This window comes from Mycobacterium saskatchewanense (assembly GCF_010729105.1).
GTDB lineage: Bacteria > Actinomycetota > Actinomycetes > Mycobacteriales > Mycobacteriaceae > Mycobacterium > Mycobacterium saskatchewanense.
This window is the reverse complement of sequence record NZ_AP022573.1, coordinates 5,651,272-6,008,916: the sequence shown is the minus strand read 5'-3', so window position 1 is coordinate 6,008,916 and position 357,645 is coordinate 5,651,272. Positions and strand designations below refer to the sequence as shown.

Genomic DNA, 357,645 nt, shown 5'->3' with positions numbered 1-357,645 from the left:
TTCCCGGCGCCGTTTACGCGCCCGGCGATGATGAGTACGCGGACGCCACCAGTCCGGACAACTCCAGCCACGAACAAGCGCCCAGCGCGGCGGTGCGGCCGCGATCGGCAAACCAGCTGGCCTCCGCTGTGGCTGTGGTTTCGCGCCTCGGCGGTCGTGTCGTGGTTCGCCACGGGCCACGGAGCGGGTGAGCCGGTCCTCGGAGACGACGTCTTGCTCGACACGTCGGCGTTGACCGACGTCACCGTTGACCCGACGCGACGTCTTGCATACGTGGGCGCGGGCGCGATGTGGCCGGCCGTCCAGAAAGCCGCTGCCCCGCATGGAATTCTCGGGCTCAGCGGGACGTCGCCGACGGTTGGGGTGGCCGGCTACATCTTCGGTGGCGGGGTCGGCTGGTTTGTGCGCAAGCACGGCCTCGCGGCGGCCACGCTGCGCTCGGTCGATTACGTCGACGCCGAAGGCCGAATTCGCCGGGCCGCCCCCGACGCGTCCGATCCGATCGACCGCGAAGCGCTATGGGCGTTTCGCGGCGGGGCACCCGTCGGCATCGCCACCGCGGTCGAGATCGACCTCGTCCCGGTGACCGACCTGTGGACCGGCTACCTGCTGTGGCGTGCCGACGACCTGCCGGCGGTAATCGCCGCGTGGGCGAACGCTACCGCTCGCGTGAGCGCTTCGGTCACCAGTGCGCTATCGGTGTTGAAACTCCCACCCGAGGGCCCTTTTCCCGACGAACTGCTGGGCACGCCGGTTGTCCACCTCTCCTATGCATCACCAGACGGCGGAGCCGTTCTGGACGGCATGCGCGACCCTGTTACGAGCGCCGCGCAGCCCGTTGTGGACACCACCGGTCCCGGCGACGTGGCTTCCTGTCCGCGATCCATCTCGACCCGCCCGCGGCTGCCGGCCAGGGCATCGGAATATGGCTGGGCGACAACGCGACAGACGCCATCGCCGCGACGTTCGACGCTGCCCGCGGGCCGGCGCGGCGGTTTGAACATGATCGAATTGCGTCACACCGACTGCGGACCCACCGACGTCGACGGTGCCCTGACAAGCGTCCCCGCACCGTTCCTGCTCCACGCCGTGGGCGCAGCGGCCGACGGGGATACGCGCGACTTGGTGGACGAGTCGCTTCGCGCCGTAGGCGTCGCGAGTCGGGCCGCAAACACCAGCCGGACCGCTCCGTCCTTTCGGGATGGTCAGCTCGATGCGGGCGAGTCGATGTCAACGTCCGACTTCAATCGGTTGCGGGCCGTCAAGATCGCACTTGATCCCCGCCGCGTCTTCCGGTTCCATCGGGGTCTCGAACGATGAAGAGCACGGCTTGCTGCAATAGCAGCAACTACACCTCAAGGGGAGGCATCGATGACCATCACCGTGATCGGCGCAACCGGACAGCAGGGATCGGCGGTCGTGCTGGGGTTACGAGCGCGGCGCCGCGGTGCGCGCGGTGACGCGCGATCCGCAAAGCGACGCCGGTGTCGAACTGGGCCGCGGCGCCGAAGTCGTGGCGGCCGACCTCAACGACCGCGACTCGGTGCGCCGCGCCTTCGATGGAGCCAGTCGCCTTCGCCATGACCACCTTTGCCGGACCGGACGGCACCGACGGCGAAGTCGAACGCGGCCGCGTCATCGCAGAAGCCGCCGCCGCCGGCGCTGCCGTTCCTGGTGTATAGCTCGGTGGGCGGCGCGGAGCGCCACACCGGGATCCCGCACTTCGAGAGCAAGCGCCGGATCGAAGAGTTCCTGGAAGACGGCGAAGTCCCGGTCGCGTTCGTCCGGCCGACATTTTTCATGGAGAATCTCAGCCAGATGATACGCACCGATGAGCGGCCCGTCGCCGTGTCGGCGCCACTTCCCGACGGCATACCGCTACAGATGGTTTCGGTGCGAGATATCGGAAAGGTCGCTGCGGCAATGTTGTTGCGGCCCCATTCGGCCCCACAGGCGATCGAGATCGCCGGCGACGAACTGACCGGCTCGCAGATCGCCGAACGCGTGGGCGCCCAGGTCGGCACGAGGGCGACCTACACCGAGGCCCCGCTGGATGTGCTCGGCGATGACGACGATCAGAAGACGATGTTTCGGTGGTTCACCCAATCACCTTCCTATCGAGCGGACTTCGACGCCACCCGGCGCCTGGTGCCCGACGTCGAAAACCTGGCGACCTGGCTGCACCGCAACCTTCACGGCCGGCACGGTGACGCATGAGTTGTCGCGGACACCTTGCGAATCAACAGCTTCCGACGCATCTCGTGGACGTCACAGGCTCGTATCGAGCGCGCGCCACCCGGCGGATGTGCCCGGCGCGCGTCGGCCGGGGACGTAACCTCTCAGGTCCGACCCGCAAACCCAGGAGCAAAGACGTGAGCGAACTGGCCCGGCGGCGGTTCCTCGTCGCGCTGGCCGCGGGGTTCGCGGGCGCCTCGTGGTGCGCGGGCGAAACCGTGACGCCGGTAGCGCGCGGTGACGTGCACGGGACCGCACCCGGGCCGGTCACCCCGGCCCCGGGATCGCGGGTGGCGCTGCCGGGCGGTGCCGTACTGAAGAGGCTGCCCGGCAACGGCGATCTGCTGGCCTGGACGGTCGACGACGGTGCCAACTCCGACGTGGTGCGCCTCTACACGCAGTTCGCCAAGGACACCGGCGTGCGGCTCACGTATTTCGTCACCGGCGCCTACCGCTCCTGGACCGAGAACGCCCCCCTGCTGCGGCCACTCGTCGATGCGGGGCAGATTCAGCTGGCGAACCACACCTGGACGCACCCGGACTTGACGAGGCTGGCGCCGGGCCAGGTCGCCGACGAGCTCCGCCGCACCGACGCGTTTCTGCGCAACACGTACGGGGTGGACGCCACCCCCTATTTCCGGCCACCCTATGGTCACCACAACGCCGCGGTGGACGCGGTGGCCGCCGGCCTCGGCTATCAGAATCCCACGTTGTGGTCGGGCGACCTGCACGATTCCGCGCTGCTGCCCGAGGACCGGATCGTCGCGCTCGCGTACCAGTCGTTCGTCGCGCAGAACATCGTGATCGGCCACCTCAACCACCCGCCGGTCACCCATGTCTACGGGCAGCTGCGGGAGATCATCCGCGCCCGCGGGCTGCGCACCGTGACCCTCGACGACGTTTTCGCGCGCCGGTGAGGCGACACCTCAACCCAGTTGGTCCCCAATGGCTTTGGCGGCCGTGGTGAGCGCGGCGGCCACCGCGGGAAAGCGCCACACATCGAGCCGGTTCAGCGGCGCGGCGGCGTTGAGCGCGAGCCGCAGGCCGGGCCCGCCGGTCGGGATCGCAACCGCAACCGAGGCGACCCCGTCCTCGCCCTCCTCGCGATTGACGGCGCAGCCGCGCTCGCGGATCTGCGACAGCTCGCGCCCGAGCCGGGAGGCGACCCGCACCGCGGCCGGGCCTCGACCGCGGCGACGAACCGGACGTTGGCGCCGTCGAGCATTCCGACGCGGACCATTTCACGCGGTTCCTCGCTGAGGCCGCGCACGACCGCCGCGGCGGACCGCTGAATGTCGATGCGGCCGAAGATCGCGAACGCCACGCCCGTCAACGCCGGCCCGGGCTGCTCAGCCTTCTTCGGCATGACAGCGACGGCGCCGACCCGATGCGCCGGCTGCGCCGCTCACACCAGGCTCAGCACCGCCGCCCCGAGCAACCCGGCCGCGACGACGGCGGCCGCGGCGGTCGTCGTCGCCTTCCACCCCAGACCGCGCGCCACCATCACGGCGCCCGGGACGCTGACCGCGGGAAGCGTGACGAGCAGAGCGCCGATCGTCCCCGACGAGACCCCAGCAGCGCAAGGCTTTGCAGGATCGGGATCTCCCCCGCCGTGGGGATGACGATGAGCGTGCCGACGATCGCCGCCAGCACGACGATCAGCAGACCGTGGTGCGGGAGCCGGGTACCCGCGAGCAGCCAGCCCCGTAGCGCGCCGAGGGCGAGCACGATCACCGCGTATTCCGGTAACAGGATCAGACACAGCCGCAGCAGTGCCCCCACAAACCTGCGTGCGGGCGCCTCCGAGTCACGCGCCGGCGCGGTGTCGGACGCCGACGGCCCGGTTCCGTGTGGGCGCGTCAGCAGTCCCACCGCCACGGCGGCGCCGACCACCGCCGCGGTGCCGACCAGGAGCCTGGTCAGCGTCCACTGCCAGGGAGCAACGAAGAGCAAGAAGACCAGCACCGCTGGGTTGAGCAGCGGGTTGCCGAGCCAGTAGGCAACGCTGGCGGCGCGGTCGACGCCGTTGCGCCGCAGCGTGATCGCGACCGGGGCGGTGCAACACGTGCACATCATCGACGGCGTGCTGGCTACCGCGCCGGCGAGCGCGCGACAGCACGCGCCGCCGATTCAACAAGCGCGGCAACCACGTTCGCGGCACCAGCGCCTGCACCGACGCGCTCATCAACAACGCGACGACGAGGGCCGGCCAGATCGAGGCCAGGTACGCGTGGAAGAACGTCGTCGCGGCGTGCCAGCTCGGACCGTCCCCCGGGCGGACTCCGCCCGCGATGAGGATGTTGGACCCCGGCCAGTGATGGGTTTGCCGGGCCTCCAGGGCTTTGGCGGCGTACGGCGTCCACTTCGCCCACGCCAGCCCAACCACGAACACCGCCAGGGTGACCACGACACCGATCGCGAGCGCCGCACGGGCCCGCACGTCTCGCGCGCTCGCCAGTTCCGTCACGGCCGCGCCCTCCGGGTAGCGCCAGGTAAATCACCGAAGCGATAGCGCACCCGATATCGCTTCGTGAGGTCGCCTATATCCCTGCCGGGGCACGTCGAGCGCGCCATCACTGATCAGCCTGCGCTGCAACTGCTTTCGCCCACCGGTAGTCGGCCTTTCCGGACGGCGACCGCTGCAACCGGTCACGGAAGACGATCGCCTTGGGCAGCTTGTAGCGGGCGATGTGGCGGGCTGCCTCGGCGATGATGGCGTCGGCCAGGCCGTCACCGTCGGCCTGCTCACCATTGGCCAGCTGGACGACGGCGACCACCTCGTTGCCCCACCGCACGCTGGGCCGGCTGGTCACCACCACGTCGTAGACGGCGGGGTGCCGCCCGACCGCGGCCTCCACCTCCTCGGCGAAGATCTTCTCCCCACCGGAATTGATCGTCACCGAGTCACGGCCCAGCAGCTCGATCCCGCCGTCCGCGTGCCAGCGGGCCCGGTCGCCGGGCACCGAGTGCCGGATCCCCTCGATCACCGGGAACGTGCGAGCGGTCTTCTCCGGATCCCCGAGGTAGCCGAGCGGTATCCGGCCCTGCTGGGCCAGCCAGCCGATCTCGTCGTCGCCGGGCGACAGGATCCGCGTCATGTCCGAACTGACCACCACGGCACCCGGATTGGGGGCGAACCGGCCCGAGGCGGCCTGTGCGCGACTGGACACCTGACCCATCTGGGAGCCGGACTCCGACGAACCGCCCGCGTCGAGGATCGTCAGCTGCGGCAGCAATTCGACGAATCGCCGCTTGAGCGGGGCGCTGAGCGCCGCCCCGCCCGTGATCAGGATCAGCAACCCGGACAGGTCGTAATCGCCGGCCTCGAGCTCGTCGAGCAGCGGCCGCCCGAAGGCGTCGCCGACCATCGACAGCGAGACCACCCGCTCGCGGCTGGCCAGCGCCCACGCCTCGGCCGGATCGAAGTGGGTGGTGGTCGGCGCCATCACGAACGGTCGCCCGCCGCACAGGTTGACGAAGGCCGCCCACTGCGCGGCCCCGTGCATCAGCGGCGCCACCGTCATCGAGCCCGGCCCCTCGGGCCTCGACCGCTCGACGATCTCCGCCAGGCTCGTCACCACTTCGCCGGTGCCGAAGTTGCGGCCGCCCATGGCGCCCAGATAGATGTCGTGCTGGCGCCACAGCACCGCCTTGGGCATCCCGGTGGTGCCGCCGGTGTAGAGCATGTAGAGGTCGTCGGGCGAGGGCGTGAGGTCGAGCGGTTCGTCGGACACCCCCCCGGTCTCGAAGGCCAGCAGATCCTCGTAGCGCACCGCGCCGGGCAGCGGATCGTGGCCGGACCCGTCGTCGACGTGGATGAGGCGTATGTCGGCTCCCATGGTGCGCAGCGCCTCGCCCAGCGTCGGGGCAAAACGCGCGTGGTACATCACCGCGTCCGCGCGGGCATTGCCGAGCAGGTACACCAGTTCGTCGGCGACGTACCGATAGTTGACGTTGAACGGCGCGACCCGCGCCTTGTACGCCCCGAGCATGGCCTCGAGGTACTCGTTGCCATTGGCCATGTACAGCCCCAGGTGACTCTGGCCGGACTCGTGGGGCGCCAGCTCGGAGCGCTCCCGGTGCGCGCCGAGGCCCCACTGGTTCAGCGCGCGGGCGAAGCGGCGGGCACGCGCGTCGGTCTGCGCGAACGTGAACCGGCGGTCGCCGAACACGATGCAGTCCCGGTCCGGGTTGGCCGCCGCCACCGCCGCGAACACCTCAGCGAGGTTGAACTCGACGTCCTGCATGGACACTCCTCACCACGGGCCGACGGCGCGCCACGTTGCCGCTCGCGATGATCGCGAGGCGCGGCGAAGCCGGGCGACGCGAGTCGCCGCCACCAAACTAGTCTCGGCATCGTGCGCGGGCTTGGTCACGCCGGATATCGCCGATACGTCGCCCTGGGAGATAGCCAGACCGAGGGGTTGTGGGACGGCGACGATGTCGTCGGCCTGCTGGGGTTCGCGGACCGGCTCGCCGCCATGATCGATGCGCTGCACCCGGGCCTGCACTACGCCAACCTCGCGATTCGCGGCAAGCGGATCGGCGACGTGCTGCGCGAGCAGGTCCCCCCGGCACTGGCGATGCGACCGGACCTGGTCACGGTGTGCGTCGGAATGAACGACGTCATCCAGCCCGGCCGGTCGTTCGGTCCCGCCCTGCGCGACCTGGAACAGCTCTACGCCGCCCTCGCCGAATCGGGGGCGACGGTCGCGACGACCACGTTCCCCAACGTCGCGCAGTTTTTGCCGCTCGGCCGGCTGGTGTCGGGGCGGCTGTCCCGCATCAACGCCGCGATCCGCGGGGCCACCGAGCGCTACGGCTTCCGGCTCGTCGACCTGTACGGCGCCGCGTCGATGCGCGACCTCGACACCTGGGCCATCGACCGGGTGCACGCGTCCACCAAGGGACACATCCTGTTCGCCGCCGCGGCCGCCGAGGCACTGAGTCTGCCTGGCAGCAACCACGATTGGGCCGAACCGAGTGTCAACCCGGCGCGATTGTCGCTGCCCGCCACCGCCTACGGGCAGCTGCGCTGGACGCAGGACGCCTTCTTTCCCTGGATCTGGCGCAGGATGCGCGGCCTCTCGTCGGCGGACGGGCGCGAGCCCAAGCGCCCGCGATTGGAGCCGTTCCGCACCGCGGACGAAGAGAATACGACGCGGGATGCCCGACGGTCGGGCATCCTTGACCCATGAACGTGGAGGCCTTGCTGCAGTCGGTCCCGCCGCTCGCGGTCTACCTGGTGGTGTGCGGGGTCGTCGGGGTCGAGAGCCTGGGCATCCCGCTCCCGGGCGAGATCGTGCTCGTGACGGCGGCGCTCATGTCGTCGCAGCACGACCTGGCCGTCAACCCGGTCGGCGTGGGCCTCGCCGCGGTGATCGGCGCCGTCGTCGGCGACTCGATCGGGTACGCCATCGGGCGTCGGTTCGGCATGCCGCTGTTCGATCGGTTGGGCCAGCGGTTCCCCAAGCACTTCGGGCCCGGACACGTCGCGCTCGCCGAGCGGTTGTTCAACCGCTGGGGGGTGCGAGCGGTCTTCTTCGGCCGCTTCATCGCGCTACTGCGGATCTTCGCCGGGCCGCTCGCGGGGGCGCTGAACATGCACTACCCGCGGTTCCTGGCGGCGAACGTCTCGGGGGCCATCTGCTGGGCGGGCGGCACGACGGCCCTGGTGTATTTCGCGGGGATGGCCGCCGAACGGTGGATGGAGCGGTTCTCCTGGGTCGCGCTGGTGGTCGCGATCGTCTTCGGCCTGATCGCCGCCTTCGCGCTGCGCGAACGCACCGCGCGCGCGATCACCGAGCTGGAGGCCGAGCACGATCGCAAGACCGACAGTTCCACTGTTTAGGCCCGGTCTAGCTCACCGCCTCGCCGGGATCCGCCGCCGAGATTGGCCGATGCTCGCCGATGAGGGCGCTACCCATCTTGCGGGCCCGCAACGCCGCGTCCGCGTCACCCACCGCCGCCAGGACGATGGCACCCTTCATCAGGATGTGCCACGACGAGGCGAACTCCTCCACGTCGGTCAGCCCCGCCGCGGCGGCGCGCCGGCGCACGATGTCGCGCACGTGGTCGATGTGGGCGATGCACGCCTGCCCGACCGGGTGATCCGCCCCCAGCTCGAGCAGCACGTTGATGAACGAGCACCCCTCGAAGCCGTCGCGCAGTTGAAACCAGTCGTGCATGACGTCGAAGATCGCCAACAGCTGCTCTTCCGGTGTGGTGCCCCGCTGCCGCGACTGCTCCTCGATGAGGCCGTGCGTCCAGACCTGTTCGCGCCGCTGCAGCACGGCCAGCACGAGGTCGTTCTTGGTGGCGAAGTGCCGGTACAGCGTTGCCCTGGCCACCCCGGCGCGCTCGATCACCTCGTCGGTGCCGACAGCGCGAATCCCACGCCGGCTGAACAGCTCATACGCCGCGGCCAAAATGCGTTCCCGCGCCGACGCGGCGGGAGCGACATTGTGGGTCGTCATAGCCAGCCTCACCGTACTCTTAGCCGGGCTGTATAGACAGACCGCCCTGTCTCGTTATACAACAGAGATTCGCACTATGCGAAGTCGGTCTTCAAACAGCAGGACGGACAACCGTTTCGGCGTACCCACGCCGGGCAATGAGGGAGTCCACCATGAGCCCGGTCATAGCAGAACCGATACCCAGCACGCCCCTGAAGCTCAGCACGCGGCTGGTGTACGAACTGGGCGACCCCGGCAGCACATTGCGGGCCACGACCGATCGCTTCGGCCCGGCGGTGTTGATCAACGCCGGCGGGGAGGTCGACGCGTGCAACGAGCGCACCTGGCGCCAGCTGGTCAGCGAGGCCGCCACCGTGGTCATCGCGCCCGGGCCGTTCATCGTGGACGTCACGGGACTCGATTTCATGGGCTGCTGCGCCTTCGCCGCCCTGGCCGACGAGGCCCGGCGCTGCCGGGAGCGCGGCGTCGAGCTGCGCCTGGTGAGCCACGAGCCGATCGTCACCCGGATCGTCGACGCGTGCGGGCTCAACCGCGCGCTGCCGATCTACCCGACCGTCGACTCGGCGCTCGGTGCGGCCGCTCGCTGGTGACGTACCGGCCGGGCCACTGATCCGGTGCATTCGGCCTGATGAGCGACCTTCCCACCTTCGGTGCGGAGGAGGAATTCCTCCTCGTCCACCCGCGCACCGGTGAACCCGCCCCGCGCAACGCCGCGGTGGCCGCCGAGGGCGAGCGCCTGGGCATCGAGCTGCAGGTGGAACTGAGCAGTTGCCAGGTGGAGACCACGTCCAGCGTGATGTCGACCAGCGCGGAACTGCAAGAGGAGCTCGCCCGGCTGCGCCGCGTCTCCGCGCAGGCCGCCGAGGCCGCAGGCGTCACGCTGCTGGCCTCCGGGCTTCCCCCCGCCACGCCGCACGAGTTCCCGGTGACGGACACTCCGCGCTACCGGCGGATCGGGGAACAGTACGGGATGGTCGCCCATGAGCAGGGCATCTGTGGATGCCACGTTCACGTCCAGGTCCCCGACCGGGCCGCCGCCGTCCACGTCAGCAACTGGCTGCGGCCGTGGCTGCCGTCGCTGCTCGCGTTGTCGGCCAATTCGCCGCTGTATCGCAACGCCGAGAGCGGCTACGCGAGCTGGCGCAGCGTGCTGTGGCGGCGCTGGCCTGCCGCCGGGGCGCCGCCGTTCTTCCCCTCGCCGGACGACTACGACCGAGCGGTGCGGATGCTCGTCGACACCGGGGTGATCCTGGACCCCAAGATGATCTATTGGGACGTGCGGCCCTCGGCGAACTTCCCGACGGTCGAAGTGCGGGTCGCCGACGTGCCGGCCACCGTCGCCGAGACGGTGCTCATCGCCACGCTGATCCGGGCGGCGGTGATGACGGCGCTGGACGCTCCCGACGAGGGCGACCAGCTGGGTCGGCTGCCCCCCGGCGCCCTGCGGGCGGCGTACTGGAAGGCGGCCCACGACGGGCTCTCCGGCGACGCGCTCGACCTGATCCGCGGCCGCGGGGCGGTGCCGGCGCGGGAACAGCTGGGGGCGCTGGTGTCAAGGGTGCGGCCGGCGCTGGAGGTGCTGGGCGAATACGACCGCGTCACCGGCGAACTCGACCGGATTGCCGCTGACGGCAACGGGGCGATACGCCAGCTGCGGGCGTGGCGGAAGCGCGGGAAGGTGATGGACGTCGTCGAGCAGCTCAGGGTCGCGACGCTGGGGTGAGGTTCAGGCCACCGCGAGCAGCCGGTACAGCCCGATCAGGCCCACCACCACGATGGTGCCGCGCAACGCCTTCGGCGACAGCCGGCGCCCGTATCGCGCCCCGATGATTCCCCCGACGAGCGAGCTGGCCCCGATCAGCGCGGCAACCAGCCAGCTGATCCGGCCTTCGGCCACAATCGAATAGGCCAGCGCGGCAACGAAATTGACAACAAGCGTCAACAGGTTCTTGGCCGCGTTCATGCGCTGCACCGATTCGGGCAACAACACACCCATCACGCCGACCAACAAGATGCCTTGCGCCGCGGTGAAATAGCCGCCGTAGACACCGACGGCGAACGTGCCGAGCACCAGCACCGCCATCCGCGCGGCCGTGGTGTGCTCAGCCGAGCGCCCCTGCGCCTCGGCCCGCTTGGCCGTCCAGGTCTGGATCCGCGGGCCCACCACCACGAGCACCAGGGCGAGAATGAGCAGCACCGGCACGATGTCGGCGAACACCTTCTCGGGCAGGTGCAGCAAAAGGAACGCGCCCACCACCGCGCCCGCCAGCGACGCCGGGATCTGCCAGCGCAGCCGGTCCCACTGACCACTCAGTTCGGCCCGATAGCCCCAGGTGCCGGACACGCTGCCGGCCACCAGGCCGACCGCGTTGGACATCGTGGCCGTCACGGGTGGGTAGCCCAACGCGACGAGCGTCGGGAACGTCACCAGGGTTCCCGAGCCGACGAGGGCGTTGATGGCGCCGGCCGCGAAGCCGGCGAGCGCGATCAAAATCATGTGGGAGAGCAGCACTTCCGACCACATTAGTCGGCGCGGGTGGTGCGTCACCAACCCCGCGGGCGGGCGACTTTTCTCACACCGGGGGGGCTTCGGCCCCCCGGTCGACCCCGGTGCGCAGCTTCACCGACGCCGAGTACGCGAGGGTCCGGAACCGCAGGACCGGGTCGTCGGAGGCCTCGATGCCGTCGGTGACCCGCATGGGATCGAAGACGACGATGTCGTTGCCGTGCTCGCGCTCGGTGTCGAGCCCGGTGATCTCGAAGTTGCCGACGACGACCTTCTCGGAGCCGCGCCACGCCGCCGACGGGTCGATCGTCGAGTCGTTCGGTCCGGCGATCTCGACGACGAAGTCGAACCGCACCGGCGCGCCGGCGAGGCGGTGGTTGAGCTCGTGATGCAGGAAGTCGGGGTCGCGGCGCCGCGCGGCCGATCCGTCGAGGAAGTGCTCGCCCGCGGCCGGGCGCAGGTGGTAGCGGACGAATCGGGAGCTGCCGTCGGCGGCGACCCAGCGGAAGGCGTGCAGCCCGTGGTAGGAGACCGTGGCGTAACTCTCCGGAACCCTGTTGGCGTCGCGCAGCACGGGCAGCGCCCCCAGCAGGCGCGGATGGGTGAGGAAGTACTTGCCCAGGCGCAGCGGCTGCGTGAGGCCGGGGCGCATCGCCTTGAGCAGATCGACGAATCCCTCCGGCGTGCTCGACACGAACAACCGGGCGGTCTGCGTCGAGACGTCGGTGGTCGACCCGTCGGGCAGGGTGAGCTTCACCGCCAACCCGCGCACGCCGGGCAGCGCGTCACGCTGGGTGGGGTTGCCCGACCCGTTGGAGAACCGGAACAGCGCCGGGACCGCCGAGCCGTCCAGGTGCTTCGCGCGGGACAGTTTCGCCGCCTCGGGGCCGGCGGTGAACCGGCCGCGGTAGAGCGTGCCTTTCGCGTGCAGGGCGCGGGAGCCGGGCTGCGCTCCCCCGGTGCCGCGGATCGCCTCGATCGCCTCGTCCGGAGTAACCATGCGGGAATCGTAAGGCGCTAGTCGGGAAAGCCGAAGAGTTTGACGACACCGTGATCGCGACCCGCGGTGTACCCGCCGTCGACGGCGATGGCCTGCCCGCTGACGAAGGAGGCGTCCGGCGAGAGCAGGAACGCCGCCATGGCCGCGACCTCGTCGGGCCGGCCGAGCCGTCGCAGGGCGTGCTCGGCGGTGATGGAGGCGAGTGGGCCCTCCATCCCCGGCAACCGAAAGACACTCTGCGCCATGGGTGTATCGATGAAACCCGGGCAGACGACGTTCGCCCGGATGCCACTGGGACCGTAGTCGAGCGCGATGTTCTTGGTGAGCAGGACGACGCCGCCCTTGGCCGCGTTGTAGGAGCTGCCGCCGGCCGTCCCCTCCAGGCCTTCGATGCTGGCGACGGTGACGAGCGAGCCGCGCTCGCCGTCGACGCGGGGTTGCTCGATCATCCGCGCGAGCGCCGCCTTGGCCACCAGGAAGGTGCCGGTGAGGTTGATGCCGATGACCCGGTTCCACTCGTCCCGATCGAGCAGGTGGACCGGCCCACCGCCCGCGACGCCGGCCGCGTGGAAGACGCCGTCGAGGCGGTCGGGCACGGCGGCGAACACGGCGGCGACCGCGGCCTCGTCGGTGACGTCGGCGGTGACGAGGTGGAAGTCGGCCCCGAGATCGGGCGGGGACGCCACGTCGGCCCCGATGACCGTGCCGCCGGCGGCCAGCAACCGCCGCGCCGTGGCCAGCCCGATCCCGGACGCCACGCCGGTCACGACGAACGTGCGGGAGTGGGCGCGGTCGGCGTTCACCATGGCAGTCATGCTGACATACCGGCGTGCGGCCGCCTAGCGCACAACGGATTTCTCTCGGACCACCTGTCCCGCCGAATCGCCGATAAACCCCGTGAATCAGGTGATTTCGACACTGTCTTGGACTCCGATCCGCGGCGATGCGAGAGTGAAACGGGTGGCGGATCAGCAACCGCCGAGTTGACAGGAGTCGAACCATGACCACATCGCCGATATCGCCCGGACTGGGCCACTTGGCCCGCACGCTGGCAATTTCCGCCGCCGCCACGGGCCTTGCCCTCGCCGCCTCCGCGACGATCCCCATCGGCGTGGCGCTGGCCTCCGACGGACCGGTCGACATCGCCGATGGGGTGTCGATCAGCCCGGCGCCGGGCTGGGCAGTCGGCCATCGAGGCCCGAACTGGGTGGCGATCAGCAAGACCGACGGCAGCGCCCAGCTGCGGGTCGCGGTCAAACCGGCCGACGGGGCGGATATCGCGGCCATCCTGCAGAACGACATAGACCACTACGCGGCGTCGACCGGCCTGACCAATCTGCACAATGTGGACGCTCCCACGCCGGGACCGGCGCAGAGCGCCGACTTCCAGCAGCAAATCTCCGTCGACTACACCGCCGACGTCTCGGCGCCACAGGGTCCAATTCCCGTCCTCGGCGCCTTCACCGAGCTCCTGAACCCCTCCAACCACCTGTCGGCCTTCATCGACTTCCGGCAGAACAACAACGCGACCCCCCAGGCCGTCGAGGACGGCGGCATGATGATCCGCTCCCTCTGACTGACGGCGGGCGAAGACTGGCTCTCCGCCGGGGGTGCACACGGGGTCGCTAGCCTTGATCAAGGCCGTTGACCACGGGCTTGACGATCGGAGAACCATGCAAGACACCCGCACAACGGAAACGCTCGCCGGGTTCGTCGAACGGCACGCGCAGCAGCGGCCCGGCGATGTAGCGATCCGCTACGGGGACCAGCAGTGGACCTGGGGCGACTGGGCGTCGCGGATCCGTCGGGCGGCCGGAGCGCTGCGGTTGGCCGGTGTGGAGCGCGGCCAGTCCGTGGCGTTCCTGGACAAGAACCACCCCGCCTGCCTTGAAATTCTCTTCGCCGCAGCCTCGATCGGCGCGGTGACGACGGTCGTCAATTGGCGGGTGGTGGGCGACGAGATCGTCCACGTCCTGCAGGACAGCGGCGCGCGGGTGCTGTTCGTCGGCGCCGAGTTGCATCCCGCCGCCGAGCAGGCGGCGGCTCGGGTCCCGGGCCTGGAACGCGTCGTCGTGGTGGGCGGGGACGACGATCAGTACGAGGCGTTGCTCGCCGCGGCGCCGCCCGCGGCGACCGACGCCGAGGTCGACGAGACCCAGACTGCGCTGGTGATCTACAGCTCCGGCACCACCGGGCGGCCGAAAGGCGTGCTGCTGAGTCAACGCGCGCTGGTCAATCACGCCGCCAACCTGGCGCCGGCATTTCCCTTCGCCGAGGGCGACGCGAACCTGGTGGCCATGCCGCTCTTCCATGTCGGCGGGATCGGTTACGCGCTGTTCGGCATCCGGGCGGGTGTTCCGACGATCATGACCCGCGAGCCGGACGCCGCGGCACTGCTCGGGGCGGTGCGAGCGGGCGCGACGCACGCGTTCTTCGTGCCGCCGGTGATCGCGCGATTCCTGGACGCCGGCGAGGCGGCGACCGCCGCGATGAGGGGCCTGCGCTACATCGTCTACGGCGCCGCGCCGATGCCCTCACCCCTACTGCAGCAAGCCCTCGCGACGTGGCCCGACATGAACTTCGTCCAGGTGTACGGGCAGACCGAACTGTGCGGCGCGGTGACGGCGCTGTCCAACGACGACCACCGCGACCCCGCGCGGCCCGGCTTGCAGCTGTCCGCCGGAAAGGCCGTGCTGGGCACCGAGATTCGGGTCGTCGACCCCGAGACGGGCGGCGAGGTGCCCGTCGGGCAACCTGGCGAGATCTGGGTGCGCAGCAACCAGAACATGAGCGGCTACCTGAACCGGGCCGAGGCGACCGCCGAGACGATCACCGAGGACGACTGGGTGCGCACCGGTGACGTCGGGCGCCTCGACGCGGACGGTTACGTCTACATCGAGGACCGGCTCAAGGACATGATCATCACCGGCGGCGAGAACGTGTACGGGCCCGAAGTGGAAAGCGTGCTCATCGAGCACCCGGCCGTCGCCGACGCGGCGGTCATCGGTGTGCCGGACGACTTCTGGGGCGAATCGGTCAAGGCGATCGTGGTGGCGACCGCCGAGGTCGAGGCGAAAGACGTCATCGAGTTCTGCCGCCGGCACCTGGCGGCCTACAAATGCCCGCGGACCGTCGACTTCGTGGCGTCGCTGCCCCGCAACGCGAGTGGCAAGATCCTCAAAACCGCACTGCGGGAACCGTATTGGCGAGAACGCGGGCGGGCGGTGTAGGCGCGACTCAGGTCCCGGCCGCACCCGCGCCCAGCAGTGCGACCGCGATGCCGGCCAGCACGGCCTCGACTCCCTCCCGCGTGCGCAGCCGCGGCATCACCACGATGTCGTTGATCATGATCTGGGCCGCCTGCACCCGGATGCGGGCCTCGGTGACTGTCCAGCCCGGGTGCGGTTGTCGCGCCAGGTGCACCCATTCGTCGATGTAGGCGCGCTGCGCGGCCCTGGCGCTGTGACTGTCGGACGCCGGCAGATGCGCGGCCTCGGTGATCAGGATCTCGACGAGGTCGGGGTTGGCGAACGCGAAGGCCTGGTAGCTGAGCACAACCCGGCGCAGGGTCTCCGACGCGTCCCGCGCGTCGGCGACGGCGCGGTTGAAGTCCATCCAGAGGCGCTCGTTGCCGCGGAACATGGCCGCCACCAGGATGTCGGTCTTGGATGCGAAGTGGTTGTACACGCTGGGTCCGGCGATCCCGACGGCGGCGCCGATGTCGTCGACACTGACGCCCGAGAAGCCCTTCTCGGCGAACAGCGCGGCGCCCGCCGACAGGATCGCCTCCCTGCGCGAGCGGGCGCCCAGCGCGCCGCCGGGCTCTGCGCCGGCCGCCCGGCCCGGCGAGTCGGCGTCTGCGCGCATCGGCACCGAGATCAACTCGGCCAGCAGCGCCGTGAACCCCGGTTCGGGCATCGAAAGACGATGGAAGGAAACGCTGTTCGCGACGCCGAGGGCACACCATGCCAGCAGGTCGGCCTGCGGGGCCGTCACTTCGGGTCGCCGGGTTCGAATATGTTGGGCGAGTCGATCGCCGATCCGCCGGGCGACCCGGTTCAGTCGTTTGCGGTCCTGCTCGGTCAGGTGGCGGCCTTCTCGCCGCCAGAGCACGCCGACGGTGCGATGATCCAGCACCAGGCGCGCCAGGACTCGGGCCAGGTCCGCCGACGCGTCAGCCCCCTGCAGGGCCTCATCCAGGGTGCCCAGCGCGTCCTCGATCACCGTGACCAGCAGCGCCTGTTTGCTCCGGAAGTGCCGGTAGAGCGCCGACGGGCCGACGGCGACGGCGTCGGCGACGTCGCCCATCGAAACGTTGCCGTATCCCTTGTCGCAGAACAGCGTTGCCGCCGCTTCGATGATCAGCTGGCGCCGGTTTGGGGGCCGCGTTCCCCGGGCTGGTGGACTGGGCGGGGACGGCCGACCGCTACCCATCAGCGGTCGCCGGCGGGGCCCCGATAGCGTTCCCGCAGCTCACGCTTGAGAACTTTACCCGCACCTGAAATGGGCAACTCGGTGACGAATTCCATGCTGCGCGGGACCTTGTACCCGGCGATGAGGGCCCGGCAGTGCTCCTGGATCGACGCCTCGGTGGTCTCACCGCCGGGGTGCAACACGATGACCGCGTGGACGCGTTCCCCCCACCTCTCGTCGGGCACGCCGATGACCGCCGAGGCGGCGACGGCGGGATGGCCGGCCAAGGCGTTCTCCACCTCCGCCGAGAAGACGTTCTCGCCGCCGGTGATGATCATGTCCTTGAGGCGGTCGATGATGAACAGGTAGCCCCGCTCGTCCATGCGCGCCATGTCGCCGGTGTGCATCCAGCCGTCGCGGACGGTCGCCGCGGTCTCGGTGGGCCGGTTCCAGTAGCCGAGCATGACGTTGGCGCCGCGCACGACCACCTCCCCGATCTCTCCGGCGGGCAGCTCGTTGTCGTTGGCGTCGACGACTCGCACTTCGACGTGCGGGAGCGCCCGGCCGGCCGATCGCTGCAGCGCCGGGTCGTCGTGGTCGGAGGGCGCCAGGAAGGTGGCCGCCGGGGCCAGCTCGGTCATTCCATAGGCCTGAGCCAACCCCGTTGTGGGGAAGGCCTTTTGGGCCCGCTCGACGAGCGCCTCGGAGATCGGCGAGGCGCCGTAGATGAGGTGCCGCAGCGAGGTCAGATCGAAGCCGGCGGCGTCCGGGTGATCGATCAGCATCTGGACCATCGTCGGCACCAGCAGGGTGTCGGTGACCCGGTGGTCGCTGATCGCCTTCGCGACACCGGCGGGCGTGAACGACGGCACCATGACGTGGGTCGACCCGGCGACGCTGCCGGCGATCCACATGCCGATCGCCGCCAGATGAAACAGGGGCGCGGCGTGCAGGATTCGGCCCCGGTCGGTCAGGAACCGACCGGTCGCCAGGCTGCCCAACGCCGAGGTCAGCACGTTGGCGTGGCTCAGCATCACCCCCTTGGGGTGCCCGGTCGTGCCGCCGGTGTAGAAGATGCCGAGCAGCTCGTCACCGCCACGCCGGGCGTCCGGCACCGGTTCCGAGCCGGCGATGAGCGACTCGTAGTCGAGCATCCCCGGGGGGCACGTCCCCTCCCCGCAGTACACGAGCGTGGACAGCTCGGCGCCCGCCGCGAGCACCTGCGGGACGGCCGCCGCGAACGCGTCGTCGACCAGCAGCACCGTGGTTTGCGAATCCACCAGCGAGTAGGCGATTTCGACCGGGCTCCACCGGATGTTGACCGGGTTGAGCGCGGCGTCGGCCCAGGGCACCGCATACAGGTACTCGTGGTAGCGGTCGGAATTGAGACCCAGGAACGCCACCCGGTCGCCGCGGCGCACCCCCAGCGCCCGGAGCGCGCCGGCCAGCCGCGCGATGCGATCAGCGGATTCCCGCACCGTGCGCTGGCGGTCCGCGAACACCGTCAGCGGCATGTCGGGACACTGTTGCAGCAAGCGGTGCAGCGACTGGGTCAGATACATTGCGTCTCCCGTGCGTCGGCGGTTCACAGCGAACGCGCGACCAACTCTTTCATGACTTCGTTGGTGCCGGCGTAGATTCGTTGCGCCCGCGAATCGGCGTACATCCGGGTGATCGGGTACTCGAGCATGTACCCGTAGCCGCCGAACAGCTGCAGGCACCGGTCGATGACCGCGCATTGCATGTCGGTGACCCACGCCTTGGCCATCGACGCCGTGACGGCGTCGAGTTCGCCGCGCAGGTGCTTGACGATGCAGTCGTCGACGAACGTGCGCGCCACTTTCGCGATGGTCGCGCAGTCCGCGAGCTCGAAGCGCGTGTGCTGCAGGTTGATCAGGGCCGCCCCGAAGGCGGATCGCTGTTTGCTGTAGGCGATGGTTTCCGCGACCGCGGTCTCGAGCGTCGACACCCCCGTGATCGCAACGACCAGGCGCTCGTGGGCGAGCTGCTTCATCGCATAGCCGTACCCGGCGCCCTCCTCCCCGAGCAGATTGCCGACGGGAACGCGCACGTCGTCAAAGAACAGCTCCGCGGTGTCCTGAGCCTTCATGCCCAGCTTGTCCAGCACGCGTCCCACCCGGAACCCCTCGGCGCCGGCGGTTTCCAGGACCAGCAGCGAGACGCCCTTGGCGCCGGCGGACGGGTCGGTCTTGAGCACGAGGACGATCAGGTCGGCGCTGGCTCCGTTGGAGATGAAGGTCTTGGATCCGCACAACCGGTAGTGGTCGCCGTCGCGGATCGCGGTGGTGCGCAGGGCTTTGAGATCGGAGCCGCCACCGGGCTCGGTCATGGCGATCGCCCCGATGTATTCGCCGGTCGCCATCTTGGGCAGCCACCGCAGCTTCTGCTCCTCCGTTCCGTAGGCGAGCAGGTAGTGCGCCACCAAGCCGCTGTGGACATGGTTACCGAAGCCGCTGTCGCCACACTCGGCCTGCGCCTCGAAGACGGCGAAGTCGTGCGCCAACGTTCCGCCACCCCCGCCGTATTCCTCGGGGATCGACGCGCACAACAGCCCCAACCGGCCCGCGGCCAGCCAGAAGTCACGATCAACGCACTTCTGCCGTTCCCACCGTTCCCGGTTCGGGACTGCTTCGGTTTCGAAGAACTTGGCCGCCATCTGTTTGAGGTCGGCGACCTCGTCGTCGACCCATGGGGAACGATGCGTCGCGCTCACGTCTACTCCTAGATGTTCACTCCGCCGCCGCAGACCAGGGTCTGCGCGCTGACGTAGTCCGATTCTGGCGTGCACAGCAGGTACACGGCACCGGCCGCCTCGGCGGGGGTGCCGGCCCGGCCCAGGGGGATCAGTTGTTCCATCGCGGCGAGCAGGCCCGGGTTGACCCCGACCTCGATCTCCCGGCCCTGGACGGTGATCGTGCTCCCGCCGGCCGCGGCCTCGGTGAGCCGGGTTTTGATGAATCCGAATGCCACCGCGTTGACCGTGACGTTGTAGCGGCCCCACTCCTTGGCCAGGGCCTTGGTGAGGCCGAGGATGCCGGCCTTGGCCGACGAGTAGTTGGCCTGCCCCACGTTGCCGCCCACGCCGGCCAGTGACGAGATGTTGACCACTTTGCGGCACGGCACCGGTTCGCCGGATGCCTTGGCACTCTTGACAAGTCCGCTGATGACCGGTTGCGCGGCCCGCAGGATGTGGAACGGCGCCTTGAGGTGCACGTCCAGGATCGCGTCCCACTGCTCGTCGGTCATCTTCTGGATCACCGAGTCCCAGGTGTAGCCCGCGTTGTTGACGATGATGTCCAGGCCGCCGAACGTGTCGACGGCGGTCTGCACGAACCGTTCCCCGAACCCGGCGTCGGTGACACTGCCGACGCAGGTGACGGCTTTGCCGCCGACCGCCTCGATGGCGGCAATGGTCTCCGCGGCCGGGTCGGCGTCGAGGTCGTTCACCACGACGCGCGCCCCTTCGCCGGCCAGCTTGACGGCGATTTCGCGACCGATGCCCCGGCCCGAGCCGGACACGATCGCGACCTTGTTGTCCAGAGTTCCCATGTCAGACAGAGCCTTTCAGCTAGATGGCGACAAGCGCTTCGCCGGTGAGGGTGGTGGTGCCGTCGGGCAGCCGCACGGCGAGTTCGACGGTTGCCTGCCGCTCACCCCCGACGTCGTCGATCCGGGTCACCCGGCCGGTGCAGGTGGGCTGGCCGTGCACCGGGGTGATCGCCGCAAACCGGACCCGGTAGGAGCGGATGCGTTGCTGGGGAACCCAGTTCGTCAACAGCCGGCCCAGGTAGGCCATGGACAGCATCCCGTGGGCGAAGACGTCCGGCAGGCCGACCGACTTGGCGGCGTCGATGTCGACGTGCATCGGGTTGTGATCGCCGGAAGCGCCGGCGAACAACGCCAGGGTCAGCCGGGAGATCGGTTCGACCGCAAGCGGCGGCAGTTCGGTTCCGACGGTGACGGATTCGGCGAGCGTCATGGCGTTACTCCGGGGTTCTGGACGACTCCGGGGTTCTGGACGACTCCGGGGTTCTGGACGACTCCGGGGTTCTGGACGACGATGACCGATTGGAGTTCGGCGATCGGCGTCCCGTCGGCCCGGGCGATCGCGGTGTCCTTGACGACGAACTCGAGCGCCCCGCCCTTCTTGGCGTAGACGTCGCTGATGCGCGGGGTGGCGACGAGTTCGTCGCCGGGATAGGCGATCGCGTGGTAGGTGAAGGACTGTTCCCCGTGCAGCACCATCCGCAGGTCGACGCCCAGCGATGCCAGGAACGCGAACGGGTCCGGGTCCTCCAATTCGACCGAGAACAGGAAGGTCGGTGGCGCCGGAATGTCCGGGTGCCCGGCCGCTTTGGCCGCCTCTACGTCGTGATAGACCGGGTTGGCCTCGCCGATCGCCTTGGCGAAGAAGCGCAGCCGCGCCCGCTCGACGGTCAGCGTGGTCGCGGGCAGGGCGGTCCCGATGACGCCCTTGTCGATCGCCACGGTCAGACCACCTTCTCGTACAGGGTGACCACGGCAGCTCCGCCCAGCCCGATGTTGTGCTGCAGCGCCACGCTGACGTCGTCCACCTGCCGTGCCCCCGCCTGACCGCGCAGCTGCCACACCAGTTCGGCGCACTGGGCAAGGCCCGTCGCCCCGAGGGGGTGCCCCTTGGACAACAGCCCGCCCGACGGGTTGGTCACCACGCGCCCTCCGTAGGTGTTGTCACCGTCGAGGATGAACTTCTCCGCGGTGCCCTCGGGGGTCAGGCCGAGGCCCTCGTAGGTGAGCAACTCATTGGCGGTGAAGCAGTCGTGCAACTCCACGACCCGGATGTCTTCCGGTGCGACACCGGAGGATTCGTAGACCCGGTCGGCCGCGGCCTTGGCCATGTCATAGCCCACGACCTTGATCATGTCAGCCCCGGCGAACGTCGAGGGGAAGTCCGTCGCCATCGCCTGGGCCTTGATGGCAACCTGCGGCGACAATCCGTGCTTGCGGGCGAACTCCGAGCTGACCAGCAGCGCGGCCGCGGCGCCGCAGGTCGGTGGGCAGCACTGCAGCCTCGTCAGCGGCCCGTAGATGTGCGGTGACGCCAGCACCTCCTCGACGGTGACCTCGTCCCGAAAAACCGCGTAGGGGTTGTTCTTTGCGTGCCGGCGGGCCTTGACGGAGATGCGCGCGAACGTCGAGGGATCGGTGCCGTACTTCTCGGCGTACTGGCGGCCCGCCCCGCCGAAGTACTGGGCGGCCATCGGAGCGGCCTCGTCCCACCCCTGTGCGGCGCGGGTGACGTCGTCGAAGCGGGTGAAAGGGCTGGGCCGGTCGGTCCACATGGAGCCCAGGGCGCCGCGTTGCATCTGCTCGAAGCCCAACGCCAGGACGCAGTCGGCCGCACCGTTCTCGATGGCCTGGCGCGCCAGCCACAGCGCCGTGGAACCGGTCGAGCAGTTGTTGTTGACGTTGACCACGGGGATGCCGGTCTGGCCCAGCCCATAGAGGGCTGCTTGTCCCGATGTCGAATCTCCATACACATAACCCACGTAGGCCTGCTGCACCGACGGGTACTCAACCGCGGCATCGACCAACGCCGCGCGGGCCGCGCTCTCGGCCATTACCTGGTATGACTCGGTGCGGCTGGGGGTGGTGAACGGGATCATTCCGACACCGGCCACCATGACACGATGGACCACAAGGCCTCCAAAACAAGACTAGGGAGTATTCACTTATGTGTAGCAGGCGAATGGAAGGGAAAGCAAGGGGGTATCGCCGACGGTGTGGCCGCCACGACCGTCGGCGACGTCGTTGACGTCGCCGGCAGTCCTCACCAATCCCGGCGTCAGGGGTTCGTGCTGCCGGCCCCGATGCGCGCCCCCGTCCACCTCGGCGGTGACAACGCCCCGGTGAGCACCGCCAAACAAATCCCCCGATCGCATCGGCGTGACGGACTCCCCGCTGCGCATCTTCGAAGCCACTCCCACTGTGCGGCAATAGCTTCGCGGCGATGCTGGGACGACGTTGCGCGTGGGTGAGATCCCGTGCCGTATGCGCTTTGGCCGAACTTATCAAGAATTCGGCCGCCCATGCGCTGGCCGCGGCGGCCGTCCGCGCCCAGACTTTGGACACCAAGACCGCATCAGTATCGCAAGGAGGCGACCGTGGCCTGCCGACTCCCGGGGCCGGTGCAGAGGACCCCCGATGCCGCGGCGCTGCCCGCGGTTGACACACGGCATGGGCGCCGAGGTGCCTGGCCACGCCTGGTTGGTTGTCATGCGGCGTCGCGACTTCGGTGCCATGCGGCCACGCGGCCAACGGCGCGATGACGCGAGTCGACGTCAGCCGGTTATGGTGTCGTCTCGAAGGCGACAAGATCGCGGTGTTCCGGTACGAACCGCTGGCACCGACGCGCGGGCCGACCCCGATCGTCGTCATGGGCCATGGCTTCGCCGGCACCCACGACGCGGGCTTGAATCGATTCGCGTCCGCGCTAGCCGACGCCGGAATCGGTGTGCTGGCGTTCGATTATCGCGGGTTCGGCGAGTCCGGTGGGGCGCCGCGGCAGGTTGTCAGCCCCGCTTGGCAGCGCGCCGATTACCAAGCGGTCGTGGCGATGGCGGGGTCCCTTCCCGGCACGCGACCCGTTGTGCTCTGGGGGTATTCGCTGTCGGGCGCCCACGTCATCCGCCTTTCCGCGTGCACCAGCGGTATCGCGGCAACGATCGCGATGGCGCCGTTCATCGATGCGGTCCGGGCGATGCCCGCATACTTACGGTTCTGGGGGGCCAGGGGCACAGCAGGTCTTGCTCTTGCAGCCGTGCGAGACGTGGCCGCTTCCGTGCGTGATCGGTCTCCCGTGCTGGTGCCGGCCGTCGGACCATCGGGTACCGCGGCGATGCTCGCCAGCCCGGATGCCGAGGCCGGCTATCGCCACCTCGCGGCAGAAGCGTCCTCGTGGCGGAACGAGGTCGCTGCGCGGTTCCTGTTCGCCGCCGTGACCGTTCGGGTGCGCCACCATGCGCGACGCGTCTCCACTCCATTGCTCGTGCAGGTAGCCGACCGCGATCTCAATGCGCCTCCTCATCTCGCCATTCAGGCCGCGCAACGCGGCGAACTGCGCCGGCATGCCGACGCGGCCCACTTCGACGTTGCGGGCCCGGCATTTGAGGCGCTGATCGCAGAGCAGGTGGATTTCATCCGGCGCTATCTCGGACCCTGATCGCTTCGGTGCCCGCGACCGCGGTGACGGGGAGCCGACCGGATGCTCGACGCCGGCCCGCGCGTATCTCGGCTCGGACTGCTCGGGTGTATTGGAAGTGGTCGATCTCGATCGTGTTGCGCGGCGATTTGACGAATCGTTTGGCCCGCCACTGCCGATCGGCGGCAATTTCCTGGCGCATCTTCTTCGGGTCCGGCAAGGCGTAGCGGCCCGTGAGGTACTCGGCGATCCATCTGGATTGGAGCTCGGCCAGCGGTTGGATGCTGCCGAGCGGTTGGCACAGCCCGACGAAGAACACTCGGGGATGATCGGGGTCGAACACCTGCTTGAACAACCCGATCTCGTTGTTGGGCGCGCTGATGTAGTTGGGATCGAAGAACGGAAACTCGATCTTGTATCCCGTGCAGTAGATGATCAGATCCACCTTCTCGATCGTCTCGTCGACAAACCTGACCGAATCGCCGCGAAGTTCAGCCAGATTCGGTTTGGCCTGCACGCGTCCGCGCCTCAAGGCAGTGAAGAGCTGATCCGACCCGCTCGGATGCGTTTGACCGACCCGGCATATCGGCTTAGGTAAGCCGAAGTCCTCCGGCCGGCCTTCCATCAGCCGGGAGGCCGCGTCCAGCAACCGCTGTCCGAGGCCGAAGGAGAACAACCGGAAAACCCATACGGGTGCCGGGCGGCCGAAGAAATACTTCGGCACGATCGGGACTCCGGTGCGCGCGGACAGATACGTGCGCTCGGCGAGCAGACTCACCTCGCTGGCGATGTCCATCGCGCTGTTGCCCATCCCGACCACGACGACGCGCTTGCCGTCGGCTATCGCAGCGGTCCGGTAGCTGTGGGAATGCATCTGCGTGCCGCCGAACGTGCCGGGAAAAGCCGGCTCCGGCCAGCGTGGCGACCAGTGATGTCCGTTGGCGACGAGCACACAGTCATAGCGGCGCCGGGATCCGTCGGACAACGTCACTTCCATCGAATCGTCGGCAAGTTGCTCGACGTGCTCGACGGTGGTGTTGAACGTGATGTGGGGCAGCAGGCCGAAGTGTTCGGCGTAATCGTGGAAGTACTCGGCGAAGTCCCAGTGCGACGGATAGCCCGGGTAGCGGCGTGGCAACGGGTACTCGGAATACTGCATCAAACCTTTGGGCGCGTTCGAGTTCAGCCCGCGATAGGCGCCCGAGAGTCCGTTCGGATTGTCGTAGACCCACAACCCACCGACGCAGCTCGACTTCTCGAAGCAGTCGAAGGGGATTCCGGCGTCCAGCAACGCCTTGACGGCGGGAAGTCCGGACGAGCCGGCACCGATGATGCATACCTGCGGGAGTTGGTCGGACAACCTTCGCCTCCTTGCGACGCCGACGCGGTCTTCGTCTTCAAAGTTTGGGTGCCGGACGCCGGGCGCAACAGGGCACAACCGGCCGATTCCCTGATAAATTCGGCCAGATGGCGGGTATCGGCACGGCACGGGTGTCGTGGGACTTCCCGCGCTCGGCAGCCGGTAGCCGCGGCCTGGTCGCATCGGGAAGCACGCACGGTGTGCCGATCGAGACGATGCTGGCCGGCACAAGATTGACGCCGCCCGTGCTGGAAGACCTGGACGCCCTGGTGCAGGCCGACGAGGAGCTGGCGATTGCCCGCAATCTCGTCGCGGCCGTTGGTGACGTGGCCGGCCTCGGCATCGAAGTGGGCTGCCGCTACACGGTGGCCAGCATGGGGATTTACGGGTTTGCCATGTTGTCGAGTGCGACGCTGCGCGAAGCCATTACCACCGCACTGCAGTTCGTGACGCTGTCGTCGGCGTTTGTCCGGATGCGGCTGACCGAATCGGGGCAGGTCGCGGTGTTGACCGTGGACGACGCCGAGATCCCCTCGGACATCCGGACGTTTCTGACAGAGCGGGATCTGAGCGCCATTCTGCACATCCTGCTCGTCTCCTTCGGGGATGCGTTCACGACCGGGGCGGGCACGTGCGTGGAGTCCAACCTCGATGAAGCCAGGTGCAGGGTGCTGGCCGACGTGTTCCCCGGGCTGACGGTCGCCGCGGGCCAGCCGGTGACCAGGGTGGTGTTCCCTCGGCAGCAACTCGACCAACCGCTGCCCACGTCGGATCCGGTGACGGCACGGATGTGCGCGCAGCATTGCGAAGACCTGTTGCAGCGCAGGCAGCGACGCGGTGGTCTCGCTTCCGCCGTGCAGGCCCGCATGCTCCGCGATCCTCGGCGGATTCCTCCCATCCAGGAGGTCGCGCTGGGCCTCGGGTTGTCCGAGCGTTCCCTGCGACGCCGGCTTGCCGCGGACAACACGTCGTATCAGCAGTTGCTCGACGAGACCAGGGAAGCACTTGCAACCGAGTTGCTGGCGACAACCGACCTTTCGGTCGAGCAAATCGCCGGTCGCCTCGGCTACGCCGAGAGCGCCAGTTTCACCAGGGCATTCCAGCGTTGGCGCGGCGTGCCCCCGGGGCGCTACCGGCGTGTTCCGCAGCGGCCGTGAACCCGACTGCCTGCGCGACGCTCAAGTCGACCCCGCGGGCGTCTGGTCCTTGCGGCTCAACGACTTTCGGAATCCAGACCGCGCCAGGCAGGGCAGCTCGGCGTGACCACGGCTGAGCGATCACAGCCGTCCGTCGATCCGCAGGCCGGGATGCACCCAGTCGGGCGAGCGGCGCTCCTTGAACGCCCGGAAACCCTCCCTGGCCTCGGCGTCGGTGAGGCTGCTCGTCATGCCTATGCGGTCGTACAGGCCGAGGTAGCTGTCGATGCTGGACTTGATCACACCCCGGGCGCGCGGCGCGGTCCGGCAGCATTGCGCCAGAACGTCTTTCGCCACCTCCAGCAGGTCGTCATGCGGTACGACCCGGGCGACCAGGCCCCAGTCGAGGGCTTCGGCGGCGGTGAGCACCCGTCCGGTGAACATGAGGTCGCGGGTGCGCACCGGGCCGATCACCCGGGTGAGCATCTGGCTGTAGTAGGTGTCGGCGTAGCCGCGGAACAATTCGGGCACGCGGAACGTCGCCCGCTCGCTGACCACGGAAAGGTCGCTGCACAGGGCGATTTGAAAACCGCCGCCCTGGCACAGGCCGTTGACGGCCGAGACGATCGGCTTGCCGGAGGTCCGCACCGCGTCGAACGGGGTGACATCCATGCCGAGCGCGGCGCCGAAGGTGATCCAGTTGTCGGCGCCTCCCCCGCCGCCCATGTCACCGCCGGGCGCGAAGACGTCCCCGGTCCCGGTGATCAGGAGCCCGGCCAGGTCGGGGTCCTCATTGAGACGGCCGACCGCGTAACGGATTCCGAAGTACATCGCGGGCGTCAGCGCGTTGCGCGCCTCCGGGCGGTCGATCGTGCAGACCGCGATCGGCCCGTGGCGCTCGAACGTCAGGTACGGGGTGCCGAGAAAGTCGCCCCCGGGAGGACGGGGACCGCCGTTCGATGTCGCCACGGAGCTCCTCTCGCGTCGGTGCGATGCGCACCCAAGGTCGCTACTGTAGCTGTTTCGGTAAAGGCGATCACAGATAGGGCAGCGTGACGATCGCCATCGTCTGGGACGCGTCGGTGACCAGCGCGGCAAGCTTGGCCTGCAGCGTTGCGGTGGCTTCGCCCAGCGGCTTGTCGCAGAAGCGGCAACGCGTTTTGAACTGAGGCTGGTCGTCCTCGTCCGGCCAGAAGCGCCGCGGACCCACGGCCACGCCCGGGTCGTACATCACGGACTGGTGCGGGGCCTCTTTGAGGATCCGGCCGACAGGGTGGGCCTGCGCGCATTCGAGTTTCAGCACCCCGATGCCCTCTTGGTTGCTCATCCGCGCCCACCGCCCCGCTTCGGCGTGCTGGTCAACCAGGCCCACGCGATGACCCCCTCCAGCACGAGCCCGACTCCGACGAACACCCACTGCACGGCAGACATGCATGAGATGACAGCAGGAGTCACCCACTTACCGCAACCCGCGTCAGGATTCCCCTGCTGGCGGCGCGGGTTCGATGGTGGTCAGTTCCGTCAGCCCGCTGATCGTGAAGACCCGGATGAGGCGGGGCCGGGCGATGAGGTGGATGTGCTCGGCATGCGCGAACAGGGCGTTGATGGCGGCGCTGTCCAGGTACTCCACACCACTGAGGTCCACGGTGAGCGGCCCGACGCCGCCGGCGGTCTCGGTGAGGGCCGTGCTGAGCGCCCGCGTGAACGTGTCGATGTTGCTCAGATCGATCTCTCCCGCGGCGGTCAGCACGAGTTCGCCGTCGGCGCGGCGCGCGGTGTCGAGAGTGAGCGATGTGGGCATCAGGCGATCCTCGCGGATAGGTGGACCGTGGTCCCGTCGGTGTGGGGGTGAATGTCGACGTCGTGCATGAGCGCCCGCATGAGGGTGATCCCCCGGCCGCGATGGGGGTTCATGGCGGGCTGCGGCGTCTTCCACGTGCCGGTGTCGGCGATGGTGAGCTCCACGTGGTCGACCAGCGCGGTCGCGCTCAGGGTGATGGTGCCCTCGGGTCTGTAGCGATGACCGTGCTCGATCGCGTTGGCGACGGCTTCCCCGGCGGCGATGAGAACGTCGTGGGTCAGGTCCGGGTCCACCCGCGCCTGGGTCAACCATTTGCGCAGGGCCGCCCGGGTGCGGGCAAGATGGCTGGCGTCGGCAGGGAAATTCATCTCCAGCGGCGCGGGATGGCGGTACAGCAACAGCGCGACGTCGTCCTGATAGCCGCCCCTGGGCGCGAGATCGAACATGATCTGGTTCGCCAGGTCCTCCAGCCGGGACCCGCGACCCTCCTGGACGAGGTCCGAGACGCGGACCATGCCCTCCTCCATCGGACTGCGGCGCCGCTCGACCAGACCGTCGGTGTAGAGCAGCAGCGTCGCGCGGGCCGGAATGGTCACGCGCGCTTCGGGGCGGGGCCAGGCGGGCCGGATGCCCAGCGGAATGGTGTGGCCGTCTTCCAGCGTCTGCGCCGTGCCGTCGGCGAGAACGAGGATGGGCGGCGGGTGCCCGGCGCTGGAGTAGACCAGTTCCCCCGTTTCGGGGTTGAGCACCGCGCAGACGGCGGTGGTGCACTGGGCACCGGGCAGCCGCGCGGCGAACCGGTCCAGCCCCGCGAGAGCGGCACACGGGCTGGCGTTGTCGAGCAGGAGCGCGCGGCAGGCGCTGCGCAGCTGACCCATCACGGTGGCCGCGGCAAGGCCATGGCCGACGCAGTCGCCGACGATCAGCGCGATGCGCCCGTCGTCCAGGTCCACGACGTCATACCAGTCGCCGCCCACCTGCAGCGGCCGGCTGGCGGCCTGGTAGCGCACCGCGAATCCGGGCGGGAGGTCCGCGGGGCCCAGCATCGCGTGCTGCAGCGCCAGCGCGGTCTCGCGCTGCTGGTCGACCTGGTGCACCCGGTGCAGGCCCTGCCCGAGACGGCCCGCCAGAACGGTCAGCAGCGTCTGGTCCTCGAGGGTGAACAGCCGCTCTTCGGCGAGATCGATCCAGACGACGAGCACGCCGTCGGGATGCTGCAGCGCGATGCCCGCCGTCCCGGACGTCGTGATGTGGGGCGTGAGAAGGTCGCCGTCGCGCAGCGAGGTGAGCATCTCCCTCGTCCGGGAGGGCAGCTCGTCCCACCGGGTCGGCTCGCCCACCGATACCAGTTCCGGTGCGCCGTTGCTACTTTCGGCGGAGGCGCCGCGGTTGTGGAAGGTGACCGCCAGGACCCGGCGAGCCCGCCACAATCGGCGCAGTTCCTCCGTCGCGGTCCGCAGCGCGTCGTCAACCGTATCGGCTTGCGCGAGTTGCTGATTGAGCGCATGTTCGCGGCCGGCCGCGAGGGCCAGTGCAATGGCTGCGTGCCGGGCGAAGTCGCTGACCAGCTCCAGGTAGTCGTCGCCGAACGGGGGCTGCTGCCGGTTGCGCGCGACCGCGATGACGCCGAGCACCGCTTCGTCGGCGATCAGCGGCATGACGATCGCGGAACGCTCACCGACGTCGGTGAACCCCTCGATCGGGTACTGGAACGAGTCGGTGATGAGCGGTGTGCCACGACGCGCGACGCCACCCGTGGTGGAGGCGTCCATCGGGACTTGCCGACCGATCACCTCCAGCGAGTACCGGCCCGCGGTGGCGGCGACCACGAGGGTGTCGACGTCGGCGGCGGGCAGGTCCGGCTCGCTCGGAACCAGCAGGATCGCCTGCTCTGCGCCGGCCAACTCCAGCGCTCGGTTCACGATCAGCTGCAGCGGCCCCATCTGCGGGTCGCCGGACAGCAGCGCCGTCGTGATCTCGCGGCTGGCCTTGGTCCATTTCGCCGATTCGCGCTCTCGCTCGAAGAGTCGCGCGTTGTCGATGGCGACCGCCGCCGCCGAGGCCAGCGCCCGCACGGCGCTCTCCTGGGAGGAGGAGAACACGACGCCGGGGCGGTCGTCGGCAAGGTAAAGGGTGCCGAAATCGGCGGCCCGGACGGTGATGGGCATACCCAGCAGTGCCCGGACCGACGGCTCGTCGCCCTGCAGCCCGGTGGCCCGCGGGTCGGCGCTCAGGTCGTCGACGCGCACACCCTGGCCCACCGGCAAGTCGGCGAATCGCCGCGCCGTGTCCTCATCGATGCCCGCATGAATGAAAGAGACCATGGCGCCGTCGGGGCCGCGGATGCCGAGGGCGCCGAAGTGGGCGCCGGTCAGCTCGATCGCCGCGCCGACGATGCGATGCAGCGTCACGTCCAAGTCCAGGTCGGCGCCGATTTCGACAATGACCTTGACGAGTTGTTCCATCTGGTCGCGAGCGGCTCGAAGGTCGTCGAGCTGCTCATGGACCCGGTCCACGAGCTGGCGCCGGCCCATCCCGCCGGTGAACCCGGATTCGTTCCGCTCGCTGTCCATAAGTGCAAACCTAACCAGTTATCTGGGCGACTGTTGCGGTTGGTGCCAGTGCGGGGTGCCGCCCCCGGGGAACCGGGCGTCGTAGGTGCACCCCGCCGGGATGGGTTGAAGCATCCGCCCATGAACGGCGGCCGGCAATATCGGTCAACAGCACCGTCGAGCATCGCGAGTGGGGCCCGGGAGTCGTTATCGGCGGCACTGCCGACACCGTCACGGTGCTTTTCGAGAAATACGGCTACCGGACGCTGTCGATGGAGGTGATCCGAGAAGCCGGTGTCCTGCGGCAGACGCGGTGAGAACGTCAGCGATGCCTGGCAACGCTGTCGTCCAATCGCACCATGTAGCGGCCGTGTACGTCGCTGGACCCCTCGAACTTGCCGAATTCGACGATGAACCCCGGACACCGCCGACCCGGACAGGGCCATTGTCCGACCCATCTTTCGGTCCGTGCCTAGCTGTGCATACCGAAGATGCCGCGGGCGACCACTCCTACGTCGGCAACCCGCCAATCAGAAAATCTCGACGCTTCACAGGGCGGGGGTCGAACGGGACCTCGAGTACCAGCTGGCCATGGCTGACGAGTCGCCGTTGCCAGTCGTCTGTTTCGGTGACGGCCATGCGGGCGGACTTCTCGTCGATGGCCTCGACGGGTAGCCGACGGATGCGGTGATCGTCGAACGCCTCCGGCTGCGGTCGTGCCGGCGCCGCAGTGCGGCCATCGACTTGATTCGGCAGCGGTCCCGGTAGGACCGTCGGTCCCGGTGCTCCACTGGACATTAGCGAGCAATTCACTGGATGTGGTGTGCTACGAGACAGAACAACATCGCCGAATGCGCGGTCTGTAAGTCAAGCCGATGTGGCTAAGACGACCAGCACTTTCACGATGTCGTCCTCGACGTGGGCTGCGCGCAGCGCGATCTGCGGAAGTTCCTCCAGGCTGATGCGGTTGGAGATGAGCCGGTCGACCTCGATGCGGCGTGCAACGAGCAGATCAATCGCTTCTCGGAAGGACACCAGGCCAGGCTCGGCCTGTGAGCCGATGGCTCCGACGAAGCGTAGATTCTTGGCCACCAGGCCCAGGACCGAGACCTCCAGCTGGCCGGGTTCGTCGTCGGGAAGTCCATAGATCCCGATCGTGCCGTGCGGCGCGGTGCGCTGCCAGCACTCAGCGCGTACACCGCGCATGCCGGAGGCGTCCACGCTTAGCTCGACCTGGGCGGTGGTGGCGTCAGCATGGACGGCACCAAAGGATGCCGCCAGCTGACGGCGGTGCTCGTTGGGCTCGGCGACGTAGATCTGCTCGCAACCGCGCTCGCGGAGCAACTGGATGAACAGCAGGCCGGCAGGACCGGCGCCGGCGACGAAGGCCCGCCGAGGCGGCTGAGGCCACGGCCAAAAGTTGCGCAGGGCATAGATGACCGTGCCGAGTTGCTGGGCGAAGACGCCAAGCTCCGACGGCAGGCCCTCGGGAACCGGCACGACGTTGCTCTCCAAAGCGAGTTGGTAAGGCGCGAAGACCCTGCCATCGGTGGGGAAGGGCACGTGGAGAACCCGATCGCCGGGGGCGAATCGACCGGAGTCACAGCGCTCGACCACACCGACCGACTCATGGCCGAAGACGTCGGTGTCGTTGCCGTACGAGCGCGCCCCGCGGAAGCGGTGCAGGTCGGTGCCGCACAACGCGGAGACGACAGTTCGCAGCAACAACTGGCCGGGTTTGGGAGTGGGCACGGCCAGCTGCCGCACCGCCAACTCGCCATTGGCTTCGACATAGATCGCCGGCATCGATGCGGCGGAATCCACGGTCGAGTCGAACGGGGAGGTCCTTGAGGTTGTAGCGCGCGGAGGGCTTGCTTCCTCTGTCACATTCGACTTTCTCGTAAATTCATATTGTCGCGCCCAATTCTATATGGTCCAGTTACGTTGAGCACCAGGACATAAAGCCGTCGTTGTCGGCGTCCCTAGCCTCGATCTTTCGTGGTGCGTAGTTGACGGCGGGCGTGTAATGCACGGAAGTGCCTGTCCAGCAGGGGAAAATGGGCTTGTCGAAGGTCCAGTTTCCGGATAGCTGAAAGGCACTCCGTAGGTGAAGCGTAACGGTTGCGGTGGAGTTGGTGTCGAATCCGGCGGCGAGTCGTTGATTTCGTCGGCTGGCGCGGCGCTGTTGTTGAGGTCCGCTTTGGTCGGCGGCCTGTCCAAGGGGCTCTCGGACGGGTTGAGTCCGTGGCGACCGGTGCGATCGGTGCATGATCCGGGCAAGGTGGTGCTGGATCTAGCGATCACGATCGCTCTTGGTGGTGACTGCGTTGCTGATGCCGCGGTGCTGCGCGCCCAGCCGGAGTTGTTCGGCCCGGTGGCCTCCGAGCCCACTATCAGCCGGCCGATCGATGCCCTCGGCGATGACCCGAGCGCGGTGATTGCGGCGATCCGCGGGGCTCGTGCGGCCGCGCGGGCCGTCGTGTGGAGCCACCAGTCGCCGACTCCTGCTGCAGGTCAGGTGGTGGTTGATCTGGATGCCACGCTGATCGGCGCGCATTCCGAAAAAGAAGGCGCAACTCCGAACTTCAAGCGCGGCTTTGGGTTTCATCCGATTGGCGTTCGTCGATCACGGCCAAGGCGGAACCGGAGAGCCGTTGGCGGCGATGCTACGACCGGGCACGGCGAAAAGGCCTGGGGCGAGTGTCATGACGATGTGCCGCAACCCCGAAGACCAAGGGGCGGAGAGCGGTTCGGTGTGAGCGAGATGAAGTATCTCGATCTGCACGGCGACTGTGTCGCCTAACGGGACGCGGGAGTCGGCGAGGCGCTGTTGCTGATTGATGGAATGGCTGGAAGTTCGGCCACCTGGCGCGCGGTATTCCCCGAGTTGTCGAAGATGTATCGGGTGGTGGCGCCGGACCTGTTGGGGCACGGTGAATCGGCCAAGCCGCGTGGTGACTACTCGTTGGGTGCGTTCGCGGCGGGCTGCGCGACCTGCTCGATGAACTCAGCATCACCCTGGCGACAGTGGTTGGCCAATCACTCGGCGGCGGTGTCGCGGTGCAGTTTGTCTATCAGCATCGCGATTATTGCGAGCGGCTGGTGCTGATCAGCAGTGATTTGGGCTGAGCGGGACCACATCATTCCGGTCGCCCACGGTTACGCCGCTCACGACGCCGTGCCCGGCAGCCGCCTTGAGGTACTCCCCCGGTGTCGGGCACTTCCCGCAAGTCGAGGCCCCACCCGCAGTGGTGGAGATCATTGATGACTTCATCGCGGCCACAGCGTCAAACGCCGATCTGACGAATCAAAAACCTTGTTAGAAGCCCCGCCGACGTCTCATCTCTTCCCTTCTTGGGTGTGCCTCAAGAAGCTCTGAAGCACGCCTGGCCGGGAGATTGAGACATGGTCGATGTCGCCGCATAAGGGGGCCACGGCCATCTCGGCCCGACTATCCGCCCCGGCGGCCGGAGTCGACTTGGCCGGATCGGAGGCCACCTCGATAGTGGATGCCCCCTTGGCGCAATGGTCGCAGGGCTGTGTGGTTCGCCTTTATGTGCTGCCGCGCGTCGAGACGCGTAGGCTTAGTGTTTGCGGAGACATCGAGGCAGGATCAAATCCGGATTGGGAATCGCCCTCACCTACACGTCTGCCACACAGTCAGAAGCACGTGCGACTACGAACGGCGGGGTCAATTGCCCAGAACATGCCTCGCGTGACGTACTGTATCGGCGTAATGCTCGACAAGGGAATGATTTTCGCTTCCGACTCGCGTACGAATGCCGGCGTCGACAACTTCGCCAAGTTCTGCAAGATGACGGTATTCGAGCGTCGCGGCAACCGCGTTATCGTTCTGCTGAGTTCGGGAAACCTGGCCGGAACGCAGGCCGTCATCAGCGTATTGACGCAGCGCTGCGCTGACGGCGATGCGGCCAGCAATGTGTTGGGCGCCCGGACGATGTTCGACGTCGTGAGGCTAGTGTCCGACGCGACGCGCGATATCGAGAAACGCGATGCCGGCTACCTGGAAGAGAACAACATCCGTTTCGATGCCTCGTTCATCGTCGGTGGGCAGATCAGCGGCGAGCCGATACGGCTGTTCCGGACCTATGCCGAAGGCAATTTTATCGAAGCGGGGACCGACACGCCCTTTTTTCAGACCGGTGAGACCAAGTACGGAAAGCCGATCCTCGACCGCGTGATTACGCAGCACACGCCCCTTGCAGATGCCACGAAGTGTGTGCTGGTGTCCTTCGATTCGACCATGCGCAGCAACTTGTCAGTGGGCATGCCGATCGACCTGATCTGCTACGAACGGGACAGCCTCGAAGTGCAGTGGCGGCGGCGATTCGATGAGGGCGACCCCTATTTCACCGCGCTTAGCCACGAATGGGGCGAAGGTGTGCGGCATGTGTTTCGCCATTTACCCGAGCTGCAGTGGTGACGGATCATCACGACGATGGATACCTTCATCATCAGCTGCGAACACGGCGGCAACCGGATCCCCGCGCCCTATCGGCGGCTGTTTCGGGGACAAAAGGCGCTGCTGGATTCCCACCGCGGGTACGACCCCGGTTCGCTGGTCACGGCGAAGGCACTCTCCAGTGCCTTCACGGCGCCGCTGGTGGCTTCCACTGTCAGCCGTCTGCTTATCGATCTCAACCGCTCGATCGGCCACCCACAACTTTTTTCGGCGGCGACACGCGGCGCGCCGGCCGAGACCCGGGCGCAGATCGTCGACGAGCATTACCGACCCTATCGCGCGCAGGTCGAGCGTCTCGTCAGGCAAGCGGTGTCACGCGGGCATCGTGCGATCCACATTTCGTCGCACAGCTTTGCCGCTGAGCTGGACGGCAGGGTGCGCGGCGCCGATGTGGGCTTGCTGTACCACCCCGGGCGGCCCGGGGAGGCCGAGGTGTGCGCCCGCTGGAAGGAAGCGCTCGCGGCATCCGCTCCGGAATTTCGCGTACGCCGCAATTACCCCTATGCCGGCAAAGGAGACGGGTTGACCTCGCACTTGCGCCTGCGCTTCGCGCAGAGCGACTACGTCGGAATCGAACTGGAAGTCAACCAGGGCATCGTTTTCGCCGCGGGCCGACGTTGGACGACGTTGCGGCGCAAGCTGATCGATTCGTTACGCACGGCATGTGCCGGCCTGAGCGCGCCATGATTCACGCCCCGCGTCAATTAGCCCGAGTGAGAACCCATCCCACCACCCGCGCCGACAGCTGTCCGCGACCTCACCTGGCGAAAACCGGAGACTAATGATGCAGATTCACGTCGGCTTCGAAATGATCTACGACTGCCCGCAGCCCACCCCGATGATCTTCAACCTCAACGTCCACTTCACTCGGGTGTCCGATCTGGTCGGCCGCGACGACCTGGTGGTCGACCCGCCCGTCCCGATGGCAGCCTATCGTGACGGCTTTGGCAACTGGTGCACCCGCATTGTTGCCCCCAAGGGCCGCACGCGCGTCTCGGCTGATGCGCTCGTCAACGACACTGGACTCCCCGACGCCATTGTTCCTCACGCACAACAGCTTCCCGTGCCGGACCTACCCGAGGAGACCCTTGTCTTTCTGCTCGGGAGCCGGTATTGCGAAACCGATCGGCTGTCCGACATAGCGTGGAATCTCTTCGGGGACACGCCAACCGGATGGGGCCGCGTTCAGGCGATCTGCGACTACGTTCAGCAACATCTCACGTTCGGCTACGAACACGCGCGGATGACACGGACGGCGCTAGAAGCTTTTTACGACCGTACCGGCGTCTGCCGCGATTTCACGCATCTCGCCGTGGCCCTGTGTCGCTGCATGAACATCCCCGCGCGCTACTGCACCGGATATCTCGGCGACATCGGTGTGCCCCCAGTGGACGATCCGATGGACTTTTCTGCCTGGTTCGAGGTCTTTCTCGGCGGCCAATGGCATACCTTCGACGCCCGCCACAACACCCCGCGCATCGGCAGAGTGTTGATCGCGCGTGGCCGCGACGCCGCCGACGTCGCGCTCAGCAACACGTTCGGCCCCAACACCTTGACGAGCTTCAAGGTATGGACCGACGAGGTACCCACCGGTTAAGTCAAGCAGCCAAGCCGTCGATTGCGCGAGGTCTGTCAGGTCGCGGGCAACAGCCGGCGGCCGTACTGCCGCATGCAGCTCGAGAGGCTACCTGTTGTTCAGGTGCGGGCGGTGACGCCCGCATGACCGAACCGTGCGGCACGCCGATGAATGCGGTGGTGCCTGCCCCTCAGCCGCGAAGACTTCTCTGCGATCTGACAATAGGGGAAGAGCGGCCGATTCGTATTCCCGATTCCACAAGGCGGCGGCAATGCGGGCGACCGCGCCCGAACGTCCATTGACGCTGTCGCCGAACGCCTCTGGCAAACCGCCGATATGTGGAATGAGGAACCGCCCGAATCGTTTGGCTGGTCAGTCACCTAAGGCAAAGTGTTCGGCGAACGAACGCAACAAGAATGACCACAGCACCGCCTGTGCTGCTGCCGAACTCCTACGAGATTGGGCGTGTTGCGAGAGCAAAACTGACGGGCAACCGCGAAGGGCCGGTCGATTTCGGTGTCGTATCGCTGACCTACGAGCTATCGCACGGCTCCGCTTTCAGAGTCCCAGCGTTCTTGCGCGGCAGCTCTCTGTGTGAGCGATTCCCTATCTCGCAGGCTGATCATGAGTAGGCCATCGACGGTCGAGTCGTCGTCCGGTGCCGCCGCGGCCATCATGGCGGCATGTGCGCGGTCCGGCTCGGTATGGGGCGGGACTACCAGCAGAACGATCCGGTTGCCGTTGAGTCCGAGCACTTCGACAGTGTTTGGCGACTGGAGTCGGAATCCGTCGAGTCGTACCTCGTGGCCGCCGGTGGCGAGTTTGGTGGGTGCGTTCGCCCAGTCGCTGAGCTTGTACAGCACGCGGTCGATGGGCCCGAGCCGCACCGAGAGCACCGCGAGCAGATCGGGAAGCTCTGTGGTCAGATCGTCACTGTGCGGCCACCATGCCCCATCGACATACCCGGTGTGGGGCGCCTTGGGTTTTAGCCGCAACCGCGGCGTGTGTTCGGGCGGTGTCGGGTGTCGACCCACACCGCTTCGGTCCTGTTGTGGCGCCATGGTGACACTCCCCTCGTGGCCACGGTTCATGGCGGCCTCGGTTGTGCGTGCGCGTTTCTTACCGGTCATCGCGGATTCATCACTTTCGGTGATCGCAGACCCCAACCGCGGGCTGCGATTCTGCTGCTACCTCTCCAGTAAAGGCCGTCCACGACTAACATCCAACGGCGACAACGGACCGGCGTGCCCACGCACGCGGAAAACCTCGACTATCAGTAAGACCGGCATGCCTAGGGCCGCTGCGAAACGGGGAGATAGTGCGTGGTGGGACCAGGTGAGCTCGGATTTTTCTTAGTGCTGGGAGTCCGGAGTAAAGACTGACTCTGGGTCGCGTCCGGCACCGCGCGAACTGTTTGCTTTGGGCACGTCTGACAGCGTCATTCAATCGGGGTGATCCGCCGAGTTCCACCGCTGGCCAATACAGCCATTACCGGAAAAGCTTAACTAACCGTACAGCGCACAAACCGTGTTCATGCAGGTAAGAGAGGGTGGTCCCGGCTGGGATCGAACCAGCGACCTTCCGCGTGTGAAGCGGACGCTCTTCCACTGAGCCACGGGACCGGCGCCGAGAGGCGAACGAGGTCGAAGACTAGCACGAGATCCGCCTCCCCAAACGCGCCGCATGCGTCGCCGGGCGGACGCGGCGTCGCCTCGACGCCGAACTGACCAAGAGATTTGTGTGCGCCCGCTCGGGTGGACTATCGTCGTGCTTCGCACCGGGCGACGATCTCGCCCGTTGCGCGCGGATGTAGCGCAGTTGGTAGCGCATCACCTTGCCAAGGTGAGGGTCGCGGGTTCGAATCCCGTCATCCGCTCGAAGGTGCAAGTGGCATCAATCCCAGCGGTGGAGTGGCCGAGTGGTGAGGCAACGGCCTGCAAAGCCGTGCACACGGGTTCGATTCCCGTCTCCACCTCCAGCTTTTGACCCCGGCGCGATTAGCTCAGCGGGAGAGCGCTTCCCTGACACGGAAGAGGTCACTGGTTCAATCCCAGTATCGCGCACCAGCCTGCACGGCATTCCGAGGCGCTTTCGGTAGCGATCAGGCGCCCCGGGAGCTACCCGCCCGGCCCTACTCCTCCTCTTCGTCCTCGAACTCGTCGAGATCGAGGTTCAGGGGGTCGTCGCCGTTGGGGTCGACCACGTACTGACACCAGTAGTTGGGGCTGAAGAAGATCTTGTCCGAGTGTTCGGCGTCTTCCCCGGCCTCGACCATCAGGACGCCGTCGGTGACGCCATAGCTGAAGGCATTGGGATATTCGACGAAGCCGTCGACGGTCCGGATGTGCACGTCGTAAGTCACGAGCGGAGTCTCGCACGACGCCCGGTGCCGACGGGGTTACCGCGGGTTTCCGGCGCGCGTCGATCGGGTGAAGTGCTGACGCCGCCGCGGCCTAGTTCGACCGCTGTCTGAGCTGGTCGCGCGCGTTCTTCTCGACGAGCACCGGCACGAAGTCGCGGATCCGGCTCGCGGTGAACCGGGCGTGCTCGTGCCGGACCAGCTCGTCGACCACCTCCGCCGCAACCCGTGGAAACTGCCCGATCAGGCGTCGCTCGATGTCTTCCAGCAGCGTTTCTTCGCTTATCTGAATCATTCGACCCATGCCTAGACGGGTTCCCGGCCGGGCGGTTTCGCTAAACGGATGAGCGGCCTCGGCGCTAAGAACCGTTCCCCGGCCGCACCCACGTCACCGTGTTGCCGCGGCCGACATAGCTGAGTTCGAGTGCGGTGCCAGTGATTCTCAGCGGGACATAGACCAGGTCCGTCGGCGGCGCGGGCACGACCCAATGGAGCCACAGCACACATTCGTTGTCCTCGCCGGCGGGCATCGCGTCCTTCCCGGGAGTGGATGCCCACGGCTGGTAGCTCCAGGTGCCGGATTCGTTGGAACTCCCACCTCGGGATGCCAGCGTGCCGTCGGCACCCAGGGTGATGACGGTCGGACCACCCTGCTCGTTCCAGTCCCCCGTGAATTGCTGCGGGCCGATTTCGGCTTGCGCGCAACGGTTGTTGCCCGATGCGGGGGCGGTGGTCGTCGCGGTGACGCTTGGTGAGCCCACGGCGGTCGGAGGGTTACCGCCCTGGGCGCAACCGATCGCGACCGCCACGACGACGGGTGTAACCGATCTGGCGATCCGGGGTTTCGCATCCTTTGGGCGGCAATTGATTTCGCTCACGGTGCCGGCGGCGGATCGGGCGGGGGCGTCTCGGGTCCAGTGGGCGGGCCGCCCCGCGGGGGCGGCGTGGGATGCGAACAGTCTGGCAGGTAGGTCCACACCCCGCCGGTCCGCGTCCAGGTGATTCCGCATCCCAGCGGCACCGCGTTCGACATCTCCGCCGGGGCGATCAGCACCGCCAAGAGCGCGGCCCCCAAGATCGGACGAATGACGCGATTCGCCGCGGCCTTACGCGGCGAACCGCGGCCCTCTCGCCCTACCTTGTGTTCTCCCCGGAAATCGATCCACCAAGTCTGAGGTACGCCCCCCCGGTGCGCAACTCGACGGACCCCCGACTCGGGCGGCGCGACGGCGCATTTGCTGCGAGAATGAGCACGCAAGGCCGCCCGAGGGGGTTCTCGAGTGATGATCCACAATCCCTACTGGGACGCCGTCAAGCACTGCGTGGAGACCGAAAAGATCAGTGGTGATCCGGTGGTCGGCTATTTCAGCGTGGACCGCAGCGTTGAAGAGAACATGGCCCGGACGCCCAACCGGCAGCGGCTCGTCCGGAAATACTGCTGGACGATTCCCGACCCCGAAACCGTCACCTTCGTGGCCGAGCACGCGAACGGCGGCCTCGTGGACCCGATCGCGGGCACGGGCTACTGGGCCTACCTACTCGGCCAACTCGACGTCGATGTTGCCTGCTATGACCTGAACCCCGGGACGGCGCTGGTCACCAACGGCTGGCACGACGACGACCTCTACGCCTGGGTCCGGCCCAGGGACTGCGCCGAAGCCGTTGCGCTGCACCCGGACCGGACGCTGTTCCTGTCGTGGCCGCCGCACGGCCAGGACGTCGGCGCCCGCATCTTGGCCGCCTACCGGGGCGCGCGCGTGATCTACGTAGGCGACGGCCGCGGGGGCGCCACCGGTGACGACCGCATGCACCAGATCCTGGATACGGAGTGGTCGGAGGTCGATTCCCGGCAGCCGGTCCTCTGGTGGGGCCAACACGACCGCGTGACGGTGTACGAGCGCCGTGCGACGTGACGGCTACCGGCCCCAGGCCAGGCCTTCGAGCAGTTCGGCGGCCTTGGCGGCGCTGTCGGCCGCCGGCGTCATCCGTGCGGCGGCGTCGCTGGCACGCGCGGCGTAGTCCGCGGTGAGGATCGATTCGAGGTCCGCGGCAAGCGATTCCGCGGTGGTGGCCGTGAACTGGCGGCTGGCCCCGAGTCCGAGCTGTTCCAGGGCGGCGGCCCACATCGGCTGATCGAGCCACAGCCACAGGACCAGGGTCGGAATCCCGGCGCGCAGGCCCGCCGCCGTCGACCCGGCGCCGCCGTGGTGGACGACCGCGCGGCATGCCGGAAGCACGGCCGCGTGATTCACCGACCGCACCACCTTGACGTGGTCGAAACGCGGCACATCGCGAAAATCGTTGGGGCCGCTGCAAATCAGCGCACGCTCCCCCACCAGCGCGCAGGCCGTGCCGATCATGGCGACCATGTCCGCCGGCGCCGCGATCGGCGTGCTGCCCAGTCCGAAGCAGACCGGCGGCGCTCCGGCAGCGATCCATGACAGCGCCTCGTCGTCGTCGTCCGCCGGCAGCTGCAGCGTCAGCGCGCCCACGAAGGGCCGTCGGGCGGCCGCGCCGGCCCACGTCGCCGCGACGCCGGGCACGCAGAACTCGTCGTAGCCCTGGATCTCCACGAACGCGGCGGCACCATCGACCCCGTCCGGCAGCCCGAGCGCTCGGCGCTGCGCGTTCGCGGCCTGCTGCCGCAGGCCCGAGTACAGCGGCCCGAACGACAGAATCTGCGGCGGGAAGAAGTGCAGGCCCGCTACCGGAATACCCTGCCATTCGGCAACATTCGCAGCCAACTCTTGCTCGTTGATTCCCGCCAGCAACAGGTCGGCGCCATCCACGAGCGACGCCAGCGTCGCGCTTTTCGACGACCAGGTTTCGGTCAGGCTCGCCAGCACCTCGGGCAACGCGCCGATCGGATTGGGGACTGTGCCAATGAGGTTCGCGAACGTCTCCGTCTGACCCCGGGTGTCGGCCCCGTAGGCGACCGCGGGGAGCCCAGCGGACTCCACGAAGCCCAGCATGTTGGGCGGGGCCGTCATCCGCACGTCATGACCCCGGCGCGCCAACTCGCGCGCGACAGCGGCGCAGGGCTCGACGTCCCCGCGACTCCCGTAGGCGGCGACCACAATCTTCATCGACAACCAACTTATCCGGCGGGTTTGATTGCCGACGCGCGCACCGGGCATCCTTGACGCATGCACGTCATCAGCGGAGTCCGTGACCCGGCCGTCAGCTTTCCCCTCGACATCGCGATCGACGACGCGGGCGAGCGTCGCCAGGCCAACCGCGCCGTGGCCGTCAGCGCCGCCGGACTCGCCGTGACCGGGCTCGTCGAGCTGGCCATCGCTCTCGTATCCGGGTCGGTCGCCCTGCTCGGCGACGCGCTGCACAACCTGTCGGACGTCTCGACGAGCGCCCTGGTATTCGTCGGATTCCGGGCCTCCCGCAAGATCCCCACCGACCGGTACCCGTACGGCTACGAGCGGGCGGAGGATCTCGCCGGAATCGGCGTGGCCCTGGTGATCTGGGGCAGCGCGGCGGTCGCCGGCTTCGAGAGCGTGACCAAGCTGCTCCGTCACGGCGCTACGGGCCATGTGGGCTGGGGCATCGCGGCGGCCGCGGTGGGCATCGCCGGCAATCAGCTGGTCGCGCGCTACAAGCTGGCCGTCGGCCGGCGCATCCGCTCGGCCACCATGGTGGCCGACGCCAAGCACTCCTGGCTGGACGCCCTGTCCTCGGCCGGAGCGATGCTCGGCCTGATCGGCGTGGCCCTCGGGTGGGGCTGGGCCGACGCGGTCGCCGGGATCGTCGTCACCGGGTTCATCTGCCACGTCGGCTGGGAGGTCACCGCCGACATCGCCCACCGCCTCCTCGACGGCGTCGACCCGGAGGTAGTCACCGCGGCCGAAACGGTCGCCGCCACGGTCCAGGGTGTGCGCCACGCGCACGCCCGGGCGCGCTGGACCGGGCGGACCCTACGGGTCGAGGTGGAAGGCTTCCTCGATCCCGACACCTCGCTGGCGGACACCGATCGCATCGGTCGCGCCGTCGCCGCGGCGCTCGCGCCGAAGATCCCGGAGATGCAAAGCTTCACGTGGGCGGCGCGAGCCGCCTCTTAGGCGGGCAGCCCGCTCTTGATCGCCGCGTCCTGCTTGCGGGCGACGTCGAGCACGAAGTCCTGCGGCACGGGATCGCCCGGCGGGCTCTCGAATTCGAGGTCGGCGAACACCTTTCCCTCGACGAACATCACCATCGCTTTGGACACCGGGCCGTCGTGCTTGTTGGCGGTCCCGATGGCCATCGTGCCGTTGGTGCCCACGTCGATCGGTCCCGGCGATCCACCCTTCACGCCGATCTCGGGGTCGGTCATGGTTTGGGCCGCCATGTCGCGGGCCTGGCCGGCCGCGCCCGCGTCGGGGTAGACGTAGAGGGTGACGTCGATCTTGCGGGAGTTGGCCTGATTCATGAAGAGCCCGTCGACCCCCGCCGGGCTGGGCACCGGCACGCTCTGCACCAGCGTGAAGGTGTCGCCCGGCACGACGATGTCGGTGGCCTTGATCAACAGGTTGCTGTAATCCGACGGCTGGGCGGCGCCGCTGCTCGGAGCCGGTGACGCCGACGTGGACGACGCCGGCGCGGGCGACGCCGAGGATGTGGACGTCGATGACGACGGGCTTGCCGACTTGTTTCCGCCGCAACCGGTCAGGGCCATGGCGACGGCCAGAGTCGTCGCCATCAGACCCGCCGCGCGCGCCGATACCTTGGTCACCATTGACTCCTTCGGGCGCGGTGGGGTTTGCTGTATCCCGCGCAACATAGCGGAAACAGTGGCCCTGCCGGAAGGCCAATTGCTTAAATTTGTGGTTTGCTACGGCGAGCATCGGCGGGGCACCGCCGAAGGTAAATTAAACGCGTTGCGGCGCAAAGGATTCGACGACCTCGACGAGCTCGTCGGCCGCCTCCCAGTTCAGCAGGTGTCCGGCGTCGGGCACCGAGACGAGCCGCGCCCGGGGAATGCCCTCGGCGAGCCGGCGCGAATGGCTCGGCGGCGTCGTGCGATCCGCGGTGCCGACCATCACCACCGTCGGTGTCATGATCTCGCCCAGCCGCGGGTAGCGGTCCTCACGGGAGAACGCCCGCACGATCGGCAGCAGCGGCCCGTGCTGTTCCATGTGCCGGTTGAAGAACTCGACGAACACCGAGATCATCACCGGCGACGGACGCGCACCGCACTGCGCCGTACCGAACAGCGTCGCCACGGTCCGGTTGCGCATCAACCGCTGCATGATGCCGAGTTGCAGCAACGGGATCTGCAGCCGGTTCTGCGGCGCCTCGTCCAGGATGCGACCCGCCCACGTGGCGAACAAGACGAGGCCGCGCAGCCGCCCGGCCAAACCGGCGTGATCGAGAACCGCACGGATGGTGACGAACCCGCCCATCGAGTGCCCGACGAGCACTCCGTCGCGAACATCGAAATGCTCTGCGACGGCGGCCAAGTCGGCCGCCATCGGCTCCGATCCGACCCCGTCGGAGCCGACGGTGGAGCGCCCGTGACCGCGCTGGTCGAAGGCGATGACCCGAAAGCCGCGTTCCTGCAACTCGTCCCACACGAAGTTCCACTCCACGACGTTGGCGCTGTAGCCATGGACCAGGAGCACCGGCGGCCCCTCCCCCGCCACCAGCGCGTGCAGCTCGGTGCCGTCGGGCCGCGGGATGGTGACGCGCTCCCCGGTGGGCTCGACGATCAGCCGTTCGCGTGGAAAGGGATCGGGGTTCCGCCCGATGCGAGTGGTGATTTCCCGCGCCGCGGCCCACCCCGCCAGGCCGGTGGCCCCGAGCGCGGCTCCCGCCGCCAGCCCTGTTCTCATCCGCAGACCCTTTCGACGGACAGCGTCGCCCGTCGACACGTTACCGACCTCGGAGGCACACCATGACCACACCCGAAGAACACGCCGCAGCCGAGGCGTTGCAGGAAATGATCCTCGCCGCGTGGGTGGCGCAGGGCATCACCGCGATCGCCGACCTCGGCGTCGCGGACGCGCTCGCGGCCGGCCCGCTGGCGATCGACGAGTTGGCGGGCCGGGTCGGCGCGGACGCCGACGCGCTGGGCAGGCTGCTGCGGGCCGTGATCAGCAAGGGCCTCTTCGCGCAACGCGACGACGGCCGCTACGAGCTCAATCCGATGGCCGCCCTGCTGCGCACGGACGGCCCGGTCTCGATGGCCCCGATGGCCCGGTTCATCGGCGCGCGGCAGCAACGGGAGCACTGGAGCCTGTTGACCGACGCGATCAGGACCGGCAAGTCGGTCGTTCCGGCGCTGCGTGGCAAGAGCTTCTTCGACTACCTGGGAGATGATCCCGCGTTCGGCCAGATCTTCAACGACGCCATGACCGGACTGTCCGGGGTGGCGATCGGGCCCGTCGTGAACGCCTACGACTTCACGCCGTACCGCACGATCGTCGACGTCGCGGGCGGTCACGGCCGCCTGCTGGCGGCGATCCTGGGGGCGGCGCCGGACTCCCAGGGCGTCCTCTACGACCTGCCCGAGGTGATCGCCGGGGCGGCGCCGCTGCTACGGGAAGCCGGTGTGGCCGAACGGGTTCGGCTCGTCGAAGGCTCTTTCTTCGACCACGTCCCGCCCGGCGCCGACGCCTACGTGCTCAAGCACATCATCCATGACTGGGGCGACGACGAGTCGGTGCAGATCCTGCGCAACGTGCGATCGGCGGCCTCCCCGGGCGCGGCGCTGCTGCTGATCGAGGCGGTCATCGAGGACGGCGACGCCGGATCCGCGGCCAAGTGGACGGACCTGGAGATGCTGGTGATCAACGACGGGCGCGAACGCACCGAAGGCGAGTACCGAAGCCTGTTCGAGCGGGCCGGCTTCGCGATGAGCGGCGTGGTTCGGACCGCGTCGCGATTCGGCATCATCGAGGGCCGCGCGGTCTGAGCGCCAACACCGCCGAGATCACGCCGCGGGTGCGCGGGACAGCCGCAAGCGTCGCGGCGCGGGGCGGCTCAGCCGCAGCGACTCCGGCAGCGCACCGACCGGCCGGGGCTCCGGGGCCGCCCAGATGTCGCCGTCCAGTTGACCGGGCAGCCCCGCCCGGCTCGCGATGAACACGGGACGTTCGCCGCGGGCGGCCTGCTGGTGGAAGTCGCGCAGCGCCGCGAACGCCCACTTGCCCAGCAGGCAGAGGGCGACCAGGTGGACGATGGCCATCATCGCCATCGCGAGGTCGGCGAGCGCCCACACCAGCGTCAGGGTGGACATCGCCCCGAACACGATGGCCACGAGGGTGACGACTTTGAGCGCGTTGATGGCGACGTGCCGCCCGCCCAGGAAGAACAGATTGGCCTCGGCGACCACGTAGTTGCTCAGCACCGAGGCGAACGCGAAGACGAAGACCACCGCGGTCATCAGCGCGGTGGTCCACGAGCCCAGCCCCGCGGCGATCGCCGACTCCGTCAGGCTGGCGCCGGCGATCGAGCCCGTGTGGGCCGGATCGTAGACCGAGGGGCCCGACATCAGCACGATGAACGCCGTCGCCGTGCAGATGACCATCGTGTCGACAAACACGGCCAGCGACTGAATGAGGCCCTGCTCCACCGGATGTGACACCGTTGCCGCGCCCGCGATGTTCGGGGAACTGCCCATCCCGGCCTCGCAGGCGAACAGTCCGCGCTTCACCCCGGTGAGCATCGCCGTCGCGATGCCGCCGGCAAAACCCCCTGCCATCTGGCGGATTCCGAACGCACCGCCGACGATCTCCTGGATCACCGTCGGCAACTGCGTGACGTTGACCGCCACGATCGTGAGCGCCAGCAGCGCATAGGCCACCGCCACGGCCGGGACCACCAGCTCGGCGAACCGGGCGACCCGGCGGACCCCGCCGAACAGGATCGGCGCCGCCAGGACAACCAAACCGACCGTTGTCCAACGGGTGTCGACGCCGTGCGACGACTTCAGGACACCGCTGATCGCGTTGGTCTCCACCATGTTGAAGGCCGTCGAGAACGCGAACACGAGTAGCACGGCGAACATGACGCCACCCACCCGCGAGCGCAGCCCCCGCTGGATGTAGAAAGCGGGGCCGCCGCGGAACGCGCCGTCGCCCGATCGGACCTTGAAGATCTGCGCGAGTGTGGCCTCGATCACCGCGGTCGCCATGCCCACGGCCGCCACCACCCACATCCAGAAGATCGCGCCGGGCCCGCCGACCGTCAGCGCGATGGCGACGCCGGCGATGTTGCCGGTGCCCACCCGGGACGCGAGGCCGACGCAGAACGCCTGGAACGAGGAGATCCCACCGTCTTGCCGATGGGACTTGCGGACCTGCCGGAGCATGCGTCCGAAATACCGGACCTGAATGAATCGGGTGCGGACCGTGAAATAAAGGCCGGCGCCGATCAAGAGATAGATGAGTACGTGCGTATTCAGGATGTAGCTGAGCGGATCGACCACCTGCGTCTGAAAGAACTCCAAGTTTCGAATCCTCGACTAAGACGTGGGCCGGCCGTTAATTGCTGCAGCGTATGGCCGAAATGTTTACGAAAGGTTTCGTTAACCCAGTCGTCGGTAGCGGCGCTGTAAAAACGGGATGACGTTATGCCCCGTCGCCGGGCTTGCCCGCGACCACCGCGAGCGCCTGCGGGCAGTACACGTTCGCGGCGATGGCGGTGAACCGGGCGGCGTTGTCCCCGTGCAGGCCCGGGTTGAGGTTCTGCACGGTCTTGACGACATCCACCATCTGCTTGCCCTGGTCGACCATCTTGCAGACCGATTTGCCGGCCGCGATGACGCGATCGGTGCCCTGGTAGGTGATGCCGGCCGCCTGCAGCGAGGCGAGGAAGGCGTCGTCGTTGCCGTCGGCGGAGGCGGGCACAGCCGCACCGATGAGGGCGGCGAGGACGGCCGGCGCCAGGAGGGCTTTCATAGCAGTCCGATGCTCTCAGAGTCCTGACCGGCGCGCATCTCATTCCCGGATTCCCGCACCGTCAACCCGTGGTTGACAACCGCGCCATCGTCAACCTAACGTTGACGCATGGCCGACTCGACGCGCATCGCCTACCCCGTCCGCCTTGACGAACTCATCGACGCCATCAAGCGGGTACACGCCGACGCGCTCGACCAGCTGGCCGACGCCGTCCTGGCCGCCGAGCACCTGGGCGAAATCGCCGACCACCTGATCGGCCACTTCGTCGACCAGGCGCGTCGCTCGGGAGCGTCGTGGACCGACATCGGCAAGAGCATGGGTGTCACCAGGCAGGCCGCCCAGAAGCGGTTCGTCCCCCGGGCCGAGGCCACCACTCTGGACCCCGAGCAGGGATTCGGGCGCTTCACCCCGCGGGCCCGCGGCGCCGTCGTCGCGGCGCAGAACGCCGCCCACGAGGCCGGCAATGGCGAGATCACTCCCGACCACCTGCTGCTCGGTCTGCTCAGCGACAAGGCCGCGCTCGCCACCGTCCTGCTGCACCTGCAGAAGGTGGACACCGAGGCCCTGCGCGCGTCCGTGAAGCTCCCACCGGCCGCCGGCGGGCCGCCCCAGCTCATCCCCTTCAGCGGCCCGGCCCGCAAGGTGCTGGAGCTGACCTTCCGGGAAGCGCTGCGGCTCGGCCACAACTACATCGGCACCGAGCACCTGCTGCTGGCGCTGCTCGAATCGGAAGACGACGGCGGACCGCTGCACCGGGCCGGCGTCGACAAAAGCCGCGTGGAGGTCGACATGACCGCCGCGCTGGAATCGCTGGCCGGCGGCAAGACGGTGGGTGCGGACGGCTGACCCCGTGTGGGATCATGCGAAGGTCCTGCGCGGGAGGAGCAAAGATGCACCGCTGGTTGATCGCCCTGTCCACCGCTCTCGTGGCCGGCGCGAGCGTCATCGCGGTGGGCATGGCCGCCCCCAGGGCTCACGCCGGTGACGCACCGATCGGTCACATCGGCGACACGTTGCGGGTGGACAACGGCACCTACATCGCGGACGTCACGGTCACCGGGGTGTCGCCCTGCGACCCACCGCCGGGATTCGGCTACACGCGCGAGGGCACCTTTCGGGGCTTCCCCGGCAGTTCCGTCGAGCGCGCGGACGTGGTGGTCCGCGCCATCCGCGTGCCCAACGCGTTCATCATGGGGAAAGACTTCAGCTTCACCGGGGTGACACCATTCGCCGACGCCTACAAGCCGAAGCCGAACGACGCACCCGACTCGCTGGACAATGTGCTGGTGAACGCCCCCAACGGGGCGATCGTGCGCGGCGAAGTCTATTGGGACGCCTACCGCGACCCGGTCTCCACCGTCGTCCTGCTGGATCGGACGACGGGCTATCACCTCGCCCAATGGAATCTTTGATCCGCGGCGAATCGCTGACACCTGCCGTCGACCTCGCCGCGCCGGGCTCCGTCGACACCGGCGAACTGGCGGCCGTTGCCGCACATACCTTTCCGTTGGCGTGCCCACCCGGGACGGCGGCTGAAAACATCGCGTCGTTCATCGAGGCCAACCTGTCCGCCGAGCGGTTCGCCGAATACCTGGCCGACCCGCGCCGGGCGATCCTCACCGCGAGACACGACGGCCGAATCGTCGGGTACGCCATGCTCGTTCGCGAAGGGGACACCGCCGAGCTGTCCAAGATCTATGTGTTGGCCGACTACCACGGCGCCGGCGTCTCGGCGGCGTTGATGGACCGCACCCTGGCCACCGCGAGAGGGTGGGGCGTCCGGCGCGTCTGGCTGGGGGTCAACCAGCAAAACCATCGCGCGCAACGCTTTTATACCAAGAGCGGGTTTGTGGTCGACGGCACCAGAACCTTTCGGGTGGGGACGCGCATCGAGGACGACTACGTCATGGTTCGCGTGCTTGCGCGGTGAGCGCCAGCAGCCGAGAGATGGCCCGCAAGTACTTCTTTCGGTATCCGCCGGCCAGCATCTCGGCGCTGAAGATGGTGTCCAGCGGTGCCCCGGACGCCGCCACCGGGATGCCGGCGTCGTAGAGCCGATCGGTCAGCGACACCACCCGCAGCGCCACGTTCTGGTCGTCGAGGCCGTGCACGCCGGTGACGAAGACGGCGGTCACACCCTCGATCAGGGTGAGATAGCGCGACGGGTGCATGGTGGCGAGGTGCGCGCACAACGCGTCGAAGTCGTCGAGCGTCGCGCCCGGGGTTCGGGCGGCGCGCGCCCCCACCTCCACGTCCGACAACGGCTGCGGCGCCGGCGGCAGGCCGCGGTGCCGGTAATCGGGGCCCTCTATCCGCACGGTGGTGAAAATGCTTGCCAGCGTGTTGATTTCACGCAGGAAATCCTGGGCGGCGAAGCGGCCCTCGCCGAGCTGCTCAGGCAGAGTGTTCGAGGTCGCGGCCACCGACACCCCGCGCTCGACCAGCGACGAGAGCAGGCGCGAGATCAGCGTCGTGTTGCCCGGGTCATCGAGCTCGAACTCGTCGATGCACACCGCGGTGTAATCGGCCAGCAGCTCAATGCATTCCGCGTAGCCGAACACCCCCGCGAGCTGGGTCAGCTCCCCGAACGTCGCGAACGCCTTGGGTGTCGGGGCCCCGGCCGCCCCCGGCCCGTCGCCGGGCAATTGGTAGTAGGCCGACGCCAGCAGGTGCGTCTTGCCCACGCCGAACCCGCCGTCCAGGTATAGCCCGACCCCGGGCAACACGGCCCGCTTGCCGAAGAGTTTCCGGCGGCCCGCCCGCCGCTCCACGGCCTCCCGGCAGAAGTCCTCGCACGCCGTCACCGCGGCCGCCTGCGTCGGCTCCGCCGGGTCGGGCCGATACGTCGTGAAACTCACGTCGGCGAACGTGGGCGGGGGGCGCAACTGCGCGATCAGCCGTTCGGGGGACACAGTCGGATGCCGATCCACCAGACGCGCCACGCGGCCGGAAGTGGACCCGTGCATGCCCGCACTGTAGCGCCGTGCTGCAATCGGTCCCATGCCCGACTCCGGGGCCATCCCCGAGACGCCGCCGCTGTCGCTGCTGGGGGCCGTACGGCCGCTCGACGCCGCCGCACTGCCCCCGCTGTACGACTACCCGGTGTCGCGCGAGATGTGGGTGCGCGCCAACTTCATCACCAGCCTGGACGGCGGGGCGACCGCGGACGGCACCAGCGGATCCATGGGCGGTCCCGGGGACCGCCTCATCTTCAACCTGCTGCGCGAACTCGCCGACGTCATCGTCGTCGGTGCGGGCACGGTCCGCATCGAGGGCTACTCGGGCGCGCACCTCAGCGTCCCGCAGCGCCAGCAGCGGCAGGCGCGCGGCCAGAGCGAGGTTCCGCAGCTCGCGATCGTCAGCGGGTCCGGTCACCTGGAACGCGAGATGGCGGTGTTCACCCGCACCGAGGTGCCGCCACTGGTGCTCACCTGCGCGACCGCCGTCGAGGAGACAAGCCGCAGGCTCGGCGGGCTGTGCGAGGTGGTCGACTGCTCGGGCGACGACCCCGGGCAGGTGGACGAGGCCGCCATCCTGGCGACCCTGGGCGGGCGGGGCATGCGCCGCATCCTCACCGAGGGCGGCCCGACGCTGCTGGGGTCGTTCATCCGGCGCGACCTGCTCGACGAGCTCTGCCTCACGATCGCGCCCTTCGTCGTCGGCGGCGCGGCCCGGCGCATCGCGGGGGGGCCGGGACAGCTGCTCACCCGGATGCGCTGCGCCCACGTCCTGTCCGACGACGCCGGCTACCTTTACACCCGATACGTCAAGGCCTAGCTACTGTGGTCGGCATGAGTCGCCAGATCACGCGCGCCGCCATCCTGCTGGCGGTGACGACCGTACTGGCCGGCTGCGTCCCGGGCCTGGCCGCGGACCCGCGCTTCGCCACCAATTCCGGGGCCCGCCCACAGGGGGTGCCCAGCGCCAAGCCACCCCCGAGCGGCCCGCCGCCGATCGCGGCACCGAAGAACGACCTGTCCTGGCACGACTGCACGGCGCGGGTCTTCGGCGACGCGGCCGTGCGCCCCGCGCCCGGCGTCCAGCTCGACTGCGCGAACTACGACACCGACCTGGACCCGGTCAATGGCGGATCGGGGAGCCTCACCATCGGCGTGGTCCGTGCCCGCTCGACCAAGACCCCGCGCGACGCCGGGCCGCTGGTCTTCACCACCGGCTCCGACCTGCCGTCGTCGGCGCAGCTGCCGGTGTGGCTCGCCGGCGCGGGCGCGGACGTCCTGCAGGCCCACCCCATTGTCGCCGTCGATCGCCGCGGGATCGGCATGTCCAGCCCGATCGACTGCCGCGACCGCATCGACCGCCAGGAGATGCGCGACCAGGCGCAGTTCCAGAGCGGCGACGACCCGGTCGCCAACCTCTCCGACGTCTCCAACACCGCCACCACGAACTGCACCGACGCCATCGCGCCGGGCGCGTCGGCGTACGACAACTCCCATGCCGCGTCGGACATCGAGCGGCTGCGCACCCTGTGGGACGTGCCGGCGGTCGCACTCATCGGGATCGGCAACGGCGCGCAGGTGGCCCTCACCTACGCCGCGTCGCGCCCGGACAAGGTCGCGCGACTGATCCTCGACTCCCCAGTGGCGCTGGGCGTCAGCGCCGAGGCGGCCGCCGAGCAGCAGGTCAAGGGCCAGCAGGCCGCGCTCGACGCGTTCGCCGCCCAGTGCGTCGCGGTGAACTGCCCGCTTGGCGCCGACCCCAAGGGGGCCGTCAGCCAGCTGCTGGCCGACGCCCGCGCCGGCAGGGGCCCCGGCGGTGCGTCGGTGGCCGAAGTGGCCGGCGCCATCACCGTCGCGTTGGGCTTCCCCACCGGCGGCCGCGTCGGCGCCACCAACAGCCTCGGGGCCGCGCTGGCGACGGCCCGCGCCGGTGACACCAACCAGCTGACGAACCTGATCAACCACGCCGACGCGGTGCAGGACTCCGACGGCCAGTTCGTCAACTCCTGCAGCGACGCGATCAACCGGCCGACGCCGGACCGGGTGCGCGAACTCGTCGTCGCCTGGGGCAAGCTCTACCCGCAGTTCGGCACCGTCGCCGCGCTCAACCTGGTCAAGTGCGTGCACTGGCCCAGCGGCTCGCCGCAGCCGGCGCCCAAGGACCTCAAGGTCGACGTTCTGCTGGCCGGGGTGCAGAACGACCCGATCGTCGGCAGTGAAGGGGTGGCCGCGACCGCGGCCACCATCATCAACGCCAACGCGGCGAGCAAGCGGGTGATGTGGCAGGGCATCGGACACGGCGCCAGCATCTACTCGGCCTGCGCGGTCCCCGCGCTCGTCGGCTACCTCGACAGCGGCAAGCTACCCGGGACCGACACGTACTGTCCCGCCTGAGTTTCGGAGTGGGGCGCCGGTGTACGGTGCGCTGGTGACGGCAGCTGACTCGACCCGAACCGGCTTGCGCGAGCGGGCGCTGGCCGCCTTTTCTCCCCGCACCGGCGCACCGAGCGCGGCGACCATCGTGCGCTCCGTCTTGTGGCCCCTGGCGATCATGTCGGTGCTGCACCGCAGCATCATCCTCACGCTCAACGGCAACATCACCGACGACTTCAAGCCCGTCTATCGGGCGGTGCTCAACTTCCGGCGCGGCTGGGACATCTACAACGAGCACTTCGACTACGTCGACCCGCACTACCTGTACCCGCCCGGCGGCACGCTGCTGATGGCGCCGTTCGGGTATCTGTCCTTCACGCCGTCGCGGTACCTGTTCGTGCTGATCAACACCGTGGCGATCCTCGTCGCCTGGTACCTGCTGCTGCGGATGTTCAAGTTCACCCTGTCGTCCGTGGCCGCGCCCGCCCTGCTGCTCGCCATGTTCTGCACCGAGAGCGTGACCAGCACCCTGGTGTTCACCAACATCAACGGCTGCGTGCTGCTCGCGGAGATGCTGTTCCTGCGCTGGTTGCTGGACGGGCGCGTCAGCCGCCAGTGGTGGGCCGGCGTCGCGATCGGGCTGACTCTGACGCTCAAACCCCTGCTCGGGCCGTTGCTGTTGCTGCCGCTGCTCAATCGCCAGTGGCGGGCGCTGGTGCCCGCCGTCGCGGTGCCGGTGGTGATCAACGTGGCCGCCTGGCCGCTGGTCAGCCACCCGATGGATTTCTTCACCAAGACGGTGCCGTACATCCTGGGCACGCGCGACTACTTCAACAGCTCCATCGAGGGCAACGGCGTGTACTTCGGCCTGCCCACGTGGCTCATCGTGTTCCTGCGAATCCTGTTCACGCTCATTGCGATCGGCGCCATGTGGCTGCTGTACCGCTACTACCGCACCCGCGACCCGCTGTTCTGGTTCACCAGCTCGTCGGGCGTGCTGCTGCTGTGGTCGTGGCTGGTGCTCTCGCTGGCCCAGGGCTACTACTCGATGATGCTGTTCCCGTTCCTGATGACCGTCGTCCTGCCCAACTCGCTGATCCGCAACTGGCCGGCGTGGCTCGGGGTCTACGGGTTCCTGGCGCTGGACGACTGGCTGATCTACCGGTGGATGAGGTACGGCCGCGCGTTGCACTACCTGAAGATCACGTACGGCTGGTCGCTCCTGCTCATCGTGGTGTTCACGGTGCTGTGCTTCCGCTATCTGGACGCCAAGGCCGAGGACCGGCTGGATGAGGGGATCGATCCAGCGTGGCTGACGGCCGGGCGCCGGCGCGCTAGCGTGGATGCATGAATCCGAAGCTGCAGCTGACCGATGCCGAGTGGCGCCAGAAGCTCACGCCCGAAGAGTTTCACGTGCTGCGCCAGGCCGGCACCGAGCGGCCCTTCACCGGTGAGTACACCGACACCAAGACCGAAGGCGTCTACCAGTGCCGCGCCTGCGGGGCCGAATTGTTCCGCAGCACAGAGAAGTTCGAGTCGCACTGCGGCTGGCCGTCGTTCTTCGACCCGGCGGACTCCGACGCGGTCATCCTGCGCCCCGACGACTCGATGGGCATGCGTCGGGTCGAGGTGCTGTGCGCCAACTGCCACAGCCACCTGGGGCACGTGTTCGAGGGTGAGGGTTACCCGACGCCCACCGATCAGCGCTACTGCATCAACTCGATCTCGCTGCGCCTGGTGCCGACGGGCTCATAGGGTTCGTTCCGCCGCGCCGTCGCGACACATAAACCACACATACGACTCGCCGACGGGCGTCGCAGACACTTATATCTCGCGAAGCTCGGGGCACCCGCGGTGGATCAGCGCGGCGCGCACGCGACGCACGACGTCCTCCGGCCTGTCCTCGGCGATCACCCGGATGACGATCCAGCCGAGTTCCTCCAGCTTGCGCGATCGCCACTGGTCCCGGGCGTACTGGCGGCGACTGGTGCGGTGGTGGTCGCCGTCGTATTCGGCGGCCACCCCGTACCGCTCCCAGCCCATGTCCAGCACGCCAACCGTTCGCCAGCCCTCGTTGATCGGTATTTGCGTGGCCGGGGCCGGCAACCCGGCGTCGACCAGCAGAAGACGCAGCCAGGTCTCCCGGGGCGACGCGGCGCCGGGATCGACGAGCGGCAGCGCCGCGCGCAGCCGCCGCAGGCCACGCGCACCCGGGTACCGCTCCGCCAGCCACAGCACGTCGTCCACGCGGAACGGGGTGGCCCGCATCAGCGCGTCGAGCCGCGCCACCGCCTCGCCGATCGGCGCCCTCCTGGCCAGGTCGTAAGCCGTCCGCACCAGGGTGGTCACGGGTAACCCAGAGACACGGGTGACCTCGTCGGGCCCCACCCGCAGGTTGCGGGTCAGCACGCCGACCGGCGCGTGCTGGTTTCGCCAAATCAACTCGACGGGCTCGTCGTCGTCGACCCAGCACGAGCCGTGCAGCGCCGCGGCGGCGAGTCCGGCCAGCACGCCGCGACGGCCCGACCACAGCCACGCGGCCGTCGAACGGGCGCGCAGCGACGGCGCGGCGTGACTCGGCAGATACACGTCGGGAAGGACTGCCCGGAACTCGGTCCGCAGCCGATACGGGGTAAGCCGGCCCTGCCGCACGGCCTCGCTGCCTTTGAACACGTCGCCCACAACCGAAAGACGTCGGTACCCGGCGCAGGGATCCACGAGACATAAACGGCTGCGTTGCTTTCCAGCGTGTCGTCGCAGACGTTTATGTGTCGCGGCGCCAAGGGGGCCCAGGGCGGCGCCAAAACGCCGCAAAAGCGGACGAGCCCGCCTCAGTCCACCCGCGTCGCGTGCACTTCCCAGAACGGGGCGTGCACCCGGCCATTAACCAGCCACGGCTCCATCGCCCGGAAGCGCTTCAGCATGTCCCCGGTCTGCTCGGCCATGCCGGCATTGCGCGCGGCCATCATCTCGATCTGCTCGGCGCTGATGTTGACCAGGTAGGTCGTGGGCCCCAGATACGTGATCTCCCACCCGCCGACCGGAAGCACGTCGCGAAAGTCGCTCTCCGACAACGACCGCATCATCGTGAAGCCGTTGACGTCGTGTTGGCCGAACTCGAACATGTACAGCCGCGCACCCGGTTTCGTCGCGCGGCGCAGCGCCTGCACGTACGACCTCTGCAGCTCGGGGTCGGTGCTGAACGTGTGGTAGAAGGCGCAGTCGACGACGGTGTCGAAGCGGCCCTCGAACCCCTCCAGTTTGGTGGCGTCGGCAAGCACGAAGTCGACCGAGACCCCGGCCTTTTCGGCGTTTGCCCGCGCCCGCTCCAAAGCGGTCGCGGAGCCGTCGATGCCGGTGGCGGCGTAGCCCTTCGAGGCGTAATAGATGGCGTGGTGGCCGGGCCCGGTGCCCGGGTCGAGCACCTCACCCTTGATGGCACCCACCGCCTCCAGCTGCTGGACCACCGGCTGCGGGCCGCCGATGTCCCACGGCGTGGCGGCCGGCAGCCCGTGCGACAGACGATCGTCGCGGTACATCTCCTCGAAGCGGGAGTGATCCGTCGGATCGAATGGCGTCGTCATGGCAGCGAGTTCACCAGCGGCTCGACCGGCACCCTCGGCCCGGTGAAGAACGGCGTCTCCTCGCGGGTGTGCCGGCGGGCGTCGGTGGCGCGCAACTCGCGCATCAGGTCGACGATGCGGTGCAACTCGGGGGCCTCGAACGCCAATAGCCACTCGTAGTCGCCCAGCGCGAACGCCGGCACCGTGTTGGCGCGGACGTCCTTGTACTCGCGGGCGGCCATCCCGTGCTCGGCGAGCATGCGCCGGCGCTCTTCGTCGGGCAGCAGATACCACTCGTAGGACCGCACGAAGGGATACACGCAGATGTAGGCGCCGGGTTCCTCGCCGGCCAGGAACGCCGGGATGTGGCTCTTGTTGAACTCGGCCGGCCGGTGCAGCGCCACGCTGCTCCACACCGGCGAACAGGCCCGCCCCAGCGCGGTGGTGCGCCGGAAGTCGGCGTAGGTCGCCTGCAGCGCCTCGACGCGTTCGGCGTGGGTCCAGATCATGAAGTCGGCATCGGCGCGCAGGCCCGCGACGTCATAGAGACCGCGCACCACCACCCCGCGTTCCTCTTGTTGCTTGAGGAACGTCGCCGCCTCGTCGACGACGCCGTGGCGCTCATCTCCGAGCGCGCCCGGCCGCACGGAGAAAACCGAGAACATCAGGTAGCGGATCGTCGCGTTGAGGGTGTCGTAGTCGAGCTTGGCCATGGAACCTATCGTGCCACTTTCGCATCGAGGGCCTCGACCGCGCGGCCGGCCGCCGCGACGCACGCCGGTACGCCGATGCCGTCGAGGTAGCTGCCGGCCACGGCGAGGGTCGGCGGCAACCCGGCGCGGACTTCGGCAACCAGGTCGGCATGCCCGGGCCCGTACTGCGGCATCGCGTCGACCCACCGCTGGACCCGGGCGTCCAGCGGCTCGACCGTCAGCCCGAACACGGCGGCCAGGTCGGCCACCGCCCAGGCGAGCAGGTCGTCGTCGAGGGTCTTCACCGCCACGTCGTCACCGAACCGCCCGTACGAGAGCCGCAGCAGCTGGGTGTGCCCGCCCGAGCCCCATTTGCGCGACGACAGGGTGATCGCCTTGGTCCGCAAGGGCTCGCCGCTGGCGACCAGCACGCCCGAACACTGCGGGAACGGCGTGTCACCGGGCACCGCCAGCGCTACCACCGCCGCCGACGCGGTCGCGATCCGGCCGGCCGCGGCGACCGTGCGCGGGGCGATCCCGCCGAGCAACGCCACGGCCCGGGCCGGCGGGACGGCCACGACCACCGCGTCCGCGCGCCACTCGGCGCCGGTGTCATCGATCAGCGACCAGCCGGATCCGGCCCGGGCGAGCCGGTCCACCGCGGCCCGCACCCAGCGCAGCCCGCTGCGCGCCATGAGCTCGTCGACCAGCACGCGATAGCCGCCGTCCAGCGCCCCGAACAGCGGGGCGCCGTTGGGCGGCGGCAACGCCCGCCGGACGGCGTCGGTCAGGCTCGCGGCCCCCCGATCGAGGGCCGCCGCCACGCCGGGGGCCGCCGCGCGCAGGCCGATTGTCGCCGCCGAGCCGGCGTAGACCCCGCTCAGCAGCGGATCCACGGACCGGGCCACCACCTGCTCGCCGAACCGGTCGCCCACGAGATCGGCGACCGACGGATCGCTGCCCGCGCGCCAGTCCAGCGGCCGCGCCGGTTCGTCCCGGATCCGCGCCACGGTCTCGTCGTCGACGAGACCGGCCACCGACGCCGCCGACGACGGCATGCCGACGACCGTGCCGGTGGGCAGCGGGTGCAACTCCCCCTGGCTGTAGATCAACGGCCGAGCGCCGGTAGAGACCCGTTGGCGTCCCGACAGGCCCAGCTCGGCCAGCAGCGTCGGCATCTCGGGCCGGCGCAGGATGAAGGCCTCGGCGCCGAGGTCCATCGGCTGCCCGCCGACCTGCTCGGTGCGCAGGATGCCACCCAGCCGGTCTCCCGGTTCGAACAGCGTGATGGTCGCGTCGGGGCCGACAGCCGCGCGCAGTCGATATGCCGCCGTCAGACCCGAGATCCCGCCCCCGACGATGCAATACGACCGGCTCATAGGGAGTGGACCAGGGACACCAGCTCGGTCAGCACGCCGGGGTCCGTTTCCGGCAGCACGCCGTGGCCGAGATTGAAGACGTGTCCGGCCGCGCCCGCGTCGACCGCGCGGCGCCCGTCGTCGACCACGGCCCGCGCGGCGCGCTCCACCACCGGCCAACCGGCCAGCACCACCACCGGATCGAGGTTGCCCTGCAGCGCGGTGCCGGGCGCCACGCGGGTGGCGGCGTCGGCCAGCGCGGTCCGCCAATCCACGCCGACGACCGTGGCACCCGCGGCCGACATCGCGCCCAGGAGTTCGGCGGTGCCCACCCCGAAGTGGGTCATGGGGACGCCGTACTCGGCCAGCGTGGCGAACACCCGCGCGCTGTGCGGCGCCACATGGGCGCGGTAGTCGGCCAGCGACAGCGCCCCGGCCCACGAGTCGAACACCTGGATGGCGTCCACCCCGGCGTCGAGTTGCGCCCGCAGGAAACCGACGGTGATGTCGGTCAGCTTCTCCAACAGCGCATGCCAGCTGTCGGGTTCGGCGAGCATCATCGCCTTGGTGCGGGCGTGGTGACGACTGGGCCCCCCCTCGATCAGGTAGGACGCCAGCGTGAACGGCGCGCCGGCGAACCCGATCAGCGGCACCTCACCCAGGGCGGCCACCAGCAGGCTGACCGCGTCCGCCACCGGCTGGACGCGCTGTGCGTCGAGGGGTTTCAGCGCGTCGACGTCTGCCGCGGTGCGCACCGGCGACGCGATCACCGGCCCGACGCCCGCGACGATGTCCAGGTCGACGCCGGCGCCGAGCAGCGGAACCACGATGTCGGAGAACAGGATCGCCGCGTCGACGTCGTGGCGGCGCACCGGCTGCAAAGTGATCTCGCAGACCAGCTCGGCGTCGAAGCAGGCCGCGAGCATGTCGGTCTGGGCCCGCAGCTCGCGATACTCCGGGAGCGATCGTCCGGCCTGCCGCATGAACCACACCGGGATCCGGGCGGGCTTGCGGCCGGTGACGGCGGCCAGGTAGGCCGACTCCGGAAGGTCGCGACGAGTAAGCGTGGGGCTGTCCATCGTCCTCAATGCTGCCACGTGGGTGCCGCTGCGTAGTATCGACGACCGTGCCAGTCAACGAGCCCCCGGTGGATTACGCCGAGTTCCCCAGCCTGCGCTGCGAAGTGGGCGACAACGGCATCCTGACGCTGGTGCTCGACTCCCCCGGACTCAACTCCGTCGGCCCGCAAATGCACCGGGACCTGGCCGACGTCTGGCCGGCCATCGCCCGCGACCCCGCCGTGCGGGTGGTCCTGGTCCGCGGCGAGGGCAAGGCCTTCTCGTCCGGCGGCAGCTTCGACCTGATCGCCGAGACCATCGGCGACTACGAGGGCCGGATCCGCATCATGCGGGAGGCGCGCGACCTGGTGCTCAACATGGTCAACTTCGACAAGCCGGTGGTCTCGGCGATCCGGGGACCGGCCGTCGGGGCGGGCCTGGTGGTCGCGCTGCTCGCCGACATCTCGGTCGCGGGCCGCACCGCGAAACTCATCGACGGGCACACCAAGCTGGGCGTCGCGGCGGGCGACCACGCCGCGATCTGCTGGCCCCTGCTGGTCGGGATGGCCAAGGCGAAGTACTACCTGCTGACCTGCGAGACGCTGCTCGGCGATGAGGCCGAGCGCATCGGCCTCGTGTCCACCTGCGTCGACGACGACGACGTCCTGCCGACCGCCACCCGGCTCGCCGAGAACCTGGCGCAGGGCGCGCAGAACGCGATCCGCTGGACCAAGCACAGCCTGAACTCCTGGTACCGGATGTTCGGGCCCACCTTCGAAACGTCGCTCGGCCTGGAATTCCTCAGTTTCAGCGGCCCGGACGTCCAGGAGGGACTCGCGGCGCACCGGGAGAAGCGCCCCGCCCGGTTCACCGGAGGAAGTACCCCCTGAGCAGGCACTTCGGCCTCAGCAAGGCCCCGGTGGGCCCGGATAACGGCTTGGTCGCGACGGGTGCCCGAATCGGCGCGCCTGTTTCGGCGTGTCCACCGATGGGTCTACCGTCGGACGCTGTGAGCTCACTCGAACCGGCCCCCTTCCGCGAGGCGGTGGCGGCGATGAACGCCGTCACCCCGCGGCCGGAGATCGAGCTGGGGCCGATCCGCCCGCCGCAGCGCCTGGCGCCCTTCAGCTACGCGCTGGGGGCCGAGGTGAAGCACCCCGACCTCGAAATCATTCCCGAGCGCTCCGAGGGTGACGCCTTCGGCCGGCTCATCCTGCTGTACGACCCCGACGGCGCCGACGCCTGGGACGGCACGCTGCGGCTGGTCGCCTTCATCCAGGCCGACCTGGATCCCAGCGAAGCCGTCGATCCCCTGCTGCCCGAGGTGGCCTGGAGCTGGCTGCACGACGCGCTCGAGGCGCGCACCGAGCGCGTCACGGCGCTGGGCGGCACCGTCACCGCCACCACGTCGGTGCGCTACGGCGACATCTCCGGGCCGCCGCGCGCCCACCAGCTCGAGCTGCGGGCGTCGTGGACGGCCACCACCCCCGACGTCGGCGCGCACGTCGAGGCGTTCTGCGACGTGCTCGAGCATGCCGCGGGCCTGCCGCCGGCCGGGGTCACCGACCTCAGCTCGCGCTCCCGCGCCTGACATGAGCGAACCGGACACCCGCGACCAAGGCAGCACCGACCCCGAGACACCCCCGCCCACACCGCTGCTGTACCCCGCCAAGGGACTCCCCGATCTATCGGTGAGCGTCCCCGAGATCGAGGCCGCCGCGGGGCTGCTGGCAGGTGGCCACGGACCGTTCGCGGTGGACGCCGAGCGCGCGTCGGGCTTCCGCTACTCCAACCGGGCATACCTGATCCAGATCCGGCGCGCAGGCGCCGGCACCGTCCTCATCGACCCCGTCAGCCACGGCGCCGACCCGTTGACCGCGCTGCGGCCCGTCGCCGAGGTGCTCGGCGACGACGAGTGGATCCTGCACTCCGCCGACCAGGACCTGCCGTGCCTGGCCGAACTCGGCATGCGCCCGCCCGCCCTCTACGACACCGAACTCGCCGGGCGGCTGGCCGGGTTCGACCGGGTGAACCTCGCGACCATGGTCGAGCGGCTGCTGGGTTTCGGGTTGGCCAAAGGCCACGGGGCCGCCGACTGGTCCAGGCGCCCGCTGCCGGATGAGTGGCTCAACTACGCCGCCCTGGACGTCGAGCTGCTGATCGAGCTGCGCGCGGCGATCTCCGAGGTGCTCGCCGGCCAGGGCAAAACCGATTGGGCCGCACAGGAATTCGACTACCTGCGCACGTTCAAGACGGGGGACGTCTTGAGGGACGGCGCCGCGCGGCGGGACCGCTGGCGCCGGACGTCGGGGATCCACCGGGTGCGCGACCGGCGCGCCCTGGCCGCGGTCCGCGAGCTGTGGACGACGCGCGACCGGATCGCCGAACGCCGCGACATCGCGCCCCGCCGCATCCTGCCCGACTCCGCCATCATCGACGCCGCGGTCGCCGACCCGAAAACCATCGAGGAGCTGGTCGCGCTGCCGGTGTTCGGCGGGCGCAACCAACGGCGCAGCGCGGCGACCTGGCTGGCGGCCCTCGAAGCCGCCCGGAAGAACCCGAGCCCACCCGAGGAGGTCGAGCCGCCGAACGGGCCGCCCCCGGCGGCGCGGTGGAGCAGGCGCAAACCGGAGGCGGCGGCCCGGCTCGAGGCCGCGCGGGCCGCGCTGTCCGAGGTGTCGGAGCGGGTCGGGATTCCCACCGAGAACCTGGTTTCGCCCGACCTGGTGCGGCGGCTGTGCTGGGACTGGGAGGACGCGCCCGACCGGGCAGGCGCCGTCGACGCGTTCCTGCGCGCCGGCCACGCGCGGCCATGGCAGCGCGAGCTCGTGGTCGGGGCGCTGGCCGAGGCCCTGCGGCCACCGGATGCGCCGGACGAGTGAGGGCCCGCCGACGTCGATCTCGGCGCCCGGCCCCTGCTAGTCGAGGGCCTCGCGGATCTCGGTCTTCGATTCGTAGCTGCCCAGCGCGGCAACCCAACCCGTGATCCGGCGGGCGACGTCCTGGTCGGTCAGCCCGAGGTCGGACAGCAGCTCACCGCGGGACGCGTGCTCGAAGAAGTCCTGCGGCAGCCCGACGTCGCGGCACGGCGTGTCGATCTCGGCGCGCCGCAGCGCGCCCGACACCGCCGAGCCCACCCCGCCGTTGACGCCGTTGTCCTCGCACGTGACGACCAGCTTGTGCTGCGCCGCCAAGTCGACGACGGCGTCGGACACCGGCAGCACCCACCGCGGGTCGATCACGGTCACGCCGATGCCCTGGTTGTGCAACCGCTTGGCCACCTCCAGCGCCATCGACGCAAACGCGCCGACCGCCACCAGCAACACGTCGTGGTTCAACCCGGCGGCCGGCACCGCGAGCACGTCCACGCCCGACCGCCGCTCCAGGGCCGGGATGTCTTCACCCACATCGCCTTTCGGGAACCGCAGCGCAGTGGGACCGTCGTTGACATCGAGCGCCTCGCCCAGTTCCTCCCGCAGCCGGGTCGCATCGCGCGGCGCGGCGACCCGCATGCCCGGCACGATGCCCAGCACCGAAAGGTCCCACATGCCGTTGTGACTGGGGCCGTCCGAACCGGTGATGCCGGCGCGGTCGAGCACCATCGTGACGGGCAGCTTGTGCAGCGCGACGTCCATCATGATCTGGTCGAAGGCGCGATTGAGGAACGTCGAATAGATGGCGACCACCGGGTGCATGCCGCCCATCGCCAGCCCCGCGGCCGACGTCAGCGCGTGTTGCTCGGCGATGCCGACGTCGAACAGGCGATCGGGGAACTGCTGCCCGAACGGCGTCAGCCCGGTGGGACCTGGCATCGCCGCGGTGATGGCCACGACGTCCCGGCGCTTGCGGCCGTAGCCGATGAGCGCGTCGGAGAACGTGGCGGTCCAGCCGGGGGCGGCGACCTTGGTGGCCCGGCCGGTGACGGGGTCGATCACGCCGCAGGAGTGCATCTGCTCTGCCTCGTCGTCCTCGGCCGGCGCGAAGCCCATGCCCTTGCGGGTGACGACGTGCACGATCACCGGGCGGCCGAAGCCGCGGGCGTGCCGCAACGCGGCCTCGACGGCGCGCTCGTCGTGCCCGTCGACGGGGCCGACGTACTTGAGCCCGAGGTCGGTGAACAGCAGCTGCGGCGACAGGGAGTCCTTGATACCGGCCTTGACGCTATGCATGAAGCGGTACGCGAGCTTGCCGACGACCGGGACGGCGCGGACGGCCTCTCGGCCCTTGGCCAGGGCCTGCTCGTAGGCCGGCTGCAGCCGCAGGGAGGCCAGGTGGTCTGCGACGCCGCCGATCGTGGGTGCGTAGCTGCGCCCGTTGTCGTTGACCACGATGATCACGGGCCGCTTCGACGCGGCGATGTTGTTCAGCGCCTCCCAGCACATGCCGCCGGTGAGCGCGCCGTCCCCGACCACCGCGACGACGTGCCGGTTGCGGTGCCCGGTCAGCTCGAACGCCTTGGCCAGGCCGTCGGCGTAGGACAGCGCGGCGCTGGCGTGGCTGGACTCCACCCAGTCGTGCTCGCTCTCGGCGCGCGACGGATACCCGGAGAGACCGCCCTTTTTGCGCAGGGTTTCGAAGTCTTGGGAGCGCCCGGTCAGCATCTTGTGCACGTAGGCCTGGTGGCCGGTGTCGAAGATGATCGGATCGTGCGGCGAGTCGAACACCCGGTGCAGCGCGAGCGTCAACTCGACGACGCCCAGGTTGGGTCCGAGGTGTCCCCCGGTGGCAGCGACCTTGTGAATCAGGAACTCGCGGATCTCGGCGGCGAGAGCGCGCAGCTGCTGTTGGGAAAGGTGCTGCAGATCGGCGGGGCCGCGGATCTGTTCCAGCATCCCGATAGTCTACGCAGCGACCGCGGGGGTGGCAGGGAGGCGACCGGAAGCACCCGGCCTACCTCGAGCCGAACAGTTCGGCCAGGGTGTCGTGGAGTTCGGGGTCGGCCAGGATGACGACCTCGTCGCCGGCCTGAAGTTCGGTGTCGCCGCGCACCGGCACCAGGCCGGTGGTGCGGACCACGATGCTGACCCAGATGTCGCCGACGCGGTCGCTGACCCCCTCGACCGTGCACCCCTCGGCGGCGGACCCCGAGGCGACGTTGAAGCGATGGACGCCCTCCGGTTCGTCCGCCAGCCGGACCCCTATCGCCCAGGGCTGGGTCTCCACGGTCCGCATCGGGAGGCGCAGCAGCCGGGCGACGCCGGGCACCGCGCTGCCCTGCACCAGCACCGAGAAGATGACGACCACGACCACCACGCCGTACAGACGCTCGGCGTCCGGGATATGCGCTGCCCGCAGGAACTCGCCGAGCAGGATCGGCACCGCCCCCTTGAGCCCGGCGAACAGGATGAAGAGGCGTTCGTTTCGCCTGAGTCGCACGCCGACCAGGCAGGCGCTCACGGCCGCCGGGCGAATCAGCGCCGTCAGCGCCGCCCCGAGAACGACGCCGGGAATCCACACGTCGGGATGGGTGAGCACGTTGAGGTCGACGGTCAACCCCAGAATGGCGAACGCGACGATCTCGGCCAATCCGGCCAGGGCGGCGTGGAATCTCTTGATCTCCGGCTTGTAGGGCGCGCGCGCGTCACCGATCACGATGCCGGCGACGAACACCGCCAGAAACCCCGACCCGTGCGCAAGCGTGGCGATGCCGTACAGCATCAGGCTGGAGGCCAGCGTCCGCAGCGAGTAGAGGCCCTCGCTCGGCAACGCCACGCGACGCATGAAGACGAGCAGGGCGCGGCCGCCGACAACCCCGACGGCAAGGCCGACCGCCATCTGCAGCGCGAACTGTGCCCCCACGCCGGCGAACCCGGCCGCGCTGAGGCCACCAGCGGCGATCAGGCTGGACATCAACGCGATGCCCACCGGATCATTGGCGCCGGACTCGCCCTCCAGGATGGTGCTGCTGCGACCCCTGATCTCGCGTTTGCCCAGCACCGAGAAGACCACGGCCGGATCGGTGGGAGCCACCGCGGTGGCGACGAGGACCGCGGGGAACCAGCCGACTCCGCACCCGTAGTGCAGCATCAGCGCGGCGCCGGCGGCGGTGAGCGCGGTGCCCACGACGCCGACCGACAGGATCGGCACCACCGCCGCGCGGAAACGCGAAGGCCCGATGTGCATTCCGCCGTCGAACAAGACCAGCACCAGCGCGATGGTGATGACCCGTTCCACGATCCGTTCGGACGGTGACTGCACCGCGGGCACGGCGTGCACCACCAGTGCAGTGCCGACCAGCACGAGCAGCGGCACGGGAATCTTGACCCGCTCGGTCAGGCGGTTCGCCAGCACCGCGACCAAACCGACCGCGCTGGAAAACAGGATGATCAGGGCGTAGCGAAGGCTGTCGTTCACGATCGCGGCAACCGGGTACGGGCGAACACGTGCCATGCGGGCAGCCGGTCGACGATGGGGGGCACTCCAGCCTTTCGATGGATCGACAGGGACATCGAGAACATCGCCGACCAGACTTCCCGGCACACCGCGACGGAGTCTAGCCGCTCGCACCTCGCTAAGCGCGTGTCAGCAGCGCGACGGCCTCGGTGTGATGGGTGAGCGGGAAGGCGTCGAACACCCTGATCTTCTCGACGGCGTAGCCGTGGCCCAGATACAAGCCGACGTCGCGGGCGAAAGATGCCGGCTCGCAACCGATGTGCACCACGCGCGGCACCTGGGCCGCCGCCAGCAGGTCGATCACCTCGCGCCCGGCGCCCGCCCGCGGCGGATCCAGGACCGCCACGTCGGCGCCGGCTCGGCGGCCCGTCAGCGCCCGCCGCACCGAATCCGTCACGACCTCCACGTGCGGCATGTCGGCCAGGGCGATCCGGGCGGCCCGCGACGCGGCGCGCGACGTGTCGACGGTCAGCAACCGCCCGGACTCCCCCACCGCTTCGCCGAGCGCGGCGGCGAAAACGCCGGCGCCGCCGTAGAGATCCCAGACCGTCATACCGGTGGTCGGCTGTGCCCAGTCGGCTACCAGGCCGCTGTACACCCGAACCGCGTCCCGATGCGCCTGCCAGAACGCGGTAACCGGAACCCGCCAGGTGCGCCCACCCACCCGCTGGGCGGCCTCGTAGGCGCCTTCGACGACCGTGGTCGCGGTGCGGCGGCCCTGACGCAGCGTCCGCACCACGTGGCGCTCGCCGTCGTCGCCCACGGCCACGTGCAGTTGCGCGCCCGGCGGCCAGTGGGGACCGGCCAATCCGTCGAGCATGCCGTCCGGCAGCTGGGCACAGCGCAGGTCGGTCACCAGCTCGTCGCTGTGGTAGCGGTGGAAACCCGGCCGACAGTCGGCGCCCACGTCCAGCCGGACCCGCGTGCGCCATCCGGTGGGAGGCGAATCGGCCAACGGCTCGGCCTCACCGCTCCACTGGTGACCGCCGAGCCGTTGCAGCTGGTTGGCCACGACTTGGGCCTTGAACGCCCGGGCCGCTTCCGGCGCGGCGAAGGCCAGGTCGCAGCACCCCGCTCCGTCCACGCCGGCGATCGGGCACAGCGACTCGGTTCGGTCGTCCGACGGCTCGAGCACCTCGATCGCCTCGGCGTGCCAGTACGACCCGCGTTCGGCGGTGACGCGCACCCGCACCAGCTCGCCGGGCAACGCGTAGCGGACGAACACCACCCGGCCCTCGTGGTGCGCCACGCAGCTGCCGCCGTTGGCGGGGGCGCCGGTCACCAGGGTCAGTTCGGGCGTCGGCTGCACGCTCAATCGAAGATTCCCCGACGGGCATCGCCGGGCGCCGCATGGTGCTCGAACGTCTTGAGCCGCTCCGACGAATTCAATTGCCATGGAACCGAAGTCACCATGACGTTGGGCATGAACAGCAGCCGGCCCTTGAGCCGCAGCGCGCTCTGGTTGTGCAGCACCTGCTCCCACCAGTGGCCGACCACATACTCGGGGATGAAGACCGTGACCACCGTGCGCGGGGACTCCTTGCTGACCCGTTTCACGTAATCCAATATGGGACGGGTGATTTCGCGGTACGGCGAGGCGATGACCTTGAGCGGCACGCTGATATCGCTCTCCTCCCACTTCTGCACCAGCTCGCGCGTCTCCGCGTCGTCGACGCTGACCGTGAGGGCCTCGAGCGCGTCCGGCCGGGTGGCGCGCGCGTACGCGAGCGCGCGCAGCGTCGGCAGGTGCAGCTTCGATACCAGGACCAGTGCGTGGTTGCGGCTGGGCAGCACCACGTCGTGCTGGGCGGCCTCCTGCTCCTCCAATTCGTGGCTGACGGTGTTGTAGTGGCGGTGAATCATTTTCATGATGATGAACAGCAGGCTCATCGCGAACAGGGCGATCCACGCCCCCGCGACGAACTTGGTGACCAGGACCACCAGCAACACCGCGCCGGTGGAAAGCAACCCGACGGTGTTGACCACCCGCGAGCGCATCATCTGCCGCCGCGTCCGCGGATTGGTCTCGGTGCGCAGCAGCCGGGTCCAGTGCCGGACCATGCCGATCTGGCTCAGCGTGAACGAAATGAACACGCCGACGATGTAGAGCTGGATCAGCGCGGTCACCTCGGCGCGGAACGCGATGATCGCCAGGAGGGCCGCCCCCGACAGGAACAGGATGCCGTTGGAGAACGCCAGCCGGTCGCCGCGCGTGTGCAGCTGCCGGGGCAGGTAGCTGTGCTGCGCCAGCACCGAGCCCAGCACGGGGAACCCGTTGAAGGCGGTGTTCGCCGCCAGTACCAGGATGAGGGCGGTCACCGTCGCGATGAGCAGGAACCCGATGTGGAAGCTGCCGAACACCGTTTCCGCCAGCTGGGTGACCAGCGTCTTCTGGTAGTAGTTCGGCGGGGCGCCCACCAGCTGGCGGGCCGGGTCGTCGACCAGCTGCACCCCGATTTTCTCGGCCAGCACGATGATGCCCATCAGCAGGGTGACCGCGATGCCGCCCAGCATCAGCAGGGTCGTTGCGGCGTTGCGCGACTTGGGCTTCTCGAACGCCGGCACCCCGTTGCTGATCGCCTCGACCCCGGTCAGCGCGGCGCACCCGGAGGAGAACGACCGCGCCACCAGGAACGCCAGCGCGAAGCCGACGACCTGGCCGTGCTCGGCATGCATCTGGAACGCGGCGGATTCGGCTCGCAGCGGGTTGCCGAGCACGAAGATCCGGAACAGGCCCCAGCCGATCATGATGAAGACCCCGACGATGAAGGCGTAGGTGGGGATCGCGAAGGCCACCCCGGACTCGCGGATGCCGCGCAGGTTGAGCCCCATGACGAGCAGGATCGACACCACGCAGAACAGCACCTTGTGTTCGGCGACGACCGGGATGGCCGAGCCGATGTTGGACATCGCCGAGGCGGTCGAGACCGCAACGGTGAGAACGTAATCCACCATCAGCGCGCTCGCGACCACGAGGCCGGCCGTGTCGCCGAGGTTGGTGGTGACCACCTCGAAGTCACCGCCGCCCGACGGGTAGGCGTGCACGTTCTGCCGGTAGCTGGCCACCACGACGAGCATGACCGCGGCCACCGCAAGGCCGATCCACGGCGTCAGCGCGTAGGCGGTCACCCCCGCCACCGAGAGCATCAGGAAGATCTCTTCCGGTGCATAGGCCACCGACGACAGCGCATCGGAGGCGAACACGGGCAAGGCGATCCGCTTGGGCAGCAGCGTGTGGCTCAACCGGTCGCTGCGAAACGGCCGACCGATCAGCAACCGGCGCGCGGCCGTTGAAAATTTGGACACGAGAGCCAAGGGTAAGCCCATCCCGGGTTGCCGGTAGCGTTCCGTAGGCGAGAATGTTGCTGAACCAAATCGGCTGGCCAACCGGGGTTGCCGATCCAGTCACACGAGTAGGACCAGCCGAGAGGACCTGAAGTGCGGGTGGTTGTGATGGGTTGCGGCCGGGTGGGGTCGTCATTGGCCGACGGCCTGTCCCGAATTGGCCACGACGTTGCGGTGATCGACCGTGACAGCTCCGCCTTCAACCGCCTCAGCGCGGAGTTCGCCGGCGAGCGGGTACTGGGCCAAGGATTCGACCGGGACGTCCTGCTGCGGGCGGGCATCGAGGAAACCGATGCCTTCGCCGCGGTCTCCTCCGGAGACAACTCCAACATCATCTCGGCCCGGCTGGCGCGGGAGACCTTCGGCGTCAGGCGCGTGGTCGCCCGCATCTACGACGCCAAACGCGCCGAGGTGTACGAACGCCTGGGCATTCCGACGATCGCCACCGTGCCGTGGACCACGGACCGCCTGCTCAACGCGTTGACCCGGGAAAGCGAAACCGCCAAGTGGCGAGATCCGACCGGCACCGTCGCCGTGGCCGAGCTCGACCTGCATGAGGACTGGGTCGGGCACCGGGCCACCGACCTCGAGCAGGCCACCGGCGCGCGGGTGGCGTTCCTGATCCGGTTCGGCACCGGTGTGCTGCCCGAGCCCAAGACGGTGATCCAGGCCGGCGATCAGGTCTACATCGCCGCGATCTCCGGCCGCGCCGCCGAGGCGGTGGCCATCGCCGCGCTACCACCCAGTGAGGACCTCGAGACGGGACCGCGCAAATGAGAGTTGCTGTGGCCGGGGCCGGCGCGGTCGGTCGCTCCGTCACCCGAGAACTCGTCGGCAACGATCACGAGGTGACGCTCATCGAGCGCAACCCGGACCACGTCGACGTCGACGCCATCCCGGCCGCGCACTGGCGGCTAGGTGACGCGTGCGAGCTGAGTCTGCTGGAGTCGGTCCACCTGGAAGAGTTCGACGTGGTCGTCGCCGCGACCGGCGACGACAAGGCCAACGTGGTGCTCAGCCTGCTGGCCAAGACCGAGTTCGCGGTGCCGCGGGTGGTCGCCCGGGTCAACGATCCCCGCAACGAATGGCTGTTCACCGACGCGTGGGGCGTCGACGTGGCGGTGTCCACGCCGCGCATGCTGGCCTCCCTCATCGAGGAGGCCGTCGCCGTCGGTGACCTGGTGCGGCTCATGGAGTTCCGCCGGGGTCAGGCCAACCTGGTCGAGATCACCCTGCCCGATGACACGCCGTGGGGCGGCAAGCCGGTGCGCCGGCTGCAGCTGCCCAGGGATGCCTCGCTGGTCACGATCCTGCGGGGCCCGCGGGTGATCGTGCCCGAGGCCGACGAGCCGCTGGAGGGCGGCGACGAGCTGCTGTTCGTGGCGATCGCCGAGGTCGAAGAGGAACTGCGCGACCTGCTCTTGCCGCATGCCGCGCCCGCCGCCGACTGAATGTACTGGGTAATAAGGCCGGTGGCGGGCGTGTCGGGTTGCCGGAAGTCTGCGGTCAGGCCTCGCCGAGGCCCTGCCCGCTCCAGGGTTGCCAGCCCGGTGTCCGGGCGGTGTCCTGCATCTGGTTCCACAACACGTGGTGCTCCACTTGGCGGAAGACGTGCGCCGTCGAAGCGCTGCGACGTCACAGCGCTCCCACCGATCAGCCGCCTGCCACCAACCGCATGACCGGGTACAACTGGCAGCGAGTTGAAGGGCGCACCCACAGCAGGTAGGGCCTGCGTCAGGCCGTCCCGTCGGTGACCACCGGGCGCCAGGTTGGGTGGCCATCGACCACGTCGACCCGACCGAAGGCAACGTCGGCGAAGTGCAACCCGAAACCAAGTGTGTCCGGTTGTGCGAGACGTCCCAGCATGCTGCGACGAGTCTCTACCGCTTGGGCGTGGTCGAGGTCCATCGCGTCTGCCCACTCGGGATGCTCGATGTGGGCTGGTGAGTGAAATGTGTCGCCGAATGCGATTAATGTTATTCCAGCAGAATAAATTTCGTATATGGCGTGGCCAGCAGTGTGGCCCGGGTGCAAACGCAGCACCACCCCGGGCTTCACGGGCTCGCCGTCGGCCAGGATCCGCAGCCGCGGTTTCAGAGCGTCGATGACCGCCTGGCTCGGGCCGGTAAAAGGGTGAGCACCGTGGTCGGCCTCCTCGCGAGTCACGACGACTTGGGTGTGTCCCAGCGGAGGCTCACCGGTCAGGGGGTCGACGACGGTGGCCAACCAACCTGTGTGGTCGGTGTGCAGATGAGTAAACGCAACGGTGTCCAGTTGGCTGTGGTGTACACCCAGCGCTGTCAGGGAACGCAGAAGATCGCCCGCCACGATGGCGCCAAAGGCGCCGTCAGGACTAGGCTGCGTCAAAATCGGTCCCATGCCCGTGTCGATGAGAACACGGTGCTGGCCATTCTCGACGAGCAACCCTCCTGCGCCGAGCGTCAAAAACCCTTCGTCGTCGAGGTATTCGGGATGTTCGCGCCAGTACTCCTCACCGCTATCGGGAAATAGGGTTGTGGGTGCGAGCTTCGAGCTGCCGTCCACTACATAAGAAGCGCGTACAGAACCGAATGAGACCGACCGAACACGCGGCCGCTCGTGCCACCGCGCCGACGCAACGAGGCTCTCATCGATGAAGGCGTGAGCCATATTTGCTCCCTGCTACGACCCGCGGCGGCGATGTTACCGCCGGAAGGGCCACATCTGCGTTGCTCACCATGCTGAGCTCCACTTCGATTCAGCGGCGACGGGAAACCGTCGTCAAGAGCACACCTTATGGCCCGGCGACATAACGGTGTCCACCATTATCATCAACTCTATCCTAGTTGTATATGAAGCGCTATGCTGGTGTGTGGCTCAACGCTGCGAAGAGCAGCGCGGGCGGAAGCGAACGCCTCTTGGGCAGAGGGGGATTGCATGAATCCAAGTCGGTCGCCAGGGGTGCGCGGTATCGGCTTCGTCGGCCTAGGCGACATGGGCGGCCCGATAGCACGCCGTATCGCCGCCGCAGGGCATACGCTAACGGTGTGGGCGCGACGGCCATCGTCTTTGGCGGAATTGGGTTCCGAAAGCTACCAGGTCGCGGCGTCATTGACGGACCTGGGTCGCGGGCGCGACCTGGTGGGACTGTGCGTCTTCGGCGACGAGGATGTGCGGGAGGTGGCCGCGGCGCCCGACGGCCTACTGACATCGATGTCGCCAGGATCGGTGCTGCTTATTCACAGCACCGTGTCGGCCGAGCTGTGTATCGAATTGGCGTCCGTCGCGCGCGAACGTGACGTGCATGTCGTTGATGCGCCCGTAAGCGGTGGGCGAGCGGCCGCAGTGCGCGGTGAACTGACCATCATGGTGGGTGGGGAAAAGACGCTCTCGCCGCGGGTGATGCCGGTCTTGGAGGCCTATGGCAAGGTGATCCGATGGATGGGTCCGCTGGGCTCCGGCCAGGTGACCAAGGCCCTCAACAACGTCTTGGGGTTCGGGACCGGGGAGCTGGCGAATCTCGCCATCGAGACAGGCGTAGCGCTCAAGCTCGACCTTAACGCCTTAATCGACGTCCTCACCACGGGCAGTGCCGGGAGCTTCGCGCTGAATTCGCTGGTCGATACGCTGATGAAGGATCCCGAGTTCGCAATGCACGCAGCCAAGATGGTCGAGAAAGACACCCGCCTCTTTCAGCAGGCATGCCGACAGCATGGCGTAATGCAAACCAAACTCGAAGACCTCGCGGTCGATCGAATCACTCACATCACGCCCCGAATACAACAGTTCGGGCCCAGCCCCGCCTCCGTGAACCGGTGACCGGATGGCTGAACAACCGGGCCGCAGGCCCCGCGCCGGCATGCGCGTCACGGAGTCATGAACGCCTTCGCAAAGTCGTCCATAGCAGTCATTTTCCCGACGAGCGAATCAATTCGGTCGTTCGGGAAGATCGTCCACGGCGCCACCATCAGGCCGGTGACACCGAGATCGGCCACCTTGCTCAAAGTGTCGGGGTTGTGGTCACGCTTGCCGAGTGAGATCAGGATGTCGAACGGCATGCCTTCACGCCCGGCGTCGGCGCGGTATTCCTTCAGCCGGTCCACGATGGAGATCAAGCCGTCTGGGGTGAACCGTGACGCACCGAGCCAGCCGTCACATCTGCTGGCGGCTCGACGTAGCGCCGACTCCGAGTGGCCTCCCGCGATCAACGGGATCGACTCCGGCGGGAATGGCCGCATCGAGATGTTGGTGAAGTTGTAGAACTCGCCGTGGTGACTGACCCGCTCGCCGGTCCACAGCTTTTTTAGGACGTCCAGCATTTCGTCGGTGCGCCGGCCGCGGCGGGCGAACTGTTGGCCGACCAAATCGAACTCTTCACGCATCCAGCCCACGCCGAAGGCGAAGACCACTCGCCCTCCTGCCACGGCCGCCGTCGTGGCGACCGCCTTCGCGACGTTGATCGGATCACGCAAGGGCAGGACGTACACGTGATGCCCGAATCGGACGCGAGACGTGACGGCCGCCATGGCTGCCGCCGAGACCCAGGGATCTGGCCAGTGCGCTTCTTCGGGCCACCACACATCGCCACTCGCGTTGAAGGGGTACTTCGACGTGATCTCCTCGCCCCACCACACCAAGTGGTCGGGGCTCATCACCCCTTCGAATCCCAGGTCTTCGGCGTGTTTGGCCAATGGCAGCATTTCGGTGACCGGCAAGTGGATCACCGAATTCCAGAACCGGAGGCGCGGGCTCATATCGCTCCCCCCATCACTCGCATCCTTCGGCAAAACGTCTGGCAAAAGGGCACGTTCGGACGGTGTTCATGCGCCGTCCTGACAGCCAGGCGATGTTCCGACACGCAGCTGGCCACTGTCGGTATCCCTCGTTTCAGGACCGGGCTGTTTCGGGCGATTCGGCTCCTTTGAGCCACCGTGATTGCCCAGGCAGCCGTCGGGATTATTCGGCCGCGGACGCTCCCATCCTTCTCCGCGGGCACTGCGCATGTCGCGAATTGACTTCGACCCCCCAGCGCCAGCAGGACTTTCAGTGCGCGCCAGCCCCTGTATGGCCCCCCGGAACATCCGAGGGGGGCCAAGCAGGTAAGACGCGCGCCATCTGCGCCAGCCCCCGGTGTGCGCTTCGGTCCCCTCGATCCGGATCGCCCGCACGAACTCGCCGCAGTCGGACGCTGTCCGCATTGCAGCGCTGCGCAGTTCTGCGTTCACCTGACCCCGCGTGAGGCCATCGGCGAGAAACACTTCGACTGGCCGCCATGCCTCTCGCGCTCGACCGGCCGACGTCGCCCTTATCTCCATGCGCCCATCCTCGCCTTGTTCACTGCCGTGCGACCGTCCACGGGAGCACGACCTCTCCGCCACATTTCGCGTCGGCAACCTGTGGCGTACGTATCGTCTGCGCCGCGGCGAGTTCCATTGGGCATCCCGGAGCGTAATGGTGTCTGCGCGTCATATCCCTCGTCTCTTCGCCGCCGACGTCCAATGAGGTTCGGTTGTGCGACTGCCTCTTACGACCCTTGCGTCCTGTATGCGCGCCGTCGACCTAACGATTCGCAATGAGGCGTCTGCGCCAAGCTTGCTTCAACTCGCCCACCGCCGAGTCGTCAAGATGGGCATCGTCTCCGGCCCGTAGAGCATGCTTGCCGGGGCGGTCATCTCGGGCGTCCCGGCGATCTCGACGCTGGCGAATTCGTGACTCAAGATACGCAGTGCTTCTTGGATTTCCGCACGCGCCAGGGCGGCGCCCAGGCAGAAGTGGGTAGCTAGCCCGAAGGGTATGTCGAAAGACTGGGGGTGCCGGCCCGGCGGTCGCGGGGTGAAAGTGAACGGATCGTCGAATCGCTCCGGGTCGCGGCTGGCCGCCTGGAAGTTGAGGATGACGCGCCGTCCCGCACGCATCTCGACGCCGCCGAAGACCAAATCCTCGGTAGGAATGCGGACGACGAAGTTCACCACCGGGTACCAGCGCAGCGACTCCTCGACGACGCCGGGAATGACGTCCTGTTCGGCGACCAGTCGATCCCACAATCCGGGGACGTCAACAATCGCGCGAACCGACGAGGCCAGCTGATAACGAGTGGTGTCCTGTCCGGCAAAGATGAGGTTCACCATGTTCCAGATGAGTTCAGAGTCAGACAATTTGCCGTGCGTCTCCTGGGCCTCAATCAGAGCCGAGATGGTGTCAGCTTGTCGATGGGATCGGCGTTGGGCAATGAGATTCGAGCAGTAGTCCCAAAGGGTGTGCAGCGCCGACTCGACCCGGGGCAGACCGGGAGATAGCGGAACCTGAGCCAGGAGGTGCAGTTCTGTCGCCGCAGCGGAGAATTCCGGGATGTCGTCGGCGGGTATGCCGAGGATGCGGCAGAGTACCTCCATCGGGTAAGGGCTGGTAAAGGCCGACACAAAGTCGTGGGAGGGTCCAGCGGCCAGCATGCGACCAGCTAATCGGCGAGCCACATCGCGCATCAGTTCACGTTCCTGCTCAACCATTCGCGCACGAAACGCCGCCAGAAAGACACGACGGATGCGATCATGGCGCTCGCCCTGCATACCGACAAGAAGCCCGTCGGAAGCGAAGGCACGCAGCATCCGGCCCGCACCGTAGGCTTCATACGTTGTGTGCGTCTGACTTTGGAGCCGATCGTCTTTCAGCAGCGTGAGTACATCGTCGTGCGCCAGAACTTCAATGCCCCTGCGGCTAAACGCGAACCGAGACGACGCGCGGACCGCGGCGATAGCGCTATGCGGATCCCGTTTAAACGTCTCGCCAAGGACGTCTAACGCGGGCAGGTCCTCTTCGTGCAGGACGACGCCATGCGACATGGGGGGCTCCTCATTGCAATCCCGTGGGGTTTATGAAGTCTATCGTAGATAACTATGAGCATGGAAGGATGTGTGTCTCGCCGCTCTGGCCGGGCCGGCGCGGTGACGACCCGGCCCGATGGCGACTTGACGCCCACGACCCAAAGCTGGCCGCGATCGCGATGAGGATCACCTCGAAGCCATGCGGATGGCGCCGTCCAGGCGGATGACCTCGCCGTTGAGCATCGGGTTCTCGATGATGTGCACGGCCAGCGCGCCGTACTCGTCGGGGTCGCCCAGGCGCGAGGGGTGCGGCACTTGTTGGCCCAGCGACTTCTGGGCCTTATCCGGAAGCGAGCCGAGCAATGGCGTCCTGAACAACCCGGGCGCGATGGTCACGACGCGGATCAGGTCGCGGGACAGGTCGCGCGCGATCGGCAGGGTCATGCCGACCACGCCGCCCTTCGACGCCGAGTAGGCGGCCTGGCCGATCTGACCCTCGAACGCGGCGACCGACGCGGTGTTGATGATGACGCCGCGCTCTTCTCCGAGCGGCTCCGTCTTGGCGATGCGCTCGGCGGCCAGCCGCAGCACGTTGAAAGTACCGATGAGGTTGACCTCAACAGTTTTCGCGAATTCCGCCAGCGGGAAGGGGCCGGATCGACCCAATGTTCTCGTGGCGGTGCCGATGCCGGCACAGTTCACGTTGATGCGCAGCGGGCCCAGCGATTCCGCAACGTCGAGGGCCTCGGCTACGCCTACCTCGTCGGCGACGTCGGTGGCTACGAACTTGGCGCGATCGCCTAGCTCTGCGACGGTTTCCTCGCCTTTGAGATCGATTACGACCACACTTGCCCCGGCTCCCAACAAGCGCTTCGCGGTGGCCAGACCGAGCCCGGAGGCGCCGCCCGTCACGACAGCGACGGCGTTGATGATCTCCATGCGCAGCGAATTCCTTTCCACTCGGACGTTCCGTGACCAATGGGGTGGCGGGTGGGGAACAGTCACCCGGCCGGTCGATCAAGATATGAGCAGCAGGTGCGGCCGTTGGGTCTTGCCGTCAAGAGGATGACCGAGTCATGATGTCGCAAGCCGAATCCGATGCCCCTTGCCATGAATGATGGCATGTCACGGTCGAGGTGCCATGACGTCGCCGTTGGGGGCCGGTGGCCACGTGGCTTTCGCCGCAAGCATAAGCGTCCGGCAATTCCTTGCGTCTATCGCTTCAATCGCAGCCGTAGCGCGTCGATACCCCAAACATTGCCCGCGGTATGCCATTTCGGCTCGAAGTCACGCGCTAACTCGTACTCGGGAAGCATTTCGATCATGAGCTGCAACACGATGGTCAATTCCTGCCTCGCGAGATGCGACCCCAGGCAGCGGTGCGGGCCCATGCCGAATGCCGCCGTCGACGCTCCCGTTCTTCCGATCTCCAGCTGCCGCGGATTCTGATAGGCGTGTGGGTCGCGGCTCGCGGCGCTGGTGGCGAGTAGCACGGTGTCACCCGCCTTCATCGAGACACCGCCGAGTTCGTAGTCTTTGATCAACGTTCTTGCCGGCGGCACAATCGGATACAGCCTGAGCAGCTCCTCAAGCGCGACGGGGACCTGCGCCGGGTCGGCCCGGAGTTGTCGTTGCACCTCGCCATCACGTGCGAGGCAATTGACCACAACGCCCAGCTGCGCGGTCACGGTGTCCAATCCGGCGATGAACAGCAAGAAGGTCGTGTCGAGCAATTCGTCGGTACTCAACGGCCGACCTTCAACTTCGGCGGTGACCAGGGCGCTGATCAGATCATCTTGCGGTGCCGCGCGTCGCTGTCCGATGAGGTCAAGCAAGTAATCGACCACGCTGTGCGCGGCCCGTGCCGACACGGTGACATCAGCCGAGTGCAGCAATTGTTGGGTCCACATCGTGAAAACGTCGGCTTGGTCCAGCGGCAGCCCGAATAAGTCCATGAACACCGTCGATGGCAGTGGAGTCGCCACCGCGCTGATGAATTCGAACTCGTCTCGATCGGCAACCGCGCCAATGAGTTCCCGAGCCCGCCGAGTCACAGACTCAGCCATCGGACGAACGGCCGACGGCTTGAAGAAGGGGCTCAGCAGACGGCGGTACCGGGTGTGCTCGTCACCGTCCAGTTCCTGCGGAATGAGCTTGCGCGGCCAGAACTCGGTCATCGGCGGCACGCCGGTGGGATAGTTGCTGAAAGCGTCCGGATTCTGGAACGCCTCACGCACCAACTGCGCCCCCAGGACGATCCAATGACCGCCCAGCTGCGGTGACCACAGAATATCTGCTTCGTCGCGCAATCGATCGAACGCAGCATAGGGGTCGGCAAGCACGTCGGCATCGTTGACAATGTCGATATCGCGCACCAACTCGGCCGGTATGTGGCTCGGCAAAGGTCGGGTCAACGGAGCCGCCATTTCTTCTCATGCCTCCAAAGCATCGGAGCTTAACTCAGACGGTGTGACTGCAGTCATAGATATCCTAGTAATAATTGAAGGAGATAGCAACCATCCCGGCGGTCGCGCGACGCAACGCGCGACAATGACGACTTCATGCCCAGACCCATTGCCCACGTCCGCAGCTCAAGAATGAGTGCCGGTGGGCTGCGGGCCCCTTAACGCTTCGCAATGGCGATGCCGGCGGCCTCACGATCCCACGTGCTCGCCGTCTTTCCCTCGTCACGTAGGACGTATTTCAGGACGCGCCCAACCGGGTTCTTGGGCAGTTCGGCACGGAATTCGATGTAGCGCGGGACGGCGAAATAGGGAAGCTTGTCCATCGACCACGCACACAACGCTTCTTCGCTGAGCGTCGAGCCGGGCCGCAACACCGCGGTCACCTTCACGTCGTCCTCGGTGACCGCGGAGTGGACGGCATGTACCGCGACCTCCAGGAGGTCGGGATGGGACATGAACGCCGTCTCCATCTCGTATGAGGAAATGTTCTCGCCACGCCGCCGCAGGTAATCCTTCTTGCGGTCGACGAAGTAAAAGAAACCGTCCGCGTCGAAACGGCCGATGTCGCCGGTATGGAACCATAGGTTGCGCAGCAGTGCCGTCGTCGACTCGGGCCGCTTCCAATAACCCTCGAACATCACGTGGGGTTTCTTGGGACGGACCACGATCTCGCCGGCGGCCCCCACCGGAACCTCTCGGTCCTCGTCATCAAAGATGCGAACGTCGAAGTCGTCGTTGGCCCGTCCCGACGAACCCGCCGGCGCTGGCTCGTTGAGCGGATGGTGGGTGGTCAGACAGCATTCGGTCAGCCCGAAGGCGTTGCTGCCGGTCAGCGGCACGCCGAAGCGTTCACGCCACACGTTGGTGATGTCGGCCGGGAAGGGGCTGCTCTGCGCGATCCGCAGCTGGCCGTAGCAACGTTGCATGGCCGACGAGTCGTCGGCCTGTGCCAGCAGGGTCACCATCGGCCCGAGCAACGTCACCATCCGGGCGCCGGTTCGTTCGATTTCCGACCAGAACCTCGACACCGAGAAGCGCGGCGCGACTGCGGCGCTCGAACCCAACAATGCAGTCGCTACGACAGTGCAGGCCCAGGCATTGAAGTGGAACAGCGGCAGCGGCGTCCAGGCCAGCTCATCGCGGCGTCGAGTTGTGACCTCGAGGTACTGCCGTGCCATGTTGAGCGTGTAGGCGTGGGTGATCATGCAACCCTTCGATGGGCCGGTCGTCCCCGCCGTGTAGATGAGCGTCGACAGGTCGGTGGCAGCCACAGGCGCGTTCGGCGCAATCGAGGATTGGCCATCGAGCGCCTCGGCCAGACCTCGGACGGCGAGCCCAGCACGGCTCGGCGGCATAGCGTCGGTGCCGTCCCGATAGATCAGGGTGCGCAGCGCGGGCACACCATCCGCGATCTCCAGGACCCGTTGGGCATAGTCGGGCTCCGCGAAAACGACGGCAGCGCCCGCGTCGGCGAGTTGGTGGCGCAGGAACTCGCCGCGATAAGCGGTATTCACCGGGACGCAGATGGCTCCGATACGGTTGGAGCCCAGAAAGGTGGACACGGCGTCGACGTTGTTGTCGAGAACGGTAACTACGGTGTCGCCATGTCCGATGCCCAGCGACAGCAATAGATTTGACACCTGTGCGGAACGGTGTGCGATGTCGGCATAGGTGTACTCGTCGCCGGAGAAGTCCAGAAACGTCTGCCCTCCATGCGCCTCGCGCGCACGGTCGAACACTGCGTTGATGGTGTCTGAACTACCGCCATGCCACACGACCACGTGTCACATCCTCTCGGCAAAATGATCCTTCATCTATAACTAGGATAACGGAGAGCCTGGGCCGGGCATAGCATGGGTGGTGGGTTTGCGGACTAGCCGACACCGCCTACCTCCGCGGCTACCTGCGTCCGATCCCGTGCGGTTCCCCGGGGCTCATGGCCGTCTCCCCCGCGGTGCGCAGTCCAAGTCCCCGCGGCATAGCGCGTGTTTGCTCAATCTGTCTAGGACATCATAGATACTTATATAGACAGGAGGTTTACCCTCCGTCAGCCGCGCAACTCGACGAAGGAAGCCGCTTGTGACTGCACGGGACTACACGCTGACGACGCCCGCCTCAAATCGGCGCGTTCCCAAGATCTCTGAGATCGTTGCCTCCGAGCTACGGCAAAAAATCCTGCGCGGCGAGATCCGGGAGGGTGAATCGCTCTCGCCGGAGTCGGCGTTGGTCGAAGAGTACAACGTGTCGCGGCCCTCCCTGCGCGAGGCGCTGCGCTTGCTGGAGTCCGAGGGTCTGGTCGCAATCCGGCGCGGCTCCCACCGTGGCCCCATCGCAGCCAGGCCCGACACCGAGCAAGTCGTCAACGTATTCACCATGCATCTCCAGCTCCGGCAGGCCACCATCGCCGACGTCTACCGGTTCCGAATGATCTTTGAGCCCGCGGCCGCGCGCATGGCAGCCGAGACGGCCACCGACGAAGACGTTGCCGCGTTGCAGGCTTTGCTCACCGAGGAAAAGGCGGCGATCGACGACGGAGGGGACTTCGGAGCCATCGCATGGCGGTTCCACAGCGAGCTGGTGCGCCTGTCGGGCAACATCACAATGACGCTGGTCACCGAAACGCTGGAGAAGATCTCGGCGCGGCATGCCGCGGCGATGCTGTTGGGCTGGGACGACCAGGAGGAGCAACGCATTCGCGCTTATCGCGCGCATCGCCGACTGGTCGGCCTGATCGAACGGCATGAAAGCGAGAAAGCGCAACAATTCTGGGCCAAGCACATGGCCCAGGCGGGGGAACGGTTGCTGGAGAACTCCGCCACTCTTGAGATCATTGAGCTGCTCGACTGATCAGTTTTGCCTGCTGGCGCTGTTGCGCTGACTCCTCGGGAGTGTTTAGCGCCTTGCTTCATATATATCTATCACTAATATGATGGGTAGTCGGCGACAGGAGGTTCGAAGTGAAGATCGCAGTAGACAGCGCCAAGTGCAGGGGTCACGCGCGGTGCAACGCGCTGGCGCCCGCGGCCTTCGACCTCGACGACGAGGGCTACGCCATGGTCACCGACGAGGCAGTCAACCTGCCCGCACGAGACCTCGAGAATGCCGCCGAGTCGTGCCCGGAACAGGCGATTACGGTGCAGCCGTGACCTGTCCCGCGGTCTGCTCTGTCGGATTGGTGGTCCCGACCAACGAGCCCGGTGCAGCCAACATGGTGCGTGAGCTGCCGGTCAACGCCGAGCGGTGGGGCTACCGCTCCCTGTGGGTGACGGATCACAGCGTCGGCGTACGCGCCATGGATGGCGTGTACGGCGACTACTGGCTCGATGCTTTCACGGCGCTGACATGGATCGCCGCCACCACCGAGATGGTGAGATTAGGGACCGGAGTCCTGGTCGTACCTCACCGCAATCCGGTATTGGCCTCGAAGATGGCCACCACGATCGACATTCTGTCCGGTGGTCGGCTCGATCTTGGAGTCGGCACCGGTTGGAGCCGCGTAGAGTTCCGCGCCCTCGGGGTGCAGCATCTCTTCGAAGCACGCGGACGCGTCACCGACGAGGCGCTGGAGGTGATGCGCAGCTGTTGGGCGGGTGGCGACGTCGATTTCGAGGGCGAGTTCTTCGCTTTCCGCCACGTAAGCGCCGAGCCCACGCCTGAGCAGAAACCACACCCGCCCATATGGGTGGGTGGCCACTCCGGCCCGGCGTTGCGGCGGGCGGCGCGCTTCGCCGACGTATGGCATCCACACGACATCGCCCCCGCCGAACTGACTGCCATCGGGGCCCGTCTCGACGAGATGGCTGAGCGCGCGGTACCTCGCTCGGTTCGCCTGCATGTCAACGAAAAGGATCTGCCTGGGTTGAGTGATCTGATCAACGGTTATGCCGCGCACGGCTGCCAGCATGTGGTGTTGGATTTCCGATCGCAACCCTGCGCCGTGGTGGCCCGGCTGGCCGAACGCGCCGCCGAACTGCTTGCCCTGGACGCCATCTCGCCCCAGCGCGCTCACCAGTCGGTGAGCACTGCCTGATGTACCTCGAACTTGACGACGACCTCCGGAATTACCGGGATCGTGTTCGCCGCCACATCCAACAGCATCGTCCGCCGATGGAACGCTTGCCCGGTACACGAAGCCCCAAGCCGGCCGACCTGCCCCAGTACCGCCTCTGGTGCAAAAGTCTGTTTACCGCCGGCTTCGTCGGCGCTGACTGGCCGGTCGAGTGGGGCGGACGCGACGACCACGATGCCGTCCAGGATTTCATCTTCGACACCGAACTGGCTCACGCGAAGGCCCCTCGGCCTATCGGGGCCTACAACCTGGTCTCAGGCGCCTTGCTCAACTACGGCACTGCCGATCAGAAGCAATACTATCTCCCGCGCATCCGCCGGTTCGACGATCTGTGGTGCCAATTGTTCAGTGAACCCGAAGCCGGCAGTGACCTCGCCGCGCTGCGGACGAAGGCGACCCTCGACGGGGCGACGTGGAAGGTCAGCGGACAGAAGGTGTGGACTACCCACGGCCACGTTGCCGACCTCGGATTCCTTTTGGCCAGAACAGATTCCAGTGTTGCCAAGCAGGCAGGAATCAGTGCCTTCGTGGTGGACATGCGCACACCCGGGATCACGGTACGCCCGTTACGAGAGATAACCGGGTCCAGCGACTTCAACGAGGTGTTCTTCGACGACATCAGCATTCCCGCAGCCAACATCATCGGTGCACCTGGCCAGGGCTGGGCGATCACCCGCGCAGCTCTCGCCCACGAACGCTCCCAAGCACAGCGCGAAGACTCGATTGCCGACGCCGTTCGGCGCCTCGCCCGCTTCGCCACTGATGCACGCACCGACGACAGTGGTGGTGTCCCGGCAGACAACCGCGACGTTCGTCAGCGGATAGGCGCCTACTTCGCACGCGCCCAGGTCTCAGACCTGTTGGGATTCAAAGCCTTACTCAAGGCTACCTATGGGGTGCCCGACGTCGGCGACTCACCGGTGTCCAAGGTGGTCTTCACCGAAGCCAACCTCGACATTGCCGAGTATGCCCTCACCCTTCAGGGCGCCCGCGGCGTCCTAGAAGCTACCGATAGCGACGCGATCGAAGGCGGCAAGTGGCAAGAAGCCTATCTTTGGGCCCGCGGTTTCACCATCTCGGCCGGATCTAACGAGATTATGCGCAACCTAATCGCCGAACGGTCATTGAAACTCCCGCGCGACGCCACCAGATGACCGCAGTGAGCCGGTCGACGTATGCGAAAGGCCAAACAGCCATGCAACTGCAGACCCCCGAGCAGGATGAACTGCGGTCCACCAGCCGAAAAGTGTTGCTGCGCAACGCCACCTCCGAAAGAATCCGTGAAGTGTCCAGCACCGCCGCCGGACACGACGCCGAGTTCTGGAACCAGATCGCGGAGATGGGATGGCTGGCGCTCACAGTCCCCGAGGACAACGATGGGCTCGGACTGGGGCTGCCCGAACTCGCGATCTTGGGCGAGGAGTTCGGCTACAGCCTGCAGCCGAGCCCGTTCCTGGCTCATTCGTTGGTCACGTGGATGATCGCCCAACGTGGCAGTGAGAACTTACAAGTCCGACTGGTGCCGTCTCTTGCCGGTGGTGACGCCGTCGCGTCGTGGGCTCTCCCCCAGCCCGGCGACGCGGAGACACTGGTGCTGCGGGACGGTCGGCTGAATGGCACGCGACGCCTGGTGCCCTATGCAAATTGCGCGGACCATCTCCTCGTGGAAGCCAGCGCTGACGGGCAACCGCTGCTGGTCGTCGTCGACGTGGCCGCTGCCGGCACCGCGCTGCGTGTCACCGACCAGCACACAATCGACCTCACCCGACCCTATGCCCGTGTCGATTTCGACGCCGTCCCGGTCGAGGCGGATGCAGTCATATCGCTCACCGCGGCACCCTCGGAGTTATGGCGCGCCGCAGTGGCATTGCAGTGCGCCGAGAGCGTGGGAGTCACCCGCCGACTCGTCCAGATGACAGTGTCCTACGTCAACACACGGCACCAGTTCGATCGCCCGATCGGCAGTTTCCAGGCGATCAAGCACCACATCGCTGACATGCACATCCAACTGGAAGGAGCTGCGGCAGCGACCGAAGAATCGGTATGGGCGATCCACCGACGTCGCTCCGATGCGGCAGTGGCGGCACATGTCGCAAAGTCCTGGACCGGCCGGGCGGCATCCTGGGTTGCCAGCGAGGCCCTCCAGTTGCACGGCGGCATCGGCTTCACCTGGGAGCACGATTTGCATTTGTATCTACGCCGGGCGAAGGTCAACGAGCTGCTTCTCGGAGCGCCCGCATGGCACGACGAACGGATCTTCGACACGCTGGTCGCGGGTATCGCCTAGCCGGCCACCCGCGATGGATGTGCGGCGCTGTCGCTACGCGGATTCCAATTCCAGTGAACGGCCGATGATGTGGCGCATCACTTCGTTGGATCCGGCAAGCACACGTTGAATTCGGGTGTCCCGCCACAGTCGAGCGATCTCGTATTCATTCATGTAGCCGGCCCCGCCGAAAAGTTGCACACACTCGTCAATGGCTTCCCACTGCCGCTCGGTGACGAACATCTTGGCCACGGCCGCTCGGTGCGGGGCCAGTGTGCCTGCCACGAGTTCGGCCACAACGCTATCGGTGAACGTTCGACACACTTCAAAGGAAGCCGCGACTTCGGCAAGCTTGAACTGCGTGTTCTGCATGGCCCCCAACGGCTGACCAAAGACCTTGCGCGAGCGGACGAATTCACAGGTCAGGTGCAGAGCCCGCTCCATCACTGCGGTCGAGGTCACCGCGCAGCCGACACGTTCCTGGCTCAACCCTTTCATCAAATGATAGAAGCCGCGACCCTGCTCACCCACCAGGTTCGTCGCGGGCACGAACACGTCCTCAAAAAACAACTCGGCGGTGTCTTGTGCCCTCATTCCCACTTTGTCCAACTTGCGGCCGCGGTGAAACCCCTCCATTCCCCGTTCGACCATGAGAAGACTGATACCGCGGTGCCCCGCCGTCGGCTCCGTCTTGGCCACGACCAAGACGAGGTCGGCCAAGAGACCGTTGGTGATGTAGGTCTTGGCGCCGTTGAGCCGAAAGCCGCCGTCGGTGGGCTTGGCGGTCGTGGTGATGGACTTCAGATCCGAGCCGGCGCCCGGTTCGGTCATCGCGATCGCGGTAATCAACTCGCCTGACACCCATCCCGGCAACCAACGCTTCTTTTGCTCTTGTGTTGTCAGGTCGATGAGATAGGGCGGCATGACATCGTTGTGCAGCGCATAACCGAACCCGACTGAGCCGGTGGCAATGAACTCCTCGGTCATCACGGCGTTGTAGCGAAAGTCCTTGATCCCCGCTCCGCCGTATTCCTCAGGTGCCTCCCATCCCAGGAGCCCAACGTCACCAGCGCGCAACCACACATCACGATCGACGTGCCCCTGCTCCTCCCACCTGGCAGTGTGGGGAGCACATTCCTTCTCGAAAAATGTCCGCGCCAACTGGCGAAACGCGTCGTGCTCGGGGTCGAAGATCGTTCTCACGGCAGTGTCGTCCTCAGTCGTTGGCTATCAGCAGGGCAGGTTGATCAAGGCTTCGCCAGTGACGATGATCGTGGCGTCGTCGTCTCGGCTGATGGTCAATGCGCATCGCGCTCTCCGGCGCCCGTCGACCACCTCAACGTGGAGCACCTCGCCGGTCACCGTGAGCGCATCACCGCCGACGGCGGGAGCAACGTTGCGCTCCTCGAGTTCGAGCACGCACTGCCGATCTCCCGTCCAGCTGGTCAGCAGTTGCACGTTGTATGCGCTGAGCAGGTTCGCGGTGACTAGCACGTCGTCGAAGCCCTCTGCTCGCGCGTATTCGACGTCGTAGTGGATGCGATGCGGCGTCCAATAGGCCACGCCGAAGAGGAAAACGGACACCCGTGTGGGCCGATGATGCTGAGCCGGCAGCACATCTCCCGCCCGCACGTCGGCGCCGTCAAGCGCGGGGGGGCTCACCGGAAGATCACCGTTTGGCGGTACCGCGCTACCAACTCGTCGCGCTGGTTGTGATATTCCGATTGGGTCGTCACGAACACCAGAGGTCCTGTCTTACCAGACTTTTCGGCGATATCGGCGAGGCGCTCGGTCACGGTGAGCACGTCGCCCACTCGCACGGGCGCGAGCACCTCATATTTGTGTCCACCCGCCATCGTGCGACCGGAGACGCCTTGCACGCCGAGGAACGGGTATTGCCCGTCAGGTTGCAGGTCCCCCTCGGCGACGACCGGACGGCACGCGGCGTGGAAGAACAGCGGCGGAGCCACCAGCTCGTCGTCGTTGATGTCGTTCAACTCTTCTGGACGCCCGCCGGTTCCCGCGATGTATTCGCGTATCTGCCGCACCGAGACCGGGTCGCTGCGGTAGCGGGCCGTCACCGTGCCGACTCGCGCGCGCGCCTCGTCGGTTACGGCCGGTCCGATGTGCGACTCGTCGGTCATCGCGTTCGTATCGCGGCCACGGGCTCCCGAGGTGCAGGGGCGCTATCCGAGAGTTCGCGGCCCAGCCGGTCGATGCCACCAAGCTCGAGCCGAAGGCAGTTCATCCGCATCGTATAGGCGTGCAATCCGAATTCGAGGGTGAATGCGCGCGCACCGCACATCTGCACGAGTTCCGGCACGAGTTTGGCTGCGGTATCGGAGGCATACCACGCCGCGAGCAGCACGCTACGCGGTTCGTCGTGGAACGCCGCTTCCCGCCCCAGCCAGCGGGTGGCTTCCGCCGAGACCGCAGCTTCAGCCAGGCGGTGCCGAAGCGCCTGAAACGAGGCGAGGGGGCGTCCGAATTGGATGCGTGATGTGAGGTGCCCGGCGGTCTTCTCGATCGCCGATTGCGCGTTGCCGGCTATCTCGGCGATCAACGCCAATCTCCACCGCGCCCGCAGCGTGTCCGCCGCGGCGCCCAGAGCGCCTATCGACGGGCCCGCAGCGACGTAGGCGTACGGATACCCGAAAGTGGAGTTCGCGATACGTACCTGCGAGTCTCGTGGCTCGTGCAGCGTGGCGATTTGCCGACCCAGCTGCACCACCAACGCCGCGCTATCGGCGAAGCGAACAGGCCCCGTTCGATGGGCGTCCATCACCGCAACTCGTCCCGCCGGCATCTCCGGCGGCAGCAGATCGCTTAGCAGACAGTAGAGGCCGTATGCACTCGGCAGCCCTTGACGGGCAAGCTCTTCCGCGATCAGGAATCGGTCGAGCACGGTCGCATCCTGCTGCACGTCGCTTGCCAGCAAAACCTTGTCGAGCTGCTCGGTATCGGCTCGCGGCCCGCTGCTCTCGATCAGGCGGTTCAGCTTGTCCCTGCGCTCGCGCTGAGCGTCGTTGAGGTCGAAGTCCATGTCTTTACCTTTCGCTGGGACCCATGAGCGCGCGCGCGATGCCGTTGAGCTGGACCTCGACGCTTCCCCCACCGAGGCCAGCGATCATTGAGGTCTTCAATTGGGAGTTGCCGATGGAGCCCAATTCAAGACTTTCATCCTCGAACAGCTCCAACGCCAGCTCCGCCACAATACGTTCGCTGCGCACGATAGCCACTCGGGCCAGGCTCACGACGAGATCCTCCGACCTTCCGGCGCTGCGCGCGTGAATCGCCTGGTAGACGAGGATTCGAGCGGCCTCGCAGGCCGCTTCGGCCTCCGCTAACCGGGACTTGACGCCATCGCGATCCCACCATCCACGGTCATCGGCGAGATCGCGCAACCGTTGCGTGACCAGGGCGGCCCGAGCGTAGCGGGGGCCACCGATGCGCTCATGTGACAACGCCTCGCGGACCACTTTCCAACCGTCATTCTCGGGGCCAAGCCGCGCCGAGGAGGGCACTCGAACGTTGTCAAAGGTCAGGCGGTTGAATTCATGGATGTCCAGGACGCTGGGAATCGGCTCGATGGAGAAGCCCGCGGCGTCGGTCGGTACGAGAAATGCCGAAATCCCCTTATTACCCTTCGCTTCCGGGTCGGTGCGGGCCAGCAAGAAGCAGAAGTCAGCCTCAGCGGCGTACGAGGTCCATACCTTCTCGCCGTTGATGACGTACTCATCACCGTCGCGTACCGCGCTGGTGCGCATGTTCGCCAGGTCGGTCCCGGCGTCGCGTTCGGAGAAGCCTTGGCACCAGAAGACATCCCCCGCGCTGATCCTCTTGAGATGGTAGTCGCGCTGGTCGGCGGTTCCGGCATTGATGATCGCCGGCCCGATCCAGTTGACGTTCATGTACTGGGACCCGCGGGGCTCACCGGCGCTCCACAGCTCTTCGCCGAGGATGATGAACTGCCACGGAGAGCCGTCGGTGCCCCCGTATTCGGCGGGCCAGTGCGGCGTCAACCATCCCCGCTCGCCCAGCTTCCGGCAAAACTCCAGGATGAATTCGGAAGCTGGCTCCTCCCCCGGTATGAGGTCTTGCCAGCGTGGTGGCAACTCGGCGCCGACAAAACTGCGCAGTTGATGTCGGAAGTCGGCATCCTCTGCCCGCCACCCGAATTCCACTTAATCCTCCACCAATCTCATCGAGCCGAAATCCGTCGCAGCCATCAGGTCGGTGGCCAGTCCAGCTGATCGACGCCCAGGAACCGTGCGTGTGCACGAGCCTCGGGCACATGGGGGTGGGCGATGAGTTCGACGCGGTTGCCGTCCGGGTCGGCGACAAACGCGATATCGCTGTCTTCGACGCCTCCAAAGGAGTGCCGCAGCCGGGCCAGTACCGCGCCCCCGTGTTCCACGACGGCAGAGAGCACCGGGTCGACGTCGGCGACGAGCAGGCTGATGTGCGCGTATCCAACAGCATCGGGGTGACGTGTCCCCGTGTTGCTTTGGGTGGGTGTGCGGTACTCGAGCAGCTCGATGTAGCCGTGTCCCGCCCGCAGGAACACTCCCCGGAATCCCGTCGGCGCGATGTTCATCAGTGCCGCCAAACTGCGGCCGGCAGCCTCGTACGTTGTCCCCTCCACCAACGCCAGTCCGTCCCGGTAGAAGGCCAACGAACGCTCCAGGTTCGTCACCGTGACAGCGACGTGTGAGAACGCGGCGCCGCCCCCGGTTCCTGGCCGGCCCGGCTCCAGGCATTCGGGAGAGCTCGGTTCGTTACAGATCGACGGTTTCACCTGCGGGTCCAAATCGGAACAGCTTGCGGGTGTTGAGTTCCACGATGCGGTGCACCTCGTCGTCGGGTACCTTGGCGAAGGCCTCGGTGGCGTACCGGCGTGTGTTGGGCCATTGCGAGTCGGAGTGTGGGTAGTCGACTTCGAAGGTGAGGTTGTCGATCCCGATGTCGTGCCGCACTCGGATTCCGAAGTTGTCGTCGATGAAACAACCGTAGAAGTGCTCGCGGAAAAGGTCCGAGGGCCGAGTCTGTTTGTCGATGTCCTGGTACCACCGGTGGCGGTCCCACACGTAGTCGCACCGCTCCACAACGTACGGTATCCAGCCGATTCCGCCTTCAGCCAAGACGATCTTCAGCCTGGGGTGGCGTTGCAACGCGCCCGAGAACAGCAAGTCGGTCGTGGTCGCCATCAGATTGGTGCTGTAGAGGGCAATCGACACGGCCAAGGGCGCATCCGAGGCGAATCCGGGCACGTGACTCGACGAACCGAAGTGCAGGCAGAGCGGCAGTCCGGCGTCTTGGAGCGCGGCGAATACGGGATCCCAGTGCCGAGTATGAAACGAGGGCAGCCCAAGTGGCGAGGGATTCTCAGGGAAGGTGATGGCACGCGCTCCCATCGCGGCGACTCGCTCAATTTCTTTGACGCACAACTCAGTGTCCCAAAGTGGCACCATCGCCAGCGGGATGAAACGCCCCGGGGCGGAGCCGCTCCATTCCCCGACGGAGAAGTCGTTCCACGCTTGCACACACAGGTACGCCAGATCGTGGTCATCGGCCTGGAGGAACACGCGGCCCGCGAACCCCGGGAACGACGGGTAGCACATCGCGGCCTGGACGCCGTCGAGGTCCATGTCCTTGGCCCGCTCGATCGGGTCGTAACAGCCCGGGATCATGTCCTCGTAGCGCACGGGCTCGGTCCCGTACTCGGTGGCATCCTTGCCGGCCACCGCGTTCAGCCCGATCTGCGGGTAGCGTCGACCCTCAAATGTCCACACGTGATGATTGTTCTCGTCCTCGATGATGCGTGGCACCTGGTCGAAGTACTTGCCCGGAACGCGGTCGACGAACACGCGCGGCGGCTCGATCAAATGGTCGTCGACCGAGAGAATCTGCATGTAATCCTGCAACGGCACGATGGTTCCTCTTACCGTCCTTCTTGGCAGCAATGACCGTTCACCTATATCTTAGTAAGATATGAACCAACCTAGTCGCGACCACCGCACAATGCAATAGCCCTCCCCGGAGAACGAATGGGTTCCATGAACATTGACGATCCCCAGCCCCTCGCTGAACGGCCCGAACCTCAGCGTGACGAGACCGACGACGACCTCGACTTGCTCACTTACAACGAAGTCCGCGTCCGGCTCGCCGAAGAGATAGTCGCCGAAGAACGTCACCGTGATGCGCTCCGGCAACGTTTGGAACGCGGGGATTCGCTCACCACACGCGACGAGCTCGTTCGCTGCGGCCAGCGCCTGCGTGCCCTCCAGGACGCAGCAGCACGAACCCGGAATCCGGTCATCACTGCGGCCAACGCCGCACAGTTCTACGGCCTCGCCACCGAACCGCCTCAAGAGTGATGACTTGCGTAGCGCTCGCTTGAAGCCTGGCGGCCTGTGGTAATCGTACGTGAACGATGTAGGTATCAGCGCGGTGACATCGGCGCGCGGGGCTTGCATATGTTCGCGCTAGAAAAGGCGGACTCGACCTCGATCATCGACGTCCCAACTGACCGGGCCGCATCGGTTATCTCATTCGTGTGAGGATCATCGCTCCCGCGATAGGCCCTCCGCCGTTGGCGACCAACGCTACCTCGGCCTTCGCGACCTGCCGTTCGCCGGCCTGATGACGCAGCTGGGTAACCGCCTCATAGATCAAACCGAAACCATGGAGCCTGCCGGCGGAGAGCTGGCCGCCTCCGGTATTGAGCGGCAGCTCACCCGTGAGAGAAATACGCTGGCCGCCCTCCACATAACGGCCGCCGTCACCATGTTCGCAAAAGCCGAGTGACTCCAACCAGATCAGAGCCAGAACGCTGAACCCGTCGTAGAGTTGCGCGACGTCGATGTCTGCGGGTCGCAGAGTGGTTCGGCTCCACAAATGCTCGGCAGCCCCGCGCGACGCCATGGAGGTCATGTCCTGGTATTGATCCCACGATGGGCGGCCGTGTAACGCGGTGCCAAACGCCTCGAATCCCACGGCGCCATGGGGGCTGTCCTTTGCGGTGTCGATCACCGAGACGACAAGAGCGGTCGAACCGTCGACGGGGATGTCGCAGTCGAGCAGGCATAGCGGGGTCGAGATCATTCGCGCGCTGAGATAGTCCTGCAACGCCATCGGTGATCGCAACACCGCCCTCGGATTCAATGAGGCGTGGTGACGCTGCACCAGCGGGATCTGCGCCAATTGCTCTCGGGTGGTGCCATAAACGTGAAAGTGGCGCATCGCCAGTGGTGCCAACCAATTCACCGCAGAGACCGCCCCAAACGGCGCCATCCACCGCCCGATCCCGGCAGCTGTATCGGCTGCGGCCCCCAATACGGAGCCCCGCCCGGCAGCGCCTTGAGCCGTGGATTCAGTAACCGTCCGATACACCAGTACGTGGCGGGCCAAGCCGGTGGCGATTGCCATGCAGGCGGCTACCACTGCCCCCAGTTGACCGGGCAACTCCGCTGCACCCTGGTACCAGGACAATTCCAAGCGCATCGCGTCCTGCAGGGCATTGGCGGTGGGTCCGCAATAACCCATCGAAGTCAACTCATCGCCACCCGGATAGGTCGAGACTCCGTCAATCTGCCCCTTCACCAGACCGGCGTCGGCGATCGCGGCGAGACAGGCTTCCATGGTCAAGTCGATTGCCGAACGGCCGAGGCGCCTACCCACCTGCGACTGACCGATCCCGGTGATGGCGGCGTGACGCTCGAAGCCGGCGTCAGTCATCTCTGCCATCCGCCGGTACGAAAACGGGGTACCACAGCCCATGTCGGCCAATGAATCCCACCGTCACCGGCATGCCGATCCTCACCTCATCGATCTGGCTATGCACCAGGTTCGACGTGAGACGCAGCCCCCATTGCTCCTCTAGCTCCACGATCACGACGACGAAGGGCGGCTGCCCGGGTGTCCACGGCTGATGGTTGACCGTGAAGGTATGCACGGTGCCCCGCCCAGAAACAACTGCCGGGGCACAATGAACGCCGTCACACGCCGGGCAATGCCCCGTGGGCGGATGCACGTAGTGGCCGCAGTCACGACAGCGTTGGATCCGTAGTCGGCCGTCGCGACCGCTCAGCCAGAAGAACTCGGCTTCCGGATCGGGGGCCGGACGCAATCGATGCAGCAGAGGGTCATCCGATATGGCTGCACCGCAATGTATTACGCCCATCTGCCTTCCCGGTTACGATCGACACACCCACCAAAGCCACGCGACTCCACAACCACCGCCGCGATGACAACACATTCCGGCGCGGCATTCATCTCATACCTATCTAGGATCGCATAGAACACGTTGAAGGGGGAAGTACCGGTCAGGCGGCGCCGCACAGCACCGGCGGGTTGCACGTCCGCCTTCGTCCACGATCCCGGTTGCCCACCACCGGTCCAAGTCTCAGGTGAATTGGCCTTTCCCACTTGCCCAATGGACAAGGTCCGCGGTGCCGCAACTGACGCCCTGCCAGTGCGTTTCCCACCTCACCTAGTATAAGATGACGAGGTTCCCCCGTAGGCGCATTCTTCAGCCACTCGTTGGATGGCAGGTACCGATTCATGTCGACATCAGGGCGGATACGGCGCCCACACGCACCTTCCCCGGTCATTCGGTTGAATCGATCCCGTCACGGCGCGTTCGGATCGTACGCGTCACCTCGGAGGGCTTCGCAACGATGACTCACCCAACCGATCACGTTTGTCCCGTATTTCACTATGAGTATTCGGAAGGGAGTCGACCTGTTCTTGCCGGCGTGCACCGCTTCGATGAGCTAAGGGCACAGTACGCGGTTTTCTGGTCGACCGAAGAGCCTGGTTATCACGTCTTCACTGAGCACGACGCGATTTTGCAGGCTCTTCAGAAGCCGGATCTGTTCTCCAGCCACGCAACGCTGCCAACTATGCCGTATCCCGACTTCCGTTGGATACCACAGATGATCGATCCACCGGAACACACCAGGTGGCGTCAGCTGCTCGGTGGGTGGTTCACTCCGAAGCGCATCGCCCGAATGGACGGCCTGGTGCGGCAGCGCTGTGCCCATCTCGTCGAGGAACTAGCGCCCCTGGGCAGTTGCGATTTCGTGGCCGACTTCGCAGGTCAGTTCCCCACGACAGTTTTCCTTTCGATTCTAGGTCTGCCAGTGCAGGAGCTGGACCGATTCATGGCATGGGAAAAGGCCATCATGCACTACTCGAAACGCACCGATCCGGATTATTCGGGCTTTGCCACTGCCATGGGCCAGGTCCGAGACTACTTCGCCGACCTCATCGCCGAGCGCAAAGCCAACCGGCGACAAGGCGCGGAGGACATCGTGTCGGCCGCCGTGGAATGGAGAATCAACGGCGAGTCGGTGCCCGACGACGACTTGCTCAACTGCATGTTGCTTCTTTTCATGGCGGGCCTCGACACCGTAGCGTCCCAGCTGTCTTATGCCTTCTATCACTTGGCAACACATGCCTCCGACCGCGTCCGCCTGGTCGACGATCCGGAGCTCGCCGGGTCCGCCGTCGAAGAGTTCCTGCGCGCCTATCCGATCGTCATGGTGGGTCGGCAAGTCACCCGCGACGTCGAGTTCGCGGGTTGTCCTCTCAAGGCTGGTGAGGTCGTGTCGTTCGCGCTGCCTTCTGCGGGTAGGGATGCGAAGGTATTCCCCAACAGCACGGCATATGAGATCGACCGCGGTATGGTCAGGCACATCTCTTTCGGCGCCGGCCCGCATCGCTGCCTTGGATCCCACCTCGCCAGACGTGAAATGCTCATCGCACTGCAAGAATGGCATCGTCTGATCCCCGACTACCGATTGCCGGACGGCGCGACGATCACCGAGCACGGAGGAAACGGCGTTTTCGGAATCGACCGCCTTCCTATCGTGTGGGATGCAACGCGCTGATCCGTCGCCATCACTGTCAAGACGCCCAGGGTAGCCGGCCACGACTGACTCGAGCGATCGATGTCTCCATCAGTCGAGTCACCGATTGTTGTTCAACCCCCCGCCGGGGGTTGGTAGTGCGCGGCCGACTCGCGTAACCGCCAAATCTGGCCGGGGCAAAGCAGATTGACCGCGTAGGACACCAGGTAATTCGCCGCGAATTCGTCATTCGGGGTCACATCATTTTTGACATCACTCATCACTTGTGCGTAGCTCGCGCCACGACTGACCTCGTCGCAGATCCTGTGACCGTAGCCAAGTGCGTCGTTGTTCGGGACGTTGTAGTGACGTCGGGCCGTGACGTCGTAGAGATACTCCACCTCGGGCGCCGGAGCGGCGTGCGCGGGCCATGCTGACACCTGCACAGCCCATGCTACAGCGGCCGCAACAATGCGCGAGACTCGCGACGGGTTAGGACATTTCACGGCCTTAGCGCTACCCGCCGAAGACTGTCGGTCGGTGACGAATCGGGCTTTCCGGCGCGGATTTCTCACGCCGCGGCCTGGATGTTGCAGTTCAACTGAATTCACGTCCCCTCCGTGCGAACAGGTCCGGTTAGCCCAGGGAAGTAGGCTCATGCGCTCCCAGATTCGGTTCGTGGCGACGCCACCCGGCGCCACCGTGGACATTAGGTGCCGGTTCTTAATTCGGCGGGTATGCAGGGGGTGGGTAGACTCCGCGAAGGATCCAGGCGAACCAGTTGGTGCCGAACTCGATTTCGTCGCTGGCGTCGTAGTCCGGTCCGGGATCAACTGGAGCGTCCTGGGTCCCCGCGTGGGGGGAAGCCTGAACGGTTGAGCGTCCGGGTGGCGGTTGCCCGTAGACGGCAACGACAACCGTGCGACCGGGACTGTTCTCAGACCACACCCCGATTTGGCTGTTGGCACAATTGGACATGATGGCGTAATAGTCGGGGTTGTAGTACCACTGGTTGATCAGCTCAATACCGCTGATCGCCAACGCCGGGTTGATGGCTACCGTTTCGGACACCGGACCGCGAAAACCCGCTGCAGCAGACCGACTTTGAGGTGTTGACCCGTCCGTCCCGATATCTCCGTCGAGGCTGCGATTACTCACCAGATCGTGCGCATGCCACTCTGCGGCCTGTTGAAGTTGGAGGTTGACCGTCACGTTGTTGGTACAACCCGCTTGCTGCTGGACGGTGTACACATTGGAGACGACTCCGTCGTTAAGGCGCTTGTTGTCGGCTCGCGCCACGGGCACCGAAAGGACTGCGGCCCCGGTGACAATGGCGGCGACCAGCGGCTGACGCATACCGAAGGCACTGGTAATCGACATCGTCTACCTTCTGCGATCAGAGCCCTGGCGGGCAAAGGATGTGGTGAGGCCGCCCTTGATGCGGATGACGAGATTCCCGCGGCGCTGGCCCGGTCCATTCCGCCGCTTATTCCTCTCCCGTAGCCGGGCGCAACGGCGCGGCGGACACAGACAACGTTGGCTCGTGACATTTGTGTCGCTCATCAGAGGGGATCGAACGAGGAAATCAACCATCGGCCGGCAACCTTGTCGAGCATTACGCGCACCCGTGAGGCGGTGTTGGTGGCTGGATCGTTGCCGACGACGACGGTCTGGTCCACAAACAGCAGCACCACAGCGTGATCCGGCGCAGCGGACACTGACGCGGCCGCGGGCACGGTAGCGGATGCCGATATCGACTTTTGCTTGCTGCCCGGTATGACGACATCGCGAGTCAACGAACTGTAGGAGTCCCGGAGTGTGCCGGTCAGTCGGTCCCGTGCCGCATTCAAGTCCTTTTCGACGGTTTCCGGCCGATAGGACAGCATCGCGATGGCGCCGTCACTGGCAGCTCGGACCGACTCGCTAGCTGCCAAACGACGATCATGGGCCGACAAGTCGTACCACTTCAAGTAGCCTGCGGCCATTGCCATGATCAATGCAAGACCGGGAAGCACACCGTACACGAGTACGCGGCGCCACTGCACACCACTGCGACGGTCAGCTGGCTGGCCGGCGTCACCGGGCGAGACGTTGCTAGCGTCCAATGAACTGGCACAATCATATTGGCCGCTCTCAGCAGCGGACTCGGTTGCCGCTTCGGCGTCAACGAGCACAGCATCCCCGCTTTCGTCGTGGCCGACTGGCTGGCATAGCGACGTTGACTTCACGGGACGAATTCCACATTCGAGACCTTTGCGTCGTCCCCCACTTTTTGCACGGTGATCCGCATGCGCCAAGCGCGTGGTTGTTCCTCAGCTACTCCCGCAACCGAGGTGTTGACCGTCACCGCCACCAGGACTTGACCGGAATCACCTTGTTCGGATTCCAGGGCTGTTTCGGTGACCGAGCCCTGCGACTTAGACTGCGATTGCTTGACGACATCGATAAACGGCTGTGAACGTTTCTTGAAGTCGCCGCGGAACGCGCCCGTGGCCGAGTCCACAATCCGCTGCACATCGGCCTCCGCCTCGGTGTAGTTGATCGTCGTCAGATTGAGCGCAGCTTGGCGAGCGGTCAGGATGAACAGGCTGTGGCGCAGATCGGTTCGATGCGATTGATAGGCCTGAAATCCGAGCCATACGAGCAATCCAGACAAGACGACGACCACGGCGAGTGATGAGCCGTCCCGGCGTTTCCGGAGACTCCCGATCTTGGGAGGATCTGGGTTATGGGACGTGTCAGCAAGTACCCCGACGAGCTTCGTGAACGTGCGGTGCGCATGGTCGCTGAGGTGCGCCCGCAGTACCCGTCGCAGTGGGCGGCGATCACGGCGGTCACGGGCATGTTGGGGATCGGCACACCGGAGACGTTGCGGACCTGGATCCGCCGCTCGGAGGTCGATACCGGCCAGCGGCCGGGTGTGACCTCCGCGATGGCCGAGGAGAACAAGGCGCTGCGCAAGGAGATTGCCGAGCTGCGCCGGGCCAACGAGATCTTGAAAGCAGCGGCGATTTTCTTCGGGGCCGAGCTCGACCGGCCCGGGAGACGGTGATCCGGTTCATCGCCGAACACAAGGACCACCAGGTGGCCGGCCCCAACGGCGGGGCCGGGCTGCGCTGGGGTGTCGAGCCCATGTGTGCGGTGCTGTCTGAGCATGGCGTGCCGATCAGCCCGTCGACCTACTACGAGTGGATCAACAAGACCCCGACACGACGGCAGATCCATGACGCCGAGCTGGTCGAGATCATCACCGCGGCGCGGGAAGACAAGAAAAAGGGCAAGTTCGTCCAGACGCTGGGGTCACGCAAGTTGTGGATCTGGCTACGCAGCCAGGGTCACGATGTCGCCCGGTGCACGGTGGAGCGGATCATGCGCGAGAACGGTTGGGAGGGCGCGCGGTACGGATCCAAGCACAAGACCACCATCGCCGACGACACTCATCGGCGATACCCGGATCTGGTGGACCGCCGCTTTTATGCCGCGGCGCCAAATCGGTTGTGGGTGGCCGACTTTACGTATGTGTCGACCTGGATGGGATTCGTCTACGTCGCATTCGTCATCGACGCCTACAGCCGCCGGATCCTAGGCTGGCGGGCCGCCAGATCCATGACCACCGATCTGGTCCTCGACGCTATCGAGCATGCGTTCTTCACTCGCGCCCAGGACGGCACCACCAGTCTGCACGGGCTGATTGCGCACAGCGACGCGGGCAGTCAATACACCTCGGTGGCCTTCACCCAGCGGCTCATCGATGAGGGCGTGGATCCCTCCGTCGGCTCGGTTGGCGATGCGCTGGACAATGCGCTGGCCGAGACCACCGTCGGCTCGTTCAAGAACGAACTTATCCGCCGGCAAGGCCCGTGGCGCGACGTCAACCAGGTCGAGCTGGCGACCGCTGAATGGGTGGTCTGGTTCAACACCGAACGCCCCCACGAGTACCTCGACGACTTCACTCCCGAGGCCGTCGAGACGCTCTACTACGATCACAAACGCACCCCACCAAAGGCAGGGTGATTCAACGAATGCAGTCTCCGGACTCACCGGGACGGCTCATTTGTCCAGAACCGGTTTTTGTTGTGCGAATTTGCCAATTAGGCTGTTGAAGCTTTCGGTGGCCGCCACGATGTCGTCTTTTTGCTCATTGAGACTGCGGACGAACCTATTGAGTTGCTCCAGGAGGCTACGAAGGTCTCCTTCGCGGCCGGCGAATGCAGTGCTGAACGCCTCGGTGATGTCCTGAAGTTGACCGATTCCACCCCCGTTGAGCAGCATTGACAGCATCGCCAGCGTCTGCTCGGTGTCTGGGTATGCCCCCGCCGCTGACAACGGAATCACTGAGCCGGTGCGCAATCTTCCCTGGGCCGGCACCGCGACCGGAGGTGCCAGCTCTAGGTGCAGCGTCGCAAGCAGGCTGGTCTGGGCCAGTGTGATTGTCGAGTTGGCCGGCAGATCCACGTCGCGGTTGAGGCGCATCGTGACAACGGCATGCCAATCTTGCCGTTCGATCTTGGTGACGCTGCCAACCGTGACGTCGGCAACCTGTACCGGTGAGTTGGGTTGCAGGTTGTTAACGTCCGGCATTTCGGCCTGTACGACAAGCGCATTCGCGTCGTTTCCCGCTGTACCAGGCAGGCGCAGGGTGTTAAGGCCCCGCCAGGTGCAGCTTGAGATCATGGGTACCAGCAGTGCGGTTGCCAGCAGCGCTGCGACCCCGTGACGGCGGCTGGGTCGCGTCATGGTCCCACACCTGGTGGAACCATCAACGCGGTCAATCCGGCCTCGGGGCCCTGAGCGCGAGGCGGCGCCGCGCCGACAGCCGGGGGCGGCGCTGGCTGAATCGGGGGCGGCGGGGCCCCAGGCCGATGGTCCGGCCGCATCCAGTCCTCGCTGTATGTGACTTCATTGGGCCGTGCCTGTGCGCCGACGAACAGATTCTCGCCCAGCGGGAAGAAGTTGTATTGGCGATTCTTGATGATGGGGGCCAGATATTGCACACACAGCTTGGCCGACTGCTCGGCTCCCAGCCGGGCTGCGGCCTGGATCGCCCCGCATAGGAAGGTGTGAGCCGTCCCGGTGAGTCCGGAGACTGCATTCGTTGAATCACCCTGCCTTTGGTGGGGTGCGTTTGTGATCGTAGTAGAGCGTCTCGACGGCCTCGGGAGTGAAGTCGTCGAGGTACTCGTGGGGGCGTTCGGTGTTGAACCAGACCACCCATTCAGCGGTCGCCAGCTCGACCTGGTTGACGTCGCGCCACGGGCCTTGCCGGCGGATAAGTTCGTTCTTGAACGAGCCGACGGTGGTCTCGGCCAGCGCATTGTCCAGCGCATCGCCAACCGAGCCGACGGAGGGATCCACGCCCTCATCGATGAGCCGCTGGGTGAAGGCCACCGAGGTGTATTGACTGCCCGCGTCGCTGTGCGCAATCAGCCCGTGCAGACTGGTGGTGCCGTCCTGGGCGCGAGTGAAGAACGCATGCTCGATAGCGTCGAGGACCAGATCGGTGGTCATGGATCTGGCGGCCCGCCAGCCTAGGATCCGGCGGCTGTAGGCGTCGATGACGAATGCGACGTAGACGAATCCCATCCAGGTCGACACATACGTAAAGTCGGCCACCCACAACCGATTTGGCGCCGCGGCATAAAAGCGGCGGTCCACCAGATCCGGGTATCGCCGATGAGTGTCGTCGGCGATGGTGGTCTTGTGCTTGGATCCGTACCGCGCGCCCTCCCAACCGTTCTCGCGCATGATCCGCTCCACCGTGCACCGGGCGACATCGTGACCCTGGCTGCGTAGCCAGATCCACAACTTGCGTGACCCCAGCGTCTGGACGAACTTGCCCTTTTCTTGTCTTCCCGCGCCGCGGTGATGATCTCGACCAGCTCGGCGTCATGGATCTGCCGTCGTGTCGGGGTCTTGTTGATCCACTCGTAGTAGGTCGACGGGCTGATCGGCACGCCATGCTCAGACAGCACCGCACACATGGGCTCGACACCCCAGCGCAGCCCGGCCCCGCCGTTGGGGCCGGCCACCTGGTGGTCCTTGTGTTCGGCGATGAACCGGATCACCGTCTCCCGGGCCGGTCGAGCTCGGCCCCGAAGAAAATCGCCGCTGCTTTCAAGATCTCGTTGGCCCGGCGCAGCTCGGCAATCTCCTTGCGCAGCGCCTTGTTCTCCTCGGCCATCGCGGAGGTCACACCCGGTCGCTGGCCGGTATCGACCTCCGAGCGGCGGATCCAGGTCCGCAACGTCTCCGGTGTGCCGATCCCCAACATGCCCGTGACCGCCGTGATCGCCGCCCACTGCGACGGGTACTGCGGGCGCACCTCAGCGACCATGCGCACCGCACGTTCACGAAGCTCGTCGGGGTACTTGCTGACACGTCCCATAACCCAGATCCTCCCAAGATCGGGAGTCTCCGGAAACGCCGGGACGGCTCAGTGATCGGGTTGGCAAAGTTGTTGAGCGCTAACGCCCCGGTCAGTGACGCGTGAGCGGGCTCGTAGATGTTGAGGAAGTTTTGGAATGCGGTGGGGGCGACGTGCAGCGTTTGTTTGATGTCATCGAGACTGGCGACGAGCGCCTGAGAGATGCCGGAAAGTTTGTCTGCGGTCGTGCCCAGTGCGTCGCGGTTGTCGGCGACGAAGGTCCTCACTTTCTCCGACGCGGTGTTCAGGCTGTCGATCGCCTGGCCCACTTCGTCGTGGTCGTTAGCCAGCACTTGAGTCACCGACGCCAGGTTTGTGTTGAGCGCTCGCAGAAGTTCGGCGCTGTCGTGCAATCCGGACACCAACATCGACAGATTCTTCATCGTGGAGAAGAGATCGCCGCTGTGATCACCCAGCGCTGAAAGGGTTTGGGACAGCTCGATCACCATGTCATGAATGCGGCTGCCCTGCCCACGGAGATTGTCCGCGGCGGTGTTGATCAGCGCCCCTAGGGGACTGACGCCACCTGGTTCGGTCGGTTGCAGTGCGTCAGCGAGCTTTTGCAGCTGAGAACGCAGGTCATCCCATTCGACCGGGACCGCCGTGCGCTCCTGCGGAATCAAGGCCCCGCTGCGCAGAACCGGCCCACCGGTGTAGGCGGGTGTCAGCTGTATTGCGCGTGCGGTGATCAGCTGTGGCAGCAGGATCACCGCTTTGGCCTCCGCAGGCACTGGGTACTTGGCGTCGACCCAAAAGGTGACCTTCGCGCGCTGTGGCTGCGGCTCGATGCGAAGGATCTTGCCGACCGGCACACCAAGGATCATGACGTCGTCGCCCGGGAAGATTCCGTTGCTGTTGTCGAAGTAGGCCACCACTGTCGTGCGGTTGGGGTGGGATGCGGCACCCGACGCCGCGGCTATCCCTCCCAAGAGGACAACGGGCAGCAGCATCAACAAAATGGCTCTTAACCGCTGCAACATCACGGTCCGTCCTGCCTTTCCTGCCTGGTCATCGAAGGTGGCGGGTGCGCCGCAGGGGGCGGCGGCACGTCAAACGACGTCGGCGTAGGGGCGGGGCCCGACGTGGGCCCGGGCGAGCCGACCGCAGGCGGTCCTGGCGGCGGTCCTCCGGTCGGCGGCGCCGGCAGAGGTTCGCGGTAGGGGTAGCGCGGATCGCCGGGATTACCGGTAATCGCATCTGGCAACGTGCGGTTTGGTTCTCCCCCTTGCCCTGTGCGGGGGTAAGGAACGGGAAGCGGAGGCGTACCGGGCTGACCAGTAGGCGGATCGACGCGTTGAGACGGTGACAAGACATTGGGGTCAAGCCCAAGGTCGGAGAACGCAGCGTCGACAAACGGCTGAATGAACTGTCCAGGCACCAGATTCGCCAGGTAGGCCTTGAAGAACGGGCCCGACGCCACCGATTCCCCCAGTGACATGGCGTAGGAATTAAGCAGCTTGATCGACTTCTGGATCTGCTCTTTGCGGTTGTCGATAATGGCCAGTACGCCGTTGAGCTTGTCCAGGGCGGGACGCAGCTGGGAGCGGTTGTCGTCGATGAACCCTGACAGTTGCTGCGAAAGCTTCGAAATATTGGATGAGATCTGGTCCATCGAATGGCGCTGCTCCCGTAGCGCTGCCAGCAAGGCGTTGGTGTCCCGGACCAGATCGACGATCTGGCGACTACGGTCGGCCAAAACGGTGGTCGCCTTGTTGGCGTTGGCGAGCAGACTACGCAATTGCGCGTCGCGTTCACTGAGGGTATGTGAGATTCGCGCGACTCCGTCCACGGCGATCTTGAAGCCGGCGGGCGTGTCGGCGAAAGTCTGAGCTAACGTTGCCAGGGACTGGTTCAGGTCGTCGGTATGCAATCCACTGATGGCCGTTGATAAATCGCCTAGCGCGTCGGTCAGCTGGTAAGCCGGCTGAGTGCGGTCCAGCGGAATCGGCGCTGACAGGGGCCCGTCCCCGCGGGTCGTCACCTCGAGAACCTTGGTGCCCAACAGCGCTTTGGTCTTGACGGCCGCTTCAGATCTGTCGCCGAGGCGAACGTCGTCGGATACCTCGAACTCGACCTTGACCTTGTTCGTTTCCAGCGCCACCGCAGTCACTTTGCCGACCTTGAGACCGGCCACTTGGACATCGGTACCGGCGGCCAGGCCGCTGGCCTCGGCGAAGTAGGCGGTGTATCCGGTGGTGTGATTGAGGAAACCTATGCTGTGGAAGTTCAACGCGAACGCAATTACGGCCGCGACGACGCCAAGCCCAATGCCGCCGATGACCAACGGATTGTGTTGCTGTAGAGACCATTTCATTTGGGGGTACACCTACCGCTCGCCTGGCCCGCTATCTTCACGTAGACCGGCTGACCTCCTTTGCCGGGCAGTTTGAGGATCAAGTCGCAGAGGTAAAAGCTGAAGAAGTCGCCATAGAGCCCCTGCCGAGCAAGCATTTGATACGCGTCGGGCAAGGTGTTTAACAGGTTGTCGAGGTAGTCGTGATCGGCCATGGCGACTCCCGCAGCCCGATCGGTCTGCTGCACAGTGTCTTTCAATGACGGTCGCGCGCGGGTGAGGAGATCGGCGATGTTTGCCGCTGCGGCGTTGGAGTAGGCCAGCGAGTTGGCGATGGCGGTCTTATGCCCGGCGAGCGTCGACATCAGCTCAGCGAGTGAGTCCACCGCAGTGGCGAGTTGGTCGCTTTGGGGGCCAAGCGAGGCGAGCACGGTGTTGAGGTTGTTAACGACTTGCCCGATCAGGGCGTCGCGGTCGGCAAGCGTGTTGGTGAATGCCGCAGTCTGAGTGAACAGCGCATTGATGGTGGTGCCCTGGCCCTGGAATGCCTGAATCAGTTGCGTTGACAACGCATTGACTTGAGCGGGACTCAGGGCACGAAAGAGCGGACGAAAACCGCCGATCAGGGCGTCGAGGTCCAAGGCCGGCCGGGTCCGGTCAACCGGTATCGTGGCGTGCGGTGCCAAGCGTTTGCCGACAGCGGCGCCCTTCTGCAACTCCAGATATCTGCCCCCGATGGGGTTGTCGTAGCGGATAAGGGCCCGAGTCGTGTCGGTCAGCTGGACGGCGCGGTCGACCGCAAAGGCTACCAGGGCGTGTCCTGCAGAGTTGACGGATATGTGTTGAACCTTGCCGACTTCGACTCCGGCAATCCGCACGAAATTGCCCCCTGAAAGCCCGGATACGTTGACGAATTCGGCGTTGTAGGTGTTTTCGGCACCTCCGATCCGGAGCTGGCCGAACACCATCACCAGTCCCAAGGCGCCCAACAAGCAAAGCGCGACGAATACGGACAGCCGTAACACGGCGGAATGAAAGTTCTTTGCCATCAATGCACCTCGCTAATTAGGCCCCGCAGCGGACGGCGCTGACGTCACGGTCGCGGGATTGGGTGGTGCGGTTTCGCTGTTTTGTAGCGCTGCGCCTTGCGGTGCCGGGCCAGGGGGACTGCCGTCGGCGGCGTATTGCGGCGCGCCGTAGGGCGGCGCACCCGCGGGTACCGCCGGCCCGGGCGCCGGCCCCGGGATGCATTGCCGAATGCTCGGCGGCTCCGGCACGGCGCGTGTGACGGGCAGGAAGTCAGCCCAGCACGGATGCCCGATGCCCGGGTTGGTACGGATGTCCAGGCCGGTGCCCCAACCGGTGTTGGTGATGAGCTGGCGCACCGGGAAGTTCTTGGAGACGTCAGGCAGTGAACCGCAGCTAGGTTGGCCGCCGGGGCCACCCTTGGCCGCGACGAACGGCAGGTTGTCGGGATAAATGTAGGGATCTTTGCCAAAGAGGAGGCCGCTGTCGATAACGAGCGAATAGCCGTTGCCTCCACGGGTTTGCAGGCCGCCGTGATCCATGTAGTACTTGGCACCCACCAGCATGCAGGTGTATTCCGGGTTGTACTTTCGTAAGAGGTCAGTGGTCGGTTGCAGGCCATTGATGCCATCGATGAGGTTGTCGAGGTTGGGGCCCACCAGGGCGACACCGCTGCGTGAGAATCCAATGACGTTGAGCAGCAGACTATCCAGCTCCTTAGCATGAGCGCTGAGTGTGGTGCTCGTCGTGCTGGCAGCGTCCAGCGTGGTCAGGATGTCGTTTGCCGCGACGTCATAGGCCTTGCTGAACTCGTTGAACGATCGCCAGTCACGTCCGACGGTATCCACCCTTGCGTTGTAGGCGGTCAGTACCTCGTTCGCGGCGGTGATGGCTTCGCCCATGCGCTGGCCGCGCCCGCGCAATCCCTCGGCGAGGGCACTAATGACCGCGTTGACCTTGGCCGGGTCTACGGATTTGAGTACGTCGACGAGATTCTGAAAGACGGTGTTTACTTCGGTGGTGATGTTGCGCGAATACAGGACCTCTCCGGCTTTGAGTCGGGCGGGTGTGGGCTTGTCGGGGTAGATCAGATCGACGTATTTGGTGCCGAATGCAGTGGTCGCTTTGATCTCGGCTTGGACGTTGGCGGGAATGTAGCGAATCTCCGCAGGATCTATGTCCAGCTGCAGCCGCGCCGCTTGGCGGGATCCGACGATGTTGCCTACCGTGCCGACTTGCACACCCCGCAGCTTGACTTTGGCGCCCGGGTTCATCACCAGACCGGCGCGATCGGACGCCAGGATCACGGTAATGCTCTGTCGCAGCAACCCGTTGAATTGCGCCAGGCTCAAGGTGATCAGGACAATCACCACGGTGACGAGTGCGGCGGTCCACCACAGTGGGTGGATGCGTTGTCGTCGTAGTCCGTCATTCATGGTTGCTACCCGGACATGTTGAAGTTGCCGGTGCGCCCGTAGATCGCGAGGGACGCAAACAAGATGACGGCCGCAGAGACCACCAGCGAAGCACGTACCGCTCGCCCGACGGCTTCCCCCACCCCGGCGGGCCCGCCGGAAGCGGTGTAGCCGTAGTAGGTGTGGATCAGCATGATCACTACGGCTATTGCTACGGCTTGCAGGAACGACCAGATTAGGTCAACCGGTATCAGGAACGTATTGAAGTAGTGGTCATACACGCCGGTCGACTGCCCGTAGATCGCGGTGGTACCGAATCGTGCTGCCAGAAAAGACATTACCATCGCCACGCAGTACAGGGGTATGACGACGACGACGCCGGCAACGACGCGAGTCGATGCAAGGTAGGCAACCGAGCGGATACCCATCACTTCCAGAGCATCGATTTCCTCATTGATGCGCATCGCGCCCAGTTGCGCAGTGGCGCCGGCACCGATGGTGGCTGCCAATGCCACTGCTGCTGTCAACGGCGAGATCAGGCGCACGTTGAAGAATGCCGAGGAGAACCCGGTTAGCGCCTCGACGCTGGTCGCCGCCAGCTGGTTATAGCCCTGGACGGCGACAAGGGCGCCGGTCATCATCGTCAGAAAGCCGACAATCACCACCGACCCACCGATGATCGCCAATGCACCTGTACCCAAACCCATTTGGGCTATCAATCGCAGCGTCTCGATCTTGTAATGACCGAGGGCGTCACCGACTGAGGCTATAGTGCGGCCATAGAACCTCGTCTGTTCGCCGACACGTTCGGCTTCCCGGACCAAATTGCGCACCGTTTGGCCCATATGATGGAAGCGCACTCCCACCGTCGGCGCGCTCAACCGATCGCTCCCACGGTCGACACGCTCACCGCTGTGGCGATGATGTTGATCGCGAACAGGGCCACGAAGGTGTAGACCACTGTTTCGTTCACGGCATTGCCGACTGCGGCCGGTCCCGGACCCACGGTGACACCCTTGTAGCAGGCAATCAGTCCGGCCGCCAGACCAAATAGAGCCGCCTTGATCCAGGCGACGATCACCTTGCTGATCCCGGTGACCAAGGTCAGCGAGGAAACGAACGCTCCTGGACTGACATTCTGGAAGAAGACGGAGAAATAGAAGCCGCCACCTATGCCAACCCAGATGACCAGCGAGGAAAGCAGCACTGCGACCACCATCGCGGCAAGCACGCGTGGCACCACCAGAGACTGGATGGGGTTGATGCCCATTACCCGAAGAGCATCGAGTTCCTCCCGGATCGTGCGAGCACCCAAGTCGGCGCACATGGCGGTCGCACCTGCACCCGAGACCACCAGCACGGTGACGATCGGCCCGATCTGGGTGACCGTACCCTCCCCTGCCCCGACACCGGAGTAGTCGGCAGCACCGAACTCCATGAGAAGGTAGTTGAACGTGAAGACGGCCAGGACAGTGAACGGGATGGCAAGTAGCAACGTTGGCAGAAGGGAAACCCTCGCTACAAACCATGATTGAAGCAATAGCTCCCGCCATGCGAATGGTCGGCGCCACATGACGGTCAGGGTTTCGAAGGACAGAAGGAAGAAACCGCCCAGCGCCCGTACAGGTTTGCCCATCGCAGCGAACCTGTATGCGTAGTCCCGGAACTGACGGCTCGGACTCCCGGACTTGCGAGGGCCCGATACGACCACGGTCTCGTCTTCAGTGATCATCCGCCGGCCACCGGCCACGTCACGGCCTTGTCTTCAAGGAACTCCGCAATGCCATGCCCTCCCCATTCGCGTCCCAAGCCACTGTGTTTGTAGCCACCGAACGGCGCGTCTGGATGTAACGCTCCCCCACCGCCGTTGACGCTTACCGTGCCGGTACGTAGTCGTCGAGCGATGGTGTATGCGCGAACCGGGTCGGCAGACCATACGCCGCCGCCGAGTCCGAAGTCACTGTCGTTGGCGAGTCGGACGGCGTGATCGTCGTCGTCGAAGGGAATGACGATGCCAACGGGCCCAAATACTTCCTGGCGTGCGATGTTCATCCTGTTGTCTACATTGACGAGCAACGTCGGTTCGACATAGAACCCCTTGTCCAAATGGGCGGGTCTCCCGCCCCCATAGGCGACCTCGGCTCCCTCGTCGCGAGCGCGCGCGATCATCGCTTCTACTTTGGTGCGCTGCGCCTCCCTGATCAAAGGCCCCATGTCGGTGGCGCAGTCGGCTGGGTCGCCCACGGTGAGCTGACCGAGCGTGCGGGTCACACGCTCGACCAGCTCGTCATGGCGGGAATGGTGCACGAGCGTGCGAGTCAGCAGTGAACAGCCCTGACCGGCATGGATTGTCATTCCGGCGACCACGTCAATGGCTGCGCGGTCTAGGTCGGCGTCAGGGCAGATGATGTTTGCCGATTTGCCGCCGAGTTCGAGCACCACTCTTTTGAAGGTGTCGGCGGCCTGCCGGTTGACGTAGCGCCCCACCTCGACCGAGCCTGTGAAGGACACGATGTCAACCATGGGGTTGACGGTGAGTTCGTGGCTGGCGTCAGTGGCCCCGGTGACGATATTGAGCACACCCTCGGGAAGGTCGGCTTCAGCGGCGATCTCTCCGAGGATCAATGCCTCCAAAGGTGTGTAAGGCGAAGGCTTGAGCACTGCAGTGCAACCGGCAGCTAGCGCCGGCGCTATCTTGGACAGGTTGAGGAACAGCGGAAAGTTGTACGCCGTAATCAAACTGGCAACTCCGGCGGGTTCGCGCAGCACCACACCTTGCCCTAGCGAATCGGTAACCAGGGGAAGCAATGCCGTCTCGAAGTCGAACCTTGGCAGTACGCGCTCGACAACATCGGTAAATCGCTCGATCGGGATGCCAACCTGGAAGGAAGGCGCCAGCGTTCGGGTGGACCCAGCTTCGACGATACTCAGGTCGACCAGGTCGTCGTAACGTGCCCGCAGCCGTTGCGCCATCCGGGACAAGACTGTCGAACGCTGTCGCGGCGACCACCGAGGCCACGGCCCATCATCGAAGGCTCGCCGCGCTGCTTGGATCGCAAGTTGGGCGTCGGCGACGGTTCCGTTCGGTACCTCGGCGATCGGCTCTCCGGTTGCCGGGTTGAGCACGACGAGTGGATCGGTGGCCGCGCCCTCGACCCATCGACCGTTGATGTAGAGGCTATAGCTTTGTGGCCGTGCCGCTGTCCGGGTCATGCAAACGTCCTTCGCCTCAATTAACGGTGGTCAAGCCCGCGTCGACGGTAAGCGTCGAACCGGTCACGAAACGGCCTGCGTCCGAGACCAGATACAGCACCGCGTTGGACACATCTGTGGTCTCGATCATTTCGGCCGGCAATGCGTTGACAAGCGCGGTGGCCGTTTTGGGGTGTGCATCGATCCAGCGCGGGAAGAAGTCGTTGACCACCATGGGGGTTTTCACACCACAGGGGTGCAGTGAATTTACGCGGATGTTATGTTCGCCAAGCGATCCCGCGTACGCTTTCATCAATCCGACGACGCCGAACTTGGCAGCGAAATAGCCGTCAGCTCCACCCGAACGTTCCGTGGTTTGGGCGCGTAAGCCCGCCGCCGAGCTGGTGATGACGATGGCGCCCCCGCGTTGGCCCGCGATCAGCGCGGGCACGGTGGCCTGCAACGTATTCCACACGCCCGTAAGCATCGTGTCGATCGAATCTTTCCACGCCTGTTCTGAATTGGCGTAGGGCGGCAGGCTGTGTGCCATGATGCCCGCATTGGCCAGCACGATGTCGAGGCGTCCGAATTCCGCCACGCCGTGCTGCACGGCGGAACGGACTTCGGCAGCGTTGCGGACATCGGCCTGGAGGGCAACCATGCGCCGGCCTTGCTTTTCGACCAGGGCGGCCGTGTCGCCAAGGTCTGCGGCCGTGGACATGGGGTAAGCCACCGTCTCCAGCTGTGCGCAGATGTCGATTCCGATGATGTCTACGCCGGCGCTCGCCAGCAATTCTGCGTGCGCGCGGCCCTGCCCTCGCGCCGCTCCGGTAATGAAGGCGACTTTGCCGTCCAACCCGTACATCTGCACCTTTCCGCCGCCGCGACTCCGAGGCTCATATCTACCTAAGGCGTCTATGATAACGATGATCAGTGTCCTGCGCCACACCGGGTTTCCGCGGTGACGCCTGACACAGGAGGGCAACCCCAAAACGGCTGGTGCACGGCAATTGCGCGTGCGCGCGGCGCGGGGATCGCCGCCACCCCGTCCGGTATCAGGCGGGCATCGACCGCCCACCCGGCGTGACGGCCTCTGCAACGCGGCCGTACGACTTCAAATCCTCGTGCGCGTGGTCGGAGCGAACCTGCCGGCCCGGCGGACTCGAGACTTCGCGGCGGCCGGCAGCGGACGGAGTCAAGGGCAAGAACCGCAACGGCGACGGGCGCCAGCACAACGAGGCCAATACGACTTACCAACCGGGTGCCGGTGATGGCACATCCAGAGACCTTCTATCGTTGCGTCACCGACGTTCGAATGTGCTTCGCGAACTGGGCATCGACCGGTACGCCGGCGCAGCATACTTCACTTGCCCACTGCTCTTTCCACCGTGCGTTTGAGTGCGTTGCGGCGCCGCTGGTGATCCTCCGCCGGATCGTCGGCGGTTTCGGCGTAGAAGAGACTCGCGCACGCAAACCGCTCAGATGCTGGACTTCGCCGCCCACCAAGAGATTCGGCCTTTGATCGACATGTCCGCGATGGCGAGATCAATGAGGCGGTGGACCGCGTGCGGCGGGGCCGGTCCCGCTATCGAACGGTTCTCGTGGCTTAGCCGCGAGAATCTTTCACCGGCGCCATCAAGACCCGACTGCGCCCAGTAACGCCAGCAAACGGATACCGTCCGACCGTTTCTGCCTCGCGTCCGACGGTGCTGCGAATGCGTACGCCTCACATGACTTTGCGACCGACATCGAGGCGGCACCCTAGTCGCTGGCGGTGTCCGCCTCGAGCTCGGCGGTGTCGGCGCCCGTCATGGCGCGCTGCGCGGCCTTGATTGCGGCGTAGGTGACGAGCGCGGCCATCACCGTCAGCGGCCAGCCCATCGCGATCCGGGCGAACCCGAGCCAACCCGTCTGGTCCGCGTCATACAAAACCCGCTGGACGACGAACCGGGACGCGAAGACCACCACCCAGCACAGCGAGGCGGCGTCGAACGCGTAGACGGCGCGCGGGACGTCGCGCCAGGCGCGGTCGCGCCCGGTCGCCCAGCTCCACGCGTAGCCGGCCAGCGGCCTGCGGATCAGGACCGACGCCGCGAACACCACCGCCCACAGCAGCGACATCCAGATGCCCAGCAGGAAATAGCCTTTGGACGCGCCCACGACGTAGGCGATCAACGCGCAGATCGCGACGCCGATGAAGCCGGAGAACGCCGGCTGGGTGGATCCGCGCCGGATCAGCCGCCACACCAGGATCAGCGCAGCCACGCCCATGGCGGCGGCGATCGCCGAAAGCAGTCCCGACACGCTCGACACCGCCACGAAAACCACCACCGGCAGCGACGAGTAGACGACACCGCTCACGCCGCCCAGCTGGGCGAGCAGGCGGTCCGGGGTGATGCCGTCGGTGGTACCGGATTCCGGTCGCGGACCTGTCCCCCAATCGTCGTGGGCGGTCACCGCTGAATTTCGTAGTGCGGGTTGTAGATGGCTTTGGTGCCGTTCTCCAGCTTGCCCAGCCGGCCCCGAACCCGCAGGGTGCGGCCGGAGTCGATGCCGGGTATGCGGCGCTGACCCAACCACACGAGGGTCACGGTGTCGCTGCCGTCGAACAGCTCGGCGCGGACGCCGCCCGAACAGCCCTTGCCGTTGGTCTCGACGCTGCGCAGCGTGCCGATCATGGTGACCTCCTGGCCACGCTCACAATCGATCACACGCTGCGCGCCGGTACTCGCGACTTCGTCGGACAACTCCGCACAGTCGCGTTGCTCCGGATCCTCCGTCAGACGACGGGTCAGCCGGCGCAGATACCCTTGGGCCCCCATGGCCACTCCTGACAATGCTGATAAAGCCGCTGATGTGCGTTGTGCTTCTATCTATGCCAACGGACACCGTAGACCTCTTGGTTCCCCCACGCCAACCGAACCAAACCTGGTGTTGGAGCGCCCGTCGCGGCGGGGGCAGGATCGGGGGGTGAATGTCGATCTGCGTGGTGTGACGGCCGTCCTGCTGGCCGGAACCGGCAGCGACGAGGACTACGTCAACCGGGCGTTCGGCGGCCCGTTGGGCGAGGTCGGGGCGTCGCTGGCGGCACCGCGGCCGCGCCCGGACCGACTGATCGACGGCTACCTGGCGGCGTTGGACGACGCCGGGCGCGCCGCTCCGATCGCCGTCGGTGGTGTCTCGATCGGCGCCGCAGTGGCCGCCGCCTGGGCGCTGGCCCATCCCGATCGCACCGTGGCCGTGCTGGCCGCGCTGCCGGCCTGGGCCGGGGCGCCCGGGGAGGCGCCGGCGGCGCTGGCGGCGCGGCATTCGGCGGCGCAGCTGCGCGCCGACGGCCTGGCCCCCACGACCGCCGCGATGCGGGCCTCCAGCCCGCCATGGCTGGCCGAGGAACTGACGCGCTCGTGGCGCGCGCAGTGGCCCCAGCTGCCCGAGGCGATGGAAGAGGCCGCCGGTTACGTCGCGCCGAGCTGCGCCGAGCTGGCCCGGCTGACCACGCCCCTGGGGGTGGCCGCCGCCGTCGACGATCCCATTCACCCGCTGCAGGTCGCCGTGGACTGGGTCGCCACGGCCCCGCGCGCGGCCCTGCGGACCGTGACGCTGGAACAGATCGGCGCCGACCCGGCCGCGCTGGGCGCGGCCTGCCTGGCCGCACTCGGCGAGCTCTAGCCGCCGGTCGTGGTGCGCAGCTGCTGCATCGCCGACCCCTCGGCGCCGCGGCGCGCGGCCGGCTCGATGGACACCTCGCCGGGCGCCTGCTGGGCCGCGTCTTGTTGCTGGGCCTGCTGGGCAGCCGCGGCCTGGCGCAGCTGCTCGGCCATCGGCTCCGGCAGCTGCACCGCCAGCGGCGTCCGCACCGGGAGCGGGGTGTCGCCGCGCCGGACGACAGTGTCGGCCAACGCCGCCCGCGCCTCCTGTTCCAGCGCCTCGATCGTCTCGTGCGGACCGTTGATGACGCAGCGGATCATCCAGCGGTAGCCGTCGACCCCGATGAAGCGCACCACGCCCGAGGCGGTGCCGACGACCTCGCGGCCCCAGGGGCCGTCCTTGATGCTGACCTTGGCCGAGTCCTTGCGCAGCGACTCGGCGAGTTCCGCGGCCACCTCGCGCCAGAGCCCGGCCGTCTTGGGTGCGGCGTAGGCGGCGATGGTAAACCTCCCGTTGGGCGTGACGACCCACACCGCGCTGGGCACGCCGGTCTCGGTCAGCTCGACCTGCAGCTGGCCGGTCTCCGGCATGGGGATGAGCACCGAGCCCAAGTCGAGCCGGGCCAGCTCGGCGACCGAAGGATCGTCGAAGTCCTCGATGTCGAACGGGCCCTCGAGCTCTTCGATCTCGTCGTCCGCGGACTGGTGGTCGACGGCCTGCGCCGCGACGTCATCCCGCGTCCGTTCCCTGTCGTCTTTGCGTCTACCGAATGCCATCACAGACTCGCATGTCCTCCGGAGGAACCGTGGCCGCCATCGCCACGGGAGGTCTCGGCCAGCCCCGCCTCGTCGAACGACGAGACCTCGACCAGCTCCACCAGCTCGACCCGCTGCACCAGCAGCTGGGCGATGCGGTCGCCGCGATGGATGACGATCGGCTTGGCGGGGTCCAGGTTTATCAGTGCCACCTTGATTTCGCCGCGGTACCCGGCGTCGATGGTCCCCGGGCTGTTGACGATCGAAAGGCCAACGCGCGCAGCCAAACCCGACCGCGGATGCACCAACCCGACCATCCCGTGCGGGATGGCGACGGCGACGCCCGTCCCGACCAGGGCGCGGTGCCCGGGTGACAGTTCGATGTCCTCGGCGCTGTACAGATCCACACCGGCATCGCCGTCGTGGGCGCGGCCGGGCAGCGGCAGGTCCGGGTCGAGGCGGACGATGGCGAGACTGGTCTGCACGGGGCCACAGACTACCCTTGACCGCGTGTCAGGGACGCGCGTCGCGCCGCACAGCGTGCGATATCGCGAACGACTATGGGTGCCGTGGTGGTGGTGGCCGCTGGGCTTCGGGCTCGCGGCGCTGATCGCCTTCGAGGTCACCCTCGGTGTGCCCGCCCTGCCCGACTGGGTCCCGTACGCGACGCTGTTCGCTGTCGCGGCCGGGGCGCTGTTGTGGCTCGGAAGGGTCGAGATCAAAGTCACAGCCGGCCCCGGCGGTGTTGAGCTGTGGGCCGCCGAGGCGCACCTGCCCGTCACGGTCGTCGCCCGGTCCGCGGAAGTGGCGCCGTCGGCGAAGTCCGCGGCCCTGGGCCGCCAGCTCGACCCGGCCGCCTATGTGCTGCACAGGGCATGGATCGGCCCGATGATTCTGCTGGTCCTCGACGACCCCGATGACCCGACGCCGTATTGGCTGGTGAGTTGCCGCCGCCCCGAGCGGGTGCTGTCGGCATTGCGCAGCTGACCTCGAAACCGGTCAAGCCGCGCAGTCGGTACAGATCATCACGCCGTTCTTCTCGCTGGCCAGCCGGCTGCGATGCTGCACCAGGAAGCAACTCGAGCAGGTGAATTCGTCGGCCTGCTTCGGGATGACCCGAACAGACAGCTCTTCCCCCGAAAGGTCGGCCCCCGGCAGCTCGAAAGATTCGGCGGTTTCAGATTCGTCGACGTCGACGACGGCCGAGGCCGCCTCGTTGCGTCGCGCTTTGAGCTCCTCCAGCGAGTCCTCCGAGACGTCGTCGGTTTCGGTGCGGCGCGGCGCGTCATAGTCGGTAGGCATATCTATTCCCTGCCCTATCCCCTCGATACCCTCGTAATCCCAAGCAACGCTTTGTACCAGCGTCGAACGCATCCACCAAACGATTCGTGCCCGGATCGCTACCCGTTAAGGTGTGAATTGCGTCACACTATCCGATCGGCCCCCGAGTTCGGCTTTGAACAGCGCCTTTGGCGTGCGGTTAGAGTGCAGCTGTGGTCGCACAAATCACCGAGGGTACCGCTTTCGACAAGCATGGTCGCCCCTTTCGGCGGCGCAACCCCCGGCCGGCCATCATCGTGCTGATCTTCCTGGTCGTCGCGACGGGCGTGGTGTGGACCGTGGCGCTGACCCGGCCGGCCAAGGTCCACGAGGCCGTGGTGTGCAACCCCCCGCCGCAGCCGGCGGGCTCCGCGCCGCTGCAGCTGGGCGAACAGGTCTCGCGCACCGCGATGGCCGACGTCGCACCGGCCAAGCTCGCGGACACCAAGGTGCGCGTCCTGAACGCCAGCGGGCGCGGCGGACAGGCCGCCGATGTCGCCGGCGCCATGAAGGACCTCGGCTTCGCGCAGCCGACCGCCGCCAACGACCCGGTCTATGCCGGGACCAGGCTGAATTGTCAGGGACAAATCCGCTTCGGCACCGCAGGGCAGGCCACCGCGGCCGCCGTGTGGCTGGTGGCGCCGTGCACGGAACTGTTCAACGACAACCGCGCCGACGACACCGTCGACCTCGCGGTCGGCACCGAGTTTTCCGCCCTGGCCCACAACGACGACATCGACGCGGTTCTGGCCACCCTGAAGCCCGGTGCCTCCGAACCGTCAGATCCGGCGCTCCTGGCCAGGATTCACTCCAGCAGCTGCTGAAAGTCAGTCCGGGATCGGGTCCAGCCCGCTGAACCGTTTCAGAGTCGCCAGCAGCTCGTCGGCGATCCCGGGGGCGGCCGCGACCGTCAACCCGGCCCCGCGGACGCCCTTGGCCGGCAGCACCACCCGGGCTCCCGCCTCGGCCGCAATCAGCGCGCCGGCGGCGCAGTCCCAGATCTGCAGCCCGTGCTCGTAGTAGGCGTCCAGGCGGCCCGCCGCGACCATGCACAGGTCGAGCGCCGCGGAACCGATGCGACGCACGTCGCGGACCACCGGCAGCATCCGCGCCAACAACGCCGCCTGCGCTTCACGTCGGCCCTTCGAATAACCGAACCCCGTGCCCACCAATGACATTGACAGCTCGTCGACGTCTGCGCAGCGCAGCGGCTCCGTGCCGCGCCCGTCGGTGACGTGGGCGCCCAGCCCGGTCGCCGCCGAGTACACGCGGCCGCCGACGACGTCGGCGACCGCCCCGGCGACCGACACGCCGTCGATCTGCACGCCCACCGACACCGAATAGGCCGGGATGCCATAGACGAAATTCACTGTGCCGTCGATGGGGTCGAGCACCCACGTGATCGCGCCGTCGGGCGTCGACCCGTGATCGGCGGGCCCACCGCCTTCCTCCCCGAGGATCGGGTCACCGGGACGCAGCACCGCCAGCCGGTCGCGCAGCAGCCGTTCGGTCTCGGTGTCCACGACGGTCACCGGGTCGGTCGGGGTGCTTTTCGAGCGGACCGCGTCACCGATGCCTCCACCGGTGCCGAAAACCTCGGCGCGGCGCTGCCGCACGAAGTCTGCGGCTTCGGCGGCCAGGGTTTCGGCCACCGAGCGCAGCCGCGCGGGGTCGGCGGGTTTGGTACTGGGGCGCGTCACCCGTCCATCGCATCACAGTGGCCGGCGCCGCGCAGACACGCCCAACGGCCGCTTCCGCGGGTCCCTGGGCGCTAAGGTGAGCGGACAGCCCACGTCTTGCCGAGGGGGTTCGATGACCAGTACCGACACGCCGCGCGCCGATCCGGGTGTTGCCATGCCGCAACGTCAGGCGTTCGGCATCGACGTCGGTGGCAGTGGCATCAAGGGCGGCATCGTCGACCTGAACACCGGGCTGCTCGTCGGCGACCGGTTCAAGCTCCTGACCCCGCAACCGGCGACGCCGGCCGCGGTCGCCAAGACGATCGCCGCCGTCGTCAACGAGTTCGGGTGGACCGGCCCACTCGGGGTGACCTATCCCGGCGTCGTCACCCACGGCGTCGCTCAGACTGCGGCCAACGTCGACAAGTCGTGGATCGGGACGAACGCGCGCGACGTCATCAGCGCCGAGCTGGACGGTCAGCCAGTCACGATCCTCAACGACGCCGACGCGGCCGGGCTCGCCGAGGAGCGCTACGGCGCGGGCGCCAACCAGTCCGGACTCGTCGTGATGCTGACTTTCGGCACCGGAATCGGCTCCGCCGTCATCCACAACAGGACCCTGATACCCAACACCGAGCTCGGCCATCTCGAAGTCGGCGGCAAGGAGGCCGAGCAACGGGCCGCATCGTCGGTCAAGGAGCGCAACAACTGGAGCTACGAGAAATGGGCCACACAGGTGACGCGGGTGCTGGTGGCCATAGAAAACGCCATCTGGCCGGATCTGTTCATCGCCGGTGGGGGCATCAGCCGCAAGGCGGACAAGTGGCTGCCGCTGCTGCAGAACCGCACTCCGGTGGTGGCGGCGGCCCTGCAGAACACGGCCGGCATCGTGGGCGCGGCCATGGCCGCCACCATCGACGTCACCCACTGATTCTCGCCGGTAGGGCGGTACGAGCCCTCGCGGTCGTTACAATGGTCGTCGGCGGTCCCCAGCGCCTAGCCCAGACCGAGAGCGTGCACCACCCACGCTGATACCAACGCCAAGACAGACATAACTGACACTTTCGGTTCTCCATGCCCATACCCACCGGAAGTGCGTCCAAACGAAGGGGTTTAAGTGGCAGCGACCAAGGCAAGCCCGGCAACCGATGAGCCGGTGAAGCGCAACGCCACCAAGGCTCCGTCGAAGAGGTCGGCGGCTTCACCCGCCAAGGCACCCAACGGCTCTGCCCCCGCGAAACGGGCAGCCAAGGCCGCGCCCCGGGCCGCCACGCCCGCGACCGAAGCCGACATCGACGCCAAGAAATCGCGAGCAACGGCCAAGGCCCCGGCGGGCAAGGCATCGCCGGGCCGCGGAACCAAGCCGGCGGGCAAGGGCGCCGGGGATGACGCGGACGCCGAACTGTCGACGGTCGAGTCCGACGGCACCGTCGAGGAACTCGACGCCGAGCCCGACCTCGAGGGCGACGACATCGAGATCGATGCGACCGACCTGAGCCTGGACGAGCTGGACGAGGACGTGGAGTCCGACGCCGAGGACGTCGACATCGACCCGGCCGACGCCGAGGAAGGCGAGGAAACCGCCCCCGTGGCGGTGGCCGGGCCGGCCCCCGCCGACGAAGACGAGGAGATCGCCGAGCCCACCGAGAAGGACAAGGCCTCCGGCGATTTCGTCTGGGACGAAGACGAATCTGAGGCGCTGCGGCAGGCCCGCAAGGACGCCGAACTCACCGCCTCGGCGGACTCGGTACGCGCCTACCTCAAGCAGATCGGCAAGGTGGCGCTGCTCAACGCCGAAGAAGAGGTCGAGCTGGCCAAGCGGATCGAGGCCGGCCTGTACGCCACGCAGCTGATGTCCGAGTACGCCGAGAAGGGCGAGAAACTGCCCGCCGCGCAGCGCCGCGACATGATGTGGATCTGCCGCGACGGCGACCGCGCCAAGAACCACCTGCTGGAAGCCAACCTGCGGCTGGTCGTCTCGCTGGCCAAGCGGTACACGGGCCGCGGCATGGCGTTCCTCGACCTCATCCAGGAGGGGAACCTGGGCCTGATCCGCGCGGTCGAGAAATTCGACTACACCAAGGGCTACAAGTTCTCCACGTACGCGACCTGGTGGATCCGCCAGGCGATCACCCGCGCCATGGCCGACCAGGCCCGCACCATCCGCATCCCGGTGCACATGGTCGAGGTGATCAACAAGCTGGGCCGCATCCAGCGCGAGCTGCTGCAGGACCTGGGCCGCGAGCCCACGCCCGAAGAGCTGGCCAAGGAAATGGACATCACCCCGGAGAAGGTGCTGGAGATCCAGCAGTACGCCCGGGAGCCGATCTCGCTGGACCAGACGATCGGCGACGAGGGCGACAGCCAGCTCGGGGACTTCATCGAGGACAGCGAGGCCGTGGTGGCCGTCGACGCGGTGTCCTTCACGCTGCTGCAGGACCAGCTGCAATCGGTGCTCGAGACGCTCTCGGAGCGCGAGGCCGGCGTAGTACGCCTGCGGTTCGGTCTCACCGACGGCCAGCCCCGCACCCTCGACGAGATCGGCCAGGTCTATGGCGTGACCCGCGAGCGGATCCGCCAGATCGAGTCCAAGACGATGTCGAAGCTGCGCCACCCGAGCCGTTCGCAGGTCTTGCGCGACTACCTGGACTGAGCGAGCCCGCCGAGCGCGTGCTCGTGTCATCCGGCTTCGAGTTCGAGCCGGGTTGCCGGTGGAGATCGAGGCGGACGCCTACGTCAATTCCTGAGGCAGCGGTGCGAAGGTGCCGTCGGGCGCCGGCCGGTAAGCGGTGACCCGGATGACTGCCCGCACGGGCAGCGGTCCGTACAGATGCGGGAACAGCATCGACTCGGGATCCGTCGGCACTCCCGGTTCCCAGCGCACGGGCGACTCCAGTAGCGCCGGGTCGACGTGCAGCAGGAGCAGGTCGGCGCGGCCGCGGTAGAGGCGGTTGGCCGGCAGGTGCACCTGCTCGGGCGTCGACAGGTGCACGAAGGGGTCGCCGGTCGCGGCGGGGTCGATCGCGCCGCGGTCGCGGGCGGAAGACCACTCGTCGGCTCCGCACAGATGCACCAATTTGGGGTCCGCCGTCACGGTCGATGACCCTAGACAACACGCCGGGCGTGTATCAAACACCTCGTGAGAAACGACACACCCTACAACGGTTAGGGAACAAGGCGAAAACGCCATACGTCTGAGAGAGTGAATCAACGTAAGAACGGAGAAGCCATGCACGCAACTCTGACCAGTCCCGAGCTAACTCGTGCGGACCGCTGCGACCGCTGCGGTGCCGCGGCTCGTGTCCGTGCCAAGCTGCCTTCTGGAGCCGAGCTTCTCTTCTGCCAGCACCACGCCAACGAGCACGAGGCCAAACTGGTCGAGCTCGCCGCCGTCCTGGAGGTCAGCGAAAGCTAGGGCGGTCCGGACTCGCCCGTCGGCAATGTGGGTGACGGGGGTAGTCATCGGTAATGCTGGACTGGTATGAGCGATCAGGTCGCGAAGCCGTCCCGCCGTCACGTCTGGCGAATCAGCTTGAGGACTCTGGCGAAAAGCTGGGACGACTCGATTTTTTCGGAGTCAGCGCAGGCCGGTTTCTGGTCTGCACTGTCTCTGCCTCCGCTCCTGCTGGGAGTGCTGGGCAGCCTCGCCTATGTGGCTCCGCTGTTCGGGCCGGACATGCTGCCCAGCATCCAGCATCAGCTCATCTCGACGGCGCACAGCGTGTTCTCTACCAGCGTGGTCAACGAGATCATCGAGCCGACTGTGCGCGACATTGCCAACCACGCGCGCGGCGAGGTGATCTCGCTGGGTTTCCTGATCTCGCTGTGGGCAGGGTCGTCCGCCATTTCGGCGCTCGTCGACTCCGTGGTCGAGGCTCATGATCAGACCCCGCTGCGCCATCCCGTACGGCAGCGCCTGTTCGCGCTGTTCCTCTATGTGGTGATGCTGGTGCTGGTGGTCACGACGGCGCCCCTGGTGGTGGCGGGGCCGCGCAAGGTGGGCGAGCACATTCCCGTCGGGCTGGCCAACCTGCTGCGCTACGGCTACTACCCCGCGCTGATATTCGGGCTGATCGTCGGGGTGATGATCTTGTACCGGGTGTCGCTGCCAGAACCGCTGCCATCGCATCGGCTCATCTTCGGGGCCGTCCTCGCGGCCGCGGTGTTCGTGATCGCCACCCTGGGCCTGCGGTTCTACCTGCGGTGGATCACCAGCACGGGCTACACCTACGGTGCGCTGTCCACGCCGATCGCTTTCCTGCTCTTCGCGTTCTTCGGCGGGTTCGCCATCATGCTGGGCGCCGAACTCAACGCGGCAATACAGGAAGAGTTCCCCGCGCCCAGGACGCACGCCCACCGGCTGCGCAAGTGGCTGGTGGCGCAGCTGCCGGCCGGCCGGCGGGCGGCGGATGCGTCGCCCGACCCCGTGCTGCCCGAACGCAGCGTCGCGACGGTCGAGCCGCCGGCGTGATCAGCCCTTCTTGAGGCTCTCGTAGATTCTCTTGCAGTCCGGGCACACCGGCGATCCCGGCTTGGCCGCCTTGGTCACCGGGAAGACCTCACCGCACAGCGCGACGACATGGGTGCCCATCACCGCGCTCTCGGCGATCTTGTCCTTCTTGACGTAATGGAAGAACTTCGGGGTATCACTGCCCGTCCCGTCGTCGACGCGTTCGTCGGTATCCGTGCGCTCGATCGTCTGGGTGTCCATGCCTGACATTGTGCCTCGAAACTCGCTACAGCCGGAATCGATCCGTTGTGGAAGAGTGGAGGCATGAAGCGCGACTCCGATCTGGGGTTCGACGATGATGGCAGACCGGTGCTCATCACCGCCGCCGCGGTGTCCTACGAGGAGCAGCACCGCGCCCGAGTACGTAAATACCTGACTCTGATGGCATTCCGCATCCCGGCGCTCATCCTGGCCGCCGTGGCGTACGGGATGTGGCACAACGGGTTGATTTCGCTGGCGATCATCGCGGCGTCGGTCCCGCTGCCATGGATGGCCGTCCTGATCGCCAACGACCGACCGCCCCGCCGCTCCGACGAGCCGCGTCGCTTCGAGGAGGTGCCGCGGCGCACCCCGTTATTCCCGACGGCCGAGCGGATGGCGCTCGAGAGTCCCCACTACCGGGAGCCGCAGGCCGCGCCGCCGCGCTGGGACGACGTGGGCCGGCCGGGTCCCGGCTGACCGGCCGGCGGTCACAACTCTCAGGACTTTCTCAGGTCGCTGGCACATTTCTGCACGTCAAGGCGTGTGAGATCAGGAATCGGTGGGAACTCTCAGGCCGGATCTGTCGTTGTATGGAATGACAGTTACAAGCCGATCGGGAGGTCGCTATGGCGAACGCCACCACAAACAGGTTTGACGGCGATCTGGATGCTCAAAGCCCCGCAGCGGATTTAGTGCGCGTATATCTCAACGGTATTGGTAAGACGGCGTTGCTCAACGCGGCCGGAGAGGTCGAACTGGCCAAGCGCATCGAGGCCGGACTCTACGCTGAGCACCTGCTCGAAACGCGTAAGCGCCTGGGCGAGAATCGCAAACGCGAGTTGGAGGCCGTCGTGCGCGACGGCGAGGCCGCGCGCCGACACCTGCTGGAGGCGAACCTGCGCCTGGTGGTGTCGCTGGCCAAGCGTTACACCGGTCGCGGCATGCCGCTGCTGGACCTGATCCAGGAGGGCAACCTCGGCCTCATCCGCGCGATGGAGAAGTTCGACTACACAAAGGGATTCAAGTTCTCCACGTACGCCACGTGGTGGATCCGCCAGGCCATCACTCGTGGGATGGCCGACCAGAGCCGCACCATCCGGCTGCCCGTTCACCTCGTCGAGCAGGTCAACAAGCTGGCGCGGATCAAGCGCGAGATGCACCAAAACCTGGGGCGCGAGGCCACCGACGAGGAACTGGCCGCCGAGTCGGGGATCCCGGTCGAGAAGATCAACGACCTGCTCGAGCACAGCCGCGACCCGGTGAGCCTGGACATGCCCGTCGGCTCCGAGGAAGAGGCCCCGCTCGGTGACTTCATCGAGGACGCCGAGGCGATGTCCGCGGAGAACGCGGTGATCGCCGAGCTGCTGCACACCGACATCCGCAGCGTGCTGGCCACGCTCGACGAACGTGAGCACCAGGTGATCCGGCTGCGTTTCGGTCTCGACGACGGGCAGCCCCGCACCCTCGACCAGATTGGCAAGCTGTTCGGCCTGTCCCGTGAGCGGGTGCGTCAGATCGAGCGCGACGTCATGTCGAAGCTGCGCAACGGCGAGCGCGCCGATCGGCTGCGTTCGTACGCCAGCTAGGCCAGCGCACCCGAGCCAGGAAGCACGACAGTATGCCCGCCGCGCCAGCGGCGGGCATACTGCATGCCAGGGAGGCGTTACACCCATTCGCGCAGCTGGCCAAGTAGACTCAGCGTCAATGGAGGGTACCGGATGAACGAGCTGGTCGATACCACCGAGATGTACCTGCGGACGATTTACGACCTCGAGGAAGAGGGCGTGACGCCGCTGCGTGCCCGGATCGCCGAGCGCCTCGACCAGAGCGGTCCGACCGTCAGCCAGACCGTGTCCCGCATGGAGCGGGACGGCCTGCTCCACGTGGCCGGCGACCGCCACCTGGAGTTGACCGACAAGGGCCGGGCGCTGGCCATCGCCGTGATGCGCAAGCATCGCCTCGCCGAACGACTGCTCGTCGACGTCATCGGGTTGCCGTGGGAGGAAGTCCACGCCGAGGCCTGCCGGTGGGAGCACGTGATGAGCGAGGACGTCGAACGCCGGCTGGTGAAGGTCCTGGACAACCCCACCACGTCGCCGTTCGGCAATCCGATCCCGGGCCTGCTCGACCTGGGCGTCGGACCCGAATCCGGCTCCGACGACGGCAACCTCGTCCGGTTGACGGAGCTGCCCGCCGGCTCGCCGGTGGCCGTGGTCGTGCGTCAGCTCACCGAGCACGTGCAGGGCGACATCGACCTGATCACCCGGCTCAAGGACGCGGGCGTCGTACCCAACGCGCGGGTGAGCGTCCAGACCAGCCCCACCGGTGGCGGCGTTACCATCGTGATCCCGGGTCACGAGAACGTCACGCTGCCGCACGAAATGGCACACGCGGTCAAGGTCGAGAAGGTCTGACCGGCCCCACTTGGGCCGCCCCTACCCGGCGCGGCGGCCGAAGGCCCGCCGTCGCGGCAGCCGCACGCCCACCCGCTTCGCCAGCCGGTAGCCCGTGGCCGCCAGCTCCCGGATGCGCTCGGGCCGAAGCCCCGATTGCAGGGCCGTGTCCAACATGCCCGCCATGCGATGGTCGGGCTCACAACGCAGCGCGGCGTCCAGCGACACCCCGGCGAGCGGGCCGTCGCCGCGGGCGTAGGCGCTGAACGCCAGCAACGCCAGCGCCTCGACCCGCCAGGGCGGGGGCAGCAGCCGCGCCAGCAGCGCCCATAGTGATTCGGCTTCGCCCGCCGATTCGCCGACGGCGAGGGCATAGAGGATGTCGCGGACAACCCCGTCGCGCAGCGCGCAGCCCAGCCCGGCGATGTCGGCGTCGGGCAGTGACTCGCCGGCAGCCAGCCGGGATGCCGCGGCCACCGCGGTCTCTACGTCACGGCGGCGGCACTCGTCCGGATCGGCGTGCTGCGCCGACCGGCGCCTGGCTGCCTCTTCTTCGAGGGCGCCGGCCAACTCCTCGCTGCGGCCGGGGTCGTCGACCGCGATCACGGCCTGCAGGTCGGCGCGCCGTGCGTAGAGCCGCCTGCCGTCCAGCACCGCCGCCGCGGCCAGCGGAGACGCCGAGGGATCGTCGATGACGCCGCCCGAACCGCAATTGTCCACGCAATGCCAGCGCCCGCCCCGGGCCACCCGGTCCACCACATGCGCGGCCCACAACCGAATGTCGTTCCGCGACAACGCCTCCGCGAGTTCGTCACACAGCTGCCGGTATTCCTCGTTACAGCCCGGGCAGTGCGCGCCGTCCGCGTCAACGATCACCGCGATCGCGGCGTCCGGTTCGGCGGCGGCGGCAACCTCGGCCAGATAACCGATCCGGGCGGGCAGGTCATCACCGAGGTCGACCCGCAGCACCGACCCGAGTTCCCCGTCGCCCAAGGACACCAGGATCAATGAATTTTCCGGCACGAAGCCGAGAACGGCGGGTAGCGCGGCAATCAATGCCGCGGGGCGGCCCAGTTGAAAGTCAGGTCGATGCGTCGTCATGAGCACCAACGCTGACGATCGCCACCGTCAGCCGGTGCTCACCCGAGCCGGTCGGGTCGCCGGCCTGTGTATGAACCCAGCACTGTGAGTGCAGCTGCTTTACTGTTTAGCGCATGGAGTCGGCGCAAGAGTACGACATGGTGGTCCTCGGTTCTGGGCCCGGCGGCCAGAAGGCCGCCATCGCCTCGGCCAAACTGGGCAAGTCCGTCGCGATCATCGAACGAGGCCGCATGCTCGGCGGAGTGTGCGTCAACACCGGCACCATCCCGTCAAAGACGTTGCGCGAAGCGGTGGTTTACCTGACCGGGATGAACCAGCGCGAGCTGTACGGCGCCAGCTACCGGGTGAAGGAGCGGATCACGCCGGCCGACCTGCTGGCCCGCACCCAGCATGTGATCGGCAAGGAAGTCGACGTGGTGCGCAACCAGCTGATGCGCAACCGCATCGACCTGCTAGTCGGCCACGGTCGGTTCCTGGACCCGCACACCATCCTCGTCGAGGATCCCTCCCGGCGCGAAAAGGTAACCGTCAGCGGCGAGTACATCGTGATCGCCACCGGCACGCGGCCCGCGCGGCCCTCCGGGGTCGAGTTCGACGAGGAGCGCGTGCTGGACTCCGACGGCATCCTCGATCTCAAGTCGCTGCCGTCGTCGATGGTGGTGGTGGGCGCCGGGGTGATCGGGATCGAGTACGCCTCCATGTTCGCCGCGCTGGGCACCAAGGTGACCGTCGTGGAGAAGCGGAGCGACATGCTCGACTTCTGCGACCCCGAGGTCGTCGAGGCGCTCAAGTTCCACCTGCGCGACCTGGCGGTCACGTTCCGCTTCGGCGAGGAGGTGACCGCGGTCGACGTCGGCTCCGCGGGCACCGTCACCACCCTGGCCAGCGGCAAACAGATTCCCGCCGAGACGGTGATGTATTCGGCGGGGCGCCAAGGGCAAACCGACCACCTGGACCTGCACAATGCGGAGCTCGAGTGCGACAACCGGGGGCGGATCTTTGTCGACGACACGTTCCAGACGAAGGTGCCCCACATCTACGCCGTGGGTGATGTGATCGGCTTCCCCGCCCTGGCCTCGACCTCGATGGAACAGGGCCGGATCGCCGCGTACCACGCGTTCGGGGAGCCGACGGAAGGCATCACCGAGCTGCAGCCGATCGGCATCTACTCGATCCCGGAGGTGTCCTACGTCGGGGCCACCGAGGTCGAGCTGACGAAGGATGCGATCCCCTACGAGGTGGGCATCGCCCGCTACCGCGAGCTCGCCCGCGGCCAGATCGCCGGTGACTCCTACGGGATGCTCAAACTGCTGGTGTCCACGGAAGACCTGCGCCTGCTAGGGGTGCACATCTTCGGCACCAGCGCCACCGAGATGGTGCACATCGGCCAGGCCGTGATGGGCTGCGGGGGCACCGTGGAGTACCTGGTCGACGCGGTGTTCAACTACCCGACGTTCTCCGAGGCCTACAAGGTGGCCGCGCTCGACGTGATGAACAAGATCCGGGCGCTCAACCAGTTTCGCCGCTAGCAGGTATCCGGCACGTCGTTCGGCACGGTATCGCCGGGACCGCCGGCGTCGGCCCGGGCCAGCAGCTGGGCGACATGCTCGTCGAACGGCGCCGAGTAGGACACGCTCGGCGCGCAGCCGCCGCGCTCGAAACCGCCGATCAGTCCCGTGAGCGTGGTGCCGCTGACCCAGGGCGCACCGCTGGTGCCGTCCACCAGCCCCTCGCAAGCCAAGGCCGGAAACCCGCTGTCATTGATCGATGTGCTGGCCTGACACCCGATCGGCGAGCCGCCCACCCCGGCCGGGTATCCCAGCACCGTGACGCGGCTGCCGGGCGGCGGCGTGGAGCCCAGTGTCAGGGCCAGGCCGACGTGCGATTCGACCGACCCGGCGGCGTCGTTGCTCACCCGCGCGATCGCGTAGTCCGCGTGCGGATCCTTGCTGGCCGACCAGCGGGGGTCGAGGTAGACGGCGTCGGCCTTCCACACGTCGGCCGGGGCGGGCGGGGCATCACCCGCCAACCCCGGGACGAAGGTGATCTGGGAGGCGCCGGCCAGGCAGTGCGCCGCGGTGATCATTAGGTTGCCGCCCGTCGAATGCACCACCGAGCCCGTGCACACGTGCAGGGCGCCGCCGTCGATGAAGATGGCTCCGACGCGCCTGTCGGGGTCCACCGGGCCGGCGGCGGCCCTCTGCTGGGGCTGGGCCAGCCGCTGCACGGGCCCGCTGGCCCGCGGAACGGGCACGATCGGACCTGCCGCATGGTCGCCCGGCCGGACGCACGACGTCATCAGCGTCGCCAGGCCGACCACCGGGCACAGCAAGAACATCGGAGCGCGCATTTGGGTCCCATCATGCCTGACCGGCGCGCGCCGAGCGCGTCGCGCCGCGTGGTCAGGGCCGTGGATTAGGCACGAACGCCAGTGCGTTTCAACAAACGAGCGCGACTCGAAGTTCACTGTTGTTTCCTGGCGCCCGCCGATTTAGTGGACACTTGGTAGGGCACCCTGGATAGACCCCCCGAGAGGAGGCAATCCCCCATGGCCCACCATCAAGACCCGGATGACGCCTACTACCAGCCCGGGCAGCACGGCATGTACGACCTGGAGTTTCCGGCGCCCCAGCTGTCCGCCGCGGATGGCCGCGGCCCGGTGTTGGTGCACGCCTTGCAGGGCTTTTCGGATGCCGGCCACGCGATCCGGCTCGCCGCCGCGCACCTGAAGGCGGCGCTGGACGCCGAACTGGTCGCTTCCTTCGCCATCGACGAGTTGCTGGACTACCGATCGCGGCGACCGCTCATGACGTTCAAGAGCGACCACTTCACCCACTACGACGACCCCGAGTTGAGCCTCTACGCGCTGCGCGACAGTGTCGGCACCCCGTTTCTGTTGCTGGCCGGCATGGAGCCGGACCTGAAGTGGGAGCGCTTCATCACCGCCGTGCGCCTGCTCGCCGAGCGGCTCGGGGTGCGTCAGACCATCGGCCTGGGCACCGTCCCGATGGCGGTCCCGCACACCCGGCCGATCACGATGACGGCGCACTCCAACAACCCCGAGCTGATCGCCGACTTCACGCCCTGGATCTCCGAGATCCAGGTGCCCGGCAGCGCGTCCAACCTGCTCGAATTCCGGATGGCCCAGCACGGACACGAGGTCGTCGGGTTCACGGTGCACGTCCCGCACTACCTGACGCAGACCGACTACCCCGCCGCCGCCCAGGCGTTGCTCGAGCAGGTGGCGAAGACGGGATCGCTGGAGCTGCCGCTGTCGGCGCTGTCGGAAGCGGCCACGGAAATCCGTGGCCGCATCGACGAACAAGTCCAAGCGAGCGCGGAAGTCGCTCAAGTGGTGGCCGCACTCGAGCGACAGTACGATGCGTTCATCGACGCTCAGGAGAACAGGTCGTTACTAGCACGCGACGAGGATCTGCCTAGCGGCGACGAGCTTGGTGCGGAGTTCGAGCGATTCTTGGCCCAGCAGGCGGAGAAGAAACTCGACGACGAGGACCAGGCATGAGTTTTGCGCGCAGGAGTATTGCCCGATCGTTGATTGATCCGTTGCTCGATTGAATGGCCATGGCCCGGCCCGACACCCGGCCCGACTAAAAAGGTGCGCGAGATGACCGAGCGGAAGAGCAAAGCCAAGCTCCGCCCGGTGCGCGAAGTGACCGCGCCCACGCTGGAGTTCCGCACCATCCACGGCTATAAGCGGGCCTACCGGATCGCCGGCTCCGGCCCGGCGATCCTGTTGATCCACGGCATCGGGGACAACTCGACCACGTGGAATGCCGTGCAGGCCAAGCTCGCTCAGCGGTTCACCGTGATCGCCCCCGATCTGCTGGGCCACGGGCGGTCCGACAAGCCCCGCGCCGACTACTCAATCGCCGCCTACGCGAACGGGATGCGGGACCTGCTCAGCGTCCTGGACATCGAGCGCGCGACCATCATCGGCCATTCCCTCGGCGGCGGGGTCGCGATGCAGTTCGCCTACCAGTTCCCGCATCTGGTGGAGCGGCTGATCCTGGTCGGCGCCGGCGGCGTCACCAAGGACGTGAACTTCGTGCTGCGATGCGCCTCCCTGCCGATGGGCAGTGAGGCGCTCGCGCTGTTGCGACTGCCCCTGGTGCTGCCGGCGGTTCAGGTCTTCGGACGGGTGCTGGGCACCATGCTGGGCAGCTCCGGGCTGGGCCGCGACCTGCCCAACATGCTCCGGATCCTCGACGACCTGCCCGAACCGACGGCCTCGGCGGCGTTCAGCCGGACACTGCGGGCGGTGGTGGACTGGCGCGGGCAGATCGTCACCATGCTGGATCGCTGCTATCTGACCGAGGCCATCCCGGTGCAAATCGTCTGGGGCGCCAAGGACTCGGTGGTACCGGTCCGGCACGCGTGGATGGCGCACGCCGCAATGCCGGGCTCGCGCCTCGAGATCTTCGAGGATTCCGGCCATTTCCCATTCCACGACGACCCGGCCCGCTTCATCGATGTCGTGCAGCGTTTCATCGACACCACCGAACCCGCCGAATACAACCAGGGCGCCCTGCGGGAACTGCTGCGCACCGGTGGCGGCGAGAAGACCGTCACCGGCCCCGCCCCCACCCGCGTCGCCGTCCTGAACGCGATGGGGTCCGACGAGCGCAGCGCCACCTGAGCTTTTTCAGGGCGAGTCGCCGGCGAGCGCGCCGGCCACCGACGACTGGCGTTCAGTGCCCTCGGTGCAGCACCGCGGCGAGGTGGTCCTGCAGGGGTTGGCCGACGGCGGCCATCCGCACGGTGTACGACAGCTGATCGTCGTCGACGCGGAAGGAACGACTCAGCGCGGTCACCTCTTTGGCGGTCGGGGTCAGCCCGATCGAGGTGGTCGACAGCTCCATGTCGATGCGGCCGCCGGTGGCCGAATACGTGCCGACCTCGATCTCGGTGATGCCGCTCGGGTGGGCAAGGACCAATTCGATGTGGCCGGGCCGCGGCACGCGGAGGTAGCCGGTCTCGGCGTGCAGGGGTTTGCCGTCGGCCACCGCCCGGGTCTTTTGCCCGTACGCCAGAAACGGCTTGCCGACGTGGGAGAAAACGACTTCTTCGAGATAGTCGAACGGCTGGATCGTCGGGTACTTGCCGGCTCCCCGACCGGTCCAGGTGCCCAGCAGGGGCGCCAACGACGCAAGGTCCGGATGCAAGTCGATGGGCATGCGAAAAACACTAGCCGCGCCGGGGCCGGAACCGGTCAGCTCGGGGTGGTTACCTTGCGCTGCTCGCGGAGCGCCTTGATCTCGCGCTCGAAGTCTTCCGCGGACGAGAAGGAGCGATACACCGACGCGAACCGCAGGTACGCCACCTCGTCCAGATCGCGCAGCGGCCCCAGGATCGCCAGGCCGACCTCGTGGCTGGGGATCTCCGGCGACCCCGCGGCGCGCACGGTGTCCTCGACCTGCTGGGCCAGCAGGTTCAGCGCGTCGTCGTCGACCTGGCGGCCTTGGCACGCCCGACGCACACCGCTGATGACCTTCTCCCGGCTGAAGGGCTCGGTGACCCCGCTGCGCTTGACCACGGCCAGCACGGCTGTCTCGACCGTGGTGAATCGGCGCCCACACTCTGGGCACGCCCGGCGCCGCCGAATGGCTTGGCCCTCATCGGTTTCGCGCGAGTCGATCACCCGAGAGTCGGGGTGGCGGCAGAAAGGACAGTGCATCACCGCTCCTTCGCCGCGCTGTCAACCGGATATCGCAGAACCCGAGCGTACCCGCGCCCGGCCATGCACGGCCAACGCAGCCGTACGCCGGGCACGGCTGTCGCGGTCGGGATCGAGGGGCGTTGGCGCGGACCAGGTTTGGTCGCGCGGGCGCAACGCCGTCAACCGACGGGCGCGATCAGGGTCTGACCCGCGACCAGCGTCGGTGAACCGAGGTCGTTGAGTTCACGGATGCGCTGCACTACCTGACGCTCCGGCGCGTCCGGCGCCACCCGGTGAGCGAGGTCCTCGAGGGACTCCCCGCCCTCGACACGCACGACGGCGAGCCGATCCGGCACATGCGCCGCCGCGGCCGGGGAGCTGCCGTTGAGCGCCTCGCCCACGTTGGCCACCAGGCCCAGCCACAGCGTGATCAGCCCGGCCACTACAGCCAGCCCGATGGTGGTCGCCAGCGTCACGGGCCGCCTGCGGTGAGGCGCGGCCGACACCCGGACGCCGGTGCCGTAATAGCTCGGCGGCGCGACCGCCGGCCTCGCCGGGCCGGGGCGGCGGGAGCGGGCCACCCCGTCCCGGCCGTAACGTTGGCCCTGCACCGGTCCGTTGACCGGGCGCCGCATGCTGCTGGTACGCGGCGAGAGTGTGTGGGTGATGGTCATCGCAAGTCCTCCGGTCAACTATGCCTCGCTCGTGTGTTCGACACTGTATCGCTTGTGTGTTCGATAACCGAACATGTGAGCGAAGCGTGTCGGACGAGCAGAACGCTAGATCACTCCACCGACAAGTTCGTCGGTCGCTATCACTGGCATGGAGTTGAGATACCCGGTACGCCGAAGAGTTACACCATTGTGATTCGCGTGCGTGCGGGTTGTTTTCCGGGGGTTTCCGGCACGACACGCCAGTCGAACACATGTTTGATTCTTCGTCGCGCGGCGGTTACCCTCAGTGCCATGAGCGACAGCAACGACACCTCGTCGGCGGCGCGGGGCGGCCGTGCGCCGTCTCTGGATTCAACGCTGACCGAACGTCAGCGCACCATTCTCAATGTCATTCGTGCGTCGGTGACCAGCCGCGGCTACCCGCCGAGCATCCGGGAAATCGGCGATGCGGTCGGCCTCACGTCGACCTCGTCGGTGGCCCACCAACTGCGGACGCTGGAACGCAAAGGCTATTTGCGCCGCGACCCGAATCGGCCGCGGGCGGTCGACGTCCGCGGCGCCGACGACGAGGTGGCGGCGCCGGCCACCGAAGTCGCCGGTTCCGACGCGCTGCCGGAACCGACGTTCGTCCCCGTCCTCGGGCGCATCGCGGCCGGCGGCCCGATCCTCGCCGAGGAAGCCGTCGAAGACGTCTTCCCGCTCCCGCGTGAGCTGGTCGGCGAGGGCACGCTGTTCCTGCTCAAGGTGGTCGGCGACTCGATGGTGGAGGCTGCGATCTGCGACGGCGACTGGGTGGTCGTGCGGCAGCAGCATGTCGCGGACAACGGCGACATCGTCGCGGCCATGCTCGACGGCGAGGCCACCGTCAAGACGTTCAGGCGCGCCGGCGGCCAAGTGTGGCTGATGCCGCACAATCCGGCCTTTGATCCCATTCCGGGCAACGACGCCACGGTGCTCGGCAAGGTCGTGACGGTGATTCGCAAGATCTGACTGACGGTCGACTCCTCTGCGCGGCGACCGTCAGTCGGCCTTGATGAACCCGTTGGCCCGCGCGACATCCTCGTTGGCCAACCAGATCTCGGCGAGCGTGTCGTGGTAGAGCGCGCTCCCCGGGGTGTAATACAGGCCGAAGCTGGCGTTGGCCTTGATCGGATACCCGTCGGGCACCTGGTAGGGGTCGTCCAGCGGTAGGTGGATCGTCGGTCGACCGGCGGGGACCGAGTTGGCTGCCACAATCGGCCAGGCGGCCGCATCGTCGTCGGCACCGTCGACCTCGATGGCCGCGTGCCGTCCGGTGGTCGGCTCCCCGGCCGGTCCGGCGTCGACCGGGTTGACGGCGCCGGAGACCTCGGCGTCGGGTGCGGCCGCCTCCGGCGTCACGAGATCGGTGTCGGCGTGCGGACCGGCGGCGTCCGGGTTTGCCCAGTCGCCCGCCTCGTCCACGTCGGCCGCGTGATCGTCCGCCAGGGCGACCTCGGTGTATTCGGCCGGCGGATAGCCGCCCTCGTCGGTGTCTGCGTCGGCATGCTCCGCGGCCTCGTCCTCCGCATAACCCGCCTCCGGGTAGCCGGCGCCGGGGTAGGCCTGGTCCAGATCGCCGTCCGACACGATCGGGATGGAGTCGGTGTCCACGGCATCGGGGTCCTCGGCCCCGAATTCGTTCTCGAAGTGGCCATATTCCGCCGCGTCCGGCGCACCGCCCTCGACCTCGGCTGCGCCGCCGCGTCGCCAGCTGACTCGCGGCGCCGGCTCGTGAATTTCCGGTGGGTGGACGTCGCCGGGCGGGTAATGCTCACCGGAGACGTCGGCCTCCTCGTGTCCCCAGCGCGGCTCAACGGCGGAGTCGTAGCCGACGTCCGCATCGCCCCCCGGCTGGTAGGGCGCAGCGCCGTGGGCGGCCCGGCGACGGCGCCACCCGAACGCGACCAGCACCGACAACGCGATCAGCACCAGCACCGGAACCGCCGCCAGCAGCCACCACGAATGCCAGGTGAACTTCTTGGCGTGGGACGGCGGCGCGGCCGCGCCGCTCGGCTGGTTCTGCCCGGGCACCTGCAGGCCGGTCAGCAGCGGCGCCAAGTTGGCCGGATCGGTGCTGAAAGTATTCTTCGACCGGTTCCACGAAATCTTGCCGCCGGCGAACTGCTGCGAGATCACGTCGCCGTCGAGGGCCTGATCGCCGACCGGCGCGCCCAGCTTGCCGGCCGCGCCGCGCAGCTTGTCCCACGCGACCTTCATGGCCCCGCGCACGACGAACGCGCCGTGATCGGCAGTCCAGAAGATCACCGGCTTGTCGGCCGCCGAAAACGTGCAGATCCGGCTGGCCGGTCCGATGCCGCCGTCGGATTCGTTGCCCACCGGAAAACCCAGGTCGCTGCCGACCGGCCCGCCCAGCGACTCGTACTTGGTCAGGACGTTGCTCTCCACGGCGTTGGCGCCGGTGGCCGGGCTGAAGAACACCTTGCCGCCGGCAAAGTTCTGGGCGATCCCATCGCCGCCGATGGGGTACTGCCCACCTTGCTTGGCGCCCAATGGACCCGTGGTTCCGCCCGCCGCGCGCCAGGCCATGTTGATGGCCGCCGTCGGATCGATCGGGACCTGCAGGCCCTTCAGCTGGTCGCCCAGGCCCGCCGGCTCGGTCGTGAACTGCTTGGTCTGCCGATTCCAGGACACCTGCCCGCCGCTGAACTTCTGCGACGTGACCTCGCCTTGGTAGGTCTCGTCGCCGACCGGAGCGCCGAGCACCCCACCCGAGCTGCCGAGCTTGTCCCACGCGGCATTCATGGCGCCGCGCACCACGAAGGCGCCGTGCTCGGCGGTCCAGAAGATCACCGGCCTATCGCTGGCCGAAAACGTCGCGACCCGGCTGTCCGGGCCGACGAGGCCGGGCACTTCGTTGATGGTCGGGAAGCCCAGGTCGCTGCCGGCCGGACCACCCAGCGACTCGTACTTGTCGAGGATCGGCCCGAAGACGAACTTCGCGCCGGTGTCCGTGGTGTAGAACATCTTGCCGCCGTCGAAGTCCAGCGCGAACCCCTCGCCGACCGGGTAGACGTCGCCCTTGCGGGCACCGAGCGGTGAGGTGTCGCCGCCGGCCTTCTCCCAGGCGGCCATGATGGCGGCCTCGGCGTCACCGATCGGCGACGCCAGAGCCACGGGCGCCAGCAATGCGGCGGCGAGCGCCGTGGTCACCAAACCGACCAGCGCGCTTCCGACCAGCCTGCGCATGTGCCCTCTGTGCCCTTTCACCAAGCCTCCCAGCCGACGGGCGCGGCCTCTGGATGCGACCACGCCCGTTCCGTGCAGACCCGGCGAGCGGGTCGTCTCCCCCCAACGGGAATCGATCCCTATACGACCCGCATCGCCACCGGGCTCGCACAACTTTGCCCCTGAGGAAGAGAAATGCGAAGTCAAATGACAAATAGTACAAAAACGGATACCGCACCGATGTCGAAATGATGCACGACTGCGCCCGAATCGCGGCCAACCGATTGCGCGCCGATCCGATTCGGTTATCGCATCGGCCGCCGACAATGGCGGTTTCCCCATGGCCGCGTGGTCACCGACGCACCAATAGACGCCGCGGACACTCGCATGACGGTGCGCGACCACACGATCGGCGTACGCGGACCACATGCGCCGACGGTACGTGAACGGCCTTACCGGGCGAGGGTCAACCCGACCCAAAGGCGCTGAATCCGGGCGAAATCCCCGCCGGATCAGACGCCGAGGCTGCGGCCGATGATCTCCTTCATGATTTCGGTCGTGCCGCCGTAGATGGTCTGCACGCGCGCATCCAGATAGGCGCGGGCAACGGGGTATTCGCGCATGTACCCGTAGCCGCCGTGCAGCTGCAGACACCGGTCGATCAGGTGCACCTGCTTTTCGGTGCTGTACCACTTGGCCATCGCGGCCTGCTCGGCCGTCAGCTTCTTGTCCAGGTGCAGCCGGATGAATTCGTCGACCATGATGCGGACCACGGTGGCTTCGGTCGCCAACTCGGCGAGCACGAAACGGCTGTTCTGGAAACTGCCGATCGGCTTGCCAAACGCCTTGCGCTCCTTGGTGTATTGGAGGGTCGCCTCGAGCACCTGCTCCATGGCCGCGGCCGCCATGATGGCGATCGAGATGCGTTCCTGCGGCAGGTTCTGCATGAGATAGATGAACCCCATGCCCTCCTGGCCGAGCAGGTTCTCGGCCGGAACCTTGACGTCGGTGAACGACAATTCGGCCGTGTCCTGGGCATCGAGGCCAACCTTGTCCAGGTGACGGCCGCGTTCGAAGCCTTCCATGCCGCGCTCGACCACGAGCAGCGAAAAGCCTTGCGCGCCTTTGTCCGGATCGGTCTGCGCGACGACGATCACCAGATCGGCGTTGATTCCGTTGGTAATGAACGTCTTTGAGCCGTTGAGCACGTAGTGGTCACCCTGCTTGACCGCGCGCGTCTTGATGCCCTGCAGGTCGCTTCCGGTTCCGGGCTCGGTCATCGCGATCGCGGTGATCAGTTCGCCGGTGCAGAACTTGGGCAGCCAGCGCTGTTTCTGCTCCTCGGTGGCCAGGGCCAGAAGGTAGGGCGCCACGATGTCGTTGTGCAAGCCGAAACCGATTCCGCTGTAACGCCCGGCGGTGGTTTCCTCGGTGATGATCGTGTTGTAGCGGAAGTCGGGGTCGCCGCCGCCGCCGTATTCTTCGGGCACCGCCATGCCGAGGAAGCCCTGTTTGCCCGCCTCGAGCCACACGCCGCGGTCAACGATCTTCGCCTTCTCCCATTCGTCGTGATAAGGGGCGACGTGGCGCTCGAGGAATGCCCGATACGACTCACGGAAGAGTTCGTGCTCGGGCTCGAAAAGAGTGCGCTGGTACTTGACGGCACCGCTCATGGCTGACCTCCGGCGAATGGGGACTCTGCCGCCCAACATATACCAACCGGGCGGTTGGTCGGCGGGGTGGCAGGTCGGGGCGGCTTCGCTGGGTCTCCGGCTGGGCGCGGGTCTCGCGCGACAGCGATACTGCACCCAGACCCACCCCACGGGTGTGTGCAGCTGCCGGTCTCGCGCGGGTCAGTGCGCGGAGAACTGCCGCAGGTTGGCCGCCAGCGCCACCGGCACCAGCGCCTTGATCCGGGTGCCGTCGGCGCTGTGCTCCTCCTGCTGCACGCGCCCGTCGGCGTGCAGGCGCGCCACCAGGTCACCCCGGTCGTACGGGATCATCACGTCCACGGCAGCGTCACTGGGGGCTACGAGTTCGGACATGCGCCGGCGCAGAGCCTCGATTCCGTCGCCGGTGCGCGCGGAGACGAACACCGCCTCCGGCAGCGCGTGCCGAAGCTTGGCCAGTGCCAGGTCGCTCGCGGCATCGATCTTGTTGACCACCAGCAGCTCGGGTGGCGGATTCCCCTTGTGGTCGGCGATCACGTCGGAGATCACCTGACGGACCGCGTTGATCTGGGCCAGCGGGTTGGCGTCCGAGCCGTCGACCACGTGCACCAGCAGGTCGGCGTCGACGACCTCCTCCAACGTGGAGCGGAACGCCTCGACCAGTTGGGTGGGCAGGTGGCGGACGAACCCGACGGTATCGGTGAGCACGAACGGGCGGCCGTCGCAGAACTCCGCGCGCCGGGTGGTGGGTTCCAGGGTCGCGAACAGCGCGTCCTGCACCAGCACCCCGGCACCCGTCAGCGCGTTGAGCAGGCTGGACTTGCCGGCGTTGGTGTAGCCGACGATCGCGACCGACGGCGCTTCGCTGCTCAGCCGGCGGCTGCGCTGGGTGTCGCGGACCTGCTTCATGTCCTTGATGTCGCGGCGAAGCTTAGACATCCGCTCGCGGATGCGGCGGCGGTCCGTCTCGATCTTGGTCTCACCGGGACCACGCAGGCCCACTCCCCCGCCGCTGCCGCCGGCGCGACCGCCGGCCTGACGTGACATGGACTCACCCCAGCCGCGCAGCCGCGGCAGCATGTACTCCATTTGCGCCAGCGACACCTGCGCCTTGCCCTCCCGGCTCGTGGCGTGCTGAGCGAAGATGTCGAGGATCAGCGCGGTGCGGTCGATGACCTTGACCTTGACCGCCTTTTCCAGCGCGGTCAGCTGGGCCGGCGAGAGTTCGCCGTCGCAGATGACCGTGTCGGCGCCGGTGGCCAGCACCACTTCGCGCAGCTCCTGGGCCTTGCCGGAACCGATGTAGGTGGATGGGTCCGGCTTGTCGCGGCGCTGGATCAGGGCGTCGAGCACCTGGGAGCCGGCGGTCTCGGCCAGGGCCGCCAGCTCGGCCATGCTGGCCTCGCTGTCGGCGGCGGTGCCGTCGGTCCACACGCCGACCAGGACGACCCGCTCCAGCCGCAGCTGGCGGTACTCGACCTCGGAGACGTCGGTGAGCTCGGTCGACAGGCCGGCGACACGGCGCAGCGCCGACCGATCCTCGAGGGCGAGTTCGCCGACGCTCGGCTCCGGCATGGGGCGATTGGAGAATTCAGGATTTGTCATAGGCAATAAACGATGATGCACGCCGAATCGGCGACATGCACGGGAATTAACGCTGCTGGGCCCGCCACCATTCCCCGCTGATCTCGCCGTGCGCCACCAGGACCGACGGTCCCCGCAGGTAGCTGGTCGCCTCGGTGATCGTGACGACGACGTCGCCGCCGGGCACCCGCACCGTCAGCGTCCCGGTGTCCGCGCCCGCACCGGTCAGTGCCGCCACCGCGGCCGCGACCGTCCCGGTGCCGCAGGAGCGCGTTTCCCCGACGCCGCGCTCGTGGACCCGCATCCGGACCACCCCGTCGACCGGTGCCGTGACCACCTCGATGTTGACGCCGTCCGGGAATTGACCCCGGTCGAAGCGCACGGGCCCGGCCACATCCAGCGCCGCCAGATCGTCGGCGGTCAGGCCGGGGTCCACGCATGCCAGGTGCGGATTGCCGACGTCCACGCCGAGACCGGCGAACCGGCGGCCGCCCACTGTCGCGTCGAATGCCGGCCCCCCGCTTCCCAGCGTGTTGGCCTTGCCCATGTCGACGGTGACGTCGGCGTTCGTGGGATCGGCGTGGTGCACGGTCACGGGCCGGGGTCCCGCCAGGGAGCCGACCACGAACTCGTCCCGGCTCTCCAGACCGCTGGCGCGCAGGTAGTGCGCGAACACCCGAACGCCGTTGCCGCACATCTGGGCCGTCGACCCGTCGGCGTTGCGGTAATCCATGTACCAGTCGCCCGCGCCCACCCCGTCGGGCAGGCGGTCCAGCACGCCGGCGGCCCGGGCGGCTCCCGCCGTGGTGACCCGCAACACCCCGTCGGCCCCCAGGCCGCGGCGCCGGTCGCACAACGCGGCCAGCCGCCCGGCGTCGAGCGTCAGCTCGGCGTCGATGTCGGGCAGCAGGACGAAGTCGTTCTCGGTGCCGTGGCCCTTGGCGAACCTCATCCGCGCCACCCCTGGCCGACTGGGCCGGCATCATCGTCGTCGGGGCGGATCACCTGCTCAGGATACGTGCCGCCAGGCCCGCACGGCGCTGTCGGCGAGGCCGGCCGGATCGGCCGCGTCCAGCCAGTGCACCCGATGGTCGCGGCGAAACCACGACCGCTGCCGCCGAACGTAGCGTCGCGTGCCCACGTACGTCAGTTCGCGGGCCTCGCGCAGCTGCTCGGGCGCACCCCCGGCGTCGAGCGCCGCGATGACCTGCGCGTAACCCAGGGCGCGCGAGGCGGTGACCCCGCCGCGCAGGCCCTCGCCGAGCAGCGCGGTCACCTCGTCGAGCAGGCCCTGGTCGAACATGGCGTCGGTGCGGCGGGCCAGCCGTTCGTCGAGAACCGTTGTCTCGGTGTCCAGTCCGATGATGGCCGTGTCCCAGCGCGGCGCGCCGATGCGCGGCGCCGACGCCGCGAAGGGCCGGCCGGTGAGCTCGACGACCTCGAGTGCCCGCACGGTGCGACGGGCGTCGGTGGGCAGGATCGCCGCGGCGGCCGCCGGGTCGCGGCGCGCCAGCTCGGCGTGCAACTGACCGACACCCACCTCGGCGAGCCGCTCCTCCCAGCGCGCCCGCACGGCGGGGTCGGTGGCGGGGAACGACCAGTCGTCCAGTAGCGACTGGATGTAGAGCATCGAACCGCCCACCACCACCGACACCGCGCCCCGGGCCGCGATCGCCTCGATGTCCGCGGCGGCGGCCTGCTGGTAACGGGCGACGGTCGCGGTCTCGGTGACCGTCAGGACGTCGAGCTGGTGGTGCGGGATGCCCCGCCGCTGTCCGACCGGCAGCTTCGCGGTGCCGATGTCCATGCCGCGGTACTGCTGCATCGCGTCGGCGTTGACCACCTCGCCGCCGAGGCGCTCGGCGACGTCGAGGGCCAGCTGCGACTTGCCGGTGCCCGTGGGCCCGATGATCGCCAGCGGCCTCACGGCTGCCAGGCGCCGGCGAAGTAGCCCACGCCGTAGGGCGCTCCCCGGTAGAGCTCCTTCGCCGAGCGCGGGCCCGGTTCGGCCAGCCCGGCCAGCACCTGGAACGCGACCCGGCCGCGGACCTGCCGCGGCAGCCGGGCCAGGGCGGCGACGTCACCGGTGGCCAGCGCGTCGTCCAGGGCGAGCTGCGCGCCGGCGTCGCCCGGGCGGTAGCCGCCGGGCGCGGCCGGTGTGAGGGTGTTCGCGCCGTCGGCCACGACCAGCACGCCGACCGGGTCGGGTGTCTCGTCGAGCTCGGCGCGCAAACTCCTGCCGCGGGTCAGTGCGGTGTCGGCGTCGTGGTCGGCGCGGTACACGCGGGCCTGCGCGGTGGCGTCGGGCCGGAGCTGGCCGCGTGCCCACGCCGCGATCAGCGCACACACCGGGAACGGGGCCGTGCGGTCGGCGTGTGGGGACAGCCGGACCGGCACGTCGACACCGAATCCGGCGAACGTGCCGGCGGCCTCGGGGCCCAGTATGGTGTCGGCCTCACCCGTGCCGATGGCCACCCAGTGGGACGGCAGGAAGGCGACCGCGGCCGCCACCGCCGTCGAAAGATCGGCCAGCTCGTCGGCCGCCGCCCCGGCCAGCTCGGGGACGAGAACCGGCGCCGAGGGAACGATCGCGATGGCGCTCAGCACGCCACCAAACTAACGCCTCGCCGCCGGACCCTAGGGGCTGGTCCGGGCGCCCTTCGACGCGGCCGGCGCGGCCGGGGCGTCCGCCGCGTAGCCGATGGCCGGGTCGTCGCCGGGCAAGCTCTCGTGCGAGCCGGTGAGCGCCGGCTCGTGGGCTGTTTCGGCCGCCATCGAGGCGGCCTCGCCGTGCGCCAGCGCGACGGTCGCCACGATCACCACTCCGACCGCGACGAGCCCGACGATCGCCGCCGGCCCCCGGGCCCCTAGCGTCTCGCCGAGGACGGTTACCCCGAGCACGCCGGCCACCACGGGCTTGGCGACAGTCATCGTGGGTAGCGACGCGGTGAGCGCGCCGGCCCGGAACGCGGACTGCTGGAAGATCATGCCGCAGAGCGCGATCAACAGCCACGGGTAGAACTCGGGGGCGCGCAGGACGGCCGCCGGGCCCTCCTCGGCCACCTCGACCACGCCCTTGGTCACCACGGCGAACAGCGCCAACGAGGAACCCGCGACCAGGGCCAGGAGGATCGCCGCGACCGGGCGTCCGCGCCAGACGCGCGCCCCGAGCACGCACAGCACCAGCGCCGGGCCCATCACTGCGGCCACGATGAGCCAGGTGGACAGCGGCGCCCGCTGGTGGCCGGATGCCGGGTCGCCGACGATGATGACCACCGCCAGGGCGCCGGCGAGCACCAGCGCCCAGAGCCACTCCCAGCGGGTCACGCGGTGTTTGCTCAGCCGCGCGTAGATGGGCAGGGCGAACAGCAGCGCCGCGACCTGCAGCGCGGTTACCAGTACCACGGACCCCCAGGCCAGCGCCGCGGCCTGCAGGCTGTAGTTGACCACCGCCGCCATTCCGCCCAGCCACCATCGCTTGTCGCGCAGGGACATGCGGAACAGCTCGAGGTGGCCGACTTCCTGGTCGGTGATCTCCTGCGCGGAGCGCTGCCGGATGACGTCACCAATCGCGGAGGCCAGCGCCGCGAGCAACGCGATCAGCGCCGCGACGTCGACTTTCGTCATGGGAACCCCCTCATCAGCGTTCGGACCAGCGTTCCCGGCAAAGATCGCGCGTACACGTGATGTTCGCTACCAGTTCACGAACACTGTAGTGCGGCAGAGCGACGGTCTCGACCCAGCCGAATTCGCGCCGGATCTTCATCGTGACTCCCGGAGCTATGCCGCGGCTGTGTGCGCCTTTGTAACAGTCTGCCGTCATGCCCCGCCAGTCACGTCCACGGCGACCGCACGGTCGGGTTTCGATTCCGTCACGATCGCGTCGTCGGGCCGGGGCGGAGGTGGCGACGAGCCGCCGCGCAAGCTGCTTCAATACTTGGGGATACGGTTACGGAGCGACGGTGACGGTGACATCGGTCGCACGGGTGCCGCTGTGCGCGGCAGGTGCGCGGGCATTGACCGCGCGAAAGGTGGTGACGTTTCCATGACGACTGAGGAGCCGCGCAGCGACGAGCCGGCCGGGACTGTTGGCAGCCCCCCGGCACCACGCCCGGGGCCGCGTCCCGGACCCCGCCCGGCGAGCCCGGGCCCGCGACCCAATGTCCACGCCGCGGCCCAGCCGGCGGTGACGGCCCCGCGCAGTGACCCGCACAAGTTCGGGCGGGTCGACGACGACGGCACGGTCTGGCTGATCACCGCCGCGGGCGAGCGCGTCGTCGGCTCGTGGCAGGCCGGGGACCCAGAGGCGGCCTTCGCCCACTTCGGCAGGCGGTTTGACGACCTGAGCACCGAGGTGACCCTCCTCGAGGAACGCCTGGCGTCGGGAACCGGCGACGCGCGCAAGATCAAGACCAACGCCAAAGCGCTGGCCGAGACCGTGCCGGCGGCGTCGGTTCTGGGTGATGTCGACGCGCTGGCCGCCCGGCTGACCGCGCTGATCGAGCGCGCCGAGGCGACCGTCGCGGCGGAGCGGTCGCGACGCGACGAGCACCGGGCCGCCCAGACCGCCCGCAAGGAGGCGCTGGCAGCCGAGGCCGAGGACCTCGCCGCCAACTCGACCCAGTGGAAAATCGCCGGCGATCGAATGCGCGCCATCCTCGACGAATGGAAGAGCATCAGTGGGCTGGACCGAAAGGTCGACGACGCGCTCTGGAAGCGCTATTCCGCGGCGCGCGACGCCTTCAACCGGCGCCGGGGGTCGCATTTCGCCGAGCTCGATCGGGAACGATCCGGCATCCGACAGGCCAAGGAGCAGCTCTGCGAGCGGGCCGAAGAGTTGTCCGGTTCGACCGACTGGGCCGCCACCAGCGCCGAATTCCGCAAGTTGCTGACCGATTGGAAAGCGGCGGGGCGGGCGAGCCGCGACGTCGACGACGCCCTGTGGCGCCGTTTCAAGGCGGCCCAGGACGTCTTCTTCAAGGCGCGCAACGCGGTGACGGCCGAGAAGGACGCGGAGCTGCAGGCCAACGCCACCGCGAAGGAAGCGCTGCTGGCCGAAGCGGAGCGGCTGGACACCAGCAACCACGACGCCGCCCGGGCTGCCCTGCGTTCGATCGCGGACAAGTGGGACGCGATCGGCAAGGTGCCGCGGGACCGCTCCGCCGACCTGGAGCGGCGGCTGCGCGCGGTGGAGAAGAAGGTCCGCGACGCCGGTGATGCCGGTTGGGCCGATCCGCAGGCGCAGGCCAGGGCCGAGCAGTTCCGCGTCCGGGCCGAGCAGTACGAACAGCAGGCGCAGAAGGCGGCGGCGGCGGGACGCACCAAAGAGGCCGAGCAGGCCAAGGCGAATGCCGAACAGTGGCGGCAGTGGGCCGACGCGGCCGCCGAGGCGCTGACCCGCCGAACCTAGGTTCCGGGCGGCGCCTCGGGCTTGGCCGGGTCGTCGAGGGTGTCCAGCAGCGTCTTCGACTGTTGCTCCGCGGCGAGCCGGCGCCGCTGCTCCTCGGCCGCCAGCTGCACGATGGTGCGCGACCACACCACACGGGCCCACTGGAACGTCAGGGCGAGCACGGTGATCCACGCGACGATCAGCCCGATACCGGGGCCCGGATGCCCGGCCGCCACGGTCTGGCGCGACCAGACCGCCAGCAGCCCGGCCGCCCCGGCGACGGCCGAACCCGCCAGCGCGATCCACGCCAGCGCCCAGCGCCGCGTCACCAGCGCCAGCATCGAGAAGCCGACGCCGAACACCAGCGCCAGCCAGGCGAACACCCGATGCGGCAGGGCCACCCCGGCCGCGCCGGCCCCGTGGCTGCTGAACAGCACGTCCCAGCCACGCACATCGCCGGTGTGCGGCAGGATGAACGATCCCAGCAACACGAAAACGAGGATTGCCACCACGAAACCCCTTGGCCCGGGGTCGATTTCGCTGGCCACTCGCCGTTCGGCCGCCTCGATCTCGGTCCGCAGGGCGTCCAGGTCGGCGTGTTCTTTCTTCATCGCGCACATCCCAGGGGTTCGGTGGGTTTTGTGGGGCCGACGGTCGGCATGCCCAGACCGATGGCCTTCGGGCGCAGGCCCGCGGCGAACGCGTCGCCGGCCCGCGTCCGGCGGTGGGTGAGGACCCCGGCGTCCGCGATCAGGTGATGGGGCGCGGCGCCGGTGATCGCGACGGTGACGACATCGCCGGGCCGCACCGGCCGGTCGGCGGGTTGATCCCCGGGTTGATCCGACGCGAAGTGCACCAGCCGGCCGTCGCGCGCGCGCCCGGTCATGCGGGCGGTGCGGCTGTCCTTGCGCCCCTCGCCGGTGGCGACCAGCAACTCGACGGTCTGCCCGACCATCGCCCTGTTGCCCTCGAGCGAGATCTGCTCCTGCAGCTCGATCAGCCGCTCGTAGCGCTCCTGTACAACGGCTTTGGGGAGCTGCCCGTCGAGTTCCGCGGCGGGCGTGCCCGGCCGCTTGGAGTATTGGAACGTGAACGCCGCGGCGAACCGCGCCTGCCGCACGACGTCCAGCGTGGCCGCGAAGTCCTCCTCGGTCTCACCCGGGAAGCCGACGATGAGGTCGGTGGTGATCGCCGCGTGCGGCATGGCCGAGCGGACCCGGTCGATGATGCCGAGGTAGCGGTCGGCGCGGTAGGACCGGCGCATGGCCCGCAGCACGCGGTCGGACCCGGACTGCAGCGGCATGTGCAGGGCTGGACAGACGTTGGGCGTCTCGGCCATCGCCTCGATGACGTCGTCGGTGAACTCGGCGGGATGCGGCGACGTGAACCGCACCCGTTCGAGCCCCTCGATGCGCCCGCAGGCCCGCAACAGCTTGGCGAACGCGCCGCGATCCCGGGGCTGCGCGGCGTCGGCGAACGACACCCCGTAGGCGTTCACGTTCTGGCCCAGCAGGGTGACCTCGAGCACGCCGTCGTCGACCAGCGACCGCACCTCGGCGAGGACGTCCGCCGGGTTGCGATCGACCTCCTTGCCGCGCAGCGACGGGACGATGCAGAAGGTGCAGGTGTTGTTACACCCGACCGAGATGGAAACCCATGCCGCATAGGCGGATTCGCGCGCGCTCGGCAGCGCTGACGGGAACTCCTGCAACGCCTCGGCGATCTCGACCTGGGCGACCCTGTTATGCCGGGCCCGGTCCAGCAGCGTCGGCAGCGACCCGAGGTTGTGGGTGCCGAACACGACGTCGACCCACGGCGCCTTGCGCAGCAACGCCTCCCGGTCCTTCTGGGCCAGGCATCCGCCGACCGCGATCTGCATGTCGGGATTGTCGCGCTTGCGCGGGGCGAGGTGGCTGAGGTTGCCGTACAGCTTGTTGTCTGCGTTCTCCCGCACCGCGCAGGTGTTGAAAACCACCACGTCCGCGTCCGCACCCTCGGCGGCCCGCCGGTAGCCAGCCGCCTCCAGCAGGCCCGCCAACCGCTCCGAGTCGTGAACGTTCATCTGGCAGCCGTACGTGCGGACTTGATACGTCCGCGCCGAAACCACCATCGAAGTCACGGAGCCATGGTACGGCGACCCGATGGCACGCGAGAAAGCGCACGTCACCGGCTAGACGCGCCGGCGCTCCCGTTCGGCGGCCAGCTCGGCCAGGACGACCTCGCACGCCAGGTTCTGGCCGTACCCGCGCCGCGCCAGCATCGCCACCAGCCGGCGGGTCACCCGCGCCTCTTCTTTGCCGTCGCCGTCCAGCGTCTCCCGCCGCAGCTTGGACCGCACCAACTGCTCGGCGCGGTCGCGCTCGGCACCGGCGTCGAGCCCGGCCAGCGCCTCGGTGATGACCTCTTTATCGACACCCTTGGTGTGCAATTCGGCGGCCAGGGCCCGCCTGCTCTTGACCCGGCGGGACTGCACCCATTGCTCGGCGAAGTCGCTGTCGTCGATCAGGCCGACGGCGGCGAGCCGGTCGAGCACGGTAGCGCTGACATCATCGGGATAGCCGCGTTTGGCCAACTGACCGGACAATTCGGCCCGGGTGCGCGCTCTCGCAGTGAGCAGGCGCAGGCACAGCGCCCGAGCCTGCTCCTCGCGAGAGAACTCAGAAGTCGACGGGGGCGGGCAGGACGCTGTCATTTGAGGGGTCATCGGTCACGACCGCGCCAATGCCGAGCTTTTCCTTGATCTTCTTCTCGATCTCGTTGGCCACGTCGGCGTTCTCCATCAGGAAGTTGCGGGCGTTCTCCTTGCCCTGGCCAAGCTGCTCGCCCTCGTAGGTGAACCAGGAACCGGACTTGCGGATGAAGCCCTGGTCCACACCCATGTCGATCAGCGAACCCTCCCTACTGATGCCCCGGCCGTAGAGGATGTCGAACTCGGCCTGCTTGAAGGGCGGCGACACCTTGTTCTTGACGATCTTCACCCGGGTGCGGTTGCCGACCGCGTTGGTGCCGTCCTTGAGCGTCTCGATCCGGCGCACGTCCATGCGCACCGAGGCGTAGAACTTCAAAGCCTTGCCGCCGGTGGTGGTCTCGGGGCTGCCGAACATCACCCCGATCTTCTCCCGGAGCTGGTTGATGAAGATTGCCGTGGTACCCGAATTGTTCAGCGCGCCGGTCATCTTCCGCAGCGCCTGGCTCATCAGCCGCGCCTGCAGGCCCACGTGGCTATCCCCCATCTCGCCTTCGAGCTCCGCGCGCGGCACCAGGGCCGCCACCGAGTCGATGACCAGGACGTCCAGCGCGCCGGAGCGGATCAGCATGTCGGCGATCTCCAGGGCTTGCTCACCGGTGTCGGGCTGGCTGACCAACAGGGCATCGGTGTCGACGCCGAGCTTCTTGGCGTAGTCCGGGTCCAGGGCGTGCTCGGCGTCGATGAACGCCGCGACGCCGCCGGCGGCCTGGGCATTGGCCACCGCGTGCAGCGCGACGGTGGTCTTACCCGAGGACTCCGGACCGTAGATCTCCACGACCCGGCCGCGCGGCAGGCCGCCGATGCCCAGGGCGACGTCCAGTGCGATGGATCCGGTCGGGATGACCGAGATCGGCTGACGCATCTCGTCGCCGAGACGCATCACCGAGCCTTTGCCGTAGCTCTTTTCGATCTGGGCCATCGCCAGCTCGAGAGCCTTCTCACGGTCGGGGGCTTGCGTCATGGTGCCTCTCCTATAGTCGGTGTGTTCTCATGACCGGTATCGGTCGGTTGGCCGTGACACTAGAGAAGGCCACCGACAAGTCGACTTCCCGAACGCCCACCACAGTAGCCGAACACCTGTTCGATTCAAGCCTGACACGCCGGGTGCCGAACGAAAATGCTCATGGACATCTCCGCGGAACTGGCCGAGATCTCCTCCTATGGAGGGTTTTTCGCGCTGGTCGTGGGCGGCAGCGACGCCGGATGGCGCCCGGTAACCCAGTGCTACGCCGACGGGTTCACGGATTTGGTGCAGACCACCGCCGCTCGTTACGGCACCGCGGAGCAGCGGGTTGCGGCCTCGCTGGTCCAGCTGGGCCACGCCGCGAGGCTGTGGTCGCCGGTCCTGGCGTGCGCGGTCTGCCACGGCGTCCTGCCCGACCTGACAAGGCTGCAGCGGGCCGAGGACGGCACGCGGCTGCGGCTGCCCGAGCCCGTCGGCCGGCCCGCCGCGCCATCGGCGCAATTGTTGTACCGCGTCGTCGTGCGGGACCACCTGGAACCGCTCGCGGCCGGACTCCGGGTGGGGGTGGCGCCCGGCCTGCTATCCGGCAACATCGCGTCCGCGCTGGTGGGGACGTCGCGGCTGCTCCTCTCGGCCCGGCCCGACCTGCGCGCGCCGATCACCGAGATCACCGGCGCCCTGCTGCGCACCGGCAAGCTGGCCGGAACGGGGGCGATCAGCGGCCCGAACCTGGCCTTCCGGCGTACCAGCTGCTGCCTGTTCTACCGCGTGCCGGGCGGCTCGACGTGCGGCGACTGTCCCCTATAGCGACCCTGCGCCGGTGGCGGCGACCCTGCGGTGAGGGTGCGAAACGCTCGCCGACCGACGCGCTGAGCGCAGTCTGGGTCCGGCGCAGTCCGGGTCCGAGCGCCGCTCACCACTGATCGCGAGGCACGTCGAAGTCGACACACAGGGCCCGCCAGACGTCGCGGGGCTCGACGCCGTCCTCGATCGCCTGGGCGGCGGTCCGGCCGTCGAGACCGGTCAGCACGTGATCCACCAACACCGATGCGCCGTAGGCAGCGCCGAATCGCAGGACGACCCGCTCGTTGAACTCCGTCAGCCGCACGTCAGCCAAGATACCCAGCGGATCACTCCGCTAAAGCAAGCGCTTCACGGCACACCCGGACCGGATCGGCGACGCCCGCGACGCTGGCGCCGGCGGCGCGCGCCGCCTCCCGGTAGCCGGGCGTCGACAGTACCTCGCCCACCGCGGCCACCAGCGCGTCGACGCTCAGCGGCCGGATCAGCCGGGCGCTGCCCTGCCGCACCACCCGGTTGGCCATCTCCCACTGGTCGCCCCCACCGGGCACCACCACCAGCGGGACCCCGGCCAGCAGGGTCTTGGCCACCATCCCGTGACCACCGCCGCAGATCACCACGTCGGCGTGGGGCAACAGGTCGGCCTGACGCCCCAGCCCCACCACCGCCCACGGGGGCACCGTGAGGGACGGCCCGCCGAGGCGCGACACCACCAGGCGGGATCCCGCCGGCAGCGTGTCCCCCGGAATGAGGCACCCGAGGGCGACCTCGGCCAGTCCCGCGGTGCCGGTCGTTGCGGTCGACGGCGCGACCACCACCACCGGCCCGGGACCATCCGGGATCTCGAGCACGCGATCTGTGGGCTCGAAGTGCAGCGGGCCCACCACCACGGCCTTCGCCGGCCAGTCCGGGCGTGGGACCTCGAGGGCGGGCAGGGTGGCGATCAGCCGGCGCAGTGGCCCGGGGTCGTCGGCCGGCAACCCGATTTCGGCCCGGACGGCCGCACGCTGGCGCAGGCCGGCCCGCCAGGAGCGCGCGGTGAGCGCCCGCATGACGGCGTCGCGCAGCCGGCCGCGGACGCCGGTCCCGGGCGCGAGCCCGCTGCCTATCGGTGGCAACCCCTTCGACGGCAGGTACAGCGGGTGCGGGTCGAGCTCGATCCACGGGATCCCCAGCAACTCGGCCGCCATGCCACCGCCGGCGGTGATGACGTCGGACACCACCAGGTCGGGCGCCAACTCGCGCAGCGCCGGCACGTTCAGTACGGCCATCCGCGCCGCCCGCCGGTGGATACGGGCGCCCGCATCGAGGTCGTCGTCGGTGGCGGCGAGCCCGTCCAACTCGGCGGCGTCGATACCCGCGGCGCGTGCGGTCTGCAGCCACTCCGCACCGGTGAACAGGGTGGGCTCGTCGCCCGCCTCGGCGAAGCGTCGGCACAGCGCGATCGCGGGAAACGAGTGCCCGGGATCCGGCCCGGCGACCACGGCGACACGCACCGGCCCTACCCTGCCACAGCGCACGGCAGCCGGGCTGCCTACGCTGGCAAGCATGACCGAGCTGACTGGGACGGCGGTGACGAACACGCGCGTCGTCGAGGGATTTCTGAACGCCCTGCAGGACGCCGATTACGACACCGCAGATGCTGCACTGGACGACAACCTCGTCTACGAGAATGTCGGCCTGCCGACCATCCACGGCCGCGCCAGAGCCATGAAACTGTTCCGTCAGATGGACGGGCGCGCCGCCTTCGAGGTGAAGATCCACCGGATCGCCTCCGACGGGGCCGCGGTGCTCACCGAGCGGACCGACGCGCTGATTTTCGGCCGGCTACGACTCCAGTTCTGGGTGTGCGGTGTGTTCGAGGTGCACGACGGGCGAATCACGCTGTGGCGCGATTACTTCGACTTCTTCGACATACTGAAGGCGACGGCGCGGGGCGTGGCCGGGCTGGTGGTGCCGTCGCTCAAAGCGTCGTTCTAGACGCCAAAGCTCTTCAGGCGCCCCTCGGCAACCCGCCCAGTTCGTCGAAGGCCTGCGCCCACCCGAGCAGCCGGTCGGTGGCGCCCACCAGCTCGGCGCGGTAGCGCTGCTGGGGCGCGGCAAGCCCGTCACCGTTGGCCGAAGACACCAGGTGCGCTGCCGCGGTGACCATTTCGTTGTACTGACGGACCCCGGCGCTCAATTGAGCGGTGAACGCGTTGATCGTCGGCACGAGATAGGCGCGCGCGGACTCGGAGTCTTGCGCCGCCCGTTCCATCGACACGACTTCGGCGGCGGTGGCCGCCATCGCCGCCGACGTCCGGGTAGCCGCCGCGCTCAGGTCGCGGATCTCCTCCGCAGGCAGCATCGACCCCCGTTCCAGCACGCCCAACAACGAGACGAAGCCCCGCTCGGAGGCGCCCAGCGCGTACATCGCCGGCCGGGCCGCCGACCCGGGCGGCGGCAGCCGGCGGACGCTCGCGGGCCGCTGGACCGGCAGCGGCTCGGAGCGCAGCCAGTGGTAGCGAATCAGCAACAGCGTCGCCGGGACCGCCATCACGACGGCGACGGCGCCGGTGATCTCCAGCAGCAGCGCGAACCAGCCCCAGGCGGCCAGCAGGATCGTCACCACCGCCCAGAACACGCATCCGGCCGCGAAGATCAGCCCCCATCGCAGCGCCCGCCGGCGACGACGGAGCAGCCGCGCCCGCGGGTCCGTCGCCGCGTTCAGCTTGTGGGCGGCCAGCGCGAAAACGTCGGCGGCGCTGTCCAATCCCCAGCGCACCAGGGAGCGCCGAGGACCGCGTTGGGCCGAGTTGACCGCCATGCGAAACAGTCTGCCGTACTACTGCCCAAAGGGCTTCTCGGCGACCGCTCCCCCGGCGGGCTCGGCGGGCGCCGGGGTGGGCGGCGCGGCGGCCGAGCCGCCCGCGGGCAGCGCCTCGCCGCGCATCGAGGCGCGGATCTGCTCGAGCCGGGAATGGCCGGCCATCTCCACGCTGGCCTGCTGGACCTCGAGCATGCGGCCCTGCACCGATCCCTGGGCCAGCTCCGCCGCGCCCACGGCGTTGGCGTAGCGGCGCTCGATCTTGTCGCGCACCTCGTCGAGGCTCGGGGTGCTGCCCGGAGCGGCGATCTCGCTCATCGACCGCAACGACGCGCTGACCTGCTCCTGCATCTTCGCCTGCTCGAGCTGGCTGAGCAGCTTCGTGCGCTCGGCGATCTTCTGTTGCAACACCATCGCGTTCTGTTCGACCGCCCGCTTGGCCTGGGCGGCCGCCTGCAGCGCCTGGTCGTGCAGCGTCTTGAGGTCTTCCACGCCCTGCTCGGCCGTCACCAGCTGGGCGGCGAACGCCTCGGCGGCGTTGTTGTACTCGGTGGCCTTGGCGGCGTCCCCCGCGGAGGTGGCCTGGTCGGCCAGCGTCAGCGCCTGTCGCACGTTGACCTGCAGCTTCTCGATGTCGGCCAGCTGCCGGTTGAGCCGCATTTCCAGCTGCCGCTGGTTGCCGATCACCTGCGCCGCCTGCTGGGTCAGCGCCTGGTGGGTCCGCTGCGCTTCCTCGATGGCCTGCTGAATCTGCACCTTGGGGTCGGCGTACTCGTCGATCCTGGAGTTGAACAGCGCCATCAGGTACTTCCACGCCTTGACGAACGGATTGGCCATGGGTCAGGTCCACCTTCGCTTGTCTGTAGGGCGGGTACGCCCGGGTCCTGCGCTCGTTCTGTCGCTCAATTTATCGGGTCGGCGGCCATCGCCCCACCCCTTGCCCGGGATAGGTCGTGCGCTCAGGCCACCGCGAGCGGGGCCACGGCCGGAATGACCACCTTGGTGCTGACGTCGATGCTCGCACCACGGGCGGCGCCGGACGGCGCGCTGAACGCGGCGCGTTCCTCGTCGGCCATCCGCTCACCCGCGTCGGTGAGGACCGACGACAGCGGGACGTCCAGCGCATCGCAGATCGCGTAAAGCAGCTCGCTCGAGGGCTCCTTGCGACCGCGCTCCACCTCCGACAGATAGCCGAGGCTCACGCGGGCCGAATCGGACACCTCGCGCAGCGTCCGGCCCTGTGACATCCGCGCCCGGCGCAGCACATCGCCGATCACCTCGCGCACCAATGGCGGCATCCTGCTCTCCTTCGTCCTGTCAGCCCTGCTCAGCACGGGAATCAGCAGGCGCTAATTGGTTGAACGCCGGCGGCCGGGGGGTTGGTTCCCGTTCGGCGCCGGTAGTTGGCCCAAATTCGCCGGGCGCGCTCAGCCGCCGGTCGGCGGCCGGACCTGCCGAACTGTCCTGAACGTCTGGGCCACGTAGTCGATGCCGGTGACGACGGTCAGCACGATCGCGACCCCCATCACCACCGACGCCGCCACCTGCACCGGCCCGGACAGCGGCAGGATGAACAACCCGATCGCAACGGACTGCACCACTGTCTTGAGCTTGCCCCCCCAGCTGGCAGGTATGACCCCGCGGCGGATGACGGCCAGACGCAACAGCGTCACCCCGACCTCGCGGCTCATGATCAGCACCGTGATCCACCAGGGCAGTTCCCCGAGCATCGAGAGTCCGACCAGGGCCGACCCGATCAGGGTCTTGTCGGCGATGGGATCGACGAAGGCGCCGAATTCCGTGGCCATGCCGTAGTTGCGAGCCAGCAACCCGTCCAGCCGGTCGGTGATGGCGGCCACCGCGAAAATCAGGAAAGCCACGATGCGGAAGGCGATCTGATGGCCGTCCCCGGCGAACAGCGCGAGCAGGAAGATCGGAACGAGCACCAGCCTCAACAAAGTCAGAACGTTCGCGAGGTTGGCGATGCGGGCGTGGCCTGGTGTTTCCGGCTGCCCCGACACCGCAACAGAATAGCGGTTGACCAGCGCGGCCGTCCCCGATGCCGATACTGTTACCCGTGACCGAAAGCTCTGAGGATCATCGGCCGGTCGTCCGGCGCGCGCGAACGTCCGACGTGCCCGCGATCAAGCACCTCGTCGACACGTACGCGGGAAGAATCCTGCTGGAGAAGAATCTCGTGACGCTGTACGAGGCCGTGCAGGAATTCTGGGTGGCCGAGTGTGACGGCAAAGTGGTCGGTTGCGGGGCGCTGCACGTGTTGTGGTCCGACCTCGGCGAGGTTCGCACCGTCGCCGTCGATCCGGCGATGACGGGCCGCGGCATCGGCCACGCGATCGTCAACCGGCTCCTCGAAGTGGCCCGCGAACTGCAGCTGAAGCGGCTGTTCGTGCTGACCTTCGAGACCGAATTCTTCGGCAAGCACGGGTTCACCGAGATCGAGGGCACGCCCGTCACCGCCGAGGTGTTCGAGGAGATGTGCCGCTCCTACGACATCGGCGTCGCCGAGTTCCTCGACCTCAGCTACGTCAAGCCGAACATCCTCGGCAACTCCCGGATGCTGCTGGTGCTGTAACTGCGCGAGCAGACGCAAAAGCTCCCGACACGCCGTCCGATTAGGGACTTTTGCGTCTGCTCGGCCTTATTCGGAGTCGCTCCCGACGGCGTCGCTGCCGCCGCGAATCAACGCCAGCGTGCCGGCCAGCTCGTCGGGCTTGACCAGCACCTCGCGCGCCTTGGAACCCTCGGACGGCCCGACGATGCCGCGGGTCTCCATGAGGTCCATCAGCCGGCCCGCCTTGGCGAAACCGACGCGCAGCTTGCGCTGCAGCATCGAGGTGGAGCCGAACTGGCTGGACACCACCAGCTCGACGGCCTGCAGGAAGACGTCCATGTCGTCGCCGATGTCGGGGTCGACGTCGGTGCGCTCGCCGGTGGGCTTCGCCGTGGTGACGCCGTCGGTGTACTCGGGCTCGGCCTGGTCCTTGCAGGCGGCGACGACCGCCTGGATCTCCTCGTCGGTGATGTACGCGCCCTGCAGCCGGATCGGCTTGCCGGCGCCCATCGGCAGGAACAGGCCGTCGCCCATGCCGATCAGCTTCTCCGCGCCCGCCTGGTCGAGGATCACGCGGCTGTCGGTGAGCGACGACGTGGCGAACGCCAGCCGTGACGGCACGTTGGTCTTGATCAGCCCGGTGACCACGTCCACCGAGGGCCGCTGGGTGGCCAGCACCAGGTGGATGCCGGCCGCCCGGGCCTTCTGGGTGATCCGCACGATGGCGTCCTCGACGTCGCGCGGAGCGGTCATCATCAGGTCGGCCAGCTCATCGACGATCGCCACGATGTACGGGTAGGGCCGGTATTCGCGCTGGCTGCCCAGCGGCGCGGTGATGGCCCCCGACCGCACTTTCTCGTTGAAGTCGTCGATGTGGCGCACCCGGGACGCCTGCATGTCCTGGTAGCGCTGTTCCATCTCCTCGACCAGCCACGCCAGCGCGGCCGCCGCCTTCTTGGGCTGCGTGATGATCGGGGTGATCAGGTGCGGAATGCCTTCGTAGGGCGTCAGTTCCACCATCTTCGGGTCGATCAGGATCATCCTGACCTCTTCGGGCGTCGCCCGGGTGAGCAGCGACACCAGCATGGAGTTGACGAAGCTGGACTTGCCGGATCCGGTCGAGCCCGCGACCAGCAGGTGCGGCATCTTGGCCAGGTTGGCCGAGATGAAGTCGCCCTCGATGTCCTTGCCGAGGCCGATCACCAGCGGGTGGTGGTCGCGACGGGTCGAGGGCGCGGTGAGCACGTCGGCCAGCCGCACCATTTCCCGGTCGGTGTTGGGCACCTCGATGCCGACGGCGGACTTGCCGGGGATCGGCGCCAGCATGCGCACGCTCTCGGTGGCCACCGCGTAGGCGATGTTCTTCTGCAGCGCGGTGATCTTCTCCACCTTGACGCCGGGTCCCAACTCGACCTCGTAGCGGGTGACGGTGGGCCCCCGGGTGCAGCCGGTGACCGCGGCATCGACCTTGAACTGGGTGAGCACCTCGCTGATGGCGTCGGCCATCACGTTGTTGGCGGCGCTGCGCTTCTTGGGCGGGTCGCCCGCGACGAGCAGGCTCATCGACGGCAGGGTGTAGGGGCCCTCGACGACGCGGTCGGTCGGCGGCGCTTCCCTAGCCTCCTCCTTGCGCGGCGCGCGACGGCGCTTGGCGGCGGGCTCGGGGACCGTGGGGAGGTCGTCGACCAGCGCATCGTCGAGTGGGGTGGGACCGGCCGACGGCCACGCCGCCGGCTCATCGTCGACGGGCGCGTCGTAGTAGCCGTCGGAAAAGTCTTGCCCGTCGCGGGCGCCGACGACTTCCTCGGTGTCGGCTTCGTCACCCTCGAAGTAGTCGTCGTACGCGTCCTCGTCCTCTCTGCGGAACGGCCTGGAGTCGAACATGGCGCGCACGACGTCGGGCACCTCGCGGATCGTGGTCCCGGTCAGTAGCAGCAGGCCGAACATGAAGCCGATGAACAGGAGCGGCGCGGCGATCCAGGGCGTGAGCCCGTCCGACAGCGGACCGCCGATGGCGAAGCCGATGAACCCGGCGGCGCGGCGCCGCGCTTCGGGATCCTCCGGCGAACCGGACCACAGGTGGCGCAATCCCAGGGCCGACAAGGCGATCAGGCTGGCGCCCAGGATCAACCGCGGCCGCGCCTCGGGGTTGGGTTCGGTCCGCATCAGCGTGACCGCCACGGCGGCGGTGACCAGCGGGAGCACCAGCACACCCGCGCCCATGAACGTCCGCAGCACGGTGTCGACCCAGGCCCCGATCGGCCGGGCGGCATGAAACCACGAGCTCGCGGCGACGATCACCGACACGCCGAGCAGGGCCAGGGCGATCCCGTCCCGGCGATGCCCGGGCTCGATGTCATGGGCCCGCCCGATCGACCGGGCGGCGCCGCCCGTGCCCTTGGCCGCCATCAGCCAGGTGGCGCGCAGGGCGCGCCCGCAGGTCACTCCGGTGGCGACCAGCAGCGACCGGTTCCGACGCTTGGCGGGCCTGCCCGGTTTCCTGCGGGGCGGCGCCGGCCGCCCGCCCCGGGACCCACCGCGCGGAACGGCCTTTGACCTGCTCGTTCGGGTCGCGGAGCGTGCGGCGGTCTTGTTAGCCATGCCGGCAAGGGTAGTCGCAACGACATCATGAGCACCACACGCCACACTGGTAACCGCGGTCTCCGGGTGACCCGCGTCACTACGGCCGCCGGAACGCCGTGAGTAGGGTGGCACCCGGTGAGAGAAGTACTGGCGTCACCCACCCCCGAAGCAACCAGGAGGCCCTAGCATGCCCGTCGTCGTCGTCGCCACACTGACCGTCAAGCCCGAATCGGTCGACACCGTCCGCGACATCCTCACTCGAGCGGTGGAAGAGGTGCACGACGAGCCCGGCTGCGAGCTGTATTCGCTGCACCAGACGGGCGACACCTTCGTCTTCGTGGAGCAGTGGGCCGATCCCGAAGCGCTCAAGACGCACAGCGGCGCGCCCGCGGTCACCAAGATGTTCACCGCGGCCGGTGAGCATCTCGCCGGGGCGCCCGACATCAAGATGTTGGAGCCCATCCCGGCGGGTGACCCGGACAAGGGACAGCTGCGGCGCTGATGGGTCGGCCGGCGGAAGGCCCGCTCAGCGGCCGCGTCGCCTTCATCACCGGGGCGGCGCGCGGTCAGGGCCGCGCGCATGCGGTGCGGTTGGCCGCCGACGGGGCCGACGTCATCGCGGTCGACCTGTGCGGACGGATCGCCAGCGTGCCCTACCCGCTGGCCACCGCGGACGATCTGGCGGCCACGGTCAAGCTGGTCGAGGACACCGGCGCACGGATCGTCGCCCGACAAGGCGACGTCCGCGACGCCGCGTCGCTGTCGTCCGCGTTGCGGGCTGGCCTCAACGAGTTCGGCCGGCTGGACATCGTCGTCGCGAACGCCGGCATCGCCCCCATGCAGTCTGGACCCGAGGGCTGGCGTGACGTCATCGACGTCAACCTCAGCGGCGTCCACCACACCGTCGAGGCCGCCATCCCGACCCTGGTGTCCCAGGGCGCCGGCGGATCGATCGTGCTGACCAGTTCGGCCGCGGGGCTGGCCGGCATCGGCAGCGCCGATGCCGGCTCGATCGGCTACGCCGCCGCCAAGCACGGCGTGGTCGGGTTGATGCGGGTGTACGCCAATCTGCTTGCCCAGCACAACATTCGGGTCAACTCGATCCATCCGTCGGGCGTGGACACCCCGATGATCAACAACGAGTTCACCCGCCAATGGCTTGCCCAGCTGGTCGCGCAGTCCGATTCGCCGCCGGACATGGGCAACGCGCTGCCGGTGCAGGTCCTCACACCCGAGGACATCGCCAACGCGGTGGCGTGGCTGGTGTCCGACCAGGCCCGTTACATCACCGGCGTCGCCCTGCCGGTTGACGCGGGCTTCCTGAACAAGAAGTAGCTCATGGCGCGAAACCCGGTGGCGCAGACGGCTTTCGGGCCGATGGTGTTGACGGCCGTCGAGCAGAACGAGCCGCCCGCCCGGCGGCTGCTCGACGACGACCTCGCAGAGCTGTTCTTGCCCGCCCCGCTGCGATGGCTGGTCTCGGCAACCCGCTCCGCACCCATACGCCGGCTGATGATCCGCGGATCGGAATGGTCCGGTCGCGGGCTGTGGGCAAACTTGGCCTGCCGCAAGCGATTCATCGGTGACAAGCTGGCTGAGGCGCTCGGGGACATCGACGCGGTGGTCATCCTCGGCGCGGGCCTGGACACGCGCCCCTACCTCCTGACGCGCCAGATCCGCATGCCCGTCTTCGAGGTGGACCTGCCGGTCAACATCGCCAGGAAGGTGCAGACCGTCCGACGGGTGCTGGGTGGCCCGCCCCTGTCGGTGCGGCTGGTGGCGCTGGACCTCGAGCGCGACGACCTGCTCACCTCGCTGGCCGAGCACGGCTACCACACCGAGTACCGCGCCTTCTTCATCTGCGAGGGCGTCACCCAGTACCTGACCGAGGCGACCGTCCGCCGGACTTTGGAGGGGCTGCGCGCGACCGCCCCGGGCAGCCGGCTGGTATTCACCTACGTGCGCCGGGATTTCATCGACGGGACCAACCGGTACGGCACGCGAACGCTGTATCGGAGTGTCCGGCAGCGCCGGCAGCTGTGGCGTTTCGGGTTGCAGCCCGACGAAGTCGCCGACTTCATCGCCCCCTATGGCTGGCGGCTGGTCGAGCAGGCCGGACCCGACGACCTCGTCCAGCGCTATGTCGCCCCGACCGGCCGCAAGCTCAAGGCCTCGCAACTGGAATGGTCGGCCTACGCCGAAAAGGTCTAGCGGGGATCACGCGCGCCCCGCGACACATAAACCTTTGCGACGACACGCCGGGAAGTGTCGCAGTGGTTTATGTCTCGCGCAGCAGCGGCTCAGACCTCGATGACGGTCGGCACGATCATCGGCTGGCGGCGGTAGGTTTCGCCCACCCACTTGCCGAGCGTGCGGCGCACCGCCTGAGCGATGCGCGTCGGTTCGGTGACTTGTTCTGCCGCAAGCACTTCCAGCTCCGCCTCGACCTTGCGCATGGCGGGCTCGAGCGCCTTGGGATCCTCGGAGAACCCGCGGGAATGGAGCTGCGGCGCGGCGACCGGGCGTCCGGTGCCGCGAGCGACCACCACGGTGACCGCGACGAAGCCCGACGACAGGATCAGCCGCTCTCCCAGCGTGATGTCGCCGACGTCACCGGTGATCAGCCCGTCGACGAACATCTTGCCGACCGGCACCGCGCCGGCGATCGAGACGCGTCCGGCCAGCAGATCGACGCTGACGCCGTTCTCGGCCAACACGATCGACTCCTCGGGCACCCCGGCGCGAGCCGCCAGTTTGGCGTTGGCCCGCAGCATCCGCCAGGTGCCGTGCACCGGCATCACGTTTCGCGGCCGCACCCCGTTGTAGAGGAACAGCAGCTCCCCGGCGTAGGCGTGGCCCGAAACGTGCACGCGGAACTGCTGATTGGTGACGACACGGGCGCCGATCTTGGCCAGCGAGTCGATGACCCCGTAGACGGCCTCCTCGTTGCCGGGTATCAGGGAGGACGACAGGATGATGAGGTCGTTCGCCGTCAGGGTGATGCTGCGATGCTCGCCGCGCGACATCCGCGACAACGCCGACATCGGCTCGCCCTGGGTGCCGGTCGTGATCAGGACGACCCGCTCGGGCGCCATCATCTCGGCCGCCCCGATGTCGATCAGGTCCGAGTCGTCCACGCGCAGGAAGCCCAGCTCCCGCGCGATGGCCATGTTGCGCACCATCGATCGGCCGACGAACGAGACCCGCCGGCCCAACGCGACTGCGGCATCGATGATCTGCTGCACGCGGTCGACGTTGGAGGCGAAGCACGCCACGATGACGCGGCCGTCGGCGCCCCGGATCAGGCGGTGCAGCGTCGGTCCCACTTCACTTTCCGACGGCCCCACGCCCGGGATCTCGGAGTTGGTCGAGTCGCACAGGAACAGGTCCACCCCGGCATCGCCGAGCCGCGACATGCCGGGCAGGTCCGTGGGGCGGCCGTCGAGCGGCAGCTGGTCGAGCTTGATGTCGCCGGTGTGCAAGACGGTTCCGGCGCCGGTGTGGACCGCGATGGCCAGCGCGTCGGGGATCGAATGGTTGACGGCGAAGTATTGGCATTGGAAGACGCCGTGGGTGGTCCGCTGCCCCTCCGCGACCTCGACGAAGATCGGCTTGATGCGGTGTTCGCGGCACTTGGCGGCGACGAGCGCCAGGGTGAACTTCGAGCCGACGACGGGGATGTCCGGCCGCAGCCGGAGCAGGAACGGTATGGCCCCGATGTGGTCCTCGTGCGCGTGGGTGAGGACCAGCGCCTCGACGTCGTCGAGGCGATCGTCGATGTGGCGCAGGTCCGGCAGGATCAGGTCGACGCCGGGCTCGTCGTGGGTGGGGAACATGACCCCGCAGTCGATGATCAGCAGCCGGCCGAGGTGCTCGAAAACCGTCATGTTGCGGCCGATCTCGCTGATGCCGCCCAGGGCGGTGACCCGCAGTCCGCCAGGAGCCAGAGGGCCCGGTGGGGCGAGGTCTACATCCATCGGTCGACCACGCTCTGCCTCACCTCAGAGCCGAGGCCGCACGCATATCGGCAGCGAGTTCGTCGATTTGCACTGGGGTGGCCGGCATTTGGGGCAGCCGCGGGTCGCCGGCGTCGATGCCTTGCAGACGCAGACCGGCCTTCGACATGGTCACCCCGCCCAGGCGGCCCATCGCGTTGCACAGCGGGGCGAGGTTGACGTTGATCTTGCGCGCGGTGGCGATGTCGCCGGAACCGAACGCCGACAACATGTCCCGGAGCTGACCGGCCGCCACGTGCGAGATGACGCTGATGAAGCCGGTGGCGCCCATGGCCAGCCAGGGCAGGTTCAGCGCGTCGTCGCCGGAATAGTAGGCCAGTCCCGTCTCGGCCATCAGCTGCCCGCCGGCGTGCAGGTCGCCCTTGGCGTCCTTGATTCCCACGATGTTCGGGTGGTCGGCCAGGGCGCGGATGGTCTCGGGCAGGATCGGCACCACCGAGCGCGGCGGGATGTCGTAGAGCAGCACCGGCAGCTCGGTCGCGTCGGCGACGGCGGTGAAGTGCGCGAGTAGCCCGGACTGCGGCGGCCGCGAGTAGTACGGCGTGACCACCAGCAGGCCGTGCGCGCCCTCGGCGGCGGCGGCCTTGGCCAGCCGGACGCTGTGGGCGGTGTCATAGGTTCCGGCGCCGGCGACGATGCGGGCCCGGTCGCCCACGGCCTCGAGCACGACGCGCAGCAGCTCGCGCTTCTCGTCATCGGTGGTGGTCGGCGACTCCCCGGTGGTTCCCGAGAGCACCAGGCCGTCGCAGCCGGCGTCGACCAGGTGGGTCGCCAACTGCACCGCGGCGGCGGTGTCCAGGGAGCCATCGGCGCTGAACGGTGTCACCATCGCGGTCAGCAGGGTGCCCAACCGTGCGGGGACGTCGAATCCGACCGTGCTCACGGTGTTCAGGTTACCTGGCCCCGGCAATCGGTTTGGCATCCGCACGAGCGCGCGTTGCGCCTCAGGCCTCGGTGGCCAACGGGCTCGTGGCGACCTCGGTGCCGTCGGCCAGGGTGACGATCTCGAAGTCCGCGAACACCGCGGGCGCCACCCCCGCGAGCTGGCGCAGGCACTCGATGGCGAGACGCCGGATCTCCACGTCGGCGTGCTCGCTGGCACGCATCGCGATGAAGTGCCGCCAGGCGCGGTAGTTGCCGGTCACGACGATGCGGGTTTCGGTGGCGTTGGGCAGGACGGCGCGGGCGGCCTGACGCGCCTGCTTGCGTCGCAAGACGGCATTCGGCTGGTCGGCGAACTTCGCCTCCAGCCGGGCCAGCAGCTCGGCGTAGGCGGCGCGGCTGGCGTCGGCGGCGTCGGCGAGGAGCCGTCGCAGCTCCGCGTCGTCGTCCATGCCCGGCGGCACGACGATCTGCGAGCTCCCCTCCGGCACGTAGCGCTGCGAGAGCTGCGAGTACGAGAAGTGCCGGTGCCGGATCAGCTCGTGCGTGCAGGAGCGCGAGATGCCGGTGATGTAGAACGACACGCTCGCGTGCTCGAGCACCGAGAAATGCCCCACGTCGATGATGTGCTTGATGTAGCTGGCATTGGTCGCGGTGCGGGGGTTGGGCTTCGACCAGCTCTGGTAGCACGCCCGGCCGGCGAACTCGACCAGCGCCGAGCCACCGTCGGCGTCCGTGGTCCAGGGCACGTCGGGCGGCGCCACGAACTCGGTCTTGGCGATCAGTTGCACGCGTAGCGGCGCGGTCTCGGCCACGGCGCTCACCTTAAAGCGTGCCGGACGCCTCGGCGTCCCTGACCCGCACTTCGCCGGAGAGCAGCAGCGGCAGCAGGGCGTCGCGGAGCGCGGCCAGCCGCACGCACTCGGCGCGGCGACCGTGGCAGAGCGCCCCGAGGTCGCTGATCGTGCGCGACGCCTCACCGGACAGCCGGCGCACATCGCGCACCCGGGTCGCCATCAGGTCGCCCGGGCGGACGCGTTGGTGGCTGCCCGTCGTCCCGGCGACCCGCCGCCGCAACCTTTCGGAGACCTCGGGCTGCCGCACGGCCGACCACAACGCCGACGCGTCCACGACGGCGGGCGTCAGCACCACGAACTCCGTGCTGGCCAGCGCCATCTCGGTGGGCAGGCGCGCCACGTTCCAGATCCGCGGGATTCGCGGATTGAGCTTCGCGACCAGGACGCACGGCCCGGCCAGGACGAACTTGCCGCTGCGCACGGTTGCGCCGGGCACCACCCGCGGTGTCGCGCCATCGTCGAATGCCGGCAGGCTGAAGTGCGCGACGACGTCGTCGAACCCGCCGGGTCCCAGCGAGGCCGTGGACGTATTCGCCAGGGTGGACAGCGGCACGCACTCAGACACGGTTTCCGCGGTCGCGACCATCAACGCCTCGGCAGCGGCGATCACGCGTTGGTTGGCGACGATCTTGTCGTCGAGGGAGCCGAGCAGCTCGGCGACCCGCCGCCGTTCGCTCGGCGAAACGCGGGGCGCCGCGACGCCGCGCAGGATGCTCTGGTTGAGCAGCGGCTGCCCCGATCCCGACCGCAGTTCGCCCAGGCGACAGGCGCGCAGCGCGTAATACCAGTACCGCGTCTCGTGCGCGTCGTTCGCCCGGCACACCAGCGCGTTGTCCGTGACCCACACGTCGGAGTCGCAGTAGTACACGCTGCCGCAATGGGTTCCGACGCGCCCGAGCACGATGAGCGGCCCGCTCGCGTTGCGCTGCGCCGCATACCCGATCGGCCCGTTGGCGCCGTAGACGCGAAAGCGCCCGGTCGGGTGCCCGCGCGGCAGGGCTTTTCCGCTGCTGAACTGGAGATGGTCGCCCAGGGAGGTCGTCATTGCAGACCCTGCACGTGGTCGCGCACCACCTTTTCCAGCCGCGCCGACTCGTCGAGCGCCGTCAGCAGGTCGCCGGTGACCCGCGCGATCCTGGCCTCGGGGGGCTCCCCGTCGGCCTCGGTCGCGGGCGCGCCCACATACCGTCCCGGGGTCAGCGCATATTCCGACGACCTGATCTCGTCCAGCGACACCGACCGACAGAACCCCGGGACATCCTCGTAGACAAGCCCTTTGGCGGCCGCCGACCGCGATCCGCTCCACGCGTGGTAGGTGTCGCCGATCCGGGCGACGTCGTCGTCGCCGAGCGCGCGTTCGGCGCGGTCCACCAGCTGGCCCAGGTCGCGCGCGTCGACGAACAACACCTGCCCCGATCGGTCACCCTTGGCCATGGCGAAGAACCACAGGCACACCGGGATCGAGGTGCTGCGGAACAGCTGTGCGGGCAACGCCACCATGCACGACACCAGGTCCGCGTCGACGATGCGGGCCCGGATCTCGCCCTCCCCGGCCGCATTCGACGACATGGAACCGTTGGCCATCACCACGCCGGCCTTTCCGCCGGGGGCCAGCTTGGCCAGGATGTGCTGGATCCACGCGTAATTGGCGTTGCGGGCGGGGGGAACGCCGAAGCGCCAGCGCGGGTCTCGTTCGTCGCGGGCCCAGTCCCGGACGTTGAAGGGCGGATTGGCCATGACGTAGTCCATCTGCGTGCCGGCGTGCAGGTCGTCGACGAAGGTGTCGGCCCACCGGTCCCCCAGCCCCGCGTTGTCAATGCCGTGCACGGCGAGGTTCATCTTGGCTATCCGCCACGTCTGCTCGACGCTCTCCTGCCCGTACAGCGAGACGCCCGACGGGTCGGCGCGCTGCTCGACGATGAAGTTCTCCGTCTGCACGAACATCCCGCCCGATCCGCAGCACGGGTCGTACACCCGTCCGCGCGCCGGCTCGAGCACCTCCACGAGCACCCGCACGAGGCTGGGCGGGGTGAAGAATTCGCCTCCACGCCTGCCTTCTGCGCGCGCGAAGTTGCCGAGGAAGTACTCGTAGACCTCGCCCATCAGGTCCCGCGCCGCGCGGCCACCCCGCCCGCCCAGTCGCGCGTCGTCGAGCAACCTCACCAGCTCACCGAGGCGGCGCGGATCGAGACCCCCGTAGGACCGCGGCACCATGTGCGACAGCGACGGGTTCGAGGCCATCACCGCGGCCGTCGCCTCGTCGGCGAGGCTGCCGATGTCAGGCGATCCGGCATTGTCCGCCAACGACTTCCAGTGGATGTCCGATGCGTGCTTGAGGAACACCAGCCCGAGGATGACGTCCTTGTACTGGCCGGCGGGCAACGACCCCCGCAGCTTGTTGGCCGCCTTCCACAGCGTGTCCGCGAGCTCCTTACCGGTGTCCATCAGCCGGCCCGCCGCGCCGCCACGCGCAACTCCCCGGCCAGGTCACCGCGGTCGGAGACATCGAATCCACCAAGGCCGAGCCATGCCGCCATCGACTCGAGCTCGCCGGCGAGGGCCGCGGCGACCCGCCCCGGCGGGGCGTCGGGCTCACCGAAGGCGCCCACCACCTGTAGGACATTGGCGGTGCGGTCGGCCTTGAGGTCCACCCGCGCCACCAGGTGACCGTCGAGGAGCAGCGGCCACACGTAGTACCCGTAACGGCGCTGGTGCGCCGGGGTGTAGATCTCGATGCGGTAGTGGAACCCGAACAGCCGCTCGACCCGGGGACGGAAGAAGATCAACGGATCGAACGGGCACAGCAGCGCGGTGCCGCGGTCGGCGCGCGGCACCGTCCGGCCCGCACGTAGGTACGCCGGCGCGGCCCAGCCGTCGAGCTCAACCCGCTCGATCTCGCCGGTGGCCAGCAGATCGGCGATCGCCGGCTTGGTCTGCTGCGCCGAGAGCCGGAAGTAATCGCGGATGTCGGCCTCGGTCCCCACGCCCAGCGCGGTGGCGGCCCGCAGCGTGAGGGCGCGGACGGCCTCGTCGTCATCGACCTCACGGGCCAGCACCTCGGCCGGCAGCACCCGTTCCACCAGGTCGTAGTGGCGCGCGAAGCCGACCCGGGTGGCCGTGGTCAGCACCCCGGCCGCGAACAGCGCCTCGGCCACCCACTTGGTGTCGCTCCGGTTCCACCAAGCGCCCTTCCTGCGCCGTGGCTCGGCCGCCAGGTGCGCCTCGATCTGGCCCGCGGTGCTGGGGCCCAGTTCGGCGACCGCGGCGACGACGTCGTCGACGAGCCGCGGGTTGGCCTTGACGATGTGGGTGCCCCAGCGGCCGTGCCGGTACTGGCGCATGCGCCACCGCAGCAGCGGCCAGTCGTCGACGGCGACCAGCGCGGCCTCGTGGGCCCAGTATTCGGCCAGCAGCCGCGCCGAGCGCGGGCCCCAGGCGGCGCGGTCGAGCACGTCGCGGTCATACGGACCGAGCCGGCTGAACACCGGCGCGTAATGGGCGCGGACCGCCACCGAGACCGAATCCAGTTGCAGCACCTGGATTCTCGAGATCAGGCGGCGCAGGTGCGCGCGGGTGACCGCGCCGACGGGCCGCGGCTCGGTAAGTCCTTGCGCCGCAACGGCTATCCGCCGGGCCTGCGCGGCGGTCAGCCTGGGATTACGGGCCGGCACGGGCCGACAATACCGGTCGCCGGTGGAAAGCGACCGCTCACCCCGCGCTGACTTTGCGCTCCAGCGGCATGACACCGTCCGCTTCGCGGCCCGCCTCGGGCGCGTTCTTTCGTTCTTTGTATGCCGATTCCAGGGCGGCCGGGACCGGCTCCAGATCGCGGTAGACGCCCATCAGTTGCTCGAGCACCTTGATCCGTTGCTGGGTTGCCTCGTCCACCGCACGCCGGGCCTGCTCGCGGTAGTGGTCGGCCTCCTGCTTGGCGTCGGCGAGGAGCTGATCGCGCTCTCGCTGGGCTTCCTGCCACGCCTCCTCGATCGACGACTGGGTTTCGGCGCGCAGGCCGGCCAGCTCGTCGTCCTGCTTCTTCTTGGTTTCCTCGTATTCGGCCTTCAGCGCCTTCAGCTGCTCGGCCATGTCCGCCAGCAGCTCCTTCGACTTCCGCTGCTCGGCCTCGGCGTCGGCTTCGGCCGCCGCGACCAGCGCATCCGCCTCAGCCCGAGCCTCGGCCTGCATCTCGGCCACCTCGTCGACCGCGCGGCGGAGCATCTTCGCCATCCGTTGCTGCATCGCGTGGGGCGCGGGCGAGGTGTCCGTGAGGACGGCGACCTCCTTGCGCAGCGCCGCCACCTCGTCGCCGGAGTCCCTGAGCCGGGCGCGCAGGCTCTCGACGTCGTCGAGCAGCAGCTTCTGTTTGGTGGTCAGCACCTCGATGTGCGACTCCACCGCAGCCGGGTCGTAGCCCAAGAACTTGCGCGAGAACGTCTTTGCGGGTTCGGTGATCACTGCCATATGCCCCCCTTCTGAAGAATCGCCGTACAACCGATGAGACCGACCCCCGAGTCCGAGTATGTCAGCTCCCGCCGTCGGGCAGGAGACCAGCGCTCAGGGCCGACGATAGCTGTGAAAGCGGTAGCGCAGCCCCGTGCGGCTGACCTGCCACTCCCCCGCCTCGCCGACCCACGCCTCGTCGAGCACCGGCGCCAGCGCGTCGTCGTCGTCGCGCGGCACCTCGATGTCGACCTCGGTGACCTCGCAGCGGGTCGCGTGCGGCAGCGCCAGCAGGTAGATCTGTTCGCCGCCGATGACCCACGCCTCCGGGTCGGTCAACGCCCGCTCCAGCGAGGGCAGCACCTCGGCTCCGTCGGCGCTGAAGTCGGCCTGGCGGGACAGCACGACGTTCCTGCGGCCCGGCAACGGCCGAACCTTGGCCGGCAACGACTCCCAGGTGCGCCGGCCCATGACCACCGTGTGACCGATGGTCACCTGTTTGAAGCGCGCCAAGTCCTCGGGCAGGTGCCAGGGGATGTCGCCCCCGCGGCCGATGACACCCGACGTCGACTGGGCCCAGACCAGGCCCACATCCGCGGTGGGCGTCATACAGCGACAGGGGCTTTGATCGCCGGGTGCGGATCGTAATTCTTCACGACGACGTCGTCGTAGGTGTAGTCGAAGATCGAATCGCGATGGGCCAGAACGAGTTCGGGGTATGGCCTGGGCTCGCGGCTCAGTTGCAGCCGCGCCTGTTCGACGTGATTGTCGTAGATGTGGCAGTCGCCGCCGGTCCAGACGAACTCGCCGACCTCGAGGCCGGCCTGCGCGGCCATCATGTGGGTCAGCAGGGCGTAGCTGGCGATGTTGAAGGGGACGCCGAGGAACAGGTCGGCGCTGCGCTGGTAGAGCTGGCAGCTTAGCCGGCCGTCGGCCACATAGAACTGGAAGAACGCGTGGCACGGCGGGAGCGCCATGCGCGGGATGTCGCCGACGTTCCACGCCGACACGATGATGCGCCTCGAGTCGGGGTCGGTGCGCAACAGGTGCAGCGCGGCGCTGATCTGGTCGATGTGCTCGCCCGACGGGGTGGGCCAGGAGCGCCATTGCACGCCGTAGACGGGTCCGAGATCGCCTGCGGGACTTGCCCATTCGTCCCAGATGGTGACGCCGCGTTCCTGCAGCCAGCCGACGTTGGAATCCCCGCGCAGAAACCACAGCAACTCGTACACGACCGACTTGATGTGCACCTTCTTGGTGGTAATCAGCGGGAAGCCGGCCGAGAGGTCGTAGCGCAGCTGCTGGCCGAACAGGCTGCGGGTTCCGGTGCCGGTGCGGTCGGATTTCGCCGTGCCTCGCTCGAGTACCACGCGCAGCAGGCCCTCGTAGGGCGTGGGGATCGGCACGCGGCCAGCTTAGCGTCGATCGCAAGCGCGGCGAAGCCGGGCGCGGCGGGTCGACGCCAAAGATTCCGCGTCGATCGCAAGCGCGGCGAAGCCGGGCGCGGCGGGTCGACGCCAAAGATTCCGCGTCGATCGCAAGCGCGGCGAAGCCGGGCGCGGCGGGTCGACGCCATCAATTCCGCGTCGATCGCAAGCGCGGCGAAGCCGGGCGCGGCGGGTCGACGCCATCAATTCCGCGTCGATCGCAAGCGCGGCGGGTCGACGCCGCGAGCCCAGGAGTACAACAAAGACCATGCCGAAGATCACCGACACCATCGCCACCGCCGACGGCAGCTGTCCCGTCCGACTGTTCACCCCCGAAGGCCCCGGCCCGTGGCCGGGAATAGTCATGTACTGCGACGCCGGCGGAGTCCGCGACACTTTCGACGAGATGGCCGCCAAGCTTGCCGGTTTCGGTTACGCCGTGCTGCTTCCCGACGTGTACTACCGCAGCGGTGACTGGGCCCCCTTCGACATGGCTACCGTCTTCGGCGACCCGCAGGAACGCAAGCGGTTGTTCGGGATGATCGGCAGCGTCACGCCGGACAGGATGGCCGCCGACGCCCGCGCCTTCTTCGACTACCTGTCCAACCGCCCCGAGGTCTCGGGGGACCGATTCGGCGTGTGCGGCTACTGCATGGGCGGCCGGACGTCGCTGGTGGTGGCGGGGCGGCTGCCGGATCGCGTGGCCGCGGCGGCGTCCTTCCACGGCGGCGGCCTGGTGAGCGACACCGAAGACAGCCCGCACCTGCTGGCCGACCGGATCAGCGCCACGGTGTACGTGGGTGGCGCCCATGACGACGCGTCGTTCACCGCCGACCACGCCGAGCGGCTGGACAAGGCGCTGACGGCGGCCGGGGTGACGCACACCATCGAGTGGTACTCGGCGGGCCACGGGTTCGCGGTCCCCGACAACGGCCCCTACGACGCCGACGCCGCCGAGCGGCATTGGCAGGCGATGACGGAGGTCTTCGGCGCGGCGCTACCGCGCTGACGGGGGCGGCTCGCGCCCGCTGACCTCGTTCAGCAGCAGCCGGGCCGCCACGGCCGCCCCGTCGGTGCGGATTGTGCCCGAAACGGCCGCCGCCCGCGCCCGTGTCTCGGAACGCAGCGCCAGCGCGAGCCCGACCAACGGTTCCACACCGCCGCGCGAGTCGTACGTCGCCAACACCACGCGCATGCGCAATCCGCCTGGTTAATCGACTGGAAGGTTGACCAGTTCGGCCAGCCTGGCGCGGTGCCGGTAGGCGGTACCCAGGGCGAGTTGGTCGCTCTTGGCCCGCTTGAGATACAGGTGCGCCGGATATTCCCACGTCATCCCGATGCCGCCGTGCAGCTGCACGCATTCCTCGGCGGCGTGCACGGCCACGCCGCTGCAGTACGCCTGTGCGACCGCCGCGGCGACGCCCGCGTCGTCTTCGCGGGCGCACGCGTCCGCGGCGTACCGGGCAGCCGCGGTGGCCGCCCCCACCTCGAACCACAGGTCGGCCAGCCGGTGCTTGATCGCCTGGTACGAGCCGATCAGGCGGCCGAACTGCTTGCGCTGCTTGACGTACGACAGCGTCGTGTCGAGGCACCACCGCGCCACCCCGAGCTGCTCCGACGCGAGCAGGGCCGCCCCCGTCTCGAGCGCCGCGGCGATCGGCCCGTCGGCCGGCCCCACCCGCGACGACGCCGCCCCGGAGAACCGCACGTCCGCAAGGGGCCTCGTCATGTCCAGGGCGACCAGCGGGGTCACCTCCACGCCGGCCGCGGGGCAACGGACGGTGTGCAACTCGAGGCCACCCGCCGCGGCGACTGGCACGACCAGCACGTCGGCCTCCCGCGCGCCGGCGACGCTGGTGACCGTTCCGGTCAGGCCGTTGGCGCCGGCGCTCACCCCCGGCACGGGGTCGCCGGGCGCGGTGGACAACGGCACCGCCAGCGCGGCGGTCAGCTCGCCGCGCGCCAGCGCGGGGACGGTCTCGGTGTCGCCGGCGCGCAACAGTGCCACCGTGGCCAGGACCGCGCTGGACAGGAACGGCACGGGGCCGACGGCCCTGCCGATCTCCTCCAGCACGACCGCCGCCTCGCGCGGGCCGGCACCGGCGCCGCCGAGCGCCTCGGGAACCAGCAACCCCGCCACGCCGAGCTCCGCGGCGAGCGTTCGCCAGACGGTCGAAAAGTCTTGCGGCTCAGCATCGTAGGCGCGCGCCACCACCTCCGGCGGGCAGCGGTCGGCGAACAGCTGAGAAACGCTGTCCCGCAGCGCCTCCTCGGTGTCGGAGTACAGCAGGTCGCCGACGGTCATCGGTTCAGGTCCTTCCACGCGACGTCCTTGTCGACGCGGTGTTCGCCCGGCAGGCCGAGGATCCGCTCGGAGATGGTGTTGCGCAGGATTTCCGAGGTGCCGCCCTCGATCGAGTTGCCACGCGCCCGCAGATAGCGATAGCCGGGCTCGCGCCCGATCAGGTCGACGACCTCGGTCCTGCGCATCGTCCAGTCGTCGTAGCGCAGTCCGGCCTCGGCGTGCAGCTCGATGTCGAAGCCCGAAACCGCTTGTGCCAGCTTGGCGAACGCCACCTTCATGCCGGCACCCTCGGGCCCCGGCTGCCCGGCGCTGGCCTGCTGCGCCAGCCGCTCACCGGCTAGCCGGAGCACCTCCGCCTCCACCCACAGCCGCATCAGCTCGTCGTGCATCGCGGGATTGCGGAGTTCCGGCTCGTTCCGCCAGGCTTCGGCGACTTTGCCGATGATGCCGCCTTCGCGCGGGGCGCCCGTCCGGGCGCCGATCGCGACGCGTTCGTTGTTCAGCGTGGTGGTCGCGACGCGCCAGCCGCCGCCCTCGGGTCCCAGCCGGTTCGCGTCCGGCACCCGGACGTCGGTGAGGAACACCTCGTTGAACTCCGCCTCGCCGGTGATCTGGCGCAGCGGCCGGACGTCCACACCGGGCTGCGTCATGTCGCAGAGGAAGTAGGTCAGGCCGGCGTGCTTCGGCACCGTGGGGTCGGTCCGGGCGACCAGGATGGCCATCTGCGCGTGCTGCGCCATCGACGTCCACACCTTCTGGCCGTTGACGATCCAGCCGTCACCGTCGCGCACCGCCCGGGTCGCGACCCCCGCGAGGTCGGAGCCGGCGCCCGGCTCGCTGAACAGCTGGCAGTAGACGTGCGCCCCGGTGAACAACGGGCGCAGGAACTTTCGCTTCTGCGCATCGGTTCCGAAGGCCGCGATGGTGGGCGCCGCCATGCCCATCCCGATGAAGTTCTTGACGGTGCCGCCCACCGGGGCGCCCGCGGCGGCCAGTTGCGCGTCGACACGCTCCTGCGCGGCCCGCGGCAGACCGAGGCCGCCGAAACCGGGCGGCAGGTGCACCCAGGCGAGTCCCGCGTCGTATTGCGCGCCAAGGAAATCTCGCGGGTCGGCGGTCGCGGGGTCGTGCTCGCGGAGCAGTGCCTTGACCCGGGCGTCCAGGTCGGCCGTGCTCACTGCGTGCCGCCCACCTGAGACTGGAAGCCTTGCGCGGGGCCCAGCAGGAGGCCGCCGTCGATCACCATCGTCTCGCCGGTGATCCAGCTCGCCGCGTCGGAAACCAGGAACGCGACCGCGTTGGCCACGTCGATGGGCTCACCGATGCGCCCGAGCGCGATCGTCGACGCCAACGGGTCCTCGTGGTCCTTCCACAGTGCCTCGGCCAGCTTGGTGCGCACGACACCGGGGGCGATCGCGTTGACTCGGACCTTCGGTGAAAGTTCCAACGCCAGTTGTTTGGTGACGTGGATCAGTGCGGCCTTGGTGGCGTTGTACATCCCCATGCCCGGCGACTGGTGCAGGCCGCCGATCGAGGCGGTGTTGACCACCGACCCGCCGTGTTCACCCATCCAGGACTTGACGACGAGCGACGTCCACAGCAGCGGGGCCCAGAGGTTGACGTCGAAGATCTTGGCGAAGCGGGCGTGGTCCTGGTCGATCAGCGGGCCGTAGGCCGGGTTGGTTCCCGCGTTGTTGACCAGGATGTCGACGCGGCCGAACCGCTCGAGGGTCAGGTCCACGCAGCGCCGGGCCGCGTCCTCGTCGACCGCGTGCGCGCCGACGCCCACGGCCTTCTCGCCCACCTGCGCCGCCGCTTCGTCGGCCGCCTCCTGCTTGCGGGCGGTGAGCACCACGTCGGCACCGTTGGCGGCCAGCTGCTGTGCGATCGCCAGCCCGATTCCGCGGGAGGCGCCGGTGATGATCGCGGTTCGGCCGGTGAGATCCAAGGGGGTCATCGACGTGCGCCTTCCATTGCTTTTGACGGCAGGGGTGTGGCGATGTTTACGCGCGCGTGCACGTGGTATGCGACGGTCATGTCAGTGAAATTAACCCTCATGAAAAGACTGGTGATGGGCGGGGCAGCCGCGGCGGCAATCACGCTCGCGCCGATGGCCGTGACCGGTTCGGTTGAATCCGCCGGCGCGCCGACCTCGACAGCGACGCACCTGGTATTCAAGGACGACCCGGGCGGCGGCGGCTGCGACGCCAACGGCAACTGCGGCTCGGGAGGCCAGAACCAGGGCCCCGGCGGCGGTCCCGGGGGCCAGGGCTGCGTCCCGGGCGTCGGCTGCGGCTCCGGTGGCCAGAACGCCGGGCCCGGCGGAATTCCGGGTGGCCAGGGTTGTCTGCCCGGTGTCGGTTGCGGCAGCGGCCACGCGTAACTAACGCGGCCCAAGGGCTCCCGGAAGCCTGGTGATCCAGGCCCGGGAGTCGGCCGGGTCGATCACGTCGTCGAGCTCGAACGCGGTGGCCGAGCGCAGCGCCTTGCCGTGGTCGTAGGCCGCCGCGACGAGCTTGTCGAACAGCTTCTGCCGTTCGGCCGGGTCGGCCACGGCGGCCAGCTCTTTGCTGAACCCGAGGCGTACGGCGCCTTCCAGGCCCATGCCGCCGATCTCGCCGGTCGGCCAGGCCACGGTGAATTGCGGCGCGCGGAAGGACCCGCCGGCCATGGCCATCGCCCCCAGGCCGTAACCCTTGCGCAAGATGATCATTCCGAGCGGCACGGTCAGCCGAGCGCCCAGGACGAACATCCGGCCGAACCGCCGTACGCCCGCCTCCTTCTCCGCGTCCGGCCCGACCATGAACCCGGGGGTGTCGCACAGCGAGATCACCGGCAGGCGAAACGACTCACACAGGGCGAGGAAGTCGCCGGCCTTGTCGGCGGCTTCGGCGTCGATCGCGCCGCCCAGGTGGTGGGTGCTGTTGGCGATCAGCCCGTACGCGACGCCCTCCACCCGCACAAGCGCGGTGACGATGCCGACGCCGTAATCGGGCCGCAGTTCCAGGGTCGACCCTGCGTCGACGATCGACTCGATCGCCCGGTGCACGTCGTAGGCGCGTAACCTGTTCTGCGGCACCACGTGTCGGGCAATACGCGGATCGGGCGGCGCCCACTCGCCCAAAGCGCCCTGGAAGTACGAGAGATAGCGCTTGGCCAGCGACACGGCGTGTGCCTCGTCGCGGGCGACCAGGCTGACCACGCCGTTGCGCCGCTGCACGTCGATCGGTCCGATCGCCTCCGGCGGGTATTTCCCGAGGCCGCCACCGTCGATCATCGCCGGCCCGCCCATGCCGATGTTGGCGTCCGGCGTCGCGATGATGACGTCGCACACCCCCGCCAGCGCGGCGTTGCCGGCGAAACACCGGCCCGAGACCACCGCAACGAGCGGCACCTTGCCGCGCAGACCGGCCAGCATGCGGAAGGTGGGCACGTCCAGCCCGGCGGCGCTGCCGACATCGGTGTCCCCGGGCCGGCCGCCCCCACCCTCGGCGAACAGCACCACCGGCACGCGCTTCCGCGCCGCGAGATCGAAGGCCCGGTCCGTCTTGGCGTGGTTGCGCATGCCCTGCGTCCCGGCCAGGACCGTGTAGTCGTAGGAGACCACGACCGTCTCGGCGGCGGCACGCCCGAACCGCTCGGCACCGATGGTGGCCAGGCCCGCGACCAGGCCGTCGGCCGGGGTATTGGCGATCAGGTCGGACTCCGAACGCCGGCTGCGCTGCGCGGCGATGGCCAGCGCGCCGTACTCGACGAAGCTGCCCGCGTCGATCAGGTCGGCGATGTTCTCCCGGGCGGTGCGCCGGCCCTGCCCGTGCCGCTTGGCGACGGCGGCTTCGCGGCCCTCGTCGAGGGTGAGCAGGTGACGCTGCCGCACTTCGTCAAGGTCGGCACGCGGCCGGTCGAGATCCATTGCGGCGGGGTCTGATCCGCCGTCGGCATCGGCACCGGTGCGGGTGAAGACCAGCAGCGGGTCGCCCGTCCCGACGACCTGGCCGACCGTGACCAGGCCGCGGACCGTGCGCAGTGCGTCCGGCGCCTGCAGCACGTGCTGCATCTTCATCGCCTCGAGGACGACCAGTGGGGCGCCGGCCCCGAACTCGGTTCCCTCGGGTGCCATCTCGACCACGGTGCCGGCCAGGTGCGCGCGGAGCGCTTCCTCCCCCGGATACAGCTCGACCGTCGCGACGTGTGTCTCCTGCTGGTGGGAGAGAGCCGCCGCGGCAAACTCGGCGATCTTCCCGTCCAGGAAGTCGGTGGTGACCCAACCCGACTCGATCTCGCTGGCGCAAAGCAACTCTCGCAGGAACGAGATGTTGGTGCCGACCCCTTCGATGCCGAACTCGCTCAGGGCGGTCCGGGCCTTGCGCAGCGCCGCGGGGAACGACGCGCCGCGCACATGGGTGATGACCTTGGCCAGCAGCGAGTCGTACTGCGGATTGGGGGCCAGGCCCGTGCGGCCGTAGGTATCCACCCGAACGCCGGGGCCGGTCGGCGGCGAAAAGACGGTCAGGGTGCCCGCGGCGGGCGCGACGGATCCGTCGGCGCCGAGGGTCTCGGCGTTGACGCGAGCCTGAATCGCGATGCCCCGATGCGCCGCCGGTTCGCCGCTGACTTCGGTTCCGTCGGAAGCGGTTCCGGCGGGTAGGCCGAGCTGGTAGTACGAGGCTCCGCCGGCGATGGCCAGCTGGACGGCCACCAGGTCCGTGCCGGTGGTCTCCTCGGTGACGGTGTGCTCCACCTGGATCCGCGGATTGACCTCGAGGAACACGAATCTGTCGCCGGAAACCAGGAATTCGACGGTGGCCAGGCCGCAAAGGCCGACGCGGGCGCACAGCCGGGCGGCGGCCTGGTGCAGGTCTCGGCGTAGCTTTTCGGAAAGGCCCTGCGCGGGCGCGATCTCGACGAGCTTCTGGTAGCGCCGCTGGATGCTGCAATCGCGGTCGCCCAGGGCCAGCGCGTGGGTCTGGTGACCCGTTGGCGCGGCGACCACCTGCACTTCGATGTGCCGCGCGGCGCCGAGGATCGCCTCGGCGAACAGCGCCGGGTCACCGAAGCCGAGCTGGGCCTCCGCGGCGCACTGCCGGTAGGCGGCGTCGATCTGGTCCGCGCTCGCCACCTTCCGCATGCCCCGGCCCCCGCCGCCGGCGAGCGCCTTGATCATGACGGGGCCGCCCTGGGCGGCGAGAAACGCCTCGATGTCGGCCGGCGCGCTCGGGCCTTCGGTCGCGGGTAGCACGGGGAGACCGGCGGCGATCGCCGCGGCGCGCGCCGCGGACTTGTTGCCGAGCATGTCCAGCACGTCGGCGCCCGGCCCCACGAAGGTGCGCCCGGCATCGGAGCACGCACGGGCGAACTCGGGATCCTCGCTGAGGAATCCGTAACCGGGATGGATCAACTCGGCACCGGACTTCTCGGCCGCCGCCAACAGCGCCGCCGGATCCAGGTAGGCCCTGGGCCCGGAGGCCGGCAGGCCGACGGCTTCGTCGGCCGCGTGCACGTGTGGGCTGTCGGCGTCGTCCTCGGCGTACACCGCGACCGTCGGCATACCCAATTCGGCGGCGGTGCGCACGATTCGGAGCGCGATCTCGCCGCGGTTGGCGATCAGCACAGTCGGGCTCATCGGAGCGGTTCGCCCCACCGCACCTGGTCGCGAAGCCTGCCCTTGAGCAGCTTGCCACCTGCGTTACGGGGCAGCGCATCGCCGACCACCGTGACGTACTGCGGCACCTTGAAGTCGGCGAGCCGCTCGCGGCAGTGGTCGAGCACGGCGGTCACGTCGACTTCTTCAGGGCCGCCGAACAATACGGCACCGACCTTCTCGCCCATGACCTCGTCGGGAACCGCCAGCACGCACGCGTCGGCGACGTTGGGCGCCGCCAGCAAGACAGCCTCGACCTCGACGCTCGAGACGTTCTCGCCACCCCGGTTGATGATGTCCTTGAGCCGATCGATGATGTGCACCCGCCCGGCGCCGTCTACCCGCACCACGTCACCGGTGTGCAGCCAGCCGTCCACGATCGTGGCCGTGGTCTCCTCCGGGCGGTTCCAGTAGCCGGCGGTGACGTTTGCGCCGCGGACCACGAGTTCCCCCTCGTCGCGGTCGTCCCCGAACGGGATCAGGCCCAGATCCACCGACGGAACGGCATATCCGACCGAGTCGGCGTGTTCGAGCGCGTCGCGGTCGGGCAGCACCGTCATGAGCGATGCCGTCTCGGTCATGCCGTAGCCGTTGAACACCGTGGCGCCCGGAAACGCGTCCTTCACCGCCCGCACCAACGACGGGGCGATCGGCGCGCCGCCGTAGCCCACCCAGCGCACACCTGATACGTCGGCATGGTGAAAGTCTTTGTGCCGCAGAAGCAGCGAATAGATCGCGGGGACGGTCACCATGCTCGAGATCCGTTCGCGCGGAATTGCGGCGATCACCTCGTCCAGGCTGAGCGCGGGCACGATCACCGATGCGCCCCCGACACGGGCCGCTACCAGAAGCTGTGTGTTGCAACCCGTGACGTGGAACAGCGGCACCGAGATCAGGGTGCGCATGTCCTCGCCGAGATCGCCGGACAGCCCCAGGCATCGAACGGAATTCTCGGCATTCGTCAGGAACGCCTGGTGGGTCGTCGGCACACCCTTGGGGTGGCCGGTGGTTCCCGAGGTGTAGAACAGCGCGGCGACATCGGCGCGGCCGAGTCGCTCGGTGACGTACGGCGCTCCGTCGGGCAGCGGCGCGCCGGCGGCCAGGTCCACGTGCGCGCCCGAGTCGTCGAGCACGAACTCGACCTCGGGCTGCGCGGACCGGGTGTTCACCGCCACCGCGACGCCGCCGGCCATCACGATGCCCCAGAACGCCAACACCCAGTCGATCCCCGCCGGGTACCGCACCGCGACCCGGTCACCCGGTTTGACACCGGCGGCGCGCAGCCCGCCGGCGACCCGGGCGGCGCGGTCCCACAGCTGGCGGTAGCTCAGTCGGCCGGCGCCCAACTCGACGAGGGCCTCGGCGTCCGGTTGCCGCCCGACCTGCTCGGCGAGCATCTCCAACAACGTGTCCGGCAGTCCGTCGTAGCGCGGAGCACCGGCGGCGTCGCGCGACACGCCCGTCAACGCAAACGGGTTGTCGCCGCGCGGGATTTCGATCACTGGAGGCACGCCCGATCCTCCTGTCCTAGGCGGTGATGATCGAGGATTCCGTCATCATGCCCGAGGCGTGCTTCGTCGTCGAAGGCGACTCCTTCAGTCGCTCGCGGCCGCCCTCAGCGCGGCCGTGTGGGAACGGCGGCGAGGCCGTCGGCGATTCCCCGGTCTACACCCTGCGGCGCAGAATAGCCGCCCGGTGCGGCGTCCCGGCAGTTGCAGCCGAGTGTGCCGAACGCGCTCGGGTCGGCACTGGCGGAAGCAGCTCCGCCGATGAACAGGGTTACAGCGATGGCCGCACTCAGGGCTATCTTGGTCATCGGCTTGTCGTCTCCATGAATTCAGGCTCGCGCCGGAGACGCGCCGCGTCGTCGACGCTGACATCCGTCTTGCCGACCCCGCCACCCTGACCTCGGGGATACCGGCTAGCTGCAATTACTCTGGTCACTGCCGGTAGTCGCGCGAAAGGATCTTCGTCGAGGTGCAGCCAGGGCATGCGGGCATGCGCGTCGTCGTCGCCGACGACGACGTCCTCCTGCGCGAGGGGCTGGCCAGCCTTCTGACTCGTTCGGGTTACCGGGTGGTGGGCCAGGCAGGTGATGCCGCCGCCCTGCTCGAGCTGGTCCGCATGGAAAAGCCCCAGCTGGCGATCGTCGACATCCGGATGCCGCCGACCCACACCACCGACGGGCTCGATGCGGCGATGACCATCCGCCAGGAGATCCCGGAAGTCGGGCTGGTCATCCTGTCGGCGCACGTCGACGTCGAGCACGCGATGCAGCTGCTGGCGAGCGACCGCGGCGTCGGCTATCTGCTGAAGACGCGGGTCACCGACGTCGACGAATTCCTCAAGACACTTGGCCGCATTGCCGACGGCGCCTACGTGTTGGACCCCGCCCTGGTGCAGGAGTTGGTGGGCGCGCGCACGCGCAGCGATCCGCTCACGTTGCTCAGCTCTCGGGAGAAGGAAGTGCTCGCCCTGATGGCGGAGGGGCGCTCGAATGTGGGGATCGCCCGCCGCCTGTGGGTGACGGAGGGCACCGTCGAAAAACACGTCCGCAGCATCCTGACGAAGTTCGACCTACGCGAAACGCCCGACGATCACCGCCGCGTGCGCGCGGTGATCACCTTTCTCGAGGCTCGTTGACGGGTGACCAAAGCCAAGCCGTGGACGACCTCTCGCCTGGGATCGAGGTTGTTGCCGCCGGCGCCCTCGCCCACGCCCCGGGGGCTTGCGGTGGCCGCCGCCTGCATCGCGGCGGAAACCGCTGTTCTGCTGATGCTCAAGACATTCGCCCCGGACAACGCGTTCGGGGTGATCTATCTGATCGGGGTCCTGGTAGTCGCCACCGGTTGGGGCGCCGGGCTCGGGGCCGCCACCGCGGTAGTCAGCGCCCTCGCCTATGACTACTTCCGCGGCTGGCCCGACTCCCCCGGCTCATTCGCCGAACTCCAGGACTGGGTGGTCATTGCCGTGTTCCTGGTGGTGGCCCTGGTCGCACACGCATTGGCACGCCTGGCACGAACGCGTGCCGCCGACGCGGAAGCGCGCACGCGTGAGGCCGAGGCGAGCCGCGAAGAGCTCACCGTTCTGGCCGAACAGCAAGCCGCACTGCGCCGGGTCGCGACCCTGGTCGCGCGCGGCGTTCCGGCGTCCGACGTCTTCCCGGCGGTGGCACACGAGCTGGCGACCTGCCTCGGTGTGGCCAACGCGTCGCTCTGGAGGTACGAGGCCGACGGCACGGCGACGCTCGTCGCTGCCGTCGACGATCCCAAGCAGTCGGGTCGCATGCCCGTCGGAAGCCGGTGGCCGCTGGACGGTGACAACATCGTGGCCATGGTGGCCGGCACCGGTCGACCAGTGCGGATGGACACCCATGACGCCGCGGCCGGGGACGCCGCGTCGCTGATCCGCCGCCTCGGGCTGACCGCCGGCGCCGGAGCGCCGATCGTCGTCGAGGGCCGGCTGTGGGGCGTCGCGGTCGCGGGTTCGGGTCCCACCAGGTCGCTGCCGCCCGACGCCGAGCAGCGGGTCGGGGAATTCACCGAACTCGTCGCCACCGCCATCGCCAACGCCGAAGCCCACGCCGCACTCACCGCATCGCGCGCGCGCATCGTCGCGGCCGCCGACGACGCCCGGCGCCGCCTGGAGCGCGACCTGCACGACGGCGCCCAACAGCGCCTGATCTCACTTGCGCTGCAACTGCGCTCCGTCGAGGCCGGGGTGCCGGCGGAACTCCGGTCGCTGCGGGACCAGATCTCGGACGTGGTGGCCGGTCTGACGTCGGCGTCGGGCGATCTCCAAGAGCTCGCCCGTGGGATTCATCCGGCGATCCTGTCCAAAGGGGGTCTGGGGCCCGCACTCAACGCGCTCGCCCGCCGCTGCACCATTCCGGTCACGCTTCGCCTGCAGCTCGACGGGTCGATCCCCGAGCCGGTCGGCGTTGCCGCCTATTACGTGGTAGCCGAGGCCATGACGAACGCCGCGCGGCACGCGCACGCCTCGGGCCTCGACATCGACGCCACGGCCACGGGTCCGGGCCTGGTGCTGTCGATTCGCGACGACGGCATTGGGGGGGCGGACATCGGCAACGGATCCGGCCTCATCGGCCTGATCGACCGTGTCGAGGCCCTCGGCGGACGCATGCGGATCACCAGCCCGCCGGGCGGCGGCACCACTCTCGAGGTCGAAATTCCGGTCTCGGCCTGAATCGTCGTTCCATGAGCGTTATTCCATGAGCATCGCCGCGAGCGTTCCGCCCAGCTCGTAGGCCCGTTCACGCACCGTGGCGTCGACGCCGCCGGTGACCTCCAGCACGTCGGCGGCCTGGCTCAGCGACAGCCCGCTCGCGAGCCTTCCGACCGCGGCCGCCGCGCCGACCGTGTCGTTGTTGCCGTGCACCCACAAGCCGTAGGGACGCCCCGACACGTGGTCGAGGCTCGGGTAGTAGACGGTGTCGAAGAAGTGCTTGAGCGCGCCGGACATGTAGCCGAAGTTCGCCGTGGTGCCGAACAGGTAGCCGTCGGCGTCGAGCATGTCCGGCAGGGTCGCGGCCAGCGCCGGACGCGAAATCATCTCCACACCAACGATTTCCGGATCGCCGGCCCCGGCGAGCACCGCCTCGAGGAGCTCACGCGTGGCCGGTGACGGCGTGTGGTGGACCACCAGCAGCGTCTTACTCACCGGCCGGCCTGAATCTGAACGGCCGTCTTCATGGCCTCCCGCGCGCGGCGCCGGTCCCCCGCGTAGTCATAGGCTCGGGCCAGCCGGTACCAGCGCCGCCAGTCGTCGGGTTGGGTCTCCACCTCCACACGCACCGAGGCGAACAGCGCGTCGGCCGCCTCGCGCTCGATGCGGCCCGACGCGCGCCTCGGCAGCGTGCTGGTGTCGAGTTCCAGGCCGTCCTCGGCGATGAGCCGGGCCAGCCGTTGGTGCGCGAATCCGGCTCGCAGAGTGGCGATCATCGCCCACGCCCCGATAACGGGCATGATCAGCACCGCCCCGCCGAGGCCCACGGCGGCCGGCCGGCCGGAACCGATCATCCCGAAAGCCATGCGCCCCAACAGCAGGAAGTAGACCACCATCGCCAGGCAGAGGAAGGCGATCAGCAGCTGGATGCGGACGGCCCGGTTCATTGCAGGTCGAGCAGGGGCTCGAGGCCCACCGTGAGGCCGGGGCGTTGCGTGATGCGGCGCACGGCCAGCAACACCCCCGGTACGAACGAGGTGCGGTCCATGCTGTCGTGGCGGATGGTCAGCGTCTCCCCCTCGGTGCCGAACAGGATTTCCTGGTGGGCTACCAGTCCGGCCAGGCGCACCGAATGCACCGGAACGCCGTCGACGTCGGCGCCACGCGCCCCCGGGAGGGCGGTGCTGGTGGCATCGGGGTTGGGCGGCATGCCCTTTCGGGCCTCGGCGATGAGTTTGGCGGTGCGGGCGGCCGTGCCCGACGGGGCGTCGGCCTTGTGCGGGTGGTGCAACTCGATCACCTCGACCGACTCGAAGAACCGCGCCGCCTGCCTCGCGAACTGCATCGAGAGCACCGCCCCGATCGCGAAGTTCGGTGCGATGAGCACGGCGGTGCCCGGCGAGTCCGCCAGCCACGACTCCACCCGCTCGAGGCGCTCCGGGGTGAAGCCGGTCGTGCCCACCACGGCGTGAATCCCGTTGCGGATCACGAACTCCAGGTTGTCCATCACCACGTCCGGATGGGTGAAGTCGATGACCGCCTCGGTGTTGCCGTCCGTCAGCAGGGTCAGCGGGTCCCCCGCGTCCACCTCCGCCGACAACGTCAGGTCCTCCGCGTCCCGCACCGCGGCGACCATCGTTGCGCCGACTTTCCCCTTGGCTCCCAGCACACCTACCCGCATGACGCCCACCCTAGACCGAGGGCTTCGGGGCGCGGCGACCGCGCGATTGTCGAGGCACTCGGCCTAGGGCCGACGCCGTATTAGCAACCGATCGTCTCGTTCCCCGGCGGGCTGCTCGTCGGGTTCGAGGCCTTGACGCGATGGCGACCCTCGGCAACCCCGGCCCAGACTTGGTGTTCGACGCAGCGACCAGAACGCCCGCCCGCCTCGAAGGTGAACGCCATCCGCCGGCGCGGCTGGGTCATCGCCTTCGACGACGCCGGCGTGAACTCGGCCTCCCTGCCACTGCTGGACGTGCTGCGACCGGAGATCGTCAAGCTCGACATGAACCTCGTCCGCTCCACCCCGCGGGCACACGCGTCCCAGGTGATGTCGGCGGCGCTGACCTACCGGGAACGTCGGAATGCGGTCATCCTCGCGGAGGGCGTCGAGACGGGCGACCAGCGGGTCCGGTCGCGACTCCGGCACGCCGTCACCTGCGTCACCATCATCGCCTCCCACCTGCTGGCCCGCATCACGTGAGAGGTTAAGGGCGGCAGCGCATCTGAAGCATTCGATGCGTTATCCACAGTTGGACTTCTATTCACAACTTCTATTCACGGAGGACGATTTTCCGTCGCCGGCGTCGTACGCCCACCATACGATTCGCACATGCGTTCGATACAGATGCCGCCGGAGGTGGTCGCAGCGTTCGACGCGCTGGATGCCGCCGAGGCGCAGATCCGCGGCCTGAACGTCGGCGCGTTGGACCCGGCAGTCCTCCTGCACGCGCTGGAACGGGTGGAAACCTCGCGCCGCCGGCAACTGGCCTGGAGCTACGACGTGATCGCCGGCCTGGACAACGAGGATCCCGCAGCAGTCGGCGGCCCGGTGCACAAGGTCGTCGCCGACTGGCTGCGGATCAGCAACGCCGAGGCGGGCCGCCGGCTTAGGGACGTCAGACAGCTGTCCAGCCGGTTGACTCTGACCGGCGAGGAGCTGCCACCGGAGTTGCCGGCGACGGCGCAGGTCTGGCGCGACGGCCTGCTCGACGGGCAGCACCTACGGGTGATCCAGACGTTCGTCCGCGACCTCCCGCACGACCTGCCCGCCGCCACCGTGGCGCACGCCGAGCGGTTCCTGGCTCGGCAGGCGACCAAGCTGCGTCCCGATCAGCTGGAGAAGGCGGCACACCGGTGCGCGCTGGAGCTCAATCCCGACGGCAAGTTTTCCGACGCCGACCGCGCGCGTCAGCGCGGCTTCACCTGGTGCGGCCAGCGGGCCGACGGCATGAGCGTCGGGAAGCTGGTGGCCTCCCCGGAACTCCGGGCCAACGTCGACGCCTGGCTCGCCCGGTTCGCGGCTCCCGGGATGTGCAACCCGGACGACGAAACCCCGTGCACCGAGGGAGTACCCAGCGACGAACACGCGGGCGGAGACACCCGAAGCCACGCCCAGCGCCAACATGACGCACTCAACGCCCTGGTCCGCGGTCAGCTGGGTGATCCGAAGCTCGGCCGGCACAACGGGTTACCCGTCACCGTCATCGTGTCGACCACGCTGCAGGAATTGGCGTCGGGCGCGGGCCGGGCGGTCACGGGCGGCGGAACGGTGCTCCCAATGCGCGACCTGATCAGGATGGCCGGCCATGCCTACCATTACCTAGCCGTGTTCGACGAGCACTCAACACGCCCGCTGTACCTCGGCCGGACGCGACGCATCGCGTCCCCCGATCAGCGCATCGTCTTGTATGCGAAGGACCGCGGCTGCACACACCCGGGCTGCGACGTGCCGGGCTACTGGTCCGAGGTGCACCATGTAACCGGTTGGGCCGCCGGTGGACCGACCGACGCGGACAACCTCACGTTCACCTGCGCGCCGTTCCACAAGCTCGTCGAAGAGGGCTGGCGGACAAGGAAGTTGCCCGATGGCCGCACCGAGTGGATTCCGCCGCCGCCCTGGGACCGCGGCGCGCGCACGAACGACTATCACCATCCGGAACGCCTCTTCGCCGAGGACGACGATGCGCCCTGACGCAGGCTCAGAGCTTGAACCGCCCCGCGAACCCGCGCAGCGGCAGATCGGCGCTGCTGATGATTCCCGGACGCGCCGCCACCACCGACTTGATGGACGCGAGCGCGGGCATGCCGGTGACCGTCATGCCGATCGAGGCGAAGTTGTCCGGATTGGACAGGTCCACGCCGGGCTTGGGGAAGATCATGTGCTTGTTGTAGACGCAGGGGTCGCCCTTGATTTGAGTGATGTAGCAGCCCTTGATGTTCCAGCTCGGATCGGTGTGCGGGGTCATCTGCCACTCCAAATGGGTCTCGACCCGCGGCACCCCGCCGACCATGCCCTGGTACTTGATGTAGTTACCGCCCAGCGAACCCTTGGGGAGCACGTACCAGCCCAGGTCGACGTCCTTGGTGCAGGCCCCGAGTTCGTAGCTGAACTTGACCTCGTCGAGCGGCAGGTCGAAGCAGTCGGCCATCATCAGGACGCTGTCGGCGAAAACGCGGGTGTACTTCTCCAGCTTGGACGGGATATCGGGATCGTCGACCGGCTGGCCGTAGCCGACCTCGATCCAGGTGTCCTTGGAGTGGTGGCACGAGACGTCGACGGACTCGATCGTGGTGACGTTCTCGATTTCGGCGACGTCCGCCGAACAGACCACGCCGAGGATCTGGTTCACGCCCGGGTTCATTCCGGTGCCGTAGAACGTCGCACCGCCCTTGAGGCAGGCCTCCCGCAGCAGCTGGGTGACGGGCTTGCCCGAGGGGTGCGGATGGTTGGTATCGCGGTGCCACCCGGTGATCCAGTCGGCGGTGGTCACGATGTTGATCCCGGCCTCGAGCACCCTGACGTACAGGTCCTCGTCGGGGAACACGCCGTGGAAGGTGAGCACGTCGGGCTTGGCCGCGATGATCTCGTCGACGCTGCCCGTGGCCCGCACCCCGTTGGGTTCGATGCCCGCCAGCTCGCCGGCATCACGCCCGACCTTCTCCGGCGAATAACAATGCACGCCAACGAGTTCGAGGTCGGGCTGGGCGGCGATTCGCTTGATCATCTCCTTGCCGACATTCCCGGTGGCCACCTGGAATACGCGAATCGGTCGAGCGTGTGCAGTCAATTCCGGTCAGCCTCTCTGGGATGCGTGCATGTCGGGGTAGAACCGTTTGGCCCACTTGCGAATTGCCGTGAAGCCCTCGTACTCGTCGGCGGCCAGCGCGGGCGGGTCCGAGTAGCGCTGATGTCGCCAAATCTCGATGTCTTGCTCGAACTGCCGGATCACCTCTCGGCCGAACTCGTCGGCCTTCCGCTCGGCGCGCTCCGGGTCCCTGCCGGCCACCCGGCCGATGTAAACCATGAACCGGACGTCGGAGGTGGAGTCGTCCACCGGCGTGACCGCGGAGATCGTCCGGTTGTCGACCATGCCCCAGCTTTTGGTCACGGCGATCCCCAGGCCGCCGTTGATCGCCTGCACGCCGCTGTTGACGTCCTCGATCTTCTGTCCGTCGTCGCCCTCGAAAGTGATGGTGAAGTCAACGAAGGACACCGGCTCGGCGAAGTCGTGCCGCGTGAAGACCGGCACGATCGGCGTGTTGTGCACGAACTTGAAATGCGCGAAGTCCACGCCGTTTTCGAGCACGTACTGCGGGTGCAATTCCAAGCCCGGGCGGTACAACCGCTGCTGCGGGTAGTAGCCGTCCGCGGCGCTACCATCCCCGAAGGCGGCGAAGACGTCCGGCGCGTCGAAGTACGGCTCGCGGCGCTCGACGTCATGCCAGACGTAGACCGACGAGTTCCGCTCGGCCACCGGATAGGTGCGGATCCGCCTGCCGCGATTGGGCCGGTCCTGATACGGAATGCAGACGTTGCGGCCCTCCCGGTTCCACTGCCACCCGTGGAAGGGGCACTGCAGCACGTCGCCGACCACCGTGCCGCCGTAGCCCAGGTGTGCGCCGAGGTGCTCGCAGTATGCATTCATCACGGTGAGCTCGCCCGATTCGGCCCGCCAGGCGACCATCTCCTCGCCGAAGTACTTCATCCGATGCACGTCGCCGATGCCGATCTCGTCGGACCAGGCCACCTGGAACCAGCCCGTCGGTTTCATCGACAGCGGCGGCTTAGCCATGCGAGCGGTCCTCCACGCCTAGGAATGATAGGTCCCATTGCCGTGAAATCAAAGTACCCTCTATGAAACTGGTAGGCTTCGCCCGGTGACCGAACCCCAGGTCGCCGGCCGACGCCCCAACCGGCGCGGCCATGCGACGCGCGAAAGCATGCTCGAGGCCGCGCTCAAGTCGCTGGCCTCCGGCGAGCCGGGCTCGGTGTCGGCCAATCGCATCGCCAAGGACATCGGCGCGACCTGGGGGGCGGTGCAGTACCAGTTCGGCGACACCGACGGCTTCTGGGCCGCGGTGTTACACCGCACCGCCGAGCGGCGCGCCCAGACCATCGCGGCGCTCTCGACGCCGGTGCCGCAGGATGCGCCGCTTCGGGAGCGTGTCGGCGCCATCGTCGAGACGCTCTACCGCGGCCTGGCGTCGCCGGATTCGCGCGCCATCGAGAACCTGCGGGCTGCACTCCCCCGTGACCCCGAGGACCTCGAACGCCTCTACCCGCGCACCGCCGCCGAACTTGTGTCGTGGGGCAAGAGCTGGCTGGAAACCTGCCAGAACGCGTTCGCCGGTCTGGACGTCGACCCGGACCGAGTGCGCGAGGTGGCGGCCCTCATCCCCGGCGCGATGCGCGGCCTGGTGTCGGAACGCCAGTTGGGCTCCTACGCGGATATGGACATGGCGCGGCGCGGCCTGACCAACGCTCTGGCCGCCTACCTGGAACAGTCGCGGGTCGGCGGTCTGCCGGGGTCTTAACCTGGGACACGTGAACGTCAGCGACGACATCCGCATCCGGCAGGCCGAGCCGGCCGATCTAGGCGCCGTCGCCGAGATGCACTACGGGGTGTGGCGCCGGTCCTGGACCGGCATCCTGACGTCGCCCCTGCTGAATCTCCTCGGCCCGCCCAAGCGGTGGGTCGCCGACGTCTACCCGCAAACGCTCAATCGCCCTGGCTGGAGCATGTGGATCGCCGAAGCGGGCGGCCGCGCGGTCGGTGTGACGATCTTCGGGCCCGACGACGACGAGCCGGGCAGCACCCAGATCGACGCGCTCTACATCGCCGACGACCGCCAACGGCGCGGCACCGGCGGCCTGCTGCTCGACACGGTCCTGCGGCGCAGCCCGTCGACCGACGTGATCTTGTGGTGTGCCGAGCAGAACGCGAAGGCGCGCAGCTTCTACGAGAAGAACCACTTCCGCGCCGACGGGCGGACCCTGACCTGGGAACCACTGCCGGGAATCCGGGTGCCGCACCTCGGCTACCGGCTCACGCGCCCGGCGGTCCTGTCGTTATGACTGCCGGATGTCCAGGCGCGCCAACAAGCGAATCGTCGACGGGCTGATCCGCCGCATCGCGTACCCGACGCGAGACTCGGCGGCGACCGGCACCACGGCCGGGCCGGTCTCGACCGCCTTCACGATCGCCTTCGCGACGGCCTCCGGCGTGAAGTTGCGGCGCCGGTACGCCGCGTCGGCCTTCTCCCGGGCGCGTTCCTGCTGTTCCGGGGTCATCCCGGCGTAGACGGTGCTCTTCGCGATGTTGGTGTTGACAAAACCGGGGCACACGGCGGAGACGGTGATGCCCTCGTCGGCGAAGTCGGCCCGCAATGCCTCGCTGAACGCCAGCACCGCCGCCTTGGTGGTGCCGTAGGCCACCATCGACTTCGAGGGGATGAAGGCCGCCGCCGATGCGACGTTGATGATCGTCCCGCCCTGCCCACGCTCGACCATCTGCGCGCCGAACGCCCTGCTGCCGGCGATGACACCGCGGACGTTGATCCCGATGATGTCGTCCCAGTTCTCCGGGCTGGTCTCCAGGAAACGGCCCGCCATCCCGATGCCGGCGTTGTTGACCAGGATGTCGACCACGCCGTGTTCGGCAAGCACGTGCTCGGCAAGGTCGTTCATCATGTCTTCGTCGCTCACGTCGGCCTGGTACACCGCGGCCTCCGCGCAGGCGGCGCGGACGGCGTCCGCGGTTTCCTGGGCGGCGCCCAGATCCCGGTCGACGATCAGCACCTTTCGGGCGCCGCGCCGGGCCAGTTGCACCGCGGTGGCCCGGCCGATGCCCGCGCCCCCGCCGGTGACGAGCGCGAGCTTGCCCCGCACGTCATGTGGACCGACCGGCACCTCGCGCCGTCCGCGCGAAACCGCACCCGGAGCCGTTGCGCCGTCGGCGTTTTGATCCACCCACTCGCCGGTCAATCGCGCGATGACGTCCGGGCGCGAGGTGACCACCCAGTGCCCGCCCTCGATGGAGACCACCCTGCCACGGGCGGGGATCGCGCCGGTGAAGCGCTGCAGGGCGGGCGTCACGAAGATGTCCTTGCGCGGCACCAGGACCTGCACCGGGACGGTGGTTTCGGGCAGGTGCGATCCGGGCGAGATCATGGGCGCGGGCATGTTCTCCCGGTACAGGTTGAGCCCGTTGAGATAGTCGCCGATGGAACGCGGCGTCCGGTCGCGCCGGCTCAGAGTGCTCGACCGGCCGATACGCTCTGCGGCCTCAACGACTTTCACCCCTATCCGGGAGCGGAACGACAGTTCCGGCACGCCCGGGCACAGGAAAAACCCGATATAGCCCGACGACACCAGCTGCCGCGCGACCTGAGCCACCGCGCGCGGAGTGCGCGCCGAACGCAGAAACACGCCGGCGTACCGCAGGTGCGGTCCCGAAATCGAGGTGAACGACGCGACTTTCCCCATCACGGAGTCGTCGGTGACCGCGGCCCAGGTCGCGATCGAGCCCCAGTCGTGGGCAAGCAGGTGCACCCGCTCGACGCCGAGGCTGTCGATCACCGCATCGAGGTCCGCCACCAGCTGGGCGAAGGCGTACCCGGATCGGGTTGCGGGGCGGCCCGATTCACCGGCGCCGCGCACGTCGTAGGCCACGACGTTGTAGCGATCGCCCAGGTGCGCGGCCACGCCGTCCCAGACGTGGTAGTTGTCGGGAAAGCCGTGGATCGCCACGATGGTCGGGCGTTGCGGGTCGAAATCGGTGTACCGGTAAACGGCCAGGTTCACGCCGTCGGACGCCGTGATGGTGGATTTGATTGCCGCCCGGTCGTCGACGGTCAACATCGTGGCCCCTCCCCATTGAGTGCTGCAAGTATAGGACCGGCCGGCTACCGGGCCTCGGCGCGCTGCTTCAGCCGCTGCAGGGTGAGCCGGATGTGTTCGGCGTTGGCGGCGGCCCGATCCGAAACGCCTGTGGACCTGCCGGCTAACTTCCGGAACCAGCCCGGCCGTCGGTCCCAGGTACTTTCGGTGACCCGACAGCCGCCATCGGCGTCTTCGATGTCGTATTGCCAGCGCGCGACCGGGATGACGGTGTAGTGCACGTCGAACCCGAAACGCCGGCCCGGTTCGGCGACGGTCACGGTGCACCGGGTGTTCCAGCTCAATGCGCCGTTCTTGTTGTGACCGGTGAAGACCGCGCCCGGGCACGCCGCATCGCCCTTGCGCCACTCCATCGACACCGCCTCCTCGGCCAGCGAGGCCAGCGTCGGGAGGTCGGTGACGAGCTCGTACACCACGTCGGGACGGGCGTCGATGTGGACGGTGGCCGCCACGCAGGGATCGGACATCCGCCGATCATAGCCAGCAAACGCCAGCGGAAGGTCGGCCCGCTCGTTCGATTGCGGCCCATCCGAGGTTTCTTCACACTTGAGCGGATACCTCAACTGCCAAGGGGCGACTATGCGCGTCGGCGTTCCGACCGAGACGAAGAACAACGAGTTCCGGGTGGCCATCACCCCGGCCGGTGTCGCCGAACTGATCCACCGCGGACACGAGGTGCTCGTGCAGGCGGGCGCCGGCGAGGGGTCGGCCATCCCCGACGAGGAATTCAAGGCGGCGGGCGCCGAACTGGCGGCCACCGCCGAACAGGTGTGGGCCGACGCCGACCTGCTGCTCAAGGTCAAGGAACCGACACCGCCCGAGTACGGCCTACTGCGCAGCGGGCAGGTCCTGTTCACCTATCTGCACCTGGCCGCGTCCCGCGCGTGCACCGATGCGCTATTGGCCTCGGGGACAACGTCGATCGCCTACGAGACCGTCGAGGGCGCCGACGGCAGCCTGCCGCTGCTGGCGCCGATGAGTGAGGTCGCCGGTCGGCTCGCCGCCCAGGTCGGGGCCTACCACCTGATGAGGACCGAGGGCGGCCGCGGTGTGCTGATGGGCGGGGTGCCGGGCGTCAAGGGCGCCGACGTCGTGGTCATCGGCGCCGGCACGGCCGGCTACAACGCGGCCCGCGTCGCCTCCGGCATGGGGGCGACCGTCATGGTGTTCGACCTCAACATCGCCAGGCTCCGGGTGCTCGACGCCGAGTTCGGGGGACGCATCGGCACGCGTTATTCATCGGCGTACGAGTTGTCGGGTGCGGTCACCCGCGCCGACCTGGTGATCGGGGCCGTGCTGGTGCCCGGCGGCAAGGCGCCCACGCTGGTCCCCAACTCGCTTGTCGCGCAAATGAAGACGGGCGCGGTGCTGGTCGACATCTCGATCGACCAGGGCGGCTGCTTCGAGGACTCCCGCCCTACCACCCACGACCAGCCGACGTTCGCGGTGCACGACACGCTGTTCTACTGCGTGGCCAACATGCCCAGCGCGGTGCCCAAGACGTCCACGGTGGCGCTGACCAACGCCACCATGCCGTACGTCCTCAGGATCGCCGACCACGGATGGCGGGCGGCGTGCCAGACGGATCCGGCTCTCGCCAAGGGGCTTTCGACTCACGCGGGGGCGTTGCTCTGCGAACGTGTGGCCGCCGACCTGGACCTGCCCTTCACGGACCGGGCGAGCGTGCTGGCCTGACGGTCGGTGACGGTCAGCCGCCGAGGTTGGCGACGATGTCGCCGGCCGGGCCGGACTCGGCCTTCTGGAACGACGTCCCCGCCCACAGGGCCATCCCGTTCGGGTCCTCCCACTGGGCCGCCGCCTCCCGTATCGGCAGCGTCATCTGGTGCACCTCCGGATAACCCAGCGGCGCAACGTCGTTGAGCAGACGGGTGAAGGTGTTCTCCAGACCACGGGCGTAGCGACCCGAGAACGCGCGCGAGACGATGGTCTTGCCGTGCAGGGGATTCTTCATCGCGGTGCGCTGGGCGCGATGGGTGTTGGCCTCGTCGCTGAGCAACAGCGCGGTACCGACCTGTGCCGCGACCGCGCCCCGGCGCAGCACACCGGCGACGTCCTCGGCGGTGCCCAGCCCGCCGGCCGCGATGAGCGGGACGTCGCGATGGGCGCGATGGATGCGGTCGATCAGGTCGTGCAACGACTCGGTTCCGGGCTCCATGTCCGGCGCGAACGTGCCGCGGTGGCCGCCGGCGTTGGGTCCCTGCACCACCAGGCTGTCCGCGCCGGCGGCGATGGCCACCCCCGCCTCGTAGGCCGACGTCACCGTCACCATCACCAGCAGGCCCAGCGCGCCGAGCCGCGCGATGACATCGGGCGACGGCACGCCGAAGGTGAACGACACCAGCTCCGGGCGCATGTCGGCCACCACCTCGAGCTTTCGTTCCCAGTCGTCGTCGTCCCCGAACTCGGGCCGGCCCACCTCGACCTGGTAGTGCTCGGCGACCCCCTCGAGCTCTTCGGCGTAGTAGTCCAGCGCCGCCCAGTCCGCCACGCTGGGCTGGGGCACCAGCAGGTTCACGCCCAGCGGGCCGGTGGTCAGGGCCCGCGCGGCCGTGACGTCTTCGGCGAACTGCTCGGCGCTGACGTACCCGGCGGGGATGAAGCCCAGCCCGCCCGCGTTGGACACCGCCGCGGCCAGCGCCGGGGTGCCCGCCCCGCCGGCCATCGGAGCGCCGACGATGGGGACCATGATGTCCCAGAAGCCGAGTACCATCGGGCTAATTTACCATCGCCCTAAGTTGTTGGGGCAGTGATCGTTTCGTGGTATACGGGCCCACCACGGCAGCACCGTAGCGCTGGCCCAGCAGCCGGCGCGCCACCGCGTTCACCTCGTCGACGGTCACCTCGTCGATCCGCCGCAGAGTCTCTTCGATGGTGCGCTGCGCGCCGTAGTTGAGCTCGTTGCGGCCCAGCCGGCTCATGCGGGAACTGGAATCCTCCAGCCCGAGGACGAGCCCGCCGCGCAACGACCCCTTGGCGATCCGGCATTCCGCCTCGGTGATGCCGTCGCGGCCCACCGATTCGAGGACGTCACTGGCGACCCGCATGACGTCGGCGAATCGCTCCGGCAGGCATGCCGCGTACACCGACAGCGCGCCACTGTCGGCGAAAACGTCGGTTGCGGAGTAGATCGAGTAGGCCAAGCCCCGGGACTCGCGCACCTCCTGGAACAGCCGCGAACTCAGCCCGCCGCCCAGCGCGGTGTGTAGCACCGACAGGGCCCAGCGATGCTTCCAGGTGCGCCCGGGGGTGCGAATGCCCAGCGAGACGTGGGCCTGTTCGGAGTCACGATTGGCCAGCGCCAGTCCGGGGCGGCCCGGGACCCGTCCGGCGCCCTTGCGCGGACTGACCGCCTGCCGCCCCCGAACCAGGTGCGGCCCGAAATGCGCGCGCACCAGCTTGACCACCTCGTCGTGGTCGACGTTGCCGGCGACCGCGACGACCATCCGCTCCGGCGTGTAGCGCCGCACGTGGAACGAGTGCAACTGGGCCCGCGTCATCGCCGACACCGATTCCGCGGTGCCGATCACCGGGCGGCCCACCGGGTGGTCACCGAACAGTGCGCCCAGGAACATGTCGCCCAGCGCGTCCTCGGGGTCGTCGTCGCGCATGGCGATCTCTTCGAGGACGACGTCGCGTTCGACCTCGACATCCTCGGCCGCGCAGCGGCCGTTGAGCACCACGTCGGCGACGAGGTCGACGGCGAGCGCGAGGTCGCTGTCGAGCACGTGCGCGTAGTAGCAGGTGTGTTCCTTGGCGGTGAACGCGTTGAGCTCCCCGCCGACGGCGTCCATCGCCTGCGCGATGTCCACGGCCGTGCGGGTCGGGGTGGATTTGAACAGCAGGTGCTCGAGGAAATGCGCCGCTCCGGCCACGGTCGCGCCCTCGTCGCGCGACCCGACCCCCACCCAGACGCCGACCGAGGCCGAGCGCACGGCGGGCAGGTGTTCGGTCACGACGCGCAGGCCGCCAGGCAGGGTGGTGCGCCGCAGCGCGGCACGGTGTTCCGGTGTGGCCTCAAGGGCGCGTTTACCCCGCCGCAGGGCGCCCGCCGAACCCGGACGCCCTCCGGTGTCGTCAGCTGCTGGCTGTCGCGGCATCGGCCGGCGCTGGGGGCGCGGGGGCGGTGCTGTCCGAGGTGGCGTCTTCGTCCACGAGGACCAGGGAGATCTTGCCCCGCTTGTCGATGTCGGCGATCTCGACCCGCAGCTTGTCGCCGACGTTGACGACGTCCTCGACCTTCGCGATCCGCTTGCCTCGGCCGAGCTTGGAGATGTGCACCAAGCCGTCGCGACCCGGCAGCAGCGACACGAACGCGCCGAAATCCGTTGTCTTGACCACGGTTCCGAGGAACCGCTCGCCGACGGTCGGCAGCTGCGGGTTGGCGATCGCGTTGATCTTGTCGATCGCGGCCTGCGCCGAGGGCCCGTCGGTGGCGCCGACGAACACGGTGCCGTCGTCCTCGATCGAGATCTGCGCGCCGGTCTCCTCGGTGATGGCGTTGATGACCTTGCCCTTGGGGCCGATGACCTCGCCGATCTTGTCGATCGGGACCTTGATCGTGGTCACCCGCGGAGCGTACGGACTCATTTCGTCGGGCGCGTCGATGGCCTCGGCCATTACCTCGAGGATCGTCAGGCGCGCATCCTTGGCCTGGGACAGCGCGCCCGCGAGCACCTGCGACGGAATCCCGTCGAGCTTGGTGTCCAGCTGCAGGGCGGTCACGAAGTCCTTGGTGCCCGCGCACTTGAAGTCCATGTCGCCGAACGCGTCCTCGGCACCGAGGATGTCGGTCAGGGTCACGAAACGCCGCTCGGTCTTGCCGTCGATCTCGACGTCGTCGGAGACCAACCCCATCGCGATGCCGGCGACCGGCGCCTTGAGCGGCACCCCGGCATTGAGCAGGGCCAGCGTGGAGGCGCACACGGAACCCATCGACGTCGAGCCGTTGGAGCCCAGCGCCTCGGACACCTGGCGGATGGCGTACGGGAATTCCTCGACGCCGGGCAGCACCGGGATCAGCGCACGCTCGGCCAGCGCGCCGTGCCCGATCTCGCGCCGCTTGGGCGAGCCGACCCGGCCGGTCTCTCCGGTGGAGAACGGCGGGAAGTTGTAGTGGTGCATGTACCGCTTGGACGTCTCCGGTCCCAACGAGTCGATCTGCTGGGCCATCTTGACCATGTCCAGCGTGGTGACACCCAGGATCTGGGTCTCGCCCCGCTCGAACAGCGCGCTGCCGTGCGCCCGCGGGACGACGGCCACCTCGGCCGACAGCGCGCGGATGTCGGTGATGCCGCGGCCGTCGATGCGGAAGTGGTCGGTCAGGATGCGCTGGCGGACCAGCTTCTTGGTCAGCGAGCGGAAGGCGGCGCTGACCTCTTTCTCCCGGCCGGAGTAGGTCTCGGCAAGCCGCGCCAGGACTTCGGCCCGGATCTCCTCGGTGCGGCCGTTGCGCTCGGCCTTGCCCGGAATCGTCAACGCCTGGGCCAGTTCGTCTGTCGCCACCGAGGCGACCGAGTAGTACACGTCGTCGCCGTAGTCGGGGAACACCGGGTAGTCGCCGGTGGGCTTGGCGGCCTTGTCGGCCAGCTCCTGCTGAGCCTTGCACAGGGTCGCGATGAACGGCTTCGCCGCCTCCAGGCCTTCGGCCACAACGCTTTCCGTCGGCGCCTGCGCGCCCCCCTCGACGAGCTCGATGACATTCTCGGTGGCTTCGGCCTCGACCATCATGATGGCGACGTCCGCCGTGCCGTCATGCTCGCCGACGATGCGGCCCGCCACCACCATGTCGAACACGGCCCGCTCGAGCTGCTCGACCGTGGGGAAGGCGACCCAGGTGCCGTCGATCAGCGCGACGCGCACACCCCCGACGGGGCCGGAGAACGGCAGCCCGGAGATCTGGGTGGACGCCGACGCGGCGTTGATGGCCAGCACGTCGTAGAGGTCGTTGGGGTTCAGGCTCAGGATCGTCACGACGACCTGAATCTCGTTGCGCAGCCCACTGACGAACGACGGCCGCAGCGGGCGGTCGATGAGCCGGCAGGTCAGGATGGCGTCGGTGGACGGCCGGCCCTCACGGCGAAAGAACGAACCGGGGATGCGGCCCGCGGCATACATCCGCTCCTCGACGTCGATGGTCAGCGGGAAGAAGTCGAAGTGCTCCTTGGGGCTCTTGCTGGCGGTGGTCGCCGACAACAGCATGTTCTCGTCGTCGAGGTAGGCGACGACGGCACCGGCGGCCTGCTGGGCCAACCGGCCGGTCTCGAATCGGATGGTGCGGGTGCCAAAGCTCCCGTTGTCGATAGTGGCGGTCGATTCGAACACGCCTTCATCAATTTCAGCTACAGACATGACGTTGTCCGTACAGCCTCTCTGGTATTTAGCTTTTTCGCGTCGTCACGCGCAACCAGAGGGCTTCACACCGACTCACCGGGCCCGACGGGCCTGAGAGCTTCGCGGACAGCGAGCCTGCGTACGGCTACGGCCATCGATCGAAGCGGCCGACCTGCCCCAGATCCGGGCAGCCCGGCAGCCACTACCGAGGACCGCCCGATGCAGACTGGCTGCTCCCTCGGACCTGCATAGTGACACGCTGGAACGGCACGCACGGGTCTGCGCGAACCGCACCGTTTGCTCGGACCGAAACGGCCCAGAACGCTCCCACTGTACACGGGCGGAGTTGGCCTGCCAGCGGGGCGCTCAGCTTTGCCCGGGTCAGCGGCGCAGCCCCAGCCGCTCGACGAGCGAGCGGTAGCGCGCGACGTCGACCTGCGACACGTACTTGAGCAGCCGCCGGCGGCGACCCACGAGCAGCAGGAGACCCCGCCGCGAGTGGTGGTCGTGCTTGTGCACCTTGAGGTGCTCGGTCAGGTCGGCGATCCGCTTGGTCAGCAGGGCCACCTGCGCCTCGGGCGACCCGGTGTCGGTGTCGTGCAGGCCGTAGGTGCCCAGGATTTCCTTTTTCTGCTCGGCAGTCAGCGCCACGAAAACATCTCCATCAATCGGTCCGCGATCAGTGATTCCGGGCGCGGCCACCGCGAACCACAGCACGCGCCGATGTCGTCGGGCAGTCTAGCAGCGGGTCGGCCACCGGGCATAAACGCGGCTTAGACGGGGCACAGACGCGGATCGCGCCGGGTCAGCCCGCGGACAGCAGCGCCCGCGCGCGCCCGATGTCCTTTTCCATCGCGGTCACGAGTTCCTTGACCGAGTCGAACCGGTGCTGACCCCGGATGCGCGCGACGAAGTCGAGCGCGACGTGCTGTCCGTACAGGTCGGCCGTCTTGTCCAGGACGAAGGCCTCAACCGTGCGGGTCCGCCCGGAGAAGGTCGGGTTGGTGCCGACGGACACCGCGGACTGGTAGCGCTCCCCCGGGATGACAGTCCCCGTCACGGGACCGTGCCCGAGGACGGTGAACCATGCCGCGTACACGCCGTCGGCCGGAATGGCGGAGTACATCGGCGGGGCGACGTTCGCGGTGGGAAAGCCCAGCTCGGCGCCCCGGCCGTAACCCCGGACCACCACCCCCTCGACGCGGTGCGGGCGGCCGAGCGCCTCCGTGGCCGCGACCACGTCGCCGGCGTCCACGCAGGACCTGATGTAGGTGGACGAGAACGTCACCGTCTCGTTGCTGTGGTGCTCGGAGAGCAGGGACATCGACTCCACCGCGAAGCCGAATCGCTCGCCGGCGCGCCGTAGCGTCTCGACGTTGCCGGCGGCCTTCTTGCCGAAGGTGAAGTTCTCCCCCACCACGACCTCGACGACGTGCAGGTTTTCCACCAGCAGCTCGTGGACGTAGCGGTCCGGCGTGAGCTTCATGAAGTCGCTCGTGAACGGCATGACCAGGAACACGTCGATGCCCATCTCCTCGACGAGCTCGGCGCGGCGGGTCAGCGTCGTGAGCTGCGCGGGGTGGCTGCCGGGATAGACCACTTCCATGGGGTGCGGGTCGAACGTCATCAGCACGCTCGGCACGTTGCGGGCGCGACCCGCCTTCACCGCGTGCGCGATCAGTTCGGCGTGGCCGCGATGCACACCATCGAACACTCCGATGGTCAGCACGCACCGGCCCCAGTCCGTGGGAATCTCGTCTTGGCCGCGCCACCGCTGCACGACCGCAAGCCTACGATGCCGAGCCCGTCCATGGCGTGCCCGATCTGCGTTACGCCCATTGGGCCTGCTCTGAGCCTGCAGCGGGGCCCGCCTCGCGCGCACGGAACTCAGTGTGCCCCGGTTCAGGTTGCATTGCCTAAACTCTCTGCTTGTGAGGGCTGACGACGAGCCTGGCGGTCTCACCGCGGTCGGCCAGGACTATCTCAAGGTCATCTGGAATGCCCAGGAATGGTCCCCGGACGGGGCCCCGCAGCGAGTCAGCACCAAAATGTTGGCCGAGAAGATCGGGGTGTCGGCCAGCACGGCCTCGGAGTCGATCCGCAAACTCGCCGAGCAGGGCCTCGTCGATCACGAGAAGTACGGCGCGGTGACGTTGACCGAGGCGGGCCGGCGCGCCGCACTGGAGATGGTCCGCCGCCACCGGCTGCTGGAGACCTTTCTGGTCAATGAGCTCGGCTATGCGTGGGACGAGGTGCACGACGAGGCCGAGGTGCTCGAGCATGCCGTGTCGGACCGGCTGGTGGCCCGCATCGACGCCAAGCTGGGGTTCCCCCAGCGTGATCCGCACGGTGACCCGATCCCGGCCTCGGACGGGCAGGTGCCGACACCGCCGGCGCGCCAGCTGTGGGCGTGCGGTGACGGCGACAGCGCGACGGTGGCGCGAATCTCCGACGCCGACCCCGAGATGCTGCGCTACCTCGCCGAGGTGGGCATCAACCTTGACTCCAAGCTGCGGGTCCTGACCCGCCGCGAGTTCGCCGGGATGATGTCGGTGGCCATTCAATCGATCGGGGGCGCGGAGGCGACGGTCGACCTGGGCAGCCCGGCCGCTCGGGCGATCTGGGTGGTGGGCTAGCGGCGATCGCAAGCGCGGCGAAGCCGGGCGCCGCGGGTCGCCGCTGGTCGCCGCTATTCGGGCTAGCCCGTCTCACGTCCCCCGCCCCCGTCGCCGAGCGTGCAGCCTGAACACCCTGTTGCACTAACCACTTGACTTTGAGGGGCGTTTTTTCGCCTTCAGTTCACGCTCGGCGCCAACGGGTTCCTAGCTCAACAGCCCCTTCGCGATGTGGGTCACCTGGACCTCGTTGCTGCCGGCATAGATCATCAATGACTTCGCGTCGCGGGCCAGTTGTTCGACGCGATACTCGGTCATGTACCCGTTGCCGCCGAAGAGCTGGACCGCGTCCATCGCCACGTCGGTCGCGGCCTCGGACGAATAGAGCTTGATCGCCGACGCTTCCGCCAGCGTGAGCGGTTTGCCTGCCCGTTGCCGCTCGATCGTCTGAAAGACCATGTTCTGCACATTCATTCGGGCGATCTCCATCTTGGCCAGCTTCAGCTGGATCAGCTGGAACTGCCCGATGTTCTTGCCCCACAGGGTGCGCGTCTTGGCGTAATCCACACAGAGCCGGTGGCATTCGTCGATGATGCCCAGCGCCATCATCGCGATGCCGATGCGTTCGGCGGCGAAGTTGTCCCGGGCGCTCTCTCTGCCATCCCCGCTGGCGTGGCGCTCGTTCCCGCCCAGCAGCCGGTCGGGGGTCAGCCGCACGTTGTCGAAGAACAGCTCGCCCGTCGGCGAGGACATCATGCCCATCTTCTTGAACGGCTTGCCCTGCGTCAGGCCAGGCATGCCGGAGTCGAGCACGAAGATCAGCACCGGTCGGTTGCGCCGGTCCACCGAGGGGTCACCGTCGTCGAGCTTGGCGTACACCACCAGCACGTCGGCGCAGGGCCCGTTCGTGATGAACGTCTTCTGGCCGTTGAGAATGTAGTCCTCACCGTCGCGCCGGACCGTGGTCTTCATGCCGCCGAAGGCGTCCGACCCGGAGTCCGGCTCGGTGATCGCCCATGCCGCAATCTTTTTGAGGGTCATCAGGTCGGGCAGCCAGCGCTCCTTCTGTGCCAGCGTGCCGCGGCTCATGATGGTCGCCGCGCCCAACCCGAGGCTGACCGACGCGGTGCTCAGCAATCCGATGCTGACGCGGGCGATCTCGGAGACCAGGACCGCCATCATCGACGCCTGGCCACCGCCACCGAAACCGCCCCCGTCGCCGTCGGTTTCGCGGTTACCCGAACGCTCCCGGTCCAGCATCTTCTTGACCGCCTCGGCGGCCATGGCGTCGAGGCCGAATTGGCTGAACAGCTTCCGGGCGATCGGGTAGGGCGACAGGGCGCCGGTTTCCAGCTCGTCGAGGTGCGGTCGGATCTCCCTGTCAACGAACTGACGAACCGAGTCCCGCACCATCAGGTCGGTGTCGGACCATTCGAACATCGCGGCGTCAGCGTTCGGCGCGCTGGTAAGCGGTGACGACGGCGGCGCCGCCCAGCCCGATGTTGTGCTGCAGCGCGGCGGTGACGCCCTCCACCTGGCGCTTGTCGGCGGTGCCGCGCAGCTGCCAGGTCAGCTCGGCGCACTGCGCCAGCCCGGTCGCCCCCAGCGGGTGGCCCTTGGAGATCAGGCCGCCCGACGGGTTGACCACCCAGCGCCCCCCGTAGGTGGTGTCGCCGTTGTCGATCAGCTTGGGCGCCTCGCCCGGTGCGCAGAGGCCCAGGGCCTCGTAGAGCAACAGCTCGTTGGCCGAGAAGCAGTCGTGCAGCTCGATGACCTGGAAGTCCTCCGGTCCGAGCCCCGACTGGTCGTAGACCCGTTGCGCCGCTTGCACATTCATGTCATAGCCGATGAGGTTCTTGGCGCTGCCGTCGAAGGTCGAGGCGAAGTCGGTCGTCATCGCCTGGCCGACGATCTCGACCGCCTGGCCGGCCAGCCCGCGGCTTTCGACGAAGCCTTCGGAGGCCAGGATCGCCGCGCCGGAGCCGTCCGACGTGGGCGAGCACTGCAGCTTGGTGAGCGGGTCGGAGATCATCCGCGCCGCCAGGATGTCGTCGAGGCTGTAGGAATCCTGGAACTGCGCGTACGGATTGTTGACCGAGTGCTTGTGGTTCTTGTAGCCGATCTTCGCGAAATGCTCCGCGGTGGTGCCGTATTGCCTCATGTGCTCGCGGCCGGCGGCGCCGAACATCCATGGCGCGACGGGCATCGCGAATTCGTCGATCTCGGCCATCGCCTTGACGTGCCGGCCCATCGGCGACTCGCGGTCCTGGGCGCCGCCGCCCAGCGAGCCGGGCTGCATCTTCTCGAAGCCGAGCGCGATGGCGCAGTCGACGATGCCGCCACGGATGGCCTGGGCCGCGAGGAAGAGCGCCGTGGAGCCCGTCGAGCAGTTGTTGTTGACGTTGACGATCGGGATGCCGGTCATACCCAGCTCGTAGAGCGCCCGCTGGCCCGATGTCGAGTCGCCGGCGACGTAGCCGACGTAACCCTGCTGAACGTCGCGGTAGTCGATCCCGGCGTCCCGCAGGGCATTCGTGCCCGATTCCCGCGCCATGTCCGGGTAGTCCCACCCCTCGCGGCGGCCTGGCTTCTCGAACTTCGTCATCCCGACACCGACGACGTAAACCTTGCTGGACATAGCGCGCCTCTCGGACCGTGGGTTTCTTGACACCCGTCTAGTCGGCAGCTTAGCCCCGCCGACCTGACGGTTGAACCCCTCTCCGGGACGATCAGAGCGTCCCCTGCCTGATCCGCCCCGGCATGCGTAGGCTCGAACCAATCCCGACGACGAAAGATCCACAACATGCAGGCAACGGTCACCCCCGAGGCCGCCAGCGCAGTCGCCGACATCGCCCAGCGCCACGGGCTCTCCCGCGACGCCGTCCTGGCTATGCTGTTCGCCCTCCGGGCCGGCGGCGGCACGATGGCGCAGTTCTCCATCCCTGAGCTCGGCGGGTCCGGGCAATGGATGCGGGGCGGGATGACGATGGTCGGCGACATGTTCGACAACGCGCTCAAGGCTCGCGTCGATGCGCTGTGCAACGAGCTGGTTCAGCTGCTGGCCACCACCACGGTGTTTCCCCCGTCCGCCGCGCAGTCCTCGGCCGCCTTCACCCAAGCCGCCTGGTGGCCGGGTGACCTGGGCGTCCCCAGCGCGACCGGCGCCCAGAACAACGTGCGGTACGCGTTCTTCCCGGCCACTCGCCGCCTGGCGATCCAGATCGACGGTGTGACAAAGGTTTTCGATACCGGTGAGCACCAGATCGGCGGGGTGCAGCAGCAACAGGGCGGCGGATACGGCTCGGTGATGTTCACCAGCCAGCTCGGCACCTTCGGCGTGGCCGGTTTGCGTGAGCTCGGCGCGCAGCAGGTCCCGGAAACGCCCACGGCGGCACCCACCCCCCAGCACCAGTTCCAGCACCAATCGGGCTCGGCACCCCAACCCGCGCCGGAGACGCCGGCGACGCGGCCCGCGTCCGGCGCGTCGAGCGATCCCACGGCCGTCGTCGCGGCGATCGAGGCGCTCGCCGGGTTGCACGAGCGCGGCATCCTCTCCGACGAGGAGTTCGCCGCGAAGAAGGCCGACCTGCTCGGCCGGCTGTGACGGGCTAGAGCGTCGCCGGGCGGACTCTGAATTGCCCGCCTCCTCCTCAGAACGTCCCGTTCCGCATCGTCGCCGGGCGGACTCTGAATTGCCCGCCTCCTCCTCAGAACGTCCCGTTCCGCATCGTCGCCGGGCGGACTCTGAATTGCCCGCCTCCTCCTCAGAACGTCCCGTTCCGCATCGTCGCCGGGCGGACCACCACCACCGACCTGGTCCCCGCCCCCTCGTCGCGCAGCAGTGCGATCACCCGGCCGTCCGCGTCGGCGGCGGCATAGATGCCGTCGATCCCCGCCGGTGACAGCGGCCGGCCGTGGCCAACGGCCTCGGCCTCCTCGCCCGTGAGGTCGCGGCGCGGAAACATCAGCAGGCACGCCTCGTCCAGGGTGTGGGTCAGCCGCGGCCGCTCCGAAAGCTCCTCCAGGGAGCGGGCCTCGTCCAGGACGAACCGGCCGACCCGGGTGCGCCGCAAGGCGGTCAGGTGCCCGCCCACGCCGAGGGCGGCGCCGACGTCGCGGGCCAGCGCGCGAATATAGGTTCCGGACGAACAGTCCACCTCGACATCGACGTCGACCAACTCGCCGTGGGACCGGACGTCGAGCACGTCGAACCGGTCGATGCGCACCGGACGAGCCTTCAGCTCGACGTCCTGACCCTCGCGCGCCAGCCGATAGGCCCGCCGGCCGCCGATCTTGATGGCGCTCACCGCCGACGGCACCTGCTCGATGTCGCCGCGCAGCCCGGCCACCGCGGCCGCGATGTCCTCGCTCGTCAAGTGCCGGGCCGAAACGGTCTGCAGGACTTCGCCTTCCGCGTCCTCGGTGGACGTGCTCTGACCCAGCCGGATGGTGGCGGCATACGACTTGGCCGACGCCGTCAGCAAACCGAGGATCTTGGTGGCCCGCTCGACGCCGACCACCAACACGCCGGTGGCCATCGGGTCGAGCGTGCCGGCGTGGCCCACCTTGCGGGTGCCGAAGATGCGACGGCACCGCGCGACCACGTCGTGACTGGTCATGCCGGCCGGTTTGTCGACCACGACCAGTCCGGCGACCGGTCCGGCGCCCGGCGGCGCGGAACTCATAGGACGATGGCGGTGAGTACCAGCCCGCGGTCGACCGACCAGCGGCCGCGCAGCGCGGTCAGCGGCGGACCGGACAACGCCTCCGGATCGATCAGTATCTTCGACACGAACGCGCCGGTGGTGCCCCGCCCGCCCGGATCGATGTCGAAAACGATGTGCGCATCCTCGAAACCCAGCCAGCGCTTCGTCAACGGGAACCAGGCCTTGTAGGTTGCCTCCTTGGCGCAGAACAGGATCCGGTCCCAATGCAGCCCGTCGGGCAGCGCGGCAATCTCGTGGCGTTCCTCGTCGAGGGTGATCGCGTCGAGCACGCCGTTCGGCAGCACGTCGTGCGGTTCGGCGTCGATGCCCACCGACCGCACCGACGCGGCCCGGCCCACCACCGCTCCGCGGTAACCCGTGCAGTGCGTGAGGCTGCCGACCACGCCGTCCGGCCAGCACGGTTCGCCCTTGTCGCCCTTGAGGATCGGGGCGGGCGGCAGTCCGAGCTCGCCCAGCGCCACCCGGGCGCAGTGCCGCACGGTGACGAATTCGTTGCGCCGCTTAGCGACCGACTTGGCGACCAACGGCTCCTCCTCGGGCAGCGGCGCCAGGTCGGGCGGGTCGGAATACAGCTCCGAATAGGCCAGAGCGTCGGGCGCCGAATTGAGCAGGGTCTCGGGCAGCACCGCCGAGACGAGCGGGCGCACCGTCATCGTCCCTGCCGCTGTCGCAGCCGTTCACGGAACTGGGTGGCCTGCAGCCGCATCTCCGCGGTGATCTCGAAATGACCGCCGAAGTCGTTGAGGTAACCGGCCGGGTACTGCGGATCCGGCAGCACTTGGCGCAGCCAGCTGTACGGCTTGCGGCGCCGCCACTCCCGCGGGTAGCCCACCGACACCTCCTCGAAGCGCACGTCGTCGTACCAGGTGGTGCGCGGAATGTGCAGATGGCCGTAGACCGAACACAACGCGTTGTAGCGGGTGTGCCAATCCGCCGTCCGCGTGGTCCCGCACCACAGCGAGAACTCCGGGTAGAACAGGGCCTCACAGGGTTCGCGCACCAGCGGAAAGTGGTTCACCAGGACGGTCGGGGTCATCCAGTCGAGCTGTTCGAGGCGCTCCCGGGTGCTGGCCAGCCGTTCGCGGCACCACGCCTCACGGGTCGGATACGGCTCGGAGGAGAGCAGGAACTCGTCGGTGGCCACCACGTTGCGCTCCCGCGCGATGGTCAGGCCCTCGGCTTTGCTGGCCGCCCCTCTGGGCAAGAAGCTGTAGTCGTACAGCAGGAACATCGGCACGATCGTGGCCGGGCCGCCCCGCTCGGTCCACACCGGGAAGGGATGCTCGGGGGTGACGATGCCCATCTCGTCGCACATGTTGACCAGGTAGTCGTAGCGCGCCTTGCCGAAGATCTGCATCGGGTCGCGGGTGGTGGTCCACAGCTCGTGGTTGCCCGGCACCCAAATCACCTTGGCGAACCGCCGCCGCAGCAGGTCAAGCGCCCACCGGATCTCGTCGGTGCGCTCGGCGACGTCGCCGGCGACGATCAGCCAGTCCTCCGGCGACGACGGGTACAGCGACTCGGTGATCGGCTTGTTGCCGAGGTGACCGGTGTGCAGGTCGGAGACGGCCCACAGCGTCGGCTGCGCACCGTTGGTGGATTCCTGCCCCGTCACGAATACCCACACTATCGACCCGCGCCGGTCGGTGGATTTCGGCGCCCACCGAGGTCCGGGGAAGGCCGCTCGTTAGAACAAGTTCAGGTTTCCCTGTGACGGCGCGCACGCGACTTGTACACTCCCGGCAAGGGACCGCCAAGGCGTGACCGGGTGGGGTAGGGAGATGTCGATGTCCGCCAGAGTGCGAGTGATCGGGGCGCTGGGCGCGCTGGTCACCGCTGTCGTCGGGGGGGCCGTGGGCTGGCAGGGCGCGGCGTCCGCGCCGGATGGGGCCGGGCCCGTCGAATTGCGGTCGACCGCCGAACCGATCGAGACCACCATGAAGAGCCCCATCGTGGCCACCACCGACCCGCGACCGTTCGACGCGTGCGAGGACATCTCGTTCGACACGCTGCAGCGGCTCGGGCTGGCGTTCACGCCGCCCGAGCACGAGGACGGGCTGCGCTGCCACCTGGACGCGGGCAACTACCAGATGGCCGTCGAGCCCATCATCTGGCGCACCTACGACGCGACCCTGCCCGCGGACGCCGTCGAGACGACCATCCAGGGTCACCGGGCCGCGCAGTACTGGGTGTTGAAGCCGACCTACCACAACAGCTACTGGTTTTATTCGTGCATGGTCGCCTTCAAGACCAGCTACGGGGTGCTGCAGCAGGCGCTGTTCTTCTCCACCGTTTACTCCAACCCCGAGGTCGATTGCATGTCCACCAACCTGCAGCGAGCCAACGACCTCGCGCCCTACTACAAGTTCTAGGGGCGGCGCCGTCCTAACCTGGGCTCCGTGAGTACGACGTCAGCCCGGCCCGCGGTGCCGGAGATGAGTTCGGTGAAGCAGTTCGGCGGCAAGACCCTGGGCCGGCTGCTGGGGCTGCCGCCGGCCACCTCCGATTACACCGTCCACCGCGTGCACGTGCCGATGCGTGACGGGATCCACCTGGTGGCAGACCACTACGCGCCGCTCACCCCCACCCCGGCCGGGACGGTGCTGGTTCGGGGACCCTATGGTCGCGCGTTCCCGTTCTCGTTGGTGTTCGCCCGGCTGTACGCGGCCCGCGGCTACCACGTCGTGCTGCAGAGCGTGCGGGGCACCTTCGGGTCCGGCGGGACCTTCGAGCCCATGGTCCACGAGGCCGCCGACGCCGCCGACACCGTGGTCTGGCTCCGCAAGCAAACCTGGTTCACCGGGCGGTTCGCGACGGTCGGGGTGTCGTATCTCGGCTTCACGCAGTGGGCGTTGCTCAGCGATCCGCCGCCGGAGCTGGCCGCGGCCGTCATCACCGCCGGGCCGCACGACTTCAGCGCCTCGACCTGGGGCACAGGCGCGTTCACCGTCAACGACTTCTTAGGCTGGAGCGACATGGTGGCCCACCAGGAGGACCCCGTGCGGTTCCGCGTCGCGCTGCGCCAGTTGCAGTCGCGCCGCGCCGTCTCGCGGGCCGCCCGGGAGCTGCCGCTGGGCGACGCCGCGCGGGCATTGCTCGGGCACGGCGCACCATGGTTCGAATCTTGGCTCGAGCACCCCGACACCAGTGATCCGTTCTGGGATGCGTTGCGGTTCAACGACGCCCTGGACCGCGTGCGGGTGCCCGTCCTGCTGGTGGGCGGCTGGCAGGACCTCTTTCTGGGGCAGACCCTGCAGCAGTACGCGCATCTGCGCGGCCGCGGTGTCGACGTCGCACTCACCATCGGTCCCTGGACGCACACCCAGCTGCTCACCAAGGGGTTGGGCACCAGCGCCCGCGAATCACTGGATTGGCTCGACGCGCACCTTTGCGAAGCGCCGTTGCGCCGGCCCGGCCGGGTCCGTGTGTACGTCACCGGCCAGGGATGGCGCACCGTGGCCGACTGGCCGCCCGTCACCACCGAGCACGCGCTGTACCTGCGACCCGGACGGTATCTGGACGAGACCCCGCCGACCGCGTTGAAGGGCGTGGCACCGGCCACCTTTCGCTACGACCCCGCCGACCCCACCCCCACCGTGGGCGGCCCGTTGCTGTCCACGAACAGCGGTTACCGCGACGACAGCCGGCTCGCCTCGCGCGACGACGTACTGGCGTTCACCAGCGCGACCCTGACCCGAGATCTGTGCGTGTACGGCAGCCCGGTCGTCGAACTGGCCCATGGTTCCGACAATCCCCACGTCGACCTGTTCGTCCGCGTCAGCGAGGTCGGAAGCAAGGGCCGGTCGCGCAACGTCAGCGACGGCTACCAGCGGCTCGCCGGCGCGACCGGGACCGTGCGGCTGGAGCTCGACGCCATCGCCCACCGCTTCCGCGCCGGATCGCGCATCCGCCTGCTGATCGCCGGCAGCTGGTTTCCCCGCTACGCGCGCAACCTCGGCACCGGCGAGCCGGTCCTGACCGGCCGGCAGTCCAAGCCGGCCACCCACACCGTGAGCTACGGCCGATCCCGGCTGCTGCTCCCCGTGGGCCCCGCCGACCTGTCAACCGACCGCGTCGCGGACCCGGGCGGCGACCTCCGCTAGCGTCGCCTCGTCGTGCACCGGCTCCCCCAGCGCCGGCCGCACCGGCAGCTGGACCCAGCTCTTGCAGCCCCCGTACTCCGGTTCGCGGGGCAGGTGCACCGGCTCGAGGAGCGGCATCGCCGACACCACCAGCACGGCCAGCTTGTGCTTGGGCCGGAAGTCGAGCCGGTCCGCGCGCACCGACTCGGGCGTCCAGATGTGCAGGTCCGCGATCGCCTCGAGCCCCTCGGGCCGGTCGACGGGAAGCGCCGCAACGACTTTCGCGGCTGCCCGCACCACCAGGTGATCGTCGGTGCAGTCGGCGGACGCCGGGTCGAGCAGCTCGCGGTGCTCGGGCCGGACGCGCTCGGCGTGGCTGTGCGCGACGGTCGGGAACAGCAGGAACTCGTTCGCGGCCACTTCGAACCGCTTCTCCCCGATGCCGCCCTTGCGCAGCAGCACCCGCTGCCGGCCGTCGAGCAGCGCACGCACGACGGCGCTCCACTCCTTGAGCGCGGGCGCCGTTGCGGTGAGCGTCATTTGGCGCCGCGCGCGAGCCGGGCGACCACCTCGGGGCGGCGCAACGGCGGGACCGTCTTCGGCGGCTGACGGCGCGGGGCGAGGGCCGCCAGCAGGCGGGTGGTCGTCGCCGTCACGTCGGCGACGGCAACCTCGAACGCCTCGGCGCTGGCCGCCGACGGGTGGCTGATCCCGCTGACCTTACGGACGTACTGGCGCGCCGCCGCAGCGATCTCCTCGGGCGTGGCGGGCGGCTGGAGACCGCGCAGCTCGGTGATGTTCCGGCACATGCCTCAACGATAAGCGTGCTGCGGCCTCTGGTACGCCCCGGGAAGAAATATGAGTTTCATATGTGTCCGGACAGAGCCATTGGGACCATTTGAGGCATCTGAATATTGTATACAGTCGCGAGATTTCCTAGCGGTCCATCGGCACTCCCCATCCGCGACGCACGGCACCAGCAGGCGAGACGAGGAAAAATGGATTTCGGGGCGCTGCCACCCGAGGTAAATTCCGGCCGAATGTACTCGGGCCCAGGGCCCGCGACCATGTTGGCCGCCTCGGCACACTGGGAGCAATTGGCCGCCGAGATGAACACCGCGGCCAGCGGATGCGAATCGGTGGTCGCCGAATTGGTAGGCGAATCGTGGCGGGGCCTGCGGCGGCGGCGATGACGGCCGCCTACGGCCATGTACGGTTATGCGGCCAATTCGGCCCGCGAAGGCGCTGAGCTCGGCCGCAGCGACACTGCAGGGACCGGGTCGGCGTGCGGCCCTCGCTGATCCCGCCCTCACCGGTGGGTGGTTGACCCCGCGCGCTCGCACGACGCCGGCGGGTAAGTCAACGTGGGCGCCATCCAAATAGGTTATGAACTGATTCATGATTCGTCATAGAGCAGAGGTACCTGACGGCTCCCGGTAACAGGTAGATTGGGCAGTCACCGGCCGAGGCGTCGTGTTCCGGGGGGCGCTCGATCCGGGTCGGTGACCGGAGGAGACGTGTTGATCAGACCATCATTTGCTGAGGCGTTGCGCGAGTTGCTGTTCTGCAAACACCGCCCCGTAAACGAAGTTATGGATGACTTCTTCGCCGAGGACTACCAGCATCGGGACAATGGCAGGGCCTATTCGCGGGACGAGTTCGCCGGACTCGCCGGGATAGCGCGAACGGCCGTGGCATGCGGTGAGGTGTCCACACTGGAAGAATTCCGCTTCTGGAATCGCTACGCCACCCGACTCATGCTTGAGCTCAACCCAATTGACGGTCCGGATGAGCACGTGGAGGTCTACGCCATCGGCCAGTACGCGGTCGACGGGCGGTTTCTGAGGCTGAGCCAGGCCCGCCTCTCCCTGCCCGGCGCCGGGCGCGTGGTGCGGGCTGAACTCAGGTCGCCCACCGTCGCGTGACGGTCCGCCGCCCCGCTAGCCTTTGACCAACTCGCCGACGTGAGCGACAACCGAATCCGCCAGCCCCCGAAGGTCGTAACCGCCTTCCAGAACCGCCACTAGCCGCCCGTCGCAATGCTTTTCGGCCGCGTCCAGCAACGCGCGGGTAACCCAGCCGAAGTCGTGCGCGGTCATCATCAACGAGCCGAGCGGGTCACGCTCGTGCGCATCGAACCCGGCGGAGACGAGAATCAGTTCCGGAGAGAATGCGTCCAGTGCCGGCAGGATGCGTTGTTCGAAGGCTTCGCGTAGTTCGGCCCCGGCGTCGCCCGCCCTGAGCGGCGCGTTGAAGACGTTGCCCACCCCCGTCTCCTCCACGGCGCCCGTGCCGGGAAAGAGCGGCCGCTGATGGGTCGACGCGTAAAGCACATCGCGGTCGGAGTAGAAGACTTCCTGCGTGCCATTCCCGTGGTGCACGTCGAAATCAACGATCGCGACTCGGGTGATCCCGTGCTCCTTCTGCGCGTGGCGGGCGCCGATGGCGATGTTGTTGAACAGGCAGAAACCCATGGCCCGCTCCGTCTCGGCGTGATGCCCCGGCGGCCGGCACGCCACGAATGCGTTCTGGACCTGACCGGCCACCACCCGGTCGATAGCCTGCAGCGTGCCGCCAACCCCGCGCAGGACCACTTCCCACGTCGACGGTTCCATCATCGTGTCGCCGCCATCCAGGTACACGTACCCTTCCGCCGGGCGCGCGGCTTCGAGTTCGTCGACGTAACGGTTCGAATGGACGTAGCGGGTGGTGGCCAGGTGGGCAAGCTCAGCTCGTTCGCGCGCAAGTGTGTCGAACGGCGGCTGCGCGAGCGCGGCCGCCACCACGCGGTACCGATCGGGCCGCTCCGGGTGCCCCGGAGCAGTCCTGTGTTCGGCAAAACTCGGATGGTGCACCAGCAGGGTGGCCACTGCGACACGCCTCTTTCACGTCGGGAACCACGTTCGCAAACTAGCGAGACAGCGGGAGCGGTCCCATGAATACTGTATGCATCAGATGCTACTCCCGTTGCCGAGAACTGCGCAGGACGCTCGGCGACGACGGCCCGACCGCGACCGCCGGTCGGTCGACAGACTGAATGCCGCAGCGCCGCCCGCAATGGCGTAGCGCACCACGACCGCCCGCAGCCGACGCCGCACCAGCCGGGCGGTTGCCAGCACGGCGCCGCTGAGAAAGTCGCGGTGACGGGCAGTCCTGCCGGTCCAGTATGGGGGTTCTCCGCGGTGGATCGCGGCCTCCGCTTCCTCGACGATGCGCGCCATCGTGGTGACGGCATGCGCCGGATAGGCTCCCACACTGGTCTCGGCCGACAGCATCACCGCATCGGCACCGTCGAGCACCGCGTTGGCCACGTCGGAGACCTCAGCCCGCGTCGGACGCCGATCGGTCACCATGGAGTCAAGCATGTGAGTGGCAACGATGACCGGCTTGCCGGCATCGCGGCACAGCCTGATGACCCGCTTCTGGACGAGCGGTATCTGTTCCAGCGGCATCTCGACGCCGAGATCCCCTCGGGCCACCATCAGCCCGTCGAAGGCCGCGACGATCGCGGGCAGGCACGAAACGGCTTCGGGCTTCTCCAATTTGACGATGACGGGCACCCGCCGACCGACCTCACTCATGATCGCGTGAGCCAGGCCGGCCTCTTCGGGTGCGCGCACGAACGACATCGCGACCATGTCCACCCCCAGCTGCAGGGCAAACTTCAGGTCCTCGACGTCCTTGTCGGACAATGTCGGCGCGCTGACGGCGACGCCAGGTAGCGAAATGCCCTTGTTGTCGCTGACCGGCCCGCCATGGATCACCTCGCAGCCGATGTCGGCGCCGCGAACCTCCACTACCGCCAAGTCGATCCTGCCGTCGTCGACGAGCAGTCGATCGCCGGCTTTCACATCGGATGCCAGGCCACCGTAGGTGGTCGACACCCGATCGTGGTCACCGGGGCACGCGTCGGTCGTTATTGCGACCTTCTCCCCGGTGCTCCAGACGACCGGCCCGTTCGCGAACCGCCCCAGCCGGATCTTCGGCCCCTGTAGGTCGGCAAGCACTTGCACGGACCGTCGGCGTCGACCGGCGATCTGCCGCACCAGGTCGTAGAACGCAAGGTGTTCCGCGTGGGTGCCGTGACTGAAATTCAGACGCGCGACATCCATTCCGGCGTCAATGAGTTCGGTCAGACGTGGAGCCGTCGCGGTGGCGGGTCCCAGCGTGCAGACGATTTTCGTGGTGCGCATCCCAGGCGTCCTTTCCCTTGACATCCGTCCTTCAGCGCAAGGCGGCTTGAGGTTGTGGTAGCGATATCGCGCCACGGCGCGAGGGGGCCACTCCACTGGTATGAGCAAGGAGGGCGGTGGCCGCGTGGATCGTGCGAAGGGTCGACGCGACGGCGCCGGTCAGGTCGGCGAGCTCCACCACGGCGGAGACGATCGCATCGAGTTCGAGCTCCTTGCCCGCCTCGAGATCTTGGAGCATCGACGTCTTGTGATGACCCACCTTCTCGGCGCCGCGCAGACGCTTCTCGATCGAAATGTCCGGGGTGCTGCCCAGCCTGGCGGCGATGTCGAGGGTCTCCTCCATCAGCTGCGTGACGACGCGCCGGGTGTTCACGTCCTGGCACATCTGCACCATGGTCGCTCTGGTCAGCGCGCTGAGCGGGTTGAACGCCACGTTGCCCATCAGCTTGATCCAGATGTCGTCGCGCAGATCGGCTTCCACCGGGCACTTCAGTCCACCGGCGATCATGGCTTCGCTCAACGCCTTACACCGCCAGGAGAGCTCTCCCGACGGCTCGCCGATGGAGAAGCGGGTGCCCTCGAGGTGGCGGACCACGCCGGGGGCCTGAAGGACCGTCGCCGGATACACCACGCAACCGATGGCGCGCTCGGGAGGCAGGACGGCGCTGGTGATGCCACCGGGATCGACGGTCTCTATCCGGTGGCCTTCGTACGGGCCCGAGAGCTTGTGGAAGTACCACCACGGAATCCCGTTCTGCGCGGCCACAATCGCGGTGTCCGGACCAAGCAGGGGGCCGATCAGCGGACCGCAGGTGGGATAGCCGTGTTCCTTGAGACCCAAGAAGATGTAGTCGACCGGCCCGACCTCGGCCGGTGAGTCGGTCGCGTTGGGACGCGCCACGAAGTCACCGCGGGGGCTGAGCACCCGGACCCCGTTCTCCCTGATCGCGCGCAGATTGTCGTTCCGGGCGATCAGGTGGACCTCGGCACCCCCACGGTGCAGCGCCGCCCCCCAATAGGCGCCGATGGCCCCTGCACCAACGACTGCAATCCTCATCAAATACTTCCTCTCGCGTCACGTGTGCACTGATTTGCCCGGATGCGGGGTCGCGGCTAGTATTGCATACAGTATGCGATCTGTATATCGTAGCCACCGCACCTCGTGCCTCGCCGAGGCTGTCACCGAAGCCGGACCGCGTCAAGCGTGTTTTCCGGCCCCGATACAGGGATGGGGGATATGTCTGCGATCGGCGTGCCTCGCGAAATCGCCGCCGGCGAAAGGCGAGTCGCCCTGGTGCCCGGCATTGTCGAACGCCTACGCGCCGCGGGCCACCATCTCACCGTCGAGGCAGGCGCCGGACGGGGAGCTTTGATCCGCGACGAGGACCATCAAAGCGCCGGAGCCGTCATCGGCGATCCCTGGCCGGCCGACGTCGTGGTCAAGGTCAACCCGCCGACCGAAACGGAGATCAGCCGGATGAAGGCGGGCGCCCGCCTGATCGGCTTTCTCGCCCCGCGTACCCGGCCCGAGGTCGGTGAGCGGCTCCGTGACGCCGGCGTCACCGGCTTCGCGATGGAGTCGGTGCCCCGGATATCCCGGGCCCAGACGATGGACGCACTCTCCTCCCAGGCCAATGTCGCCGGCGACAAGGCGGTGCTGTGCGCCGCGGAGTGCTCGACCCGATTCTTTCCGATGATGACCACGGCCGCCGGAACCGTGAAGCCCGCATCGGTATTGGTGCTCGGCGTCGGTGTTGCCGGGCTCAAGGCGCTGGCCACCGCAAAGCGACTGGGCGCCCGTACCACCGGATTCGACGTGCGGCCCGAAGTTGCCGAGCAAGTCCGCTCTTTAGGCGCCAAGTGGCTCGAACTCGGTGTCACGGCGGCCGGTGAAGGCGGGTACGCGCGGGCTCTGACACCGGCGGAACAGGCCGAGCAGCAGCGTCGTTTGACCGAGGCGATTCCGGGTCACGACGTCGTCATCACGACCGCTCTCGTGCCCGGGCGCCCCGCGCCGACCCTGGTCACCGCAGATGCCGTGAGCCGCATGCGCCGCGGCAGCGTCGTCATCGACCTCGCCGGCGATCACACACACTTGACCGCCGCACCAACGCGGCGGCAGGGAAAGAGCCGACATCGGCGCAAGAAAGGAATCGAGATCTATGTCAAAAGTGGTGTGCGTCCTTTACGACGACCCGGTAACCGGCTATCCCACCGAGTTCCCGCGCGACGGCCTGCCCCTCCTGGAACGCTACCCGGACGGACAAACCCTGCCGACGCCTTCGGCCATCGACTTCACCCCGGGTGCGCTGCTCGGCAGCGTCTCCGGTGAACTCGGCCTCCGCCCGTACCTCGAGGGCCTCGGCCACGAGTTGATCGTGACCTCCGACAAAGATGGCACCAATTCGGAATTCGACAAGCACCTCGCGGACGCGGAAGTGGTGATATCCCAGCCGTTTTGGCCGGCATACCTGACCGCCGAGCGGATCGCCCGGGCCCCCAAGCTCAAATTGGCGCTCACGGCGGGCATCGGCTCGGACCACGTCGACCTGGACGCGGCGATCGACCACGGCATCACGGTCGCCGAGGTCACGTTCTGCAACAGCATCAGCGTCGCCGAGCACGTGGTCATGATGATCCTGTCGCAGGTCCGCAATTACCTGCCGTCCTACCGGTGGATCGTCGAAGGCGGTTGGAACGTCGCCGACTGTGTGCAGCGCTCCTACGATCTCGAAGGAATGCACGTGGGCACCGTCGCCGCCGGGCGGATCGGGCTCGCGGTCCTTCGCCGGCTGGCGCCCTTCGACGTACACCTGCACTACACCGACAAGCACCGGCTGCCCGCGGAGGTCGAACGAGAGCTGAACCTGACCTTCCACCCCAGCGTGCAGGACATGGTGCCGCATCTTGATGTGGTGACGATCAACGCTCCCCTGCACCCGGAGACCCGTGGGCTGTTCAACGACGACCTGCTGGCCACGATGAAACGCGGTGCCTACCTGATCAATACCGCGCGGGCGCTGATCTGCGATGAGGGTGCCATCGTGCGCGCCTTGGAAACTGGCCAATTGGCCGGGTATGCCGGCGACGTGTGGTATCCACAGCCGGCGCCGGCCGACCACCCCTGGCGCACGATGCCGCATCACGGGATGACGCCGCACATCTCCGGTTCCACCCTGTCGGCACAGGCCCGGTACGCGGCCGGCACGCGAGAGATTCTCGAGTGCTACTTCGGCGGGAAGCCGATACGCGACGAGTACCTCATCGTCGACGGGGGCGCCTTGGCCGGTGTGGGGGCGCGTTCGTACACCGCCAAGGCGACCTCCGGGGCGGCCTAGGCGGGCGGCTGACGCGGGCGAAGGCGCTTCGACGGCCGGATCCACCTGGGTTGGCGAGCAGATCTTGCGGTCTGCTCGCCAACCTTTCTTCTTTGCCTCCACCACCGGTGGCGGGTCCTGCGGCACACCGTCGGCAAACGGCGCAGAACTCACGGCGCCGCAGCGCGGAATTGGATGTTGTGGACTGTATGCTAAGTACGCTGACCGGCGTTAGCTGACCAACCAGGATGGGAGCGAGGAAGAACTTCATGGTAACCACCGGCGTGTCGGGCCAGGCTGGGTCGCGGATGAGGCTCGAACGTCCGGCGCCGCTGCGGGAGGCCGCCTACGAGGCGCTGATGGAGTTGATCATCACCCGTGAGCTGCGGCCGGGCCAACACTTGGTGGAGAACGACCTGGCGACTCAATTGGGCGTGAGTCGCCAGCCCATTCGCGAGGCATTGCAACGCCTGCAAAGCGAGGGATGGGTTGACCTCCGCCCCGCATTGGGCGCGTTTGTGCACGTACCCACCGATGCCGAAGCCGACGAGCTACTGGCTGTCCGCACCCTGCTGGAAGCCGAGTCGGCCAGATTGGCCGCCCGCGCGGCAAAGCCGCCACAGGTGCAACACCTTTGGGAGCTGCACCGGACTGGGGAAAAGGCGCTCGCCGGCGGCTCGCCGGCGGCGACAAGGAGGGCCTTGTCGCCGCCAACGATGCCTTCCACTCCGCCATCGTCGCCATGTCGGCCAACAGCGTGCTGGCGGGCCTCATCGCCCAGGTCGGTCGCCGGGTGCGTTGGTATTACCAGCCCATCGCGCTGACCCGCGGCAAGGACGCCTGGGACGAGCACGCCGAGCTCATCGAGGCCATCGCCGGGCGCAGCGGAAGGCGTGCTGGCGACTTGATGCGTCGGCACACCGAGCGCACGCGCGAGATCTACCACAAGAGGCGTCAAGAAGCCGCCGACGGCGCCGAAGGAGTTGCGTGATCCACGGATTCGGGCGTTACCGCAGTCCTGGCCCGTCGACCCGGCTGACGGAGCAACGCCGCGGTGATCGCCGATAACAGCGCGCTGGCCGCGGCCAGCCAGTAGGCACCGGTGTACCCCCAGGCGTCGATTACGCTGGCGCCCACGCCAATTCCGAGGATCGAGCCCACCAGCTTGGAGCTGTAAACGATGCCGTAGTTGCTGGCGTTGTTGTTCTCGCCGAAGTAGTCGGTGGTCAGCGTGGCGAACAGCGGGTAGAACGCGCCCCCGCCGAACCCGACCAGCACGGCAAAGAAGAGGAAGGCTATCTCGTTCTTGGCCAGTCCGGTGTAGAGCAGGCCGATCAGCGCGACAACCGAAACCAGCAGGACTATCAGCAGCGTCTGCTTGCGGCCGATCCGGTCCGAGACGAAGCCGGTCACCGCGCGACCGACGCCGTTGATGATCGACAGGCCGCCCGCCGACGACGCCACGATCAACGCCCCGAAACCAAGGTGCTTGGCGAACGGAACCATGTAGCTGATGCCGAACAGCGATACCCCGGTCGTGATCCCCAACGACAGCCACATCAACGGCAGCATGCCTGTCTTGATCGCCTCGACCGGACCGTACTGCCGGACCGCGGGCGGATTCTTCTGCAGGCTTCTGGCGCTGGCCCCGGCGGCGCCGTGCTGCAAAGGGTCGACGTCCGCCGGCCACCAGTTCTTCGGGGGGTCCTGGAAACTGGCACCGCAGATGACGAGCACCACGAGCATGAAGGCGCCCACCAAGTCGAGGAGCCACACATAGGTGTTGGGATGCAGCGCATAGCTGAAGATGAAAATGAAGGGCACCGCGCCGTAGGCGAAACCGCCACAGACGAATCCCGTCTTCGCGCCGCGCCGCTCGGGATACCACTTGCCGACGATGGTGATTCCCGTCGAGTACACCAGGCCGACGCCGCAGCCGCCGCATACCGCAAATCCGAGGAAGGCCACCACCAGATTGCTGCTGTGCGCCACCGTGACGAATCCCAGCGCAGACAGCACGGCGGCGGCCAACATCGTCGACCGCGCCGAGGTGATCCCCTTTTCCCGAAGCCGGCCTGCGGGATAGGCGACGGCGGCCTGGAAGACCGCCCAGGCCGACAGCAACCAGAATGTTTGGGACAAAGTCCAGCCGTGGGCGTGGCGCAGGGTGTCGGCGGCGGCGCCGTAGCCGTACTCGAAGACGCTGACTGCCATCATCGCGATCCACGGCAGCCACACCATCGACGCTCGGGACCTGCCGAGCAGCTGACGGTCGGTTTCGCCGACACGATATACGCGACCGTTAGCATCGGTAACCTCGCGGTAGGTTGCGCGAGCTGAAGACATCGTTGACTCACTTTCGAAAAGGGGCTAGGAGGGGGCTGCCCGCGTCGAACCACGCGGCGCCGTCGAGCTGGGTGTGCTTCGCGGAGCGCAATATTCGCTGCCCCGCGGGCCCTATGGCGGTGCGCGGCCGGTAATTTCACCCGCCCCACAACCTCGATTGGCCGTTCGAAGCCACGGCCGTCCAGCCCGGAAACGTCGCGGGGCTGCCGCGCGCCGCGCGGGGCCTTCGGCGACAACCGGATCCATGTCGGCCGAACCAGTCGGTCTCTAGCTGCTTCCCACGCCCATGTCAGCGTCGCGGGTTCAGATCGCCCCGGCGCTTCTGAAGCGCTGCAACTGTTCTCGCGAATAGCCCAGTTCCAGGCAGATCTCCTCCGTGTGCTCGCCCAGGAGCGGCGGACGCACGATGTCGACGGGCGAGTCGGAAAGCCGAAGCGGACTTCCCACGGTCTTGAATGCCCCGCGCTCGGGGTGCTCGACGGTGACGATCGCGCCCAGATCGGCCAGTGTCTGGTCCTCGATCAGTTCCTTGGTGCTAAGCACGGGGCCACAAGGCACGTTGAGAGCGTTGAGCTGCTCCATGGCCTCCCATTTGGTGTGTCGCTGGCTCCAATCCTCGATCAACGCGAAAACCTTGTCCAGCTTGGGTAGCCGATCTTCCGGCCGGACCCAGTCCGGGTGGTCGGCGAGGTCGGGCCGCCCGATGAGACGGGCGAGCGGCGCCCATCCAGCCGGTTGGACGATGACGTAGATATAGTCGTTGGGACCCCCGCCTTTGGTGCGAACCGCCCATCCCGGTTGGCCTCCGCCGGACGCGTTGCCGGCCCTCGGCACCTCGTCGCCGAAGCGCTCGTTGGGATATTCGCGCAGCGGACCGTGTGCGAGCCGTTGCTGATCGCGCAGCTTCACCCGGCAGAGATTGAGGACCGCCGCCTGCATCGCCACCTCGACCCGTTGCCCGACGCCGGTGTTGGTGCGCTGCAACAGCGCCGCCAAGATCGCGGCGACCAAATGAATCCCGGTGCCCGAGTCTCCGATCTGCGCACCCGTCGCCGTCGGTGGGCCGTCCTCGAAACCCGTTGTGGCCATTGCCCCACCCATCGCTTGCGCGATAATCTCGTACGCTTTGAAATTGAAGTACTTGCCCGGGCCGAAGCCTTTGATGGATGCATAAATCAGCCTGGGGTTGATCTCCCGCAGCCGTTCCCAGCTGAACCCAAACCGGTCGATGACGCCAGGACCGAAGTTCTCCACCAGGACGTCGGCACCTTGCACCAGGCGGGCGAAGATGTCTATACCGTCTTCGCTTTTCATGTTCACGGTGACGCTGCGTTTATTGCAGTTCAGCATCGTGAAATACAGACTGTCCGCGTCGGGCAGGTCGCGCAGCTGGCCCCGCGTGACGTCTCCGCCGTTGGGCGTCTCGAGCTTTACGACATCGGCACCCAGCCACGCGAGCATTTGGGTGGCGGACGGGCCCGATTGGACATGGGTCATATCGAGCACGCGAACGCCGTCTAAAGCCTTACCCATGAGTTCCCCCTTTGAGGAGTTGTCGCCGTGGCGGTTCGTTGGAGTTCGGTGATCACTGACCATTGCGCTCATCGATTCCTCGAATACTGGACCTGCCTTCGGCAGCTCGGGGTTCCGAGGCAGTGAATCGGGCTGCACCGGTCGAACGGGCACTTGCGTGACTGCAGACTGTATACCGTATACGCCCAGTGTTACCAAAAGTTCTCCGATTGTCCAGAGCAATACCATTTCCGATCTGCCATCGCGGATAGGGGTGGGCCGGGTCCGGCGCCGCCGGCAAAGTCCGGACGACGCGTCTACCCCCCAATCGTGTTGCGGTAAGGACCTTCATCCTCAGCCATCCATTCTCCGCGCGTGACCTTAAAGAAGCCTGGACGCTTGCCGCGAACCGGAGTAGAACGCTGCATACCGTATGCATAGGAGTCGCCATGCATAGGAGTCGCCATGCCAACCCTCAAGGATGAAATTCCGGTTACGCGGATTCGCCCGTACGGACGCGTCTATCGGGTCGGCGAACGACCGCAAGACATCATGGTCGTGGCGATGGGCTTGATCTGCCTGTGCGCCACCTTCGTGCCGCGTCTGCTTCAGCGGCCGGGGTATCCCGCCTGCCGTGTGCCGGACTGATCCAGCGCCCGATCACAGGCGCAAATGAAGAAAACTGCTCCCCGGCCGCACAGCGGGCCGGGCAGCAGCGTCTCGGTTTGGTGGCCACAAAGACCGGCGTTATACCGAGCCTCCTGTTGGTGCGATATGCGCGCTAGCGACGAAATGGCCCCAGGGACAAAATCCCTGGGGCCATTCGCCTCGACCCGGCGATTCGGGGCGCCCGAGCGCCCGGCGCGACCTGTCAGACGACGACGGCGTCCTGGCGCCACTTTGCGATGGTGTCCTCGTCATAACCCAGTTCGGCCAATACCTCGTCGGTGTGTTCGCCGAGTAGCGGCGCGCCCTTGATGTCGGGCTTGAAGGAGGAGAACTTGATCGGGCTACCGACCGTCAGGAAAGTCCCGCGCCCCTTCTGCTCCACCTCGACGACCGTGCCACTCTTGCGGAGGTCCGGGTCCACGGCCAGCTCCTTCATGGAGAAGACTGGCGCACAAGGGATTTCCCACTTGCGCAGGATGTCGACGGCCTCGTACTTGGTCTTGTCGGCCAGCCACTTCTCGATCTCGGCGAAGATGTCGAAGATCTTGTCCTGGCGTGCGAGCGCGGTACTGTAGGCCGGGTCTGTGGCCCACTCGGGCCGCCCGATCGCCTCTGCCGTCCGCGCCCAGTTCTGCTCCTGGATCGTGAAATAGATGTAGGCATTCGGGTCGGACTCCCACCCCTTGCACTTGAGCACCCAGCCCGGCTGGCCGCCGCCGCCGGCGTTGCCGCCGCGGGGCACCGCGTCGCCGAACGTACCGTTGGGGTACTGCGGGTACTCCTCGAGGTAACCGACACGTTCCAGGCGCTGTTGGTCGCGCAGCTTCACCCGGCACAGGTTCAGCACGGAGTCTTGCATCGAGGCGGACACCTTCTGGCCCTTACCGGTCTTGTCCCGCGCGATCAGCGCGGTCAGGATGCCGATCAGCAGGTGCATCCCGGTGTTCGAGTCACCAAGAGCCGCACCGCTGACCGTGGGCGGTCCGTCCCAGAATCCCGTGGTGGACGCGTTGCCGCCGGCGCACTGCGCGACGTTCTCGTAGACCTTGAGGTCGTTCCACGACGAGTCGTCGTTGAAGCCCTTGACCGAACCGAAGATCAGCCGCGGGTTCCAGGACTGTAACTTGTCCCAGGACAGCCCCATTCGGTCCATGGCGCCCGGCGCGAAGTTCTCCACCAGCACATCGGCCTGGCGGATCAGCTTCTCCATGACCTCGATGCCCTGGGGGGACTTCGTGTTGATCGCCAACGAGCGCTTGTTGCTATTGAGCATCGTGAAGTACAGCGCGTCGACGTCCGGTATGTCGCGAAGTTGGTTACGCGTCACATCGCCACCGGTCGTGCGCTCGACTTTGAGGACGTCCGCCCCAAACCAGGCGAGCATCTGCGTACAGGCTGGACCCGCCTGGACGCCGGTGAAGTCGATGACTTTGATCCCGGCCAACGGCAGTTCGGTCATAACAGATTCCCTTTCTTTCCCGTGCTTTCGAGTTATCTCTTGTGCGTCCCGGCCGCTGACAGGCCGGTTCCCGTTCAGCCCTTGTTGGTTATGCCCTTGGGATTCAGGTGGGCGATGTTGCCGCTCTCCGTTCCGTCTGACGGGTCGATCAGGCAATCGATCAGCGACGGCTGACCCGACGCAAGGGCTTCCCGGAGCGCGTCGGCAACTTCGTCGGGCGTCTCCGCGCGGTAACCCGTACCACCGAAGGCCTTGATCATGAACTCGTGATGCGCGGCCAGCGCGGTGGGCGCCGGGTCTTCGGAGCTCGAGACGTCGTCGCCGCGGTACACGCCGCCGTTGTTGAGGATCACGGTGACGATGGGCAGCTTGTAGCGGCAGATCGTCTCCAATTCCATTCCGCTGAAGCCGAAAGCGCTGTCGCCCTCGATCGCGACGACGGGCTCGCCGGTCTCCACGGCCGCCGCGATCGCGAATCCCAGCCCGACGCCCATCACTCCCCAGGTGCCGCTGTCCAGCCGTCGTCGCGGCCGATACATGCCGATCGTGTTGCGGGCCAGATCCAGAGCGTTCGCGCCCTCGTTCACCAGGCAGACTCGCGGATTGTCCTGCAGCACATCCCGGATGACCTGGAGGGCGCCGAGGAACTTCATCGGGTGAGCGATGCGAGCCGCCGCCAGGCGGTCCGCCATCTTGGCGACGTTCTGCGCCCCCTTGAGAACGATTTCCTCCCGCCACTGCGCCGCAGTGCTGATCTGTCCCAGCTTGGACCGCTCGACCAGCGCCTGCATGACCGAGCGGATGTCGCCGACCAGAGGCACCGCGATCGGTTGATTGCTGTCCATTTCGCTGGGCTCGATGTCGATCTGGATGAACTTGGCGTCGCGATTCCACTGCGGCGCATCGCCGTGTCCGAGCAGCCAGTTCAGTCGCGCGCCGACCAGCAGCACGACGTCGGCCCGGCGCAGCGCCAACGACCGCGACGTCGCCGCCGACTGCGGGTGGTCGTCGGGCAACAGGCCCTTGGCCATCGACATCGGCAAGTACGGAATTCCGGTGCTCTCTACGAACTCTTTGATCTGCTCGTCGGCCCGCGAGTACGCGGCGCCCTTGCCCAAGACGATCAGGGGCCGTTCGGCGCCGGCGAGCAATTCGATGGCCTTGTCCACCGATTCGATGTCGGGGAGCTGCCGGGGGGCGGGGTCGACCACGCGCCACAACGTCTTCGCGGCCGACGCCGAGTCGACGACCTCACCGAGCACGGCCGCCGGAATATCCAGATAAACCCCCCCTGGACGCCCGGACGCCGCAGTCCGGATCGCGCGCGCCACGCCGCGACCGATGTCCTCGGCACGGGACACCCGGTACGCAGCCTTGACGAAGGGTTTGGCCGCCGCGAGCTGATCCATCTCCTCGTAGTCACCCCGCTGCAGATCCACCAGGTGACGCTCGCTGGAGCCCGAGATCTGCACCATTGGAAAGCAATTGGTGGTCGCATTGGCCAGCGCCACGAGACCGTTGAGGAACCCTGGCGCCGATACCGTCAAGCAGATCCCGGGCTTCTGAGTCAGGAACCCGGCCGCGGCCGCGGCGTGCCCTGCGGCACTCTCATGACGAAAACCGATGTAGCGGATGCCTGCCGCCTGTGCGGTCCGCGCCAGATCGGTGATGGGAATGCCCACCAGCCCGTAGATGGTGTGCACGTCATTGAGCCGAAGCGCGTCAACCACCAAGTGGATGCCATCAGTCAGAGCCCCGGCGTCTTCGGCCTCAGTACCTTCGACGGTAGCGGCAGTCATCAGGACTTCCTTTTCCGGCAGTAGCTGCCTTGATCGAATTTCTGTCTTACTCTTCACTTTTCTCCAACAGGGGGAACTACGTCCAAGACTTAGTGGCACTCACGAGATAAACGAGAGTTATCACGGCCCTCGGCGACTCGGTCCCGACAGACACCGCGATTGCCGAGGCATTCAAGCCACGAAAGATTCCGTCGTCACCGTCGGCTCCGTCTCCAGATCAACGGCAACACCCGGATCGGGACCCGCGAAGGTGTGGTGTTCGCGGCCGAGGGGCGCCCCGACCGCTACGTTCAGGAAAGCCCTTGCCGCCGCCGACCCAGCGGCCGAGGCATTGACGGCGATGGCCACCGGCGCACGCTGGTCGGGCTCGACCAGACGCAGTCCCCGCATTGCGCCGGTCGTCTGCATCGCGCGAAACCAGTTGTGCGGTACCACACTTGCCCACTCCCCCGTCTCGACGTGAGCGCAAAGCAAAGCCATCGAATCGGTCTCGACCTGCGGTAGGACCACTGCGCCCGCGGTCGCAAACGCATGGTCGATGAACTTCCGGAACTCGACCTCCGGGCCCAGCAGCACGAGGGGCAGCTGGGCCGCCTCCGACCACGTGATGGTCTCCGCCGAGCCCACGAGCTGTTTGCCCGAAACCAGCAGCACACACTGTTCCTCGTAGAGCGGAACCAGCTCCAAGCCGGTGTGATCACTCACATCGAAGTGGGCGATGGCGGCGTCGAGCTCGAAGCGGTGCAACTGGCGCGCCAATTCGGTTGCCGGAAGGTGGGATACCATCTTGACCCGCGCCAGCGGGTGCAAGGAACAGAAGGCGGCGATAGGCAAGGCCATCGTGGTCGATACGGTCGGCCCCGCACCCAGCCGCAATACTCCCGAGATGCCGGACCGCAAGGCCGCGGCTTCCGCCACCAGCCCATCGTGCACCGCAAGCACCCTCTTGGCCCATAGGACAAGCCGTTCGCCCTCCATGGTCAGGCCCTCGAAGTTGCGCCCGCGATTGATCAAGGTCACGTTGAGCTCCCGCTCCAGCTTGGCGATAGACGCCGACAGCGCGGGCTGCGAGACGTAGCAGGCTTCGGCCGCGCGCGCGAAGTGCCGTTCCCTGGACACCGCGACGAAGTACTCGAGTTGTCGTAGCAGCACGTACGTTCCTCCTTGCCCGCCGAACGCCGGTCGGCTGACGCCGTCATCCCGTTGCAGACGGTATGCAGTATGCATTATGCGGTAGTCTACGTCTTGGACGACGTCCCCGCCGCGCTTGGGGCCCCGCTGGCGGTGGGGACCACCACGAGGAAGGCAGGACAATGAACAGCGCAGCTACCCACCCGGCGGCACCGCAGGCCGAATCGGGTACCGCGGACGCGAACGTGAGCCACGAACGGCTGGCGCAGGCCGTGGTGAGCGCGACGCCGGAGGCGGTCGTGGTCTGCGACGCCCAAGGCGTGATCCGCTTGTGGAACGACGGGGCGCGGCGCATCTTCGGCTACTCGTCGTCAGAGGCGATGGGAGAGAATCTCGATATCATCATCCCGGCGAAGCTGCGCAAACGGCACTGGGACGGTTACCACCAGACGATGGCCACCGGTCACACCCGCTACGGCGACAAGCTACTGAGTGTTCCTGCGACACATCGGGATGGACACCGGCTGTCGATCGAATTCAGCGTCGCGCTGCTGCGTCAGGATGACGGCCGCATTGTCGGGATCTCGGCGATAATGCGTGAGGTGACCGAGCGCCGAAACGAGGAGAAAGCGCTGCGTAGCCGGCTCGCAGAACTCGAATCGCGACTTGCGGAGCTCGAGAGCACCGTCGGCTGAGTCGCCGGCTGAGCGCCGAGAGCCCAGCCGCTCCCAATCGGGTCCGTCCCGACCCTTTACGGTTGCCGTATGACCGACGACATCCTGGTGATCGAGACCGACGAGCGGGTACGCACCCTGACCCTCAACCGGCCGCAGTCCCGCAACGCGCTGTCCTCCGCGCTGCGGGATCAGTTCTTCGGGGCCCTGGCCGCCGCCGAGGCCGACGACGGCGTGGACGTCGTCATCGTCACCGGGGCCGATCCAGTGTTCTGTGCGGGACTCGATCTCAAGGAGCTGGGCGGGCAGTCGGCGCTGCCGGACATCTCGCCGCGATGGCCGGCGATGACCAAGCCGGTGATCGGCGCGGTCAACGGCGCCGCCGTCACAGGCGGGCTCGAGCTCGCGTTGTACTGCGACATCCTGATCGCCTCGGAGCAGGCGCGCTTCGCCGACACCCACGCCCGGGTAGGCCTGCTGCCCACCTGGGGGCTGAGCGTCCGGCTCCCGCAGAAAGTCGGCGTCGGCGTGGCCCGGCGGATGAGCCTGACCGGCGACTACCTCTCCGCCGCCGACGCCTTGCGCGCCGGACTGGTGACCGAGGTGGTGCCGCACGGCCAGCTGCTGCCCGCGGCCCGCACGGTCGCGGCGTCGATCGTCGGCAACAACCAGAACGCGGTGCGCGCACTGCTGGCCTCCTACCACCGGATCGACGACGCGCAGACCAGCGCGGGGCTTTGGCTGGAAGCGACGGCGGCCAGGCAGTTCCGGACGACGGGCGACGACATCGCCGCGAACCGCGAGGCCGTACTGCAACGCGGGCGCGCCCAGGTGCGGTAGCGGCGCCTGCCGGCCATGTCCACGCAACCGGGCTTCGCGCCGCCGCCCCGAAAGCGGTCGACCGCCGACATCGTCGCGACCACGCTGCTGTTCGTCGGGCAGCTGGCGGCGAGCGCCCTGGCGTTCGTCCCGGCGCTGCTGGGGTCCGCGTGGTTGATGATGCCGATTTGCAGCGACAACTGCGACAGCGCGCAGGTCTCCCACTTCGTGCACAACACCTGGACGGGGGCGCTGGTCATCGTGGCCGGAGTCGGGGTCGCGCTGCTGGTGGCGGCCTGCGGAACGCTCGTCTCGGGCCTGCGCGGGACCCTGATGTGGAAGTGGCCGGCGCTGGGGCTGGCGATGGTGATCGTCTGCTTTGTGATCGCCCTGGGTCTGTGGATGGAGGCGACTCCCAGGACGGGGTGAACGACCGGTGACCGCGACCAATACGATCCACAATCACCACGTCGAGAAGAACCACGAAACCAGCACGCGAGCGGAGGAGGACTGATGGGTGCGGTCGTCCTGCCCGCGCGGCTGCTCGCCGGGCTGATCCTCGCGGCCGGGCTCACGCCCGCGCCGCGCGCCGCGGCGCAACCGCCGCCGGGATTTCCCAGCCTCGACAATTTCACCGCCGTGCCGGCGGACGGCTACGTCACGACGCCGCCGCAGGGCGGGTCGCCGCGGGTGAGCTTCTCCGCCTCGCCCAGCCTGGTGTGCGATTTCTACGGGGGCTCGGCGCCCGCGCCGCAACCGTCACAGGACATCCGGTGCACGGGTGACATGCCCGGCATGGACGACGTGCCGATCTCCGGCGGCGCCCGGGCCAGGCCCGGCGACTGCATGGTGGGTGCGGTCAACTTCAAGGGACCGGGCTACGAGTTGACCCGGATGTCCTACGGCGTCTGCGACGGGAACCCCGCGGCGCTGCCGTCGGGCGGCAAACCGCTGGTCACCGGCCAGAAGGTGTCGTACCTGAATGTGACCTGCGCCGTGGGGGCCGACGTCATGGTCGCGTGCCTCGACGCCACCAGCGGGGAGCACGGGTTCGTGTTGCGGCGGGCGGGAAGCTGGGCGTTCTAGCCCGGAGTCAGCCGAGCGCCGCGCGCAGCGACGCAACCACGTCGTCGATCGAACCGGCGGTCGAGTATCCGGCGGCCAGCCGATGGCCGCCGCCGCCGAACGTGGAGGCGACCGAGGCCAGGTCCACCTCCGCCTTGGCCCGCATCGACACCGACCACTGGCGGGGGCTGACCTCTTTGAAGACGGCCGCGACCTCGGCCTGCTGCGTCGTGCGGACGATGTCGACGATGCTTTCGACCTCCTCGGGCCGCGAGGCCACCCAGTCCCGGTTGTCGACAACCGCGTACACCAGGCCGCGACCGGCGGCCGCGTCCGGTAGCAGGCGCGCGCTGCCCAGCACGCGCGACAGCAGCGGCAGCCACCCGAACGGATGGGTGTCCATCAGCGTGCGGCTGATGGCGGCGTTGTCCACCCCGATGTCGACCAACCGGGCCGCCAACCGTAGCGCGTCGGCGCTGGCCCAGCGGAATGATCCGGTGTCGGTCGTCAGGCCCGCGTAGATGCAGTGCGCGACATCGGGTTCGATTCGCTTGCCCCACGTGTCGAGCAACTCCGCGACCATCATCGTGGTGGAATCCGCCGACACGTCGATGAAGTTCGCGGTGCCGAACATGTCGTTGCTGGCGTGGTGGTCGATGACCAGCAGTGGCCGGCCGGGAGCGGCCAAGTCGGCCAGCTCCCCCAGCCTCTTCACGCTCGGAACATCCACGGTCACAACCAGGTCGACGTCCCGGCGCATCGCGCCGGGGCTGACCAGCAGGTGACCGCCCGGCAGGGACGCCAGCGACTCCGGCAGGGTCTCCGGCGCGCCGAAACTGACTTCGACGCGCTTGCTGCATCTTTCGAGCACCAGTGCCAGCGCCAGGCCGGCGCCGATGGTGTCGGCATCGGGATGGACGTGCGCGACCACCGCGACAGTCGCGGCCGCCGAGAGCAGCTCAACGGCAGCAAAAGCGTCGACGCGCGCCCCCGTGGCGGGGACGCCGGCCAGGTCAGTCTTCGAGTTGGTCGTCGTCACCGGCGGTCCCGTCCTCTGACCCGCTGACACGGTATGGATCGGCCTCGCCGGCGGGCTTGGCACCCGAACGTACCCGCGCGAGGTCGGCGTCCGCCGCGCGCGCCCGGGCCAGCAACTCGTCCATCCGCTGCACGTTATCCGCCGTCGTGTCGCGGGTGAACGTCAGCGTCGGGGTGAAGCGCACCCCAGTGCCCGCCCCGACCATGGTGCGCAACGCACCCCTGGCGCGGTCCAGCGCGGCCGCCGCCGCCGCGTAGTCGGGCTCTTCGTCGAGGGTGCGACCCATCACCGTGTAGAACACGGTCGCGTCGTGCAGGTCAGCGGTCACCTTCGTGTCGACGATGGTGACCCCGTCCAGCCCCGGATCCTTGATCTCGAACTCGATCGCCGAGGCGACGATCGTGTTGATCCGCTTTGCCAGCCGCCGCGCCCGGGCCGGATCAGGCATATCGATTCACCGCCTCCACCTCATCACTTCGTTCTGCATCGTCGGCGGTGGTCGATTCACCGCCTCCCGCCCGCAAGCGGAGGGACCCCGACCTCGTCACTTCGTTCCGCAACGCTGGCGGTGGTCAGGCGCGCTCCTTTTGCACGAGCTCGTAGGACTCGATGATGTCGCCTTCCTTGATGTCGTTGTAGCCCAGCGTCATACCGCACTCGAAGCCCTCGCGGACCTCGGTGACGTCGTCCTTCTCCCGGCGCAGCGAGGTGATCGTGAGGTTGTCGGCAACCACGATGTTGTCCCGCAGCAGCCGGGCCTTGGCGTTACGGCGCACCACACCGGAGCTGATCATGCAGCCGGCGATGAGGCCGACCTTCGAGGATCGGAACAGCGCCCGGATCTCGGCGCGACCCAGCTGATTCTCCTCGTAGATCGGCTTGAGCATGCCGCGCAGGGCCTTCTCGATCTCGTCGATGGCCTGGTAGATCACCGAGTAGTAGCGGATCTCGACGCCCTCGCGGTTGGCCAGCTCGGTCGCCTTGCCCTCGGCGCGCACGTTGAACCCGATGATCACCGCGTCCGACGCCGACGCCAGGTTGACGTTGGTCTCGGTGATGCCACCGACGCCGCGGTCGATGACGCGCAGCGCCACCTCGTCGTCGACCTGGATGCCCAGCAGGGCCTCCTCCAGCGCTTCGACCGTACCGGCGTTGTCGCCCTTGAGGATCAGGTTCAGCTGGCTGGTTTCCTTCAGCGCCGAGTCCAGGTCCTCCAGGCTGATCCGCTTGCGGGAGCGGGCCGCCAGCGCGTTGCGCTTGCGGGCGCTGCGCCGGTCGGCGATCTGCCGGGCAATGCGATCCTCGTCGACCACCAGGAAGTTGTCCCCGGCGCCGGGCACCGACGTGAAGCCGATGACCTGCACCGGCCGCGACGGCAGCGCCTCTTCGACGTCGTCGCCGTGCTCGTCGACCATGCGGCGGACGCGCCCGTAGGCGTCGCCGGCCACCACGGAATCGCCAACGCGCAGCGTCCCGCGCTGCACCAGCACGGTGGCCACCGGACCACGTCCGCGGTCAAGGTGAGCCTCGATCGCCACACCCTGGGCCTCCATGTCGGGGTTGGCCCGCAGGTCCAGGGCGGCGTCGGCGGTCAGCAGGACCGCCTCCTCGAGCGCGTCGATGTTGGTGCCCACCTTCGCCGAGATGTCGACGAACATGGTGTCGCCACCGAAGTCCTCCGCCACCAGACCGTATTCGGTGAGCTGCCCGCGAATCTTCGCCGGGTCGGCGCCCTCCTTGTCGATCTTGTTGACCGCCACCACGATCGGCACGTCGGCGGCCTGCGCGTGGTTGATCGCCTCCACGGTCTGCGGCATCACGCCGTCGTCGGCGGCCACCACCAGGATCGCGATGTCGGTGGCCTTCGCGCCGCGGGCACGCATAGCGGTGAACGCCTCGTGACCCGGGGTGTCGATGAAGGTGATCAGCCGCTCGCTGCCCTCGAAGTTCACGGCCACCTGGTAGGCACCGATGTGCTGGGTGATGCCGCCCGCCTCGCCCTCGCGGACGCTGGCGTTTCGGATGGTGTCGAGCAGTCGCGTCTTACCGTGGTCGACGTGACCCATGACGGTCACCACCGGCGGGCGGGTCTGCAGGTCTTCCTCGCCGCCCTCGTCCTCGCCGTAGGTCAGGTCGAAGGACTCCAGCAGTTCGCGGTCCTCGTCCTCGGGACTGACGACCTGCACGACGTAGTTCATCTCGCTGCCGAGCAGCTCAAGGGTTTCGTCGCCGACCGATTGCGTCGCGGTCACCATCTCGCCGAGGTTGAACAGGGCCTGCACCAGCGCCGCCGGGTTGGCGTCGATCTTCTCGGCGAAGTCCGACAGAGACGCGCCGCGCGCCAACCGGATGGTTTCGCCGTTACCGTGCGGCAGCCGCACGCCCCCGACGACCGGCGCCTGCATGTTCTCGTACTCGGCGCGTTTGGCCCGCTTGGACTTGCGGCCGCGCCGGGGCGCGCCGCCGGGACGGCCGAACGCACCCGCCGCGCCGCCGCGCTGACCGGGGCGACCGCCGCCGCCACCGCCGGCGCCGGCGCCGGCGCCGGGGCGACCGCGGAAGCCGCCGCCACCACCGGGCGGGGCACCGACGCCGCCGCCACCACCGCCGCGGTAGTTACCGCCGCCACCGTCGGAGCGGCCGCCGGGCCCACCGGGCCGACTACCTCCGGGCCGCGGTGCGCCGGGCCGCGCCGGGCGGCCCTGGCCGCCGGCGCCGCCGGGACGTGGCGGCATGTTGCCGGGCGACGCGCCCCCCGGGCGCGGGGCGCCCGGCCTGGGAGCACCGGGACGCGGCGCCATGGGACGCGGGATCGGGCGGTCGACGGGTTGCGCCGACGAGAACGGGTTGTTGCCGACGCGCGGAGTGCGGGCGGCGGGACGGGGGATCGGCCCCGGCCGCGGGCCGGGTGTCGCACCGGGGTGCGGGCCGGACTGCCCAGGCTGCGCTGCTGGCCCCGGCGCCGGGGGCGGTGCCGACGGCCGGCCGGGCACCGGTCCCGGACGGGCGGGCGCCGGTGCGGGTGCGGACGGGGAGGCGGCGGTGGCCACCGCGCCGGTGTCGGCCGGCTTGGCGGGGCCACCGGCGGCTTCACCGTTACCGGTGGCCTTGCCGATCGCCTGGTCGAGGGCCCTGTCGAGCGACTTGGCGGGCGACTTGGCGGCCGGCCTCGCGGTGGCATGCCCACCGGACTTCGCGGCCGGCTTGCCACCGCCGAAGGACTCCCGGAGCCGGCGCGCAACCGGCGCCTCTACGGTCGACGACGCGGATTTGACGAATTCGCCCTGTTCATTAAGCCGGGCGAGCACTTCCTTGCTGGTGACACCGAGTTCCTTAGCCAACTCGTGTACGCGGGCCTTACCTGCCACTACATCTCCTGTCTATGAGGCGACAGTCGTGGGCGGCCGCGCCTCTGGGGCTAGCTGTAACGCATAGAGGTGGGAGTCATCGGGACTTCACGGTGTGCTCATGTTCTTCGCTACCTGTTCTGTTGCCGGGTGCTCGGGTGCACCTAGGAACTCTAGGTGCTCGACCACCGCGGATGTGTCCGGTGAACCGGCGATGCGCAGCGCTCGGGTGAAAGCACGCCGCCGGATCGCCTGGTGCACGCACCCCGGTGCGGGATGCAACCATGCACCTCGCCCCGGCTGGTGACGCTCCGTGTCAACGATCACGACGGATTCGCCGTTCCCGGTTGACACTGCCACCACTCGAAGCAGTTCGACGGCCAACTCTCGCTTCCGGCACCCCACGCACGTCCGCACGGGTCCACCCGGGTGTCTGTGCGCCCGGCTGGTTCGGGGTGCCGAAGGCTCGCGCTGGATCACGGCTCAGTCTAGCGTCACCGAACCGATGGTCTGAACCACCCGACGGACGGTCCGGGTCGGTCAGCGGTCGTGGGCCATGCCCTGGGTGGCGCCGTGTTCGGGTTGGCTGTCGGAATGGGGGGAATCCCCGCGGATGTCGATGCGCCACCCGGTCAGCCGGGCGGCCAACCGCGCGTTCTGGCCCTCCTTGCCGATGGCCAGGGACAGCTGGAAGTCGGGCACGACCACGCGCGCGGCGCGGCCGGCCTGGTCGATGATCGACACCGACATCACCTTGGCCGGCGACAACGCGTTCGCGACGAACCGGGCCGGGTCCTCGTCGTAGTCGATGATGTCGATCTTCTCCCCCGACAGCTCGCTCATCACGTTGCGCACGCGCTGCCCCATCGGCCCGATGCACGCCCCCTTCGCGTTCAGGCCGGGAACGTTCGACCGCACCGCGATCTTCGAGCGGTGGCCCGCCTCGCGCGCGACCGCCACGATCTCGACCGATCCGTCGGCGATCTCGGGCACCTCCAGCGCGAACAGCTTGCGCACCAGGTTGGGGTGGGTACGCGACAGCGTGATCAGCGGCTCCCGCGCCCCACGCGTCACGCCGATCACGTAACAGCGCACCCGGTTGCCGTGCTCGTAGCTCTCGCCGGGCACCTGCTCGGCCGCGGGGATCACGCCTTCGGAGGCCTTGGTCTCGGTGCCCATCCGGACGACGACGAGACCGCGCGCATTGGCCCGGTTGTCGCGCTGGATCACGCCCGCGACGATCTCGCCCTCGCGCGTGGAGAACTCGCCGTAGGTGCGCTCGTTCTCGGCGTCGCGGAACCGCTGCAGCATCACCTGCCGCGCGGTCGTGGCGGCGATGCGGCCGAACCCCTCGGGGGTGTCGTCCCATTCGCTGATGACGTTGCCGTCCTCGTCCGTCTCCCGGGCGATGACCTGGACGACCCCGGTCTTGCGGTCGATCTCGATCCGCGCGTCGGTCTGGTGGCCTTCGGTGTGCCGGTAGGCGGTCAGCAGCGCGGACTTGATCGTCTCGAGGAGCTCGTTGACCGAGATTCCCCGATCGACCTCGATCGCGTGCAGCGCCGCCATGTCGATGTTCATCAGCGCCGCTCCTCTCCGCCGCAAGCGGGTGGGATCCCCGCGGAGCTGGGGAGTACCCCCACATCGCCCTTTTGCTCTGCGTCGCCCTTTTGCTCTGCATCGCCCTTTTGCTCTGCATCGTCGCCGGCGCGGTTCATGCTCCGACCTCCGTCCCAGCGGCCCGCCCGGCCCCGGCCGACTCGGCCAGGTCCAGCTCCGCCTTTGCCGGCGGGGAAAACTCAACCTGCACAACAGCTTTGGCAATCTCGGCGAGAGGGATGTCCCGCACCGTCCAGCCCCGGCCGGCGCGGACCACCAGGGCGACGGCATCATCGCGCGTCTCGCCGACGCGTCCGGTCAGCGTCGATCCGTCCGACAGCGAGACCTCGACCTTACGGCCGCGGGCACGGCGGAAATGCTTGGCGGAGGTCAGCGGGCGCTCCACACCGGGCGAGCTGACCTCGAGCACGTAGCGGTCGTCGATGCCGTCCACGCCGTCCAGCAAAGTCGACGCCGAACGGGAAAGCGTGGCGATGGTGTCCAGGTCGAGAGCGTTATCCCCGTCGGCGATCACGGTGATCCTCGGCGGCCGCGTCCGGGCGTCGATGACCACGTCCTCGATCTCGTAGCCGGCGCGCGCGAACTCGCCACCGAGTAGCTCGATCACCTGCGTCTGCGAAGGTAGCCCGGTGGTCACGGCGAGCTCCTCATCTTGAGTTGTCGGTCATTTCGTGCACTTCGCCGCCCGCGGCTCGCGGGCGGGTCCAGTGTCCCGCGGGACACCGGAGCGCGGGCGTCCCACGAGAGCTAGCTATTCACGATACGCCAGGAATCGCCCGCGTCCGCCCGATCGCGGCCCCGCATCATGCCCACCTTCGTGGGGGCGACTACCGATGGCAGGATGTTGCATGTGCCTAGCGCAATACCCGTCACCAACAGGCGGGGTGTGCTCGCCGGTGGCGTGGCTCTGGCCGCGCTGGGGGTGGTCGGATCCGCCTGTAGCGAGTCCCCGCCCAAACCGCCGCCGGTCGAAGACCTGCTGGGCCCGTTAGACCAGGCCCGGCATGACAGCGCGCTGGCAACCGCCGCAGCATCGGCCATCGGGACGGCGCCCCAGATCGCCGCGGCCCTCACGGTGGTGGCCACCCAACGGGCGGCACACGCCCGCGCCCTGTCCACCGAGATCGCCCGAGCCGCCGGCAAGATCACGTCGTCGTCGACCGAAACGACGTCGCCCAGCCCCTCCGGCCCGCCCGCGCCGCCGGGCCCGCCCCCGCCGCCTCCCCCGGTGTCCGACGTCATCGACGCGCTGCGCGCCTCGGCCGAGAGCGCCAGTCGCCTGGTGTCCACGTCGCCGGGATACCGCGCCGGGTTACTCGCGTCGATCGCCGCATCCTGCACGGCGTCGTACACGGTCGCGCTGGTGCCCGGGGGCCCGTCCATATGAGCAACGGCAAGGACGCCGACAACGCGGCGCTGTGCGACGCGCTCGCCGTCGAGCACTCGACCATCTACGGCTACGGCATCGTCTCGGCGCTTACGCCGCCCAGCGTGAACGGCATGGTGATCGAGGCCCTCGACCAGCACCGCCAGCGACGCGACGACGTGATCGCGATGCTGAACGCGCGCAAGGTCACCCCGCCGGTCCCCGCCCCCGGCTATCAGCTGCCCCTGGTGGTGGGGAGCGCGGCCGACGCCGCGCGGCTCGCGGCGCGGATGGAGAACGACGGCGCGACGGCCTGGCGCGCCGTCGTCGAGCACGCCGAGACCGCCGAAGACCGCGCGTTCGCCGCGACGGCCCTGACCCAGAGCGCGGTGATGGCCGCCAGGTGGAGCCGGGTGCTCGGCGCCTGGCCCATCACCACGAGCTTCCCCGGCGGCAACGAGTAGCGACGGGCTACTGGCCGCCGATCGCCGCCGCGACGTCGGCGGCCAGCGAGTCGCCCGCGGCGAGCTCACGGGCCTGGCCGCCGAAGCGGTCCCGCAGCTCGACCACGCCGTCCGCCCAGCCCCGGCCCACCACGACGATCCACGGCACGCCCAGCAGCTCGGCGTCCTTGAACTTCACCCCCGGCGACGCCTGGCGGTCGTCGAGCAGCACCTCGACGCCCAGCCGATCGAGGTCGGCGGCCAACGCGGTGGCGCCGTCGCGGGCCTGCGGGTCCTTGTTGGCGATCACCACGTGGACGTCGAACGGCGCGACGGCCGCCGGCCAGCGCAAGCCCAGCTCGTCATGGTGCTGCTCGGCGATGACGGCCACCATCCGCGACACGCCCAGGCCGTAGGAGCCCATGGTCAGCCGCACCGGCTTGCCGTCCTCGCCGAGCACGTCGGCGGCGAAGGCGTCGGTGTATTTGCGACCGAGCTGGAAGATGTGGCCGATCTCGATGCCCCGCGCCGACACCAGGGGGCCGGCGCCGTCGGGAGACGGGTCGCCGTCGCGCACCTCGGCGGCCTCGATGGTGCCGTCGGCGGTGAAGTCGCGGCCGGCGACCAGCCCGACGACGTGCCGGCCGGGCTCGTCCGCCCCCGTGATCCAGCTCGTGCCGTCGACCACCCGCGGGTCGACCAGGTAACGCACGCCGTTGTCGCGCAAAGCCTTCGGGCCGATGTAACCCTTGACCAGAAACGGATGCTTGGCGAAGTCGGCGTCGTCGAGCAGGGCGTAGTCGGCCGGTTCCAGCGCGGCGCCCAGCCTTTTGTCGTCGACCTCCCGGTCACCAGGCAGCCCGATGGCCAGTAGCTCCCACTCCCCGCCGGGCTGGCGCACCTTGAGCAGGACGTTCTTCAGGGTGTCGGCGGCGGTGACACTGCGGCCGAGGCCGGCCTGGTTGGCCCAGTCCACCAAGGTGGCGATGGTCGGCGTGTCACCGGTGTCGTGGACCTTGGCTTCCGGCAGCCCCGCCACGACTTCAGCGGGCGGCGGCTCCGGCTTGGCGGTGACGACCGCCTCGACGTTGGCCGCATAGCCCGACTCGAGGCAGCGCACGAAGGTGTCCTCGCCGACCGGGCTTTCGGCCAGGAACTCCTCGGACGCGCTGCCGCCCATCGCACCGGACACTGCGGAGACGATGACGTAGCGAACCTGGAGCCGGTCGAAGATCCGCTGGTAGGCCTCGCGGTGCGCGTGATAGGCCGCCTTGAGACCGGCGTCGTCGATGTCGAACGAATAGGAGTCCTTCATCAGGAACTCGCGCACGCGCAGGATGCCGGCGCGCGGCCGCGCCTCGTCCCGGTATTTGTTCTGGATCTGGAAGAGCAGCAGCGGGAAGTCTTTGTAGGAGCTGTATTCGCCCTTGACGGTCAGGGTGAACAGCTCCTCGTGCGTGGGGCCGAGTAGGTAGTCGTTGCCGCGCCGGTCCTGGAGCCGGAACACCCCGTCGCCGTATTCGGTCCAGCGGTTCGTCGTCTCGTACGGCGCACGCGGCAGCAGGGCCGGGAAGAGGATCTCTTGGCCGCCGATCGCGTTCATCTCGTCGCGGACGATGCGTTCGATCCTGCGCAGCACCCGCAGCCCGAGCGGCAGCCAGCTGTAGAGTCCGGGCGCGATCGGGCGGATGTAGCCGGCGCGGATCAGCAGCTTGTGGCTCGGCACTTCGGCGTCGGCGGGGTCGTCGCGCAACGTGCGGAGGAACAGCTGGGACATTCGGGTGATCACAGCGGGCCAGCCTAGCGGGCACTGAAGACGGGGGCGCGAAGCCGGGCGCGGCAGCTCGCCGGTCGCGCGGCACCGGCCTCAGCGGGGCAGATCTGGCCCGGGCCGCTCACCCCAGGTCTCCGGAAGCAGCGGCATGCGCGGGCCGCCGCCGAAATCCGCCAGAGTCAACGTGGTCGGGCCCGCCGGCCGGATCGCCGGCCTGGGGTGCGTCCCGGCGAAGCCCTGCGCGGATGCGCCACGCTGCGACGGCTCATACCGACCGACCGGCGAATCGCCATCCGACTGGTCATCCATGTCGAGGTATTCGTAACGGTGCTGCCGCCCGATGACCGAGCCCGGGCGGCGGCGCGACGGCGCCTGCGTGACGTCCGGCGTCACCGCGGCGGCGGCCGGGAGGACCTCCTCGGCCGGCGCGTCCGCGCTCGCGCGTGGGCGGACCGTGGCCTGCACGGCGAGGCCGGTGCGGCCGACCAGATAGCCGAAGCCCTCGTGGCCCGTCGCGGGGGACGGCGGGGCGGGGGGGCCGGCGGGCGGGGCGACGGTGGCCGGGACCGCGGGCGCCGCCGGAACCATCGGGCCGGCCGGAACCACCGGCGCCGTTCCCATGCCGACAGAGAACGCCAGCGGCTGCAGACCCGGTGCGCCGGGGACCACGAGGGGGGCGGCGGCCAGCGGGACGGCGGCCGGCTGGGGCAGACCGGCCAGACCCGCGAGGCCGGCCAACCCCCCCACGGCGCTCAGGCCGGTGATGGCCAGGTTCAGGCCGACCGTCACCAGCAGCGGCAACTCCTGGATGAGGAAACGCAGCGTCCTCAAGGTCCAGTTGGCGATCCGATAGGTCTGCCAGGCGATGAAAAAAGAGACCAGTTGCGGGAACTGTGCCGGGTTGAGCAGGCCTTGGAAGTTCTGTTGGATCCAGGTGACGGCCTGCGCGTTGCCCTGCAAGAAGTTGGGCAGGTTCTGCAGGTACTGCGATGCGTTCCAGTTTGGTTGGCCCTGGCCGGGAATCTGCTCCCCCTCTGGGCCGAAGAGCATCTGCCAAATCTCTTCCGGCGTAGGTAATTGGAACGATCCGGTGCCGCCACCACCGCCGCCGCCTCCCCCGCCGCCGGTGCCGCTACCGGGTCCGCCGCCCCCGCCATGACCGGTTCCCGTCCCGGTGCCCGTCCCCGTGCCCTTTCCGGTTCCGGTGCCCGTGCCCTGTCCGGAACCGCCGCCGGAGCTGGCCGCCTCCGTGGTGGCCTGATAGGTGGACATGGTGGCGGCCGCCTGGGTCCACATCCGTACGTAGTCGGCTTCGTTGGCCGCGATCGGGATCGTGTTGACCCCGAAGAAGTTGGTGGCGACCAGCACCGCGTGGGTGGCATGGTTCGCGGCCAGCTCCGGCAGCGTCGGCATCGCGGCCAGCGCCGACGTGTAGGCGGAAGCCACGGCTTCATGCTGGGCGGCGGCCTCGGCGCTCAGCGACGCCGCCAGCGACAACCACGCCAGATACGGCATGTGCGCGGCCGCATACTGTTCGGCGGTCGGCCCCTCCCACACCGCTGCCGCGGCGCTCAAAACCGACGTCAATTCCGCCGCCGCATCGTGGTATTGCGTGGTCAACGACGTCCAGGTCGCGGCCGCCCCCAGCAGGGGCCCGGGCCCGGGCCCGCTGCTGAGCAGCGCCGAGTGCACCTCGGGCGGAAACGCCATCCATACCGGTGCGGTCATCGTCAGGCGCCCACGCCGGAATACGCCGACGCGCCGGCGGCATCCCCGGCCGCATAGCCCACTCCCGCCAGGCCCACACCGATCCCGGCACGGCCCAGCACCTCGACGCCCTGGGCCGCCGCCGCCGTGTGCTGAGTGCCCCGGGCGCTGAACAAGGCCGCGGCGGCCAGTGACACCGGGTCGGCCGCCGGCGGTATCACCGCCGAGACCACCGGGGCCGCGGCCGCGTGCGCGGCCGCCAGCTGGGCGGTGATCGCCTCGACTGCGGCGCTCGTGGCCGCCAACCCCTCGGGAACGACCCGCAGCACCATGGTTATCCCCTCCACCGTCTGGCCGGCGCACCGCTTGCCGGGCCCGCCGGGACCAACCGGTTCACGGCGGATGCAAGGGCCCAGCCCAGCAGGCCAGCCAACAACCCGAAACCCAGGTGGAATTCCGCTCTTTCGGCCATCCCGTTCCACACCGTGGCCGGCAGCGCCCCGGCGCGCCCCACGGCGAATATCGAACCGGCAAGCGCGACAAGGTGAATGGGGGCGGCGGCCCCTGACAGCCACCATGGCCGACCGCGCACCGCGGGGATCGCGGCGGCGGCGTACAGCAGCATCGCCGCGGCGAGGTAGCGTCCGCTCATCCAGGGCCCCGCCGCGTCGAGCACCGCCGCCGACAGCGTCGACGCGGCGCCGACCACGACGACGGTCTCGCGCCTGCGGGTCAGCAGCGTGACCGCCACAAGCACCGTCAGCCAGACCAGTCCACGGTGGCCGGGCAGACCGAGCGGAATCCGGATGTCGGCGGAGGCCACGATCGCCACGATCGCCAGCGCCGGGAAGGCGGCCTCGCGAGCGACCATGACGCCGTGCGCCGGCTGCTGCATCACGGTCATTACCAAACCGTAAGCTGACTTGGCCGCCACGACAACCGCATTCGCGGATTGAAACGCGGATATCATTCTCACATGCGCGTTCTCGCCGCCAATACGTCCGCAACGGCGGTCGTGTTCCTCACCGCGTCACTCGGCGCCTGTGCGCCCGGACCATCGACCGATAGCCAACTCCTCGTGCAAGAAAGCGGCCGAGTCCTCGACCACTTCACTGTCGCGCGGCTCGAACAGCTGCCACAGGTACGCGTCGCGACGCCGCAGTCGCACGGCGCGCAGCACCAGACGGGTCCCAGTGTCCGCTCGGTCCTCGATGCAGCCGGTGCGAAAGACATCGTCCGCGTGCGGGTGGAAGGGCGCGACCCGGCTCAGGTCATCACCTCAGCCGACCTCGACGACCCGGTCGTGCTGGACATCACCAAGCGGAACACGCTGAAGCTCACCGGGGCGAAGCTCGGCACCGATCGGTGGGTGCGTGACGTCACCGCCCTCGTGGTCAACCCGTGACCGCCGCCCTAAAGGGAGTGGACCTGCTCGTCGGCATCGACGACACCGACAACCACTACACCCCCGGAACGGGCCGCCGCGCCCGGGCGCTGCTCCGCGAGCTCACGGCGGCGGGTCTGGGCACACCGGCGGGAGCGACTCGCCACCAGCTGCTCGTCGACGACCGAATCCCCTACACCTCACACAATTCCAGCGCGTGTCTGGCCTGGCGCAGCGCCGGCGGCGACCCGCAAGCCGTGGCGCCGCGCATCATCGAACTCGCCTCGACGTTCCTGCAGGCAGTATGCCCCCCAGATGCCGATCCGGGGCTGGCCGTCGCCATCCCGGCGCGACTGGCCGACGCGGCGCCACTGGTGGACTTCGGGCGCGCCGCCAAGCGGGAGGTGTTGCACCCCAGCCGGGCCCGCACGCTCGCCGCCGCGCTGGGCGTGCACCTGTCCGGCCACGGCGGCACCGAGGACGGGGTGCTCGGGGCACTGGCGGCGGTCGGGCTGCACCTCTCGGGCAACGACGGCTTGTTCATCACACTCCCCGGCATCGAGGAGCTGCCACACCAGGCGACGATCGACACGGTGCGCGCGCGGGCACCGATCGACGTCGCGCGCGACGAGGCGCACCGTCAGCCCGGGCCGGGCGAGGTCATCGAATTGGGCGACTGGGTGCGTCCGGTGCTGCTCGACGGGAGAGCGGTGCTGCTTCTCGAGCCGCCCCGCCTGCAGCCGGACGGTACCCGGGTGTGGCGAACCGCGCCGCGAGCCGTCGTCAAGCGTCACTGACGCCGGGCGGCCTACAGCTCCCCGGCGTCGATCGCTTCCTTGACCTCTTGCGCGTGAGCGACCTGTGCGGGCGTGTAGCCGATCAGCAGCGCCGCCCCGCCGACGATGACGGCCACTCCGGCCACCCACAACAGGCCGTAGGTATAGCCGTTGTCGAGGGCGCGCAACTGCATCTCATTCATGGACTTCACCGGGCCCGTGGTGCCACCCATGTACAGCGTCCGCGAGGTGATCACCGCCTGGATCACGGCCAGCACCAGCGGGCCGCCGAGGCTCTGCAGCATCAGGGCGATGGCTGATACCGGGCCGATCTGGTCGAAGCCGACGCCGGCGATCGCCGACAGGGTCAGCGGAACGACGCAGATGCCGATGCCGATGCCGCCGACGATGACGGGGAGCACCAGGTTCGGGAAGTACGGCACGCCGCGGTGCATGAAGGCCCAGCCGGAGATCATCGCCCAGAACAGCAGGAGCCCGCCGCCGATGGTCAACACCCTCGGCGAGAACCGCGACACCAACTGCGAGGAGATGCCCAGGCCGATGCCCATCGCGATGACGAACGGAATGAACCCGACGCCCGCGCGCAGCGCGCTGTAACCGAGGATGTCCTGGACGTACAGGCCGATGCACACGGTCAGGCTGAACATCAGCCCGCCGGCCAGGAAGATCGCGATGAACGTCACCAGCCGGTTGTGGTCGCGGAACAGGTCAAACGGGACGACGGGGTTCTCGGCGGTGCGCTCCACGACGACGAAGGCCAGGGCGGCGGCCATCGCCACCGCGCCCGAGCCGATCGTCGTGATCGAGACCCAACCCCTCTCCGGCCCCACCGAGAAGGCATAGACGGCGGCGGTGCAGGCCAGCGTGGCGAGCATGGCCCCCGTGGCGTCGAGCTTCATCCGCTCACGGTTGGTCTCCCGCAGCGCGGTGCGGGCGAGGTAGATCATCACCAGCCCGATCGGCACGTTGACCAGGAAAGCCAACCGCCACGACACCTCGGTCAGGGCCCCGCCGACCACCAGGCCCATCACCGAGCCGACGCCGGTCATCGCGGCGAACACCGCCGTCGCGAAGTTGCGCGCCGGACCCTTGGGGAAAGTGGTCGCCACCAGGGCCAGACCGGTCGGCGACGCGATCGCCGACCCGATGCCCTGCAGCAGCCGGGCGACCACCATGGTCGCCTCGTCCCAGGCCACCGCGCACAGCACCGACGAGATGGTGAACAGCGCGACGCCGACGATGAAGGTGCGCTTGCGCCCGATGGTGTCGCCGAGCCGGCCACCGAGCAGCATCAGCCCGCCGAAGGTCAACACGTATGCGGTGATCACCCAGCTCCGACCGGCGTCGGACAGGCTCAGGTCGTTCTGGATCTTCGGAAGAGCCACGATGGCGACGGTGCTGTCCATGGTCGCCAGCAGCTGCATGCCCCCGATGGCGATGACGGCCGCGATGAAGCGGCGCGACGGCAGCCAGGCCGGGTAGTACTTACCGATGCGAGCCGAGGCGGTCTCCGCCGGCGGCGATGAGCGCACCGGGGCCGGACGATCGGGGCGCGCGGACGTCCAGTTCTGGGCAGCGCGCTCTGCGTCGTTGAGAGCCGTCATAATGGGTTACCTTACAGTAATCTTAAGAATCGTTTAAACCCCGAATGTCGCCGAGCCCCACAACGGGGCCGATCACGATGATCGCGGGAGGTCGGATGCCCTCTTCGCGGATCTTCTCCGGCGTGTCGGCCAGGGTGGCTCGCAAAGTGTGTTGCGCCGGCGTTGTTCCATGTTGAACCACCAGTACCGGCGTATCCGCAGGTCGACCCCCCTTCATTAGCACATCGACGAAGAGTTCGATGCGCTCGACCGCCATCAGCAAAACAATGGTGCCCGCCATTGCGGCCAATGCATCCCAATTCACTAACGATTCGGGATGGTCTGGCGCCAGATGGCCGCTGACCACCACAAACTCGTGATTCATCGCCCGGTGAGTCACCGGAACGCCCGCCATGGCGGGCACTCCTATGGCACTGGTCACACCCGGCACGACCGTCACCGGAATGCCCGCGTCGACGCAGGCCAAAACTTCCTCATACCCCCGGGCGAACACGAACGGGTCGCCGCCTTTGAGGCGGACCACGAAGCTGCCGGACCGGGCGCGCTCGATCATGACGTCGTTGATGGCCTCCTGGGCCATGGCGCGACCATAGGGAATCTTGGCGGCGTCGATGACCTCGACGTGAGGCGGCAGCTCGGCGAGCAGATCGGGTGGTGCCAGCCGGTCCGCGACGACCACGTCGGCGTGGGCGAGCAGCCGACGGCCCCGCACGGTGATCAGCTCGGGGTCGCCCGGTCCGCCGCCCACCAGCGCCACCCCACCGCGCACGACGTCGGATGCCACCGGGCTATCCGGGTTGTCCGGGGTGATCAGACCGGTCTGCAACGCCTCACGGATCGCCGACCGGATTGCCGCGGAGCGGCGGTGATCGCCGCCGGCCAGCACCCCGACCGACAATCCGGCGTAGCCGAACGAGGCCGGAGTGACCGCAGTGCCCTCGACCGCGATGTCGGCGCGCACGCAGAACAAGTGACGCCGTTCGGCCTCGTCGACCACCGCCGCGTTCACCTGCGGGTCATTGGTGGCGGCGATCGCATACCAGGCCCCCTGCAGGTCGCCGTCGCGGTATTCGCGCAGCGCCAACGTGATTCCGGTCATCGCCTCGACGGCCGGGGTGGCGCTGCGGGAGATGACGTGGACGTCGGCGCCGCTGGCGATGAGCAGGGGCAGGCGGCGCTGCGCGACGTTTCCCCCACCGACCACGACGACCTTCTTGCCGGCCAGCCGCAATCCGACTAGGTACGGGCTCTCGGTCACCCGGCAAGCCTAGTGTCTGGCCGCATCGGCGCCGCGACCGTAACGCCACGGCGAATTTCGGCCGGAATTTTCGCCGTGGCGTTACGGTCGCGGGGCTCGCCGGGCGGCGGCGTGGGCGACGAACCGCGTGACCGCCTCCGGCGCCGCGGCCGGATGGGTGTGCAGATACGAAGCATGGACGCAACCGCGCACGACGCCGTCCCGCTTGGTTTTCCCGTCGTTGGCCCGATAGACCCACGCGGGCTCGTGGGTATCGGCGAATTCCACCGCCGTCCGGTGGAATTCATGCCCGACCACCCGCTCACCGGCGGCATACAGCGGCGACCCGGTCACCGCGACGGCGTCGCGGTACGCCAACGTCAGGTGCGGGGTGAACCGCGCGGATCCGGAGATCACCCCGCACATCGGGTGGCCGTCGAGCTCGGAAACGAGATAGATCAGCCCGGCGCATTCGGCGTGCACCGGCGCACCGTCGGCGGCGAGCCTCCTGATCTGGCTGCGCACGACGTCGTTAGCCGAAAGTTCGGCGGTGAACTGCTCGGGAAAGCCGCCCGGCAGCACGACCGCGTCGGTGCCGTCGGGCAACGGGTCGACGAGCGGGTCGAACTCGACCACGTCGGCCCCGGCGGCGCCCAGCAGCTCGGCGTGCTCGGCGTAGCCGAAGCTGAACGCCTTGCCCGCCGCCACCGCCACGGTGGCACCCGGGCCCGACGCATCACCCGCCGCCTCCCCCGGGTCCCACGCGGGGGCCGTCACCCGGCTTGCGGCGACGGCCGCGACGGCAGCCAAATCGACGTGGCGGGCGACCAGGTCGGTCATCGCGTCGACCGCGGCGCGCGCCTGACGGCCGTACTCCACCGCGGTGACCAACCCCAGATACCTTGAGGGAAGCTCCAATTCGGCGGTGCGCGGGATCGCGCCCAGCACGGGGACGCCGGCCTGTTCGCAGGCCCGACGGAGCACCTGCTCGTGCCGGACGGAGCCGACCCGGTTCAGGATGACCCCGGCGATCCGGGTCGCCGCGTCGAACGTGGAAAAACCGTGCAGCAGAGCGCCAACGCTCTGGCTTTGACCGCGTGCGTCGACCACCAGCAGCACCGTCGCGCCCAGCAGCCCCGCGACATGCGCCGTGGAGCCGGGGGCCGGCGCGGTCATCGGCGACTCGGGGGACCCGATGCGACCGTCGAAGAGGCCCATCACGCCTTCGATCACCGCGATGTCGGCCCCGCCGGTGCCGTGGGCGTAGAGCGGCCCGATCAGCCGCTCCCCCACCAGAACCGGGTCGAGGTTGCGTCCCGGCCGACCGGCGGCCAGGCCATGGTAGCCGGGATCGATGAAGTCCGGGCCGACCTTGAACGGGGCGACGGTGTGGCCCGCCCGCCGCAGCGCTCCGATCAAACCCGTTGCCACGGTGGTCTTTCCACTGCCCGACGCGGGTGCGGCGACGACGACGCCGGGGACGCTCACCACTCGATGCCCTTCTGGCCCTTGCGCCCGGCGTCCATCGGGTGCTTGACCTTGGTCATCTCGGTCACCAGGTCGGCGGCCTCGATCAACCGTGGCGGGGCGTCCCGCCCCGTGATGACGACGTGCTGGTGACCGGGCCGGGACGCCAGGGTATCCACCACCTCGTCGACGTCGACCCAGCCCCACTTGAGCGGGTAGGTGAACTCGTCGAGCACGTAGAAGTCGTGGCGCTGCTCGGCCAGCCGGCGGGCGATCTCCGCCCAGCCGTCGGCCGCGGCGGCGGCGTGGTCGAGGTCGCTGCCCGCCTTGCGGACCCAGGACCAGCCGGCACCCATCTTGTGCCATTCGACGGGCCCGCCGACGTTGTGTTCCTCGTGCACTCGGCCGAGCCCGGCGAAGGCCGCCTCCTCGCCCACCTTCCACTTGGCGCTCTTGACGAACTGAAAGACCGCGACGTCGAGCCCGGCGTTCCACGCCCGCAACGCCATTCCGAACGCCGCCGTCGACTTACCCTTCCCGACTCCCGTGTGCACCGCCAGCACCGGGGTATTGCGCCGGGCCTTGGTGCTCAGCCCGTCGTCGGGGACCTGAAGTGGACGGCCCTGTGGCATCGGCGAATACCTTCCTCACGCCGCTTGGCGCACGGCCCGGGCCAAGTGGTCGGCGTGCAACTGTTCCAGCCGCACGGCCGGCGCGCCGAGCTGGCTGGCCAGCTCCGCGGCCAACCCCAGCCGGACATACGACGTCTCGCAGTCGACGACCACGGCGGCCACGCCCTCGGCGACCAACCTAGCGGCCGCGATTCGGCTGCGGCCCAAAGGGTCCGGTCCCGCGGTCGCCCGACCGTCGGTGAGGACGACCACCAGCGGGCGTCGGGTCCGGTCCCGCGCCTTCTCGCGGACGATCAGCCCACGCGCGGCCAGCAGGCCCTCCGCCAGCGGGGTCCTGCCGCCGGTGTCGAAGCGCGCCAGCCGCCGGGCGGCGATGTGCGCCGACGAGGTCGGCGGGAGCAACAGCCGGGCCGCGTCCTGGCGGAAGGTGATCACCGCGACCTTGTCGCGGCGTTGGTACGCGTCACGCAACAGCGACAGGGTGGCGCCGCTGACGGCGGCCATCCGGTCCCGGGCGGCCATCGAACCGGAGGCGTCGACCACGAAGATCACCAGGTTTCCCTCGCGCCCCTCGCGGACGGCCCGGCGCACGTCGTCCGGGCGGGGCCGCAGCGGTCCGGGCCCGGCGCGCTCGGCGGCCGACAGCAAGGTGGCGAACAGGTGCAGTCCCCGCGCGCCCGAGCCGGTGTCGTCGCCGTCGGTGGCCGCCACCACGCTGCCGGTCGTGTTGCGGGCGCGGGAGCGCCGCCCCGGTGCGCCCTCACCGACGCCCGGGACGGTCAGCGCCCGGGCGCGGAAGGTTTTCGACGGCGGCGCGCTGGGACGCGGCGGTCGCGGCCTGGGAGAGTGTGAGTTCGGCTGCGGTTCAGGGTCGTTCGCGGATTGGCCGCTGCCCGGCGGGTCTGGTTCGGGCTCCGGCTCGCCGCCGGCCTGCGCCAGCGCCTCGTCGAGCTGCTCGCGGTCGATGCCGGGATCGTCGAAAGGGTCGCGCCGGCGCCGATGCGGCAACGCCAATTCGGCGGCCACGCGGATGTCCTGCTCCTCCACCGTCGTCGACCCGCGCCAGGCGGCGTGCGCGGCAGCCGTGCGGGCGACCACCAGATCGGCCCGCATGCCGTCGACGTCGAACGCCGCACACAGCGCCGCGATGCGGCGTAATTCGTTGTCGGGCAACACCACCTCGGCGACCAGCTCGCGCGCAGCGGCGATCCGCCGGGCCAGTTCGGCGTCGGCGTCGGCGTAACGCTCGGCGAACCCGTCCGGATCCGCCTCGTAGGCCATCCGCTGCCGGATGACCTCCACCCGCACTTCGACGTCCCGCGAGGCGTGCACGTCGACGGTGAGACCGAACCGGTCCAGCAGTTGCGGACGCAGCTCACCCTCCTCGGGGTTCATGGTGCCGATCAGCACGAACCGGGCCTCGTGCGAGTGCGAGACGCCGTCGCGCTCGATGTGTACCCGCCCCATCGCCGCGGCGTCGAGCAGCACGTCGACCAGGTGGTCGTGCAGCAGGTTGACCTCGTCGACGTAGAGCACACCGCGGTGCGCGCGGGCCAGCAGCCCCGGCGAGAACGCGTGCTCGCCGTCGCGCAGGACCCGCTGCAGGTCGAGTGAACCGATCACCCGGTCTTCGGTGGCGCCCAGCGGCATTTCGACCAGCTCACCCCCGCCGGTGGCGGTGGATAGCAGCGTGGCGAGCCCACGCACGGCTGTCGACTTCGCGGTGCCCTTCTCGCCGCGGATCAGCGCGCCCCCGATCTCCGGACGCACCGCGCACAGCAGCAGCGCGAGCCGCAGCTGCTCGTGGCCCACGATGGCGCTGAACGGATACGGCCTCACGGCTGCTCCGCCAGACCGGAACCGCGCCGCAGCATCGGCACGTGCGAGACACCGTCGTCGATGAAATCGTCCCCGGCGCGGACGAATCCGTGCTGGGCGTACATCTCGGCGAGGTAGGTCTGGGCGTCGATCCGGCACGGGTAGTCACCGACCTCGGCCAGCGCGGCGCGCAGTAGGCGCGTGGTGTGGCCCTGGCCGCGCGCGCTGCGCTTGGTGCACAGCCGGCCGAGGCGGAACGACTTCTCCCCGCCCGCATGCTCTTCCATCAGGCGCAACGTACAGATCACCTCGCCGTCGGGCGTTTCCAGCCAGAAGTGCCGGGTCTCGGCCAGCAGGTCGCGCCCGTCCAGCTCGGGGTACGGGCAGGCCTGTTCGACCACGAACACCTCCACCCGCAGCTTCAGCAGCTCGTAAAGTGTCCGCGCGTCAAGGTCTTTCGCCCAAGAGCGGCGCAGGGATTCGGTCATGCGGCGTCCAGCCCCAAAGCCCGGCTGCCCCAGGACCAGACTTCGTCGAACAGCGCGGGCTCGGACGACAGCTCGGCGCCCAGCGACGGCACCATCTCCTTGAGCGTGGGCAGCCAGGCCGCGTACCGGTCGGCGAAGCAACGGGCCAACACGTCGAGCATGGCCGGCACGGCGGTCGACGCGCCCGGGGAGCCGCCCAGCAGTCCGGCGATGGTGCCGTCCGCCGAACTCAGCAGGGTGGTGTTGAAGTCGAGCACCCCGCCTTTGCGCCGGTCGCGCCGGATCACCTGGACCCGCTGACCGGCCACGGTCAGCTGCCAGTCGGAATCCACAGCGCTGGGCGCGAATTCGCGCAGCATCCGCATCCGGTCCGACTCGGAGAGTCGCAGCTGGCCCACCAGGTAGTTGACCAGGGTCAGCTCGGCGATACCGACGCCGACCATCGACACGACGTTGTCGGGTTTCACCGACCGGGGCAGATCGGTGGCGTGGCCATGCTTGAGGAACTTCGGCGACCAGCCCGCGTACGGCCCGAAGACCAGCCACGACTTGCCGCCGACGAAACGCAGGTCGAGGTGCAGCGCGCCGAGCGGCGGCGCACCCGGCGCCGGCGCGCCGTACACCTTGGCCCGGTGCGCGGCGGTGAGCGCCGGATTGCCGGCGCGCAGAAACCGGCCGCCGATCGGGAAGCCGGCGAACCCCTTGACGTCGGCGATGCCGGACTTCTGCAGCAGCGGCAGGGCATCGCCACCGGCTCCGACGAACACGAATTTCGCGTTGAGCCGGTGCTTTTCGCGGGTACGGCGATTGCGGACCAGCAACGTCCAAGTGCCATCGGACTGCCGGGTCAAGTTGCGGACTTCGTGACCGAAGAGCGCGGCGGCGCCGTTGCGCACGCAGTAGCCAACGAGTTGTCGCGCCAGCGCACCGAAGTCGACGTCGGTGCCGTGCGCGGCCCAGTTCAGGCCGGTCGGCTCGGAGAAGTCACGCTTGGCGGCCATCAACGGCAGCCGGCGCGCGAACTCGTCCGGGTCATCGACCAACTCCGTCCCGGCGAACAGCGGGTTGTGCGCGAGTGCCCGCTGCCGCCGCCGCAAGAAATCGACGCCCTCGGCGCCGCGCACGAAGCTCACGTGCGGGATCGGATTCACGAAACGGGCATCGGTCAGGATCCCGTGCTCGACCGCGTACGCCCAGAACTGGCGGGTCACCTGGAATTGTTCGTTGATGCGCACCGCTTTGGTGATGTCGATCGAGCCGTCGGGCCGCTGCGGGGTGTAATTCAGCTCGCAGAGCGCGGAGTGCCCGGTGCCGGCGTTGTTCCAGGGGCTGCTGCTTTCGGCGGCGACGGCGTCCAGCCGCTCGACGACGGTGATCGACCAGTCCGGTTCGAGCCGCCGCAGCAACGCGCCCAGGGTGGCGCTCATGATGCCCGCGCCCACCAGCACGACGTCCGTCCGCGCGGGTCTGACTTGCTCGGCCGTTAGCGCCACCGGATCGTTCGTCCTTTCCTGGTTCTTCCCCTGGCTGTGCCGTCCCAGGTTATCCCGACGCGCAGCGTTTAAGCTGGCCTGGTGACTGGCTGGATGCCCGACGTCCTGCCCGGCTATTGGCAGCTGACGATCCCGCTGGGAACCGATCCCGCCGGTGAGGGCGACATCGCCGCGACGCTGGTCCGGCGCGGCTCGGAGGCGGATGCCCGCGGCGCCGACCACGCGGTGCTCGCGGTCCACGGCTACACCGACTACTTCTTCCACACCGCGCTGGCGGACCACTTCGCCGGCCGGGGGTTCGCCTTCTACGCGCTGGACCTGCGGAAGTGCGGCCGGTCGCGCCGCGACGGCCAGACCCCGCACTTCATCACCGACCTCGCCCATTACGACGCCGAACTCGGGCAGGCCCTGGCGGTCATCGGCGCCCAGACCGGCCCGGCCCAGGTCCTGGTGTACGGCCACTCCGCGGGCGGGCTCATCGTGTCGCTCTGGTTGGACCGGCTGCGCGCGCGCCGGGCACCCGCGCACGCCGGAGTCGGCGGACTGGTTCTCAACAGCCCGTTCCTGGACTTGCACGGGCCGGCCGTCCTGCGCCACGCCGCGACCTCGACGCTGCTCGCCGGCCTGTCGCGATTTCGGTCGAAGGGCGTGGTCCGTCCGCCCAGACCCGGCGGTTACGGCACCACCCTGCACCGCGATTTCGGCGGGGAGTTCGACTACGACCTGCAGTGGAAACCGGTCGGCGGCTTTCCCATCACCCTCGGCTGGCTGCACGCCGTGCGCCGCGGCCAGGCGCGGCTGCACCGCGGGCTCGACGTCGGCGTCCCGAGCCTGATCCTGCGCTCGGACCACAGCGTGCGCGAGGTCGCGGACCCGATGGCGATGCATTGCGGCGACGCGGTTCTCGACGTCGCCCAGATCGCCAGGTGGTCCGGGTGCATCGGGGACCGCACCACCGTCGTGCCGGTGGCCGACGCCAAACACGATGTGTTCTTGTCGCTGCCGCAGCCGCGCCGGACCGCCTACCGCCAGCTGGACCGGTGGCTGGATCACTATCTGAGCCCGGACGACATCGACGCCACGGCGTCGTCGGACAAGGGTTGAGGGCGGTTTGAAGGACGTGGAGACCTACGATCTCGCGATCATCGGAAGCGGTTCGGGCAACACCATTCTCGACGACCGCTACGCGGACAAGCGGACCGCGATCTGCGAGCAGGGCACCTTCGGTGGCACCTGCCTCAACGTCGGGTGCATTCCCACGAAGATGTTCGTCTACGTCGCCGAGGTCGCCGCGACGATCCGCGACGCCGCGCGGTTCGGCATCGACGCGCACGTCGACAGGGTGCGCTGGGACGACATCGTCTCCCGGGTCTTCGGCCGCATCGACCCGATCTCGATGAGCGGCGAGGACTACCGGCGCAGTGCGCCCAACGTTGATCTGTACGGCCGCACGCGGTTCGGACCCGTCCAGCCCGACGGGGCCTACCTGCTGCGCACCGACGCCGGCGAAGAGTTCACCGCCGATCAGGTGGTGGTCGCGGCGGGATCGCGTCCCATGATTCCGCCGGCCATCCTCGAGTGCGGCGTCGCGCATCACACCAGCGACACCATCATGCGCATCCCCGAGTTGCCCGAACACCTGGCCATCGTCGGGAGTGGTTTCGTGGCAGCCGAATTCGCCCACGTCTTCTCGTCACTCGGGGTGCGCGTCACGCTCGTGGCCAGGGGCAGCACCATGCTGCGGCACTGCGACGACACCATCTGCAAGCGGTTCACCCGCCTCGCGTCGGCCAAGTGGGAAGTGCGCACCCATCGCAACGTGGTGGGGGGCTCCAACCGAGGTTCCGGGATCGCCCTCGAGCTCGACGACGGCAGCACGCTGAGCGCCGACCTACTGCTGGTGGCGACCGGACGGCTGCCCAACGGCGATCTGCTCGACGCCGAGCAGGCGGGCGTCGACGTCGAGGGCGGCCGTGTCGTCGTCGACGAATACCAGCGGACCTCCGCCCGCGGGGTGTTCGCCCTCGGTGACGTCTCGTCGCCGTATCAGCTCAAACACGTCGCCAACCACGAGGCCCGCGTCGTGCAGCACAACCTGCTCTGCGATTGGGATGACACGCCGTCGATGGCCGTCACCGACCACCGCTTCGTGCCGGCGGCGGTGTTCACCGACCCGCAGCTGGCCGCCGTCGGCTTGACCGAGAATCAGGCGCGCACACAGGGATTCGACATATCGGTCGCGATCGAGAACTACGGCGACGTCGCCTATGGCTGGGCGATGGAGGACGGCACCGGGATCGTCAAGCTCATCGCGGAACGCACCAGTGGTCGGCTGCTGGGCGCGCATGTCGTGGGGCATCAGGCGTCGTCGATCATCCAACCGCTGATTCAGGCCATGAGCTTCGGGCTGACAGCCCAGGAAATGGCCCGCGGCCAGTACTGGATCCACCCGGCACTGCCCGAGGTGGTCGAGAACGCGCTGCTGGCCCTGCGCCGGCCCTAGCGCCCCGGATCAGCTCTGGCAGTCTGGGCACAGGCCGCGCAGCGTCAGGCCCGCCGCCTCGGACAGCGCAAACGAACTGCCGGCCATGGCGTGCTCGAGCGCCGAGCTGAGCTGACGCGCGGGCACCTCGATGATCGCCCCGCATTGCGTGCAGACCGCGTGGTGGTGCGGGGCGGTCGCCAGTCCATAGGTCGTGACGCCGCCGTCGAGGGTCAGCGCGTGCAGCACTTCCTGTTCGACCAGGGTGGTCACAGTGCGGTAGATGGTCGCCACGTCGGGCGGCTGAGCGCCCGGCGGCAAGCAGGCGCGGACCCGCTGGTGGATCTCCGCCACCGGCAGGTGACCGTTGACCGGCTCGAGCACCGCCAAGACCTGGATGCGTGACGCCATCCGGCGCAGACCGCGGGCGCGCAGGAGATCACCGATCCGGGCGGTCACGGAGGGATCCAGAACCGACGGCTTGGGCGTCACCCGTCCAGTGTGGCGCCGGATACCGCGGTTCGCCAGTTTTCGACCGATCGCGGCGTGCGTTCCTGCGACCAACTTGCATCAGACTGGAGCCCGCATTTACAGTCGTGCCGGTTGTCCCCGATGCCGGAAGGACCCCAGTGGCCAGTACCGAGCTCGACTGGCGACCGTCATGGATGGTCAATCTGGGCAGCGCCCTGGCGCCCGCCGAGTGGTGGCGGCTGGGATCGATGCTGGCGGTGATCGTCGCCCTGCACCTGGTCGGCTGGCTCACCCTGGTGTTGTTCGTCGAGCCGGGGCAATTCAGCATGGGCGGCAAGGCATTCGGGGTCGGGATCGGGCTGACCGCGTACACCCTGGGCATGCGCCACGCGTTCGACGCCGACCACATCGCCGCCATCGACAACACCACCCGCAAGCTCATGAACGACGGGCAGCGCCCGCTGGCGGTGGGCTTCTTCTTCTCCCTCGGCCATTCCACGGTGGTCTTCGGGCTGGCGGTCCTGCTGGCCACCGGCGTCAAGACGATCGTCGGGCCTGTCGAGGACGACTCGTCGTCCCTGCACCACTACACCGGCCTGATCGGCACCAGCGTGTCCGGCGTGTTCCTGTACGCGATCGCCCTCATCAACGTCGTGATCCTGGCCGGGATCCTGCGCATGTTCGCCCGGCTGCGCCGCGGCGACTACGACGAGGCCGAGCTGGAACGGCAACTCGACAACCGCGGGCTGATCAACCGGCTACTCGGCCGGTACACCAAGTCGATCACCAGGTCCTGGCACTGCTACCCCGTCGGACTGCTGTTCGGGCTCGGCTTCGACACGGCCACCGAGATCGCCCTGCTGGTGCTCGCGGGAACCAGCGCGGCGGCGGGGCTGCCGTGGTACGCGATCCTGTGCCTGCCCGTGCTGTTCACCGCCGGCATGTGCCTATTGGACACCGTCGACGGCTCGTTCATGAACTTCGCCTACGGGTGGGCCTTCTCCAACCCGGTCCGCAAGATCTACTACAACATCACCATCACCGCGCTGTCGGTGGTCGTCGCCCTGCTCATCGGCACCGTCGAGCTGCTCACCCTGCTCGCCGACCAGTTCGGCTGGCGCGGCGGGTTCTGGCAGTGGGTCAGCGGGCTCAACCTCAACGCCGTCGGCTACATCATCGTCGGCATGTTCGTCGTCACCTGGGCCGTCGCCCTGCTGGTGTGGCGGTTCGGCCGCATCGAGGAGAAGTGGAGCCCGGCCGATCCCACCGGCTGAACGAGTGCCCCCCGGGCACTTTCGGGTGTAGAACAGTGCTCATGACCTCCACCGCCCGGGCGGAATCGTCCGGGTCCACGCGGGCGCCGGTGTCCAGCGGTGCATGAGCTGTCGCTGTGCGAAGCCATCGCCGGAGTGGTCAAGACACACGCCGACGGCCGGCACGTCGACGTGGTGCGCGTGCGGGTCGGGGCGCTGCGCCAGGTGGTGCCCGAATCGCTGTCGTTCTGCTGGACGCTCGTCCGGGACTCAGAGAACATGCCCGACGCCGAGCTGGAACTCGAGTGCGTCGGCGCCGAGGTGCGGTGCCGGGAGTGCGGGCAACAATCGGAGATCACGTCGGCATGGTCGGTCTGGTGCCCGCGATGTGACAGCACCGACGTCGAGGTGGTCACCGGCAACGAATTCCTGGTGACGTCGTTGGACGTCTCGTGAGGGGCGTGCGGTGATGAATCGAGCTGACCATGGGTAGGTTCCACCGGCACGAGGACGGCACCGTGCACACCCACGACGACGGCGATCACGACCACGATCACGACCACGACCACGACCACGACCACGGCGACCACAGCGGCTACCGGACGGGCGCTCAACGCATCGAGGTACTGGAGTCGATCTTCGCGGAGAACGACGTCCTCGCCGAGGCCAACCGGTCGGCGTTCGAGAGCAACGGGATCCGCGCGCTCAACCTGATGAGCTCGCCCGGGTCGGGCAAGACCACCATCCTGCAGGCGACGCTCGACGAGCTCGCCGGCGAATTCGCGATCGGGGTGATCGAGGGTGACATCGCGACCGACCTCGACGCGGCCAAGCTCAGCGGTCGCGGCGCCCAGATCTCACTGCTCAACACCAGCAACGGGTTTGGCGGGGAATGCCACCTCGACGCCCCCATGGTCAACCGCGCGCTGCCCGGCCTCGACCTGCCGGCGCTGGACCTGGTGATCGTCGAAAACGTCGGCAACCTGGTTTGCCCGGCCGAGTTCGACGTGGGCGAGCACGCCAAGGCCATGGTCTACTCGGTGACCGAGGGCGAGGACAAGCCGCTCAAGTACCCGGTCATGTTCCGGTCGGTTGATGTGGTGTTGCTCAACAAGATTGACCTCGTGCCTTACCTCGACGTCGACGTCGACACCTACCTCCAGCACGTGCGCAAGGTCAATGCGACGGCGGAGATCCTGCCGGTGAGCGCGCGCACCGGAGCCGGCATGGCCGCCTGGTTCGACTGGCTTCGGCGATTCGCCGGACCGAGCTGACCGGCGCGATGCCGATTCCTGCAAAGCGCTCGCATGACAGCGGCGTGCTCGTGGCCCAATTCCCCTGGGACTGAAGCGCGCCCGCGTTTTCCCAACATTTGTTGGACAGGTGACCAATACAGCGCACCGTTGACAACGCCCGGCGGCGGGAGTAGACCCAAGACATCGCTGCGCAAGTGGGCCGACGGTCGACTCCGGCGGCGAAGGGGCCTTTCAGCCCGGCCCCGGAAAGCTGCGTCATGCCAACAGAAGCGGCAGTCAAAGCAGAAGAAACGTTGATCCATGTTTTATGGATCAATGCGGGGCTAAGTTGTGACGGCGACTCGGTGGCGTTGACTGCCGCCACCCAGCCCAGCGTCGAGGAGATCGCGCTGGGAGCCCTTCCCGGCCTGCCGAAGGTCGCCGTCCACTGGCCCCTGATCGACTTCGAATGCGGACCCAACGGGGGCGCGGACGACTTCCTCGAGTGGTTTTTCAGAGCCGACCGCGGCGAACTCGAACCGTTCGTGCTCGTCGTCGAGGGATCCATCCCTAACGAGAAGATCAAGGACGAGGGCTACTGGTGCGGGTTCGGCAACGACCCGGCGACCGGGCAACCGATCACCACCAGCGAGTGGCTCGACCGGCTGGCCCCGAAAGCCACCGCGATCGTCGCCGTGGGGACCTGCGCCACCTACGGCGGCATCCACGCCATGGCCGGCAACCCGACCGGGGCGATGGGCGTTCCCGACTACCTCGGCTGGGACTGGAAGAGCAAGGCGGGCATCCCGATCGTCTGCGTCCCCGGTTGCCCGATCCACCCGGACAACCTGTCGGAGACCCTCACGTACCTGCTGTACATGGCGACCGGCCAGGCCCCGATGATTCCACTCGACGACGCGCTGCGTCCGCAGTGGCTGTTCGGTAAGACCGTGCACGAGGGGTGTGACCGCGCCGGCTACTACGAGCAGGGCGACTTCGCGACCGAGTACGGGTCGCCGAAATGCATTGTGAAGCTTGGTTGTTGGGGCCCAGTCGTAAAGTGCAACGTGCCCAAGCGCGGGTGGATCAACGGTGTTGGCGGCTGCCCAAACGTCGGCGGCATCTGCATCGGCTGCACCATGCCGGGCTTCCCGGACAAATTCATGCCGTTCATGGACGAGCCGCCGGGCGGCAAGCTTTCCAGCACGGCGTCGGGGCTGTACGGGGCCGTGATTCGCAACCTGAGGGGTATCACGGCGCGCACCGTCGACAAGGAGCCGCGCTGGCGTCACAACGGCAACCAACTGACCACCGGAGCGCGCCGCACCTGGTAATCCCCGGCCAGGTGTAGCGCGCTCCGTTCCCATCTCGACAAGCCCTTGGGCGGAGAGCAGTAGCGATGACAACTATCGTCCCCGAACCGACCACAGCCAAGCGGGAGCCGGGCCAGCTCGTCGACATGGCGTGGGACCCGATCACCCGGATCGTCGGCAGCCTCGGGATCTACACCAAGATCGACTTCGAGAACCGGGAGGTCGTCGAATGCCACAGCACCTCGTCGATCTTCCGTGGCTACTCGATCTTCATGAAGGGCAAGGACCCTCGCGACGCCCACTTCATCACCAGCCGCATCTGCGGAATCTGCGGCGACAACCACGCGACGTGTTCGTGCTATGCGCAGAACATGGCGTACGGGGTCAAGCCGCCGCACCTCGGCGAGTGGATCGTCAACCTCGGCGAGGCCGCGGAATACATGTTCGACCACAACATATTCCAGGAAAACCTGGTCGGCGTGGACTTCTGCGAGAAGATGGTCGCCGAGACGAACCCGAGCGTGCTCGCCCTGGCCGAGAAGACCCCGGCGCCGCAGGCCGGCGCCCACGGTTACCGGACGATCGCCGACATCATGCGGTCGCTCAACCCGTTCAGCGGTGAGTTCTACCGCGAGGCGCTGGCCGTCAGCCGGTGGACGCGAGAGATGTTCTGCCTCATGGAGGGTCGCCACGTGCACCCGTCCACGCTGTATCCCGGCGGGGTCGGCACGGTCGCCACGATCCAGCTGATGACCGATTACATGACCCGGCTCATGCGCTACGTCGAGTTCATGAAGAAGGTCGTGCCCATGCACGACGACCTGTTCGACTTCTTCTACACCGCACTGCCCGGTTACGAGAAGGTCGGTCTGCGCCGCACCCTGCTCGGCTGCTGGGGCTCCTTCCAGGACCCCGAGGTGTGCAACTTCGAGTACAAGGACATGGAACGCTGGGGTAATGCGATGTTCGTGACGCCCGGCGTGGTCGTGGACGGCAAGCTGGTCACCCACTCGCTGGTCGACATCAATCTCGGCATCCGGATCCTTTTGGGCAGTTCGTATTACGACGACTGGACCGAGCAGGAGATGTTCGTCAAGACCGACCCGCTGGGCAACGCGGTCGACCGGCGCCACCCGTGGAACCAGCACACCAACCCCCATCCGCAAAAGCGTGACCTGGACGGCGGCAAGTACAGCTGGGTGATGTCGCCACGCTGGTTCGACGGCAAGGACCACCTGGCGCTGGATACCGGCGGCGGTCCGCTGGCCCGCCTGTGGTCGACCGCCCTGGCCGGCCTGGTCGACATCGGCTACGTCAAGGCGACCGGCAATTCCGTCAAGATCAACCTCCCCAAGACCGCACTCAAGGGCCCGGTCGAATTCGAGTGGAAGATCCCGAAGTACGGCAGCAACACCATCGAACGCGACCGGGCGCGCACCTACTTCCAGGCCTACGCGGCGGCGTGCGCGCTGCACTTCGCCGAGAAGGCCCTGGCCGAGATCCGCGCCGGCCGCACGAAGACGTGGGAAAAGTTCGAGGTGCCCGACGAAGCCATCGGCTGCGGCTTCACCGAGGCGGTACGCGGCGTGCTCAGCCACCATCTGGTGATCCGGGACGGCAAGATCGCCAACTATCACCCGTATCCGCCCACGCCCTGGAACGCCAACCCGCGCGACAGCTACGGCACGCCCGGACCCTACGAGGACGCGGTGCAGGGCCAGCCGATCTTCGAGGAGAACAGCCGCGAGAACTTCAAGGGCATCGACGTCATGCGCACGGTCCGCAGCTTCGACCCGTGCCTGCCCTGCGGCGTCCACATGTACCTGGGGAAGGGAAAGACTCTGGAGAGATTGCACACGCCAACCCAGTCGCCCGTCGGGGCGTGACGATCGCAAGCGCGGCGAAGCCGGGCGCAGCGGGTCGTCACCATCAATCGCGTGACGATCGCAAGCGCGGCGAAGCCGGGCGCAGCGGGTCGTCACCATCAATCGCGTGACGATCGCACGCGCGGCGAAGCCGGGCGCAGCGGGTCGTCACCATCAATCGCGTGACGATCGCACGCGCGGCGAAGCCGGGCGCAGCGGGTCGTCACCATCAATCGCGTGACGATCGCAAGCGCGGCGAAGCCGGGCGCAGCGGGTCGTCACCATCTGGAGGACACATGACGGATCGCCCGAACCCCGACAACGACATGCAGTGGCGCGCGGCGGGCGATCGGATCCAGACCCTGCTGGACTCCTGCGCGGCGGGCGGGACGGGCGCGTACGAACGCGCGCAGCAGCTGGTCCGCGAGGTGGTGGGTTTGTACGGGGCCGGGCTGGAAAGGATCATGCAGTTGGCCGGCCCCGGGGTAGCCGAGCGGCTGGCCACCGACGACCTGGTGGCCAGCCTGCTCCTCGTCCACGGCCTGCACCCCCACGACGTGCACCGGCGGGTGTCCGACGCACTGGACCGGGTGCGGCCCTACCTGGGCTCGCACGGCGGCGACGTGGAGCTGCTCTCGATCGACGGGGACACCGCCCGGCTGGCCTTCCGCGGCAGCTGCAAGAGCTGCCCGTCGTCGGCGGTGACCCTGGAACTCGCGGTCGAGGACGCCGTCCGGGCGGCGGCCCCGGAGATCGTCGCGATTGAGGTGGTGACCGCCGACTCTGCGCCGTCTGGTCCGGCCGTCATACCCCCCGAATCCCTGCTGGCCCAAGTGCGTTCGGGCTGGCATCCGCTGCCCGAACTGGCCGAGCTGGAGGCCGGTGACGTGGCGGGGTTCCTGGTGGCGGGCGCCGCGCTGCTGGTCTGCCGGATCGGCGACCTGCCGCTGGCCTATCGCGACCATTGTCCGGTGTGTGACGATTCCCTGGCGGGTGCGCACCTTCGCGAGACACTGCTGGGATGCCCGCGCTGCGGCACGCAATTCGACGTCGTGCACGCGGGCACCGGGCCCGACGGCGCCCACCTCGAGCCGGTCCCCCTGCTGCTCCGCGAGGGCGTGCCTTCGGTGGCACTGGCCGAACCGACGGGAGCCCGCGCATGACGACGCCCTACGACGTCCTGGCTCGCATCACCGGCGACCGGCGCGCACCCGAGCCGGCCGGCGAGCGGTGCGAGATGTGTGCGGAGTCGATCGCCGACGAGCACCAGCACGTCGTCAATGTGACCGCCCGACAGCTGATGTGCGTCTGCCGCGCCTGCTACCTGTTGTTCACCGACACGCAGGCCGAGCTGCGCTACCGGGCGGTGCCGGACCGGTATCTGGCGTTCCCCGACTTCGCGCTGGACCGTCGCGCCTGGGAGAGCCTGCAGATCCCGGTCGGCGTCGCCTTCTTCTTCGCGAACTCCGCACTGGGGCGGACCGTCGCCTTCTACCCCGGCCCCGCGGGCGCGTGCGAGTCCGAACTCGATCTGGACGCGTGGAACGCCGTCGGCGGCTCGGACTCGCGGGTGGGGCTGCTGGCCGACGACGTGGAGGCGCTGCTCGTCCGGGTACCGGACGACGAAACCGCCCCGCCCGAAACCTATCTCGTACCGATCGACGCGTGCTACGAGTTCGTCGGCCGCCTGCGCCTGCTGTGGCGGGGATTCGACGGCGGGCAGGAGGCGCGGGCGTTCATCGACGGTTTCTTCGCCGAGATCGCGGCCCGCGCGGTCGTCGCGCAGGGGGCGCCGACATGATCGACGTGGAGTTCGCGGTCATCGATGTGACGCCCGAACCGTACTCCGTGAGCCCCGTTCTCACAGCGCGAATCGGCATCGATGCGGGCTGTGACGACCCCGTGCACGCCATCGCCCTGCGCTGCCAGGTGCGGATCGAGCCGCTGCGACGCCCCTATTCCGACGAGGAAGCGGCCGGCTTGCTCGACCTGTTCGGATCCCGCGAACGCTGGGCCACCACCCAGCGCACCTTCCTCTGGCAGCACTGCACCGCCATGGTGCCGGGTTTCACCACCAACACCACGGTCGCGCTGCCGCTGGACTGCACCTACGACTTCGAGGTGGCCGCCGCCAAGTACCTGCACGCGCTGCGGCACGGCACGTTACCGCTCCAATTTCTGTTCAGCGGAACGATTTTCGTCAGGGGCGAACGCGGCTTCTCGGTCCAGCAGGTGCCGTGGGACTGCGAGTACCGCTACGACATGCCGGTGACGGTGTGGCGGGACCTGATCGCCCAGCACTACCCGAACAGCGGGTGGGTGCGGCTGAGTCACGAAACCGTCGCCGCCCTGGCCGCGTACAAATCGGCGCAGGGACTGCTGGACCTCGACCACGCCGTCACCTCGCTGCTGGACGCCGAGCGGGAGGCCGCACGGTGACCGCGTCCGGGACGTCGAGCCGGGACCGCGCCCGCACCGTCGCCGATGCGGTGCTCTACGAGGGCTATCTTCTCTACCCCTACCGGGGCACCTCCACCAAGAACCAATCACGCTGGCAATTCGGCGTTCTCGGCCCGCCCGGTGCCGCCGCCGCGGGTCTGGGCGAGGACGACACCCTGGCCGCGGAGTTCCTGATGGACGGGGCCTGGGCGATCACGCTGGTGGTGCGGTTCCTGCAGTTGCAGCGCCGGCGGGCCGAGCGCGCGCTGCCGGGCGGGGGCTTCGAGCCCGTCACCGAGTTGACCACCTCGGCCGGGTCGTGGCTGACCTGGGACGAGGCGGTCGAATGCGAAATCGTCTTCGGCCCCCTCACTTTTGCCGACCAGCCCTGGACGCTGCCGGTGACGGCCGCCGCCGCCACCGACGTCGAGGCCGTCGACGGCGGCCGCCTGGTCCGCGAGCGCCGGGAGGTGCGCGGCGTCCTGACGGTCGAGAGCGTGGCCGACGGTGACCTGCGCCGGGTGTCGGTGCGAATCGCCAACGTCTGCCCGCCCGCCGGCGACAAGGACGACGCCATCGCGCGTTCCCTGATCGGAACACACGTCATCTCCGAAGCCGTTGGCGGACAATTCGTCTCGCTGCTCGAGCCGCCAGCCGAGGCGGCCGAGGCCGTGGCGCGGTGCCGCCAGCATCGCTGCTTCCCCGTGCTGGCCGGTCCGCCCGGCGCCCAAGACATGCTCCTGATCTCCCCGATCATCCTCTACGACCATCCCGAGGTGGCCGAACAGAGCAGCACCGCTCTCTATGACTGCACGGAGATCGACGAGATCCTCACCCTGCGCGTGATGACGATGACCGATGAGGAGAAGAGGCAGGCGCGGGCCACCGATCCGCGGGCGGCGCGGCTTATCGACCAGTGCGACGCCATGTCGGCGGAGGACATGGCGCGCCTGCACGGCGTGCTGCGCGATCCCCACGCGATGTCCGGTCTGGTCCCCGAGGTCCCGGAAGGAGTCGACTGGTGGGATCCGCTCGCGGACAACGCCGTTCGACCGGAGATCGACGCCGTGCTGGTGAACGGCGTCCGGGTGGCACGGGGTAGCCGGGTGCGATTGCGGCCCCGGCGCAACGCCGACGCGCAGGACCTCTTCGTGGTGGGCAAGACCGCCCGCGTCACCTCGGTGCACGAAGACGTCGAGGGCAACAAGCACGTCGCGGTCGTCGTCGAGGATGACCCGGCAGCCGATCTGCACGACTGGTACGGCCGCTACCTGTACTTCTCCCCCGACGAGATCGAGCCTACGGAAGCGCAGGACAGGCAGGAGTGAGAGGAGTTCGGCATGGAAGTCATGGGTTGGATATTCGTCGCCATCATCGCCCTGGTGGTGGCGGTGGCGCTGGCGCTGGGAGTGGTCTCCATTCCGGACGCCCGCCGCTACCTGAAGCTTCGGCGGATGTAGCCGCGGCCGGCGGTGCGATGACTGCGCGCATATTGGTGGCCGGGATCGGCAACATCTTCCTGGGCGACGACGGATTCGGCTCGGAGGTGGTCCGCAACGTCGCCATCTCCCACGATGATTCGGGTGTCCGCGTCGTCGATTACGGCATCCGCGGCATGCACCTGGCCTACGACCTGCTCGACAACTGGGACACGCTGGTGCTCGTCGACGCGGTACCCAGCCGCGGCAGCCCCGGCACGTTGCACGTCTTCCAGGCCGAATGCGACTTCCAGGCCGAATGCGACGGGGATGACGACGCGCCCGGTCTGGACGCGCACGGTATGGACCCCGCCACGGTGTTCGCGAGCCTGCGGGCCCTGGGCGGCATCCTGCCGTACACCGTCGTCGTCGGCTGCGAAGCGGGAAGCGTCGAGGAGGGCATCGGCCTCACCGAACCCGTCGCCGGGGCCGTGCACCGGGCGGCGCGGGCCGTCGAAGAGATCGTCGCCGCGTTGCAGGCGCCGCCGCACGGGAGGAGCGCTGACCCATGTGCCTGGGCATTCCCGGTCAGGTGATCCGGATGTTGGACGGTTACGAGGGACAGCTCGCACTCGTCGACGTCACGGGTGAAGAACGCCGGATCAACGTCGGCATGTTGCCGGAAGAGTCGTTCGCGCCGGGCGACTGGGTAATCATTCACATGGGCTTCGCCATCGAGAAGACGGACCGCGCCGGCGCGGAGGCGGCGATGGCGGGTCTGGAGCTGATGGGCCGGGGCCGCACCGACGGAACGGCCGACTGGGACGGCGGCTGACATGACCCGGTCCCCCCTGCTGCTGCGGTCCGACGACATCCGGCGGCGCTTCACCGTGACCGGCGTGGTTCAGGGGGTCGGCTTCCGCCCGTTCGTCCACCGAGTCGCCGGCGAGCTCGGGCTGGCCGGGTTCGTCGGCAACGATTCCGGCGCGGTCTTCCTCGAAGTGCAGGGCGGCCGCGCGCGCATCGACGAGTTCGCCCACCGGCTGCGCTCGCAGGCCCCTCCCCTGGCGCGGATCGACGCCGTCCTGGAAACCGACCTGCCTCTGTGCAGAGAGCGCGGCTTCCGCATCGTGGCGAGCGAGGCGATCGCCGGCGCCACGACGCCCGTACCGCCCGACGTCGCCGTGTGCGACGCCTGCGTCGCCGAGCTGTTCGACCCGCGCGACCGGCGCTACCGGCACCCGTTCGTCACCTGCACCAACTGCGGGCCCCGGTTCACGATCATCCGCGGGTTGCCGTACGACCGGCCCGCCACCACCATGTCGGCGTTCGTGATGTGCGAGCGCTGCGCCGCCGAGTACGACGACCCCGCGGACCGCCGGTTCCACGCGCAGCCGATCGCCTGCCCCGACTGCGGGCCGTCGCTGTGGTTCTCGTCGGCGGCCGGGCGCGTGCGCGGCTCGGACGCGGCGCTGACCGCGGCACAGCGCGCCCTCGCGGGGGGCGCGGTGGTCGCCATCAAGGGAATCGGCGGTTACCACCTGGCCTGCACCGTCGACGACGACGCCGCCGTCCGCACACTCCGGAGGCGAAAGGCGCGGGGCGCCAAGCCGTTCGCCGTGCTGGTGCGCGACCTCGACGTCGCGCGCCGGTACGCCGATGTCGGTGACACGGAGGCGGTGGTGCTGTCCAGCTCGGCCCGCCCGATCGTGCTGTTGCGCCGGCGCCCCGGGGCGCCCGTCGCAGACGGTGTGGCACCCGACAGCCCGCTGCTGGGCCTGATGCTGCCGTACTCCCCCCTGCACCATCTGCTGCTGGCGCCCGTGCCACACAGCCACGAACGGGCTCCCGACGCGCTGGTGCTCACCAGCGCCAACCGCTCCGACGAGCCCATCTGTTTTACGAACGACGATGTCGCCGAACGGCTTCCGGCACTGTGCGATGCGGTCCTCGACCACGACCGACCGATCCACGTGCCCTGTGACGATTCGGTGGTGCGCGTGGTGGACGGCGACGAGCTGCCGATCCGCCGATCCCGCGGCTATGCCCCGCTACCCGTCGATCTCGGGACGCCCGGCCCGGCGGTGCTCGCCGTGGGCGGCGAACTGAAGAACACGTTCTGCCTCACCGACGGACCGCGGGCGTACCTGTCCGGCCACATCGGCGACATAGCCAGCTGGGAGACGCTGCGCGCGTTCGAGCGCGCCGTGGGCCAGCTCACCGAAATCCGCGGCCCGGCGACCCGATTGGCCGCCGACCTGCACCCGGGGTACCACACCCGCGAGTGGGCCGAGCGCCGCGCCGGCGGCCGGCCGCTGGACCTGATCCAGCACCATCACGCGCACGTCGTGGCGCTGCTGGCCGAGCACGGACGCGTTGGCGAACCCATCGTCGGCGTCTCCTTCGACGGCACCGGTTACGGGTGCGACCAAACGATCTGGGGCGGCGAGATCCTCACCCTCGGTCCCGACAGCCACCGTTTCGTCCGCGCCGCCCACCTGTTGCCGGTGCCGCTGCCGGGCGGTGACGCCGCGGTGCGCAACCCGTGGCGGATGGCTCTATCCCAGCTGTGGAACGCCGGCCTGGGCTGGTCGCCGGACCTCGCCCCGGTCGCGGCGGCGACTCGAAGCGAATTGCGGCTCGTCCGTTCGCAATTGGACAGCGGGACCGGATGCGTGCCGTGCTCGAGCATGGGCCGGCTGTTCGACGCCGTCGCCTCGCTGCTGGACGTGCGGCAGCGGATCGGCTACGAGGGCCAGGCCGCCATCGAACTCGAGGCGCTGGCCGACTCGGCGGGTGAGGGCGCCGGGCCGACGCTGCCGTTGACGGTGCGCGCCGACGGCGTGATCGATCCCGCCACCATGGTGCAGACGATGGTCTCCGCCATGCACGCCGGGACGCCGACCGCGACGCTCGCGGCGGCGTTCCACCACGCCGTCGCCGACGCCGTCGCCGACGTGGCGAGCAACGTGGCCGGCGACGTCCGGCTGGTGGGCCTGACCGGTGGGGTGTTTCAGAATGTGCTGTTGCTGCGAGCCTGCCGAAAGCGGCTGACGGCGGCCGGTTTCGAGGTGCTGACCCACCACACCGTGCCCCCGAACGACGGCGGTCTGGCGCTGGGTCAGGCCGTGATTTCGACGCTGCTCGCACGGGAGGGGGCGCACCCATGATCACCACCGAGGTCGATCGCGGACTGGGCGCGCAACTGGCATCGGATCTGGCCGCGACGGCGTTCACGCTGGCCCGGCGTTTCGCCGCAGGCGCCACCATGTGGTCGATCGCGCCCGGCGCCGAGCCGCACGCGCTGCACATCGCGGTCGAATTCGTGCATCCGGTGATCGTGGGGAAGCGCGCCCTGCCGGCGGTCGCGCTGACCGGGCCTGACCCGGTGGACCTGGCGCGGGTGTCGGCGCGCCCCGGCGACATCGTGATCGCGGTGTCCGGCGCGGACGACCCGCACGTCCGCTCGGTGATGCGCCGCTCCCCCGCCTGGGGCACCACCTCGATCTGGATCGGCAGCGGCGCACGGCCGAAGCCGGGGGCCGCCGACCATGTGCTGTGGCTCGACGACCCGGACCCACGCGTCCCCGCGACCGGGGGCTTCGTGTTGTTCTATCACCTGCTGTGGGAGCTCACCCACGTATGTTTCGAGCATTCCGGGTTGCTCAAACCTGCAGCGCCGCAGAGTGTTTGCATCACATGCGGCGACGAAGGCCGCCTCGGTGAGGTGGTGCGCACAGGTGGCGGGCCGGCCGCGGGAACAGCCACCGTCCGCACCGCGCGCGGCCTCGAGGACGTCGTGACGACGCTCATCGATCCGGTCGCGCCCGCGGATCTGATCGTAGTGCACGCCGGTACGGCGATATCCCGGCTAGACGAGGACGACCTCTGATGGCCGACCAAGAACCGACCAACTTCCTGTACCCGTTCATCGACGCCGAGGAGGACGACCCCACGTCGCTGCTAGCCGACCTCGCCGCATCGGCGCGGGCGAAGGCGGCCGAGAGCCTGGCGCTGCGGCGTTCGACGCTCGAGGCCAACGCCGACCTGCTGGGCCGGGCCGCCAGCGAGATGGCACGCCGCTTCGCGGCGGCCGGCCGGTTGTTCACCTTCGGAAATGGCGGCAGCTGCACCGATTCCACCACGCTGGCCGCGTTGTTCGCCCGACCGTCGGTCGGCACCGGGCTGCCCGCGTGGTCGCTGACCGCCGACCAGGCGATCCTGACCGCGCTCGGCAACGACGTCGGCTTCGAGCTGGTGTTCGCGCGCCAGCTCATCGCGCGGGCGCAGGCCGGCGACATCGCGATCGCGATGTCGACCAGCGGTAATTCACCGAACCTGCTCGCCGGGCTCGCCGAGGCGCGCCGGCGCGGTGTGTACACCGTCGGTTTCGCGGGGTACGACGGCGGCGCGTTCGCGAGCGATCCGAACGTGGACGCCTGCTTCACCGTCCGGTCACAGAGCGTGCACCGCATTCAGGAGTCCCAGGCGCTGCTCGGCTACCAGTTGTGGCTGGCCGTCCACGACCGGCTGGGCGGAAAGGGGTCGGGGGCCGCATGAACAAGCCAGCGGGGGATTACCTGTCGTCGGGTCCGCGGTTCGGCGAGGGCGAGGTGATCGAGCGGATCGAGTCGTTCCGTCGGCGACGCCCGCGGTTGCTCGACGATCACGTGACGCTGGCGCACGGGGCCGGCGGGAAGGCGTCCGCGGCGCTGGTGGATGCGGTGTTCGTGGAGGCGCTGCGCAACCCGTTGCTGGAGGCCCTGGGCGACGGCGCTGTGCTGAGCCTGCCCGGCGGGGACCGTCTGGCGATGTCGACAGATTCGTTCGTGGTGCAGCCCAGGCGTTTTCCGGGCGGATCGGTGGGAGAGCTCGCCGTGAACGGAACCTGCAACGATCTCGCCATGACCGGGGCGGTGCCGTCCTGGATCTCCGCGGCGTTCGTGCTCGAAGAGGGGTTCCCGATCGCCGAATTGAAGGAGATCGTGGCCGACATGGCCACCGCGGCGGCGGTGGCCGGCGTGCAGATCGTCACCGGGGACACCAAGGTGGTGCCCAGGGGCGCGGCCGACGGGGTGTTCATCACCACCACCGGTGCGGGCGTCATTCCCGCGGGCCGCGCCCTGTCGGCGGGGGCGGTGCGTCCCGGGGACCGGGTGCTGCTGTCGGGGTCGATAGGCGAGCACGGCATGGCGGTCATGCTGGCGCGCGGGGATCTGGCCATCGAGGCCGACATCGCCTCGGACACCGCCTCGCTCAGCCCGCTGGTGGAAGCGCTGCTGGCCGCCGCCCCCTCGACCCGCTGGCTGCGTGACGCGACCCGCGGCGGGGTGGGCACGGTGTGCAACGAACTCGCGCAGTCCTGCGGCCTGGGAGTCCTGCTGGAAGAGGATCGACTTCCCGTCGCGCCCATGGTCAACGGGGCGTGCGAGTTGCTCGGCATCGACCCGCTGTATGTGGCGAACGAGGGCAAGTTCGTCGCCGTCGTCGCACCGCACGAGGCCGAGGCGGGCCTGGCCGCGTTGCGGTCGCACCCCTTGGGGGCCCAGGCCGCCGAGGTGGGGCAGATCGTGGCCGAGCCGGCCGAAAGTGTGTTTTTGCGAACCGGATTCGGCGGCACGCGCATCGTCGACATGCTCGTCGGGGACCCGCTGCCGAGAATCTGCTGAGGAGAGGGGCGATCGCAAGCGCGGCGAAGCCGGGCGCGGCGGGTCGCCACCAGAAAGGAGAGGGGCGATCGCAAGCGCGGCGAAGCCGGGCGCGGCGGGTCGCCACCAGAAAGGAGAGGGGCAATCGCAAGCGCGGCGAAGCCGGGCGCTGGGGACCCCGCGGAGCTGGGGACGGGTCGCCACCAGAAAGGAGAGGGGTCGAAGATGTGTTTGGGGATTCCGGCCCGGGTCGTCGAGATCACCGACCCGGCGAACTATTTGGCGAAGGTTGACGTCAGCGGCGTGCAGCGCACCATCAGCGTGCGGCTGCTCGAGGACGACCTACCCGCCCCCGACGACTGGGTGCTGGTCCACGTCGGGTTTGCGATGGCCAAGATCGACGAAACCGAGGCCCTGCTGACCCTGGCCGCCATCAAGAAGCTCGGCGACGCCTACACCACCGAGATGGAAGCCTTCGACACCTCGTCGATCGTTTGACTAGGGGGGACCACCAATGAAATTCGTTGACGAATTCCGCGACCCGGCCGCGGCCCGCAAACTGCTGACCGCGATCGAGCACCTGGCCGGTGACGACGCCGAACCGTTCAAGTTCATGGAGGTGTGCGGCGGGCACACCCACACCATCTACCGGCACGGCATCGAACACCTGCTGCCCACCAACGTCGAACTGGTGCACGGCCCGGGCTGTCCGGTGTGCGTGATCCCGATGGGCCGCATCGACGACGCCATGTGGTTGGCGGGACAACAAGACGTGGTCTTCACCTGCTTCGGCGACATGATGCGCGTGCCCGGCTCGGCTGGCAGCCTGCTCGACGCCAAGGCCGAGGGCGCCGACGTGCGATTCGTCTACTCCCCGCTGGACGCGCTGAAGATCGCCGTCGACAACCCCGGGAAACACGTGGTGTTCTTCGCGATCGGGTTCGAGACTACCGCCCCCTCGACGGCCGTCACGCTGGTGCGCGCCCGCGACCTCGGCGTCACCAACTTCAGCGTCTTCTGCAACCACGTGACGATCGTGCCGCCGATCAAGGCCATCCTGGAATCACCCGACCTGCGCCTGTCCGGGTTCATCGGCCCCGGTCACGTCTCCACCGTCGTCGGCAACCGGCCCTACCGCTTCGTGCCGCGGGTGTACCGAAAGCCGTTGGTGGTGGCAGGTTTCGAGCCGCTCGACATCCTCGCGGCCGTGGCGATGCTGCTCACCCAGATCCGCGAGGGCCGCTGCGAGGTGGAAAACCAGTACAAGAGGGTCGTCCCCGAACACGGCAACCCCGCCGCGCTGGCGCTCATGGGCAAGGTATTCGCGCTGCGCCCCCATTTCGAATGGCGCGGGCTGGGATTCATCTCCCACAGCGCCCTGCGCCTGCACGACGACTTCGCCGACTACGACGCCGAACTGCGGTTCGCCATGCCCGGGGTGCGGGTCGCCGACCCGAAGGCCTGCCAATGCGGCGAGGTCCTCAAGGGCGTGCTCAAGCCCTGGGAATGCAAGGTGTTCGGCACCGCATGCACCCCCGAGACCCCGATCGGCACCTGCATGGTGTCCCCCGAGGGCGCGTGCGCGGCGTACTACAACTTCGGACGGCTGAACCGTCAAAATATCCCAGCGGCCAAGCTCGTGGCCCACACTTGACCACCGCGCCGGACACCCGCGGCGCGGACATGTTCGCGCGCTACGCCTACGCCCCCAACGCGCTGGGGTACTGCGGTCCCCCGCTCGGGGCCACCCTGCGCGACGGCTCGGTCGACGAGGTGCGCAGGGCCGCAGCCGGATTCAGCGGGGCCTGGCCCTACCTGCGGGTGCTGGCGAACCTGACCGGCATCGCCGACCCGCTGGACCGTCGGCTGGTCGAATCCTATTGGCTCGGCGGCGGAATCGGCGCCACCCTCGACCCATACGACTTCTACCGGGGCCTGCTCGACATCATCGGACCCCAGGCCGGCCACTACTGGACCCACCTGACCCCCGACCTGGCCACCGAGGCGGCCGGTAACCACAGCTTCCACGTGTTCGGCGTGTATCCCTGGACGCGGTTTTTGGGCCGGGGCATGGACGAGCACCCCCTCAGGGTGCTCGAAAACTGCCGGATCGGTTGGGGCACGGTGTTATCCGTCACCAGCGACCGCGTCGAGGTGTCGTGTCGCCGGCTGGTGTGGGCCGGTGGGGCGCTGTCGCTCTCCGGGCCGTCGGCGCGGGTGCTCGACATCTGGGCCGACGGCTACAGCGCCGTGCCCGACGTGGCGCCCGGCGATCGGGTCGCGCTGCACTGGGGCCGGTTGTGCGGCCGGCTGTCGGTGGCGCAGGCCCGCGCGCTTGCCGACAGCACCGATCGCCAGCTGCGCGTCACGAGTGAACGGCTCGCGCACGTCTAGCCGTGTCACACTGGCGGTCGTGCCCGGTTCACTGTGCGACGTGCTGCCCGCCGCGGCCGCGCTGCTCGGCGCCCCGGAGGCGCCGGACCGGCTGGCGCTGGCCGACCGCGTCGACGCCGACCGGGTGGATCGCGTCGGCGTCGTGCTGGTCGACGGGATGGGCTGGCACCTGTTGCCCGAGCTCGCCGGCAGCGCGCCGCTGCTGGCCTCGGTACTGGCCGGTGAGACGGGGCAGCTGCTCGAGCTGGCCTGCACTTTCCCCTCGACCACGCCGACCAGCCTGGTTTCCCTGGGCACCGGCACGCGGCCCGGCGAGCACGGAATCCTGGGGTTCACCGTCAACGTCCCGGGCACCGACCGGGTGCTCAACCACATCCGCTGGCGCGACGACCCGCCCCACGACGCGTGGCAGCCGCTCCCCACGTGGTTTCAGCGGCTCCGGCGGAACGGGACGAGCGCCCGCGTCGTGCTCCCGGAATGGTTCATCGGCAGCGGGCTGACCGATGCCGCGTATCGGGGCGCGGAGTTCCGCCCGACCGCGGCGATCGACGACTACGTCCAACGGTTCTCCGACGAGCTGCGCGCGGCGCCCGGCCTGGTCTACGGCTACACCGCCGACCTGGATACAGCCGCCCACGTGGCCGGCATCGGCTCGCCGCCGTGGCACGAGGCGGCCGCCCGGGCGGACACGCTGCTGGCCCGGCTCGTCGAGTCACTGCCCCCGACCGCGACGCTGCTGGTGACCGCCGACCACGGCGGCCTCAACGTCCCCGAGACCGCGCGTTTCGACCTCGACGCCGATGCCCGGCTGAGCGCGGGCGTGCGGGTGGTCGCCGGCGAACCACGGGTCCGCTACCTGCACACCGCGCCGGGCGCCGCCGCGGACGTGCAGGCCGCCTGGACCGAGGTGCTGGGCACGGCCGCGGAGGTCTACGTCCGCGACGAGGCCGTGGCCACCGGGGTTTTCGGCCCGGTGACGCCGACGAACCTGCCTCGGATCGGTGACGTCGTCGTGGTGTGCACCGGCGACGCCGCGGTGCTGGCCACCGAGCACGAACCACCGGAAGCCGCGCGGCTCATCGGTTTTCACGGCGCGGCCAGCCCGGCCGAGATGGCCATACCGCTGATCGTGTTCTGAGCCCCTTCGTGGACCCCGTCACTCCTGCAAATTAGTCGCAATTACTGTTGCAAATTGATTGCATGAACGTAGGCGGGTCGTTACCGTCGAGATACGGCGAACTCGAGTTTCCGAGACTGAGGGGATGCCAGATGGGCGATCGGCAGCGCGGGCGGCGTGGGCGGCATCCGCCGTCGCCGGTCGGGTGGCCGATCTCAGGACGCCAATCTGCTTGCGCGAGTATCCCGCTCGGCGCGTACCGCACGCCTCGATCACCACCGCGCCCGAATCGGGATTGATAGATTGAGCCGGCGGCGGCCGGCCGACATAGCGCCGCCTATCCACTTCATGCTGCGTGAAAATCATTGCAGCAGAACGCCTTACCCGCGCGATTCGGTCAGCGCCAACGCGCGTCACTGGCGTGCGCCCACTTCCGCGGCGCGCGGGCCCAGAACCCCACCGAATTGGAGCCGTCCATGCCGCCCGTCCCCACCCTACCCGAAAACTCGTCCGCCGCAGTCTCACCCGCGAGCGGAGGGGCCTGAATCCGATGGACTACGCAACGCTTCCGCCGGAAGTCAACTCCGCACGCATGTACACCGGCCCGGGCTCCGCCGCGATGCTCGCGGCCGCGACGGCCTGGGACGGCTTGGCGGTCGAGTTGTCGACTGCCGCCTCGAATTACGGCTCGACGATCGCCGACTTGACCGGCGGCGCCTGGCGGGGTCCGGCCTCGACATCGATGGCGGCGGCCGCCGCGCCGTACGTCACGTGGATGAGCACCACCGCCGCGCGCGCCACTCAGACCGCGGGCCAGGCCCGGCTGGCCGCCGCGGCCTACGAGGCCGCGTTCGCCATGACGGTGCCCCCGCCGCTCATCGCCGCCAACCGCGCGCAGCTCGCGTCGCTGGTCGCCACGAACCTCCTGGGACAGAACACCCCGGCGATCGCGGCGACCGAGGCGCACTACGCCGAGATGTGGGCCCACGACGCCGCCGCGATGTACGGCTACGCGGGCTCGTCGGCCGCCGCAACGGCATTGAGCCCGTTCACCGGGGCACCGGCCACCACCAGCGGTGACGGCGCCGCCCCGGCCGAAGCCGCGGGAGCGCAGGCGTCGCTGTCACAGCTGATGTCGGCACTGCCGAACGCGATACAAGGGCTCGCGCTGCCCGGGCTTCCGGGGGCAGGGTGGACGGCGGGCCTGGACGACGTGGCGAGTTGGCTCGGACTGGGCGGGGCCGACTTCTCCACCCCGGCGGGAATCCTCAACTTCCTGCTCGGAACCGACGGGTCGCCGCTGGGCGGTGCGTTCAGCAGCATCGGCTTGAACGCCCTGTCCTCCGGCTTCTACACACCCGGTAACTTCGTGGGCACACTGGCCGATGCCCTGAGCCTGCAGGGCTCCGGCGCGGCCGCCGAAGCCGCGGGGGATGCCGCTGACGCCGCCGGGGAGGCGGCGGGAGCCGCGGGCAGCGGACTCGGCAACGCGGTGGGAGGCCTCGGTGGCGCAATGTCGGCGGGCGTCGGCAACGCCGCCTCGATCGGGCCGCTGTCGGTGCCGCCCGCGTGGACCGCGGCGGCCGAGCCGATGGGCGCGCCCGCCGCGCCGCTCCCGACCGCCGGAGTGGGCCCGGTACCGGCTACGTCAGGCCTGGCGAACACGCTCGGCGGCGTGCCGCTGGCCGGCCCGTCCGGACGCGGGGTCAGCGACATTCCCCGCTATGGGTTCCGGCCCACCATGGTGACGCACCCACCGGCAGCCGGGTGAGCCCGGGTGGGCGGTACGCGGCCCCGACCCGGGGTTGACCGTGAGAAGCGGATTCGACGACACTGCCGCTGCCGATGACCGTGTCAGGGCATTCGCGGCGGCCGGACCCCTTGAATCCATGGTTCAGGCCGAACTCCGGATGTCCCTCCGGATAGGTGACAACCAGGTTGGGGCCGAGGCCCCTGTTGTATTTCACGTCGACAACCGACGCGAGCTGTCTGTCCAACAGGTCCGCGACGCTTGCTACCGCGGCGTTGAGCGAGTCCATTGCCAGAGCGACGTACCCACCAGAAAAACTCCCGTCGGAAAGCACCTGGGCCGATTCGGGATCCAGCAACGGGTTATCCGTGCTCGAATTGACTTCGGTTTCCAGCCGTTGCGAGACCCAAGCCAGCACATCTCACAGAACTCCGATGAAATGTGGCGCACAACGAATCGAACCTTCGGGCAGCCCGCGGCGCCCCGTCCCGCCGGCGCGGACGCCGTGCGCCGTCTCACCGTCCAGTCGGTGCACACCGGACTTTGATCGTTTTCACAGCTTGCTTCGGTTGCCTCCCAAGGAGAGAGTTGTACAGTCAGCCAGCGTGAGGTGGTGGGACGCCGGTAGGGCACGGCGGTGTCGGCCCGTCATCGCGGCCGCCGCGGTCCTCGGCGTATTCGTTGCGCTGATCGCGGGATCGGCCCTGCGACCGCAGTTTTCGGCGGCCGCGCCGCCGGAACCGGCGGCCTGGTCGCACGCACCCGGCGGCGCCGCCGCACCGCACGCCGCGCCACGGACGGACGCCGCAGTCGCTCAGGCTTTCTCGCACCAGTACGCACCCGCCGGCAAGAAGCCGTTCCACAGCATGTGGATGACGCGGGACCGCCCGACGTCGTGGTCCCGCGTGTCACTACCGTGGTCCCGGGCCCCAGTGTTAGCTCCTGCCAACGCCGTTGAGCCACCCGGGCGCCACCCCGGCACCTCCGCGCCCGGACACGCCGGCATGAACCTCGTCCGGCTCTGCGTCGCGCGCTGCTGATCGTTCGGCGCCAGGCCCCGCGTGCTAGATCACACGGCCGTTCGTGAACGGGGCCTGTAACCCATGCGTCTATGACTTGAAGAGTCCGTTCTGGCGAACGGCTCGTAGCGCGTTAGGCAGGCATCACGATGAATTTTGCATTGCTACCGCCCGAGACCAACTCCGGGCGGCTATACGACGGGCCGGGTTCGCAGTCGCTGACCGAGGCCGCCGCCGCCTGGCGTCGACTGTCCCGGCGGCTGTGGACCGCGGCGGCGGACTACGCGACGGGGGCCGCGAGGCTTCCGGCCGAGCGCTCGGCGCCCGCACACGCCGCGGCGGCCGTCAAGTGGCTGCGCGCCGCCGCCGCGAGCGCCGAAGACGCGGCACACGGCGCCGCGGCGGCGGCACGGGCCCACGACACCGCGTTGACGGTGACGGTGCCCCCGCCGGCGATCGAGGCGAACCGGGCGCGGCGAAAGTCGCTGGCGGCGGCCAACGTTCTGGGTCAGGCCAGCCCGGCCGTCGCGGCCGCCGACGGCGACTACGACAGCATGTGGGTGTGCAACGCGCGGGCCATGTGCGCCTACGCCCGCGCCTCCGCCGCGGCTTCGGTGCTGACGCCGTTCGCCTTGCCCCCCGCACCCGCCTGCCAGGCCCCGACCCCCCGCACCTGGGCCGTGATGTCCGCACCCGACGTCGTATCCACGGGCCGGCGGGTCATGGCGGGCATCCCCGAAGCGTTGCGCGCGCTCGGTCGGTCACCGCTGACGACGATCGACGTGCCCCTGGCGTCGGCGACACCGGCCCTGTCGAGGCTGAGCTCGTTGAGCGCGCCGTCGGGAACCGCGATCAGTAGGCTCAACGCGCTCAACAAAGCGGCCGCCCTGCGCTACCTCTTGCCCGGCAAGGGCCGGGCCCCGGCGGTCAACGCCGGGCTGGGTCGCGCCTGCAAGCTCGGGGCGCTGTCGGTGCCGCGCGTCTGGTCTGCGGCGGCCACGCCGCTCCCGTTGTATCGCGGGACCGTCGCCTAGGGCCCGTTCAGAGCGGGGTGACGTACGCCGAGCTGATGCCGCCGTCGACCAGAAAGGTCGAGGCGGTGATGAACGAGGCGTCGTCGCTGGCCAAAAATGCGACGGCCGCGGCGATTTCGCCCGGCTCGGCGAAACGCCCGACCGGCACGTGCACCAGCCGACGGGCGGCCCGCTCGGGATCCTTGGCGAACAGCTCCTGCAGCAGCGGGGTGTTGACCGGCCCGGGGCACAGCGCGTTGACCCGGATGCCCTGCCGCGCGAACTGCACGCCCAGCTCGCGCGACATCGCCAGCACCCCGCCCTTGGAGGCGGTATAGGAGATCTGCGAGGTCGCCGACCCCAGCACCGCGACGAACGACGCCGTGTTGATGATCGAACCCCTGCCGGCGGGGACCATGTGCCGCAGCGCCGCCCGGCAGCACAGGTACACCGACTTGAGGTTGACGTCCTGAACCCGTTGCCAGGCCGGCAGTTCGGTGTTCTCGATCAGGTCGTCGTCGGGAGGCGAGATACCGGCGTTGTTGAACGCGATGTCGACAGCACCGTACGTCGCGGCGGCGGTGTCGAACAGCGCGTTGACCGCGCCCTCGTCGGACACGTCCGTGCGCACGAACAGCCCCGACAGCTCCTCGGCGGCCGCGTCCCCGGCGTCGGCGTCGGTGTCGCCGACGACGATCCTCGCCCCCTCGGCCCGCATTCGCCGGGCCGCCGCCAGCCCGATGCCGCCGCCGCCACCGGTGACGACGGCCACCCGCCCCGCCAGCCGCTGGGTCAGGTCCATCACGCCTCCTTCACGGCGATGAAGACGTTCTTGGTCTCGGTGAATTGCAGTGGGGCGTCGGGGCCGAGCTCGCGGCCCAGCCCGGACTGCTTGAAGCCGCCGAACGGGGTGTTGTAGCGGACCGACGAGTGCGAGTTGACCGAGAGGTTGCCGGATTCGACGGCCCGCGACACCCGCAGCGCGCGGGAAAGGTCGTCGGTCCAGATGGATCCCGACAGGCCATAAGGGGTGTCGTTGGCCAGCGCGACGGCGTCGTGCTCGTCGTCGAACGCCAGCACCGTCACCACCGGACCGAAGATCTCGTCGGTGACGGCGCGGTCGGTGCGCGGAGGCGTCAAAACGGTTGGGGCGAACCAGAATCCTGGGCCGGACGGTGCCGAGCCGCAGAACGCGACGGGCGCGCCGTCGGGCACGTAGGAGGCGACCTTGTCGCGGTGCGCGGCCGAGACCAGCGGGCCCATCTCGGTGTCACGCGAGCCGGGGTCACCGACGACGACCCCGCGGACCGCCGGCTCGAGCAGCTCCATGAATCGGTCGTACACGGTGCGCTGCACCAGGATCCGGCTGCGGGCACAGCAGTCCTGCCCGGCGTTGTCGAACACACCGGCCGGAGCGGTCGCCGCCGCTTGCTCGAGGTCGCAGTCGGCGAACACGATGTTGGCGCTCTTGCCGCCCAGCTCCAGCGTCACCCGCTTGACGTGCGCGGCCGCGCCGGTCATCACCTGTTTGCCGACCCGCGTAGAGCCGGTGAACACGATCTTGCGGACGCCCGGATGCGTGACGAACCGCTCGCCGACCACGGCGCCCTCGCCGGGCAGCACCTGCAGGAGGTCTTGATCCAGCCCGGACTCGACCGCCAGCTCACCGAGCCGCAGCGTGGTCAGCGGCGTCCACTCGGCGGGCTTGACCAGCACGGCGTTGCCCGCGGCCAGGGCCGGCGCGATGCCCCAGGATGCGATGACCATCGGAAAGTTCCACGGCGTGATCACCCCGACGACGCCCAGCGGTTCGTTGAAGGTGACATCGATCCCACCGGCGACCGGAATCTGGTTGCCGGACAGGCGTTCCGGCGTCGCGGCGTAGAACTGCAGGACATCGCGGACCTGGCGCGCCTCCGCTTCGGCCGACGCGATCGGGTGCCCGGAGTTGGCGACCTCGAGGGCGGCCAGTTCGCCGATGTGGGCGTCGACGGCGGCGGCGAAAGCCCGCAGCGCCTCGGCGCGCTGTGCCGGGGCCAGCCGCGCCCAGCGCCGCTGGGCCTCGGCGGCCCGCCGCACCGCATCGTCGACGCCGGACGCGTCGACGTGCTCGATCGAGCGCAGCACTTCCCCGGTTGCCGGGTTGACCAGTTGCGCGGAGCTCATCGGCCGTCCGCGTACGCCCGCGCCGCCTCGACGATCGCCGAAAACAGCCGCAGATCGTCCAACCGCTCCTCCGGGTGCCACTGCACGGCGACCGCGAACGCGTCGCCCGGCACCTCGAGCGCTTCGACCACGCCGTCGGCGTCCCACGCACCGACGACCAGGCCCTCGCCGACCTTCGCGACCGCTTGATGGTGATAACAGCTCGCCTCGACCGACTCCCCCAGCAGCGCGGCCAGCCGCGTTCCGGCGACCGTACGCACCCGCAGCGACGTGAAGACGGCATTGCCCGCCCGGTGCCCGGAGTGACCGAGGACATCGGGCAGGTGCTGGTGCAGCGTGCCGCCGAACGCCACGTTCAGGGCCTGGGCGCCGCGGCAGATGCCCAGCACTGGCAGCCCCCGCCGCAGCGCCCCGCGCAGCAGCGCGAACTCCCACGCGTCACGCAGCGGAGCGGGCTCGTCGGTGTCCGGGTGGGGCGCCTGACCGTAGGCCGCGGGGTCGATGTCCTTGCCGCCGGTGATCACCAGGCCGTCGAGGCGGTCGAGCACCCGGTCGGCGACGGCCTGGTCGACCGGCTGCGGGGGCAGCAGCACCGCGATGCCGCCGGCGCGGGTGACGCCCTGAAAGTAGTTGGCGGGAAGCAGGCCCGCGCAGATGTCCCAGGCGCCCATCTGCGCGCGGTCGAGGTAGGTGGTCAGGCCGACGACCGGGCCGCCACCATCAGAGCTGCTACAGCCGTTCAAAACCCCGCATCCTCTCCCAGTCGGTGACCGTCGCGTTGAACGCCGCCACCTCCACGCGCGCGTTGTTCAGGTAGTGCGCGACGACGTCGTCGCCGAAGGCCTGCCGTGCCAGCGTGGACCCTTCGAACAAGGCCGCCGCCTCGGCCAGCGTGGCGGGCAGCCGCTCGACACCGGTCGCCCCGTAGGCGTTACCCGGGTACGGCTCGGGCGCTTCCAATCCCTGTTCGACACCGTACAGGCCCCCCGCGATCAGCGCCGCCACCGCCAGGTAGGGGTTGACGTCGCCGCCGGGGACCCGGCATTCGACGCGGATGTTGCGCCCGTGCCCGACGACGCGGAGGGCGCAGGTGCGGTTGTCCAGGCCCCAGGCGATGGCGGTGGGCGCGAAGCTGCCGTCGGCGAATCGCTTGTAGGAGTTGATGTTCGGGGCGTGGAACAGGGTGAGCTCGGGCAGCGTGGCCAGCAGGCCGGCGACGAAACTGCAGAAGATCCCCGACATGCCGTTCGGGCGGTCGCGGTCGAAGAACGCCGAGCCGTCCGGACCGCGCAGCGACAGGTGGATGTGGCAGCTGTTGCCTTCGCGCTCATCGTATTTCGCCATGAAGGTCAGGCTCTTGCCGTGCTGGTCGGCGATCTCCTTGGCGCCGTTCTTGTAGATGGTGTGGTTGTCGCAGGTGATTAGCGCCTCGTCGTAGCGGAAGCCGATTTCCTGCTGGCCTCTGTTGCATTCGCCTTTGACGGCCTCGAACTGCAGGCCGGCGCCCTGCATTCCCTGCCGGATGTCGCGCAGCAGCGGCTCCATGCGCGACGAGGCGAGCACCGCGTAGTCGATGTTGTAGTCGCTGGCCGGGGTCAGGCCCCGGTAGCCGGCGGCCCACGCCTGGCGATACGGCTCGTCGAACACCATGAATTCGAGTTCGGTCGCGAGGTCGGCGGTGAGCCCCCGCTCGGCCAGCCGGTCGAGTTGCCGCCGCAGGACGGCGCGCGGCGCCACGGCCACCGGGCTGCCGTCGGCCCATGCCAGGTCGGCGATCACCAGCGCGGTCGCGGGCAGCCAGGGCACGAGCCGGAGGGTGAACAGGTCCGGCGTCATCACCATGTCGCCGTAGCCGGTCTCCCAGCTCGACATCGCGTAACCCGCGACGGTGTTCATTTCGACGTCGACGGCGAGCAGATAGTTGCAGCATTCGGCGCCGTGCGCGGCGACCTCGTCGACGAAAAGCCGGGCCGAGACCCGCTTCCCGACCAGCCTGCCCTGCATGTCGGCGAACGCGACGATGACGGTGTCGACCTCGCCGATGCCCACCATCTGGTCCAGCGCGCCCAGCGACAGCGGGGCGCCGGCACTCTCCTCACGAGCCATGACGGCTAGTCAACCAGGAACTACCAGGTGCTGGCGCGCAACACGATCTCGGCGGCCAGCTGCGCCGTCGACTCCTGCACGGTGCGACGCCCGAGGTCCACCACGCGGTACTCGGCGTAGACGAACCGCTGGCTGTCGCGGGCGACCGCCCGCGCGGCCGGGGAGCTGACCAGCACCGTGGTGCCGACTTCGACCGGCGGGCACTGGTCGTCCGCGACCGCGCCGGCGGGGCCGGGAACGCGGGGATGTCCCCGGTCGATCGCCACGAGCCCGACGAACCGGCCCAGCCTGGTCGCCGCGACCTCCCAGGCCAGCCCGGCACCGGCGCGGTCGCCGACGATCACGGCCCAGCCGATCCCCAGGGCGTCGAGGATGCCGACCACCGACTTCGCGGTGAGGCGAGGGTCGAAACCCACGACGACAGTCCGCAGCGACGCGGTGTGCAGGCGCTCGCATACCGCGTCATACGCGGCGGGGGCCCGCTGCTCGTCACCCAGGAACAGGACGACGACGCCTTTCTCCGGACCCGTAACGGCTACTGGGACGGGGAAACCGTCGAGTGTCGTCATCATCGAGGTCACTCACGCACGCTACAACCAATCCGTCCGCGTGCGCGAGGTGCCCTCCACATCGATGCGCTTACCGCCCGCCGGGGCGGGCGTGGTGCGGCCGTCGACCGGTCAACGCCTCAGTGGTGCAACGACGTTGACAGGCGTGGCCGTTGCGGTGGCGGACCGTCGAGCAGCCCGAGGACGGCGTCGAGGTCCAGGTGGGACGCCAACAGGTCGGCAATCACGTCGAGTTGCGCGTCGCGCCGAACCGCGACGTCGGTGTCAGGGGCGACCACGAAGCCGCGCCGCCCGGCTGCCGCCGCGACGCGGGTCAGCCACCCGCGGCGGAACACGTCATTGTCGAGCAGGCCGTGCCAATGGGTGCCGAAGACGGCGCCGCGCGCGACGCCCTGCGGCTCGGAGTCGGCCACGAACCATGTCTCCTCGTCGCATCGTGCGACTTGCCCGTGATGGATCTCGTACCCGGTGAGCGGCCGCTGCCAGCGGCGCAGCGTCTTAACCGCGCGGAAGGCGATGTCGGCGTCGAGTAGGCCCAACCCGGCAACCTCCTCACGCCCGGATTCCACCGGGTCGTCGATGCGGCGGCACAGCATCTGGAATCCCCCGCAGATGCCGAGCACCGGCCGGTCGGCCCGCGCGTGCCGGGCAATCGCGCCCGCCAGTCCCCGCTCGTGCAGCCACTCCAGGTCGACGACGGTCGCCTTACTGCCGGGCAGGACGATCAGGTCCGCGTCGGCCAGGTCGGCGGGGTCGGTCACCCACCGCACCAGCACCCCCGGTTCGCAGGCCAGCGCCTCGACGTCGGTGGAGTTGGAGATCCGGGGCAACCGGACGGCGGCCACGCGCAACCATTCGCTGCCACGCGGCGGCGCGGGCGTCCCCACCACGCGGCGTGGGACCACCGACAGCGAGTCCTCGGCGTCGAGCCACAGTTCGTCGGCGTAGGGCAGCACACCGTACGTCGGGCGCCCGGTCATGACCCCCAGCTGGTCCAGCCCGGGCGCCAGCAACGCCGGGTCGCCGCGGAACTTGTTGACGACGAAGCCGGCGATGAGTGCCTGGTCCTCGGGGTCGAGCACGGCGACGGTGCCGAACAGGTGGGCCAGCAGGCCGCCGCGGTCGATGTCACCGACCAGCAGCACCGGCAGGTTCGCGGCCCGGGCCAGGCCCATGTTGGCCAGATCCGTTGCCCGTAGATTGATTTCGGCCGGTGAGCCGGCCCCCTCGCAGACCACCGCATCGAACTCTTCGCGCAGGCGCGCGAGGTCGTCCGCCACGATGCCGGCGAGCCGGTCTCGGTGCCGCACATAGTCGGCGGCGGTAACCGATTCCGCGACGCAGCCCCGGATGACCAGCTGCGACGCCCGGTCGCTGCCCGGCTTGAGCAGGATCGGGTTGAATCGGACACTGGGTTCGAGTCCCGCCGCCCGCGCCTGGATCGCCTGGGCCCGGCCGATCTCGCCGCCCTCGACGGTCACCACGGAGTTGTTGGACATGTTCTGCGCCTTGAACGGCGCGACCCGGGCCCCGCCGCGGGCCAACAGCCGGCACAGCCCGGCCACCACGACGGATTTCCCGGCGTCGGAGCTGGTGCCGGCGACCAGCAGCGCCCCGCTCACCGATCCATGGTCACCAGACACCAAATCGCATGGTTTCCGCCCGGAAAGTGCGGTTCTGTGTCTGCTCGCGAGGAAAAGGTCATGGCAGGGTGAGGATTTCGGCGCCGGTTTCGGTGACCAGCAGCGTGTGCTCGAACTGGGCGGTCCACTTGCGGTCTTTGGTGACCACGGTCCAGCCGTCGTCCCAGATCTCGTAGTCCAGGCCGCCGAGGTTGATCATCGGCTCGATGGTGAACGTCATGCCCGGCTGCATGATGGTCGACACCGACGGCTGGTCGTAGTGCAGCACGACCAGGCCGTTGTGGAAGGTGGTGCCGATGCCGTGGCCGGTGAAGTCGCGAACCACGTTGTAGCCGAAGCGGTTCGCATAGGCCTCGATGACCCGGCCGACGACCGAGAGCGCGCGGCCGGGTTTGACCGCGTTGATCGCACGCATCGTCGCCTCGCGCGTGCGCTCGACGAGCAGCCGGTGTTCCTCGGAGACGTCGCCGGCGAGAAAGGTCGCGTTGGTGTCGCCGTGCACCCCGTCGATGTACGCGGTGACGTCGATGTTGACAATGTCTCCGTCTTCGACGACCGTCGAGTCGGGGATGCCGTGGCAGATCACCTCGTTGAGCGACGTGCAGCACGACTTCGGGTAGCCCTTGTAGCCCAGCGTCGACGGGTAGGCGCCGTGGTCGACCATGTATTCGTGCGCGATCCGGTCCAGCTCGTCGGTGGTCACCCCGGGAGCGACGGCTTTGCCGGCCTCGGCCAGCGCGCCGGCCGCGATCCGGCCGGCGACGCGCATCTTCTCGATGACCTCCGGCGTCTGCACCCAGGGCTCGCTCCCTTCCTGGGCCGTCGGCTTGCCGACGTATTCGGGGCGCGGGATGCTGGCGGGCACCGGCAGGGTCGGGGACAACACTCCGGGCGAGAGGGCGGTGCGGGCGGGCATGCTGCCAGCTTAATCGCCGGTGCGCTCCAACCCCGCTGCCGCGGCCGTCAAGCCCTGCGACGGCGCAGCGGCGAGCGGCGGGGTCCGCGGATGACTACCGACCCGCAGACCACCCGGCCGGTCAGCACCACGTGCGGCCGCCCCTCCCCCGGCGCGTCTTTGCGGCGGTCGCTGGCGCTGCCCCCGTACACCTCGACGTCGTCGATCGAGGCGCTGGCGCCCGCGGGCAGCCGGACGTGCACCGAGCCGAACCGCATGTCGAGCTCGATCACCACCACGGGCCCGGCGAACCGGGCCTTGGTCAGGTCGAGGTCGACCGAGCCCAGACGGCGTACCAGGGCCAACCGTGTCGGCACGGTCCACTCCCCGTGGCGCTTCAGCGAGCCGGCCCACCCGCGCAGCTCCACCCGGTCGGCCGCGGAGGTGACGATGGCGCCGGGCCCGGGCAAGTCGTCGACGACCCCGTCCAGCTCGCCTCGAGTGCGCGCGTAGGAGACCCGCGACGAGCGCTGCTCGAACTCATCGATGTCGATCAGCCCGAGCGCGACCGCGTTGTGCAATCGCCGCATGGTGCCGTTGCGGTCGGCGTCGGAGACGCGCAACGTCACCATGTCCCCGCCGGCATCCGTCATGTTCGCAATTTACCGCCCGGGGGAACGAACGCGCCTCGAACGAGCTAGGCCAGGTAGCCCGGCGGCATGGCCTCGAACATGAACTTCGTCATCCGCACCGCCCACTCCGAGCTGCCGCCCCCCACGATCAGCGAGGCGAACGCCAGGTCGCCGCGGTATCCGGCAAACCAGGAGTGCGAGCCGCCCGGGAACTCGGCCTCGCCCGTCTTCCCGTAGACCTCGCCGCAGCCGGCGATCTCCTTGGCCGTCCCGTTGGTCACCACCAGCCGCATCATCGGACGCAGCGCGTCGACCATCTTGGGCGAGATGGGGGTGTTGTCACCGTCGACCGTCGTCGCGTGCCCCGCGATGAGCTGCGGCACGGGCGTCCTGCCTGCGGCGACGGTGGCCGCCACCAACGCCATGCCGAAAGGGCTGGCCAGCACCTTGCCCTGGCCGAAGCCGTCCTCGGTGCGCTCGGCCAGGTCCACCGTCGGCGGCACCGACCCGGTGACCGTGGTGATCCCGTCCACCGTGTAGTCCAGCCCAATGCCGTACTGGGAGGCCGTCTGCGTCAGGCCGCGCGGCGGCATCTTGCTGCTCAGCTCGGCGAACGTGGTGTTGCAGGAGCTGGCGAACGCCCGTGACATCGACACGACGCCGAGGTCGAAGCCGCCGTAGTTGGGGATGGTGCGATGACCGATGTCAAGATGGCCCGGGCAGCCCAGCATCGAGTTGGGCGTGGCCATGTCGCGGTCGACGGCCGCCCCGGCGGTGATCATCTTGAACGTCGACCCCGGCGGGAAGAGGCCGTTGGCCGCGGGTAGACCGTCGGCGTCGGCCCCGCCGTTCTGGGCGATCGCCAGGATCTCCCCCGTCGACGGCTTGATCACGACGATCATCGCCTTGCCGCCCTTGTTGTCCACCGCGCGCTGAGCGGCGTTCTGCACCACCCGGTCCAGGGTGATCGACACCGACGGCGCGGGCGCGCCCTCCACCTCGTGCAGCACCGCGACGTCGACGCCGTTCTGGTTGACGCTGACCACCCGCCAGCCGGCCTGGCCGTCGAGCTGGTCGATCACGGCCTTCTTCACCGCGGCGACGACGGCCGGTGCGAAGCGCGGATCGCTCGGCAACATGTCGGCGATGGGTGTGACGACGACGCCGGGCAGTTTCCCGATCAGCGGGAAGACCTTGTCGTTGTCGTCGGGCTTGAGTGTCACCCCCAGGTCCACCGGCTGCGTCGCCGAGCTGGCTTGTTCGGCCAGCAGCTGCGGGTCGCCGAGTGCGTTGTTGAAGGGGTGCAGGACGTCCACCACCGCGTGCGCCGTGCCGATCAGGGCCAGGCCCGAGCCGGCCTGGGTGGCGTCCAGCGTGTAGTGGTACAGGTATCCGGGCGCCAGGACATCGCTGCCGCCCAGCTCGTTGACCGAGGCGCGCCGCGGCGGGTCGGACCGCAGCGCGAACGTCTGGTGCTCGCCCAGCTTGGGGTGCAGGCCGTTGGCGGTCCAGCGCACCTCCCATCGGCCCTCGTCGCGCGCCATCCGCAGCTGGCCGTCGTACGCCCAGGTCCGATTCTTGGGCAAATGCCAAGTGAAGCGGTAGCTGACCGTGCCGGTGTCCTCGGCGTACTTGGCGTTGAGGATCTGGGCGTCCAGGTGGGTCGCCTGCAGGCCCGCCCACGCCGCGTTGAGCGCTTCCCGGGCGTCGTTCGGGTTGTCGGAGAGCTGGGCCGCCGTCGCGGTGTCGCCGATCGACAGGGCGTGGAAGAACTTCTCGGCGGCCGGGCCGGGGCCGTCGGGCCGCGGGGTGCACCCCGAGAGCGCGACGACCGCGACGAGGAGCACGCCGGAAACCGCCGACGCGCCTGTTGCCAAAGTGCTTCGTGTTGCCATCGTTACAAATGTTATTGAGGGGCGAGGGGCTACAAGCGCCGACACACCGAGACGCAACCGTTATGTCCACGCACGTAACGCACGTGAGGATGCCGGATGCACCTCTTCCCGCGGCGTCGCGCTTGCCTCCCGGCGCTCACACGGTCCGGTCGGCCGTGCAGCCCTCACCGACGGCCTGGGCGTCGACGGGGTTGACGCGGTTGACAATCAGCGGGTCGGCTTTGGTGAACGGCAATTCTGGGAGGTCGTCAATGTGGGTGTTGAACGTCGCCGCGAGGACTTCGCGCGAGTAAGCGCTGACCGACGTCCGGTAGCCGATGTCGCCGGGCGTGGGCTGGTCGAAGAAGATGCAGAAGTGGATGTCGGGTGAGTCGACTACCTCGATGTGGTGCGGGTACGCCCGCGGGATGAAGTACATGTCGCCCCGGCCCAGGTGCCAGGTGTCCAGCGTGCCGTCCGGGTTCATGAGCGTCATGCGGGCATTGCCCTTGTTCACGTAGCCCATCTCCGCGGTGATGGGGTGCCAGTGCGGTTCGCGCATCCCGTCCTCGCGGATGCGCAACGAGTACATCGACAGATCTTTCAGCGCCGGCCAGTACTGCAAGCGGGCCGTGCGGGCGGAGCCGACGGCGATGCTGACCGGCGGGGTCATCGCCTCGACGCCGAATTTGTGGGGATCGTCGTAGTACGCGGTGCTCGGGATCCGCGGCTCACTCCGCCGGCGTGCGAGCTTCCGGTCCTTGGTGTCGCGGCGGACCCCGGCGAAGTCCGCGGCGCTGAGGCCGTACGTATTGCCCAGCACCGCGTCGGTCATGGCGCCGAACGCCGCGCCCAGTCCGAAGTCTTCGGGACGCTCGCTGCTGAACGTGATGATGAATTCGGCGACGTCCTCGCCGACGTTCTCGATGTGGTGCAGCGAACCCGAGTCGACGTGGAACATGTCGCCCGCCGCGACGATGAACGAAGCGAACCTGCTCCCGGTGTCCAGCACGGAGACCAGCGCGGTGCCCGAGACACAGTAGGTGAGTTCGTTGGCGTTGGCATGCCAGTGCGGGGTGCGCATGGCATCCGGGTTGATCAGCAGCCGCTTGATGGAGAGCCCCTTGAGGACCGGCAGATCGTCGACGGTGATCCGCCGCATCGACCCGAGGTCGGATTCCTCGACGATCTCACCCTCCCACAGCGACGCGGCATGAATGCGGGAAGCGCTATTGCCGGTGCGAGTCATCGAACGGTCCTTTCCGGTGCGGGGAGGTTCGCCCGGACCTGGTCCGTGCGAGCGCGGCTGGTGTTGCTTTGAGCCGCCATTGCGGGTCCGCGGTGCCGTCGGTGGCAAGACGATGGCCACGCGGGCGGCCTTCCGAGGGTGTAGGCAGGCCGTCAGCCGGCGTGATACAGGGTCTTGGTGCTGTCGTGCAGCTTCTTCGCCAGCGGCGGGGCCTCGTCGGCGTCGGTGACGACTTCGATGTAGGCGGCGCGCTCGCCGTCACCTGCCGTGGTCAACGCCGCCTCAAATTCGCCGACGTTCGTCACGCGTGCTGTGAACCAGCCGTCGCAGCCCAACGCGTGCGGCAATTCGGTGTAGTTCCAGGGCGCGACGTCGTTATAGGCGATGTCGGGATCTGCGCAAAGTAGCCGTTCGATCAGGTAGCCATTGTTGTTGAGCACGAATATGACGGGGCGCAAACCGAGCCGGTGAAACTGGCCGATCTCCTGTGCCGTCAACTGGTGCGAGCCTTCCCCCGTGATGAGCACAACCCTTCGGTCAGGTGCGGCGACGGCCGCGCCGAGAGCCGCCGGCGTCGCCCACCCGATGGCGCCCCACAAGGACTGGTTGTGGAAACGCGCCCCGCGTGGCAGCCGGGAAAACGCCAAACCCATAGAGCTGGTGCCGGTTTCCGCGAGCACGATGTCGCCCGGTCTCACGAAGCCTTCCCACCGCGGGTACAGCGCCTCCGCAGTGATCGGATCACCCTGCGAAGCCGGCGGAGCGGTCAAGGATTCCGGTCGCATCCCGTTGTGCGCGTGCGGCTTCAAGTCACGGGCGATTAGCTCCCGGAGCAGATCCGCCATCTCGACGTCGTGGAAGACGGCCGGCCCTACTTTCGTGCGGTGCAACCCGATGTCGATCAAGCGCCCAGGGTCCAGTCGTGCGGTGAATGCCCCGGTATTGAAGTCGGTTTGCATGGTACCGATGGCGATCACCACGTCCGCCGATTCGACGAATTCCCGCACCGACTCGTCCATGAGGTGGCCGTCGTACATCCCGATGTAGTTCGGGTGATCTTCATCGATGACCGACTTGTCGGCGAACATGGTCGCAAACGGCAACCCTGTCTTTTCGATGAACGCCACGGCCGAGTCGCTGATGCCCAGGCGGTCGAGCAGGAGGCCCGGTAGCGCACAGGCGTTGGCGGCCATGTTCAGGGCGCTCAGCACCGCGTCTGCCGCGGCGGCGAGTGCGCGAGCGTCGCTTGTCGGGATAGCCAGCGGTGCCGACGTGGCAAGCACGGGCTTGTTGACGATATCGGAGGGGAACGCCATGTACACCGGACGACGGTTGTAGAGAGCCTCGGCGATCAAACGCTCGGTCTCGGCAACCGCGTTCGCCGGGCTGATGATCGAACTGGCCCCCACGACGACGTCCGCCATCTTGCGGAACAACCCGAATTCGCCGTCACCCAACGTGTGGTGCACGAGTGCGCGGTCGGCCTGCGCGGCGAGGCTGGGCATGCCGGTCAGGTGAAAGACCGGCAAATGCTCGGCGTAGGAGCCCGCCACCGCACTGATCGCACCGAGTTCGCCGACGCCGTAGGTGGTGCTGAGGGCGCCCACGCCCCGAACCCGGGCATATCCGTCGGCTGCATAACCGGCGTTGAGTTCGTTGCAGCATCCGATCCAGTTGATGTCGGGATGGGCCACGATGGCGTCCTGTATGGGAAACGCGAAATCGCCGGGCACGCCGAAGATGTCAGTGACGCCGATCTCGTGCAGCCGCCCCAGGACGTACTCGATGACGGCAGGGGGTCCGACCATGGTCGTGCACCTTTCGTTCGACAAACCCGGCATCAGCGGCCCGCCGGCGCGACGGCCGCAACCAGAGCCAATCAGCGCCGTGGTCTGCGCGGACCCGTACAAACCACCGGCTTTCGTCCTGCCCGGCTCACCGGGGAGCTCCGTGTCGAAGCGGCGCTGAGTCGCGAATCCGGCAAAAGCCGCTGGGAAATGCGAGTATGGCCCGCATGGGGAGTGCCGCGCTCCACCCCACGTTGATCGGCCGCCGAGCCGAGCAAGAGGAGTTGGCCGCCCTGCTCGCCGACGCGCGGTCGGGCCGCAGCCGCGTGCTCGTCGTTCGTGGTGAGGCGGGCATCGGCAAGACGGCGCTGTTGACGCAGATGGCTGCAAGCGCCGACACATTTCAAGTCCTCCATGTCTGCGGCTCCGAAATGGAGATGGAGATCCCCTACGCCGGGGTGCAGCAACTGTGTGGTCCGCTGCTGACCTTCGCCGACCAGCTCCCCCGGCCACAGCGCAACGCACTGGAGGTCGCCCTCGGGCAGAACGATGGCGACTCACCTGACCCGCTGCTGGTGCGCCTGGCGACACTGAGTCTTCTCGGGGCGGCCGGCAGTGCCGGGGCGACGCTCTGCGTGATCGACGATGCCCAGTGGATCGATACGCTTTCACTGCAGACGCTGGCCTTCGTGGCCCGGCGGCTCGTCGCGGAGTCGCTGGCCATGGTCTTCGCGACACGCAATTTCGCCGGCGCGCAGGAGCTTCGAGGCCATCCCGAGCTCGTGTTGACCGGCCTCGACGCCCAGGACTCCCGCGCCCTGCTCGCGTCGGTGCTGCCCGGGCCACTCGACGAGCACGTCCGGGACAACCTCCTGACCGAAGCAAAAGGGAATCCGCTCGCATTACTCGAACTGCACCGCGCCCTGACCCCGGCGGAGCTCGCCGGCGGATTCGGACTGGCAAGCGCGGCCGACGCTCGCGGCCTGGAACACGGCTTCAGCAGACGGCTCGGCGAATTGCCACGGGAGACACAGATGTTGTTGCTCCTCGCGGCAGCCGAACCCGCGGGGCGGCCCGAGTGGCTCTGGGCGTCGGCCGATCGGCTCGGTATCAGCCTCGACGCGGCGCTCCCGGCCGAAGCCGAGGGCTTGATCACCGTCGAAGGCGGAATCCGATTTCGCCACCCGCTGATCCGCTCGGTCGTCTATCGGACGAGCTCGCTCACGGAAAGAAAGGCGGCCCATTGCGCCCTGGCCGCCGTGATCACCGGCCCGTCGGCCGAGGACTATCGTGCGTGGCACCGCGCGCACGCCGTCGGGCCGGAAGACGACGAGGTCGCGGACGATCTCGAGCGCTCGGCTCGACGAGCCGGCGCCAGAGGCGGCGCGGCCGCCGCGGCAGCCTTCCTGTCCCGGGCCGCCGCGCTGACCACGGAGCCGACCACACGAGCCCGCCGTGCCCTCGATGCCGCGGACGCGAAGCTCGACGCGGGCCTGCCGCATTCCGCCCTACCGCTGCTCGCGACCGTCGAGGCTTCCACCGACGATGAAATGCTCGTGGCCCGAGCCGAGCTGGTTCGCGCAAAAGTCGCATTCGCCGCCAGCCGTGGCGCCGACGCACCGGCCTTGCTGCTGTCGGCGGCCGCGCGACTCTCGCGGTTGGACACGGCGCTGTCGCGAGAGACCTATCTGCAGGCGATCACGGCGGCGATCCTGGTTGGCCGCTGCGCGACCGGCCCGTCCAATTCCGCGGCAACGGTGGCCAAGACAGCGACGAAGGCGCCGGCCGCGCTCAGTCCTGCGCGCGCGGTCGACCTACTGCTCGACGGTCTGATCGTCAGGCTGACCGAGGGACATCGCCTGGCCGCGCCGAAATTGGGGGAGGCCATCGACGCTTACATCGACGAAGTCAACAACGGGACGGCGGACCCGCGGTGGCACGACATCACGCACCGGGTCTGCCTCGACGTCTTCGACATCGACGCCTATAACTTCCTCGCGCAGCATCAGCTGGCGCAGCTGCGTAGCGAAGGAGCCTTGACGGTGCTGCCGCTGGCACTTCAGACCTCTGCCGGAATAGAGGTCAGTACGGGCAATTTCACCAAGGCGGCAATGTTGCTCGACGAATCACGGGTGATCACCGCCGCCACGGGTGCGCCACTTCCCGGTTGCCTCTGGGCCTATCTCGCCGCATATCGGGGCCAGGAACAACGATGCCGCGAAATCGTCGCGACCACCATCACCCGCGCCCAGGAGCGCGGGGAGGGGTTCGACATCGACGGAGCCCTCTATTCGGCGGCGATCCTGCACCTGGGGCTGAGCCAATACCCGGAGGCGCTCGCCGCGGCATCCTCGGCCCGGCAACACGACGACTTGGGCGTCCAAACCCACGTCTTGAACGAATTCGTCGAAGCCGCCGCCCGGTGCGGGGAAGTGTCCATCGCCAACGATGCTGCCAGTGAATTGCGTGAACAAGCCTCGGTGTGCGGCACCGACACCGGACTCGGCATGGCCGCGCGGGCGACGGCCCTCGTCAACGACGGCCCCGCCGCCGAGGCGGCCTATCAGGAGGCTATCGCCCGCCTGAAGCGCAGTCCCTTCGTCGTATACCTACCGCGGGCCCACCTCGTCTACGGCGAATGGCTGCGCCGAATGAAACGACGCGCCGAGGCGCGCGCCCAGCTGCGCATCGCCCATGACATGTTTGTGCAGATGCGGGCCGATGGCTTCGCGCACCGAGCCCTGCGTGAGCTGAGGGCGACCGGCGAACCCGTCCTCAATCGCGGACACGAGGTGGTGACGGGCCTAACGACGCAGGAGGCGCAGATCGCCACGTTGGCCCGCGACGGCTACACCAACGCCGAGATCGCGGCCCAGCTCTTCATCAGCACCAGAACCGTCGAATGGCACCTCAACAGGATCTTCGCCAAGCTGGACGTCACGTCTCGCCGACAACTGCGCCACATGAATTTCGTGTGAGCCCGCCCAGGCGGATATCCCCTCCGCCCTGGTGCTAGTCCAGCAGCACCGTGGCGAACGTGCCGACCTCGGTGAAGCCCACCCGCGCGTACGCCGCGCGGGCGACCGTGTTGAAGCTGTTCACGTACAGGCTGGCGATCCGGCCGCTACCGACGGTCACCGCGGCCACGGTCGCGGTGCCGGCGGTGCCGAGCCCCAGGCCACGCCGCTCGGGATGCACCCACACCCCCTGGATCTGACCGACGCCCGGGGACTGCGACCCGACCTCGGCCTTGAAGATCACCTCACCGTTCTCGAAGCGGGCCCAGGCCCGGCCGGCGGCGATGAGGCTGGCCACCCGCCGTCGGTAGCCGCGACCGCCGTCGCCCAGGCGTGGGTCGACGCCCACCTCACCGATGAACATGTCGACGGCGGCGACCAGGTAGGCGTCCAACTCGTCCGGCCTCACCTGCCGCACCTCGGGATCGATGTCGCAGTTCGGGTGGCGCGTCAACGCCATCAGGGGCTGGTCGTCGCGCACGTCCCGCGCCGGGCCCCAGGCGGCCTCGAGCCGCTCCCACATCGGCATCACCAGGTCGGCGCGCCCGACCAGCGACGAACAGCGGCGCGTCCCGCTCATCGCCTCGTCGGCGAACGCGTGCAGATCGGCCGGCGCGCCGCGCAGCGGAATCAGGTTGGCGCCGGCAAAGCACAGCGACTCGTCCGCGCCGCGGCGCGTCCACAGTTCTCCGCCGATGGAATTGGGGTCGATGCCGTGGTCGGCGACACGGGCCGCGACCATGCAGGAGCCGACCGGATCCTCGTCGAAGACGCGCCACACCGCGGCAGCGTCGCGTACCACGGACACCCGCCGGTCGCCGACAAGGCGAAAGATAGGCGGAGCCGACATCTAGCGAACCCTTTGTGGTGGCGAACAGAGAACCAGCGCAGAAGCACTGGCCCCTATCAGCTTACGGTCACAATCGGCGAACCGCTCGTTTCTGTTCCGCGATCGGTGCCCATTTCCGACGCGAGCCGCATGGCCTCCTCGATCAGGGTCTCGACGATCTGCGATTCGGGCACCGTCTTGATGACCTCGCCGCGAACGAAGATCTGGCCCTTGCCATTTCCGGACGCGACGCCGAGGTCGGCCTCGCGAGCCTCGCCCGGACCGTTGACGACGCAGCCCATGACGGCCACCCGCAGCGGCACGTCCAGGCCGTCCAGCCCGGCGGTGACCTCGTTGGCCAGCGTGTAGACATCGACCTGCGCGCGCCCGCACGACGGGCAGGACACGATCTCCAGGCCGCGCGGCCGCAGGTTCAGCGACTCGAGGATCTGGATGCCAACCTTGACCTCTTCGACCGGTGGCGCGGACAGCGACACCCGGATGGTGTCGCCGACGCCGCGGGACAGCAGCGCGCCGAACGCCACCGCGGACTTGATGGTGCCCTGGAAGGCCGGACCCGCCTCGGTGACGCCCAGGTGCAGCGGGTAGTCGCACTGGGCGGCCAGCTGCTCGTAGGCGGCGACCATGACGACGGGGTCGTTGTGCTTGACGCTGATCTTGATGTTGCCGAACCCGTGCTCCTCGAAGAGCGAGGCCTCCCACAGCGCGGATTCGACCAGCGCCTCGGGCGTGGCCTTGCCGTACTTCGCCATGAACCGCTTGTCCAGCGAGCCGGCGTTGACCCCGATGCGGATCGGGATCCCGGCCGCCGCGGCGGCCTTGGCCACCTCGCCGACACGGCCGTCGAACTCCTTGATATTGCCCGGGTTCACCCGCACCGCGGCACACCCGGCGTCGATGGCCGCGAAGATGTACTTCGGCTGGAAGTGGATGTCGGCGATCACCGGGATCTGGCTCTTCTTGGCAATCGCGGCCAGCGCATCGGCGTCCTCCTGGCGCGGGCAGGCCACCCGGACGATGTCACACCCCGCGGCGGTCAACTCCGCGATCTGCTGCAGCGTCGCGTTCACGTCGTGCGTCTTGGTGGTGCACATCGACTGCACCGAAATCGGATAGTCGCTGCCGACCCCGACGTCGCGGACCATCAGCTGGCGGGTCCGGCGGCGGGGGGCGAGCGTGGGCGCCGGGGCGTCCGGCATGCCCAGGCCAACAGTCACTGTCGTGGTTTCCTTCGGTCGATTACTGGAAGAGCCTGATGGGGTTGACCAGGTCCGCGGTCACCGTCAGCAGCATGTACCCGACCACAAACACCAGCACCACATAGGTCGCGGGCATGAGCTTGAGGTAGTTCACCGGCGCAGCCGCGACCATGCCGCGGGCCGACCGGATCATGTTGCGAATCTTCTCGAACACCGCGATGGCGATGTGGCCCCCGTCGAAGGGCAACAACGGCACCAGGTTGATCGCCCCCAGGATGAGGTTCAGCTGGGCCAGGAAGAACCAGAACGCCACCCATAGCCCGTGGTCGACGGTGTCACCGCCGATGATGCTGGCCCCGACCACGCTCATCGGGGTCTGCGGGTCGCGCTGGCCGCCGCCGATGGCGTGCACCAGGGCGCCGACCTTCGTCGGGATCGTCACGAGCGCCTTGCCCACCTCGACGGTGAGTTGCCCGGCGAACCCGAAGGTGGCCGGCACCGCGGTGAGCACGTTGTAGTGCGCGGGCGCGACCCGTTCCGCGCCGACGCCGATGGCTCCGACGGTGGCCACCTCGGGCTTGCCGCCCTGGCCCTTCGAGACGTAGCGCTGGGTGGGCGTGACGTCGACGTAAGTGGTGACCGGCGCGCCGTTGCGCTCGACGACAACCGGGACTGTGCCGCGCAACTTACGGACCGCGGCGGCCATGTCCTCGAAGGAGGACACCGGCGTGTCGCCCACCTTGACGACGACGTCGCCGGTGCGGATCCCGGCCAGCGCCGCCGGACCGGGCCCCGTGCAGCTGCCGACCTTGCCCGGAGCGACTTCCGGTGCGACACACGCGGTTTCGCCGACAACGGCTCGAGTGTCGGGGTGCAGGTTCGGCAACCCCCAGATGAGGGCGATGGCGTAAATCAGGACCAGGCAGATCACGAAGTTCATGCCCGGGCCGGCGAACAGCACCGCGACCCGCTTCCAGGCCGCCTGCTTGTACATCGCGCGGTCGGTCTCGTCGGGCGCCAGCTCCTCCACCGACGTCATCCCGGCGATGTCACAGAACCCGCCCAAGGGCACGGCCTTGAGGCCGTACTCCGTCTCGCCGCGCCGGGTCGACCACAGGGTGGGCCCGAAGCCGACGAAATAGCGACGCACCTTCATGCCGGTGGCCCGCGCGACCCACATGTGGCCGCACTCGTGCAGCGCCACCGAGATCAGGATGGCGAGCGCGAACAGCACAATGCCGATGGCGAACATCATGGGGCTGTTACGACCTTTCTAGAACCATTCCGGCAACCTTTTCGGAGGCTTCCGGTGGGCTCGCTGCTGCAATAGCGCGCTGCGCCCGCTCCCGTGCCCAGCGTTGCGCGTTCAATACCTCTTCCACGTTAGCGGGTGTTGCGGCCCATTGGTCGGCGGCGTGCAGCACGTCGGCGATGGTTTTGACGATCGCGGGGAAGCCGATCCGGCCCCGGAGGAACGCGTCGGCAGCTTCCTCGTTGGCCGCGTTGTAGACGGCGGTCAGGCAACCGCCGGTCTCGCCGGCGTGCCGGGCCAGCTCGACGGCGGGGAAAACCTCGGCGTCCAGCGGCTCGAACTCCCAGCTGGTCGCGGTGCTGAAGTCGCAGGAGGCGGCCGCGCCGGGCACTCGGCGCGGCCAGCCCAGCGCCAGCGAGATGGGCAGCTTCATATCCGGCGGGCTGGCCTGCGCGATGGTCGAGCCGTCGGTGAAGGTGACCATGGAATGAACTATCGACTGGGGGTGCACGACGACGTCGATCCGGTCGTACGGAATGCCGAACAGCAGGTGCGTCTCGATGAGCTCGAGCCCCTTGTTGACCAGTGACGCCGAGTTCAGGGTGTTCATCGGGCCCATTGACCAGGTCGGGTGGGCGCCGGCCTGCTCGGGCGTGACGCTTTCCAGCTGAGCCGCGGTCCAGCCGCGAAACGGGCCGCCGGAAGCGGTCAGCACCAGCTTGGCGACCTCGTCGGCAGCGCCGGCGCGCAGGCACTGGGCCAGCGCGGAATGTTCGGAGTCGACCGGGACGATCTGGCCCGGCCGCGCGGCGCGCAACACCAGCGGACCCCCGGCGACCAGCGATTCCTTGTTGGCGAGGGCCAGCCGCGCGCCGGAGTGCAGCGCCGCGAGGGTTGGCCGCAGGCCCCGCGCTCCCACCAGGGCGTTCAGGACGACGTCGGCGTCGGTCTCCTCGACCAACCGGGTAACTGCTTCGGGCCCGCTGAAGGGCACGTCCCCGAACCGTTCGGCGGCACCCTCGTCGGCGATGGCGATGTTGCCGACACCGGTTTCGGCGCGCTGCCGCAGCAGTGTGTCGACGTTCGCGCCGCCGGCGGCCAGGCCGACCACCTCGAACCGGTCGGGGTTGGCCGCGATGACCTCCAGCGCCTGGGTGCCGATCGAGCCCGTGCTGCCCAGCACCAGCACACGCAGCCGGCCGCCGGCATCCGGTTCAGCCGCTGCGTTGGTCACCCGCTCATTGTGCCGCGCGGCGCCGACGCAAGCTACGGAGCGGGCCATGACCTGCTGTAGCCGGATATGCCAGAATCTCCTCTGAGAAGCCGATCCGACGGGAAAGGGATTTCGCCGTGGCAAGTACCGAGGTGGAGCGCTACACCGGCGTCGACGGCGTCGACGTCGCCGAGGTGCCGTCTGCGGCCTGGGGTTGGAGCAAGATCAACGTCCGCACCTGGCACATCACCGGCATCGTAATCATCGTCTTCCTGCTGGCGATGCTGCGCGGCAACCACGTCGGCCACATCGAGGACTGGTACCTGATCGCCTTCGCCGCCCTGGCTCTGTTCGCGCTGGTCCGCGACCTGTGGGGCCGCCGCCGCGGCTGGATCAGGTAGTCACCCGCCCGCGCTTTGGCGCCGGCGCGCGGCGCGCCGCCGCCAGACACCGACGCTCGCGCCGGCCACCAGCAGCGACAGCGCCACGAACCACGGCGCGACGCCGTGCTGGTGCACCCAGCCCGCCAGCTCACCCTGCACGCGGCCGGCTGCCTCGATCACCCGATCGTCGGGGTTCGCCGAGCCGCCGAACAGACGCAACTCGTAGACGCCGTAGTACGCGACATACGCGCCCACCAGCACCATCAGCGCGCCGCCGACTCGGCTGACATATGGGAGCGCCCGCCGCAAGCGGCCGGCCAACGCCGTGCTCGCCGTCGCGGCGGCGACGGCGAGCACGCCCACCACCACGGTGAGGCCGGCGACGTAGGCGAGGTAGATGGACGCGCCCGTGACGAGCGACCCGGCCCGGAAACCGGCCGCAGTCACCGCCAGGAACGGCCCGATGGTGCACGAGAGCGACGCGATCGCATAGCTGACCCCGTACCCGTACATGGAGCCGAGCCGCGCCGTCGGCGCCCATTTCGGGCCGACCGGACGGGGCGTCAGGGCCCTCAACTCCCGACCCGACAGGAGCCAGGACCCGAGCGCCACCAGGACCACGCCGATCCCGACCGTCGCGTACGGCAGATACCGCTGCACCGTCGAGGCCGCCGAGATCGTCAGCGCGCCGAACAACCCGAAGACCGTCACGAAGCCGAGCGCCATCCCGCCGGTCGCCGCCAGGGCCCGCCCGAGGGGAGCGAATTCCCGCCGCGGGCCCGATTGCTGCCCACGGACCACCAGGAGCAGGTAGGCGGGCAGCATGGCAAACCCGCAGGGGTTCAGAGCGGCCACCGACCCGGCGGCGAAGGCCAGTCCGATCAGTCCTGGGTCCACGTCGTCAGGACGTGAGCGCCGCGACCCGGCCGGCCAGCTCCTGCTCGGACATCGCGGACGTCGGGTTGTTGACGAACGTCGAGCTGCCGTCCGGCCGGTAGAACACATAGGCCGGCTGCCAGGGCACGTTGTACCGGGCCCAGATGGAGCCATCGGCGTCGTTGAGGTTGGTGAAGTTCAGGTTGTACTTGGTGACGAAGCCCTGCATGGCCCCGACGTCCGAGTGCGCCGCCACGCCCACGAACGTGACACGCGGGTTGGCGGCTGCCACCCGGCCCACGCCGGGGGCTTCGGCGTTGCAGAATGGGCACCACGGCGTCCAGAACCACAACACCGCCGGCTTGCCTTGCAGGCTGGCGCCGTTGAACGGCGCACCGCCGACCGTGGTGCCCCCGAACTGCAGGCGGTCATCCGAGGCTTTGGCACCGGGCGCGTTGGCCACCCCGACGATCAGCACGGCCGCGAGCGCGGCCAGTGCAAAGAACTTGAACGAAGACAACGGTCGGAAGATCATGGCGCACCTCGTTTGCTGGCGGTATGCCTTCTAGGACGTGGTTGCGGCCCGGGCGGTTCACACCTTTTCGGCTACCGCCGCCCGCCCTCGGCGGCCAGCTGTCCGCAGGCCCGCCCAATTCGCCTGCGCTACCGCCGCCCGCCCTCGGCGGCCAGCTGTCCGCAGGCCCGCCCAATTCGCCTGCGCTACCGCCGCCCGCCCTCGGCGGCCAGCTGTCCGCAGGCCCGCCCAATTCGCCTGCGCTACCGCCGCCCGCCCTCGGCGGCCAGCTGTCCGCAGGCGGCACTGATCTCGCGGCCGCGGGTGTCGCGCACCGTGCACGACACCCCATGCGCCCGAACCCGCCGGACGAACTCCCGCTCCACCGGCTTCGGGCTGGCGTCCCATTCGCTGCCCGGCGTCGGGTTCAGCGGGATGAGGTTCACATGCACGAGCGGACCGAGCGCACGATGCAGCCGCTCACCCAGCAAGTCGGCCCGCCAGGACTGGTCGTTGACGGCGCGGATCAGCGCGTACTCGACCGAGACCCGCCGGCCGGTGACCTCGGCGTAGTAGCGGGCGGCGTCGAGCGCCTCGGCGACCTTCCACCGGCTGTTGACCGGGACGAGCGTGTCGCGCAGTTCGTCGTCGGGCGCGTGCAGCGACAAGGCCAGCGTCACCGCGAGCCGCTCGTCGGCCAGTTTGCGGATCGCCGGCACCAGCCCCACCGTCGACACCGTCACCGAGCGGGCCGAAATGCCGAAACCGTCGGGCGGCGGTTCGGTGATGCGCCGCACCGCCGCCAGCACCCGGGCATAGTTGGCCAGCGGCTCCCCCATGCCCATGAAGACGACGTTCGACAGCCGGTCACCGAACTCGTCACGCAGGGCCGCCGCGCCGGCCCGCACCTGCTCCAGGATCTCGGCGGTGGACAGGTTGCGGGTCAGCCCGCCCTGACCGGTCGCGCAGAACGGGCAGGCCATGCCGCAGCCGGCCTGTGACGAGATGCACAGTGTGTTGCGGTCCGGGTAGCGCATCAAGACCGACTCGACGGTGGCGCCATCGCCGGCCCGCCACAGCGTTTTGCGGGTCTGGCCCGCGTCGCAGGTGACCTCGGTCGCCGCCGTCAGCAGGGTCGGAAACATCGCCTCGGCGACGCGCTCGCGGATCGCCGCCGGAAGGTCGGTCATCTGGCGCGGATCGGCGATCAGGCGACCGAAGTACTGGTGGGCGAGCTGCTTGGCGCGAAAGGCGGGGAGCCCCAGCTCCGCGACCGCCGAGGCGCGGCCGGCCGCGTCGAGGTCGGCCAGGTGCCGCGGGGGGCGGCTCGGGCGGGGTTCGGCGAAGACGAGTTGTTGGACCATGACACGTCCAGTATCGGTGCTTCAGGGCACCAGCGTGAGCACCGTCCAGGCGGCGACGGCCGACGGGAGCACGCCGTCGAGCCGGTCCATCAGGCCGCCGTGGCCCGGCAGCAGCCGTCCCATGTCCTTGATGCCGAGGTCGCGCTTGACCTGAGACTCCACCAGATCACCCAAGATGCAGGTCAGCACCAGCACCACGCCCAGCAGCGCGCCCACCCACGGCGACTTGTGGGCCAGGAAGGTGGCGGTCAGGATCGCCGCGGTGGTCCCGAAGACCATCGAACCGGCAAACCCCTCCCACGACTTCTTGGGGCTGATCGCCGGGACCATCGGATGCTTGCCGAACAGCACACCGACGGCGTACCCGCCGACATCGGAGGCGACGACGGTGATCATCAGGCAGAACACCCGCCCGGCGCCGTCCTTGGGATACACCAGCAACGCGCCGAAGGACGCGAACAGGGGCACCCAGGCGGCCAGGAAGATGGTGGCCGACGCGTCGCGCAGGTAATTGGCGGACGGGGAGCCGTCGAACGGCTCGGGCCGTTTGCTGTTGTCCTGCATGAACAGGCGCCAGAAATTGCACACCACCACGGTGGCGCCGAACCCGGCCAGCGCGCCCGCGGCGTGGAACGGCCAGGTCAGCCAGATGGTGACCTGACCTCCGATCAGCAGGGGAATGATCGGGATGAGGTACCCCGCCTCGCGCAGCCGCCGCACCACCTCGTGGGTGGCCACCACGATGGCCACCGCGACGATCGCCACCCAATAGCGGGGCGCGAACAACAGCGTGACGATGAGGACGGCGCCGATGCTGACGCCCACGGCGATGGCGGCGGGCAGGTCGCGCCCGGCGCGGGAGGTCGTCTTGGCCGGCTGTCGCGCCTTCGACTCGGCCGCTCGCGACGGCTCGTCGGGCAAGCTCCCTGCGCCGGGATCGGTGGTAGCCACGGACTCGACTGGACTGAAGCTGCTGAGGTCGCTAGACCTCCAGCAGCTCTCCTTCTTTGTGCTTGACCAACTCATCGATCTGCGCGACGTACTGATGGGTGGTCTTGTCGAGATCTTTTTCCGCGCGGCCGACCTCGTCCTCGCCGGCCTCGCCGTCCTTGCGGATCCGGTGCAACTCCTCCATCGTCTTGCGGCGGATGTTGCGCACCGAGACCTTGGCGTCCTCCCCCTTGCCCTTGGCCTGCTTGACCAGCTCCCGGCGACGCTCCTCGGTCAGCTGCGGCACCGCCACCCGGATCAGCGTGCCGTCGTTGCTGGGGTTGAGCCCCAGATCGGAGTTGCGGATGGCGTTCTCGATCGCGCCCAGCTGGCCGGCCTCGTACGGCTTGATGACGACGAGCCGCGCCTCGGGGACGTTGATGCTGGCCAACTGCGTGATGGGGGTGTTGGTGCCGTAATAGTCGATGGTGATCCGCGAGAACATTCCCGGATTGGCGCGGCCGGTCCGGATGGTTGACAGGTCGTCGCGGGCCACGGCCACGGCCTTCTCCATTTTTTCCTCGGCGTCGAAGAGAGCCTCGTCAATCATTTTCGCCTCTCCTCCACATCCCTGCACATCCCTGCGCTCTGCGTCGTCGTCGGCGCGATCATCGCGTCTTCCCCTCAGGTGGTGACCAGCGTCCCGATCTTCTCACCGGCGACCGCGCGGGCGATATTGCCATTGGTCAGCAGGTTGAACACCAGGATCGGCATGCCATTGTCCATGCAGAGGCTGAACGCGGTCGCATCGGCCACTCGTAACCCGCGGTCGATGACCTCGCGATGGCTGATCGCCGCGATCAGCTCCGCCTCCGGATTCAGACGCGGGTCCTCCGTGAACACCCCGTCGACCGCCTTGGCCATCAGGACCACCTCGGCGCCGATCTCGAGAGCCCGCTGCGCGGCGGTGGTGTCGGTGGAGAAGTACGGCAGTCCCATGCCGGCCCCGAAGATCACCACCCTGCCCTTCTCCAGGTGGCGGACGGCCCGCAACGGCAGGTACGGCTCGGCCACCTGGCCCATCGTGATCGCGGTCTGCACGCGCGTGACGATGCCTTCCTTCTCCAGGAAGTCTTGCAGCGCAAGGCTGTTCATCACGGTGCCGAGCATGCCCATGTAGTCGGAGCGGGTGCGCTCCATCCCCCGCTGCTGAAGCTGCGCACCCCGGAAGAAGTTGCCACCGCCGATCACGACGGCAACCTGGACACCGTCGCGCACCACTTCGGCGATCTGCCGCGCCACGCGGGAAACGACGTCGGGGTCCAGCCCCACCTGGCCACCGCCGAACATCTCGCCCCCGAGCTTGAGCAAGACCCTCGAATACTTGGGCCGGCGCTCCGGCTGCCCGCCGCCGACGCCGTTCTGCGGTGCAGGTGTCGGCACGCCGTGGCCGTTGGTCGGCTCCTCCGTCATCAGACTCCTCGCATGAGAGTGCCATCCCGGACGACTCCATCCGGAACGGCATTTCACATCCTGCCCCATCGCAACACAATCCGGCGGCGGCGGGTGCATTATGCGCCGGTCCGCTCGCCTCGGCCATCCCCGGTCGCCGGCGCGGTTCGCCCAGACTTCGTCGGCAAAGCCGCCCCGTCACCTTGTGGATGTTTGAGCAGGCGGTGCTGTGGGGAATAAGGACCAACGCGGTGGGTGACGACGGTCTTGAGAAAAAGGGCCACGCTCGCCGTTCTCGAACCCGACCACCTGGTCGGCGTTGAGCGCACTGCTCAACCATGTAGTCCACTGAGGGGGAATTATCGATGGCGGACGACAACAACTCGGGTCCGGCTGAAGCCGTCAAGGGTATCGTCGAGGATGCAAAGGGCAAGGCCAAAGAGGCAGTTGGCGCGGTGGCGGGTCGCGACGACCTGACCCGCGAAGGCCAGGCCCAGCAGGACAAGGCGGAGGCACAGCGCGACGCGGCGAAGAAGGAAGCCGAGGCAGAAGCTGCCCGAGGCGGCGCCAAGGCGGCCGAAGAGCGCCAGAAGTCTCACCAGTAGCTTGTTACGACGATGGGTCCGGTCCGTGGAAACGGTCCGGACCCATCGGCTTTTCTGAGATTTTTTCGGGACGCCGGCAAACGCCTCCCCGGGTGTGCAACCCATTCGCGAGACGGGAGAGTTTGCATAGCTTTACTCTGAAACGGGTATTCAGCGTTGCGCTGAAGGCGTCTCCCCGGGGGGACGCCCAACGGGTTGGGGGCCATAGGAGACCCCAACTGATTTTTGGAGTTGTCGTTGGACGTTCTACTGCTTACCGACCAGGACGACTTCGTATCCGCTCTACCCGACTTGGCGTCGTTCGCGCAGTCCACGCGGCGCGCGCCCCTCAGCTGGGACGTCGACGGGCATAACGGCACCGCTGATGTCGCCATCATCGACGCCCGCACCGACCTCATCGCGGCGCGCAGCCTCTGCCGCCGGCTGACCGCCAGCTCCCCCGCCGTCGCGGTGGTGGCCGTGGTCGCACCCGCCGACTTCACGGCGGTCGACGTCGACTGGCACTTCGACGACGTGATGCTGCCGGCCGCCGGGGCAGACGAGCTGCAGGCCCGGCTGCGGATGGCCGTCACGCGCCGGCGCAGCGCGTTGGACGGCGCCCTGAAGTTCGGGGAGCTCATCATGCACCCGGCCAGGTTTTCCGGATCGCTCGGCGGCCGAGACCTGGGCCTGACGCTCACCGAGTTCAGGTTGTTGAACTTCCTTGTGCAGCATGCCGGTCGGGCGTTCACTCGCACCAGGCTGATGCACGAGGTGTGGGGCTACGACTGCAACGGCAGGGTGCGCACGGTGGACGTGCACGTGCGGCGGCTGCGCGCCAAGCTCGGCGCCGCGCACGAGTCGATGATCGACACGGTGCGCGGTGTGGGCTACATGGCCCCGACGCCCCCGCACCCGGAGTGGATCGTCGGCGAGTCGGCGGTGACACCGGTGTGGACATCGACGCAGGCGCCGGCCACCGATTCCGTCTCGCCCTAATTCCGTTGCACTAAAGGCGCTTCCGACCCGTCTCAACCGAAGAGCGGGAAGGCGCGCTTGCGCGCCAGCGCGTCCATGCCGTCCTGGATGGCGTCCTGGACCTCGTGGTACTTGCCGTCGACGTAGGCGCCGTCGTCCGCGCGGGCAGGATCGTGGTCAAGCTCGACGGCGGGCATGAATCGGGTCCTGATCTTGGCCGGCAGCGGCAGCTGGGGAAGCGCTGCCGGCGCGATCCCCCACGGCAGCGAGACGGCCAGCGGAAAAACCTTGAGCCGCAACAGGCGATCCAGCTGCAGGATTTTGGACAGCCGGTCACCCCGGATGAGGACGGGCATGGCGTCCGCCCCGCCCACGGTCGCGATCGGGACGATGGGCACGCCGGCCCGGATCGCCATCTTGACGAAACCCGTTCGCCCGGCCAGGTTTGCGCGGTCGCGTTCGGTCCATGGGCGCAGCGAATCGACTTCTCCGCCCGGCCACAAGGCGACGTCGCGGCCCTCGGCCAGGGCGGTGGCGATCGCATCCGGCGCGGCCGGAAGGACGCCCATCGACCGGAAGTAGCGTCCGAAGACCGGAATCGCCATCAACGCGTCGTGGGCCGTCCCGTGCAGCTGGCGTTCCTGGCCGAAGCGGCGCCACCACTGCAGGCCCACCGTCCAGGCATCCCACACGAACGGGGCGCCGGAGTGGATTCCCACCAGCAGGACCGGCGGTCCGGGGATGTTCTCCCAGCCGTCGATCTCCATGCGGAACCAATAGTCGACGAGCAGGTTCCACAGGTATTTCTGCCGCTGCAGCGTCGCCTCGTCGAAGCCGCTCAGATCCCACTTGCCGGCGCGCTCGGCCACCCATCCGCTCAGCCCGCCGTCCTGACCGTCACGCCGTTCCGCCATGGCGGCGCGCGCCCGTTCGGCATGCTGCTGTGACTGTGCGCGTACTTCCGCGGGCCTGTGATCTTCGCAACTCATGGTCGCCGAGTACCCGGTTCGGCCGGAGAAAATGCAGCGGGCCGCGCCGATCAACCCCAGGCGCAAACGAACCTCCCCGCGTCACTACTGACGCGGGGAGGTCCGGGTGGGCCGCTCGGGCGGCTTAGGTGTTGTTGGTCCAGATCAGGACGTCTTGCACACCGTCGTTGTACACGACGCCATTCGGCGGCTGACCGGTCACATCGAAGTAGATGGTGCCGCTGGCCTGCTGACCCTGGTTGAGCGGCGCCGGGCTCAGGCCGTTGGGCGCCGGGTGCTTGTCGATCACCCGGTATTGCTGGCCGTCGGGCGTGCGGGCATTGAAGTCAGAGACCATTGGCGTCACGATCCCGCCGTCCGACCTGGCCGTGATGTCGGCCTGGTAAAGATGGCCCTTCGGGGTGTACCCGGGGATCGTCGCGTTGCTGGGCTGCAGGTTGCTTACGGTGTAATCGGTGACCAGGGGCCCGTCGATGAGCTGCTCGCTGCTGCCGAATCCCTGGATGGTGGGCGGCGCGGCCGAGGCGGTCGCCGCGGCGAAGATGCTCGCCGCCGCGATTCCCCCTGCGGCGATGGCGGTCTTTGCGGTGGTCGCATTGAACTTCATGCTCATTCCTTTCCTGTCGAACATCGGCTCCCCCCGAAGGGCGAAAAACATATGACGCTCTCATATCCATTCGGCGGTGAAGTTAAACGCGACCAATCCCGAATTGCGAAGTGTGCCTGCGTCGCTCTGCGCACTACGCGCATAACAGTTTGTCCCGCAGCCCAATTGGTGCCACAGTTTTCACATCGGCCCCAATTTCCTCACTGAACCGATTAATTCGTGTCCGACGGGGTAGCCGACGTCGACCACGAAGCGCGGAGAAACCTTGTGCCACTTGGTGCCGGTTCACGCCCGCTTATCCCGTCAGAAAGAGGCATTCGACAATGAACTTTGCGGCGCAACAACAAACCGTTCCCGGCGTGCAGTCCGAGATGAACCCGGTTCCCGACTGCGGTGAAAACAGCTACCGCGGAACCGGCAGACTCACCGGCAAGAAGGCGATCATCACCGGTGGCGACAGCGGCATCGGCCGCGCCGTCGCGATCGCGTTCGCCCGCGAGGGCGCCGACGTGCTGATCTCCTACCTCAACGAGGACGAGGACGCGCGCGACGTCGCGCGCCACGTCGAGGGCGCCGGCCGCACGTGCGTGCTGGTGCCGGGCGATCTGTCCGATCCAGAGCACTGCCGCGCGGTCGTCGACCGCGCGGTGCAGGAACTCGGCGGCGTCGACATCCTCGTCAACAACGCCGCGTACCAGATGCTTCGCAAAAGCCTGGACGAGATCAGCGACGAGGAATGGGATTACACCTTTCGGCTCAACATCGGCGCGTACAGCGTGGAATCCTTCGGGGACAACGTGCCGCTGGGGCGTGCGGGTCAACCGGTCGAATTGGCGCCGATCTACGTGTTGCTCGCCTCCGACGACGCGAGCTACATCTCGGGGGCGCGGGTGGCGGTCACCGGGGGCCGGCCGATTCTCTAGGGGCCGCCAGGCGTGAATCACCTTGCCGCCGAAGCGGGCTCAGGAACCCCGGTTCTCGCCCGGCTCCTCGACGATCGCGCTCCGCGGGCCGACGTCCTTCGCAGACTCGGCCCGCCCGGGCGTGGTGTGCGAACGCCGCGCCGCGGCCTCGTCGGCGTCGCCGGTGCCTCGATCGTCGGCGAGCGTGAGCGACGCGGTGACCTGCGAGACGTTGGCGTAAGTCTCGGGCGGGATGGTCCGCAACGCGCGGATGGTCTCAACGTCACAACCGGTGCGGTCGGCGGCGTCGAGCAGGTCCTGCTTGTTGGCCGGGAAGTCGACCGCGTCGAGGCACCGCCGAAGCCGGCCAGGGGTGGTTGAGGCGACCATGGCCGTCGGGATGCCCCGCTACCGGCGCCCTAAACGAGGTGGGTCAGCGACCGCGGACCCGCCGGTTCTCCTTCTTGATCGCGTCGACGAGTTCCTCCTTGCTCATGCTCGACCGGCCGCGCACGTCGAGGCGCCGAGCAACGTCGAGCAGGTGCTTCTTGCTCGCATTGGCGTCGACGCCCTCGGCCGAACGTCCCGACGCCTGCGGGCCGCCGCTCTCGGCGCGCTCGTCCGACGGGCCCTTCTCCTCCTTGGGCTCCCAGTGGTCACCCACCTTCTCGAAACTGTGCTTGAGCGCGGAGTAGGCCACCCGATGGGCCCGCTCTTCGTCGCCGTACTCCTCGGCGGCCGAGTCATGGGTTTTGGCGAATGTGCGTTGCGCCTTGGCGTCGGAACGCCGCAGGGTGCTGGGCAGCTCGTCCTTCCTGGGTTTGCCGCCCTTGGTCGTCTTCGGCATGACAACTCCTCGTGGACCGTGCGGTTGAGTGACTCCTGGTCGGTTACCCCCTTGTTCGCCCAGCAATCACCGTTTGCACATCCCCACGCCCGAGGTATGTAAATATGGCTGACATGGTTCAGGCCGAAGACGCCCCACTCGGATACCTGCTCTACCGCGTAGGAGCCGTTCTGCGGCCGGAGGTATCCACGGCGCTGGGTCCGATCGGCCTGACCCTGCCGGAATTCGTTTGCCTGCGCATTCTTTCGATGTCGCCAGGCCTGTCCAGCGCCGAACTGTCGCGGCACACCAACGTCACACCGCAGGCGATGAACACGGTGCTGCGCAAGCTGGAGTACGTCGGGGCTGTGGCCCGACCCGAGTCGGTGTCCTCCGGGCGCGCGCTTCCCGCCACGCTGACCACGCAGGGAAGGGCGCTGTTGAAGCGCGCGGAAGCGGCGGTGCGCGAAGCCGACGCCCGGATCATGGACAAGCTGACGCTTTCGCAGCAGCGCGAATTCAAACGGATGCTCGAGAGGCTCGGGTCCGACTGCTGAGTCAGGCGTCGATCCGGGCCCAGGGGCGGGCCTCTTCGAGCTCGTAGCCCAGCTGCAGCAGCAACGCTTCCTGCCCGAAGTCCGCCGAGAACATCATCCCCACCGGCATGCCGTCCGCGGATTGCGCCAGCGGCAGCGAGATCGCCGGTTCGCCGGTCACATTCTGCAGCGGCGTGAACGAGACCCAGTCGATCAGCCGGTCGATGACCTGCCGGTAGTCCGTGGGCGCCAGGTAGCCGATGCGGGGCGTCTCGTCGGCCAGGGTCGGGGTCAGCACCACGTCGTAGGTGCCGAAGAATTTCGCCGTGCGCCGCCGAATCCGGCGCAGGCGCATGATCGCCAGGGGCAACCGGTGCATGTTGCGGGCGCTGTGTCGCTCCAGGCCGAGCGTCAGGCTGTCCAGCCGGCTGCGGTCGAACGTCGCGCCGAACACCCGCCGTCCGGCGCGCACCTGGGCGAGCGCGAGGAAGCCCCAGTACAGGACGAAGTCGTCCACGAAACTGGCCGGCACCGGCGGTTGGTCGACATATTCGACGCGGTGGCCCAGTTCCTCGAGTAGCCCGGCCGATTTCAGCGTCAGTTCGCGCACCTGCGGGCTGCACTCCCGCTGCACCGACCGGGTCAATACGGCGATCCGCAGCCGCTGCTTGCCCGGCCCGGCGACATCGCCGATCGGCGCGAGTTTGGGATTACGCCAGACGCGCTCTGCCTCCCGGTAGAACGCCGCGGTGTCACGCACCGAACGGGTCACCACTCCGTTGGCGACGATGGCGACCGGCATCCGACGCAGCATCGCGTCGAGCGGCAGCCGCCCGCGCGTCGGCTTGAGGCCGACCAGCCCGTTGCAGGCGGCCGGGATGCGGATCGAGCCACCGCCGTCGTTGGCGTGCGCAATCGGGACCACCCCGGCGGCGACGAACGCGCCCGAACCCGAGGACGACGCGCCCGCGCTGTAGTCGGTGTTCCACGGGTTGCGGACGGGTCCGAGCCGGGGATGTTCGGCCGAAGCGCTGAACCCGAATTCCGACAACTGCGTCTTGCCCACCGGTGCCAGGCCGGTGGCCAGGAACAGCTCGGTGAACTCGCTGTCGGAGGTCGCGTTCCAGGGCGTCCACGCGTCGGTGCCGTGCATGGTCGGCTGCCCGGCGATGTCCACGTTGTCCTTGAGGAACGTGGGCACCCCGGCAAAAAAGCCACGCGTGCCGGCCTTCCCCTCGGCGACCTCCCGGGCCTGCCGGAAGGCCGCGTACGCGAGACCGTTGAGGACGGGATCGACGGCCTCCGTGCGGGCGATGGCCGCCTCGACCGCCTCGGACCTGCTGATGCGGCCGGTACGGATGGCGTCGGCCAGCCCCACCGCGTCCAGGTCACCCAGGGCGTCGTCGCCGAAGGCGTGCACGTGTTGCATCGATAGCTCCCCGGCGTCCCCGGCTAGGCCTGACCCACCTCGAAGCGAACGAACCGGGTCACGCTCACACCGGCCTCGTCGAGCAGCGCCTTGACGGTCTTCTTGCTGTCGGACACCGACGGCTGCTCGAGCAGCACGGCGTCCTTGAAGAACCCGTTGAGCCGGCCCTCGACGATCTTGGGCAGTGCCTGTTCCGGCTTGCCCTCGGCCTTGGCGGTCTCCTCGGCGATGCGGCGCTCGCTGGCCACCACCTCTTCCGGCACGTCGTCGCGCGACAGGAAGCGCGCCTTGAGCGCGGCGATCTGCAGGGCGACGGCGTGCGCGGCGCTCTTGTCCTCCCCGGTGAACTCCACCAGCACGCCGACGGCCGGCGGCAGGTCGGCGGCGCGCTTGTGCAGGTAGGCCTCGACGTTGCCGTCGAAGAACTGCACGCGGCGCAGTTCCAGCTTCTCGCCGATCTTGGCCGACAGGTCGGCGATGGCCTGCTCGACCGTCTTGTCACCAATCTTGGCGGCCTTGAGCGTCTCGACGTCGGTGGCCTTCGCGTTCAACGCGGCGTCGACCACCTGGTCGGCCAGGGCCTGGAACTCGGCGTTCTTGGCGACGAAGTCGGTCTCCGAGTTGAGCTCCACGAGCGCACCACCCTTGGCAGCCACGAGGCCCTCAGCAGTGGCGCGCTCGGCGCGCTTGCCGACGTCCTTGGCGCCCTTGATCCGGAGCGCCTCGACGGCCTTGTCGAAGTCGCCGTCGCTCTCGGCCAGCGCGTTCTTGCAGTCCAGCATGCCGGCGCCGGTGAGTTCCCGGAGCCGCTTGACGTCGGCGGCGGTGAAGTTCGCCAATGATCAGCCTTCCTGTGAGGGGGTTGATTCGGTTGTGCCCGCGGCGGCGTCGCTGCCGGCGGGCGGGGCGGCGGTCGCGGTGGCGGATGCCAGCAGCTCCTGCTCCCATTCGGCGAGCGGCTCGGCGGTCAGCGAGTCCGTGGCCTCCGGCTTGCCGTCGCCGCGGCCGACGCCGGCGCGGGCCTGCAGGCCCTCGGCGACTGCGGACGCGATCACCTTGGTGAGCAGCGCGGCCGAGCGGATCGCGTCGTCGTTGCCCGGGATCGGGTAGTCGACCTCGTCGGGGTCGCAGTTGGTGTCCAGGATCGCGATCACCGGGATACCCAGTTTGCGGGCCTCGCCGACGGCGATGTGCTCCTTGTTCGTGTCGACGACCCAGACGGCCGAGGGCACCTTGTTCATGTCGCGGATACCGCCGAGGCTGCGCTCCAGCTTGTTCTTCTCGCGGGTCAGCATCAAGATCTCCTTCTTGGTGCGTCCCTCGAAGCCGCCGGTCTGCTCCATCGCTTCCAGCTCCTTGAGGCGCTGCAGCCGCTTGTGCACCGTGGAGAAGTTGGTGAGCATGCCACCCAGCCAGCGCTGGTTCACGTACGGCATGCCGACGCGGGTGGCCTCGGCCGCGACGGATTCCTGCGCCTGCTTCTTGGTGCCGACGAACAGCACCGAACCACCGTGGGCGACGGTCTCTTTGACGAACTCGTACGCCTTGTCGATGAAGGTCAGCGTCTGCTGCAGGTCGATGATGTAGATGCCGTTGCGGTCGGTGAAGATGAACCGCTTCATCTTGGGATTCCAGCGACGGGTCTGGTGCCCGAAGTGGGTGCCGCTGTCCAGCAGCTGCTTCATGGTTACGACGGCCATGCTTGTGCCTCACGTGTGTCGGTTGTCGCCCGGCGTCGGGTGATGCCGGGCCCTGGCGCCTGCTGCGATGCCGTACCTCGCCAGGAAAACCCTGGCGGGGACCGCTCGGCATGCGGTGCGGGCTCCTGAGAAGCGGGAGCCGCGGTGCGGACGCGCGAAGTCAGCCCGCGAACGAGCTGCGACCAGCAGTTTACACGGGATCGGCCGGTGGCTCTTCCACAGCATGGGCGTCCACAGCGCCGGTGGCCGTGAGTGGCGCCGCACGCGGCGCGGCGATCAACTGGGCCGGTGCGCGCGGTGCTGATGCTGGTTCTGGGTCTGACGGCCGCGGCGCCGGCGGCGGCGGCCGACGACCCGCGGCTGGATTGGCCGCTGCGACCGCCGCCCGTCGTCGCCCGCGGTTTCGACGCGCCGTCGCCCGACTGGGCTCCCGGGCACCGGGGGGTGGACCTGCCGGGGGCTCCCGGCCAGCCGGTGTACGCGGCGGGCGAGGCCACGGTCGTGTTCGCCGGGGAGCTGGCCGGGCGGCCCGTCGTATCCCTGGCGCACCCGGGCGGCCTGCGCACCAGCTACGAGCCGGTCCGCACCGCCGTCCGCGCCGGCCAGGCGGTGACGGCCTCGACCGTGATCGGCTCGCTGGTCCCAGGGCACGTCGGCTGCCGGGCCGCCCCGTGCCTGCATTGGGGTGCGATGTGGGGTCCTGCGTCAGCCGCGCGCTACGTCGATCCGCTGGGGCTGCTGAGGTCGACCCCGATCCGGCTCAAGCCGCTGCGGGGTTGAGGCCTGCAAATGTGCATTCCGGGCGACCAGTGTGCGTCCGGCTCGGCGGCCACGCCGGATCGGCCACCTTGACGCACGCTCGACGCCGCAAATGCACACTCGACGGCCTATGCGCGGGGGTGGGCCTGGTCGTGCACCGCCCGCAACCGCGACACCGCGACATGGGTGTAGAGCTGCGTGGTCGCCAGGCTGGAGTGGCCAAGCAGCTCCTGGACGACGCGCAGGTCGGCCCCGCCCTCGAGCAGATGCGTCGCGGCGCTGTGCCGCAGCCCGTGGGGGCCCATGTCGGGGGCGCCGTCCACGGCGGTGACCGTCTGGTGCACGACGGTTCGGGCCTGGCGCACGTCGAGCCGGCGCCCGCGGGCGCCCAGCAGCAGGGCCGGCCCCGACTCGGCGGTCGCCAGGGCCGGACGACCGCCCGTCAGCCAGGCGCGCAGCGCCTCGGCGGCCGGCAGCCCGAACGGGACGGTGCGTTGCTTGTTGCCCTTGCCCAAGACGCGCACCAATCGGTGGTGGGTGTCCACGTCGTCGATGTCCAGGCCGCACAACTCGCTGACCCGAATCCCGGTGGCATACAGCATCTCGACGATGAGCCGGTCGCGAAGGGCCAGCGGATCGCCTTGTTCAGCGCCAGATTTCGCGGCGGCCATGGCCTTGAGCGCCTGGTCCTTGCGGAGCACGGCCGGCAGGGTGCGGTGCGCCTTGGGCACCTGCAGACGCGCGGCCGGGTCCTCGGACAGCAGGCCCCGTCGCACCGCCCACGCGGTGAACGCCTTGACCGCCGAGGTGCGACGGGCCAGCGTCGTGCGGGCCGCGCCGGCGCCGGCGGCGGTGGCGAGCCAGGACCGCAGCACCGGCAGGCTCAGGCCGTCCAGGCCGATACCCCGCCCGTCGAGGAACTCGAAGAGCGAGCGCAGGTCGCCGAGGTAGGCGCGCCGCGTATGCGCCGAACGGCCGCACTGCAGCGACAGGTATTCGTCGAACTGGTCGAGGACCGCCTCCACGCCTGAAACGTTCGCAGGCGCCGCCGGCTCGGGTCAGCCGACGCGCCGAACCGTGTCCGGGGTGAGATCTTTGAGCGTCGGATAGCCGTCGACCGCCATGATCAGGTCCGCCTCGGCCAGCAGACTGCGCAGCACATGCACCACGCCGTCGACGCCGCCGAGCGCCAGACCATAGGCGTACGGCCGACCGACCCCGACGGCGGTCGCCCCGAGCGCCAGCGCCTTGACGATGTCGGCGCCGCTGCGGATGCCCGAATCGAACAACACCGGCAGGCCGTCGGCCGCCTCGACCACGCCCGGCAGGCAGTCCAGCGCGGGCAGGCCGCCGTTGGCCTGCCGCCCGCCGTGGTTCGAGCAATAGATGCCGTCGACGCCACCGTCTTTGGCGCGGCGCGCGTCGTCGGGATGGCAGATGCCCTTGATGATCAGCGGCAGGTCGGTCAGCGATCGCAGCCAAGGCAGGTCGTCCCAGGTCAGCGGGTTGCCAAACGTGGTGATCCACTGCAGCACGGTGCCTTGCGGGTCCTCTTCGGGCGAGCGCTGCAGGCTTGCGCGGAACACCGGATCGCTCGTGTAATTGCTCAGGCACATTCCCCGCAACTGCGGAAAGTTGGCCGTGCTGAGGTCGCGCGGACGCCACCCGGGAATCCAGGTGTCGAGGGTGACGATGATGCCCTGGAACCCGGCGGCCTCGGCCCGCTGCACGAGGCTCGCGGCGAGTTCGCGGTTCTTCGGCGTGTACAGCTGGAAGAAGCCGGGGGTGTCACCGAACTCCGCGGCGACGTCCTCCATCGGGTCGGCGGTCAGGGTGGAGACGACCATCGGGACGCCGGTGCTCGCCGCCGCACGGGCGGTGGCCAGGTCGCCGTGGCCATCTTGAGCACAGATGCCGATGACGCCGATCGGCGCCATGAACAACGGAGAGGGCAGGGTCAGGCCGCACATCTGCACCGACAGGTCGCGCTCGGCGGCACCGACGAACATGCGCGGGATCAGGCCCCACTGATCGAATGCCTTCCGGTTGGCGCGCTGGGTGCGCTCGTCACCGGCGCCACCGGTGACGTACGACCACACCGACGGCGACATGGCCCGCTCGGCCCGGGCCTCCAACTCCGCGAATGCCATTGGCAGCGCGGGCGCCACGCCGCCCAGCCCCTTGAAATAGATCTCGTTCTGGTAGTCACCGAATGCCATGGCATAGAGGATGCCAGTCGGCAGTCAGGCCGTCGCCGATTCGGCCTCCGCCTGCGCGAGCTCCTTCTTCCACTGGCGGAATGTTTCCTCGGTGCGCCCGCGCCGCCAGTAGCCCGAGATCGACGACGCCCATTTGGCGTCGACGCCGCGTTCCTTGCGGATGTACGGCCGCAGGTTGTGCATGACGGCCTGGGCCTCCCCGTGGATGAAGACGTGGACCTGCCCGGGCAGCCACTGGGCGGTGGTGACGGCCTCGATCAGCGGCGCGAAGTCGCCGGCGCGGTCTTCGGGCACCAGGTCGGCGCGGCCGCCCCGGTACACCCAGCTGACCTCGACCGACTCCGGTGCGGTCAGGGGGATTTCGTCCTCCGGGCCGGCCACCTCGATGAACGCCTTGCCGACGGCGTCGGCGGGCAGTGCTTCCAGTGCCGCCGCGATGGCGGGCAGGGCCGACTCGTCGCCGGCGAGCAGGTGCCAATCGGCGGCCGGGTCTGGGGTGTAGGCGCCGCCGGGTCCCATCAAATAGATCGGTTGACCGGGTTGCGCGGCGGTCGCCCAGGGCCCCGCGACGCCGTGCTCGCCGTGCACGGCGATGTCGACGGCGATCTGGCGGGCCGCGACGTCGACGTGACGGACGGTGAACGTCCGCACCGGCGGTCTCTTCTCGGGCGGGAGCCCGGCGAAGCTGTCGAGGGTCAACGGCTGCGGCAGCCGGGCCACGTCGATGTCGTCGGCGACGAAGGCGAGCTTGACGTAGGAGTCGGTGAATTTGCTCGGCACGAAGGTGTCGAAATTGCTGCTGCCCAGCACCAACCGGACCATGTGCGGCGCGAGTTGTTCGGTGCGAGCAACTTCGAAGTTTTGCAGAGGTCGACCTGCCACATATCCTCCCGTCCTGACCCGAACCCCCGGTCGACTATACGAGGCGCGCCGTCGCCGCAGCCTGGGCAGCGCGAACGATCCGCCACAGCCCGTCCTGTCGTTGCGCCAACCCCGCAAGTTCCAGCATCGCCAGCGGCCCGAGCGCCTGCTCGGGCGCCAGGCCCGACGAGACCGCGATCTCGTCGACCGTGGCGGCGCCCCGGCCCGGTAGCGCCTCGTAGACGCGGCGCTCGGCGTCGCTCAGCCCGTCCAACAGGCCCGTCGGGCGCGGCTCGTCGGCTGCCAGCTCACCGATGCGACCGACCAACTCAACGATGTCGTCGGCCCGGGTGACCAGCTCCGCCCCCTGACGCAACAGCGCGTGGCAGCCCGCCGACGCCGACGACGTCACGGGCCCGGGCACCGCGGCCACCACCCGGCCCAGCGCCCGCGCCCACGCGGCGGTGTTGGCGGCGCCGCTGCGCAGGCCGGCCTCGACCACCACCGCGGCGCCGGCGACCGCGGCCACCAGGCGGTTGCGGGTCAGGAACCGGTGTCGGGCCGGCCGGACGCCCGGCGGATACTCGGTGAACACCAGCCCGTGCCGGCCGATGCGGTGCAGCAGTGTGGAATGCCCGGCCGGATACGGGATGTCGAGCCCGCCGGCCAGCACCGCCACCGTGACTCCCTCGGCGCTCAGTGTCGCCCGGTGGGCCGCGCCGTCGATGCCGTAGGCGCCGCCGGAAACCACCGCGACGTCGCGTTCGACCAGCCCCGCCGCGAGGTCGGCGGCCATGTGTTCGCCGTACGCGGTCGACGCCCGCGTCCCGACCAGCGCGGCGGCGCGAGGGGTCACCTCGTCCAGCACCGACGGGCCCAGCGCCCACAACACCAGTGGCGGCCCGCCGCGAGGCCGCGCCGCACCGTCGAACGCGGCGAAGGCGAGCCACGGCCACTCGCCGCTGCCCGGGGTGATCAAACGCCCGCCGCGGCGCGCTAGCAGCTCGAGATCTTCGGCCGCGCGGTCGATTTCGCGTCGAGCCTCGGTGTGCCGGGCCAGGTCCGCGTCGACCATGCCCCGTCGGACCCGGTCCGCCGCATCCACCGGACCGACGCGCCGCACCAGAGCGTCGAGTTCCGCGCACGGCGGTTCGGCCACCCGGGACAGGTAGGCCCATGCCAGCGCCACCTCGTCGCTCATCGCGCCGCCCCGGCCTGCCGGAAGCTGAGCGCGGTGCCAACCTCGTCGGGTCCCGGGGATTCTCGGCCGGCCAGGTCGGCAAGACTCCACGCGACCCGCAGCGTGCGATCGAACCCGCGGATGCTGAGCAGCCCGCGGTCGAGCGCCTTGCGCAGCGGCTCCATCGTGTCGTTGTCCGGGCGGAATTTTCGCCGCAGCAGCGTCCCGCTGACTTCGGCGTTGGTGCGAAATCCGTACGGCTTCCAGCGCTCGGCGGCGGCGGCGCGCGCAAGGGCGACGCGCTGGCGCACCTGGGCCGTGGACTCGCCGTCGTTGCCCGAGAACGCCCCGGCGCGCACCGGATGCATCTGCACCCGCAGGTCCACCCGGTCCAGCAACGGGCCCGACAGCTTGCCCAGGTAACGTCGCTTGGCCGCCGCGGCGCAGATGCAGTCCTGGGGATCGGCGGGCGCGCAGGGGCACAGGTTCGCGGCCAGCACCAGCTGGAACCGGGCCGGGTAGCAGGCCACCCCGTCGCGCCGGGCGAGACGAATCTCCCCGTCTTCCAACGGCGTTCGCAACGCCTCGAGTACGCTGACGCCGATCTCGGCGCATTCGTCGAGGAACAACACCCCGCGATGCGCCCGGCTTACCGCGCCCGGACGGGCCATCCCCGATCCCCCGCCGACGAGCGCTGCGACGCTGGAGCTGTGGTGCGGCGCCACGAACGGCGGCCGGGTGATCAACGGCGTTTCCCCCGACAGCAGGCCGGCCACCGAATGGATCGCGGTGACCTCCAACGACTCGCCTTCCGACAAGGGCGGCAGCAGCCCCGGAAGGCGTTGCGCCAGCATGGTTTTCCCGATCCCCGGCGGCCCGGTGAGCATGAGGTGATGCGACCCGGCGGCGGCCACTTCGACGGCGAACCGCGCCTGCGCCTGACCGACCACGTCGGCCAGCTCGGCCGCCGGCTCAGGCACCGTGACGCCGGGCCGGATCCGCTCGGTCAAGGCGGCGGACCCGTTGAGCCAGTTCTGCAATTGCCCCAGGGTGCGCACCCCCCAGACGTCGATGCCGTCGACCAGGCTGGCCTCGGCCAGGTTGTCCACCGGGACGACGACGGCCGGCCAGCCGTCGCGCTTGGCGGCCAGCACGGCGGGCAGCACTCCGCGCACGGGCCGGACCCGCCCGTCCAGCGACAGCTCACCCAGCAGCACCGTCTTCTCCAGGCGCTCCCACGGGCTTTTGCGCTGCGCCGACAGCACGGCCGCCGCCAGGGCGATGTCGTAGACCGATCCCATCTTGGGCAGCGTCGCCGGCGACAGCGCCAGGGTGAGCCGGGCCATGGGCCAGGTGTTGCCGCAGTTGGCGACCGCGGCCCGGACGCGGTCGCGCGACTCCTGCAGCGCCGCGTCGGGCAGGCCGACCAGGTGCACCCCGGGAAGGCCCGAGGTGATGTCGGCTTCGATTTCCACGCTCTGCCCGTCCAACCCGCGCACGGCGACGGAGAACGCGCGGCCCAGCGCCATCAGCCGATTCCCCGCAGGTGGGTGACCTCGGGAGTGCGGCTCGAATTTCTGGGACCGATCCGAATGCCGATCACGTCGATGCGTATCGCCGCCCAGCGCCGGTCCTGGCCGGCCAGCCAGAGCCCGGCCAGCCTGCGCAGCCGAAGCACCTTCCGCCCGGTGACCGCGTACGGCAATCCGCCATACCCGTCGCCGGCACGCGTCTTCACCTCTACGAACACCACCGTCGCCGTGGCCTCGTCGCACGCGATCAGGTCGAGCTCGCCGTAGCGGCAGCGCCAGTTGCGGTGCAGTATCCGCAAGCCCATCCTGGTCAGGTGTTCGGCGGCGAGCGCTTCCCCAAATGCTCCCAGCTGCACCCGTGTCATCGTCTGTGGGGTTGTCATGGCCGCCACGGTGCACCAGGGCCCTGACAAACCGGGCCGGTCGAGGGCGCGTGCCGGGCGGTTATCCCCAGTCGGGCGCCTATGCACAGGGCGGGGCGCCGCCCTAGCTGATCCGGTGCGCCCCGGTATAGATGTTCATCGAGTCCGCACGCAGGAAGGCCACCAGCGTCATCCCGGACTCCTCGGCCAGCGAGACCGCCAGCGACGACGGCGCCGACACGGCCGCGAGCACCGGCACCCCGGCCAGCACGGCTTTCTGCGTCAGCTCGAACGACGCCCGCCCGCTGACCAGCAGCACCGAGGCGCGCAGCGGGATCAGCCGATGCTCCAGCGCCCAGCCGATGACCTTGTCGACCGCGTTGTGCCTGCCGATGTCCTCGCGCACGACGAGCATCGTGCCGTCGGCCCTAAACAACGCCGCCGCGTGCAGGCCACCGGTGCTGTCGAAAACCTTTTGCGCCGAACGGAGTTGATCCGGCAGCGCGTTGAGCGTGGCCGCGGCGACGGTGGCCGGATCGTCGCCGACGGCGAAGCGGCCGCTGACCCGCACCGCCTCCAGCGACGCCTTGCCGCAGACGCCGCAGGACGAGGTGGTGTAGAAGTTGCGGGTCACGTCGACGTCGGGCTCCCGGACGCCGGGGGCCAGGGTCACGTCGAGCACGTTGTAGGTGTTCGCGTTGTCGTCGCCGCGGCCGTCGCAGTAGCGGATGGTGAGCACGTCGTCGCGGTCTACGATGACGCCTTCGGTCAGCAGAAAGCCTTGCGCCAGTTCAATATCGGATCCCGGCGTGCGCATGGTCACGCTCACGGCCGTGCCGTTCACGCGGATCTCCAGCGGTTCCTCGACAACCAGGGTTTCCGGCCGGGTGGTCGCCTTGGCGGCATCCAGGTGCCTTACCCGCCGGCGCGCCGTCACCCGGTTCACAGCAAGCGCGTTGACGCGGGGCGGCGCTGATACGTCACGTAGCCAAACTACTCCGGCCGGCGGCCCCGCGCCGCGGACGGATCCGGCATCATCACAGCGACGACGCCAGCGCCTCAAGCGTGTCGGCCGACGAATAGAGCGGTCGCCAGCCCAGCTGGGTCCTGGCCTTTGTGGTGTCCATCACCACCGACGTCCGCGCGGTGTGCAGCCACTCGAGCATGGACGGGACCTTCGGCACCCGCGAGATCGCGGCCGAAGCCGCCGTGGCGGCCACGGCCGGCACCCGCACCGGCCGGCCGCCCAGCGCCTTGGCCACGTCCGACACCGTCACCGTGCCGTCGCCGGCGAGGTTATAGGCCCCCGGGGGCGCCGGCGTGGTGGCCGCGAGCGCGATGGCGGAGGCCACATCGTCGTGATGGACCAGCTGCAACGGGATGCCCGGGTCCGGCACGACCGGCTTGAGCACCGGCACGGCACCGACCACCGCGCGCACCGGGGCGGGCAGCTGGTTCCATGGCATCGCGTCGGCGAGCGCGGTGGCATTCGGTCCGGCGACGATGCATGGCCGCAGCACGAAGACCTCGAGCGGCGAACCCGCGGTGACGTCGGCGAGCAGCGCCTCACACGCCGCCTTCTGCGCCGAGTAGTAGTGCTCGGCGGATCCCCGCGCCGGCACGTCCTCGGTCAGCGGGACCGGATTGTCGGGGTGATAGCCGTAGGCCGCCACCGAGGAGGTGTAGACCAGGCGCCGGGGCCGTTCGGCGGCGACGGTGGCCTCGAACACGTTCCGGGTGCCCTGCAGGTTGATGCGTTCGCTCTCGTCCCGTGAGCCCATGATGATGAAGGCCAGGTGGACCACCACGTCGGCCTGGGCCACCAGCGCGTCGACCGCGTCGCGGTCCACGATGTCGCCCTGCTGGTAGGTGGTCTTCTGCCAGCCGCGCGTCGACGGGTCGAAGGGGCGGCGGGCCATCCCGACGATCCGGCCCACAGCGGGCTCACGCTCGAGCGCGGTCACCGCCGATACGCCGATCTCTCCTGTTGGTCCGGTGACCGCGACGGTGATGCCCATCCGGACATCCTTCCCGGTGGCGCCGCCCCGAAAACACGGGCCGCCCACAGACTCGACGCCCGTCTTCGCTCGTGCGGGAAACAGCCTGATCGACGGCGCCTGGACGGGTAGCGTGTGAACGTCGTCGGCGACCGCTAATCTACGGCGATCGGACGTGGGTTCGATGACCTACGCGCAGGAGGAGCAGGGACATTGGCAGACGAGCCCGATTCCGGTAGCGGTATGCCCGGCGGCGAGACGGCCGACCCGGGGACCGTGTTCTCGGCGCTCGCCGAGATCATCTACCAGGGATCGGACGCCGGCGAGATGTACGCGGCCATCTGTGTCGCCGCCACCCTCATCGTCCGCGGTTGTGACCACGCCAGCCTGCTGATGCGCGAGAACGACCGGTACATCACCGTCGGCGCCAGCGACCGGCTCGCGCAAGAGATCGACGAGCTCGAGCGCCGAGCGGGCGACGGCCCGTGCATCGACGCGATCGAGGAGGAAACTCCGCAGATCGACCCCGACCTGACCACCCCGTCGCTGTGGCCCAAGCTCGCCAAAATCCTGATCGAGGAGACGCCGGTGCGCGGTGCCATGGGGTTTCGGCTGCTCGTCGACAAGCGCAAAGGGGCCGCGCTGAATCTCTTCAGTGAAACCCCCAACGTGTTCGACGCCGAGTCGGCCGGCCGCGCGGCGGTGCTGGCCTCGTTCGCCAGCGTGGCCATCAACGCGGTCGCCAAAGGCGAGGACGCCACGAGCCTGCGGCGGGGCCTGCTGAGCAACCGCGAGATCGGCAAGGCGGTCGGCATGCTGATGCTGCTGCACGACATGAGCGAGGACCAGGCGTTCGACCTTTTGCGGCGGCATTCGCAGGCCCTCAACATCAAGCTGGCCGACGTGGCGCGCGCCGTAATAGAGCAGCGGGGTCAGCTCCCGCCCGACACCCAGACCGAGGCCACGTCGAGCACGTAACCCCCGGGCTATTCGGGAAGCCGCAGCTCGGGCTTCTCCACCTCTTCGATGTTGACGTCCTTGAAGGTGACCACCCGCACGTGCTTGACGAACCGCGCGGGGCGGTACATGTCCCAGACCCAGGCATCGGAGAGCCTCAGCTCGAAATACACCTCGCCGTCGGCGTTGCGGGGGAACATCTCCACGCTGTTGGCCAGGTAGAAGCGGCGCTCGGTTTCGACGACGTAGCTGAACTGCCCGACGATGTCCTTGTATTCGCGGTAGAGCGAGAGCTCCATCTCGGTTTCGTACTTTTCGAGATCTTCCGCACTCATCTGCTCAGACGTCCTTCTTCACCAGACAACTTTGCCGGCCGCCGGCTCGCGCTGGTCAGCGACAAGCAACCCACCGGATGAACCCGCGGTCCATCTTTCCTCACCGATATCCCCCGCGCCCAGGCGGAGGGTCCGCGTTGCACTCGGCCACCACCCGGGCCCCGGCCCCCGCCGCCACCCGGCGCACGTTGATGAACGAATGCCGGTGCTCGGGGCAGGGGCCCAGCTCGGTCAGCGCCGAGCTGTGCGCGGGGGTGCTGTAGCCCTTGTGTTCGGCGAAGCCGTAGCCGGGGTGTTCGGCGTCCATGGCGACCATGAGCCGGTCCCTGCTGACCTTCGCGAGCACGCTGGCCGCGGCGATACAGGCCGCCACCGCGTCACCGCCGATCACCGGCAGCGACGGCACGGCCAAGCCCGGCACGCGGAAACCGTCGCTCAACACGTAACCCGGCCGCACGGACAGTCCGGCCACGGCGCGACGCATGCCCTCGATGTTGGCGACGTGCACACCGCGGCGGTCCACCTCGGCCGGCGGGATGAACACCACGTGGTAGGCCAGCGCATACCGCCGGATCAGCGGGAACAGCCGCTCCCGCGCGAGCTCGGTCAGCTTCTTCGAATCATCCAACGCCGCAAGGCTTTCCAGCCGTCCAGGCCCGAGCACGCAGGCCGCCACCACCAGCGGGCCCGCGCAGGCGCCGCGGCCCACTTCGTCCACGCCGGCGACCGGTCCCAGACCGCTGCGGTACAGCGCGGACTCCAGGGTGCGCAGCCCCCCAGACTTGCGGACCACCGTCCGCGGCGGCCAGGTCGGCGTCATATTCGAGCCACCGCTACCGGCTCTGCTGGGGGTTCACCGAACTGACACCGCCCCACCGCGTGGGCGGCCACACGATGAACCTGGCCTTGCCGATGACGTTGGCCACCGGCACCGTCCCCGAATTCGGGTCGCCGGTGCACAGTATTTCCTTGAGGGCGTCGGCGGGGACGCTGTCGCAGTGGGCGCGCGAGTCGGCCGAGTGCGTCCGGTTGTCGCCCATCACCCACAGCCGTCCCTGCGGGACGGCGACGGGCCCGAACTGGCTGCCCAGGCATGGGTACATCGCCGGGTCGGCGTTCATGGTGGCGGCATTGAGGTAGGGCTCCTTGAGCGGCTTGCCGTCGACCGTCAACCCGGTGTCCGCGCGGCACTCGACCGTCTGGCCGCCGACGGCGATGACGCGCTTGACCAGGTCGTTTTCGTCGGGGGGCACGAAACCGATGAAAGACAGGCCGTTCTGGATCCAGCGCAGCACGGTGTTGTTGGACCGGATCGACTTGTAGCCCCTGTTCCAGGAGGGCGGCCCCTTGAACACGATGACGTCGCCGGGGTGGGGCGTACCGAACCGGTAGGTGACCTTATCGACCATGATGCGGTCGCCGACGCACCCCGTGCACCCGTGCAGCGTCGGTTCCATGGACTCCGACGGGATCAGGTACGGCCGCGCGATGAACGTCAGCATGACGTAGTACAGGACCACCGCGATGAGCGCGAGGACCGCGAACTCCCGCAGCGGGGATTTCTTGCGCTCCGGCTCGGCCGGTCCGAGGTCCTCAGCGGGCGCGTCGGGGTCGCGGGTCGAGACCTTGGGCTCGGGCTGGCCGGCCTCGGACTGGGGCTTCGTCGAGTCGGCGGGTGAGTCCGGGGTGTCGGTCACGAGATCAGCGTAGCCAGCACGGCGTCAGGCCGCCGAGTCGACCGCGCCCGGCCAGCGAGGCACGCCGGTCAGCGCTTTTCCTTGATCTTGGCCTTCTTGCCGCGAAGTTCGCGCAGGTAGTACAGCTTGGCGCGGCGGACATCGCCGCGGGTAACGACTTCGATGTGGTCGATGTTCGGCGAGTGCACCGGGAAGGTGCGCTCGACGCCCACGCCGTAGCTCTCCTTGCGGACGGTGAAGGTTTCCCGGACGCCGCCGCCCTGCCGGCGGATCACCACGCCCTTGAACACCTGGATGCGCTCCTTGGCGCCCTCGATGACCTTGACGTGCACGTTGACGGTGTCGCCGGGACCGAACGCCGGGATGTCCTCGCGCAGCGACGCTTGGTCGACAAAGTCCAGCCGGTTCATGAGAGACACTTCCTTGAGGTCGACGGCGTGCGGCAGCCGCTCCCACGCGCACGTGAGGCGGGCACCGAGCCGATGGTTTCGGGCGTTCGGCGTATCTCGCAGCAGGCGAGAAGCGGCCCGGACGGCGGCTTCGGCTGGAGACAACTGGTCAATTGTGCCAGACGGCCCGCATGCGGAGAAAATCACATGAAATCGGTGCGGTTCACGGCGAGCCGAACACGCTGGTGAATGGTACATATGACTGGGGTCAACACGCGTCAACCAAACCCGAAACTCGCCCCTGTGCACGCTTCTCGCCGGAGGAAAGCTCGGAGGAAAGAAAAATGCCGGTACGGCCACGCACGCTGCTCACCGCCACGGCGGCGGTGGCGCTGCTGGTCGTTGCGGGATGCGAGGCGAAAGTGCAGGCCAAGACCTACGGCGCGCCGGTGCACGCCGCGCCCGCCCCGGCGTCGTCTGCGCCTCCCTCACCCCAGCTGGCCGAGCTGCTGTTCGAGGCGATCACCGTGCCGCAGGCGGCGCCCAGCTCCGGGCTCGGCGCGCTGCAGACCCGGGTCCAGCAGGCCACCGACGAGGCCGCCGCCGCCGGCGCCGCGCTCTCGCTGGCCATCCTCGACCGATCCACCCACCAGCTGGTCACCAACGGCAACGGCCAGATCATCGGCACGGCGTCGGTCGCCAAGCTGTTCATCGCCGACGACCTGCTGCTGCACGAGTCCGAGGGCAAGACAACGCTGAGCGCCGACGACCGCCAGGCCCTCGATGTCATGCTGCAGTCGTCGGACGACGGGGCGGCCGAACGATTCTGGGGCCAGGGCGGCGGCGACGCCATCATCACCGCGGTCGCGGGCCGATACGGGCTCGCGTCGACCACCCCGCCCAGCGATGGGCGCTGGTGGAACACCATGAGCTCACTGACCGACATGATCCGGTACTACGACATGCTGCTCGACGGGTCCGGGGGGCTGCCGGCCGAGCGGGCCGAGGTCATCCTCAACGACCTGGCCCGGTCCACACCCACCGGGATCGACGGCTACCCGCAGCGATTCGGCATTCCGGACGGCCTGTACGCCGAGCCGGTGGCGGTCAAGCAGGGCTGGATGTGCTGCATCGGCAGCAGCTGGATGCACCTGTCCACCGGGGTGATCGGCGCGGACCACCGCTACATCATGGTGGTCCAGTCGCTGCAGCCCTCCGACGACGCCACCGCCCGGGACACGATCACCCGCGCCGTGAAGACCCTCTTCCCCAGCGGGCGGATCTGAAGCCGGGTGCCCTAGTCGCCCAGCAGGTCCGGGCGGCGTTCGCGCGTGCGCCGCAGCGAAACCTCCCGGCGCCAGGCGGCGACCCGCGCGTGGTCGCCGGACAGCAGAACGTCGGGAACGTCGAGGCCCCGCCAGGAGGGCGGGCGGGTGTAGCTCGGCCCCTCCAGCAGTCGGTCCAGGGCCGGCGAGTGTGAGTCATCATGCAGCGACGCGGGATTGCCCAGGACGCCGGCGACCAACCGCAGCACCGCTTCGATCATCACCACCGCCGCCGACTCGCCGCCGGGCAGCACGTAGTCACCGATCGAGACCTCCTCGACACGCATTCGCCGCGCGGCGTCGTCGACGACGCGTTGGTCGATGCCCTCGTAGCGGCCGCACGCGAACACCAGGTGCGCCTCGCCGCTCCAGCGCTGCGCGGTGGCCTGCGTGAAGAGCGAACCGGCCGGCGTGGGGACCACCAACAGCGTTTCCCCGGAACAAGTTTCGTCGAGCGCCTCCCCCCAGACCGGCGCCTTCATCACCATCCCGGGGCCGCCGCCGTACGGGGCGTCGTCCACCGAGTGGTGCACGTCGTGGGTCCACCGCCGCAGGTCATGCACTCGGAGGTCGGCCAGGCCCGACTCAATCGCCTTGCCCGGCAACGATTGTCGCAACGGCTCGAGGCAGGCGGGAAAGATCGTGATCACGTCGATGCGCACGGCTACCCCAGGTCCAGCAGACCTTCGGGAGGATCGATCTCCACGAGCCCGTCGTCCAGCGATACCGAGGTCACGATCGCGGCGACGAACGGCACCAGCACCTGAGTCGCGTCCGGACCACTGTTGACCGCCAGTAACTCGCCGGCGCCGGTATGCAGCACCTCCGCGACGACACCGACGTCCTGACCCGTTGTCGTCCGGACCCGAAGGCCTTCGAGCTGATGGTCGTAGTAGGTGTCCGGCTCGTCGATCGGCGGCAGGTCACCGGAATCCACGACGAACAACCGGCCCCGCAACGCGTCGGCCCCGTCACGGTCGTGCACTCCGGCCAACCGCAGCAACAGTCGCCCACCGTGCTCGCGCGCCGTCTCGACGACGCAGTCGAGTTCCGCCGCCCCCCCGCGAGGATCCTTGGCGCGCAACGCGTTTCCGGGTGCAAACCGGGCGGCGGGGTCGTCGGTGCGGATCTCGACGACGAGTTCGCCGTGGATCCCGTGCGCCTTCACGACGCGCCCGACGGTCAACTCCACCGGAGTTCCATAACCGCAGCGCTCCGCTACTGGTCGGTGTCCACCACGTCGACGCGGATGCCGCGCCCACCGATGCCGGCGACCAGCGTGCGCAACGCGGTCGCGGTACGTCCGCCGCGGCCGATCACCTTGCCCAGGTCGTCGGGATGGACGTGGACCTCGACCGTCCGCCCCCGGCGACTGGTCACCAGGTCCACCCGGACATCGTCGGGATTGTCGACGATCCCGCGAACCAGGTGCTCGACAGCGTCGACGACGACCGTGCTCACCTCAGTCAGCTCTCGGTCGTCGGCTCGGCCTGCTCGGCCGGTGCGGCGTCGGCGGCGGGCTCGTCGCCGGATTCGGCCTTGGCGGCCTTCTTGGCCGGGGCCTTCTTCTTCGGCTTGGTGGCCTCGGTGGTCGGACCGCCGTCGGCCTCCGCGAGCGCGGCGTTGAACAGCTCCAGCTTGCTCGGCTTGGGCGGGGCGACCTTCAGGCTGCCCTCCGCGCCGGGCAGACCCTTGAACTTCTGCCAGTCGCCGGTGATCTTCAGCAGCTTGAGGACGGGCTCGGTCGGCTGAGCCCCCACCGAGAGCCAGTACTGGGCGCGCTCTGAGTCGATCTCGATCAGGCTCGGCTCTTCCTTCGGGTGATACCGGCCGATGACCTCGATGGACCGGCCGTCACGGCGCGTACGGGCGTCGGCGACGGCGATGCGGTACTGGGGATTGCGGATCTTGCCAAGCCGGGTGAGCTTGATCTTCACAGCCATGGTTAAGCGACTTCTCCTGTGATGTCACGCTGCAATTCAGCGACCCGGGCGGGATGCCGGGGTCCGGTTTTGCCTCGCGTGTGTGACCACCAAGCGATGCGTAATCGCTGAGCGGACAGCCGCCCATTGTGCCAGAACAGGGCGTCGCGCCAGAAATCCGCCGGCGATCGCCGGCGAAATTGCCGTCATGGTCGCATCCGGAGCGACGCAGCCCTACTAGCAATCTCGGCGAAAAGGGACGAAAAGGGACGAAAGCAATCCCCGGCGTCACATCACTTTCTGGAAGACCTTGGTCTCGACGCGGCGGCTCATCCGCCAGCCGTCGGCGGTCCGGACGAACTCGTCGTCGTACCACAGCCCGCAGAACAGCGCCTGGTCCCCATCGCCGGGCAGCACCATGGGGTTGAAGCAGATGACCCGCGACGACGCCGTATCCCCCTCGATGCGCACCGAGAAGTTGCCGAGCATGTGGGCGTACACCGGGAAGTTCGGCAACACCTCCGACAGCCACGTCTTGACCTCCGGATAGTGGCCCTCGATGCCGCCCAAAGCCGTGTAGTCGATGTACGCGTCCTGGGTGAACACCCGGTCCAGGTCGTCGAAGCGGCGGTTGTCGATGGCGGTGGAGTAGTCCACCAGCAGCTGCTGGATCTCCAACCGGTCCGAGATTTCCTCGAGGCTCAACATGGGTCGATTCAACACCGCGACCGGGCCGCGCCGAGGACCGGTGCCGGCGAGATTGGGATCGGTAGCGGCCCGGCCCGGCTCCACTTGGCGCAAGACAAGCCAGCAACGAAGGGACTCACCATGGCCCAGGAGCGAGGGTTTTCCCGTTTTCCCAGCACACGCGCGACGGGGTCGGCAAATAATCCCCGGTTCATGAAAGCAGCGCTTGCCATGGTGGCAACCGTCGTGACCCTGTCGGGCGGTCTGGCGATCGACGCGCCGCCCGCGCTGGCCGCCCCCTGTCCGGCCGGGCAGTCCTGCCAGCAGTGGTGCCCGGGTGACCCCAACCCCGCGGGCCGGCCCGTCCCGTGGGACGGCAACGTCTGCCACGACTACTACTGGGACTACTACGGCGTCCACGACATCGGCACCGGGGCGTTCTACTCGTGGCGGGGCATGCGGTGGCGCTGACGCGTACATAGCCGCCAGACGAGCCCGGAAGTAAAATCTGCGGCCATGCGGAAGCTCATGGCCCTCGCCGCCGCCGCGCTCGCGCTGGGCACGTGCGCCGTCACCGCCGGCGTGACCACAGCGGCGGCCGACAGCATGCAGCCCGTCGGCTCGGTGCCCATCCCCGACGGCCCGGCGCAGACGTGGATCGTGGCCGATCTCGACAGCGGCCAGGTGCTGGCCGGGCGTGACCAGAACGTCGCGCATCCGCCCGCCAGCACCATCAAGGTGCTGCTGGCCCTGGTGGCGCTCGACCAGGTGAGCCTCGACCAGACTGTCGTCGCCGACGCCGCGGACACCGATGTCGAGTGCAACTGCGTCGGCATCAAAGCGGGCCGCACGTACACCGCGCGCCAGCTGCTCGACGCGCTGCTGCTGGTCTCTGGCAACGACGCCGCCAACACGCTGGCGCACCTGCTGGGCGGCGCCGACGCCACCGTGGCCAAGATGAACGCCAAGGCCGCGTCCCTGGGGGCCACGAGCACCCACGCCCCCACCCCGTCCGGGCTGGACGGCCCGGCGGGTTCGGGGGCGTCGACGGCGCACGACCTGGCCGTCATCTTCCGCGCCGCAATGGCCAACCCGGTGTTCGCGCAGATCACCGCCGAGCCGTCGGCGATGTTCCCGGACCCGGCCACCGGTGTCGAGCGCCCGATCACCAATCAGGACGAGCTGCTGCAGCGCTATCCCGGTGCGATCGGCGGCAAAACGGGATTCACCGACGCCGCGCGCAAGACCTTCGTCGGCGCCGCCGCCCGCGGGGGCCGACGGTTGGTGATCGCCATGATGTACGGGCTGGTCAAGGCCGGCGGGCCGAGCTACTGGGACCAGGCCGCCAGCCTGTTCGACTGGGGCTTCGCGCTCAACCCCGAGAACGGCATCGGTGCCCTCTAACGACGGCGAGAACGGAACCTAGGCGTTCGGCAGCCCGGCGGTCAGCAGGGCGGCCAGCACGGGAATCCGGCGGGCGGCGATGTCCGGCTGGGGCAGGACGCCCTCGACCATGGCGGCCCCGTCGAACACGTTGGTCATCAGCGCCACGAGCACCGGGAAGGTCTCCTCCGGGAAGGCCTCGGCCCCCGGCAGCGCCCGGGCGGCGTCGTAGATCTTCGCCGAGTACTGCCCCAGCTCGTGTTGCAATGTCCCCCTGAGCTTTTCGTCGGTCCGCGCGGCGACGAGCAACTCGTAGATGACAGCGTTGGCCGGGCCGCTGGTGATGTCACGGAGGATCTCCAGGGCCGCCTCGAGCGCCGGCCGGTCGGCCGGGATCTCGGCGACCCGCTTGGTGAACGATTCGAGCTGGCGGCGCAGCACCTCCGACGCCGTCGCGGCCATGAAGTCGCTCATGGTCTCGAAGTGACGGAACAGGGCCCCCACCGACACCCCAGCGCGCTTGGTGATCACGGCGGCGGAAGCCCGCGCGTAACCCACCTCGACGATGCTGGCGATGGACGCCTCTAGGAGCCGGCCGACGGTCTCCTCGCGGCGCTGCTGCTGGGTGCGGGCCACGTCAGACCCCGGCTTCTGCGACCTGCAGGACACGAGCGGTCTGGGACGCGCCGCGGTGACGGGCGCCGGCCCGCAGGTACCGGCCGGACCGCACGGTCTGGCCGTAGCCCTCGCGGAATCGGCCCTCCCGGAACACGACCGCGCCGCCCACGCCGGTGGCGACGACGGCGTCGTCGTTGCGGTTGACCATGCGGCGCAGCCCGCCGTAGAAGGGCACCTCTTCCTCGTGGTAGCCGTCCACCGCGTCGTTGAGGCCGGCCGGGTCGATCACGACGAAGTCCGCGCGGTCGCCCTGGCGCAGGGTGCCCGCGTCGATGCCGAACCACTCCGCCAGCTCCCAGGTGAGGCGGTACACCGCCCGCTCCGTGGACAAGAACGGCCGGCCGGCGCGGTGGGCGTCGCGGGTGCGCTTGAGCATCCTCAGCGGGAAGTTGTAGAAGGCCATGTTGCGCAGGTGGGCGCCGGCGTCCGAGAAGCCCATGTGGATGCTCGGCTCGGCGGCCAGCTTGTTGAGCTGCTTGGGCCGGTGGTTGGCCACGGTCGTCGTCCAGCGGACGTTGCGCTCACCGTTCTCCACGAGCACGTCGAGGAACGCGTCGAGCGGATGCAGCCCGCGCTCGTCGGCGATCGCGCCGAAGCTCTTGCCGATCAAGGACGGGTCGGGGCATTCGACGATGATCGCGTCGTGGAAGTCGCGGTGCCACAGCGACGGGCCCAGTTTGATGCGGTCGAACTCCCGGCGGAACTGGCGGCGGTAGGACTCGTCGGCCAGCAACTCGTTGCGCTGCAACTGGTCTCGTAGATGGAGGGCGGCGGTTCCCGCCCCGAACTCCTCGAACACCGGCAGGTCGATCCCGTCCGAGTACAGCTCGAACGGGACCGGCAGGTGCTGGAAGCGCACGCTGGAGCCCAGGAGCCGGTTGAGGATCCGGGTGCCCAGCCCGAAGGTGCGCACGGCATACGGCATGGACTTCGCATCGGCGGACACCAACAGGCTCATCCGAACCCCCTTGCCGCGTCCGAGGATTCGGCTGCTGGACAGGAAGAACAGGAAACCGGACAGGGCGCTCTCGATGTTCGGCGCGCTCTGCAGGATCCGGCCGCGCTTGCGCAGCACCTTGATCAGCCGCCGCCGCTCCCGCCACGTGGCGAACGTGGACGGCAGCGCGCGCGATCGGAACCGGTCCCCGTCGAGCTTGTCGATCGCCGCGTCCATGCCGGACATGCCCAGCATCCCGGCGTCGAGGGCCTGCTCGAGCAGCGCGGCCATCTTTTCCAGTTCGGCGTCGGTGGCCGTGACACCGGGGTCGGTGGCGCGATCAAGGCCCAGCACCGCGGTCCGCAGGTCCGAATGGCCAAGCAGTGAGCCAACATTGGGCCCGAGCGGCAGGGCGTCGATCGCCTCGACGTATTCCGCCGCCGTCGACCAGTTCCGGTTCGTCGTCAACGCGTCGTAGACGTATTCGCGCGGCACCGCCTCGACCCGGCTGAACAGGTCGGCCGCGTCTTCGGAGCCGGCGTACACCGTGGACAGTGAGCAGTTCCCCAGCAGCACCGTCGTCACACCGTGGCGTACCGACTCCCGCAGCCCGGGGTCCAACAGCACCTCGGCGTCGTAGTGGGTATGCACGTCGAGGAAGCCCGGGAGGACCCACTTGCCCGCCGCGTCGATCACCTCCGGGCAGCCCGTCTCGTCGAGCGGCCGATCGGACACCGTGGCCAGCACGCCGTCGCGAATGCCGAGCGTCCGGGTCCGCGGCGCACCGCCGGTGCCGTCGAACCACAGTCCGTCGCGGATGATCACGTCGTAGGTCATCTTTTCCTCCAGGTATCCGGTGCAGGAACCGTAACATTGATAGTGATCACTCGCAATCTTTTCTGGAGGCGAGTCGTCCGGTGAATATCGGAAAGCTTCGTCAGCGGTGGGCTCCGGTGGTCGGCGGCCCGGGGGCGTCGGCGGTCGTCGCGGGGTCCGGCCCGGTCACGGCCGGCGGCACGTCGCCGCTGCGGCTGAGGATCGCCGGGATGCGGATCACCGCCGATCGCTGGGCGCATTCGTTGCTCTGCACGGTGACGGTCTCCTCGCCCGCCAGATCGCCGCCCGGCCGAGGTTTCAGCGACAGCACCACCGTCGCGGCCTGGGTCTGCACCGGCCGGTCCGGCCCGGCGCATGCGACGCGGGCCTCCTCCGGCTGCGACTGCCAGCGCCCGTCCGCGAACCGCATGATCAGCTGGCCGGCGTCGGGCACGGCGGCACGCTGATGGTCGCCGTCGTCGAGCCGGATCGCGGCCGTGACGCACTCCGCGGGGGCGCACGACGAGCGAAAGGCCCACCAGGTTGTCACGTCCGGCGGCTGCGGGTCGGCCGCATAGTTGAACGTCTGCTTGGTGCGTTGGACGTCGAGGCGGTAGGAGCCGTCGAGCGGGATGGGCGCGGCGGGCGGGCTCGCCGGCGTCGGCGGCTCGGCGGACGGGGCCGGCGCCGGACCGGCGGGGCGGGCACCGCTGGCGCCGGTCGTGCGCCCGAGGGCGAAGCCGAGCGCGACCAGCCCGACCACCAGCAGGATCGCCGCGAACACGAGCAGGATCCGGCGCGGCCTGCGCCGCCTCGGCGGGGGCGCCGGGGGCTGCCGCGCCGCCCGCGTGCGAGCCGGCGTCACAGGGGGAAGCTTCCCCGGGGGGCGGCGGGGTGACCCGGTGGGCCGAGGCGCTCGGGCTTTCCGAACGGGAGCGTGGGCCTTGACCGACGCTACGTCTTCCGCCGCGACGATCTCCGGCCAGGCGTACGCGGGATATTCGGCCGCCAGCGCGGCCTCGGGGCTGCGATCTGCGGCCGAGCCGCCGGCTTGCTCGTTGGCCGCCTCGGCGAACTGGCGGCAGGTCTCGAACCGGTCCGCGGGGCTTTCGGCGAGCGCCCGGGCGAACACGCGATCCAGGCGCGCCAGCTCCGGGCGCAGGCTGCTCAGGCTGGGCGGACGTTCTCCCGGTGACGTGCCGGTCAGCAGGTGGAACGCGGTGGCCGCCAGCGCGTACTGGTCGGCGCGGCTATCAACGGCCGCCCCGGCGCCCGCGGCCGCCTGCTCGGGCGCCGCATATTTTCCGGGTGTAGCGCCGAGGGCCGGTGCCGTCCCGAAGTCGCTCAGGAGGATCCGCTGCTCCCCTTCCCCCCGCCCGGTCAACAGGATGTTGGCGGGCTTGACGTCGAGATGCAGCATGCCGCGATCGTGCGCATAGTCGAGGGCCTCAGCGACCGCGGTCACCAGGGCGAGCACCTCCCCCACCGGCGAGACCGCCGGAAAGCGGTCGGCCATCAGCCGGGCGGCGTTGATGCCCTCGACGTACTGCATCGCGACGTACAGCCGGCCGTAGAACTCGCCGCGCTCATGGACCTCGACGATGTGCGGGTGAGTGAGGTTCGCCGCGGCCGGTGTCTCCGCCTGAAATCGCCGGCGGAAATCTTCGTCCGCCGACAACTCCGGGGAAAGGACTTTCAGCGCCCGCCAGACCGCCGACCGGCGATCCTGCACGAGGTAGACGTCAGCGGTCGCCCCGGAACCCAGCTTTCGCGCGATGACGTATCCGGCAAACGTCGCGCCGCTGGCCAACGCCATTCCGCGATCCTATCCGCGATCCCGGGCTGGCGCCCGCCGGTGCCCGGCCGGGACTAGGGCCGAAACACCTTGCCCCGCAAGATCACCAGATCGGGGTGGTTGAGCACGCCGGAACCCCGTCGCGGGTCCTCCGAATAGCACAGCAGGTCGGCCGACGCCCCGTGGTCCAGGCCGGGGCGCCCCAGCCACCGGCGCGCGTCCCAGCACGCCGCCCCCAGCGCGTCGGTCGGGCTCATCCCGATGCCCTTGAGCGCCTCGACCTCGTCGGCGATGCGGCCGTGCGCGACCATGCTGCCCGCGTCGCTGCCGGCGTAGATCGGCACGCCCGCCTCCCGAGCCGCGCCCATCCGCTCCGAGCAGCGGGCGTAGAGGTCGCGCATGTGGGCGGCGTAGGCCGGATAGCGCGCGGCGGCGTCGGCGATGCCGGGGAAGTTCTCGATGTTGATCAGCGTGGGCACCAGCGCGGTGCCGTGCTCGAGCATCAGCGCGATGGTGTCGTCGGTCAGGCCGGTGCCGTGTTCGATGCAGTCGATGCCGGCCTTGATCAGGCCGGGCATGGCGTCGTTGCCGAAGACGTGGGCGGTGACGCGGGCGCCGTGCGCGTGGGCCGTGTCGATGGCGGCTTTGAGCACGTCGTCGGACCACAGCGGGGCGAGGTCGCCGACGCCGCGGTCGATCCAGTCACCGACGAGCTTGATCCAGCCGTCGCCGCGCCGGGCCTCCTCGGCCACCGCCGCAGGCAGCTGCGACTCGTCCTCGAGTTCGCGCGACATCCCCGGGGAGTAGCGCTTGGGCCGGCCCAGGTGTTTTCCGGCGCGGATGATGCGGGGCAGGTCCTCGCGGTCGTCGAGGCTGCGCGTGTCGGTGGGCGATCCGCAGTCGCGCAGCAGCAGGGCGCCGGTGTCGCGTTCCGTCTCGGCCTGCGCGATCGCCTCGTCGATCGGAATTTCACCGTGGTCGCCCAGGCCGACGTGGCAGTGCGCGTCGACCATTCCGGGGATGATCCAGCCCTGAAAACCAGACGAGCCGAATACCGTGTCCGCGCCGTCCACCGGCTCGGTGCTGACCCGGCCGTCGACGATCCACAGCTGGATCTCACTCTCGTCGGGCAGGCCCCGTCCCCGCACGTGCAGGCGCACGGTGCGGTTACTTCCTGCCTGGGTTGCCCGGGAACTTCAGCTTGGACAGGTCGAAGTCGGCCAGGCCGGGCGGCAGCTCGTTGAGGCCCTCGGGCATGTGCGAGAGGTCGGGGAATCCGGCCGGCATGCCCGGCATGCCGGCCGCCAGCGGGTTGCGGACCTTCGGCGGGGTGGGGCCGCGGGCCCCCTTCTTGCCCTTTTTCCCTTTGGCGCCCTTGGCCTTACGCGTCGCGGACTTGCGCCCCACACCGGGGATCCCCATCCCGCCGAGCATGGATGACATCATCTTGCGGGCCTCGAAGAAGCGGTCGACCAGCTGGTTGACCTCCGACACCGTCACACCCGACCCGTTCGCGATGCGCAGCCGCCGGGACGCGTTGATGATCTTCGGGTCAGCCCGCTCTTCCGGCGTCATCCCGCGGATGATGGCCTGCAGCCGGTCGAGCTGCCTGTCGTCGACCTGGGCCAGCGCGTCCTTCATCTGGCCGGCCCCGGGCAGCATGCCCAGCAGGTTGCCGATCGGGCCCATCTTGCGGATGGCGAGCATCTGCTCGAGGAAGTCCTCCAGGGTGAGCTCGCCGCTGCCCATCTTGGCCGCGGCCTCCTCGGCGCGCTGCGCGTCGAAGACCTGCTCGGCCTGCTCGATCAGGGTGAGCACGTCGCCCATGCCGAGGATGCGACTGGCCATCCGGTCGGGGTGGAAGACGTCGAAGTCCTCCAGCTTCTCACCGCTGGAGGCGAACAAGATCGGCACGCCGGTGACCTCGCGTACCGACAGCGCCGCACCACCCCGGGCGTCACCGTCGAGCTTGGTGAGCACCACCCCGGTGAAGCCGACGCCTTCGCGGAACGCCTCGGCCGTGGTCACGGCGTCCTGACCGATCATGGCGTCGAGGACGAAGAGGACCTCGTCGGGGTCGACGGCGTCGCGGATGGCCGCGGCCTGCGACATCAGTTCGTCGTCGATGCCCAGCCGTCCGGCGGTGTCGACGATGACGACGTCGAAGTGCTTGGCGCGAGCCTCGTCCAGACCGGCCGCCGCGACGGCGACCGGGTCGCCCGGGCCGGACTCAGGCGACGCGCCCGGGTGCGGCGCGAACACCGGAACGCCGGCGCGTTGGCCGACGACCTGCAGCTGGTTCACGGCGGCGGGCCGCTGCAGGTCGCAGGCCACCAGCAAAGGCGTGTGCCCTTGCCCCCGCAGCCAGGCGGCCAGCTTCCCCGCCAGCGTCGTCTTACCCGAACCCTGCAGGCCGGCGAGCATGATCACGGTCGGCGGCGTCTTCGCGTACGCCAGCTGGCGGGTCTGCCCGCCCAGGATGCCGATGAGCTCTTCGTTGACGATCTTGACGACCTGCTGCGCCGGGTTGAGGGCACCCGAGACCTCGACGCCCCGGGCCCGCTCCTTGATCCGGCCGACGAACGCGCGCACGACGGGCAGCGAAACGTCGGCTTCCAGGAGCGCCAGGCGGATCTCGCGCGTGGTCGCCTCGATATCGGCGTCGGTCAGTCGACCCTTGCCGCGCAGTCCCTGGAGGGCACCGGTCAACCGGTCAGACAGCGATTCAAACACCCGACCAGCCTAGTGGTATCGCAAGCACGGCCGCGCAGGCGACGATGCGCGCCCGGCCGGGCGCGACTCCCACGACACATAAACCTCTGCGACGACACGCCGCGGCGGGTCGCAGAGGTTTATGTCTGGCGGCGGGACGACGACGTCCGCCAGACGACGGCGCCGCGCCCGAGTGTCTGGCGGCGGGACGACGACGTCCGCCAGACGACGGGCCGCGCGCGAGGGTCACAAAGGCGCCCAACAGAAGTTATTGTGATGGCCGTCACAGTCAGCAAACCGGCACGAGGGTTCATGCTCGAGGTCATCGACAAGGGGTCCTGCACCGACGCTCATCCCGTCCCGCTGCTGTTCGTTCACGGCGGGTGGCACGGCGCCTGGTGTTGGGGGAACTTCCTGGACTTCTTCGCCACCGCGGGGTATCGCGCGGTGGCAGTCAGCCTGCGCGGGCACGGCGCCAGCCCGACGCCGAAGCCGCTCCACAAGGTTTCCATCGCCGACTACATCGACGACGTCCGGTCGGTGGCCGACGATCTGGGTGGCGCACCGGTGCTGGTCGGCCATTCGCTCGGCGGCTTCGTGATCCAGCGCTACCTCGAAGACCGAACCGCGCCCGCCGCGGTGCTGGTGGGCTCAGTCCCGCCGCAGGGCGTGCTCACGCTGGCATGGCGAGTCTGGCGCCGCCGCCCGTCGATGACCCTGGAGGCGTGGAGCGACCCGACGCTGCTGAAATTCCTGGCCACCCCGGCGCTGGCGCGCGAATACCTGTTCTGCGCCGAGACGCCCGAGGCCATCGTCGAATCCTGCCGGCAACGCGCCGGTGCGGAAAGCGTTCGGGCCGCCATGACGGATCCGATGCTCCGCCGCGTCCGGACCCGCCGGGTAAACACGCCGATGCTCGTGCTGGGCGCCGAGCACGACGGGTTCGTCAGCGTCGGCGAGGTGCGGGCCACGGCCCGCGCCTACCGCACGGAGCCGGAATTCTTCGGCATGGGTCACAACATGATGCTCGAGCCGGGGTGGCTCGGCGTCGCCAAGCGGATCGACGGGTGGCTGAGCGCCCGCGACCTGGCGAGTCGGGCCGGATAACCCGTTCGAGTCGCTGCTGCGACGAAAACCATTGGCGTGCTAGATTTTACCGCCACCACTGAACGGAGCTGGCCACGTCAGAAGCGCAACTACGGGGGGAACTTGTCTGTGCAACCGGCCACCCGCGCGGAGCCCGGGGTGCTGCGCGGCTGGCAGCGCCGGGCGCTGGTGAAGTACCTGGCCGGCCAGCCGCGCGACTTCCTGGCCGTCGCCACCCCCGGTTCCGGGAAGACGACGTTTGCGCTGCGGGTGGCGGGCGAACTGCTCACCCAGCGCGCCGCCGAGCAGATCACCGTCGTGGTTCCGACCGAGCACCTCAAGACCCAATGGGCGCTGGCCGCGCAGCGGCATGGCCTCGCGCTGGATCCCAAGTTCTCCAACACCAACCCGCAGACCTCCTCGGAGTACCACGGGGTGATGGTGACCTACGCCCAGGTGGCCGCTCATCCGACGCTGCACCGGGTGCGCACCGAGCAGCGTAAGACCCTGGTCATCTTCGACGAGATTCACCACGGCGGCGACGCCAAGACGTGGGGGGACGCGATCCGCGAGGCGTTCGGCGACGCCACCCGCCGCCTGGCGCTGACGGGTACACCGTTTCGCAGCGACGACAGCCCGATCCCGTTCGTCAACTACGTCCCCGGCCCCGACGGCGTGCTCCGTTCGGAAGCCGACCACACCTATGGCTACGCCGAGGCCCTGGCCGACGGCGTGGTCCGCCCGGTGGTGTTCCTCGCGTACTCCGGTGAGGCGCGCTGGCGCGACAGCGCCGGCGAGGAACACGCCGCGCGGCTGGGTGAGCCGCTGTCGGCCGAGCAGACCGCGCGGGCGTGGCGGACGGCCCTCGACCCCGCCGGGCAGTGGATGCCCGCGGTGATCGCGGCCGCCGATGAGCGGCTGCGCCAGCTGCGCACCCACATCCCGGACGCCGGGGGAATGATCATCGCCTCCGACCGCACGGCGGCCCGCGCCTACGCGGGCCTGCTGAGAAAGCTGACGGCGGAGGAACCCACGGTGGTGCTCTCCGACGACCCCGGCTCCTCGGCGCGGATCAGCGAGTTCTCCGACGGCACCGGCCGGTGGCTGGTCGCGGTCCGGATGGTCTCGGAGGGCGTCGACGTGCCGCGGCTGTCGGTCGGCATCTACGCCACCAGCGCCTCGACCCCGCTGTTCTTCGCCCAGGCCATCGGCCGGTTCGTCCGGTCACGCCGGCCGGGCGAGACCGCCAGTATCTTCGTGCCGTCGGTGCCGAACCTGCTGCAGCTGGCCAGCGAGATGGAGGCCCAGCGCAACCATGTCCTCGGCGAACCGCACCGCCCGGACGAGGACCCGCTGGACGGCGATCCGGCCACCCGGACACAGACGGAAAAGACCGACCTCGACAACGGTTTCACCGCGCTGGGCGCCGACGCCGAGCTCGACCAGGTGATCTTCGACGGGTCGTCCTTTGGCACGGCGACGCCCGCGGGAAGTGACGAGGAGGCGGATTACCTCGGCCTTCCGGGGCTGCTGGACGCCGAGCAGATGCGGGCCCTGCTGCACCGGCGCCAGGACGAGCAGCTCCAGAAACGGGCCGAGAAGCAGGCGGCCCAGGGATCGCCGCCCCTACCGCCGCCGTCCATGCACGGGCAGCTGCGCGAGCTGCGCCGCGAACTCAACACGCTGGTCTCGATCGCCCACCACCGCACCGGCAAGCCGCACGGCTGGATCCACAACGAGCTGCGTCGCCGGTGCGGGGGCCCGCCGATCGCCGCGGCGACACGGGATCAGCTCAAGGCGCGCATCGACGCGGTGCGGCAGCTCACCGCCGAGCAGGCGTAGCGCTCCGCTTCCCCCGCGTCCCGGTGGTCAATCGCCGACGGGCTCGTCGAGGACCTCGACGGCGGGTCCGCCCAGGACGGCCAGCAGGTGCTTCTCGACGGCAGCGCGGGCGTCCTGTTCCTCCCCGGCCGGCACGGCCACGGAGAAGACGTCGGCCGCCGTCGACCCGAAGGTGTTGACCTTGGCCCACTGGATGTCGGCCTGCGCGCGCTCCAGCGCCTGGGCCAGCAGCGCGAGCAAGCCCAGCCGGTCCATGGCGCGGACTTCGGCGACGAGCTGGCCGGGCGCGGCGGCCTCGAGCCACAGGATGCGGGGCGGGGCCGTCGGCCGGGTGACGGGGACCCCGACCTGTACCTCGCCGGCGCGGTAGGTCGCGGCGCTCACGGCGTCGCTGTCCCTCTTCTCGAGCGCACCCAGGACGTCGACGTCGCCGTTCAGCGCACCGGTGAACTGCTGGCGCAGCAGGCCGGCTTCGGGCGGCGCACCGAACAGGGGCGACGCGACGAACTCGGTGATCGCGACGCCCTCGTGGATGTTGGCCGTCGCCGAGTGAATGCGCAGCGAGTTCAACGCCAGCACCGCGGCGGCCTTCGAGACCAACCCGCGCTGGTCGGGCGCAAGCATCACCACCTGCAGGCGCTCACTACCGCAGGGAGTGATCTGCACGTGCACGCCGTGGTCGGCCGCCAGCGAAAGAAGTTGGGGCGCAGTCGGTTCCGCCTGCGGCAGCGGCTCGCCCGCCATCACGAGCCGGCAACGGCGCACCAGGTCCTCGATCAGCGACGCCTTCCATTCGCTCCAGACTCCCGGGCCGGTCGCCTTCGAATCCGCCTCCGCCAGCGCATGCAGCAGTTCGAGGAGCTGCGGGTCGCCACCCAGCGCCTCGGACACGGCCTCGATGGTCTTGGGGTCGTTCAGGTCGCATCGGGTGGCCGTGACCGGCAACAGCAGGTGATGACGAACCATGCCGGACAGCGTGTCGACATCGGGCGGCGCCAGGCCCAGCCTCTCGCAGATCGGTATCACGAGATCGGCGCCGAGCACGCAGTGGTCCACGCCGCGGCCCTTGCCGATGTCGTGCAGCAGCGCGCCCAGCATGAGCAGGTCCGACCGCGCGACGCGGGTGGTCAAATGCGCTGCGTTGACGGCGGTTTCGACGATGTGACGGTCGACCGTCCACTTGTGCGAGACGTCGCGCGGCGGCAGGTCGCGGACGGCGCCCCACTCCGGCAGCAGCCGGCCCCACAGCCCGGTGCGGTCGAGCGCCTCGATGGTCGCGACGGTCGTCGGCCCGGCGGACAGGACGACCAGCAGGTCGTCCAGCGACTCGCGCGGCCACGGCGTGGGCATGGCGGGGGCGCTGGCGGCCAGCCGGGCCAGCGTGCCGGCGCCGATCGGCACGCCGGTGTCGGCCGACGCCGCGGCCACCCGCAGCACCAGCCCGGCGTCCCGGTCCGGGTGGGCGTCGCGGGCGAGCACGATTTCGCCGGCGTACTCGACGACGCCCTCGTCCAGCGGGCGGCGCCTGGGCCGCCGCACCAGCGCCGTGATACCGCGGCGCGGCAGGGCATTCTCGGCCGTGCGCAGCCCGGTTTCGGCGTGGTATGCGATGGTGCGGCTGGCACCGGAAAGCTTGCGCGACAAGTCAAATCGGTCCCCGATGTGCAACGCCGCGCTGATCTCGTCGGCGAATTGGGCCAGCAGCTGGTCCCGTCCGCGCCCGGAGACCCGGTGCAGTTCGGTGCGCACGTCGAGCAGGGTGAGGTACGCGGCGTCCAGCGAGCCCCCGGGCATGTTCGGGTTGGCCATGCCGTGGCGGTCGATCAGCTGGGCGACACCCAGCGCGTCCAGCAGCTGGACGTCGCGCAGGCCACCGCGTCCGGATTTCAGGTCCGGTTCGGCACGTTGCGCGATGCGGCCGCACCGTTGCCAGCGGGCGTTGGTCATCTCGACCAGCTCGTCCATGCGGGAGCGAATCGCGCTGCGCCACTGGCGTCGTGCGCCGGCGATCAATTCTTCCGACAGCGTGGCGTTACCGGCGATGTGGCGGGCGTCCAACATGCCCAGTGCGGCGATCATGTCGTTGTTGGCAACGCCGAGCGCCCCGGAGACGGTGCGAACGCTGTGGTCCAGGCGAACGTTGGCGTCCCACAGCGGATACCACAGGCCGTCCGCCACCCGCTGCAAAACTTCGGCGGATTGGTTGTCGTGCAACAACATCAGGTCCAGGTCGGAATACGGCAACAGCTCGCGGCGGCCCAGGCCACCGATCCCGACGATGGCGAAACCGCTGTCCGCGGTGATTCCGAGATCCGACGCCTTCGCGGCGAGCCATGACTCGTGCAGTTCCAGCCACGCCTGGCGCAGTGCCGCCGCGTCGAGTCCGACACCCTCAGACAGCAGTTGGCGCCGCGAGGCAGCCAGATCGGCTGCCCCGCAGGCGCTTCCTGTCCCCGATATGTTCCCGGACGGTTCCGGCCGGTCGGGCGTCATGCCCTTCCGGTCCGCCCGGGTTGGATCAGCAATCGGCGGCTGGCGTCATAACGCATCGGTTCCGCGCTCACCGGTGCGCACGCGCACGATGGTTTCGACGGGGCTCACCCAGACCTTGCCGTCACCGATCTTGCCGGTGCGCGCCGCCCGGACGATGCTGTCCACCACCTTGTCGACGATGGAGTCGTCGACGACCACCTCGATGCGCACCTTCGGCACAAAGTCGACCGAGTACTCGGCGCCACGGTAGACCTCGGTGTGGCCCTTCTGCCGTCCGTAACCCTGGATCTCGCTGACCGTCATCCCGAGAACGCCCGCGTCCTCCAGGCTGGTCTTGACGTCATCAAGGGTGAACGGCTTCACGATCGCGGTGACTAGCTTCATGACTGCTCTGCCTCCACTTTGTCGCCCGCCCGGTCTTCGAGACCGTTACGGTCATCCACGGGAATCCGCGCCGCCGGAAGAACCGACCCCTGCCCGCCGATGGTTCCAAAATCGTAACCGCTCTCCGCGTGCTCGATCTCGTCGATGCCCGTGGCCTCTTCCTCGGCGCTGACACGCAGCCCAATGGTGTACTTCAGGATCAACGCCAGGATCAGCGTAACGATGCCGGAGTAGAAGAGGACGGCGAACGCGCCGACCGCCTGTCGTTCCAGCTGCGACCAGCCGCCGCCGTAGAACAATCCCTTCGACACACCGGTGACACCGTTGATGGCCGGGCTCTCCGGGGCGGCGAGCAGGCCCACCAGCAGCGTGCCGGTCAGACCGCCGATCATGTGCACCCCGACCACGTCGAGCGAATCGTCGTAGCCGAGCTTGAACTTCAGCCCCACCGCCAGCGCGCACACCACACCGGCGATCGCGCCGATCGCCAGGGCGCCCAACACGTTGACCGACGAGCAGGACGGCGTGATGGCGACCAGCCCGGCGACGATGCCTGACGCCGCGCCCAGGGTCGTGGGCTTGCCGTCGCGGATGCGCTCGGTCAGCAACCAGGCGAGCATGGCCGTCGCGGTCGCGATGGTGGTGGTCATGAACGTGCTTCCGGCGGAGCCGTTGGAGCTGGTAGCCGAACCGGCGTTGAACCCGAACCAACCGAACCACAGCAGGCCGGCGCCGAGCATCACGAAGGGCAAGTTGTGCGGCCGGAACAGCGTGGTCGGCCAACCCTTGCGCTTGCCCAGCACGATCGCGAGCGCCAGGCCGGCGACACCGGAGTTGATATGGACCGCGGTTCCTCCCGCGAAGTCGATCGCGTGCAGCTTGTTGTTGATCCAGCCGCCCTTCTCGGAGGCGAAACCGTCGGCCGCGAAGACCCAGTGCGCGACGGGGAAGTAGACCAGCGTCGCCCACAGTCCGGCGAACACCAGCCAGGCGGTGAACTTCAGCCGGTCGGCCACGGCGCCCGAGATCAGCGCGACGGTGATGATGGCGAACATCAACTGGAAGGCCACGAACACCGTGGCGGGCATGGTGCCGGCCAGCGGGATGTCGGTGGCCGAGATGCCCTTGGTGGGATCGGCCTTGACGGCGTTGCCGCCAATCAGGCCTTTCAGGCCCCAGTAATCGCCCGGGTTACCTACGACTCCACCTTTGTCGTTGCCGAATGACATCGAATAGCCGTAGAGCACCCACAGCACGGTGACCACGCCCATCGCGCTGATGCTCATCATGATCATGTTGAGCACGCTTCTGGTGCGGACCATGCCGCCGTAGAAGAACGCCAGCCCCGGCGTCATCAACAGCACCAAGGCGGAACTAGCCAACATCCATGCGGTATCGCCGGTATCAGGTTGGCCCAATTGCGGGAAACTCACTCGCTTTCACCTCCGGTCGGCCCTGTATTGGCCGTCAGACGTATGCCTGATGACCTGCCGAGAACACTGCGCAATGGTTGTTTCTGCAATGAAGCAACCATGTTTCGTGAGGATTAACGTCGCGGTCCCCGTGTAAGGGTCAGCCAAGCAGAGCGTCGACGAATGCGGCCGGCTCGAACGGCGCCAGATCGTCGGGGCCTTCGCCGAGCCCGACCAGCTTCACCGGCACGCCGAGTTCCTGTTGAACCCGGAACACGATGCCGCCCTTGGCAGTTCCGTCGAGCTTGGTCAACACCGCACCGGTGATGTCGACAACCTCGGCGAACACCCGCGCCTGAGCCAGCCCGTTCTGCCCGATCGTGGCGTCGAGCACCAGCAACACCTCGTCGACCTGGGCCCGCTTGCTCACCACGCGCTTGACCTTGCCGAGTTCGTCCATCAGCCCGACCTTGGTGTGGAGCCGCCCGGCGGTGTCGATGAGGACGACGTCGGCGCCCGTGGCGATGCCCTTGTCGACGGAGTCGAACGCCACCGACGCCGGGTCGGCGCCCTCGGGCGCGCGCACCACCTCGGCCCCGACCCGCGACGCCCAGGTCTGCAGCTGGTCGGCCGCCGCGGCCCGGAAGGTGTCGGCCGCACCGAGGACCACGCGCCGGCCGTCGGCGACGAGCACCCGGGCCAGCTTGCCGACGGTGGTGGTCTTGCCGGTGCCGTTGACCCCGACTACCAGCAGCACCGACGGGCGGTCCGCGTGCGGCAGGGCGCGGATCGAGCGGTCCATGCCGGGCTGCAGCTCCTTGATCAGCACGTCGCGCAGCGCGGCCTTGGCGTCGGCTTCGGTGCGGACGTCGGTGCTGGCCAGGCGGCTGCGCAGTTGCGACATGATCGACTCGGTGACCACCGGGCCCAGGTCGGCGACGAGCAGGGTGTCCTCGACGTCCTGCCACGAGTCTTCGTCGAGGTCGCCGCCGCCGATCAGGCCGAGAAGACTCCGCCCGAACGCATTCTGCGACTTGGCCAGGCGGCCGCGGAGCCGTTCCAGGCGTCCTTCGGTGGGCTCGATGGCCTCGATCTCGGGCGCGGCGGGCGCCTCGGGCTGGGCTTCGGGCGCCGGCGGCGCCTTGGGCGGGGCTAAAGGCGCCGGCTCCGGCAGCTCGACGTCGGAGATCGTGCGGCGCGGCGCGTCCCGGGGCACGGTGGCGTCGTCGCCCACCGACGGCAGCCCGGTGGTGTCGATCCGGTCGGCCGGCTGGACGGTCTGGCTGAACGTGATGCCCGACGACGCGGTGTAGCCCTTGGGGCGGTCCAGGATGCCGGGCTCCGGCCGCGAGGCCAGGCTGATTCGCCGCCGGCGGTACCGCACCAGGCCGAGGACCAGCACGGCGATGACGACCAGGACGGCTACGACCGCGACGGCGATCCAAAGACCTTGTGACACGCTGACATTGTTTCAGGGACACGGTGCGCGCCGGTCGGCGCGGGGTCCCCGGCGGCGACCCGCTAGTGCGAGACGAGCTGCTCCACCTGCTGGCCGCGCATCCGCTGCGAGATGACCGCGGTGATGCCATCGCCCTGCATGGTCACGCCGTACAGCGCGTCGGCGACCTCCATGGTCGGCTTCTGGTGCGTGATGATCAGGAGCTGCGAGCGCGCGCGCAGCAGCTCGAACAGGCTGATCAGGCGGCGCAGGTTGGTATCGTCGAGCGCCGCCTCGACCTCGTCCATGATGTAGAAGGGCGACGGGCGCGCCCGGAAGATCGCCACCAGCATGGCGACCGCCGTCAGCGCCTTCTCGCCGCCGGACAGCAAGGACAGCCGGGTGACCTTCTTGCCCGGCGGCCGGGCCTCGACTTCGATGCCGGTGGTGAGCATGTCGTCCGGATTGGTCAGCCGCAACCGGCCTTCACCACCGGGGAACAGCACGGTGAAGACCTCCCGGAATTCGCGCTCCACGTCGACGAAGGCGTCGCTGAACACCTGCAGGATGCGGGCGTCGACGTCGGCGACGACGTCGAGCAGGTCCTTGCGCGCGGCCTTGACGTCCTCGAGCTGGGTCGACAGGAAGTTGTAGCGCTCCTCCAGCGCGGCGAACTCCTCGAGGGCCAGAGGGTTGACCCTGCCGAGTTCGGCCAGGTCACGCTCGGCCCGTTTGGCCCGCCGCTCCTGGGTGGGTCGGTCGTACGGCATGGGGGCCGGCGCCACCACCTGCTCGCCGCGCTCCCGTGCCTGCTCGAACTCGGCCATCTCCAGCTCGGTCGGCGGGAGGCCCACGTGGGGGCCGTACTCGGCGATCAGGTCGGCCGGCGCCATCCCGAACTGCTCGAGCACCATCTGTTCGAGCTGCTCGATCCGCATCGCCGCCTGGGCGTTGGCGACCTCGTCGCGGTGCAGCGAGTCGGTCAGCGTGGCGACCCGGGTGCTCAGCACGTTCACCTCGTCGCGCACCGCCGCCATCGCCGCCGACCGCTCCTGGCGCTCGGCGACCAGCGCGTCACGGATGTGCGACGCCGCGGCGACCACCCCGTCCAGACGCCGCGCCAGCAGCCGCCCGGCGTCGGCCACCGCCGCGGCCACCGCGGCCGCGCGCAGCCGCGCCTCGCGCGCCTGCTGGGCCCGCAACCTCGCTTCGCGTTCGGCGGCGGCCGCTCGGCGCAACGAGTCGGCCCTCCCCCGCACCGCGTTGGCCCGTTCCTCCGCGGTCCGCACCGCCAACCGTGCCTCCACCTCGACGCCGCGGGCGGTCTCGGCGGCGGCGGCGATCCGCTGGCGGACCTCCGCATGGCTGGGGTCTTCCGCATGTACCTGCTGGGTTTCCTGCGCGTTGCGCAGCCGGGTCTCGAGTTGCGTGACTTCGTCGACGGTCTGGGCCCGCCCCGCCTCCAGCTCCTCGCGCTGGCGCAGCAACCTGTTCCACTCGTCGTCGGCCGCCCGGGCCTCCTGGCCGAGCCGGCCGAGCTGCTCGTACATCGCCGAGATGGCGGTGTCGGATTCGTTGAGCGCGGCGAGCGCCTGCTCGGCGGAATCCTGACGGGCGGTCTGCTCGGTCAGCGCGCCCGAGAGCGCCGCCGTCAGCTGCTCGACCTGCGCCTCCGCCGCGGCCAGCTCGGCGCCGGCCTTGTCGATCTCCGAAGTGACCTCCAGCGTGGAGAGCTTGCGGTCCGAACCGCCGCTCACCCAGCCCGCGCCCACCAGGTCACCGTCGATGGTGACGGCCCGCAGCTCGGGCCGCGAGGCGACCAGGTCCAGCGCCGCGCGCAGGTCGTCGACCACCGCGACGCCCGACAGCATGGCCGTCATGGCGCCGCGCAGCCGGGCCGGCGCGTCGATGAGGTCGAGCGCCCACGACGCGCCGGCGGGCGGGTCGTCGTGCGATCCCTGCTGTGCGGCCGGCCAGTCGCCGAGCACCAGCGCCGCGCGGCCGCCGTCGGCCTCCTTGAGCGCGGCCACCGCGGAGTGCGCCGCGCCGAAGCTCTCGGCGGCCAGCGCGTCGGCGGCCGACCCCAGCACGGCGGCCAGGGCCGCCTCGTAGCCGTTGCGAACCTTCACCAACTTCGCGATAGGCCCCAAAAGGCCGGGGCCGGAATGGTTTTGGGCCAGCCACGCGGCGCCGTCCTTGCGCTCCAGGCCCACCGCCAGGGCGTCGATGCGCGCGCGCAGCGACGCCACCTGGCGCTCGGCGTCCCGCTCGGCCGACTGCAGTTCGGCGACGCGCGCGTCGGCCAGCCGCAGCGCCGCCACGGTCCGCTCGTGGTGCTCGTCGAGGCCCACCTCGCCCTGGTCGAGTTCCCCGACGCGGCTCTGCACGGTTTCGAACTCCGCCCGGGTGTGCTGCGCGCGGGTGGCCGCCTGTTCGATGCGTTCGGAGAGGCGCGCGACGCTGTCGTCGATCGATTCGACGCGCGCCCGCATGGTCTCCACCTGGCCGGCCAGCCGGGCCAGGCCCTCACGCCGGTCCGCCTCGGCCCGGACGGCCGCCAGGTGGGCGCGGTCGGCCTCGGCGGCCTCGCGCTCGCGCTCGGCCAGCTCGGCGCGGGCGGCGTCCAGCCGGCCGCGCGCCTCGGCGAGTTCCGCCAGCAGCCGCTGCTCGGCGGCCTGCACCCGCTCGGCCTCGGCGTCCAGCTCCTCGGGCTTTCTGCGGTCGGTGTCACCGGCGGCCACGGGCTCGACGTCGAGATGCTGCGCCCGTTCGCTCGCGATGCGCACGGTGGCACCGACGCGCTCGGCCAGCGCGGAGAGCGAGAACCAGGTGTTCTGGACCGACTCGGCGCGGACCGACAGCTCGGCCAGGGCGGCCTCGTGCGTGGTCAGCTCGTCGGACGCGACGGCCAGGCGGGTGGCGGCCTCGTCGTGCTCGCGGCGCATGGTTGCCTCCGCCTCGAGGATGGCGTCGCGCTGCGTCTGGCGGTTAACCAGGTCGTCGGCGGCCAGCCGCAACCGCGCGTCGCGCAGGTCGGCCTGGATGGTCTGAGCGCGACGGGCCACCTCGGCCTGGCGGCCCAGCGGCTTGAGCTGACGGCGCAGCTCGGTCGTCAGGTCGGTGAGCCGGGCAAGGTTGGCCGACATCGCGTCGAGTTTGCGGAGGGCCTTCTCCTTGCGCTTGCGGTGCTTGAGCACGCCGGCGGCTTCCTCGATGAACGCGCGACGATCCTCGGGCCGCGACTGCAGGATCTCGTCGAGCTTGCCCTGCCCGACGATGACGTGCATCTCGCGGCCGATGCCCGAGTCGCTCAGCAGCTCCTGCACATCCATCAGGCGGCAACTGCTGCCGTTGATTTCGTACTCGCTGGCGCCGTCGCGGAACATCCGGCGGGTGATCGACACCTCGGAGTACTCGATCGGCAGCGCGTTGTCGGAGTTGTCGATGGTGACGGTGACCTCGGCTCGGCCCAGCGGGGCCCGCGAGGAGGTGCCGGCGAAGATGACGTCTTCCATCTTCCCGCCGCGCAGCGTCTTCGCCCCCTGCTCCCCCATGACCCAGGCCAGGGCGTCGACGACGTTGGATTTTCCCGAACCGTTAGGCCCGACGACCGCGGTGATGCCCGGTTCGAAGCGCAGAGTCGTCGGCGATGCGAAGGACTTGAAGCCCTTCAGCGTCAGACTCTTGAGGTACACGGCGTGCCAGACTACCGCTCGAATCGCCGCGTCCAGGCTCCCCGCGGGGTGTCGAAGGGCCCTGAAAATCCCTGGCCGACGCACAGGCCACAGTGGTCACACCAGTCACTGGCGAGAGGGTCAGCTCGTTGGGAAACGCGACAGCGCCGGCGATATCGCGTTTGCCCTCGCACCGTGGGTCGCCCCATGGTGCCCAAGTGATCGCTGTGCCTACCGCTCGACGAAGCCGTCGAACCGCTCCCGCGGCTCGGACCAGTCGGCGATCACCTCGTCGACCTGACCCGGCCTGGGGGGCCACGCATCGCCGCCCCGCAGCGCCTCGAGCAGTTTCTCGCAACCCGCGCGCGGCCCCTGGGCGACCACCAGCACGCGGCCGTCAGCCTGGTTGGCCGCATACCCGGTGAGTCCCTGCTCGAGCGCCCGGGAGCGGGTCCACCAGCGGAAACCGACGCCCTGGACCCTGCCGTGCACCCAGGCGGTGAGCCGGACGTCAGGATCCGACATCGGCGACCTCGAAGTTCACGCGGGTGCCCGACTTGAGCGTGCGACCCACCGTGCACACCTGGTCGATCGCGCGGTCGACAACCAGCAAGAGGCGTTGCTTTTCGTCGTCGGACAACCCGGACAGGTCCAGCTCCAGGGATTCCTCGAGCAGCGGATACCGTTCCTGCTCACGGTCGGCGGCGCCGGAGACCCTGACGACCGCTTTGTAGTCGTCGCCGAGGCGGCGGGACAGGGGCGCGTCGCTGGACAGCCCGCTGCACGCCGCGAGCGCGATCTTCAGCAATTCGCCCGGGGTGAACACGCCCTCGACATCCTCGGAGCCGACGAGCACCTGCGCACCGCGCGAGCTGTATCCGGTGTACCGGCGAGTTCCGGTGCGTTCCACCCACAGTTCGGTCATGGCTCATTTCTACCGGGCCGAGTTCGCCATCCAGATCGACGGGAGCGCGGAAAAGTTCGAGAGCGGAGAACGCCACCGCCGATTTCGACACGCGACGACGGGGATTCGCAGCCGCAAGAGCACTCAAACGCGCGGACGGGGTTGGCATTTCGGGCAGTAGAACGACGAGCGATTCATGAACTTCTCCCGCCGCATGACGGCGCCGCAGCGCCGGCAGCTCTGCCCCGCACGGCCGTAAGCATCCAGGGACCGGTCGAAGTAGCCCGATTCCCCGTTGACGTTGATATAGAGCGAGTCGAACGACGTCCCGCCCTGCGCGAGCGCGTCGCGCATCACGTCGGCGGCGGCGTCCAGAATCGCGCCCAGCTTGCGGCGGCTCAACTCCGCGGCAATCCGGGCGCCGTGGACCTTGGCCCGCCACAACGCCTCGTCCGCGTAGATGTTGCCGATGCCCGAGACCACGGTCTGATCGAGGAGCTGTCGCTTGATCTCAGAATGCTTGCGCCGCAACACATTCACCACTGCCTCGCGGTCGAAGAGCGGGTCCAGCGGGTCGCGAGCGAGGTGCGCGACGGGGGTCGGGACCACGCTGCCGTCGACACTCACGAGGTCGGCAAGCATCCACCCGCCGAAGGTGCGTTGGTCGGCGAAGCTCAGCACGGTCCCATCGTCGAGCAGCGCGGAGATACGCACGTGGTCGGCGCGCGGTACCTGCCCAAGCAGCATCTGCCCGCTCATGCCGAGGTGTACGACGAGCGCCGTGTCCGGCTGGTCGGGACCGTCGAGCAGCAGCCACAGGTACTTGCCGCGCCGGCCGGTGCCGGCGATCCGGGCGTCGAGCAGCCGGGCGGTCAGGTCGGCGGGCCCGGCCTCGTGCCGGCGCACCGCGCGGGGATGGTGCACCCGGACGGCGGTGATTGTCCTGCCCACCACTCGGGCCTGTAAGCCGCGGCGGACCACCTCGACTTCGGGCAGTTCGGGCATTCAGTGATGATCGCAAGCGCGGCGAAGCCGGGCGAAGCGGGTCATCACCATGAATGATCGCAAGCGCGGCGAAGCCGGGCGAAGCGGGTCATCACCATGAATGATCGCAAGCGCGGCGAAGCCGGGCGAAGCGGGTCATCACCATGATTCAGACGGAGGTTTTCCCGGCCGGGTCCAGCTCTTCCAGCGCCTTCCAGGTGGCGGCGGCGGCCTTCTGCTCCGCCTCCTTCTTGGAGCGGCCGACGCCCGACCCGTATTCGGTGTCCATCACGACGACGACCGCGGTGAACTCCTTGTCGTGGTCGGGGCCGGTCGAGGTCACCACGTACGACGGCGCCCCCATGCCGCGCGCGGCGGTGAGCTCCTGCAGGCTCGTCTTCCAGTCCAGCCCGGCGCCCAGGGTCGGCGCGGCGTCGAGCAGCGCGCCGAACAACCGCAGGATCACCTCGCGGGCGGTCTCGATGCCGTGCTCGATGTAGATGGCGCCCAGCAGCGATTCCATGCCGTCGGCCAGGATGCTCGACTTGTCGGCGCCTCCGGTGTTGGCCTCGCCGCGCCCCAGGAACAGGTGCGCCCCGAGGCCCCCGTCAGAGAGGTTGCGCGCGACGTCGGCCAGCGCCTGGGTGTTGACCACGCTGGCGCGCAGCTTGGCGAGGTCGCCTTCCGATCGATCGGGGTGACGGTGGTAGAGCTCGTCGGTGATGGTCAGGCCCAGAACGGCGTCGCCGAGGAACTCCAGGCGCTCGTTGGTCGGCAGGCCGCCATTCTCGTAGGCGTAGCTGCGATGCGTCAGGGCCAGCGTGAGCAGCTCCTCGGGCAGCGCGACCCCGAGCGCGTCCAGCAGCACCTGGCGCGACGTCAACGCTTGCCTCCCGAGGTGTCCGAGTCCGGGGCGAACATCCCGGCGAGCTTGGACCAGCGGGGATCGATGCGGTCGTGCTGATGATCCGGCTCGGCAGCGAGGGAGACCCCGCAGTCGGGGCACAAACCCGGACAGTCCGGGTTGCACACCGGCGCGAACGGGAGCTCGAGCCCGACGGCGTCGACGATGGGCTGCTCGAGGTCGATGGTGTCGTCGACGACGCGGCCGACCTCGTCCTCTTCGGTGGTCGCCTCGGTCGTGCTGTCGGGGTAGGCGAACAGTTCGGTCAGCGCGACCTCGATGCGCCCATTGACCGGCGTCAGGCATCGCGCGCACTCGCCGACGGTGGGCGCGCCCACCGTTCCGGTGACGAGCACACCCTCGGACACCGACTGGATCTGCAGGTCCATGTCCAGCGGGCCGCCCTGCTCGATCGCGATCATGTCCAGTCCGATGCGCGACGGGGCGGGGACCGTCTGGCGCAGGGTGACCATCGCGCCGGGGCGACGTCCGAGCCTGGTGATATCGACGGTCATCGGCGTGGCCGGCCGTGGTGCTGCGTTGCGGGCCCACGATGTGCTGTGCTGCCGCGTCATACCAGAAATCCTACGGCTCGGGCCGCACAACGCCAGGGTCGAACTGGCGTCTTGGGGGGCTAGCGCGTCGCGTAGTCGTGGGTGCCGGCCGCCGTGCGGAGCTGGTGGCGGCCACGCCCCACCGAGCGCAGGGTGCCGTTGAGGAACTCCTCGAACTCGGCGAGCTTGTTGTCGACGTAGATGTCGCATTCGCCCCGCAGGCGGTCCGCCTCGGCGTGAGCGGTGTCGATGAGCCGGGTGGCTTCCGCGTTGGCCGCCTGCACCACCTCGTTCTGGGACACCAGGCGCTGCTGTTCCTTGATGCCCTCCTGGACGGCCTTCTCGTAGGAGATGTTGCCGTTCTCGATCAGCCGGTCGGCTTCGGACTGGGCACGGCTGACGCTGGCCTCGTACTCGCGCTTGGCCGCGGTGGCGATGCGGATCGCCTCCTCGCGCGCCTCGCCAACCATCCGCTCGCTGTGCTGGCGCGCCTCGCTCACCATGCGGTCCGCCTGGGCCTTCGCGTCGGACAGGATCCGGTCGGCCTCCGCGCGAGCGTGGTTGAGCATGGATTCCGACTCGGTGGTCGCCGAGGACACCATGGAGTCGGCGTGCGACTTGGCGTCATGCAGCATCGAGTCCCGCGCGTCGAGCACGTCCTGGGCGTCATCGAGCTCGCCGGGGATCGCGTCCTTGATGTCGTCGATCAGTTCCAGGACGTCACCGCGCGGCACCACGCAGCCGGCCGTCATCGGCACGCCACGGGCTTCTTCGACGATGGCGCTCAACTCGTCCAGCGCTTCAAAGACTCGATACACGGCCAATACCTCCTGGCGTTTGCCAAAATCGCTGTTGTTACCAGTGTGCCTGGTGTTACTTCTGTGGCTGCGGTGGTCGGGTCGGTGTGTCGGGTATTCGTTCGGCGGCCTTCGCGCGCGGCGGGCGCCGCAGGCGAACGTCTCCGGCAAATTCCGTCCGGCCTATCCAGAAGCCCATTCAACACCGCGGTGGCCAACAGCGGCCAGCGAATTGCCTGTTCGGCCGACCGCAGCTACAGCCACCGGCGGGGCGCACCACCCTCGGGATCGTCGCCGGGGGGCTCGGACAGCGACTGCTCGACCACAGACTCGGGCTTGGGCGTGGGAGCCACCCGTCCGCGGTACAGGCCGAGGTACCCCTCCGCGTTGGGGTCCGACTGCGGGCCGGGGCCGCCGGGTGGACGTTTGCGCAGGTAGGTCACGAGCAAGACGCTGCAGCCCACGATCAGGAAGGCAACGAGCGCGATCTTGCCGATCAGCAAGAGGGTCGCAACGGTGAGCACGTCGTTCACTCCTTTCAGACGACGCTGATGATCGGGCGGATCGGCGCGGGAGCGTTTCGCGGGGCGATGGACGTTCCGAACTCGGAGGGGACGGCGGTGGCGCGCAACCACGTCGGAAACGGATCGGGCAGGTTCGCGAGCTGGCTGCGGTCCGCCGGGTTCTCGGTGGGGACATACAGGACCCCCTCGCTGTAGCAGGTTGTCCGCTCCGGCGGCAGGTAGGTGCGGACCAGCGGCAGGTAGTCCTCACCGAGCCACGTCCACCAGATCGGGTTGGCCGGCAGACCGAGGATCCCGTCGGGGCCGCGCAGCGAGCCGCTCAGGTCGCAGTTGCCGTCCGCGTGGCCCGTGAGCTTGTGGTTGCGCAGTACCTCGCCCGTGGCCAGGATGCTGCCGCGCCGGCGGGCGTACTCGACGAAGAAGCGCCGCACGGTGTTGCGCCGGCGCGGCTCTTCCAGCGGATCGACCACGAGTCTGAGCCTGTCGACCAAAATGCCGTCCCGCTCGTTCGGGTACAGCCCCCCGTCGAGGCAGGGATACGTCCCGTCGAACCACGCAACATCGCAATAACTGGAGATGAAGCGGTCGCCCCCGTCGCGGTCCAGCCGGTGCGCCAACGGATACACATTGCCGAAACGTCGCGGAAGCGCCTCCGGCAGGAACTTTTTGGCGGTTTCCACCCACTCGGCAGGAGCGTTGGGAGCCGACGCCGGCGAATACCAGCGCAAGTCGAGGATCCGGACGGCCGCGGTGGTGGAGCGTGAGGCCTTGCGAACCGGCTTGGGGCCCGGAATGTTTTCGGTCTGCTCGTCGACCACCACGCCACCCGTCGCGAGCGCCAGGGCCTTGGCGAACCGGCGGGCGCATCGCACCTGCGCGGGGTCGTTCCCCGCGACGGTCACCCGCCAGCTGGCGGTGGGCGCGACGATGCGCGACGAGACGTGCTCGGGGACGTGGCGCGCGCTGATCGCGCGGGGGCCGGTGACGGTGAATGCGTGAATTTTCTGCTTTCCGCGCAGGACGACCACGTCGTCGCCGACACCGCCGGCCGAAAGACCTGGGACGGATTCGACGATCGCCGCCAGTTGCCGTTCGGGCACGACGCACCCGGCATACACCGTCAACGCATACGGCTTCGCTTGCGCCCCACCGCTCAGCGCCGCGGATCCGTGCGTGCGCCCGACTCCGCGTTCGTGGTGAACCGACATCGCGCCCCCATTTCCTTCGCTCGTTCAATGCTACGAATCAAAGCACAACAAGACGTAGCACTGCAACATCTGATTTGCATTCACCTGGGTGGGTGCCCGCCCGCGCCATGGACGGAAAACCTCGGCTCGAGACCGCATTGATCAGCGATTACCACGGAATACTGCCCTTTGCCGCGGACCCCTATACACGGGGTCAGGCGCCACTGCTCAACACGGCGCATGCTGCATCTTTATTTCCTTTGATCCGAGGCGACAGCAGCGGTTCACCGGTTGACGTATACCCCCTATGGGTATAGGTTGAACCGGGACGATCGGGACGAGACGGAGGACGCGATGGCGGTGCTGGCAGCGCTTGGACACGGCCTGGCGTTGGCCGGGTCGATGACGTGGGAAATCCTTTGGGCGTTGATCCTCGGTTTCGCGCTGTCGGCCGTGGTCCAGGCCGTGGTGCGCCGCTCGACGATCGTCACCCTGCTCGGCGATGACCGGCCCCGCACGCTGGCGGTCGCGGCCGGCCTCGGGGCGGCGTCTTCGTCATGCTCCTACGCGGCCGTGGCATTGGCCCGCTCATTGTTTCGCAAGGGCGCGAACTTCACCGCCGCGATGGCGTTCGAGATCGGTTCGACCAACCTGGTCGTGGAACTGGGGATCATCCTGGCCCTGCTGATGGGGTGGCAATTCACGGCAGCGGAGTTCGTCGGGGGCCCGCTGATGATCGTCGTCCTCGCCGTCTTGTTCCGGCTGTTCGTACGCAGCCGACTGGTCGACGCCGCGCGCGAGCAGGCCGAGCTCGGACTCGCCGGATCGATGGAAGGCCATGCCGCGATGGACATGTCGATCCAGGGGGAAGGGTCGTTCTGGCGGCGGCTCCTCTCACCGCAGGGGTTCACGTCCGTCTCGCACGTGTTCGTCATGGAGTGGCTGGCGATCCTGCGCGACCTCGTCCTTGGCCTGCTGATCGCGGGCGCAATCGCAGCCTGGGTGCCCGAAAAGTTCTGGCAAGCCTTCTTTTTGACCGATCACCCGGGCTTGGCGGCGCTCTGGGGACCGATAGTGGGCCCCGTCGTGGCGATCGCGTCCTTCGTCTGCTCGATCGGCAACGTGCCGTTGGCCGCCGTCCTGTGGAACGGGGGCATCAGCTTCGGTGGCGTCGTCGCCTTCATCTACGCCGACCTGCTCATCCTGCCGATCCTGAACATCTACCGGAAGTATTACGGCACCAGGATGATGCTGACGCTGCTGGGCACCTTCTACGCCGCGATGGTCACCGCCGGATACCTGGTGGAATTGCTCTTCGGCACAACGCATCTCATTCCCGCGCAACGCAATGCCACGGTGATGACCGCAAGCATTTCGTGGAACTACACGACCTGGCTCAACATCGCCTTTCTGGTCGTCGGCGCGATTCTGGTCGCCCGGTTCGTCACCTCGGGGGGCCTGCCGATGGTGCGGATGATGGGCGGCTCGCCCGATGCGGGAGACGGGCACCACGATCACAGCGGTCACCACCACTGACGACGATCACGGGGCGGGCAGTCGCACGTCCAGCACCGCGCAGCGGCCATGCCCGGTCTCCGCGAGCGCCCACCTGATCGCCTCTTCCATTTCCGCCGGCGTGTGCACAGCCCGGCCGCTGCCGCCACACGCCGCGGCCAGCGCGGCGTAATCGGTATCCGGCGACAGCTGCGTCTCGGGAAAATCGTTGCCGCGCACTGAAACTCCGTCGGGATATAGGTCCATCACCGGCCGCTTGGAAGCCCAATACGAGTGGTTGTTGAGCACCACCGTCACGAACGGCGCACCGTAGCGGTGGGCCGTCCAGAAGGCGGCCGTCGGCACGCTGAAGTTGAACGACCCATCGCCGCACACCGCCACGACGGGCAGCTCCGGGCGCGCGAGTTTCATCCCCACGGCTCCCCCGGGTGCCCAGCCGAGCGCCGGGGCGCCCGTGTCAAAGAAATGCCCCGGTTGCCGGGGCACCTGCCGGCCGACGGCCGGGCGGTTGGTCACGGCCTCCTCAACCACCACGGCCTCGTCGGGGAGCGCCCGGCTCAGGGCGGCGAGCATCGCGTCGGGCGCATCGGCCGGCCGGTCCGATGCGGCCCTGCGGGCGGCGGCCGCGCGGCGTTGCGCGCCGTCGGCCTCGGCGGCCCGACGGCGCGCGGCCCATCTGTCGCGGTGCTCCGGGGTGGCCCGGCGCAGCACGGCCTGCTCGAGAAGCGGCAGGGCGATACGCGTGTCGGCGGTCAGCGCCACCTCGATCGGATAGGACCACAGCGGCATGTCTGCTTTGACGGGGTCGGCGTCGATCTGCACCACGCGGGCGTCGTCGGGCGGCGCCAGCTGGTCCGGCACCCACGGCACCTCGGAATCCAGCACCAGCACCGCATCGGCGGTGGCCAGCGGCGCCGGATCCCCCGCACTGTGCAGGGCATGGCCGAGCGGCAGGTTGGCGCGATCCCCCTGGTCGACCACGGGCGCCCCCAGCGTCTCGGCGAGCCGCGCCAGCACCGCCGCACAGCCCGGCTCGGCCGCCGTCCGCGACGTGACGATGACGGCCCGGCTCGCGTCGACGAGGATTGCCGCTAGCTTTTCCAGCGCGTCCGGGTCCGGACCGGGCGGGACGGCCGGCGGCAGCCGCCGGGGCAGCGGGCGGGATCCCGCCTCCATCAACGCTTCCCGGGGCAGCATGACGTAGGCCGGACCCGTGGGACTGGACTGCGCAACCTGAAACGCGCGGCGCACGATCGGCGCCAACTCGCGGCCCCGGGGAACCTCCATGTGCCACTTGACGTAGTTGCGCACGATGGCCGGCTGGTCGAGTTGCTCCTGCTGCCAGTGAATGAAGGTGTCGCGGTGACCCCGGACCTCCGGCGACGCCGTGTAGGGCGTGCGGCCCGCGAAGATCACCACCGGGGTCCGGTTGCGCTGGGCGTTGTGCAGCTGGCAACCGAGGTTGAGCGTCCCGGCGTCCACGTGCACCATGACCGCCTGCGGTTGTCCGCTGACCATGTGGTGCCCGATGGCCGCCGCCAGGGCGACGCTCTCGTGGATGCACAACACGGCCCGGGGAGCCGGCGTGCCCGCGGCGCGCGCCGCGGCCAGCGCTTCCTGCAGCGGGGCGGAGTCGGTGCCGGGGTTGATGAACAAATGCGAGACGCCCTCGTCGGCGAGCAGCGCGATCAGATCGGCGGCCGCCTCCGGACCCTCCACCGTCATGGTTCTCCTCTGCCCGGTTGCGGTTCAGATCTTCAGGATGCGTTCGGCGTTGGCGTGCGCGATCTTCTCGCGGTCGCCGGGGCTCAGCGTGGTGCGCTCGAACCCGTCGACCGCCTCCTGCGAGGACTCGTAGGGGTAGTCGACGGAGAACATGATGGCGTCGGCCCCGACTTCCAGGACCGCGCCGGTGAGGGCCGCCGGGGAGAAGACGCCGCTGGTGGTGAAGACGACATTGGTGCCGAGATACGCCGACGGGGGGCGCTGCAGCCGGTAGTCGGTGTGGATGGTCGCGTAGCGCGAATCGAGGCGGCTGCGCTGGAAAGGCAGGAATTCGCCCATGTGGCCGAGGATCAGGGTCGCCGAGGGATGCCGGTCGAAGACGCCACCGCACACGACGCGCAGTGCGTGACCGGACACTTCGGCGGCCCAGCTCCACATCGCCCCATAGAGTTCCGGGTGGCCGGTGAGCACGCGCCAGCGATCCGCCGGCGGCGTACCCGGATGCAGATAGAGCGGAACCGCAAGGGATTCCAGCGCTTCCCACAGCGGCTCATAGAGCGGCTCGTCGAGATAGCGGCCGCCGAGGTGGTCGTTGACCAGCGCGCCGCAGAAGCCAAGCTCGGTGACGCAGCGTTCCAGTTCGGTGACGGCCGCGCGCGGGTCCTGCAGGGGAAGCGCGGCGAAGCCGCGGAACCGGGTCGGGTGCTCGGCCACCGTCTGCGCCAGGTAATCGTTGGCGCGCCGGGCGTCTCCCCGCGCCGTGTCGGCGTCGAGGTCGGCCTGCAGACCCGGAACGGTCAGCGACAGCACCTGGATGTCGATGCCGGCGGCGTCCATCTCCGGGATGCGGTACTGCGTGAAATCGGGGAGCTTACGCAGCCACTGCTGGGCAAACGACGTCTCCCGGGAGGCCAACCCGGACATAGGTTCGGCGATCCCGGGAATTGAGAACGCCTCCTCCAACGCGATATATCTCATCAATCCCCTCCTCCGCCCCGATGCACCAGGCCCGGGGTACCCACTCGACAATCATGTACTCGGTGACCCGTCCCGCGACCACCGAGGCCCTCGAGATGACAGCGCGGCGGGCACCAGCCATGGTGGCGTAGTGCGGGGCGGGGTTCTGAGTTGGGATCGATGACGACGAGGCTTTCGGGGCGCTGCGTCGCGACGCCGGTCACCCGCGTCGACGGCCGCGCCAAGGTCATCCCTCGCGAGTTGCCTCGGCGCGCCAACCGATTCCGTCCGTGTCATCTCGCCCCCACCGCTCGCCACGGCTGCGGACGTCACACCGTGTAGCCCGAATCAACGCCCCAACACCATGTTTCAGGCGCGGCCCCGGTGAGGCACCCGGGTTGTTCGCGCTCCGACCGGCCGGAGTTCGCCACCTCCTTCGTCGACGGTTCCGACAAGCTGGCCGAGTTCGGCGCCCGCGGCGTCGGCGAGATCGGCATCTGCGGAGCGCCGGCGGCGATCTCCAACGCCATTCACCGCGTTCCGGGTGGCGGCCCAGCACGCGCTGGCCGGAGCCAGTCCGTGCCTCGGAACGCATTCAAGGTCGATCTCGCCAAGCATTGCGTGGTGCGCGCGCTCATCCGGGCGGTGACACCGCGTTCAGCCGAGCCAGGATCAGCCGGAAAGCTTCTCGCGCAACCGGCGATTGACCGGCTCGGGCAACAGCTGGGACACGTCGCCGCCGAGCAAAGCGACCTCCTTGGCCAGCGACGACGAGACAAACGAATACTGCGGCGCGGTGGCCACGAAGAAGGTGTCCACGCCGGCGATGTGCTTGTTCATTTGCGCCATCTGCAGCTCGTACTCGAAGTCGGTGCCGGTGCGCAGGCCCTTCACGATCGCCGTCATTCCGCGCGCCGTGACGAAGTCGACCACCAGGCCTTTCCCGACCTCCACGCGCAGGTTTCGCAGGTGGGTCGTCGACTCCTCGATCATCGCGATCCGCTCATCGACGTCGAACAGGCCCTTCTTGGCGGGATTGGTCAGGATCGCCACCACCACCTCGTCGAACTGGGCCGACGCGCGTTCGAAGACGTCGATGTGGCCCAACGTCACCGGGTCGAACGATCCCGGGCACACCGCCCCGCTCATACGGCATGACGGTACACGCCGGGCTCAGAGCCACTCGGCCAACTCCAGCCGAGTGTCCCCGTAAACGCGGTGCGGCCACGCCGACCAGCCTTCCGGCCAGGCCAGCGGCACGCCGCCCGCCGCGCGCTCGATGACGGCGACGGTCCCCTCCCGGACCCAGCCGTGCTCGGTGAGCGCGGCGAGGACGGCGCCGACGTCGTCGGCACCGACCTCATACGGCGGGTCGGCCAATACCAGGTCCACCGGCGACGGGGTCTCGCCGGCCAGGACACTCGCCACGGAACCGCGCCGCAGCGTCGCCCCAGCCAGCCCGAGCGCCTTGACGTTGCGCGCGATGACCGCCGCGGCACGCTGGTCGGACTCCACGAACAACGCCGATGCTGCCCCGCGCGACAGTGCCTCGAGCCCCAGCGCCCCGGAACCGGCGTACAGGTCCAGCACCGCGAGCCCGGTCAGGTCGCGGCGGGCGGCCAGGATGTTGAAGAGCGATTCACGGACCCGGTCGGTGGTGGGCCTGGTCCCCCGCGGCGGGACGGCGATGCGCCGGCCCCCGGCGACGCCGCCGATGATGCGGGTCACCCGGCGCCGCCCAGATCAGAGTCGACCACCTAGATCAGCGTCGACCAATAGTCCCAGAATCGCGCCATGATCAGCAGGATCACCGCCGTGAACCACAGCACGGCGATCGACCACCGCCATTGATAAACCACCTGTGCCACACCGCTTTCCCGGCGTTCGAGTGCGGGACGAAAGATGATGGAGGCGACGACGACCAGCAGCGAGATAGTCATCGCCCACACCACCATGCAGTACGGGCACAATGCCCCGATCCGATACAGGCTCTGGAAGATCAGCCAGTGCACGAACGCCGCACCGATCAGGATTCCAACCGCCAGTCCGATCCAATACCATTGCGGCAATTGCACTTTCGCCACCGCCAGCACACCCGTCACGACCACCACGGTGAAGCCCACGATGCCGAGCAGCGGGTTGGGAAAGCCGAACACCGACGCCTGCGGTGTGACCATCACCGACCCGCAGGCCAGGATCGGGTTGATGTTGCACGACGGCACGTAGGCCGGGTTGCGCAGGAGCTCGACCTTCTCGATCGTCAGTGTCATCGACGCCAACAGCCCGATCGCCCCGGCGATCAGCACCCACCAGGCGCTCCGCGCCGGCACCGGGGCCCCGGGACGGGAGTCCGGTGGGAGGTCGCCGTCCCGCTCGGCGGGTTGTGCCGACACCGGGGTGGTCACGCCGCGGCGGGAGTGGCGGCGGTGTCCAGACCCGGGATGTCGCCGACGATTTCCTTGACCTTGCTCACCAGCGCGTCGGGGGTCGACGGGTCATAGTCGGCGCCGTTGATCCGGACGGTGGGCGTAGCGGTGATGCCGGCGGCCCCCGCCTCCGCGGTCACCTTGGGCAGGTACTTGCCGCTGTTGACGCAGTCCGGCACCTTGCCCACGACACCGGCCTCCCGGGCCAGCTCGATCAGCTTCGCGTTGTCCGGGAAGCTGGTGGCGCGCTCGTCGGGCTGGATGCCCTTGCTGTAGAGCGCGGCGTGGAAGCGGCGGAAGGCGTCGAGGGACTCATCGGCCACGCACAGGGCCGCCGCGCCGGCTCGTGACGAGTAATCCTGGTTTCGCGGGCTGTCCAGGATCGCCACCATCGAGTAGTCGGCCGCGATGGCGCCGATGTCGACCAGCTTGGACACCGTGGGCCCGAACGTCCGCTCGAAGTTGCCGCACGCGGGGCACAGGAAGTCCTCGTAGAACGCGACGACGGCCTTGGGGTTGCTGGTTCCGGGCTGGGTGACGAGTTTGCTCGAGGTCACCCGCACGGTGTCGCTGCCGCCGGCGGCGACCGCACCCTTCTTGTGGTGTGTCGCCACGATGTAGGAGACGAGCGCAACCAGGAAGATGACGATGACTGCGGTACCGCCGATCTGGACCAGTCGGCCGGACTTGCGGTCGCCGGACTTGAGGTCGAAGCGCGGGGGACGTTTCGGTGTGTCGGCCACGGGTTCGCTGATCCTTCGGTGCTGGGACCCGTCCGGTGGTCGGACGGTAGTCGGACGGCCTTCAGATTACCGGCGAAGGCGGCCGAGCCGGTCAAACTCGGGTCAGGTGGGCGCGTAGCGCCGAGATCAGCTCGCCGGTCCCGGTGGCGCTGCCCCCGCCGAGCTGGAATGTGTT

Annotated in this window: 347 protein-coding genes, 4 tRNA genes and 14 pseudogenes (1 of these 365 only partly in view); 130 read left to right on the top strand and 235 right to left on the bottom strand. The window is 68.6% G+C overall.

The window, feature by feature from the left end; translation table 11 throughout:
* The first annotated feature begins 156 nt into the window (after window positions 1-156).
* The 3 genes from G6N56_RS28355 to G6N56_RS28340 all read left to right on the top strand — a co-directional run bounded on the left by G6N56_RS28355 (window position 157) and on the right by G6N56_RS28340 (window position 3,152).
* Complete coding sequence (locus tag G6N56_RS28355; RefSeq protein WP_163645187.1) at window positions 157-1,320, top strand: FAD-binding oxidoreductase; 1,164 nt, start codon at window positions 157-159, stop codon at window positions 1,318-1,320.
* A gap of 270 nt (window positions 1,321-1,590) precedes the next feature.
* Window positions 1,591-2,217, top strand: a complete 627-nt coding sequence (locus tag G6N56_RS28345; RefSeq protein ID WP_269473805.1) for an NmrA family NAD(P)-binding protein — start codon at window positions 1,591-1,593, stop codon at window positions 2,215-2,217.
* 164 nt (window positions 2,218-2,381) lie between these two features.
* Window positions 2,382-3,152, top strand: coding sequence for a polysaccharide deacetylase family protein (locus tag G6N56_RS28340; protein ID WP_408632721.1), 771 nt, complete (start codon window positions 2,382-2,384; stop codon window positions 3,150-3,152).
* A gap of 9 nt (window positions 3,153-3,161) precedes the next feature.
* On the opposite strand, the pseudogene G6N56_RS28335 reads toward G6N56_RS28340, so the two are convergent.
* The 3 genes and pseudogenes from G6N56_RS28335 to G6N56_RS28325 form a co-directional block, all read right to left on the bottom strand.
* Window positions 3,162-3,592, bottom strand: a pseudogene (locus G6N56_RS28335) (IclR family transcriptional regulator domain-containing protein); the annotation flags it as partial.
* A gap of 146 nt (window positions 3,593-3,738) precedes the next feature.
* Window positions 3,739-4,311, bottom strand: coding sequence for a hypothetical protein (locus G6N56_RS29365; protein WP_232069173.1), 573 nt, complete (start codon window positions 4,309-4,311; stop codon window positions 3,739-3,741).
* Window positions 4,312-4,808: 497 nt separating this feature from the next.
* Window positions 4,809-6,482, bottom strand: a complete 1,674-nt coding sequence (locus tag G6N56_RS28325; protein ID WP_085257552.1) for an acyl-CoA synthetase — start codon at window positions 6,480-6,482, stop codon at window positions 4,809-4,811.
* A gap of 111 nt (window positions 6,483-6,593) precedes the next feature.
* Here G6N56_RS28325 and G6N56_RS28320 point away from each other — a divergent pair, with 111 nt between their 5' ends.
* Window positions 6,594-7,433 carry an SGNH/GDSL hydrolase family protein gene (locus G6N56_RS28320; protein WP_085257553.1) on the top strand — a complete coding sequence of 280 codons (840 nt, stop codon included), beginning with the start codon at window positions 6,594-6,596 and terminating at the stop codon, window positions 7,431-7,433.
* The gene (locus G6N56_RS28315) at window positions 7,430-8,086 is read left to right on the top strand and encodes a DedA family protein (RefSeq protein ID WP_085257554.1); all 657 of its coding nucleotides are present in this window, start codon (window positions 7,430-7,432) and stop codon (window positions 8,084-8,086) included. Before G6N56_RS28320 ends, G6N56_RS28315 begins: the two co-directional genes overlap by 4 nt.
* Before the next feature lie 7 nt (window positions 8,087-8,093).
* Here the strand turns inward: G6N56_RS28315 and G6N56_RS28310 are convergent, their stop codons facing one another.
* Window positions 8,094-8,711 carry a TetR/AcrR family transcriptional regulator gene (locus G6N56_RS28310; protein WP_085257555.1) on the bottom strand — a complete coding sequence of 206 codons (618 nt, stop codon included), beginning with the start codon at window positions 8,709-8,711 and terminating at the stop codon, window positions 8,094-8,096.
* A gap of 152 nt (window positions 8,712-8,863) precedes the next feature.
* Between G6N56_RS28310 and G6N56_RS28305 the strand changes: the two genes are divergently transcribed.
* Entirely contained in the window at window positions 8,864-9,301 is a 438-nt protein-coding gene (locus G6N56_RS28305; protein WP_085257556.1) for an anti-sigma factor antagonist, read from the top strand.
* A 38-nt stretch (window positions 9,302-9,339) separates the two neighbouring features.
* Entirely contained in the window at window positions 9,340-10,434 is a 1,095-nt protein-coding gene (locus G6N56_RS28300) for a glutamate--cysteine ligase 2 (protein WP_085257557.1), read from the top strand.
* Window positions 10,435-10,437: 3 nt separating this feature from the next.
* On the opposite strand, the gene G6N56_RS28295 is transcribed toward G6N56_RS28300, so the two are convergent.
* From G6N56_RS28295 to G6N56_RS28285, 3 genes are all read right to left on the bottom strand, one after another.
* Complete coding sequence (locus G6N56_RS28295; RefSeq protein ID WP_085257703.1) at window positions 10,438-11,208, bottom strand: sulfite exporter TauE/SafE family protein; 771 nt, start codon at window positions 11,206-11,208, stop codon at window positions 10,438-10,440.
* Between the two features lie 76 nt (window positions 11,209-11,284).
* Window positions 11,285-12,217 (bottom strand): catalase family peroxidase, encoded by a 933-nt coding sequence (locus G6N56_RS28290; RefSeq protein WP_085257558.1) that lies wholly within the window; start codon window positions 12,215-12,217, stop codon window positions 11,285-11,287.
* Between the two features lie 17 nt (window positions 12,218-12,234).
* Window positions 12,235-13,032, bottom strand: a complete 798-nt coding sequence (locus G6N56_RS28285; RefSeq protein ID WP_180150444.1) for an SDR family NAD(P)-dependent oxidoreductase — start codon at window positions 13,030-13,032, stop codon at window positions 12,235-12,237.
* 296 nt (window positions 13,033-13,328) lie between these two features.
* On the opposite strand from G6N56_RS28285, the gene G6N56_RS28280 reads away from it, so the two are divergent.
* Window positions 13,329-13,793, top strand: coding sequence for a hypothetical protein (locus G6N56_RS28280; protein WP_085257705.1), 465 nt, complete (start codon window positions 13,329-13,331; stop codon window positions 13,791-13,793).
* A 97-nt stretch (window positions 13,794-13,890) separates the two neighbouring features.
* Window positions 13,891-15,447 carry a long-chain-fatty-acid--CoA ligase gene (locus tag G6N56_RS28275; protein WP_085257559.1) on the top strand — a complete coding sequence of 519 codons (1,557 nt, stop codon included), beginning with the start codon at window positions 13,891-13,893 and terminating at the stop codon, window positions 15,445-15,447.
* Window positions 15,448-15,454: 7 nt separating this feature from the next.
* Here the strand turns inward: G6N56_RS28275 and G6N56_RS28270 are convergent, their stop codons facing one another.
* The 7 genes from G6N56_RS28270 to G6N56_RS28240 are packed head-to-tail and all read right to left on the bottom strand — an operon-like array spanning window position 15,455 to window position 22,314.
* Window positions 15,455-16,651, bottom strand: coding sequence for a TetR/AcrR family transcriptional regulator (locus tag G6N56_RS28270; protein WP_085257560.1), 1,197 nt, complete (start codon window positions 16,649-16,651; stop codon window positions 15,455-15,457).
* Window positions 16,651-18,192: an acyl-CoA synthetase gene (locus G6N56_RS28265; RefSeq protein WP_085257561.1), complete on the bottom strand. Its 1,542-nt coding sequence runs from the start codon at window positions 18,190-18,192 to the stop codon at window positions 16,651-16,653. Before G6N56_RS28265 ends, G6N56_RS28270 begins: the two co-directional genes overlap by 1 nt.
* Before the next feature lie 23 nt (window positions 18,193-18,215).
* On the bottom strand, window positions 18,216-19,364 hold the full coding sequence (locus tag G6N56_RS28260; RefSeq protein ID WP_085257562.1) for an acyl-CoA dehydrogenase family protein: 1,149 nt from the start codon (window positions 19,362-19,364) through the stop codon (window positions 18,216-18,218).
* 8 nt (window positions 19,365-19,372) lie between these two features.
* Window positions 19,373-20,200, bottom strand: coding sequence for an SDR family NAD(P)-dependent oxidoreductase (locus tag G6N56_RS28255; protein ID WP_085257563.1), 828 nt, complete (start codon window positions 20,198-20,200; stop codon window positions 19,373-19,375).
* Window positions 20,201-20,219: 19 nt separating this feature from the next.
* Window positions 20,220-20,630: a MaoC family dehydratase gene (locus G6N56_RS28250; protein WP_085257564.1), complete on the bottom strand. Its 411-nt coding sequence runs from the start codon at window positions 20,628-20,630 to the stop codon at window positions 20,220-20,222.
* Window positions 20,627-21,139 (bottom strand): MaoC family dehydratase N-terminal domain-containing protein, encoded by a 513-nt coding sequence (locus G6N56_RS28245; RefSeq protein ID WP_085257565.1) that lies wholly within the window; start codon window positions 21,137-21,139, stop codon window positions 20,627-20,629. Before G6N56_RS28245 ends, G6N56_RS28250 begins: the two co-directional genes overlap by 4 nt.
* 2 nt (window positions 21,140-21,141) lie before the next feature.
* Window positions 21,142-22,314, bottom strand: a complete 1,173-nt coding sequence (locus G6N56_RS28240) for a lipid-transfer protein (protein ID WP_085257566.1) — start codon at window positions 22,312-22,314, stop codon at window positions 21,142-21,144.
* A gap of 641 nt (window positions 22,315-22,955) precedes the next feature.
* Between G6N56_RS28240 and G6N56_RS28235 the strand changes: the two genes are divergently transcribed.
* Window positions 22,956-23,852: an alpha/beta hydrolase gene (locus G6N56_RS28235; protein WP_085257568.1), complete on the top strand. Its 897-nt coding sequence runs from the start codon at window positions 22,956-22,958 to the stop codon at window positions 23,850-23,852.
* On the opposite strand, the gene G6N56_RS28230 is transcribed toward G6N56_RS28235, so the two are convergent.
* Window positions 23,827-25,191, bottom strand: a complete 1,365-nt coding sequence (locus G6N56_RS28230) for a flavin-containing monooxygenase (protein ID WP_158090755.1) — start codon at window positions 25,189-25,191, stop codon at window positions 23,827-23,829. The genes G6N56_RS28235 and G6N56_RS28230 overlap by 26 nt on opposite strands.
* 107 nt (window positions 25,192-25,298) lie before the next feature.
* Between G6N56_RS28230 and G6N56_RS28225 the strand changes: the two genes are divergently transcribed.
* Window positions 25,299-26,348, top strand: a complete 1,050-nt coding sequence (locus G6N56_RS28225) for an AraC family transcriptional regulator (RefSeq protein ID WP_142280768.1) — start codon at window positions 25,299-25,301, stop codon at window positions 26,346-26,348.
* Window positions 26,349-26,468: 120 nt separating this feature from the next.
* Here G6N56_RS28225 and G6N56_RS28220 read toward each other — a convergent pair whose 3' ends face one another.
* The 5 genes from G6N56_RS28220 to G6N56_RS28195 all read right to left on the bottom strand — a co-directional run bounded on the left by G6N56_RS28220 (window position 26,469) and on the right by G6N56_RS28195 (window position 32,486).
* Window positions 26,469-27,296, bottom strand: a complete 828-nt coding sequence (locus G6N56_RS28220) for an enoyl-CoA hydratase/isomerase family protein (protein ID WP_085257570.1) — start codon at window positions 27,294-27,296, stop codon at window positions 26,469-26,471.
* 67 nt (window positions 27,297-27,363) lie between these two features.
* The gene (locus G6N56_RS28215; protein ID WP_085257707.1) at window positions 27,364-27,654 is read right to left on the bottom strand and encodes a hypothetical protein; all 291 of its coding nucleotides are present in this window, start codon (window positions 27,652-27,654) and stop codon (window positions 27,364-27,366) included.
* A 147-nt stretch (window positions 27,655-27,801) separates the two neighbouring features.
* Window positions 27,802-28,128, bottom strand: coding sequence for an STAS domain-containing protein (locus G6N56_RS28210; RefSeq protein ID WP_085257571.1), 327 nt, complete (start codon window positions 28,126-28,128; stop codon window positions 27,802-27,804).
* Complete coding sequence (locus G6N56_RS28205) at window positions 28,128-30,701, bottom strand: SpoIIE family protein phosphatase (protein WP_085257572.1); 2,574 nt, start codon at window positions 30,699-30,701, stop codon at window positions 28,128-28,130. The genes G6N56_RS28210 and G6N56_RS28205 overlap by 1 nt, the downstream gene beginning before the upstream one ends.
* Window positions 30,702-31,547: 846 nt before the next feature.
* A complete protein-coding gene (locus G6N56_RS28195) occupies window positions 31,548-32,486 on the bottom strand; it encodes a zinc-dependent alcohol dehydrogenase (RefSeq protein ID WP_232069171.1) in 939 nt (312 codons plus the stop codon).
* 301 nt (window positions 32,487-32,787) lie between these two features.
* Here G6N56_RS28195 and G6N56_RS28190 point away from each other — a divergent pair.
* The 5 genes and pseudogenes from G6N56_RS28190 to G6N56_RS28170 form a co-directional block, all read left to right on the top strand.
* Window positions 32,788-33,364: pseudogene (locus tag G6N56_RS28190) on the top strand (transposase); the annotation flags it as partial.
* Window positions 33,365-33,435: 71 nt separating this feature from the next.
* Window positions 33,436-33,797: pseudogene (locus G6N56_RS29955) on the top strand (alpha/beta fold hydrolase); the annotation flags it as partial.
* A 619-nt stretch (window positions 33,798-34,416) separates the two neighbouring features.
* Complete coding sequence (locus tag G6N56_RS28180) at window positions 34,417-35,124, top strand: proteasome-type protease (RefSeq protein ID WP_085257575.1); 708 nt, start codon at window positions 34,417-34,419, stop codon at window positions 35,122-35,124.
* A gap of 15 nt (window positions 35,125-35,139) precedes the next feature.
* Complete coding sequence (locus tag G6N56_RS28175; RefSeq protein WP_085257576.1) at window positions 35,140-35,850, top strand: N-formylglutamate amidohydrolase; 711 nt, start codon at window positions 35,140-35,142, stop codon at window positions 35,848-35,850.
* 97 nt (window positions 35,851-35,947) lie between these two features.
* Entirely contained in the window at window positions 35,948-36,760 is an 813-nt protein-coding gene (locus G6N56_RS28170; RefSeq protein WP_085257708.1) for a transglutaminase-like domain-containing protein, read from the top strand.
* Window positions 36,761-37,278: 518 nt separating this feature from the next.
* Here the strand turns inward: G6N56_RS28170 and G6N56_RS28165 are convergent.
* Together G6N56_RS28165 and G6N56_RS28160 are read right to left on the bottom strand one after the other, a co-directional pair.
* Window positions 37,279-37,800: a DUF5994 family protein gene (locus tag G6N56_RS28165; protein WP_085257709.1), complete on the bottom strand. Its 522-nt coding sequence runs from the start codon at window positions 37,798-37,800 to the stop codon at window positions 37,279-37,281.
* 489 nt (window positions 37,801-38,289) lie between these two features.
* Window positions 38,290-38,361: transfer RNA gene (locus G6N56_RS28160), tRNA-Val, on the bottom strand.
* Between the two features lie 181 nt (window positions 38,362-38,542).
* Here G6N56_RS28160 and G6N56_RS28155 point away from each other — a divergent pair.
* The 3 genes from G6N56_RS28155 to G6N56_RS28145 all read left to right on the top strand — a co-directional run bounded on the left by G6N56_RS28155 (window position 38,543) and on the right by G6N56_RS28145 (window position 38,805).
* Window positions 38,543-38,615, top strand: a tRNA-Gly gene (locus G6N56_RS28155).
* Between the two features lie 28 nt (window positions 38,616-38,643).
* Window positions 38,644-38,717, top strand: a tRNA-Cys gene (locus G6N56_RS28150).
* A gap of 13 nt (window positions 38,718-38,730) precedes the next feature.
* A tRNA-Val gene (locus tag G6N56_RS28145) sits at window positions 38,731-38,805 on the top strand.
* 65 nt (window positions 38,806-38,870) lie between these two features.
* On the opposite strand, the gene G6N56_RS28140 is transcribed toward G6N56_RS28145, so the two are convergent.
* The 4 genes from G6N56_RS28140 to G6N56_RS28125 form a co-directional block, all read right to left on the bottom strand.
* Window positions 38,871-39,101 (bottom strand): hypothetical protein, encoded by a 231-nt coding sequence (locus G6N56_RS28140; RefSeq protein ID WP_085257577.1) that lies wholly within the window; start codon window positions 39,099-39,101, stop codon window positions 38,871-38,873.
* Between the two features lie 91 nt (window positions 39,102-39,192).
* Window positions 39,193-39,393, bottom strand: a complete 201-nt coding sequence (locus tag G6N56_RS28135) for a three-helix bundle dimerization domain-containing protein (RefSeq protein ID WP_085257578.1) — start codon at window positions 39,391-39,393, stop codon at window positions 39,193-39,195.
* 64 nt (window positions 39,394-39,457) lie between these two features.
* Window positions 39,458-39,907: a hypothetical protein gene (locus tag G6N56_RS28130; RefSeq protein ID WP_085257579.1), complete on the bottom strand. Its 450-nt coding sequence runs from the start codon at window positions 39,905-39,907 to the stop codon at window positions 39,458-39,460.
* A gap of 65 nt (window positions 39,908-39,972) precedes the next feature.
* Complete coding sequence (locus G6N56_RS28125) at window positions 39,973-40,173, bottom strand: hypothetical protein (RefSeq protein WP_163645184.1); 201 nt, start codon at window positions 40,171-40,173, stop codon at window positions 39,973-39,975.
* A 208-nt stretch (window positions 40,174-40,381) separates the two neighbouring features.
* On the opposite strand from G6N56_RS28125, the gene G6N56_RS28120 reads away from it, so the two are divergent.
* Complete coding sequence (locus G6N56_RS28120) at window positions 40,382-41,011, top strand: hypothetical protein (protein WP_085257580.1); 630 nt, start codon at window positions 40,382-40,384, stop codon at window positions 41,009-41,011.
* Window positions 41,012-41,014: 3 nt separating this feature from the next.
* Here the strand turns inward: G6N56_RS28120 and G6N56_RS28115 are convergent, their stop codons facing one another.
* A complete protein-coding gene (locus tag G6N56_RS28115; protein WP_085257581.1) occupies window positions 41,015-42,184 on the bottom strand; it encodes a glycosyltransferase in 1,170 nt (389 codons plus the stop codon).
* Window positions 42,185-42,244: 60 nt separating this feature from the next.
* On the opposite strand from G6N56_RS28115, the gene G6N56_RS28110 reads away from it, so the two are divergent.
* Window positions 42,245-43,168, top strand: a complete 924-nt coding sequence (locus G6N56_RS28110) for a cation diffusion facilitator family transporter (RefSeq protein WP_085257582.1) — start codon at window positions 42,245-42,247, stop codon at window positions 43,166-43,168.
* On the opposite strand, the gene G6N56_RS28105 is transcribed toward G6N56_RS28110, so the two are convergent.
* On the bottom strand, window positions 43,165-43,818 hold the full coding sequence (locus G6N56_RS28105; protein ID WP_142280769.1) for a hypothetical protein: 654 nt from the start codon (window positions 43,816-43,818) through the stop codon (window positions 43,165-43,167). The genes G6N56_RS28110 and G6N56_RS28105 overlap by 4 nt on opposite strands.
* A gap of 136 nt (window positions 43,819-43,954) precedes the next feature.
* Window positions 43,955-44,917 (bottom strand): alpha/beta fold hydrolase, encoded by a 963-nt coding sequence (locus G6N56_RS28100; protein WP_085257584.1) that lies wholly within the window; start codon window positions 44,915-44,917, stop codon window positions 43,955-43,957.
* 62 nt (window positions 44,918-44,979) lie between these two features.
* Here G6N56_RS28100 and G6N56_RS28095 point away from each other — a divergent pair, with 62 nt between their 5' ends.
* Window positions 44,980-45,999: an acetylserotonin O-methyltransferase gene (locus G6N56_RS28095; RefSeq protein WP_232069170.1), complete on the top strand. Its 1,020-nt coding sequence runs from the start codon at window positions 44,980-44,982 to the stop codon at window positions 45,997-45,999.
* 18 nt (window positions 46,000-46,017) lie between these two features.
* On the opposite strand, the gene G6N56_RS28090 is transcribed toward G6N56_RS28095, so the two are convergent.
* Together G6N56_RS28090 and G6N56_RS28085 are read right to left on the bottom strand one after the other, a co-directional pair.
* Window positions 46,018-47,535 carry an alanine/glycine:cation symporter family protein gene (locus tag G6N56_RS28090; RefSeq protein WP_085257585.1) on the bottom strand — a complete coding sequence of 506 codons (1,518 nt, stop codon included), beginning with the start codon at window positions 47,533-47,535 and terminating at the stop codon, window positions 46,018-46,020.
* Between the two features lie 121 nt (window positions 47,536-47,656).
* A complete protein-coding gene (locus G6N56_RS28085) occupies window positions 47,657-47,986 on the bottom strand; it encodes a DUF732 domain-containing protein (RefSeq protein ID WP_085257586.1) in 330 nt (109 codons plus the stop codon).
* A gap of 108 nt (window positions 47,987-48,094) precedes the next feature.
* Between G6N56_RS28085 and G6N56_RS28080 the strand changes: the two genes are divergently transcribed.
* The 3 genes from G6N56_RS28080 to G6N56_RS28070 are packed head-to-tail and all read left to right on the top strand — an operon-like array spanning window position 48,095 to window position 49,916.
* Entirely contained in the window at window positions 48,095-48,832 is a 738-nt protein-coding gene (locus G6N56_RS28080; RefSeq protein WP_085257587.1) for a Clp protease N-terminal domain-containing protein, read from the top strand.
* 44 nt (window positions 48,833-48,876) lie between these two features.
* Window positions 48,877-49,398 (top strand): hypothetical protein, encoded by a 522-nt coding sequence (locus tag G6N56_RS28075; RefSeq protein ID WP_085257588.1) that lies wholly within the window; start codon window positions 48,877-48,879, stop codon window positions 49,396-49,398.
* Window positions 49,386-49,916: a GNAT family N-acetyltransferase gene (locus tag G6N56_RS28070; RefSeq protein WP_085257589.1), complete on the top strand. Its 531-nt coding sequence runs from the start codon at window positions 49,386-49,388 to the stop codon at window positions 49,914-49,916. Before G6N56_RS28075 ends, G6N56_RS28070 begins: the two co-directional genes overlap by 13 nt.
* Here the strand turns inward: G6N56_RS28070 and zapE are convergent.
* A complete protein-coding gene (gene zapE / locus G6N56_RS28065; protein WP_142280770.1) occupies window positions 49,891-50,988 on the bottom strand; it encodes a cell division protein ZapE in 1,098 nt (365 codons plus the stop codon). The two genes, G6N56_RS28070 and zapE, sit on opposite strands and share 26 nt — an antisense overlap.
* On the opposite strand from zapE, the gene G6N56_RS28060 reads away from it, so the two are divergent.
* From G6N56_RS28060 to msrB, 4 genes are read left to right on the top strand one after another with little or no spacing between them, the layout of a single operon-like run.
* Window positions 50,987-51,763, top strand: a complete 777-nt coding sequence (locus G6N56_RS28060) for a pyrimidine reductase family protein (protein ID WP_085257591.1) — start codon at window positions 50,987-50,989, stop codon at window positions 51,761-51,763. The genes zapE and G6N56_RS28060 overlap by 2 nt on opposite strands.
* Before the next feature lie 14 nt (window positions 51,764-51,777).
* Entirely contained in the window at window positions 51,778-53,337 is a 1,560-nt protein-coding gene (locus G6N56_RS28055; protein WP_085257592.1) for an alpha/beta fold hydrolase, read from the top strand.
* A 19-nt stretch (window positions 53,338-53,356) separates the two neighbouring features.
* Window positions 53,357-54,667, top strand: coding sequence for an arabinofuranan 3-O-arabinosyltransferase (gene aftC, locus G6N56_RS28050; protein ID WP_085257593.1), 1,311 nt, complete (start codon window positions 53,357-53,359; stop codon window positions 54,665-54,667).
* Window positions 54,664-55,071, top strand: a complete 408-nt coding sequence (msrB, locus tag G6N56_RS28045; protein ID WP_085257594.1) for a peptide-methionine (R)-S-oxide reductase MsrB — start codon at window positions 54,664-54,666, stop codon at window positions 55,069-55,071. Before aftC ends, msrB begins: the two co-directional genes overlap by 4 nt.
* A gap of 69 nt (window positions 55,072-55,140) precedes the next feature.
* Here the strand turns inward: msrB and G6N56_RS28040 are convergent, their stop codons facing one another.
* From G6N56_RS28040 to hemE, 5 genes are all read right to left on the bottom strand, one after another.
* The gene (locus G6N56_RS28040; RefSeq protein ID WP_085257595.1) at window positions 55,141-55,998 is read right to left on the bottom strand and encodes an endonuclease domain-containing protein; all 858 of its coding nucleotides are present in this window, start codon (window positions 55,996-55,998) and stop codon (window positions 55,141-55,143) included.
* 149 nt (window positions 55,999-56,147) lie between these two features.
* Window positions 56,148-56,900 carry a class I SAM-dependent methyltransferase gene (locus tag G6N56_RS28035; protein ID WP_085257596.1) on the bottom strand — a complete coding sequence of 251 codons (753 nt, stop codon included), beginning with the start codon at window positions 56,898-56,900 and terminating at the stop codon, window positions 56,148-56,150.
* A complete protein-coding gene (hemQ, locus tag G6N56_RS28030) occupies window positions 56,897-57,592 on the bottom strand; it encodes a hydrogen peroxide-dependent heme synthase (protein ID WP_085257597.1) in 696 nt (231 codons plus the stop codon). Before hemQ ends, G6N56_RS28035 begins: the two co-directional genes overlap by 4 nt.
* A gap of 5 nt (window positions 57,593-57,597) precedes the next feature.
* Window positions 57,598-58,950, bottom strand: a complete 1,353-nt coding sequence (locus G6N56_RS28025) for a protoporphyrinogen oxidase (RefSeq protein ID WP_085257598.1) — start codon at window positions 58,948-58,950, stop codon at window positions 57,598-57,600.
* Window positions 58,947-60,008, bottom strand: coding sequence for a uroporphyrinogen decarboxylase (hemE, locus tag G6N56_RS28020; RefSeq protein ID WP_085257599.1), 1,062 nt, complete (start codon window positions 60,006-60,008; stop codon window positions 58,947-58,949). The genes G6N56_RS28025 and hemE overlap by 4 nt, the downstream gene beginning before the upstream one ends.
* Window positions 60,009-60,055: 47 nt before the next feature.
* Between hemE and G6N56_RS28015 the strand changes: the two genes are divergently transcribed.
* The 3 genes from G6N56_RS28015 to G6N56_RS28005 all read left to right on the top strand — a co-directional run bounded on the left by G6N56_RS28015 (window position 60,056) and on the right by G6N56_RS28005 (window position 62,869).
* Window positions 60,056-60,877 (top strand): enoyl-CoA hydratase/isomerase family protein, encoded by an 822-nt coding sequence (locus G6N56_RS28015; protein WP_085257600.1) that lies wholly within the window; start codon window positions 60,056-60,058, stop codon window positions 60,875-60,877.
* Between the two features lie 119 nt (window positions 60,878-60,996).
* Window positions 60,997-61,578 (top strand): DUF3000 domain-containing protein, encoded by a 582-nt coding sequence (locus tag G6N56_RS28010; RefSeq protein WP_232069169.1) that lies wholly within the window; start codon window positions 60,997-60,999, stop codon window positions 61,576-61,578.
* A 1-nt stretch (window position 61,579) separates the two neighbouring features.
* Window positions 61,580-62,869, top strand: coding sequence for a ribonuclease D (locus G6N56_RS28005; RefSeq protein WP_085257602.1), 1,290 nt, complete (start codon window positions 61,580-61,582; stop codon window positions 62,867-62,869).
* 36 nt (window positions 62,870-62,905) lie between these two features.
* Here G6N56_RS28005 and dxs read toward each other — a convergent pair whose 3' ends face one another.
* The 4 genes from dxs to G6N56_RS27985 form a co-directional block, all read right to left on the bottom strand.
* The gene (gene dxs / locus G6N56_RS28000; RefSeq protein WP_085257603.1) at window positions 62,906-64,819 is read right to left on the bottom strand and encodes a 1-deoxy-D-xylulose-5-phosphate synthase; all 1,914 of its coding nucleotides are present in this window, start codon (window positions 64,817-64,819) and stop codon (window positions 62,906-62,908) included.
* A gap of 58 nt (window positions 64,820-64,877) precedes the next feature.
* Window positions 64,878-66,377 carry a cation:proton antiporter domain-containing protein gene (locus G6N56_RS27995; protein ID WP_085257604.1) on the bottom strand — a complete coding sequence of 500 codons (1,500 nt, stop codon included), beginning with the start codon at window positions 66,375-66,377 and terminating at the stop codon, window positions 64,878-64,880.
* A gap of 121 nt (window positions 66,378-66,498) precedes the next feature.
* A complete protein-coding gene (locus G6N56_RS27990; protein ID WP_232069168.1) occupies window positions 66,499-67,695 on the bottom strand; it encodes a class I SAM-dependent RNA methyltransferase in 1,197 nt (398 codons plus the stop codon).
* Complete coding sequence (locus G6N56_RS27985) at window positions 67,692-69,686, bottom strand: APC family permease (RefSeq protein WP_085257606.1); 1,995 nt, start codon at window positions 69,684-69,686, stop codon at window positions 67,692-67,694. The genes G6N56_RS27990 and G6N56_RS27985 overlap by 4 nt, the downstream gene beginning before the upstream one ends.
* Before the next feature lie 132 nt (window positions 69,687-69,818).
* Between G6N56_RS27985 and G6N56_RS27980 the strand changes: the two genes are divergently transcribed.
* Together G6N56_RS27980 and G6N56_RS27975 are read left to right on the top strand one after the other, a co-directional pair.
* Complete coding sequence (locus G6N56_RS27980) at window positions 69,819-70,502, top strand: potassium channel family protein (protein ID WP_142280772.1); 684 nt, start codon at window positions 69,819-69,821, stop codon at window positions 70,500-70,502.
* On the top strand, window positions 70,499-71,176 hold the full coding sequence (locus G6N56_RS27975; RefSeq protein WP_085257608.1) for a potassium channel family protein: 678 nt from the start codon (window positions 70,499-70,501) through the stop codon (window positions 71,174-71,176). The genes G6N56_RS27980 and G6N56_RS27975 overlap by 4 nt, the downstream gene beginning before the upstream one ends.
* A 283-nt stretch (window positions 71,177-71,459) precedes the next feature.
* Here G6N56_RS27975 and G6N56_RS27970 read toward each other — a convergent pair whose 3' ends face one another.
* On the bottom strand, window positions 71,460-72,374 hold the full coding sequence (locus G6N56_RS27970; RefSeq protein WP_085257609.1) for an MBL fold metallo-hydrolase: 915 nt from the start codon (window positions 72,372-72,374) through the stop codon (window positions 71,460-71,462).
* Window positions 72,375-72,665: 291 nt separating this feature from the next.
* On the opposite strand from G6N56_RS27970, the gene G6N56_RS27965 reads away from it, so the two are divergent.
* Window positions 72,666-73,523: an NAD(P)-dependent oxidoreductase gene (locus G6N56_RS27965; RefSeq protein ID WP_158090756.1), complete on the top strand. Its 858-nt coding sequence runs from the start codon at window positions 72,666-72,668 to the stop codon at window positions 73,521-73,523.
* A gap of 47 nt (window positions 73,524-73,570) precedes the next feature.
* Here the strand turns inward: G6N56_RS27965 and G6N56_RS27960 are convergent, their stop codons facing one another.
* The 5 genes from G6N56_RS27960 to G6N56_RS27940 all read right to left on the bottom strand — a co-directional run bounded on the left by G6N56_RS27960 (window position 73,571) and on the right by G6N56_RS27940 (window position 80,729).
* A complete protein-coding gene (locus G6N56_RS27960) occupies window positions 73,571-74,458 on the bottom strand; it encodes a TIGR03619 family F420-dependent LLM class oxidoreductase (RefSeq protein WP_085257611.1) in 888 nt (295 codons plus the stop codon).
* An 843-nt stretch (window positions 74,459-75,301) separates the two neighbouring features.
* Window positions 75,302-76,543 carry a cytochrome P450 gene (locus G6N56_RS27955; RefSeq protein WP_085257612.1) on the bottom strand — a complete coding sequence of 414 codons (1,242 nt, stop codon included), beginning with the start codon at window positions 76,541-76,543 and terminating at the stop codon, window positions 75,302-75,304.
* Between the two features lie 168 nt (window positions 76,544-76,711).
* Window positions 76,712-77,464 carry a 3-hydroxyacyl-CoA dehydrogenase gene (locus tag G6N56_RS27950; protein ID WP_085257613.1) on the bottom strand — a complete coding sequence of 251 codons (753 nt, stop codon included), beginning with the start codon at window positions 77,462-77,464 and terminating at the stop codon, window positions 76,712-76,714.
* Between the two features lie 275 nt (window positions 77,465-77,739).
* A complete protein-coding gene (locus G6N56_RS27945) occupies window positions 77,740-78,900 on the bottom strand; it encodes a cytochrome P450 (protein WP_158090757.1) in 1,161 nt (386 codons plus the stop codon).
* A 248-nt stretch (window positions 78,901-79,148) separates the two neighbouring features.
* Complete coding sequence (locus tag G6N56_RS27940) at window positions 79,149-80,729, bottom strand: AMP-binding protein (RefSeq protein ID WP_197746649.1); 1,581 nt, start codon at window positions 80,727-80,729, stop codon at window positions 79,149-79,151.
* 340 nt (window positions 80,730-81,069) lie between these two features.
* Here G6N56_RS27940 and G6N56_RS27935 point away from each other — a divergent pair, with 340 nt between their 5' ends.
* The 5 genes from G6N56_RS27935 to G6N56_RS27915 all read left to right on the top strand — a co-directional run bounded on the left by G6N56_RS27935 (window position 81,070) and on the right by G6N56_RS27915 (window position 85,346).
* Window positions 81,070-81,837 (top strand): FadR/GntR family transcriptional regulator, encoded by a 768-nt coding sequence (locus G6N56_RS27935; RefSeq protein WP_085257616.1) that lies wholly within the window; start codon window positions 81,070-81,072, stop codon window positions 81,835-81,837.
* A 110-nt stretch (window positions 81,838-81,947) separates the two neighbouring features.
* Window positions 81,948-82,136, top strand: a complete 189-nt coding sequence (locus tag G6N56_RS27930; protein WP_085257617.1) for a ferredoxin — start codon at window positions 81,948-81,950, stop codon at window positions 82,134-82,136.
* Between the two features lie 29 nt (window positions 82,137-82,165).
* Window positions 82,166-83,020 (top strand): TIGR03619 family F420-dependent LLM class oxidoreductase, encoded by an 855-nt coding sequence (locus G6N56_RS27925; RefSeq protein ID WP_232069407.1) that lies wholly within the window; start codon window positions 82,166-82,168, stop codon window positions 83,018-83,020.
* Window positions 83,020-84,213 carry an acyl-CoA dehydrogenase family protein gene (locus G6N56_RS27920; protein ID WP_085257619.1) on the top strand — a complete coding sequence of 398 codons (1,194 nt, stop codon included), beginning with the start codon at window positions 83,020-83,022 and terminating at the stop codon, window positions 84,211-84,213. Before G6N56_RS27925 ends, G6N56_RS27920 begins: the two co-directional genes overlap by 1 nt.
* On the top strand, window positions 84,210-85,346 hold the full coding sequence (locus tag G6N56_RS27915) for an acyl-CoA dehydrogenase family protein (RefSeq protein ID WP_085257620.1): 1,137 nt from the start codon (window positions 84,210-84,212) through the stop codon (window positions 85,344-85,346). Before G6N56_RS27920 ends, G6N56_RS27915 begins: the two co-directional genes overlap by 4 nt.
* Window positions 85,347-85,379: 33 nt before the next feature.
* Here the strand turns inward: G6N56_RS27915 and G6N56_RS27910 are convergent, their stop codons facing one another.
* Genes G6N56_RS27910 through G6N56_RS27880 form a run of 7 tightly spaced genes read right to left on the bottom strand, consistent with a single transcriptional unit; the run spans window position 85,380 to window position 91,255 of the window.
* The gene (locus tag G6N56_RS27910; RefSeq protein ID WP_085257621.1) at window positions 85,380-86,528 is read right to left on the bottom strand and encodes an acyl-CoA dehydrogenase family protein; all 1,149 of its coding nucleotides are present in this window, start codon (window positions 86,526-86,528) and stop codon (window positions 85,380-85,382) included.
* Window positions 86,529-86,555: 27 nt separating this feature from the next.
* The gene (locus G6N56_RS27905; protein WP_142280774.1) at window positions 86,556-86,987 is read right to left on the bottom strand and encodes an FAS1-like dehydratase domain-containing protein; all 432 of its coding nucleotides are present in this window, start codon (window positions 86,985-86,987) and stop codon (window positions 86,556-86,558) included.
* Complete coding sequence (locus G6N56_RS27900) at window positions 86,984-87,469, bottom strand: FAS1-like dehydratase domain-containing protein (RefSeq protein WP_085257623.1); 486 nt, start codon at window positions 87,467-87,469, stop codon at window positions 86,984-86,986. The genes G6N56_RS27905 and G6N56_RS27900 overlap by 4 nt, the downstream gene beginning before the upstream one ends.
* On the bottom strand, window positions 87,466-88,368 hold the full coding sequence (locus tag G6N56_RS27895; protein ID WP_085257624.1) for an acyl-CoA dehydrogenase family protein: 903 nt from the start codon (window positions 88,366-88,368) through the stop codon (window positions 87,466-87,468). Before G6N56_RS27895 ends, G6N56_RS27900 begins: the two co-directional genes overlap by 4 nt.
* 4 nt (window positions 88,369-88,372) lie before the next feature.
* Entirely contained in the window at window positions 88,373-89,509 is a 1,137-nt protein-coding gene (locus G6N56_RS27890; protein ID WP_085257625.1) for an acyl-CoA dehydrogenase family protein, read from the bottom strand.
* A 44-nt stretch (window positions 89,510-89,553) separates the two neighbouring features.
* Complete coding sequence (locus G6N56_RS27885; protein ID WP_264019979.1) at window positions 89,554-90,123, bottom strand: VOC family protein; 570 nt, start codon at window positions 90,121-90,123, stop codon at window positions 89,554-89,556.
* Window positions 90,104-91,255, bottom strand: coding sequence for an amidohydrolase family protein (locus G6N56_RS27880; protein ID WP_142280775.1), 1,152 nt, complete (start codon window positions 91,253-91,255; stop codon window positions 90,104-90,106). The genes G6N56_RS27885 and G6N56_RS27880 overlap by 20 nt, the downstream gene beginning before the upstream one ends.
* Before the next feature lie 126 nt (window positions 91,256-91,381).
* On the opposite strand from G6N56_RS27880, the gene G6N56_RS27875 reads away from it, so the two are divergent.
* Window positions 91,382-91,702 carry an acyl-CoA synthase gene (locus G6N56_RS27875; RefSeq protein ID WP_142280776.1) on the top strand — a complete coding sequence of 107 codons (321 nt, stop codon included), beginning with the start codon at window positions 91,382-91,384 and terminating at the stop codon, window positions 91,700-91,702.
* A 166-nt stretch (window positions 91,703-91,868) separates the two neighbouring features.
* Here G6N56_RS27875 and G6N56_RS27870 read toward each other — a convergent pair whose 3' ends face one another.
* The 3 genes and pseudogenes from G6N56_RS27870 to G6N56_RS29355 all read right to left on the bottom strand — a co-directional run.
* Window positions 91,869-93,062, bottom strand: coding sequence for a thiolase family protein (locus G6N56_RS27870; RefSeq protein WP_142280777.1), 1,194 nt, complete (start codon window positions 93,060-93,062; stop codon window positions 91,869-91,871).
* Entirely contained in the window at window positions 93,055-93,279 is a 225-nt protein-coding gene (locus G6N56_RS29360) for a Zn-ribbon domain-containing OB-fold protein (RefSeq protein ID WP_232069406.1), read from the bottom strand. Before G6N56_RS29360 ends, G6N56_RS27870 begins: the two co-directional genes overlap by 8 nt.
* Window positions 93,280-93,360: 81 nt before the next feature.
* Window positions 93,361-93,507, bottom strand: a pseudogene (locus G6N56_RS29355) (zinc ribbon domain-containing protein); the annotation flags it as partial.
* A gap of 574 nt (window positions 93,508-94,081) precedes the next feature.
* Here G6N56_RS29355 and G6N56_RS27860 point away from each other — a divergent pair.
* On the top strand, window positions 94,082-95,218 hold the full coding sequence (locus G6N56_RS27860) for a cytochrome P450 (RefSeq protein ID WP_197746648.1): 1,137 nt from the start codon (window positions 94,082-94,084) through the stop codon (window positions 95,216-95,218).
* A gap of 92 nt (window positions 95,219-95,310) precedes the next feature.
* On the opposite strand, the gene G6N56_RS29350 is transcribed toward G6N56_RS27860, so the two are convergent.
* The 4 genes from G6N56_RS29350 to G6N56_RS27840 form a co-directional block, all read right to left on the bottom strand.
* Complete coding sequence (locus G6N56_RS29350; protein ID WP_232069166.1) at window positions 95,311-95,616, bottom strand: DUF732 domain-containing protein; 306 nt, start codon at window positions 95,614-95,616, stop codon at window positions 95,311-95,313.
* A gap of 283 nt (window positions 95,617-95,899) precedes the next feature.
* Window positions 95,900-96,532: a CAP domain-containing protein gene (locus tag G6N56_RS27850; protein WP_085257629.1), complete on the bottom strand. Its 633-nt coding sequence runs from the start codon at window positions 96,530-96,532 to the stop codon at window positions 95,900-95,902.
* A 206-nt stretch (window positions 96,533-96,738) separates the two neighbouring features.
* The gene (locus G6N56_RS27845; protein ID WP_142280779.1) at window positions 96,739-97,404 is read right to left on the bottom strand and encodes an Rv1363c family protein; all 666 of its coding nucleotides are present in this window, start codon (window positions 97,402-97,404) and stop codon (window positions 96,739-96,741) included.
* Window positions 97,401-97,886 carry an Rv1363c family protein gene (locus G6N56_RS27840; protein WP_408632720.1) on the bottom strand — a complete coding sequence of 162 codons (486 nt, stop codon included), beginning with the start codon at window positions 97,884-97,886 and terminating at the stop codon, window positions 97,401-97,403. Before G6N56_RS27840 ends, G6N56_RS27845 begins: the two co-directional genes overlap by 4 nt.
* Window positions 97,887-97,904: 18 nt before the next feature.
* On the opposite strand from G6N56_RS27840, the gene G6N56_RS27835 reads away from it, so the two are divergent.
* A protein-coding gene (locus G6N56_RS27835) for an IS3 family transposase (RefSeq protein WP_090422703.1) occupies window positions 97,905-99,190 on the top strand; the annotation gives its coding sequence in 2 pieces (ribosomal slippage) (window positions 97,905-98,187 and window positions 98,187-99,190; 1,287 coding nt in all).
* 39 nt (window positions 99,191-99,229) lie between these two features.
* On the opposite strand, the pseudogene G6N56_RS27830 reads toward G6N56_RS27835, so the two are convergent.
* The 13 genes and pseudogenes from G6N56_RS27830 to G6N56_RS27770 all read right to left on the bottom strand — a co-directional run.
* Window positions 99,230-99,913: pseudogene (locus G6N56_RS27830) on the bottom strand (MCE family protein); the annotation flags it as partial.
* Window positions 99,910-100,233 (bottom strand): annotated as a pseudogene (locus tag G6N56_RS29345) (mammalian cell entry protein); the annotation flags it as partial. The pseudogenes G6N56_RS27830 and G6N56_RS29345, both read right to left, overlap by 4 nt.
* A 43-nt stretch (window positions 100,234-100,276) precedes the next feature.
* A pseudogene (locus G6N56_RS27820) lies at window positions 100,277-101,561 on the bottom strand (IS3 family transposase).
* Between the two features lie 8 nt (window positions 101,562-101,569).
* Window positions 101,570-102,580 (bottom strand): annotated as a pseudogene (locus G6N56_RS27815) (virulence factor Mce family protein); the annotation flags it as partial.
* On the bottom strand, window positions 102,580-103,914 hold the full coding sequence (locus G6N56_RS27810; protein WP_085257634.1) for an MCE family protein: 1,335 nt from the start codon (window positions 103,912-103,914) through the stop codon (window positions 102,580-102,582). The gene G6N56_RS27810 and the pseudogene G6N56_RS27815, both read right to left, overlap by 1 nt.
* The gene (locus G6N56_RS27805) at window positions 103,911-104,942 is read right to left on the bottom strand and encodes an MCE family protein (RefSeq protein WP_085257635.1); all 1,032 of its coding nucleotides are present in this window, start codon (window positions 104,940-104,942) and stop codon (window positions 103,911-103,913) included. The genes G6N56_RS27810 and G6N56_RS27805 overlap by 4 nt, the downstream gene beginning before the upstream one ends.
* Window positions 104,943-104,954: 12 nt before the next feature.
* Entirely contained in the window at window positions 104,955-106,355 is a 1,401-nt protein-coding gene (locus G6N56_RS27800) for an MCE family protein (protein ID WP_085257636.1), read from the bottom strand.
* Between the two features lie 5 nt (window positions 106,356-106,360).
* Complete coding sequence (locus tag G6N56_RS27795) at window positions 106,361-107,179, bottom strand: ABC transporter permease (protein ID WP_085257714.1); 819 nt, start codon at window positions 107,177-107,179, stop codon at window positions 106,361-106,363.
* A gap of 32 nt (window positions 107,180-107,211) precedes the next feature.
* A complete protein-coding gene (locus G6N56_RS27790) occupies window positions 107,212-107,970 on the bottom strand; it encodes an MlaE family ABC transporter permease (RefSeq protein ID WP_085257715.1) in 759 nt (252 codons plus the stop codon).
* Between the two features lie 92 nt (window positions 107,971-108,062).
* Window positions 108,063-109,547: an aldehyde dehydrogenase family protein gene (locus tag G6N56_RS27785; RefSeq protein ID WP_085257637.1), complete on the bottom strand. Its 1,485-nt coding sequence runs from the start codon at window positions 109,545-109,547 to the stop codon at window positions 108,063-108,065.
* A 16-nt stretch (window positions 109,548-109,563) separates the two neighbouring features.
* The gene (locus tag G6N56_RS27780; RefSeq protein WP_085257638.1) at window positions 109,564-110,391 is read right to left on the bottom strand and encodes a mycofactocin-coupled SDR family oxidoreductase; all 828 of its coding nucleotides are present in this window, start codon (window positions 110,389-110,391) and stop codon (window positions 109,564-109,566) included.
* Between the two features lie 896 nt (window positions 110,392-111,287).
* Window positions 111,288-111,983, bottom strand: a complete 696-nt coding sequence (locus G6N56_RS27775) for a DUF3159 domain-containing protein (RefSeq protein ID WP_085257639.1) — start codon at window positions 111,981-111,983, stop codon at window positions 111,288-111,290.
* Entirely contained in the window at window positions 111,980-112,348 is a 369-nt protein-coding gene (locus G6N56_RS27770) for an OB-fold nucleic acid binding domain-containing protein (protein ID WP_085257640.1), read from the bottom strand. Before G6N56_RS27770 ends, G6N56_RS27775 begins: the two co-directional genes overlap by 4 nt.
* Before the next feature lie 148 nt (window positions 112,349-112,496).
* Between G6N56_RS27770 and G6N56_RS27765 the strand changes: the two genes are divergently transcribed.
* Window positions 112,497-113,195: a hypothetical protein gene (locus tag G6N56_RS27765; RefSeq protein ID WP_085257641.1), complete on the top strand. Its 699-nt coding sequence runs from the start codon at window positions 112,497-112,499 to the stop codon at window positions 113,193-113,195.
* Here G6N56_RS27765 and G6N56_RS27760 read toward each other — a convergent pair.
* Together G6N56_RS27760 and dut are read right to left on the bottom strand one after the other, a co-directional pair.
* Window positions 113,192-113,950: a DUF3710 domain-containing protein gene (locus G6N56_RS27760; protein ID WP_085257642.1), complete on the bottom strand. Its 759-nt coding sequence runs from the start codon at window positions 113,948-113,950 to the stop codon at window positions 113,192-113,194. The two genes, G6N56_RS27765 and G6N56_RS27760, sit on opposite strands and share 4 nt — an antisense overlap.
* Window positions 113,950-114,414, bottom strand: a complete 465-nt coding sequence (dut, locus tag G6N56_RS27755) for a dUTP diphosphatase (RefSeq protein WP_085257643.1) — start codon at window positions 114,412-114,414, stop codon at window positions 113,950-113,952. The genes G6N56_RS27760 and dut overlap by 1 nt, the downstream gene beginning before the upstream one ends.
* A 25-nt stretch (window positions 114,415-114,439) precedes the next feature.
* Here dut and G6N56_RS27750 point away from each other — a divergent pair, with 25 nt between their 5' ends.
* Window positions 114,440-114,916 (top strand): DUF3093 domain-containing protein, encoded by a 477-nt coding sequence (locus tag G6N56_RS27750; protein WP_085257644.1) that lies wholly within the window; start codon window positions 114,440-114,442, stop codon window positions 114,914-114,916.
* A gap of 12 nt (window positions 114,917-114,928) precedes the next feature.
* Here G6N56_RS27750 and G6N56_RS27745 read toward each other — a convergent pair whose 3' ends face one another.
* Window positions 114,929-115,231 (bottom strand): DUF4193 domain-containing protein, encoded by a 303-nt coding sequence (locus G6N56_RS27745; protein WP_067115263.1) that lies wholly within the window; start codon window positions 115,229-115,231, stop codon window positions 114,929-114,931.
* Window positions 115,232-115,422: 191 nt separating this feature from the next.
* Here G6N56_RS27745 and cei point away from each other — a divergent pair, with 191 nt between their 5' ends.
* A complete protein-coding gene (gene cei, locus G6N56_RS27740; protein WP_085257645.1) occupies window positions 115,423-116,073 on the top strand; it encodes an envelope integrity protein Cei in 651 nt (216 codons plus the stop codon).
* A gap of 3 nt (window positions 116,074-116,076) precedes the next feature.
* On the opposite strand, the gene G6N56_RS27735 is transcribed toward cei, so the two are convergent.
* A complete protein-coding gene (locus G6N56_RS27735; protein ID WP_085257646.1) occupies window positions 116,077-116,949 on the bottom strand; it encodes an inositol monophosphatase family protein in 873 nt (290 codons plus the stop codon).
* 112 nt (window positions 116,950-117,061) lie between these two features.
* Here G6N56_RS27735 and ppgK point away from each other — a divergent pair, with 112 nt between their 5' ends.
* Both ppgK and G6N56_RS27725 read left to right on the top strand, forming a co-directional pair.
* Complete coding sequence (gene ppgK, locus G6N56_RS27730; protein WP_085257647.1) at window positions 117,062-117,859, top strand: polyphosphate--glucose phosphotransferase; 798 nt, start codon at window positions 117,062-117,064, stop codon at window positions 117,857-117,859.
* A gap of 186 nt (window positions 117,860-118,045) precedes the next feature.
* Window positions 118,046-119,581 carry an RNA polymerase sigma factor gene (locus G6N56_RS27725; protein WP_085257648.1) on the top strand — a complete coding sequence of 512 codons (1,536 nt, stop codon included), beginning with the start codon at window positions 118,046-118,048 and terminating at the stop codon, window positions 119,579-119,581.
* 78 nt (window positions 119,582-119,659) lie between these two features.
* Here the strand turns inward: G6N56_RS27725 and G6N56_RS27720 are convergent, their stop codons facing one another.
* Window positions 119,660-120,022, bottom strand: coding sequence for a DUF952 domain-containing protein (locus tag G6N56_RS27720; protein ID WP_232069165.1), 363 nt, complete (start codon window positions 120,020-120,022; stop codon window positions 119,660-119,662).
* A gap of 135 nt (window positions 120,023-120,157) precedes the next feature.
* On the opposite strand from G6N56_RS27720, the gene G6N56_RS27715 reads away from it, so the two are divergent.
* Window positions 120,158-120,343 carry a DUF7455 domain-containing protein gene (locus tag G6N56_RS27715; RefSeq protein WP_085257650.1) on the top strand — a complete coding sequence of 62 codons (186 nt, stop codon included), beginning with the start codon at window positions 120,158-120,160 and terminating at the stop codon, window positions 120,341-120,343.
* A 66-nt stretch (window positions 120,344-120,409) separates the two neighbouring features.
* Window positions 120,410-121,399: a YihY/virulence factor BrkB family protein gene (locus tag G6N56_RS27710; protein WP_085257651.1), complete on the top strand. Its 990-nt coding sequence runs from the start codon at window positions 120,410-120,412 to the stop codon at window positions 121,397-121,399.
* On the opposite strand, the gene G6N56_RS27705 is transcribed toward G6N56_RS27710, so the two are convergent.
* Window positions 121,400-121,639, bottom strand: a complete 240-nt coding sequence (locus G6N56_RS27705) for a DUF3039 domain-containing protein (protein ID WP_085257716.1) — start codon at window positions 121,637-121,639, stop codon at window positions 121,400-121,402. It lies immediately after the preceding gene.
* A 63-nt stretch (window positions 121,640-121,702) separates the two neighbouring features.
* On the opposite strand from G6N56_RS27705, the gene G6N56_RS27700 reads away from it, so the two are divergent.
* From G6N56_RS27700 to ideR, 3 genes are all read left to right on the top strand, one after another.
* Entirely contained in the window at window positions 121,703-122,116 is a 414-nt protein-coding gene (locus G6N56_RS27700) for a DUF3099 domain-containing protein (protein ID WP_085257652.1), read from the top strand.
* Window positions 122,117-122,265: 149 nt separating this feature from the next.
* Window positions 122,266-123,225: a sigma-70 family RNA polymerase sigma factor SigB gene (gene sigB, locus G6N56_RS27695; protein WP_085257653.1), complete on the top strand. Its 960-nt coding sequence runs from the start codon at window positions 122,266-122,268 to the stop codon at window positions 123,223-123,225.
* A 132-nt stretch (window positions 123,226-123,357) separates the two neighbouring features.
* Complete coding sequence (gene ideR, locus G6N56_RS27690; RefSeq protein WP_085257654.1) at window positions 123,358-124,053, top strand: iron-dependent transcriptional regulator IdeR; 696 nt, start codon at window positions 123,358-123,360, stop codon at window positions 124,051-124,053.
* Between the two features lie 21 nt (window positions 124,054-124,074).
* Here the strand turns inward: ideR and G6N56_RS27685 are convergent, their stop codons facing one another.
* Window positions 124,075-125,133, bottom strand: a complete 1,059-nt coding sequence (locus G6N56_RS27685; protein WP_085257655.1) for a DUF4192 domain-containing protein — start codon at window positions 125,131-125,133, stop codon at window positions 124,075-124,077.
* Between the two features lie 113 nt (window positions 125,134-125,246).
* Here G6N56_RS27685 and sthA point away from each other — a divergent pair, with 113 nt between their 5' ends.
* The gene (gene sthA, locus G6N56_RS27680) at window positions 125,247-126,662 is read left to right on the top strand and encodes a Si-specific NAD(P)(+) transhydrogenase (protein ID WP_085257656.1); all 1,416 of its coding nucleotides are present in this window, start codon (window positions 125,247-125,249) and stop codon (window positions 126,660-126,662) included.
* Here the strand turns inward: sthA and G6N56_RS27675 are convergent.
* A complete protein-coding gene (locus G6N56_RS27675; protein ID WP_085257657.1) occupies window positions 126,659-127,483 on the bottom strand; it encodes a trypsin-like serine peptidase in 825 nt (274 codons plus the stop codon). The two genes, sthA and G6N56_RS27675, sit on opposite strands and share 4 nt — an antisense overlap.
* Window positions 127,484-127,681: 198 nt before the next feature.
* Between G6N56_RS27675 and G6N56_RS27670 the strand changes: the two genes are divergently transcribed.
* Together G6N56_RS27670 and G6N56_RS27665 are read left to right on the top strand one after the other, a co-directional pair.
* Window positions 127,682-128,656, top strand: coding sequence for a proteasome assembly chaperone family protein (locus G6N56_RS27670; protein ID WP_085257658.1), 975 nt, complete (start codon window positions 127,682-127,684; stop codon window positions 128,654-128,656).
* 102 nt (window positions 128,657-128,758) lie between these two features.
* On the top strand, window positions 128,759-129,790 hold the full coding sequence (locus G6N56_RS27665) for an alpha/beta fold hydrolase (protein ID WP_085257659.1): 1,032 nt from the start codon (window positions 128,759-128,761) through the stop codon (window positions 129,788-129,790).
* 52 nt (window positions 129,791-129,842) lie between these two features.
* On the opposite strand, the gene G6N56_RS27660 is transcribed toward G6N56_RS27665, so the two are convergent.
* The 3 genes from G6N56_RS27660 to G6N56_RS27650 form a co-directional block, all read right to left on the bottom strand.
* The gene (locus G6N56_RS27660; protein ID WP_085257660.1) at window positions 129,843-130,328 is read right to left on the bottom strand and encodes a peroxynitrite isomerase; all 486 of its coding nucleotides are present in this window, start codon (window positions 130,326-130,328) and stop codon (window positions 129,843-129,845) included.
* Window positions 130,329-130,363: 35 nt separating this feature from the next.
* Window positions 130,364-130,828, bottom strand: a complete 465-nt coding sequence (gene nrdR / locus G6N56_RS27655) for a transcriptional regulator NrdR (protein ID WP_085257661.1) — start codon at window positions 130,826-130,828, stop codon at window positions 130,364-130,366.
* Window positions 130,829-130,989: 161 nt separating this feature from the next.
* Entirely contained in the window at window positions 130,990-131,484 is a 495-nt protein-coding gene (locus tag G6N56_RS27650) for a LysM peptidoglycan-binding domain-containing protein (RefSeq protein ID WP_085257662.1), read from the bottom strand.
* 291 nt (window positions 131,485-131,775) lie between these two features.
* Between G6N56_RS27650 and lexA the strand changes: the two genes are divergently transcribed.
* A complete protein-coding gene (gene lexA / locus G6N56_RS27645; RefSeq protein WP_085257663.1) occupies window positions 131,776-132,474 on the top strand; it encodes a transcriptional repressor LexA in 699 nt (232 codons plus the stop codon).
* A gap of 30 nt (window positions 132,475-132,504) precedes the next feature.
* On the opposite strand, the gene G6N56_RS27640 is transcribed toward lexA, so the two are convergent.
* The 7 genes from G6N56_RS27640 to G6N56_RS27610 form a co-directional block, all read right to left on the bottom strand.
* The gene (locus G6N56_RS27640; RefSeq protein ID WP_085257664.1) at window positions 132,505-134,712 is read right to left on the bottom strand and encodes an LGFP repeat-containing protein; all 2,208 of its coding nucleotides are present in this window, start codon (window positions 134,710-134,712) and stop codon (window positions 132,505-132,507) included.
* Window positions 134,713-135,203: 491 nt separating this feature from the next.
* On the bottom strand, window positions 135,204-136,364 hold the full coding sequence (locus G6N56_RS27635) for an acyl-CoA dehydrogenase family protein (protein WP_085257665.1): 1,161 nt from the start codon (window positions 136,362-136,364) through the stop codon (window positions 135,204-135,206).
* Between the two features lie 180 nt (window positions 136,365-136,544).
* Window positions 136,545-137,966 (bottom strand): GTPase HflX, encoded by a 1,422-nt coding sequence (gene hflX / locus G6N56_RS27630; protein ID WP_085257666.1) that lies wholly within the window; start codon window positions 137,964-137,966, stop codon window positions 136,545-136,547.
* Between the two features lie 46 nt (window positions 137,967-138,012).
* Window positions 138,013-138,897, bottom strand: coding sequence for a diaminopimelate epimerase (dapF, locus tag G6N56_RS27625; protein ID WP_085257667.1), 885 nt, complete (start codon window positions 138,895-138,897; stop codon window positions 138,013-138,015).
* A 57-nt stretch (window positions 138,898-138,954) separates the two neighbouring features.
* Window positions 138,955-139,872, bottom strand: coding sequence for a tRNA (adenosine(37)-N6)-dimethylallyltransferase MiaA (miaA, locus tag G6N56_RS27620; RefSeq protein WP_085257668.1), 918 nt, complete (start codon window positions 139,870-139,872; stop codon window positions 138,955-138,957).
* Complete coding sequence (locus tag G6N56_RS27615) at window positions 139,869-140,552, bottom strand: class III extradiol ring-cleavage dioxygenase family protein (RefSeq protein WP_085257669.1); 684 nt, start codon at window positions 140,550-140,552, stop codon at window positions 139,869-139,871. The genes miaA and G6N56_RS27615 overlap by 4 nt, the downstream gene beginning before the upstream one ends.
* Before the next feature lie 30 nt (window positions 140,553-140,582).
* Entirely contained in the window at window positions 140,583-141,572 is a 990-nt protein-coding gene (locus G6N56_RS27610) for a DMT family transporter (RefSeq protein WP_169717545.1), read from the bottom strand.
* A 418-nt stretch (window positions 141,573-141,990) separates the two neighbouring features.
* On the opposite strand from G6N56_RS27610, the gene G6N56_RS27605 reads away from it, so the two are divergent.
* Window positions 141,991-143,355: a DUF349 domain-containing protein gene (locus G6N56_RS27605; protein WP_085257670.1), complete on the top strand. Its 1,365-nt coding sequence runs from the start codon at window positions 141,991-141,993 to the stop codon at window positions 143,353-143,355.
* On the opposite strand, the gene G6N56_RS27600 is transcribed toward G6N56_RS27605, so the two are convergent.
* From G6N56_RS27600 to recA, 4 genes are read right to left on the bottom strand one after another with little or no spacing between them, the layout of a single operon-like run.
* Window positions 143,352-143,945, bottom strand: coding sequence for an Rv2732c family membrane protein (locus G6N56_RS27600; RefSeq protein WP_085257671.1), 594 nt, complete (start codon window positions 143,943-143,945; stop codon window positions 143,352-143,354). The genes G6N56_RS27605 and G6N56_RS27600 overlap by 4 nt on opposite strands.
* Window positions 143,942-145,444 (bottom strand): tRNA (N6-isopentenyl adenosine(37)-C2)-methylthiotransferase MiaB, encoded by a 1,503-nt coding sequence (gene miaB, locus G6N56_RS27595; protein ID WP_163645235.1) that lies wholly within the window; start codon window positions 145,442-145,444, stop codon window positions 143,942-143,944. The genes G6N56_RS27600 and miaB overlap by 4 nt, the downstream gene beginning before the upstream one ends.
* Window positions 145,445-145,504: 60 nt before the next feature.
* Window positions 145,505-146,026 carry a recombination regulator RecX gene (gene recX, locus G6N56_RS27590; protein ID WP_085257673.1) on the bottom strand — a complete coding sequence of 174 codons (522 nt, stop codon included), beginning with the start codon at window positions 146,024-146,026 and terminating at the stop codon, window positions 145,505-145,507.
* Window positions 145,992-147,044, bottom strand: coding sequence for a recombinase RecA (gene recA / locus G6N56_RS27585; RefSeq protein WP_085257674.1), 1,053 nt, complete (start codon window positions 147,042-147,044; stop codon window positions 145,992-145,994). Before recA ends, recX begins: the two co-directional genes overlap by 35 nt.
* A 162-nt stretch (window positions 147,045-147,206) precedes the next feature.
* Between recA and G6N56_RS27580 the strand changes: the two genes are divergently transcribed.
* Complete coding sequence (locus tag G6N56_RS27580) at window positions 147,207-147,854, top strand: (2Fe-2S)-binding protein (RefSeq protein ID WP_085257717.1); 648 nt, start codon at window positions 147,207-147,209, stop codon at window positions 147,852-147,854.
* A 106-nt stretch (window positions 147,855-147,960) separates the two neighbouring features.
* Here G6N56_RS27580 and G6N56_RS27575 read toward each other — a convergent pair whose 3' ends face one another.
* On the bottom strand, window positions 147,961-148,155 hold the full coding sequence (locus G6N56_RS27575) for a DUF3046 domain-containing protein (protein WP_085257675.1): 195 nt from the start codon (window positions 148,153-148,155) through the stop codon (window positions 147,961-147,963).
* A 22-nt stretch (window positions 148,156-148,177) separates the two neighbouring features.
* Window positions 148,178-149,344, bottom strand: coding sequence for a glycosyltransferase (locus tag G6N56_RS27570; protein WP_085257676.1), 1,167 nt, complete (start codon window positions 149,342-149,344; stop codon window positions 148,178-148,180).
* A gap of 52 nt (window positions 149,345-149,396) precedes the next feature.
* Here G6N56_RS27570 and G6N56_RS27565 point away from each other — a divergent pair, with 52 nt between their 5' ends.
* On the top strand, window positions 149,397-149,828 hold the full coding sequence (locus G6N56_RS27565) for a limonene-1,2-epoxide hydrolase family protein (RefSeq protein WP_085257677.1): 432 nt from the start codon (window positions 149,397-149,399) through the stop codon (window positions 149,826-149,828).
* 13 nt (window positions 149,829-149,841) lie between these two features.
* On the opposite strand, the gene pspM is transcribed toward G6N56_RS27565, so the two are convergent.
* From pspM to pgsA, 4 genes are all read right to left on the bottom strand, one after another.
* Complete coding sequence (gene pspM, locus G6N56_RS27560) at window positions 149,842-150,654, bottom strand: phage shock envelope stress response protein PspM (protein ID WP_085257678.1); 813 nt, start codon at window positions 150,652-150,654, stop codon at window positions 149,842-149,844.
* A gap of 18 nt (window positions 150,655-150,672) precedes the next feature.
* Window positions 150,673-151,491: a phage shock protein PspA gene (pspA, locus tag G6N56_RS27555; protein ID WP_085257679.1), complete on the bottom strand. Its 819-nt coding sequence runs from the start codon at window positions 151,489-151,491 to the stop codon at window positions 150,673-150,675.
* A 122-nt stretch (window positions 151,492-151,613) separates the two neighbouring features.
* Window positions 151,614-151,952: a transcriptional regulator ClgR gene (gene clgR, locus G6N56_RS27550; protein WP_085257680.1), complete on the bottom strand. Its 339-nt coding sequence runs from the start codon at window positions 151,950-151,952 to the stop codon at window positions 151,614-151,616.
* A gap of 129 nt (window positions 151,953-152,081) precedes the next feature.
* Window positions 152,082-152,675 (bottom strand): CDP-diacylglycerol--glycerol-3-phosphate 3-phosphatidyltransferase, encoded by a 594-nt coding sequence (pgsA, locus tag G6N56_RS27545; RefSeq protein WP_085257681.1) that lies wholly within the window; start codon window positions 152,673-152,675, stop codon window positions 152,082-152,084.
* A gap of 56 nt (window positions 152,676-152,731) precedes the next feature.
* Here pgsA and G6N56_RS27540 point away from each other — a divergent pair, with 56 nt between their 5' ends.
* Window positions 152,732-153,247, top strand: a complete 516-nt coding sequence (locus G6N56_RS27540; protein WP_180150440.1) for an amino-acid N-acetyltransferase — start codon at window positions 152,732-152,734, stop codon at window positions 153,245-153,247.
* A gap of 66 nt (window positions 153,248-153,313) precedes the next feature.
* Here G6N56_RS27540 and G6N56_RS27535 read toward each other — a convergent pair whose 3' ends face one another.
* On the bottom strand, window positions 153,314-155,827 hold the full coding sequence (locus G6N56_RS27535) for an FtsK/SpoIIIE family DNA translocase (RefSeq protein ID WP_180150438.1): 2,514 nt from the start codon (window positions 155,825-155,827) through the stop codon (window positions 153,314-153,316).
* A gap of 169 nt (window positions 155,828-155,996) precedes the next feature.
* Between G6N56_RS27535 and G6N56_RS27530 the strand changes: the two genes are divergently transcribed.
* Genes G6N56_RS27530 through G6N56_RS27520 form a run of 3 tightly spaced genes read left to right on the top strand, consistent with a single transcriptional unit; the run spans window position 155,997 to window position 158,020 of the window.
* Window positions 155,997-156,311, top strand: coding sequence for a putative quinol monooxygenase (locus G6N56_RS27530; protein ID WP_085257684.1), 315 nt, complete (start codon window positions 155,997-155,999; stop codon window positions 156,309-156,311).
* A complete protein-coding gene (locus G6N56_RS27525) occupies window positions 156,311-157,144 on the top strand; it encodes a mycofactocin-coupled SDR family oxidoreductase (RefSeq protein ID WP_085257685.1) in 834 nt (277 codons plus the stop codon). The genes G6N56_RS27530 and G6N56_RS27525 overlap by 1 nt, the downstream gene beginning before the upstream one ends.
* A 3-nt stretch (window positions 157,145-157,147) precedes the next feature.
* On the top strand, window positions 157,148-158,020 hold the full coding sequence (locus G6N56_RS27520; protein WP_085257686.1) for an SAM-dependent methyltransferase: 873 nt from the start codon (window positions 157,148-157,150) through the stop codon (window positions 158,018-158,020).
* An 89-nt stretch (window positions 158,021-158,109) separates the two neighbouring features.
* Here G6N56_RS27520 and G6N56_RS27515 read toward each other — a convergent pair whose 3' ends face one another.
* The 9 genes from G6N56_RS27515 to G6N56_RS27475 all read right to left on the bottom strand — a co-directional run bounded on the left by G6N56_RS27515 (window position 158,110) and on the right by G6N56_RS27475 (window position 167,410).
* Window positions 158,110-159,786, bottom strand: coding sequence for a ribonuclease J (locus G6N56_RS27515; protein ID WP_085257687.1), 1,677 nt, complete (start codon window positions 159,784-159,786; stop codon window positions 158,110-158,112).
* Window positions 159,787-159,805: 19 nt separating this feature from the next.
* Window positions 159,806-160,708: a 4-hydroxy-tetrahydrodipicolinate synthase gene (gene dapA, locus G6N56_RS27510; RefSeq protein WP_085257688.1), complete on the bottom strand. Its 903-nt coding sequence runs from the start codon at window positions 160,706-160,708 to the stop codon at window positions 159,806-159,808.
* 61 nt (window positions 160,709-160,769) lie between these two features.
* Complete coding sequence (gene thyX / locus G6N56_RS27505; RefSeq protein WP_085257718.1) at window positions 160,770-161,522, bottom strand: FAD-dependent thymidylate synthase; 753 nt, start codon at window positions 161,520-161,522, stop codon at window positions 160,770-160,772.
* A 10-nt stretch (window positions 161,523-161,532) separates the two neighbouring features.
* Window positions 161,533-162,609: a restriction endonuclease subunit S gene (locus G6N56_RS27500; RefSeq protein WP_085257689.1), complete on the bottom strand. Its 1,077-nt coding sequence runs from the start codon at window positions 162,607-162,609 to the stop codon at window positions 161,533-161,535.
* On the bottom strand, window positions 162,606-164,009 hold the full coding sequence (locus G6N56_RS27495; RefSeq protein WP_085257690.1) for a class I SAM-dependent DNA methyltransferase: 1,404 nt from the start codon (window positions 164,007-164,009) through the stop codon (window positions 162,606-162,608). Before G6N56_RS27495 ends, G6N56_RS27500 begins: the two co-directional genes overlap by 4 nt.
* Window positions 164,009-165,235 carry a winged helix-turn-helix domain-containing protein gene (locus G6N56_RS27490; RefSeq protein ID WP_085257691.1) on the bottom strand — a complete coding sequence of 409 codons (1,227 nt, stop codon included), beginning with the start codon at window positions 165,233-165,235 and terminating at the stop codon, window positions 164,009-164,011. The genes G6N56_RS27495 and G6N56_RS27490 overlap by 1 nt, the downstream gene beginning before the upstream one ends.
* A 37-nt stretch (window positions 165,236-165,272) precedes the next feature.
* On the bottom strand, window positions 165,273-166,019 hold the full coding sequence (locus tag G6N56_RS27485; protein WP_085257719.1) for a DivIVA domain-containing protein: 747 nt from the start codon (window positions 166,017-166,019) through the stop codon (window positions 165,273-165,275).
* Between the two features lie 99 nt (window positions 166,020-166,118).
* Window positions 166,119-166,613, bottom strand: coding sequence for a dihydrofolate reductase (locus G6N56_RS27480; protein WP_085257692.1), 495 nt, complete (start codon window positions 166,611-166,613; stop codon window positions 166,119-166,121).
* Window positions 166,610-167,410 carry a thymidylate synthase gene (locus G6N56_RS27475; protein ID WP_085257693.1) on the bottom strand — a complete coding sequence of 267 codons (801 nt, stop codon included), beginning with the start codon at window positions 167,408-167,410 and terminating at the stop codon, window positions 166,610-166,612. The genes G6N56_RS27480 and G6N56_RS27475 overlap by 4 nt, the downstream gene beginning before the upstream one ends.
* A 289-nt stretch (window positions 167,411-167,699) precedes the next feature.
* Between G6N56_RS27475 and G6N56_RS27470 the strand changes: the two genes are divergently transcribed.
* Window positions 167,700-168,440 carry a dienelactone hydrolase family protein gene (locus G6N56_RS27470; protein ID WP_085256366.1) on the top strand — a complete coding sequence of 247 codons (741 nt, stop codon included), beginning with the start codon at window positions 167,700-167,702 and terminating at the stop codon, window positions 168,438-168,440.
* Here the strand turns inward: G6N56_RS27470 and G6N56_RS27465 are convergent.
* The 4 genes from G6N56_RS27465 to G6N56_RS27450 are packed head-to-tail and all read right to left on the bottom strand — an operon-like array spanning window position 168,429 to window position 171,693.
* Complete coding sequence (locus tag G6N56_RS27465; RefSeq protein ID WP_085256367.1) at window positions 168,429-168,626, bottom strand: hypothetical protein; 198 nt, start codon at window positions 168,624-168,626, stop codon at window positions 168,429-168,431. The two genes, G6N56_RS27470 and G6N56_RS27465, sit on opposite strands and share 12 nt — an antisense overlap.
* A 15-nt stretch (window positions 168,627-168,641) precedes the next feature.
* Window positions 168,642-169,736: an acyl-CoA dehydrogenase family protein gene (locus G6N56_RS27460; protein ID WP_085256368.1), complete on the bottom strand. Its 1,095-nt coding sequence runs from the start codon at window positions 169,734-169,736 to the stop codon at window positions 168,642-168,644.
* Window positions 169,733-170,914: an acyl-CoA dehydrogenase family protein gene (locus G6N56_RS27455; protein ID WP_085256369.1), complete on the bottom strand. Its 1,182-nt coding sequence runs from the start codon at window positions 170,912-170,914 to the stop codon at window positions 169,733-169,735. The genes G6N56_RS27460 and G6N56_RS27455 overlap by 4 nt, the downstream gene beginning before the upstream one ends.
* Window positions 170,911-171,693 carry an SDR family oxidoreductase gene (locus G6N56_RS27450; protein WP_085256370.1) on the bottom strand — a complete coding sequence of 261 codons (783 nt, stop codon included), beginning with the start codon at window positions 171,691-171,693 and terminating at the stop codon, window positions 170,911-170,913. Before G6N56_RS27450 ends, G6N56_RS27455 begins: the two co-directional genes overlap by 4 nt.
* 99 nt (window positions 171,694-171,792) lie before the next feature.
* Here G6N56_RS27450 and G6N56_RS27445 point away from each other — a divergent pair, with 99 nt between their 5' ends.
* Window positions 171,793-172,119 (top strand): PE-PGRS family protein, encoded by a 327-nt coding sequence (locus G6N56_RS27445; RefSeq protein WP_085256371.1) that lies wholly within the window; start codon window positions 171,793-171,795, stop codon window positions 172,117-172,119.
* Here the strand turns inward: G6N56_RS27445 and G6N56_RS27440 are convergent, their stop codons facing one another.
* The 3 genes from G6N56_RS27440 to G6N56_RS27430 all read right to left on the bottom strand — a co-directional run bounded on the left by G6N56_RS27440 (window position 172,120) and on the right by G6N56_RS27430 (window position 177,193).
* Window positions 172,120-175,359 carry an acetyl-CoA carboxylase family protein gene (locus G6N56_RS27440; protein ID WP_085256372.1) on the bottom strand — a complete coding sequence of 1,080 codons (3,240 nt, stop codon included), beginning with the start codon at window positions 175,357-175,359 and terminating at the stop codon, window positions 172,120-172,122.
* Window positions 175,356-176,879 (bottom strand): class I adenylate-forming enzyme family protein, encoded by a 1,524-nt coding sequence (locus tag G6N56_RS27435; protein WP_085256373.1) that lies wholly within the window; start codon window positions 176,877-176,879, stop codon window positions 175,356-175,358. Before G6N56_RS27435 ends, G6N56_RS27440 begins: the two co-directional genes overlap by 4 nt.
* 113 nt (window positions 176,880-176,992) lie before the next feature.
* The gene (locus tag G6N56_RS27430; protein WP_142280655.1) at window positions 176,993-177,193 is read right to left on the bottom strand and encodes a hypothetical protein; all 201 of its coding nucleotides are present in this window, start codon (window positions 177,191-177,193) and stop codon (window positions 176,993-176,995) included.
* Window positions 177,194-177,375: 182 nt separating this feature from the next.
* Here G6N56_RS27430 and G6N56_RS27425 point away from each other — a divergent pair, with 182 nt between their 5' ends.
* Window positions 177,376-178,020, top strand: coding sequence for a response regulator (locus G6N56_RS27425; protein ID WP_085256374.1), 645 nt, complete (start codon window positions 177,376-177,378; stop codon window positions 178,018-178,020).
* Window positions 178,021-178,023: 3 nt separating this feature from the next.
* Window positions 178,024-179,583, top strand: coding sequence for a sensor histidine kinase (locus G6N56_RS27420; protein WP_085256375.1), 1,560 nt, complete (start codon window positions 178,024-178,026; stop codon window positions 179,581-179,583).
* Between the two features lie 18 nt (window positions 179,584-179,601).
* Here the strand turns inward: G6N56_RS27420 and G6N56_RS27415 are convergent, their stop codons facing one another.
* From G6N56_RS27415 to dapB, 3 genes are read right to left on the bottom strand one after another with little or no spacing between them, the layout of a single operon-like run.
* On the bottom strand, window positions 179,602-180,057 hold the full coding sequence (locus G6N56_RS27415; RefSeq protein WP_085256376.1) for a flavodoxin family protein: 456 nt from the start codon (window positions 180,055-180,057) through the stop codon (window positions 179,602-179,604).
* Window positions 180,054-180,509: a hypothetical protein gene (locus G6N56_RS27410; protein ID WP_085256377.1), complete on the bottom strand. Its 456-nt coding sequence runs from the start codon at window positions 180,507-180,509 to the stop codon at window positions 180,054-180,056. The genes G6N56_RS27415 and G6N56_RS27410 overlap by 4 nt, the downstream gene beginning before the upstream one ends.
* On the bottom strand, window positions 180,506-181,243 hold the full coding sequence (gene dapB / locus G6N56_RS27405; protein WP_085256420.1) for a 4-hydroxy-tetrahydrodipicolinate reductase: 738 nt from the start codon (window positions 181,241-181,243) through the stop codon (window positions 180,506-180,508). Before dapB ends, G6N56_RS27410 begins: the two co-directional genes overlap by 4 nt.
* Window positions 181,244-181,456: 213 nt before the next feature.
* Here dapB and G6N56_RS27400 point away from each other — a divergent pair, with 213 nt between their 5' ends.
* Window positions 181,457-181,765: an EAL domain-containing protein gene (locus tag G6N56_RS27400; protein ID WP_158090725.1), complete on the top strand. Its 309-nt coding sequence runs from the start codon at window positions 181,457-181,459 to the stop codon at window positions 181,763-181,765.
* 129 nt (window positions 181,766-181,894) lie between these two features.
* On the top strand, window positions 181,895-183,256 hold the full coding sequence (locus G6N56_RS27395; protein ID WP_085256379.1) for an HNH endonuclease signature motif containing protein: 1,362 nt from the start codon (window positions 181,895-181,897) through the stop codon (window positions 183,254-183,256).
* Between the two features lie 7 nt (window positions 183,257-183,263).
* On the opposite strand, the gene G6N56_RS27390 is transcribed toward G6N56_RS27395, so the two are convergent.
* Both G6N56_RS27390 and G6N56_RS27385 read right to left on the bottom strand, forming a co-directional pair.
* Window positions 183,264-184,352 carry an NAD(P)H-dependent amine dehydrogenase family protein gene (locus tag G6N56_RS27390; protein WP_085256380.1) on the bottom strand — a complete coding sequence of 363 codons (1,089 nt, stop codon included), beginning with the start codon at window positions 184,350-184,352 and terminating at the stop codon, window positions 183,264-183,266.
* Window positions 184,353-184,358: 6 nt separating this feature from the next.
* Window positions 184,359-185,357 (bottom strand): aromatic ring-hydroxylating dioxygenase subunit alpha, encoded by a 999-nt coding sequence (locus G6N56_RS27385; protein ID WP_085256381.1) that lies wholly within the window; start codon window positions 185,355-185,357, stop codon window positions 184,359-184,361.
* Window positions 185,358-185,505: 148 nt separating this feature from the next.
* Between G6N56_RS27385 and G6N56_RS27380 the strand changes: the two genes are divergently transcribed.
* Together G6N56_RS27380 and G6N56_RS27375 are read left to right on the top strand one after the other, a co-directional pair.
* Complete coding sequence (locus G6N56_RS27380; RefSeq protein WP_085256421.1) at window positions 185,506-186,099, top strand: TetR/AcrR family transcriptional regulator; 594 nt, start codon at window positions 185,506-185,508, stop codon at window positions 186,097-186,099.
* A 10-nt stretch (window positions 186,100-186,109) separates the two neighbouring features.
* Complete coding sequence (locus tag G6N56_RS27375; RefSeq protein WP_232069164.1) at window positions 186,110-186,640, top strand: GNAT family N-acetyltransferase; 531 nt, start codon at window positions 186,110-186,112, stop codon at window positions 186,638-186,640.
* Here G6N56_RS27375 and G6N56_RS27370 read toward each other — a convergent pair.
* Both G6N56_RS27370 and G6N56_RS27365 read right to left on the bottom strand, forming a co-directional pair.
* On the bottom strand, window positions 186,635-188,425 hold the full coding sequence (locus G6N56_RS27370; protein ID WP_085256382.1) for an SDR family oxidoreductase: 1,791 nt from the start codon (window positions 188,423-188,425) through the stop codon (window positions 186,635-186,637). The genes G6N56_RS27375 and G6N56_RS27370 overlap by 6 nt on opposite strands.
* Window positions 188,426-188,469: 44 nt before the next feature.
* A complete protein-coding gene (locus G6N56_RS27365; protein ID WP_085256383.1) occupies window positions 188,470-188,931 on the bottom strand; it encodes an SRPBCC family protein in 462 nt (153 codons plus the stop codon).
* 112 nt (window positions 188,932-189,043) lie between these two features.
* On the opposite strand from G6N56_RS27365, the gene ald reads away from it, so the two are divergent.
* Complete coding sequence (ald, locus tag G6N56_RS27360; RefSeq protein ID WP_085256384.1) at window positions 189,044-190,159, top strand: alanine dehydrogenase; 1,116 nt, start codon at window positions 189,044-189,046, stop codon at window positions 190,157-190,159.
* Between the two features lie 13 nt (window positions 190,160-190,172).
* On the opposite strand, the gene G6N56_RS27355 is transcribed toward ald, so the two are convergent.
* From G6N56_RS27355 to G6N56_RS27335, 5 genes are all read right to left on the bottom strand, one after another.
* On the bottom strand, window positions 190,173-191,195 hold the full coding sequence (locus G6N56_RS27355) for a nitronate monooxygenase (RefSeq protein WP_085256385.1): 1,023 nt from the start codon (window positions 191,193-191,195) through the stop codon (window positions 190,173-190,175).
* A 4-nt stretch (window positions 191,196-191,199) separates the two neighbouring features.
* Complete coding sequence (locus tag G6N56_RS27350) at window positions 191,200-192,582, bottom strand: M16 family metallopeptidase (protein WP_085256386.1); 1,383 nt, start codon at window positions 192,580-192,582, stop codon at window positions 191,200-191,202.
* Window positions 192,560-194,833 (bottom strand): polyribonucleotide nucleotidyltransferase, encoded by a 2,274-nt coding sequence (locus tag G6N56_RS27345; RefSeq protein ID WP_163645180.1) that lies wholly within the window; start codon window positions 194,831-194,833, stop codon window positions 192,560-192,562. Before G6N56_RS27345 ends, G6N56_RS27350 begins: the two co-directional genes overlap by 23 nt.
* A gap of 363 nt (window positions 194,834-195,196) precedes the next feature.
* Window positions 195,197-195,466, bottom strand: a complete 270-nt coding sequence (gene rpsO / locus G6N56_RS27340; RefSeq protein ID WP_085256423.1) for a 30S ribosomal protein S15 — start codon at window positions 195,464-195,466, stop codon at window positions 195,197-195,199.
* 154 nt (window positions 195,467-195,620) lie between these two features.
* A complete protein-coding gene (locus tag G6N56_RS27335) occupies window positions 195,621-196,595 on the bottom strand; it encodes a bifunctional riboflavin kinase/FAD synthetase (protein WP_085256388.1) in 975 nt (324 codons plus the stop codon).
* A 151-nt stretch (window positions 196,596-196,746) separates the two neighbouring features.
* Between G6N56_RS27335 and mntR the strand changes: the two genes are divergently transcribed.
* Window positions 196,747-197,451: a manganese-binding transcriptional regulator MntR gene (gene mntR, locus G6N56_RS27330; RefSeq protein ID WP_085256389.1), complete on the top strand. Its 705-nt coding sequence runs from the start codon at window positions 196,747-196,749 to the stop codon at window positions 197,449-197,451.
* Window positions 197,452-197,637: 186 nt separating this feature from the next.
* Here the strand turns inward: mntR and G6N56_RS27325 are convergent, their stop codons facing one another.
* Both G6N56_RS27325 and G6N56_RS27320 read right to left on the bottom strand, forming a co-directional pair.
* Window positions 197,638-198,870: an acyl-CoA dehydrogenase family protein gene (locus tag G6N56_RS27325; protein WP_085256390.1), complete on the bottom strand. Its 1,233-nt coding sequence runs from the start codon at window positions 198,868-198,870 to the stop codon at window positions 197,638-197,640.
* 7 nt (window positions 198,871-198,877) lie between these two features.
* Complete coding sequence (locus tag G6N56_RS27320; protein ID WP_085256391.1) at window positions 198,878-200,068, bottom strand: lipid-transfer protein; 1,191 nt, start codon at window positions 200,066-200,068, stop codon at window positions 198,878-198,880.
* A 165-nt stretch (window positions 200,069-200,233) separates the two neighbouring features.
* Between G6N56_RS27320 and G6N56_RS27315 the strand changes: the two genes are divergently transcribed.
* Entirely contained in the window at window positions 200,234-201,034 is an 801-nt protein-coding gene (locus tag G6N56_RS27315) for an SHOCT domain-containing protein (RefSeq protein WP_085256392.1), read from the top strand.
* Between the two features lie 160 nt (window positions 201,035-201,194).
* Here the strand turns inward: G6N56_RS27315 and truB are convergent, their stop codons facing one another.
* The 3 genes from truB to G6N56_RS27300 are packed head-to-tail and all read right to left on the bottom strand — an operon-like array spanning window position 201,195 to window position 203,772.
* Window positions 201,195-202,115: a tRNA pseudouridine(55) synthase TruB gene (gene truB / locus G6N56_RS27310; protein WP_085256393.1), complete on the bottom strand. Its 921-nt coding sequence runs from the start codon at window positions 202,113-202,115 to the stop codon at window positions 201,195-201,197.
* The gene (gene pptT / locus G6N56_RS27305; RefSeq protein WP_085256394.1) at window positions 202,112-202,810 is read right to left on the bottom strand and encodes a 4'-phosphopantetheinyl transferase PptT; all 699 of its coding nucleotides are present in this window, start codon (window positions 202,808-202,810) and stop codon (window positions 202,112-202,114) included. The genes truB and pptT overlap by 4 nt, the downstream gene beginning before the upstream one ends.
* Entirely contained in the window at window positions 202,807-203,772 is a 966-nt protein-coding gene (locus G6N56_RS27300; RefSeq protein WP_085256424.1) for an ACP phosphodiesterase PptH, read from the bottom strand. Before G6N56_RS27300 ends, pptT begins: the two co-directional genes overlap by 4 nt.
* Window positions 203,773-203,944: 172 nt before the next feature.
* Between G6N56_RS27300 and G6N56_RS27295 the strand changes: the two genes are divergently transcribed.
* Together G6N56_RS27295 and G6N56_RS27290 are read left to right on the top strand one after the other, a co-directional pair.
* Window positions 203,945-204,529: a DUF3558 domain-containing protein gene (locus G6N56_RS27295; RefSeq protein WP_085256425.1), complete on the top strand. Its 585-nt coding sequence runs from the start codon at window positions 203,945-203,947 to the stop codon at window positions 204,527-204,529.
* A 27-nt stretch (window positions 204,530-204,556) separates the two neighbouring features.
* Window positions 204,557-206,260: a CocE/NonD family hydrolase gene (locus G6N56_RS27290; protein ID WP_085256395.1), complete on the top strand. Its 1,704-nt coding sequence runs from the start codon at window positions 204,557-204,559 to the stop codon at window positions 206,258-206,260.
* On the opposite strand, the gene G6N56_RS27285 is transcribed toward G6N56_RS27290, so the two are convergent.
* Window positions 206,219-206,779: a DUF1802 family protein gene (locus G6N56_RS27285; RefSeq protein WP_085256396.1), complete on the bottom strand. Its 561-nt coding sequence runs from the start codon at window positions 206,777-206,779 to the stop codon at window positions 206,219-206,221. The two genes, G6N56_RS27290 and G6N56_RS27285, sit on opposite strands and share 42 nt — an antisense overlap.
* The gene (locus G6N56_RS27280) at window positions 206,776-207,048 is read right to left on the bottom strand and encodes a DUF2277 domain-containing protein (RefSeq protein WP_085256397.1); all 273 of its coding nucleotides are present in this window, start codon (window positions 207,046-207,048) and stop codon (window positions 206,776-206,778) included. The genes G6N56_RS27285 and G6N56_RS27280 overlap by 4 nt, the downstream gene beginning before the upstream one ends.
* Before the next feature lie 189 nt (window positions 207,049-207,237).
* Here G6N56_RS27280 and G6N56_RS27275 point away from each other — a divergent pair.
* A pseudogene (locus G6N56_RS27275) lies at window positions 207,238-207,414 on the top strand (PPE domain-containing protein); the annotation flags it as partial.
* A gap of 372 nt (window positions 207,415-207,786) precedes the next feature.
* Window positions 207,787-208,164 carry a hypothetical protein gene (locus G6N56_RS27270; protein WP_085256399.1) on the top strand — a complete coding sequence of 126 codons (378 nt, stop codon included), beginning with the start codon at window positions 207,787-207,789 and terminating at the stop codon, window positions 208,162-208,164.
* Window positions 208,165-208,179: 15 nt separating this feature from the next.
* Here the strand turns inward: G6N56_RS27270 and G6N56_RS27265 are convergent, their stop codons facing one another.
* The 3 genes from G6N56_RS27265 to G6N56_RS27255 all read right to left on the bottom strand — a co-directional run bounded on the left by G6N56_RS27265 (window position 208,180) and on the right by G6N56_RS27255 (window position 211,489).
* On the bottom strand, window positions 208,180-209,109 hold the full coding sequence (locus G6N56_RS27265) for a histone deacetylase family protein (RefSeq protein WP_085256400.1): 930 nt from the start codon (window positions 209,107-209,109) through the stop codon (window positions 208,180-208,182).
* A gap of 81 nt (window positions 209,110-209,190) precedes the next feature.
* Entirely contained in the window at window positions 209,191-210,432 is a 1,242-nt protein-coding gene (gene pyk / locus G6N56_RS27260; protein ID WP_085256401.1) for a pyruvate kinase, read from the bottom strand.
* 31 nt (window positions 210,433-210,463) lie between these two features.
* Entirely contained in the window at window positions 210,464-211,489 is a 1,026-nt protein-coding gene (locus G6N56_RS27255) for a 2-dehydropantoate 2-reductase (RefSeq protein WP_085256402.1), read from the bottom strand.
* Between the two features lie 180 nt (window positions 211,490-211,669).
* Here G6N56_RS27255 and G6N56_RS27250 point away from each other — a divergent pair.
* The 4 genes and pseudogenes from G6N56_RS27250 to G6N56_RS29340 form a co-directional block, all read left to right on the top strand.
* Window positions 211,670-212,518, top strand: a pseudogene (locus G6N56_RS27250) (NAD(P)(+) transhydrogenase (Re/Si-specific) subunit alpha); the annotation flags it as partial.
* 76 nt (window positions 212,519-212,594) lie between these two features.
* Window positions 212,595-213,770 carry an NAD-dependent formate dehydrogenase gene (locus G6N56_RS27245; RefSeq protein WP_085256403.1) on the top strand — a complete coding sequence of 392 codons (1,176 nt, stop codon included), beginning with the start codon at window positions 212,595-212,597 and terminating at the stop codon, window positions 213,768-213,770.
* A 227-nt stretch (window positions 213,771-213,997) separates the two neighbouring features.
* Window positions 213,998-214,210, top strand: a pseudogene (locus G6N56_RS29915) (GntR family transcriptional regulator); the annotation flags it as partial.
* 173 nt (window positions 214,211-214,383) lie between these two features.
* Window positions 214,384-214,740 (top strand): FCD domain-containing protein, encoded by a 357-nt coding sequence (locus G6N56_RS29340; RefSeq protein WP_232069163.1) that lies wholly within the window; start codon window positions 214,384-214,386, stop codon window positions 214,738-214,740.
* On the opposite strand, the gene G6N56_RS27235 is transcribed toward G6N56_RS29340, so the two are convergent.
* Both G6N56_RS27235 and frc (G6N56_RS27230) read right to left on the bottom strand, forming a co-directional pair.
* Entirely contained in the window at window positions 214,704-215,963 is a 1,260-nt protein-coding gene (locus G6N56_RS27235) for an OFA family MFS transporter (RefSeq protein ID WP_232069162.1), read from the bottom strand. The genes G6N56_RS29340 and G6N56_RS27235 overlap by 37 nt on opposite strands.
* A 435-nt stretch (window positions 215,964-216,398) precedes the next feature.
* Window positions 216,399-217,628, bottom strand: a complete 1,230-nt coding sequence (gene frc, locus G6N56_RS27230; protein WP_085256426.1) for a formyl-CoA transferase — start codon at window positions 217,626-217,628, stop codon at window positions 216,399-216,401.
* Window positions 217,629-218,072: 444 nt separating this feature from the next.
* Between frc (G6N56_RS27230) and G6N56_RS27225 the strand changes: the two genes are divergently transcribed.
* The gene (locus tag G6N56_RS27225) at window positions 218,073-218,255 is read left to right on the top strand and encodes a hypothetical protein (protein WP_085256406.1); all 183 of its coding nucleotides are present in this window, start codon (window positions 218,073-218,075) and stop codon (window positions 218,253-218,255) included.
* Between the two features lie 223 nt (window positions 218,256-218,478).
* Here G6N56_RS27225 and frc (G6N56_RS27220) read toward each other — a convergent pair whose 3' ends face one another.
* The 3 genes from frc (G6N56_RS27220) to G6N56_RS27210 all read right to left on the bottom strand — a co-directional run bounded on the left by frc (G6N56_RS27220) (window position 218,479) and on the right by G6N56_RS27210 (window position 222,686).
* A complete protein-coding gene (gene frc, locus G6N56_RS27220) occupies window positions 218,479-219,735 on the bottom strand; it encodes a formyl-CoA transferase (protein WP_085256407.1) in 1,257 nt (418 codons plus the stop codon).
* Window positions 219,736-219,809: 74 nt separating this feature from the next.
* Window positions 219,810-221,534, bottom strand: a complete 1,725-nt coding sequence (oxc, locus tag G6N56_RS27215) for an oxalyl-CoA decarboxylase (RefSeq protein ID WP_085256408.1) — start codon at window positions 221,532-221,534, stop codon at window positions 219,810-219,812.
* A 171-nt stretch (window positions 221,535-221,705) separates the two neighbouring features.
* A complete protein-coding gene (locus G6N56_RS27210) occupies window positions 221,706-222,686 on the bottom strand; it encodes a LysR family transcriptional regulator (protein ID WP_085256409.1) in 981 nt (326 codons plus the stop codon).
* A 224-nt stretch (window positions 222,687-222,910) separates the two neighbouring features.
* On the opposite strand from G6N56_RS27210, the gene G6N56_RS27205 reads away from it, so the two are divergent.
* The 4 genes from G6N56_RS27205 to G6N56_RS27190 all read left to right on the top strand — a co-directional run bounded on the left by G6N56_RS27205 (window position 222,911) and on the right by G6N56_RS27190 (window position 225,244).
* Window positions 222,911-223,360 carry a PAS domain-containing protein gene (locus G6N56_RS27205; protein ID WP_232069160.1) on the top strand — a complete coding sequence of 150 codons (450 nt, stop codon included), beginning with the start codon at window positions 222,911-222,913 and terminating at the stop codon, window positions 223,358-223,360.
* A 69-nt stretch (window positions 223,361-223,429) separates the two neighbouring features.
* On the top strand, window positions 223,430-224,179 hold the full coding sequence (locus G6N56_RS27200; protein ID WP_085256411.1) for an enoyl-CoA hydratase: 750 nt from the start codon (window positions 223,430-223,432) through the stop codon (window positions 224,177-224,179).
* A gap of 15 nt (window positions 224,180-224,194) precedes the next feature.
* Window positions 224,195-224,587, top strand: a complete 393-nt coding sequence (locus G6N56_RS27195; protein WP_085256412.1) for a hypothetical protein — start codon at window positions 224,195-224,197, stop codon at window positions 224,585-224,587.
* Window positions 224,588-224,671: 84 nt separating this feature from the next.
* The gene (locus tag G6N56_RS27190; protein ID WP_085256413.1) at window positions 224,672-225,244 is read left to right on the top strand and encodes a hypothetical protein; all 573 of its coding nucleotides are present in this window, start codon (window positions 224,672-224,674) and stop codon (window positions 225,242-225,244) included.
* Between the two features lie 7 nt (window positions 225,245-225,251).
* On the opposite strand, the gene G6N56_RS27185 is transcribed toward G6N56_RS27190, so the two are convergent.
* The 6 genes from G6N56_RS27185 to rimP form a co-directional block, all read right to left on the bottom strand.
* Entirely contained in the window at window positions 225,252-226,262 is a 1,011-nt protein-coding gene (locus G6N56_RS27185) for a DHH family phosphoesterase (RefSeq protein ID WP_085256414.1), read from the bottom strand.
* Entirely contained in the window at window positions 226,237-226,710 is a 474-nt protein-coding gene (rbfA, locus tag G6N56_RS27180) for a 30S ribosome-binding factor RbfA (RefSeq protein WP_085256415.1), read from the bottom strand. The genes G6N56_RS27185 and rbfA overlap by 26 nt, the downstream gene beginning before the upstream one ends.
* Window positions 226,711-226,834: 124 nt before the next feature.
* Window positions 226,835-229,630, bottom strand: coding sequence for a translation initiation factor IF-2 (gene infB, locus G6N56_RS27175; protein ID WP_085256416.1), 2,796 nt, complete (start codon window positions 229,628-229,630; stop codon window positions 226,835-226,837).
* A gap of 87 nt (window positions 229,631-229,717) precedes the next feature.
* The gene (locus G6N56_RS27170) at window positions 229,718-229,963 is read right to left on the bottom strand and encodes a YlxR family protein (RefSeq protein ID WP_408632719.1); all 246 of its coding nucleotides are present in this window, start codon (window positions 229,961-229,963) and stop codon (window positions 229,718-229,720) included.
* A gap of 186 nt (window positions 229,964-230,149) precedes the next feature.
* A complete protein-coding gene (nusA, locus tag G6N56_RS27165; protein ID WP_085256418.1) occupies window positions 230,150-231,190 on the bottom strand; it encodes a transcription termination factor NusA in 1,041 nt (346 codons plus the stop codon).
* 133 nt (window positions 231,191-231,323) lie between these two features.
* Window positions 231,324-231,866, bottom strand: a complete 543-nt coding sequence (gene rimP, locus G6N56_RS27160) for a ribosome maturation factor RimP (protein ID WP_085256419.1) — start codon at window positions 231,864-231,866, stop codon at window positions 231,324-231,326.
* A 204-nt stretch (window positions 231,867-232,070) separates the two neighbouring features.
* Between rimP and G6N56_RS27155 the strand changes: the two genes are divergently transcribed.
* Complete coding sequence (locus tag G6N56_RS27155) at window positions 232,071-232,616, top strand: hypothetical protein (protein ID WP_163645179.1); 546 nt, start codon at window positions 232,071-232,073, stop codon at window positions 232,614-232,616.
* Window positions 232,613-233,059, top strand: a complete 447-nt coding sequence (locus G6N56_RS27150) for a ferritin-like domain-containing protein (RefSeq protein WP_085257956.1) — start codon at window positions 232,613-232,615, stop codon at window positions 233,057-233,059. Before G6N56_RS27155 ends, G6N56_RS27150 begins: the two co-directional genes overlap by 4 nt.
* Before the next feature lie 7 nt (window positions 233,060-233,066).
* Here the strand turns inward: G6N56_RS27150 and G6N56_RS27145 are convergent, their stop codons facing one another.
* The 4 genes from G6N56_RS27145 to G6N56_RS27130 form a co-directional block, all read right to left on the bottom strand.
* Complete coding sequence (locus G6N56_RS27145) at window positions 233,067-234,827, bottom strand: proline--tRNA ligase (RefSeq protein ID WP_085257955.1); 1,761 nt, start codon at window positions 234,825-234,827, stop codon at window positions 233,067-233,069.
* Between the two features lie 78 nt (window positions 234,828-234,905).
* On the bottom strand, window positions 234,906-236,540 hold the full coding sequence (locus tag G6N56_RS27140; RefSeq protein WP_180150432.1) for a PPE family protein: 1,635 nt from the start codon (window positions 236,538-236,540) through the stop codon (window positions 234,906-234,908).
* A 2-nt stretch (window positions 236,541-236,542) separates the two neighbouring features.
* A complete protein-coding gene (locus G6N56_RS27135; RefSeq protein ID WP_085256308.1) occupies window positions 236,543-236,851 on the bottom strand; it encodes a PE domain-containing protein in 309 nt (102 codons plus the stop codon).
* A gap of 2 nt (window positions 236,852-236,853) precedes the next feature.
* A complete protein-coding gene (locus G6N56_RS27130; protein WP_085256307.1) occupies window positions 236,854-237,423 on the bottom strand; it encodes a hypothetical protein in 570 nt (189 codons plus the stop codon).
* A 72-nt stretch (window positions 237,424-237,495) separates the two neighbouring features.
* On the opposite strand from G6N56_RS27130, the gene G6N56_RS27125 reads away from it, so the two are divergent.
* Window positions 237,496-237,924 (top strand): hypothetical protein, encoded by a 429-nt coding sequence (locus G6N56_RS27125; RefSeq protein WP_085256306.1) that lies wholly within the window; start codon window positions 237,496-237,498, stop codon window positions 237,922-237,924.
* Window positions 237,921-238,700: a hypothetical protein gene (locus G6N56_RS27120; RefSeq protein WP_085256305.1), complete on the top strand. Its 780-nt coding sequence runs from the start codon at window positions 237,921-237,923 to the stop codon at window positions 238,698-238,700. Before G6N56_RS27125 ends, G6N56_RS27120 begins: the two co-directional genes overlap by 4 nt.
* A gap of 11 nt (window positions 238,701-238,711) precedes the next feature.
* Here G6N56_RS27120 and G6N56_RS27115 read toward each other — a convergent pair whose 3' ends face one another.
* The 7 genes from G6N56_RS27115 to mqo all read right to left on the bottom strand — a co-directional run bounded on the left by G6N56_RS27115 (window position 238,712) and on the right by mqo (window position 247,439).
* Window positions 238,712-240,304 (bottom strand): MFS transporter, encoded by a 1,593-nt coding sequence (locus G6N56_RS27115; protein ID WP_085256304.1) that lies wholly within the window; start codon window positions 240,302-240,304, stop codon window positions 238,712-238,714.
* A gap of 22 nt (window positions 240,305-240,326) precedes the next feature.
* Complete coding sequence (gene cobA / locus G6N56_RS27110; protein WP_085256303.1) at window positions 240,327-241,562, bottom strand: uroporphyrinogen-III C-methyltransferase; 1,236 nt, start codon at window positions 241,560-241,562, stop codon at window positions 240,327-240,329.
* Window positions 241,563-241,643: 81 nt separating this feature from the next.
* On the bottom strand, window positions 241,644-243,032 hold the full coding sequence (locus G6N56_RS27105) for a cobyrinic acid a,c-diamide synthase CobB (RefSeq protein WP_085256302.1): 1,389 nt from the start codon (window positions 243,030-243,032) through the stop codon (window positions 241,644-241,646).
* Window positions 243,026-243,640: a cob(I)yrinic acid a,c-diamide adenosyltransferase gene (gene cobO, locus G6N56_RS27100; protein ID WP_085256301.1), complete on the bottom strand. Its 615-nt coding sequence runs from the start codon at window positions 243,638-243,640 to the stop codon at window positions 243,026-243,028. Before cobO ends, G6N56_RS27105 begins: the two co-directional genes overlap by 7 nt.
* 15 nt (window positions 243,641-243,655) lie before the next feature.
* Window positions 243,656-245,479, bottom strand: a complete 1,824-nt coding sequence (locus G6N56_RS27095; RefSeq protein WP_085256300.1) for a magnesium chelatase subunit D family protein — start codon at window positions 245,477-245,479, stop codon at window positions 243,656-243,658.
* On the bottom strand, window positions 245,476-245,946 hold the full coding sequence (locus G6N56_RS27090) for a GNAT family N-acetyltransferase (protein WP_085256299.1): 471 nt from the start codon (window positions 245,944-245,946) through the stop codon (window positions 245,476-245,478). The genes G6N56_RS27095 and G6N56_RS27090 overlap by 4 nt, the downstream gene beginning before the upstream one ends.
* Window positions 245,943-247,439: a malate dehydrogenase (quinone) gene (mqo, locus tag G6N56_RS27085; RefSeq protein WP_264020455.1), complete on the bottom strand. Its 1,497-nt coding sequence runs from the start codon at window positions 247,437-247,439 to the stop codon at window positions 245,943-245,945. The genes G6N56_RS27090 and mqo overlap by 4 nt, the downstream gene beginning before the upstream one ends.
* 93 nt (window positions 247,440-247,532) lie before the next feature.
* Between mqo and G6N56_RS27080 the strand changes: the two genes are divergently transcribed.
* Both G6N56_RS27080 and mtr read left to right on the top strand, forming a co-directional pair.
* Window positions 247,533-248,543 carry an alpha/beta hydrolase gene (locus G6N56_RS27080; protein ID WP_085256325.1) on the top strand — a complete coding sequence of 337 codons (1,011 nt, stop codon included), beginning with the start codon at window positions 247,533-247,535 and terminating at the stop codon, window positions 248,541-248,543.
* A gap of 16 nt (window positions 248,544-248,559) precedes the next feature.
* Complete coding sequence (gene mtr, locus G6N56_RS27075) at window positions 248,560-249,942, top strand: mycothione reductase (protein ID WP_085256323.1); 1,383 nt, start codon at window positions 248,560-248,562, stop codon at window positions 249,940-249,942.
* Window positions 249,943-249,951: 9 nt separating this feature from the next.
* Here the strand turns inward: mtr and G6N56_RS27070 are convergent, their stop codons facing one another.
* Complete coding sequence (locus G6N56_RS27070) at window positions 249,952-250,413, bottom strand: Fur family transcriptional regulator (RefSeq protein ID WP_085256298.1); 462 nt, start codon at window positions 250,411-250,413, stop codon at window positions 249,952-249,954.
* Window positions 250,414-250,550: 137 nt separating this feature from the next.
* Here G6N56_RS27070 and nicT point away from each other — a divergent pair, with 137 nt between their 5' ends.
* The 21 genes and pseudogenes from nicT (at window position 250,551) to G6N56_RS26970 (ending at window position 270,845) form a co-directional block, all read left to right on the top strand.
* On the top strand, window positions 250,551-251,666 hold the full coding sequence (nicT, locus tag G6N56_RS27065) for a Nickel transporter NicT (RefSeq protein ID WP_085256297.1): 1,116 nt from the start codon (window positions 250,551-250,553) through the stop codon (window positions 251,664-251,666).
* 99 nt (window positions 251,667-251,765) lie between these two features.
* A complete protein-coding gene (locus G6N56_RS27060) occupies window positions 251,766-252,101 on the top strand; it encodes a hydrogenase maturation nickel metallochaperone HypA (protein ID WP_085256296.1) in 336 nt (111 codons plus the stop codon).
* 29 nt (window positions 252,102-252,130) lie between these two features.
* A complete protein-coding gene (gene hypB, locus G6N56_RS27055; protein ID WP_085256295.1) occupies window positions 252,131-252,919 on the top strand; it encodes a hydrogenase nickel incorporation protein HypB in 789 nt (262 codons plus the stop codon).
* Window positions 252,920-253,158: 239 nt separating this feature from the next.
* Window positions 253,159-254,214: an NADH-quinone oxidoreductase subunit B family protein gene (locus G6N56_RS27050; RefSeq protein WP_085256294.1), complete on the top strand. Its 1,056-nt coding sequence runs from the start codon at window positions 253,159-253,161 to the stop codon at window positions 254,212-254,214.
* Between the two features lie 65 nt (window positions 254,215-254,279).
* Window positions 254,280-256,079: a nickel-dependent hydrogenase large subunit gene (locus G6N56_RS27045; protein WP_085256293.1), complete on the top strand. Its 1,800-nt coding sequence runs from the start codon at window positions 254,280-254,282 to the stop codon at window positions 256,077-256,079.
* Between the two features lie 275 nt (window positions 256,080-256,354).
* A complete protein-coding gene (locus tag G6N56_RS27040) occupies window positions 256,355-257,221 on the top strand; it encodes a NifU family protein (protein WP_085256292.1) in 867 nt (288 codons plus the stop codon).
* Complete coding sequence (locus G6N56_RS27035) at window positions 257,218-257,859, top strand: DUF5947 family protein (RefSeq protein ID WP_085256291.1); 642 nt, start codon at window positions 257,218-257,220, stop codon at window positions 257,857-257,859. Before G6N56_RS27040 ends, G6N56_RS27035 begins: the two co-directional genes overlap by 4 nt.
* A complete protein-coding gene (locus tag G6N56_RS27030; protein WP_085256290.1) occupies window positions 257,856-258,497 on the top strand; it encodes a DUF6084 family protein in 642 nt (213 codons plus the stop codon). Before G6N56_RS27035 ends, G6N56_RS27030 begins: the two co-directional genes overlap by 4 nt.
* A pseudogene (locus G6N56_RS27025) lies at window positions 258,494-259,847 on the top strand (hypothetical protein); the annotation flags it as partial. The gene G6N56_RS27030 and the pseudogene G6N56_RS27025, both read left to right, overlap by 4 nt.
* Window positions 259,838-259,957 (top strand): DUF6893 family small protein, encoded by a 120-nt coding sequence (locus G6N56_RS29910; RefSeq protein ID WP_408632653.1) that lies wholly within the window; start codon window positions 259,838-259,840, stop codon window positions 259,955-259,957. The pseudogene G6N56_RS27025 and the gene G6N56_RS29910, both read left to right, overlap by 10 nt.
* 17 nt (window positions 259,958-259,974) lie before the next feature.
* Window positions 259,975-260,511, top strand: a complete 537-nt coding sequence (locus tag G6N56_RS27020; RefSeq protein WP_085256288.1) for a hydrogenase maturation protease — start codon at window positions 259,975-259,977, stop codon at window positions 260,509-260,511.
* Window positions 260,484-260,750 (top strand): HypC/HybG/HupF family hydrogenase formation chaperone, encoded by a 267-nt coding sequence (locus tag G6N56_RS27015; RefSeq protein WP_085256287.1) that lies wholly within the window; start codon window positions 260,484-260,486, stop codon window positions 260,748-260,750. Before G6N56_RS27020 ends, G6N56_RS27015 begins: the two co-directional genes overlap by 28 nt.
* Before the next feature lies 1 nt (window position 260,751).
* Entirely contained in the window at window positions 260,752-263,085 is a 2,334-nt protein-coding gene (gene hypF, locus G6N56_RS27010; protein WP_085256286.1) for a carbamoyltransferase HypF, read from the top strand.
* Window positions 263,082-263,807: a hydrogenase assembly protein HupF gene (locus G6N56_RS27005; protein WP_085256285.1), complete on the top strand. Its 726-nt coding sequence runs from the start codon at window positions 263,082-263,084 to the stop codon at window positions 263,805-263,807. Before hypF ends, G6N56_RS27005 begins: the two co-directional genes overlap by 4 nt.
* The gene (locus G6N56_RS27000; protein WP_085256284.1) at window positions 263,807-264,475 is read left to right on the top strand and encodes a D-sedoheptulose-7-phosphate isomerase; all 669 of its coding nucleotides are present in this window, start codon (window positions 263,807-263,809) and stop codon (window positions 264,473-264,475) included. Before G6N56_RS27005 ends, G6N56_RS27000 begins: the two co-directional genes overlap by 1 nt.
* Entirely contained in the window at window positions 264,472-265,584 is a 1,113-nt protein-coding gene (hypE, locus tag G6N56_RS26995; protein ID WP_085256283.1) for a hydrogenase expression/formation protein HypE, read from the top strand. The genes G6N56_RS27000 and hypE overlap by 4 nt, the downstream gene beginning before the upstream one ends.
* A gap of 204 nt (window positions 265,585-265,788) precedes the next feature.
* Window positions 265,789-266,061 (top strand): HypC/HybG/HupF family hydrogenase formation chaperone, encoded by a 273-nt coding sequence (locus G6N56_RS26990; RefSeq protein ID WP_085256282.1) that lies wholly within the window; start codon window positions 265,789-265,791, stop codon window positions 266,059-266,061.
* A 16-nt stretch (window positions 266,062-266,077) separates the two neighbouring features.
* Window positions 266,078-267,217 carry a hydrogenase formation protein HypD gene (hypD, locus tag G6N56_RS26985; protein WP_085256281.1) on the top strand — a complete coding sequence of 380 codons (1,140 nt, stop codon included), beginning with the start codon at window positions 266,078-266,080 and terminating at the stop codon, window positions 267,215-267,217.
* Window positions 267,214-267,957: a DUF6390 family protein gene (locus G6N56_RS26980; RefSeq protein ID WP_264020456.1), complete on the top strand. Its 744-nt coding sequence runs from the start codon at window positions 267,214-267,216 to the stop codon at window positions 267,955-267,957. Before hypD ends, G6N56_RS26980 begins: the two co-directional genes overlap by 4 nt.
* A 19-nt stretch (window positions 267,958-267,976) precedes the next feature.
* Window positions 267,977-269,095: an alkaline phosphatase family protein gene (locus tag G6N56_RS26975; protein WP_085256321.1), complete on the top strand. Its 1,119-nt coding sequence runs from the start codon at window positions 267,977-267,979 to the stop codon at window positions 269,093-269,095.
* A gap of 529 nt (window positions 269,096-269,624) precedes the next feature.
* Window positions 269,625-270,845, top strand: coding sequence for a PPE family protein (locus G6N56_RS26970; protein WP_085256280.1), 1,221 nt, complete (start codon window positions 269,625-269,627; stop codon window positions 270,843-270,845).
* Here G6N56_RS26970 and G6N56_RS26965 read toward each other — a convergent pair.
* On the bottom strand, window positions 270,781-271,242 hold the full coding sequence (locus tag G6N56_RS26965; protein ID WP_197746646.1) for an aromatic amino acid lyase: 462 nt from the start codon (window positions 271,240-271,242) through the stop codon (window positions 270,781-270,783). The two genes, G6N56_RS26970 and G6N56_RS26965, sit on opposite strands and share 65 nt — an antisense overlap.
* 750 nt (window positions 271,243-271,992) lie before the next feature.
* On the opposite strand from G6N56_RS26965, the gene G6N56_RS26960 reads away from it, so the two are divergent.
* Window positions 271,993-272,877 (top strand): PPE family protein, encoded by an 885-nt coding sequence (locus tag G6N56_RS26960; RefSeq protein ID WP_085256279.1) that lies wholly within the window; start codon window positions 271,993-271,995, stop codon window positions 272,875-272,877.
* 7 nt (window positions 272,878-272,884) lie between these two features.
* On the opposite strand, the gene G6N56_RS26955 is transcribed toward G6N56_RS26960, so the two are convergent.
* From G6N56_RS26955 to G6N56_RS26905, 11 genes are all read right to left on the bottom strand, one after another.
* Complete coding sequence (locus tag G6N56_RS26955) at window positions 272,885-273,661, bottom strand: 3-oxoacyl-ACP reductase (protein WP_163645178.1); 777 nt, start codon at window positions 273,659-273,661, stop codon at window positions 272,885-272,887.
* Window positions 273,658-275,022, bottom strand: coding sequence for an aldehyde dehydrogenase family protein (locus G6N56_RS26950; protein ID WP_085256277.1), 1,365 nt, complete (start codon window positions 275,020-275,022; stop codon window positions 273,658-273,660). The genes G6N56_RS26955 and G6N56_RS26950 overlap by 4 nt, the downstream gene beginning before the upstream one ends.
* Window positions 275,019-275,765 (bottom strand): gamma-glutamyl-gamma-aminobutyrate hydrolase family protein, encoded by a 747-nt coding sequence (locus tag G6N56_RS26945; RefSeq protein WP_085256276.1) that lies wholly within the window; start codon window positions 275,763-275,765, stop codon window positions 275,019-275,021. Before G6N56_RS26945 ends, G6N56_RS26950 begins: the two co-directional genes overlap by 4 nt.
* The gene (locus tag G6N56_RS26940) at window positions 275,752-277,074 is read right to left on the bottom strand and encodes a glutamine synthetase family protein (RefSeq protein ID WP_408632718.1); all 1,323 of its coding nucleotides are present in this window, start codon (window positions 277,072-277,074) and stop codon (window positions 275,752-275,754) included. Before G6N56_RS26940 ends, G6N56_RS26945 begins: the two co-directional genes overlap by 14 nt.
* 74 nt (window positions 277,075-277,148) lie before the next feature.
* Entirely contained in the window at window positions 277,149-277,700 is a 552-nt protein-coding gene (locus tag G6N56_RS26935) for an alpha/beta hydrolase (RefSeq protein ID WP_085256320.1), read from the bottom strand.
* A gap of 116 nt (window positions 277,701-277,816) precedes the next feature.
* The gene (locus G6N56_RS26930) at window positions 277,817-279,319 is read right to left on the bottom strand and encodes a cobyric acid synthase (RefSeq protein WP_085256274.1); all 1,503 of its coding nucleotides are present in this window, start codon (window positions 279,317-279,319) and stop codon (window positions 277,817-277,819) included.
* 79 nt (window positions 279,320-279,398) lie between these two features.
* Entirely contained in the window at window positions 279,399-280,256 is an 858-nt protein-coding gene (map, locus tag G6N56_RS26925; RefSeq protein ID WP_085256273.1) for a type I methionyl aminopeptidase, read from the bottom strand.
* A gap of 47 nt (window positions 280,257-280,303) precedes the next feature.
* The gene (locus G6N56_RS26920; protein WP_085256272.1) at window positions 280,304-280,888 is read right to left on the bottom strand and encodes a DUF1707 SHOCT-like domain-containing protein; all 585 of its coding nucleotides are present in this window, start codon (window positions 280,886-280,888) and stop codon (window positions 280,304-280,306) included.
* A gap of 44 nt (window positions 280,889-280,932) precedes the next feature.
* Window positions 280,933-282,762, bottom strand: a complete 1,830-nt coding sequence (locus G6N56_RS26915) for a penicillin-binding transpeptidase domain-containing protein (protein WP_085256271.1) — start codon at window positions 282,760-282,762, stop codon at window positions 280,933-280,935.
* Between the two features lie 136 nt (window positions 282,763-282,898).
* A complete protein-coding gene (locus G6N56_RS26910; protein WP_085256270.1) occupies window positions 282,899-283,990 on the bottom strand; it encodes a cupin domain-containing protein in 1,092 nt (363 codons plus the stop codon).
* A 152-nt stretch (window positions 283,991-284,142) separates the two neighbouring features.
* Entirely contained in the window at window positions 284,143-285,798 is a 1,656-nt protein-coding gene (locus G6N56_RS26905) for an alpha-keto acid decarboxylase family protein (protein ID WP_085256269.1), read from the bottom strand.
* A gap of 206 nt (window positions 285,799-286,004) precedes the next feature.
* Between G6N56_RS26905 and G6N56_RS26900 the strand changes: the two genes are divergently transcribed.
* Complete coding sequence (locus G6N56_RS26900; RefSeq protein WP_085256319.1) at window positions 286,005-288,755, top strand: AAA family ATPase; 2,751 nt, start codon at window positions 286,005-286,007, stop codon at window positions 288,753-288,755.
* Between the two features lie 34 nt (window positions 288,756-288,789).
* Here G6N56_RS26900 and G6N56_RS26895 read toward each other — a convergent pair whose 3' ends face one another.
* The 4 genes from G6N56_RS26895 to dxr are packed head-to-tail and all read right to left on the bottom strand — an operon-like array spanning window position 288,790 to window position 293,329.
* A complete protein-coding gene (locus tag G6N56_RS26895) occupies window positions 288,790-289,644 on the bottom strand; it encodes a GNAT family N-acetyltransferase (RefSeq protein ID WP_085256268.1) in 855 nt (284 codons plus the stop codon).
* 56 nt (window positions 289,645-289,700) lie between these two features.
* A complete protein-coding gene (gene ispG / locus G6N56_RS26890; RefSeq protein ID WP_085256267.1) occupies window positions 289,701-290,861 on the bottom strand; it encodes a flavodoxin-dependent (E)-4-hydroxy-3-methylbut-2-enyl-diphosphate synthase in 1,161 nt (386 codons plus the stop codon).
* A 22-nt stretch (window positions 290,862-290,883) separates the two neighbouring features.
* Complete coding sequence (locus G6N56_RS26885) at window positions 290,884-292,098, bottom strand: M50 family metallopeptidase (RefSeq protein WP_085256266.1); 1,215 nt, start codon at window positions 292,096-292,098, stop codon at window positions 290,884-290,886.
* A gap of 7 nt (window positions 292,099-292,105) precedes the next feature.
* Window positions 292,106-293,329 carry a 1-deoxy-D-xylulose-5-phosphate reductoisomerase gene (gene dxr / locus G6N56_RS26880; RefSeq protein WP_163645177.1) on the bottom strand — a complete coding sequence of 408 codons (1,224 nt, stop codon included), beginning with the start codon at window positions 293,327-293,329 and terminating at the stop codon, window positions 292,106-292,108.
* Window positions 293,330-293,445: 116 nt separating this feature from the next.
* Here dxr and G6N56_RS26875 point away from each other — a divergent pair, with 116 nt between their 5' ends.
* The gene (locus G6N56_RS26875; protein WP_085256264.1) at window positions 293,446-293,709 is read left to right on the top strand and encodes a DUF2631 domain-containing protein; all 264 of its coding nucleotides are present in this window, start codon (window positions 293,446-293,448) and stop codon (window positions 293,707-293,709) included.
* Here G6N56_RS26875 and G6N56_RS26870 read toward each other — a convergent pair whose 3' ends face one another.
* From G6N56_RS26870 to pyrH, 6 genes are all read right to left on the bottom strand, one after another.
* Entirely contained in the window at window positions 293,710-294,588 is an 879-nt protein-coding gene (locus G6N56_RS26870) for a cytochrome c biogenesis CcdA family protein (protein WP_085256263.1), read from the bottom strand. It abuts the gene before it with no gap.
* A 4-nt stretch (window positions 294,589-294,592) separates the two neighbouring features.
* Window positions 294,593-295,102, bottom strand: coding sequence for a disulfide bond-forming protein DsbE (locus G6N56_RS26865; RefSeq protein ID WP_085256262.1), 510 nt, complete (start codon window positions 295,100-295,102; stop codon window positions 294,593-294,595).
* A gap of 242 nt (window positions 295,103-295,344) precedes the next feature.
* Window positions 295,345-296,445, bottom strand: a complete 1,101-nt coding sequence (rlmN, locus tag G6N56_RS26860; protein WP_085256261.1) for a dual-specificity RNA methyltransferase RlmN — start codon at window positions 296,443-296,445, stop codon at window positions 295,345-295,347.
* A 21-nt stretch (window positions 296,446-296,466) separates the two neighbouring features.
* Window positions 296,467-297,396 carry a phosphatidate cytidylyltransferase gene (locus G6N56_RS26855; RefSeq protein ID WP_085256260.1) on the bottom strand — a complete coding sequence of 310 codons (930 nt, stop codon included), beginning with the start codon at window positions 297,394-297,396 and terminating at the stop codon, window positions 296,467-296,469.
* A gap of 31 nt (window positions 297,397-297,427) precedes the next feature.
* Complete coding sequence (gene frr / locus G6N56_RS26850) at window positions 297,428-297,985, bottom strand: ribosome recycling factor (RefSeq protein ID WP_085256259.1); 558 nt, start codon at window positions 297,983-297,985, stop codon at window positions 297,428-297,430.
* 74 nt (window positions 297,986-298,059) lie between these two features.
* Entirely contained in the window at window positions 298,060-298,848 is a 789-nt protein-coding gene (pyrH, locus tag G6N56_RS26845; protein ID WP_163645176.1) for a UMP kinase, read from the bottom strand.
* Between the two features lie 344 nt (window positions 298,849-299,192).
* On the opposite strand from pyrH, the gene mbp1 reads away from it, so the two are divergent.
* A complete protein-coding gene (mbp1, locus tag G6N56_RS26840) occupies window positions 299,193-299,432 on the top strand; it encodes a microaggregate-binding protein 1 (RefSeq protein ID WP_085256258.1) in 240 nt (79 codons plus the stop codon).
* Window positions 299,433-299,663: 231 nt separating this feature from the next.
* Entirely contained in the window at window positions 299,664-300,410 is a 747-nt protein-coding gene (locus G6N56_RS26835; RefSeq protein ID WP_085256317.1) for a winged helix-turn-helix domain-containing protein, read from the top strand.
* A 32-nt stretch (window positions 300,411-300,442) separates the two neighbouring features.
* On the opposite strand, the gene G6N56_RS26830 is transcribed toward G6N56_RS26835, so the two are convergent.
* Complete coding sequence (locus tag G6N56_RS26830) at window positions 300,443-301,378, bottom strand: lysophospholipid acyltransferase family protein (protein ID WP_085256316.1); 936 nt, start codon at window positions 301,376-301,378, stop codon at window positions 300,443-300,445.
* A 124-nt stretch (window positions 301,379-301,502) separates the two neighbouring features.
* Entirely contained in the window at window positions 301,503-301,985 is a 483-nt protein-coding gene (locus G6N56_RS26825; RefSeq protein ID WP_085256315.1) for an MPT63 family protein, read from the bottom strand.
* 323 nt (window positions 301,986-302,308) lie between these two features.
* Between G6N56_RS26825 and G6N56_RS26820 the strand changes: the two genes are divergently transcribed.
* A complete protein-coding gene (locus G6N56_RS26820) occupies window positions 302,309-302,908 on the top strand; it encodes an SDR family oxidoreductase (protein WP_085256257.1) in 600 nt (199 codons plus the stop codon).
* 39 nt (window positions 302,909-302,947) lie between these two features.
* Here G6N56_RS26820 and G6N56_RS26815 read toward each other — a convergent pair whose 3' ends face one another.
* Both G6N56_RS26815 and G6N56_RS26810 read right to left on the bottom strand, forming a co-directional pair.
* Window positions 302,948-303,277 (bottom strand): DUF2795 domain-containing protein, encoded by a 330-nt coding sequence (locus tag G6N56_RS26815; RefSeq protein ID WP_085256256.1) that lies wholly within the window; start codon window positions 303,275-303,277, stop codon window positions 302,948-302,950.
* A gap of 43 nt (window positions 303,278-303,320) precedes the next feature.
* Entirely contained in the window at window positions 303,321-303,734 is a 414-nt protein-coding gene (locus G6N56_RS26810) for a ChaB family protein (protein WP_085256255.1), read from the bottom strand.
* A gap of 113 nt (window positions 303,735-303,847) precedes the next feature.
* Between G6N56_RS26810 and G6N56_RS26805 the strand changes: the two genes are divergently transcribed.
* On the top strand, window positions 303,848-304,270 hold the full coding sequence (locus G6N56_RS26805) for a MarR family winged helix-turn-helix transcriptional regulator (protein ID WP_085256314.1): 423 nt from the start codon (window positions 303,848-303,850) through the stop codon (window positions 304,268-304,270).
* A gap of 1 nt (window position 304,271) precedes the next feature.
* On the opposite strand, the gene G6N56_RS26800 is transcribed toward G6N56_RS26805, so the two are convergent.
* From G6N56_RS26800 to rpsB, 3 genes are read right to left on the bottom strand one after another with little or no spacing between them, the layout of a single operon-like run.
* Window positions 304,272-305,678 (bottom strand): amidase, encoded by a 1,407-nt coding sequence (locus tag G6N56_RS26800; protein WP_085256254.1) that lies wholly within the window; start codon window positions 305,676-305,678, stop codon window positions 304,272-304,274.
* Window positions 305,679-305,701: 23 nt separating this feature from the next.
* A complete protein-coding gene (gene tsf, locus G6N56_RS26795; protein WP_085256253.1) occupies window positions 305,702-306,517 on the bottom strand; it encodes a translation elongation factor Ts in 816 nt (271 codons plus the stop codon).
* A 3-nt stretch (window positions 306,518-306,520) separates the two neighbouring features.
* The gene (rpsB, locus tag G6N56_RS26790; protein WP_085256252.1) at window positions 306,521-307,378 is read right to left on the bottom strand and encodes a 30S ribosomal protein S2; all 858 of its coding nucleotides are present in this window, start codon (window positions 307,376-307,378) and stop codon (window positions 306,521-306,523) included.
* 252 nt (window positions 307,379-307,630) lie between these two features.
* Here rpsB and G6N56_RS26785 point away from each other — a divergent pair.
* Window positions 307,631-308,149, top strand: a pseudogene (locus G6N56_RS26785) (M23 family metallopeptidase); the annotation flags it as partial.
* 116 nt (window positions 308,150-308,265) lie between these two features.
* On the opposite strand, the gene G6N56_RS26780 reads toward G6N56_RS26785, so the two are convergent.
* From G6N56_RS26780 to G6N56_RS26745, 8 genes are all read right to left on the bottom strand, one after another.
* On the bottom strand, window positions 308,266-309,162 hold the full coding sequence (locus G6N56_RS26780; RefSeq protein ID WP_085256251.1) for a tyrosine recombinase XerC: 897 nt from the start codon (window positions 309,160-309,162) through the stop codon (window positions 308,266-308,268).
* Between the two features lie 33 nt (window positions 309,163-309,195).
* On the bottom strand, window positions 309,196-310,356 hold the full coding sequence (locus tag G6N56_RS26775; protein ID WP_085256250.1) for a lactate 2-monooxygenase: 1,161 nt from the start codon (window positions 310,354-310,356) through the stop codon (window positions 309,196-309,198).
* A gap of 24 nt (window positions 310,357-310,380) precedes the next feature.
* Window positions 310,381-311,238 (bottom strand): siderophore-interacting protein, encoded by an 858-nt coding sequence (locus G6N56_RS26770; RefSeq protein WP_085256249.1) that lies wholly within the window; start codon window positions 311,236-311,238, stop codon window positions 310,381-310,383.
* 34 nt (window positions 311,239-311,272) lie between these two features.
* The gene (gene dprA / locus G6N56_RS26765; RefSeq protein ID WP_085256248.1) at window positions 311,273-312,418 is read right to left on the bottom strand and encodes a DNA-processing protein DprA; all 1,146 of its coding nucleotides are present in this window, start codon (window positions 312,416-312,418) and stop codon (window positions 311,273-311,275) included.
* Window positions 312,415-313,926: a YifB family Mg chelatase-like AAA ATPase gene (locus G6N56_RS26760; RefSeq protein ID WP_085256247.1), complete on the bottom strand. Its 1,512-nt coding sequence runs from the start codon at window positions 313,924-313,926 to the stop codon at window positions 312,415-312,417. The genes dprA and G6N56_RS26760 overlap by 4 nt, the downstream gene beginning before the upstream one ends.
* Complete coding sequence (locus tag G6N56_RS26755; protein WP_085256246.1) at window positions 313,926-314,312, bottom strand: YraN family protein; 387 nt, start codon at window positions 314,310-314,312, stop codon at window positions 313,926-313,928. Before G6N56_RS26755 ends, G6N56_RS26760 begins: the two co-directional genes overlap by 1 nt.
* 103 nt (window positions 314,313-314,415) lie before the next feature.
* Window positions 314,416-315,237 carry a formate dehydrogenase accessory sulfurtransferase FdhD gene (fdhD, locus tag G6N56_RS26750; RefSeq protein ID WP_085256245.1) on the bottom strand — a complete coding sequence of 274 codons (822 nt, stop codon included), beginning with the start codon at window positions 315,235-315,237 and terminating at the stop codon, window positions 314,416-314,418.
* A 91-nt stretch (window positions 315,238-315,328) separates the two neighbouring features.
* The gene (locus G6N56_RS26745; protein WP_085256244.1) at window positions 315,329-316,309 is read right to left on the bottom strand and encodes an SDR family oxidoreductase; all 981 of its coding nucleotides are present in this window, start codon (window positions 316,307-316,309) and stop codon (window positions 315,329-315,331) included.
* A 222-nt stretch (window positions 316,310-316,531) separates the two neighbouring features.
* Here G6N56_RS26745 and G6N56_RS26740 point away from each other — a divergent pair, with 222 nt between their 5' ends.
* Window positions 316,532-317,266 carry a GAF and ANTAR domain-containing protein gene (locus G6N56_RS26740; protein WP_142280650.1) on the top strand — a complete coding sequence of 245 codons (735 nt, stop codon included), beginning with the start codon at window positions 316,532-316,534 and terminating at the stop codon, window positions 317,264-317,266.
* Between the two features lie 8 nt (window positions 317,267-317,274).
* Here G6N56_RS26740 and G6N56_RS26735 read toward each other — a convergent pair whose 3' ends face one another.
* From G6N56_RS26735 to rplS, 4 genes and pseudogenes are all read right to left on the bottom strand, one after another.
* Entirely contained in the window at window positions 317,275-317,580 is a 306-nt protein-coding gene (locus tag G6N56_RS26735; protein ID WP_085256242.1) for a DUF2469 domain-containing protein, read from the bottom strand.
* Between the two features lie 18 nt (window positions 317,581-317,598).
* A pseudogene (locus G6N56_RS26730) lies at window positions 317,599-318,400 on the bottom strand (ribonuclease HII).
* Window positions 318,401-318,413: 13 nt separating this feature from the next.
* Window positions 318,414-319,277 carry a signal peptidase I gene (gene lepB / locus G6N56_RS26725; RefSeq protein WP_085256240.1) on the bottom strand — a complete coding sequence of 288 codons (864 nt, stop codon included), beginning with the start codon at window positions 319,275-319,277 and terminating at the stop codon, window positions 318,414-318,416.
* A 68-nt stretch (window positions 319,278-319,345) separates the two neighbouring features.
* On the bottom strand, window positions 319,346-319,687 hold the full coding sequence (gene rplS, locus G6N56_RS26720; RefSeq protein WP_085256239.1) for a 50S ribosomal protein L19: 342 nt from the start codon (window positions 319,685-319,687) through the stop codon (window positions 319,346-319,348).
* A gap of 323 nt (window positions 319,688-320,010) precedes the next feature.
* Here rplS and G6N56_RS26715 point away from each other — a divergent pair, with 323 nt between their 5' ends.
* Window positions 320,011-320,952 (top strand): hypothetical protein, encoded by a 942-nt coding sequence (locus tag G6N56_RS26715; protein WP_085256238.1) that lies wholly within the window; start codon window positions 320,011-320,013, stop codon window positions 320,950-320,952.
* An 11-nt stretch (window positions 320,953-320,963) separates the two neighbouring features.
* Here G6N56_RS26715 and trmD read toward each other — a convergent pair whose 3' ends face one another.
* The 5 genes from trmD to G6N56_RS26690 all read right to left on the bottom strand — a co-directional run bounded on the left by trmD (window position 320,964) and on the right by G6N56_RS26690 (window position 323,621).
* On the bottom strand, window positions 320,964-321,653 hold the full coding sequence (gene trmD / locus G6N56_RS26710) for a tRNA (guanosine(37)-N1)-methyltransferase TrmD (protein WP_085256237.1): 690 nt from the start codon (window positions 321,651-321,653) through the stop codon (window positions 320,964-320,966).
* Between the two features lie 2 nt (window positions 321,654-321,655).
* Window positions 321,656-322,183 carry a ribosome maturation factor RimM gene (rimM, locus tag G6N56_RS26705; protein WP_085256236.1) on the bottom strand — a complete coding sequence of 176 codons (528 nt, stop codon included), beginning with the start codon at window positions 322,181-322,183 and terminating at the stop codon, window positions 321,656-321,658.
* Window positions 322,184-322,209: 26 nt separating this feature from the next.
* A complete protein-coding gene (locus tag G6N56_RS26700; protein WP_036354608.1) occupies window positions 322,210-322,452 on the bottom strand; it encodes an RNA-binding protein in 243 nt (80 codons plus the stop codon).
* 5 nt (window positions 322,453-322,457) lie between these two features.
* Complete coding sequence (gene rpsP / locus G6N56_RS26695) at window positions 322,458-322,934, bottom strand: 30S ribosomal protein S16 (RefSeq protein ID WP_085256235.1); 477 nt, start codon at window positions 322,932-322,934, stop codon at window positions 322,458-322,460.
* Between the two features lie 267 nt (window positions 322,935-323,201).
* On the bottom strand, window positions 323,202-323,621 hold the full coding sequence (locus G6N56_RS26690) for a nuclear transport factor 2 family protein (RefSeq protein ID WP_085256234.1): 420 nt from the start codon (window positions 323,619-323,621) through the stop codon (window positions 323,202-323,204).
* A gap of 192 nt (window positions 323,622-323,813) precedes the next feature.
* Here G6N56_RS26690 and G6N56_RS26685 point away from each other — a divergent pair, with 192 nt between their 5' ends.
* Window positions 323,814-324,071, top strand: coding sequence for a hypothetical protein (locus G6N56_RS26685; RefSeq protein WP_142280645.1), 258 nt, complete (start codon window positions 323,814-323,816; stop codon window positions 324,069-324,071).
* 45 nt (window positions 324,072-324,116) lie between these two features.
* On the top strand, window positions 324,117-325,004 hold the full coding sequence (locus G6N56_RS26680; protein WP_085256232.1) for a D-alanyl-D-alanine carboxypeptidase family protein: 888 nt from the start codon (window positions 324,117-324,119) through the stop codon (window positions 325,002-325,004).
* Window positions 325,005-325,022: 18 nt separating this feature from the next.
* Here G6N56_RS26680 and G6N56_RS26675 read toward each other — a convergent pair whose 3' ends face one another.
* From G6N56_RS26675 to ffh, 5 genes are all read right to left on the bottom strand, one after another.
* Window positions 325,023-325,619 carry a TetR/AcrR family transcriptional regulator gene (locus G6N56_RS26675; protein ID WP_085256231.1) on the bottom strand — a complete coding sequence of 199 codons (597 nt, stop codon included), beginning with the start codon at window positions 325,617-325,619 and terminating at the stop codon, window positions 325,023-325,025.
* 1 nt (window position 325,620) lies between these two features.
* The gene (locus G6N56_RS26670) at window positions 325,621-327,435 is read right to left on the bottom strand and encodes an N-acyl-D-amino-acid deacylase family protein (RefSeq protein ID WP_085256230.1); all 1,815 of its coding nucleotides are present in this window, start codon (window positions 327,433-327,435) and stop codon (window positions 325,621-325,623) included.
* Window positions 327,436-327,535: 100 nt separating this feature from the next.
* A complete protein-coding gene (locus G6N56_RS26665; RefSeq protein ID WP_085256229.1) occupies window positions 327,536-329,230 on the bottom strand; it encodes a serine/threonine-protein kinase in 1,695 nt (564 codons plus the stop codon).
* A gap of 53 nt (window positions 329,231-329,283) precedes the next feature.
* Window positions 329,284-330,369: a metal-dependent hydrolase family protein gene (locus tag G6N56_RS26660; RefSeq protein ID WP_085256228.1), complete on the bottom strand. Its 1,086-nt coding sequence runs from the start codon at window positions 330,367-330,369 to the stop codon at window positions 329,284-329,286.
* A 7-nt stretch (window positions 330,370-330,376) separates the two neighbouring features.
* Window positions 330,377-331,942, bottom strand: a complete 1,566-nt coding sequence (gene ffh, locus G6N56_RS26655) for a signal recognition particle protein (RefSeq protein WP_085256227.1) — start codon at window positions 331,940-331,942, stop codon at window positions 330,377-330,379.
* Window positions 331,943-332,233: 291 nt separating this feature from the next.
* Between ffh and G6N56_RS26650 the strand changes: the two genes are divergently transcribed.
* The gene (locus G6N56_RS26650; protein WP_085256226.1) at window positions 332,234-333,028 is read left to right on the top strand and encodes an alpha/beta hydrolase; all 795 of its coding nucleotides are present in this window, start codon (window positions 332,234-332,236) and stop codon (window positions 333,026-333,028) included.
* Between the two features lie 102 nt (window positions 333,029-333,130).
* On the top strand, window positions 333,131-334,849 hold the full coding sequence (locus G6N56_RS26645; protein WP_180150430.1) for a DEAD/DEAH box helicase: 1,719 nt from the start codon (window positions 333,131-333,133) through the stop codon (window positions 334,847-334,849).
* 27 nt (window positions 334,850-334,876) lie between these two features.
* Here the strand turns inward: G6N56_RS26645 and G6N56_RS26640 are convergent, their stop codons facing one another.
* The 13 genes from G6N56_RS26640 to G6N56_RS26580 all read right to left on the bottom strand — a co-directional run bounded on the left by G6N56_RS26640 (window position 334,877) and on the right by G6N56_RS26580 (window position 350,125).
* Entirely contained in the window at window positions 334,877-337,342 is a 2,466-nt protein-coding gene (locus G6N56_RS26640; protein ID WP_085256224.1) for a [protein-PII] uridylyltransferase, read from the bottom strand.
* Window positions 337,343-337,387: 45 nt separating this feature from the next.
* Entirely contained in the window at window positions 337,388-337,726 is a 339-nt protein-coding gene (gene glnB / locus G6N56_RS26635; RefSeq protein ID WP_085256223.1) for a nitrogen regulatory protein P-II, read from the bottom strand.
* Window positions 337,723-339,111 (bottom strand): ammonium transporter, encoded by a 1,389-nt coding sequence (locus tag G6N56_RS26630; RefSeq protein WP_085256222.1) that lies wholly within the window; start codon window positions 339,109-339,111, stop codon window positions 337,723-337,725. Before G6N56_RS26630 ends, glnB begins: the two co-directional genes overlap by 4 nt.
* 187 nt (window positions 339,112-339,298) lie before the next feature.
* Complete coding sequence (ftsY, locus tag G6N56_RS26625) at window positions 339,299-340,597, bottom strand: signal recognition particle-docking protein FtsY (protein WP_085256221.1); 1,299 nt, start codon at window positions 340,595-340,597, stop codon at window positions 339,299-339,301.
* 62 nt (window positions 340,598-340,659) lie between these two features.
* Entirely contained in the window at window positions 340,660-344,271 is a 3,612-nt protein-coding gene (gene smc, locus G6N56_RS26620; RefSeq protein ID WP_085256220.1) for a chromosome segregation protein SMC, read from the bottom strand.
* A gap of 210 nt (window positions 344,272-344,481) precedes the next feature.
* On the bottom strand, window positions 344,482-344,775 hold the full coding sequence (locus tag G6N56_RS26615) for an acylphosphatase (RefSeq protein ID WP_085256219.1): 294 nt from the start codon (window positions 344,773-344,775) through the stop codon (window positions 344,482-344,484).
* A complete protein-coding gene (locus G6N56_RS26610) occupies window positions 344,762-345,175 on the bottom strand; it encodes an OsmC family protein (protein ID WP_085256218.1) in 414 nt (137 codons plus the stop codon). The genes G6N56_RS26615 and G6N56_RS26610 overlap by 14 nt, the downstream gene beginning before the upstream one ends.
* Before the next feature lie 123 nt (window positions 345,176-345,298).
* Window positions 345,299-346,159 carry a DNA-formamidopyrimidine glycosylase gene (gene mutM, locus G6N56_RS26605; protein WP_085256217.1) on the bottom strand — a complete coding sequence of 287 codons (861 nt, stop codon included), beginning with the start codon at window positions 346,157-346,159 and terminating at the stop codon, window positions 345,299-345,301.
* Window positions 346,160-346,307: 148 nt separating this feature from the next.
* Window positions 346,308-347,021, bottom strand: coding sequence for a ribonuclease III (rnc, locus tag G6N56_RS26600; RefSeq protein WP_085256216.1), 714 nt, complete (start codon window positions 347,019-347,021; stop codon window positions 346,308-346,310).
* On the bottom strand, window positions 347,018-347,617 hold the full coding sequence (locus G6N56_RS26595; protein ID WP_180150428.1) for a YceD family protein: 600 nt from the start codon (window positions 347,615-347,617) through the stop codon (window positions 347,018-347,020). The genes rnc and G6N56_RS26595 overlap by 4 nt, the downstream gene beginning before the upstream one ends.
* Window positions 347,618-347,676: 59 nt before the next feature.
* Window positions 347,677-348,414, bottom strand: a complete 738-nt coding sequence (gene sepIVA, locus G6N56_RS26590) for a cell division protein SepIVA (protein ID WP_085256214.1) — start codon at window positions 348,412-348,414, stop codon at window positions 347,677-347,679.
* Window positions 348,415-348,647: 233 nt separating this feature from the next.
* A complete protein-coding gene (locus G6N56_RS26585; protein WP_142280643.1) occupies window positions 348,648-348,917 on the bottom strand; it encodes a hypothetical protein in 270 nt (89 codons plus the stop codon).
* Window positions 348,918-348,931: 14 nt separating this feature from the next.
* Entirely contained in the window at window positions 348,932-350,125 is a 1,194-nt protein-coding gene (locus tag G6N56_RS26580) for a hypothetical protein (RefSeq protein ID WP_085256212.1), read from the bottom strand.
* Between the two features lie 333 nt (window positions 350,126-350,458).
* Here G6N56_RS26580 and G6N56_RS26575 point away from each other — a divergent pair, with 333 nt between their 5' ends.
* On the top strand, window positions 350,459-351,640 hold the full coding sequence (locus G6N56_RS26575) for a permease (protein ID WP_085256312.1): 1,182 nt from the start codon (window positions 350,459-350,461) through the stop codon (window positions 351,638-351,640).
* A gap of 6 nt (window positions 351,641-351,646) precedes the next feature.
* On the opposite strand, the gene G6N56_RS26570 is transcribed toward G6N56_RS26575, so the two are convergent.
* The 7 genes from G6N56_RS26570 to G6N56_RS26540 form a co-directional block, all read right to left on the bottom strand.
* Window positions 351,647-353,344: a thiamine pyrophosphate-requiring protein gene (locus G6N56_RS26570; protein ID WP_085256211.1), complete on the bottom strand. Its 1,698-nt coding sequence runs from the start codon at window positions 353,342-353,344 to the stop codon at window positions 351,647-351,649.
* 24 nt (window positions 353,345-353,368) lie between these two features.
* Window positions 353,369-354,322, bottom strand: coding sequence for an amidohydrolase family protein (locus tag G6N56_RS26565; protein WP_085256210.1), 954 nt, complete (start codon window positions 354,320-354,322; stop codon window positions 353,369-353,371).
* Window positions 354,323-354,973: 651 nt separating this feature from the next.
* Window positions 354,974-355,450 (bottom strand): pantetheine-phosphate adenylyltransferase, encoded by a 477-nt coding sequence (gene coaD, locus G6N56_RS26560; protein ID WP_085256208.1) that lies wholly within the window; start codon window positions 355,448-355,450, stop codon window positions 354,974-354,976.
* Between the two features lie 24 nt (window positions 355,451-355,474).
* Window positions 355,475-356,029 (bottom strand): 16S rRNA (guanine(966)-N(2))-methyltransferase RsmD, encoded by a 555-nt coding sequence (gene rsmD, locus G6N56_RS26555; RefSeq protein WP_085256207.1) that lies wholly within the window; start codon window positions 356,027-356,029, stop codon window positions 355,475-355,477.
* Window positions 356,030-356,058: 29 nt separating this feature from the next.
* Window positions 356,059-356,694 carry a vitamin K epoxide reductase family protein gene (locus tag G6N56_RS26550; RefSeq protein WP_085256311.1) on the bottom strand — a complete coding sequence of 212 codons (636 nt, stop codon included), beginning with the start codon at window positions 356,692-356,694 and terminating at the stop codon, window positions 356,059-356,061.
* Between the two features lie 8 nt (window positions 356,695-356,702).
* Entirely contained in the window at window positions 356,703-357,470 is a 768-nt protein-coding gene (locus G6N56_RS26545) for a DsbA family protein (protein ID WP_085256206.1), read from the bottom strand.
* A gap of 91 nt (window positions 357,471-357,561) precedes the next feature.
* Window positions 357,562-357,645 carry the 3' end of an alpha/beta hydrolase gene (locus tag G6N56_RS26540; protein ID WP_085256205.1) on the bottom strand. Its footprint extends 1,035 nt past the window's final position, so the window shows 84 of its 1,119 coding nt (coding positions 1,036-1,119); its start codon lies beyond the right edge, outside the window — the gene reads right to left on this strand; the stop codon is at window positions 357,562-357,564.

What these genes read in the sequence shown, in the direction of transcription:
- nrdR (WP_085257661.1), bottom strand. Translation starts at nt 130,828, where the DNA reads ATGCACTGTCCTTTCTGCCGCCACCCCGACTCTCGGGTGATCGACTCG.
- G6N56_RS26900 (WP_085256319.1), top strand. Translation starts at nt 286,005, where the DNA reads ATGGGGAGTGCCGCGCTCCACCCCACGTTGATCGGCCGCCGAGCCGAG.
- G6N56_RS26905 (WP_085256269.1), bottom strand. Translation starts at nt 285,798, where the DNA reads ATGGTCGGACCCCCTGCCGTCATCGAGTACGTCCTGGGGCGGCTGCAC.
- G6N56_RS27430 (WP_142280655.1), bottom strand. Translation starts at nt 177,193, where the DNA reads ATGACCAAGATAGCCCTGAGTGCGGCCATCGCTGTAACCCTGTTCATC.
- G6N56_RS28110 (WP_085257582.1), top strand. Translation starts at nt 42,245, where the DNA reads ATGCACGTCATCAGCGGAGTCCGTGACCCGGCCGTCAGCTTTCCCCTC.
- G6N56_RS26615 (WP_085256219.1), bottom strand. Translation starts at nt 344,775, where the DNA reads ATGTCGGATCCTGACGTCCGGCTCACCGCCTGGGTGCACGGCAGGGTC.
- G6N56_RS27295 (WP_085256425.1), top strand. Translation starts at nt 203,945, where the DNA reads ATGTCCGCCAGAGTGCGAGTGATCGGGGCGCTGGGCGCGCTGGTCACC.
- G6N56_RS27710 (WP_085257651.1), top strand. Translation starts at nt 120,410, where the DNA reads ATGAGCGATCAGGTCGCGAAGCCGTCCCGCCGTCACGTCTGGCGAATC.
- G6N56_RS28205 (WP_085257572.1), bottom strand. Translation starts at nt 30,701, where the DNA reads ATGGACAGCGAGCGGAACGAATCCGGGTTCACCGGCGGGATGGGCCGG.
- cobO (WP_085256301.1), bottom strand. Translation starts at nt 243,640, where the DNA reads ATGCCACAGGGCCGTCCACTTCAGGTCCCCGACGACGGGCTGAGCACC.
- G6N56_RS27050 (WP_085256294.1), top strand. Translation starts at nt 253,159, where the DNA reads ATGCCAACAGAAGCGGCAGTCAAAGCAGAAGAAACGTTGATCCATGTT.
- G6N56_RS28325 (WP_085257552.1), bottom strand. Translation starts at nt 6,482, where the DNA reads ATGCAGGACGTCGAGTTCAACCTCGCTGAGGTGTTCGCGGCGGTGGCG.
- pyk (WP_085256401.1), bottom strand. Translation starts at nt 210,432, where the DNA reads ATGCGCACCACGAAAATCGTCTGCACGCTGGGACCCGCCACCGCGACG.
- ppgK (WP_085257647.1), top strand. Translation starts at nt 117,062, where the DNA reads ATGACCAGTACCGACACGCCGCGCGCCGATCCGGGTGTTGCCATGCCG.
- G6N56_RS27950 (WP_085257613.1), bottom strand. Translation starts at nt 77,464, where the DNA reads ATGGAGATCATCAACGCCGTCGCTGTCGTGACGGGCGGCGCCTCCGGG.
- G6N56_RS27895 (WP_085257624.1), bottom strand. Translation starts at nt 88,368, where the DNA reads ATGGACTTCGACCTCAACGACGCTCAGCGCGAGCGCAGGGACAAGCTG.
- G6N56_RS28210 (WP_085257571.1), bottom strand. Translation starts at nt 28,128, where the DNA reads ATGCCCACATCGCTCACTCTCGACACCGCGCGCCGCGCCGACGGCGAA.
- G6N56_RS28310 (WP_085257555.1), bottom strand. Translation starts at nt 8,711, where the DNA reads ATGACGACCCACAATGTCGCTCCCGCCGCGTCGGCGCGGGAACGCATT.
- G6N56_RS27035 (WP_085256291.1), top strand. Translation starts at nt 257,218, where the DNA reads ATGACGACGCCCTACGACGTCCTGGCTCGCATCACCGGCGACCGGCGC.
- G6N56_RS28305 (WP_085257556.1), top strand. Translation starts at nt 8,864, where the DNA reads ATGAGCCCGGTCATAGCAGAACCGATACCCAGCACGCCCCTGAAGCTC.
- G6N56_RS27745 (WP_067115263.1), bottom strand. Translation starts at nt 115,231, where the DNA reads ATGCCTACCGACTATGACGCGCCGCGCCGCACCGAAACCGACGACGTC.
- hypE (WP_085256283.1), top strand. Translation starts at nt 264,472, where the DNA reads ATGAACAAGCCAGCGGGGGATTACCTGTCGTCGGGTCCGCGGTTCGGC.
- G6N56_RS28285 (WP_180150444.1), bottom strand. Translation starts at nt 13,032, where the DNA reads ATGACTGCCATGGTGAACGCCGACCGCGCCCACTCCCGCACGTTCGTC.
- G6N56_RS28235 (WP_085257568.1), top strand. Translation starts at nt 22,956, where the DNA reads ATGACGCGAGTCGACGTCAGCCGGTTATGGTGTCGTCTCGAAGGCGAC.
- G6N56_RS26820 (WP_085256257.1), top strand. Translation starts at nt 302,309, where the DNA reads ATGAACTTTGCGGCGCAACAACAAACCGTTCCCGGCGTGCAGTCCGAG.
- G6N56_RS26895 (WP_085256268.1), bottom strand. Translation starts at nt 289,644, where the DNA reads ATGTCGGCTCCGCCTATCTTTCGCCTTGTCGGCGACCGGCGGGTGTCC.
- G6N56_RS27580 (WP_085257717.1), top strand. Translation starts at nt 147,207, where the DNA reads ATGGACATCTCCGCGGAACTGGCCGAGATCTCCTCCTATGGAGGGTTT.
- G6N56_RS26920 (WP_085256272.1), bottom strand. Translation starts at nt 280,888, where the DNA reads ATGACGGATGCCGGCGGGGACATGGTGACGTTGCGCGTCTCCGACGCC.
- G6N56_RS26570 (WP_085256211.1), bottom strand. Translation starts at nt 353,344, where the DNA reads ATGACGGTGGAGGGTCCGGAGGCGGCCGCCGATCTGATCGCGCTGCTC.
- G6N56_RS27030 (WP_085256290.1), top strand. Translation starts at nt 257,856, where the DNA reads ATGATCGACGTGGAGTTCGCGGTCATCGATGTGACGCCCGAACCGTAC.
- G6N56_RS27365 (WP_085256383.1), bottom strand. Translation starts at nt 188,931, where the DNA reads ATGTCCGATCCCTGCGTGGCGGCCACCGTCCACATCGACGCCCGTCCC.
- G6N56_RS26740 (WP_142280650.1), top strand. Translation starts at nt 316,532, where the DNA reads ATGCCCGGCGGCGAGACGGCCGACCCGGGGACCGTGTTCTCGGCGCTC.
- G6N56_RS27715 (WP_085257650.1), top strand. Translation starts at nt 120,158, where the DNA reads ATGCACGCAACTCTGACCAGTCCCGAGCTAACTCGTGCGGACCGCTGC.
- G6N56_RS28300 (WP_085257557.1), top strand. Translation starts at nt 9,340, where the DNA reads ATGAGCGACCTTCCCACCTTCGGTGCGGAGGAGGAATTCCTCCTCGTC.
- G6N56_RS26565 (WP_085256210.1), bottom strand. Translation starts at nt 354,322, where the DNA reads ATGAGATATATCGCGTTGGAGGAGGCGTTCTCAATTCCCGGGATCGCC.
- G6N56_RS26865 (WP_085256262.1), bottom strand. Translation starts at nt 295,102, where the DNA reads ATGATCTTCCGACCGTTGTCTTCGTTCAAGTTCTTTGCACTGGCCGCG.
- G6N56_RS27410 (WP_085256377.1), bottom strand. Translation starts at nt 180,509, where the DNA reads ATGAACCGGGCCGTCCGCATCCAGCTGCTGATCGCCTTCCTCTGCCTG.
- G6N56_RS28225 (WP_142280768.1), top strand. Translation starts at nt 25,299, where the DNA reads ATGGCGGGTATCGGCACGGCACGGGTGTCGTGGGACTTCCCGCGCTCG.
- G6N56_RS27900 (WP_085257623.1), bottom strand. Translation starts at nt 87,469, where the DNA reads ATGACCGACGAGTCGCACATCGGACCGGCCGTAACCGACGAGGCGCGC.
- G6N56_RS26595 (WP_180150428.1), bottom strand. Translation starts at nt 347,617, where the DNA reads ATGACGCGGCAGCACAGCACATCGTGGGCCCGCAACGCAGCACCACGG.
- G6N56_RS27315 (WP_085256392.1), top strand. Translation starts at nt 200,234, where the DNA reads ATGCAGGCAACGGTCACCCCCGAGGCCGCCAGCGCAGTCGCCGACATC.
- G6N56_RS27665 (WP_085257659.1), top strand. Translation starts at nt 128,759, where the DNA reads ATGACCGAGCGGAAGAGCAAAGCCAAGCTCCGCCCGGTGCGCGAAGTG.
- G6N56_RS28100 (WP_085257584.1), bottom strand. Translation starts at nt 44,917, where the DNA reads ATGAGAACAGGGCTGGCGGCGGGAGCCGCGCTCGGGGCCACCGGCCTG.
- G6N56_RS27195 (WP_085256412.1), top strand. Translation starts at nt 224,195, where the DNA reads ATGTCCACGCAACCGGGCTTCGCGCCGCCGCCCCGAAAGCGGTCGACC.
- G6N56_RS28085 (WP_085257586.1), bottom strand. Translation starts at nt 47,986, where the DNA reads ATGAAAGCCCTCCTGGCGCCGGCCGTCCTCGCCGCCCTCATCGGTGCG.
- G6N56_RS27670 (WP_085257658.1), top strand. Translation starts at nt 127,682, where the DNA reads ATGGCCCACCATCAAGACCCGGATGACGCCTACTACCAGCCCGGGCAG.
- G6N56_RS27345 (WP_163645180.1), bottom strand. Translation starts at nt 194,833, where the DNA reads ATGTCTGTAGCTGAAATTGATGAAGGCGTGTTCGAATCGACCGCCACT.
- G6N56_RS27500 (WP_085257689.1), bottom strand. Translation starts at nt 162,609, where the DNA reads ATGACGACCTCCCTGGGCGACCATCTCCAGTTCAGCAGCGGAAAAGCC.
- G6N56_RS27995 (WP_085257604.1), bottom strand. Translation starts at nt 66,377, where the DNA reads ATGGCACGTGTTCGCCCGTACCCGGTTGCCGCGATCGTGAACGACAGC.
- G6N56_RS27255 (WP_085256402.1), bottom strand. Translation starts at nt 211,489, where the DNA reads ATGAGGATTGCAGTCGTTGGTGCAGGGGCCATCGGCGCCTATTGGGGG.
- G6N56_RS27635 (WP_085257665.1), bottom strand. Translation starts at nt 136,364, where the DNA reads ATGAGCGGTGCCGTCAAGTACCAGCGCACTCTTTTCGAGCCCGAGCAC.
- G6N56_RS26915 (WP_085256271.1), bottom strand. Translation starts at nt 282,762, where the DNA reads ATGGCAACACGAAGCACTTTGGCAACAGGCGCGTCGGCGGTTTCCGGC.
- G6N56_RS27445 (WP_085256371.1), top strand. Translation starts at nt 171,793, where the DNA reads ATGAAAAGACTGGTGATGGGCGGGGCAGCCGCGGCGGCAATCACGCTC.
- rpsP (WP_085256235.1), bottom strand. Translation starts at nt 322,934, where the DNA reads ATGGCTGTGAAGATCAAGCTCACCCGGCTTGGCAAGATCCGCAATCCC.
- G6N56_RS27425 (WP_085256374.1), top strand. Translation starts at nt 177,376, where the DNA reads ATGCGCGTCGTCGTCGCCGACGACGACGTCCTCCTGCGCGAGGGGCTG.
- G6N56_RS29910 (WP_408632653.1), top strand. Translation starts at nt 259,838, where the DNA reads ATGGAAGTCATGGGTTGGATATTCGTCGCCATCATCGCCCTGGTGGTG.
- G6N56_RS26630 (WP_085256222.1), bottom strand. Translation starts at nt 339,111, where the DNA reads ATGTTGGCTAGTTCCGCCTTGGTGCTGTTGATGACGCCGGGGCTGGCG.
- G6N56_RS26970 (WP_085256280.1), top strand. Translation starts at nt 269,625, where the DNA reads ATGGACTACGCAACGCTTCCGCCGGAAGTCAACTCCGCACGCATGTAC.
- G6N56_RS28275 (WP_085257559.1), top strand. Translation starts at nt 13,891, where the DNA reads ATGCAAGACACCCGCACAACGGAAACGCTCGCCGGGTTCGTCGAACGG.
- hypB (WP_085256295.1), top strand. Translation starts at nt 252,131, where the DNA reads ATGGGTAGGTTCCACCGGCACGAGGACGGCACCGTGCACACCCACGAC.
- sthA (WP_085257656.1), top strand. Translation starts at nt 125,247, where the DNA reads ATGGAGTCGGCGCAAGAGTACGACATGGTGGTCCTCGGTTCTGGGCCC.
- G6N56_RS27225 (WP_085256406.1), top strand. Translation starts at nt 218,073, where the DNA reads ATGCCAACCCTCAAGGATGAAATTCCGGTTACGCGGATTCGCCCGTAC.
- G6N56_RS27675 (WP_085257657.1), bottom strand. Translation starts at nt 127,483, where the DNA reads ATGCGCGCTCCGATGTTCTTGCTGTGCCCGGTGGTCGGCCTGGCGACG.
- G6N56_RS27515 (WP_085257687.1), bottom strand. Translation starts at nt 159,786, where the DNA reads ATGGATGTAGACCTCGCCCCACCGGGCCCTCTGGCTCCTGGCGGACTG.
- clgR (WP_085257680.1), bottom strand. Translation starts at nt 151,952, where the DNA reads ATGCCGCCATTGGTGCGCGAGGTGATCGGCGATGTGCTGCGCCGGGCG.
- G6N56_RS26580 (WP_085256212.1), bottom strand. Translation starts at nt 350,125, where the DNA reads ATGTCGGTTCACCACGAACGCGGAGTCGGGCGCACGCACGGATCCGCG.
- dapF (WP_085257667.1), bottom strand. Translation starts at nt 138,897, where the DNA reads ATGAGGTTCGCCAAGGGCCACGGCACCGAGAACGACTTCGTCCTGCTG.
- G6N56_RS28240 (WP_085257566.1), bottom strand. Translation starts at nt 22,314, where the DNA reads ATGGTGGCCGGTGTCGGAATGATCCCGTTCACCACCCCCAGCCGCACC.
- G6N56_RS28060 (WP_085257591.1), top strand. Translation starts at nt 50,987, where the DNA reads ATGCCCGACTCCGGGGCCATCCCCGAGACGCCGCCGCTGTCGCTGCTG.
- G6N56_RS27140 (WP_180150432.1), bottom strand. Translation starts at nt 236,540, where the DNA reads ATGACCGCACCGGTATGGATGGCGTTTCCGCCCGAGGTGCACTCGGCG.
- zapE (WP_142280770.1), bottom strand. Translation starts at nt 50,988, where the DNA reads ATGGGACCGATTGCAGCACGGCGCTACAGTGCGGGCATGCACGGGTCC.
- G6N56_RS27040 (WP_085256292.1), top strand. Translation starts at nt 256,355, where the DNA reads ATGACGGATCGCCCGAACCCCGACAACGACATGCAGTGGCGCGCGGCG.
- G6N56_RS27805 (WP_085257635.1), bottom strand. Translation starts at nt 104,942, where the DNA reads ATGGCAAAGAACTTTCATTCCGCCGTGTTACGGCTGTCCGTATTCGTC.
- recX (WP_085257673.1), bottom strand. Translation starts at nt 146,026, where the DNA reads ATGACAGCGTCCTGCCCGCCCCCGTCGACTTCTGAGTTCTCTCGCGAG.
- G6N56_RS27450 (WP_085256370.1), bottom strand. Translation starts at nt 171,693, where the DNA reads ATGACCCCCTTGGATCTCACCGGCCGAACCGCGATCATCACCGGCGCC.
- G6N56_RS26715 (WP_085256238.1), top strand. Translation starts at nt 320,011, where the DNA reads ATGCCGGTACGGCCACGCACGCTGCTCACCGCCACGGCGGCGGTGGCG.
- G6N56_RS28035 (WP_085257596.1), bottom strand. Translation starts at nt 56,900, where the DNA reads ATGACGACGCCATTCGATCCGACGGATCACTCCCGCTTCGAGGAGATG.
- G6N56_RS27125 (WP_085256306.1), top strand. Translation starts at nt 237,496, where the DNA reads ATGCGCGTTCTCGCCGCCAATACGTCCGCAACGGCGGTCGTGTTCCTC.
- G6N56_RS27660 (WP_085257660.1), bottom strand. Translation starts at nt 130,328, where the DNA reads ATGCCCATCGACTTGCATCCGGACCTTGCGTCGTTGGCGCCCCTGCTG.
- G6N56_RS28080 (WP_085257587.1), top strand. Translation starts at nt 48,095, where the DNA reads ATGGCCGACTCGACGCGCATCGCCTACCCCGTCCGCCTTGACGAACTC.
- G6N56_RS27535 (WP_180150438.1), bottom strand. Translation starts at nt 155,827, where the DNA reads ATGGCTAACAAGACCGCCGCACGCTCCGCGACCCGAACGAGCAGGTCA.
- G6N56_RS27915 (WP_085257620.1), top strand. Translation starts at nt 84,210, where the DNA reads ATGACCGCAGTGAGCCGGTCGACGTATGCGAAAGGCCAAACAGCCATG.
- G6N56_RS27320 (WP_085256391.1), bottom strand. Translation starts at nt 200,068, where the DNA reads ATGTCCAGCAAGGTTTACGTCGTCGGTGTCGGGATGACGAAGTTCGAG.
- G6N56_RS27200 (WP_085256411.1), top strand. Translation starts at nt 223,430, where the DNA reads ATGACCGACGACATCCTGGTGATCGAGACCGACGAGCGGGTACGCACC.
- G6N56_RS26690 (WP_085256234.1), bottom strand. Translation starts at nt 323,621, where the DNA reads ATGTTGAGCCTCGAGGAAATCTCGGACCGGTTGGAGATCCAGCAGCTG.
- lexA (WP_085257663.1), top strand. Translation starts at nt 131,776, where the DNA reads ATGAGCGACAGCAACGACACCTCGTCGGCGGCGCGGGGCGGCCGTGCG.
- G6N56_RS27600 (WP_085257671.1), bottom strand. Translation starts at nt 143,945, where the DNA reads ATGAAGAAAGAACACGCCGACCTGGACGCCCTGCGGACCGAGATCGAG.
- G6N56_RS27380 (WP_085256421.1), top strand. Translation starts at nt 185,506, where the DNA reads ATGCTCGAGGCCGCGCTCAAGTCGCTGGCCTCCGGCGAGCCGGGCTCG.
- G6N56_RS27190 (WP_085256413.1), top strand. Translation starts at nt 224,672, where the DNA reads ATGGGTGCGGTCGTCCTGCCCGCGCGGCTGCTCGCCGGGCTGATCCTC.
- G6N56_RS27155 (WP_163645179.1), top strand. Translation starts at nt 232,071, where the DNA reads ATGTTGCATGTGCCTAGCGCAATACCCGTCACCAACAGGCGGGGTGTG.
- G6N56_RS26805 (WP_085256314.1), top strand. Translation starts at nt 303,848, where the DNA reads ATGGTTCAGGCCGAAGACGCCCCACTCGGATACCTGCTCTACCGCGTA.
- G6N56_RS26800 (WP_085256254.1), bottom strand. Translation starts at nt 305,678, where the DNA reads ATGCAACACGTGCACGCCTTCGGCGACGACGCCCTGGGTGACCTGGAC.
- G6N56_RS27020 (WP_085256288.1), top strand. Translation starts at nt 259,975, where the DNA reads ATGACTGCGCGCATATTGGTGGCCGGGATCGGCAACATCTTCCTGGGC.
- pyrH (WP_163645176.1), bottom strand. Translation starts at nt 298,848, where the DNA reads ATGACGGAGGAGCCGACCAACGGCCACGGCGTGCCGACACCTGCACCG.
- G6N56_RS28055 (WP_085257592.1), top strand. Translation starts at nt 51,778, where the DNA reads ATGAGTCGCCAGATCACGCGCGCCGCCATCCTGCTGGCGGTGACGACC.
- G6N56_RS26665 (WP_085256229.1), bottom strand. Translation starts at nt 329,230, where the DNA reads ATGGCGTTGGCCAGCGGCGCGACGTTTGCCGGATACGTCATCGCGCGA.
- hypD (WP_085256281.1), top strand. Translation starts at nt 266,078, where the DNA reads ATGAAATTCGTTGACGAATTCCGCGACCCGGCCGCGGCCCGCAAACTG.
- G6N56_RS27975 (WP_085257608.1), top strand. Translation starts at nt 70,499, where the DNA reads ATGAGAGTTGCTGTGGCCGGGGCCGGCGCGGTCGGTCGCTCCGTCACC.
- G6N56_RS27565 (WP_085257677.1), top strand. Translation starts at nt 149,397, where the DNA reads ATGACCGAGCTGACTGGGACGGCGGTGACGAACACGCGCGTCGTCGAG.
- rpsB (WP_085256252.1), bottom strand. Translation starts at nt 307,378, where the DNA reads ATGGCCGTCGTAACCATGAAGCAGCTGCTGGACAGCGGCACCCACTTC.
- G6N56_RS28255 (WP_085257563.1), bottom strand. Translation starts at nt 20,200, where the DNA reads ATGGGAACTCTGGACAACAAGGTCGCGATCGTGTCCGGCTCGGGCCGG.
- G6N56_RS26775 (WP_085256250.1), bottom strand. Translation starts at nt 310,356, where the DNA reads ATGGCATTCGGTGACTACCAGAACGAGATCTATTTCAAGGGGCTGGGC.
- G6N56_RS27875 (WP_142280776.1), top strand. Translation starts at nt 91,382, where the DNA reads ATGAACATTGACGATCCCCAGCCCCTCGCTGAACGGCCCGAACCTCAG.
- G6N56_RS28265 (WP_085257561.1), bottom strand. Translation starts at nt 18,192, where the DNA reads ATGTATCTGACCCAGTCGCTGCACCGCTTGCTGCAACAGTGTCCCGAC.
- nusA (WP_085256418.1), bottom strand. Translation starts at nt 231,190, where the DNA reads ATGAACATCGACATGGCGGCGCTGCACGCGATCGAGGTCGATCGGGGA.
- G6N56_RS27795 (WP_085257714.1), bottom strand. Translation starts at nt 107,179, where the DNA reads ATGGGCCAAACGGTGCGCAATTTGGTCCGGGAAGCCGAACGTGTCGGC.
- G6N56_RS28295 (WP_085257703.1), bottom strand. Translation starts at nt 11,208, where the DNA reads ATGATTTTGATCGCGCTCGCCGGCTTCGCGGCCGGCGCCATCAACGCC.
- G6N56_RS27465 (WP_085256367.1), bottom strand. Translation starts at nt 168,626, where the DNA reads ATGCGCGTGGTGTTGGCGACGTACGACTCGCGCGGCGGTGTGGAACCG.
- G6N56_RS26990 (WP_085256282.1), top strand. Translation starts at nt 265,789, where the DNA reads ATGTGTTTGGGGATTCCGGCCCGGGTCGTCGAGATCACCGACCCGGCG.
- rbfA (WP_085256415.1), bottom strand. Translation starts at nt 226,710, where the DNA reads ATGCCTGATCCGGCCCGGGCGCGGCGGCTGGCAAAGCGGATCAACACG.
- G6N56_RS27080 (WP_085256325.1), top strand. Translation starts at nt 247,533, where the DNA reads ATGCCCGACGTCCTGCCCGGCTATTGGCAGCTGACGATCCCGCTGGGA.
- ideR (WP_085257654.1), top strand. Translation starts at nt 123,358, where the DNA reads ATGAACGAGCTGGTCGATACCACCGAGATGTACCTGCGGACGATTTAC.
- G6N56_RS27920 (WP_085257619.1), top strand. Translation starts at nt 83,020, where the DNA reads ATGTACCTCGAACTTGACGACGACCTCCGGAATTACCGGGATCGTGTT.
- G6N56_RS28215 (WP_085257707.1), bottom strand. Translation starts at nt 27,654, where the DNA reads ATGAGCAACCAAGAGGGCATCGGGGTGCTGAAACTCGAATGCGCGCAG.
- G6N56_RS28115 (WP_085257581.1), bottom strand. Translation starts at nt 42,184, where the DNA reads ATGAAGATTGTGGTCGCCGCCTACGGGAGTCGCGGGGACGTCGAGCCC.
- G6N56_RS26745 (WP_085256244.1), bottom strand. Translation starts at nt 316,309, where the DNA reads ATGGGCATCACCGTCGCGGTCACCGGACCAACAGGAGAGATCGGCGTA.
- truB (WP_085256393.1), bottom strand. Translation starts at nt 202,115, where the DNA reads ATGAGTTCCGCGCCGCCGGGCGCCGGACCGGTCGCCGGACTGGTCGTG.
- coaD (WP_085256208.1), bottom strand. Translation starts at nt 355,450, where the DNA reads ATGAGCGGGGCGGTGTGCCCGGGATCGTTCGACCCGGTGACGTTGGGC.
- frc (WP_085256426.1), bottom strand. Translation starts at nt 217,628, where the DNA reads ATGGGTAAGGCTTTAGACGGCGTTCGCGTGCTCGATATGACCCATGTC.
- G6N56_RS27640 (WP_085257664.1), bottom strand. Translation starts at nt 134,712, where the DNA reads ATGCGCAGGCTGGTCGGAAGCGCGCTGGTCGGTTTGGTGACCACGGCG.
- G6N56_RS28025 (WP_085257598.1), bottom strand. Translation starts at nt 58,950, where the DNA reads ATGAGCCGGTCGTATTGCATCGTCGGGGGCGGGATCTCGGGTCTGACG.
- G6N56_RS27790 (WP_085257715.1), bottom strand. Translation starts at nt 107,970, where the DNA reads ATGGGCAAACCTGTACGGGCGCTGGGCGGTTTCTTCCTTCTGTCCTTC.
- pspA (WP_085257679.1), bottom strand. Translation starts at nt 151,491, where the DNA reads ATGGCCAATCCGTTCGTCAAGGCGTGGAAGTACCTGATGGCGCTGTTC.
- G6N56_RS27280 (WP_085256397.1), bottom strand. Translation starts at nt 207,048, where the DNA reads ATGTGCCGGAACATCACCGAGCTGCGCGGTCTCCAGCCGCCCGCCACG.
- rplS (WP_085256239.1), bottom strand. Translation starts at nt 319,687, where the DNA reads ATGAACCGGCTGGACTTTGTCGACCAAGCGTCGCTGCGCGAGGACATC.
- G6N56_RS26935 (WP_085256320.1), bottom strand. Translation starts at nt 277,700, where the DNA reads ATGATGACGACACTCGACGGTTTCCCCGTCCCAGTAGCCGTTACGGGT.
- G6N56_RS26885 (WP_085256266.1), bottom strand. Translation starts at nt 292,098, where the DNA reads ATGATGTTCGCCATCGGCATTGTGCTGTTCGCGCTCGCCATCCTGATC.
- G6N56_RS27520 (WP_085257686.1), top strand. Translation starts at nt 157,148, where the DNA reads ATGGCGCGAAACCCGGTGGCGCAGACGGCTTTCGGGCCGATGGTGTTG.
- G6N56_RS27605 (WP_085257670.1), top strand. Translation starts at nt 141,991, where the DNA reads ATGACGACTGAGGAGCCGCGCAGCGACGAGCCGGCCGGGACTGTTGGC.
- G6N56_RS26670 (WP_085256230.1), bottom strand. Translation starts at nt 327,435, where the DNA reads ATGACCTACGACGTGATCATCCGCGACGGACTGTGGTTCGACGGCACC.
- G6N56_RS27130 (WP_085256307.1), bottom strand. Translation starts at nt 237,423, where the DNA reads ATGACCGTGATGCAGCAGCCGGCGCACGGCGTCATGGTCGCTCGCGAG.
- mbp1 (WP_085256258.1), top strand. Translation starts at nt 299,193, where the DNA reads ATGGCGGACGACAACAACTCGGGTCCGGCTGAAGCCGTCAAGGGTATC.
- G6N56_RS27460 (WP_085256368.1), bottom strand. Translation starts at nt 169,736, where the DNA reads ATGACCGTCGGCGACCTGCTGTACTCCGACACCGAGGAGGCGCTGCGG.
- G6N56_RS26735 (WP_085256242.1), bottom strand. Translation starts at nt 317,580, where the DNA reads ATGAGTGCGGAAGATCTCGAAAAGTACGAAACCGAGATGGAGCTCTCG.
- oxc (WP_085256408.1), bottom strand. Translation starts at nt 221,534, where the DNA reads ATGACTGCCGCTACCGTCGAAGGTACTGAGGCCGAAGACGCCGGGGCT.
- frr (WP_085256259.1), bottom strand. Translation starts at nt 297,985, where the DNA reads ATGATTGACGAGGCTCTCTTCGACGCCGAGGAAAAAATGGAGAAGGCC.
- G6N56_RS26610 (WP_085256218.1), bottom strand. Translation starts at nt 345,175, where the DNA reads ATGACCGAACTGTGGGTGGAACGCACCGGAACTCGCCGGTACACCGGA.
- G6N56_RS27285 (WP_085256396.1), bottom strand. Translation starts at nt 206,779, where the DNA reads ATGACGCTCACCGCAACGGCGCCCGCGCTCAAGGAGTGGAGCGCCGTC.
- G6N56_RS28005 (WP_085257602.1), top strand. Translation starts at nt 61,580, where the DNA reads ATGAGCGAACCGGACACCCGCGACCAAGGCAGCACCGACCCCGAGACA.
- G6N56_RS27115 (WP_085256304.1), bottom strand. Translation starts at nt 240,304, where the DNA reads ATGACGGCTCTCAACGACGCAGAGCGCGCTGCCCAGAACTGGACGTCC.
- G6N56_RS27770 (WP_085257640.1), bottom strand. Translation starts at nt 112,348, where the DNA reads ATGGGGGCCCAAGGGTATCTGCGCCGGCTGACCCGTCGTCTGACGGAG.
- G6N56_RS26650 (WP_085256226.1), top strand. Translation starts at nt 332,234, where the DNA reads ATGCTCGAGGTCATCGACAAGGGGTCCTGCACCGACGCTCATCCCGTC.
- G6N56_RS28195 (WP_232069171.1), bottom strand. Translation starts at nt 32,486, where the DNA reads ATGCCGGCGATCTATGTCGAAGCCAATGGCGAGTTGGCGGTGCGGCAG.
- G6N56_RS28180 (WP_085257575.1), top strand. Translation starts at nt 34,417, where the DNA reads ATGCTCGACAAGGGAATGATTTTCGCTTCCGACTCGCGTACGAATGCC.
- G6N56_RS27800 (WP_085257636.1), bottom strand. Translation starts at nt 106,355, where the DNA reads ATGAATGACGGACTACGACGACAACGCATCCACCCACTGTGGTGGACC.
- pspM (WP_085257678.1), bottom strand. Translation starts at nt 150,654, where the DNA reads ATGGCGGTCAACTCGGCCCAACGCGGTCCTCGGCGCTCCCTGGTGCGC.
- G6N56_RS27470 (WP_085256366.1), top strand. Translation starts at nt 167,700, where the DNA reads ATGCCGAAGATCACCGACACCATCGCCACCGCCGACGGCAGCTGTCCC.
- G6N56_RS27135 (WP_085256308.1), bottom strand. Translation starts at nt 236,851, where the DNA reads ATGGTGCTGCGGGTCGTTCCCGAGGGGTTGGCGGCCACGAGCGCCGCA.
- dprA (WP_085256248.1), bottom strand. Translation starts at nt 312,418, where the DNA reads ATGAGCGACGAGGTGGCGCTGGCATGGGCCTACCTGTCCCGGGTGGCC.
- G6N56_RS27005 (WP_085256285.1), top strand. Translation starts at nt 263,082, where the DNA reads ATGATCACCACCGAGGTCGATCGCGGACTGGGCGCGCAACTGGCATCG.
- G6N56_RS27850 (WP_085257629.1), bottom strand. Translation starts at nt 96,532, where the DNA reads ATGCGTCAGCCGCTGGTCGCCGCCATTGTCACCGGGGCCGCAGTCCTT.
- G6N56_RS27015 (WP_085256287.1), top strand. Translation starts at nt 260,484, where the DNA reads ATGTGCCTGGGCATTCCCGGTCAGGTGATCCGGATGTTGGACGGTTAC.
- G6N56_RS26950 (WP_085256277.1), bottom strand. Translation starts at nt 275,022, where the DNA reads ATGAGCTCCGCGCAACTGGTCAACCCGGCAACCGGGGAAGTGCTGCGC.
- G6N56_RS27870 (WP_142280777.1), bottom strand. Translation starts at nt 93,062, where the DNA reads ATGACTGACGCCGGCTTCGAGCGTCACGCCGCCATCACCGGGATCGGT.
- G6N56_RS28270 (WP_085257560.1), bottom strand. Translation starts at nt 16,651, where the DNA reads ATGGGTAGCGGTCGGCCGTCCCCGCCCAGTCCACCAGCCCGGGGAACG.
- G6N56_RS28290 (WP_085257558.1), bottom strand. Translation starts at nt 12,217, where the DNA reads ATGGTTACTCCGGACGAGGCGATCGAGGCGATCCGCGGCACCGGGGGA.
- recA (WP_085257674.1), bottom strand. Translation starts at nt 147,044, where the DNA reads ATGACGCAAGCCCCCGACCGTGAGAAGGCTCTCGAGCTGGCGATGGCC.
- G6N56_RS27355 (WP_085256385.1), bottom strand. Translation starts at nt 191,195, where the DNA reads ATGGTACTCGGCTTCTGGGACATCATGGTCCCCATCGTCGGCGCTCCG.
- hemQ (WP_085257597.1), bottom strand. Translation starts at nt 57,592, where the DNA reads ATGGCCAAGCTCGACTACGACACCCTCAACGCGACGATCCGCTACCTG.
- glnB (WP_085256223.1), bottom strand. Translation starts at nt 337,726, where the DNA reads ATGAAGCTAGTCACCGCGATCGTGAAGCCGTTCACCCTTGATGACGTC.
- G6N56_RS26640 (WP_085256224.1), bottom strand. Translation starts at nt 337,342, where the DNA reads ATGACGCCCGACCGGCCGGAACCGTCCGGGAACATATCGGGGACAGGA.
- G6N56_RS27810 (WP_085257634.1), bottom strand. Translation starts at nt 103,914, where the DNA reads ATGAAATGGTCTCTACAGCAACACAATCCGTTGGTCATCGGCGGCATT.
- G6N56_RS26825 (WP_085256315.1), bottom strand. Translation starts at nt 301,985, where the DNA reads ATGAAGTTCAATGCGACCACCGCAAAGACCGCCATCGCCGCAGGGGGA.
- miaB (WP_163645235.1), bottom strand. Translation starts at nt 145,444, where the DNA reads ATGGTGGTTTCGGCGCGGACGTATCAAGTCCGCACGTACGGCTGCCAG.
- G6N56_RS27685 (WP_085257655.1), bottom strand. Translation starts at nt 125,133, where the DNA reads ATGACGACGCATCGACCTGACTTTCAACTGGGCCGCCCCGCGGCATTG.
- G6N56_RS27245 (WP_085256403.1), top strand. Translation starts at nt 212,595, where the DNA reads ATGTCAAAAGTGGTGTGCGTCCTTTACGACGACCCGGTAACCGGCTAT.
- msrB (WP_085257594.1), top strand. Translation starts at nt 54,664, where the DNA reads ATGAATCCGAAGCTGCAGCTGACCGATGCCGAGTGGCGCCAGAAGCTC.
- G6N56_RS28315 (WP_085257554.1), top strand. Translation starts at nt 7,430, where the DNA reads ATGAACGTGGAGGCCTTGCTGCAGTCGGTCCCGCCGCTCGCGGTCTAC.
- G6N56_RS27325 (WP_085256390.1), bottom strand. Translation starts at nt 198,870, where the DNA reads ATGTTCGAATGGTCCGACACCGACCTGATGGTGCGGGACTCGGTTCGT.
- G6N56_RS27530 (WP_085257684.1), top strand. Translation starts at nt 155,997, where the DNA reads ATGCCCGTCGTCGTCGTCGCCACACTGACCGTCAAGCCCGAATCGGTC.
- G6N56_RS28135 (WP_085257578.1), bottom strand. Translation starts at nt 39,393, where the DNA reads ATGATTCAGATAAGCGAAGAAACGCTGCTGGAAGACATCGAGCGACGC.
- G6N56_RS27385 (WP_085256381.1), bottom strand. Translation starts at nt 185,357, where the DNA reads ATGGCTAAGCCGCCGCTGTCGATGAAACCGACGGGCTGGTTCCAGGTG.
- sigB (WP_085257653.1), top strand. Translation starts at nt 122,266, where the DNA reads ATGGCGAACGCCACCACAAACAGGTTTGACGGCGATCTGGATGCTCAA.
- G6N56_RS27525 (WP_085257685.1), top strand. Translation starts at nt 156,311, where the DNA reads ATGGGTCGGCCGGCGGAAGGCCCGCTCAGCGGCCGCGTCGCCTTCATC.
- G6N56_RS26680 (WP_085256232.1), top strand. Translation starts at nt 324,117, where the DNA reads ATGCGGAAGCTCATGGCCCTCGCCGCCGCCGCGCTCGCGCTGGGCACG.
- G6N56_RS28070 (WP_085257589.1), top strand. Translation starts at nt 49,386, where the DNA reads ATGGAATCTTTGATCCGCGGCGAATCGCTGACACCTGCCGTCGACCTC.
- G6N56_RS27000 (WP_085256284.1), top strand. Translation starts at nt 263,807, where the DNA reads ATGGCCGACCAAGAACCGACCAACTTCCTGTACCCGTTCATCGACGCC.
- G6N56_RS27495 (WP_085257690.1), bottom strand. Translation starts at nt 164,009, where the DNA reads ATGGACACCGGTAAGGAGCTCGCGGACACGCTGTGGAAGGCGGCCAAC.
- G6N56_RS27955 (WP_085257612.1), bottom strand. Translation starts at nt 76,543, where the DNA reads ATGTCGCATGGCGTCGTCCTGCACGAAGAGGACCTGCCCGCGTTAGAC.
- G6N56_RS26755 (WP_085256246.1), bottom strand. Translation starts at nt 314,312, where the DNA reads ATGACAACCCCACAGACGATGACACGGGTGCAGCTGGGAGCATTTGGG.
- G6N56_RS27440 (WP_085256372.1), bottom strand. Translation starts at nt 175,359, where the DNA reads ATGAGCCCGACTGTGCTGATCGCCAACCGCGGCGAGATCGCGCTCCGA.
- G6N56_RS27650 (WP_085257662.1), bottom strand. Translation starts at nt 131,484, where the DNA reads ATGACCATCACCCACACACTCTCGCCGCGTACCAGCAGCATGCGGCGC.
- hemE (WP_085257599.1), bottom strand. Translation starts at nt 60,008, where the DNA reads ATGGACAGCCCCACGCTTACTCGTCGCGACCTTCCGGAGTCGGCCTAC.
- G6N56_RS27350 (WP_085256386.1), bottom strand. Translation starts at nt 192,582, where the DNA reads ATGCCGCGACAGCCAGCAGCTGACGACACCGGAGGGCGTCCGGGTTCG.
- G6N56_RS27045 (WP_085256293.1), top strand. Translation starts at nt 254,280, where the DNA reads ATGACAACTATCGTCCCCGAACCGACCACAGCCAAGCGGGAGCCGGGC.
- G6N56_RS27700 (WP_085257652.1), top strand. Translation starts at nt 121,703, where the DNA reads ATGAAGCGCGACTCCGATCTGGGGTTCGACGATGATGGCAGACCGGTG.
- G6N56_RS26830 (WP_085256316.1), bottom strand. Translation starts at nt 301,378, where the DNA reads ATGAGTTGCGAAGATCACAGGCCCGCGGAAGTACGCGCACAGTCACAG.
- G6N56_RS27235 (WP_232069162.1), bottom strand. Translation starts at nt 215,963, where the DNA reads ATGGCAGTCAGCGTCTTCGAGTACGGCTACGGCGCCGCCGCCGACACC.
- G6N56_RS28250 (WP_085257564.1), bottom strand. Translation starts at nt 20,630, where the DNA reads ATGACGCTCGCCGAATCCGTCACCGTCGGAACCGAACTGCCGCCGCTT.
- G6N56_RS27705 (WP_085257716.1), bottom strand. Translation starts at nt 121,639, where the DNA reads ATGGACACCCAGACGATCGAGCGCACGGATACCGACGAACGCGTCGAC.
- dxs (WP_085257603.1), bottom strand. Translation starts at nt 64,819, where the DNA reads ATGCTGGAACAGATCCGCGGCCCCGCCGATCTGCAGCACCTTTCCCAA.
- G6N56_RS27960 (WP_085257611.1), bottom strand. Translation starts at nt 74,458, where the DNA reads ATGAGCCCGCGCCTCCGGTTCTGGAATTCGGTGATCCACTTGCCGGTC.
- G6N56_RS29365 (WP_232069173.1), bottom strand. Translation starts at nt 4,311, where the DNA reads ATGATGTGCACGTGTTGCACCGCCCCGGTCGCGATCACGCTGCGGCGC.
- hflX (WP_085257666.1), bottom strand. Translation starts at nt 137,966, where the DNA reads ATGACAAATCCTGAATTCTCCAATCGCCCCATGCCGGAGCCGAGCGTC.
- G6N56_RS26910 (WP_085256270.1), bottom strand. Translation starts at nt 283,990, where the DNA reads ATGACTCGCACCGGCAATAGCGCTTCCCGCATTCATGCCGCGTCGCTG.
- G6N56_RS26575 (WP_085256312.1), top strand. Translation starts at nt 350,459, where the DNA reads ATGGCGGTGCTGGCAGCGCTTGGACACGGCCTGGCGTTGGCCGGGTCG.
- pptT (WP_085256394.1), bottom strand. Translation starts at nt 202,810, where the DNA reads ATGACGGTGCGCCCGCTCGTCTCGGCGGTGCTGCCCGAGACCCTGCTC.
- G6N56_RS27970 (WP_085257609.1), bottom strand. Translation starts at nt 72,374, where the DNA reads ATGGCTCACGCCTTCATCGATGAGAGCCTCGTTGCGTCGGCGCGGTGG.
- G6N56_RS26760 (WP_085256247.1), bottom strand. Translation starts at nt 313,926, where the DNA reads ATGGCGCTGGGCCGCGCGTTCTCCGTCGCCGTGCGCGGGTTGGACGGG.
- G6N56_RS27785 (WP_085257637.1), bottom strand. Translation starts at nt 109,547, where the DNA reads ATGACCCGGACAGCGGCACGGCCACAAAGCTATAGCCTCTACATCAAC.
- G6N56_RS28095 (WP_232069170.1), top strand. Translation starts at nt 44,980, where the DNA reads ATGACCACACCCGAAGAACACGCCGCAGCCGAGGCGTTGCAGGAAATG.
- G6N56_RS26685 (WP_142280645.1), top strand. Translation starts at nt 323,814, where the DNA reads ATGAAAGCAGCGCTTGCCATGGTGGCAACCGTCGTGACCCTGTCGGGC.
- rlmN (WP_085256261.1), bottom strand. Translation starts at nt 296,445, where the DNA reads ATGGTCCAACAACTCGTCTTCGCCGAACCCCGCCCGAGCCGCCCCCCG.
- hypF (WP_085256286.1), top strand. Translation starts at nt 260,752, where the DNA reads ATGACCCGGTCCCCCCTGCTGCTGCGGTCCGACGACATCCGGCGGCGC.
- mutM (WP_085256217.1), bottom strand. Translation starts at nt 346,159, where the DNA reads ATGCCCGAACTGCCCGAAGTCGAGGTGGTCCGCCGCGGCTTACAGGCC.
- G6N56_RS27090 (WP_085256299.1), bottom strand. Translation starts at nt 245,946, where the DNA reads ATGACCGAATCCCTGCGCCGCTCTTGGGCGAAAGACCTTGACGCGCGG.
- ald (WP_085256384.1), top strand. Translation starts at nt 189,044, where the DNA reads ATGCGCGTCGGCGTTCCGACCGAGACGAAGAACAACGAGTTCCGGGTG.
- G6N56_RS27760 (WP_085257642.1), bottom strand. Translation starts at nt 113,950, where the DNA reads ATGGCATTCGGTAGACGCAAAGACGACAGGGAACGGACGCGGGATGAC.
- G6N56_RS26815 (WP_085256256.1), bottom strand. Translation starts at nt 303,277, where the DNA reads ATGGTCGCCTCAACCACCCCTGGCCGGCTTCGGCGGTGCCTCGACGCG.
- dapB (WP_085256420.1), bottom strand. Translation starts at nt 181,243, where the DNA reads ATGCGGGTAGGTGTGCTGGGAGCCAAGGGGAAAGTCGGCGCAACGATG.
- G6N56_RS26810 (WP_085256255.1), bottom strand. Translation starts at nt 303,734, where the DNA reads ATGCCGAAGACGACCAAGGGCGGCAAACCCAGGAAGGACGAGCTGCCC.
- G6N56_RS28165 (WP_085257709.1), bottom strand. Translation starts at nt 37,800, where the DNA reads ATGGCGCCACAACAGGACCGAAGCGGTGTGGGTCGACACCCGACACCG.
- G6N56_RS28175 (WP_085257576.1), top strand. Translation starts at nt 35,140, where the DNA reads ATGGATACCTTCATCATCAGCTGCGAACACGGCGGCAACCGGATCCCC.
- G6N56_RS27370 (WP_085256382.1), bottom strand. Translation starts at nt 188,425, where the DNA reads ATGTTGACCGTCGACGACCGGGCGGCAATCAAATCCACCATCACGGCG.
- G6N56_RS27480 (WP_085257692.1), bottom strand. Translation starts at nt 166,613, where the DNA reads ATGACGCCCACCGCGGATGTGGGCCTGGTCTGGGCCCAGTCGACGTCG.
- G6N56_RS28170 (WP_085257708.1), top strand. Translation starts at nt 35,948, where the DNA reads ATGCAGATTCACGTCGGCTTCGAAATGATCTACGACTGCCCGCAGCCC.
- G6N56_RS26940 (WP_408632718.1), bottom strand. Translation starts at nt 277,074, where the DNA reads ATGGTGGGCATCGGCGAGGTCGACACCGTCATCGTCGCGTTCGCCGAC.
- map (WP_085256273.1), bottom strand. Translation starts at nt 280,256, where the DNA reads ATGCCCGCCCGCACCGCCCTCTCGCCCGGAGTGTTGTCCCCGACCCTG.
- G6N56_RS27610 (WP_169717545.1), bottom strand. Translation starts at nt 141,572, where the DNA reads ATGACGAAAGTCGACGTCGCGGCGCTGATCGCGTTGCTCGCGGCGCTG.
- G6N56_RS27150 (WP_085257956.1), top strand. Translation starts at nt 232,613, where the DNA reads ATGAGCAACGGCAAGGACGCCGACAACGCGGCGCTGTGCGACGCGCTC.
- frc (WP_085256407.1), bottom strand. Translation starts at nt 219,735, where the DNA reads ATGACCGAACTGCCGTTGGCCGGGATCAAAGTCATCGACTTCACCGGC.
- G6N56_RS28120 (WP_085257580.1), top strand. Translation starts at nt 40,382, where the DNA reads ATGATCCACAATCCCTACTGGGACGCCGTCAAGCACTGCGTGGAGACC.
- G6N56_RS27395 (WP_085256379.1), top strand. Translation starts at nt 181,895, where the DNA reads ATGCGTTCGATACAGATGCCGCCGGAGGTGGTCGCAGCGTTCGACGCG.
- G6N56_RS28075 (WP_085257588.1), top strand. Translation starts at nt 48,877, where the DNA reads ATGCACCGCTGGTTGATCGCCCTGTCCACCGCTCTCGTGGCCGGCGCG.
- G6N56_RS26960 (WP_085256279.1), top strand. Translation starts at nt 271,993, where the DNA reads ATGAATTTTGCATTGCTACCGCCCGAGACCAACTCCGGGCGGCTATAC.
- G6N56_RS27780 (WP_085257638.1), bottom strand. Translation starts at nt 110,391, where the DNA reads ATGTACGGGTTGGACGGCAAAGTCGCCTTCATTACCGGAGCGGCGCGA.